Annotated in this window: 411 protein-coding genes, 12 tRNA genes, 1 other RNA gene, 3 pseudogenes and 2 riboswitches (2 of these 429 cut by a window edge); of the genes and pseudogenes, 282 read left to right on the plus strand and 145 right to left on the minus strand. The window is 56.0% G+C overall.

Annotation, left to right across the window (positions count from 1 at the left end; genetic code table 11):
* Positions 1 to 646: the 3' portion of a plasmid pRiA4b ORF-3 family protein gene (locus ACXM2N_RS00775; protein WP_458489093.1), read on the plus strand. Its footprint begins 1,160 nt before the window's first position; 646 of the gene's 1,806 nt are visible here — the last part of the coding sequence; its start codon lies beyond the left edge, outside the window; its stop codon occupies positions 644 to 646.
* A 250-nt stretch (positions 647 to 896) separates the two neighbouring features.
* The gene (locus ACXM2N_RS00780; RefSeq protein WP_458489095.1) at positions 897 to 2,819 is read left to right on the plus strand and encodes a solute carrier family 23 protein; all 1,923 of its coding nucleotides are present in this window, start codon (positions 897 to 899) and stop codon (positions 2,817 to 2,819) included.
* Between the two features lie 238 nt (positions 2,820 to 3,057).
* On the opposite strand, the gene ACXM2N_RS00785 is transcribed toward ACXM2N_RS00780, so the two are convergent.
* The gene (locus ACXM2N_RS00785; RefSeq protein WP_458489097.1) at positions 3,058 to 3,939 is read right to left on the minus strand and encodes an SGNH/GDSL hydrolase family protein; all 882 of its coding nucleotides are present in this window, start codon (positions 3,937 to 3,939) and stop codon (positions 3,058 to 3,060) included.
* Between the two features lie 3 nt (positions 3,940 to 3,942).
* The gene (hisC, locus tag ACXM2N_RS00790; protein WP_458489099.1) at positions 3,943 to 5,019 is read right to left on the minus strand and encodes a histidinol-phosphate transaminase; all 1,077 of its coding nucleotides are present in this window, start codon (positions 5,017 to 5,019) and stop codon (positions 3,943 to 3,945) included.
* Positions 5,020 to 5,173: 154 nt separating this feature from the next.
* On the opposite strand from hisC, the gene ACXM2N_RS00795 reads away from it, so the two are divergent.
* The 4 genes from ACXM2N_RS00795 (at position 5,174) to ACXM2N_RS00810 (ending at position 6,547) form a co-directional block, all read left to right on the plus strand.
* A tRNA-Ser gene (locus ACXM2N_RS00795) sits at positions 5,174 to 5,259 on the plus strand.
* Between the two features lie 48 nt (positions 5,260 to 5,307).
* Positions 5,308 to 5,383 (plus strand) — tRNA-Arg (locus ACXM2N_RS00800).
* 253 nt (positions 5,384 to 5,636) lie between these two features.
* Positions 5,637 to 6,131: an ImmA/IrrE family metallo-endopeptidase gene (locus tag ACXM2N_RS00805; protein WP_458489101.1), complete on the plus strand. Its 495-nt coding sequence runs from the start codon at positions 5,637 to 5,639 to the stop codon at positions 6,129 to 6,131.
* The gene (locus ACXM2N_RS00810) at positions 6,128 to 6,547 is read left to right on the plus strand and encodes a hypothetical protein (protein ID WP_458489103.1); all 420 of its coding nucleotides are present in this window, start codon (positions 6,128 to 6,130) and stop codon (positions 6,545 to 6,547) included. Before ACXM2N_RS00805 ends, ACXM2N_RS00810 begins: the two co-directional genes overlap by 4 nt.
* A 297-nt stretch (positions 6,548 to 6,844) precedes the next feature.
* Here the strand turns inward: ACXM2N_RS00810 and ACXM2N_RS00815 are convergent, their stop codons facing one another.
* Positions 6,845 to 6,997: a hypothetical protein gene (locus tag ACXM2N_RS00815; protein WP_458489105.1), complete on the minus strand. Its 153-nt coding sequence runs from the start codon at positions 6,995 to 6,997 to the stop codon at positions 6,845 to 6,847.
* Between the two features lie 160 nt (positions 6,998 to 7,157).
* Positions 7,158 to 7,316: a hypothetical protein gene (locus tag ACXM2N_RS00820; protein WP_458489107.1), complete on the minus strand. Its 159-nt coding sequence runs from the start codon at positions 7,314 to 7,316 to the stop codon at positions 7,158 to 7,160.
* Between the two features lie 380 nt (positions 7,317 to 7,696).
* Here ACXM2N_RS00820 and ACXM2N_RS00825 point away from each other — a divergent pair, with 380 nt between their 5' ends.
* The 3 genes from ACXM2N_RS00825 (at position 7,697) to ACXM2N_RS00835 (ending at position 10,305) form a co-directional block, all read left to right on the plus strand.
* Complete coding sequence (locus ACXM2N_RS00825) at positions 7,697 to 7,978, plus strand: hypothetical protein (protein ID WP_458489109.1); 282 nt, start codon at positions 7,697 to 7,699, stop codon at positions 7,976 to 7,978.
* A gap of 492 nt (positions 7,979 to 8,470) precedes the next feature.
* Positions 8,471 to 10,051 carry an SLC13 family permease gene (locus ACXM2N_RS00830; RefSeq protein WP_458489111.1) on the plus strand — a complete coding sequence of 527 codons (1,581 nt, stop codon included), beginning with the start codon at positions 8,471 to 8,473 and terminating at the stop codon, positions 10,049 to 10,051.
* A gap of 181 nt (positions 10,052 to 10,232) precedes the next feature.
* Positions 10,233 to 10,305: transfer RNA gene (locus tag ACXM2N_RS00835), tRNA-Arg, on the plus strand.
* 118 nt (positions 10,306 to 10,423) lie between these two features.
* Here ACXM2N_RS00835 and ACXM2N_RS00840 read toward each other — a convergent pair.
* The gene (locus ACXM2N_RS00840) at positions 10,424 to 11,434 is read right to left on the minus strand and encodes a prephenate dehydrogenase (RefSeq protein WP_458489113.1); all 1,011 of its coding nucleotides are present in this window, start codon (positions 11,432 to 11,434) and stop codon (positions 10,424 to 10,426) included.
* 37 nt (positions 11,435 to 11,471) lie between these two features.
* Between ACXM2N_RS00840 and ACXM2N_RS00845 the strand changes: the two genes are divergently transcribed.
* The 4 genes from ACXM2N_RS00845 (at position 11,472) to ACXM2N_RS00860 (ending at position 13,144) form a co-directional block, all read left to right on the plus strand.
* Entirely contained in the window at positions 11,472 to 11,951 is a 480-nt protein-coding gene (locus tag ACXM2N_RS00845; RefSeq protein ID WP_458489115.1) for a tRNA adenosine deaminase-associated protein, read from the plus strand.
* Positions 11,951 to 12,436, plus strand: a complete 486-nt coding sequence (locus tag ACXM2N_RS00850; RefSeq protein WP_458489117.1) for a nucleoside deaminase — start codon at positions 11,951 to 11,953, stop codon at positions 12,434 to 12,436. Before ACXM2N_RS00845 ends, ACXM2N_RS00850 begins: the two co-directional genes overlap by 1 nt.
* 318 nt (positions 12,437 to 12,754) lie before the next feature.
* A complete protein-coding gene (locus ACXM2N_RS00855; protein ID WP_458489119.1) occupies positions 12,755 to 12,955 on the plus strand; it encodes a CsbD family protein in 201 nt (66 codons plus the stop codon).
* 98 nt (positions 12,956 to 13,053) lie between these two features.
* Positions 13,054 to 13,144 (plus strand) — tRNA-Ser (locus tag ACXM2N_RS00860).
* A gap of 454 nt (positions 13,145 to 13,598) precedes the next feature.
* Here ACXM2N_RS00860 and ACXM2N_RS00865 read toward each other — a convergent pair.
* Both ACXM2N_RS00865 and ACXM2N_RS00870 read right to left on the minus strand, forming a co-directional pair.
* The gene (locus ACXM2N_RS00865; RefSeq protein ID WP_458489121.1) at positions 13,599 to 13,829 is read right to left on the minus strand and encodes a hypothetical protein; all 231 of its coding nucleotides are present in this window, start codon (positions 13,827 to 13,829) and stop codon (positions 13,599 to 13,601) included.
* On the minus strand, positions 13,801 to 14,196 hold the full coding sequence (locus ACXM2N_RS00870) for a hypothetical protein (protein WP_458489123.1): 396 nt from the start codon (positions 14,194 to 14,196) through the stop codon (positions 13,801 to 13,803). Before ACXM2N_RS00870 ends, ACXM2N_RS00865 begins: the two co-directional genes overlap by 29 nt.
* Before the next feature lie 225 nt (positions 14,197 to 14,421).
* Here ACXM2N_RS00870 and ACXM2N_RS00875 point away from each other — a divergent pair, with 225 nt between their 5' ends.
* The 7 genes from ACXM2N_RS00875 (at position 14,422) to ACXM2N_RS00905 (ending at position 22,513) form a co-directional block, all read left to right on the plus strand.
* Positions 14,422 to 16,851 (plus strand): MMPL family transporter, encoded by a 2,430-nt coding sequence (locus tag ACXM2N_RS00875; RefSeq protein WP_458489125.1) that lies wholly within the window; start codon positions 14,422 to 14,424, stop codon positions 16,849 to 16,851.
* Positions 16,852 to 17,172: 321 nt separating this feature from the next.
* Positions 17,173 to 18,435: a tRNA guanosine(34) transglycosylase Tgt gene (tgt, locus tag ACXM2N_RS00880; RefSeq protein ID WP_458489127.1), complete on the plus strand. Its 1,263-nt coding sequence runs from the start codon at positions 17,173 to 17,175 to the stop codon at positions 18,433 to 18,435.
* Between the two features lie 77 nt (positions 18,436 to 18,512).
* A complete protein-coding gene (locus tag ACXM2N_RS00885) occupies positions 18,513 to 19,007 on the plus strand; it encodes a hypothetical protein (protein ID WP_458489129.1) in 495 nt (164 codons plus the stop codon).
* 15 nt (positions 19,008 to 19,022) lie between these two features.
* Entirely contained in the window at positions 19,023 to 19,955 is a 933-nt protein-coding gene (gluQRS, locus tag ACXM2N_RS00890; RefSeq protein WP_458489131.1) for a tRNA glutamyl-Q(34) synthetase GluQRS, read from the plus strand.
* Positions 19,948 to 20,487: an NUDIX hydrolase gene (locus ACXM2N_RS00895; protein WP_458489133.1), complete on the plus strand. Its 540-nt coding sequence runs from the start codon at positions 19,948 to 19,950 to the stop codon at positions 20,485 to 20,487. The genes gluQRS and ACXM2N_RS00895 overlap by 8 nt, the downstream gene beginning before the upstream one ends.
* A gap of 474 nt (positions 20,488 to 20,961) precedes the next feature.
* A complete protein-coding gene (locus ACXM2N_RS00900; RefSeq protein WP_458489135.1) occupies positions 20,962 to 21,834 on the plus strand; it encodes a PRC-barrel domain-containing protein in 873 nt (290 codons plus the stop codon).
* 145 nt (positions 21,835 to 21,979) lie between these two features.
* Entirely contained in the window at positions 21,980 to 22,513 is a 534-nt protein-coding gene (locus ACXM2N_RS00905) for a hypothetical protein (RefSeq protein WP_458489137.1), read from the plus strand.
* Positions 22,514 to 22,555: 42 nt separating this feature from the next.
* On the opposite strand, the gene ACXM2N_RS00910 is transcribed toward ACXM2N_RS00905, so the two are convergent.
* The 4 genes from ACXM2N_RS00910 to ACXM2N_RS00925 all read right to left on the minus strand — a co-directional run bounded on the left by ACXM2N_RS00910 (position 22,556) and on the right by ACXM2N_RS00925 (position 25,656).
* Complete coding sequence (locus tag ACXM2N_RS00910; RefSeq protein WP_458489139.1) at positions 22,556 to 23,296, minus strand: amino acid ABC transporter ATP-binding protein; 741 nt, start codon at positions 23,294 to 23,296, stop codon at positions 22,556 to 22,558.
* A complete protein-coding gene (locus tag ACXM2N_RS00915; protein WP_458489141.1) occupies positions 23,293 to 24,162 on the minus strand; it encodes an amino acid ABC transporter permease in 870 nt (289 codons plus the stop codon). The genes ACXM2N_RS00910 and ACXM2N_RS00915 overlap by 4 nt, the downstream gene beginning before the upstream one ends.
* Before the next feature lie 44 nt (positions 24,163 to 24,206).
* Entirely contained in the window at positions 24,207 to 25,073 is an 867-nt protein-coding gene (locus tag ACXM2N_RS00920; RefSeq protein ID WP_458489143.1) for a transporter substrate-binding domain-containing protein, read from the minus strand.
* A gap of 118 nt (positions 25,074 to 25,191) precedes the next feature.
* A riboswitch (Lysine riboswitch) is annotated at positions 25,192 to 25,368 on the minus strand.
* Between the two features lie 202 nt (positions 25,369 to 25,570).
* Positions 25,571 to 25,656 (minus strand) — tRNA-Ser (locus ACXM2N_RS00925).
* Between the two features lie 140 nt (positions 25,657 to 25,796).
* On the opposite strand from ACXM2N_RS00925, the gene ffs reads away from it, so the two are divergent.
* The 7 genes from ffs to ACXM2N_RS00960 all read left to right on the plus strand — a co-directional run bounded on the left by ffs (position 25,797) and on the right by ACXM2N_RS00960 (position 32,773).
* An RNA gene (gene ffs, locus ACXM2N_RS00930) (signal recognition particle sRNA small type) lies at positions 25,797 to 25,893 on the plus strand.
* 203 nt (positions 25,894 to 26,096) lie between these two features.
* Entirely contained in the window at positions 26,097 to 26,513 is a 417-nt protein-coding gene (locus ACXM2N_RS00935) for a hypothetical protein (RefSeq protein ID WP_458489145.1), read from the plus strand.
* Between the two features lie 311 nt (positions 26,514 to 26,824).
* Complete coding sequence (locus ACXM2N_RS00940; protein ID WP_458489147.1) at positions 26,825 to 28,096, plus strand: aminotransferase; 1,272 nt, start codon at positions 26,825 to 26,827, stop codon at positions 28,094 to 28,096.
* 2 nt (positions 28,097 to 28,098) lie between these two features.
* Complete coding sequence (locus tag ACXM2N_RS00945; RefSeq protein ID WP_458489149.1) at positions 28,099 to 28,647, plus strand: suppressor of fused domain protein; 549 nt, start codon at positions 28,099 to 28,101, stop codon at positions 28,645 to 28,647.
* 174 nt (positions 28,648 to 28,821) lie between these two features.
* The gene (locus ACXM2N_RS00950; RefSeq protein WP_458489151.1) at positions 28,822 to 31,557 is read left to right on the plus strand and encodes a DNA polymerase III subunit gamma and tau; all 2,736 of its coding nucleotides are present in this window, start codon (positions 28,822 to 28,824) and stop codon (positions 31,555 to 31,557) included.
* Positions 31,558 to 31,689: 132 nt separating this feature from the next.
* Positions 31,690 to 32,001, plus strand: a complete 312-nt coding sequence (locus ACXM2N_RS00955; RefSeq protein WP_458489153.1) for a YbaB/EbfC family nucleoid-associated protein — start codon at positions 31,690 to 31,692, stop codon at positions 31,999 to 32,001.
* 115 nt (positions 32,002 to 32,116) lie between these two features.
* Complete coding sequence (locus ACXM2N_RS00960) at positions 32,117 to 32,773, plus strand: recombination mediator RecR (RefSeq protein ID WP_458489155.1); 657 nt, start codon at positions 32,117 to 32,119, stop codon at positions 32,771 to 32,773.
* A 110-nt stretch (positions 32,774 to 32,883) separates the two neighbouring features.
* Here the strand turns inward: ACXM2N_RS00960 and ACXM2N_RS00965 are convergent, their stop codons facing one another.
* Genes ACXM2N_RS00965 through arsB form a run of 5 tightly spaced genes read right to left on the minus strand, consistent with a single transcriptional unit; the run spans position 32,884 to position 37,773 of the window.
* Positions 32,884 to 33,642 (minus strand): type 1 glutamine amidotransferase, encoded by a 759-nt coding sequence (locus ACXM2N_RS00965; RefSeq protein ID WP_458489157.1) that lies wholly within the window; start codon positions 33,640 to 33,642, stop codon positions 32,884 to 32,886.
* A 2-nt stretch (positions 33,643 to 33,644) separates the two neighbouring features.
* Complete coding sequence (locus ACXM2N_RS00970; protein ID WP_458489159.1) at positions 33,645 to 34,937, minus strand: MurT ligase domain-containing protein; 1,293 nt, start codon at positions 34,935 to 34,937, stop codon at positions 33,645 to 33,647.
* A 27-nt stretch (positions 34,938 to 34,964) separates the two neighbouring features.
* Positions 34,965 to 36,275 carry a DNA polymerase III subunit epsilon gene (locus tag ACXM2N_RS00975; RefSeq protein WP_458489161.1) on the minus strand — a complete coding sequence of 437 codons (1,311 nt, stop codon included), beginning with the start codon at positions 36,273 to 36,275 and terminating at the stop codon, positions 34,965 to 34,967.
* A gap of 18 nt (positions 36,276 to 36,293) precedes the next feature.
* Complete coding sequence (locus ACXM2N_RS00980) at positions 36,294 to 36,710, minus strand: arsenate-mycothiol transferase ArsC (RefSeq protein WP_458489163.1); 417 nt, start codon at positions 36,708 to 36,710, stop codon at positions 36,294 to 36,296.
* A complete protein-coding gene (gene arsB, locus ACXM2N_RS00985; protein ID WP_458489165.1) occupies positions 36,703 to 37,773 on the minus strand; it encodes an ACR3 family arsenite efflux transporter in 1,071 nt (356 codons plus the stop codon). The genes ACXM2N_RS00980 and arsB overlap by 8 nt, the downstream gene beginning before the upstream one ends.
* Positions 37,774 to 37,849: 76 nt before the next feature.
* Here arsB and ACXM2N_RS00990 point away from each other — a divergent pair, with 76 nt between their 5' ends.
* Positions 37,850 to 38,182 carry an ArsR/SmtB family transcription factor gene (locus tag ACXM2N_RS00990; protein ID WP_458489167.1) on the plus strand — a complete coding sequence of 111 codons (333 nt, stop codon included), beginning with the start codon at positions 37,850 to 37,852 and terminating at the stop codon, positions 38,180 to 38,182.
* Positions 38,183 to 38,184: 2 nt separating this feature from the next.
* Entirely contained in the window at positions 38,185 to 39,156 is a 972-nt protein-coding gene (locus ACXM2N_RS00995; protein WP_458489169.1) for an FAD-dependent oxidoreductase, read from the plus strand.
* Here the strand turns inward: ACXM2N_RS00995 and ACXM2N_RS01000 are convergent.
* From ACXM2N_RS01000 to ACXM2N_RS01030, 7 genes are all read right to left on the minus strand, one after another.
* Positions 39,153 to 39,776, minus strand: coding sequence for a DedA family protein (locus ACXM2N_RS01000; RefSeq protein ID WP_458489171.1), 624 nt, complete (start codon positions 39,774 to 39,776; stop codon positions 39,153 to 39,155). The genes ACXM2N_RS00995 and ACXM2N_RS01000 overlap by 4 nt on opposite strands.
* Positions 39,777 to 40,063: 287 nt before the next feature.
* Positions 40,064 to 40,420 carry a Na+/H+ antiporter subunit G gene (locus ACXM2N_RS01005; RefSeq protein WP_458489173.1) on the minus strand — a complete coding sequence of 119 codons (357 nt, stop codon included), beginning with the start codon at positions 40,418 to 40,420 and terminating at the stop codon, positions 40,064 to 40,066.
* 2 nt (positions 40,421 to 40,422) lie between these two features.
* The gene (locus ACXM2N_RS01010) at positions 40,423 to 40,662 is read right to left on the minus strand and encodes a cation:proton antiporter (RefSeq protein ID WP_458490925.1); all 240 of its coding nucleotides are present in this window, start codon (positions 40,660 to 40,662) and stop codon (positions 40,423 to 40,425) included.
* A 28-nt stretch (positions 40,663 to 40,690) separates the two neighbouring features.
* Positions 40,691 to 41,140: a monovalent cation/H+ antiporter subunit E gene (locus tag ACXM2N_RS01015; protein WP_458489175.1), complete on the minus strand. Its 450-nt coding sequence runs from the start codon at positions 41,138 to 41,140 to the stop codon at positions 40,691 to 40,693.
* Positions 41,133 to 42,728, minus strand: a complete 1,596-nt coding sequence (locus tag ACXM2N_RS01020; protein ID WP_458489177.1) for a monovalent cation/H+ antiporter subunit D family protein — start codon at positions 42,726 to 42,728, stop codon at positions 41,133 to 41,135. Before ACXM2N_RS01020 ends, ACXM2N_RS01015 begins: the two co-directional genes overlap by 8 nt.
* Positions 42,728 to 43,174 (minus strand): cation:proton antiporter subunit C, encoded by a 447-nt coding sequence (locus tag ACXM2N_RS01025; protein WP_458489179.1) that lies wholly within the window; start codon positions 43,172 to 43,174, stop codon positions 42,728 to 42,730. Before ACXM2N_RS01025 ends, ACXM2N_RS01020 begins: the two co-directional genes overlap by 1 nt.
* The gene (locus tag ACXM2N_RS01030; RefSeq protein WP_458489181.1) at positions 43,174 to 46,242 is read right to left on the minus strand and encodes a DUF4040 family protein; all 3,069 of its coding nucleotides are present in this window, start codon (positions 46,240 to 46,242) and stop codon (positions 43,174 to 43,176) included. Before ACXM2N_RS01030 ends, ACXM2N_RS01025 begins: the two co-directional genes overlap by 1 nt.
* 517 nt (positions 46,243 to 46,759) lie before the next feature.
* Between ACXM2N_RS01030 and ACXM2N_RS01035 the strand changes: the two genes are divergently transcribed.
* Positions 46,760 to 48,154: a hypothetical protein gene (locus ACXM2N_RS01035; protein ID WP_458489183.1), complete on the plus strand. Its 1,395-nt coding sequence runs from the start codon at positions 46,760 to 46,762 to the stop codon at positions 48,152 to 48,154.
* A gap of 237 nt (positions 48,155 to 48,391) precedes the next feature.
* Here ACXM2N_RS01035 and ACXM2N_RS01040 read toward each other — a convergent pair whose 3' ends face one another.
* The 6 genes from ACXM2N_RS01040 to ACXM2N_RS01065 form a co-directional block, all read right to left on the minus strand.
* The gene (locus ACXM2N_RS01040; protein ID WP_458489185.1) at positions 48,392 to 49,426 is read right to left on the minus strand and encodes an Abi family protein; all 1,035 of its coding nucleotides are present in this window, start codon (positions 49,424 to 49,426) and stop codon (positions 48,392 to 48,394) included.
* 381 nt (positions 49,427 to 49,807) lie between these two features.
* Positions 49,808 to 52,930 carry a type I restriction endonuclease subunit R gene (locus ACXM2N_RS01045; protein ID WP_458489187.1) on the minus strand — a complete coding sequence of 1,041 codons (3,123 nt, stop codon included), beginning with the start codon at positions 52,928 to 52,930 and terminating at the stop codon, positions 49,808 to 49,810.
* 3 nt (positions 52,931 to 52,933) lie between these two features.
* Positions 52,934 to 54,157: a restriction endonuclease subunit S gene (locus ACXM2N_RS01050; protein ID WP_458489189.1), complete on the minus strand. Its 1,224-nt coding sequence runs from the start codon at positions 54,155 to 54,157 to the stop codon at positions 52,934 to 52,936.
* Positions 54,157 to 56,112, minus strand: a complete 1,956-nt coding sequence (locus ACXM2N_RS01055) for a type I restriction-modification system subunit M (RefSeq protein ID WP_458489191.1) — start codon at positions 56,110 to 56,112, stop codon at positions 54,157 to 54,159. The genes ACXM2N_RS01050 and ACXM2N_RS01055 overlap by 1 nt, the downstream gene beginning before the upstream one ends.
* 596 nt (positions 56,113 to 56,708) lie before the next feature.
* A tRNA-Pro gene (locus ACXM2N_RS01060) sits at positions 56,709 to 56,782 on the minus strand.
* 69 nt (positions 56,783 to 56,851) lie between these two features.
* Complete coding sequence (locus ACXM2N_RS01065) at positions 56,852 to 57,766, minus strand: metallophosphoesterase (protein WP_458489193.1); 915 nt, start codon at positions 57,764 to 57,766, stop codon at positions 56,852 to 56,854.
* Positions 57,767 to 57,830: 64 nt separating this feature from the next.
* Here ACXM2N_RS01065 and ACXM2N_RS01070 point away from each other — a divergent pair, with 64 nt between their 5' ends.
* Positions 57,831 to 58,292 carry a GatB/YqeY domain-containing protein gene (locus ACXM2N_RS01070; protein ID WP_458489195.1) on the plus strand — a complete coding sequence of 154 codons (462 nt, stop codon included), beginning with the start codon at positions 57,831 to 57,833 and terminating at the stop codon, positions 58,290 to 58,292.
* On the opposite strand, the gene ACXM2N_RS01075 is transcribed toward ACXM2N_RS01070, so the two are convergent.
* The 3 genes from ACXM2N_RS01075 to ACXM2N_RS01085 all read right to left on the minus strand — a co-directional run bounded on the left by ACXM2N_RS01075 (position 58,289) and on the right by ACXM2N_RS01085 (position 62,370).
* On the minus strand, positions 58,289 to 59,515 hold the full coding sequence (locus tag ACXM2N_RS01075) for an MFS transporter (protein ID WP_458489197.1): 1,227 nt from the start codon (positions 59,513 to 59,515) through the stop codon (positions 58,289 to 58,291). The genes ACXM2N_RS01070 and ACXM2N_RS01075 overlap by 4 nt on opposite strands.
* Positions 59,505 to 59,810, minus strand: a complete 306-nt coding sequence (locus tag ACXM2N_RS01080) for an MGMT family protein (protein ID WP_458489199.1) — start codon at positions 59,808 to 59,810, stop codon at positions 59,505 to 59,507. Before ACXM2N_RS01080 ends, ACXM2N_RS01075 begins: the two co-directional genes overlap by 11 nt.
* Positions 59,811 to 59,973: 163 nt before the next feature.
* Positions 59,974 to 62,370, minus strand: a complete 2,397-nt coding sequence (locus tag ACXM2N_RS01085; RefSeq protein ID WP_458489201.1) for a transglycosylase domain-containing protein — start codon at positions 62,368 to 62,370, stop codon at positions 59,974 to 59,976.
* A 261-nt stretch (positions 62,371 to 62,631) separates the two neighbouring features.
* On the opposite strand from ACXM2N_RS01085, the gene ACXM2N_RS01090 reads away from it, so the two are divergent.
* The 4 genes from ACXM2N_RS01090 (at position 62,632) to ACXM2N_RS01105 (ending at position 64,720) form a co-directional block, all read left to right on the plus strand.
* On the plus strand, positions 62,632 to 62,976 hold the full coding sequence (locus ACXM2N_RS01090; RefSeq protein WP_458490927.1) for a WhiB family transcriptional regulator: 345 nt from the start codon (positions 62,632 to 62,634) through the stop codon (positions 62,974 to 62,976).
* Between the two features lie 170 nt (positions 62,977 to 63,146).
* Entirely contained in the window at positions 63,147 to 63,308 is a 162-nt protein-coding gene (locus tag ACXM2N_RS01095; protein ID WP_458489203.1) for a hypothetical protein, read from the plus strand.
* A gap of 3 nt (positions 63,309 to 63,311) precedes the next feature.
* A complete protein-coding gene (locus tag ACXM2N_RS01100) occupies positions 63,312 to 63,776 on the plus strand; it encodes a RidA family protein (RefSeq protein ID WP_458489205.1) in 465 nt (154 codons plus the stop codon).
* Positions 63,777 to 63,895: 119 nt separating this feature from the next.
* Entirely contained in the window at positions 63,896 to 64,720 is an 825-nt protein-coding gene (locus tag ACXM2N_RS01105) for an MBL fold metallo-hydrolase (protein ID WP_458489207.1), read from the plus strand.
* Positions 64,721 to 64,818: 98 nt separating this feature from the next.
* Here the strand turns inward: ACXM2N_RS01105 and glxR are convergent, their stop codons facing one another.
* Entirely contained in the window at positions 64,819 to 65,502 is a 684-nt protein-coding gene (glxR, locus tag ACXM2N_RS01110; protein ID WP_458489209.1) for a CRP-like cAMP-activated global transcriptional regulator GlxR, read from the minus strand.
* Between the two features lie 309 nt (positions 65,503 to 65,811).
* Entirely contained in the window at positions 65,812 to 65,994 is a 183-nt protein-coding gene (locus tag ACXM2N_RS01115; RefSeq protein ID WP_458489211.1) for a hypothetical protein, read from the minus strand.
* 176 nt (positions 65,995 to 66,170) lie between these two features.
* Between ACXM2N_RS01115 and nth the strand changes: the two genes are divergently transcribed.
* The 4 genes from nth (at position 66,171) to ACXM2N_RS01135 (ending at position 69,628) form a co-directional block, all read left to right on the plus strand.
* The gene (nth, locus tag ACXM2N_RS01120) at positions 66,171 to 66,947 is read left to right on the plus strand and encodes an endonuclease III (RefSeq protein ID WP_458490929.1); all 777 of its coding nucleotides are present in this window, start codon (positions 66,171 to 66,173) and stop codon (positions 66,945 to 66,947) included.
* Positions 66,944 to 67,519 carry a TlpA family protein disulfide reductase gene (locus ACXM2N_RS01125; RefSeq protein WP_458489213.1) on the plus strand — a complete coding sequence of 192 codons (576 nt, stop codon included), beginning with the start codon at positions 66,944 to 66,946 and terminating at the stop codon, positions 67,517 to 67,519. Before nth ends, ACXM2N_RS01125 begins: the two co-directional genes overlap by 4 nt.
* Before the next feature lie 20 nt (positions 67,520 to 67,539).
* Entirely contained in the window at positions 67,540 to 68,313 is a 774-nt protein-coding gene (locus ACXM2N_RS01130; protein ID WP_458489215.1) for an NUDIX hydrolase, read from the plus strand.
* Positions 68,314 to 68,434: 121 nt separating this feature from the next.
* Positions 68,435 to 69,628 (plus strand): MarP family serine protease, encoded by a 1,194-nt coding sequence (locus ACXM2N_RS01135; RefSeq protein WP_458490931.1) that lies wholly within the window; start codon positions 68,435 to 68,437, stop codon positions 69,626 to 69,628.
* A 47-nt stretch (positions 69,629 to 69,675) separates the two neighbouring features.
* Here ACXM2N_RS01135 and ACXM2N_RS01140 read toward each other — a convergent pair whose 3' ends face one another.
* Together ACXM2N_RS01140 and ACXM2N_RS01145 are read right to left on the minus strand one after the other, a co-directional pair.
* On the minus strand, positions 69,676 to 70,593 hold the full coding sequence (locus ACXM2N_RS01140) for an alpha/beta fold hydrolase (protein WP_458490933.1): 918 nt from the start codon (positions 70,591 to 70,593) through the stop codon (positions 69,676 to 69,678).
* A 70-nt stretch (positions 70,594 to 70,663) separates the two neighbouring features.
* Entirely contained in the window at positions 70,664 to 71,170 is a 507-nt protein-coding gene (locus tag ACXM2N_RS01145; protein ID WP_458489217.1) for a phage holin family protein, read from the minus strand.
* Positions 71,171 to 71,489: 319 nt separating this feature from the next.
* Between ACXM2N_RS01145 and ACXM2N_RS01150 the strand changes: the two genes are divergently transcribed.
* The gene (locus ACXM2N_RS01150) at positions 71,490 to 72,158 is read left to right on the plus strand and encodes a hypothetical protein (RefSeq protein ID WP_458489219.1); all 669 of its coding nucleotides are present in this window, start codon (positions 71,490 to 71,492) and stop codon (positions 72,156 to 72,158) included.
* Here the strand turns inward: ACXM2N_RS01150 and ACXM2N_RS01155 are convergent.
* Positions 72,155 to 73,027, minus strand: coding sequence for an HAD family hydrolase (locus ACXM2N_RS01155; RefSeq protein WP_458490935.1), 873 nt, complete (start codon positions 73,025 to 73,027; stop codon positions 72,155 to 72,157). The genes ACXM2N_RS01150 and ACXM2N_RS01155 overlap by 4 nt on opposite strands.
* Before the next feature lie 315 nt (positions 73,028 to 73,342).
* On the opposite strand from ACXM2N_RS01155, the gene ssd reads away from it, so the two are divergent.
* The 7 genes from ssd to ACXM2N_RS01190 all read left to right on the plus strand — a co-directional run bounded on the left by ssd (position 73,343) and on the right by ACXM2N_RS01190 (position 77,971).
* Positions 73,343 to 74,557, plus strand: coding sequence for a septum site-determining protein Ssd (gene ssd, locus ACXM2N_RS01160; RefSeq protein ID WP_458489221.1), 1,215 nt, complete (start codon positions 73,343 to 73,345; stop codon positions 74,555 to 74,557).
* Complete coding sequence (locus ACXM2N_RS01165) at positions 74,554 to 75,666, plus strand: TadA family conjugal transfer-associated ATPase (RefSeq protein ID WP_458489223.1); 1,113 nt, start codon at positions 74,554 to 74,556, stop codon at positions 75,664 to 75,666. The genes ssd and ACXM2N_RS01165 overlap by 4 nt, the downstream gene beginning before the upstream one ends.
* Positions 75,663 to 76,454: a type II secretion system F family protein gene (locus ACXM2N_RS01170; RefSeq protein ID WP_458489225.1), complete on the plus strand. Its 792-nt coding sequence runs from the start codon at positions 75,663 to 75,665 to the stop codon at positions 76,452 to 76,454. The genes ACXM2N_RS01165 and ACXM2N_RS01170 overlap by 4 nt, the downstream gene beginning before the upstream one ends.
* Before the next feature lie 217 nt (positions 76,455 to 76,671).
* Entirely contained in the window at positions 76,672 to 77,070 is a 399-nt protein-coding gene (locus tag ACXM2N_RS01175) for a type II secretion system F family protein (RefSeq protein ID WP_458489227.1), read from the plus strand.
* Positions 77,071 to 77,101: 31 nt separating this feature from the next.
* Positions 77,102 to 77,353 (plus strand): DUF4244 domain-containing protein, encoded by a 252-nt coding sequence (locus ACXM2N_RS01180; RefSeq protein ID WP_458489229.1) that lies wholly within the window; start codon positions 77,102 to 77,104, stop codon positions 77,351 to 77,353.
* Entirely contained in the window at positions 77,350 to 77,652 is a 303-nt protein-coding gene (locus ACXM2N_RS01185; RefSeq protein WP_458489231.1) for a hypothetical protein, read from the plus strand. Before ACXM2N_RS01180 ends, ACXM2N_RS01185 begins: the two co-directional genes overlap by 4 nt.
* Positions 77,645 to 77,971, plus strand: a complete 327-nt coding sequence (locus ACXM2N_RS01190; protein WP_458489233.1) for an Rv3654c family TadE-like protein — start codon at positions 77,645 to 77,647, stop codon at positions 77,969 to 77,971. Before ACXM2N_RS01185 ends, ACXM2N_RS01190 begins: the two co-directional genes overlap by 8 nt.
* Here the strand turns inward: ACXM2N_RS01190 and ACXM2N_RS01195 are convergent.
* A complete protein-coding gene (locus ACXM2N_RS01195; protein ID WP_458489235.1) occupies positions 77,968 to 80,325 on the minus strand; it encodes a DEAD/DEAH box helicase in 2,358 nt (785 codons plus the stop codon). The two genes, ACXM2N_RS01190 and ACXM2N_RS01195, sit on opposite strands and share 4 nt — an antisense overlap.
* Positions 80,326 to 80,736: 411 nt before the next feature.
* Between ACXM2N_RS01195 and ACXM2N_RS01200 the strand changes: the two genes are divergently transcribed.
* From ACXM2N_RS01200 to ACXM2N_RS01210, 3 genes are all read left to right on the plus strand, one after another.
* A complete protein-coding gene (locus tag ACXM2N_RS01200) occupies positions 80,737 to 80,940 on the plus strand; it encodes a cold-shock protein (protein WP_458489237.1) in 204 nt (67 codons plus the stop codon).
* A gap of 496 nt (positions 80,941 to 81,436) precedes the next feature.
* Entirely contained in the window at positions 81,437 to 84,376 is a 2,940-nt protein-coding gene (gene topA, locus ACXM2N_RS01205) for a type I DNA topoisomerase (RefSeq protein WP_458489239.1), read from the plus strand.
* A 106-nt stretch (positions 84,377 to 84,482) separates the two neighbouring features.
* Positions 84,483 to 85,202 (plus strand): hypothetical protein, encoded by a 720-nt coding sequence (locus ACXM2N_RS01210; protein WP_458489240.1) that lies wholly within the window; start codon positions 84,483 to 84,485, stop codon positions 85,200 to 85,202.
* Between the two features lie 81 nt (positions 85,203 to 85,283).
* Here the strand turns inward: ACXM2N_RS01210 and ACXM2N_RS01215 are convergent, their stop codons facing one another.
* On the minus strand, positions 85,284 to 86,594 hold the full coding sequence (locus ACXM2N_RS01215) for a DUF418 domain-containing protein (protein ID WP_458489241.1): 1,311 nt from the start codon (positions 86,592 to 86,594) through the stop codon (positions 85,284 to 85,286).
* 388 nt (positions 86,595 to 86,982) lie between these two features.
* Between ACXM2N_RS01215 and ACXM2N_RS01220 the strand changes: the two genes are divergently transcribed.
* Complete coding sequence (locus ACXM2N_RS01220; RefSeq protein ID WP_458489243.1) at positions 86,983 to 88,509, plus strand: alkaline phosphatase; 1,527 nt, start codon at positions 86,983 to 86,985, stop codon at positions 88,507 to 88,509.
* A 103-nt stretch (positions 88,510 to 88,612) separates the two neighbouring features.
* On the opposite strand, the gene ACXM2N_RS01225 is transcribed toward ACXM2N_RS01220, so the two are convergent.
* Both ACXM2N_RS01225 and ACXM2N_RS01230 read right to left on the minus strand, forming a co-directional pair.
* The gene (locus ACXM2N_RS01225) at positions 88,613 to 90,604 is read right to left on the minus strand and encodes an OPT family oligopeptide transporter (RefSeq protein ID WP_458489245.1); all 1,992 of its coding nucleotides are present in this window, start codon (positions 90,602 to 90,604) and stop codon (positions 88,613 to 88,615) included.
* A 369-nt stretch (positions 90,605 to 90,973) separates the two neighbouring features.
* On the minus strand, positions 90,974 to 92,500 hold the full coding sequence (locus ACXM2N_RS01230) for an adenylate/guanylate cyclase domain-containing protein (protein ID WP_458489247.1): 1,527 nt from the start codon (positions 92,498 to 92,500) through the stop codon (positions 90,974 to 90,976).
* Positions 92,501 to 92,734: 234 nt separating this feature from the next.
* On the opposite strand from ACXM2N_RS01230, the gene ACXM2N_RS01235 reads away from it, so the two are divergent.
* The 3 genes from ACXM2N_RS01235 (at position 92,735) to ACXM2N_RS01245 (ending at position 96,351) form a co-directional block, all read left to right on the plus strand.
* Complete coding sequence (locus ACXM2N_RS01235; RefSeq protein ID WP_458490937.1) at positions 92,735 to 93,910, plus strand: DNA polymerase III subunit delta'; 1,176 nt, start codon at positions 92,735 to 92,737, stop codon at positions 93,908 to 93,910.
* 192 nt (positions 93,911 to 94,102) lie between these two features.
* Positions 94,103 to 96,208: an FAD-dependent oxidoreductase gene (locus tag ACXM2N_RS01240; protein WP_458489249.1), complete on the plus strand. Its 2,106-nt coding sequence runs from the start codon at positions 94,103 to 94,105 to the stop codon at positions 96,206 to 96,208.
* A gap of 67 nt (positions 96,209 to 96,275) precedes the next feature.
* Positions 96,276 to 96,351 (plus strand) — tRNA-Thr (locus tag ACXM2N_RS01245).
* A gap of 160 nt (positions 96,352 to 96,511) precedes the next feature.
* Here ACXM2N_RS01245 and ACXM2N_RS01250 read toward each other — a convergent pair.
* Positions 96,512 to 96,751 (minus strand): annotated as a pseudogene (locus tag ACXM2N_RS01250) (IS256 family transposase); the annotation flags it as partial.
* Positions 96,752 to 97,104: 353 nt separating this feature from the next.
* On the opposite strand from ACXM2N_RS01250, the gene ACXM2N_RS01255 reads away from it, so the two are divergent.
* The 4 genes from ACXM2N_RS01255 (at position 97,105) to ACXM2N_RS01270 (ending at position 98,184) form a co-directional block, all read left to right on the plus strand.
* A complete protein-coding gene (locus ACXM2N_RS01255) occupies positions 97,105 to 97,254 on the plus strand; it encodes a CdiA C-terminal domain-containing protein (protein WP_458490939.1) in 150 nt (49 codons plus the stop codon).
* A 97-nt stretch (positions 97,255 to 97,351) separates the two neighbouring features.
* Complete coding sequence (locus ACXM2N_RS01260; protein ID WP_458489251.1) at positions 97,352 to 97,696, plus strand: hypothetical protein; 345 nt, start codon at positions 97,352 to 97,354, stop codon at positions 97,694 to 97,696.
* 72 nt (positions 97,697 to 97,768) lie between these two features.
* Positions 97,769 to 98,020 carry a hypothetical protein gene (locus ACXM2N_RS01265; RefSeq protein WP_458489253.1) on the plus strand — a complete coding sequence of 84 codons (252 nt, stop codon included), beginning with the start codon at positions 97,769 to 97,771 and terminating at the stop codon, positions 98,018 to 98,020.
* Between the two features lie 23 nt (positions 98,021 to 98,043).
* Complete coding sequence (locus ACXM2N_RS01270; RefSeq protein WP_458489255.1) at positions 98,044 to 98,184, plus strand: hypothetical protein; 141 nt, start codon at positions 98,044 to 98,046, stop codon at positions 98,182 to 98,184.
* A gap of 70 nt (positions 98,185 to 98,254) precedes the next feature.
* Here the strand turns inward: ACXM2N_RS01270 and ACXM2N_RS01275 are convergent, their stop codons facing one another.
* From ACXM2N_RS01275 to ACXM2N_RS01285, 3 genes and pseudogenes are all read right to left on the minus strand, one after another.
* Positions 98,255 to 99,739 (minus strand): 3-oxoacid CoA-transferase, encoded by a 1,485-nt coding sequence (locus ACXM2N_RS01275; RefSeq protein WP_458489257.1) that lies wholly within the window; start codon positions 99,737 to 99,739, stop codon positions 98,255 to 98,257.
* A gap of 385 nt (positions 99,740 to 100,124) precedes the next feature.
* Positions 100,125 to 100,589 (minus strand): annotated as a pseudogene (locus ACXM2N_RS01280) (transposase); the annotation flags it as partial.
* A gap of 136 nt (positions 100,590 to 100,725) precedes the next feature.
* Positions 100,726 to 101,658: a hypothetical protein gene (locus tag ACXM2N_RS01285; protein WP_458489259.1), complete on the minus strand. Its 933-nt coding sequence runs from the start codon at positions 101,656 to 101,658 to the stop codon at positions 100,726 to 100,728.
* A 330-nt stretch (positions 101,659 to 101,988) separates the two neighbouring features.
* Between ACXM2N_RS01285 and ACXM2N_RS01290 the strand changes: the two genes are divergently transcribed.
* The 3 genes from ACXM2N_RS01290 (at position 101,989) to ACXM2N_RS01300 (ending at position 105,239) form a co-directional block, all read left to right on the plus strand.
* A complete protein-coding gene (locus ACXM2N_RS01290; RefSeq protein ID WP_458489261.1) occupies positions 101,989 to 103,254 on the plus strand; it encodes a Fic family protein in 1,266 nt (421 codons plus the stop codon).
* A gap of 185 nt (positions 103,255 to 103,439) precedes the next feature.
* Positions 103,440 to 103,760 carry a hypothetical protein gene (locus ACXM2N_RS01295; protein ID WP_458489263.1) on the plus strand — a complete coding sequence of 107 codons (321 nt, stop codon included), beginning with the start codon at positions 103,440 to 103,442 and terminating at the stop codon, positions 103,758 to 103,760.
* 261 nt (positions 103,761 to 104,021) lie between these two features.
* Positions 104,022 to 105,239 carry an MFS transporter gene (locus ACXM2N_RS01300; RefSeq protein ID WP_458489265.1) on the plus strand — a complete coding sequence of 406 codons (1,218 nt, stop codon included), beginning with the start codon at positions 104,022 to 104,024 and terminating at the stop codon, positions 105,237 to 105,239.
* A gap of 100 nt (positions 105,240 to 105,339) precedes the next feature.
* Here the strand turns inward: ACXM2N_RS01300 and ACXM2N_RS01305 are convergent, their stop codons facing one another.
* Positions 105,340 to 106,977 carry an AMP-binding protein gene (locus ACXM2N_RS01305; protein WP_458490941.1) on the minus strand — a complete coding sequence of 546 codons (1,638 nt, stop codon included), beginning with the start codon at positions 106,975 to 106,977 and terminating at the stop codon, positions 105,340 to 105,342.
* Between the two features lie 59 nt (positions 106,978 to 107,036).
* Between ACXM2N_RS01305 and ACXM2N_RS01310 the strand changes: the two genes are divergently transcribed.
* A complete protein-coding gene (locus ACXM2N_RS01310; RefSeq protein ID WP_458489267.1) occupies positions 107,037 to 107,168 on the plus strand; it encodes a hypothetical protein in 132 nt (43 codons plus the stop codon).
* A 276-nt stretch (positions 107,169 to 107,444) separates the two neighbouring features.
* Here the strand turns inward: ACXM2N_RS01310 and rfbA are convergent, their stop codons facing one another.
* The 7 genes from rfbA to ACXM2N_RS01345 form a co-directional block, all read right to left on the minus strand.
* Entirely contained in the window at positions 107,445 to 108,317 is an 873-nt protein-coding gene (rfbA, locus tag ACXM2N_RS01315) for a glucose-1-phosphate thymidylyltransferase RfbA (protein ID WP_458489269.1), read from the minus strand.
* Positions 108,318 to 109,727, minus strand: coding sequence for a dTDP-4-dehydrorhamnose reductase (rfbD, locus tag ACXM2N_RS01320; RefSeq protein WP_458490943.1), 1,410 nt, complete (start codon positions 109,725 to 109,727; stop codon positions 108,318 to 108,320).
* Between the two features lie 2 nt (positions 109,728 to 109,729).
* A complete protein-coding gene (gene rfbB / locus ACXM2N_RS01325) occupies positions 109,730 to 110,728 on the minus strand; it encodes a dTDP-glucose 4,6-dehydratase (RefSeq protein ID WP_458489271.1) in 999 nt (332 codons plus the stop codon).
* 138 nt (positions 110,729 to 110,866) lie between these two features.
* Positions 110,867 to 112,087, minus strand: coding sequence for a hypothetical protein (locus ACXM2N_RS01330; protein WP_458489273.1), 1,221 nt, complete (start codon positions 112,085 to 112,087; stop codon positions 110,867 to 110,869).
* A 3-nt stretch (positions 112,088 to 112,090) separates the two neighbouring features.
* Positions 112,091 to 113,482 (minus strand): M1 family metallopeptidase, encoded by a 1,392-nt coding sequence (locus ACXM2N_RS01335; protein WP_458490945.1) that lies wholly within the window; start codon positions 113,480 to 113,482, stop codon positions 112,091 to 112,093.
* A gap of 13 nt (positions 113,483 to 113,495) precedes the next feature.
* Positions 113,496 to 115,541 carry a prolyl oligopeptidase family serine peptidase gene (locus ACXM2N_RS01340; RefSeq protein WP_458489275.1) on the minus strand — a complete coding sequence of 682 codons (2,046 nt, stop codon included), beginning with the start codon at positions 115,539 to 115,541 and terminating at the stop codon, positions 113,496 to 113,498.
* A 90-nt stretch (positions 115,542 to 115,631) separates the two neighbouring features.
* Positions 115,632 to 116,702 carry an alpha/beta hydrolase gene (locus ACXM2N_RS01345; RefSeq protein ID WP_458489277.1) on the minus strand — a complete coding sequence of 357 codons (1,071 nt, stop codon included), beginning with the start codon at positions 116,700 to 116,702 and terminating at the stop codon, positions 115,632 to 115,634.
* 700 nt (positions 116,703 to 117,402) lie between these two features.
* On the opposite strand from ACXM2N_RS01345, the gene lpdA reads away from it, so the two are divergent.
* Both lpdA and ACXM2N_RS01355 read left to right on the plus strand, forming a co-directional pair.
* Complete coding sequence (gene lpdA, locus ACXM2N_RS01350; protein WP_458489279.1) at positions 117,403 to 118,812, plus strand: dihydrolipoyl dehydrogenase; 1,410 nt, start codon at positions 117,403 to 117,405, stop codon at positions 118,810 to 118,812.
* Between the two features lie 201 nt (positions 118,813 to 119,013).
* Positions 119,014 to 119,184 carry a DUF6767 domain-containing protein gene (locus ACXM2N_RS01355; RefSeq protein WP_458489281.1) on the plus strand — a complete coding sequence of 57 codons (171 nt, stop codon included), beginning with the start codon at positions 119,014 to 119,016 and terminating at the stop codon, positions 119,182 to 119,184.
* Positions 119,185 to 119,277: 93 nt separating this feature from the next.
* Here ACXM2N_RS01355 and ramB read toward each other — a convergent pair whose 3' ends face one another.
* Positions 119,278 to 120,705 (minus strand): acetate metabolism transcriptional regulator RamB, encoded by a 1,428-nt coding sequence (ramB, locus tag ACXM2N_RS01360; protein WP_458489283.1) that lies wholly within the window; start codon positions 120,703 to 120,705, stop codon positions 119,278 to 119,280.
* A gap of 576 nt (positions 120,706 to 121,281) precedes the next feature.
* On the opposite strand from ramB, the gene ACXM2N_RS01365 reads away from it, so the two are divergent.
* From ACXM2N_RS01365 to ACXM2N_RS01400, 8 genes are all read left to right on the plus strand, one after another.
* Positions 121,282 to 122,040, plus strand: coding sequence for a succinate dehydrogenase cytochrome b subunit (locus tag ACXM2N_RS01365; RefSeq protein WP_458489285.1), 759 nt, complete (start codon positions 121,282 to 121,284; stop codon positions 122,038 to 122,040).
* Positions 122,041 to 122,069: 29 nt separating this feature from the next.
* On the plus strand, positions 122,070 to 124,085 hold the full coding sequence (locus ACXM2N_RS01370) for a fumarate reductase/succinate dehydrogenase flavoprotein subunit (protein WP_458489287.1): 2,016 nt from the start codon (positions 122,070 to 122,072) through the stop codon (positions 124,083 to 124,085).
* Complete coding sequence (locus tag ACXM2N_RS01375; RefSeq protein WP_458489289.1) at positions 124,085 to 124,834, plus strand: succinate dehydrogenase/fumarate reductase iron-sulfur subunit; 750 nt, start codon at positions 124,085 to 124,087, stop codon at positions 124,832 to 124,834. Before ACXM2N_RS01370 ends, ACXM2N_RS01375 begins: the two co-directional genes overlap by 1 nt.
* A gap of 79 nt (positions 124,835 to 124,913) precedes the next feature.
* Complete coding sequence (locus tag ACXM2N_RS01380) at positions 124,914 to 125,267, plus strand: hypothetical protein (RefSeq protein ID WP_458489291.1); 354 nt, start codon at positions 124,914 to 124,916, stop codon at positions 125,265 to 125,267.
* Between the two features lie 150 nt (positions 125,268 to 125,417).
* Positions 125,418 to 125,573, plus strand: a complete 156-nt coding sequence (locus ACXM2N_RS01385) for a hypothetical protein (RefSeq protein ID WP_458489293.1) — start codon at positions 125,418 to 125,420, stop codon at positions 125,571 to 125,573.
* 161 nt (positions 125,574 to 125,734) lie between these two features.
* Positions 125,735 to 127,003 (plus strand): DUF445 domain-containing protein, encoded by a 1,269-nt coding sequence (locus ACXM2N_RS01390; RefSeq protein ID WP_458490947.1) that lies wholly within the window; start codon positions 125,735 to 125,737, stop codon positions 127,001 to 127,003.
* A gap of 98 nt (positions 127,004 to 127,101) precedes the next feature.
* Positions 127,102 to 127,377 (plus strand): DUF2516 family protein, encoded by a 276-nt coding sequence (locus ACXM2N_RS01395; RefSeq protein WP_458490949.1) that lies wholly within the window; start codon positions 127,102 to 127,104, stop codon positions 127,375 to 127,377.
* A gap of 6 nt (positions 127,378 to 127,383) precedes the next feature.
* A complete protein-coding gene (locus tag ACXM2N_RS01400; protein ID WP_458489295.1) occupies positions 127,384 to 127,968 on the plus strand; it encodes an aminotransferase in 585 nt (194 codons plus the stop codon).
* A 65-nt stretch (positions 127,969 to 128,033) separates the two neighbouring features.
* Here the strand turns inward: ACXM2N_RS01400 and ACXM2N_RS01405 are convergent, their stop codons facing one another.
* The 3 genes from ACXM2N_RS01405 to ACXM2N_RS01415 all read right to left on the minus strand — a co-directional run bounded on the left by ACXM2N_RS01405 (position 128,034) and on the right by ACXM2N_RS01415 (position 130,534).
* Positions 128,034 to 128,915, minus strand: a complete 882-nt coding sequence (locus tag ACXM2N_RS01405) for an LmeA family phospholipid-binding protein (protein WP_458489297.1) — start codon at positions 128,913 to 128,915, stop codon at positions 128,034 to 128,036.
* A gap of 125 nt (positions 128,916 to 129,040) precedes the next feature.
* Positions 129,041 to 129,889, minus strand: a complete 849-nt coding sequence (locus ACXM2N_RS01410) for a class I SAM-dependent methyltransferase (RefSeq protein WP_458489299.1) — start codon at positions 129,887 to 129,889, stop codon at positions 129,041 to 129,043.
* Between the two features lie 141 nt (positions 129,890 to 130,030).
* Positions 130,031 to 130,534: a DUF2505 domain-containing protein gene (locus ACXM2N_RS01415; protein ID WP_458489301.1), complete on the minus strand. Its 504-nt coding sequence runs from the start codon at positions 130,532 to 130,534 to the stop codon at positions 130,031 to 130,033.
* Between the two features lie 23 nt (positions 130,535 to 130,557).
* On the opposite strand from ACXM2N_RS01415, the gene ACXM2N_RS01420 reads away from it, so the two are divergent.
* On the plus strand, positions 130,558 to 131,700 hold the full coding sequence (locus tag ACXM2N_RS01420; RefSeq protein WP_458489303.1) for a UDP-N-acetylmuramate dehydrogenase: 1,143 nt from the start codon (positions 130,558 to 130,560) through the stop codon (positions 131,698 to 131,700).
* A 76-nt stretch (positions 131,701 to 131,776) separates the two neighbouring features.
* On the opposite strand, the gene ACXM2N_RS01425 is transcribed toward ACXM2N_RS01420, so the two are convergent.
* Positions 131,777 to 133,492: a long-chain-fatty-acid--CoA ligase gene (locus ACXM2N_RS01425; protein WP_458489305.1), complete on the minus strand. Its 1,716-nt coding sequence runs from the start codon at positions 133,490 to 133,492 to the stop codon at positions 131,777 to 131,779.
* A gap of 319 nt (positions 133,493 to 133,811) precedes the next feature.
* Between ACXM2N_RS01425 and mshA the strand changes: the two genes are divergently transcribed.
* The 4 genes from mshA (at position 133,812) to ACXM2N_RS01445 (ending at position 137,852) form a co-directional block, all read left to right on the plus strand.
* Positions 133,812 to 135,077: a D-inositol-3-phosphate glycosyltransferase gene (mshA, locus tag ACXM2N_RS01430; protein ID WP_458489307.1), complete on the plus strand. Its 1,266-nt coding sequence runs from the start codon at positions 133,812 to 133,814 to the stop codon at positions 135,075 to 135,077.
* Positions 135,078 to 135,167: 90 nt separating this feature from the next.
* A complete protein-coding gene (locus tag ACXM2N_RS01435; RefSeq protein ID WP_458489309.1) occupies positions 135,168 to 135,914 on the plus strand; it encodes a phosphoglyceromutase in 747 nt (248 codons plus the stop codon).
* A 21-nt stretch (positions 135,915 to 135,935) separates the two neighbouring features.
* Positions 135,936 to 137,156 (plus strand): sensor histidine kinase, encoded by a 1,221-nt coding sequence (locus ACXM2N_RS01440; protein WP_458489311.1) that lies wholly within the window; start codon positions 135,936 to 135,938, stop codon positions 137,154 to 137,156.
* Complete coding sequence (locus ACXM2N_RS01445; RefSeq protein ID WP_458489313.1) at positions 137,157 to 137,852, plus strand: response regulator transcription factor; 696 nt, start codon at positions 137,157 to 137,159, stop codon at positions 137,850 to 137,852.
* A 47-nt stretch (positions 137,853 to 137,899) separates the two neighbouring features.
* On the opposite strand, the gene ACXM2N_RS01450 is transcribed toward ACXM2N_RS01445, so the two are convergent.
* Complete coding sequence (locus ACXM2N_RS01450; RefSeq protein ID WP_458489315.1) at positions 137,900 to 138,832, minus strand: hypothetical protein; 933 nt, start codon at positions 138,830 to 138,832, stop codon at positions 137,900 to 137,902.
* A 31-nt stretch (positions 138,833 to 138,863) separates the two neighbouring features.
* Here ACXM2N_RS01450 and ACXM2N_RS01455 point away from each other — a divergent pair, with 31 nt between their 5' ends.
* From ACXM2N_RS01455 to hemB, 10 genes are all read left to right on the plus strand, one after another.
* The gene (locus tag ACXM2N_RS01455; RefSeq protein WP_458489317.1) at positions 138,864 to 139,832 is read left to right on the plus strand and encodes a Ppx/GppA phosphatase family protein; all 969 of its coding nucleotides are present in this window, start codon (positions 138,864 to 138,866) and stop codon (positions 139,830 to 139,832) included.
* Between the two features lie 7 nt (positions 139,833 to 139,839).
* Positions 139,840 to 140,904, plus strand: a complete 1,065-nt coding sequence (locus ACXM2N_RS01460) for a hypothetical protein (protein WP_458489319.1) — start codon at positions 139,840 to 139,842, stop codon at positions 140,902 to 140,904.
* A gap of 93 nt (positions 140,905 to 140,997) precedes the next feature.
* Positions 140,998 to 141,804 (plus strand): pyrroline-5-carboxylate reductase, encoded by an 807-nt coding sequence (gene proC, locus ACXM2N_RS01465; protein ID WP_458489321.1) that lies wholly within the window; start codon positions 140,998 to 141,000, stop codon positions 141,802 to 141,804.
* Positions 141,805 to 142,164: 360 nt separating this feature from the next.
* A complete protein-coding gene (locus ACXM2N_RS01470; RefSeq protein WP_458489323.1) occupies positions 142,165 to 142,356 on the plus strand; it encodes a helix-turn-helix domain-containing protein in 192 nt (63 codons plus the stop codon).
* 395 nt (positions 142,357 to 142,751) lie between these two features.
* On the plus strand, positions 142,752 to 142,853 hold the full coding sequence (locus ACXM2N_RS01475; RefSeq protein WP_003402602.1) for a 30S ribosomal protein bS22: 102 nt from the start codon (positions 142,752 to 142,754) through the stop codon (positions 142,851 to 142,853).
* 267 nt (positions 142,854 to 143,120) lie between these two features.
* A complete protein-coding gene (locus ACXM2N_RS01480) occupies positions 143,121 to 143,375 on the plus strand; it encodes a glutaredoxin family protein (RefSeq protein WP_458489329.1) in 255 nt (84 codons plus the stop codon).
* Between the two features lie 229 nt (positions 143,376 to 143,604).
* Entirely contained in the window at positions 143,605 to 145,059 is a 1,455-nt protein-coding gene (locus ACXM2N_RS01485; RefSeq protein WP_458489331.1) for a glutamyl-tRNA reductase, read from the plus strand.
* A gap of 33 nt (positions 145,060 to 145,092) precedes the next feature.
* A complete protein-coding gene (hemC, locus tag ACXM2N_RS01490; RefSeq protein ID WP_458489333.1) occupies positions 145,093 to 145,998 on the plus strand; it encodes a hydroxymethylbilane synthase in 906 nt (301 codons plus the stop codon).
* A 2-nt stretch (positions 145,999 to 146,000) separates the two neighbouring features.
* The gene (locus ACXM2N_RS01495; protein ID WP_458489335.1) at positions 146,001 to 146,810 is read left to right on the plus strand and encodes a uroporphyrinogen-III synthase; all 810 of its coding nucleotides are present in this window, start codon (positions 146,001 to 146,003) and stop codon (positions 146,808 to 146,810) included.
* Positions 146,811 to 146,864: 54 nt separating this feature from the next.
* Positions 146,865 to 147,881 carry a porphobilinogen synthase gene (gene hemB, locus ACXM2N_RS01500; RefSeq protein WP_458489337.1) on the plus strand — a complete coding sequence of 339 codons (1,017 nt, stop codon included), beginning with the start codon at positions 146,865 to 146,867 and terminating at the stop codon, positions 147,879 to 147,881.
* A 61-nt stretch (positions 147,882 to 147,942) separates the two neighbouring features.
* On the opposite strand, the gene ACXM2N_RS01505 is transcribed toward hemB, so the two are convergent.
* Positions 147,943 to 149,058, minus strand: a complete 1,116-nt coding sequence (locus tag ACXM2N_RS01505) for an HNH endonuclease signature motif containing protein (RefSeq protein ID WP_458489339.1) — start codon at positions 149,056 to 149,058, stop codon at positions 147,943 to 147,945.
* 229 nt (positions 149,059 to 149,287) lie between these two features.
* Between ACXM2N_RS01505 and ACXM2N_RS01510 the strand changes: the two genes are divergently transcribed.
* The 8 genes from ACXM2N_RS01510 to ACXM2N_RS01545 all read left to right on the plus strand — a co-directional run bounded on the left by ACXM2N_RS01510 (position 149,288) and on the right by ACXM2N_RS01545 (position 159,262).
* Positions 149,288 to 150,001 (plus strand): hypothetical protein, encoded by a 714-nt coding sequence (locus ACXM2N_RS01510; protein ID WP_458489341.1) that lies wholly within the window; start codon positions 149,288 to 149,290, stop codon positions 149,999 to 150,001.
* 141 nt (positions 150,002 to 150,142) lie between these two features.
* Positions 150,143 to 150,577: a hypothetical protein gene (locus tag ACXM2N_RS01515; RefSeq protein WP_458489343.1), complete on the plus strand. Its 435-nt coding sequence runs from the start codon at positions 150,143 to 150,145 to the stop codon at positions 150,575 to 150,577.
* A gap of 62 nt (positions 150,578 to 150,639) precedes the next feature.
* Positions 150,640 to 153,345, plus strand: a complete 2,706-nt coding sequence (locus ACXM2N_RS01520) for a heavy metal translocating P-type ATPase (RefSeq protein WP_458489345.1) — start codon at positions 150,640 to 150,642, stop codon at positions 153,343 to 153,345.
* Between the two features lie 134 nt (positions 153,346 to 153,479).
* Entirely contained in the window at positions 153,480 to 154,145 is a 666-nt protein-coding gene (locus ACXM2N_RS01525; RefSeq protein WP_458489347.1) for a hypothetical protein, read from the plus strand.
* Positions 154,146 to 156,167, plus strand: a complete 2,022-nt coding sequence (locus tag ACXM2N_RS01530; RefSeq protein ID WP_458489349.1) for a YhgE/Pip family protein — start codon at positions 154,146 to 154,148, stop codon at positions 156,165 to 156,167.
* A gap of 102 nt (positions 156,168 to 156,269) precedes the next feature.
* A complete protein-coding gene (gene hemE, locus ACXM2N_RS01535; RefSeq protein ID WP_458489350.1) occupies positions 156,270 to 157,334 on the plus strand; it encodes a uroporphyrinogen decarboxylase in 1,065 nt (354 codons plus the stop codon).
* A gap of 41 nt (positions 157,335 to 157,375) precedes the next feature.
* Positions 157,376 to 158,782, plus strand: coding sequence for a protoporphyrinogen oxidase (locus ACXM2N_RS01540; RefSeq protein ID WP_458489351.1), 1,407 nt, complete (start codon positions 157,376 to 157,378; stop codon positions 158,780 to 158,782).
* 165 nt (positions 158,783 to 158,947) lie between these two features.
* Positions 158,948 to 159,262: a DMT family transporter gene (locus ACXM2N_RS01545; RefSeq protein ID WP_458489352.1), complete on the plus strand. Its 315-nt coding sequence runs from the start codon at positions 158,948 to 158,950 to the stop codon at positions 159,260 to 159,262.
* A gap of 64 nt (positions 159,263 to 159,326) precedes the next feature.
* Here ACXM2N_RS01545 and ACXM2N_RS01550 read toward each other — a convergent pair whose 3' ends face one another.
* Both ACXM2N_RS01550 and thiM read right to left on the minus strand, forming a co-directional pair.
* On the minus strand, positions 159,327 to 161,543 hold the full coding sequence (locus tag ACXM2N_RS01550; protein WP_458489354.1) for a bifunctional hydroxymethylpyrimidine kinase/phosphomethylpyrimidine kinase: 2,217 nt from the start codon (positions 161,541 to 161,543) through the stop codon (positions 159,327 to 159,329).
* Between the two features lie 16 nt (positions 161,544 to 161,559).
* The gene (gene thiM / locus ACXM2N_RS01555) at positions 161,560 to 162,411 is read right to left on the minus strand and encodes a hydroxyethylthiazole kinase (RefSeq protein WP_458489356.1); all 852 of its coding nucleotides are present in this window, start codon (positions 162,409 to 162,411) and stop codon (positions 161,560 to 161,562) included.
* Positions 162,405 to 162,502, minus strand: a riboswitch (TPP riboswitch). It overlaps the preceding gene by 7 nt.
* A 305-nt stretch (positions 162,503 to 162,807) precedes the next feature.
* On the opposite strand from thiM, the gene hemL reads away from it, so the two are divergent.
* From hemL to ACXM2N_RS01580, 5 genes are all read left to right on the plus strand, one after another.
* On the plus strand, positions 162,808 to 164,130 hold the full coding sequence (gene hemL, locus ACXM2N_RS01560; RefSeq protein WP_458489358.1) for a glutamate-1-semialdehyde 2,1-aminomutase: 1,323 nt from the start codon (positions 162,808 to 162,810) through the stop codon (positions 164,128 to 164,130).
* A gap of 66 nt (positions 164,131 to 164,196) precedes the next feature.
* On the plus strand, positions 164,197 to 164,805 hold the full coding sequence (locus tag ACXM2N_RS01565; RefSeq protein WP_458489360.1) for a histidine phosphatase family protein: 609 nt from the start codon (positions 164,197 to 164,199) through the stop codon (positions 164,803 to 164,805).
* A 9-nt stretch (positions 164,806 to 164,814) separates the two neighbouring features.
* Positions 164,815 to 165,429, plus strand: coding sequence for a TlpA family protein disulfide reductase (locus ACXM2N_RS01570; RefSeq protein ID WP_458489362.1), 615 nt, complete (start codon positions 164,815 to 164,817; stop codon positions 165,427 to 165,429).
* Entirely contained in the window at positions 165,426 to 166,244 is an 819-nt protein-coding gene (locus tag ACXM2N_RS01575) for a cytochrome c biogenesis CcdA family protein (RefSeq protein ID WP_458489364.1), read from the plus strand. Before ACXM2N_RS01570 ends, ACXM2N_RS01575 begins: the two co-directional genes overlap by 4 nt.
* 91 nt (positions 166,245 to 166,335) lie before the next feature.
* Entirely contained in the window at positions 166,336 to 167,919 is a 1,584-nt protein-coding gene (locus ACXM2N_RS01580; RefSeq protein ID WP_458490951.1) for a cytochrome c biogenesis protein ResB, read from the plus strand.
* A 59-nt stretch (positions 167,920 to 167,978) separates the two neighbouring features.
* Here ACXM2N_RS01580 and ACXM2N_RS01585 read toward each other — a convergent pair whose 3' ends face one another.
* The gene (locus tag ACXM2N_RS01585; protein WP_458489366.1) at positions 167,979 to 168,254 is read right to left on the minus strand and encodes a hypothetical protein; all 276 of its coding nucleotides are present in this window, start codon (positions 168,252 to 168,254) and stop codon (positions 167,979 to 167,981) included.
* A gap of 404 nt (positions 168,255 to 168,658) precedes the next feature.
* Between ACXM2N_RS01585 and ccsB the strand changes: the two genes are divergently transcribed.
* Entirely contained in the window at positions 168,659 to 169,675 is a 1,017-nt protein-coding gene (ccsB, locus tag ACXM2N_RS01590) for a c-type cytochrome biogenesis protein CcsB (RefSeq protein ID WP_458489368.1), read from the plus strand.
* Positions 169,676 to 169,733: 58 nt separating this feature from the next.
* Here the strand turns inward: ccsB and ACXM2N_RS01595 are convergent, their stop codons facing one another.
* The gene (locus ACXM2N_RS01595; RefSeq protein ID WP_458489370.1) at positions 169,734 to 170,060 is read right to left on the minus strand and encodes a hypothetical protein; all 327 of its coding nucleotides are present in this window, start codon (positions 170,058 to 170,060) and stop codon (positions 169,734 to 169,736) included.
* Positions 170,061 to 170,221: 161 nt separating this feature from the next.
* Between ACXM2N_RS01595 and ACXM2N_RS01600 the strand changes: the two genes are divergently transcribed.
* On the plus strand, positions 170,222 to 170,542 hold the full coding sequence (locus ACXM2N_RS01600) for a DUF4229 domain-containing protein (protein ID WP_458489372.1): 321 nt from the start codon (positions 170,222 to 170,224) through the stop codon (positions 170,540 to 170,542).
* A 50-nt stretch (positions 170,543 to 170,592) separates the two neighbouring features.
* On the opposite strand, the gene ACXM2N_RS01605 is transcribed toward ACXM2N_RS01600, so the two are convergent.
* The 4 genes from ACXM2N_RS01605 to ACXM2N_RS01620 all read right to left on the minus strand — a co-directional run bounded on the left by ACXM2N_RS01605 (position 170,593) and on the right by ACXM2N_RS01620 (position 175,226).
* Positions 170,593 to 171,504 (minus strand): 1,4-dihydroxy-2-naphthoate polyprenyltransferase, encoded by a 912-nt coding sequence (locus tag ACXM2N_RS01605; RefSeq protein WP_458489374.1) that lies wholly within the window; start codon positions 171,502 to 171,504, stop codon positions 170,593 to 170,595.
* Between the two features lie 83 nt (positions 171,505 to 171,587).
* Positions 171,588 to 172,676, minus strand: coding sequence for an alpha/beta hydrolase family esterase (locus ACXM2N_RS01610; RefSeq protein ID WP_458489376.1), 1,089 nt, complete (start codon positions 172,674 to 172,676; stop codon positions 171,588 to 171,590).
* A gap of 112 nt (positions 172,677 to 172,788) precedes the next feature.
* Positions 172,789 to 173,940 carry an o-succinylbenzoate--CoA ligase gene (gene menE / locus ACXM2N_RS01615; protein WP_458489378.1) on the minus strand — a complete coding sequence of 384 codons (1,152 nt, stop codon included), beginning with the start codon at positions 173,938 to 173,940 and terminating at the stop codon, positions 172,789 to 172,791.
* Positions 173,941 to 174,251: 311 nt separating this feature from the next.
* Positions 174,252 to 175,226 (minus strand): 1,4-dihydroxy-2-naphthoyl-CoA synthase, encoded by a 975-nt coding sequence (locus tag ACXM2N_RS01620; protein ID WP_458489380.1) that lies wholly within the window; start codon positions 175,224 to 175,226, stop codon positions 174,252 to 174,254.
* A gap of 41 nt (positions 175,227 to 175,267) precedes the next feature.
* Between ACXM2N_RS01620 and ACXM2N_RS01625 the strand changes: the two genes are divergently transcribed.
* On the plus strand, positions 175,268 to 176,302 hold the full coding sequence (locus tag ACXM2N_RS01625) for an o-succinylbenzoate synthase (protein WP_458489382.1): 1,035 nt from the start codon (positions 175,268 to 175,270) through the stop codon (positions 176,300 to 176,302).
* 83 nt (positions 176,303 to 176,385) lie between these two features.
* On the opposite strand, the gene ACXM2N_RS01630 is transcribed toward ACXM2N_RS01625, so the two are convergent.
* Positions 176,386 to 176,991 carry a DNA-3-methyladenine glycosylase gene (locus ACXM2N_RS01630; protein ID WP_458489384.1) on the minus strand — a complete coding sequence of 202 codons (606 nt, stop codon included), beginning with the start codon at positions 176,989 to 176,991 and terminating at the stop codon, positions 176,386 to 176,388.
* Between the two features lie 62 nt (positions 176,992 to 177,053).
* Between ACXM2N_RS01630 and menD the strand changes: the two genes are divergently transcribed.
* The 4 genes from menD to ACXM2N_RS01650 all read left to right on the plus strand — a co-directional run bounded on the left by menD (position 177,054) and on the right by ACXM2N_RS01650 (position 181,368).
* Entirely contained in the window at positions 177,054 to 178,694 is a 1,641-nt protein-coding gene (menD, locus tag ACXM2N_RS01635) for a 2-succinyl-5-enolpyruvyl-6-hydroxy-3-cyclohexene-1-carboxylic-acid synthase (protein WP_458489386.1), read from the plus strand.
* On the plus strand, positions 178,691 to 179,242 hold the full coding sequence (locus tag ACXM2N_RS01640; RefSeq protein ID WP_458489388.1) for a DUF3592 domain-containing protein: 552 nt from the start codon (positions 178,691 to 178,693) through the stop codon (positions 179,240 to 179,242). Before menD ends, ACXM2N_RS01640 begins: the two co-directional genes overlap by 4 nt.
* A 198-nt stretch (positions 179,243 to 179,440) precedes the next feature.
* Positions 179,441 to 180,625, plus strand: coding sequence for a glycosyltransferase family 4 protein (locus tag ACXM2N_RS01645; protein ID WP_458489390.1), 1,185 nt, complete (start codon positions 179,441 to 179,443; stop codon positions 180,623 to 180,625).
* 50 nt (positions 180,626 to 180,675) lie between these two features.
* The gene (locus ACXM2N_RS01650) at positions 180,676 to 181,368 is read left to right on the plus strand and encodes a demethylmenaquinone methyltransferase (RefSeq protein WP_458489392.1); all 693 of its coding nucleotides are present in this window, start codon (positions 180,676 to 180,678) and stop codon (positions 181,366 to 181,368) included.
* Between the two features lie 63 nt (positions 181,369 to 181,431).
* Here ACXM2N_RS01650 and ACXM2N_RS01655 read toward each other — a convergent pair whose 3' ends face one another.
* Entirely contained in the window at positions 181,432 to 182,694 is a 1,263-nt protein-coding gene (locus tag ACXM2N_RS01655) for a geranylgeranyl reductase family protein (protein WP_458489394.1), read from the minus strand.
* A gap of 246 nt (positions 182,695 to 182,940) precedes the next feature.
* Here ACXM2N_RS01655 and ACXM2N_RS01660 point away from each other — a divergent pair, with 246 nt between their 5' ends.
* The 9 genes from ACXM2N_RS01660 to rplA all read left to right on the plus strand — a co-directional run bounded on the left by ACXM2N_RS01660 (position 182,941) and on the right by rplA (position 187,870).
* Positions 182,941 to 183,975: a polyprenyl synthetase family protein gene (locus ACXM2N_RS01660; RefSeq protein WP_458489396.1), complete on the plus strand. Its 1,035-nt coding sequence runs from the start codon at positions 182,941 to 182,943 to the stop codon at positions 183,973 to 183,975.
* A gap of 106 nt (positions 183,976 to 184,081) precedes the next feature.
* Positions 184,082 to 184,166: transfer RNA gene (locus ACXM2N_RS01665), tRNA-Tyr, on the plus strand.
* Between the two features lie 199 nt (positions 184,167 to 184,365).
* Positions 184,366 to 184,438 (plus strand) — tRNA-Thr (locus ACXM2N_RS01670).
* 38 nt (positions 184,439 to 184,476) lie between these two features.
* Positions 184,477 to 184,548 (plus strand) — tRNA-Met (locus tag ACXM2N_RS01675).
* A 141-nt stretch (positions 184,549 to 184,689) separates the two neighbouring features.
* Positions 184,690 to 184,762: transfer RNA gene (locus tag ACXM2N_RS01680), tRNA-Trp, on the plus strand.
* Between the two features lie 254 nt (positions 184,763 to 185,016).
* Positions 185,017 to 185,337 carry a preprotein translocase subunit SecE gene (gene secE, locus ACXM2N_RS01685; protein WP_458489398.1) on the plus strand — a complete coding sequence of 107 codons (321 nt, stop codon included), beginning with the start codon at positions 185,017 to 185,019 and terminating at the stop codon, positions 185,335 to 185,337.
* A 151-nt stretch (positions 185,338 to 185,488) separates the two neighbouring features.
* Positions 185,489 to 186,322 (plus strand): transcription termination/antitermination protein NusG, encoded by an 834-nt coding sequence (gene nusG, locus ACXM2N_RS01690; protein ID WP_458489400.1) that lies wholly within the window; start codon positions 185,489 to 185,491, stop codon positions 186,320 to 186,322.
* 281 nt (positions 186,323 to 186,603) lie between these two features.
* Positions 186,604 to 187,047: a 50S ribosomal protein L11 gene (gene rplK, locus ACXM2N_RS01695; protein ID WP_458489402.1), complete on the plus strand. Its 444-nt coding sequence runs from the start codon at positions 186,604 to 186,606 to the stop codon at positions 187,045 to 187,047.
* A gap of 109 nt (positions 187,048 to 187,156) precedes the next feature.
* Entirely contained in the window at positions 187,157 to 187,870 is a 714-nt protein-coding gene (rplA, locus tag ACXM2N_RS01700; protein ID WP_458489404.1) for a 50S ribosomal protein L1, read from the plus strand.
* Between the two features lie 66 nt (positions 187,871 to 187,936).
* Here the strand turns inward: rplA and ACXM2N_RS01705 are convergent, their stop codons facing one another.
* Positions 187,937 to 188,824, minus strand: coding sequence for a phosphotransferase family protein (locus ACXM2N_RS01705; RefSeq protein ID WP_458489406.1), 888 nt, complete (start codon positions 188,822 to 188,824; stop codon positions 187,937 to 187,939).
* Between the two features lie 367 nt (positions 188,825 to 189,191).
* On the opposite strand from ACXM2N_RS01705, the gene rplJ reads away from it, so the two are divergent.
* A complete protein-coding gene (rplJ, locus tag ACXM2N_RS01710; protein ID WP_458489408.1) occupies positions 189,192 to 189,707 on the plus strand; it encodes a 50S ribosomal protein L10 in 516 nt (171 codons plus the stop codon).
* 101 nt (positions 189,708 to 189,808) lie between these two features.
* The gene (gene rplL / locus ACXM2N_RS01715; protein ID WP_458489410.1) at positions 189,809 to 190,195 is read left to right on the plus strand and encodes a 50S ribosomal protein L7/L12; all 387 of its coding nucleotides are present in this window, start codon (positions 189,809 to 189,811) and stop codon (positions 190,193 to 190,195) included.
* 122 nt (positions 190,196 to 190,317) lie between these two features.
* Here the strand turns inward: rplL and ACXM2N_RS01720 are convergent, their stop codons facing one another.
* Complete coding sequence (locus tag ACXM2N_RS01720; protein ID WP_458489412.1) at positions 190,318 to 190,749, minus strand: ASCH domain-containing protein; 432 nt, start codon at positions 190,747 to 190,749, stop codon at positions 190,318 to 190,320.
* A gap of 186 nt (positions 190,750 to 190,935) precedes the next feature.
* On the opposite strand from ACXM2N_RS01720, the gene ACXM2N_RS01725 reads away from it, so the two are divergent.
* The 6 genes from ACXM2N_RS01725 to ACXM2N_RS01750 all read left to right on the plus strand — a co-directional run bounded on the left by ACXM2N_RS01725 (position 190,936) and on the right by ACXM2N_RS01750 (position 206,304).
* Positions 190,936 to 192,699 carry an ABC transporter ATP-binding protein gene (locus tag ACXM2N_RS01725; RefSeq protein ID WP_458489414.1) on the plus strand — a complete coding sequence of 588 codons (1,764 nt, stop codon included), beginning with the start codon at positions 190,936 to 190,938 and terminating at the stop codon, positions 192,697 to 192,699.
* 3 nt (positions 192,700 to 192,702) lie between these two features.
* On the plus strand, positions 192,703 to 194,700 hold the full coding sequence (locus ACXM2N_RS01730; RefSeq protein WP_458489416.1) for an ABC transporter ATP-binding protein: 1,998 nt from the start codon (positions 192,703 to 192,705) through the stop codon (positions 194,698 to 194,700).
* A 171-nt stretch (positions 194,701 to 194,871) separates the two neighbouring features.
* A complete protein-coding gene (locus ACXM2N_RS01735; RefSeq protein ID WP_458489418.1) occupies positions 194,872 to 197,055 on the plus strand; it encodes a hypothetical protein in 2,184 nt (727 codons plus the stop codon).
* Positions 197,056 to 197,233: 178 nt separating this feature from the next.
* Positions 197,234 to 198,310: a DUF3068 domain-containing protein gene (locus tag ACXM2N_RS01740; protein WP_458489420.1), complete on the plus strand. Its 1,077-nt coding sequence runs from the start codon at positions 197,234 to 197,236 to the stop codon at positions 198,308 to 198,310.
* A gap of 384 nt (positions 198,311 to 198,694) precedes the next feature.
* Positions 198,695 to 202,189 (plus strand): DNA-directed RNA polymerase subunit beta, encoded by a 3,495-nt coding sequence (rpoB, locus tag ACXM2N_RS01745; protein WP_458489422.1) that lies wholly within the window; start codon positions 198,695 to 198,697, stop codon positions 202,187 to 202,189.
* Between the two features lie 107 nt (positions 202,190 to 202,296).
* The gene (locus ACXM2N_RS01750; RefSeq protein ID WP_458489424.1) at positions 202,297 to 206,304 is read left to right on the plus strand and encodes a DNA-directed RNA polymerase subunit beta'; all 4,008 of its coding nucleotides are present in this window, start codon (positions 202,297 to 202,299) and stop codon (positions 206,302 to 206,304) included.
* A gap of 191 nt (positions 206,305 to 206,495) precedes the next feature.
* Here the strand turns inward: ACXM2N_RS01750 and ACXM2N_RS01755 are convergent, their stop codons facing one another.
* Positions 206,496 to 207,104, minus strand: coding sequence for a hypothetical protein (locus ACXM2N_RS01755; protein WP_458489426.1), 609 nt, complete (start codon positions 207,102 to 207,104; stop codon positions 206,496 to 206,498).
* Positions 207,105 to 207,144: 40 nt separating this feature from the next.
* Between ACXM2N_RS01755 and ACXM2N_RS01760 the strand changes: the two genes are divergently transcribed.
* Complete coding sequence (locus ACXM2N_RS01760) at positions 207,145 to 207,642, plus strand: DUF3253 domain-containing protein (protein WP_458489428.1); 498 nt, start codon at positions 207,145 to 207,147, stop codon at positions 207,640 to 207,642.
* Positions 207,643 to 207,700: 58 nt separating this feature from the next.
* On the opposite strand, the gene ACXM2N_RS01765 is transcribed toward ACXM2N_RS01760, so the two are convergent.
* Positions 207,701 to 208,060 carry a zinc ribbon domain-containing protein YjdM gene (locus tag ACXM2N_RS01765; RefSeq protein WP_458489430.1) on the minus strand — a complete coding sequence of 120 codons (360 nt, stop codon included), beginning with the start codon at positions 208,058 to 208,060 and terminating at the stop codon, positions 207,701 to 207,703.
* A 456-nt stretch (positions 208,061 to 208,516) separates the two neighbouring features.
* Between ACXM2N_RS01765 and ACXM2N_RS01770 the strand changes: the two genes are divergently transcribed.
* The 5 genes from ACXM2N_RS01770 to tuf all read left to right on the plus strand — a co-directional run bounded on the left by ACXM2N_RS01770 (position 208,517) and on the right by tuf (position 215,171).
* On the plus strand, positions 208,517 to 209,650 hold the full coding sequence (locus ACXM2N_RS01770; protein ID WP_458489432.1) for an ABC transporter ATP-binding protein: 1,134 nt from the start codon (positions 208,517 to 208,519) through the stop codon (positions 209,648 to 209,650).
* 644 nt (positions 209,651 to 210,294) lie between these two features.
* Positions 210,295 to 210,666 (plus strand): 30S ribosomal protein S12, encoded by a 372-nt coding sequence (rpsL, locus tag ACXM2N_RS01775; RefSeq protein ID WP_025251882.1) that lies wholly within the window; start codon positions 210,295 to 210,297, stop codon positions 210,664 to 210,666.
* A 3-nt stretch (positions 210,667 to 210,669) separates the two neighbouring features.
* Complete coding sequence (gene rpsG / locus ACXM2N_RS01780; RefSeq protein WP_458489434.1) at positions 210,670 to 211,137, plus strand: 30S ribosomal protein S7; 468 nt, start codon at positions 210,670 to 210,672, stop codon at positions 211,135 to 211,137.
* 343 nt (positions 211,138 to 211,480) lie between these two features.
* Positions 211,481 to 213,610: an elongation factor G gene (fusA, locus tag ACXM2N_RS01785; RefSeq protein WP_458489436.1), complete on the plus strand. Its 2,130-nt coding sequence runs from the start codon at positions 211,481 to 211,483 to the stop codon at positions 213,608 to 213,610.
* A gap of 370 nt (positions 213,611 to 213,980) precedes the next feature.
* The gene (tuf, locus tag ACXM2N_RS01790; protein ID WP_458489438.1) at positions 213,981 to 215,171 is read left to right on the plus strand and encodes an elongation factor Tu; all 1,191 of its coding nucleotides are present in this window, start codon (positions 213,981 to 213,983) and stop codon (positions 215,169 to 215,171) included.
* An 82-nt stretch (positions 215,172 to 215,253) separates the two neighbouring features.
* On the opposite strand, the gene ACXM2N_RS01795 is transcribed toward tuf, so the two are convergent.
* Positions 215,254 to 217,338: a RecQ family ATP-dependent DNA helicase gene (locus ACXM2N_RS01795; RefSeq protein WP_458489440.1), complete on the minus strand. Its 2,085-nt coding sequence runs from the start codon at positions 217,336 to 217,338 to the stop codon at positions 215,254 to 215,256.
* Between the two features lie 153 nt (positions 217,339 to 217,491).
* Positions 217,492 to 217,674 (minus strand): hypothetical protein, encoded by a 183-nt coding sequence (locus ACXM2N_RS01800; protein ID WP_458489442.1) that lies wholly within the window; start codon positions 217,672 to 217,674, stop codon positions 217,492 to 217,494.
* 295 nt (positions 217,675 to 217,969) lie between these two features.
* Here ACXM2N_RS01800 and ACXM2N_RS01805 point away from each other — a divergent pair, with 295 nt between their 5' ends.
* Positions 217,970 to 218,632, plus strand: a complete 663-nt coding sequence (locus ACXM2N_RS01805; protein WP_458489444.1) for a hypothetical protein — start codon at positions 217,970 to 217,972, stop codon at positions 218,630 to 218,632.
* 41 nt (positions 218,633 to 218,673) lie between these two features.
* Positions 218,674 to 219,223, plus strand: a pseudogene (locus ACXM2N_RS01810) (DUF421 domain-containing protein).
* Between the two features lie 71 nt (positions 219,224 to 219,294).
* On the opposite strand, the gene ACXM2N_RS01815 reads toward ACXM2N_RS01810, so the two are convergent.
* The 4 genes from ACXM2N_RS01815 to ACXM2N_RS01830 all read right to left on the minus strand — a co-directional run bounded on the left by ACXM2N_RS01815 (position 219,295) and on the right by ACXM2N_RS01830 (position 225,299).
* Complete coding sequence (locus tag ACXM2N_RS01815; protein WP_458489446.1) at positions 219,295 to 220,989, minus strand: ABC transporter family substrate-binding protein; 1,695 nt, start codon at positions 220,987 to 220,989, stop codon at positions 219,295 to 219,297.
* Positions 220,990 to 221,335: 346 nt separating this feature from the next.
* The gene (locus ACXM2N_RS01820; RefSeq protein WP_458489448.1) at positions 221,336 to 223,282 is read right to left on the minus strand and encodes an ABC transporter ATP-binding protein; all 1,947 of its coding nucleotides are present in this window, start codon (positions 223,280 to 223,282) and stop codon (positions 221,336 to 221,338) included.
* Positions 223,282 to 224,313 carry an ABC transporter permease gene (locus ACXM2N_RS01825; RefSeq protein ID WP_458489450.1) on the minus strand — a complete coding sequence of 344 codons (1,032 nt, stop codon included), beginning with the start codon at positions 224,311 to 224,313 and terminating at the stop codon, positions 223,282 to 223,284. The genes ACXM2N_RS01820 and ACXM2N_RS01825 overlap by 1 nt, the downstream gene beginning before the upstream one ends.
* A gap of 2 nt (positions 224,314 to 224,315) precedes the next feature.
* Positions 224,316 to 225,299: an ABC transporter permease gene (locus tag ACXM2N_RS01830; RefSeq protein WP_458489452.1), complete on the minus strand. Its 984-nt coding sequence runs from the start codon at positions 225,297 to 225,299 to the stop codon at positions 224,316 to 224,318.
* 1,053 nt (positions 225,300 to 226,352) lie between these two features.
* On the opposite strand from ACXM2N_RS01830, the gene rpsJ reads away from it, so the two are divergent.
* The 11 genes from rpsJ to rpsQ are packed head-to-tail and all read left to right on the plus strand — an operon-like array spanning position 226,353 to position 231,496.
* Positions 226,353 to 226,658, plus strand: coding sequence for a 30S ribosomal protein S10 (gene rpsJ / locus ACXM2N_RS01835; RefSeq protein ID WP_003848085.1), 306 nt, complete (start codon positions 226,353 to 226,355; stop codon positions 226,656 to 226,658).
* 33 nt (positions 226,659 to 226,691) lie between these two features.
* Positions 226,692 to 227,348 carry a 50S ribosomal protein L3 gene (gene rplC, locus ACXM2N_RS01840; RefSeq protein ID WP_458489454.1) on the plus strand — a complete coding sequence of 219 codons (657 nt, stop codon included), beginning with the start codon at positions 226,692 to 226,694 and terminating at the stop codon, positions 227,346 to 227,348.
* Positions 227,345 to 227,998 (plus strand): 50S ribosomal protein L4, encoded by a 654-nt coding sequence (rplD, locus tag ACXM2N_RS01845; protein ID WP_458489456.1) that lies wholly within the window; start codon positions 227,345 to 227,347, stop codon positions 227,996 to 227,998. Before rplC ends, rplD begins: the two co-directional genes overlap by 4 nt.
* A complete protein-coding gene (rplW, locus tag ACXM2N_RS01850) occupies positions 227,998 to 228,303 on the plus strand; it encodes a 50S ribosomal protein L23 (RefSeq protein WP_458489458.1) in 306 nt (101 codons plus the stop codon). Before rplD ends, rplW begins: the two co-directional genes overlap by 1 nt.
* 21 nt (positions 228,304 to 228,324) lie before the next feature.
* Positions 228,325 to 229,167, plus strand: a complete 843-nt coding sequence (gene rplB / locus ACXM2N_RS01855; RefSeq protein WP_458489460.1) for a 50S ribosomal protein L2 — start codon at positions 228,325 to 228,327, stop codon at positions 229,165 to 229,167.
* A gap of 16 nt (positions 229,168 to 229,183) precedes the next feature.
* Positions 229,184 to 229,459, plus strand: coding sequence for a 30S ribosomal protein S19 (gene rpsS / locus ACXM2N_RS01860; protein WP_025251893.1), 276 nt, complete (start codon positions 229,184 to 229,186; stop codon positions 229,457 to 229,459).
* A 3-nt stretch (positions 229,460 to 229,462) separates the two neighbouring features.
* Positions 229,463 to 229,822 (plus strand): 50S ribosomal protein L22, encoded by a 360-nt coding sequence (gene rplV / locus ACXM2N_RS01865; RefSeq protein ID WP_458489462.1) that lies wholly within the window; start codon positions 229,463 to 229,465, stop codon positions 229,820 to 229,822.
* Complete coding sequence (gene rpsC, locus ACXM2N_RS01870; protein WP_458489464.1) at positions 229,822 to 230,565, plus strand: 30S ribosomal protein S3; 744 nt, start codon at positions 229,822 to 229,824, stop codon at positions 230,563 to 230,565. The genes rplV and rpsC overlap by 1 nt, the downstream gene beginning before the upstream one ends.
* A gap of 3 nt (positions 230,566 to 230,568) precedes the next feature.
* Positions 230,569 to 230,985 (plus strand): 50S ribosomal protein L16, encoded by a 417-nt coding sequence (rplP, locus tag ACXM2N_RS01875; protein ID WP_458489466.1) that lies wholly within the window; start codon positions 230,569 to 230,571, stop codon positions 230,983 to 230,985.
* The gene (gene rpmC, locus ACXM2N_RS01880; protein ID WP_458489468.1) at positions 230,985 to 231,215 is read left to right on the plus strand and encodes a 50S ribosomal protein L29; all 231 of its coding nucleotides are present in this window, start codon (positions 230,985 to 230,987) and stop codon (positions 231,213 to 231,215) included. Before rplP ends, rpmC begins: the two co-directional genes overlap by 1 nt.
* A 2-nt stretch (positions 231,216 to 231,217) precedes the next feature.
* Entirely contained in the window at positions 231,218 to 231,496 is a 279-nt protein-coding gene (rpsQ, locus tag ACXM2N_RS01885; protein WP_458489470.1) for a 30S ribosomal protein S17, read from the plus strand.
* A 228-nt stretch (positions 231,497 to 231,724) separates the two neighbouring features.
* Here the strand turns inward: rpsQ and ACXM2N_RS01890 are convergent, their stop codons facing one another.
* Together ACXM2N_RS01890 and ACXM2N_RS01895 are read right to left on the minus strand one after the other, a co-directional pair.
* Positions 231,725 to 233,323, minus strand: a complete 1,599-nt coding sequence (locus ACXM2N_RS01890) for a GTPase (protein ID WP_458489472.1) — start codon at positions 233,321 to 233,323, stop codon at positions 231,725 to 231,727.
* A complete protein-coding gene (locus ACXM2N_RS01895; protein WP_458489474.1) occupies positions 233,323 to 235,083 on the minus strand; it encodes a dynamin family protein in 1,761 nt (586 codons plus the stop codon). Before ACXM2N_RS01895 ends, ACXM2N_RS01890 begins: the two co-directional genes overlap by 1 nt.
* Before the next feature lie 339 nt (positions 235,084 to 235,422).
* On the opposite strand from ACXM2N_RS01895, the gene ACXM2N_RS01900 reads away from it, so the two are divergent.
* Positions 235,423 to 236,184: an NUDIX hydrolase gene (locus tag ACXM2N_RS01900; protein WP_458489476.1), complete on the plus strand. Its 762-nt coding sequence runs from the start codon at positions 235,423 to 235,425 to the stop codon at positions 236,182 to 236,184.
* Positions 236,185 to 236,806: 622 nt separating this feature from the next.
* A complete protein-coding gene (gene pulA / locus ACXM2N_RS01905; RefSeq protein ID WP_458490953.1) occupies positions 236,807 to 238,813 on the plus strand; it encodes a type I pullulanase in 2,007 nt (668 codons plus the stop codon).
* A gap of 85 nt (positions 238,814 to 238,898) precedes the next feature.
* Here pulA and ACXM2N_RS01910 read toward each other — a convergent pair whose 3' ends face one another.
* Complete coding sequence (locus ACXM2N_RS01910) at positions 238,899 to 240,515, minus strand: alpha-amylase family glycosyl hydrolase (protein WP_458489478.1); 1,617 nt, start codon at positions 240,513 to 240,515, stop codon at positions 238,899 to 238,901.
* 845 nt (positions 240,516 to 241,360) lie between these two features.
* Between ACXM2N_RS01910 and ACXM2N_RS01915 the strand changes: the two genes are divergently transcribed.
* From ACXM2N_RS01915 to rplE, 7 genes are all read left to right on the plus strand, one after another.
* Entirely contained in the window at positions 241,361 to 242,599 is a 1,239-nt protein-coding gene (locus ACXM2N_RS01915) for an extracellular solute-binding protein (RefSeq protein WP_458489480.1), read from the plus strand.
* Between the two features lie 186 nt (positions 242,600 to 242,785).
* Positions 242,786 to 244,201 (plus strand): carbohydrate ABC transporter permease, encoded by a 1,416-nt coding sequence (locus tag ACXM2N_RS01920; protein WP_458489482.1) that lies wholly within the window; start codon positions 242,786 to 242,788, stop codon positions 244,199 to 244,201.
* An 8-nt stretch (positions 244,202 to 244,209) separates the two neighbouring features.
* Positions 244,210 to 245,064, plus strand: coding sequence for a sugar ABC transporter permease (locus tag ACXM2N_RS01925; RefSeq protein WP_458490955.1), 855 nt, complete (start codon positions 244,210 to 244,212; stop codon positions 245,062 to 245,064).
* Between the two features lie 99 nt (positions 245,065 to 245,163).
* Positions 245,164 to 245,913: a hypothetical protein gene (locus ACXM2N_RS01930; RefSeq protein ID WP_458489484.1), complete on the plus strand. Its 750-nt coding sequence runs from the start codon at positions 245,164 to 245,166 to the stop codon at positions 245,911 to 245,913.
* A gap of 367 nt (positions 245,914 to 246,280) precedes the next feature.
* A complete protein-coding gene (rplN, locus tag ACXM2N_RS01935) occupies positions 246,281 to 246,649 on the plus strand; it encodes a 50S ribosomal protein L14 (protein ID WP_458489486.1) in 369 nt (122 codons plus the stop codon).
* Between the two features lie 3 nt (positions 246,650 to 246,652).
* A complete protein-coding gene (rplX, locus tag ACXM2N_RS01940) occupies positions 246,653 to 246,967 on the plus strand; it encodes a 50S ribosomal protein L24 (protein WP_458489488.1) in 315 nt (104 codons plus the stop codon).
* A gap of 2 nt (positions 246,968 to 246,969) precedes the next feature.
* On the plus strand, positions 246,970 to 247,536 hold the full coding sequence (gene rplE / locus ACXM2N_RS01945; RefSeq protein ID WP_458489490.1) for a 50S ribosomal protein L5: 567 nt from the start codon (positions 246,970 to 246,972) through the stop codon (positions 247,534 to 247,536).
* 84 nt (positions 247,537 to 247,620) lie between these two features.
* On the opposite strand, the gene ACXM2N_RS01950 is transcribed toward rplE, so the two are convergent.
* Positions 247,621 to 248,052, minus strand: a complete 432-nt coding sequence (locus ACXM2N_RS01950; protein ID WP_458489492.1) for an OsmC family protein — start codon at positions 248,050 to 248,052, stop codon at positions 247,621 to 247,623.
* Between the two features lie 91 nt (positions 248,053 to 248,143).
* On the opposite strand from ACXM2N_RS01950, the gene ACXM2N_RS01955 reads away from it, so the two are divergent.
* The 8 genes from ACXM2N_RS01955 to rplO all read left to right on the plus strand — a co-directional run bounded on the left by ACXM2N_RS01955 (position 248,144) and on the right by rplO (position 252,594).
* Positions 248,144 to 248,515, plus strand: coding sequence for an ArsR/SmtB family transcription factor (locus tag ACXM2N_RS01955; protein ID WP_458489494.1), 372 nt, complete (start codon positions 248,144 to 248,146; stop codon positions 248,513 to 248,515).
* Between the two features lie 478 nt (positions 248,516 to 248,993).
* Positions 248,994 to 249,401, plus strand: a complete 408-nt coding sequence (locus ACXM2N_RS01960; protein ID WP_458489496.1) for a hypothetical protein — start codon at positions 248,994 to 248,996, stop codon at positions 249,399 to 249,401.
* Positions 249,402 to 249,930: 529 nt separating this feature from the next.
* Positions 249,931 to 250,329, plus strand: coding sequence for a 30S ribosomal protein S8 (gene rpsH, locus ACXM2N_RS01965; RefSeq protein WP_458489498.1), 399 nt, complete (start codon positions 249,931 to 249,933; stop codon positions 250,327 to 250,329).
* A gap of 15 nt (positions 250,330 to 250,344) precedes the next feature.
* On the plus strand, positions 250,345 to 250,881 hold the full coding sequence (gene rplF / locus ACXM2N_RS01970) for a 50S ribosomal protein L6 (RefSeq protein WP_458489500.1): 537 nt from the start codon (positions 250,345 to 250,347) through the stop codon (positions 250,879 to 250,881).
* Between the two features lie 2 nt (positions 250,882 to 250,883).
* Positions 250,884 to 251,288, plus strand: a complete 405-nt coding sequence (gene rplR, locus ACXM2N_RS01975; protein ID WP_458489502.1) for a 50S ribosomal protein L18 — start codon at positions 250,884 to 250,886, stop codon at positions 251,286 to 251,288.
* Positions 251,289 to 251,328: 40 nt separating this feature from the next.
* Entirely contained in the window at positions 251,329 to 251,955 is a 627-nt protein-coding gene (rpsE, locus tag ACXM2N_RS01980; protein ID WP_458489504.1) for a 30S ribosomal protein S5, read from the plus strand.
* Positions 251,956 to 251,958: 3 nt separating this feature from the next.
* Positions 251,959 to 252,144, plus strand: coding sequence for a 50S ribosomal protein L30 (rpmD, locus tag ACXM2N_RS01985; protein ID WP_458489506.1), 186 nt, complete (start codon positions 251,959 to 251,961; stop codon positions 252,142 to 252,144).
* 3 nt (positions 252,145 to 252,147) lie between these two features.
* A complete protein-coding gene (gene rplO / locus ACXM2N_RS01990; RefSeq protein ID WP_458489508.1) occupies positions 252,148 to 252,594 on the plus strand; it encodes a 50S ribosomal protein L15 in 447 nt (148 codons plus the stop codon).
* 459 nt (positions 252,595 to 253,053) lie between these two features.
* On the opposite strand, the gene ACXM2N_RS01995 is transcribed toward rplO, so the two are convergent.
* The 3 genes from ACXM2N_RS01995 to ACXM2N_RS02005 form a co-directional block, all read right to left on the minus strand.
* A complete protein-coding gene (locus tag ACXM2N_RS01995) occupies positions 253,054 to 254,133 on the minus strand; it encodes an alkene reductase (RefSeq protein WP_458489510.1) in 1,080 nt (359 codons plus the stop codon).
* A 221-nt stretch (positions 254,134 to 254,354) separates the two neighbouring features.
* The gene (gene pcp / locus ACXM2N_RS02000; RefSeq protein ID WP_458489512.1) at positions 254,355 to 254,999 is read right to left on the minus strand and encodes a pyroglutamyl-peptidase I; all 645 of its coding nucleotides are present in this window, start codon (positions 254,997 to 254,999) and stop codon (positions 254,355 to 254,357) included.
* A gap of 133 nt (positions 255,000 to 255,132) precedes the next feature.
* Positions 255,133 to 256,059, minus strand: coding sequence for a formate dehydrogenase accessory sulfurtransferase FdhD (locus tag ACXM2N_RS02005; RefSeq protein WP_458489514.1), 927 nt, complete (start codon positions 256,057 to 256,059; stop codon positions 255,133 to 255,135).
* A gap of 273 nt (positions 256,060 to 256,332) precedes the next feature.
* Here ACXM2N_RS02005 and secY point away from each other — a divergent pair, with 273 nt between their 5' ends.
* The 15 genes from secY (at position 256,333) to ACXM2N_RS02080 (ending at position 267,792) form a co-directional block, all read left to right on the plus strand.
* Positions 256,333 to 257,655: a preprotein translocase subunit SecY gene (gene secY / locus ACXM2N_RS02010; RefSeq protein WP_458489516.1), complete on the plus strand. Its 1,323-nt coding sequence runs from the start codon at positions 256,333 to 256,335 to the stop codon at positions 257,653 to 257,655.
* The gene (locus tag ACXM2N_RS02015; protein ID WP_458489518.1) at positions 257,655 to 258,200 is read left to right on the plus strand and encodes an adenylate kinase; all 546 of its coding nucleotides are present in this window, start codon (positions 257,655 to 257,657) and stop codon (positions 258,198 to 258,200) included. The genes secY and ACXM2N_RS02015 overlap by 1 nt, the downstream gene beginning before the upstream one ends.
* Positions 258,201 to 258,332: 132 nt before the next feature.
* Positions 258,333 to 259,127, plus strand: coding sequence for a type I methionyl aminopeptidase (map, locus tag ACXM2N_RS02020; protein WP_458489520.1), 795 nt, complete (start codon positions 258,333 to 258,335; stop codon positions 259,125 to 259,127).
* Positions 259,128 to 259,310: 183 nt separating this feature from the next.
* Positions 259,311 to 260,117: a L,D-transpeptidase gene (locus tag ACXM2N_RS02025; protein ID WP_458489522.1), complete on the plus strand. Its 807-nt coding sequence runs from the start codon at positions 259,311 to 259,313 to the stop codon at positions 260,115 to 260,117.
* Between the two features lie 301 nt (positions 260,118 to 260,418).
* Entirely contained in the window at positions 260,419 to 260,637 is a 219-nt protein-coding gene (gene infA, locus ACXM2N_RS02030) for a translation initiation factor IF-1 (RefSeq protein WP_025251938.1), read from the plus strand.
* 230 nt (positions 260,638 to 260,867) lie between these two features.
* Positions 260,868 to 261,236, plus strand: a complete 369-nt coding sequence (gene rpsM / locus ACXM2N_RS02035; protein ID WP_458489524.1) for a 30S ribosomal protein S13 — start codon at positions 260,868 to 260,870, stop codon at positions 261,234 to 261,236.
* Between the two features lie 3 nt (positions 261,237 to 261,239).
* Positions 261,240 to 261,644 carry a 30S ribosomal protein S11 gene (gene rpsK / locus ACXM2N_RS02040; RefSeq protein WP_458489526.1) on the plus strand — a complete coding sequence of 135 codons (405 nt, stop codon included), beginning with the start codon at positions 261,240 to 261,242 and terminating at the stop codon, positions 261,642 to 261,644.
* Between the two features lie 22 nt (positions 261,645 to 261,666).
* Positions 261,667 to 262,272, plus strand: a complete 606-nt coding sequence (gene rpsD / locus ACXM2N_RS02045; protein WP_458489528.1) for a 30S ribosomal protein S4 — start codon at positions 261,667 to 261,669, stop codon at positions 262,270 to 262,272.
* A gap of 111 nt (positions 262,273 to 262,383) precedes the next feature.
* Positions 262,384 to 263,400, plus strand: coding sequence for a DNA-directed RNA polymerase subunit alpha (locus ACXM2N_RS02050; protein ID WP_458489530.1), 1,017 nt, complete (start codon positions 262,384 to 262,386; stop codon positions 263,398 to 263,400).
* A 70-nt stretch (positions 263,401 to 263,470) separates the two neighbouring features.
* The gene (rplQ, locus tag ACXM2N_RS02055; protein WP_458489532.1) at positions 263,471 to 263,986 is read left to right on the plus strand and encodes a 50S ribosomal protein L17; all 516 of its coding nucleotides are present in this window, start codon (positions 263,471 to 263,473) and stop codon (positions 263,984 to 263,986) included.
* A 137-nt stretch (positions 263,987 to 264,123) separates the two neighbouring features.
* Positions 264,124 to 264,321 (plus strand): YgaP family membrane protein, encoded by a 198-nt coding sequence (locus tag ACXM2N_RS02060; protein WP_458489534.1) that lies wholly within the window; start codon positions 264,124 to 264,126, stop codon positions 264,319 to 264,321.
* Between the two features lie 37 nt (positions 264,322 to 264,358).
* Positions 264,359 to 264,562 (plus strand): YgaP family membrane protein, encoded by a 204-nt coding sequence (locus ACXM2N_RS02065; protein WP_458489536.1) that lies wholly within the window; start codon positions 264,359 to 264,361, stop codon positions 264,560 to 264,562.
* Positions 264,563 to 264,840: 278 nt separating this feature from the next.
* Positions 264,841 to 265,728, plus strand: coding sequence for a tRNA pseudouridine(38-40) synthase TruA (gene truA / locus ACXM2N_RS02070; protein WP_458489538.1), 888 nt, complete (start codon positions 264,841 to 264,843; stop codon positions 265,726 to 265,728).
* Positions 265,729 to 265,962: 234 nt separating this feature from the next.
* The gene (gene eccB, locus ACXM2N_RS02075; RefSeq protein WP_458489540.1) at positions 265,963 to 267,252 is read left to right on the plus strand and encodes a type VII secretion protein EccB; all 1,290 of its coding nucleotides are present in this window, start codon (positions 265,963 to 265,965) and stop codon (positions 267,250 to 267,252) included.
* Positions 267,253 to 267,363: 111 nt separating this feature from the next.
* On the plus strand, positions 267,364 to 267,792 hold the full coding sequence (locus ACXM2N_RS02080) for a TIGR02611 family protein (RefSeq protein ID WP_458489542.1): 429 nt from the start codon (positions 267,364 to 267,366) through the stop codon (positions 267,790 to 267,792).
* Here the strand turns inward: ACXM2N_RS02080 and mycP are convergent.
* On the minus strand, positions 267,789 to 268,985 hold the full coding sequence (gene mycP / locus ACXM2N_RS02085) for a type VII secretion-associated serine protease mycosin (protein ID WP_458489544.1): 1,197 nt from the start codon (positions 268,983 to 268,985) through the stop codon (positions 267,789 to 267,791). The genes ACXM2N_RS02080 and mycP overlap by 4 nt on opposite strands.
* 8 nt (positions 268,986 to 268,993) lie before the next feature.
* Complete coding sequence (gene eccD, locus ACXM2N_RS02090; RefSeq protein WP_458489546.1) at positions 268,994 to 270,376, minus strand: type VII secretion integral membrane protein EccD; 1,383 nt, start codon at positions 270,374 to 270,376, stop codon at positions 268,994 to 268,996.
* Positions 270,377 to 270,820: 444 nt separating this feature from the next.
* Here eccD and eccCa point away from each other — a divergent pair, with 444 nt between their 5' ends.
* From eccCa to ACXM2N_RS02140, 10 genes are all read left to right on the plus strand, one after another.
* On the plus strand, positions 270,821 to 274,594 hold the full coding sequence (gene eccCa, locus ACXM2N_RS02095) for a type VII secretion protein EccCa (RefSeq protein ID WP_458489548.1): 3,774 nt from the start codon (positions 270,821 to 270,823) through the stop codon (positions 274,592 to 274,594).
* 62 nt (positions 274,595 to 274,656) lie between these two features.
* Positions 274,657 to 275,748 (plus strand): type VII secretion-associated protein, encoded by a 1,092-nt coding sequence (locus tag ACXM2N_RS02100; RefSeq protein ID WP_458489550.1) that lies wholly within the window; start codon positions 274,657 to 274,659, stop codon positions 275,746 to 275,748.
* 393 nt (positions 275,749 to 276,141) lie between these two features.
* Complete coding sequence (locus ACXM2N_RS02105; protein ID WP_458489552.1) at positions 276,142 to 276,459, plus strand: WXG100 family type VII secretion target; 318 nt, start codon at positions 276,142 to 276,144, stop codon at positions 276,457 to 276,459.
* A 390-nt stretch (positions 276,460 to 276,849) separates the two neighbouring features.
* A complete protein-coding gene (locus ACXM2N_RS02110; RefSeq protein WP_458489554.1) occupies positions 276,850 to 277,137 on the plus strand; it encodes a WXG100 family type VII secretion target in 288 nt (95 codons plus the stop codon).
* Between the two features lie 381 nt (positions 277,138 to 277,518).
* Positions 277,519 to 277,962 (plus strand): 50S ribosomal protein L13, encoded by a 444-nt coding sequence (gene rplM, locus ACXM2N_RS02115; RefSeq protein WP_458489556.1) that lies wholly within the window; start codon positions 277,519 to 277,521, stop codon positions 277,960 to 277,962.
* The gene (gene rpsI, locus ACXM2N_RS02120; RefSeq protein WP_458489558.1) at positions 277,959 to 278,501 is read left to right on the plus strand and encodes a 30S ribosomal protein S9; all 543 of its coding nucleotides are present in this window, start codon (positions 277,959 to 277,961) and stop codon (positions 278,499 to 278,501) included. The genes rplM and rpsI overlap by 4 nt, the downstream gene beginning before the upstream one ends.
* A 148-nt stretch (positions 278,502 to 278,649) precedes the next feature.
* The gene (gene glmM / locus ACXM2N_RS02125) at positions 278,650 to 279,996 is read left to right on the plus strand and encodes a phosphoglucosamine mutase (RefSeq protein ID WP_458489560.1); all 1,347 of its coding nucleotides are present in this window, start codon (positions 278,650 to 278,652) and stop codon (positions 279,994 to 279,996) included.
* Between the two features lie 203 nt (positions 279,997 to 280,199).
* A complete protein-coding gene (locus ACXM2N_RS02130; RefSeq protein ID WP_458489562.1) occupies positions 280,200 to 280,526 on the plus strand; it encodes a hypothetical protein in 327 nt (108 codons plus the stop codon).
* On the plus strand, positions 280,523 to 282,085 hold the full coding sequence (locus ACXM2N_RS02135; protein ID WP_458489564.1) for a hypothetical protein: 1,563 nt from the start codon (positions 280,523 to 280,525) through the stop codon (positions 282,083 to 282,085). The genes ACXM2N_RS02130 and ACXM2N_RS02135 overlap by 4 nt, the downstream gene beginning before the upstream one ends.
* A complete protein-coding gene (locus ACXM2N_RS02140) occupies positions 282,085 to 282,330 on the plus strand; it encodes a hypothetical protein (protein ID WP_458489566.1) in 246 nt (81 codons plus the stop codon). The genes ACXM2N_RS02135 and ACXM2N_RS02140 overlap by 1 nt, the downstream gene beginning before the upstream one ends.
* 22 nt (positions 282,331 to 282,352) lie before the next feature.
* Here the strand turns inward: ACXM2N_RS02140 and ACXM2N_RS02145 are convergent, their stop codons facing one another.
* Positions 282,353 to 283,219 carry a dienelactone hydrolase family protein gene (locus tag ACXM2N_RS02145; RefSeq protein WP_458489568.1) on the minus strand — a complete coding sequence of 289 codons (867 nt, stop codon included), beginning with the start codon at positions 283,217 to 283,219 and terminating at the stop codon, positions 282,353 to 282,355.
* 197 nt (positions 283,220 to 283,416) lie between these two features.
* Here ACXM2N_RS02145 and alr point away from each other — a divergent pair, with 197 nt between their 5' ends.
* The 9 genes from alr (at position 283,417) to groL (ending at position 290,961) form a co-directional block, all read left to right on the plus strand.
* The gene (gene alr, locus ACXM2N_RS02150; RefSeq protein ID WP_458489570.1) at positions 283,417 to 284,532 is read left to right on the plus strand and encodes an alanine racemase; all 1,116 of its coding nucleotides are present in this window, start codon (positions 283,417 to 283,419) and stop codon (positions 284,530 to 284,532) included.
* 123 nt (positions 284,533 to 284,655) lie between these two features.
* The gene (tsaE, locus tag ACXM2N_RS02155) at positions 284,656 to 285,150 is read left to right on the plus strand and encodes a tRNA (adenosine(37)-N6)-threonylcarbamoyltransferase complex ATPase subunit type 1 TsaE (protein WP_458489572.1); all 495 of its coding nucleotides are present in this window, start codon (positions 284,656 to 284,658) and stop codon (positions 285,148 to 285,150) included.
* Between the two features lie 157 nt (positions 285,151 to 285,307).
* Entirely contained in the window at positions 285,308 to 285,799 is a 492-nt protein-coding gene (locus ACXM2N_RS02160) for a hypothetical protein (protein WP_458489574.1), read from the plus strand.
* Positions 285,800 to 285,895: 96 nt separating this feature from the next.
* The gene (gene tsaB, locus ACXM2N_RS02165; RefSeq protein ID WP_458489576.1) at positions 285,896 to 286,585 is read left to right on the plus strand and encodes a tRNA (adenosine(37)-N6)-threonylcarbamoyltransferase complex dimerization subunit type 1 TsaB; all 690 of its coding nucleotides are present in this window, start codon (positions 285,896 to 285,898) and stop codon (positions 286,583 to 286,585) included.
* Positions 286,586 to 286,592: 7 nt separating this feature from the next.
* Positions 286,593 to 287,204, plus strand: coding sequence for a GNAT family N-acetyltransferase (locus ACXM2N_RS02170; RefSeq protein WP_458489578.1), 612 nt, complete (start codon positions 286,593 to 286,595; stop codon positions 287,202 to 287,204).
* A gap of 11 nt (positions 287,205 to 287,215) precedes the next feature.
* Complete coding sequence (gene tsaD / locus ACXM2N_RS02175; protein ID WP_458489580.1) at positions 287,216 to 288,265, plus strand: tRNA (adenosine(37)-N6)-threonylcarbamoyltransferase complex transferase subunit TsaD; 1,050 nt, start codon at positions 287,216 to 287,218, stop codon at positions 288,263 to 288,265.
* A gap of 114 nt (positions 288,266 to 288,379) precedes the next feature.
* Positions 288,380 to 288,802: a hypothetical protein gene (locus tag ACXM2N_RS02180; protein ID WP_458489582.1), complete on the plus strand. Its 423-nt coding sequence runs from the start codon at positions 288,380 to 288,382 to the stop codon at positions 288,800 to 288,802.
* 224 nt (positions 288,803 to 289,026) lie between these two features.
* On the plus strand, positions 289,027 to 289,323 hold the full coding sequence (gene groES / locus ACXM2N_RS02185; RefSeq protein ID WP_458489584.1) for a co-chaperone GroES: 297 nt from the start codon (positions 289,027 to 289,029) through the stop codon (positions 289,321 to 289,323).
* 21 nt (positions 289,324 to 289,344) lie between these two features.
* Positions 289,345 to 290,961 carry a chaperonin GroEL gene (gene groL / locus ACXM2N_RS02190; RefSeq protein WP_458489586.1) on the plus strand — a complete coding sequence of 539 codons (1,617 nt, stop codon included), beginning with the start codon at positions 289,345 to 289,347 and terminating at the stop codon, positions 290,959 to 290,961.
* Between the two features lie 52 nt (positions 290,962 to 291,013).
* Here the strand turns inward: groL and ACXM2N_RS02195 are convergent, their stop codons facing one another.
* Entirely contained in the window at positions 291,014 to 291,325 is a 312-nt protein-coding gene (locus ACXM2N_RS02195) for a WhiB family transcriptional regulator (protein ID WP_458489587.1), read from the minus strand.
* 435 nt (positions 291,326 to 291,760) lie between these two features.
* Between ACXM2N_RS02195 and ACXM2N_RS02200 the strand changes: the two genes are divergently transcribed.
* Together ACXM2N_RS02200 and ACXM2N_RS02205 are read left to right on the plus strand one after the other, a co-directional pair.
* Entirely contained in the window at positions 291,761 to 292,330 is a 570-nt protein-coding gene (locus ACXM2N_RS02200) for a sigma-70 family RNA polymerase sigma factor (RefSeq protein ID WP_458489589.1), read from the plus strand.
* The gene (locus ACXM2N_RS02205) at positions 292,327 to 293,154 is read left to right on the plus strand and encodes a hypothetical protein (protein WP_458489591.1); all 828 of its coding nucleotides are present in this window, start codon (positions 292,327 to 292,329) and stop codon (positions 293,152 to 293,154) included. The genes ACXM2N_RS02200 and ACXM2N_RS02205 overlap by 4 nt, the downstream gene beginning before the upstream one ends.
* A 180-nt stretch (positions 293,155 to 293,334) precedes the next feature.
* On the opposite strand, the gene ACXM2N_RS02210 is transcribed toward ACXM2N_RS02205, so the two are convergent.
* Positions 293,335 to 293,712: a DUF5319 domain-containing protein gene (locus ACXM2N_RS02210; RefSeq protein WP_458489593.1), complete on the minus strand. Its 378-nt coding sequence runs from the start codon at positions 293,710 to 293,712 to the stop codon at positions 293,335 to 293,337.
* A 286-nt stretch (positions 293,713 to 293,998) separates the two neighbouring features.
* Here ACXM2N_RS02210 and guaB point away from each other — a divergent pair, with 286 nt between their 5' ends.
* The 4 genes from guaB (at position 293,999) to guaA (ending at position 299,939) form a co-directional block, all read left to right on the plus strand.
* The gene (gene guaB / locus ACXM2N_RS02215; RefSeq protein ID WP_458489595.1) at positions 293,999 to 295,522 is read left to right on the plus strand and encodes an IMP dehydrogenase; all 1,524 of its coding nucleotides are present in this window, start codon (positions 293,999 to 294,001) and stop codon (positions 295,520 to 295,522) included.
* 273 nt (positions 295,523 to 295,795) lie between these two features.
* Positions 295,796 to 296,938 carry a GuaB3 family IMP dehydrogenase-related protein gene (locus ACXM2N_RS02220; RefSeq protein WP_458489597.1) on the plus strand — a complete coding sequence of 381 codons (1,143 nt, stop codon included), beginning with the start codon at positions 295,796 to 295,798 and terminating at the stop codon, positions 296,936 to 296,938.
* A 402-nt stretch (positions 296,939 to 297,340) separates the two neighbouring features.
* Positions 297,341 to 298,243, plus strand: coding sequence for a LysR family transcriptional regulator (locus tag ACXM2N_RS02225; RefSeq protein WP_458489599.1), 903 nt, complete (start codon positions 297,341 to 297,343; stop codon positions 298,241 to 298,243).
* 112 nt (positions 298,244 to 298,355) lie between these two features.
* Entirely contained in the window at positions 298,356 to 299,939 is a 1,584-nt protein-coding gene (guaA, locus tag ACXM2N_RS02230) for a glutamine-hydrolyzing GMP synthase (protein ID WP_458489601.1), read from the plus strand.
* Between the two features lie 80 nt (positions 299,940 to 300,019).
* Here the strand turns inward: guaA and ACXM2N_RS02235 are convergent, their stop codons facing one another.
* A complete protein-coding gene (locus tag ACXM2N_RS02235; protein ID WP_458489603.1) occupies positions 300,020 to 301,171 on the minus strand; it encodes a PspC domain-containing protein in 1,152 nt (383 codons plus the stop codon).
* 181 nt (positions 301,172 to 301,352) lie between these two features.
* On the opposite strand from ACXM2N_RS02235, the gene ACXM2N_RS02240 reads away from it, so the two are divergent.
* Complete coding sequence (locus tag ACXM2N_RS02240) at positions 301,353 to 302,495, plus strand: ATP-binding protein (RefSeq protein WP_458489605.1); 1,143 nt, start codon at positions 301,353 to 301,355, stop codon at positions 302,493 to 302,495.
* An 8-nt stretch (positions 302,496 to 302,503) separates the two neighbouring features.
* Entirely contained in the window at positions 302,504 to 303,226 is a 723-nt protein-coding gene (locus ACXM2N_RS02245) for a response regulator (RefSeq protein ID WP_458490957.1), read from the plus strand.
* Between the two features lie 218 nt (positions 303,227 to 303,444).
* Here the strand turns inward: ACXM2N_RS02245 and ACXM2N_RS02250 are convergent, their stop codons facing one another.
* Positions 303,445 to 303,858: a hypothetical protein gene (locus ACXM2N_RS02250; RefSeq protein WP_458489607.1), complete on the minus strand. Its 414-nt coding sequence runs from the start codon at positions 303,856 to 303,858 to the stop codon at positions 303,445 to 303,447.
* A 138-nt stretch (positions 303,859 to 303,996) separates the two neighbouring features.
* Here ACXM2N_RS02250 and ACXM2N_RS02255 point away from each other — a divergent pair, with 138 nt between their 5' ends.
* Positions 303,997 to 304,686: a hypothetical protein gene (locus tag ACXM2N_RS02255; RefSeq protein ID WP_458489609.1), complete on the plus strand. Its 690-nt coding sequence runs from the start codon at positions 303,997 to 303,999 to the stop codon at positions 304,684 to 304,686.
* Position 304,687: 1 nt separating this feature from the next.
* On the plus strand, positions 304,688 to 306,214 hold the full coding sequence (locus ACXM2N_RS02260) for a Y-family DNA polymerase (RefSeq protein ID WP_458489611.1): 1,527 nt from the start codon (positions 304,688 to 304,690) through the stop codon (positions 306,212 to 306,214).
* Between the two features lie 6 nt (positions 306,215 to 306,220).
* Here ACXM2N_RS02260 and ACXM2N_RS02265 read toward each other — a convergent pair whose 3' ends face one another.
* A complete protein-coding gene (locus ACXM2N_RS02265) occupies positions 306,221 to 306,940 on the minus strand; it encodes an AMIN-like domain-containing (lipo)protein (protein WP_458489613.1) in 720 nt (239 codons plus the stop codon).
* Positions 306,941 to 307,287: 347 nt separating this feature from the next.
* Here ACXM2N_RS02265 and ACXM2N_RS02270 point away from each other — a divergent pair, with 347 nt between their 5' ends.
* Positions 307,288 to 308,199 (plus strand): sucrase ferredoxin, encoded by a 912-nt coding sequence (locus tag ACXM2N_RS02270; protein WP_458490959.1) that lies wholly within the window; start codon positions 307,288 to 307,290, stop codon positions 308,197 to 308,199.
* A gap of 123 nt (positions 308,200 to 308,322) precedes the next feature.
* Here the strand turns inward: ACXM2N_RS02270 and ACXM2N_RS02275 are convergent, their stop codons facing one another.
* The 3 genes from ACXM2N_RS02275 to ACXM2N_RS02285 all read right to left on the minus strand — a co-directional run bounded on the left by ACXM2N_RS02275 (position 308,323) and on the right by ACXM2N_RS02285 (position 311,050).
* Positions 308,323 to 308,955, minus strand: a complete 633-nt coding sequence (locus tag ACXM2N_RS02275) for a methionine ABC transporter permease (RefSeq protein ID WP_458490961.1) — start codon at positions 308,953 to 308,955, stop codon at positions 308,323 to 308,325.
* A gap of 41 nt (positions 308,956 to 308,996) precedes the next feature.
* Positions 308,997 to 310,019, minus strand: coding sequence for a methionine ABC transporter ATP-binding protein (locus ACXM2N_RS02280; RefSeq protein WP_458489615.1), 1,023 nt, complete (start codon positions 310,017 to 310,019; stop codon positions 308,997 to 308,999).
* A 134-nt stretch (positions 310,020 to 310,153) separates the two neighbouring features.
* Positions 310,154 to 311,050: a MetQ/NlpA family ABC transporter substrate-binding protein gene (locus ACXM2N_RS02285; RefSeq protein ID WP_458489617.1), complete on the minus strand. Its 897-nt coding sequence runs from the start codon at positions 311,048 to 311,050 to the stop codon at positions 310,154 to 310,156.
* 224 nt (positions 311,051 to 311,274) lie between these two features.
* Between ACXM2N_RS02285 and ACXM2N_RS02290 the strand changes: the two genes are divergently transcribed.
* From ACXM2N_RS02290 to ACXM2N_RS02300, 3 genes are all read left to right on the plus strand, one after another.
* Complete coding sequence (locus tag ACXM2N_RS02290; protein ID WP_458489619.1) at positions 311,275 to 314,703, plus strand: error-prone DNA polymerase; 3,429 nt, start codon at positions 311,275 to 311,277, stop codon at positions 314,701 to 314,703.
* 75 nt (positions 314,704 to 314,778) lie between these two features.
* Positions 314,779 to 315,258 carry a PH domain-containing protein gene (locus tag ACXM2N_RS02295; protein ID WP_458489621.1) on the plus strand — a complete coding sequence of 160 codons (480 nt, stop codon included), beginning with the start codon at positions 314,779 to 314,781 and terminating at the stop codon, positions 315,256 to 315,258.
* A 9-nt stretch (positions 315,259 to 315,267) separates the two neighbouring features.
* Positions 315,268 to 316,671: a PH domain-containing protein gene (locus ACXM2N_RS02300; protein WP_458489623.1), complete on the plus strand. Its 1,404-nt coding sequence runs from the start codon at positions 315,268 to 315,270 to the stop codon at positions 316,669 to 316,671.
* Here ACXM2N_RS02300 and ACXM2N_RS02305 read toward each other — a convergent pair.
* Positions 316,668 to 317,132: a tRNA (cytidine(34)-2'-O)-methyltransferase gene (locus tag ACXM2N_RS02305; protein WP_458489625.1), complete on the minus strand. Its 465-nt coding sequence runs from the start codon at positions 317,130 to 317,132 to the stop codon at positions 316,668 to 316,670. The two genes, ACXM2N_RS02300 and ACXM2N_RS02305, sit on opposite strands and share 4 nt — an antisense overlap.
* Positions 317,133 to 317,214: 82 nt before the next feature.
* On the opposite strand from ACXM2N_RS02305, the gene ACXM2N_RS02310 reads away from it, so the two are divergent.
* Positions 317,215 to 318,072, plus strand: coding sequence for a bifunctional methylenetetrahydrofolate dehydrogenase/methenyltetrahydrofolate cyclohydrolase (locus tag ACXM2N_RS02310; RefSeq protein WP_458489627.1), 858 nt, complete (start codon positions 317,215 to 317,217; stop codon positions 318,070 to 318,072).
* Positions 318,072 to 318,401, plus strand: a complete 330-nt coding sequence (locus ACXM2N_RS02315; protein ID WP_458489629.1) for a DUF3017 domain-containing protein — start codon at positions 318,072 to 318,074, stop codon at positions 318,399 to 318,401. Before ACXM2N_RS02310 ends, ACXM2N_RS02315 begins: the two co-directional genes overlap by 1 nt.
* An 88-nt stretch (positions 318,402 to 318,489) precedes the next feature.
* Here the strand turns inward: ACXM2N_RS02315 and ACXM2N_RS02320 are convergent, their stop codons facing one another.
* The 3 genes from ACXM2N_RS02320 to ACXM2N_RS02330 all read right to left on the minus strand — a co-directional run bounded on the left by ACXM2N_RS02320 (position 318,490) and on the right by ACXM2N_RS02330 (position 322,376).
* Complete coding sequence (locus ACXM2N_RS02320) at positions 318,490 to 319,689, minus strand: HNH endonuclease signature motif containing protein (protein WP_458489631.1); 1,200 nt, start codon at positions 319,687 to 319,689, stop codon at positions 318,490 to 318,492.
* Between the two features lie 99 nt (positions 319,690 to 319,788).
* Positions 319,789 to 320,898 (minus strand): homoserine O-acetyltransferase MetX, encoded by a 1,110-nt coding sequence (gene metX / locus ACXM2N_RS02325; protein WP_458489633.1) that lies wholly within the window; start codon positions 320,896 to 320,898, stop codon positions 319,789 to 319,791.
* A 161-nt stretch (positions 320,899 to 321,059) separates the two neighbouring features.
* Positions 321,060 to 322,376 carry an O-acetylhomoserine/O-acetylserine sulfhydrylase gene (locus ACXM2N_RS02330; RefSeq protein ID WP_458489635.1) on the minus strand — a complete coding sequence of 439 codons (1,317 nt, stop codon included), beginning with the start codon at positions 322,374 to 322,376 and terminating at the stop codon, positions 321,060 to 321,062.
* Between the two features lie 349 nt (positions 322,377 to 322,725).
* Between ACXM2N_RS02330 and ACXM2N_RS02335 the strand changes: the two genes are divergently transcribed.
* Positions 322,726 to 323,376, plus strand: a complete 651-nt coding sequence (locus tag ACXM2N_RS02335) for a DUF3558 family protein (RefSeq protein ID WP_458489637.1) — start codon at positions 322,726 to 322,728, stop codon at positions 323,374 to 323,376.
* 176 nt (positions 323,377 to 323,552) lie between these two features.
* Entirely contained in the window at positions 323,553 to 325,154 is a 1,602-nt protein-coding gene (locus ACXM2N_RS02340; RefSeq protein ID WP_458489639.1) for a hypothetical protein, read from the plus strand.
* Positions 325,155 to 325,218: 64 nt separating this feature from the next.
* On the opposite strand, the gene ACXM2N_RS02345 is transcribed toward ACXM2N_RS02340, so the two are convergent.
* On the minus strand, positions 325,219 to 325,836 hold the full coding sequence (locus ACXM2N_RS02345) for an MBL fold metallo-hydrolase (RefSeq protein WP_458489641.1): 618 nt from the start codon (positions 325,834 to 325,836) through the stop codon (positions 325,219 to 325,221).
* Between the two features lie 220 nt (positions 325,837 to 326,056).
* Here ACXM2N_RS02345 and ppc point away from each other — a divergent pair, with 220 nt between their 5' ends.
* Positions 326,057 to 328,702, plus strand: coding sequence for a phosphoenolpyruvate carboxylase (gene ppc, locus ACXM2N_RS02350; RefSeq protein ID WP_458489643.1), 2,646 nt, complete (start codon positions 326,057 to 326,059; stop codon positions 328,700 to 328,702).
* Positions 328,703 to 328,865: 163 nt separating this feature from the next.
* Here ppc and ACXM2N_RS02355 read toward each other — a convergent pair whose 3' ends face one another.
* Entirely contained in the window at positions 328,866 to 331,031 is a 2,166-nt protein-coding gene (locus tag ACXM2N_RS02355) for an NADP-dependent isocitrate dehydrogenase (RefSeq protein ID WP_458489645.1), read from the minus strand.
* A 350-nt stretch (positions 331,032 to 331,381) separates the two neighbouring features.
* Here ACXM2N_RS02355 and ACXM2N_RS02360 point away from each other — a divergent pair, with 350 nt between their 5' ends.
* The 5 genes from ACXM2N_RS02360 (at position 331,382) to ACXM2N_RS02380 (ending at position 337,385) form a co-directional block, all read left to right on the plus strand.
* Positions 331,382 to 332,608, plus strand: a complete 1,227-nt coding sequence (locus ACXM2N_RS02360; RefSeq protein WP_458489647.1) for an MFS transporter — start codon at positions 331,382 to 331,384, stop codon at positions 332,606 to 332,608.
* Positions 332,609 to 332,721: 113 nt separating this feature from the next.
* Complete coding sequence (locus ACXM2N_RS02365) at positions 332,722 to 333,627, plus strand: exodeoxyribonuclease III (RefSeq protein WP_458489649.1); 906 nt, start codon at positions 332,722 to 332,724, stop codon at positions 333,625 to 333,627.
* Positions 333,628 to 333,801: 174 nt separating this feature from the next.
* Positions 333,802 to 334,833 carry a tryptophan--tRNA ligase gene (trpS, locus tag ACXM2N_RS02370; RefSeq protein WP_458489651.1) on the plus strand — a complete coding sequence of 344 codons (1,032 nt, stop codon included), beginning with the start codon at positions 333,802 to 333,804 and terminating at the stop codon, positions 334,831 to 334,833.
* A 220-nt stretch (positions 334,834 to 335,053) separates the two neighbouring features.
* Positions 335,054 to 336,145: an inner membrane protein YhjD gene (gene yhjD, locus ACXM2N_RS02375; RefSeq protein WP_458489653.1), complete on the plus strand. Its 1,092-nt coding sequence runs from the start codon at positions 335,054 to 335,056 to the stop codon at positions 336,143 to 336,145.
* Between the two features lie 313 nt (positions 336,146 to 336,458).
* Positions 336,459 to 337,385, plus strand: a complete 927-nt coding sequence (locus ACXM2N_RS02380) for a hypothetical protein (RefSeq protein ID WP_458489655.1) — start codon at positions 336,459 to 336,461, stop codon at positions 337,383 to 337,385.
* A gap of 102 nt (positions 337,386 to 337,487) precedes the next feature.
* Here the strand turns inward: ACXM2N_RS02380 and ACXM2N_RS02385 are convergent, their stop codons facing one another.
* The 3 genes from ACXM2N_RS02385 to ACXM2N_RS02395 all read right to left on the minus strand — a co-directional run bounded on the left by ACXM2N_RS02385 (position 337,488) and on the right by ACXM2N_RS02395 (position 340,006).
* Positions 337,488 to 338,717, minus strand: coding sequence for a hypothetical protein (locus ACXM2N_RS02385; RefSeq protein ID WP_458489657.1), 1,230 nt, complete (start codon positions 338,715 to 338,717; stop codon positions 337,488 to 337,490).
* Between the two features lie 65 nt (positions 338,718 to 338,782).
* The gene (locus tag ACXM2N_RS02390) at positions 338,783 to 339,682 is read right to left on the minus strand and encodes a C40 family peptidase (protein ID WP_458489659.1); all 900 of its coding nucleotides are present in this window, start codon (positions 339,680 to 339,682) and stop codon (positions 338,783 to 338,785) included.
* A gap of 33 nt (positions 339,683 to 339,715) precedes the next feature.
* Positions 339,716 to 340,006: a hypothetical protein gene (locus ACXM2N_RS02395; RefSeq protein WP_458489661.1), complete on the minus strand. Its 291-nt coding sequence runs from the start codon at positions 340,004 to 340,006 to the stop codon at positions 339,716 to 339,718.
* A 118-nt stretch (positions 340,007 to 340,124) separates the two neighbouring features.
* Between ACXM2N_RS02395 and upp the strand changes: the two genes are divergently transcribed.
* Positions 340,125 to 340,760, plus strand: coding sequence for a uracil phosphoribosyltransferase (gene upp, locus ACXM2N_RS02400; RefSeq protein ID WP_458489663.1), 636 nt, complete (start codon positions 340,125 to 340,127; stop codon positions 340,758 to 340,760).
* A 110-nt stretch (positions 340,761 to 340,870) separates the two neighbouring features.
* Here the strand turns inward: upp and ACXM2N_RS02405 are convergent, their stop codons facing one another.
* Entirely contained in the window at positions 340,871 to 342,472 is a 1,602-nt protein-coding gene (locus ACXM2N_RS02405) for a phospho-sugar mutase (protein ID WP_458489665.1), read from the minus strand.
* Positions 342,473 to 342,856: 384 nt separating this feature from the next.
* On the opposite strand from ACXM2N_RS02405, the gene ACXM2N_RS02410 reads away from it, so the two are divergent.
* From ACXM2N_RS02410 to ACXM2N_RS02435, 6 genes are all read left to right on the plus strand, one after another.
* Positions 342,857 to 344,083 (plus strand): amidohydrolase, encoded by a 1,227-nt coding sequence (locus tag ACXM2N_RS02410; RefSeq protein ID WP_458489667.1) that lies wholly within the window; start codon positions 342,857 to 342,859, stop codon positions 344,081 to 344,083.
* 159 nt (positions 344,084 to 344,242) lie between these two features.
* Positions 344,243 to 345,661 carry an NAD(P)H-quinone dehydrogenase gene (locus ACXM2N_RS02415; protein ID WP_458489669.1) on the plus strand — a complete coding sequence of 473 codons (1,419 nt, stop codon included), beginning with the start codon at positions 344,243 to 344,245 and terminating at the stop codon, positions 345,659 to 345,661.
* 1,473 nt (positions 345,662 to 347,134) lie between these two features.
* Entirely contained in the window at positions 347,135 to 348,802 is a 1,668-nt protein-coding gene (locus ACXM2N_RS02420) for a SpaH/EbpB family LPXTG-anchored major pilin (RefSeq protein WP_458489671.1), read from the plus strand.
* Between the two features lie 19 nt (positions 348,803 to 348,821).
* Positions 348,822 to 349,871 carry a class C sortase gene (locus ACXM2N_RS02425; protein ID WP_458489673.1) on the plus strand — a complete coding sequence of 350 codons (1,050 nt, stop codon included), beginning with the start codon at positions 348,822 to 348,824 and terminating at the stop codon, positions 349,869 to 349,871.
* 14 nt (positions 349,872 to 349,885) lie between these two features.
* Positions 349,886 to 350,629 (plus strand): LPXTG cell wall anchor domain-containing protein, encoded by a 744-nt coding sequence (locus ACXM2N_RS02430; RefSeq protein ID WP_458489675.1) that lies wholly within the window; start codon positions 349,886 to 349,888, stop codon positions 350,627 to 350,629.
* On the plus strand, positions 350,626 to 354,474 hold the full coding sequence (locus ACXM2N_RS02435) for a DUF6923 family protein (RefSeq protein ID WP_458489677.1): 3,849 nt from the start codon (positions 350,626 to 350,628) through the stop codon (positions 354,472 to 354,474). The genes ACXM2N_RS02430 and ACXM2N_RS02435 overlap by 4 nt, the downstream gene beginning before the upstream one ends.
* A 290-nt stretch (positions 354,475 to 354,764) precedes the next feature.
* On the opposite strand, the gene ACXM2N_RS02440 is transcribed toward ACXM2N_RS02435, so the two are convergent.
* The 3 genes from ACXM2N_RS02440 to ACXM2N_RS02450 all read right to left on the minus strand — a co-directional run bounded on the left by ACXM2N_RS02440 (position 354,765) and on the right by ACXM2N_RS02450 (position 359,480).
* The gene (locus ACXM2N_RS02440) at positions 354,765 to 356,090 is read right to left on the minus strand and encodes an ISL3 family transposase (protein ID WP_458489679.1); all 1,326 of its coding nucleotides are present in this window, start codon (positions 356,088 to 356,090) and stop codon (positions 354,765 to 354,767) included.
* A 505-nt stretch (positions 356,091 to 356,595) separates the two neighbouring features.
* Positions 356,596 to 358,374: an acetyl/propionyl/methylcrotonyl-CoA carboxylase subunit alpha gene (locus ACXM2N_RS02445; RefSeq protein ID WP_458490963.1), complete on the minus strand. Its 1,779-nt coding sequence runs from the start codon at positions 358,372 to 358,374 to the stop codon at positions 356,596 to 356,598.
* A 239-nt stretch (positions 358,375 to 358,613) separates the two neighbouring features.
* A complete protein-coding gene (locus ACXM2N_RS02450) occupies positions 358,614 to 359,480 on the minus strand; it encodes a sulfurtransferase (protein ID WP_458489681.1) in 867 nt (288 codons plus the stop codon).
* A gap of 749 nt (positions 359,481 to 360,229) precedes the next feature.
* On the opposite strand from ACXM2N_RS02450, the gene ACXM2N_RS02455 reads away from it, so the two are divergent.
* Complete coding sequence (locus tag ACXM2N_RS02455; RefSeq protein ID WP_458489683.1) at positions 360,230 to 361,291, plus strand: Cj0069 family protein; 1,062 nt, start codon at positions 360,230 to 360,232, stop codon at positions 361,289 to 361,291.
* Positions 361,292 to 361,413: 122 nt separating this feature from the next.
* Here ACXM2N_RS02455 and ACXM2N_RS02460 read toward each other — a convergent pair whose 3' ends face one another.
* The 4 genes from ACXM2N_RS02460 to ACXM2N_RS02475 form a co-directional block, all read right to left on the minus strand.
* Positions 361,414 to 361,824: a DUF3151 domain-containing protein gene (locus ACXM2N_RS02460; protein ID WP_458489685.1), complete on the minus strand. Its 411-nt coding sequence runs from the start codon at positions 361,822 to 361,824 to the stop codon at positions 361,414 to 361,416.
* Between the two features lie 46 nt (positions 361,825 to 361,870).
* Complete coding sequence (locus tag ACXM2N_RS02465; protein ID WP_458489687.1) at positions 361,871 to 362,476, minus strand: Maf family protein; 606 nt, start codon at positions 362,474 to 362,476, stop codon at positions 361,871 to 361,873.
* 76 nt (positions 362,477 to 362,552) lie between these two features.
* Positions 362,553 to 362,801 (minus strand): acyl-CoA carboxylase subunit epsilon, encoded by a 249-nt coding sequence (locus ACXM2N_RS02470; protein ID WP_458489689.1) that lies wholly within the window; start codon positions 362,799 to 362,801, stop codon positions 362,553 to 362,555.
* Positions 362,802 to 362,868: 67 nt separating this feature from the next.
* Entirely contained in the window at positions 362,869 to 364,500 is a 1,632-nt protein-coding gene (locus ACXM2N_RS02475) for an acyl-CoA carboxylase subunit beta (protein ID WP_458489691.1), read from the minus strand.
* Between the two features lie 541 nt (positions 364,501 to 365,041).
* Between ACXM2N_RS02475 and ACXM2N_RS02480 the strand changes: the two genes are divergently transcribed.
* The 5 genes from ACXM2N_RS02480 to ACXM2N_RS02500 all read left to right on the plus strand — a co-directional run bounded on the left by ACXM2N_RS02480 (position 365,042) and on the right by ACXM2N_RS02500 (position 368,920).
* On the plus strand, positions 365,042 to 365,896 hold the full coding sequence (locus ACXM2N_RS02480) for a biotin--[acetyl-CoA-carboxylase] ligase (protein ID WP_458489693.1): 855 nt from the start codon (positions 365,042 to 365,044) through the stop codon (positions 365,894 to 365,896).
* Positions 365,897 to 365,973: 77 nt separating this feature from the next.
* On the plus strand, positions 365,974 to 366,444 hold the full coding sequence (locus ACXM2N_RS02485) for a hypothetical protein (RefSeq protein ID WP_458489695.1): 471 nt from the start codon (positions 365,974 to 365,976) through the stop codon (positions 366,442 to 366,444).
* 102 nt (positions 366,445 to 366,546) lie between these two features.
* Positions 366,547 to 367,752 (plus strand): 5-(carboxyamino)imidazole ribonucleotide synthase, encoded by a 1,206-nt coding sequence (locus tag ACXM2N_RS02490; protein ID WP_458490965.1) that lies wholly within the window; start codon positions 366,547 to 366,549, stop codon positions 367,750 to 367,752.
* Positions 367,753 to 367,770: 18 nt separating this feature from the next.
* Positions 367,771 to 368,274: a 5-(carboxyamino)imidazole ribonucleotide mutase gene (gene purE / locus ACXM2N_RS02495; RefSeq protein WP_458489697.1), complete on the plus strand. Its 504-nt coding sequence runs from the start codon at positions 367,771 to 367,773 to the stop codon at positions 368,272 to 368,274.
* 163 nt (positions 368,275 to 368,437) lie between these two features.
* Positions 368,438 to 368,920, plus strand: coding sequence for a YdcF family protein (locus tag ACXM2N_RS02500; RefSeq protein ID WP_458489699.1), 483 nt, complete (start codon positions 368,438 to 368,440; stop codon positions 368,918 to 368,920).
* Here the strand turns inward: ACXM2N_RS02500 and ACXM2N_RS02505 are convergent.
* The 3 genes from ACXM2N_RS02505 to ACXM2N_RS02515 all read right to left on the minus strand — a co-directional run bounded on the left by ACXM2N_RS02505 (position 368,917) and on the right by ACXM2N_RS02515 (position 371,813).
* Positions 368,917 to 370,272, minus strand: a complete 1,356-nt coding sequence (locus ACXM2N_RS02505) for a hypothetical protein (RefSeq protein ID WP_458489701.1) — start codon at positions 370,270 to 370,272, stop codon at positions 368,917 to 368,919. The two genes, ACXM2N_RS02500 and ACXM2N_RS02505, sit on opposite strands and share 4 nt — an antisense overlap.
* Positions 370,273 to 370,387: 115 nt before the next feature.
* Positions 370,388 to 371,527 carry a hydrogenase formation protein HypD gene (gene hypD / locus ACXM2N_RS02510; protein ID WP_458489703.1) on the minus strand — a complete coding sequence of 380 codons (1,140 nt, stop codon included), beginning with the start codon at positions 371,525 to 371,527 and terminating at the stop codon, positions 370,388 to 370,390.
* Positions 371,528 to 371,543: 16 nt separating this feature from the next.
* Positions 371,544 to 371,813 carry a HypC/HybG/HupF family hydrogenase formation chaperone gene (locus ACXM2N_RS02515; protein WP_458489705.1) on the minus strand — a complete coding sequence of 90 codons (270 nt, stop codon included), beginning with the start codon at positions 371,811 to 371,813 and terminating at the stop codon, positions 371,544 to 371,546.
* 240 nt (positions 371,814 to 372,053) lie between these two features.
* Between ACXM2N_RS02515 and hypE the strand changes: the two genes are divergently transcribed.
* Complete coding sequence (hypE, locus tag ACXM2N_RS02520; RefSeq protein ID WP_458489707.1) at positions 372,054 to 373,148, plus strand: hydrogenase expression/formation protein HypE; 1,095 nt, start codon at positions 372,054 to 372,056, stop codon at positions 373,146 to 373,148.
* An 87-nt stretch (positions 373,149 to 373,235) separates the two neighbouring features.
* Complete coding sequence (locus tag ACXM2N_RS02525; protein ID WP_458489709.1) at positions 373,236 to 375,194, plus strand: acyltransferase family protein; 1,959 nt, start codon at positions 373,236 to 373,238, stop codon at positions 375,192 to 375,194.
* A 74-nt stretch (positions 375,195 to 375,268) separates the two neighbouring features.
* On the opposite strand, the gene hypF is transcribed toward ACXM2N_RS02525, so the two are convergent.
* Positions 375,269 to 377,560, minus strand: coding sequence for a carbamoyltransferase HypF (hypF, locus tag ACXM2N_RS02530; protein ID WP_458489711.1), 2,292 nt, complete (start codon positions 377,558 to 377,560; stop codon positions 375,269 to 375,271).
* 42 nt (positions 377,561 to 377,602) lie between these two features.
* On the opposite strand from hypF, the gene ACXM2N_RS02535 reads away from it, so the two are divergent.
* The 6 genes from ACXM2N_RS02535 to ACXM2N_RS02560 all read left to right on the plus strand — a co-directional run bounded on the left by ACXM2N_RS02535 (position 377,603) and on the right by ACXM2N_RS02560 (position 383,939).
* Positions 377,603 to 377,926, plus strand: a complete 324-nt coding sequence (locus tag ACXM2N_RS02535) for a hydrogenase maturation nickel metallochaperone HypA (protein WP_458489713.1) — start codon at positions 377,603 to 377,605, stop codon at positions 377,924 to 377,926.
* A 4-nt stretch (positions 377,927 to 377,930) separates the two neighbouring features.
* Positions 377,931 to 378,812: a hydrogenase nickel incorporation protein HypB gene (hypB, locus tag ACXM2N_RS02540; protein WP_458489715.1), complete on the plus strand. Its 882-nt coding sequence runs from the start codon at positions 377,931 to 377,933 to the stop codon at positions 378,810 to 378,812.
* Between the two features lie 370 nt (positions 378,813 to 379,182).
* On the plus strand, positions 379,183 to 380,388 hold the full coding sequence (locus ACXM2N_RS02545) for a hydrogenase small subunit (protein ID WP_458489717.1): 1,206 nt from the start codon (positions 379,183 to 379,185) through the stop codon (positions 380,386 to 380,388).
* Between the two features lie 35 nt (positions 380,389 to 380,423).
* Entirely contained in the window at positions 380,424 to 382,175 is a 1,752-nt protein-coding gene (locus tag ACXM2N_RS02550; RefSeq protein ID WP_458489719.1) for a nickel-dependent hydrogenase large subunit, read from the plus strand.
* Positions 382,172 to 383,395, plus strand: a complete 1,224-nt coding sequence (gene cybH / locus ACXM2N_RS02555; RefSeq protein WP_458489721.1) for a Ni/Fe-hydrogenase, b-type cytochrome subunit — start codon at positions 382,172 to 382,174, stop codon at positions 383,393 to 383,395. The genes ACXM2N_RS02550 and cybH overlap by 4 nt, the downstream gene beginning before the upstream one ends.
* A 70-nt stretch (positions 383,396 to 383,465) precedes the next feature.
* Positions 383,466 to 383,939, plus strand: coding sequence for a HyaD/HybD family hydrogenase maturation endopeptidase (locus ACXM2N_RS02560; protein WP_458489723.1), 474 nt, complete (start codon positions 383,466 to 383,468; stop codon positions 383,937 to 383,939).
* A 4-nt stretch (positions 383,940 to 383,943) separates the two neighbouring features.
* Here ACXM2N_RS02560 and ACXM2N_RS02565 read toward each other — a convergent pair whose 3' ends face one another.
* On the minus strand, positions 383,944 to 384,282 hold the full coding sequence (locus ACXM2N_RS02565) for a hydrogenase maturation nickel metallochaperone HypA/HybF (RefSeq protein WP_458489724.1): 339 nt from the start codon (positions 384,280 to 384,282) through the stop codon (positions 383,944 to 383,946).
* Between the two features lie 159 nt (positions 384,283 to 384,441).
* On the opposite strand from ACXM2N_RS02565, the gene ACXM2N_RS02570 reads away from it, so the two are divergent.
* The 3 genes from ACXM2N_RS02570 to ACXM2N_RS02580 all read left to right on the plus strand — a co-directional run bounded on the left by ACXM2N_RS02570 (position 384,442) and on the right by ACXM2N_RS02580 (position 386,676).
* On the plus strand, positions 384,442 to 385,605 hold the full coding sequence (locus ACXM2N_RS02570) for a nickel-dependent hydrogenase large subunit (RefSeq protein WP_458489726.1): 1,164 nt from the start codon (positions 384,442 to 384,444) through the stop codon (positions 385,603 to 385,605).
* 10 nt (positions 385,606 to 385,615) lie between these two features.
* The gene (locus ACXM2N_RS02575; RefSeq protein WP_458489728.1) at positions 385,616 to 385,852 is read left to right on the plus strand and encodes a HypC/HybG/HupF family hydrogenase formation chaperone; all 237 of its coding nucleotides are present in this window, start codon (positions 385,616 to 385,618) and stop codon (positions 385,850 to 385,852) included.
* 215 nt (positions 385,853 to 386,067) lie between these two features.
* Positions 386,068 to 386,676, plus strand: coding sequence for a fasciclin domain-containing protein (locus ACXM2N_RS02580; protein WP_458489730.1), 609 nt, complete (start codon positions 386,068 to 386,070; stop codon positions 386,674 to 386,676).
* Between the two features lie 65 nt (positions 386,677 to 386,741).
* Here the strand turns inward: ACXM2N_RS02580 and ACXM2N_RS02585 are convergent, their stop codons facing one another.
* The 9 genes from ACXM2N_RS02585 to ACXM2N_RS02625 form a co-directional block, all read right to left on the minus strand.
* Positions 386,742 to 386,960, minus strand: a complete 219-nt coding sequence (locus ACXM2N_RS02585; RefSeq protein WP_458489732.1) for a hypothetical protein — start codon at positions 386,958 to 386,960, stop codon at positions 386,742 to 386,744.
* Between the two features lie 261 nt (positions 386,961 to 387,221).
* A complete protein-coding gene (locus ACXM2N_RS02590; protein WP_458489734.1) occupies positions 387,222 to 387,482 on the minus strand; it encodes a metal-sensitive transcriptional regulator in 261 nt (86 codons plus the stop codon).
* Positions 387,483 to 387,501: 19 nt separating this feature from the next.
* Positions 387,502 to 389,145 carry an FAD-dependent oxidoreductase gene (locus tag ACXM2N_RS02595; RefSeq protein WP_458489736.1) on the minus strand — a complete coding sequence of 548 codons (1,644 nt, stop codon included), beginning with the start codon at positions 389,143 to 389,145 and terminating at the stop codon, positions 387,502 to 387,504.
* Positions 389,146 to 389,789: 644 nt separating this feature from the next.
* The gene (locus ACXM2N_RS02600) at positions 389,790 to 390,626 is read right to left on the minus strand and encodes a carbohydrate ABC transporter permease (RefSeq protein ID WP_458489738.1); all 837 of its coding nucleotides are present in this window, start codon (positions 390,624 to 390,626) and stop codon (positions 389,790 to 389,792) included.
* Positions 390,623 to 391,702, minus strand: coding sequence for a carbohydrate ABC transporter permease (locus ACXM2N_RS02605; protein WP_458490967.1), 1,080 nt, complete (start codon positions 391,700 to 391,702; stop codon positions 390,623 to 390,625). The genes ACXM2N_RS02600 and ACXM2N_RS02605 overlap by 4 nt, the downstream gene beginning before the upstream one ends.
* Positions 391,703 to 391,868: 166 nt before the next feature.
* Positions 391,869 to 393,158, minus strand: coding sequence for an ABC transporter substrate-binding protein (locus tag ACXM2N_RS02610; RefSeq protein WP_458489740.1), 1,290 nt, complete (start codon positions 393,156 to 393,158; stop codon positions 391,869 to 391,871).
* 224 nt (positions 393,159 to 393,382) lie between these two features.
* A complete protein-coding gene (locus ACXM2N_RS02615) occupies positions 393,383 to 394,042 on the minus strand; it encodes a TIGR03089 family protein (protein ID WP_458489742.1) in 660 nt (219 codons plus the stop codon).
* 66 nt (positions 394,043 to 394,108) lie between these two features.
* The gene (locus tag ACXM2N_RS02620; protein ID WP_458489744.1) at positions 394,109 to 395,392 is read right to left on the minus strand and encodes an MFS transporter; all 1,284 of its coding nucleotides are present in this window, start codon (positions 395,390 to 395,392) and stop codon (positions 394,109 to 394,111) included.
* A 315-nt stretch (positions 395,393 to 395,707) separates the two neighbouring features.
* On the minus strand, positions 395,708 to 397,276 hold the full coding sequence (locus ACXM2N_RS02625) for an LCP family protein (protein WP_458489746.1): 1,569 nt from the start codon (positions 397,274 to 397,276) through the stop codon (positions 395,708 to 395,710).
* Between the two features lie 221 nt (positions 397,277 to 397,497).
* Here ACXM2N_RS02625 and ACXM2N_RS02630 point away from each other — a divergent pair, with 221 nt between their 5' ends.
* The 3 genes from ACXM2N_RS02630 (at position 397,498) to ACXM2N_RS02640 (ending at position 400,488) form a co-directional block, all read left to right on the plus strand.
* Complete coding sequence (locus ACXM2N_RS02630; RefSeq protein WP_458489748.1) at positions 397,498 to 398,391, plus strand: glycosyltransferase family 2 protein; 894 nt, start codon at positions 397,498 to 397,500, stop codon at positions 398,389 to 398,391.
* Positions 398,392 to 398,648: 257 nt separating this feature from the next.
* On the plus strand, positions 398,649 to 399,737 hold the full coding sequence (gene manB, locus ACXM2N_RS02635; protein WP_458490969.1) for a mannose-1-phosphate guanylyltransferase: 1,089 nt from the start codon (positions 398,649 to 398,651) through the stop codon (positions 399,735 to 399,737).
* Positions 399,738 to 400,188: 451 nt separating this feature from the next.
* Positions 400,189 to 400,488, plus strand: coding sequence for a WhiB family transcriptional regulator (locus tag ACXM2N_RS02640; protein ID WP_458489750.1), 300 nt, complete (start codon positions 400,189 to 400,191; stop codon positions 400,486 to 400,488).
* 67 nt (positions 400,489 to 400,555) lie between these two features.
* Here ACXM2N_RS02640 and ACXM2N_RS02645 read toward each other — a convergent pair whose 3' ends face one another.
* On the minus strand, positions 400,556 to 401,020 hold the full coding sequence (locus ACXM2N_RS02645) for a metallopeptidase family protein (RefSeq protein ID WP_458489752.1): 465 nt from the start codon (positions 401,018 to 401,020) through the stop codon (positions 400,556 to 400,558).
* 97 nt (positions 401,021 to 401,117) lie between these two features.
* On the opposite strand from ACXM2N_RS02645, the gene ACXM2N_RS02650 reads away from it, so the two are divergent.
* From ACXM2N_RS02650 to manA, 4 genes are all read left to right on the plus strand, one after another.
* Complete coding sequence (locus ACXM2N_RS02650) at positions 401,118 to 401,498, plus strand: DUF3499 domain-containing protein (RefSeq protein WP_458489754.1); 381 nt, start codon at positions 401,118 to 401,120, stop codon at positions 401,496 to 401,498.
* A gap of 375 nt (positions 401,499 to 401,873) precedes the next feature.
* A complete protein-coding gene (locus ACXM2N_RS02655; protein ID WP_458489756.1) occupies positions 401,874 to 403,256 on the plus strand; it encodes a phosphomannomutase/phosphoglucomutase in 1,383 nt (460 codons plus the stop codon).
* A 154-nt stretch (positions 403,257 to 403,410) separates the two neighbouring features.
* Positions 403,411 to 404,364 carry a hypothetical protein gene (locus tag ACXM2N_RS02660; RefSeq protein WP_458489758.1) on the plus strand — a complete coding sequence of 318 codons (954 nt, stop codon included), beginning with the start codon at positions 403,411 to 403,413 and terminating at the stop codon, positions 404,362 to 404,364.
* 97 nt (positions 404,365 to 404,461) lie between these two features.
* Positions 404,462 to 405,637, plus strand: a complete 1,176-nt coding sequence (gene manA / locus ACXM2N_RS02665) for a mannose-6-phosphate isomerase, class I (RefSeq protein ID WP_458489760.1) — start codon at positions 404,462 to 404,464, stop codon at positions 405,635 to 405,637.
* Positions 405,638 to 405,866: 229 nt separating this feature from the next.
* Here the strand turns inward: manA and ACXM2N_RS02670 are convergent, their stop codons facing one another.
* A complete protein-coding gene (locus tag ACXM2N_RS02670; protein ID WP_458489762.1) occupies positions 405,867 to 406,652 on the minus strand; it encodes a hypothetical protein in 786 nt (261 codons plus the stop codon).
* A gap of 588 nt (positions 406,653 to 407,240) precedes the next feature.
* On the opposite strand from ACXM2N_RS02670, the gene ACXM2N_RS02675 reads away from it, so the two are divergent.
* From ACXM2N_RS02675 to secA, 9 genes are all read left to right on the plus strand, one after another.
* Positions 407,241 to 407,606 (plus strand): DUF4259 domain-containing protein, encoded by a 366-nt coding sequence (locus ACXM2N_RS02675; protein ID WP_458489764.1) that lies wholly within the window; start codon positions 407,241 to 407,243, stop codon positions 407,604 to 407,606.
* 176 nt (positions 407,607 to 407,782) lie between these two features.
* Positions 407,783 to 409,225 carry an adenosylhomocysteinase gene (gene ahcY, locus ACXM2N_RS02680; RefSeq protein ID WP_458489766.1) on the plus strand — a complete coding sequence of 481 codons (1,443 nt, stop codon included), beginning with the start codon at positions 407,783 to 407,785 and terminating at the stop codon, positions 409,223 to 409,225.
* An 11-nt stretch (positions 409,226 to 409,236) separates the two neighbouring features.
* Complete coding sequence (locus tag ACXM2N_RS02685) at positions 409,237 to 409,851, plus strand: dTMP kinase (RefSeq protein ID WP_458489768.1); 615 nt, start codon at positions 409,237 to 409,239, stop codon at positions 409,849 to 409,851.
* 64 nt (positions 409,852 to 409,915) lie between these two features.
* The gene (gene mtrA / locus ACXM2N_RS02690) at positions 409,916 to 410,593 is read left to right on the plus strand and encodes an MtrAB system response regulator MtrA (protein WP_458489770.1); all 678 of its coding nucleotides are present in this window, start codon (positions 409,916 to 409,918) and stop codon (positions 410,591 to 410,593) included.
* Between the two features lie 64 nt (positions 410,594 to 410,657).
* Complete coding sequence (mtrB, locus tag ACXM2N_RS02695; RefSeq protein WP_458490971.1) at positions 410,658 to 412,421, plus strand: MtrAB system histidine kinase MtrB; 1,764 nt, start codon at positions 410,658 to 410,660, stop codon at positions 412,419 to 412,421.
* Complete coding sequence (gene lpqB, locus ACXM2N_RS02700; protein ID WP_458489772.1) at positions 412,418 to 414,169, plus strand: MtrAB system accessory lipoprotein LpqB; 1,752 nt, start codon at positions 412,418 to 412,420, stop codon at positions 414,167 to 414,169. The genes mtrB and lpqB overlap by 4 nt, the downstream gene beginning before the upstream one ends.
* Before the next feature lie 172 nt (positions 414,170 to 414,341).
* Positions 414,342 to 414,962, plus strand: a complete 621-nt coding sequence (locus ACXM2N_RS02705) for a ComF family protein (protein ID WP_458489774.1) — start codon at positions 414,342 to 414,344, stop codon at positions 414,960 to 414,962.
* A 138-nt stretch (positions 414,963 to 415,100) separates the two neighbouring features.
* Positions 415,101 to 415,757 carry a ribosome hibernation-promoting factor, HPF/YfiA family gene (gene hpf, locus ACXM2N_RS02710; RefSeq protein ID WP_458489776.1) on the plus strand — a complete coding sequence of 219 codons (657 nt, stop codon included), beginning with the start codon at positions 415,101 to 415,103 and terminating at the stop codon, positions 415,755 to 415,757.
* Positions 415,758 to 415,963: 206 nt separating this feature from the next.
* Positions 415,964 to 418,537, plus strand: coding sequence for a preprotein translocase subunit SecA (gene secA, locus ACXM2N_RS02715; RefSeq protein ID WP_458489778.1), 2,574 nt, complete (start codon positions 415,964 to 415,966; stop codon positions 418,535 to 418,537).
* Between the two features lie 58 nt (positions 418,538 to 418,595).
* Here secA and ACXM2N_RS02720 read toward each other — a convergent pair whose 3' ends face one another.
* Positions 418,596 to 418,931, minus strand: a complete 336-nt coding sequence (locus ACXM2N_RS02720; RefSeq protein ID WP_458489780.1) for a hypothetical protein — start codon at positions 418,929 to 418,931, stop codon at positions 418,596 to 418,598.
* 331 nt (positions 418,932 to 419,262) lie between these two features.
* Between ACXM2N_RS02720 and ACXM2N_RS02725 the strand changes: the two genes are divergently transcribed.
* From ACXM2N_RS02725 to ACXM2N_RS02740, 4 genes are all read left to right on the plus strand, one after another.
* Positions 419,263 to 419,673 carry an HAD-IA family hydrolase gene (locus ACXM2N_RS02725; RefSeq protein WP_458489782.1) on the plus strand — a complete coding sequence of 137 codons (411 nt, stop codon included), beginning with the start codon at positions 419,263 to 419,265 and terminating at the stop codon, positions 419,671 to 419,673.
* Positions 419,673 to 420,179 (plus strand): DUF6912 family protein, encoded by a 507-nt coding sequence (locus ACXM2N_RS02730; protein ID WP_458489784.1) that lies wholly within the window; start codon positions 419,673 to 419,675, stop codon positions 420,177 to 420,179. The genes ACXM2N_RS02725 and ACXM2N_RS02730 overlap by 1 nt, the downstream gene beginning before the upstream one ends.
* A 178-nt stretch (positions 420,180 to 420,357) precedes the next feature.
* Entirely contained in the window at positions 420,358 to 421,407 is a 1,050-nt protein-coding gene (locus tag ACXM2N_RS02735) for a ferredoxin reductase (protein WP_458489786.1), read from the plus strand.
* A 29-nt stretch (positions 421,408 to 421,436) separates the two neighbouring features.
* Positions 421,437 to 422,759 carry a fatty acid desaturase family protein gene (locus tag ACXM2N_RS02740; protein WP_458489788.1) on the plus strand — a complete coding sequence of 441 codons (1,323 nt, stop codon included), beginning with the start codon at positions 421,437 to 421,439 and terminating at the stop codon, positions 422,757 to 422,759.
* 268 nt (positions 422,760 to 423,027) lie between these two features.
* Here ACXM2N_RS02740 and rsgA read toward each other — a convergent pair whose 3' ends face one another.
* Complete coding sequence (rsgA, locus tag ACXM2N_RS02745) at positions 423,028 to 424,053, minus strand: ribosome small subunit-dependent GTPase A (protein ID WP_458489790.1); 1,026 nt, start codon at positions 424,051 to 424,053, stop codon at positions 423,028 to 423,030.
* Positions 424,046 to 425,353 carry a 3-phosphoshikimate 1-carboxyvinyltransferase gene (aroA, locus tag ACXM2N_RS02750; RefSeq protein ID WP_458489792.1) on the minus strand — a complete coding sequence of 436 codons (1,308 nt, stop codon included), beginning with the start codon at positions 425,351 to 425,353 and terminating at the stop codon, positions 424,046 to 424,048. The genes rsgA and aroA overlap by 8 nt, the downstream gene beginning before the upstream one ends.
* Before the next feature lie 19 nt (positions 425,354 to 425,372).
* Between aroA and ACXM2N_RS02755 the strand changes: the two genes are divergently transcribed.
* A complete protein-coding gene (locus tag ACXM2N_RS02755; RefSeq protein ID WP_458489794.1) occupies positions 425,373 to 426,071 on the plus strand; it encodes an SOS response-associated peptidase in 699 nt (232 codons plus the stop codon).
* On the opposite strand, the gene ACXM2N_RS02760 is transcribed toward ACXM2N_RS02755, so the two are convergent.
* Both ACXM2N_RS02760 and ybaK read right to left on the minus strand, forming a co-directional pair.
* The gene (locus ACXM2N_RS02760) at positions 426,057 to 426,629 is read right to left on the minus strand and encodes a nucleotidyltransferase domain-containing protein (protein ID WP_458489796.1); all 573 of its coding nucleotides are present in this window, start codon (positions 426,627 to 426,629) and stop codon (positions 426,057 to 426,059) included. The two genes, ACXM2N_RS02755 and ACXM2N_RS02760, sit on opposite strands and share 15 nt — an antisense overlap.
* Positions 426,626 to 427,114 (minus strand): Cys-tRNA(Pro) deacylase, encoded by a 489-nt coding sequence (gene ybaK, locus ACXM2N_RS02765; protein ID WP_458489798.1) that lies wholly within the window; start codon positions 427,112 to 427,114, stop codon positions 426,626 to 426,628. The genes ACXM2N_RS02760 and ybaK overlap by 4 nt, the downstream gene beginning before the upstream one ends.
* Before the next feature lie 127 nt (positions 427,115 to 427,241).
* On the opposite strand from ybaK, the gene ACXM2N_RS02770 reads away from it, so the two are divergent.
* The 3 genes from ACXM2N_RS02770 (at position 427,242) to ACXM2N_RS02780 (ending at position 429,566) form a co-directional block, all read left to right on the plus strand.
* Positions 427,242 to 427,880 (plus strand): sigma-70 family RNA polymerase sigma factor, encoded by a 639-nt coding sequence (locus tag ACXM2N_RS02770; protein ID WP_458489800.1) that lies wholly within the window; start codon positions 427,242 to 427,244, stop codon positions 427,878 to 427,880.
* On the plus strand, positions 427,877 to 428,152 hold the full coding sequence (rsrA, locus tag ACXM2N_RS02775) for a mycothiol system anti-sigma-R factor (RefSeq protein ID WP_458489802.1): 276 nt from the start codon (positions 427,877 to 427,879) through the stop codon (positions 428,150 to 428,152). The genes ACXM2N_RS02770 and rsrA overlap by 4 nt, the downstream gene beginning before the upstream one ends.
* 205 nt (positions 428,153 to 428,357) lie before the next feature.
* Positions 428,358 to 429,566: an NAD(P)-dependent malic enzyme gene (locus tag ACXM2N_RS02780; RefSeq protein ID WP_458489804.1), complete on the plus strand. Its 1,209-nt coding sequence runs from the start codon at positions 428,358 to 428,360 to the stop codon at positions 429,564 to 429,566.
* Positions 429,567 to 429,815: 249 nt separating this feature from the next.
* On the opposite strand, the gene ACXM2N_RS02785 is transcribed toward ACXM2N_RS02780, so the two are convergent.
* Together ACXM2N_RS02785 and ACXM2N_RS02790 are read right to left on the minus strand one after the other, a co-directional pair.
* Positions 429,816 to 429,890, minus strand: coding sequence for a 50S ribosomal protein bL37 (locus ACXM2N_RS02785; RefSeq protein WP_370443781.1), 75 nt, complete (start codon positions 429,888 to 429,890; stop codon positions 429,816 to 429,818).
* Positions 429,891 to 430,003: 113 nt separating this feature from the next.
* Positions 430,004 to 430,264, minus strand: a complete 261-nt coding sequence (locus ACXM2N_RS02790) for a WhiB family transcriptional regulator (protein ID WP_458489806.1) — start codon at positions 430,262 to 430,264, stop codon at positions 430,004 to 430,006.
* A gap of 634 nt (positions 430,265 to 430,898) precedes the next feature.
* On the opposite strand from ACXM2N_RS02790, the gene ACXM2N_RS02795 reads away from it, so the two are divergent.
* The gene (locus ACXM2N_RS02795) at positions 430,899 to 431,327 is read left to right on the plus strand and encodes a hypothetical protein (protein WP_458489808.1); all 429 of its coding nucleotides are present in this window, start codon (positions 430,899 to 430,901) and stop codon (positions 431,325 to 431,327) included.
* 75 nt (positions 431,328 to 431,402) lie between these two features.
* Here the strand turns inward: ACXM2N_RS02795 and ACXM2N_RS02800 are convergent, their stop codons facing one another.
* The 3 genes from ACXM2N_RS02800 to ACXM2N_RS02810 form a co-directional block, all read right to left on the minus strand.
* Positions 431,403 to 432,107 (minus strand): FadR/GntR family transcriptional regulator, encoded by a 705-nt coding sequence (locus ACXM2N_RS02800; RefSeq protein ID WP_458489810.1) that lies wholly within the window; start codon positions 432,105 to 432,107, stop codon positions 431,403 to 431,405.
* Between the two features lie 95 nt (positions 432,108 to 432,202).
* A complete protein-coding gene (locus tag ACXM2N_RS02805) occupies positions 432,203 to 433,492 on the minus strand; it encodes an Rv3212 family protein (RefSeq protein ID WP_458489812.1) in 1,290 nt (429 codons plus the stop codon).
* Between the two features lie 45 nt (positions 433,493 to 433,537).
* Entirely contained in the window at positions 433,538 to 434,842 is a 1,305-nt protein-coding gene (locus tag ACXM2N_RS02810; RefSeq protein WP_458490973.1) for a DEAD/DEAH box helicase, read from the minus strand.
* A gap of 726 nt (positions 434,843 to 435,568) precedes the next feature.
* Here ACXM2N_RS02810 and ACXM2N_RS02815 point away from each other — a divergent pair.
* From ACXM2N_RS02815 to ACXM2N_RS02850, 8 genes are all read left to right on the plus strand, one after another.
* Complete coding sequence (locus ACXM2N_RS02815; RefSeq protein ID WP_458489814.1) at positions 435,569 to 435,796, plus strand: DUF3107 domain-containing protein; 228 nt, start codon at positions 435,569 to 435,571, stop codon at positions 435,794 to 435,796.
* A 9-nt stretch (positions 435,797 to 435,805) separates the two neighbouring features.
* Positions 435,806 to 436,705, plus strand: a complete 900-nt coding sequence (locus tag ACXM2N_RS02820) for a DUF3152 domain-containing protein (protein ID WP_458489816.1) — start codon at positions 435,806 to 435,808, stop codon at positions 436,703 to 436,705.
* Between the two features lie 231 nt (positions 436,706 to 436,936).
* Positions 436,937 to 437,776: a TIGR02569 family protein gene (locus ACXM2N_RS02825; protein ID WP_458489818.1), complete on the plus strand. Its 840-nt coding sequence runs from the start codon at positions 436,937 to 436,939 to the stop codon at positions 437,774 to 437,776.
* Between the two features lie 3 nt (positions 437,777 to 437,779).
* Entirely contained in the window at positions 437,780 to 441,136 is a 3,357-nt protein-coding gene (locus tag ACXM2N_RS02830) for a PD-(D/E)XK nuclease family protein (RefSeq protein ID WP_458489820.1), read from the plus strand.
* Entirely contained in the window at positions 441,129 to 444,458 is a 3,330-nt protein-coding gene (locus tag ACXM2N_RS02835) for an ATP-dependent helicase (protein WP_458489822.1), read from the plus strand. The genes ACXM2N_RS02830 and ACXM2N_RS02835 overlap by 8 nt, the downstream gene beginning before the upstream one ends.
* Positions 444,459 to 444,513: 55 nt before the next feature.
* Positions 444,514 to 445,593 carry a potassium channel family protein gene (locus ACXM2N_RS02840; RefSeq protein WP_458489824.1) on the plus strand — a complete coding sequence of 360 codons (1,080 nt, stop codon included), beginning with the start codon at positions 444,514 to 444,516 and terminating at the stop codon, positions 445,591 to 445,593.
* 126 nt (positions 445,594 to 445,719) lie between these two features.
* Complete coding sequence (locus tag ACXM2N_RS02845; protein WP_458489826.1) at positions 445,720 to 446,481, plus strand: NAD(+) diphosphatase; 762 nt, start codon at positions 445,720 to 445,722, stop codon at positions 446,479 to 446,481.
* A 52-nt stretch (positions 446,482 to 446,533) separates the two neighbouring features.
* Entirely contained in the window at positions 446,534 to 448,591 is a 2,058-nt protein-coding gene (locus ACXM2N_RS02850; RefSeq protein WP_458489828.1) for an ATP-dependent DNA helicase UvrD2, read from the plus strand.
* 10 nt (positions 448,592 to 448,601) lie between these two features.
* On the opposite strand, the gene ACXM2N_RS02855 is transcribed toward ACXM2N_RS02850, so the two are convergent.
* Positions 448,602 to 449,543 (minus strand): hypothetical protein, encoded by a 942-nt coding sequence (locus ACXM2N_RS02855; RefSeq protein WP_458489830.1) that lies wholly within the window; start codon positions 449,541 to 449,543, stop codon positions 448,602 to 448,604.
* Positions 449,544 to 449,882: 339 nt separating this feature from the next.
* Here ACXM2N_RS02855 and ACXM2N_RS02860 point away from each other — a divergent pair, with 339 nt between their 5' ends.
* Positions 449,883 to 450,374 carry a M48 metallopeptidase family protein gene (locus ACXM2N_RS02860; protein WP_458490975.1) on the plus strand — a complete coding sequence of 164 codons (492 nt, stop codon included), beginning with the start codon at positions 449,883 to 449,885 and terminating at the stop codon, positions 450,372 to 450,374.
* An 85-nt stretch (positions 450,375 to 450,459) separates the two neighbouring features.
* Here ACXM2N_RS02860 and ACXM2N_RS02865 read toward each other — a convergent pair whose 3' ends face one another.
* On the minus strand, positions 450,460 to 451,881 hold the full coding sequence (locus ACXM2N_RS02865; RefSeq protein ID WP_458489832.1) for a zinc-dependent metalloprotease: 1,422 nt from the start codon (positions 451,879 to 451,881) through the stop codon (positions 450,460 to 450,462).
* A 187-nt stretch (positions 451,882 to 452,068) separates the two neighbouring features.
* Here ACXM2N_RS02865 and ACXM2N_RS02870 point away from each other — a divergent pair, with 187 nt between their 5' ends.
* Positions 452,069 to 453,121, plus strand: coding sequence for a YlbL family protein (locus ACXM2N_RS02870; RefSeq protein WP_458489834.1), 1,053 nt, complete (start codon positions 452,069 to 452,071; stop codon positions 453,119 to 453,121).
* 64 nt (positions 453,122 to 453,185) lie between these two features.
* Here the strand turns inward: ACXM2N_RS02870 and ACXM2N_RS02875 are convergent, their stop codons facing one another.
* Positions 453,186 to 453,968 (minus strand): hypothetical protein, encoded by a 783-nt coding sequence (locus ACXM2N_RS02875; protein WP_458489836.1) that lies wholly within the window; start codon positions 453,966 to 453,968, stop codon positions 453,186 to 453,188.
* 178 nt (positions 453,969 to 454,146) lie between these two features.
* Positions 454,147 to 454,620, minus strand: coding sequence for a PPA1309 family protein (locus ACXM2N_RS02880; RefSeq protein WP_458490977.1), 474 nt, complete (start codon positions 454,618 to 454,620; stop codon positions 454,147 to 454,149).
* Between the two features lie 416 nt (positions 454,621 to 455,036).
* On the opposite strand from ACXM2N_RS02880, the gene ACXM2N_RS02885 reads away from it, so the two are divergent.
* The 5 genes from ACXM2N_RS02885 to ACXM2N_RS02905 form a co-directional block, all read left to right on the plus strand.
* Positions 455,037 to 458,030, plus strand: a complete 2,994-nt coding sequence (locus ACXM2N_RS02885; RefSeq protein ID WP_458489838.1) for a UPF0182 family protein — start codon at positions 455,037 to 455,039, stop codon at positions 458,028 to 458,030.
* A 324-nt stretch (positions 458,031 to 458,354) separates the two neighbouring features.
* A tRNA-Met gene (locus tag ACXM2N_RS02890) sits at positions 458,355 to 458,428 on the plus strand.
* Between the two features lie 754 nt (positions 458,429 to 459,182).
* A complete protein-coding gene (locus tag ACXM2N_RS02895) occupies positions 459,183 to 459,644 on the plus strand; it encodes a phospholipase A2 family protein (protein ID WP_458489840.1) in 462 nt (153 codons plus the stop codon).
* A 15-nt stretch (positions 459,645 to 459,659) separates the two neighbouring features.
* A complete protein-coding gene (locus ACXM2N_RS02900; RefSeq protein ID WP_458489842.1) occupies positions 459,660 to 459,896 on the plus strand; it encodes a hypothetical protein in 237 nt (78 codons plus the stop codon).
* A gap of 871 nt (positions 459,897 to 460,767) precedes the next feature.
* Positions 460,768 to 461,373: the 5' portion of a formylglycine-generating enzyme family protein gene (locus tag ACXM2N_RS02905; protein WP_458489844.1), read on the plus strand. 792 nt of this gene lie beyond the right edge of the window; the window shows 606 of its 1,398 coding nt (coding positions 1-606); its start codon is at positions 460,768 to 460,770; its stop codon lies off the right edge, out of view.

Genomic DNA, 461,373 nt, shown 5'->3' on the forward strand with positions numbered 1-461,373 from the left:
GGTGGAGGAGAACTGGAAGGAATTTGGTGAGATTCTTGGCCAGGATCTCGATGATGAGGACCAGCGCATTCTAGCGCTGCGCCCTTACCTGATCTCATTCATGGGTTTGGGCCTGATGGAGCCGTTGGATTTTGAGGGCCGCATGGAGCTCACCCAACAGGCTCGGGGTTTCATTGCTGAGGCTGACTTTGCCATGAGTGAGGATGACAAGCGTGTGGCGGATAGGAAGCTATTCGATTACGTTGTCGCGCACTTCCCATATGACAAGGGGCCGGAAGTTACCTTGTTGGCCACGTTCTTCGCGTTCGATCTTGCTCAGGATGAGCTGAAGCAGCTGGCCTATGAGCTGAATGTGGACGCGGAGATGCTCTTTGAGACCACCATGCACGCAGTCTTTACCGGCGTGGGCTTGGCTGATCCGGCAATAGCCGGCGTGGTGGACGGTTACTTCGCCTCGCACTCCTTGCTCATCAACCTGCCGGGATTCATCTACCCTGACGAGGAAACTGGCATGAAGAAAGTCTCACCCGCGGGCGCGAGGTTCCTGTCCATGTGTCTCAGCGGCCTGACTGATGAGCGCGTGATCCCAGGGTTGTACGCCATTGTGCCGCCAGGGACATCCAAGTTCAGCCAGGAAGACGAATAGTCTCGGGCTGCTTTAAGTCCTTACCTAACAGGGGGTAACAAAGGTATGACATTTCCTTGCGTGCGAGGGTGCGACGTGGGTGGTTCTGCACGCTCAGCGCGTGCAACTGTGAGGTAATAACCAGTGCTTACAGCCCTCATTGTGGCCAAGGACACCTAGGTGGTGGCTAGGTGTTACGAGTGGTGGGACATTAGTGTTCATAATCGTTCGACAACACTTTTTGCTTCGCCCCTAATATGAGGAGGACTTCGTGGCAACCACCACCCAGGTTGTGCCCAAGCACCCAGTAGATGCTGTCCCGCCAGCGCCTAAACTCGCAGCCCTTGGTATTCAGCACGTGTTGGCGTTTTACGCCGGCGCGGTTATTGTTCCGCTTCTGATCGCGGGATCGCTGAACCTCGATGCAGAGACTACCATTCACCTAATCAACGCTGACTTGCTCACGTGTGGTATTGCCACCTTGATTCAATCCGTTGGCCTTGGGCGCCACATCGGTGTTCGCTTGCCCATTATCCAGGGTGTGACCACCACAGCTGTGTCCCCGATTATTGCGATTGGATTGGGCGCAACCAATGGTGAAGGTGGTGTGGCCTCGCTGCCAACCGTCTATGGCGCGATCATCATTTCCGGCCTATTCACCTTCTTCGCCGCACCTATCTTTGGCAAGGTTCTGCGTTTCTTCCCGCCGGTGGTCACAGGCACAGTTCTGTTGGTCATGGGTACCTCCTTGCTGTCGGTTTCCGCGAATGACTTTGTCAATTACGCTGAGGGCGTTCCGGCTACCCGCGATATTCTTTACGGCTGTGGCACGCTTTTGGTGATCATTCTGGTCACGCGCTTCTTCCGCGGTTTCTTGGGCACGTTGGCTGTCCTCATCGGCTTAGTGCTGGGCACCGTCGTTGCTCTGATTCTGGGTGATACGTCCTTCGATGAGGTGGCCTCCGCGGACGCGTTTGGCATCACCACGCCGTTCTACTTTGGTATGCCTACCTTTGATCTGGTTGCCATCTTCTCCATGATTATCGTCATGATCATCACCATGGTGGAGACCACCGGTGACGTCTTTGCAACGGGCGAGATTGTGAAGAAGCGCATCCGCCGCGGGGACGTTGTCCGAGCAATCCGTGCCGACGGCGTCTCCACCTTCATTGGCGGCGTCATGAACTCCTTCCCGTACACCTGCTTCGCGCAGAATGTGGGCCTTGTTCGCCTGACCGGTGTGAAGTCCCGCTGGGTGGCAGCGTCTGCGGCGGTATTCATGATCATCCTCGGCTTGCTGCCAAAGGCGGGCGCTATTGTGGCCTCCATTCCAGCCCCAGTTCTTGGCGGTGCCTCCTTGGCACTGTTTGCCAACGTAGCGTGGGTTGGTCTGCAAACTATTGCCAAGTCTGATCTTGCCGATGGCCGCAACGCAGCGATCGTCACCTCTGCTTTGGGGCTGGCCATGCTGGTCACCTTCAAGCCTGAGGTAGCCCAGGTGGTTCCTGACTGGGCGCAGGCATTCGTCTCTTCCGGCATGTCCCTGGGCGCTATCACGGCAATCGTATTGAATATCCTGTTCTTCCATGTGGGCAAGCAGTCCGGTGCGGATGTCTCCCGTGCCACCGGTACGGGTGTTTCCTTAGAAAAGCTCAACAACATGGATCAGGACGAGTTCGTTGCAACCCTGCGCCCGCTGTTTAACAATGAGACTTTCCCGCTGGAAAATGCGTGGCACTCGCGCCCATTTGAGGACATCAACGAGCTGCGGCAGGCCATCCAGGTGGCTGTGCTCACCGGCACCGACCAGCAGCGCGGTGCACTGATCAACGATTACCCAGCGATGGATCAGCTGCTGCTGGCCAGTGATGAGAATGCTTCTGAGATCTCCGCAGACCGCGGTTCCCTAGGCCTCGCTGAGCTGGATGATGTAGAAACCGAGCGCCTGATCGAGATTTCCAGCGCATACCGCGAGCGCTTCAACCAGCCATTCGTGTCCTACCTAGACACCAATGACACCGTTGAGCGTGTGATTCAGGCTGGTGTGCGCCGTCTGGCCAACTCTCCTGAGCAGGAGCACCGTGCAGTGCTGAGTGAGATCGTTGAAATCGCGAACGACCGTTTCGACATGCTGCTAGCTGACGCCAACCCAGTACGCTCCGCATGGGATCGTAAGTTCACCGAGGTGGAGTGACCCCCATACGGCAATGCCGTCCCCGTATCCAGACTTTCTGGATACGGGGTTTTGCTTTTTCATGGCGTGAGATTGGGCAGGGACAAGATTCTAAACTTTGCGCCCCTAATGGGCTCCCCAGGGGCGAAAAACCGCGCAAAGTTTAGTTTTTTGTACCGCTAAACCATGTAGAACCGAGAACAGGAAGCGTTTGGCATAGCATGAAGCGGCAGCAGGGCGATGGCTTGCACCAAAATTACTACTGCTTAATGATGGCCTCGCGAATGGCCGTGGCCATTGCTGCTTGTCCCTCTGGTGTGGGGTGCATTGCGTAGGCTTCGCTGTCCTGGGACGTGAATGCTGTCCAGCGTTCTGTACCGGAAGCACACCCTGTGTGGTTGTTCGCGCCGGAGGGAAGGACAAAGATGGCGCCGGCTGATTCAGCCGCTTCCTTCACTGCGTGATTGATGGCGCTAGTAGCGCGCACGAACCATTTGCGCACATCAGCGTTCAGGGGTTCTATGAATGGGCACTGATCACCTTCCGCGATGAGTGGGAGGTAGCCGGTAGCTACTATCTGCGCGTTCGGGGCTTTCTCCCTAATGGCGGCGTACATGGCCTTCAGTGTGGCGGGAAGCTCCTCTATTTTGGCACTTGTGCGCTCCAATAGTTCTGGGGAGCACAGATTCGGATTTGAGGCGCACATGGCCAGATCCCCAAAACCGATGTCATTGCCACCCATGGTGACGGTGACGAGTGTGGTGTCTTCTCCCAGCGCGTCCGCCTGTGGTGGTAGCTCGCCGTCCGGAGTTATACGCGGGCTGGTTACGTCTCCCGTCACACCACCTTGGCAGGAGACATCGGTAACGGATGTCTTGAGCAACGCGGCAAGCTGCGCTGCGTAATTATCCTCGCTGCGCAGGCAATACGGCGCGGTGCGATCGATAGCATCGCGCGTTGCCATGGACGCATAGGAATCGCCCAAAGCTACGTATTTCAGTGGGGGTCCTTCAGCGGGGCTCGTCACTGGGGGTGCGCTGTCTGCCTCGTTTGTGGGGGAGGCGCCCTCGCCGCACGCAGACAGTGTCAGAAGGGAAGAAGCCGCAATGGCAGTGACTCTGGTGATTGCATGCGCGCGCATAGGCTACCTCAGCTTCGCCGCGTCCCATGCGGCGAGTAGTCGGTCTGTTTCCTCATCGTTTGTGATGGTGATGCGCACTCCCTCTGGGAAGGAGCGAACCACTACGCCTTGTTCCAGAAGCGCTGCGGCGATCTCGGTAGATCGCTCCGGATTTCCTAGCGTGTCAATCCAGATGAAGTTTGCTTGGGATAACGGGGTGCCAATGTGTTGCGCCGCGCGATCGCGGTTTCGGGCGACGTCTTCCGTGCGCTCCAAAAGCTCATCGACGGCGTTTAGGGATGCTACCGCGCCTGCCTGCGCCGCGAGGTTAACGCCGAATGGCAGGGCTACCTTGTTGAGTGCGGTGATGATGCGGGGATCGCCAAAGCAGTAACCCACGCGCATGCCGGCAAGCCCAAAAGCCTTGGAGAACGTCCGCAGACCCACGAGGTTCGGGTACGTGGTGATGAGCTCATTGGCTAACGGGGTGTCCTCCGTACGCAGGTACTCGGTGTAAGCCTCATCCAAGGCGACGATAACGTCTGCTGGGACCTTGTCCATGAACTCAATGAATGCTTGCTCCGTGACTACTGTGCCAGTTGGGTTGTTGGGGTTGCACACGAAGATCAGGGTGGTCTTGTCTGTAATTGCATCCGCCATGGCGTCCAGATCGTTGTACCCATCTGCGGTGAGGGGGATAGCAACCGGCGTAGACCCCGTAACCTGGGTGAAAATCGGGTAAGCCTCAAAGCTGCGCCACGGGAAGATCACTTCATCACCTGGGCCAGAAGTGATCTGAACGAGCTGTTGGCACAGGGCGGAGGAGCCACAACCAACGGCAACCTGATCGAAGGAAAGATCCAAGTGCTCCGCCAGAGTCTCGCGCAGCTCAACCGCCACCAAGTCTGGGTAGCGGTTCGCATGTGCCACCGCATCCGCCATTGCCTTACGGGCCGCGGGCAGCGGCTCGAAAGACACCTCGTTGGAAGAAAGCTTTAGTGCGTTATCGAAGCGCTTGCCAGGGACGTACGACGGCATCGCGTCAAGATCGGTGCGAATACGAAGCGGATTGGACACAGCATCGGTCAGGTTCGAACTCATAGTCTCACAGTGTATGCCTTTCTCATGCTCCCAGCTGAAACAATGAAAGGATTTTGTGTTTTACCTGTTCACTAAGTTGTTTTGTGAAACAAGGGGCGAAACGAGTACCATTGATTGAAGTTCTTGCGCATTAGTATGTGCGTTAGCAACTGCTGGAGATGTGCCAGAGTGGCCGAATGGGGCTCCCTGCTAAGGAGTTGTCCGTTATGCGGACCGCAGGTTCAAATCCTGTCATCTCCGCTCACTCCACATTCGTGTGGAGCGTTTCACCGGGCCTGGTGGAACTTTGCGCCCGTAGCTCAACGGATAGAGCATCTGACTACGGATCAGAAGGTTGGGGGTTCGAATCCCTCCGGGCGCACCAAACAAAACCCCAGCTAGTAGCCGTAAAAACGGCTTACCGGCTGGGGCTTTTTCGCACTTTCGGAAAAAACCGAAATGCTGCCCGTTGTTGCAGGTCAGTATTCAATGTTGGAATTCATCGGCAACAGATCGGCAACAGCGTTAATAGCCTATTGTCGTGGGGAATGGCCGAAAGATAGCGAATGTTTATATCGGTAGAGACTAAATAATGTCGCATTCGTTCGCTAGCATTGGGCGTGAGGAGGTTGGTTTAGGTGCTACTGTGGCAGGCTGCTCGTAATGAAGCGCAAAAGATATCGGCTTATAATCCCATTCGGGATAAGGGTTTAGAGGACCTAAAGAGTATTGCTGCTCGCTTAGGTGCGCGCGTTGAAGTGCATTCCCTGCAGCCGGAGGTGTCTGGTGTGATTCACAAACCTACAGCCGACTCTGAACCGCTAATTACGATCAATGCAGATGAACCGATGGCACGCCAGCGATTCACTTTAGCCCATGAAATCGGCCACCTAGTGGAGCGAATGATCGCCCATGATGACGACTGGTCTTTCATCGACTTCCGTTCCGCTGATCGGTATGATTTGCACGAGTTCTTCGCTGACGAGTTCGCCGGCGAATTACTCATGCCGGCCGGAGAATTCACTCAGAGAGTTAATGAGCTCGGTGAGTATGGCGCCGCTGCTCATTTCAACGTTTCAGTGCCTGCCATATTGAAGCGTAAGACTCGCCTTGAGAAGAATCCTGCAGCATGAGCGAGCAGGAAATTGACCTGACAACAAAAGGTAAACGGAGCCTAGAAGAACTCTCTCTTGACGACGTCTCCAATGCGCCAGTTGACCCAAACCCTAAAGCTGTCATTGCTGCGCAGGCTCGCGTGCCACATCCCAGCCCAGACATTCCCGATGCAGCAATCGATAAAGGTGTTGGATCACCGAAGTTCCTAACTTCCTTGGTTAAATGGCACCCCGCTCTAGGATTCTTTCAGTACCTCGCAGACTGCATGAGTCCAGCCAGCATGCCACCAGACGAAAGATTTAACGCTTTGGCTGAAAAACATAAGGGACTTTGGTGGACCTGTCTTATCGTTGACTTCATTACCCTTATAGTCACTCTGCTGGGGCTAGCTGCTATCGCTGGTTTAGTGGTCTATAAAACTGTCTTGCTATGACAAAGACCTCGTTGAAAACAGTCAACGAGGTCTTTAGCGCTATGGTTCAGTCCGCGCCTTTACCTACCGACGCGCCGGGCACGGGGGAGCCTGGTCGCGCGGTGTGCCACGCTTGGACTTCTTCTGCGTCCCAGAGTGCAGTCCGCTTGTTTAAATGCGCCACTGGCTGGGGTGGGTTCATTTTGCCACCTGTTCGACTGTATGAGCGCCATGTGGAGGTGGTGACGCCACAGTGGTTGGCGCAGTCGTTGATCGTCCAGAGCGTCCGCCCCGTGTCAGTGTCGATAATTGCAACGTTCACCCTTTCGCCTCCTTAGTTGCGGTGGCAAGGTTGAATCCGGACAGTGCTGCTAGTGCGATGACCAATGGCCAGAATGGTGAAGATGCTATGAGTGCGTAGCAGGAGGCGGCGACTATGCCTGACAGCGCTGATAGTTGCTTGAGTGTCATGGGTAATCCTTTGTGAGTTATTGTGGAGGGGTGCCCCGAGGGGCTGGATAATTCGGCTATCCAGCGCCCTTGGGGTTATTTGCGATGCCTGCCTTTGTATGGCGGGTGATCCTTTCGGTAAGCGGGCACGGAAGAAAGCTTCAAGAAAACCCAACCGCACCTACAATACCGTGAACCGTGCGCGCCGGGCTTCTGCGGTGGCTTTGGCTCGTTCCTCGATCGCGTGCGCTGCGGCGTGTGCCGTCTTCGTGCCAACGTGCGTGCCGGCGCCTGCCGATGCCCCATCGGGCGGTGCGGATACGTTTTGGTGCGCCGTCACTTTTATCTGGGTTTTTCTTGGTCCATAGGTCATAGACTCGCGCCATGGGCTAGCTTCTTCCTTGTCATGGCGAACGTGATGGCATTTTTCAGATGAGGCGCTCGTAGAATTCTTAGGTGATGGACGGTTAGGTGCCGTAGCAGAATTGTTAGAATCCCCTGACGCCGTTCAAAGTAAGAGAATTCCAAATGCGAAGTTCGCATTCTTCGTCGATAAGACGGTCACGTATTCCGAAGGAAAATAATTCAATTACAAGCAGTTATACAATTAGGTGACGAAGGATTCGGAATAGAAACGGCCTATCCAATTCAAGGCCATGGTGTAAGCCGAGTAACCCAAACAGGGCAAATAGAAAAACTTGATTGGGAGGAGGAGCGATAATGACCTATCTCGAACTTATTGACGCGATTGAATCTAACGCAGTTCCGAGTGTTACGTTTGGAGAAGATTCGACGTGTTCAGATTTCGACTGGTACCTCCTGCTGCGTGATCTTACGGAGCGGAAGTCTTATCTTCCGCTCGAAATCAAGGAGAAGTACATCGAGCGCTTGTTACTAGACGAGGACTTAGGCGCCGAAAGTATTGAAAAATCAACGCTTAAAGAATCTTGGCAACAGGTTCGAATATTCGCAGCGCTCGATCCTGCTGTACCGATCACCTAATCTCCCAAGCTAAAAACCAACCGCATGCACTTAGTGCCTGCGGTTTTTCATGCCCATTTTTCGAGATGAAAACACATGCATAACAACAAGAAGTACGTGCCATGGGTGCGCATGATCATGTCGGATGATGCACCTGGTGGAGCCGGCACGGAGGACGCTTCGGTGCCTACTACTGCAGCTTAATCACCTGAAGCTGGTGCGATGGGCGGTTTGGCCTTGGTGGTAGTTAGCAACGTAGTTCTGCTGTTATTTGGGTGTAGTAAATCGCGCATCTCCTTGGGGGTTGTTTTTGCTTTGTGCCCTAAAATTTGTGCAGGTTTGGGGGTGGCGTAACCGGACTAAGTGTATCCGCTATGGGATAAAACCCCTGCTCAGAAAAATTGCGTCGTATGACGGAGGATAGACGTCTGATCTTTCACTTGAGAGGGGAAAACATTGGGTTATAAGTTTTATGTGTAAAAGAAAAAACCGAAACGCATAAAGGATGTCCCAGTGAGCACCCCGATCACTCATGAGTCCTCAGAGCATACCCGTGCCGAAGACACCGAAATCCGCGACCAATCTGAAGTGCGCCGCCAAATTTTCGGCGCCATCTTGGGTATTGCGCTAGCAGCCCTGGTCTTCTTCCTTTTCCCCTCTAACGCCGCGGAGACTGTGGCGCAGTCCTCCGGTGCGGATCCTGAAGTTACGTACGACACTGAGAAGATGCGCATCGTTGCGGCCGTGACGGTGTGGATGGCTGTGTGGTGGATGTTTGAGTCTATTCCGCTGGCGGCAACGGCGTTGATCCCACTTGTTGTGTTCCCGATTACGCAGACGGCTACGTTCAGTGAGACTGGTTCGCCATACGCATCGTCCACTATCTTCCTGTTCTTGGGTGGCTTCCTCATTGCACTGGGCTTGCAGCGTTGGAATGTGCACCGCCGTATGGCGCTAGCGGTTGTTCTGCTCGTGGGAACGTCACCAAAGCGTCTTATTTTGGGCTTCATGGTGGCTACTGGATTCCTGTCCATGTGGGTGTCTAATACTGCGACCGCCGTTGTCATGTTGCCAATTGGTATGTCGGTGCTTCAACTTACTGCCGGCATCGTGGGCGGTATGCGCAACCAGAAGAAGTTCGCTACTGCTCTCATGCTTGCAATCGCGTACGCCGCATCCATCGGTTCCTTGGGTACCCTGATTGGTACTCCGCCGAACGCTCTGCTTGCGGGCTACATGAAGGAAGCTCACGGTTACACCATTGGCTTTGGCCAGTGGATGCTGGTGGGTGTGCCTCTGGCTGTTGTGTTCACCATTATTGCGTGGCTTGTTCTTACCACCGTGTTTAAGCCTGAGATGGATGAGATTCCTGGTGGCCGTGAGCTGATTAAGGAAGAGCAGCGCAAGATGGGTAAGTGGTCTGGCGCGCAGATTATGGTTTCCGTCATCTTTGCCCTGGCTGCACTCGCATGGGTATTTGTGCCACTGATCGTGGACAAGTGGGCCCCGGACATGATTTATGATGACGCCATTGTTGGCCTCATCGCTGGTCTGCTCATGTTCATCATTCCTGCCAACAAGGATGGTGTGCGCCTGCTGGATTGGAAGACCGCTAATGAGCTTCCTTGGGACGTTTTGCTTCTCTTCGGTGGTGGTCTGTCTCTGTCTGGCCTGTTCACCAAGACTGGCCTGTCCCTGTGGATCGGTGAGATTGCCAAGGGTCTTGAGGTTCTCCCAACCGTCCTCCTGATCGCGGCGGTGGGTCTCTTGGTTCTGGTTCTCACAGAGTTCACTTCCAACACTGCAACCGCCGCAACATTCCTGCCAATCATGGGTGGTGTTGCTGTGGGTATTGGCCTCACGGCCGGTGGTGATCAAAACATTCTGCTTCTGACCATCCCTGTGGCACTGTCTGCTACCTGTGCGTTCATGCTTCCGGTGGCAACCCCGCCAAATGCCATCGCGTACTCTTCTGGCTACGTCAAGATTGGCGACATGATCAAGGGTGGCATCTGGCTCAACGCCATCGCCGTTGTGCTCATTACCATCGTCACTTATTTCGTGGCCATCCCAGTGTTCGGCATCGTGCTGTAGCTTACTTGCCGACGCTCCCACGGCGCCTCCAAGGCGTCTTGTGCTCTTGTCGCCCACCGCATTCTGCGGTGGGCGATAGTAGTAGGGGAGAGGCTGCAAAGTTATCGTTCACCTGCCAGTTTGCAAGAAATTCAAACTCCGGTGTAGAGTGATATCTCGTTGCACAGCAATGTGAAACTAAGCGCCCGTAGCTCAACGGATAGAGCATCTGACTACGGATCAGAAGGTTGGGGGTTCGAATCCCTCCGGGCGCACAAAATATATCGCAGTTACCTTCTAGGTACTGCGATTTTTTGTTGCCCGCCTACCGTGCCCATCCATGCGCAGCCCCGCACCGAGTGTGAGCGTGGAAGGTGCGGGGTTGCAGGAGGCTTAGAAGACGTCGATACGCGCGCCCAAGTTTTCAGCCTGGATGAGCTGTTTGACCCATCCCTCTGCGCCTGGGCGCAGGCGCAGAACTGGGCGCTGCGAGACTGGCGCGGCGGAGGTGAGGCCCGCACGGGCCTCGTAGCGGATGCGGGAGCGGTAGCCGGCGTCGGCAAGCTCTTGGAGGTTTGGGGTAGGAGACTCTAGGTGGGCGCGGGCATCCTTGAGCAGCTCAAGAGCCTCATCGAGCGCGTCGGCAAGGGCCTCGTTGTTGGTCTCGCACATTGCGCGGACCAAGCTTGGCGCGGTGCCGGCTACGCGGGTGCCATCGCGGAAGCTACTGGCGGCTAGGGACAGCGCGAGGGCGCCACCTTGGTCACCGACGATGGCGAGGGTCTCTGCCAGAATGTGCGGTAGGTGGGAGATGCGTGCAACTGCGGCATCGTGGGCGTCCACGCGGGACGGGACCACTTCAGCTCCCACCATAAGGGCCATGTGAACAATATCCATCCACAGCTTGCACCAGGTGTCCTCAAGACCAGCTTCCCCTTTTTCTTCGGCGTAATCGAAGGTGACCACCCACGATGCACCGTTGAAGAGGTCGCCGCGGGAAGCGGACCAGCCGGACTCAGAGGTGCCGGCCATGGGGTGGCCGCCCACGTAGCGGCTTTCCAATCCACGCTCCTTTACTAGGGCGTAGACCTCAGCCTTTACGGATACAACGTCGGTGATGCCACAGCTTGGGGCCTTCTCCTTAATTGCATCGAGGAGGTAGCCGATTGCTGGCATTGGCGTGGCCAAAACGATGATGGCCTTCTCAGATTCGGCGCGTTCCAGCGTCTCGTGGAGGTCGGCGCTGGCTGCGAAACCCTCCTCAACGGCGTCCTTCGCACCGGACGGGGAGCGGTTGAAGCCGAATGCGGTGACCCCCTGAGCGGCGAGTGCGCGTAGGAGGGAACCGCCGATGAGGCCGAGGCCGAGGATACAAACAGGTCGGGAAATGTTTACATTGCTCACTTTTCAAGTCTCGCACAAAACAACTACGCTTTACCCTATGAAGCACGATTTTGCAGTTACCGTCACATGGGAAGATGGCGCCTGGCGCGTCAGGTCCTTCAAAGATGACTTCTCTTCAGTGGCAACCTCACTGAAAGCGGTGAGGAATCTGCGCACTGAGGGCGCGGCTTTTGCCATGCTCTGTGTGGATGATGATTATTTCGTGCTGGTTCGCCCTACCCCTAAGCGGGCCAAGTTTTTGCTGTCTGACGCCACCGCAGCGGTGGAGGATGACTTTGCGGCTGAAGTTCTTGATGAGCTAGAGATTGACGTCCCTGATTTGGACGATGATGAGCTAGAGGATGCGGAGCCATGGGCTGAAGGTGACTTCGACATCTTTGAGGACCTAGGTATGAGCGAACAAGTGCTGTCCGTGATCTGTGACGAGACAGATTGGTGGGCATCCGAGCAACTGCAGCGCATTGCTGAAGAGCTGGGTTTTGAGGACGAGTTCGCTGACGCCGTTGACCTAGACTAATGGCGCTTCCTGAATCTGTAGGCCTTATCCGCGCACGTGAGCGCATGGATGAGGCCATCGCGCTTGCCCATGAGACTCCAGCGGGAGACATTCCAGTTGGCGCGATCATTTATGGCCCTGACGGTGAGGTGCTGGGGCGCGGGGTTAACAGACGCGAGACTGACCACGATCCGCTCGGCCACGCAGAGATCATGGCCATCAGGCAGGCGGTGGCCTCCGGAAAGTTGCGGGACGGGTGGCGGCTTACCGACTGCGAGCTGGTAGTCACCTTGGAACCGTGCTCAATGTGCGCCGGCGCCCTTGTGGGCGCGCGCATCGGCAGCATTATCTTTGGCGCGTATGAGCCCAAAACCGGCGCCTGCGGCTCCGTCTTTGATGTAGTGCGCGATCCCGCTGTGCTCCACCGTGCACAGGTTCGCGGGGGAGTGCGTGCAGCTGAGTGCCAGGAACTGATCACTGGTTTCTTCACACAACTGCGTGCTTAAAATCGACCAACTGATTACTTAAGGGCTATTAATTTCTCCGTTTATGGATTAATTTTTCAGCCCATATTTCGATTGCGCGTTACCCAAAAAATATGCTTTCACCAGTGCCTTGTCGGCTTTGGTCTGGAATGGGTGCTGTCCGTTAATAGTGAAAATTCCTTGCAATCGTGGCGTGTGACGTGCACCGCACGTACAGTGGATGATGTGCATGAGAACGGTTCATCACTACAGCACGCAACTGATGGGGTGCTCACAACCCCGCGTGGTGAGTGGTGAATTGGTACAAACCTTTTGAAGATTCTTTTTGAGGAGGCCCTAATGGGTGACATCGATAACAAGTTCGAGGATGTTGCAGGCAAGGCAAAGGAAGGTCTCGGTGACGCAACCGGTAACGATGACCTCAAGAACGAAGGCAAGGCTGACCAGGTAAAGGCCGACGCCAAGGATAAGCTTGCTAACGCAGGTGAGGCCATCAAGGACGCTGCTAACGCAGCTCTTGGTTCCTTCAAGAAGGACTAATACCTTTCTAGATCGAGTAGATTTAGTAGCCAAACCCACCGACCCAGCAAAGTCGGTGGGTTTTGTGTGTGTAGGTGAAATTAGATAGGCTGGTTCGCGGTGGCGTGTCCGAGCGGCCGAAGGTGTTCGCCTCGAAAGCGAATGTTGGGTAACCCCCAACCGCGGGTTCAAATCCCGCCGCCACCGCCAACGATCCCCCTAGCTGAAGCACCAGCTAGGGGGATAATTTTATGTGGCGCCCCATAGCTGCGCGCAGGGCTGCTGGGACTGCCCAAAGAAGGAGCAACTCTGCGCAAAGTGGAATGTCCAGCTTGACGTGATAGTCAGATTCTGCACCAATAGAGCAGTAGGTAATTATTGTTCTGCCGTGTTTGAGCTGCCTTTTTCTTCTTTTGCGTGCAGCTCTTTCCATGCGTTAACGAGTTGGTCAGACATTGGAACTCCAGTTTCGTACGCAATCTTTCGCAGCTCTTCGTACACGGAGTACGGAATGTTGATTGTCGTGCGATGTAACGGCTCTTTGGAGTATCTCACCATTGTGCCTACCAGTCTGTTGTGAGACTCTGTCTTGATTACGAAACTAACACCACCCATAGATGGTCGGCACGAAATTAGGCTATATGGCCATGCGTAAGGGATTAGGTTAATCGTGGCTCTTGTATTCGAGCTCCATTTTTGCCAGAACTTTTATTAGTGACAGTGCAAGGCGTTTAGTGGTTAGGGATTCGCCAATCTCCAAATAGGAGCTTGTTTCAAGGTGAAGGCCTGACACCCATTTCTTGGTTACAGGGGTCAGTTCCGAGGAGAGTTCTTCACTTGCTAGTTTCAGCAGTTCAAGAAATTCTTTATCTGTCGGGTACTTTGCGGTATCCATATGAAACACCTTTCAAATGAGGCTTGTACTGTCGCAACGCATCAATGCCACCTTTATCGACCTGCCATACCCAATGATTGATCAGGTTAGGTGACGACAATCCAAATTCCTTGGCAAGATCAGATTTTAATTCGCCAGCTTTATGACGGCGAAGGATCTCCATCTTCGTGTCGAAGGAGTACTGTTTCTTCGTTGTTTTGCTCACCAGACATAGTCTGCCATGTAGCCGGAACCGATTCTCGAGTCTGCGTACTTGATCACGCTTGACCCCCAGGCGGCTCGCTACTGCCTGTGAGCCGTAGCCTTGCTCAAAGAGATCGACTGCCCACTCGCGCTGAGCCTGACTGAGCTTACTGCGTGGATGCATAGAAAAACTCCCCACAATCTGGTTTCTGATTTCTCAGTCCGGATTACGGGGAGCAGTTCACACGGTGGTTGGGCTTTTTAATGCCTGCTGTGGAAAAAGGTGTGGCGGTTGCTAAAATTGAGGTTTTAGTGTGTCACGTGGATGTTGGCACTCGGAGTTCGCACAATGATCCTGCAGCAGTGCAGAGACCTATCAGCGCTGCGGCGATTGGAGAAATACGCCCCTATGGCACGACTTTTGTACCGGCTAGGCAAGTGGTCCTTTAGAACTAAATGGGTAGTCATCGTCGCGTGGCTAGTCATCTTGGCTGGTTTCGGCGGTGCCGCCGCTGCCTTCCAGCAGGGTTTCAATGATGTGTTCGCCATTAAGGACACCCCGTCGCAGGCGGCGACGGATATCTACATGGAGAACTTCCCAGAAGCCCGCAACCCGTTGCAGGGTACGGGCGTGAACTTGGTGTTCAAGGCTCCCGAGGGAGAAACTCTGGATGACCCCGAGAACGTGGCGGCAATGCAGAACGTTGTTGATCAGATTGATCAGGGACTGGGCGATGCCGTCATCAACACCATGCGCTGGGGAAATCCGTCAACTAAGGACGCTGAGCTGCAGAAGATGATCTTCGAGCAGACCGCGGGCCAGGGACTGCCGGAGGAGAACGCGCGTGCCGACGCGAAAAACCTTGCCTTGATGAGCGAGGACCGGAGGATTGGTTACACCACTTTTGACATTGACGTGCCACTCCCCGCTGACGTGACGCAGGAGATGCGCGATGTCATCAACAACGCCATGGACTCTGGCCGGGATGCCGGCCTGCAGGTAGAGGCCGGTGGCGCAGCCTTTGGTGATCCGATTGTTATTGAGTCCACTTCAGAGATCGTGGGTGTATCCGTTGCGCTGATCGTTTTGATCTTCACCTTCGGCTCCCTCATCGCTGCTGGTATGCCAATCATCACCGCTATCGTGGGCGTGGGCATCGGCGCCCTGGCAACCTCCCTGGCCACCGCGTGGGTATCACTGAACAACGTCACCCCAGTGCTGGCGCTGATGATTGGTCTGGCCGTGGGCATCGACTACGCGTTGTTCATTATCTTCCGCTACCGCCGCGAGGCAAAGCGGATGAGCATGGAGGAAGCTGCCGGCATGGCAGTGGGCACCGCTGGTTCCGCAGTGGTGTTTGCGGGGCTCACCGTGATTATCGCGCTGGTGGCACTCGCTGTTGCTGATATCACCTTCCTTACATACATGGGACTGTCCGCCGCATTTACGGTGGCGATTTCCGTCCTCACCGCGCTGACCCTTCTGCCAGCGCTCATGGGCGTATTCAAAGGCAAGCTGCTGGGTGCATCCATCAAGCCACTGGCCAAGCGCCAAGAAGCACTGGAAAACGGAAAGCCAACGGTGGGTGAGAAGTGGGTCAAATTTGTCCACAAGTTCCCAGGCCTCGTCATAGCTATCGTCATCTTTGGGTTGGGCGCGCTGGCGCTGCCCGTGCAGAACCTGCACTTGTCCCTGCCAAGTGACACACAAGCCAATGTGGATACCACGCAGCGCAAGCAGGCCGAACTGATGATGGAGGGCTTTGGCGCCGGCATTACTTCACCGTTGATGGTGGTGGTGGATGCCCATGACGTGAATCCGGATGCGCCGGTCCTGCGCCCGCTGATTGACGCGCAAGTCAGCTCCGCGGAGGATCCCGCAACCGTGGATCGTAAGGATGCCGCGGCGTTTGCGTCCTACCTGTACGTGATTCAGAAGTACTCCAACACTCACAACGTCAAGCACGTTCAGATCGCTGGCATTTCTCAGGACCAGAAGGCGGTACAGATGCTGCTGACCCCTGGCACCGCGCCGGAGGATGAGGAAACTAACCAGCTGATCTATTCCCTGCGCATGCAGGAGAAGGAGATCCAAGAGGCTACAGGCATCAAGTCCGGTATCACCGGTTTGGTTCCTATTCAGCAGGACATCACCAACCGCTTGTCCGGTGTGATGGGTCTCTACCTCACCATCGTCGTGGGTCTTGCCATTGTGCTGCTGATGATCATCTTCCGCTCCGTGATGGTGCCCATTGTTGCCGGCGTGGGCTTCTTGCTCTCCGTAGGCGCGGCCTTTGGCGTGACCGTCTTGTTCTGGCAGGAAGGCCTCTGGGATCTGGTCAACACCCCAGGCCCTATCATCGCGTTCATGCCTATCTTCCTGATTGGCGTCTGCTTCGGTCTTGCCATGGACTATCAGGTGTTTATTGCCTCCGCCATGCGTGAGCACTTCACCCATAATGCAGGCAAAGCTACGCCGGGCTCCAAGTACAACGCGGTGGAGGAATCCGTCATCGTGGGCTTCAAGAACTCCGCCCGAGTAGTCACCGCTGCAGCCTTGATCATGATCGCCGTCTTTGTGGCGTTCGTAGGCCAGCCGTTGCCGTTCATCAAGATCTTCGGCTTTGCGCTGGGTGCCGGCGTGCTGTTTGATGCCTTCTTCATCCGCATGGCCTTCGTGCCCGCGGCCATGTTCATCATGGGCCGTGCTACCTGGTGGATGCCTCGCTGGCTGGACAAGATCCTGCCACGCCTGGATATTGAAGGTACCGCTCTGGAGAAGGAGTGGGAAGCAAGACACCGCGCACAGGAAAGCTCTGGGCAAGCGGTAGAGGTGTAAGCGCCTAGCTGAGGGCCAAGTTTTAGCTCCACATGTCTGAAAAGTACAAGGACACGTGGAGCTTTCACGTTACTGGCGGTAGGTGGCTGCTAACGCTGAGGCGGGTTTGGGGTCTAGGCCACTGCTTTTACGCCGTTGTTGGGTGCGGAGTGTCTCACCTGTTTTCCTCAAAAGCTGTGCCCGTCGCTGGTGATGCTGGATGAACTTATCCTCAGCGCGTAAGCCACGAAGGGCGATAGGTCATCTTCATCGTAGGAATGACAGGGAGACAGGCGTTGAGGAAAAGGAGTTAACGGGGTGCAATCTGTAGACTTATCTTTCATGACTGACAGCGTTAAGCAGGACACCACGTTCACTCTCAAGACTGAGCTCGCCGACGAACCGGGCAAGCATGGCCGTACGGGAACCATCCATACCCCGCACGGCGATATTCAGACACCGGCGTTCATTCCGGTGGCCACTAAGGCGACGGTGAAGACGCTGACACCTGAGCAGATCCGTCAAACGAATGCGCAGGCTATCCTGTCTAACGCCTACCATTTGTACCTTCAGCCGGGGCCGGACATTGTGGATGAGGCTGGCGGTGTGGCCGCCTTTGAGAACTGGCATGGGCCTACCTACACTGACTCGGGCGGATTCCAGGTGATGAGTCTTGGAGTCGGATTCAAGAAAGTCTTGGCCATGGACACTGCGGGTCTTACGGATTCTGACATCCGAGCCAAGAAGAAGGACCGGATGGCCAAGGTGGATGAGGAAGGTGTGGACTTCCGCAGTGTCATTGACGGGTCCAAGCACCGCTTCACCCCTGAGGTGTCCATGCAGATTCAGCACCAGCTGGGTGCGGACATTATCTTCGCCTTTGATGAGCTGACCACGCTGGTTGATAGCCGCGAATACCAGGAGAAGTCTGTAGAGCGCACCCACCGATGGGCAAAGCGCTGCTTGGATGAGCACGACCGCTTGACCAATGAGCGTGATCAGAAGCCACTGCAGTCCTTGTGGGGCGTGGTGCAGGGTGCGCAGTATGAGGACCTGCGTAGGCAGGCAATCCGTGGCCTGATCTCGCTTTCTGATGAGGCTGAGGAAAACGGCCGCCGTGGATTTGGCGGTTTTGGCATTGGTGGAGCGCTGGAGAAGGAGAACTTGGGCACGATCGTTGGCTGGTGCTGCGATGAGATCCCTAAGAATAAGCCACGTCACCTGCTGGGTATTTCAGAGCCTGATGATATCTTCACCGCTGTGGAGGCGGGCGCGGATACGTTCGATTGCGTAGCGCCCACCCGCTTGGGGCGTCGCGGTGGTGTCTACACCCTGGATGGCCGTCTCAACTTGGTCAATGCACGTTTCAAGCGTGACTTCTCCGGCATTGACGAGGAGTTCGGCGGCTACGTGTCCCAGAACTACTCTCGTGCGTACATTCACCACCTGCTCAAGGCTAAGGAATTCTTGGCGGGCACATTGTGCACTATGCACAATGTGGCGTTCATGTGTGGGCTGGTGGATAACATCCGTAAGTCCATTGATGATGGCACGTACTACGAGTTCAAGGAAGAATTCATGGGTCGTTATTACGCGGGTAAATAATTGCGCTACGCAGGTGTACGTCTTATGGTGGGGCTAGAAGATTTCGTCTCATTCCCCTCATCGAAGGACTAAAACTCATGCGTCTTTCCCCACGTCTCGTATCTGCCACCCTCGTTGGCCTCACCGCCTCCTTGGGTGTGGTCTCCTGTACCGATTCCGCCGACAACGCCGCGCAGCCCACAATCACTACAACGGTTATGGTGTCTGAAGAAGCTCCGGTGTCCGAGGAAGCCGTCGTGACTGAAGAAAATATAGTGACGGAATCCGCGCAGGAGACTCCCGTCGAGCAACAGCAGGCGCCTGCGGTAAACAACGTGGCTGATTGTGCCCCAGAAAACTTCCTAGGGTTAGGGCCGAGTAATCCCCTAGTGAGTCATTGCGATGGCCACTACGCCCGATTCGGACAGCCTCAAACAGATTGGGTCCTCTACGCCGAGGCCGTTGACGGTCGATGGCAGGTTATTGAAGGTGACGGCAAGCTTGCAACGGGATCTCCATGCTACGACCAAGCAATCACCAGCCGGCCGGATCTGCCTGCTGAGATTGTCGATCTGATGGCTAAATGCAGTTAGTCTACGATCAAACTTATGACCTCTTTGCCACCTAACTACCGTGGCGCTGGCCGTTACGCGCCTAGCCCCACGGGTGACCTGCACTTTGGTAATTTGCGCACCGCCTTGCTGGCCTGGCTGTTTGCGCGTACCACGGGCAGGGACTTTTTCATCCGTGTGGAGGATGTGGATACGCAGCGCTCGTCGTCAGAATCTGCGGAGCGCCAGCTAGAGGATTTACAGGCACTTGGTATCACGTGGGATGAGGCACCGGAGTATCAGCAGGATAAGTTCGACAACTATCAGCGCATTCTTGACCGTTTGCCGCACTATGAGTGTTACTGCTCCCGAAAGGACATCCAAGAGGCGGCAAGCGCGCCGCATGCCATTCCCGGCCAGTATCCAGGTACATGCAGGACTCTTTCCGACGCCGAGCGCGCCGCAAAGCGCGAGGAGCTCAAAGCCCAGGGGCGTGTTCCTTCCCTCCGCCTCAAGGCGGAGGTTAGCCAGTGGACGGTGCATGACTTTTATGCGGGTGAGTACACCGGCGCTGTGGATGACATGATTCTTCGCCGCGGTGGCAACGCCAATCAGGGCCAGGATTGGGCATACAACTTGGCTGTTGTTGTTGATGATGCAAGCCGCGGTATTGACCAGGTGGTTCGGGGAGATGATCTCTTACCTTCGGCCCCGCGGCAGGCGTACCTTGCGCACCTTTTGGGATATGAGTCGCCGGAGTACGTGCACGTGCCGCTGGTGCTCAATGCTGAGGGAAAGCGCTTGGCAAAGCGCGATGGAGCTGTGACCTTGCGCGACATGCGCGCGCAGGGTGTGGGCGATGCGGATGTCGTCGAGAAGCTGGGCGAATCCATTGGTATTGCTGGCGCGCGGACTGTGGCCGACATGGTGGAACGCTTTGATCCGCGCTTACTCTCGCGTGAGCCCTACATCTGGCGTGGTAATGACTAAGCTGTGGGACATCCTTGACAGCCAAGGCCAGCCGACGGGCAGGACGATGTCCAAGGACAGGCGTGAGGTAGGGGCCCTGCGGCAGGTGGTGCATGTGTGCTTGTTTGATGATTCCGGACGCATGCTGATTCAGAAGCGCGCGGCAGGCAAGGACATCTGGCCGAATCTGTGGGACGTGTCCGTAGCTGGCAGCGTGATCGCAGGGGAGACCCCACGTGAGGCGGCGATCCGGGAGACGCGGGAGGAGCTTGGCCTCGATATTGATCTGGGGGACAGGCGGCCCAACTTCACGCTGGATTACCCGGAAGGTTTTGATCACTTCTTCCTCGTCACGGACGTCCAGGTGGACGCTTCCGCGCTCGTTCTAGCAACGCGGGAGGTGGCCGAGGCGCGGTGGGCTAGCCTTGCGGAGATTTTGGATCTACATGCCGCTGGTGAGTTTGCCCCTGTGAGGAGAGCGGCGCTGCGTTTTATTTTTGACCTAGCGGGACGGCATTCGATCCTGGATGGTGGGGATCGCGTCGAGGGGTAAGGGCCACGACCCTGCTGGGCGCATAAGATGCATAAAACAACTTATGTGAGTTAAATCATATAAATAGTTTTGTTGGCTCAATCGCGGATAATTCGAGCACGATCTGCGGCGCGTGGTCGTTTTTGCAACCTGTAACGGCCCCTGTGGCGCTTGCAATTCTGCACCGTGGAGGAAAAACCTCCATGGCATGTGGCATGCATGAATCCGAGCCAAGCTAGTGAAATTCATGTGGTTAGTTAGGCGTCCAAACTACGCTCGCTTTCAGCTGTAATGATTGAGTGCAATCATTTCAAGGAAAAAATCACAAAGAATTGATAACGGCCCGTATGTCCCATTTCCTATGGCCAACTTCTCCTTGCGCACCTACGGTCGTACACATAGCAGCAACCGCCCGCCATGGTGGTTGGTGCCTACAGAATTAGAACACAAATTATTAGCTCCACAGCCCAAGGCAGATGTGGAGGAAGGAAAACGATGACGAACCGCAATATTCATGACCTGTTGGATGCAACCGCTTACGACAACGCCGGCGAGAAGCTGGGCGGCATTAAGGAAGTCTTCATCAATGATGAGACCGGGCAGCCGGACTTCATTGAAGTAAGCCACGGCCTCTTTGGCATGAACTCTTCCTTGGTTCCGCTTCGCGGGCACCGCTGGGACGGCGAGGATCTTCACCTCGCTTTCTCCAAGGAAGCAATTAAGGACGCACCAAGCATCGATGCTGATGCCCACATTAGCGACTCTGAGCAGGCAGAAATCTACCGCCACTACGGTCTTGATTCCGTAGATAACACTCAGAACTACGAGCCTGATTACCGCCGTGAGGAGAACGCAGCGGGCACTGATGAGGCCGCAGCCGGTGCTGCGTACGTCAACGAGACTCACGGTAACCAGACCGACCGCGTTGAGCTTAACGACGACGGCGAGCCTGCATTTGATCAGCGCGCCGGCGTCCACCAGTCCGCACCTGGTGAGAACCACGTAGTCGATCACAGCGGCCGCCCATACGAGGCGGACCAAGCGCCAGCCGTTGGTGGTGCAGGCCAGCCAGCCGATATCACCCCTGAGCAGGAGGCTCAGGCACGTGCACAGCGCGGCGAGTCCAGCTACACCCAGCATGACCCAGCTGACGGCCCACTGGAGCACACCCTGCCATCTGAGGATCACAGCGCTGCCGCAGCAGCCCCATCGAACGGTGACAACGCCGGTCCTGCTACCGGCTCCTTGGCAGATGAGGACCTGCCAATTGCTGAGCGCAACAACCTTCCTGATGATGAGAACAGCATTCAGGAGGAGCGCGCCGCTGATGAGGGCATGGTTCGTCTCCACCGCTTCGAGCGTCGCTAGGCCGTTAATGCATCCCGGCGATAGCCGTTAAGCACGGTAATGAAGGCCAGGCACCAGCATGATGCTGGTGCCTGGCCTTCTTCATGCCTTGTAATGAGCGTGTGGAAGTACTTCTCAACCCGCCTCATCTCCTAAGCTGAGGTGTATGATCCTGCTCATTGGTGGTGAAACCCATTCCGGTAAAACCCTCGTGGCTCAGACGGCCGTGGCGGCCACCGGGTTTGCGTGCACGTCCATCGACCACATCAAGATGGGCCTCATTCGCGCTGGATACACGGACCTTACACCGATGGATTCAGACGATGAGCTGACGGAGTACCTCTGGCCGGTCGTCAGGGAGATGGTCAAGACCGCCATAGAAAATGACCAAGACCTGATCCTCGAGGGCTGCTACATTCCTGCAACGTGGCGCAGGGATTTCCCCGAAGCTTACTTAGCGCACATCGCCACCATATTCCTCGTTATGAGCGAAGACTACATCCAGGCCAACTTCCAGCAGATTGCAGGTCATGCGCATGTGGTGGAGAACCGGAAGGATGACTCGTGGCTCACCAAGGAAGCGCTGGTGAGGGACAACCGGCGGCTGCGGGACCGTTTAGAGGCTGCGGGCGAGCCATTTGTCCTGATCGATCAGGAATATCCTGATCCGAAAGCACTTCTTGGGCAGCTCCTGGCGTGAAAAAGTCCTCCAACTCACGTAGGTGAACTGGAGGACTTTTGGTTAGAGATACCGTGCCAAGAAATCCCGCGTGCGCTGGGAGGTGGGATTCTGGAAGATCTGCTCTGGTGGTCCCTGTTCTTCGATGACGCCGTCAGACATGAACACAACATTGTTGCTGACGGTTCGGGCGAAGCCCATCTCGTGGGTAACCACGATCATGGTCATGCCCTCTTGGGCCAAGCTGCTCATGACGGAGATGACCTCACCCACCGTCTCGGGGTCAAGTGCGGACGTGGGTTCGTCGAAAAGCAAAACCTCAGGATCCATGGCCAGTGCGCGGGAAATGGCCACGCGCTGCTTCTGGCCACCGGAAAGCTGGCGGGGCTTAGCGTTCACATACGCAAGCATGCCAACCTTCTCTAGGTAGTGGCGGGCTTTCTCCTCGGCTTCCTCCTTAGAACGCTCCAGAACCTTCTGCTGGCCTACCATGCAGTTCTTGAGAATGGTCATGTTGTTGAAAAGGTTGAAACTCTGGAACACCATGCCCACCTTGGAGCGGTACTGATTAGGGTTCACCGAGCGATCACGAATGTCCTCGCCGTGGAAGAGAATCTCACCGCCAGAAGCCGTTTCCAGCATATTGATGCATCGTAGAAGGGTGGACTTGCCGGAACCGGAGGCGCCTAGGATGCTGGTGACATCACCAGGGCGGACCTCAAAATCCACGCCCTTGAGCACTTCGTGCTTGCCGAAGCTCTTGGTTAGGTCTTTGACCTGAATAATTGGTGCCGGCGTGGTCATTTCTGTCCTCCCAGTCGCATTTCATCATCTGGATAGTGCTTTTTCTTGTTCTCTGGGTAGGTGTAGTTGCCCGCGGCCATCACGAGGGGATCATTGCTCATGAGCTCGTACTCGTTTTTCGCACCTGGGGCATGCTGGAGCTCGTAAGCATCCTTGCCGTCAATGCGACGCTCAATCCAGCGCAGGATAACGGACGAAACCAACGTCAGCGTCAAGTAACCGGCCATCTCGATCATGGCGGATGGGAAGTACTTAAACACCGCACCAGAGACCATGCGGTGAACAGAGAAGAACTCGGAGAATCCGATGATGAACATCACCGAGGAGTCCTTAATGTTGATGATGTAGTTGTTGCCAATCTGCGGCAGGATATTGCGCAGTGCCTGCGGAAGGACAACCTGTTGCATGGTTTGAAAGTGCGTCATGCCGATGGCGCGGGCGCCTTCGGTTTGGCCTGGGTCCACGGAGAAAATGCCACCGCGAACGGACTCAGAAATGTAGGCACCAGTGTTGATGGAGACTACAAAGATCGCAACAGCCCACAGGTTGGTGAACTGGTACGCATTGTTGGTGAAGTACGGCAGGCCGTAGAAGACGAACACTGCCTGCAGAATCATTGGCGTGCCACGGAAAACTTCCACGTAGATGCGGATAAAGGCGCGGATGACCCACAGCAGCACACGCTTGGGCAGCGGATCATTCTTCTCATACGGGATCGTCTGAAGGACGCCGCAAGCGAAACCGATCACGCAACCAAGCAGCGTGGCCACAATAGCTAGGATCAGCGTGTTGAGGATGCCACGTGCATACGTGGCGCCGTATTGATCGAGCAGGGAAAGGATGTCCTGCCACAAGGTAACTAGCATGGGTGAGCTCTCTTCATGTGTGGTGCTGGCTAAGCAGCGAGGACTTAATCCTGCTGAAGTGGCTGGATCTTCACAGCCTCTTCCATCTGCGCATTGAAGTCATCCTGGGTCTTATCAGCCAGGTATGCGTCGATTGCGTCCTTGAGCTCGGTGTTACCCTTCTTGACGGAGATACCGATGTTGATGTCCTCGTCAGAAGCCTCGAAGTTATCGTCGGTGTCGCTGAAGTCCAAGATCTTCATGTCTGGGTAGGCAATCACAGCGCCCTGCGCGGTAGGCATGTCCGTGACAACATAGTCAACAGCGCCGGTCTCCAGAGCCATGAGCATTGCTGGGGCAGATTCTGCTGGAGTCTGACGCTGCGCGCCCTCGATCTGCGGGATGAGGGAGTCGTACCAAATGGTGCCGGTCTGGGAAGTGACCTTGCCGCCGGCGAGATCTGAAAGCCCCTGAGCATCAGCGAACTTGCTGCCATTCTTGGTCAAGACAACAACATTGGCGTACAGGTAAGGTCCAGCGAAGTCCACCTGGGTTGCGCGCTCGGCGGTCATGGATTGACCAGCAATAACTGCGTCAACGGTGCCGGACTGCACTGCCGGAATGAGGGAATCCCAGTCAGACTGCACGATCTCCAGCTCCCAGCCATTAGCCTCTGCAATGCCCTTGGCCGTCATAACGTCATAGCCGTTAGCGAAGAGTTCGGAATCCTTCATCTTTACCGCACCGTTGGAATCATCTGGCTGTGCCCAGTTGTAAGGCGCGTACGCTGCTTCCATTGCAACGGTGAAAACACCGTCATCGTTGCTGGCTCCACCGGCGGCCTCGCCAGTGGATGAGGTATCAGTAGCGGAGCAGCTCACGAGTGCTGCTGCAAGGCCCAGTGCCGCGACGGAAGTAAGAAACTTCTTCATGGTCGATCAATCCTTTACACATAGATGCAAAAACGTGGTCGCCATAAGCCTGAAAAGCCCCAGCTCCAAACAAAAAAGGAGCCATGAGGATCATGACTCCAAAAGGTATGCACCCATGCGTCATGACAGCTCTCCACAAAACTACGTTTGTGGCAGTCCACTAGATATTCTCTAGTGACCCGAAAATATGAGAGCTAAGGGTGCCTCATATTCCCTCGGCGACCGCCCCTTTCATTCCTTGCAACCCTTATGCTTTTTAGGAATTACTGATGTTGGTCGCGCCTCTATCATGCTTATGATGTCACTAACAGTAAGTGAAACTATTTAGAATTTGCAACATGTTTTGGCTGCAGTACACCCTATGAGGTGCAAAAACGTGTGGTTTTAGTAAAGCGCGTGTGCTGAATGGGCGTTGTTGTGCGTGGCCCAAGATCCCAGGAGGCTTGCTGTGGAAAGCTAAGACCCCCTAGCTCAAAAAGAACTAGGGGGTCAGATTGCGGAGGATGTGGGATTTGAACCCACGAGGGTCGTGAAACCCGCACGCGTTCCAGGCGTGTGACATAGGCCGCTAGTCGAATCCTCCAGCGTCAGCAGGTTGCCCTGCGTACTCGGAAAACAATACACAGTATGTTCTTAAAAGTGCAAATCGCTAGCGTGAACTGCGCTTGTGCTCGTTGGTGATGTGTAGCTTTGGGTTTTTGGGGTTAATGGGCTACTGTTTACAGCAGGACTTCGCATGGCGTTTATCCCATGAACTCCCCCAGGGCAGGAATGCAGCAAGGGTCAGTGGGCTCTGGCGGGTGTGCGGAGTCCCTTTATTTTTGCCTTGGGGTTGGTGGGGTGTGACATGGCTGTCCCGATATGCGGCATATCCCTCGGTTTCATCGTGGCTCACAGTGAGCTAGCTTTCTTAGTTAGGTGACACGTCACCTATCGTTTATGATTGGGGACTAATTAATTGGCTACATTGGTAACCAATAGTTGTTCGCAAGCTTTTTAACCACATGAAAAGGTAGGCCCGTGATGTCTGTTCTTTCTTCTGCAGCGCTTCGTCTTATCCCAGCAGCGCTGATTTTCAATTCGGCTATCGGCAAACTGGGTATGAATGCTGAGGCTTCCGCTGGCCTGCAGCAGTTCGCTGCAACCGGTATCAAGGCTATGGAGAAGCTGCCTTCAGATAAATTCGCCAAGATTATTGGTTCTTCCGAGATCGCCGTGGGTAGTGCGCTGGTTGCTCCGTTCGTGCCTAACCGCTTGGCTGGTGCAGCGCTTACTGCTTTCGGTGGCGGCCTGCTGACTCTCTACTTCAACAATGAGGCCAATACTCTGGAGGACGGTATCCGACCTTCTGATGCTGGCCTGCCACTGGCTAAGGACTCTTGGCTGGTTGCTATTGGCCTGGGTCTGCTTCTGTCTGACACCGGCAAGGAGTCCGAGTAGGGCTTCTTCAGCTAAACAGTAAGCGTGAAAGGACAAACCTAGCCGCAGGGACTGCGGAACGGATCCCTGTGTTTAGGTGGTGCCAATCCACAACGCCGCGAGGGCCTTCGTCTGATTCTTTATCGGATGACGGCCCTTTATGCGTGCCCGCGTGCTGTACCGATTACGGCGAACGTGGCCGCCTCTAGGCACAAACTGTTTTCTGGCTCCTCCCAACATGGTGCAGTTCAGTGCTAAGCAGCCGGTAGTGCACTAGAGTCAAATTGAAACGAATTACATTTCCCGAACGCTGAACCGGAGGCAACGGATCTATGGCTTTGCTTGATTTTGATGCAGATAAGCTCGCACAATTCACTGAGGAAATTAAGGCTAAGTACGAGGAGCTGTGCTCTCGTAACCTCAAGCTAGATCTCACCCGCGGTAAGCCGTCCTCTGAGCAGCTGGATTTTGCAAATGAGATCCTTTCCCTGCCAGGTGATGATTTCAAGGCGAAGGACGGTACTGACTGCCGCAACTACGGTGGTCTGACCGGAATCGTAGATATCCGTGAAATCTGGGCTGAGGCGCTTGGACTCCCAGTTGACAACATTATCGCCGGCGATGCTTCCAGCCTGAACATCATGTTTGACATGATCTCTTGGTCTTACGCCTTCGGCAACAATGATTCTGCTCGCCCATGGAAGGACGAGGAGCAGGTCAAGTGGATCTGTCCAGTACCTGGTTACGATCGACACTTCACCATCACTGAGCACTTCGGTTTTGAGATGATCACGGTTCCAATGAACGAGGACGGCCCTGACATGGACGCCGTTCGAGAGTTGGTCAAGGATCCTCAGGTCAAGGGCATGTGGACCGTGCCTGTGTTTGGTAACCCAACCGGCATTACGTTCTCTGAAGACGTTTGTCGCGCCCTCGCGGCGATGGAGACCGCGGCACCGGACTTCCGCATTGTCTGGGACAACGCCTACGCTGTGCACACCCTGACTGATGAGTTCCCAGTAGTTCACAACGTGATCCAGTTCGCCGAGGAGGCGGGCAACCCGAACCGCTTCTGGTTTATGTCCTCCACCTCTAAGATCACGCACGCTGGATCTGGTGTTTCCTTCCTTGCAACCTCCAAGGAAAACCTGGATTGGTACGCACAGCACGCAAATGTTCGGGGCATTGGTCCGAACAAGATCAATCAGCTGGCTCACGCCAAGTACTTCGGTGACGCGGAAGGCGTCAAGGAGGTTATGCGCAAGCACGCAGGCTCCTTGGCTCCTAAGTTTGCCAAGGTGCTCGACATCCTGGAGACCCGCTTGGGTGAGTACGAGGTGGCGTCTTGGACCAAGCCGCAGGGTGGTTACTTCATTTCCCTCGATGTTGTGGACGGCACGGCGTCCCGCGTGGTTGAGTTGGCCAAGAACGCTGGTATTGCCCTGACCGGCGCTGGCTCATCCTTCCCTCTGAAGAAGGACCCTAACAACCGCAACATTCGCCTAGCCCCATCACTGCCACCAGTTGAAGAACTGGAAATCGCCATGGACGGCGTTGCTACCTGTGTTCTTCTTGCTGCTGCTGAGAAGGCTGCCGGAAAGTAACCGTGGATCTTCACACCACCAAAGCGTGGCTTGATGGGTTGTTCCCATCAAGCCTTACGGCGCACACGCCCAGTGTGGACGATGGTTTCATGATGGGCGCCACCAACCTTGGGGCCGAGGTCTTGGCCACCACCCTCAATTTTGCTGACGTTGATACGGGCTTGGAATCCGACGGCGTGGATGTACGCAGCGAGATCTTCACCGTGGCCCGTACCACCACAAACACTGCGATGCACGCGGTGCATGGTACCGCTGCGATCTTGAGGGCGTCGGAAGGCGCGCTTCCGGCGCAGCCGGGGACCTTGGTCCCCGCGATCGGGGAGGCCGCAGGTTTCCCCAGTGACGTCACCGTCAAGCACGGTCTGTTGGTGAGCCCTTACGTGTGGGGCGGGGATGTCCCTCGGTTCACGGAGGATGGTCGTTTGACCGTTCTGCTGCAGCTGGTGATGATCACCGATGACGAGTTCAACTACGCCGTCACGTACGGGGTGGACGAGCTTCAGCAGCAAGTCATTGAGCAAGGAATCAATATTCACGATTGGGGCCGGTAAACACGCGGGCTGCGAGATCACTTCGAGCTGCTCCCCATTAGTTGGACACAGAAAACAAACTCCAACGAGTGGGGAGCATTTCCATGTGCGCACTGAGCCGCTTAACTGGCTGGTCACGGCAGTTCTTCGGGTATTTTCTCGCTCATGGTGCAGCCGGTGGGTAGTCTAGATTCCGTGGCTTTGTATCGTAAATACCGCCCAGGTTCTTTCGGTGAACTGTTGGGCCAAGAACAGGTAACCGTTCCGCTCTCGAATGCGCTGGACAGCGGCAGAATTAACCACGCCTACCTATTCTCTGGTCCACGTGGCTGCGGTAAAACCTCGTCCGCGCGCATCATGGCTCGCAGTTTGAATTGTGAGCAGGGCCCAACATCCACACCGTGTGGACAGTGCGCGTCCTGCATCGCGCTCGCACCGAATGGGCCAGGCAACTTGGACGTCACGGAACTTGACGCCGCGAGCCACAACGGCGTTGAAGATATGCGTGAGCTTCGTGACCGCGCCGCCTACGCGCCAGCGGATTCCCGCTACCGCATCTTCATTATCGACGAGGCCCACATGATCACCCCGCAAGGCGCCAACGCCTTGCTGAAGGTGGTGGAGGAGCCACCCGCGCACCTCATCTTTATCTTCGCCACGACGGAGCCGGAGAAGGTCATTCCTACCATCCGCTCCCGCGTTCACCACTACCCATTCCGTCTCCTCACGCCACAGTCCATGCGCACTCTGGTGGAGCGCACCGTGGCAAGCGAGGGGGCAACGGTAGATGATGCCGTGTACCCATTGGTGATCCGCTCCGGCGGTGGCTCACCACGCGATACGCTGTCTGTCCTTGACCAGCTGCTAGCCGGCGCCGGCCCTGAGGGGCTTACGTATGAGACCGCTCGCATGCTGTTGGGCGCAACCGATGACGTGCTTCTGGACTCAGCGATAGATGCGCTGGGTACGGACAACGCGGCCAGCCTGTTCCAAACCGTAGATGACATCATTGAATCCGGTTTGGATCCTCGCCGTTTCGCCCAGGATCTCCTTGATCGTCTGCGCGATTTGATGGTTTTGCAGGCAGTGCCTGATGCTTTTGACTCTGGGCTGGTGGATGCGCCTACGGATCGTGCAGATATTCTGCGTGGTCAGGCAAACATGTTCCGGCCATCTGATCTGCCACGTTTGACAGCTTTGATTAACGACGGCCTCTCCGGCCTCAAGGGGGCCACGTCACCACGACTGTTGCTGGAGATCCTGTGCGCCAAGATGCTGCTGCCTTCCTCGGCCGCAGTTGGGGCAGCGCCAGCGCAGCCAGCACCAGCTGCCCGCCCAGCGGTATCTGGAACGGCGCAAGCGTCGGCGGCCGCCACCGCCGGGGCTCATGCTGATTCCACCATCCCGCCAAAATACGAGCGCAAGTCCGTTCGCCTTGCGCGCGAAAAGGCTGAGCGTGAAGCCCGCGAGGCACGTGAAGCACAAAAGGCAAAGCAAGAAGCGGAGAAGAAGCAGGAGAGCACACCACCGGCTGAGAACACCTCGGCACCGCAGGCTCCGCAAACGCACGCTGAACCAGCCCCCGCTCGAGCATCTCAGCACGATCAGCCTGCCCCAGCTGACCACGAGCCTGTTGAGGCACCATCCGCTGAGCCAGTAGGCGCTACCAAGGAGACGGACTCCGAGTTCACGGAGCGCGTTCGCAGTAACTGGTCCAAGATTCGATCCATGGTGTCCAAGAACAGCATGGTCGCGGGCATCATGCTGGCGGAAGCCAAGATCTTGGGATTCCGCGATGAGACCCTGGTGCTTGGCCATAACACCGGAGCGCTAGCTGAGCGGCTGAATTCCGGCGACAACAACGCTGCCATTGTGAAGGTAATCAAGGCGGAACTCAACCGTGACGTCACCGTCCAATGCATCATCGGTACGGACATAGCGGCCGCGGGGTTTGAACCGCCGAGGAAGACTCCGCAGTGGAACCCCAATAAGCCTAAGGAAGAGGCGGAGGGAAAAGACTCCTCCGCCGAGGAGCACGAGAGAAGTAAACCACAAGATACCTCACGTGTAGAGCCCGCTCCGCCACGCACCCAACCTGGGGAAGCGGAACAGGAGAAAAAGGAGTCACCATACAAGCCGCCAGCCGGGAATCAAGAATCCCAGCAGGAGGTCCAAGAAAACGCTACGCACGACTCATTCGCTCAACCGCGTACTCAGCAGCAACCAGCAGGTCAGTCTGATGACATCTGGGGTGAACCTGCGCCGGTGGGCCAAGATCTTCCAAAGGCCAAACCACTGCGTACTGAGCCACCACAGCAGCCCACTGCTGGCAACGATACAGACGACGTCTGGGGCGCTCCCGCTGCGATTGGCCAGGATAGGAAGGTAGAGACGTCACCTGCGCCCACCCCCGTGGCGCAAGCAGCTCCGCAGCCGGAACCTGAGGCACCGGAGCAGCCTGCGCGCCGTTCCAGTTGGCGGGAGAAGGCCGCGCGTGGCGAGGAAAAACTACGCGAACAGGAAAAGCATCAGTTCTCGGATGGCTCACCGCTTCCTCCTGAGCCGGACAACTGGGATGATGCACCCCCACCAGAGCCTGATTACGGTGATCTTCCTGAGGAAAGCTTTGCACCATCCGCGCCCGCGCAACCTGAGCAACCACCAGCGCACGAGGAGCCAGCGCAGCCCAATAGGTATGCCAAGCAACCTCATAAGCTGAGCCGGTTCGAGCGTGCGCGAGCGGCAGCGCAGGCGCAAGAGCACAGTGCGCCTAACGTGCCGGAGGAAGAAGCGCCTGTTTATGATCAGCGTGCTGAGGAAGACGAGATGATCGAGGCAGCTGCAATGGAACCGGGAAACAGGGACCGTCGTGATGCGATGACGGTGGCCATGGACATGCTGGCTGAGGAGCTAGGTGCCAAGAAGGTTTAGGCGAAGTTTCGCTGCTAGCAAACAATCGCGCTAGCAGCTTCCCGCTTTGACTGATACCGGTACACTTAGGGCATGAACTCACCAGCACGTGGTGCTGGTCAATAAAAAGTATTTAGAAAGGCATTAGTACACATGACTCAGCCAGATATGAACCAGATCCTTCAGCAGGCACAGGCTATGCAGGCAAAGCTGCAGGAAGCACAGCGTGAGATCATGGAGTCTTCCGTTACCGGTGAGGCTGGCAACGGCCTGGTAACCGTAGTGATGGAGGGCACCGGCAAGGTTACCGGCGTTACCATTGACCCTAAGGTTGTTGACGCTGACGATGTTGAGACCCTGCAGGACTTGATCGTCGGTGCTTTTGGCGAAGCTCACGAGAAGCTAGCTGATTTGGCTCAGGAGAAGATGGGTCCACTGTCTCAGGGCATGGGCGGCCTGTTCTAAAACAGCCAATTCTGACAGCGGTTCCCACGTGCGTTTCGGATGCATGGGGAACCGTTATTTCATGGCAAAGGTTTCTGTGCAATGTACAAACTAAGAAAGACGAGCGTACGGCGAAGTGTTTGAAGGCCCACTGCAAGATCTTATTGACGAGCTATCCCGCCTTCCGGGTGTGGGGCCTAAGTCAGCGCAACGCATTGCCTTCCATCTCCTGACGGTCGAACCAGCAGACATCAACCGTTTACAAGATGCGCTCGGTGCAGTGCGTGACGGCGTCACTTTCTGTCGCATTTGCTGCAACATTTCCCGTGAGACCGTCTGCCGCATCTGCGCCGACTCTGGGCGCGACCGCGGGCTCATCTGCGTGGTAGAGGAGCCTAAGGATATCCAAGTCATTGAGCGTACTGGTGAGTTCAATGGCCGATACCACGTGCTCGGTGGCTCCCTTGACCCGCTAGCGAATGTGGGCCCACGGGAGCTGAATATTTCACAGCTCTTGCAGCGTATTGGTGGTGTCCTTCAGGACCGTGAACTGGCGGACTCCACCCCGGAGAACCCCATCTACGACGATGCTCCTGAGATCCACGAGGTCATCCTTGCCACCGACCCGAACACTGAGGGCGAAGCAACCGCCAGCTACCTGGCTCGCCTGCTCAAGGATTTCCCTAACCTCACTGTTTCCCGCCTTGCTTCAGGCATGCCCCTTGGCGGCGATCTGGAGTTTGTTGATGAGCTCACTCTATCCCGCGCGCTGAGCGGACGACTCACTCTGTGATGAAGGCTAGGCAGTCTGTCATTTTGCTTGCTCTGCCCACGCTGACCGTCCTTGAGAAAAGAAAAACGTGCCTAGCTGATACGGATATCGGCTAGGCACATTTTTGCTTTTTACTTCTTGGCCAGTCGCTCTTGGCGGAGCTGGTCAACCACTGGCAGGTCCAGCGGCTCAAGCTCGGCCAGTGGCTTGCCCACTGCCTTGGCGATCAGGAGATCTGCTAGCTGCGGGTTACGTGCAAGTGCTGGGCCGTGCATGTACGTGCAGATGAGGGAGCCCTGAACGGCGCCTTCGTAGATGTGCTGCTCCTCCGGTGCGCCGGTCTCCAGTAGTGCGTTGGAATCCGTATTGCCCATGCCGTGGGTTACGGTACCCAGCGGCTGGGCGTCAGGGCCCAGAATGGTGGCGCCCATGTGGTTCTCAAAGCCGGTGAGAGGTTCGGTGAGCTCGGCGGTAATGCCGGACTTGGATGGAAGGGTCTGCACCTCGCCGATGGCGCGGACTTCTAGGGACACCGTGGTTGCATCCAGCAAGCCAACGCCGTCCACCACGCCGCCACCAGCGCGGAATGATTCACCCATGACCTGAAGTCCCGCGCAGATGGCAAGGATAGGGGTGTTCTTCGCTGCAGCGCGTTGCAGGCCGCCGTCCTTGATGAGGTGCTGTGCCGCGAGAATTTGGGCGGTGTCCTCGCCGCCGCCCAGGCAGTAGAGGTCCAGGCTGTCTGGGACTGGCTGGCCCAGATTTACTGTGACGATCTCCGCATCAATGCCGCGCATGCGGGCACGTTGGCGCAGGACGAGGGCGTTGCCGTCATCGCCGTAGGTGCCCAAAACATCAGGCAGGACAAGACCAATGGAAAGAGTGCTCATGATTATGCCTCGTCTTTCTGCTTGGCTACTTCACGGTTAAGGGCCTTCTTCAGATCACGGAACGCGGTGTAGTTGGCCAGCACCTCAACGCGGCCAGGAGGGCACGCCTTGATGGCTGCTACTGGGTCTTTGATCAGCTCGTGATCAACCTCGGCGTACGTCAGGCGGACAGCCAAGTCGGTGCCTCGTTCACCTGCCGCTTTAACGCTGAGCTCGTTGAGATCCTCAAACTTCACGTCCCAAAGCCACGACAGGTCCGTGCCGTCAGCTACTTGGCCGTTCACGGCGATCACTAGGCCGTCCGCGCTGCGATCCACCATGGACAGTGCCTCCTGCCAGCCGGCAGGATTCTTAGCAAGCAGGAGGTGAATCTCGTGCTCGCCAAGGGTGACGGTGGAGTAGCGGCCCGCCACATCATCCACGGTTTCCGTGGCGTGCAGTGCCTGCTCAAATGGAACATCGAAGCACTCTACGGCACCGGCGATTGCTTGCGCTGCGTTACCACGGTTGGCCTTGCCGGGCAGCTTCAGGTTGAGTGGGAGCGTCTCCCCAGTGGCGACGCGAATCACCCCGTCATCGGTGATGCGCCACTGTGGTTCCGGGCGCTCGAAAACGCGACCGTCTGCCATAGGCTGGGAGTCGCGCCAGTGGTTGCCCTCATGGATGATGGCGCCCTGGGTGCGTGGGGATGAGACGGCATCGTTCATCCAACCAGCGCCCGCTGAAACCCACACCACGTTCTGTGCGTCATAAGCAACAGAGGTCACCAGAACGTCATCGACGTTGGCGATGACGGTCATCTCTGGGTTGGAGTTCACGGCCTCACGCAGCGTGCGCTCAATCTTGTTGATCTCACCCACGCGGTCTAGCTGATCGCGGGAGAGGTTCAGAAGCACGAGGCAGTGAGCGCCAATGCGCTTGATCACATTGGGAACGTGCATCTCATCTACTTCAAGCACCACGTGGCTCGCGTCCCTGTTCGCCATCAGCGCGGAGATGATACCGGCGTCCATGTTATCGCCACCCTCATTGGTAGCAACGGTGTGCTGGGTGCGCACAGCCGAGGCGAACATGCGGGTAGTGGTGGACTTACCGTTGGTGCCGGTAATGATTGCAACTGGGCGGCCACCGCCCAAGTTGGCCATGATGTGTGGATCAATCTTCTCAGCGATCAAGCCGCCGATCATGCCACCGGAGCCGCGACCAGTTGCCTTGGAGGCTTGGGTCGCGAGCTTGGCTGCGGACACGGCCAAGGTACTGCGAATCTCACGCACGTTAAGGTGTGGGAACTTCATGGGAAACGATTCTAGTCGTGCCCGCGCTTAGTTTGTTCGTGCCACAGGCTGGCCTGCAGAAACCTTTTCCACCGCGCGCATGAACTGCTCATCCGTGAGCAGCGGGATATTTTTACGGGTGGCGTGCATGGCTTTGCCCACGTGATCCTTCTCCTTATTGCACACCACCAGAGAGGACTTGCGGGTGATCTTCTCCGAGTACGCCAAGTTCTTTTTGGTGATCGCCTCGATCAAGATGTCCGGGTCCATGGCAATCTCAGGGGAAATCACAATTTCCATGCCCTCAACAAGACCAAGCTCTTCGGTGTACACACCAGGGTTTTCCAGCGTGCGCGGCGCGTTGGTGGCGTCCACGCGCAGTTCGCTGCGCTGCAAACCAAAGCGGTCTGGGCGTAGATCCTGGGGATCGTACTGCGCGATGAATGCTTTCTTTACTTCCTGGTTGCTGAAGTTTTCCTTCTGCTTGAAGTACAGCTGCGCCACTAGCGTGGTTTCCTCACGCGTGACCACCTCTTCCGGAGCCTTAGTGCGCGCAACGGTGGCCTGCGCCGGTACGGCGTCAATGCCGTACAACCGGGCGACAGTGCGGATTCGGGTATCCGTAAACGTGCCACCCTGGCGGCGCGCGGTGGCGAGGGTGTCCACAATGCGCTCCGGTTTAGGAATGTGTCCCACGCGCTGGCGGCGTCGGCCGCGCTGGCGCGAGCGCGAGCGGTTGGCGCGAGCAGCCTGGCTCATGGCCTGGCGGGCCTCCGAAACGATGAACCCCCACGTGTACGGTGCCTGGTGGACCAGCAGGGTGCGGCCGTCGATAAGCTTGCCCAGAGTCTTGAGGATCTGGCCGTATCGTTTGCCCTGCTCCTTGACGTCCTCGTGGGTCAGACCGTGCAGGTGCACGGGGCCGGGATCCGTACCGGGATCCAGCACCCAGTGGAACTGATCAACCTGGTTCCCCTCCGGATCGAGCGTGATGGCATCCAGCACGATAATGCGAGCTGTGGACGGGTGAATGCCGGATGTCTTCACCGTTAGGGCCACGTACGGAGCCTGCTCAATCTCCTTCTGGCGCTGTTCCGCGCGCAGGGCACGCTCCTCATCAGTGGGGCGCGGCCTGCTCTTGGGATCTTGCTTCTTCTCGGCTTCGGTGGTGGCGTCAATGTTTTTGAGCTTTACCTCTGGCGCGCTCGTTTGCCTCTGGGCACGCCGGCGACGCCCGCGGCCCCTGCTAGAGCCGCCGCTGTTCTCACCGCTTTTGTGCTGCTTAGGGGACTGATCGGTGATGGTGGTAGTGCCGTCAGTCTTGCGCTGCGCGCGCCTGCGCTTACGGTGATGAGTCATAGCTACTCATCTTAACTGCTATTGAGCAGTGAGGTCCTCAAGCAATGCGCGGGTGCGCTGGTCAATATCATCGCGTACGAGGCGCATGCGCTCCATGCCCTCAATGCCATCGTGAGAAGGCTCCACCGTCAGCCAGCGCTCCAGCTGACCACGGGCGTGCGCGGGCATCTCCACCTGGGCATCGCCGCCGAGCACGATTACCTTATCTGCTCGTGCAAGGATCTCAGGGTCAATGGCCTTAGGGTGGTCCACATATGCATCGGCGCCGATTTCTCTCAGCGCCTCCACGGATTCAGCGTTGAGCTTACCGGCGGGCTTGGTTCCGGCGGAGTGTACGGTGACGGTAGCTGGGGCGAGCTTGCGGGCGATAGCGGCAGCCATCTGGGACTTGCCGCCGTTGCCCACGCAGAGAAAAAGAACTTCCGGCTTAGGCATTGATGCTCCTTGGGGTAGTGGGGTCATGAGGGAAAAGCTTAGGGGCAATCCACTTGGCTACGTATACCAAGCCAACCAGAACGGGGATTTCCACCATGGGGCCGACGGTGCCAGCGAGAGCCTGTGCGGAGGCCGCGCCAAAGGTGCCAATACTGACCGCAATGGCCAGCTCAAAATTATTTCCCGCTGCGGTGAAGGCAACCGCGGTGGACTGGGCGTAGTTCATTCTGACTGCCTTGGATGTGAGTAGGCCCAAAAAGAACATGGCTACAAAGTAGATCAGCAGCGGCAGTGCCACCGTGGCCACTGTGAGCGGCTGCGAGATTATGTGATCGCCTTGCAGCGCAAACAGGAAAACGATAGTCACCAGCAGGCCAGTGATGGCGAGCGGGGAGATGCGCGGAAGGAACACATTCTCGTACCACTCCTTGCCCCGTGTGCGTTCGCCGATGACGCGCGACAGGGCGCCAGCAAGCAGCGGTATGCCCAGGAACACGAGCACGGAGGTGGCGATGGCAAGGAAGGAGAAGTCTGCGCTTGCCTGATCAAGGCCCAGCCACGACGGCAGCACCTGCAGATAGAACCACCCGAGCACGCTGAACATGAGGACTTGGAAGATGGAATTCAGCGCAACCAGGACGGCGGTTGCCTCCCTATCCGCGCAGGAGAGATCCGTCCATACCAACACCATGGCGATGCAGCGCGCGAGGCCAACAATGATGAGGCCGGTGCGCAATTCCGGTTGATCCGCGAGGAAAACCCAGGCCAAAGTGAACATGAGCGCTGGTCCTACTATCCAATTTAGGGTGAGGGACACCCCCATCAGCCGTGCGTCTGCGGCGATCTTGGTGGCCTTGTCATAGCGCACTTTGGCAAGAGGCGGGTACATCATGACAAACAGGCCCAGCGCGATGGGTAGGGAAATGCTGCCAATCTCCAGCGCTACCAAGGCGTCTTTTACTGCTGGCACGAACCTGCCTAATGCGAGGCCCGCGGCCATAGCCAGAAAGATCCATACGGGAATGAAGCGGTCTAGGAATGACATCCGTGCTTCCGTGTGCATACTCAACTCCAAGTATTGATGATGATCAATACAAAACTACCACCGTATTGATGCTTGTCAATATATAGTGGGAGGCATGAACAACTCGCCCGCCACCTCACCCTGCTGCTCACTTGGCTCCGGCGCCTTGATGCCCGAGGAAGCGCACCACTACGCGGATCTGTTCAAGGTGCTGGCTGATCCAACGAGGCTGATGCTGCTGTCCCAGATCGCCGCGTGCGGCTGTGAGACATTCAGCGTCAACGAACTGACAGAGCTGACCGGGCTCAGCCAGCCCACCGTCTCTCATCACCTGAAGAAACTGACTGAAGCAGGCCTGGTGACCAAACGCCGCGAAGGACGCACCGTCACCCACGCCGTTGTTCCTGGGCCATTTGCCCAGTTGCGCACCGTTTTGCAAATGGACTGATCATGATCGACACAATCATCATTGGCGCCGGCCAAGCTGGACTGGCAACGGCCTACTACCTGAAGAAAAAGGGCATTGACCCCCTCATCGTGGATGACCAAGAAGGCCCAGGAGCGGCGTGGCGGCACGTGTGGGACTCCATGACGCTGTTCACCGTCAACGAGTTTTCTAACCTGCCCGGCATGCCCATGCCTCACTATGAGGGTTTCCCATCGGCAGATCACGTAATTGCGTACTTTAAAAAGTACGAACAGCGCTACGGGTTCACCATCAAGCGGCCAGTGCGAGTCCACGAGGTGACGCATACATCTGGCGGGTTCACCCTGGACACTGACGCTGGCGACTACCGCGCCCGCACCGTAGTAGCCGCCACCGGAACGTGGTCGAGCCCATTCATCCCTCATTATCCGGGTAGCTTTTCCGGAAAGCACTGGCACTCAGCCAACTATCCCGGCGTTAACCCCTTCCGCAACAGCACCGTCGCAGTGGTGGGAGGCGCTAACTCGGGTGCACAGATTGCTGCGGAGCTGACTGGCGTGGCTGACGTTACGTGGTACACGCGCGAACAGCCGCGGTGGATGCCGGATGACGTGGACGGTCGCGAGCTATTTAAGCGCAGCTCAGCCCGAGCCCTCGCCATACTTCGAGGCGAGGAGGACCCAGGGGCGGACTCTGACCTTGGAGACATTGTGATGCTCCCCGCGGTGAAGCAGGCCCGTGACTCAGGCGCACTGACGGCAACGCCCATGTTCACGTCCTTGGACGAGGTGGATGCAGACCACCTGATCTGGTGCACTGGGTTCCGCCCCGCGTTATCTCCGGTACGTGGCTTGCTGGATGACCGCGAACCCACCGTGCCTGGGCTGTTTTTAGTGGGCTACGGCGATTGGTTGGGGCCAGGGTCCGCCACCATCTCCGGCGTGAGCCCATTTGCCCGCACCGTGGCGAACGAGATTGCTGCGCTTCTAGCCTAAGAATTAGCGTTCCTTCGCCGAACACTGCGGCGGATCAGCATGGCCACGCCAAAGGCTAGCAACGCTGCGATAATGACGTAGATGACGGTGGAATACTGGTCAATCACGTCCGCCACCAGGTGGTACTGGGCGCCCAACCAGTAGCCTAACGCGATGAGCGTGACGTTCCATATCAGGGATCCGAGCGTGGTCCACATCAGGAACACGGACTTGGGCATTGCTGAGAGCCCAGCAGGAATGGAGATCAATGACCTCACGCCGGGCACAAAGCGACCGAAGAAGATGGACTTCTTTCCATGGCGAGAGAAGAAAGCAATGGCCTTGTCCACATCCTCCGGCTCCACCAACCACATCCAGTCAGCGATTTCCTTCAGGCGCTTCTCGCCAAAAGCATGGCCAACCCAGTACAACGCTAGCGCGCCCAGAACAGAGCCCGCCGTGGACCAGATGACCGCGGAGATGAAGCTGAAGCCACCACGGGCAACCGTAAAGCCAGCAAGCGGCAGGATGACCTCTGAGGGGATGGGCGGAAACAGGTTCTCCAAGAACACGGCGATACCCGCGCCGGGAGCGCCCAAAATGGTCATGAGGTTGACTACCCAGTCAATGAGTCCGCTCAACAGCCGACTCCTTTCTTTAATGATCACCTCAAAGCTACGTGACAACCTCTAGCAAGCGCTACTTCCAGTTTTTTCTGGTGATGAGGAAGCTTCCCGTCGCAGGTTCTGAAATTGCCAAAACTGGTTACCTCCGTGAAAGGACAAAAAACTAAACTCTGAGCCCTTTTTTGGCTAAAAAATGCCCAGAAAGCCTTCAGAGTTTAGTTTTTTGTCCCTTCCTCTTTAAACGCAAAAACCAACCCCCGACAACAGTGTCGAGGGTTGGTTCAAACGCAGGCTAGGCCGGACTACTTCTTACCGGATCCCTTCGCTGGGACGGCGGAGTCATCGTATGGCCGCATTGATGGCGTGATGCCAAACAATGCGCGTCCCATGACGAACGAACCGATTGCCAGTACGGCGTACAGCGCGGCGATGGCCGCTAGTGAGATGATGAGATTTCCCCACGTGAAGTGGCCGTGAGCGCCATCGTAGATGAGCTTCGCGGCAATGATCAGAGGCAGTGCCACACCGGTTGCAGGGCCCAAGAGGTTTGCTCGGGTGAGGGCGTCAGGGGCGCGCCATAGGGCAACGGCGGTGAGCAGGAACGTGATGCCTGCCAGGAGGATGGCAATGCCAGCGATGATTTCTAGAACGGCAGTCATTTCTATCGCCTTCCTCGGGAGATGATGCGGGCCATGGACAGGGTTGGCAGCACGCCGCCTGCTAGCGCCGCCAGCAGCACAACGTCATAGGCGATCTGTGTGGCGTTGATGGTGGACCAGATGAGGTAGAAACCGATCATGGAGTAGAAGCCAAGGTCAGATACCACTGCGCGGGTGAGTGGGTCGTTGTGGCGGGTCATCACAACAATGCCAATGAGGAGGGAAATGGCGAGCATGATCATGCCGGCGTATGCGAAGTACTCGAACATGTTAAGCCTCCTTCTTCATGTGCTCGTCAGCCAAGGTTGGGGCTGGGGCTGGGTACAACACGGGTGCTGTATCCAAGTCCTGGTCTACGTCCTTGACCTCTGGGGCCATGGTTTGCTCCATATGGGCCAGATCATCCAACACGCCTCTTGGATCTGAGCCGTGAACTGCTTGGACCGCTAAGAAGTGTGGGGTCTGGTTTTCGTCCTCATCGGTAATCTCCACGCCCTCTTTGTCCACCACGGCTAGGGAGAGGGTGCCTGGGGTCATGGTGACGGAGGCGGAGAATACGGTGATCTGCCACGGCCTAGTTACTCGAAGTGGGTAGAAGACCACGCACGGGTCTACCTTGCGGGAGCCGGTTGCTACGTCAATCAGGACTGTCCAGCTAGCGAGGATGATCTGGATCCATAGCCAGATCAGGTATTTGATCGCATGCAGAATCCTAGCCATTGCTTACGCCTCCTCGGGCGGTATCGGATGCGCCCTGTAGATCGTTGTTGGTGACCACTGCCACGGGTTCATCCTCTGTTTGGTGAAGGACTGCTTGCTGGTAGGACGGCACATCGAGCAAGTCCTCAGCAGCGCCGTTGGTGGCGGCAAACAGTGGGCCGGCGAAAATGAACATGCCGAAGGAGATGATCATGAGCGCACCGGATGGCGCCCAGCGCTTAGCTGGAACGCGAAGAGCTTCCGGCACGCGCTGTTTGTTCATCTTGGAACCCCAGAAGACCTTGCGCCACAAGCGCAGCATGGCCATAAAGGCACCGAAGCTGGCGATGATGACGATGGTGATCATGAACCACGCTACGCCGTCGCCTTGACGGGCCATAGCTACCACGATGCCCACCTTGCCCCATAGGCCGGAAAATGGTGGGAAGCCCACAACGGAGAAAGCGCCGGCTACGAAGATGGCTGCCACGATTGGATCGCGTCGTGCGATACCGGATAGCTTCTTGATCAAATCAGTGCCGTAGGTTTCCTCGATGGAACCGGTAGCAAGAACGAGCGATGCCACGGTGATCATGTGGTGCAGGGCGTACAAGATACCCGCCGCGAGCGCCAGCGTGGCAGCGGCATCGCCACCATTGCCGTTGGAGGCGGAGGCGGCAAACGCGAGCATGACAACGATGAACGGCATGCCGTTGACCATCTGGTAGGCCAGGATGCGACGCATGGAGTTCTCAGCTAGGCCAGCGAATGCGCCCACCAGCATGCCAACTACGGACAGGACAAGAATCAGCCATACCCAGCGCGCCTCCAAGTCAAAGATGGTGACGTACACGCGGAAGACTATGTACACGGCCACCTTGGTGTGTAGGCCGGAGAACAGTGCCATGACGGATGCGGAGGTGGACGGGTAGGTGCGCGGCAGCCAGGTGTGGACGGGGAACATGCCCGCCTTCACAATCAGGGCGATCATGACAATGCCCATGGCTACCGTTACCGGGCCGTTGCCAGCGGCGGCGCCAGCCAGCGCCGCGATGTTGACGGAGCCCACCACGCCGTAGACTACTGCCACGCCAATGAGCAGCAGGGTAGAGGTAGCGAGGTTGGTGAGCACGAAGGTGCGGCCAGCGGATAGGCGCGCCCAGGTACCGGTCATGGCCATGAGGCCGTAACTTGGCAGCAGCATGACCTCGATGAATACGAAGAAGTTGAAGAGGTCAGCGGTCAAAAGAGCGCCCATCACGCCGGTGAGCAGCATGAGGGTGAGCGAGATGTAGAACCGGGCTTCTGTTTCTTTGACCGCGATGGCGAACCAGTTGGCGCCCAGCGCCACGATGGAGGTGGTCACGATCATGATGGCGGCGAACTGGTCGGCGGCGAATGGGATAGCTACGCCGCCCACGTAGAGGCCCACGGAGTGGGCGATGGTTCCTACCTCGCCGGTGTGCGCAAACAGCCATGCACCGCCAGCTGCCGTGGCGGCTGGGGTGATCAGGCCGAGCGCGTCACGCGCAGGCTTCCACGGCAGCATGGCGGCGAGGGCCACCATGGCCAGCGGGATACCAACAAAGAGCGGAAGGATGTAGTCCATTAGTGGTGGTCCTTTCCGTACTTCTCGGCTAGTTTCTTGGCGCGTGCTTGTCGACGCTCATAGGCGGCCTCTTGGCCCGCCAGCTCAGAGTTGCTGGTGGAGCGGCCCAGGGTCTGCAGTGGGGACTCTTCGTCCGCTACTTCCTCGGCCTCCGTGTCATCACTGCGGCCCACGCCCGCGAGGGTGAGCATGTAGGTGGTGGTGGCCATGGCGATCACGATCGCCGTCAGAACGAATGCCTGCGGCAGCGGATCAGCTGCGTCAGCGAGATCGGTGAGGCTAGGGAATGGCTCACCACGCCAGCTAGGCACACCAGTGGCCAAGATGATGAGGTTGGCTGCGTGGCTGATCAGCGTCATGCCGATCACGATGCGCAGCATGCCACGCTGCATCACCAGGTACACGCCGCCAGCTGCAAGCAGTGCGATGGTCAGTGCGAGAATCACTAGCTTTCCTCCTTCTTGTTCTGTGCAGTGCGTGGTGGGTAGTTTCTCAGCTCATCAAGGTGGGCCTCATGGTCTGCCGCCAAGTTCTTTGAAGCGGCAACGGCCTTTTCTTGGGCCTTTGCCTCCTCAAGGCTGATGGTGGACGCAATCAACTCTCCGCGGTCATTCGTGCCTTGGAAGGTGATATGTTCCGTGCGCTCCAGCTCCTCACCAATGTTCACGGGGTTGGCCAGTGGCGAGTCCTCGCGGCTGAAGGTCAGCTGCTGGTAGTCCATGCCAGGGCGCAGGTATCCGCCGAGGGCGTTGATGGCCATGGACAGCATGCCCAGCACGGCCAAGTACACGCCAACGTCGAAGATCATTGCGGTGGTCCAGTGCTGGCCGGCCCAGTGACCGTGGAAGGCGTACAGGAAGGAGCCGTTGAGCAAACCGATCAGGCCCGCGCCAACGGCAAACAGGACACCAATGCCGGTCAGGTAGATCGGGGTGTTGACTGGGAAGATGCGCTTGTCCTGTGGGTAAGACAGGTAGGCGAGCATCATGGCGGAGCCGGCGATCAACGCGGCGATGAAGCCGCCACCTGGCTCGTTGTGGCCACGCCAGAATACGAGGGCCGAGATAACGATCAGGAACGGCACCAAGAACTTCAGCAGGTGGCGCAGTGGGTAGGAGTTCATCAGCGCGTTGCTGAATGGTGCTGGGTGCGTGCCCGGCGCGAATGGGTAGCGTGGCATGGAGGTGACAACCGCCATGATGACGATTGCTGCCATGCCCAGTACGGATAGCTCGCCCAAGGTATCGAATGCGCGGAACTCCACCAGGATGGTGTTGACCACATTGTCGCCGCCGGTGATGCCAGGCGCCTCGTTGAGGTACCACATGGCGATCTCGCTGCGCTCGTGGCGGCCGAGCAGGAAGTACACGAGCAGGAAGGCGGAGACGCCCACCAGCGCTGCCATGATGGCGGCGGTGCGCTTCTTGGCGGCTTTGGTCTTGTGGAAGTTGGCTGGTTGCTGGCGTACGACCATCATCATGATGACGACCACGAGTGCTTCTACCATGAACTGGGTCAGTGCTACGTCTGGTGCGCCCAGCATGAGGATTTGCAGGGTCACGCCCACGCCCACGGCGCCGATGAGGATGACGGCGTTGATGCGCTTGGTGGTGCGCACGAGGGCGAAGGTGGCGGCGGCAACGACCAGTAGTGGCAGGAGATCGAAGATGCGGTCCGTGCCCTCCTGGCGTGGTGCCAGCGGCTGGCCATCGATGCCGCCGTTGATAAGGCCTGCGATGGTGGTGCTGCCTGCGAGCAGAACGATCAGAGCCAGCATGTAGCCCATGTGGCGGGTAGGGGAGAGCGAATCTGCCATGGAGGCAAAGACGCGGCCTACAGCGCTCAGCGCGCGGTTGACATCGTGGAGCAGCTCGTTGCCTGAACGCACGAACATCTTCTTGCCGGTGACGGCAGACCAGATCTTCTTGCGCAGTACTACGCCAATGATGCCTGCCACCAGCACGATCACGGAGATCATGAGTGGGACGTTAACGCCGTGCCAGAGGGCGAGGTGCAGGTGTGGATCCTCAGATACTACGCCCACGGCGGTGGAGATGGGCTTGTCCAGGAGTGGGCCGGCTATAAATGCCAGTGGTACGGACAACAGGCCTGGGATGGCCGCTGGGAGCCATAGGGCAACAGGGGCTTCCTTGACCTCGCTCATGTCACGGTCACCGTCGATGAAGCCATCAAAGACGATGCGCGCGGAGTAGGTGAAGGTGAAGAATGCGCCGACAGCGGCGGCGATCAGCAAGATCACAACACCAGCATTGCCCACCGGTGCCTCGGTGAAGGCCTCGAGCATGCCCTCCTTGGAGATGAAGCCCATCAGTGGTGGGATGGACGCCATGGAGGCCGCGGCAATCACCACGGAGCCAAAGGTGAATGGCAGCTGGCGCCAGCTGGAGCCCAATCGTGCGGCGTCGCGGGTTCCGGTCTGGTGATCGACCACGCCGATCAGCATGAAGAGGGAGGACTTAAACAGCGCGTGTGCCAGGGTGTGTACCAGCGCCGCCGCGAGTGCGAACGGGGTGCCCACGCCGATGGTGGCCACGATCCAGCCCAGGTGGGACACGGTGGAGTACGCGGTGAGCTGCTTCAGGTCCGTCTTGCCAATCGCGAAGGCGGAGGCCATGACCGCGGTGGACATACCGGCCACGATCAGCAGCCAGTTCCACGCAGCAACGTCTGCGAATACGGCGCTAAAGCGCATGAGCACGTACACGCCGGCCTTGACCACGGCTGCGGCGTGGAGGAATGCGGACACAGGGGTTGCTGCGGCCATTGCCTCTGGCAGCCAGAAGTGGAACGGCAGCTGCGCAGACTTAGTAAACGCGGATACCGCAACCAAAATGGCAATGCCTGTGGTCAATCCTGGTTTTTCGGCCCAGAAGTCAGACGCAATGATCTCCGTCAGATTAGTGGTGCCTGCATGGGTGGCGGCGATGGCCATCGCCGCCAGCAGGGTCAGGCCGCCGATGAAGGTGAGAATCAGGGTTCGCTGCGAACCCTGTTCGCCTCCGGTGCCGCCGGAGCGGGCGATGAGCATGAAGGACGCGAGCGAGACGAGCTCCCATGCGATGAAGAGCACGAAGACGTCGTCGGCAAGCACCAAAAGAAGGATGGACGCCATGAAGGCGGTCATGATGGTGTAGAAGCTGGTGTTGGACTCACCGCGGCCAAGGTAGGCGGCGGAGTAAATGAACACCATGGAGCCAATGCCCAGCGCGAGCAGTGCGAAGAACAAGCTCAGGGCGTCACCGCGCAGGGCAAAGTTCACGGAGATTCCATCACCCAGAAGGTTAGGGATCCACTCCACCGAATACGTCAGCGGCGGGTCATTGCCGCTGGCCGTGGAGCCATCATGAGAAGGGAATTGTTGAATAAGCAAGGCAAACGCGACGATGAAGATGGCCGCAAGCGGGTAGCCTGCTTTGCGGTCTGCCACCTTCACCAGAAGCGGCGCTAAGGCGACCGCGAGGGCCGCCAGCGCAAGAACATAAATAAGGGTCACTAAAAAATCACACCCTGAAATAAGAACAAAAAAGGATTGCTAAGTCTTAACCTTTCTCACTGTATCAGGTGTTGACGTGCTCTTTTTCGGATGGGAAGTGGGTCTGACATGCCTCAGGATGATGCCCGCCTGGCGCGGAAGATATATAGGAATAACTCGAAAACGGCGCGCAATGAAGCTTCGCCCAAGCGTGCGTGGGGCCCGCGGGAGGAGATAGTGCTGTATACAGCGCGAACCAGCGCCCTGGGCACTCACAGTGCGCCTATACTCCGCGGTGCTTAGGCGGGCGGAATGGTGCGGGGGTATGGCGGGAAAACTTTCTACCGTTGTTATCTAATTGTGTCACTTTCGTAATCATTGTGTCACCCAATTTGAGAGCTGACCGACGCTCCATTTGCCCCAGCTCACCTGAAACGGGTGTATGGGGGAGTGAAAAATGTGAATAAAGTGATGAGTTAGAGCCGTGGGCGGTGTGGCAAAAATACAAGGCCAATTCCGCCCGTTATATTGCTAAGGCATGAGCCAGAATCGCCGTACCCTCAAAACCCTCACCGCGGGGCTACTCCTTGCGCTCCCGCTCGCAGCGGGCGCCGGCTACGCCGCCGTGACAGAAACGGACATTCAATCAGCCTGGAATTCTGGGGAAGACCCCAGTGCCGCGCCGTCGGCGGTGGACCAGTCCGCCCTTGTCGACGCGCGCCGGGCCGCCGGTGAGGCCGGGAGCCAGGCGGGCTTCATGGCGTCTGGCGCAGAAAAGCTCGCTGCCGGTACCAAGCAGCTTGACGACGGTGCCAAGGAGCTCTCCGATGGCGCGATCGCCGCGCGCGATGGCGCGCAGCAGCTCTCGGACGGCATGACCCAACTTCAGGCCGCCACCGGCCAGCTCGGAACCGGCGCCACCAAGGTAGCCGACGGTGTCTCCCTTGCCGTGGATAACGTACTGGGACTTGAGGTCGTGCGCGGCCAAATCCTCACCTCGATCGATATGGTTCTCTCCGATATCCGCACCAACAATGACCCACAGGTGGCGCAGTTCCGCGGCCAGCTGGAGGACTTCCGGCGCCAAGTTGAGGGTTTTTCCTTCGATCAGTCTCTGACAGCCCAACTCCGCGAACTCAAGGATGGCTCCCGTGAGATCGCCAACCAGCTGGGCACCCCGGGTTACGGCTTCCATGACGGCATCTACACCGCTACCTCTGGCGCGAATGAACTGGCCGCTGGCCTCAACGCCCTGACTGACGGCGTGGATGAGGCAATGAAGGGTGTAGATGATCTCAACAACGGCGCGCAGCAGTTGAACACTATGGCTGGGCAGACTCAGCAGAAGGTGGACGCCATCAGCCGCGCCCTGCCTGTGGGTGCCGCATCCACCGATGCGGGCGACGCCGGCCGCACCTTCGCGCCCATGTACGCCTTCCTCATTGCCGCCGGTGTCCTCCTCGGTGCGATCACGCGGGGCCGCAGCAAGGTGGCCACAGTCATCACGGTGCTCGCCTTAAGCGCCCTTACCGGCCTGCTGTTCGTCCTTCTGGGCACCGGCGTCCCCGCTGGCTTGGGCTTCTCGGCCGCTGGAATCGGTGCGCTGTTGGCCGTGGCCGCGATGTTTGGCACCAGTGCCGCCATCCGCGCCTTTGGTCCCACCGTTGGCACATCCCTGTCTGCCCTATTCGCAGTAATCCAAGCCGGCATCGTGGGCTGGGTGTGGAACTCTGCCGCCACCGCTGAGGTCTCCACCGGCATGCAGGCCCTGGCAAACCTCATGCCACTGAACTACCCCACCGTGGCACTAACCTCCTTGGGCAACAACGGCGATGCCCTCCTGACGTGGGGATCCACAGGTATCCTCGCCGCCCTAGCGGTCTGTGCCGTGGTCAGTACCAAGCTCGTGCCAGCCCGGGTATCAAACGACTAGGCATATTCTCAGCGAAGGGGAGAGAAGTTTGTTCCGTATCTGTGGGGCAAACTTCTTCGTGCATATCCGGTGTATGAAATTTAAAACAGAGCCTTCTCTTTTCTAGCGAATGGCTAATTTGATGCTGAGAGAGGCCTGATTTTGAGCAGCTCTCGGGCTCTGCGCGCCTCAAGGATCGCGTCGCATTTAGGGCTCTGGGAAAGCTAGTGCCATGGGTTGTTATCAACGTTGGTTATATTAATTTGCCGTGCAAACCCATGGGGGAAGCCCCGCTCCGTTTATAAAGGTCACATTGCTGCGCCAGATTGCTAGTTGCCGCCAGTTGCTAGGGAAGCCCATGTGCTCAAGGCTAACTCCTTCAATCTGGGGAAAGTTCTCAAGTAAAGCAATCAGGCGGTTTCGCCAGTCACTTTCTGGCTGCAGAAAAGACAGGGTGTAAACGAGTAGGGCTAAGGTAGGATAAATTTTGTCGAAATTAGCAGTATTGACTGCTAGGTGAAAGATTCCAGGATCTACGACATTTCGATTTGGTACCTGAATTTTGGTTACGGCACTACGATTCCACAGCCTAGAATGATGAGCCGCTAGATTCCTGACATAGTTGAAATTTTTCATCCAACCGGCAACGACTGTTCCCTGACGAGCTCCGAATGAAGGGGCGATTTGATTCTTTATTTCTTTGGGAAGGAACTCAAAAAGTTTCGAAATACTACCGAAGTCCATCACTTCGACTACGACCCATATCGGTAGTTCGGAACCATAACGTTCCTTGTAATGTGCAATGAAATCCTCTTGACGAGATCTAGTAACTTGGCGCCCATACTTTTGAAGCCAAATTTCGTAAGAATCCTTTTTGCTGTGCTTAGGTTTTACACCACACTCTTTTTCATCTAGCTTGCTGCGGCATAGGTGGATAAGAGGATCACGCTGTCCTGCATAGTAGGCAACTTTTGCCCGCAGCTGTATTTCGATAAGCCCCAATGCTTCAAGGAGCAACCTACGGAGAGCTTCGTCGAAATCGTATAATTCGACCACTTCGCTAAAAGTATGACCAGGGGCGAAGTCATCGAAACGATAGTTATATTTCGTTGTATGCGAAGATTCAGGCTTCTTTTTCCGGAAAGGGTACCAGTACGCCGAGAGGCGATAGTATCCAACCTCTTGAAGTTTTCTTAAGCACTGAACTGGATCATCAATCTTGAGATCTCGGCTTGCAAGTAGCGCGCTTTGTTCTTCGTATGTGAGGTGAGGCTTGTTGTAACTTATTGTCATTTCGGTAGTTAAAAAGAAGACCGCACCATCACAATTTTCATTGTGAGAGGGAGCGGTGTCAGTGGAATCTATCCTACAGGTAGTGCACTGGATCTTGAAGAGACGGACTTGTATTTTAAGAACCTAACCAGAAACTACTGGTAGGAGCAGTGACTAACTCACTATATATGGGGGTAGACGGAGGTGAATCTCGGAAGCGGGTCATCCCTGCTCCGCAAGAAAGTAGGGCTTTACCCTAGCTTCCAGATTTAGGTACCTGCCTAGTCAAGAAGCCAAATCACAACACTTTTCCGATAACCTTGGAATCCAAGTAACTGAATAGCCATGCAAAACACCTGTCGTAGGTATTAGCCATCTGGCAGGTGTTTTGTGATTGGGAGGCTATTTACCTAGCTCTTTCTTGACCTCCGCATCATTGGACGCGGCAACCAGTAAGCCAGCCAGTGCTTGCAGTACGGCTTCCACGTTCTCCATGTCCGAGGACAACGTGTCGTAGACCTCCTTGGATTCTTGAGCGGAACCGAACAGCGCCATGAGGCCCTTCTGCTTGAAGTCCGCAGCTGCGGCCAGTTGGTGTGCGTCATTTTCACCGGCCATGTCCTGGATCTGCTTGTCTTCGACCAGCTTGCCGTAGCAGGCGCGGATAGCACCGGCTTTAGCTTCATCGGACGCACTGACACCAGCTTGGGCCAGAATCTCGTTGACTTTTTCCACCGCAGCATCAAAGGCGGTCTTGACCGGTGAGTTCTCTGAGACGGGCTGACCATCAAAGCCTGGCAGGGCAATGGTGCCGTTGATGTCACTACCCGCCAATTGAAGGTCAGTATCGGTGTCCTGTGGTTCCACAGCTACACCGACAATCTCTAGTCCAGTGGTGAGGTCATCATCATCAATCTGGCGCTCCAGATTGAGGTTCTGTGCCAGCAAACCGCACACGATGGCACGTTTGTGCAGCGTCGGGTCTTGGTAATCAATAATTTGGCTCAGGAACTCCCACGCGTGGGTGTACTTAATGCAGTTCGTCCTAAATGCTTTGCCGTTGGCGTATGCGTCCTTGTCACTGGTTAATCTTGCGTCCCGCATGTGCTGGTTCCAGCGATTGCGAATTGGCGATACGAGAGCTTGCAGCCGTTCTGACGGCACATTCTCAACGAATGCGGTACCCAATTCATCTAGTTCGTCGGCAGTGTAAAACTCAGCTGAGTCCAGTTCTTCGGCTAGGTCATCGAGCGCGTTAGCCGGAATATCGGAGTTAATGTAAGCCTCGTTGAAGTACGGCCTAAAAGAGTCCACGATGGTTTGTGGATCGTTGATGAAGTCCACAACCATCGGTGCTGGTTTCTTCGGGAACGTGCGGTTCAGGCGCGAAAGAGTCTGCACAGCCATGACACCCGAGAGCTTTTTATCTACGTACATGGCGCATAGTCGTGGCTCGTCAAAACCGGTTTGGAACTTATTGGCGACAATGAGAACACGGCACTCCTCGTTCTCGCGGAAGTGCAGTGCTGTGTCTTTCACGCCATTGAGCGAGTACTCGGTGACGGTGTTGTCGCCCATCTCCAGCGAACCGGAAAACGCCACTAGCGTGGTCATGTCGCTGTATCCCTGCTTGGCGATGTACTTGTTCATCTCTAACGACCATGTAAGCGCCGCCTGGCGGTCTGCGGTGACCACCATCGCCTTCGCGGTGCCGTCTAGGTGAGACATGACGTTGCGGCGGAAGTGCTCGACCGTCACCACCACTTTCTGTGCAATGGACGTGGGGTGCATACGGACAAAGCGCACCATGTCCGATATCGCTGCAGACTCGTCCACAACATCGGTGCGGCCCAGCTCGTCTTTGATTCGAGCGAACATCGCATACGTGGAGTAGTTGGTTAAAACGTCGAGGATAAAGCCTTCCTCAATGGCCTGACTCATGGAGTAGACATCGAACGGCATGCGCTTGTCTGGGGTGTTAGGGTCAGGTACACCGTAGGCTGCCAGTGTCTTACCCTTCGGGGTTGCGGTCAGCGCGATAAACGAGATGTTGGTGGAATTAGCCACGGCCGAGTCCACGGCCATGAGCATGTCATCGCTGGTGAAGTCTTCGTCCTCGGTGGAAATGTTATCGACTGTGACAAGAGTCTCGCGTAGCTTCTTCGCTGCTTCACCGTGCTGGGAGGAGTGAGCCTCATCGATGATGACACAGTAATTGCGACCTGCAAGCGCCTTGTTGGTCTCCATGATTCTGGCCAGCGCTGGGAAGGTCTGAATGGTGCACGAGATGATGTGACCGCCTTCGGACAACGCCTTCTCCAGCTTCTTCGACTTGGAGCCTAGCTCGTTGTCCACGGCCACGACCATGCCCTCTGAGGCGCGCAGCAGGTCGAGGCCTTCTTTGACGTTGTCATCAAGTGCGGTGCGGTCGGTGACGACGATGACCGAGTTGAACAGCGGTGTGCCGTCAGCATTGCAGACGCGATTGGTTCTGTGTGCCAGCCACGCAATCGTCTTGGTCTTACCAGAACCGGCGGAGTGCTGAATCAGGTACCGGCCACCCACGCCATTCACTGTCATATCATTGAGCACGCGCTCTGACGCGCGCAGCTGGTGGTAGCGCGGGAACACTAGGCGACCATCGTTGCCTTTCTTGGCTGGTTCCCACAGCGCGTAGTCACGAAGGATACGCAGGAATAGCTCGGGTGCCAGCACCTCCCGCCACAAGTACGCGGTGTCTGAGCCATGCGGGTTCACGGGATTGCCCGCGTGGAAACCGTCACCCTTGTTGAACGGCAGGAAGAAAGTATCTCGGCCTGCGAGTACCGTGGCCATGTAGACCTCTTGGTTGGACACTGCGAAGTGGACCAGTGCACGTCCGGGGCGCAATAGAGCGCGGTTCTTGTTTGGTACGCGATCTTGCTTGTATTGCTTGATTGCGTCCCACACAGCCTGTGTGTTGTCGGTTTTCAGCTCCATCGTGACCACCGGAATACCGTTCACAGTGAGCACGAGGTCAAGGGTTTCGCTGGAGTTCACATCGAACCGGACTTGGCGCAGGACACGAAGGCGGTTCTGCTTCGCCTTCGCGGTCACGTCAGTGTACAGCGGGTTTTCGGGGTAGAAGGCCACCATGTTCTTGAAAGTGGCTTTCTGGCGCCCTCGCTGCGAGTGCGCAAAGCCATCGCGCAAAGTACCCAGCAGGCCACCGGCTACCTTCTTGGTACGCGCTGTGAGTTTTGGTGTGGAATCCAGCTTCTCCACCAATCGGTCAAGCAGCTTGTTCACCGCCACCTGTCGATCTGTTCCGGTGAGTCCTACCGGAACAGCCTTATCAAACTCATCTGGGTACTGTTCTTGCAACCACGCGAGCACGTCCCCAACGTGCAGTGCACGTGCAACGTCCCACTCAGCGTTGGACGGGTCATGCAACCAGCCACCCTGTTGTAGCTCGGTGACAATCGTGTCCTCAAAGTCACGCTCTAGGTAATTGGCCAGCGACTGTTCTACTGGTGAATCAGACATGGGTTAGACCTCCACTTTTCCGGTCACAACATCAGTAATCAGCACCTGCCGACGCTTGAGCAACAGTTCCTTCAACTCCCGGCACTGGGTGATAATGGTGTCGGTTTGGGTGAGTTCGGCAAGAACTACATCAAGAAACTCGTCTTGGACTTCTACTGACGGAACCGGTATGCGGAACCGCGCTAGCTTCTCCGCTGTGAAATGAGGGATTGTCGCAACATTGGACGCAATACCAATCTCGCCACGAGCTAAAGCTCTATTAATCATCAGTGAAAGATATTCGCCACGTGCCCGTTCGGGGAGTGGCCTGATTCGGTTGATGGAGTTTTGGAAACCCCAGCCGTCCATTTCCTCAGTCAAACAGCTGCTTCGGCCATAACCGGCACCACCTTCGACAACAACCACGTCACCAGCTTTTAGGTCAAGCCTTTCAACTTCGAAAGGGGTGAACCACATCAACTTCTCCGGCACCGAGAAGTCCATTACACCGTGGGGCTGGACGTGCGCTGCGCGTAGGTAGGGCCGGAGTTCATCAGCGTCGGTCGATGGACTCGAATTGACCATTTTTCCCAGTAGTACGTCCCCAACGAAGCCGACGGCACAAAGCGGTGCTTGAATTTCGGTGAGCTTCGCTTCAACGAGTTGGTCTTTTCGCTTCTTCAACAGCTCCACATAGCCGTCCAGCTCCGCCGTGAGCGTGTCAATCTGCGCGGTTTCGCTATCGAGGTAGTCCGCGATACGGCGTTGTGTGTCGAGGTCGGGGAGGGGTATGGCTTGGTCGAAATACCTCTGTAAATCTAGGTTCTGGATACCAATGGTCTGACGCACAAAAGGGCGAGTAGAGCCGGAGCTATAATTACTTCCCAGTGAGTAAACAAGATACCGGCTATCGGAATCACTCTTTGGCCTGATTACTTCAATGAAGTTCGCACAAACAACATCACCAGCACCTATATAGAGCATTGCGTCTCCAACGGGGGTCTTTTCGCCGCCGCCTGACTTTTCCAGCAAAATGTCAAAAGTACGCAGGCATTTGTCGGAAAGTACCTTCTCGGGCAGGCTCCGTACAGTTGGTATGGCCTCACCGGCGGTTTTCGTTTCGCGGTTGAAGTCAGCAATCCGCACGCACGGAACATCTACTTCGTCAGCACCTTCGTCGCTACCCCATACGCCAGTAAACCTTGTTTCAATCGCGTGCTTTAGTGGCACCATCGGAAACGCAGCCATTACTTCTTCACCTCTGCGAGCAGGGACTGAATCAGCGCTAGCTTCTCGTCGAGCTTCTGGTCGAGTTCGTCTAGTGTTTCAGTTTCCTCTGGCTTGTAGAACAGGCGGGTCATTGGGATCTCGTAGCCGATCTTGACGTCGGCTTCGTTCCACGTGAGGTCAGGTGCGAACGGGTAGACCTCGCGTTCCATGTGTTCGGCGATGTCCTCAGTCCGGGGGACGCGTTCGATAATCTTCGAGCTAGGGTCGATGACCGGGTTGCCCTTGTGGTCGATGGCCTCCGGTGCTTTTTCGTCGTCTACGGCGACTGCTGTCATGATGTGCGCCAGCAGAGGGTTGCCCATCTTGAGTCCAACTGACTTGGCCTCTTTCTTGAGATGGTCTGGCAGGTCGTTCCATGCCACACCTTCACACGAACGAATTACGGCCTCATGGCCGGTCAAAGCGGTCTTGTGCGTCATAGCCGCCGATACCGTCTCGTCCGTGATCGACGTGGCGTAGTGCTTCACACGGAACATCGAAACGTCATAGAAAGACAGGTCTTCTTCGGTGACTACCTTCGACACCTCTGAGTCAGCCTGGTCGAACTGGGCATACAGGTCGGAGATAACAGCGCGGTCTTGTTCGGAGAAGAAACGCCGCTTTTTGCCCATCGACTTGCGCATGGGAGTCCACTGCTTCGTCGCGTCAATCAGCTGAATCTTGCCTTTGCGGCGTGGCTCCTTATTCTTGTCCACAATCCAGATGTATGTGGCGATACCAGTGTTGTAGAACATGTCAGTTGGCAGTGCAATCACCGCGTCGAGGTAATCCTCCTCAATCAGCCACTGACGAATCTGATCCGGACCAGAACCCGCAGAGCCAGTAAAGAGTGGGGAGCCATTGGTGACCACACCGCCACGGCCACCCTTCGTGGTGCCCTCTTCCGCGTCCTTGAGCTTGTCCACTACGTGGCACAGGAACAACATCTGGCCATCAGGCACAGGCGGTAGACCATGGCTAAAGCGAGAACCCTCACGCTTGGCTTCGGCAGTCACTGCGTCCTTCGACTTATTCCAGTTAGAACCGTACGGAGGGTTGGAGAGCACGTAGTCGAATTGTTGTCCCTCGTAGCGGTCGTTGGCGAGTGTGTCACCGAACTGCAAGGCATTGGGGTCAACGCCGGAGACAACAAGGTCAGAGCGGCCAAGTGCGTAAGACTTCGGCATAATCTCTTGGCCGAACAGGCCGACCTGAATGTTGCTATTGAGTTCTTCCATCGCGTTCTTAGCAACCAGCAACATGCCGCACGTTCCCGCAGCTGGGTCATAAACGGTACGTACCGGAGCCTTGCCCTGTAGACCGTCGTCATCAGAGTTGAGCAGGACATCGACCATCAGGCGAATAATCTCACGCGAGGTGTAATACTCACCGGCAACTTGCCCATTCTCGGAGAAGGAACGGTACATAAGCTCCTCGAACAGGTCACCCATGACGTTCTCAGCGCTACCCTCATTTCCTTTGGACAGCGCTTCGTCAGACAGGTCGATGCCAGCGAAGTGGGAGACAACACCCCACAGGACGTTGCCGTCTTCCAAAGTCTGCAGTAGCTCTGGAAACTTAAACGCCTTCCAGACATCGCGCACGGTTTCGTTGAAGCTATCGAGGTAGGACAACATGCCCGCCATCACGTTGTCATCGGATGCAGCGATGATCTCCAATGACAGTGGGGAACCGGAGTAGAACGGTAGCTTGTGCTTGGCCAACACCATTGCGTCAACAAGGTGGTCGGGCATGTGCTCGGCTTCCTTCACCGTTTCCAGCACTGCGTTCTTTGTTTCTTTGAGCGCACACTCCATACGGCGCAAGACCGTGAACGGCAGAATGTAGTCGCCGTAGCTCTGGCGAGAAACTGTGCCACGAAGGTAGGTGTCGGCGGTGCCCCAGACAGCCTGGTAGATGGAGTTAGATGACATTGCTAAATTCTTTCGCTGCTATGTTGCTCATACGGGTCGGTGAGAAGTGTCTTTAGCTTAGTTGGATAGAGCGTCAAAAAGGGTTGATTTGGTGCGGGTTTCGTTCCTGTGTTCGGATATGAGTTTTCCTCTGCACAGTTGTCATACGGTGTGGTGACGGTAAACGTCATGCCTACTGCGCGTTTTTACTCTGAGTCTATGCAGCGTGTTGATCTTAAAACGCCTGCGCTGGATGAACCACGTGGTACAGAGCCTTCATTTCGTGAGCCGAGCGAACAGCATGCTCGATGCGTTGCGGTGAAGAAGTGAATGACGAGAGCCTGTTACTTCATGTGGGCATCATTCTGGTGGGTTAAAAGAAAAACGGAATTGAAGAAGCTTTGGAACCCTTTACGTTCCCAATCTACGTAACCTGACCAGTGATAACGCTTCACATTCGACACACTTTTTCTGCTTAACTCGATTTAAGCATCACTTAGAGTGCGCTGGTCAGTTCAGAAAACACGAAACCCACCGCTTCGGCGGTGGGTTTTGCTGAACGGTTCTGGTTTCTTCGGCCATTTCGTTGAGAAGGCCAGAACCGTTATTAGTGGTCGTCGGGATAACAAGATTTGAACTTGCGACCCCCTCGTCCCGAACGAGGTGCGCTACCAAGCTGCGCTATATCCCGCTGTTAGAGATGCTAGTCCGGCACGGAACGACTGACCAAACTGGGCGAGTGTCTACTTCATCACGGCGCCTAGGAAGGTTGCTCGGTCAGAGTGATGAGGGTAGCTGAAGGGCGGCAGAAGATGCGGAAAGGAACAAAACGAGACTGGCCAAGACCGTTGGAAACGTGCATTTTCATCCGGCCAAAATCATGTAAGCCCTGAACCCGGGCACGATCAATGCCACAGTTTGTGACGATAGCTCGTGATCCTGGCAGGCACAGTTGGCCACCGTGGGTGTGGCCGGAGAAGCTCAGGTCGTAGCCATCCTGCTCGAACTGCGCCAACACGCGAGGTTCAGGCGAATGCACCAGCGCGAGCGCGATGTCGGCTGCCTCATGAGGCGCGCCAGCAATAGTGGAGTAATCATCCAGATCATGGTGCGGATCATCCACACCAGCCGCCGCGATTTTCAAGCCACTTACTTGGAACTCATGGCGATTGTGCGTCATGTCCACCCAGCCGTGCTCAATGAAAGCTGCGCGCATGCCCTTCCATGGCAGCTCAACTTCGCTCGGCTTGCGCTTCTTGCCCAGTAAGTAACCGAAGGGATTGACGGGGCGTGGGCCAAAGTAATCATTAGTTCCAAACACGAATAGCCCTGGCCGGCGCAGAAGTGGTGCGAGTGCACGCATGACACCAGGAACGCCCTTGGTGTCTGAAAGATTATCGCCAGTATTGATTACTAAGTCAGGGTTCAGACGATCCAGAGCAGCTACCCAATCCTGCTTCTTAGTTTGGTGAGCAACCATGTGTAGGTCTGAGACATGCAAGATCTTGAAGCCATCCGAGCCTTTGAGTGTGCCGGGCTTCAGGATCGGGAGGGTAATCTCCTTGAGTTCAAACCGGCTAGTCTCCGTATAGCCCCATGCGGCAGTTGCTAGGCCTAAGAAACCGAGGCCGCCGATGGAGTACAGGATTGTGTTCAGGATTGGTCGCTTTTTCACACTCTTACCCTACCGCTTGTTTCCGCCACATGCGCACACCATAAGGCGACTAGAATAGGTGCCTATGAGCGAATTGAAAGCACAAATCCGTACCGATATGACCACCGCAATGAAGGCGCGTGAGAAGGAGCGCACCGGCGCGCTGCGTATGCTTCTCGCTGCTATTCAGACCGAGGAGACCAACGGTTCCAAGCACGAGCTGACCGATGAGGAAGTACTCAAAGTTATCGCCCGCGAGGTGAAGAAGCGCAAGGAATCTGCAGAGGTTTACGCAGAGGCGGGCCGTCAAGAGCTTGCAGACCACGAGCTGTTTGAAGCTGAGGTTCTTTCCACCTACCAGCCAGCCCAGCTGGATGACGCCGAGGTAGAGACCTTGGTGGCCGAATCCGTTGCAGAGGTAAAGGCCGAAACCGGTGAGGCTACCATGAAGCAGATGGGCCAGGTTATGAAGGTCGCTACAGCAAAGGCCGCAGGCCGCGTTGACGGCAAGCGCCTGTCCACCGCAGTACGTGCGGCGTTGGGCTAAACCTTTCTTGCGTGTGCCAGCTCGTCATCAATCAATGTGTGGCGAGCGGCCACAATACCTAAACCTGCCTGAATGATAGCGAGTACCGCGAGCCCTAAGACAATGGTGTCCCAATTGCCCAGGGCGGAGAAGATGAATCCCACGGCTAGTGGGATTGCTCCGGCGATCAGGTAGCCGCCTGGTTGGACAAAACCGGATAGTCGCGCTGTGATGAGTGGATCTTTCGTGCGTGCAGTCAATAAAGCAAGCGCAAGTGGGAAACACATGCCACCAATGCCCATGAGAACAGACCATGTGATTGGTGCAGCGGTTGCGTTGATAAAGATTCCTAACCACCCTGCGCATGTGAACAAGGCAAGTACTACGGGCAGTGGTGTGAGGCGACGTGTTCGGGCGATGACTGTGGGCATGATCAATCCGCCCACGATATTGATAACTCCCACCGTTGACAAGGCGATGGAGGCGGTAGCCGCTGAAACGCCTCGATCCGTAAGGATCTGTGGGAGCCAGCCCATTTGCACATACGCAGTGGCAGATTGAACACCAAAGAACAGCATCATGGCCACCGCGGTAGGTGATCGATACATGGGCACCTCAGCGGGCGGGAATGCCGAGGTGGACAGAGCAGGGGAGCGGGGAACGTCCTTTCCATATTGATTAGCCAGTAATACCCACACGCACAGCATGATTACTGCAGGCACAGCCCAGACGCCCAGCATTCCCCGCCATGCATCGGGGTCCTCCTGATCAAAGAGAAGCGCCGATAGTGGTCCCACCGCGCCGGACATTCCTAGGACGGTGGTGTAGGCAGTCATGAGTACCACCGCCGTTTTAGCGGGAAAATGTGCCTTTATCCAAGCTGGTAGTAGGACATTTCCCAAAGCAATGCCGCCCACTACCAGGACTGTCAGAATCAAGAACGCTGAAAACAGTGGCGCGACTGGGCGGAGTGCGGTGCCCAGCGTGATGGCTACAGCGCCCACAATCAGCGTGGGGGTAACGCCTACGCGGCGGGCCAGCGGCACGGCACACCATCCCATGATGGCGAACATGAATCCAGGCAGCGCAGTGAGTATTCCCGCAACGGACGTGGACACACCAAAATAGTGACGGATGTGCCCCAGGGCGGGAGCGATAGCTGACACGCCCAAGCGCAAGTTGATGGAGAAAACAATGACAGCCAATAATGCCGCGGCTGTGGGGAGTGCCGCTCTAGATTTCATGATCAACATCCCTTTCAAAGTTGAAGCGGCAGGCTGACATCTTTACCCGCGTGCCGTCGTGTGGTGCTCCTTCTTCATCCCAATGCTCAACAGCACGCTCAGCAACTGCGCTGGACCCATCGGCCCGAACGACCCGCCACCACGGTGCAAGGAAGCCGTGGATCTTCATAATTCGGCCGACCTGCCGTGGCCCACAGCCTGCTACCGCGGCAATGTCACCGTAGCTTGCAACCATCCCACGGGGGATGGATTCGCACAGCGAGAGGATGCGGTCTTCTAAGTCGGTGAGATCCATGACCCTCAATGGTAGAACGATATGGCTACGCATCCGGTTTTGTCTGCTGGTGTGATATCGCGCTCTCTTATGGTCGGGGAGATGAAAAATACCCCGCGATGAGCTGTTTTCCCTGATCAGTTTTCGATCTCTTAGGGGAGTAGCTCAGCGCGGGGCAGGGGGATTAGTTAGCGCCACCAAGCAGCTGATTGATCCGGTTGCGGAGATCGTTGAGCTGCTGTTGCGGATCTGGCCGCGTGGCAGGTGGCGCAGGATCAGGCCGTCGGCCACTCGGTGAGGCTGATGGCGAAGCCGGCGGGGTGGCGGAGGTGCCGTCGGAAACCCAGATGGTGATTGGGGAGTCCTTGCTCAGCGGCATCACGGTATCGATGCGCATGACCGCGCCACGGGCAAGACCGTCCCCCTTAGCGGTGACAAGATTGACTTGGTATCCCTGGCTGGCTAGTTCCTTCCGTACGGACTCACCATTGCGGCCGCGGTACTTGGCAGAGAACGCGGCGGTGGCGCCCTGCTTAAACTTCGGATCAGATTGAGGGACAGTGCCCGAACGACCCCCGGCGCCGTTGGCTACGGCAAACCACGTGCGCGCTGGCTCGTATCCACCGTAGAGGTCACCATTCGCGCACTGACGAAGAGGACTGGTGCACAGAGGCATGGTTTGCGTGCCGTCATTGTAGATGTACGTGGCGGCGGCGAACTGGTCGTTAAAGCCCATGAATGCGGCGGACTGGTGGGACTCAGTGGTGCCGGTCTTGGCCGCTAAGCGGCCGGACCAGTTTGCGGCCCGCGCCGCGGTGGCACCGGTGCCGGAGACGATATCGGCCGTCATGCCGTCGGCAAGCGCGCGGGCAACATCAGCATCCAGCGCCTGCTCACAATCTGGTCGGTCAATGAAAACCTCATTGCCATCTTGGTCAGTGACCTCACGCACCGGATTAGGCTCGCACCAGCGGCCATCCGAGGCCAGCGACGCCGCCACATTGGACAACTCCAGCGCGCTCACCGGAGTGGGGCCCAAGGTGTAAGAACCCAGGTTGTGCTCAGTTACGTAGTCCGCAATGGAATCCTCACCATTGAAACTTCCCTCATCTAGGTAGGAACGCAAGCCCAACTTCACCGAAATGTCCACCACATTCTTTACCCCCACCTTCTCAATGAGCTGGACGAACGTGGTGTTAGGGGACTGCGCGAGGGCATTCTTCAGCGTCATCGTTGGGGCATAGGAGCCGGCGTTCTCCACACAGTAAGTGTTTGCTGGGCAATTGCGAGCGCCGCCATCACCCATGCCGCGCGCCTCATAGCGCGCCGGGACCTGCAACGTGGTGTTTAGGCCATAGCCCTGCTGCAGCGCAGCGGCGGCGGTGAAGATCTTGAACACGGAGCCGGCGCCGTTGCCCACCAGTGCGGTGGTCTGGGGGAGAACGGTCTGGCCAGCATCCAAGTCCAAGCCGTAATCGCGCGATGATGCCATAGCCAGGATGTTTCGGCTATCGCGCCCAGGCTCCACTACGTTGACTACCTCCGCGGCGCCTGGTGCCTGCGCGGACACTTGGCTGGTCACGGCGCTGTGCGTGGACTCCTGCACTGCAGGATCCAAGGTGGTGCGGATGGTGTAGGTGCCGTCGGTGAGCTGCTCTTGGCTCAGCCCCTTCTCGGCTAGGTACTCAAGGACGTAGTCGCAGAAGAAGCCAGCGTTGCCGGCACTAATACAGCCATTAGGAAGCCCGCGTGGCTCATCAAGCACGCCCAGGGGCTCGGTGCGCAACTCAGCTGCTTCCTGCGCGGTAATAGAACCTGTGGAGGCCATGGCATCCAATACCGCGTTGCGGCGGTCCTTCACTGCCTGGGCGTTGGTGTACGGGTTCAGATATGAGGAAGACTGCACCATGCCCGCCAGCATGGCGGACTGGAGGACAGTGAGCTTGTCAGCATTGGTGCCAAAGTAGGTGCGCGCGGCAGCCTCCACGCCGTACGCGCCGTTGCCGAACGGGATCAGGTTCAAATAGCGCGCCAGAATCTCATCCTTAGAAAGGTGATCATTGATCTCACTGGCCATTCTCATCTCGCGCAGCTTGCGCGGGATAGAAGTCTCAATAGCAGCCGCCTGATCTTCAGCATCATCGCTCAACACGAGCAAAAGATAGTTCTTGACGTATTGCTGATTAATGGTGGACGCGCCCTGCTCCACACCGCCTGCAAGTAGGTTCGTAGCCATAGCGCGTAGGTTGCCTTGGATGTCCACACCGTTGTGCTCGTAGAAGCGACGATCCTCAATGGCCACGATCGCGTTCTTCATGGCAGAAGAAATCTCGTTCGCAGGCACACTAAACCGACGCTGGTCATACAGCCACGCGATCGGATCATCGTTTTTATCCAGAATCGTGGTGACGCCAGGCGCGGTGCCGCTCGTCAGATCCTGCAAGTTCGATTGCATGGTCGTGTTTGTACGGTCCACAGCCACGCCACCAATGGCGGCGATGGGGGTCAGGGCAAGAGCGCCCGTGATTCCGGCTGCAGCCGTGGCGGCGAGCAATTTTGTCAACGCTTTGAACTTAGCCACGCTACAACCCTAGCCGGAAACGAGAAGTAAAGGGAATGGAGAAACTCTAATTTTATGGGGTAATAAACATATTTTTCGGGTAAGTCTGTGTGCATTTCTATACCACGCTTTTACCACCCGTGGGTGGCAATTACCTTGGGTATTGCGGAGAAGTTCCCCCTCAATGTGTGACTCATTCGACTAAGGACGTCTGATGTGAATACACTTACAGGTGTTAAGAAAAAGGTTCAGAAGCACTCTTTTAGCAGGAGGATCGACACCATGGCGGCACCCCTCATGAGCGAAACCAGCCGTAATCCATTCGCTGGTTCCGTTGCCACTCTCACCGCAGGAGAGCGTGGTGAGTGGGTCATGCAGGCAAATTGCCGCAACGGAGATCCAGACGCACTGTTCGTCCGCGGTGCAGCGCAGCGTCGTGCCGCCGCAATCTGCCGCCAGTGCCCAGTACTGCAGCAATGCCGCGCAGACGCCCTTGATAACAAGGTTGAGTTTGGTGTCTGGGGTGGCCTGACAGAGCGTCAGCGTCGTGCCCTGCTCCGCAAGAACCCACACATTAATAACTGGGCCGAGTACCTGGCCTCAGGCGGAGAACTCGTAGGAATTTAATTCCGTTATAATTTCTGCCCTCGTCACCTCGTGGCGGGGGTTTAATTAATGCCTGAGAATTGGTGGGGTTACCCCCACCATTGGTTGCTGCGCCTGGAAATCAGTGGTCATGCGCGATATTGCCATTTCACAGCTGAAGCAGCGACGCTAATGAGGGTATTGTTGGCACCATGACTAAATGGGAATACGCAACAGTTCCACTTCTAACGCACGCCACCAAGCAGATCCTTGACACGTGGGGTGAGGACGGCTGGGAGCTGGTCTCAGTAACTCCAGGCCCTAACCCAGACAATGTTGTGGCGTACATGAAGCGCCCTGTCGAGGAGGGCTAGAACATGGCCGAAACCATTTCCGCCCGCCTTTCAGAACTTGGCATTGAACTCCCACAGGTGGCGACCCCAGTAGCTGCTTATGTGCCAAGTATTCGCGTGGGTAACCAGGTCTGGACATCCGGCCAGCTGCCTTTCGTTGATGGAGAATTGCCACAGGTGGGCAAAGTTGGTGCAGAGGTGTCCGCAGAGGACGCAGAGCGCTACGCACGCATCGCTACGCTGAATGCGCTAGCTGCCATTGATGCTCTCGTGGGTATTGATAACGTCACGCGAGTACTCAAGATTGTTGGCTTCGTTGCATCTGCTGAATCCTTCACTGGGCAGCCGGGTGTTATCAACGGCGCTTCCAACTTGGTGGGCGAAGTATTCGGTGAGGCTGGGGCGCATGCCCGTTCTGCGGTTGGTGTAGCTGAGCTTCCACTGGGATCTCCGGTGGAGATCGAAGTCATCGTGGAAGTGGCAGAATAAGCCCCATGACCGTCACTTTCGTGAAAAACTAGAAAGTGATCATCAATTTTTCTCCTCGATCCTCCTTTTAGGGGAGAAGCTAGTAGTCCCAACCACATCGAGTAGCTAAGCTAAAGACCATGCAGCATCCTGCCTATAGCCAGTTGCGGCCAGTAACCGAGTCCGCATCCGTCGTATTGTGCCCTAATCCTGGGTACTCATCGCTTGAGGGAACTAACTCCTGGGTAATTCGCGCAGAGGGCGATCCTAACAGCATTGTTATTGACTGTGGCCCAGAAGATGAAGGCCATCTGAATGTCTTGAACTCCAAAGCAGATAACGTTGCGTTGGTGCTTCTGACTCACCGTCACCCTGATCATGCTGATGGGGCTCACCGTTTCCGTCAGCTCACCGGTGCGCCTGTACGTGCTGTGGATCCAACCCAGTGCATGGCTGGTAACCCGCTGGTTGATGGAGAGATTATTAAGCTGGACGGCGTTACCCCACAGATTGAGGTGGTGTTCACCCCAGGTCACACTAGTGACTCTGTCAGCTTCTTTATTTGGAGCGGGGAACCACACAAGTCTGAGCTTGAAGGCGTGTGCACCGGAGACACCATCGCCGGCCGCCACACCACCATGATTTCAGAGACCGATGGTGATCTGGGTGATTACCTGAAGTCCCTAGAGCTCTTGGATGAGCGCTGCCAGGGAGTTAGCCTTCTTCCGGGACACGGTCCAGATGCGGATGACGTAGGGTTCTTCACTCACAAGTACCTAGAGCGCCGTTACCAGCGCCTCGAGCAAATCAAGGAAGCTAAGGTGAAGCTTGGTCCTGACTTTGCTCTGAAGGACATGATTGACGCCATTTACGATGACGTTGACCCAGTTCTTCGCGGTGCTGCGGAGCAGTCCACTCGCGTCGCGCTTCGCTACTTGGAAAAGATGGACGCTGGGGAAGCCTAGTAGGTGTGATGAAGGCGGAAGTTCACGGGGTGAACTTCCGCCTTCATTTTTGTTCGCATGAGAAAAGCCCCACCGTAGTGGGGCTTAAGTGGAGTGTTTTAGCGAGCGCGCTTTGCTAGGTGCTCAGGGTCCACAATGAGCACGGACTTGCCCTCGAGGCGGATCCATCCGCGGTGCGCGAATGTTGCCAGCGCCTTATTTACTGTTTCACGGGAAGCGCCAACGAGCTGGGCGATTTCTTCCTGGGTGAGGTCATGGTTAACGCGTAGGGCTGCACCCTCCTGGGTGCCAAAGCGGTTGGCCAGCTGCAGGAGAGTCTTGGCAACACGGCCTGGTACGTCGGTGAAGATGAGGTCAGCCAAGGAAGCGTTGGTGCGGCGCAGACGGCGAGCCAAAACGCGGAGCAGCTGCTCAGAGATGGCTGGGTGATCTGAGATCCACTTGTGCAGCATCTCAGAGTTCATGGTTGCAGCGTGTACTTCAGTCACACACACGGCGGAGGAGGTGCGTGGGCCTGGGTCGAAGATGGATAGCTCACCAAACATATCCGATGGGCCCATCACGGTGAGGAGGTTCTCACGGCCGTCAGTGGAGTGGCGAGCGAGCTTCACCTTGCCGGAGGTGATGATGTACAGGCGGTCACCTGGCTCGTGCTCTTCGAAGATGGTGGCACCGCGTGGGAAGCGTACGGTCTCTAACTCCTGGATCAGGTTATTTACAGCCACTGGATCGACGCCCTGGAAAATGCCAGCGCGGGAGAGGATGTCGTGTACACCGTCCACTTCGCGTACTCCTTAGTTGATGCGATGATTATTGGCCTATCAATAATATAGGCCACATTCAAAGTAATACCAGTTAGGCACTTTACTATGAAATAGGTTACAACCGCACCTCAAAAGTAGAGTTGTCACATAGATGTGGTAACAGAGGGTGGCAACGGGGGAGTTGACAAGCGAAAATGCCAGTTAATGTGGCCTTAACTAGTAGCAGGCGGTTAAAGGGAATAATGCTTGAGAGTGCGAAAACTACACCCGAATGAGGAGAATTGCGGAGCATTTTTAACCACAACGCGTGGTGATGTCCGTCAACTCCTATTCGGCGTCAGTTGTGGGAAGGTCCTCACGGCTAGGTGGAATCTCATCCTCCGAACGTGGTGCTGACGTGACGTCCTGGTCCTCTATACCTGTACGAAGTACTGCTTTCTCCAGCCTTTCCATCCAGAAAAGAAAGGTGGCAAGCAGTAGTGGTACAAGACAAGCAAGAATCGCGGCCATGCCCACCACAATAGCGTTAGTGCTACCAAATTCCACACCGAGCTGGTGACAGCGGAATTTCTGATTAGACTGGTTGGTTGATGCTCACATACGCACAAGGAAAGCAGGGGTAAAAAAGAGTGGACGGATTGATTGACGGAATCCCGTTGCCAGCTCCCACCCCGCCCGCTACCCGCGTGAAGCAGACCAAGGCGCAGGCCCGTACTGGCGAGACACCATTGGGAAAAACCCGGCGCGCACGCAAAATCAACCGCTGGCTGACGGTTGGCTACCCAGATGCCCACTGCGAATTGGACTTTAAAAATCCGCTTGAGCTCACGGTGGCCACCGTTTTGTCAGCGCAGTGCACGGATGTACGCGTTAACCAAGTAACGCCAGCACTTTTTGCCCGGTATCGCACCGCTATGGATTACGCCACCGCAGATGAGGCCGAATTACAGGAATACATTCGCCCCACTGGCTTCTACAAAGCTAAGGCTCGAAACCTGATCGGGATGGGGCAGCGCCTGGTCGCTGAGTTCGGCGGCGAGGTCCCACGGGCACTGGATGATCTGGTGTCCCTGCCGGGCGTCGGCAGGAAAACAGCCCATGTGGTGCGCGGCAACGCCTTTGGCGTGCCGGGGCTGACGGTAGATACCCATTTCGGGCGCCTAGTGCGCCGGCTTGGGCTCACTCAGCTGACCGATGAGGTGAAAGTAGAGTTTGCTCTGGCTGAGATGATTGAGAGGAAGGAATGGACCATGTTCTCTCACCGAATCATCTTCCACGGGCGCAGGGTCTGCCATTCCAGAAAGCCAGCCTGTGGCGCGTGTTTTCTTGCGCCGCTATGTCCAAGCTACGGCGAGGGGCCAACGGACACCTTGGAAGCAGCAAAGCTTATCAAGGGCCCCACTGATTCCCACGTGGATCGTCTACTGAACCTGGCCGGAATTGCAACGGAAGCTACATCATGAACAACAAAACTCTGATCATCTCCATCGTGGTATTCCTGGCCGGCCTGGCGGTTCTTGTTCCCCAACTGCCCATGTTCAAAAATGCGGACGAGCCCGCGGAATCTTCGGTCACATCTGAGGTCACGAATCAGGAGCTGAGCGAGGTCCCTCAGCGCCCCGATTGCCCAGAAGTTGCTCTTCCCACCGAGCTACCCTGCTTGGGAGGACAGATCCACGGTGAGCCCCAGGGTGACTACACCATCGTCAGCCTGTGGGCGTGGTGGTGTGAACCGTGCCGCAAGGAACTACCGCTGTTTGATGAACTGGCCCAAAAGCATCCTGAATACACCGTCGTAGGCGTTCACGCGGACAAACTGGGCGCCAACGGCGCGGGAATGCTTGGGGAATTGGGAGTTGATATGCCAAGCTTCCAGGATTCCTCCAACAGTTTTGCCGGCACGCTGGGCCTTCCCGGCGTTGTCCCCATTACCGTGGTGCTCGATGCCCAAGGTCAGATGGTGGGCTTTCTCCCTCGGCCGTTCGAGGAATACGGCGAACTAGAATCCGAAATCGAAAATCTCATTGCAAGCTAGAAAAGGGGGAATGAGGCGACATGAAAAACCCACCACAGTCACCCATCAGGCCAGATTTTCCCGATTCGCCGGGCGAGAACATTGAGCTACAGCCAGAAAAAGCCCCTGCGTGGCTTCGCCCACTGGTGGACAGCATGCGCTCAGGGCACATTGGCGAGCAGATACAAGCCGAACTCAAAGCAACCGGAAGCATTGACCGCCAACGCCAAGCGGCAGTGCTCATGCTGCTCTCCGGTAGCGCAGATGCACACGAGCTACCGGAGGATGCAGAAATCCTGCTTATTCACAGATCGCCAACCCTTCGGAGCCACTCCGGGCAGATGGCCTTTCCCGGCGGGCGAGTAGACCCAGAGGATGAAACAGTAGTGGACTGTGCCATGCGCGAGGCATGGGAAGAAACGGGATTGGACCGCCACAGCGTGACGCCGCTGGCTGAGCTGCCGGAGGTGCACATCCACGCCACCGGCTACCCAGTGCACCCCATCCTGGCCTACTGGCATGACAAGAAAGACGTGGCAGCAATTGATCCGGCGGAAACGGACGAGGTCTTGTCCGTTCCTATCCGGAAGCTGCTCGACCCGAAGGTCCGCTTCCGTGTCAGCATGGGCAACAGGTGGCACGGCCCCGCGTTCGATCTTGACGGCTACGTAGTCTGGGGCTTTACTGGGGCGTTGCTGAACGCTCTGTTCCAGCATGCAGGGTGGGAAATACCCTGGGATACAACCAAGGTGGTGCCACTGGAGGAAGCAATTGGCAACTCCAGAAACGGCCAGCACAATGGAGCGTGGGACTGAAGTTAATATCGGTTTGCGCACAATTGTCCGAAAAATACAATCTAGGACGTCATTGTCTTAGGCAAGCGTGTAACTTCTTGTAAGTAATGACCAACACAACGGAAGTGGGAATACCTTGGAGCTGACTCCTGGCGTGATCACTGATGGCCTCATCATCGTTGCCGTCATTGCTGCGCTCATCGCCGGATGGCGGCAAGGCGCATTCTCATCCATCCTGTCCACCGTTGGTGTGGTTGCTGGCCTCATCTGCGGCGCGGCGCTGGCGCCAACGGTGATGGGCATGACAGATGCCGTGGCACTGCGATTACTTCTAGGTCTTGGCGTAGTCATCCTGTTGGTCGGAATTGGCAACATCGTGGGAGGAATCCTCGGTGGTGCAATGCGCGACCAAATCAGGTGGAAAACCACCATGCGACTCGACAGCGCCGTGGGATCGGTATTCCAAGCACTCGCCACCCTGATCGTGGTCTGGTTGGTTGCCATCCCGCTGGCATCCGGATTGCCAGGGCCAATAGCGGACGGGGTAAGAAACTCTAAGGTTCTGGGGTTTGTGGATGACAACACCCCTCCGGTGCTGTCCACTCTTCCTTCCAAAATCTCCGCCATGCTCAATGAGTCTGGCTTGCCGCCACTAGTCTCGCCATTTACTCAAGCAGACTCCGCATCTGTTGCGGCTCCAGCCATCAAGGTGGAAAACACGGAACTCGTTGAACAGCTGCGGCCGTCTGTCATCCACGTGATGGGCGAATCACAACGCTGCGCACGCCGGCTCATGGGATCGGGATTCGTGATTGACAGCAACCACGTCATCACCAACGCCCACGTGGTGGCTGGCACCTCAACGGTAAGGCTAGACACCGTGGCTGGTGTCTACGATTCCGAGGTTGTCTACTACAACCCAGACCTCGATATTGCGGTCCTCAAATCAGACGGAATTGATCTCCCAGCGCTCACGTGGGCGCCACAAGCGGCGCAAAGCGGTGCAGACGCCATTGTGATGGGCTTCCCTGAATCAGGCCCATTCGAAGCCGCCCCTGCACGCATCGCTGATCGCATCGCCATCTCAGGCCCAGACATCTACGCCACTGGCCGAGTAGAACGCGAATCCTACACAGTCCGCGGCACCATCCGCCAAGGCAACTCCGGAGGCCCGATCGTAGACAACAACGGCAACGTCCTTGGCGTTGTATTCGGCTCCAGCGTGGACACCTCTGACATCGGCTACGCCCTCACCGCGCAGGAAGTACAAACTGCACTTGGAAATATTGCCGCGCTCAACACACCAGTAAGCACTCAGGAGTGCGTAATCAACTAGGGTGCGCACTTTACGGAGGCTCGTGGTTAATGTGCACCTGTGCTTAGCTAGCCACGAGCGAAGTGCGCAACAGCGGTAGCAAAGGCCTCTGGGTTCTCTAGGTGGGGGCGCAGGCGCGTGCCCTTGAGGGTGATCGAGTGAATCGGGTGAATACAGCGCTTGGACGCAGGCCCCAGAAGAGATGCCTGCTGGCGAGAACCATCCAGCAGCATCATCACACGACTAGCCACCGGGATGGACGCCCATTTGGACGGCGGTAAGGCCATCCCTAATCGGGTAGTACGCACAACAGCGGGGAAGGTGGATTCAATGCGCATTGCCTGCTCGCGCAACTCTAAGTCCGCCACAAAAGCCGCAGACTCCTGATAAGGCAAACTCGTGGCATTGCGGAGATCGCGCGCTAAGAAGGAGTGGCGGTTACGCCACATCGATTTCAACAAAAAGCTAGGGGTGCGCACCGCCGCATGGGTGGCAATGTAGTTGGAGAACATCCACGGCTTTAAGGTCACAGCCTTGCGCATATCCAAGGGGTGAATAGACCCCACGGTGATGATGGACTCCACGTGGTTGGGGTGGGAAGTGGCAAGGGTCCACGCTATCGTGGCGCCGATACCGGCGCCCACCACATGTGCTTTTTGGTGACCGAGGGTGCGGATAGCGCCCGCGACATCGCCCGTGGAATGACGCAGATCGTATCCCTGCGGTGGCTTATCCGACATGCCGTAGCCGCGTAGATCCAATGCCGCTACGTGGAAGCCTTGTTCAGCAAGTGGGGCAAGGACGCGGCGGTAATCTACCCAGCAGCCAAAAGAGTCATGCAGCAAAACTATGAGAGGATCCTGAGGATCACCGGCGGTAACAGCATGCAAGCGCACGCCGCGCGTGTGGAGCATCTGGTGGTGGAAACCATCTAAGTTGACCACCTTAGGTGAAACGCTTCGCACGTTAGCTCTCTCCTTCTCCAACAAGCAATAAGAAAACCACGTCCTAACCAGCATAGGTGGTTAAGACGTGGAACAGGTATCAGGCTACTTCTTAAGAGTAGAGACCGTGATTCTTGGAGTTTTCCAGCTGCTTCTCAGCCTTGCCAGGAACCAAGTTCTTGAGCTCGTTAACGGAGCGGATGGTCTCCTTTGGCTTTCCAATCTTCTTGACCTTGGAGAAACCGATCAGGCCCAAGACCGCCGCCAGAACCAGCATGATCAGGAATACGATCAGGAAGGCAGCCCAACGGTCAAGCCACAGGTCCGCCAGCAGTTCTGCGAGGAAGAAGAAAAAGAAGAAGGAGCTGTAGAGTGCAACAACACCAGCTACACCAAACAGGCCGCCGCCAATAGCGCCCTTCTTGGCCTCACCAGCGAGCTCGGTCTTAGCCAGTTCGATCTCAGAACGAACCAAGGAAGACATCTGGGAGGTTGCATCACTAACCAGTGCGCCGATGGAGTTGCGGGTGCCGCTGTCTACATCGCTCAGTGGAATTGAGTTGACCTCAGCGTCAAACTGGGAAGGGCCAGTAGTAAACATGCCATCGTTGTTGCTCACGGGTTTAATTCCTCCAAGAAGATTTTTTAGCTAATACAGCAGTGTCAATAACAACTATCGTGCCACGAAATTCGGCTCAACGTCCATTTCGCAGAGTTATTGTTGCGAAACTGTAGTCTTAAAAAATGCCTAATAAATTCTGGTCAAAGCTAAAAATACCAGTTCAGGGTAGATTTCCAGGTGAATAGAAGAAGAATTACTGCGGAAACAAAAAGGAGAACAAAAAAGCTCTCCCCAGCCTCATATCCTGCATGAGCGGTTACAATTGGTCGCGTTTTACTTGGCAAGTACGTCTGCTGAAGGAGGGGACACTCACACTGTGAAAACGGATCCGTTAGCGCACCTTTTAACCCGTACTGACGTGGCGGAAGCGCTGGGCAAGGCGCGCGAAGCAATCAACGCCGTGCATCGGCGTCCCGTGAACCTGCGCAAAGTGGAGATCACTAGCTCTGAGGCCACACTGAGGGGAGCGAAGGTGGCGGCAGACTTGGCGCCACAGCTCAGCGAACAACAGGTCATTAGTGCCTTCAGTGTGTTAGCGCCTGGCACAGTGGAGGAGTCTGCCCGAATCTTTCTCCGCTCCCCATTGCAAATCTTCGCCCGCCTGGACGTAGCGCTAGGTGGTACAGGGCAGCCGGTCAAGGCCCCGGAAGAGCTGGAACTTTTGGGGCGGGTGATTTCTGCTGCCAAAGATAACCCGTTACTAGCTGCGGTGGTGCAGGGCGAAGTGGCGAGTAAAGAATTCTTTGGTATCCGTAGCGCCACTATTGCTGCGGTGGCTGCTAGGCTCGCGGCGGTGGCCAGTGGTCTTGACCCGAGGGGGCTGTGTGTCCCTGAGACCTATGTCCGGCGCCATAGGAAGGAGTTTGATCAAGCGATAGAAGAATTCCGCAGCCCAGACGGGGTGGAAAACTACATTGTGCTCCACCTTGCCGCGTGGGAGGCCGGCGCCGCAGAAGCTGAATCTATTGCTCGGGCTGCAAGCTAGCCCGCTTTAGGGTCGCCCTTCTTCTTTGCTAGCCACATCCCGCCCGCGGTCACCGCTGCAACGGCAGCAACTACGCCGGTTGAGATGCCAATTTCCTTACCCGTGGGCATCTGGAAGAGCGGAACGGGGTTTTTAAATATGCGACATTCCCAGCCACGCTCGGTAGCAATCCTGCGAAGAGCTCGGTCTGGGTTAATTACCACTGGGTGGGCCACCGCCTCGAGCATGGGGATGTCCGTGGCGGAATCCGAATAAGCGTAGCTGCGGTCCAGGTTGTACCCACGCTGTTGGGCTAAATCCTCAATCGCCTGAGCCTTGGCCGCACCCTTGCAGTAGAAGGTGACCTCGCCTGTGTACTTTCCATCCTGGCTGGCTAGTTCGGTAGCAACCACCGTGGAGATTCCTAGTTCGCGGGCGATTGGCTCCACGAGCTCGCGGGCGGATGCGGAAATGATCACCACATCGTGGCCTTTGAGCTGGTGATCCTTAATTAAATCGCGTGCCTCGGCGTAGATGGTGGGAGCCACCACCACTTCCATGGTTTGCTGTGCGATCTCTTTGACTTGCTCCACTTCCCAGCCGGTGACCATGGCAGCTAGCTGGTCACGTGTGGAGTCCATTTGTTCGCTGCTGTGCCCAGAGAACATGTAGGTGGCCTTGGCCATAGACATCTGCAGTGCTTCCACTGGCGTAATGAGTCCCGAGTTGAGGAACTCTTTGCCGTATGCAAACGCGGAGGACGTGGCAATGATGGTCTTATCAAGATCAAAAAAGGCAACGGCACGATTGCGCGCCAGCACGATGTCAGTGCTGGGTGATTCCTGTCCGGCAGAGCCCTCGTCCGCCAAGGTGTGCTCGTTTCTTACCATCACCTCTCACAGCTTAGTCTTTTTTGCCACTTTCGCGACGCGAGTGCCGGGCGTGCGCTGGATCCTTGCAGGTAGGAAAACTTATGTGTCATAATTGCATTCGCATGGCCCCGATATACAGTGCGGCCTGCCTCGGCCCGCCCCCCCCTGTGGCCGAGTTTGGCGGTTCGCGTTTTACCCCCCCCTAGCGCGAACCGCCCTTTTTTGGCAGTTATCCACAGCCAAGTTGTTGAATTGTCAACAAAAAGTGGGTTATCCACAGGTTGATTGGCCTGTGCCAGCGAGGTAGCGGGCTCGTGGGTTTTAGTGGGGGACATGAGCACAGTACTGAACACCACACACAATTCACAGCCCTTTACCGCCAACGTGCCTGAGTTTCCTGATTACTGGAATGAGGCTCCCCAAGCACCCACCACGCCAGCGCCCCCAATGCGCCCGCCGCGCCAGGCTCCAGTGGTGACACCGCCTGCTGAGGTTGCGCGCACTGGGAAGGCCACGCCAGTATTGATGGCCATTTCTGATCCTGTATTGGCACCTGAAGTGGCCACGGTCATTGCCGCCACTGGGCGGGGAGTTATTGACACCGTGGATCCGCGTGACATTGAGCGCCTAGGGTCAAAGGTCTCGGTTGTGCTTGCCGACCCAACCACGGCGCCAGCCTTGGCTGGCGTTGCCGCGGGCGTCACCAAGGTCCTGATCTTCCCAGAGCCTGGCCCAGCAGATTTCGAGCTGGCCATGACGGTGCACGCAGACCACGCACTGGTGATCCCGGCACAAGCACCGCAGCTCCTGCAGATCATCGGCCGCACCGACAACCCTGCGCAGCGCAGTGGTGGACGTGGCCTAGTCACATGTGTGATCGGCGCGGTGGGCGGATCTGGTGCCTCCACGCTGGCAGCAGCGTTGACGATTGTGCAGAAGGACAGCACGTTGGTGGACGCGGTGCCGCTGTCCGGAGGGCTCGATCTCCTCATGGGCGTGGAAGACGCCGCGGGGGTGAGATTCAATGATGTGGCCTTGGGTAGCGGAAACATCGCGGCATCCGATCTCAAGAATGCTTTGCCGCACGTCAAGGCTGGCCAAGCTGTACTTACCAGTGCTCGGCTATCAGCAGACACCGTTGCCCCAGAAGAAATCGCCACCGCCGTAGACCTGCTGGCAAGCACAGGTGACGTAGTAATCGACTGCCCCTATTACGGTGAGGAATTCTCCGCGGCGGTAGCAGTGGCTGACCATGTAGTCATAGTGGTGCCCAGTGAAATCCAGGCCGTAGCACGCGCAAAGATTCTGGTAGACCGCTTGAAGCAATCACGGGTGGGGTGCACCATTGTGGTCCGCCACCGCGGATGGTCAGGGCTGAGCATCCAAGAAATTGAAAGCATCACCTCAGCCACCGTCATCGCGGAACTGCCCACCGTGAAGAAGCTAGCCAAGACAATTGAACTGCAAGGTATAGGTCGCGGCCTCCCCAGCGCAGTAGAAAAGTGTGCGAAAGCCATCATCGCCCACGTGAAAGCGGGTGCACTATGAGCAGGAAAGACCCCGATTTTCTCGTGCGAGTGGCGGAAAAAGTCCAACGCAGGCTAGCCGATAATCCGGCGGATTCAGACCACATAGCTTCAGTCGTTCGCGAGGAAGCGAACGTGGTCCTCTCAGATGTGGAGGTTCTACATATCTTGAGAAAACTGCGCCACGATAGTTACGGCATAGGTGAGCTGGAAGAATTGCTCAGCATTAACAACGTGACCGACATTGTGGTCAATGGCCCAGACAGCGTCTGGTTTGATCGTGGCAATGGTCTCGAGCGCGCCGGGATTCGATTCGACAGCGATGACAGCGTGCGCAGGTTGGCCACCCGGTTGCTGGCCGCTACCGGCCGCAGAATCGATGATGCCCAATGTTTTGCGGACGGGCGATTCACAAGACCCGATGGCACAGTCCTAAGAGTCCATGCCCTCTTGAGTCCGCCCTCCAATTCTGGAACGTGCCTATCGCTTCGTGTGCTGCGCCAATCCACTGAGAACCTTGAGCAGCTGCGTGACAACGGAACCTTTGATGATGACGTCTTAGAGATGCTGCGCAACATCGTGGCAGCAAACCGCTCCTTCCTCGTGGTGGGCGGGACTGGATCCGGAAAAACTACCCTGCTGGCTGCCATGCTCGCCAACGTTGAGGATCACCGTCGCCTCATCTGCATTGAGGACACGCAGGAGCTCAACCCGAACCATCCTCACTTGGTCAGCCTGACTACCCGAACCAGCAATGCGGAGGGAATAGGTGAGGTGACCATGAGCGATCTGCTGAAGCAATCCCTGCGCATGCGCCCAGACCGCATCGTGCTGGGCGAGATCCGTGGTGGTGAAGTGGTGGACCTCTTAGCAGCACTCAACACAGGTCATGACGGATGTGCGGGAACTATTCACGCTAATGACATTTATGAGGTGCCGGCGCGCCTTGAGGCGCTGGCTGCGCGTGGCGGAATGGAGCGCGATGCGCTGCAGGCGCAGCTGGCTGCGGCGCGCCCGCTGGTGTTGGCCATGCGTCGTGACGCTGACGGGCGCAAGTTGGTACGGATCGGTGAGCTGGCAGGCAACCCAGTGGAGGTTCATGTTTTCTGGGAACTAAAGGAGAAGCCATGACGGTGTTGAGCGCGCTCATGGTAGCTGTAGCACTGGAGCTGTGGGGAGCGAGTCCACGCGGCAGGTTGGGTAACGGAGATCGCCCGGTGGTGCATCCGGCCGTGCGTCGGGGCGCAACAATTGCGCTTGCCGTGTTGGGTGTCATTGCGGTGCTGGTATTGGCACGGGATTATCTGGCCACCGTCATTGCCGGTCTGCTCGTGGCGGTTGTGGCGTGGAGGGTTGTCTCACAGCAGTTGCGCACACGTGCGGAGGGAAGGACGCAGCTCCAGGTGGCCCGGTTTCTTGGGCTAGTCACGGCGGACTTGCGCTCAGGGGCGGAAATCGGCGCCGCTGTATCTCAGGCTGCGGAGGAAATATCCGATGTGGAGTTGGCAACGGCGCTCACCATTGCAGGTCGCACCACGCGTGCTGGGCGAAGCGGCGCCCAGGCACTAGAGCGGCACGCGCGAGGAATTCCACAGCTGAAGCCGCTGGTGGCTGTGTGGACGGTCGCGGAGAAGTACGGCATCTCCCTTACTGAGCTGTTGGGTAACGCGCAACAGCGCATTGACGCTACCGCCCGCCACGGTTCAGCAACTGCGGCATCGCTACAGGGCGCGCAGGCGACGGCGGGGATTCTCTCACTGCTGCCGTTGCTGGGCATAGCAATGGGCTACGCCCTAGGCGTGGACACCCTGGGATTCCTCTTTGGCGGTGGCATCGGCGGTGTGATCCTCGTGGTTGGCGTGGGGTTGCTGTGCGCAGGTGTTGCGTTGAGCCACAAGATCATCATGGCTGCGATGTAGGAGGTAAAAGGTCGTGGTAATAGCTGATTATCTTCCGCTCATGCTAGCCCTAGCCGCCGCGCTGTTTGTGTGGCCCCAATCAATGAGGTCGGCGTTAGTTGCCGGGGACCAGTCTCCAGTGGTGCGCCCGCGTGATGGACCACCGGAGCCTTCGTTGTGGGCGAAAGCGTTGCGTGGCAGCAGAGATTCTGCCGAATTACTAGACAGGGCTAGCGAATTGAGACTGCTGAGCGCGTGTCTGACTGCTGGCTTAAGCCCCGCTACCGCTGCGGAAGCGGTAGCGAGCACCACCGAGGTCATGGCGTGGTCACGATTGGCCACCATGCTTGCCGTGGGCGTCCCGTCACAGGCTGCCTGGGCAGAGTTGGCCTTAGTTCCTGGACTGGAAGAAATAGCGGTGGTGGCACGCAACGCATCACGTTCAGGTGCGGCAATGAGCGCCGGTTGTGCGCGCATTGCGCAGCAGCTGGAACAACAGGCACAGGATGCCGCAGTAGCACGAGCAGAAAAGGCTGGCGTCATGATCGCCGCGCCGCTATCGCTGTGCTTCCTCCCGGCATTCATAGTGCTAGGCCTTGTGCCGTTGATTTTCAACCTTGGACTCACTGTCCTTTAACCCTTAAAAGAAGGAGAACATCATGACCGTAATGACTAAGCAAGAACCAGAAATCATCGCGGAAGCCACCACGATGGAGGAGGCCGAGTACGGGTGTGGGTGCGCAGGCGCCTCTGTGGCCCGCTTGGCCGAGGACGAGCGCGGAATGACTACCTTGGAATATGCGTTGACAGCGCTGACCGCCGTTGCCATCGCCACGGCGCTGTACATGGTGGTGTCCAGCGGCGTGGTGCAAGACGCATTCGAGTCAATCATCACCGATGCACTCAATACCCGCCCATGATGATCATTGATGATGACCGTGGTGTGACATCACTGGAAACTGCCTGGGGCATAGGCATTCTTGCCCTCGTGGCCTCCATGGTGCTGGGAGGCATGAGCGTACTCGGTGCGTATGTGTCCGCCATTGATCAGGCAGGCGCAGCTGCGCGCTCCCGTGCCATTGGAGTGCCCTACGCAGCAGAGGGGGCCACTGTGAGCTATTCCGAAAGCGCAGGGTTGACCACTGCCACGGTGTCGGTGCCCAGTGTTGTTGGTGAGATCAGTGCCACGGCCATCTTTCCAACGGAGCATCATGGGTAAGCCTTTATGCGCGGATGACCGTGGATCCACCACTATTGTCACCGCCGTCATTACCTGCTTTCTTGCTACGGCGGTGATGGTGGCGGTGGCTATCATTGGCAACACCATTGCCAGCCATCAGGCGCGCAACGCTAGTGACCTAGCCGCCATTGCTGGAGCACACGCGGTATTCCGCGGGGACAACGCATGTGACAAGGCCGGCGATGTGGCCAGGGCTAACGGTGGGGTCATGACGCGGTGCCACGTCGAGGGGGCGGATGTCACCGTTACCGTTGACGTGGGACCGTCGTCCGCCGTGTCCAAAGCTGGGCCAGTTTAGGAACCCATCTCAGCCGTCATCGCCACCAGAGCCTTGAGCAGCGTGATGGCTCCGGCCTTATCCAAAGGGTTGTTTCCATTGCCGCACTTAGGCGACTGAACGCAAGACGGGCAGCCGGCTTCACACGCGCAGGACTCAACGGCATCCAACGTGGATTCAATCCACTGCGGGAACCGATCAAATCCTTCGTCCGCAAAGCCCGCACCACCTGGGTGGCCGTCATAAACAAACACCGTAGGCAGCAACGTATCCGGATGACGCTGGGTGGACACCCCACCAATGTCCCAACGATCGCACGTGGCCAAAAGTGGCAGCATGCCAATCGCTGCGTGCTCCGCGGCGTGCAGGGTGCCCGGAATGTCTTCAATCCCTAGCTCATCAAGAACCAATGGATCCACCGTGTACGCAACCGCGCGGGTACGCAGCTGGCTAGGAGGCATATCCAGAGGGACCTGCTCCACAATTGTGCCATCAGGCGCGCGGCGAATGTAGCCAATCACCTGGGTAATTACTTCTACCTCAACGTTAGAGACCCACAACCCTGGTGCCGGGTTCACTACCTTGTCAGGTTCTTTTACTATCCGAATCTGGGTATCCGAACGGGACTGCGTGCTGAAATCCGGCATCTCGGGTCGCGCAAGAGCAACGTGCTGTGCAAAGTCCAGTTCCGCGATGACAAAACTCTCTCCCTGATGCAGGTATACCGCGCCGGGGTGGACATCGCTGACGGCGCGGGCGGAGTCGATGGTGCCCAGCAAGCGCCCGTCCGTGATATCTACTATCGCGAACTGTTCGCCGGTGCCACGCAGGCTCACCAGCTCATGCGGTGAGGGCTGCCCCGGTGCGAGCGCCGCAAACCACCCTTTAGGGCGTTTGCGCACATGGCCCATTCGAGCCAACTCCTCCATCACCGCTTCTGCCTGGAATGCGGCGACCTCCTCATCGCTCAGGGGTGCCTCGAGTGCAGCGCAGTACATGTGGCCGAGCAAAATATGGGGGTTGGCTGGGTTAAAGACCGTGCGCTCGATGGGCTTGCCCAACAACGCCTCAGGGTGATGCACTAAAAAAGTGTCCATGGGGTCATCGCGAGCAACCAGGACCACAAGCGATCCTTGTCCGCGGCGGCCAGCTCGACCACCCTGCTGCCAGAAGCTGGCCACGGTGCCTGGGTAACCGGCCATGATCACGCAGTCAAGGCCGCCTACGTCAATGCCCAGCTCAAGGGCATTGGTAGAGGCAACGCCTACCAGGGTGCCGTCATCGAGTTGCCTTTCCAGCTTGCGCCGATCCTCCGCCAAGTACCCCGCGCGGTAGCTGGCCACGCGCTTGACTAGGTCAAACCGGCCGTCGGAGGCAAGTCTTTCCTGGCACCTCAGCGCGACGGTTTCTGCTTGCCGACGCGAGCGTACGAACGTGAGGGTGCGGGCGCCTTCCTTGATCAGGGTTGCCATCATCGCCGTGGCATCAGTGGTGGCCGCGCGCCTGACCGGCGCGCCGTTTTCGCCCTCAACGTCCTCGTAAAAACCTGGCTCCCACAGCATGATGGTTCGCGCGCCTGTGGGCGCGCCGTCTTGGTCGACCGCTACCACGGGGCGGCCAATGAGGTTGGACGCATGCTCGGCAGGGTTATTGCTGGTGGCGGAGGCGAAAATAACCACGGGGTGGGAGCCGTAGCGGGCACATACGCGCAGCAAGCGTCTGAGCGTCAGTGCCACATTTGCCCCAAACACTCCGCGGTAGGAGTGGCACTCATCCACCACGATGAATCGCAGGTGGCGAATAAGGCGTGCCCACCGCTGGTGGTTGGGCAGGATGCCGGTGTGTAGCATGTCTGGGTTGGTGAAGATGAACCGGGACTGGTCACGGATTCCGGCACGGGCGTCAGAAGGGGTATCCCCGTCATAGGGTGAGGGATATGCGCCTTCTAGGGCAGCCACGTTTCGGCAGATATCACTCACCTTGGCCAGCTGATCGCTGCCCAGTGCCTTGGTGGGCGTGATGTACACGGCGCAGGCAGTGTCATCATCAGCGAGGGTGGACAAAATGGGCATGAGGTAGCTCAAGGATTTTCCGGAGCTGGTTCCGGTGGCTACTACAACGTCACGCCCATGAAAAGCAAGATCTGCGCACTGAGCTTGGTGGCTAAATGGCTGAGAAATTCCGGAATCGATGAGAAAATCCCGCAGAAGCGGATGAATCCACTCCGGCCATTGGGCATAAACTGCCTGCTTCGGGGCGATGGTGCGGACATGCGTGGGTTCGGTGCCTTTGAGCGTGGTACGGATGGATGAGAGGAGCTCTTCGCCTAGTTGCTGCCCCGGATCATACCCCGTGATGGGGGTAGAATTGTCCATTCTTAAGCCTCACTTTGGTTTAAAAAACACGAGCACGCTGCAGGTTACGATTATGCCTGAAAAGAAACCCTATGCAGGAGCCGTAATCCGTGACAGACTGTTGTTGGTCGCTAGAGCTGCGCGCTTGTAACCAACTATTTACCAAAATAAGCTGCATATCTGCTTCGGGCAGAATTCTCGCTTCAAGTTTGCTTTGGCTCGTGCCTGAGTAAGTTTGTCTCCTGATGTGCAATTGTTCCGGTGATGACATTGAAGTGCACACGTACAGTAAGCATTTTTACGATCAAGATCTACAGGTTGTAAATGTTTTTTATTCCCTGTGGTGTTTTGAAATGCATTGTGAGGATGAGTTCGACCCCACCGCAATTCGGTAAAAACACCGAGAAGTACACTTAGTTAGGAATTTTTACAATGGCACAGGGAACTGTTAAGTGGTTCAACGCTGAAAAGGGCTTCGGTTTCATCGCTCCAGAGGATGGCAGCGCAGACGTATTCGTTCACTATTCCGAGATCCAGGGCAGCGGCTTCCGCACCCTCGAGGAGAACCAGCGCGTTGAGTTCGAGATTGGTGAAGGCGCTAAGGGCCCACAGGCTCAGAGCGTCACCGCAATCTAAGGCGCACCGCAGTCTTTATGCAATCCCTCCAAGGTTGATCTTGGGGGGATTTTTTCATGCCTTCTCTGCTGCTGGATTCTGCAACTTACCCTTATGGTGGGGTAGGTCAGCACGCCGAGTTGTGGGTGCAGCCCTTACAGTAGAGGAGCGAATTTCTGGCCCGCCTGGCACAGTGGTTGTTTATTATCCGTGACCAGCTTGTTTGGGCACAATTAAATTTCTTCATTGAGGTGAGCTATCCCACCCGCGCGGAGTCTGTCATTGGGCACCCCGTGAAGCTGTTCTGGTGGTCCTAACGTGCAGGGTTAGACAAATGCGCGTAGTGCGCCCTTATTATAAGGAAACAAACTTTTGGGGTATACCTTTGTTTAGCGGTAAGACTGCTGAAGGTCTACTTGATAGTCATTGTCTACGGGTAGAGTGGACCGCCCAAGGATCATGTTCCTGTACATGTCCTTGAATACTTATTTACAGCGAAGTGAGGAATTCTTCTTCCATGGCACAATCTAGTGGCACCAAGCGCCTAGTCATCGTCGAGTCCGCGACGAAGGCAAAGAAGATCGCTCCGTACCTTGGTAGCGATTACATCGTGGAGGCGTCTGTTGGTCACATCCGTGATCTTCCTCGCGGGGCCAGTGATGTTCCGGCCAAGTACAAGAAGGAGCCGTGGGCTCGTCTTGGTGTGAACACTGACAACGGCTTTGAGCCTCTGTACGTGGTTAGCCCTGATAAGAAGAAGAAGGTTGCTGACCTGAAGGCAAAGCTCAAGCAAGTAGATGAGCTCTACCTCGCAACAGACCCTGACCGTGAGGGCGAGGCCATTGCATGGCACTTGCTGGAAACCTTGAAGCCAAAGGTTCCCGTGCGTCGCATGGTGTTCAATGAGATCACCAAGCCGGCAATTCTGGCTGCGGCTGAGAACACCCGTGACCTCGATGAAAACTTGGTGGATGCTCAGGAAACCCGCCGCATCCTCGACCGCCTGTACGGCTATGAGGTTTCACCAGTTCTGTGGAAGAAGGTCATGCCGCGCCTGTCCGCAGGCCGCGTGCAGTCTGTTGCAACTCGTGTGATTGTGGAACGCGAGCGCGAGCGCATGGCGTTCATCTCCGCTGAGTACTGGGACCTGCAGGCAACGTTCGACACCGGCAAGCCAGAACAGAAGGGCAACCCGTCTCAGTTCACTGGTCGCTTGACCGCTCTCGACGGCAAGCGCGTGGCCACTGGCCGTGACTTCAACGATCGTGGCCAGCTCACTGGCGATGCCGTTGTGGTGGACAAGGCCCGCGCCGATCAGCTGGCGGTGGATCTTGAGGGCCAGCCAATGGCAGTGGCCCAGGTGGAAGAAAAACCATACACCCGTAAGCCTTACGCGCCGTTCATGACGTCTACCCTCCAACAGGAGGCTGGGCGCAAGCTGCACTACACCTCTGAGCGCACCATGCGTATCGCGCAGCGCCTGTACGAAAACGGCCACATCACCTACATGCGTACTGACTCCACCTCCCTGTCCAAGCAGGGTCTGGATGCGGCGCGTGAGCAGGCTATGAGCCTGTATGGCAAGGAATACGTAGCGTCTAGCCCGCGAACCTACGATCGCAAGGTCAAGAACTCCCAGGAGGCACACGAGGCGATCCGCCCTGCTGGTGAGAAGTTTGCTACGCCGCAGCAGCTGGCGAACCAGCTGGATGCTGAGGAATTCAAGCTCTACGAGCTGATCTGGCAGCGCACCGTGGCATCGCAGATGTCCGATGCCAAGGGCACCTCCATGAAGGTCACCATCGCCGGCTCCGCCACTGACGGCACGGCCGTAGAGTTTAGCGCTACCGGTCGCACCATCACCTTCCAAGGCTTCTTGCGAGCTTATGTTGAGACGTCGCGACTGTCAGACGGCCGTGACGTTGCGGACAACGCGGAGAAGCACCTCCCACAGCTGTCCCAGGGTGACGCGCTGGGCGTGGAAGAAATCACCGCTGATGGTCACTCCACCAACCCGCCAGCGCGCTACACAGAGGCCTCCTTGGTGAAGAAGATGGAAGACCTAGGCATTGGCCGTCCTTCCACCTACGCATCCATCATCAAGACCATCCAAGACCGTGGCTACGTATACTCCCGCGGCAACGCGTTGGTCCCTAGCTGGGTAGCGTTTGCCGTTGTTGGCCTGATGGAAAAGTCCTTCTCCGCTCTCGTGGACTATGATTTCACCTCCTCCATGGAGGATGAGCTGGATGACATCGCTGCTGGTAACGAGGAAGGCAAGCACTGGCTCACCGGTTTCTACTTTGGTGATGCGGAGGCCTCTGACGCTACTGCTGAATCCATTGCTCGCGCTGGTGGTTTGAAGGCTCTGGTTGGTGACAACCTCGAGCAAATTGATGCCCGTGAGGTCAACTCACTGCGTCTTTTCGATGACTCTGAGGGCCGCCCTATCTTCGTTCGCGTTGGTCGTTATGGCCCATACATCGAGCGTGCGGTAGGAACAGCGCAGGATGGGACAATCGAGTATCAGCGCGCTAACTTGAGTGATACCACCACTCCTGATGAGCTCAACCTTGAGCTGGCTGAGAAGCTGTTCGCCACCCCGCAGTCCGGTCGTGAGCTGGGCGTGAACCCAAAAACTGGCCGCATGATCGTGGCTAAGGAGGGGCGCTTTGGCCCTTACGTCACTGAGATTCTCGGTGATGATGAAAGGGACAAGGCTGCAGCAAAGGCTGAGGAGATTGTTGCAAAGGAACGCGCAGAGGAGGATGCGCAGCGCGCAGCCGAGGGCAAGCGTGCCAAGAACTGGGAAACCAAGACGGCGGCAAAGCAGAAAGAAAAGCGTATCACTGAGATCGTAGAAGAAACGCTTAAGCCAGCTACTGCGTCCTTGTTCTCCTCCATGGAGCCGTCCACCGTCACCCTTGAAGAGGCTCTAAAGCTGATGAGCCTGCCACGCGAGGTGGGCGTGGACCCAACGGATAATGAGGTCATCACTGCGCAGAATGGTCGCTACGGCCCATACCTGAAGAAGGGTAATGACTCCCGCTCGCTGGCGAGCGAGGATCAGATCTTTGAGATCACCCTAGATGAGGCACGCCGCATCTACGCTGAGCCAAAGCGCCGGGGCCGCGCTGCAGCCCAGCCACCGCTGAAGCAGCTAGGTGACAATGACGTATCGGGCAAGCCAATGAGTGTCAAGGACGGCCGCTTTGGCCCATACGTCACCGACGGTGAGACCAACGCCTCCCTACGTCGCGGTGACGACCCAGCAACGCTGACTGACGCACGCGCCAACGAGCTCCTCTCCGAGCGTCGTGCCAAGGAAGCTGCTGAGGGTGGCACTAAGAAAGCCACCAAGAAGAAAGCAACGAAGAAGAAGGCAACCAAAAAGGCGTCGAAGAAGGCCCCAACCCTGACCAAAAAGACGGTCAAGGCTGGAAGCCGCAAGAAGTAGGATTAGCACCGAGCCCCGCAGGTGGCTCGGTGTTTTCCTTTCCTATGGTGGCGTCCTAGGAACTAGGGTGTGTGATAGCCCAGTTGAGTGCCAAAAAAGGAGTTGTATGAACGAGCAGTTGACGGCGGATATTGTCCAACGCACCGCCGAAGGAGCTCAAGCGCTGCGGCGAAGCGTTGAAGTGGCTCGCAGGAATCCTGTTCGTGCCGCATTCCTATCAACAACAGCCATCAATGTCATCGCGGAATTGGCGGGCGCTCACAAGACTGCTCGGGTGGCTAATACGGCGCTGTTGCCACTGCTTGCGGCAAGTTCACCCATAACTGCCACGAGTGCAATGGCGGCGCTTGCGGGTGCGGTGGGGCAGTGGCACAAGGCAGTCCACGCTAAAGAACCCACTCTCGTTGGCGTTGGTGGCACCATCGCCCCGCACGTTAATTACCTGGCTGGCCTTGCTCGCCACGGGGTTACCTCAGTGGATAAGACCCTCATAGGTGTCTACAGCGGTGTGTGGGCGGTAGGAACTGTGCTTGCAGCGTGCACATCCCGTGCGCACACCCCGGCGGTGGCTGCCGGTGGCATTGTTGTTGTTTCGAATGCGGCGCTGGCCCAGAACCCCGTGCTGCGGGAGAACACCACCACCCAAGGTGTAAGCCATGGAGGTAACCTTCTCATGGCAAGTGAAGGCCTGACATTTGTTAAGAACCTGCTGCCTGCTAAAGCGGCGTTGATGAAGAAGGCCGCCAACGCTGCTGAAGCTGGCCTGTTTGCGGTGGGGCATCTGCTCATCAGTGAGGGGCTCTACGGGCAGGGGACAAAAAGTTAAACTTTGCGCCCGTTTTTTCAACTTTGAGGCTGAAAAAGCGCACAGAGTTTAGTTTTTTGTCCCACCACCCGCGCCGCATGATTACCATCCGCTCAGATTTGGGGGATTGGGCGTGCCCTGTGCATCATGAGGCTGCTTGGGGAGAGCGTGTATTACTGCTGGCGCGTTGCTGGTGGGTAGCTCAGGGCGCATAGTGGGGCCGTAAGCAAGGCGACGGTGGACGAACTCACACGGCCCTTGAATGTTTTTCTTCTCTAGGATCCACGCGAGCCCCAAGGTCACTAGCCACACTACGGTGGCAAGGCACGCAACTGTGAAGGCGCCGGTGTAGTGCCCAAGGCCGAGGAAGAAATTAAAGCTGATGATGGCGAACAAAAGTGATTGCATGAGGTAACCAGACATGCTGCGCTTGCCTAGCGCTGCGGGGACAGCGATCCACAGTGCGGGGGTGGAGCCAGCGTTGAGCTTCTTCTGAGCTGAGTTGAGCGCTAGCGCGATTCCTGCCAGGATTCCAGGTCCGGTGAATACGCCAAGAGCGCTGTTGAGCATAATCGCGACAAGGCTCATACGAGTTGAGTCATCGCCCAGCGCACCTGCCGCCATGAACCCACCGGTGGCCAGCGCCATGACAGTGGCAGCTACACACCAAGAAGTCAGCGTCTTCTTGTTTTGGTCCACCTGCGCCAGGATTCCATTCCGTGCCCACACAAAGCCAATCAGCATCAGCGGTAGGTAGCCGCAGATGTAAACCGGAAAATTCAGCAAGCCGATGAAGAAGTACCCGATGTTATCCCACAGGAATCCCCCAACTGAGGAGGACCGGATGGTGGTGACCATGGTCGCTGCGGCCTCGTTGATTGAGTATTCGTCAAGGGTAAGCAATAGCAAAGCCGAGCTGATACCGCCTACTACATTGAGGGCAAGCAGAACCCAAGCGATGATCATGATCGTTTTATCCTTCATGGCGATCATCGTGGCTAACAGCATGGCTGAGATGCCGTAGTAGAACAGGATGTCACCGGGGAAGATAAACAGCGCGTGAATCAGCCCGAAGATGGCGAGAAAACCATATCGGCGCACGATTGTGCGCCGAGCGCTACCAACAGGGAAACCTCTGCGCCACAGGCTGAGGGTGATGAGTCCTACGCCAAATCCCAATAATGTGGAGAACATGGGCAACCCTCGCACGTGGGCGGTGATAGACGTGATGAGGATCGTGAGATTATCCAGCGCCCCGCCGTCAGTTCCGCCATAGAAGAACGCGGGCCCGAAGTCATACGGGGCGAACCACATCACTGAGGCATTCGCCAGAGCAATTCCTAACAGGGCTATGCCGCGGGCGAAGTCAGGGACGATCATTCGCGGTGTGGGGTGGGTGTGGCTTGGGTTCATACTCCGCAATGCTATGTGAAATCTTCTACCAATGAAGGCGTGTAGTGGACTATGAGGTGCGGGCAGTGAGCTCTTCGAGCGGGATGAGTACCGGACATTTTCCACGCCCGCGATGCGTTACCTCCATCTCTCCGAGGTGCTCCCACGTTGTGGTTTGCGCAGGATATCCAGTGTGGGCAGTTGTTCAGAGCGGCTGGTGGCCTAGTGGGTGTGGGTGGATGTGACGGAAGGGATTGGTGGGCTGACACCAATGATGGATAACGCACTGTTCACAATGCTTTAACTCGCAATTGGTAAGCAGTTATTTGGTATTCAATCTTTGCTCGTTAGGTTGTCATCCAGTGCGCAGAAGAACCGCACATACCTACTCGATTTCTGAAGGACTCACATGTCTCGTCGCATTAGCGCATCTGTACTTGCAACCGCACTCATCACCACCACCGTCGCAGTAACTCCAGCCGCCGCAGACACCAATGACGCACCAAAGAACATCATTTACATGGTGGGTGATGGCATGGGCTATGGCCACGTTTCTTACAACAACCTCTTTGAAACCGGTCAGTCCAAGTACACCGTTGATGGCGAGTTCGGTGCCGTAAAGGAGCTAGCTGGTGAGTCTGTTCAGGTCTTTGAGGACTTCAACCGCCTGTCCATGACCACCTTCCCTAAAGGCGGCTCCTACGATCCTGAGGCAGCATGGGGTTCCCACACTTATGTAGACAAAGGTGCTACTGACTCTGCTGCAGCTGGTACCGCAATGGCAACGGGTATGAAGGTAGCTAACGGAACTCTAGGTGTGTCTGCTTACGGGCACGCAATGGAGAACACTTCCGAGCGTGCAATTAGTCGCGACAAGTCGGCCGGTGTGGTTTCTTCAGTGCAGTTCTTCCACGCCACCCCCGCAGCATGGAGCGCGCACAACAAGAACCGCAACAATTACACCGAGATCGCTAACGAGATCATTAACTCTGATCTATCCGTAGTGATGGGTGCTGGCCACCCTGAGTACGATGATTCCAACCGCAAGCTTCAGGCCCCTGATTACTCTGCTCTTGGGCAGAAGGATTTTGAGTCCCTGAAGGACGGCTCCGCGGGCTGGAATTACGTTGAGTCCAAGGAGTCCTTTGAGGCACTCGCAAATGGAGAGGTCAAGGAGGGCGAGAAGTACTTCGGTCTGGCGCCAGTGAGCACCACCTTGCAGCAGGCACGTGAGGGCGCAGCTGAAGCTCCTTACTCTGACCCGCGCAATGATGTCACTGACTTGGCTACCATGACTGAGGGTGCGCTGAACGTGCTGGGCCAGGACGAAGACGGATTCCACATCATGATCGAGGGCGGTGCCATTGACTGGACCGGCCATGCTAATGATTCCGCTCGCCAGATCGAGGAAGTGCAGGATTTCAACGCGGCAGTTGAGTCTGCCGTGGAGTGGGTTGAGGAGAACTCTTCCTGGGACGAGACCCTTTTGATCGTCACGGCCGACCACGAGACCGGGTACCTCTCCGGTGCTGCTGAGCGTGATGAGGACCGCTTCAATGCGATGACGGGTGAGAAGGGCGTGATGGCAGACCGTCACCAGTGGTACTCCGATGACCACACCAACCAGGTGGTCCCATTCTTCTTTAAGGGTGCTGGCTCTGAGGACATCAAGTCCAAGATTGTGGGCACTGACCCAGTTCGTGGTGACTACATTGACAACACCACCGTGGCAAAGCTGACTCTGGATGAGTGGTGGTTCGGCGCTTCCGACGAGCAGGACGACACCACCGTTGGAAATACCGGCTCCGCGAATGGATCGTCTGTTGCGGGATCTTCTGAGAACGGCTTGTGGAAAGACGTCATCGCGGCCGTCTCAACGATCATCGCCGCTGTTGGCGGTGCGGTGAACATTGACGCCCTACGCAACCTGTTCTAGTTAACACCGGCGCCCCCTCCAAGGGGATAGGTAGAGGAAACGGCTGGGGTCCTGCTCTTGATTCTTGAGCAGGACCCCAGCCGTATGTTTTAGCCGCGCGCTTTTAGCTGTTGGTGGATTCCAAAGCGGAGGAAACCTTACGCAGCCATTGGTAGAGGCCAATGATCATGCCAGCGAAAACAATGACGGCGAGGATCTGGGCGACGTTGCCGATGTTGAAGATGCCCAATGGGGACTCAGAGCCGGTGGCTGCAATGATGCCAGCGTTGAGGACGCCAAAGAGGGATTCACCCACAATGAGTCCGGTTGCCAGAAGAATACCCATGCGCTTAGCGGACTCTGGGTTGCTGCGCTTGGCGGCCCACTTGTCGTATGCCAAGCCAAGGAACGCGCCCACAGGAATGATGAGGGTCAGGGAGATTGGCAGGTACATGCCCATGCCCACTGCCAGTGGTGGCAGGGCGAACTTGGTGGTCTTGTGGAGGACTTCGTCCACGATGATGACGCCGATGCCGATCAGCGCGCCGAGGCCGATGAGGGACCAATCCAGGGAATTACCAAAAATGCCGTTAGCCACGGAGGACAGCAGGGCTGCCTGTGGTGCAGCAAGCGCCTCAGGGCCTGCACCTTCCATGCCTACGAAACCGAAGCCGGTGAGCATGAGCTGCAGAACAGGCGGGATGACGATGGATCCGAACAGGACACCAATAACCAGAGCTACCTGCTGCTTCCATGGGGTAGCGCCAACCAGCTGGCCGGTCTTGAGGTCCTGCAGGTTGTCATTGGAGATGGTTGCAATACCAAAGACCACTGCGGAGGTGAACAGGGTGTACGCAACGAGAGCCGGTGCGTTGGAATCGGATTCGTTACCGGTTACCACCTTGATCAAGAGAGCGGAGGCGAGCACAACGATGATGCCCACGCCGGAGATTGGGGAGTTGGATGCGCCAATCAGGCCGGCCATGTAACCACATACAGAGGCCACGATGAGGCCGATGAGCAATACAAAGGCGATGCTCAGTGCGATCAGGGTGCCGGTGTGGTGGGAGATATCGGAGACGTGAACAAACAGGTAGAGCAGTGCGCCAACAGGAAGCATGGATGCCACGATGACACCAGCGACAATGTTGAATGGGATATCGCGCTCAGTAATAGGTACTTCGGTGCCGCCCTGGCGTGCACGGGAGGACACGAGGGAATCCTTGATGCCCTTGATGATTGGGCCGATGATCTTGATGAGTGTCCATACTGCAGCAACCGCCATGGTTCCGGCGCCGATGAAGCGGACCTCGTCGCTGAAGGACACGGAGACAATGTCGGCAAGCTCAGCGCCGCCTGCGGCGACGTCATCAGCGGAGAAGATAGGAAGCAGGACGCCGAAGGAAATGAGCAGACCCACGATCATGGCGATACCCACGCCCACGCCCACCAAGTGGCCCACGCCGATGAGGGCGAGGGAGAGGGAAGCGCCCGCCATGGTGCCGCCGGCACCGAGCTTGAAAACGGTGGAAACTTCAGAGACCACTGCCTTGAGTGCGGTAAGGAGTGCGTATCCGGCGGATGCGAGGCCGCCGGCGAGGATGACGCGCAGACCCTTCTTGTTTTCTTCGTGGTTGGTGCTCTCAGCGTTGTCGTCGCCCACCTTCAAAACCTCTGCAGCGGCAACACCTTCTGGGTACGGGAGATCAGAACCAGTGACCAGTGCGCGGCGCAGCGGGATGGAGTACATGACGCCCAAGATTCCGCCGATGGCGCAGACGGCGGCGGTGGTCCAGTAAGGGAAGCCACTCCACCAACCAATCATCACAAGGCCTGGGAGCACGAAGATGATTGCGGAAAGCGTGCCGGCCGCGGATGCGATTGTCTGGACGATGTTGTTCTCTACAATGTTGTGGCCAGCGAACTTACGCAGGATGGCCATGGAGATAACTGCGGCTGGAATAGACGTAGCGAAGGTCAAGCCAACTTTGAGGCCCAGGTACACATTCGCTGCTGTAAAGACGAGGGTGATGAGTCCACCCAAGATGACGGCGCGCATGGTCAGTTCGCGCATGCCGTGGCCGGAGGTTCTTGGCCTTTCGGTATGAGTTGTCACGGTGGTGACACCGGTTCCTTCCTGTTCAGGTTTCGATACAAAACGGAATTGTATGCAAGACAACACACATGTGTCTATTTGCCTGACCCTGCACGAACAGCTCTGATGTGCGCCACTGAGGTTCAGGGGGTGAGTGCAATTTATGAGCTACGGGCAATAGTTGGGTGCGCTGGGCCATTCAAGTATTAAGTCTGGGAATGGTCGCCTGGCGTGGAGTGGGGAAGGATTTTCCACGTTCCGGCTGCTAGGAAGTTGTATCTGTGGTACCCGGGTAGAGGGTATGCCCTCAGGGATTCACGCTTGCTTCAGGGCACAAAAAGAAACAGCCTGCCATCACGGTGGCAGGCTGCATGATTTATCTCACGATGATTAGGAGCGATCCGCAAGGGTTGCACGGACCGGACGAGCAAGTTGGGTCATCATCTTGCGACCGCGAAGCTCAACGGACTTCATAAGAGTCCAGCGACGCTGTTCGGCCTCGTTGGCTTTTTCTAACGTGGCGGCGTTTGTGAGAACGCGGCCAGTTGTGTCCTTAGCCAGCTCGGTCAGGCGGGCCGCGGTATTGACTGCGTCACCGATCACGGTGTACTCGAATCGGTTGTGGCCACCAATGTGACCGGCGACCACGTGGCCTGACGCTACGCCAATGCCTGCTTGGAGGCGCAGGTCCTTGAGCCTGGTGCGCAGCTCGCGGGCCGCAGCGAGGGCATGGCCGGTGGAGTCGGACAGCGTAATCGGTGCACCGAATACGGCCAGTGCGGCGTCGCCCTGGAATTTATTGATGATGCCCTTGTGCTCGTGCACAACCTCCACCACGATCTCGAAGAAGCGGTTAAGCTCCTCCACGACCTCTTCAGGCGTGTGGGCTACGGCGAAGGTGGTGGAGCCGATGACATCTACGAAGATGACGGCTACTTCGCGGTCCTCGCCACCCAGTTCGGGGCGTTCCTCGAGGGCACGCTTTGCAACCTCGGTGCCAACGTAGCGGCCAAAGATGTCGCGTACGCGCTGGCGTTCCTTGAGGCCTCGCATCATCTCGTTGAAGCCGGCCTGGAGAACGCCAATCTCGGAGCCGTCGTAGATATCCACCTGGACATCGGACTCGCCTCGGCGAACGCGGTTGATAGCGCCCTGCAGTTCCAGAATCGGATCCACCACGCTCATCACAGTGAAGGTGGTGCCTAGGAAGCCGGTGATCAGGACGGCGACCGCTAGCGCCGCGATGGCGGGGATGATGTCTTCTGCGTTATCGGTAAAGAGTCCGTTGTACTGGCCGATGAGCAGCAGGATGATACCAATAACGGGTACGGCTGAGGTGAGTACCCATGTCATGCGAAGGCGCTGAGTGATGGGTGGTTCAAGGGTGGCGTCCTCGAAGCGGCGCGCCAGTGCCTCTGCGACAACGGGACGGAGCAAGCGCTCTGCCTCCAAGTATGTCAGCATGATCACGACGATGGCGGCCAGGCTGGTGGCCACAGCGATGACGAGTGCCCCTCGCGCGGAGGTCTGCAGCGCTACCACGGTGATGATGGCAATGCCGATAGCCCAAATTCCTGCGCTGAGTCCTGCCTGGTAGATAGGAATGCGCATGACCAAGTTGCGCACCATGTTGGGATCGTGGCCTTCGGGGTTGCGCTGCCAGTCAATCACAGGCCGGAAAAGGAGGAACGTGGCGATGACACCAAACAGAATGGCAACGCTGACGTACGCGACGCCGATGGTGCTCAGGTTCTTGTTGAACACTGAGAACCGCTGAAATTCCGGCAATGGTACTAAGACCCAGATGAACGCGAGGATGCCTACCGCCGCGGCAAGGTTGGAGCCTATAACGGTTGCGACGTACCAAGGCCAACGGGTGCCAAAAACCCACTTGATGCCACGCCACAATTTAGTCATGATCACTACTCTAACGATGTTTGGACTCTTTTGACGCTTAAAGTATGGAACCCACAGCAAAGTGTGAGCAAATGTGAGCGGAAATCATACTATGACGAGCTCTGCTAGATCCTTCATGTGAATGTGCTGAAGATGCTTATAGTGGCGGTTTCTTAGGCCTTCAGGTCGTGCCGGTGAAAAGTGTCCGCGCCATTTACTACTGTTAGTGGGGTGGTAGATGACATCTTTGTCCAGATGGGCGTGAATGAACTCGTAGCAGACGAACTCCGCGGTGCTGCACGTGCCGCCCGCGCGGGTGAGGAGGGCTCTGCCATGACGCATGCGTGGCTGTTTACCGGCCCGCCCGGGTCGGGGCGTTCCGTGGCTGCACGGGCGTTCGCCGCGGCGCTGGAGTGTGACAACCCAGAGATTGTCGGATGCGGTGAGTGCGAGCAGTGCGTGAAGGCTCGTCGTGGCGTGCACGGTGATGTGCTCACGATTGTGCCGCGTGAGTTGGTTATTTCCGTGAAAACTGTGCGCGATGAAGTGGTGGTCCCCGCGGCCAAGAAGCCAACGGTGGCTAAATGGCGCATCGTTATTTTGGACAACGCTGATCGTCTCAATGATGCCTCCGGCAACTGCCTTCTCAAGACTCTCGAGGAACCGCCTGCACACACGGTGATCATGTTGTGTGCGCCGTCTACGGATCCCGATGATGTCATCCCAACGCTGGTTTCTCGTTCGCGCCACGTGTACGTGCCGCAACCCAGTGTGGACGATGTGGTCCGCATTCTGACCCGCCGTGATAGCAACCTTGATGAGAATGTCGCTCGCATGGCCGCTGCGGCTACTGGCAACCATGTTGGGCGCGCGCGTCGTCTTGTCTACGACGAGGAAGCGCGCAAGCGCCGTGCCAGCATTTTGCACCTTGCGGAGCTGATCGGCCACGGCGATCAAGCGTTCCTTGCGGTCACAGACATCGTGAAGAAAGTGACCAAGGGTGCTGAGCAGGATTTGGCGGAGGAAAATGAGAAAGAGCTAGAGAAGCTTAAGAACGCCCTTGGTATGGGCACCAAGGGCAAGGGCGTGCACAAGGCACTGCGTGGTGCGGCGTCCTCCATCAAGGAGTTGGAGGATCTGCAGAAGAAGCGCAAGACACGCGCTATTCGAGACGCCCTTGATCTGTGCCTGACGGATCTTGCGGGTCTGTACCGTGATGCCCTTATTCTCTCAAGCGGTGCTGATGTATCGTCCGTACACACTGACTTTGCTGGGTTGGCTAAGGATCTCTCCAAGATCGGTGAGCCGGGGCTCGTCGCGTGCATTGACGCCATCATGACTTGCCGCGATCACATTGCCGTCAATGTGCGGCCGGAAACGGCCATGGATGCGATGGTGGGCAAGATTAGGAAGGCGTCGGGAGTTTCCTAGAAACTACAAAGTTTCCCGTCCACGGGATCTGCGGAACACCGGATTACAGGATCGGCCTAGAGGTGCTTAACTCGAATAGCCGAGGCAGAGTTAAATGCTTCCGTTCTTAACTGAGAGCCTCAGTGGTAATGGGGTGAACTTTTTCCCGAAAAGTGTGTCCTGTGACACATATTTCTGGGTAATGTGGTCACCATGTCTGATTACCCTCATCTGCTGGCGCCGCTGGATCTAGGATTCACCACGTTAAAGAACCGTGTGATCATGGGCTCAATGCACACGGGCCTTGAAGATTCCCTCCACTATGTTCAGGACCAGGCGGCGTTCTTTGCCGCGCGTGCGTCGGCGGGCCTCATCATTACTGGTGGTTACGCGCCGTCGCAGTCGGGAGTGGTGAAGCCGTTCGGTGCCACTATGACCTCCAAGAAGCAGGCCAAGGCGCACCGCGTGATCACTGATGCGGTGCATGCCGAGGGCGGAAAAATTGCCCTCCAGTTGCTGCACACGGGCAGGTACGCATACGTCCCGTTTAACGTCTCGGCGTCTGCGGTCAAAGCACCCATTAACCCGTTTACCCCACGCGAGCTGAGTGAGAAAGCCATTGAGAAGGAAATCACCGGTTACGCCAACGCGGCAAAGCTGGCGCAGGACGCGGGCTATGACGGCGTGGAGATCATGGGTTCTGAGGGGTACCTGATCAACCAGTTCCTCGCGCCGCGCACTAATAAGCGCGAGGATTCCTGGGGTGGCAGCCCTGAAAACCGTAGGCGGTTTGCCATTGAGGTGCTAAAAGCAGTGCGCGCGGCAGTGGGGAAGAACTTCATCATTGTCTTCCGCATGTCCATGATTGATCTGGTGGAAGGCGGTCAAACGCCGGAGGAGATCATTGCACTAGCGAAAGAATTACAAGAAGCCGGCGTCAACATTCTCAACTCCGGCATAGGTTGGCATGAGGCCCGCGTGCCCACCATTGTTACCTCCGTTCCACGCGCTGCGTTTGTGGATGTCACCGCCGAAGTACGCAAGCACGTATCCATCCCCGTGGCAGCATCCAACCGCATCAACACCCCAGAGGTGGCGGAACAGATTCTGGCGGAGGACAAAGCTGATGCGGTTGCCATGGCTAGGCCCTTCCTTGCGGACCCAGACTTTGTCACTAAAGCAGCTAGTGGACGAGCTGACGCGATTAATACGTGCATAGCCTGCAACCAAGCATGCCTTGATCACACCTTTGGGAACAAGCGTGCCACCTGCCTCGTTAACCCGCGCGCCTGTCACGAGCGTGAGCTGGTTCTGCTTCCGCTGCCCTCGTCGCACAGCGCCGATGATGAAAAGCCCAGCGTTGCCGTGGTGGGCGCTGGCCCGGCTGGCCTCGCCGCCGCCACCTCCGCAGCCGAGCGCGGTTTTTCTGTCACGCTCTATGAAGCCAATGACCATATTGGCGGCCAGTTCGCACTGGCGGCCAAGATACCAGGCAAGGAGGAATTCACGGAAACCATCCGCTACTTCACCACGCGCATCAAGGAGCTTGGTATCAATCTGAAGCTGGGAACCCGCGCAACGGCGAAAGAATTACAGGAATCTGACCACATCATCATCGCCACCGGCGTGACACCGCGCATCCCTGACATCGACGGCATTGACCATGAATCCGTGATCACCTACGCTGACCTCCTCAGCGGCGCAAAGACCGCCGGCGACCGCGTGGCCATCATCGGTGCCGGCGGCATTGGGGTGGACGTGGCCGAATACCTGGCCTACGAATCCTCACCAGCACTCGATGTGGAGCAGTGGCGAAAAGAATGGGGCGTGGACGCCACCCAGCCTGGCGGTCTTAACAAGCCAGAGGCGAGCCCCTCGCGCCGGGGCATCCACCTCTTCCAGCGCAAAGAAAGCCACATTGGCAAAGGGCTGAACAAGACCACCGGCTGGGTGCACCGCGCCTCAATCAAGGCCAAGGGCGTGCACCAATACACCGGCGTGGCCTACACCAGCATCAATGACGCCGGCCTGCACTACATCCATAATCACAAAAACAGTGTCCTACCGGTGGACACCATCGTGCTGTGCAGTGGGCAGGAATCAGTCAATGAGCTTTACGACGATCTCAAGGTCACACACAGCAGCGTCCACATAGTAGGCGGCGCCGAACACGCCGCGGAGCTGGACGCCAAGCGCGCCATCCGCCAAGCCACCGAAGTGGTGGCGGCCCTGCCGCCACAGGACGGCGCGCCAGAGAAAAGCAATCTCCCAGCGCACCTCAAACTGCAGAAGAAAGCTTTCGGCCTCATCATGAAGTAGCGTCCAAAACCCAATTTTGTTGCTAGGGCTGTGATTAATGTAAAGTAGCCCACGGTAGATTTACCGTGCCGCCTTAGCTCAGTCGGTAGAGCATTTCACTCGTAATGAAAAGGTCACGAGTTCGATTCTCGTAGGCGGCTCCACCAAAACCCCAGCTAGATATGCATTTCTAGCTGGGGCTTTTCTTCATTTCAAAAACAATGCATATTATCCGTTGTTGCAGGTCGTTACATCTCGTCCCGAACAAAACCCGAACATTTCCGGGCTAAGTAGTAAAAAGTGTGTCTGGTTCGGCGTGTTGGATTATGTGCCGATGTGGCCTTTTCTGATTCCTAGATTGTGTTGGTATTCGTCTCCGATACCATTGTCGTAGAGAGCTGGTCGGTCGTTTTCTTCGCTAGCTTGGTCTTGCTGTGAGGTAATTTCTTTGACTTTGGCGAGTTGGTCTTTACCCCAGTTACACGGCCTGGCGACTTCTAGTGGGTCGTCAGGAAGTTGCGTTCGTAGATGCAATAACCAGTCGATCATGAGGCGCTGACTCTGCTCCACGCCAATGGTTACCTCACGGACGCGTCCTTGAATTATCAGGCAAGTTCTCTTTCTTCACCCGCGACGGTGACGTGCTCGGCGCCAAGAAATGGGTCGCAACTGTACGAAGAAAAACGTCATCCGCGGTTAAGAATCCAACGCAGCGCGCGAGTGGAAAAGGCGGCGGTAAACCACCGGTGATTCCACCTGAAGTATTCAAGCTGGTTGATGAAGGGGATGGAAACTGGAGATCGAGACTTACATCAGGTGATGGAGCCAAGAACGCACTCCATGAATGGGTCAGTTTCATTCAGCTTGCTAGGAACGGATACTACGTTCACGTGATTAACAGAAGTAATGAGCCACATGTGAACCGACCGGACATCCTACTAGATGGGGTAGACACTGAAGTCAAAGCACCGTTGGGTGGAATAGCAAACACTGTCAACGCGAGTCTTCGGGGAGCTAGGAAACAGAGCTCTCAAATAATCATTGACTGCCACCGTACAGAACTCTGACAAAGGCATTGCTATCTATTCCAAGCGGGCTTAGCTCGCTATAGTGAAATCCAGCGAGTGATAGTTCTTGATGGAGAAACGGAGGTGTGGATAACCAATGAGTGACAGTAGTTACATCATGACCGATGCGCCTCTGGATGTAGCGATGCAGGCTTTGAAAGATGCCCGAATTATTGAGAATACTGACGTCAACGTCCCATCTTTTGTCCCAACCGTCTCTCAGACTGAATACATTGAAATCGGATATGACCTTAAACTCGATGTAGATGAGTATGAGACGTGGGTCGGGGTTGATGAGAGAAGTGAAGAGCTGACGGAAACAATTTTTGCGTCGTTCAAAAAGCTACCGTACAACTGTCTGCGAACACCTATACCTTCAGATCCGGAAGAACGGGTCTACATCGCACCAAATGCGCGTAAGGCAGTACAGGCGAAGTCATAACGTAGAGAAACACGCCACCACACGAAACCGTGTTGGTGGTTTTTTCATGCCCATTTTTCAAGAGGAAAACACATGCATGACAACAATTACGCACCGTGGGTGCGCATGATCATGTCGGATGACACGCCGGGTGGAACTAGCGCGGAGGACGTTTCGGAACCTACTACTGCAGCTCAATCCCTTGAGGCTGGTGCCCAGTCCGCAGCCCATGACTCAGAGTCAGGATCTGATGATTCAGTTGATGACTCTGACACTGATGACCGTGGTAGTAAGCGCGCTGTGTTGGCGGATCTGGCGCGTGAGCGTGATGAGTTGCAGAAGTAACTTGATGAGATAACCGTTCCAAGATGACTGAGCAGGAGAGGCTGCAGGCGGATGTGGATGCGGAGCGTAGGCGGTCAGTGGAGCTGGAAAGCGAGCTAACCACATCGAGGCAGCAGGTGTGGGCGCGGGAAGCCTTGGCGTCTGTGGCCTTCCCGCTGAGATGACGGATCGTCCTTGGAAGAAGCACGCCACTAGACCCACAGTTTTTACACTGTGGGTCTAACTTATGGGTTACTAGTCATGCTGAATAAGGTCCTCGGCAACCGAGTACTTTGCTTCAGTGGTCGCTTCGATGTCATCAACGGATACCCCTGGTGCAAGCTCAATGAGTTTCAGTCCGTCATCTTCAACGTCAAAGACGCCGTAGCTGGTGATGATTCGGCTAATGACTCCGGCTGCAGTGAGTGGATACGTGCACTCCTTGAGCAGGCGGGGAGTGCCGTTCTTATCCACGTGTTCAAGAACAGCAACGACCCTTTGGGCACCCTTAACCAGGTCCATAGCACCGCCCATGCCGTTCATCTTCTTGCCTGGGATACCCCAGTTGGCGATGTCGCCCTTCTCGGAAATTTGGAATGCGCCCAATATAGCCGTGTTGACATGCCCGCCTCTGATCATGGCAAAGCTGGTGGATGACGAGAACGCGGATCCGCCTGGTTTTAGGGTGGTTGTTACTTTGCCGGGGTTGATCAAATCAGGGTCGACCTGATCCTGCGTGGGGTAAGGGCCAACATTGAGAATTCCGTTCTCACCGTGGAGGACAACGCTCACGCCCTCGGGGACGTGGCTAGCTGCCTCAGTTGGGATTCCAATACCAAGATTGACGTACTCACCGTCTTTGAGCTCTTGCCCAGCACGAACGCCGATGCCAATTCGGTTCCAGCCTTTACCATCTTCCTGGAGAAGTGCTGGGCCCTTTTCCTTGGAGTGATCGACGTTGTCCCTTAACCTGACAACTTCGATCGGCTTATCCTTCGCCTGCTCAGGGGTCAGTTCCAGCACGCGATCGACGAAAATGCCTGGAACATGGATTTCGTTCGGATCTAGTTCACCGACCTCCACCAGCTCCTCTACCTCGGCGATCGTAATATTGCCACACATGGCGGCTTCCAGATTAAAGTTTTGGGCGCTCAGGTTAAAGCACAGGTTTCCCGCTTTGTCGCCCTTCTTGGCGCGGATGAGTGAGAAATCGGTGGTGATCGCCTCCTCAAAAACATAATTGCGATCATGGCCCTTGAAGTTGAAGCTCCTGACTTCCTTAGGCTGTGAGGCCTGCGCGATAGACCCATCAGGATTGAACTTCTCAGGAAGGCCGCCATCCGCAACAGGTGTGTCTGCGCCCGTTGCGGTGTAGAAGCCTGGGATTCCCGCGCCACCCGCGCGCATGCGTTCTGCCAAGGTGCCCTGTGGAATGAGCTCAATTTCAATCTCGCCGTTAAGGTATTGGCGCTCAAACTCAACGTTGAAGCCAACGTAAGAGCCACCGAACTTGCGCATCAAATGCTTCTCACTGAACTGTGCTAGGCCTAAGGACTCTCCGGTGACTTGGGTGCCAGGATTATTGGAGTAGACAGTCAGGTTGTCAATGTTGCGCTCGGCAATAGCGGAAATGAGTGTTAGCGGATTGCCACAAACACCAAAACCGCCAATGGCAAGGCTCGCTCCAGGAGTAATTCCTTCAATGGCTTCCTCGATAGTCGAAACCTGTTTATTAATCATGTTCGTTTTCCTTCTAGCTCTCGTGCTTGCGTTGCCTTGTTAAAGCGGTCTGTGGGATATGGAAACGGACCTCAACCTGAGATGTGATGCAGATTACAGGCTGTGTGATGTAGGTTACAGGATAGCTGACTGGAGTGGAGCAGTAATGCTTAATAATTTCTCCAAAAGTTTTGATTCTGTAAATGGCGCTGGGGCTTGAAGGTTTCAGTGCAATTTGTTGAATTCTGGTGGTTGGTTTTCTGGGGGGCCTTTATTGGTTGTCAACTCCGTGGGTGAGATTGTTGGGGGTGTGAAGGGCTTTTGCTTTGGTGTTGTTGTTTTCGGGCTTGCTGAGGTGCCGACTGGGCTTTTAGCGCAATCGGTTTGAGGTGAGGTTGTGTGGATTCTAGGCTGCTGCGGTTTCCTGGCCTGTGGAGATTTCTCGGTAGAGTTCGCCGTTGCGCATCATGGCGAAGAGAACGTTAAGGCGTCGGCGTGCGAGTGCAACGATTGCGGCGTTGTGTCTTTTGCCTTCTGTGCGTTTTCGTTCATAGAACCGCTGGGAACGCTCGTGGAATCTGATCGATGCAAAAGACGACTGGCACAGGTGCGTTCTTTATTTTTTGTTGCCTGCCTAGTTGGGCGAGTTGGACATGATGGACGTTCCTGCCTGATTCGTCTGTGGCGACAGACCAGCATAGGGCGCTAGGCGCGCTGCATCCGGGAAGTCGGACATATCGCCAGCAGTTGTGTGGATTTGTGCGGCGCTATGCGGGCCGACACCGGGCATGGGCAAAAGAATCTCGGTTTGAGGAATGTCCTGAATGAGCTTGAGTACTTGGGCCTCGATTTCTTTACGGTGCTCTAGTTTCGGGTAGTGCCCGGTCGATGGCATCCTCGATTGCGGTGAGGCGGGCATTGTCGACCGGTTCAGCGGGTTCAGAAAAGAACTCGGAAAGATTCATTGTTGCTTCCCTGTGGGGCAGGCTGTGTGGAGAGCCTCTTGCCTAATCTTCCGGTTCGACGGTTTCTGCGAGAAATTCTTCCTGAGACCAGTAGGTCTGGTCCCAGTAGCAGATGAAATCACCGGGCTCGATCGTGATGTAATGGTCTGGAAGGACGAGTCCATACTCCTGGGTGATGACTTTTAAGCCTTTTGCTTCGAGTGCCTGCGCTGTTTCTTCGACCGGTAGGCTGTTGTCCGGGCCGATGGGAACACCGAGGAAGGTGACGTTTTCGTTGTTGAAGTCCACTCGGGCGGTGACGCATTTGTCGTCTTCGATGATCGAGACGATCTTCCACACCTCTTCCTCCACACCGTCATCGTCGATGACCAGAAAGCCCTCGAGGTCGGTACCGGATCCCTTCTTGTTGAAGAAGTAGTCGTCGAGAAGGGCGATGTTTTCCTCGACCGTGCCGCCGAGTTTGAAGGGCAGGGGTAGGTCAACGGTGAAGTTCGTTGATTCACTTGCCGGCGTTGTTTTGGGCTGTGGGCTTGCAGACTGATCATTTTCAAGACAATTCTGGGTGGAGTCTGGGTTTTCGGTCTGCGAATCGGTTGCGGTCCAACCGATGGTGGCGATTTCTCCTTCGAAAACGTAGAACGACACTCCGGTGTCAGTAATCGTGATGACACCTGACTCTTTCTTCGTGGGGATATCGCGTTTTTTCAACTCATTTTGGAATTTGGTGGCACGCATGGGTACCGGAATACCCAGGAACGTGTCGCCTGGTTCCAGTACCAAAATCTCGCATTCGGTTGAGAGACCCTCTTTAAAGATTATTTTCACCTGTCGTGCGTCGCCATTGAAATAAGCTGTTCCTCTCAAGGTTTCCATGGAAATAAGATCGCGTCGGAAGGGGTTGGAAATTCGGGACGCGAGGTCGTCGATGCTTTTTCCGAACTCGAGTGGTTTAGGTGGGTGGGTGGAAAATTCCATGCTGGGGTCTCCTAGGTGAGTTGGTGTGGGTTAACACGTGGGGAAGGTGATTTGGTGATGAAACCCTCTTTCAGCGCGTACTTGATCGCTTCGTCCAAGGCTTCATCATATCGACCTTCGAATTGCGGTTGAGTTAGAAAATCGTATTGCATTTGGAAAATCTGGAAGGAAATTAGGGCAAATGACTAGGGACAAAACCCAGGGTCCTTTACTTCGATAAATAGGGTGTAAAATACACGACCGCAAACTGTTTTCTATTTCATAAAATTGGCCATTCTTATAAAATAGCTTTTCAAGTTGGTGGGTCTATTTGATGAGGGGGTAGAAGCTTTGTCAGATTACAAAACACTAAAGGTAGTTTTTCACCAAGCAAAAACTGATGCTAAGTCAGTTGCTGAAACAGAGCATGAACAGCGCTTATTAAATCCGGCAACGATTCATTTTCCTTATCAAGTCGACAATTACTCGCTTTTTGTTGTCACTCATATAGGCGTTCAAGTTCTGCTGGAACGCATTTGGCGGCGTGAATTAGCGATCGAACAGCTCTGGGGGCAGATGCCAGGAGAAGTGCAGAGCCACTATCTCTTCACGCTGCTGGTTGATGAGATTCAATGTAGTAACGAGATCGAAAACATTTATTCAACGAGACAGGAAATTGCGGAGGCGCTTGAGTCCGCCCAGCAGGTGCCAAAGAAGAAGGCTGCGAAAGGGAGACGGCGTTTTCAGGAAATGGCTCGTACTTACTCGATCCTTTTTGGAAATAAGGAGGAAGTAGGCGAGGAGTTTCCACGGACTCTGAGGGGCGTTCGCAATCTCTATGATCGCTTGCTGGGAGAAGAAATTAGTAGCAAGGATCAGCTCGATGGCGATCTATTTAGAGCAGGGCCAGTTCACATTTGGGATGGAAATAAAGAGCCAATCCACTCAGGTGTAGTGGAAGAGTCTGAGATTAAGGCGCGACTGAGTGCAATGCTGGAGGCGCATGGTGACTCTGCTGATCTTGGGCTCATTGGCGCATTCGTGGGTCACTTCATGCTGGAACATACTCACCCGTTCTATGACGGCAACGGTAGATTTGGGCGGTTCCTGCTAGCCCTTCGCCTCAGAACCTTGCTTTCGGCACCAACGGCAATCTCATTGTCGGCAGAGGTGATGCGGCAGAAGGACAAGTACTACAAGGCATTCAAGCAACTCGAAGACCCAATGAACAAAGGAGAAGCAACCTTTTTTGTTACTGACTTGCTAGCCATCTTGGCCAGTGCCCAAGAACGACTTGAAGAATCACTTCTTGAAAAGTGGAAAAGCCTTCAGCAGCTTATGGGGCGAATCGAAGCACTTTCAAGTAAAGAGGATGCTCAGTTCAACGAGTATCAACTGGGGATATTTCTGCTCCTTGGGCAGGTGGCCCTGTTTGGTCCACGGTCTGGAGTAAAGCTCGAGAACGTAGCGGAATTTTTAGATAAATCCAAGCAGACCGCTCGGAGGGAATTAGCTTCGCTAGTGGATGCAGGTTACCTCAAAGAGCTCAGTAGAAAGCCTTTGGTGTTCGCATTGTCTTCCAAGGGGCGCGAGTTGCTCGAACTCGATGGTAACTAGGAGATTTGTATGGCCCATGTAAAGGACCTAGCTGGATAAGACAGAAGGGACCTCCGGCGCTGATCCCTCTTGCTTTGGAGCGTTATTTCATTGCTACCCCTCACCAGCGGGCCGGCTGCGACTTAGCCTTTGCGGGGAGTGAACTGCAGCGGCTTTTAGAACTAGACGGTGGAGAACAATTCCATGTGGAAGTTCCGCCGGCTGATCATCAAGTTGTGGCGTGGTCCAATATGGATGGTGATCCTGTCAATGGTGCCGTGCCGGTAGCACCTCCTTCGGACGAGGTGTGTGTAACGGGTGCTGAGGATGTGCGTACCGCGCACGAGTTGATGGCTGAACATGGTGGCTACATGTCACATGAGAGTGGCAATCCAGCCGACGAGTATGCAGTTTTCGTGCTCAATGAACCGCTGACGGTGTTTGAGGTGATGGAGGGCGATGCACATTCCCTTATTGTTGCCGGGCTTTTCAATGGCTGCTACCACTGTCGAGGGGCGAGACTATGACGCTGGATATGTGGACTACGAGCGCTTTGATGGTCTCGAAGTTTCCTCCCCGTCAGACATGTTATGGATGCGGGAGTGTCCAACATGAGCAGCGCGAAGAGCTTGATTGGATAGGCGCCTATTTCGTCTGTGGCAGCTTGCTAAGTCAGCTGTGTTAAGGAAAATTGTATACACACCCATGAGGGGGTATTTAGGTATTAACTTTCCTGTATAGCCTGACCAGTGGTTTCTTTGTAATGTGATCTGCGATACAGTGGCGGAATGAAATCGGCGCAGAACACATCAAACTCAACGAGTAAAGCCAAGGCGTGGTTGGGAATTTCCCTCGCTGTCTTTTCTATTGCGTGGGGTGGTAACCAATACACCCCACTACTCGTTTTCTATCGAAGCGAAGGCTTCTTTAGCGAGTTATTTATTGACCTCATGTTGGTCTCTTACGCAATCGGCATTGCGATGGGCCTGCTGGTGGCGGGTCCGCTCTCGGACCGGTACGGGCGTAAGAAAGTTATGCTGCCCACACCAGCCTTTGCGGCGGTTTCCTCACTACTCATTGCTATCGGAGAGCACAACCACTTCTTTATGACCATGGGCCGTCTTGGCGCGGGTATGGCAGTGGGCATTGCCATGACCGCCGGTGGTGCGTGGATTAAGGAACTGTCAACACAACAGTTTGATCCGTCGGCCAAGACAACCTCCGGTGCCAAGCGCGCGGCAATGAGTCTGACCGGTGGCTTTGGCCTAGGCGCGGCGGTGGCTGGCATGATGGCGCAGTGGCTGCCGCTTCCAGGCTCGCTGCCGTTCTTCTTGCACATAGCTCTGTCCGTGGTCGTAACATTCCTGCTTCTTCCACTACCAGAGACAAGGTTCTCTGAGCACATGAATGAGAAGGGCGGCTTCTGGAAGGACATGGCCGTCCCATCGGTAAAACACCCGCGCTTCCTAGCTGTGGTGGTGCCTATGGCGCCGTGGGCGTTTGGTACTGCCTTCGTTTCCTACGCAATTCTGCCTTCGCAGGTTAGCCATCTTTCAGAGGTCCCCATTGCGCTCACGGCACTGATTGCCCTCCTGACTTTGGGCGCTGGTTTTATCATTCAGCAATTCGCGCCAACGATCGTGGGTACGTCAATGAGCCGTGGTCCACTGCTGGCGCTGCTTGCTGCAGTGGTAGGCATGGCCTTGGCCACCATCAACGTGATGAACCCATCCATTCCTTTCACACTAGTGTGCGCGGTGTTCTTGGGTCTTGCCTACGGCATGGTCGCATACGTAGGTTTGGCTGAATCGCAAGCCATTGCAACGGATGAAGACATGGCTGGTTTGTCCGGTATTTTCTACTGCTTGACCTACGTGGGCATGATATTCCCGGCAGTATTAACCACCCTAAGTGACGTATTTACGTACCCACAGATGCTGGGATTCGGAGTTGTGGTTGCTCTGCTCACGCTGGTGGTCACGGCCTTTACCACTAAGCGGTTGTAACGCCGTCAGAGGCAGACACTCCCGTTACTGAATTGCTCCCCACTGGTTGGTATCCGATTCTTGGATGCAACTAGTGGGGAGCAGTGTTTAATCGTGAGGTTTATTTTTGGGTGAGAAGGTTGCGAACAACCTTGCCCGTGGTGTTGCGCGGAAGCTTATCCACGAAGTGGACGTCGCGTGGCACGGAGTGGTGGGCAAGCTTGACGCGGACCCATTCTTGGATTGAATCCGCGGTGAGGGCATGGCCGGCCTCGGAGTCTTCGCGGACAATCCATACGGCAATGCGAGCGAACATCTCATCGTCATCAACACCGCCAGCGTAGAGATCCGCAATCCCTGGCATTTCCTCCAACACGTCTTCAACGGAGCGTGGGTAGACGTTTTCGCCGCCAACGATGATCATGTCATCGGCGCGGCCTAGGACGTACAGCTTGCCCTCGTTATCAAAGTAGCCGCGGTCACCAATCTGGACCATGTGTTTGTACATATTTACAGGGATGTCTGGATCCGTGTAGTTCTTCAACGTGGTGGAATTTGCGCAGAAAATACGGCCGGTTTCATACGGCTTTGCTGGCTCATCGTTGTCACCAAGCACCACGACGTCGGTACCTGCAAGGATGTTGCCGGCGATGGTTGGGTTCTTGGCAATGTCGTCCATCGAGGCCACAGCCACGCCGGAAATTTCCGTGGAGCCGTACATGTTGCACAGGATCTTGCCAAAGCGCTTGTGCGTTTCCTTCACGAGCCAAGGGCTGAGCGCATGGCCGGAGGAGAAGATGAACTTCAAGCTGGAGGTGTCGCCCGGCAGGTGGACTTTCTCTTTCAGGAAGATAGGGGAGGAGATGAGTCCTTCCACTTTGTGCTTTGAAATGTCCTCCAACTGCTGCTGCGCATTGAAAACTCGACGTGTGATCACGGTGCAACGCGCGCCGTAGGCAATGTTCAGGCAACCCCAACCCCACGTGTGGAAGATGGACGCAGTTAGGAAGATGCGCATGCCGGAACGCAATGGAACGTGTTCGAGCATGGAGGCAATCACCGTGGGAACGGTAGGCTCAGAGCGGACAACGCCCTTGGGGGTGCCGGTGGTGCCCGAACTCATCAAGACCACGTAACCGTGCTTTGGGAAGATAGGGAGCTTGATGTCCTTACCCTTGGTGGTCTTGGGGCCAAACTCAGTAACAATCCCCTCGAGGGTGTTCAGCCCCGCTGCTCGGGGATCAGGTGTTTCCTCGCGGTGGGCGATCACTACTGGGATGTCTCCCAATTCCTCGGCTGATGGGAGGCGGTGGACAAATTCCTCATCAATGACAAGGACGTTGATCCCGTCGCGCTCAATAATGCTCTTGAGCTGCTCTGGAGCAGAGCCAATGTTGAGTAAGTAGGTGTGAGCACCGGCGAAGCCCTTGGCGGCAAGTGGGGTGATGATGCCGCGGCCGTTGCGGGCCATGATGCCCAAGTGAATCTCATCGAGCTCGAGGGACAAGAGCCACTTGGCCACCGCCTGAGCGTGATCGCGCAGCTGCGCGAAGGTGAGCTCGCCATCGTCGTCAATAAGCGCGGTGCGGTCAGGCACAGCATTTGCGGCCTGCTCAATTTCTCGAGCGGTGGTGAAGCGGTACCGCACTACCACAGGAACAGTGCTGAGGAGGGCCTTTGTGCTGCCCTCGGCGCTGAGGAGGCCCGCTCTTGCCATGGAAGGAACCAGCTGCCCTAAGGCGCGGGCGGTGGTGGCCATCCGGGCAAGCTTGTTGGTGATCTGCACTGTAGTGGAACTCCTTATAAGTAAAAATCAACATGCGCACAGCAAAAACTCTGCCGTTGAGGTGGGGGCTGGTTGGCGTTCTCAGGCCCGTGGAGGCGACCAACGGTGATGAGTATCTCCACGGCAATGCGCGGATGTTGGCGGTGCGCACAACCGTATTGTGAATACACTAGTCACCTTTGCCACGGGTTTTCACTGTATCAGTAATTTTGTGGGCAAAATATGAAAATTTTTGACGCACGTGTGCCTTGCGCGTCCCTAGGGGGTACTCAGGAAGCACAATTATCCGGGAAACCAGTGCCTTACCGTGGGGCTGGGACGCTCGGATGCGGACTCAACGGCATGGCACTGTTGCCCTGGCGCGGAAGGAAAAGCCGCACTGATCCTAGTGTGGGGCCAGGGCAGTCCGCAGCGTCACGGGGATGGATATATGAAAAGGCCTACCTATTCACTGAGTTGAGGGCGGCTATAAGGTGGCGCCCGTAACCGGACTTGGCGAACATCTCGCCTAGATCAGCCAGCTGGTCGTCTGTGATGAAGCCTTCTTGCCACGCGGCTACTTCTGGGGATCCGATGACGATACCGGTACGTTTTTGCAGTACCTCAACATAGGCTGCTGCTTCACTCATGGAATCAACGGTGCCGGTATCAAGCCACACGTCACCGCGGGCGAGTCGGTGTACTCGAAGTTTCCCGCGCTTGAGGTACGCATCGTTGATGCTGGTGATCTCCAGCTCACCGCGTTCGGAAGGTTGGATGCTCTTGGCTATCTCCACCACATCATTGTCGTAGAAGTAGAGTCCCACCACAGCAAAGTTGGATTTTGGATTCTTAGGCTTCTCCTCAATGGAAACAGCCCTGTTGTCCTCATCAAATTCCACTACGCCGTAGCGCTGCGGGTCAGCTACCGCATACGCGAACACGGTGCCACCCTGCGGGGTCCGGCAGTCCTTGAGTGACTGGCCAAGTGCGAAGCCGTCAAAGATGTTGTCGCCCAACACCAAGGCCACATCATCATCACCAATGAACTCCTCACCGATGATGAAGGCCTGGGCTAGTCCATCAGGGCTCGGCTGCACCTCATAGGACAACTCGAGCCCCCACTGGGAGCCATCGCCCAATAGGCGCTTAAAGCCCGCCTGATCCTCGGGCGTGGTGATGATCAGGATTTCACGGATGCCAGCCTGGATCAGAGTGGTCAGCGGGTAGTACACCATCGGCTTGTCATAGATGGGCATTAGCTGCTTGGAAATACCCAATGTAATGGGATGCAGCCGTGTGCCAGAACCACCCGCAAGAATAATGCCCTTCATTTAGCTTTCCCCTCGTGCATCAAGCGAGCGCAGGTAATCATTCAGGCGACTACGCCAATCCTGCGGGTAAAAACCCGCGTCCTGAATCTTGGACAAATCAAATGCCGAGTGCTCAGGGCGCGTGGCCACGTCATCCTTGCCGGCAAAATACTCAGCGGTACTAGTAGCGCGCACCTGATCAGCCTTACCCGCAAACTTAAATATTTCCGTAGCCACGTCGTACCAGCTCACCACCTGACCATCATTGCTCACGTTGTAGGTTCCAAACGGTGCGTGTTCGGTGACAAGGTGATGAATCGCTTGGGCTAGATCGTCGGCAAATGTGAGCCTGCCAAACTGGTCATCCACTACGCTTGGGCTCACGCCCTTGGCGGCCAAGTCATACATGGTGCGCACGAAATTCTTTCCGGCGCCCACTACCCATGACGTGCGCACCACATAATGCTTTGGGGTGGTAGCGGCCGCGACCTCACCGGCGGCCTTGGACTGGCCATACACGCTGTGAGGGCTCACGGGCTCATCCTCGGGGTGAACGGCGTTTGTCCCATCAAAGACGTAGTCTGTGGAGACGTGCACCAACGTTAACCGATGCTCAGTAGCAATACGGGCCAGGTCCCCCACGGCGGTAGCGTTTGTCGCCCACGCCGCAGCCGCATCAGTCTCTGCTTGATCAACGGCGGTATACGCAGCAGCGTTAATAATCATCGAGTACTCGCCCCATGGGCGGGCCTGCTTTAACCGCTGGTAACCAGCGGTGATATCCAGATCCTCGCGAGTGGCACACTCAGCATCAGGAAACACCGCACGCAGTGCGGTGCCCAACTGGCCGCTCGCGCCGGTGATGAGCACCTTCCTGCGTGGCACCGGGGTGGCGTCGGTAAGCATAGGATGCTGGAGATCTTTCTCACTCACAATTGCCTTATCCAGCGCGATGGGCCAGGCAATCTGCAAGGAGGGATCGGCAAGGTTGACAAAGGAATACTGCGCATCCGGGGACCAATGGTCATTAACCAAATAGGAATAGGCGCACGGTTCCAGCGCCTGGAAACCATTGGCCACGCCACGTGGCACAAATACCGCTACGGACGGATCTATCGTGGTGGAAAAAGTCTTTCTAAACGTAGGAGACCCCTCACGCAGATCGCACCACGCGCCAAACACACTGCCGCTCGCAACGGAGATGAACTTATCCCACGGTTCCGCGTGCAAACCACGCGTCACCCCTGCCTGGGCATTGAAGGAAATATTGTTTTGAACAGGGCCAAAATCCTCCAGCCCGGCAGCTAGCATTTTTTCCTTCTGCCAGTTCTCCTTAAACCACCCACGGTGATCACCGTGCACGGTGAGATCAATGACCACCAAGCCCTCGATAGGAGTAGGGCTTAACGCAAGCTGCTTAGAAAACTCCATCACTACTGCCCATTCTCCGCGTACTTAGCCTCAACCTGATCCTTCAGTGGACGCCACCATGGCTCATTGTCTCGGTACCACGCAATAGTTTCCTCCAGCCCATCACGCATACCCGTATCGGTGTCCGTAAACTTTGGCGCCCACCCTAACTGGCGGCGCAACTTGGAGGAATCCATCGCGTAGCGCATGTCATGGCCTGGGCGATCACTAACATGCTCATAGGAATCAACCCCCATGAGCTCACAGATTAACTCGATGACCTGCTTGTTATTCACGTGATCATTGTCCGCGCCAATAATGTAGGTCTCTCCCAACTGGCCCTTTTCTAGGATCAGGATGATCGCGTCATTATGGTCATCCACATGGATCCAATCACGCACCTGCTCACCGGTGCCATACAACTTGGGGCTTAGGCCAGACAAAATGTTTGTGATTTGGCGCGGAATAAACTTCTCAATGTGCTGAAAGGGGCCGTAATTATTGGAGCAGTTGCTGATCGTGGCCTGGATACCAAAGCTCCTGATCCACGCCCGAACCAAGTGATCGCTGCTGGCCTTCGTGGCCGAATATGGTGACGAGGGATTATACGGAGTCTGCTCAGTAAACCGATTCGGATCATCTAATTCCAAATCACCAAACACTTCATCAGTGGATACGTGATGCAGCCGCTTGCCGTGGGCGCGCACCGCCTGCAGCAGGGTGTAGGTACCAATGATGTTGGTATGAACAAACGGAAACGGGTCCGCCAGCGAATTATCGTTATGGCTTTCTGCTGCGAAATGGACCACGGTATCCACGCCTGCTACCAGCGTGTCCATCAGCTCGGCATCAGCGATATCGCCCACCACCAGATCGCAATCCACGCCCTTGAGGTTGGCCTCATTGCCCGCATACGTCAGCTTGTCCACTACCGTCACGTGCCAATCAGGACGAGTAGCCTTCACACGGCGAACAAAATTGGCGCCAATAAAACCGGCACCACCAGTAACAAGCAGCTTCATAAAAACCAACTATACGGCACGAAAGCGTTCACGCTTTTAATGCCAAAAGGGGAGTGCACATCCCCGCGTGAACCAAGCGCCGGATCCCGCACCTGTGACTCAAGGTCGTCCTGCCACAGGTCGAGCTTCCGGCGACTCCTACTGATTCAACGCGGCCTTTAAGCCGTACCCGTGGACGCTCAAACCCAGCAGTGGGCCAGAGATAAGCGCTAGCCACGCCCCTTGGGCCAAGGTGGGGGAGAGTGCCAAAACCATGATTGCCACTACGGTGGCTACAACCCACCCTGCCAAGTACACGCCATGACGATCGACAGCCACAGTCGCGGCACTGGTGACCATGAGGGATGCAGTGCACGCAGCACCAATGCTCAGCAGCGCCAGCAGGTAACCGGGTACGTCATATGAGGGGCCTAAGATGGTGACCATCGCCCAAGGCCCGATGGCCCACGCCGCAACGGCTCCCGTTATGCCTACAGCCCACACCAGGCCTAGTGGCGTGGCAAGAGCGGAGATGTGGCGGGTTTCCACAAAGCGCACGATCAGCGCGGAGTGCAGTTGCTGTAGTGGCACCAGTAGTGGTGCGCGGGTAAGAACAACTGCGTAAATGATGGCTGCAGCTGTGGCCGTGGTGCCCTCGGATTCTGGATGCGTGAACCTGACAATCGTGGGGAAGCCCGTGATGAGCACCGCGGTAGCACCTGAGGCCGCCATGGCGGTTCCTGCCCGCCGCAGGAACTGAGGCGTGCCCACATCCGCGCGCGAGAACAACGCGGCCCTAAGCTCAGCGGAGCAGGAAACGAGTACCAGCCAACTGATTGCGCCCATCACCGTAATGACAAGAAAGGCGAGCAGCTGCCAGCCAGCGAACCACGCAATGATGGCTACCACCATGCGAGATGCGGTGTCGAGCGTGATCATGCCAGCGTACTGGCGCCAGAGCCCAGTGCCAGACATGATGCCAGCAATGCAGGCTTGGATGGCAAAGGAGCCTACACCGAGGGCGAGAAGCCACAGGCCACTATCGCGGTGGCTGCTGAGGATCGTGGTCAGCCACAAGGGTGACGTTGCAAGAACCGCGAGACTAGAGATCACGGCCATGCCCCCGGCGAGTTTCAGTGGCGTGGCGCGGTGTGACCCTGGGGTCTTAGCGGTGCGCTGGAGTGATTCGCCGGTTGCCACAGCGCGGGTTGTTTCCTGCGTCAGACCGGTGAGAATACCGGTGCAGGCAAAGAAGAATCCCCAGAAAGCGGTGAATTCTTCTGCCAGTGCGGTGTTGCTGCCAAATGCGCGGGCGGCCACGATGATGACCACAAAACCGGAGATCCCCGCGACCACCGTGGCCAAGGTCATGAATCTCATGGGTTAAGCCATGTGCGTGTGCGGTTCGGGGAAGGGCGGCAGTGGGAGCTCATTGAGCCACGCATTCCACAGCGCATGGAGCTGATCTTGTTCGATGCCCGCTTCTTCGCAGGCCTTAATCGCCTGCTGTTTCAGGTCCAGCGGTTCCACCACTGAGTGCTGGCCCCCTGAAACGTAGCGCTGCACCATGCGGAAGAATGCGTCGTCACCCAAGAGCACGCGCAGGGCGTGAACTGTCAAAGCGCCCCGTTTGTACACGCGGTCATCGAACATGTCACGAGGGCCTGGGTTGGACAGAAGAATGTCCTGTGGCTTGGCCGCCAATCCGTCATAGTGTTCCTTGGCGGACTCCGCGGCAGGCTTGCCGGTGGAGTGTTCACACCAGAGCCACTCGGCGTAGCAGGCAAAGCCCTCATTGAGCCAAATGTCATCCCACTGGGCCAGGCCAAGGGAATTACCGAACCACTGGTGAGACAGCTCGTGCGCAATCAAACGCTCCCAGCCGTGATCACCTTTGGCGTGGTTGGCGCCGAAGATGGATACCCCTTGCGCCTCTAAAGGTATTTCCAACTCATCTTCGGTGACTACCACCGTGTATTGCTCAAACGGGTAGGGACCAAACTTCTCAACGTAGAGATCGAGCATCTCTGCCTGACCCGAGAAGTCTTCCTTGAAACCCGCCATGATTGCCGGCGGAACGTAGGCCACGATGGGGACACTGCAGGCGGAATCAGTGATGTCAACCCTGGTGTAGTCACCAATCTGCACCGTGGAGAGGTAGGAGGCCATTGGCTGATCAATGTGGTAAACCCACGTCTTTCGAGCCCCTTTTCGCTCGACGGAGTCGAGAGTGCCGTTGGCTACCACGGTGTAGTTGCTGTCCGTGGTCACGCTCATGCGGTAGGTGGCCTTTTCATCTGGGGTGTCATCGCACGGATACCAGCTTCGCGCACCGTTGGGCTGGCTTGCTACCAGGGAACCGTTGGTGAGCTCTTCCCAACCCAGCATGCCCCACGTGGTGCGTACTGGGCGCGGGTTGCCTCCGTAGTTAATCACCAGCGTGAACTCAGAGTCCACGGGGATTTCGTCGGTGAAGGTAATGCGCAGCTTTGCGCGAGCATGCTTGAAGCGCTTGACGTCTACGTCCATCGCGCCCACAGTCTCCAGCGTGACGCTACCTACTGACAAAGAATCAGACAGGTCTAGTACCAGCGCTGATAGTGGCTGGTAATTGTCTACCTTGAGTGTCGCAGTGGCCTTCAGGTGGTTGGGGCCAAGCTTGTAGTCCAGCACCAGATCGTAGTGCCGGACGTGGTATCCAAGGTTGAAGTCAATCCCCGTGTAGTCGTCGCGGAGACCAGGAATTGGTGTTTTGCGTAGGCGTGAACTTCTCATCAATGAACAAATGTTAGTTGTTTTTGCTCTCGCCGAGTACTTTGGCCTCAATCCACCCCTCCACGAGCGCCTCCATGAAGGCCACCTGCTTATTGTCAGCTGCGCCTGCGTGGCCGCCCTCGGGGTTTTCGTAGTAGTCCACCGGTTGCCCGGCCTGTTGCAGAGCCAGCGTGAGAAGGCGGGCGTGGGCTGGGTGCACGCGGTCATCCCGGGTGGAGGTAGTCACCAGCGCCGGTGGGTACGTAGCTGGCTGCTTATCGACGTTCACAAGATCCCCGTCAGCGTCGTGACCTGGTCGAGCGGCGACGTTGTGCAACGGGGAGTATCCAAGCAGCGCTTCGCGCTCCTTGGGCACCTCGGGGTCGCCGTATTCGGCCATCCACGAGGCACCTGCTGACCACAGGTGGTAACGCATCATGTCCACCAGCGGCACCTGCACCACGGCTGCACCAATCAGCTCCGGGTAGGAGGTCAGCGCGACGGAGGTGAGCAAACCGCCATTGGAGCCACCGCGAACGATGATCTCGGGCGGCGTAGCGTAACCGCGCTCCACCAGATCCCGTAGCACGGCTTGGTGGTCCTCATAGATCTTGTAGCGGTTGGTCTTGAGGATCTGCTCGTGCCATTGCGGCCCAAATTCACTACCACCGCGCAGGTTGGCCTGTACAAAGTATCTGCCCTTTTCCAGCCAGCTACCTCGCGCGACGGGGTAGTACGGCACCAACGCGTGCTCAAAGCCACCATAAGCGGTCACCAGAGTTGGGCGCGCACCGTCAAAGGCTCCGGTGATGAAATATGGAACCTTGGTGCCGTCGGCGGACGTGGCCCAATGCTGGCGCGTTTCCAGGCCCTCGGCATTAAATTGTGCGGCGGTGTGTGCGAACTTTTCCAGCTTGCCGTCAGCGTAACGGTACAGGGTGGACGGCTGAGTGAACGAGCTCGCGGAAATCCACGCCTCATCGCTGTCATCGTCAGCAGCAACCACGCTGGCCGTGACGAGCTCAGGAAGCTCAACCAACTCGTGAGGGCCAAAGAGATCATCAAGGCGGACCCGCTCAATTCGACTTGCCACGTTGTCCAGCAAGGTGAGCAACACGTGATCCTTGGTAAAACTCAAGTCCTGCAAGCTGGTGCCCGGTGATGGTTCAAACACCACGCGGAAGTCGCGCTCGCCAGCCAAGAAGCGATCGAATTCAATTGCGCCCAATCCACCCAACGCAATGCCCGACCACTCCGAACGCGGCATCACGAACATCCACTCGCGGTGAATCAACACCGTGGCGTCTTCTGGAACCTCAAGAACCTGCAGTCCCTGGTCGGTCTCAACAAATGTACGGGCGGTGTAGAAGTCCAAAGCGCGACGCGCGAATTTGCGCTCGAAACCTTGGGTGGTATCTGCCCAGGCGGACACCACTAAATCTGTGGTCTTGCCCGCGAGGAATTCCTGCGCCTGTTCCAAGGGCTCTCCGCGCCGCCATAGCCGAGAGCTTCCTGGGTAGCCAGAAACCGTGAGCGTGCCGTCTCCAAAGTCGGTGCAGACCAAAATGGAATCCCTATCCACCCAGCTCACCTGGGTTTTGGCCTCGGGAATGACAAAAGGATCGCAACTGACAAAGCACTTGGATTCCAGATCGAACTCGCGGATCACCACCGAGTCAGCGCCGCCTCGAGACAGTTTCACCAACGCACGATCACCTGCGTGCTGGCGAACGCTCGCGCCCTTCCACACCCAATTCATGGCATCGTTGTGGGCGAGCTCGTCAACATCGATCAGGACTTCCCACGCAGAAGAGTCAGCCGCGCCAGTAGTGACCTTGCGGTAGCCATCCAAGCTGATCCTGCGCCACACACCACGCGGGTGATCAGCATCCTTCCAGAAGTTATAGAGGAACTCACCACGCCTGGTCACGTACGGGATTTTCTCATCGGTATCGAAGGCCGCAAGCAACCGTTGGCGGATGTCCTCATCAACAAACTCGGTGGTTGCTTCAGAGAGATCGGCAGCCCAATCAAGCGCTCGAGGGTCTTCAATCTCCAACAGAAAATCATGGTTGCTCATTCACCCAACTGTACCGGCGATGCGCCACCAGCGGAACAAAAAACTGGGCCCCAGCTTTGGATGCTGGCGCCCAGTGAAGGTTTCTAGCTATTAGGAATTAAATGCACGGTTGAAGGTCTTCCAGGATTCACGCAAATCATCCTGCCACCAGCCCCACGAGTGAGTACCGGTGTGGCGCATGTTGAAATCAGCTGGAATATTCAGCTTCTTCAGCTTGGCCTTCAGGTTGTGAGTACACACGTTGGTGGCTGCCTCAATTGCGCCACCCTCAACGGTGACAACTGCAACACCAGCGGCAACAGCTGCCGGAGGTGCGCCCTTGAAGCGAGGGCTGGAAGGAAGGTCCCAGTATCCAGCCAAGCCAGAGCCATTAGAGACGTACACTTCAGTGCCGCGCAGCTTCTCAGCGTTGAGCAGTGCATCGTTCCAGCGGTTGGTTGCGCTGCCCTGAGGGCCCCACATCTGAGCGGCGGTAGCGCCACCACGCTGCAGGGTAAGGTTCAAGTATCCGTACTCAACTGGGGTGGAGGTAGCCGCACAGCCGGAGAAAGAACCAGTTGCGTCGTAGAAGCCAGGATTGTGCTCAGCCAGCAGCAGTGCGGAGGTGGCGGACATGGACAGACCCGCGATCGCGCGCTTGTTGGATGCCTTGAGCTTCTTCTCCAGGTTGGTTGGAAGCTCCTTGGTTAGGAAGGTTTCCCACTTCTGTACGCCGCCCAGGTTCTTGGCAGGGGATAGCCAGTCGGTGTAGTAAGAGAACGCACCAGCCATAGGGATGACAACGTTGACGTTCTTGTCCTTGTAGAAGTCAATAACATCCGTCTGCATGACCCAGTTAGCGTTGCCCTCGCCGCCATCGCCACCATTGAGCAGGTAGATGGTAGGGCGGTTAGCGTCCGCAGCCTTGATCACGAAGAGTGGGACAATGCGGCCATTCATTGCAGGAGAATCAGCGTACATCTCCACAACGCGGTCACCGTCTAGCTTGTCGCGCCACTTGACATCATCTAGGCCTGGGGTTGTCCCCTCGGTAACCGTGGAGAGGGTGGCGTTGCCTGCAACCTGTGCTGGGGTGAGGGTGGCTGCGGTGGCAGGACCGGCAACCGACAGAGCCAAGGTCAGGGCCGTGATCGGGGCAGCTATGCGGCGAAGGAGCTTCATAGGTATCTTTCTTTGACTATCGTGCGTACGCGAGAGAAAAGGCTTTTCTCATAACTTTAACTAACGCCGGTGACAAAATAAACAGCTGGCAGGCAGTTTACCCCTCCTCGTGTGAGAGACAGCCGTGGGAACGGGGTACATCTAGTTGCCCGCCACCATTCTTAGCGCCGGCCGAATGATTTAGGCGCTCAGAAGTGATTGCGCCTGTGTGAGCTCAGGTTCTTGCCAGTAGGTGAGGAAGCTGCAGGAATAAAAGCCAGTCCCTCTGGCCCAAGATCGCATGCTGCCGCAGGGGTGTAACACCCTTTTTTAGGACGCTGATTATTGTTACAGTAAGGCTCAAAGCGCTCATAGCTCAGTGAATGGGCGACGCTGCATGTCTCAGAGGCCAACCTCAAACAACCTCTGGGATTGCTTACCAATCGTGAAAAGGACTCGTTCATGGATCAGATCATTCTCTTAATCACCAATTTCCTCGGTGCCAATGTGCAGGTAGGTTCCTCTCAATTGGCCAACCTTGGCTTGCTTTTGGGACTGTTCTAAGGACTATCCCCACTAGGTGAACGCTCTGCATGTTTGCAGAGCGTTTTCTTTTATTACCTGTGGGTACACGGTGGTTAAAGGTGCGCCTTCGCATCATTTTGCCCGCAACATGGGGAAGGGGGAGACAATTAGCCCGCGGTTCCGTATTGTGGATTGCGTGACTGAACATTATGACGTAGTAGTACTCGGAGCTGGCCCTGGTGGCTACGTCTCCGCCATCCGTGCAGCGCAGCTTGGTAAGAAGGTTGCAGTTGTTGAGAAGCAGTACTGGGGCGGCGTGTGCCTCAATGTTGGCTGTATTCCTTCAAAGGCTCTTCTGAAGAATGCTGAAGTTGCCCACATCTTCAACCACGAAGCAAAGACCTTCGGTATTTCCGGCGAGGCTACCTTCGACTTCGGTGTGGCACACGCTCGTTCCCGCAAGGTTTCTGAGGGCATCGTTCGTGGCGTTCATTACCTGATGAAGAAGAACAAGATCACGGAAATTGATGGCAAGGGCTCTTTCAAGGATGCCAACACCCTTGAGATTTCCGAGGGCAAGGACGAGGGTAAGACCATCACCTTCGACAACTGCATCATTGCTACGGGCTCTGTTGTACGTTCCCTTCCAGGTGTTGAGATCGGCGGAAACATCGTTTCTTACGAGGAGCAGATCCTCAACAACGAGGCTCCAAAGTCCATGGTCATCGTGGGCGCTGGCGCTATTGGTATGGAGTTCGCTTACGTACTCTCCAACTACGGTGTAGACATCACCATTGTTGAGTTCATGGACCGCGTCCTGCCAAACGAGGACAAGGACGTTTCTAAGGAGATTGCCAAGGCTTACAAGAAGCTCGGCGTGAAGCTCCTGACCGGCCACAAGACCACCGCTATCCGCGACAATGGTGACGGCGTCGAGGTTGATGTGGAGTCCAAGGATGGCTCCAAGTCTGAGACCCTCAAGGCGGACCGCGTCATGGTTTCCATCGGTTTTGCACCACGCGTTGAAGGCTACGGCCTGGAGAACACCGGCGTTAAGCTGACCGACCGCGGCGCAATCGAGATTGACGATTACATGCGCACCTCCGTTGATCACATCTACGCAATTGGTGACGTTACCGCTAAGCTGCAGCTCGCTCACGTGGCTGAGGCGCAGGGCGTTGTTGCTGCTGAGGTTATCGCTGGCGAAGAAACCCAGCTTCTGGGTGACTACATGAACATGCCACGTGCAACCTTCTGTAACCCACAGGTTGCGTCCTTCGGCTACACCGAGGAGCAGGCTAAGGAGAAGTTCGCTGACCGCGAGATCAAGGTCGCTTCCTTCCCATTCTCTGCAAACGGTAAGGCACAGGGCCTCGCTGAGGCTACCGGCTTTGTCAAGATCGTCGCTGACGCCGAGTACGGCGAGCTTCTTGGCGCTCACATGGTTGGTCCTCACGTTTCCGAGCTGCTGCCTGAGCTGACCTTGGCTCAGCGCTTCGACCTCACCTGTGAGGAAATCGGACGCAACGTTCACACCCACCCAACCCTGTCTGAGGCAATGAAGGAAGCTGCCGAAGGCATCATGGGTCACATGATCAACCTGTAAAACACAGTTTTACTTCAAGGCCTGCCCCACATCTTGGGACAGGCCTTTTTCCTTTAACAATGGGGACATAAATCGAAGTGGTCTCCAACGCCGGTGGTCTAATGGCCATCCTGTGCTTGCATCACAACGAGAGTCCATGCTCAGGCCTGCTGTTAGGGGAGGTCATTTTGACGATAGGGATACGGGAGTAGGATCGGGGCTATGAAGCCAGAACCGAAGTGTCCCATTAGGTACGGAGAACCTTGTAGTCTTTGCGTGCCGGGTGCCTCGGGGCCACACGACTGCCAGTTGGTAGCACTGGTCCGCGAGGATCCGGAGCTCATGGAGCTGAAGTCTGAGATGATTACGTCGAAGAAAAAACGGTCGGCTTAAGCCCCAGCCTTCAGGCTGGGGCCCGGGCCTGTGGCCCAAAAAGATCCGTGGTAGCGGTGACTGCTGCGGGGTAGGGGTGGCGTCGACAAGCAACTAGTACGGTGCGACCGTGGAGCGGTGAGCGTCAATCTGGATCTCCTGATTGATCGCGGGGAACGCGCGCTGCGCACAGTTTTCGCGGGTGCACACACGGCAGCCTGGGCCAATGGGGACGGCGGTAGAGAAGTCCTCCAAATTGAGGCCGTCAGCGTAGACGGTGCGTTCCGCGTGGCGGGCGTCGCAGCCGAGTCCGATGGCGAACATCTTGCCGGTCTCACCAAAACGTCCTTGGTGGTGCCTCACAGTCCGGGCAATCCACAGGTAGTTACGGCCATCGGGCATTTGCGAAAGCTGACGCTGAATGGTGCCGGGATTGGTGAAAGTATCGTACACATTCCACAACGGACAGGTTCCACCAGAGGTGGCGAAGTGAAAGCCAGTTGCGGACTGGCGCTTTGACATGTTGCCAGCGCGATCCACGCGCACGAACGTGAACGGGATGCCGCGCAGCTTTGGGCGCTGCAGGGTGGAAAGGCGGTGGCACAGCGTCTCGTAACCAACGCCAAACATCAAGCACAGGTACTCGATGTCATAGCCGGACCTTTCGGCCTCAGCATGGAAGAGCCTGTACGGGAGCATCACTGCAGCAGCGAAGTAACTGGCCACGCCACGGAGGGCGAGGGTACGGGCCTCATCGGTGTGGAAGTGGCCGGTGTCAACGATCTCGTTCATCAGGGCGCCTACTTCCAGGTAGCCAAGCTCAGCAGCCATGCGGAAGGCGCGCTGACCTGCGATGAGCCTGGAAGACAGCGTGAGTGTGCGGCTATGGGTATCGAACTGGTGTAGGCGGTTGCCGATCTCAGCGCCGGTGGCGATGGTGACATCATGGAAGTCGCTCAGGCGGCGCGTGAGTGCGGCTTCGGTTGCTCGCACATTGAATGTTGAGACGCCAAGCTCTTCCGCGATGGTTTCAGCCTTACGGTCAAGCTCATCAATGTAGTTCTGACGGGAATAGAAGAAATCGCGCACTTCATCATGCGGCATGCTTAGCGCGCTGGAAATGCCATTGTGATTATCGGGATCGGTAGCTAGGCGGACGTCCGTTGCGGCGGACAACTTATCGCGCAAATTCCGGTACTTGCGGTGGAGTTCGACGATGGTCCGGGCAACATCAGGGTGGTTCTGAACAACATCGCTGAGTTCATGTAGTTCGAAGGGATCAGAGACGATCTCCCGGTCTGTGACCACGTCCTGAATTTCCGCTAGCAGGCGAGAATCATCATCACGAGAGAAGAAGGTGGCGTCTACGCCGAAAGTCTCAGTGATTTTATTGAGAACGGACAGTGTCAAAGGACGAACGTCGTGCTCAATCTGGTTTACGTAGCTTGCTGATAGGCCAAGCGTCTGAGCTAGTGAGGCTTGGCTGAGATCGCGTTCCCTTCGGAGTTGCCGAAGGCGAGAACCTACATATGTCTTACCCATGACACACAACTATATAGAGACCTGGATCACAATGAGATCGTTTTGCGAAAATGAGTAAACATTGCTTCCCAGAATTAACAGACTATTTAAGTAGTTCACCCCTTGATAAGGAAGGGCGCTGCATCGATGTTTCAAAAGATGATTTTCGGTTTGGGTTGGGAAATGGTGGGGCGGAGTCTAGGTGCTTAAGGGCGCTCTTGGGGGGAAGGTGTGATGAGTGATTTGGGTAACTCAATTTTGAGCCTGTGTGACAGGTGTGAGTCAGTGTTCCTTTTGGGCTAGTTTTTTGAGGCTTTGTAGCGAATCAACCCTTTGATTGATTCCAAACGGTTACCCCCATTTTTAAGAAACATCAATGTTGAGAAAAGAAAAGCTTTTGAAATGTCGTCTAACGCTCTTTGTAAAAGTGCCGGTAGAACGGGTGAAAAAAGTCTCTCATTTCTGGGTGAAAAAGTGCGCGGCCGAGCATGGGCGAGTGGGGGAGGCGATAGCGGGTGTGGAGTAGATCACCCGCTTGCTCCTAACTAGTTGTGAAGCCAACTTACCTAATAAAGTAAAGGTGACACTGGAGGTGCCATGACTGTAAATAACATCGACCGTGACGCAATTGCTCACGGCAAAATCACTGAAAAGCCGCTTCGTGAGCAGCCAAAGTTCCCAACCTGGGCACTGAAGCTCACAATGGCCGTAACCGGCCTCATCTTTGCTGCTTATGTGTTTGTACACATGGTCGGCAACATGAAGATCTACATGCCGTTCTACGATGACGGTACGCATCCAATCAACGTCTACGGTGAGTGGCTGCGCAACATGTTCTACCCACTGTTCCCGTCTCACGGCATGCTGTGGATCTTCCGTATCGTTCTTCTGGTAGCTATCGTGCTCCACGTCTACGGCGCTTTTGCCCTGACCGCACGTTCTCACCAGTCCCGTGGTAAGTTCCGCCGCACCAACCTCATTGGTGGCATGAACTCCTTCACCACCAAGACCATGCTGGTAACCGGCATTGTTCTTCTTGCGTTCATCATCTTCCACTTGCTGGACCTGACTATGGGCGTTGCGCCTGCTGCTTCGAGCTCCTTCGCTCACGGTGAGGTTTACGCAAACTTGGTCGCAAGCTTCAGCCGTTGGCCAGTAGCAATCTTCTACATCATTGCAATGGTTGTGCTGTTCCTGCACCTTACCCACGGTATTTTCTTGGCAGTTTCTGACTTGGGTATCACGGGTAAGCGCTGGCGTGCAATCCTGCTGGTCGTTGCGTACCTGCTCCCAGCAATTGTCATGATCGGCAATATCTCGATTCCGGTCGCCATCGCAACTGGCTTGATCTCTTAAGAATCGACGAGGAGAAAAGGTAAACATTTATGAGCACTCATACTGAAACCGCTGCTCGCCCAGAGTTCAAGCACCCAGAGTCCGTGGTTCCTGGCGTTCGCCCAGGCACTGTTCTGGAGGCCAACGAACCAAAGGGCGTTCCTACCAAGGACATGTGGCAGTACCAGAAGGACCACATGGAGCTCGTGTCTCCATTGAACCGTCGTAAGTTCAAGGTCCTCGTTGTTGGTACCGGCCTGTCCGGTGGCGCTGCTGCAGCCGCACTCGGCGAGCTCGGCTACGACGTAAAGGCATTCACCTACCACGACGCACCACGCCGTGCACACTCCATTGCTGCACAGGGTGGCGTTAACTCCGCTCGTGGTAAGAAGGTTGACAACGATGGCGCATACCGCCACGTAAAGGACACCGTTAAGGGCGGCGACTACCGCTGCCGTGAGTCTGACTGCTGGCGCTTGGCTTACGAGTCCGTCCGCGTTATCGACCACATGAACGCAATTGGTGCACCTTTCGCACGCGAGTACGGCGGCGCACTGGCAACCCGTTCCTTCGGTGGTGTGCAGGTCTCCCGTACCTACTACACCCGTGGTCAGACAGGTCAGCAGCTTCAGCTGTCCACCGCGTCTTCCCTGCAGCGCCAGATTCACCTCGGCTCTGTAGAGATCTTCACCCACAACGAGATGGCTGACCTGATCATCACCGAGAAGGATGGCCAGAAGCGTTGTGAGGGTCTGGTAACCCGTAACCTGATCACCGGTGAGCTCACCGCTCACACCGGTCACGCAGTTATCCTGGCAACCGGTGGCTACGGCAACGTGTACCACATGTCCACCCTGGCAAAGAACTCCAACGCGGGCGCTATGATGCGTGCGTACGAAGCTGGCGCATACCTCGCGTCACCTTCCTTCATTCAGTTCCACCCAACCGGTCTGCCTGTTAACTCCACGTGGCAGTCCAAGACCATCCTGATGTCCGAGTCCCTGCGTAACGATGGTCGCGTATGGTCTCCAATCAACCCTAAGGATGACCGCGATCCAAACACCATTCCGGAAGAGGAGCGCGACTACTTCCTGGAGCGTCGTTACCCGGCATTCGGTAACTTGGTTCCACGTGACGTTGCATCCCGTGCTATCTCCCAGCAGATCAACGCTGGTCTGGGTGTTGGACCACTGCACAACGCTGCATACTTGGACTTCCGCGACGCAATCGAGCGTCTGGGCAAGGACACCATCCGCGAGCGTTACTCCAACCTCTTCCAGATGTACGAAGAGGCAATTGGTGAGGATCCATACACCACGCCAATGCGTATTGCTCCTACCTGCCACTTCACCATGGGTGGCCTGTGGACCGACTTCAACGAGATGACCTCCATCCCAGGTCTGTTCGCAGCCGGCGAGTGCTCTTGGACCTACCACGGTGCAAACCGCCTGGGTGCAAACTCCCTGCTGTCCGCATCCGTAGACGGCTGGTTCACCCTGCCATTCACCATTCCTAACTACCTCGCTCACCACCTTGGTGAGGAAGCACTGTCTCCAGATGCTCCAGAGGCTAAGGAAGCTGTTGCACGTGCACAGGCTCGCATTGATCGCCTGATGAACATCAAGGGTGACAACCCACACGGACCTGAGTACTACCACCGTCAGCTGGGTGAAATCCTGTACTGGGGTTGTGGCGTTGCCCGTAATATCGAGGACCTCAAGACCTCGATCGAGCGCATCCGCGAACTGCGCCGTGACTTCTGGGCTAACATGCGTATCACCGGCAAGCCGGACGAGATGAACCAGGTTCTCGAGTACGCAGCACGTGTTGCTGACTACATCGACTTGGGCGAGCTCATGTGTGTCGACGCACTTGACCGCGACGAGTCCTGTGGTGCTCACTTCCGTGACGATCACCTCTCCGAAGAGGGCGAGGCAGAGCGTGACGACGAAAACTGGTGCTTCGTTTCCGCATGGGAGCCAGGTGAGGCTGAGGGCGAGTTCATTCGCCACGCTGAACCACTCGTATTCGAAGCTATCCCTCTGATGACAAGGAATTACAAGTAATGAAACTGCATCTAGAAATCTGGCGTCAGGCCGGACCAAACCACGAGGGTCACTTCGAGTCCATCACCGTCGAAGACGCCGTGGCACAGATGTCCGTCCTCGAGCTCTTGGACCACGTCAACAACGGTCTGATCGAAGAAGGCAAAGAGCCATTCGCATTCGCATCTGACTGCCGCGAGGGCATCTGTGGTACCTGTGGCCTTCTGGTCAACGGTCGCCCACACGGCCAGGAGAAGAACCAGCCAGCATGTCAGCAGCGCCTGCTGAACGTTGCTGACGGCTCCACCCTGAAGATTGAGCCACTGCGTTCCGCAGCGTTCCCAGTGATCAAGGACATGGTTGTTGACCGTTCCGCACTGGACCGCGTTATGCAGCAGGGTGGCTACGTCACCATCAACGCTGGTACCGCTCCAGATGCTGACACCCTGCACATGAACCACTTCAACGCTGAGAAGGCACTGGATCACGCTGCCTGCATCGGCTGTGGTGCTTGTGTTGCTGCTTGCCCTAACGGCGCAGCACACCTGTTCACCGGTGCAAAGCTGGTTCACCTCTCCCTCATGCCTTTGGGCAAGGAAGAGCGTGGCCGCCGTGCACGCAAGATGGTTGACGAGCTCGAGACCAACTTCGGTCACTGCTCCCTGTACGGTGAGTGTGCAGATGTTTGCCCAGCAGGCATCCCACTGACCGCTGTCGCTGCAATTAACAAGGAACGTGCTCGCGCAGCCTTCCGTGGCAAGGATGACTAAGCTACAGTATTAGCTAATAAATCCCAATCACGAAAAGCTTCGCTTTCACTCCTTACACAAAGAAAGGCACGGTAACTCAATGTCTGGTTCCCACGCCGTGAGCAAAACTGCAGAGGGCTACCCAGTTTTCACTAACCTCACCGATGGCTACATCGACGGTTACGATCCTGTATCCCTCTACGCTCCACACTCTTCCCTGCAGCGCACTAGCACCTGGATTGGCATGGGCCTGATTCTGGTCGCCCTTGCCGGCCTTGGTACTATCACCTTCGCTTTCGCTGCTAACACTGTTGGCACGCAGGAAGACTGGAAGCTGTATGCAATCATCGGTGCAGTATTGACAGTTGCCCCACTGGTTGGTGGCTTTGGGTTGATCCACCGCGGTCGACGCAATTACCGTAAGTACCGTTCTGAGACCGGTCGCATTAACTAATTAATGTTTGACGGCTAGTTTTGCCACCTCCAGACAGGAGATCCCGTTTTACACGGGATCTCCTGTTTTTTAGTTCGCTGGTGGCAAATATCTATCACCATTTGATAACCAAAGGCCGGAAAACGGGTTATCTAGGGTTTACTGGATAGCATGCGTAAAGCCATTATCATCATCACGGCCCTCATCACCCTCCTCGTGGCCCTTAACTTTGGAAGCCTCGCAGCCCAGTATTGGGACAAGGAGCCAGTGGGTAACTCACAGCAACTCACTCCAGGCATCTCGTCGGCGGAACTACTTCCTAGTTAATGAACGTTAGACGTTAGTGCATGATTATCTGCCCGAAGGGGAGAGGTTAGTTGGGAAAACATAGCAATCCGCCGGCTAAAGACTCAGAGTTTAGGCCTATGCTCACTCCTACCCAGGAGAGGACAGTGGGCAATTCGGTCGTATCCATTGACACGAGCATTATGGGTACGAGCCCAGAAAAAGATGCTGAACTGCGCTCAGCCTTGAAGAAGAACAAGGCGTATGCGCTGTCGTTGCTCATTTTTGCAGCAATCGTATTCCTTGCGTGCACGTGGGCGGAGAGCCAGGGCCTAGGTAATTTCTGGGTGGGACTCATTCGGGCTGGTGCCGAGGCCGGAATGATTGGCGGCTTAGCAGACTGGTTCGCCGTGACAGCACTGTTTAGGCATCCTATGGGATTGAAGATTCCTCACACAGCACTGATTCCCAACAAGAAGGATCAGTTTGGTGAAGCCTTAAGTGGCTTTGTGGAGGAGAAATTCCTCACTGTAGAGGGGCTTACCGGCAAAGTTGAAGAGTTCGACGTTCCGCGGACAATTGCGCAGAAACTAGTACAGCCAGAAAACGCAAAGGTGGTATCGCGTTTTGCTGGCGCGATGATTGCGGACGGTGTCCGCGCGCTAGATCCTCATGATGCAGAAGCCGTAATTCGTCGTGCGCTGGTGGATAAGCTGGCGGAGCCGAAATGGGCGCCCCCGCTTGGGCGGGTCCTAGATCAACTGATCGCCGAAGGGCAAACTGAACCGCTCATTGAGCAGTTCATTGAGTGGATGGTCAAAAAGGCCAACGGCAGTGAAGAACTGATTATCAGAGTGCTCAATGAGCGCGCGCCGAAGTGGGCGCCAAAGTTTGCTAACGATCTGGTAGGGGAGAAAATCTATCGCGAGCTCGTAGCGTGGTCAGAGCAGGTAGCAGCGGACCGCAACCACGAGGCGCGCCAAGCCATGCGCCGGTTCATCTACCAGTTCTCCCAGGATCTCCAGTATGAACCCGTCATGATCGAGCGGGTGGAAAACATCAAGCGAGACGTCATGGGGTCTAATCCAGTGCAGAATGCGGCATCCACTGTGTGGAGTTTTGCGTCGCAGGCAATCATTGAGGCTGCTGAGGATGAGAACTCTGTGTTGCGCATTAAGATTGCCGATCTTGCCATGGATCAGGGGCACAGGATCCTTGGGGATGAGGCCTATCATGCGCGTCTGCAGGGCTTTGTTCTCAAGGCCGCTACGTACGTGGCAGAAAACCACGCCTCGTCTATTACCGCACTGATTTCGGAGAAGATTGCCTCGTGGGAAGCGGAAGAGGCTGCGGAGGAAATTGAACTTCGCGTGGGCAAGGACCTGCAGTACATTCGTATGAACGGCACTGTTGTTGGTTCCTTAGCAGGTGCAGCGATCTACGTGATTTCGCACGTTCTGTTCGGTTTCTAAGTTTGCCAATCTGGGGCTTGTAGCCCAAACTAAAAAGACACTTCAAACACTTGCCAAAGGTTAGGAAAAACATCGTGGACATTGTGCAAAGCATTGGCATGATTTATGGATTTGCCGCCACCGCAGTGGTATGGGCAATCGCTGCGTCCGCCCTTGTTGGAGCGGCTATATGTGCCAGTACGCGTGATGATGCCTTTGACGCCGCTGACCGCAAGGCCAAATGGGTATGGGTAGGCCTGCTGGTTGGTTCCGCCCTCGTAGTGGTCACGGGTTTGCCGTTTCTCTCGTGGATCGGTCTGGTGATTATTGGCCTCTACTGGTTTGATGTCCGCCCACAGATCAAGGACATCCTCAACGGCAATTACGGTTGGTAGTGGTTCATGGTTCAGACTGTTCTCACTGTCACTAACCCTGCCATTTCCTCTGATGAAGTTCGCGCTATCGCAGCTGACGCCGTGGAAGCCGGGTACGGATTGTGCGTAGAGCCATCCATGTTGCAGGCAGCTGCTGAGGTTTCCACCGCCAACTTGCCCGTGGTGACGTGGGCTGGGTACCCGTCGGGCAAACACCATACTCTGGTCAAGGCCGCAGAAGCACGACTAGCCATCCAGTTCGGTGCCACTGAGGTGGCGATTGTTCCAGATCTGGCGCAGGTTTCGGATCAATCAGCGCTGATGAGCGAGCTCATCGCAGTGCGCGATGCCGTTCCGCATCCCGCTCGCCTAGGCTTGGTGTTGGAAACCACAAAACTGGCGCCCGATGTTCTGATTTCTGCCGCTAGGTGTGCAGCTAAGTGTGGTTTTGACGCCATCGTTACAGGCACAGGGGCGTCATCCGTTGAGGGCGTTGAGGCGCTACGCAGCTGCCTCGAAGTCCGTTCAGCGGGGATGGATGTCAGCGTGGTAACGTCGGCTGACCAGGCTGAGGCATTCCGTGCGGATTCGTACTGGATTCTGAGCGAGTAACAAAGAACCCAGTCCGCAACTTCGTAGAGGTGCGGGCTGGGTTTTTCGCTGTCTCCTACGCGGTCCTAGGCAGGCTCGGTAGCAGTCTCCTCGGCAGGGAGCACAGGGTCTTGTGGGCTAGAGCTTTGAGAGATTTCAGTGAGGTTGACGTTGTCCCCGTCAACGGTCAGGTCCACGCCACCGTCAACTACTTCCACATTGGTTACGGTCATTCCGGTTCCCGCTGTCTCGCCTACTCCCTCGCTGAGCGCCTTGGAAAGCGCGTCTGAGACGCTTTCAGGAAGCTCAAATCCAAACAGGCTAGCATTCTCCGCTACGAAACCCAGTTGCCCGTCTGTGACCTCAGGGCGCAGCGTCAGGGCAGCCGCACCGTTGGTGATCTGAACGTCGACTGTGCCGCTGGCAGCGTTGGACGTGATACCCGTGATCTTCACCAGATTCTGGATAAAGCCGCCTGCCAGGTCTTCCAGGCTGAGTTCTCCGCCTTCAAAAGGATTACCCTGTTGCTGGCTGCTTTGCTGATCGTTAGCCTGCTCGCGCTGGATGGTAGCAAGGAGGAATTCGTCCGTTGCTAGGGTGCGCATGGTGAGGTGACCGGCAACCGGCGAGTCAGGATTGGACATATCCACATCGCTTAGGGTGATCGTGGTTTCTGGGGTGCCACTGATTTCCGGGATCTCGGACGACTCAGGATACGTAATGGCGAGGCTGTTGGGGGTCGTGATCTCTACGTTGTTGAGATTCTTGGTAGCAAGGCCCCACAGGAGAGGCTGGGCACCAAAGGAAATGCTTGCCTTGTCATCGCCTTCTTGGGACTCCATGCTGTTGGCCAGTTGATTGCCAACAAACCAGCGCAGACCAAATTCAGCGACCAGAAGCACGACGATGATGACAGCGACTATGCCAGCCAGGATTTTGATGGGTTTATTTGAGGTATGAGAACGCACGCCACCATAGTAGTGAGTAAAACGCTCCTTAGGGCATCTTCGCCGGGTTTTATTTGATGCTCACTACTGCTGTGGCGCGGCGATAAGGCCGGAAAATGGGAGGTGAAGCGTGGTAAACGGCTTCGCTACGGCGCTACGAGATCCCACGGGACGGTGATTTGGTTATCGCGCACTGGACGTCGGATAGCATCAAAGACGAGGCCTTCCTCCTTAAGGATGCTGCGGGCACCGCGCCAGCGCACGCGGGGGCCGTACGTAGCTAGGAAGGCACTGCGATTCCACGCATCGTCCATACGCTGGAGAAGATCGTGAATCCTCTCTCCCTCAACGTTGCGGTGGATCAGGATCTTTGGAAGGCGCTCAGCAATGTCAGAAGGCTGCTCCACATCAAACGGATCCCACGATAGGGTGAGTGACTTAGGTCCGTCCTGATTCAGCAGGACCCACGTAGAGCGGCGTCCCAGCTCATCGCACGTGCCCTCAATGAAGAAACCGCCTTCCTCTAGTCGCGAACACACGGTACTCCACGCGTCCCATACTTGATCAACGCTGTATTGGCGCAGCACATTGAAGGCGCGCACCACGGTGGGATGATACCCGCCTAGCTCAAAACCCCCGAGTTCGAATGTCACACCATCGCGGGGATCCAGCACTCGATCGGGGTCAATCTCAAGGCCGGTTACTTTGATGTCTGGTCTTATGGTCCGTAACCAGCGGGCCCACTCGCACGTGGTGGTGAAGCTAGCGCCGTATCCCACGTCCACGGCGTGAGGGGAATTTGAGTGGTTAATGGCGCGCTGGATGTCCGGGTTATTGGCCATCCACCTGTCGCACCGGCGTAAGCGATTGAACCCCGTGGTGCCGCGGGTGATCACGCCGATAGGTTTGTTCGGCTTAGGCTGCTTACTCCACTTGTGCGCGTGCGCTGCTTTGCCAAAGTTTGCACGCAGATCGTGTGCATGATTCTTTGACATGGCGGTAGCTTTCTTCAGTCGTGTACGTGAGGTGGGTAGTTATCGATACTAGGCGCTGGCGGGCAGGGCATAAAAAACTCCGCGCTGCACGATGAGTGCGGTGCGGAGCTTCTTACAGGGTAAGGCGAAAAGCCTAGGGTATTAGAGGTTAGCTGCGATCCACTCGTTGGTCAGGTTTGCCTCGTTCTGGAACAGCTCGCCTAGAGCTTCTCCTACCTTTGGCTCAATAGCAGGGCCCATGAATGGAATCTTGACGTCAACCTCGTTGGAGTAGGTCAGGGTAGTGGTATCGCCCTCACCGGCAATGGCGATGGTGCCCTTGAAATCCACTGGGGTGCCCTTCACGTCAGCGGTGTAGGAGGCGCTGGAGGAGGTTCCCTCTAGGCCTGCAACGGTAACTACGCGCTTGACCTTGAGCGCCTGGGAGATCATTGCGCGGACTGCCTCTGGGAGGATGTCCGTTGGCAGGACCTCAAACAGGGTAGCTACAGCGCCACCGTCGGCTTCGGTGAATTCGTGTACCTCGCCCGCCTCAGGGGAAAGGTTCTGGGCAATGTGTGCCCAGTAATCAGCGTTAGTGAAGGCAGCGTGTACCTTTTCAATCGGCTGGTTGATAATTGCAGTGTTCTCACTTCGCGAAGTCATGGTTACAGACTACCTTTAAATGTGTGACTGATACATTGAAGCCCGTTTTTGACGCCCTTGATGCCATCGATGGTGCGGTTATTGGCAGTGAAAACTTTGCCGAGCTCACCACCTTGCACATTGGTGGATCGCCCCTAGCTACCGTGCATTGTCGCACTACGGATGCGGTTGTGGAGGTAGTAAACCTCCTGGATGAGCATGAGGTTCCACTGCTTATTGTGGGCGGCGGCTCCAATTTGGTGATCGCTGATGGCGAAGTTCCAGTAGTGGCCGTAGTGCTCGAATGCGATGCTGTGCACGTGGATATGGGCAGTGGCAAGCTAGTTGCAGAGGCTGGCGCGGTGTGGGATGAGGTAGTCAGCATCTGCGTTGAGGCAGGGTTAGGTGGCATTGAGTGCTTGTCCGGAATCCCGGGGTCTGCTGGTGCTACCCCAGTGCAAAACGTTGGTGCCTATGGTGCGGAAATCGCCGATGTCCTGACCCGAGTGGAGCTCTATGACCGCGTTTCTGGGGAGCGGAGCTGGGTCAGCGCTGAGTCCTTGGATCTGGCCTACCGTTACTCCAACTTGAAGTTCACTGCGCGTGCGGTGGTGCTGGCCATTGAATTGCAGCTGAGCACGGATGGTATGTCCGCGCCACTGCGGTTTGGTGAGCTTGCGCGCACGTTGGGCCTTGGTGATAGTGCTGACGTCTCGGACATGCGTATGCCGGTGGCCCAGGTTCGTGAGGCGGTTCTTGGGCTGAGAAACGCTAAGGGCATGGTCTACAACGCTCAGGACCATGACACGTGGTCCGCGGGATCGTTTTTTACGAACCCGATTGTGCCTATCGACGTCGCGGAGGCCGTTCGCCTCAAGGCCGCGAGCATCCGCGGCGAGGAGGATGCCGTGAGGATGCCGTGTTTCCCAGCGGGGGAGGGCCTTAATAAGCTCTCGGCCGCTTGGCTCATTGATCGCGCCGGGTTTGACAAGGGGCATCTGGCCACTGGGCGAGACGGCCGCGCCGGGCTATCTACCAAGCACACGCTCGCGTTGACCAACCGCGGCAATGCCACCAGCGATGACATTGTGGCTCTCGCGCGTGAGGTTCGCGCAGGGGTTCAAGACGTCTTTGGCGTGGTGCTGGAGCCGGAACCTGTGTGGGTGGGCGTAAGCATTGATGGCTAGCGCTCAAAGCTAATCTAGGCCAAGAAAAACACCGGGTGCGCATTGATCTGCGGACCCGGTGTTTGTGCGTCGAGAGTTACTTGGCGCCCTTTTCTAGCTTCTTAAACAGCTCAGCCTGGACATCGCGGCGGCGGATCTTGCCCATCTGATCGCGTGGTAGTTCCTCGAAGTGGTAGAAGGTGCGTGGAACCTTGTAGCGGGTGAGTAGCTCACGGCAGTGGTTCTTCAGACCCTCTGGGTCAATCGCGGCGCCTTCTGCCAGCGTGATGCAAGCAACCACAGACTCGGAGCCATCCTCGCGTGGCAGGCCTACTACGGCGACGTCGGTGACATCAGGGTGCTGAGAGATAGCCTCTTCAACCTCACCTGGGTAGACGTTGAATCCACCGGTGATGATGACCTCCTTGATGCGGGCGACCAGGCGGATGAAGCCGTCCTCTTCCATAACGCCAACATCGCCGGTGCGGTACCAGCCGTTGTGGAAGCTTTTCTCAGTTGCCTCAGGTTCGTTCAGGTAGCCCTTGAAAATCTGTGGGCCGCGGGCCAAGACTTCACCCTCAACACCATCGGGCTGGGTCTCGTCTAGGTTGTCTGGGTTGGCAATGCGGATCTCGGTGTCTGGGAATGGGATACCAACGTAGCCTGGGCGGCGGTTGGAGTTCATGGGGTTACCCACGATGATTGGGGAACACTCAGTAAGGCCATAGCCCTCAACCAGCAGACCACCAGTGAGTTCTTCCCAATCCTTGACGGTCTTCACTGGCAGGGTAGAGGCACCGGAGAAGGAATTGCGCACGCCTTCAATGGAGATGTTCTTTTCCTTCGCTGCCTCCACAATCTTCTGGTACAGGGTAGGAACGCCAGGTACCCACGTTGGGCGGCGCTTCTTCATTACCTGCATGATCAGTGGGATTTGTGGGGCTGGGAGCAGAATAATTTCGCCACCAACAAAGACTCCCAAGTTCAAAATGATGGTGAGGCCGTAGGCGTGGAAGAATGGCAGCGCAGCGAGTAGTCGCTCATCGTGATCGCCGAGTCCTGGAACCCATGCCTTACCCTGGACCAGGTTGGCAAACAGGCCACCATGGGTGAGCTGGGCGCCTTTAGGGGCGCCGGTGGTGCCGGAGGTGTAGAGGATGACCGCTACGGAGTCCTTGGTTACGTTCGGGCAGGAGACGATGTCATCGCCGTTGCCGCCTAGCGGTGCGTCCAGCAGCACGTCCCAGGCGATGGAGTTTGGTGCGGAAGCGTGTAGGGATTCGCGCTTCTTCTTCAGCGCTGGGACAGGAATGCGCAGTGCCAGCTGCTGGACCTTGGGCATTGCGTCGATCATGTTGACGGAAACAATGGTCTCTAGCGGGGTGGTGTTGCGCAGCTTATCTAGCGTGGATGCGGCTTTATCCCACACGATTGCTACGCGTGCGCGGTGGTCATTGAATGGGTGTTCCAGCTCGTGCGCGGTGTAGAGAGGGTTGTGCTCCACGACGGTTGCGCCCAGCTTCAAGATGGCGAAGTAGGCAATGATGTGTTGCGGGCAGTTAGGGAGGCAGATTGCTACGTGGTCGCCCTCTTTAACGCCTAGTGCGCGCAGGCCTGCGGCGGCAGAGCGTACTTGTTTGTCTAGCTCACCGTAGGTCAGGGTGCGCCCGAAGAAGTAGGTTGCAGGCTTTTCTGCGTTGACGGCAAGGTTGTTGTCGTACATATCTAGCAGCGTGGTGGTGCCGTAATCAAGGTGCTTAGGGGTCCACTCTGGAAAGCTATTTAGCCATGCCTTCGACTCAAATGCCGACATCTTAAAAAATCCCTTCGGTGGCGGCGTAGTCCAGTCACTGGTGTTCCACGTGGGTGAAGTGCGGTGGAAGCTCGTAGGCTACGCTTGAGTAAGTTACGCTCGCAACAATAGCACCAAAACGAGGCAGGGCAATCTTTCCCGGCGCGCGTCGCACTGCACTGCGCCCTGTGGGCGGGGCTGTTGTGGCTGTTCAAAGGGCTAATTTGGGTAGCTTTTGGGGGTAAAAGAATCTGGTATGTTTTCGGACACACAGTACGGGTAGATGCTGTTGCCTGTGGCGGCCAGCTGTAAACGGCAGTGCTGGACTAGGATTGCACGCATGCGTGTTGCAATGATTTCGATGCACACATCACCTCTGGCGCAACCTGGCATAGGTGATGCTGGCGGGATGAACATTTACGTCTATAACATCGCCACCAATCTGGCGCGGCAGGGTATTGAGGTAGACATCTTTACTCGCGCTACCCGCCCTAGTCAGGGTGAGGTCGTGGAGGTGGGGGAGAACCTCCGTGTGATCAACATTGTGGCGGGCCCATACGAAGGCATTACCAAGGAGGAACTGCCTACTCAGTTGGCGGCCTTCTCCGGCGGTATTGTCCAGTTTGTTAAGTGCGAAGGCGTGGAATATGACCTCATCCACTCTCATTACTGGCTGTCCGGTCAGGTGGGGTGGCTGCTGCGCGAGATCTGGGAAATCCCGTTGGTCCACACCGCGCACACCCTCGCCGCAGTAAAGAACCACCACCGCAGCGAGACCGATACACCGGAATCTGAAGCCCGCCGCATTTGTGAGCAGCAGTTGGTGGACAACGCAGATTGTCTTGTGGTGAATACCTCTGAGGAGACTCAGGACTTGGTGGGGCATTACGATGCAGACGCAGATAAGATCTCCGTGATCGCGCCGGGCACAGACACGACCCTGTTTACTCCTGGCACCGCTCGCGCCACCGAGCGCTCCCGCAGGTACTTGGGCATCCCGCTGCACGCCAAGGTGATTGCCTTCGTGGGCAGGTTGCAGGAGTTCAAAGGTCCGCAGGTGTTGCTGCGCGCGCTTGCTGAGTTGCTGGAGCGCGATCCAGAACGCAACGTCCGTGTGCTCATGGTTGGCGGCGCCTCAGGGGCCGCAGCATCGCTGGACAATTACCAGAACCTCGCCCGGGAACTTGGGGTCGCGCACCGAGTGCGTTTCATGGATCCGCGTCCACCAGCGGAGCTGGTGCCGGTGTATCAGGCAGCCGATATTGTTGCAGTTCCAAGTTATAACGAGTCCTTTGGACTCGTCGCGATGGAGGCTCAGGCCTCCGGAACTCCCGTGGTTGCTGCGCGCGTCGGAGGCCTGCCCATTGCGGTGGCAGAGGGTGAGACGGGCTTGCTTGTCGACGGCCACAATGCCGAAGACTGGGCCGATGCCTTGGCCCAGTTGCTCGATGATGACGACTCCAGGATCCGCATGGGTGAGGATGCGGTGGCCCACGCGGCCAACTTCTCCTGGGAAGCTACCGCTGCGAAACTAGCGAGTGTGTATTCCGAGGTGCTGAGCATCGAGATCCCCAATTGCCATGAGCGCCGCGCTAGTGGCCGCTAGGCACGGTAAAGGTGTAAGTAACAACACAATTTAGGGGCAGTTGAGCTCTAATTCCTGACGGGCTTTAAGCTTCGTGGCAGACTGGTGGGTATGACTACCGGAAAGCTGATCTTGCTCCGCCACGGCCAGAGCAAGTGGAATGAATCAAACCAGTTCACCGGCTGGGTGGACGTAGATCTGACCGCAAAGGGTGAGGCTGAGGCCAAGCGCGGCGGCGAGCTGCTGAAGGAGCAGGGAATCCTTCCTGACGTCCTTTACACCTCCCTCCTGCGCCGTGCTATCCGCACCGCAAACATCGCGCTCAACCATGCTGACCGCCACTGGATCCCAGTTGTCCGTGACTGGCGCCTCAATGAGCGCCACTACGGTGCTCTCCAGGGCCTGAACAAGGCTGAGACTAAGGACAAGTACGGAGAAGAGCAGTTCATGGCATGGCGTCGTTCCTACGACACCCCACCTCCAGCTCTCGATGACTCCTCCGAGTACTCCCAGGCTGATGATGTCCGCTACGCACACTTGGACACGGTCCCACAGACCGAGTGCCTGCTGGACGTAGTCAAGCGCTTCATTCCTTACTTCAAGGAAGAGATCCTGCCACAGGCTCTTGCTGGCAAGAACGTTCTGATCGCTGCACACGGTAACTCCCTCCGTGCACTGGTCAAGCACCTGGACAACATCTCTGATGAGGACATCGCGGCCCTCAATATCCCAACCGGTATTCCACTGGTTTATGAGATCGATGAGGACGGCAAGGTTCTCAACCCAGGCGGCACCTACCTGGATCCAGAGGCAGCAGCAGCCGGCGCTGCAGCAGTTGCCGCGCAGGGTGGCAAGTAAGCCATTACAATGACGTAGCTAATGGCACTATTAGCAGCGTTCCTTTTGGGCGTGGTCCTCACGGGCCTCGCCCTACTTCTGTATCAGTGGCTGACCAAAAAAGTGAAGCGATACCGCTCAGCTGCCACGCTGATGGATAACCGAGTCACAACGGTGAGCCAGGTCCTGCACCTCACGGTTCAGGGGTCGCCCACTGGTGTGACGGTTGTGGATCGTGCAGGTTCGGTAATTTTGTCTAACCGGCGCGCCCACGATTTGGGCGTTGTGCATGAACGCGAGCTCCTAGGCGAAATCGCTCATGTGGTGGATCGTGCATACGAGGATAAAGAAAGCCACACGCTAGATTTCCGGGTGCCCCGCGGTCGTACGGGCAGCCGTGTCACCTCAGTGCGGGCCGTAATTCAGCCACTCACCTTGGTTGATGATCGTTTCGTGATCATTTACGCCACCGACGAATCCGAAAACGTACGCATGGAGTCTGCGCGCCGAGACTTCGTGGCGAATGTTTCTCACGAGCTCAAGACTCCAGTGGGCAGTATGGCGCTGCTGGCTGAGGCCCTGCAGGAATCAGCGGATGATCCGGATTCGGTGGAGTACTTTGGCGGAAAGCTCCACAAGGAAGCGCTCCGATTGGGTGACATGATCACAGAACTCATCTCGCTGTCCAAGCTGCAGGGTGCAGAAGCACTTCCAGACATGGAACCAGTCAACGTGGACGAGATCATTGATGAGGCACTGAACCGCAATAAACTCGCAGCTGACAATGCTGGAATCGAACTCGAGCGGGGCCGCAAAGCAGGCGTGGACGTGTTGGGCGACCGCAACCTGCTGGTGACTGCGGTATCGAACTTGGTGTCCAACGCGATCAACTACACATTAAATTCCATGCCGGTGACTGTAAGCACCAAAGTTGATGCGCAGGGATCGGTATTCATTCGAGTGACAGACCGCGGCATTGGCATTGCACCAGATGATCAGAAGCGCGTTTTCGAGCGCTTCTTCCGCGTAGACAAAGCCCGTTCCCGTTCAACAGGCGGAACAGGCCTGGGACTCGCTATTGTTAAACATGTGGCCGCCAACCATGGTGGGCGGATCACGCTGTGGTCTCGCGTGGGAACAGGCTCCACCTTCACGCTGGAGCTTCCGGTGCATAAGGACGAACCACGCCCAAATGAACAACGAGAAATTGAACCCAACTTCCGCATCGGTCGTGCTACCGCCCGGAGAAAGGATCGTGCGTAAATGACCACCATCTTGCTGGTAGAGGACGAAGAGGCCCTCGCTGACCCGTTGATGTTCCTGCTGCGTAAAGAGGGCTTCAATGTTATTCATGCACAAGACGGCCCAAGCGCACTCACCGAGTTTGATAAGAACGCGGTAGACATCGTTCTCCTTGACCTCATGCTACCGGGCATGTCCGGCACCGATGTGTGCAAGCGCCTGCGCGCAGACTCGCAGGTTCCGGTCATCATGGTCACCGCGCGTGATTCTGAGATTGACAAGGTTGTGGGGCTTGAACTGGGTGCGGATGACTACGTCACCAAGCCCTACTCTTCCCGTGAGCTCATTGCCCGCATCCGCGCCGTTCTGCGCCGTGGTGGGGAGTCAGGGCAAGCGTTGGAGGATGAAGACTATTCCCAGATCGTCACCGGTGGCAACGTACGCATGGATGTGGAAAGCCACATAGTGACCGTTGACGGCGTGCAAGTACAGATGCCACTGAAGGAGTTTGACCTCCTGGAGTACCTGATGCGTAACTCCGGCCGCGTGCTTACCCGTGGCCAGCTCATTGACCGCATCTGGGGCGCCGATTACGTTGGTGATACCAAAACCTTGGACGTCCACATCAAACGCTTGCGCTCCAAGATCGAGGCCGAGCCGTCCAAGCCTGTGCATCTAGTCACCGTGCGTGGCTTGGGCTACAAGTTTGAGGGCTAGAGCCTTTCGTGAGAAATATTAGCCACGCCGGTGGGAGGTGTGGCTGTCTACGATCCTTCTGGATCGCTGTGAGCCTTCACGGTGGCTGGGTGAGGGTTAAAGATAGCTGGGTCAACACCAGCTGCGCGGGCTTGTTCGCGCTTGAGGCAGTGCTGCGCTAAGACGTCGTAGCTGGCGTCGCCGATGAGGGCACGGAGCTCAGCCTCGCAGGACTTCCACAACGGCAGCGAGTTGGTGTGGCAGGCTGGCGCGGTGGTGCAGTACCAGTCAAAGTCCTCTCCGCCACCGCCCCAGCCGCGGCGCTCATACTCGGTGATGGTGGTGCGCAGGATTTCTTGGCCATCGGCTCGTTCCTCCCACGCCTCCAGTCGGCGCAGCGGCAGCTGCCAGCACACTTCGGGCTTAACGACGGTCAGGTCCTCTCCCTCCGCTAGGGCCCACTGATGGATCGCGCAGCCTGGGCCGGTGGCCCAGCCTTCACGGTTGGCAAAGATGCATGCGCCATCCACGACCTTCGTTTTCAGGGCGGGTTCGGTCTCGCCCTCCTCATTGTCTAACTCGTCCCATACCAGCCACGGTTCGATGTCCACCGGGTCCGGGTTCTTTAAGTATTTCTTCACAGATTTTGGCCGCAACTGCCAATACTTCTCAGGCATGCGCTCAACGGCGTCGTAGAGCTGGTCGCGATCTTCCTCATCGGTGAGAAAAGCGCCGTGAACGCAACAACCAACCGAAGGTAGGGCGGATTCGATGCCCTTACATACGGGGGTGCCAAACTGGCAGCTGTAGTGGGATTCGATCCACGTAAGGTCGATCGAAATGATGTGCTCAGCGTTATCGGGATTAATGAATTCTAGCCACTGCCTTGGGAAATCCGGTGGTAGCTCGTCTCCGTTACGGATAGATTTGGCTGCCGGAGAAACTGCGGGAAACCCAAGATGTACTGTTTGGGTGGGAGCTTCATTCTTACTGTAGTTCACACTTGGCTACCGTACCGTCTAACCTAATAATGTGCGATTAGGTGTATTAGACGTGGGAAGCAACACGGTTCATATGGTTGCGGTCGACGCCAAGCAAGGTGGCCGGCCTACTCCAATGTCCGATTGGAAGACGACCCTCAAACTAGTGGAATACCTAGATGCTGATGGAGCAATCGACAGCAAAGGTATTAAGAAACTCACTAATTCCGTAGCCGAGGCCCGCGAACTGGCCGAGCAGCTTGGATGTGACGAGATCAAGCCTTTTGCTACGTCTGCTGTGCGCTCAGCAACGAACAGTGAAGAAGTACTCGATCACATTGAGGAGGAAACCGGCGTCCGGTTGGAGATCCTCTCCGGTGAGGACGAGGCACGTTTGACCTTCCTCGCTGTGCGCCGTTGGTATGGCTGGTCTGCGGGGCGTATCACCAACTTAGACATCGGCGGTGGCTCCCTCGAGCTGTCAACGGGAATGGACGAGGAACCTGACGTCGCGTTTTCCCTAGATTTGGGTGCTGGGCGTCTTACCCACAATTGGTTTGATACCGATCCTCCGGAGCGCAAGAAGATCAACTTGCTCCGTGACTTCATTGACGCTGAGCTGGTTGAGGCCTCTAGGTCCATCAAGGCCTTCGGCGATGCCCGCTTGGCGGTGGGTACCTCTAAGACGTTCCGGACTCTTGCTCGCCTCACAGGTGCAGCACCGTCGTCTGCTGGGCCATTTGTTACCCGCGAGCTAACTGCACCTGGCTTGCGTCAGCTGATAGCATTTATTTCTCGAATGACTGCAGCTGACCGTGCGGAACTTGAGGGCGTAAGCAAGGACCGCTCACACCAGATCGTCGCTGGTGCGTTAGTGGCAGAAGCTGCCATGCGCTCACTGGGAATTGAACGTCTTGAAATTTGCCCTTGGGCATTGCGAGAAGGACTCATTCTGCGTCGTCTCGAGCAGGGCGTTGATGCCGAAGCTGGTACAGTTTCGAAGGAAAAGAAGGAGAAGTAGGAGTCTGATGAGCGAGAAACAACTCACGGTCGCTGAGCTTCTTGCCCGTTCTGGCAAGAAGCCGGCTGATTCCTCGCGCCGCCGACGTCGCAGCGTTGAAGAGGGCGGCATTTCGGTTGCCGAGCTAACGGGCAACATTCCAAAGGTCCAAGCCAAGCCTGCCTCCGGCAAGCACAACTCCGATTCCATTGATAACCCAGCTGCGCCTAAGCCTGCCGCTGCTGAAAAGGAGACCAAGAAGGACACCACTTCTTCCTCCTATGCAACCCCAGTGGATGCACAGCCACAGGTAAAGGCGCCTGAGGCTACTGCGGAGGAGCCAGCAAAGCCGGCGGTTGACGCAGAGGCTAAGAAGGATGAGCACAAGGCTCCGGCGAAGCCCGTCGTTAAGCGGGCCCAGCCTGGCGCACCAGTTGCCTCCCCTGCGGCGGATGAGACCGTTGTTCTGTCTGTGGTAGATGAGAAGGATCCCGTGCGTTTGACCACCGGAACCTTCCCAGCTGTATCTCAGGAGCGAGCCGAGAAGGCCGCCAAGGCAGAAGAGGAGGCAGTTTCTGCTGCCGATTCAGCTGCTGACGCTACAGCCGACAAGGACGTCGACCAGACCAACGTTATCCCTGTCATCAAGGACGAGGACCTACGCCACGACTCCGCGGCAGATAAAGACGCCGATCCGGAGATTGAAGAGGAACTCGCGGAAGCCGAGGATGACGAGGACGTCATTTACGTTGACGAGGACGACGAAGATGTCGAATACGTTGAGGTAGACGAGGATGGCGAGTGGGATGATGAGGATGAGGAGGAATGGGACGAAGACGAGTCCGTTTCCGTTCCAGCCATCATTGGTATGGCTCTCGCCGGAATCCTGCTAGGCGTTCTCGTATTCAAGGGCTTTGAAATGCTGTGGGGCTCCCTGAACAAGGGAATCGTCACCGTACTGGCCTTGGGCGTTACCGCCATCATGGTTGGGGTCGTCCACGCGTTGCGCACCAACCGTGATCGTCTCAGCATGGCTCTTGCCGTAGTAGTTGGCCTCATTATGACTTTCGGTCCACTGCTGACCATTAGCTAAAAGCTTGCTGGCGGGGCGCACCTTCGTTGTGAGGGTGCGCCCCGCTTCGTGTGTTTGTTGATCATGTTCCTTGTTCGTGACAAGGTGGTGTGTATGACTTCAATTGCAGTAATCGGTGGCGGAAAAATTGGTGAAGCGCTTATTTCTGGTCTCATCGCCAGTGGCGCTAGCCCAAAGGACATCCACGTCACCAATCGCACGCCTGAACGCGGTCAGGAGCTCAAAGATAAGTACGGTGTAGTCCCGTTCACGGAGAATGTTCCAGCGGTAGATGACGTGGACGTCGTGTTCCTGTGTGTGAAGCCAAAGGACATCGTCAAGGTGGCCGATGAAATCTCCTCCGCGGTGGATAACAATGATTCCACTACGGTTGTTTCCATGGCTGCGGGTATCTCCAATTCGGCTATTGAGGAAGTCCTGTCCGCGGGCTCGCCGGTTATTCGAGTCATGCCGAACACCCCGATGTTGGTGGGTAAGGGCATGAGCGCTGTGGCTGCTGGTCGATTCGCCTCCGAGGAGCAGGTTCAGAACGTTGTTGAGCTTCTTGAGACCATCGGTGCGGTCCGTGTAGTTGCGGAATCAGATATGGATGCGGTGACTGCCATGTCCGGTTCCTCTCCCGCCTACCTGTTCCTCATCGTGGAATCACTGATTGATGCTGGCGTAAACCAGGGGCTTACCCGTGACGCGGCTAAGGACTTGGTGGTAAACGCTTTCTACGGCGCGGCGGCCATGTTGAAGGAAACTGGAATGGAACCGAGTGAGTTGCGGGCTAACGTCAGCTCTCCAGCGGGTACCACCATTGCGGCGCTGCGTGAACTGGAAGAGTCCGGAATTCGTGGTGCGTTTTACCGAGCAGCGGAAAAGTGCGCTGAGCGATCCAAGGAGTTGGGCGCTTAAGGCGTTCTGGGATCTGCGCATATTGCCCTAGCTATCTTCTGAGGAAGGCAGCTAGGGTTCTCGTCTGCGTGGGATTTGTGGTGCAGAAGCGGAGCTTAGATAGTTAGTGGGGTTAGTTTTACCCCATGGGGTAGGGGTCGTGTAATGAAAAAACTATTGCCCTGTGAGTTGACTCTAAAAACGCTACTGCCTGTAGGTTCGCTACATTAACAGGGGGTGAAAAGAATTACATCTATGTATTTTCTTGCTCTTAAGTCGCAACAGTCACACATTTCACGCTAAGCTTAATCAAGCACGTGCGTGTTACGTTCTGCGGGAGGGGAAGCCTGCAGCGCGCAACGGCTGAAGGGTTAGATAACTATGGCAAGAGAAGATAACGGAACTTTCTTGACAGTCGCTGAGGTCGCAGAGATCATGCGCGTCTCCAAGATGACTGTCTACCGGTTGGTTCACTCTGGTGATCTTCCGGCGGTTCGCGTAGGACGCTCCTTCCGTGTACACGAGAAGGCAGTTAATGAGTACCTGGAGTCCTCTTTCTACGACGTAGGATAAATTTCTCCCAAGGCGTCCTGTCTTGTGATGAGGCGGCACCTGGTTGGTGGGCACCTTGGCTGGCAAAATAGCTGGCCAAGATTCCCAAGTTTCCAACCAGATGCCGCCTTTTTCGTGCGTGGTGGTACTGGTGTTTTAGTTGTGAAACCTTGGGGCTAGTTTTGTCTATGCCCCTAAGGTGGGTATGATAATCACCATTCGTGTGTCGGCAATGTGCCCTATTAACGGCGATCGTCTTTAGCCGTGCCTAGCACTAGTGCAATGGCATGGGTTGAAAGGATGCTCTCCGCGGGCGAAAGTGCACTTCGTAGCGTGATTTCTTTATAAGACCGTTGTGGGCTGTCGGCATCGGACGTACGTACACAAATATTGATTAAAAAGCGAGGGAAACCGTTATGGGTTCTGTCATTAAGAAGCGCCGTAAGCGCATGTCCAAGAAGAAGCACCGTAAGCTGCTGCGTCGTACCCGCGTTCAGCGTAGGAAGCTCGGCAAGTAATCCGCTCGGTGGATTGCTTGTAGTGAAGGCGTCATCTGGAATCATCCAGATGGCGCCTTTCTTAGCTCAGGCTTGACGACGGTGCCCAAGGCACCGAAAGGCCGTGATCCGTGGCCAGGAACTGGCCACGCTGGTGGTTGCGGTCTGGGTGAGCGTCGGGAAGCAATCCAGTGCTGGCTTGCGCGTGGCGTGCGCGGGTAAACGAGAACCTGGTGCCACAATGACATTTCATATGGGTGAACCAGAATCGTATTCCTAGGAGGTCTAATGGGCGCTAAGACAGATCCACACAAAGTCGAATTAATGGTTCGCCAAACGTGTGGATCCTGTAAACGGGTCGCCGCTCAAATCGAGCCCGTGGTGGCGGCTGCAGGTTGCACACTGGTGCTCGTGGATGTGGATTCGGATCCAGAACTGGCCGCAGAATACGGCGATCGGGTGCCCGTAGTAGTCATTGATGATGAAGAATTCAGCTGTTGGGAGTGCGACAATGATGAGCTCGCACAGGAGCTGGCCTCCTAGCCATTGGGCGAGCATTGAACATTAATATTGGTGAAATGTCAACCTTTAGGTTGATATTTGGTAGTATTTCTTGGAGTTCGAGAACGTCTAAGGCGAGCTAACCTCAAAGAGTCAGCGTAGCTGCTGGTGTGGCTGGCTTTGTTGCGCTAAGGTAGCGCACTTAGGTCAAGTAAAAAGCGAGATCAAACCTCAACGTCAAAAAGAGGTTTGGAAAGCGGTGGTGAAACAAGTGAGTGTGCTAGTAGTGGGAATGTCTCACCGCAGTGCGCCAGTGTCTCTCCTTGAAAAGCTCAGTATGGACGACGATGTCCGTGACACCACCGTCCAACAGTTGGTTGATCGCCCGTCACTGACGGAAGCAATGATCATCTCAACCTGCAACCGCCTTGAAGTCTACGTCATGACCTCCAGCTTCCACACTGGAGTCAATGACGTAGTAGAAGTCCTGCACGACGTCTCAGGCGTGGATATGGAGACACTCCGCGGATACCTATACGTCCGATACGCCGACGCGGCCGCAGAGCACATGATGGTAGTTGCCGCCGGAATGGACTCCATGGTCATCGGCGAACAGCAAATCATCGGCCAGGTCCGCACCGCTTATCAGCACGCCACAGAGGCTGGCACCGTTGGCCCCGCACTGCACTCACTGGTACAGGCTTCCCTGCACACCGGTAAACGCGTACACACCGAAACCGACATCGACGACGCCGGCGCATCCATGGTCTCCTTCGCGTTGGACGAGGCACAATCCCAGATGCGCGCGCAAGCCATGGTGGGAGCTGCTGAGCAACTCGAGGATATTGAGAACCCATTAAAGGGCAAGCGCGCCATGGTGCTCGGCGCAGGCGCGATGGCATCCCTAGCCGCAACTCACCTAGGCAAGTCAGGCATCGACACCCTCGTTATTGCTAACCGCACCCGCGAACGCGCAGAGCGTCTGGCAAGCCACGCCCACGAGGCCGGCGTCAACGCCGAGGTAGTAGATTATGAACAACGCGCGCAAGCGTACGCCACCGTGGATGTAGTTGTCTCCGCCACCGGCGCAAACACATTCACTATCAACGCCTCAGATCTGAGCGAACTGCCAGAGGGCAAAAACCTCATGCTGGTGGACTTGTCCCTGCCTCGCGATATCAACGATGACACCGCGGACGTAGACGGCGTCAGCCTAGTCAACATCGAACGCTTGCATGAGCTGCGCCGCGAGGACCAAGGTGGAGACGGCAAAGCACTCCGCATCGTCCGCGAGGAGCTGGAATCCTATACCTCTGCTCAGCGCGTCAAAGATGTTGCCCCAGCAGTCTCCGCACTGCGTAAGCGTGCCTACTCCATGGTGGAAGATGAACTCAAACGACTCCGCCAACGCACCGTAGCGATGGGCCAAGAAGACTACGCGGAGGTTGAAAAGACCGTCCACCGCGTGGTGGACAAACTCCTGCACCAGCCAACCGTTCGAGTCAAAGAGTTGGCCGCTAACTCCGGCGTGGTTTCCTATGAATCAGCCCTGCAAGAGCTCTTCGGACTCAGCGAGGCAGAAGTGCCACGCCAGGTATCAGTAGTGGCCAGCGAACTTCCAGACATGGATGTGGCTGCGCTGACTATCACCGACGCACAACGAGCAACACTAGGTGCGGACAAAGCGGAATCAAAGGCGTACGCGCCACGTCATTCCGCAAACTAAGAACACGATCCTCGAAAGAAGCGACTTTTCACAATGAGTGAATCTACAAAGCTACAAATCGGTACCCGTGGTTCCTTACTCGCCACCACTCAGTCTGGTCACGTTCGCGACTGGCTAGGGGAGAACGGGTATGAAGCGGAGCTGACCATTGTCACTACCAAAGGCGATGTGAACATGGCCCCAGTTGAGCGCATTGGCGTGGGCGTGTTTACCCAAGCTCTGCGCGATGCCCTGGAGCGTGGCGAGTGCGACATCGCGGTGCACTCTTTCAAGGATCTCCCAACTGAGCCAGACCCACGCTTTGAACTGGTTGTTCCCAAGCGCGCAGACGTCCGAGACTGCCTCATTGCGCGTGACGGTCTCACTCTGGAAGAACTGCCGGCGGGCGCGGTGATCGGTACCGGTGCCCCACGACGTATCTCCCAGCTGAAGAAGCTGCGCAGCGACATCGAGACCCAGCACCTGCGTGGAAACATCGACACCCGCATGGGCAAGGTCTTCTCCGGCGAGCTAGACGCAGTAGTGCTTGCCTACGCAGGTTTGGACCGTGTTGATCGTGGCAACGAGGCAACCGAGGTGTTTGACCCAACCCGCTTTATCCCTGCCCCTGCCCAGGGCGCGCTGGCGATTGAGTGCCGCAAGGATGATGAGGTCGCGCTCGCCGCGATCCGTTCCATCGCAGACGAGGTGGCTACAGCGGAGGCTCACGCAGAGCGTATTGTCCTCAACCGCTTGGAAGCTGGTTGTACTGCCCCCGTGGCGTCCAATTCCACGGTCGATGCTGATGGAATCCTCACTGTTGTGGGTGCAGTGGTTTCTTTGGATGGCCAGACCAACCTGGAGGCAACAGCGTCTGGGCCGTTGGCTGACTATGTTGCCGTAGCCGAGGACGTGGCCCAGCAGCTGCTGGCAGCGGGCGCCGCAGACATCTTGAGCTAACCATGGGTAAGCAGCCGGCGGAAGCGCAGTTTTTGCCACTCAGTGGCGTGGCGGTGCTAGTGCCACGTGCATCTGCCCAAGCCGGTGGCATGAAACGTCACTTGGAGTCCCTCGGTGCCAGTGTCTTGTGCGTACCTACCATCGCGTTCAAATCGCCTTCTGATCCGCGCCCGATGCGTGACGCGCTTTCTCGTTTGAGTGACGGTGGGTTCGCGTGGACGGTGTTTACTAGTACCAATGCGGTGGATGCGTTCTTTGCCGTGGCAGGCACACCTGAAGTTGGACTCAGCGCCCTTGCCCGAAGCAGGGTGGCCGCGGTTGGTGCTAAGACTGCTAAGGAACTCGCATCCCGTGGAGTTGACGTTGATCTTACTCCGGCTGCCACGGAACAAAACGCTGCAGGATTGGTGAAAGCTTTTCCGCTTTACGACGCCGGGTCCGGCCACCCGCCTGCAGTGTTCCTGCCCCGCGCGGATATCGCGACGAACGTCTTGCCCGCCGGCCTTGCGGCCGCGGGCTGGGAGCCGGACGATGTGGTGGCCTACCGTACGGTGTGCGCGCCGACGCCGTCGGAGGAAATCCGCCGCCGCATTACGGATGGCGGAGTGGATGCCATCTGCTTTACCTCAGGCTCGACCGTTCGCAACCTGCTAGAGATGGTGGGCCCGCCAGCGCCTAACACCGTGATCGCATGTATTGGTCCCATGGCTGCAGCGCAGGCCCAGGAAAAAGGTTTAGAAGTTCACGTCATGCCCGAGCATGCAAGCGCACGCGATCTGGTGGAAGCCCTCGCTGAGTACTACTCGCGGTAGGGGACTACACTGAAGTGGCTGAACTTTAGAAATAACAATAAAAGGATGATTGCAATGGCTTTGTTCGAATCAACTCCGGTCCCAACTCGCCGCCCACGTAGATTGCGCACCAACCCGGCGATGCGTGCACTGGTGGCAGAAACGCAATTGAGCGCAGCTGACTTCATCCTCCCGATGTTCATTGCTGACGGAATTGAAACACCACGGGAAATCAATTCCATGCCTGGCGTGCACCAGCACACCATGGACTCGCTGGTAGAAGCAGTGGCGGAGGCCCGTGATCTTGGCATCAAGTGCGTGGACCTGTTTGGTGTTCCACAAGCAGAGGACAAAGACGCAGAAGGATCCCAAGCGTGGAACCCAGAGGGAATCCTCAACCGCGCCATTAAGCGCCTCCGTGATGAGTTCGGTGACACCATGCTGATCATGGCGGATACGTGCCTCGATGAGTTTACCGATCACGGTCACTGCGGTGTGCTCTCGCAGGATCATCACGGCACCACAGTGGTTGATAATGACGCCACGCTGAAGCTGTACCAGAATATGGCCGTTGCTCAGGCTGAGGCAGGCGCACACATCGTCAGCCCCTCTGGCATGATGGACGGTCAGATTGTGGCCATCCGCGAAGCACTCGATGATGCAGGCTACGAAGATGTAGCGATCATGGCTTACTCCGCCAAGTACGCTTCTGCGTTCTATGGTCCTTTCCGTGACGCTGTGGGCTCATCCCTCGACGGCGATCGCCGCACCTACCAGCAGGACCCAGCTAACCTCAGGGAATCTCTACTTGAGGTGGAGTTGGATATTGATGAGGGCGCTGACTTTGTGATGGTCAAGCCAGCAATGCCTTACCTGGATGTCCTCAGCGAGGTCGCACACATGTCTGAAGTACCGGTAGCTGCATACCAAGTGTCCGGCGAATACGCGATGCTGCATGCCGCTGCCCAAAACGGCTGGTTGGACCTCGATGCCGTAATGATGGAATCCCTGACATCTATCAAGCGCGCCGGAGCAGATCAGATTCTTACCTACTTTGCAGTAGACGCAGCGAAGAAGCTGCGGGAGAAGTAAAGCCTGTGCCTATAGCCGTAGCACCTTGTGGTGTTACGGCTGTTGTGTTTTTTGGGTGGGGTTATCCGAAGATTTTTCTGCAGCCACCGAGCATGGCGAGCGCGTGCTGGTTTCGTCGATCCGGTAACCCATAAGCGGATACCCAGTAGGCAAACGGTCCGCGTTTTTCTATGTGGCCGTGGATGTTGTTCCACCAGTCATCATCGTTGATCCCGTTGTGGTAGGCGCACAGTGGCACCAAATTCTTGATGTTGGTGTCGCCACCGTTTTTCCATGCCACGACGTGGTGGAGTTGGCAGTCATCGAACGCTACCGTGCAGCCTGGGGCTACGCAGGTGGGGTTTTCCGCGAACGCCGCTAACCGTTGTTTCTGGTTGGCGAAGCGTTGTGTGCGGAACATGTTGAGGGTGCCTTCTTCTTCATCCACCAAGGCAACCAGCCCATAGTCTGCTAGTAGGCGTTCTAGGTATTCTTTATCCGTTAGGACGGTGCCATCAGAGCACACCACCTTGATACCGTCACCTTTACCGCGGATGATCTTGGCGTGTTCTTCTACTGGGACGACTACTAGTGGTGTGTAACCACCTTGGGCCACTTGAGCGTCGCCGCTAAGGAGTTCGGCGAAGGCTTCACCCCGGGCCTGATTCTTGGTTTTATCCTTATCCGCTTCCATCAGACTTTTTACGGTTTCTGTAAGGCTGCGGTTGATGTCGGCCAGTTGTGCGTGGGGTGCGGTGAAATAGAGGGTGCCCATGCCGTCTGCACCCCGCACAATGCGCATCGCGGTGTTGCGTGTGGCGGGTGTTTGTTTCAAGTCTTTCACGCGCTTGAGGGCGAGTGTGTTGATCACGGCGGCAGGGCGTTTCTTGTTGGTGAGTTCGCGCCAGAGTACCCATTGTTCGCGTTCTGTAGAAAGTTTTTCTACGTGCCGGCGGATCATGGTGAGTACGGACAGGGAGAACCCGTGGGCAATGGCGGCTTCCCGTGTCTTGCGTTGCTGCATCGTGTACCTGGTTGTGCCATACAGCCATGCGGCGGTGCCGATGAGTTCTTGTGCGTCGCGTGGGGCGATGGTGTCGAATTCCCAGTGTTTGTGGCCGTGGAATGCGCGCAGCAGGATGGCACCGCTGTTTAGGGCGGTGAGGTAATCCTTGAGTGCTGCGTGATCATCGGTCATGGCACCAACGCTAAACACAAAAATGTGTGAAGAAAACTAGGGCCTCAAAACCCTGTGGATAACCCAAACCGGAAGTAAAACTTATCCACAGATTTCAGCTGTGGGGCCCGAAATGGCCAAGCGGGGAACGCGATGTAATAGTGGAAGCGGCCCGCATTTGTCTGTAGCGGGCTTTCGGATACTCTGAGTAGGCACGTAGATTTTTCTTGCCAGGTCTAATGAGGAGCAGATGAGCGCCAACATAACGAAGCAGCCGCGTGAGGCGAAGAAGGACACGGACCCAAACGCTAAGCCTGAAGCAATGGTGCTCGGCGTTGGCGCGTGGTTTGTTGCGCTGGCGTTGGAAGGTATCCAACAGCTCCTCAACCTAGGTGCCAGTTTCTTCAATATGGGCAGGCTGCGCGCCCAGGTTGTGAAGATTGGGGAGCAACAGGGTCAAGAGTGGTCTGACTCCATGATCACGGCAGTCTCTGTTTCAGCGTTGGTTTTTTCGCTGGTGTTGAGTTTGGCGGTTCTGGGTGCTATTGCCTACTTCGTTCACAAGGTAAATACCCGTGGACGAAACGCTGATAGCCTGCAACAGCTGTTGTCGTTCTTCGCCGGTTACCTATTGTTCAAGGCGATTATGGTGACCTTCACTCCTCCGGTTGGTGATCTCCCTGTGGCCTACTATGCGCTTAGCGGTGTGCTGCAGATCGTGGTGGGCGTGTCTGCAGTTGTGGGCGCGGTGCTGATTAACCGTAAGGAATCCGTTGATTGGGTTGCTGGTGAGAAGAAAGGTGGCCAGGGCAGTAGCCTTAACGCTAATAACGATCAAGCTAAAAGTTCATCGACGTCCTTGTTTAGTTCCTTACTAGGAAACGGCAAGGCAAAGGATGAGCCGAAGAAGCCTGGCACCGCTGAAGATGAGAAGCACTCAGAGGACGAGGCAACGAAGAAATAGTCTTCGTCAGAGTAGTTAGTTGCCTGCTTGGGGAGTTGAGCCTTAGGCAGGCTTTTGTTGTTATTTAATGAAATCTCGTGCGGGTTGATTTGATATATTCACTCTTTAGTTTCCTATTTCGGGTTTTAGAAAGGCTGCGTAGTGGCATCATCAACACCATCGTCTTCGGACGCGTCAAAGCCTAAGGCGCTGACGTGGGCGTACTACGTGGCCATTGTCTCCGCCGCCCTACTTATTGTTTCCGCGTTGGTGATGATCACCACCACGCCACCTGACAGCACTGACCAAGAAGTCATCGATGCTGTCCGTCAGAACTATCGTTTCTTGGGGATCGTCAACATCATTGGTGGATTGATCATTGCGGCGCTGGCGGCGCAGTTCTCCAATGCCGGTTTTGTGGCCCGCCGCGTGTATGTGGGCGCGGCCTCAGTTCTCATCGCCCTGAACTTGATGTCCATCATGTTGGGTATCGGGGGGATCGGAATGATGTTGATCGTTGTGCTGCTCGCAGTCAGCGTGGTTGTGTACTTAACTCCCGCAGTGAGCACTTATATCTCTACTGGAAGAGGCGCCTGATGCCTTCCCAACCTACTCATGAACCTAGCTTTCACCCAGATGAGCCTACGACCACCGGCTCAATGCCAATTATTCGGGATAAGGACATTTCTCAACGCGAGCGAGAGCTGGAAAAAGACCAGGCTCTGAAGAATCTCATCGCGCAGAGGGAAGATAAGGAGTTATCTTCCGCCATCAAGGAGGCGAAGTCCGCCGCGGAGAAGGCAGGTGTGCATGCGTCGGGGCGCGTCCTTGGTTCTCGTCTTTCGGAATTGGCAGAGGAGGCTGATTCGGAGGATCTGCTTTCAGCAGGAAAAAGCTCTTTCGCTTTGGATTTAGTAGGCATGAAGAACGCCTACGAAGCAGGTGAGTTGGAATCTCATTTCGATGATTTGCCTGGTGTGGACATCCGCATCGTTTTCCCCACTCACCGTGCATGGGTGACGGTGAGTAGCAATATTGACCCCAATGCGATCATCGCGGTGTTTGCGGAGCACGGGATCGCCGCGACGCTGACAGAATCGTCGTTAAGCAGGCGCATTGCGTGGGCGGACGTGGAAAACGGGCGCCTTCGGCGCGCCCGGCGTAGGCAACAACGCAAGAATCGTACGCTGACCCTATCCCATAAGCTGAGGGAGAAGTCCCTTCGCGAGGACGCGGCCCGGGAATCTGCACGTAAGACTGGGTTCTTGGATCAGCAGAATAACGCGCGCCCGGGCCGCAAGGGTAACGCAAATGATGTGTTGTTCACGGCACGTGAGCTCATCACGCTGCGACGTTTTTTGGTGAGTTTTCTGTTTGCTATGCCAGTGCTGCTGATTAGTTACTATGAGCAGTTCCAATTTGATCACTGGCAGTGGGTGCTTGCAGGGTTGTCTGCCCCCGTGGTCTTCTATGGTGCGTGGCCTTTCCACCGGGCCACTATTGGTGGTGCGCGGAGGCATTTGCCGGCGTTAGATGCCGCTAGCTCTATCGCCATCATCCTCGCGTGGGTGTGGTCCATCATCATGATCTTGTTCACTGAGGCTGGTGACCCATCGTTTAGGTCAAACCCAGACTGGATCTCCTTGGCGTTCATCAGGCAGCATGACAAGCTACTGTTCTTTGATGTGGCGTGTGGCGTGACCGTGATTTTGCTGTTCGGCAGATTGGTGTCCCGAAAGGCGCGTGTCAATTACTTGACGGTGCTGGAAAACTTTAAGCCGAATCCCACGCACTTAGTTACTGTGTCGATGAAGAATCGCAAGACCGGTGAAGTGGTCACAGAAGACGTTCAGATCCAGAAGCTCAACGTTGGTGACGATGTCATTGTAGAGCCGGGCGATATTATCCCAGTTGACGGCATGGTGGTGGGTGGATCGTCAGAGATTTCGGCTGACGCGCTAGGTATCAGCCCCTATACCGCCAAAGTGTCCAGCAAGGTCTACGCGGGCTGCATTAATGAGTCCAAGCCAATCAAAGTCCGCGTGCAGCATGTGGGCCACCGTACGTGGTTGAGTGCTGTGTACCGGTGGATTGAGCAAGCCTCCGTGCACCAGAACAAGGCAGATGCGATTGCTACCCGCACGGCTAGTTTTCTTGTCCCCATTGCGTTGGTGGTGGCTGCGGCTGACTTCGCATTGTGGGCCCTGGTGACCAACAACTATGGGCAGGCTTTTGCATCGGCGCTGGCCGTGCTTGCGTGTACCGCCCCTGTGGCTCTCGCGCTGTCTGCGTCGGTTGCGTTGCGCGCGGGAATCGAAAATGCCGCGCGTCGCGGTGTCCTTATCGATGACGCTGAATCTTTGCGCAACATCGAGGAGATTGACGCGGTCATATTCAACCGCGTGGGAAGCCTCTCTGAAGGCGAAATGGTGGTGGAGTCCGTCACCGCTGCGCCGGGTGAAAATGCTGAGCTGGTCACCAGGATCGCGGGCGCGTTGGCGTTGGATAGTGATCATCCGCTGTCGCGTGCACTAGTCCGTGCAGCGCGTGAAGCGCGTGACAAGGCCACGGATGATTCCATTCCTTCGTGGCTCGAGACAAGCAACTTTGGTTTCGACGAGTACGGAAATTACCGTGCCACCGTGGAGATTCCGATGAAGGATTCTGACGGGGAAACTGTCGTGCGCAGCATGGAGGCGATGCTGTGGAGGCCACGCAATCTCTCGCAGCTGACTGGTCGATTGGCTGCTGCTGCAGTTAGCGGTGGCACACCCATCGTGGTCAGCTGGAAGGGCAAGGACCGTGGTGTTATCACGCTGCATGACCACCTTAAGGATGACGCCACCTCGACGGTAGATGAGCTGGAAAATCTTGGGCTAGAGACCATGATGCTCTCCCGTGACACGTACCCAGTGGCTCGTAGGTACGGTGACACGGTGGGCGTTTCCAATGTGATTGCTGGAATTGAGCCGGGCACCAAGGCCCAGACAGTGCGCTCTCTTCGTTCCCACGGAATGAATGTGGCCATGGTCGGTGATAAATCTGTGTCTGAATGCTTCAAGGTAGCCAATTTGGGCATCCTGCTGGACGCTATGCACGATTTTGACGGCCAGGTAATTTTGGATCGGCCGGTGTCAGACATTGTATTGCTGGAGAGTAAGACTGCGCCTATTCCTTGGCTGTTTAAGCTGGGGCGGAAGATGAGTAACCTCATCCGCAATAATTTGATCCTGGCCTGGGCTTACAATGCCGTGACTATTATCTTGGCTATCCTTGGCCTGCTTCACCCGATGATGGCCACTGTGCTGATGTTGGTGGCATCTGTTGTCATTGACGTTCGGTCTCGAATGGTCGCCACGTTCTAGAGCCTGTGGGGCCAGTTGTACTACTGTTGCGCTCAAGGTAGATAGAAGAGTCTTGAAACCCGACTGTAGTTGCCTGTGCGCTGATATTTTCTTAGTGAAAACAGTTTGTGCGGTCACACATATGAATTGAGGTGATGGCATTGTCTCACGTAGAGCTTTTAGCTACGGAAGGACTAGTGCTCGCTAATGCGCGTCCTAAGGTCGATATTCGCGTCGGTGAAGGCTTGACGTTGCTTCATTCAGGTAGGGAATCATCTTCTACGATGTGGGCAATGACGCTGGCCGGCAGAATGAAACAGAAGTCCGGCCAGATCTTCGTTGAGGGCGAAACTGTCACGGCTTCTCAGTTGCACAAGGCGGTGGCTCTTGCGGGCGTGCCACAATTGGATTCTTTGGAGCGTGAAGTCAGCGTGGCGTCCATCGTGCGTGAGCAGGTGGCTTGGGCTTCGCCGTGGTATCAGCGCGTCCCCAGAAACATTGCGCACATTGGGCAGTTTATGTCTATCGCAGAGCTGCTTCGTTTGGATCTCGACTTTGAGAATGCGTCTCAGTTCAGCGCGGGGTCATTGAGCCCTTTCGAGCGTTTTCAGCTGCGCGTCGCTCTGGCGATGGTTGCTCGACCAGAAGCGAAGCTTCTGGTCATTGATGATGTTGACCAGCTGCGCAGCATGGAGCTGCGGGCTGCGGTGCTGCGTCGATTAGCAGAGGTATCGCAGGAAATCCCGGTGCTCGTTGTGTCGGCAAATACGGATGACGCAGGTGTCTGTGATGCCCTGATCGATGAGGAAGATGTGGCGTAAATGAATCTGTTTCACATCGGTAGCGAATTCAAACGTTTCTTTCGCGGTAAGTTGGGGCCACTGGCGCTACTCGTGATCATCCTGCTCCCGCTGCTTTTTGGTGGCCTGTTGGTGTGGTCTTATTGGGATCCTGTGGGGCGCATCAATCGGTTGCCGGTGGCCTTGGTGAACTCAGACGTTGGAGCGGAGCTGGACGGCGAACGCGTGAACGTTGGCGATCAGATCGTGGAGAATTTGCTGGCGAATGATCAGATAACCCTGACAGAGGTCTCACCCGAGGAGGCTGCTCAGGGTATCGAGGACGGTACTTACTACTTTGGTATCGAGTTCCCCGAGGATTTTTCTGAAGCAGCTACCAGCGTTAGTTCAGATAATCCACATCAGGCCACGCTCAACGCGGTCTATAACAACAACAATGGATTCCTTGCCCAGGTGCTGGGAAATAACGTAGTGATGGTGGTGCTCAACACCATCAACACTGAATTGGGCTCGCAGGTGGCGGACAGGCTGTTGGTGGGCTTCAATACCCTTGGTGAGGGCATGCGACAGGCCGGCGATGGTGCACAGCAGCTTAACGACGGCGCGCAGCGCGCCAAGGACGGCGGCACCGAGCTGGCCTCAGGTGCCAGCCAGCTTAACGACGGCCTCAAGGCCGCAGACGACGGCGCGCAGCAGCTCGCCAGCGGCGCGGAGCAGCTCGACCAAGGGGTGTCCACCGCGAGCAATGGTGCGGATCAGCTAGCGCGAGGGCTCGGCCAGCTCAACGATGCCACGGATACCCTGGGCAACGGCGCGGGCCAGGTCTCCGAGGGCGTTAATCGCATAGTGGATCTGGCCAATAGCGCCTCGCAAGCGCAGGAAAACCTCCTCATACCGTTGGTCAACCTATCCGCCCAGCTACGCTCAACCGGCGTGCCCCAGGCTCTTTCCTTGGCTGAGGAGACGGACAAACTCATCACTCAGCTGCGTACGCAGGGTGTGGGATCGGAGTCTGAGATCATTGGCCAGCTAAACCAGCTGAAGGACGGTGCCGCAGAGATCCACCGCCAGCTGGTTGACCCCGCCGCTGACTATCGCGCCGGCGTGAACCGTGCCACGGATGCATCTGCACAGCTCGCTACCGGCCTGCACACCCTCAAGGACGGTTCGCAGAAGCTCGTGGTGGGTGCGCGCACATTAGCCAGTGGCACCAGCAAACTCTCCGCAGGCTCTACCCAGCTGACCGTGGGCGCCAACCAGCTAGCAGATGGCCTAGTGCAGCTGGACGCTGGATCTGGCGAGTTGGCGCTCAAGATCAACGAAGGGGCCATGCAGGTTCCACAGTTTGGCGACGATATCCGTCCCGACGCCGCGCGTAGCGTCTCCACTCCGGTCATGCAGGTCAACCCCAAGCACACGATGAGCCTGTTCGGTGAAGGCCTGTCACCAATGTTCATCTCAATCGGATTATTTATTGGGGCCACCGTGACCTTCATGGTGATGAGGCCCCTGCACAAGCGTGCCATTGACTCCGGCATGAGCTCGTTCCGCGTAGCCGTGGTGTCCTACCTCCCGCCAATGCTCGTTGGCCTCGCACAGGCAACCATCATGTTCTTGGTACAGAAGCAATTCATCGGCCTAGAAGCTGCGCATGAATGGGGACTCTGGGCGGGCATGTGCATTATCTCCATGTCCTTCATGGCTCTGGTTCAAGGAATCAACTCCGCCCTCGGCGCCACTGTGGGTCGCGTCATCTGCTTGGGCTTGATGAGCCTGCAGATGGTGTCTTCCGGCGGTCTATATCCACCGGAAACCCAACCTGCACCGCTGCGCTTCTTCCACAACTATGACCCGATGACGTACTCGGTCAACCTCATTCGCCATGCCATTGTTGGGGTTGATCATGCGGCGGATCCCCGCGCTACGCAAGCGATTGCTGTGCTCGCCTGTGTGGCTGTAGTGTTCTTCGCCATCACTGTGCTCGCCGCGCGCAAGGAGCGGCAGATGAGCGTCAAGGATCTGCACCCAGAAATCTCCGTCTAACTCTTGGCTACGCGCCTGACTACGAATGGGCCAACGGGTTTACGCGGTTAGTCGGGGAGTGTTTACTTTTAAAACCTTGGTGAACAGGGCATGATTGAGGCTATGTCTGAAAAGCGCCGAAACCTGAGCAATGCTCCAATTCTCGACGCTGCTTCTGGGAAGCAGCCAACACGCAGGCCAGTATGGTTCATGCGCCAGGCAGGTCGTTCCCTGCCTGAGTACCGTAAGGTCCGCGAAGGAATCGATATGCTCGATTCCTGCTTCATGCCAGAGCTGCTCGCAGAAATCACCCTGCAGCCAGTGCGTCGCCATGACGTAGATGCAGCAATTCTGTTCTCTGACATCGTGGTTCCTCTTAAGGCTGCCGGTATGGGCGTGGAGATCGTGCCTGGCCGCGGCCCAGTGATGGATAGGGCAATCCGCACCAAGGAAGACGTGCAGAACCTCGCCATTCTTGATCACGATGTTCCTGAGGTTGCTGAGGGCATCGGCATCATCTTGGATGAGCTCACTGATACCCAGACGCTGATCGGTTTTGCTGGTGCGCCGTTTACTCTTGCCTCCTACCTCATTGAGGGTGGTCCGTCCAAGAACCATGAGAAGACCAAGGCCATGATGCACGGTGAACCTGAGCTGTGGCATGCGCTCATGAAACGACTTACCCCTACCGTCATTCATTTCCTCAAGGTGCAAATCGAAGCCGGCATTGACGCCATGCAGCTGTTTGATTCATGGGCGGGCTTCCTTACTGAGCGCGATTACCGCGAATTCGTGCTTCCGTACTCCACAGAGATCTTCGAAGCAATAGCTTCTGCAGGTATTCCTCGAATCCACTTTGGTGTGGGTACCGGCGAACTGCTAGGTGCCATGTCCCAGGCCGGCTCAGAGGTTATGGGTGTGGATTGGCGCGTGCCGATGGACGTGGCAGCCCAGCGCATTAAGGCTGTTTCTGGCCCCAAGGTCCTGCAGGGCAACTTGGACCCCGCAATCCTGTTTGCGGGAGAAGCTGTGATGGACAGGGAAGTAACCCGCATCTGTGCAGAGGCGGATGCTGCCATTGCTGCGGGCGATGCCAACGGTCACATTTTCAACTTGGGCCACGGCGTGCTTCCTACTACTGAGCCTGAAGCAATCACTCGAGCTGTGGAAATCATCCACCAGCACTAGAATCACAAAAAGTAATAACGTCCCCGCGAAAGGAATACGCAATGCGTATCGCAATTATTGGCGCAGGCCTCGCTGGCCTATCCGCTGCATACGAGCTGTCAAAGATCGCTCCTGAAGCAGAAGTGGAGGTGTTCGAGGCCGCCGACCGCATTGGCGGCAAGCTGTACACCGTGCCTTTCGCGTCCGGCCCGACGGACGTTGGGGCGGAGGCCTACCTCGCCTTCCGTCGCGACGCTACCGAGTTTTTCGCCGAGCTCGGGCTCAAGGATAAGCTTCACGCGCCATCGGGTCTTCCCAGCCTGCTCTACTCCGGCGGCAAGCTGCACGAGATGCCAAAACGTACCGCCATGGGCATTCCGGCTAACTCTGACGAGTTGGGTGATTTGGTCGATGACGCCACCAAAGCAAAGATTGATGCCGAAGGCGAGCAGGACGAGATTGCGTGGGGCGAGGGCGATATGTCCTTGGGACAGCTCGTGCGTGAACGCTACGGCGACCAGGTAGTAGACCATATGGTGTCCGCCTTGCAAGGCGGTGTGTACTCAAGTTCCTCCGATGATCTGGGTATCCGTGCCACCATCCCACAGCTGGCGAACACTTTTGACGCCATGAAGGAGCAGGGCGTCAAGGTAACCCTGTCCGGTGCGGTGGAGCGCATTTGCTCCATGCGGGAATCCAACAACAAGCAGATGGAAGCGAAGGTGCCGGGTTACAAGCCACAGGTATTCGCATCCTTTGACGGCGGCTACGCAGAAGCATATGAGGCTCTAGCTGAGAAGTCCGGCGCCACCATCCACATTGATGCCTTCATTTCTGGCGTCACTAAGAATAAGGATGGCTTCCAGCTCAAAGGCGCCGGTGAGGGAACCTTTGACAAGGTATTGTTTGCCACCCCTGCGCCAACAACAGCCATGCTGATGAAGCAGATCCTTCCCGAAGCCGTTGAACCGCTGAAGAAGATTCAGCTGGCTAGCTCCGCTGTGGTGGCCATGAAGTTCGAGTCAGCCGAAGGACTCCCAGATAACTCTGGTGTACTAGTTGCCAGCGATGAGCAAGGTGTGAAAGCTAAGGCGTTTACTTTCTCATCCAAGAAGTGGCCTCACCTAGGTGAGCGCGGTGGCGCGCTGGTGCGTGCCTCCTTCGGCCGTTTCGGCGACGATGCTTTGGTTCGCGCTGAAGAAGATGATCTGGTGGATTGGGCTCTGGATGACCTCAAGACCATCACAGGTTTTGACGGCCGCGAGGCGGAGCTTAAGGAAATCTACGTTCAGCGCTGGTTCGGCGGCCTGCCGGTGTACGAACCTGATCATCTCAATACGGTGGACGAGATCCGCGAGATCCTGCGTACCGCCGACGGTATCGAGGCAACCGGTGCCTGGCGCGATGGCGTAGGTGTGCCGAACGTCATCGCTGAAGCACGCGCAGCGGCTAAACGCCTGATTGGCTAAGAACTGTATAGAGGCTCTCCCCGCGGGGAGAGCCTCTTGCTTTAACAAGAAACCCCGGTTAATGTCAGCCGGAAAATTGATGGCTGTTACGGTTGCATGCAGCGTGGGGTGCACACCGTGTAACGATGCAAAGTCACCAGACAATAGCCAAGCAGGGAGATGGGTATGGCGTGGATAGTCCTGATCATTTCGGGCTTGTTTGAAGCAGTGTGGGCAATCGCGTTGGACAAGTCGGCCGGATTTACCAAACTCTGGCCGTCGCTAGCCTTCTTTGTGGCACTGGCAATATCTATGGGCGGGCTAGCATGGGCGATGAGGTCTCTTCCGCTGGGCACGTCTTATGCAGTGTGGGTTGGGGTAGGTGCATCAGCAACGCTGATCTACTCGTTTGCGGCTGGATTGGAACCCGTCTCGGTGGTGAAGATTCTGTTCTTGCTGATGATTGTGGGCGGAATCATCGGGCTGAAGGTGATCTCCTAACTAGGGAGACTCGGGGCCTCCCCATGGAAGTCTGTTGAAGCCTCGAGTTTAACCAGCGGAGCGCCTACATATCGTAGGTTCGGGTAGCTTGATCAAAGAACCACAGTTCGTGATAGCAGGCTTGCAAGTAGGCTCGGGCGGCGCGGCGGCGGGTAGTGCCGCTGGCCGATTCAAGTGCGCGCTCCAAGCGAGAGACTGCCTCGCGGGTAGAGGCTACGAATTCATCGTCAGAATAGGTATCCAACCATGCACGGTATGGGTGATCTTCATGGTTAGCGTTGCTCAGGCGGATACCTATCTCCGAGTACAGCCAGAAACACGGCAACACAGCTGCTACGCCCACGGCGTACTCATCGAGCGAGGTTCGCGCAGCAAGATAATCCGTGTAGGACTGCGTGACACCGGAAGGGCCAGTACTCGGGTAGTCCACACCGAGCCACTGTTCATGCAGCTGTGATTCCACCGCAATGCATTCTTGAGCATTCTTAGCCCAGGCCACCTGATCTGCGCTTAGCGGCGCCTTGGCAGACAGGGTGGCTAGGGCGCGAGAGTACTCCTTCAAATACAGGGCATCCTGAGCTTGGTAAAACGTGAATTCTCCGGTGCTTAGGGTTCCCGTGGCAAGGCGCTTGATAAACGGCAAGTTGAGGATGGCGGAAAAGACATCCGCGCTAGATGCCCACAGTTGGGCAGTCCACGGCCCGGCAGGAGCAATCGCCGGAGTGATGTGGGTAGCGCAGGCAGGAAGCAAGCTTCCCGTTGACGCTGAATGAAACGGCAGGGGAGTGGTGTTGCCCGCGGTGGCCAGGCGCCGTAGTCGGTGGAAATGATCCACCGGGCCGTGCCCGTGGCCTACTTCCTGTACGTGACCGAACTCAATAGCCTCATACAGCCATTGTGTTGTCCACTCTAAGGCCGCGGGGAGTGCATCACGCTTGGCTAGCCTGGTGGCAAGCGCTGAGGACAGGGAGCAGCCAGTTCCGTGGGTGTTAGCGGTGTTGATTCGTGGGGTGGTATACATCGCGATGAGCCCGTCGGCTGTAACCACCGCGTTGCCGACGTCCTCGCTGGGGAGATGGCCAGCCTTTACGATCACCGCCACGCCGTGTTTTGCTGCTACCCGCGTAGCCATCTCAACGGAATCTTCCCACGTGGTCGGTTCGTCTTCACCTGCGATTACAGCGAGTTCAGGACTGTTGGGAGTGATCACGGTGGCATAGTTCAGGAGCTGGATAAGCTTCTCCTCTGACTCCGAGGTGAGAAGGCGATCACCACTGGTAGCTACCATGACGGGGTCTACAACCACTGGGCAGTCAGGGTTACGGCGTAAAAAGGCGCTGAGCCATTGTTCGACCGTGGCGATGACCTCCGTAGACCCCAGCATGCCTATTTTAATGGCGTCGATGCAGATGTCATCACTGACGCTGTCTAATTGTTGACGCAGGAACTGAGTGTCAGGAATGCAAATATCGCGCACGCCTTGGGTATTTTGAGCTACCAGTGCGGTGATAACGCTCATTGCGTAGCCACCTGCGGCGGAGATTGCTTTGATATCTGCTTGGGCGCCTGCTCCTCCAGACGGGTCAGTGCCAGCGATGGACAGGACTCGAGGAATAGCGGGAGATCGAAATGCGCGAGCTAGCTCGCTAGCGGCAGCAGCTGGGTTTTCTGCCCCCATAATTGCAGAGACCACGCATAATCCGTCAATGTCCGTTTCAGACAGTGCGCGGGCATTGGCAAGGCTCACGCCACCTATGGCAACGGAGGCTATGCCGTGCTGACGTGCTTTTTGGGCGAGCACAGCAACCCCGTCCACGCCTACTGGATCAGCGGCATCTGGTTTGGTGGCAGTTTCGAGTACTGGTCCCAATCCGATGACATCCGGTAGTTTGACCCCTGCTTCGGAGCACTCGCGCAGTAGGGTATCTAACTGGTGTTCGTTTTCGATGGAGAGGCCAATCATCTGCTGTGCTGGGAGCAGTCTACGGGCGTCAACATAAGGCATGTCAGATTGGCCGATGTGCAGGTGAAGTCCCAACTCTTGGGCGATCTCCACGCGGTCATTAACAAACAAAGGCACATCGTCTGGCATAGCTGCCCGAAGCGCAGTGGCCTGAGCGCGGAAGGCTTCCTCAGTGGCGTGCTTATCGCGGAGCTGGACCACGGTGACGCCACCTTCGATGGCAGTGCGTACGGCGGCGGGAAGATCGCTTGGTTCGACGTAAGAAGGGTCGGTAACGAGGTACACCGACCAGTCAGTGGATGTTCCTGGATTCAGCATATTTACGTTCATCCTCTTATGCGCTGGTGGAGGTGGCAGTGAACTGGCAGCGAGCTAGGATGTCTGAAGCGTCAAGTTCGGCTAGGGCGTCGAGCCAGGCAACGGCAAAAGATCCTGGTTTGGTTGCGTAGTTCTCGCCGGCTTTCTGCCCAGCTGCCTTGGTGTGGGCATGGGCAGCCACGATGGCTAGGTGCTCATCCAGCCCGGCAGTTTTTGCGGCACCGGCGTAACCTGCGCAGAGCGCACCCAGGAAGCAGCCAGTTCCAATGACTTGGGTCATCGTCTTATGGCCTCCCGCCACGAAGGTAACGCCAGCGTTGCTGACGATGGCATCACTTTCGCCCGAGATAGCCACCACGTGGCCGGTATGAGAGGCCAGTGTTTGCGCGGCTCCAATCACGTCATCAACGTGGTCCGTGGAGTCCACGCCACGCCCGCCAGCACCCTGGCCGGCAAGGGCGGCGATTTCGGATGCATTGCCGCGGATAACCCATGGGTTGTGAGTAAGGGCTTCATGGTAAAACTCAGTGCGCTCGCTTAGGCCGCCGGCAGCTACGGGGTCTAGCGCCCATGGGGTTCCCGCCTCATTCGCCCCCGCAATGGCTTCACGCATGCCTTCGTATTGGTGCGGGGTGGGGGTGCCACCGTTGATGATGACGCCACTTGCCGTCTTGGCGAAGGCACGGGATTCTGTGGGGGTATCGCACATAGCAGGCGAGGCGCCAGCAGCAAGCAGGGCATTGGCAGTTATCTGGGAAACTACTTCGTTGGTCAGGCACTGCACGAGCGGAGTCTGACGACGAAATTCAATGATGAGTTGGCCCACCTGGTCCAGATCGGACGTGGACAGGGCATGACGGTATGCCATGGAAAGAGGTATCCCTTCGCTAGTACTAACTAGAGCAGGTTCAATGGGTGTAATCTCAGCCCCTACTCTAGGGGCACCCCAACCTAGTTCTATATTCATTTTGGTTTACACAAGACATGGTAGACCCACCCAGCAGCCAACGCACCAGTTTTCCCACAAGATCTTGAGGCGGAAAAATTGTACTGGGGTCCTAGCTGGGCGTATGTCATTGTGATGATGAGGATTTTAATGTGAAAGAAAAGGCTGGGGTTATTGAATTGCGTTCATGACCTGCAGCAATCGCAAAGCCTGCCGTTTTGAGTGTCAAGACATCTCAGCTAACAGAGGTTGCAAAGGTGCTGGGTTTGTGTGACTGTCAAACTTTCGTTTTAGGTACGGTGTCTTACAATGGTGGGCATGACTGAACTAGCTAAGACCCCAACCTCATCCAATGTTGTGCGTTCCGCTGAACTTTTGGAGCGTGCACAGAAACTGATTCCAGGTGGCGTGAACTCCCCAGTTCGTGCGTTTGGTTCTGTTGGTGGTCAGGCTCGTTTCATTGAGTCTGCGTCGGGCTCTAAGTTGTATGACGTGGACGGCAATGAGTATGTAGATCTCTGCTGTTCATGGGGCCCAATGCTCAGTGGTAACGCGCGCCCAGAGATCAAAGAAGCGGTTATCAAGGCAGCTGAAAAGGGTCTGTCTTTTGGTGCGCCTTGTGAGGCGGAGCTCGAGCTGGCGGAGATGATCATTGACCGCACTTCCGTGGAGGAGGTTCGCATGGTGAACTCCGGCACGGAGGCCACCATGTCTGCCGTGCGCTTGGCGCGCGGTTTCACCGGTCGCGCGAAGATCATCAAGTTCGCGGGCTGCTACCACGGCCACGTGGACGCCTTGTTGGCGTCGGCAGGCAGTGGCGTTGCCACATTCGCTCTGCCAGACTCCCCTGGTGTGACTGGTGCGTCTGCGGCGGACACCATCGTTGTTCCTTACAATGACATCGCCGCTGTTGAGAAAGCTTTTGCTGAGAACCCCGGTGAGATCGCTGCCATCATCACTGAGGCTGCCGCCGGCAACATGGGCACAGTAGCGCCCCAAGATGATTTCAACGGCAAGCTGAAGAAGCTCGCGCACGATAACGGTGCGCTGTTGATCTTGGACGAGGTCATGACCGGTTTCCGCACCTCCTACTCCGGCTGGTACGGCGTGGATAACGTTGCAGGTGACCTCACCACCTTTGGCAAGGTCATCTCCGGTGGTCTGCCAGCCGCGGCTTTTGGTGGTCGTCGCGACATCATGGAGTACCTCGCGCCAAAGGGCCCCGTGTATCAGGCAGGCACCCTTTCCGGTAACCCGGTGGCCATGGCGGCGGGCAAGGCAAGCCTCGAACTGGCAGATGAAGCTGCTTATGACATCGTCCGTGCCAACGCGGATCGCTTGTCCGATCTGATTTCTTCCGCTCTCACCGCGGAGGGCGTTGCGCACCATATGCAGCGCGCGGCAACGTTCCTTTCCATCCGCTTCGGGGAGGAAGAGGGACGTAACTTTGAAGACATGCAGGCAGCGGATACCTTCCGTTACGCACCGTTCTTCCACACCCTGTTGGACAACGGCATTTACGGCCCGCCAAGCGTGTTTGAGACCTGGTTCGTCTCCACTGCGCTTACCGACGATGACTTCGCGCGCATCGAGGCGGCGCTCAAACCAGCGGCCAAGGCCGCAGCGGCGGCGGTGGCCTAGCCCACCGCATACAGCGCACCAATTCGAATCTTCCATGACCATCATCTGAGAAAGATCACGTAGGCAATGACCATCACCATCGTCCACCTTGTTCGCCACGGAGAAGTCCACAACCCGGATCGCATTCTTTATGGGCGTATCCCCGGATACCACCTGTCTACTCGTGGTGAGCAGATGGCGGAAGCGACCGCTAAATCCTTTGAAGGCCATGACGTAGCAGTCTTGCGAAGCTCTCCGCTGGAGCGTGCTCAAGAGACCTCCCGCCCAATTGCTAGGGTCACAGGATTGGATGTTGAGGTCGATGCCAACTTGCTCGAGGCAGGCAACCAGTATGAGGGGCTTCATGTGAAGGGCATCCGTTCTGACCTATGGAACCCAAAGCACTGGCCACTGATGAAGAATCCATCATTGCCAAGCTGGGGTGAGCACTACACGGACATTCTGGACCGCATGATGATTGCCATCCGTGATGCCAGGGCTGATGCTCGAGGTAGGGAAGCCATCCTCGTCAGCCACCAACTGCCCATCGTCATGGTGCAGCGATTCGCACAGGGCAAGCCCTTGGCCCACAACCCAGCTGCTCGCCGATGCGATCTGGCATCCGTAAGTTCCCTCGTCTTTGATGGTGAAGATCTGGTCGATTTCATCTACACCGAGCCAGCGCAGGCTATCTAGGAGATAAGTATGCGAAAGTATTCTGCCCGAAAAGCCGTCACCGCAGCAGTATCCGTGGTCGCGCTCAGCGCTGGCCTTGTTGCTTGCGGAGAAGACCAAACCGCAGGAACGGACGCCGTTGCCATTGGCGGAACCTTCCAGTTCTACTCACCAGAGGGCAAACAGGAGATCTTCTACGACGAGGCAGATCGTCAGCCACTCCAAAACGTTGAAGGCGAGTCCCTCATGGAGGAGGGCGCAACGGAGTCGATTGACAAATATGAGGGCCAGGTAGTGGTGCTCAACGCGTGGGGCCAGTGGTGCCCACCATGCCGTTCTGAATCCGATGACCTTCAGGAAATTCACGAGTACCTGCAAGAAAAGGATGCGGGCACCGTGTTGGGAATCAACGTACGTGACTACAACCCACAGATTTCCCGTGACTTCCTGGCCGACAACGGTCTGACCTACCCGAGCATCTACGACCCTCCATTTAAGTCCGCGGCAAGACTGGGTGGCCTGCCAGCATCGGTGATCCCAACCACCATTGTGCTGGATAAGCAACACCGTCCAGCGGCGGTATTCCTCCGTGAAATCACGGCGAAGGACATCATTGACGTGGTGGAGCCACTGATTAACGCATGATAGATCCCTCAGTTCTCGTGCTCGCCCAAGGGTTGGGTGAGCAGTTTGGTGAGATAACCCGCAACGGTCCTCTGTTTCTCGGTTTCCTCGCTGCCGCGCTCGCTGGTCTAGTGAGCTTTGCTAGCCCGTGCGTCATTCCGTTGGTGCCAGGCTACATCTCCTATCTTGCAGGTGTAGTAGGCGCTGAAATGGAGTATGGGAATGACGGTCCAGCTGTTGCCAAGAAGAGCAGGTGGCGTGTGGCAGGCGCAGCGCTACTTTTCATCCTCGGGTTCACCGTCGTGTTCATGTTGGCCACCGTTACCGTTTTCGGTGCCATCAGTGCGCTGACCCTGAATGCTGAGACGCTGATGCGTGTTGGTGGCGTTGTCACCATCTTGATGGGCCTGGTGTTCATGGGGGCCGTTCCTTTCCTGCAGAAAGAACATCGCTTCGCTCCGCAGCGGTGGTCAACCTGGGTGGGGGCGCCTCTGCTTGGTGGTGTCTTCGCCCTTGGCTGGACCCCATGTCTTGGCCCAACCCTCGCTGCCATCATTTCGATATCAGCGGGTACGGAAGGTATGACCGCAGCCCGGGGCGTGTTCATGATCTTGGGATACTGCCTAGGATTGGGGTTGCCGTTCCTGCTCCTCGCATTTGGTTCAGCCAAGGCGGCGTACGGCGTAGGATTCTTGCGCAGGCATTCGCGCACCATTCAGATCATTGGTGGTGTGATGATGATACTGGTAGGACTAGCCTTGCTCTCAGGTTTGTGGTCTTACTTCATCTCGTGGATGCAGCAGTTCACCACCACTTATGAGGGCTTCCTGCTCTAGGCTCGTTAGAAGTTCAACAACAATCTAAAAGGACAATCTTGTGAACACCGTGATCACCTCGCTGAAGAAAGCGTGGCATTGGCTCACCTCGATGCGTACTGCGTTGGTGTTGCTCTTCTTACTTGCCTTGGGAGCCATCCCGGGCGCACTGCTTCCGCAGCGTTCCCTGAATGAATCCAAGGTTATCGAATACATCGAGGTCAATGGCAAGCTTGCTGAGTTCTATGACAAGCTGCAGCTGTTCGACGTGTTCAGCTCCACCTGGTTTACTGCGATCTTTGTGCTCCTGTTCATCTCCCTGATCGGTTGCATCATTCCGCGTTCATGGGACCACTACAAGGCGATGAAGACGCCGCCCGTTAGAGCACCAAAAAACCTGCAGCGCCTGCCATTGCACGGTGAAGGCAGCGTGGAGAAACCGCTTGCGGAGGTTGAAGCAGACGTTCGCGCGGCGCTCAAGAAGTGGCATGTGGCGGAGTACACTCCGGAGGAAGACCGCGGCGGAGCACGATCCTTCTCCGCGGAGAAGGGCTACCTGCGCGAGTTCTTCAACCTAGTATTCCACCTGTCTCTCGTAGGCATGCTCGCCGCTATCGCTGTGGGCAGGTTGTTCTCATATGAAGGCCAAGTGATCGTGGTGGCCAGTGAAAAAGAGAACATGAACACTGAGTTCTGCAACACTGCGCTGGCTAACTATGACTCCTTCCGCGCGGGCCTAACCTTTGACGGCACCGGCCTCCACCCGTTCTGTTTTGAAGTACACAACTTCAAAGCTGACTATTTGCCAAACGGCCAAGCGGAGATGTTTACCTCCGAGATTTCCTACGCTGAGGGTGAGGATATTTATACCGACTCATCCACGTGGGAGGACTACACCTTGAAGGTGAACCACCCGCTGCGCGTAGCAGGTGACCGCGTCTATCTCCAGGGCCACGGCTTCGCACCTACATTCACGGTGAAGTGGCCAAATGGCGAAGAGCGCACGCAGACGATCCAGTGGCGCCCAGACGATCCAACATTCTTCCTTTCCTCTGGCGTGATGCGCTTTGATCCGCCAGCAGGCATGTACGAGGATCTCTACGAGCGCCGGCAGAACCAGCTGTCCATCCAGGGGCTGTTTGCCCCAACCGCTCAGTGGGACGGCGAGAACCAGGAGCTGCTGACCTCTCGATTCCCAGCGATGACTGACCCCGCAGTGGCAATCGATATCTACCGCGGTGACAACGGCCTTGATACTGGTGTTGGCCAGTCAATTTTCAGCCTTGATACCTCCTTGGTCCACTCCGGTCAGATGCAGAAAATCGAGCGCGTGAACCTCACCAAGGGTGAATCCGTCACACTCGATGACGGCACCGTGCTCACCTTTGAGGGTGCAGAAGAGTTTGCAAACTACCAAGTTTCCCATGATCCATCGCAGCTGTGGGTGCTCATGTTCACCATTCTTGGCCTAGGCTCCTTGGTTGGCTCCCTTTCCATTAAGCGCCGCCGAGTGTGGGTCCGCCTGCGTCCAGTAACGGATGGCGTTACCTACGTAGAGACCGGAGGCTTGGCTCGCACCGACCGCGCCGGTTGGGGCGAAGAATATGACCGTGTCCATCGCAGGATTCTGGGCCTTCCTGATCCGGATGACGAAGACGACATTGATGCGGACGAGGAAGAACTCGTCACCAAATAAGTAAAAGAAAGTGGCACCATGATCAACAAAGTGCATGGTGCCACTTTTGTCATTTCCGCTTAAGAAACCTCTGCCACGACGTCAGCGTTTGTAACGTAGCGCCGCACGAGGCGGTACCTAGCATTGGAAAGGCGACCAGCCATAGCGGGATCGCTTTCCATAGTGTGCTTGAACACCTCGAGCAGTTTGCGACCAATCTCCTCATTTGGGGCCCACGTGCTGCCCTCATTCCAATCGTCTGATTGATCATCGATGAATTGGACGAAGTAGCGAGCCTGCATAGGAATATCGCGAGGCGTTGCCGGTTCGGTAGGGTTATGGTCTGGTGTGGTCATATAACACGAATTTCCCAACTGAATACGTGAGTGCTTTCCCCATCCACCGTACGTAATGTAACCGGATTAGGGGGAAAAATAACGTGCGTGACAGTTTTAACACTTGTTCTCAATCTTTAGTTGTACCTTGAGTAGTAGTAACGGCCCAAACACGGTTATCCCAGCACACGGGCGTAAAAGTGGATGTGCGGAAATAAAGCATGGATGAAGGTATTGAAAAACAACGCATGAGCTGCGGATAATCGCAGCTGCGGTGCTGGTCAAAAGTGGGTGGATCTACTAGGGTTATCAAACGACTACGTGGCGCACCTATGTTTTGCGCCTTGTGGAAATAAAAACTGACCACACTGGGTTACGTTTTTAACGTACATCGCTTAAAGAGATATTGGGTAGAGAGCGCCTTTATGAATGTTGATAGTTCACTAGCAACACTGTCTGATACCGCCTACGGTTCAGCGTTCGTCATTTACTTCCTCGGATTGATCCTGTCTGTCGTGTACTACATGAAGGCACGTGACATTGTGGACATCAAACGCGAGCTGAACTTGGTGCGTAATCCTGAGCTGGTTGCCGCGGGAGGCGGAACCGTTGACTCTGAAGCACGAGGCGCTGCACTTGGTTCTGAATCCGAGCTTACTGAGAAGCTCGCCACCAAGGACGCTTCGGCTGAGAAGTTCGCAGGCATGGCGCAGATGGTGATTTGGGTGGGCATTATTGTCCACGCTGTATCCGCCGTTACTCGTGGTCTGTCCGCTGGCCGATTCCCGTTTGGCAATCTTTACGAGTACGTTCTCGTGATTTCACTGTGTGCCATGGTCACCGCGGCCTTCTTCCTGCAGCGTAAAGAGCTGCGCATTATGTGGCCCTGGGTCCTTACCCCGATCCTGGCATTGTTGTTCTTTGGCGGTACCAAGCTCTACGCTGACTCCGCACCGGTTGTTCCCGCGCTACAGTCCATGTGGTTCCCCATCCACGTTTCTACCGTCTCAATTGGCGCATCGATCGGCATGATCTCAGGCGTTGCCTCTATTCTTTACCTGATCCGTATGAGCCAGCCGCGTGGCGAGGAAAAGGGATTCCTTGGTGCGCTGGCTAAGCCAATGCCGTCCGCGAAGCTGTTGGATACTATCGCTTACCGCACAGCCATTGTCACCGTACCGGTATTCGGCTTGGGCATCGTATTGGGCGCAATTTGGGCTGAGTCTGCCTGGGGTCGATTCTGGGGCTGGGATCCTAAGGAGACCGTCTCCTTCATCACGTGGATCCTTTACGCCGCATACCTCCACGCTCGAGCTACGGCTGGTTGGCGTGACTCCAAGTCCGCGTGGATCAACATTGTTGCGCTAGCAACTATGGTCTTCAACCTGTTCTTCATCAACATGGTGGTATCGGGCCTGCACTCTTACGCTGGCTTGAACTAAGCACCACCAAAACAGAAGTGGGCGATCACCTTCCTAGGTGATCGCCCACTTCCATTTTTTAGTGAGTCTGGTCTGTTGGGGGCTCAGGGTCCTTAGGTTCGGACTCTTTACCTTCCTCATGCGGCTGTGGCGATTCGTACTTGCGCCGCGCGCGGCGGATCCGTTCTTGCTCTTGCCTTTCGGCTTCTTCTTGAGCGCGCCGCTTCTTAAAGCGGTTCTTCTCTAGTTCCCACAAGAAGTTTTCATCATCGTCTGGCCCCTTGATCTGCTGCTGACGTTGGGCCTCGAGCTGCTGGCGATTCTTGCTCCATGTTCCAGGCCCAAAAGCCTTCCACACCAAGACAATGGCTGCGATGAGGAGAATGAGCAAAATGAGACGACCCATGCGGCTGGACACCTTCCCAAAAGTTGAAGAATATGAAAACACCAATCTAAAGTCCCAGAGTACCCAAAATGCAATCGCCGTGGCCTGCGGAATGTGGGAACGGATTTTTGGTGACTTATGTGCTGTTTTATTTACACTAAAATCGCAGTATTGTTGGCAAGGTGAGTGGAAATATTAACGCCCAAGAGCCAGTGGTAGATACCAACGTCCGAGACCGTGCCTACAAAGCCGTCATCGCCTACGGCCTCGCCCGCCTAGGGTTATTTCTAGGTCTCACGATTGTTATTCAGCTCATTGCTATGGCCATCAATGCACCGGTTCCGGTTCTTATTACGGCCACGTTGGCCTTGATTGTGGCGCTGCCTCTGTCCATGTTCCTGTTCAAGGGGTTGAGGGTTAAAGCTACCCAGTCATTGGCGCAATGGGATGCTCAACGTAAGGCCCACAAACAGTGGGTTAAGTCCGAGTTGGCCAACCGCTAAGCGCGCAAAAAGCACCCTGCACAATGTAAGTGCAGGGTGCTTTCTTAATCTTAGGAACCAAGGACGAGCCCGATGGTAGTGAGAACAGCCCACAACGCCATGGCCTTGCCGGTAGCCCCTAAGACCGGTATCAGTTCCTTGCCTTGGGCACCTTTGCGCACAGGTTGTGCGGCGATCCACGCCAGAGGAGCGCTCAAGAATCCAAGGAGCGCCCACGGGGTGGCGCCAACTGCCAGGGCGATAGAGGCGAGCACCGGAAGAAGGACCAAAACTAGGTAAAGCGTGCGGGTATTGGTATCTCCCAAACGCACTGCAAGGGTGATTTTTCCTGCCTCTTTGTCCGTGGGTATGTCACGCAGGTTATTAACCAGATTAACGCCGGCTGACATGGAACCTACAGCAATGGCGCACAGTAGACCCACCCACGTAATGCGGCCTAGTTGGGTGAACTGAGTGCCCATAACTGCTATTAGACCGAAGAATATAAAGACGGCCACTTCACCAAGACCGCGGTAACCGTATGGGTTTTTGCCACCTGTGTAGAACCAAGCGCCAAGGATGCAGATGGCTCCCACCAAGATTAACCACCAAGAGCTCAGCAGGGATAGCGCAATGCCGAAGATAGCTGCTGCACCAAAAGCGATGAAAGCAGCGCGTTTAACAGAAGCCGGAGTAGCCAGTCCTGATCCGGTCAGGCGGAGGGGGCCTGAGCGATCTTCATCTGTGCCGCGGATGCCATCAGAGTAGTCGTTCGCGTAGTTCACGCCCACGATCAGTGACCAGGAGACAAGCGCCGCGAGAATGGCGTGAAGAGGCTTGAAACCATCATGAAATGCTGCCGCACCCGTTCCCACGATGACGGGTGCAAAAGCATTGGCCCACGTATGAGGGCGAGCGCCTTCGAGCCAATCGGCGAAAGTGGCGTTACCGGATGCGTGTGAAGAGGTATCGACAAAAGACATAGAACCCATTATCTACCCAGCGGTACAGAATGAGAAAACGCCGCCTCACCTAAAGCGAGACGGCGTGAACGTGAAGCAGATTATTACTTACGCTGGTGGTACAGGAAGTTCCATACTTCTTGGGAAGCGTCAGGGGTACGGTTCCAAGTGTGGTCCTGTGGGTTGGTGATCAGCTGCAGGTCTTCTCGGGAGCAGCCATATACGTGGCGCTTGCCGCCTGCAATGTTGGTGATCCGCGGAGCTGGGTTACAACCGTTGCGGCGGATGTAGCTAGCAAGAAGAGTACGGATTGGCAGGTATGGCTTGCCACCGTGGCGAGCACCACCGTTGAACTTCATCATGGTGTCACCCGTTCCGTGCATGATGAGGAATGGGATAGGTTCGTTGCGGCAGTTCATGTTCACTGGGTTGTAGAACGCGCCACCGACTGCGGCAACGCCAGCGAAGATATGAGGAAGGTGGCAGGCGACAACAGCGGTCATGCCTCCGCCGTTAGAGTGACCAGTTGCGTAGATGCGACGACGGTCGATGTTGTAAGTACGGTCGAGCTCGTCGATGATCTGAGTGACAAACTTGATGTCTTCGCCTGGGCGAACGACTGCGTATGGGGCGCCTTCCCAGCCGTGGTTGATGGATTCTGGGTAGACGCGGATTGCCTCGCGGTTCGCGCCGGTCTCATGCATACGGGAGTAGCGTCGGAAGTTTTCTGGGCTATCGCGCCAACCGTCAAAGCCGAACAAAACTGGCGCTGGGCGCTCAGGATTGTAGTGGGTAGGCATGTTGATGATGTAGCGGCGATTACGTCCAGATGAGGTTGTGTAGACGCTCATGCTTCCGCCGTTATTGATGCGCGGTGCAGGCTTTGCGTTCGGGTTTCCAGCTGGGATCTTCGTTGTAGCTGGCTTCGGTGCAGCAGGCTTTGGTGCGCTAGATCCTGGGATATTGACGTTCGGGATATTGATTTGAGGCAGCTGAACCTGCGGGAGCTTCACCTCAGGCAGTTTGATATCGGAAGAACTTGGGATAGGTGGCAGCTGCACGTTAGGGATTTGTGCAGTAGCGGCTGGTGCTGCGGTAGCCACGCCTGCGACGGTGGCAACAGCTACGGACATGGTTAATGCAGTGCGTGAGGCTGCTTTAAGGGAGGCAATGAGGGTACGTTTAATTTTCACAGAAGTAACATTAGATTCGGATATTTTCTCTCGTCAAACGCTCACATGCGCATTCCCCCCACCTAGGCTTTACTTTTGGAGCAGAAAATTTAGCCTGCTTGATGGGCTTTAATTAGTTCGCTAGGTCGTGGAAAAGGCCAATAACCTTCTGTCGATCCACCTTGCCTGGCCCTGCTAATGGCAAAGCATCCACGCGTCTAACTTCCTTTGGCAGTTGCCAACGCGGAAGATCATCGAGTTCCTCAATGATTGCAGTGGGATCGGCGGTGCCTTCATACGCGGCCACGATGGCCTGGCCAAGGCGATGGTCTGGTATGCCTACTACGCACGCGGCGGTGACCGTCGGTAAGTCTGTCATGCGACGTTCCAACATTTCGGGGTGAATCTTCAACCCGCCGGAATCTATTACGGTGTCCATTCGGCCGGTAACAGTCAAGATGCCGTCGTTCAGTGTGCCGGTGTCCGTGGTGGCGAACCAGCCTTCTTCACTAAAAGCATCGTTAGTCCGTAACGTATCGGCGTTGCGGTAACCCTGCGCGACCATAGGGCCACCAAGGTAAATTCGCTCACCTCTCACGCGTACTTTCGCGCCGGGGATTGGCTTGCCGTTATACACGCAGCCTCCGGAGGTTTCGGAGGAACCGTAGGTGGAGACTACCTTGATGCCAAGTTCCCTAGCCGCGCGCTGATCATCGGCGCGCAGGGGCGCGCCGCCCACCAGGATGGCGTCGAAAAGCCTCAGTGCCTCAATCCCCATGAGGGTGTCCATTGCCTTCAACAGCTGCATCGGGGTGAGTGAGGTGTAGCATCGCTTCGACTCGCTGCTGAGCTGGGCGGCGGCGTTGGCGAAGTCTGGGATGGAGAAGCCTTTGCTGACATCCACCACCATCGGATCTATTCCCGCAATGAGGCTTCTCAATAACACTTGAACGCCGGCGATGTGGTGAGCGGGCATAGCCAGCAGCCACGCGCCTTCACCGCCCAAGAATTGGTGGGTTGCATCAGCCGATGAGACGAGATTCAGCGGCGATAACATCGCGCCTTTGGGGGTTCCAGTAGAGCCAGACGTGGCCATGACCAGCGCAATATCGGAGTCGATGGGGAGACCAGCGCGCTGGGAGTTAAGAAGCTTCTTTGCGCGCGCTTCGTCGTTGTGGGGGAGCGGGAGGAGAGTGCGCTTGCCTGCGATTGCTTCCTCGAGGGCGTCAAGGAATGAGTCAATCTTTTCTGGATGGACAGTAAACGGTTCAAGCATGTGGCGCATAATCAGCAATCTTAAACCGAAGCGGGGCGTTTTAAGGGACTGGCGCACATGCGAGAAACGTGTTGGGTGGGGTGGTTCCGGTGCTGGGGTGCTGATTTGAAAAGGTTCGCCTCGCCCAAATAGTGAAGTTACTACACTGAATAGTGAGTTAGTGACAGTCCGCTCACCGCCTGCGCGTGCACTCCGGAACTTAGGGTGCGTGCAATGTATGTACGGCCCGGTATGACGTTGCTGGGAGAGCGGATGAAGAGGTCTGCTTAGGAACAAGGTGGGCGCTGCCACTACTAGTGACAGCGCCCAAGGAAAGTGCCTTAGTAGTAGTACGGGAACTCGTCCCAGTTAGGGTCGCGCTTTTCTAGGAATGCTTCCTTGCCCTCTACTGCCTCGTCGGTCATGTACGCCAAGCGGGTTGCCTCGCCGGCGAAGACCTGCTGCCCCATGAGCCCGTCATCAGTGAGGTTGAAAGCAAACTTCAACATGCGCTGTGCGGTAGGTGACTTGGTGTTGATCTCTCGTGCCATCTGGATGGCGTCATTCTCCAAGTCGCCGTGGTCAGAGACAATGTTCACGGCACCCATCTGCTGCATACGCTCCGCATCGTAGGTGCGACCCAGGAAGAAGATTTCGCGAGCGTACTTCTGGCCCACCATCTTGGCCAAGTAGGCGGAACCATAACCCGCGTCAAAGGAACCGACATCAGCGTCGGTCTGCTTGAAGCGGGCCTCCTGGCGAGAGGCGATGGTCATATCGCACACCACGTGCAGAGAGTGGCCGCCGCCGGCGGCCCAGCCATTGACCACAGCAATGACAACCTTGGGCATCGTGCGGATCAGACGCTGGACCTCCAAGATGTGTAGGCGGCCTCCTTCTACTTTTTCACGTGCGGTATCCACAGTAGATTCATCCGCTACGGCATCATCGTGGTTGTGCTCCGTGGCGTAACGGTAGCCGGAGCGGCCACGGATGCGTTGATCGCCACCGGAGCAGAACGCCCAGCCACCGTCTTTCTGGGACGGGCCGTTGCCGGTGAGGAGAATAGTGCCAACGTCTGGAGTGCGGCGCGCGTGATCGAGTGCGCGGTACAGCTCATCCACGGTGTGAGGCCTAAAAGCATTGCGTACCTCAGGCCGATCAAACGCAATGCGGACGATGCCAAACTCGCGGCCTTTTCCCACATGGCGGTGATAGGTGATGTCCGTGAGGTCCTCAAAACCCTCAACAGGTTTCCATAAATCGGGGTTAAATGGGTTGTCAGTACTGTAGCTGCGTGCAGGTTCTTTGCTCATGTGATCAATAGTAACGATCTTGGGGCCCTAGACTGGTTTCCATGACTTCTTTCCCTGCCCCAAGTTTGGACGACTTCCTTTCCCGCTCCCACGTGGTGAGCTTGCCCATGCGGGTAAAATTCCGCGGAGTAACTACGCGTGAGGCCCTAGTAGTGGAGGGGCCCAAGGGTTGGGGAGAGTTCTCACCGTTTTTGGAGTACGAGGCACCGGAGGCGGCGAACTGGCTGGCCTGTGCGGTGGAGATGGGCTGGCAGGGGGCTCCTGAACCGGTACGTGATCGCATTGAGATCAACGCGACGGTTCCGGCAGTCACTGCCAGTGAGGTAGCCGCGGTGCTGGAACGCTTCCCAGGCTGCCGAACCGTGAAGGTGAAGGTGGCGGAGAAAGGCCAGACGCTCGCTGAGGACATTGCCCGAGTCGCTGCGGTCCGTGAGCTTGTGCCAAATGCGATCGTCCGTGTGGATGCTAACCGTGGCTGGAGTGTTAAGGAGGCTCTTGAGGCTGCAAAGCAGCTGGGGCCGTTGGATTACATGGAGCAGCCATGCTGGAGCGTGGCGGAACTGAAAGAGCTACGACAGCTTCTTGTCCGCAACGGATTGTTTGTGCGGGTTGCTGCTGATGAGGCGATTCGTAAGGCGGAGGATCCTTACCTCGTGGCGCGTGAGAACGCGGTGGATGTTGCTGTGGTTAAGGCTGCTCCGCTGCGTGGGCCGCGAAAAGTGCTGCAGTTGGCTGAGTTCATGCGTGCGCGCGGGCTGGACATTACTGTGGCATCGGCTTTGGACACGGGTGTGGGCATGAATGCCGGAATTGCCGCGGTGGCGGCGCTGCCAAAGATGACTGACGACGAGGACTATGACGTGCCACCGGCAGCCGCAGGTTTGGGTACGCAGCGGTTGTTCGTGGAGGACATCACTGAGGACCGCCCGATAGTGGATGGACACATGGGCGTGGGCATGCTGGAACCGAGCCTTGATCGTCTTGATACCTTGGCTGCCTCGGCGGATCGTAAGGATTGGTGGTTCCAGCGAGTTGCGGAGTGCTGGCCATACCTTGAGCAGGGAGCAAAAAACTAATCTTTGAGTGGTTTTTTGACCACCGTAGTGCGTAAAAAGCGCACAAAGTTTAGATTTTTGTCCCAATCCCTAAACGGACTTGCCTACGGTTGCTCAGACGACCCATCCAGAGGAAAAGGCATCCCCACCCGAATGCTGTTTGGCCTAGAAACAGTGGGATTGCCAGCGAGCCAAAATCGCAAAGGGGCTTGGGCGTTCTTAGTTAAACCAATGCGTTTTCCCACAAGAATCTGTTCATCCTGTCGCGTCGGATGCTCGGCAAAGATGAATTCTGGGCCAGTGATAGGTGCGCCGTTATGCCGGCGGTGGAGGTCTAACACTTTTCCAAGATTGCCTGGACCTTGCGCCAGACGATGGTGGGGAACATCGCCACGGCGGGTATGAGCGATATCCAAGCCCTCTATGACTTCGGCAGCCCGCAACAGCACTCCCTGCCCGTTGCCGAGTGGGGCGCACACAATATTTCCGGCGCGGTGGATCCCGTAGGAGGCATAGACGTACATGTGGGCAGGTGGGCCAAACATGGCCCTGTTGGAAACCGTCTGACCTCGGAAGGTGTGAGAGCCTTCATCATCAGCCCCTGTGTAGGCTTCAACCTCCGTCAATCGGATTGTCACGCCAGCATGCGTGAGATAGCAGCCAAGCAACTGCGGCGCCACCACAGCAGCGGAAGCGGAAAAATCGATCATGCAAGCCAGCATAGATGCCACCGCCTAAACCCGAACTTGCTAGGGGCACTAAACTATGTGCCATGACTGATTCACCTGAGCTTGCACGCCTTGTAGCGAAAGAACTAGCCCGCCACCTCACTGACGTTGTGATCTGCCCCGGCTCTAGGAATTCGCCACTGAGTTTGGCGCTTCTTGCTCGTGATGACATCCGCGTTCACACTCGTATTGATGAGCGCAGCGCTTCCTTCCTTGCACTAGGTATGGCGCGTTTTTCCAAGCGCCACGTAGGTGTGGTCACTACCTCTGGTACTGCTGTGGCTAATTGCGTGCCCGCGATGGTTGAAGCATCACATTCGCACGTGCCGTTCGTGATGATCTCAGCGGACCGTCCGGAACACCTGATCGGCACCGGTGCCAACCAGACCATTAATCAGCAAGGCATCTTTGGCACTGCGGTGGCCACCACGCAGATCAGCGCTCAGACGCCTAACGCGGAAAGCATCATCGCTGAGGCGTTCACTAAGCAGCAGGTCCATCTCAACGTGGCGCTGGATGTGCCGTTGGTTGAAGAAACCCTCATGACTATCGCGGATACCGATGCGGTGGAAAAACAAGCACCATTCGGCCTAGCCAATCCCGTGTTGGTTAATCACGGTGAGGTAGAGCTGGACCTTACTAGACGCACGCTCGTCATCGCCGGCGATGAGGCATGGGAGGTTCCTGGGCTTGAGGATGTCCCTGCTATCGCGGAGCCAACCGCGCCAGCTCCGTTCCACCCAGTGCATCCGCTGGCTGCCAGTGTCTTCGCCCGCCAGCAGGTTTCCGCCGAAGGTTACGTAGTTAACACTAAGCCAGAGCAGATCGTTGTGGTGGGGCACCCAACGCTGCACCGCGGGGTCAGTGCGCTGATGGAGGACGAGGAGATCGAGCTCTACATCCTCTCCCGGACCGAGACCGTCACCAACCCAGCGCGCCGGGAGGCGGTAGTTGGAACCACGGTCAAGGTGTCAGGAAAGCCTACGAAGGAGTGGCTGAAGATCTGCGATGCGGCGAGCGACCTTTCGGCTGAATCCGTCCGCGATGTGCTTTCCCAAGAGGAATTCGGTTTTACGGGTCTGCATGCTGCCGCGGCTGTGGGTGATACTGTGGCCACCAATGATTGTGTGTTCATCGGCTCCTCCAATCCGGTTCGTGATCTGAGCTTTGTGGGCATGCCTTTCGACGGCGTGGATACCTTCGCAGCCCGTGGTGCCGCCGGCATCGACGGCTCCATTTCCCAGGCCATCGGCATGGCCATTGCCAACCAATCTGAGCATGCCGACGAGCTTCGCCCGCCACGCTGCCTCGCCTTGCTCGGTGATGTCACGTTCCTTCATGACGTTGGTGGATTGCTCATCGGGCCGGACTCAGTACGGCCGGAGAACCTCACCATCGTGGTGGCCAATGATGATGGTGGCGGAATCTTTGAAACGCTCGAGGTAGGAGCAGAGGAGTACAAGCCATCCTTTGAGCGTGCTTTCGGTACCCCGCACGAGGTTGAGATCTCGGATCTTTGCGGTGCCTACGGTATCGATTACGTAGAAGCAACGGACGTAAAGAGCCTCATCGAGGCTCTGCAGGATACGCAAGATGCTGGTGGGTTTACCGTGATCGAGGCTCGTACTACCCGCGAGACTCGTCGTGCAATGCACCAAGCTCTGAGCAAGAAAGTCACCGTGTGAGTACTTCCGCCACCACTCAGGTCCCCATCTACCGCCCTGAGCGAATCAAAAGACGCATTCATCAGCTTCTGATCCTGATTTTTGCTTGCGCGATATTGGGGTGCTTGGGTATGGTGGGCGGTCCTGCAATCAACGATTACAAGATTGAGTCCAATCCAGGCCGTGCTTTGGCCCGAGTGGTGGATGTGAGCGATACCCGAGCAATCGTGGAGTTTCAGGATGATCAAGGGCGCTATCAACTGCCTCCGGAAGGAATTCTGTACCCGACCGACTTGGGTGAAGGACAGCGCGTATGGGTCAATTACGCTAGGGACAATGCCAACTTGGTCAAAGTTGAGGGCCGTCAATGGACGTTGGCCATTATCCCTGCGCTTTCTGTAGCAGCAGTGGCAACGTTCCTGTTTGCTTTGCTGTGGTGGTTAGTTGACTTGGTCACTGCGCGTTACATCCGCAGGCGAGTTGCGATGAATGATTTCACCGTCAGCCGAGGTGGCACGGTCAAAGTAACCACCATTGCACCGCGAACTAGAAAAGACGCATCTGATTAACGGGTGGTGAATCGCAGGCTGTGCGCCCTTGGACAGTGGGTTTCTGCCGCGCACGGCATTTTGAATCTGTAACACCTCAGATCAGCTGCCGGCGGGCGGTTAAACGCCGGCCGAGGTAACCGAATATTCGTTGAACTGTCATGAGCTCGCAAACTAAACTAAAGCTCGAATTTGTGTGAGGAGGATTGACTTTAAGCTATGCGCGTAGCAATCGTGGCGGAGTCTTTCCTACCCAACATCAACGGCGTCACCAACTCGGTCCTGAGGGTGCTGGAGCACCTCAAAGAACACGGCCATGAAGCACTGGTCATTGCCCCAGAATCACGAGACGCTCACCCCTATCACGATTACTTGGGATTCCCCGTAGTAGGCACGGCCTCCATAATGTTTCCACTGGTCAACTCGCTTCCTGTGGGAATCCCTCATGAGTCATTGGTTAATGAACTGCGGGCGTTCGAACCTGATGTTGTGCATCTGGCATCACCTTTTGTTTTGGGCGCTAGTGCGGCATTTTCGGCTCACCGCTTGGGTATCCCCACGGTGGGTGTCTACCAGACTGACGTCGCCGGTTTCTCTACGCGGTACAAACTCAAGGCATTCGAGAAGGCCTCGTGGGACTGGACCCGAACGATTCACAATAAGTGTGATCGAACCTTGGCGCCTAGTTCAGTAGCGGTGGAGGCTTTGCAATCTCATGGCGTGAACAACGTTCATCGCTGGGGTAGGGGAGTAGACTCTGCTCGATTCCATCCCGCAAAGAGAAGCGAGGCTCTCCGGCGTCGTTGGGATCCCTCCGGGACTAAGAAGATTGTTGGATTTGTGGGTCGCCTTGCCGCGGAAAAAGGAATAGCGCGGCTTGCACCGCTGGCTCAGCGTGAGGATCTGAAGCTTGTGATTGTGGGCAATGGTCCGCAGATGGCGGAACTGGAATCGTTGATGCCACAAGCATATTTCGCGGGTGCGCTCGGCGGCGACAATCTAGCAGCCGCGTATGCCAGCTTTGATGTGTTCGTCCATGCCGGCGAGTTTGAAACCTTCTGCCAAACCATCCAGGAAGCGCAAGCGGCCGGTGTGCCAACGATTGGGCCTAGGGCTGGGGGGCCCATTGATCTCATCATCCCCGGCCACAACGGTGAACTTCTCGAGGTTGCAACATTTGAGCGCGATGTAAGCGGTGCGGTTGATCGGGTGCTGGATCCTAGCGTTCATGAGCAGCTTCGAAGAAACGCTCGCCACGGGGTGGAGCATAAGACGTGGCATGCCCAATGCTCAATGCTCATGAAGCACTACCGCGAAGTAATTGATCAGGCGCCGGTTGCTCAGCCACGTAGCACTGACGTGTCTTCAGTATTCCGAGGGATCAGACACCTGCAACACCGCTAGGTGATCAGCGGGCTCGGTGCTTGACATGCAGTGTGAGTAGACTGAGATGCGTGTCTAAAGCAACCTTGGAGAAAATGCCCAAAGACGTGGCAAAGATGTTCGATGCCGTGGGTGAGAAATATGACATCACCAACACGGTTCTGAGCTTCGGCCAGGACCGCGTGTGGCGTCGCCGAACCCGCGAGCGCCTTGACCTCAAGCCTGGTGAGCTGGTGCTCGACCTGGCCGCCGGTACGGCCGTGTCTACTGAGGAACTAGCCAAGTCTGGGGCTTGGTGCGTGGCGTGTGACTTCTCCCAGGGCATGCTGGCTGCCGGTAAACATCGTGATGTGCCAAAGGTATGTGGTGACGGCATGAAGCTGCCTTTCGCTGACAATACCTTTGACGCGGTCACTATTTCTTACGGCCTGCGCAACATTCATGACTTCCGCGCAGGTTTGGCGGAAATGGCGCGGGTAACAAAACCAGGTGGTCGCCTCACCGTTGCGGAGTTTTCCACGCCTACCGTGCCGGTGTTCAAGACCGTATACAAGGAGTACCTCATGCGTTTGCTGCCACCAGTTGCGCGACTGGTATCGTCCAACCCTGATTCCTACGAGTACCTGGCAGACTCAATCCGTGCGTGGCCGAATCAAGAAGATCTGGCAAAGGCCATCAACGAAAACGGTTGGGAAAATGCTGGTTGGCAAAACCTTACGTTTGGCATCGTTGCACTGCATTCGGCCACCAAGCCAACAGTGTAATCTCCGCAGCTACATTTAATGGGCAGTGCCCGTAGAGAGAATTCTCTACGCGCACTGGCATTTCTAGCTCCAGAGCGGGGAGTCTTTCTTTATGGACTGCAACCCTCTGCCGGATAGCCTCCATGCGCGGGCGACCAAGTCTTTGTCCTCATCAGTGACAAGATTGCCCATGAGGCGTGCAGCAGCGGGCATCAAATACTTACCAAACGGCTTTCGCATTCCAAGCGGGCCAGCGAGTGGTAAGAACTGCGGGTAGGTGAGCAAGCGGGCGGCGGTGCGTGCCAGCATGAATGCCTCCCCGTAGTGCTCACGCAGTGTAAATGGCCACAACAGGGTGAGGTCTTTTCCGGTGTTGAGAAGCCCTACTGCTAGGGCTGCCGTTTCTAGGGCGTAGTCGATGCCCTCGCCATTGAGAGGATTCACGCACGCCGCAGCATCACCAATCAGAGCCCAGTTTCGGCCTGCCACGTTGGTCACTGCACCGCCCATGGGGAGTAGGGCAGAGGTGACCTTCTGTGGTTCGCCAAAGCCCCACTCTGTGCTTTGTTGGGAGGCGTAGAAATGCAGAAGTTTCTTCGTATTGATCTTGGCGGGGCGCTTGTCGGTGGAAAGTGCCCCGCAACCCACATTAGCTAGGCCATTTCCGAGCGGGAATATCCACCCGTAACCGGGCTGAATGCTGCCGTCCTGCGCCCTCAACTCGAGGTGGGAATGGATCCAAGGTTCGTTGGACTTGGGGGTTTCGCAGTAGGAACGGGCTGCGATGCCGTAGACCTCGTTCTTGTGCCATGTGCGACCTAGCAGTTTGCCAAAGGTGGACCGCACGCCGTCAGCTACGATCACAAACTTTGGTTGTACGGTACGGCCATCGGACAGTAACACCGATGTGATGCCATCGACCGCCGAGAGTTCTACGTCCTCGGCCCCCACGCCGCCCAGGAATGTTACTGCGTCCATTTCGCGCGCATGGTTGAGGAGGTAGGCGTCAAATTCGCTTCGGGCCATCGCTGAACCCACGGTGCCGAATGTGGAGTCAGGCCACGCGGCTGTGACGGATCCGCCAAATCCATGCAGTTTGAGGCCCAGGGATGTGTAGTTGTCTGTGATGTCCTTGGCTAGACCAAGCTTGTCCAGCTGATGAATAGCGCGCGGAGTAAGCCCATCACCACACGTCTTGTCGCGGGGAAAATCTGCAATGTCAACGATGAGGGTTTCCATGCCGCGCTGAGCGGCGTGAATGGCGGCGGAGGAGCCTGCTGGGCCGGCGCCCACGATGAGGAGCTCCGGGGTCAGGACGGACGAGCTGGTGTTTAGGTTTGAACTCACGTCACCTATTGTGGCAACAATGGGAGCAATTAAGCCACCTGAGGCTTGTAGTTGGTGGCTAAGTCAGCCGGGCAGGTAGGTTAGAGTGATCCAAAGTGGGTAGAAGTTACGGTTTTAGAACACTTAACGGCTAGAGTTGTACGGGGTATTGACTTCATTCCCTAGTGACATGAAGTTTTGTGAAGATTTCCTACTCGCTTGAAAATCCATTATTTAGGTCCAAGGTCAAAAAGAGGCTAGAAACGCATGAGCAACGTTGATAACGCGTCCCGTACTCAAGATACTGAGCGCACGGTAGGCGCCCAGGTTGATCTTGGTGACGCCGAACTCAACGCAGTGATTACTGAGGGCATGCAGCGCGTTGAGGAGAAGTTGCGCCACGAGCTGAGCCAGGGCGCTGACTTTGTTTCTGAGAAGGTCCTGCACCTCACCAAGGCTGGTGGCAAGCGTTTCCGCCCGATGTTTGCTCTTCTTGCATCGAACTACGGCACGTCTCCTCTATCTGATGATGTAATCAAGGCAGCGGTAGTTGTGGAAGCCACGCACTTGGCTACCTTGTACCACGATGATGTGATGGATGAGGCCGAGAAACGGCGCGGCGTTGAGAGTGCAAACTCCCGATGGAATAACTCCGTGGCTATTCTTGCGGGCGATATTCTTCTCGCTCACGCCTCCCGCATCATGGGAGAGCTGGGTGCTGAAACCGTCCTCCACTTTGCTGACACCTTTGAGGTGCTCGTTACCGGCCAGATGCGTGAGACCATTGGTGCAGGTAGCTCCAATCCCGTTGAGCATTACATGAAGGTGATTGAGGAGAAGACAGGCGTTCTCATTGCCACCGCAGGTTACTTAGGTGCTATGCATGCGGGGGCATCGCCGGACCACATTAAGGCGCTACAGGGATACGGCGCTGCGATCGGTATGGTCTTCCAGATCGTCGATGATTTCATTGATATCTTCTCTGACAGCCTTGACTCTGGAAAGACCCCAGGCACTGACTTGCGCGAGGGCGTATTCACCCTGCCAGTTTTGTATGCCTTGGAGGAAGATTCCCCTGTAGGTGACGAGCTCCGCAGTATCCTTACGGGTCCGCTTACCGACGACGCACAGGTCGCGCGCGTCCTCGAGCTGCTCTCTCAGTCTACGGGGCGCGAGCGTGCGCTCGCGGATGTCCGCCACTACCTGGCGGAGGCGGAGTCACACCTCGCTGCGCTGCCAGACAACCCCACCACCGAGGCCCTGCGTAACTTGGCCAAATTCACCGCCAGCCGCGTGGGTTAAAAACGCAAAAATACTTCCGTCAGCACGCCGCAAAAAGCCCTGTGGCGTGCTGATTTGTAGGTTACCTAGGTGTGTGTTGTACAGTTATTAGCGCACCAAGGTGCACGCCAGGTTGCCCGAGCGGCCAAAGGGAGCGGATTGTAAATCCGTCGGCATTGCCTACAGAAGTTCGAATCTTCTACCTGGCACCAGCTAGACCCTCTCCATTGTGGAGAGGGTCTTTTTCGTTCCTGTGCGATTAACCTGAGTGTGAAATAGAAGACACGATAAAGGGCTGAAATTTCTGTGTTGTGCAGGGGATTTGTGAAAAACTAGGCTTTGGGTTAATCTTTACAAGGCTTCAACGGAGCGGCGCGGATAAATCCACGCTAAGTATTCTCTTGATGCTGTGCCCCCTTAGCTCAGTCGGCAGAGCGTTTCCATGGTAAGGAAAAGGTCGACAGTTCGATTCTGTCAGGGGGCTCTGTTCTTTTTCACTGCTTAGTCGGTGGAATTGATCGGGGCGGTGTAGCTCAGTGGTAGAGCAAGCGACTCATAATCGCTGTGTCGCGAGTTCAATTCTCGCCATCGCTACTTTTAAGAAATGCGGGCGCCAAATGAACATTCATTAGGCGCCTTTTCTTAAAACAGTTACCGGTTCGGACAATTACTCCAAGAGGGAGTGTGTCTGGTAGAGTAGCGCCAGTACCTTTTGTAAGGTGCTGACAATTCAATAGGGGCGTAGTTCAATTGGTAGAGCAACAGTCTCCAAAACTGTAAGTTGCAGGTTCGAGTCCTGTCGCCCCTGCAAAACGAAAACGCTGGTCTCACTCTTGAGGCCAGCGTTTTTCCTTTTTTGGATGCACGTTGGTGCTGGTAGTTTCTGAGCGGGGTTATATTTATCCTGCGAGCTTTGCTATAGTCGTAGCGTTGTTATCAGGCATGAATCCATGCCTTCATCTAGATCTCCTTGCCGCCGGATCGCGGTGAGCAGCAAACTTAGCGCAATGCGCCACAACTGTGGCCCATTGAGATCTTTTTACTGAAACTTTTAGGAGTACCGTGACTGAGGATAAGCCAGAGAAGGTGAGCGCCGCGCGCCCAACCGGCAAGCGTCAGTTGGCGGGTGTAAGTACCACGTCCACTTCCTCCTACGAGGCGAAGAACGCTGTCGCAGTTGACGGCGATGAGAAGAAGGGGAACAAGGTTACCTCCTTCCTGCCTGAAGTTGTTGAGGAAATGAAGAAGGTTATCTGGCCCACCGCCAAGCAGATGGTTAATTACACCATTATCGTCTTCGCTTTCTTGATCCTCATGACCGCACTTGTGGCGGGTGTAGACTTCTTGGCTGGCCTTGGAGTTGAGAAGGTACTGACTCCCTAGCTAGGATGTAAAACAACAAACACTATCCCGCCGAAACCTCAACAAGGTTCGGCGGGATAAAAATTTTGTGTTACTGGATTAGGTAGCATGATGAAGAAGGCAGTCCCGATGGGGTTGTGTAAGGGAACAAACTTAAAGAACGGATTTTTCCATGAGTGATGTGAACGAGGGTGGCACCTTCTCAGATGCTTTCAATGAGGCAGTTGAGGAGAAGCTGAACGATGAGGCTGCGCAGGAAGCGCAGTCCTTCGAGGAATCTAACCTTGAGACCGTCGAGCAGCCAGTCCAGGAAGCTGACCTAGAGTCCGCTAATGAGGCTGAGGCCGCAGATGCTGAAGCTGCACCCGATGCGGAGTACAAGGCGCGTCTGCGCGCATACACCCGCGAGCTGAAGAAGAAGCCAGGCTCTTGGTACATCATTCAGTGCTACTCCGGTTACGAGAACAAGGTGAAGACCAACCTTGACATGCGTGCCCAGACTCTTGAGGTTGAGGACTCCATCTACGAGGTCGTTGTTCCAATCGAGCAAGCTATTGAGATCCGTGACGGTAAGCGCAAGCTGGTTAAGCGCAAGCTGCTGCCTGGCTACGTTCTGGTCCGCATGGATATCAATGACCGTGCCTGGTCCGTCGTGCGTGACACCCCAGGTGTTACCTCCTTCGTGGGTAACGAGGGTAACGCTACCCCTGTGAAGCACCGTGACGTTGCTAAGTTCCTGATGCCACAGGAGACTGTGGACGATTCCGCAACTAACGAGGACGGCGAGAAGGTCGTTGCAATGCCGACCGATTCCGCGAAGCCAAAGGTTGCTACCGACCTCGAGGTAGGAGACGCAGTCACCATCCTCACCGGTTCCCTTGCGAGTGTCTCTGCAACCATTTCTGCCATCAACACCGAGTCCAACAAGCTGGAGGCTCTCGTATCCATCTTCGGTCGTGAGACCCCTGTGGAACTTGACTTCGACCAGGTTGAAAAGATCAGCTAACTGTCTGGTAGACCTTCAGTCCTAGCACTCACTAAACCCGCTGTAGCCTCAGAAAACTTTTGGAGGTCAGCGGGTTTTGGTGTATCATTACCCCTCGCGTGTCTTTTATCGCGCACAGATAATCGTTTATTCCCGGTGGCCCAGTGACAAAGGCACAAAACCGCAGGTTATGCGCTGAGGTACCTGAGCATCCGGACGGCTCCATAGCCGTTAGCCCATCGGTTACTGCCTAAGTAGTGACCTCGGTTATGGGATGCCGTTAACAAGGAAGAGGTAAAAAGATGGCTCCAAAGAAGAAGGTTTCTGGCCTGATCAAGCTTCAGATCGAGGCAGGCGCTGCAAACCCAGCTCCACCAGTTGGCCCAGCACTTGGTGCACACGGCGTTAACATCATGGAGTTCTGCAAGGCTTACAACGCAGCAACCGAGTCCCAGCGCGGTAACGTTGTTCCAGTTGAGATCACCGTTTACGAGGATCGCTCCTTCACCTTCAAGCTGAAGACCCCACCTGCTGCAAAGCTCCTGCTGAAGGCTGCTGGCCTGAAGAAGGGCTCTGGCGTTCCTCACACTGACAAGGTTGGCTCTGTCACCTGGGATCAGTGCAAGGAGATCGCACAGACCAAGTTCGAGGACCTCAACGCTAATGACCTCGAGATGGGTGCACGTATCATCGCTGGTACCGCACGCTCCATGGGCATCACCATCAAGGATCAGCCAAACGCCTAAGGCTGTACGCTGATCTAACGGCGGTGCTTGCACCGCCTGTGGAAGAGCCCGCTTCGGCTCGAACCACACATCCTTTTGTACAAACACAATCATTTTGAAGGATTCACAAATGAGCAACAAGCGTTCTAAGGCATACCTTGCCGCTGCTGAGAAGGTAGACAAGGGTCGCCTGTACCACCCACTGAAGGCTGCTGAGCTGGTCAAGGAGACCTCCTCCGCAAAGACCGATGCAACCGTTGACGTTGCAATCCGCCTGGGCGTTGACCCACGTAAGGCTGACCAGCTGGTTCGTGGCACCGTTTCCCTGCCAAACGGCACCGGTAAGACCGTTCGCGTTGCGGTTTTCGCTGCTGGCGAGAAGGCTACCGAGGCTGAGGCAGCTGGCGCTGACGTCGTTGGCTCCGACGAGCTGATCGAGCAGATCAACTCCGGCACCATCAACTTCGATGTTGCAATCGCAACCCCAGACCAGATGGCTAAGGTTGGCCGCGTTGCACGCGTTCTGGGCCCACGTGGTCTGATGCCAAACCCTAAGACCGGTACCGTTACCACCGACGTTGCTAAGGCAATCGCTGACGTTAAGGGCGGCAAGATCTCCTTCCGCGTTGACAAGGCTTCTAACCTGCACGCAATCATCGGTAAGGCATCCTTCGATGCAAAGGCACTGGCTGAGAACTACGGCGCGCTGCTGGATGAGATCAACCGTCTGAAGCCATCCTCCGCTAAGGGTGTCTACATCAAGAAGGCAACCATGGCTTCCACCTTCGGCCCAGGTGTTCCTGTTGACACCTCCGTTCAGAAGAACTACACCGAAGAGGCTTAATGCCACATTGTGCGCTTGATGCGTATAGCTTGTGAGGGTTCCTGCGTAAGCAGGAACCCTTTTTGTTTATCCTCCTAACGTGGCGCTGAGCAGCTCACGTGCTGAGGCGTGGTCGTTGCGTCGTAAAGCATCAACAACGAGGAAAATATTGTCCCACTGCTTGTACACGCGAGCTCTCTGCAGCATTTCCGCATCGACGCACACGCCTGCGGCGAGCTCCGGTGAGATCTCAGCTAGGTGTTGGAGATCGATCGCAGGATCGCCGACGTTCATGTCGGAAAAGTCTATGATCCCGAGGCCGTCGTTGTAGCGCAGGTGCGTGGCGTAGAGGTCCGAATGGACGAGCGTCAGCTGTGTGGGGGAAAGATCAGCCACCATTGCCCTCACTGACTGAAAGATGTCTTCTACCCGGTCTCTTGCCTTGGGACACAGTAACGGGAGAAGGGCTTTGTGAGCGCGCTCGTAGGATAGTTCCACCTTGAAAGGAAGAGCACGGGGATTGAGAGTATTGGGCTCATTCTCCACGATCCATCGGGTCTCCTCCTCGTTGTTGGTATTCCGCACTGCGTCCAAGAAGCTCCCGAGCTGATCAATAACTCGCGATCGTTCAGAGGTGCTGAGCCGATTCCACAGGGAGGCATCGATTGGCCGGCCTGGTACGTATGTCTGGATGTGGAACGTGGGTGCAAGCGCGAGCACCGAGGGCAACGTGGCAGGTGAGGAACTCTGCGCTGAGAGGGTGCTCGTAAGGGTAGAGAGGATACGTGCTTCAACTCCTGCATGCTCCTTGTATGGCTGGGTGAGTGGCCAGCGAACAACAAGAGCCTCGCCAGTGGAAAGATGGGCGATGTGGACGCGGTGATCCATGCCTTGATCAGGGTGTTCCCAATGGGTGACAAAGCTGCGCGGGTACAACTGGGCCACTGCATCGGCCACGCTCGCTGATGACAACATGCGGCTAATACTAGACCGCACGTGGGGCAACCGCAGTAGCGGCCTACGAGGCGATAGGGGCAATGGAAAAATTTTTGGCGGAGGGATTTGCCAAAGTGGGAATGATGCCCTAGTATTACCCAACGAAGTTTGAACGAGGCGATTTTCGATGCCTCGACCAAGTTTCACCGTAGACCGTCGGTCAGCTCATTCATATGAATGAACTCGAAGGTTTCCAAATCTCATTGGAACGGCCCACGCAGGAGTCACTTGAAGTTCATTACCTTTTGGTTAATGTACGCCCTGTGCTCTTGCACGGGGCTTTTGTTTTGAACATAAGCCTCGGCGGATCCATATAAGAACCGTAAACGAGGAAGGAGGCGAAGTAATGGCAAACCCTAAGAACGAATCCTCTCTGGCAGAGCTCAAGGCTCGTTTCGCAGAGACCGATGCTTTCGTACTTACCGAGTACCGCGGCCTGTCCGTTGCTCAGACCACTGAGCTGCGTAAGTCCCTCGGTGCTGATGTCCAGTACTCCGTCGCCAAGAACACCCTTCTGAAGCTGGCAGCTAAGGATGCTGGCATCGAAGGCCTTGATGATCTTCTTACCGGTCCAACCGCTGTTGCTTTCATTAAGGGCGAGGCTGTTGACGCCGCTAAGGCAATGAAGAAGTTCGCTTCTGATAACAAGGCATTCGTAGTCAAGGGTGGCTACATGGACGGCAACGCACTGTCCGCTGAGCAGGTTAACGCTCTTGCTGAGCTGGACAACCGCGAGACCACTCTCGCAAAGCTTGCTGGTGCTATGAAGGGCAACTTGGCAAAGGCTGCAGGCCTTTTCAACGCTCCTGCTTCCCAGGTCGCACGCCTTGCTGCTGCGCTCCAGGAAAAGAAGGAAGCGTAAGACACGCCCCACGGCTTGTCTTAACAAAACAACACAAACTTTTTAGAACTACATATGCGGCACAACGGTGCTGGTAGTTCACAACCGAAAGGAACACCATTATGGCTAAGCTCACCAAGGACGAGCTCATTGAGGCTTTCAAGGAAATGACCCTGATCGAGCTCTCCGAGTTCGTTAAGGAATTCGAAGAGGTCTTCGAGGTTACCGCTGCTGCTCCAGTTGCTGTAGCTGCTGCAGGCGCTGCTGGCGGCGAGGCTGCTGCTGCTGAGGAGAAGGACGAGTTCGACGTTGTTCTCGAGGACGCAGGCGCTAAGAAGATCGGCGTTATTAAGGCTGTTCGCGAGCTCGTTTCCGGCCTGGGCCTGAAGGAAGCTAAGGAGCTCGTTGAGGGCGCACCAAAGGCTATCATCGAGGGTGCTTCCAAGGACGACGCTGAGGCTGCAAAGGCTAAGCTCGAAGAGGCTGGCGCAAAGGTTACCCTTAAGTAATCTTGTAGCTTAAAAGCTATCTAACCCACGCATCTGATGATGCGTGGGTTTTTTCATGTAATTCCTAAGACCTCAAGTTCGGTTCTTGAGAGGCATTGGGAATATGATGGGCGAGCCGAAGGTTACACGAACCGCTCCACAGTAAATGTCTGGCAGACGACAGCGGTTGTATCGTCCAGGACTACCTCTTCAGCTCCGAGGCTATCGCGGAACTCTTGTGACCTCCAGAAGCGTTCATGGCTTGCTCGCCATTGTGCTACCGTTTCAAACCCCTCACCTTCGCCGAGTGCATGTTCTAGGGTGATGTCCGCCAAGGGAACAATCGCCACGGCGGTGATTCGGGTTATTACTTCAACTACTCCGTCAGAATTGATTACTGCCTCACGTTCGCCGGCTACGGGGAGAGGCTCGCCTAGGCCCTCATACTCCTGAAGCAGGGAAGAGGTAGTAGTTTTCTTGCCCTCCTTAATGGCTGCGATAAGTTCATCTCGAAGTGGTCCAGGAAACGCGTACTCTGCGATTGGAATACCTTCGAACATGCTTGGTGTTGTCATGGACACCAATCTTAAGGGTTGGGTAAGGAGTTCCGTCATCTACCTTGTTACTCTGTGGTGGCTATTTTTTAGGTGAATAGACGAGTAATATCCCGCGAAGATTATTTTCATGTGACTGTATGTTGCTGAAACTTCGGGCATTGGGGGCTTGGGAACTCCGGTGTAATTCTTCTAAGGAGTGTCTTCGTGGATTTCATTCGTCTTCTGCGCGAGTATTCGCGACCGTACCGCAGCATGATTGCCATGATCGTGGTGCTTCAAGCTGCTTCCACCTTGGCCACCCTGTACTTGCCTAGCCTAAATGCAAGGATTATTGACGAGGGTGTAGCCCAAGGAGACGTACCGTTCATTTGGCGTACTGGCGGGATCATGTTGGCAGTAGCATTCCTGCAGGTAATTACCGCGATTACAGCCGTGTTTTTCGGTTCGAAGACATCAATGGGTACGGGCCGTGACATTCGTGCAGCTGTGTTCAGGAAGGTAGGAACCTTCTCCGCGCAGGACGTTGCTCACTTTGATTCGGCGTCACTGATTACTCGAGGCACTAATGATCCACAACAGGTGCAGACCTCATTCATGATGGCACTGAATTTCATGGTGATGGTTCCCATCATGATGATTGGTGGCGTTGTCATGGCTGTGCGCGAGGATGCGGGCCTAAGCTGGCTGGTCGCGGTGTCTGTGGCGGCCCTAGCCGTCGCCGTATCTGGCATCAGTCTGAGATTGATGCCCCTTTTTCAGCAGATGCAGAAGAAGATCGATCGCATCAACTCTGTTTTGCGCGAGCAAATCGCTGGAATTAGGGTGGTGCGTGCCTTCACTCGCGAAGACTATGAGGCCGCGCGCTTCGATGCGGCGAACACGGAGGTCACCGAACTGTCTGTTCGGATTGGCAACCTGTTCGTCATGCTTTTCCCACTCATTTCCCTAGTTCTCAACGTGGCTACGGGCGCGTTGTTGTGGTTCGGCGGCCAACGTGTCAATGAAGGACTTGTAGAAGTAGGTTCGTTAACTGCCTTCATGCAGTACCTGATGCAGATCCTCATGTCTGTCATGATGGCTACGTTCATGGTCATGATGTTGCCGCGAGCCTTCGTGTGTGCTGGCCGCATCCAAGAAGTACTCGAGCATGAGCCGAGCCTGCCTTTTGTCCCGACGAGTACGACCTCAGAGGACATGGGTGCATCTGAGCGCGCAGGGGTAGTGGAATTCAAGAATGTCAGTTTCGCCTACCCAAATGCGGATGTGCCGGTGCTTAAGAACGTTAGCTTCACGGCGGAGCCGGGTAAAACTACGGCGATTATCGGCTCCACCGGTTCGGGCAAGACGACGCTGCTCAATCTCATCCCGCGTTTGTATGCTCCTACCTCAGGCAGGGTAACCATTGACTCGACACCTGTAATGGACATGGCCCGTGCGGACTTAGTGGAGTATGTGTCTATGGTGCCGCAAAAGCCGTACCTGTTCAGTGGGACTGTGGCTACCAACCTACGCCTTGCCAATGATGACGCTACTGACGATCAGCTTTGGGAGGTACTGAACACCGCACAGGCAACATTCGTCCGCGAAGATGAAGATGGCCTAGACATGAATATCTCTCAAGGCGGAACGAATGTTTCCGGTGGCCAGCGCCAGCGCTTGTGTATTGCGCGCGCTCTTCTCGCTAACCCGCGTATTTACTTGTTTGATGATTCCTTCTCTGCGCTGGACGTGGTGACTGATCGCCGTGTGCGTGAGGCACTGAAGGAAAAGACTGACAGGGAGAACGCCACAGTTATCGTTGTGGCTCAGCGAGTGAGTTCCATCATGGACGCAGACACCATTCTTGTTATGGAAGCCGGCGAAATAGTGGGTCGGGGTACACACGAAGAGCTGATCCACAACAACCCTACTTACAAAGAAATTGTTGATTCGCAGTTGGTTGCCGCCAATGGCGAGGAAGTGAGCTAACCCATGGCGCTGAAAAAGAACGCGAAGAAGGCCACTGCCCAAGGTTCTCAGACTGCGCCTAATGGTGACATTTCTGACGAGGAAATTCTCGAGCTGGAAGAAAAAGTAGGTTCCGTGGGCGGCGGACCGCAGCGACAAGCGAAGAATTTTGCTTCGTCGGCGAAGCGCATGCTCGGGCTTGTTGCACCTCACAAGTTCATTATGGCGCTGGTGTTAACGCTCGTTGCCATCTCTGTCGCTCTTAATGTCTATGCTCCGCGTGTATTGGGATACGCGATGGACGTCATCTTCGACGGTGCGATTTCCTCCCAACTGCCAGAAGGAGTGAGCAAGGAGGATATCGTTGCTGGGCTGCGCGCCAGTGGTGATGACACCTTTGCCGACATGCTTAGCGGCATGGATGTGGTGCCAGGTGCTGGAGTGGACTTTACGCGGTTGGGTCAGCTGATCCTATTGATCATCGGTCTGTATATGGTCGCATCATTTTTCATGTGGTTGCAGGGTTTCTTGCTCAACCGCGTTGTGATGCGTGTGGTGTACAACCTTAGACAGGAGGTGGAGGCAAAGCTCAACTCCTTGCCGCTGAACTACTTCGACCGCGGCCAGCGCGGCGATATTCTTTCTCGGACCACCAACGATGTGGATAACGTTCAGCAGGCGCTTCAGCAGTCGATGTCTCAAGCTATTAACGCCGTCCTCACCGTCATAGGCATCGGCATCATGATGTTCAGCGTCTCGTGGCAGCTGGCTCTGGTGGCTCTGTTAGCTATCCCTTTGACTGGTGCGGTTATTGGGATTATTGGCTCGCGCTCGCAGCGCGAGTTCACCACGCAGTGGAAGTCTACCGGCATGCTCAACGGTCACATCGAGGAGACTTTTGCCGGCCACGAGGTCCTGCAGATCTTCGGACGTTTGGATGAGGCTCAAAGAGTGTTCGATGAGCGTAACGAGGAGCTTTACTGCTCAGCACAGAAAGCGCAGTTCCTCTCCGGCATGATGATGCCGATCATGAACTTCATTTCTTACCTCTCCTACGTAGTCATCGCGGTCTTGGGCGGGTTGAAGGTAGCAGGTGGACAGCTTTCTCTGGGCGACGCTACCGCCTTCATTCAGTACTCACGCCAGTTCACTCAACCACTGGGCCAGCTTGGTTCCATGATGCAGATGATCCAATCAGGTGTGGCCTCAGCGGAACGTGTTTTTGAGCTTCTCGATGCTAAGGAGGAAACCGGCACCAAGTCTCTAGTCACCCGCGAGGTGGCTACTGCCGGACTGGTGGAGTTTAAGGATGTGAGCTTCTCTTACACGGAGGATGAGCCCCTCATCCACGGCCTCAACCTGAAGGTCGAGCCTGGCCAGACGGCCGCGATCGTCGGTCCTACGGGTGCCGGCAAGACCACGCTGGTTAACCTAATCATGCGCTTCTACGACATCACTGACGGCTCTATCGCCGTGGACGGGCAAGATATTAGGAACATGCCGCGCAGTGACCTGCGCGAGCGAATTGGCATGGTGCTACAAGATGCAATCCTTTTTGAAGGCACAATCATGGAAAACATCCGTTACGGCCGTCTAGATGCCACGGATGAAGAGGTCATCCAGGCGGCGAAGGCTTCCTACGTTGATCGTTTCGTGCATATGCTGCCTGACGGCTACGACACCGTGATTACTCAGGAAACGGGCTCACTGTCACAGGGGGAGCGCCAGTTAGTTACCATCGCACGCGCATTCCTGCGTGAGCCTCGGATCTTGATTCTTGATGAGGCAACCTCCAGCGTGGATACACGCACGGAGGTGTTGATCCAGTCCGCGATGAACCAGCTGCGCGAAAACCGAACCTCCTTCGTGATTGCCCACCGCTTGTCCACAATCCGCAACGCGGACGTGATACTCGTGATGGTGGACGGCAACATTGTCGAGCAAGGCAGTCACGACCAGCTGATGGGGAAGAAGGGACATTACTACACGCTCCATCAGTCACAATTCGAGGTTCAACCGTAGGAGCTTGCGCAAATACTCCCACCGCTGCCAAAGCTAAAACTTTGATAGCGGTGGGAATTTTCGTACCACGTAGTCTTTTCGGAATTATTTTCCTTAACTCCTTCTCGGCGGTCCTGCTCTGGCTAGGGTGGAGTAATAGTAGAAAATTTGTACTTTCCCCAAGGATGCTCTGTGACCCGCAAGAATCACCGGACCAATTCCCACGACGTACTCGTGTTGTTTTCGTCCCATCCGTCAGCGGTGCTTCCGTATCTCGCTACGCTTACCGACGGCCGCAAGGTGGCCATTGCACACACCACCAGCTCCGCGGGCGAGGCCCGCGCCATGGTGGATTACCTGCGTCTAAGCCGCCGCTTCGGCGGCTTAGACTTCACCCTGTTTGATATTGGCGACGCCTATGATTTTGAGGATTGCCTAGAGCAGCTCGGCACGCTGCCCATGGCCGTGCCCTATGAGCTGCACTACACTGCGGGCACCCGAGTAGCGTCGGCAAGCGCGGTGTGGAAACACCTCGAAGATCATGGGAACGCGCAACACCAGCTGCGCAGCTACCTCGATAATTGGACAGGCAAGATTCTTCTTGATGCTGAAGACAGCGCTGGCGTGGACTTTAGGGACGTTCCGGCTGACTACAGCCTAAGGGACATGATTGGTGCCCTGGGATATGACGCAACGTGGGACTTTGGCCCAGTCCGACTGGTCAATAAAGACTTAGTAAAAGTAGCGGCTGACTTGGAGCGCCTGCGTAGGGCCGTGGTGGCCTGGCACGCCAACAACAACCAATCGAAGCAGGACCTGCGGGAGGCTATGGTTGCCGCAGCGAAAAACTTCACCGGATACGATCCACACTACGTGGACTCCGATGACGTCGGTCGTGCCGGCGAAGTGCTGGCTGGTGGCATTATCGCGGTGGCAGTGGATGCGGCAGTAGGTGCTGAGGACTACGAGATTCTGGGTGGCGTCACCATCAATGAGGTAGCGGGAATTTCCAGGCACTCGAAGCTTTCTACAGTCGCTGAATTTGACGTTGTGCTGCGCCTCAATCAGCGCATCATCCACTGTGAAGCCAAGCGCGCCGACTACAACGCCCGCGGTCTATTTGTGGAGCGTGACGCCCTGGGCCGGTTCGTGTTTGGTTCAGAATCACACATGTGGACCGTGGTGTTCCGTGAGACCAATGAACGGCTCACAGAAGAAATGGAGGAGCTGGAAGAATTAGGCAGGGTAGAAGGAACCCGCAGGGATCGCTATCGCTTCAACCTCGTTACTAACCGAGAGGAAATGGAGACGTTGCTCGCTGAGATCACTGGAGTGGTGAGCGCTATCGATCCACACAGGGATAACATCTCTCCGGTTGCCGCGGTGGACAGCCCCAGCTACGAAGATACAGACGTAGACGCGCTGGTATGCAGCCTAGGTGTGCCGTCCTCAGTGAAGGCAACCGCCGGTGAGCTCGGCGCGATGAGGTTGGGGTGCTTCTCATCCGTGGCATTCGCTCCTAAGCTGCCGCGTGGCGCCACCATGGTGCCTTTTGTGACACCAAAAATGCATGCGCTCACTGCCTATGCGGCGGCGAAGAAGATTGCGCCGCCAGTACTGGCCGTCACCACCGGCCCCAAGAGCGTATCCTCAGGCTTCGTACGCTACGCCTATGACCAAGTACAGGCAGGGAATGCAGAGGTGGAGCTGCTTCACATCGACCGCCACGCCAAGAACATGCCGGACGGCACATTCACCCGATGTGTGCGCAGAGGCAACCCAGTAAAAGGCTGGAGTGTCACACCCCGTGAGTACGAGGAACAGTTCGAAGCATTGAGCGGTTCAGGTGAGTATGTCCAAGCCACCGGCGAGCAGATTGAGCGCTACCCGCGCCTGCTGAGTCTTGTTGCCAGCGAAGCAATCTCCCGCGGCATTGAGGTATGGGCCCCGATAGAATCCACCGACGGCAGGATGAGTGGCTTAGGTGGCAAGTTTGAGCCAGACGTCACCATTGATCTGGTGGTGTTGACTGGCCGCCACACCACAGGAATCGTTGCGGTGGTGGACCAGGACTTCGCAGCCTCTCGTGGCAAACGCCCAACCACCTCAGATATCACGTGGGCTCGTAAGCGCATCATCGAGGAAGAAGCCAAGGTTGAGCAGCTCTTTAGCGGTCGCAACCGTGTTCTTGTGTGCGTGCCTCCACAGTTTGACGCCGTGCCGCTGGAAGGCGAAGCCTACGTTGATAGCCGCAGTAGCTGGGATGCGGTGGAGGTGGGAAATGATTGGGAAGATCTTGTCCACTTCACGTACCAGCGCGGGTCAGACACCGCTGAGCTTACTGTGCCTGAGAGTTTTTGGAATCAGCTGATCTAGGTGGCTCGAGCGAGGCCTGGGGTGCTGGGCCGGTGGGCCCCAGGACCTCAGCGTTTCGGGCGGATGCTTGATCGCAGGTGACAGGCGACGGAAGAGGGACTAGTCATGATCAGGCGATAGTTGCAGGCTCTGCCAGTTATTACCTGCTATTGGTGTGATTGGCGGTAATATGTGCCCCATGCTTCCAAAGTCACGCATTGCTGCCATCTTGTCCATTGGTCTTGGTCTTGCCTTGATCGTGTGGGCGGTGTTGGCGCCTCGTTTCGTGCACGATGAGGCGAAGATGCCGTTGGACCTAGAGCAGTCCACCTTCACGCTTCGCGACGACGGTGCGCGTTCCCGTCTGCTTGCCGACGGTCGCATGCTCGACGTTCCGGTGGAGCGCCAGACCCACATGGAGATCCTGCCTCCAGCAGACGGTGATATCGCCACGCTGCGCGTGGGAGTCACCGAATCTCGGGTAAACCGCCAGGCAGACTTGGATCGGCTCATCAACGCAACGGTGTGGTCAGTGACCATCGATCGCACAACCGGCGAGGCAACCGGCCCTGCTAGCGTGACTGATCAGCTGGCAAGTCCAACTCGAGAAGTCCCGGTTAACGGGTACTGGCTCAAGTTCCCCGCAGATGCTCAGCAGACCACCTATGATGCCTTCGACGTGACGTTGCGCGATGTAGTTCCAGCTGTGTTCGAAGAGTCTTATGAGCGCGGGGGACGAGAGATTTATGTCTACCGCCAAAACATTGAGCCAACCAATGTGGCTCAAAAGTATGCGAGCTTCCTTAATACCACTCAGTTAGAGAGGCCTGCAGCTTCTGATGACAACGCTGAGGGTGAGGCAGAAGCGGCAGCTAATGAACCAGCGAAGGAGCAGGCTTACCTGTTCCACTCTGGCACCCGCGACATCCATGTCGATCAAGTGTCCGGATTGATTGTCAACGTGGAAGAAAGCATTGAGGATTACTACGGAGATGCTGAAGGCAACAAGTTGGAGGACGTGCTTACCTTCAACGGTGCCATGAGTGATGAGGACGTAGACGCGATGATTTCCCAGGCATCCGGCGTGTCGGATGGATCACTGGCACGAATTATTAACTACATTGTGCTGGCGGCTGGAATTCTCATCACTCTCATCGGAGCGCTATGTGCGTTTGGTGTTGTGGGCCGCAAGAAAAATTCCTCCGCAGAGGTAGTTGTGGACTACGATGCTGAACAGGTTGATCACGACCGCGCAAAGCACGCGGTTCGCGACTAACATTCCTAGCCGCCCAGTAGATGCGCCTAGCAAAAGGGGACGGGCGCTTTACTTCCCAGAACTCAATAGGGGCCACTAAAAGCCGAGCTAGATTCCATAGATATGAGGGCCTTGATTGGCTAGTACGTGCAGTAGGTAAAGTCAAATCTGGTACTTTACAAAGTATGCACGATGGTATATGCTGGTTTGTTGCGCTGGAATACGTTTCATTCCTGCCTATCTTTAGCAAAGACCTTTGAGGGTGTGGTTTTTTAAAAACCGTACTTGACAAGGTCGTTTAGTGCTATGTGGGTACGGAACTGAGATTGAGTTTCCTAATGCAGACCGAAATGATCATATACCAGCGGTTTGGTGGCCAATATTGCGGGGTCACCGCCGCGCGAGGTGCTGGAAGGACCCATCTTGGCAGTCTCCCGCCAGACCAAGGCCAACATCCCTGGGGCTCCCGAACGTAAGTCGTTCGCGAAGATTACTGAACCTATTGAGGTCCCAGGACTTCTCGATATTCAGCTTGACTCTTTTGCTTGGCTGATTGGTGCGCCTGAGTGGCGTGCCCGTCGTCAGGAAGAGTTTGGACCGGACGCAAACATCACGTCCGGCCTTGAGGACATCCTCAATGAGCTGTCCCCAATCGAGGACTACTCCGGAAACATGTCCCTTTCTCTCTCCGAGCCACGCTTGGAGGATATGAAGTACACCATTGAAGAGTGTAAAGAGAAGGATATTAACTACTCTGCGCCGCTGTACGTCACCGCAGAGTTCGTAAACCAGGAAACTGGTGAAATCAAGCAGCAGACCGTCTTTATTGGTGACTTCCCAATGATGACGGACAAGGGCACGTTCATCGTTAACGGCACCGAGCGTGTCGTTGTGTCCCAGCTGGTTCGTTCCCCAGGTGTTTACTTCGATCAGTCGATCGATAAGTCCACCGAGCGTCCGCTGCACTCTGTGAAGGTCATCCCTTCCCGTGGTGCTTGGCTAGAGTTCGACGTGGACAAGCGCGACACCGTGGGCGTACGCATTGACCGCAAGCGTCGTCAGCCGGTCACCGTCCTACTGAAGGCACTCGGCTGGACCACTGAGCAGATCACGGAGCGCTTCGGCTTCTCCGAGATCATGATGACCACCCTCGAGTCCGACGGTGTTGCAAACACCGATGAGGCTCTGCTGGAGATCTACCGTAAGCAGCGCCCAGGCGAGCAGCCAACCCGCGACCTCGCCCAGTCTCTGCTGGAGAACTCCTTCTTCCGCGCTAAGCGCTACGACCTTGCAAAGGTGGGCCGTTACAAGGTCAACCGCAAGCTCGGCCTTGGCGGCGACAACGAGGGTCTGAACACCCTCACCGAGGAAGACATCGCAACCACCATCGAATACTTGGTGCGCCTGCACGCAGGTGAGACCTCCATGACCTCTCCAACCGGAACTGTTGTTCCGGTAGAGACCGATGACATCGACCACTTTGGTAACCGTCGTCTGCGTACTGTCGGTGAGCTCATCCAGAACCAGGTTCGCGTTGGTTTGTCTCGTATGGAGCGCGTCGTACGCGAGCGCATGACCACCCAGGATGCGGAGTCCATCACTCCTACCTCCCTGATCAACGTGCGCCCAGTGTCCGCAGCGATTCGCGAGTTCTTCGGTACCTCCCAGCTGTCCCAGTTCATGGACCAGAACAACTCCCTGTCCGGCTTGACACACAAGCGTCGTCTGTCCGCACTGGGCCCAGGTGGTCTGACCCGTGATCGCGCTGGCATCGAGGTCCGTGACGTTCACGCTTCTCACTACGGCCGTATGTGCCCTATTGAGACCCCAGAAGGCCCGAACATCGGTCTGATCGGTTCCTTGGCTTCCTACGCCCGCGTGAACGACTTTGGCTTCATCGAAACCCCTTACCGCAAGGTTGAGAACGGCCACATCACCGACACGATTGAGTACCTCACTGCTGATGAGGAAGATCGTTACGTTGTTGCTCAGGCAAACACCAACGTTGACGAGAATGGCAAAATCACTGACGACCGCGTTACCGTGCGCGTTAAGAATGGTGACATCCAGATCGTTGCCCCAGAAGCAATCGAATACATGGACGTTTCCCCACGTCAGATGGTTTCCGTCGCTACCGCAATGATTCCGTTCCTCGAGCACGACGACGCAAACCGTGCACTGATGGGCGCTAACATGCAGCGCCAGGCAGTGCCACTGGTTCGTTCCGAGGCTCCATTCGTGGGTACCGGCATGGAGCAGCGTGCTGCTTACGATGCCGGCGATCTGATCATCAACGCACACGCTGGCGTTGTTGAGAATGTTTGCGCTGAGTTCATCACCGTGATGAGCGATGAGGGCAAGCGCGATACCTACACCCTTGAGAAGTTCAAGCGCACCAACCAGGGCACCTCTTACAACCAGAAGCCACTGGTAAACATTGGTGACCGTGTTGAAGCTGGCCAGGTTCTGGCTGACGGCCCAGGCACCAACAATGGTGAAATGGCGCTGGGTCGCAACCTCTTGGTTGCGTTCATGCCATGGGAAGGCCACAACTACGAGGACGCTATCATCCTGAATCAGCGCCTGGTAGAAGAGGACACTCTGACTTCCATCCACATCGAGCGCCACGAGATCGATGCTCGTGACACCAAGCTCGGTGCTGAGGAAATTACTCGAGAGATCCCTAACGTAGGTGAGGACGTACTCAAGGACCTTGACGATCGCGGTATTGTCCGCATCGGTGCAGATGTCCGCGCAGGCGACATCCTCGTTGGTAAGGTCACCCCTAAGGGCGAGACCGAGCTCACCCCAGAAGAGCGCCTGCTGCGCGCTATCTTCGGTGAGAAGGCCCGCGAGGTTCGTGACACCTCCATGAAGGTTCCACACGGTGAGACTGGTAAGGTCATCGACGTACGTCGCTACTCCCGTGAGGATGACGACGATCTGTCCCCAGGCGTCAACGAAATGATCCGCGTCTACGTGGCTCAGAAGCGTAAGATCCAGGACGGCGACAAGCTCGCAGGCCGCCACGGCAACAAGGGTGTTGTTGGTAAGATTCTGCCTGCTGAAGACATGCCATTCCTGCCTGACGGCACCCCAGTGGACATCATCCTGAACACCCACGGTGTTCCACGTCGTATGAACATCGGCCAGGTTCTGGAAGTACACCTCGGTTGGTTGGCTGCAGCTGGTTGGAAGATCGACACCGAAGACCCAGCTAATGCTGAGCTGATGAAGATGCTGCCAGAGGATCTGCATGACGTTCCTGCAGGTTCCCTGACCGCAACCCCAGTATTCGACGGCGCTTCCAACGAAGAGCTGGCAGGCCTGCTCGCTAATTCCCGTCCAAACCGTGATGGCGACGTCATGGTTAACGCGGACGGCAAGGCACAGCTGTTTGACGGCCGCTCCGGTGAGCCTTTCCCATACCCAGTGTCTGTTGGCTACATGTACATCCTGAAGCTGCACCACTTGGTAGACGAGAAGATCCACGCACGTTCCACTGGTCCTTACTCCATGATTACCCAGCAGCCTCTGGGTGGTAAGGCACAGTTCGGTGGCCAGCGCTTCGGCGAAATGGAGGTGTGGGCAATGCAGGCATACGGCGCTGCCTACACTCTGCAGGAGCTTCTGACCATCAAGTCCGACGACGTCTCTGGCCGTGTGAAGGTATACGAGGCAATTGTTAAGGGCGAGAACATCCCAGACCCAGGTATCCCTGAGTCCTTCAAGGTTCTCCTCAAGGAGCTTCAGTCCCTGTGCTTGAACGTAGAGGTTCTCTCTGCAGACGGCACCCCAATGGAACTGTCCGGTTACGACGACGATGAGTTCGATCAGGCCGGTGCCTCCCTGGGCATCAACCTCTCCCGCGATGAGCGCGGAGACGCTGACAGCGCCTAGCAATCCAGGTCTGATGGCCAGTACTCACTGGCCATCAGGCGGAAACGTAAATCAAAAGAACTTTTCTCACTACGATTCCTCGATTTATCGAGAGGAAAGGGAGTTACGTGCTCGACGTCAACTTCTTCGATGAGCTCCGCATCGGCCTGGCAACTGCCGACGACATCCGTCGTTGGTCCAAGGGCGAGGTTAAGAAGCCGGAGACAATCAACTACCGTACCCTCAAGCCCGAGAAGGACGGCTTGTTCTGCGAGCGTATTTTCGGTCCAACCCGTGACTGGGAGTGCCAGTGTGGTAAGTACAAGCGTGTCCGCTACAAGGGCATCATCTGTGAGCGCTGTGGCGTTGAGGTCACCAAGTCCAAGGTTCGCCGTGAGCGCATGGGCCACATTGAGCTCGCCGCACCGGTAACTCACATTTGGTACTTCAAGGGTGTCCCATCCCGCCTGGGTTACCTTTTGGATCTTGCTCCAAAGGACTTGGAGCGCATCATCTACTTCGCAGCTAACATCATCACCTCTGTTGATGAGGAGGCTCGCCACGCGGACCTGACCACCCTGGAAGCTGAAATGCTTCTGGAGAAGAAGGATGCAGAGGCTGACGCACAGTCTGAAATCGCTGAGCGAGCTCAGAAGCTGGAGGAGGACCTCGCTGAGCTGGAGGCTGCTGGCGCAAAGGCAGATGCACGCCGCAAGGTCCAGAACGCTGCAGATAAGGAAATGCAGCACATCCGCGAGCGCATGGAGCGCGAAGTTGCACGCCTAGACGAGATCTGGCAGACCTTCGTCAAGCTTGCGCCAAAGCAGATGATCATTGATGACACCATTTACGAAGAGCTCGTAGACCGCTACGAGGATTACTTCACCGGTGGCATGGGTGCAGAGGCTATTCAGACCTTGATCCGCAACTTCGACCTCGATGCAGAGGCTGAAGTTCTGCGCGAGATCATCAACAACGGCAAGGGCCAGAAGAAGATGCGTGCGCTGAAGCGCCTGAAGGTTGTTGCAGCCTTCCAGCGTTCCGGCAACGATCCAGCTGGCATGGTGCTTGACTGCATCCCAGTCATTCCGCCAGACCTGCGCCCAATGGTGCAGCTCGACGGTGGCCGTTTCGCAACTGCTGACCTGAATGACCTGTACCGCCGCGTTATCAACCGCAACAACCGTCTGAAGCGCATGATCGATCTCGGCGCACCTGAGATCATCGTCAACAATGAGAAGCGCATGCTTCAGGAGTCTGTTGACGCGCTGTTCGACAACGGCCGCCGTGGCCGTCCAGTTACCGGTCCTGGCAACCGCCCACTGAAGTCCCTGAGCGATCTGCTGAAGGGTAAGCAGGGTCGTTTCCGCCAGAACCTGCTGGGTAAGCGTGTTGACTACTCTGGCCGTTCCGTAATTATTGTTGGTCCACAGCTCAAGCTCCACGAATGTGGTCTGCCTAAGCTGATGGCTCTCGAGCTGTTCAAGCCATTCGTTATGAAGCGTCTGGTTGAGAACGACTACGCACAGAACATCAAGTCCGCTAAGCGCATGGTCGAGCGCCAGCGTCCTGAGGTTTGGGACGTTCTGGAAGAGGCTATTGCAGAGCACCCAGTGATGCTGAACCGTGCACCAACCCTGCACCGCTTGGGCATCCAGGCTTTCGAGCCAAAGCTCATCGAGGGTAAGGCAATCCAGCTACACCCACTGGCATGTGAAGCTTTCAACGCTGACTTCGACGGTGACCAGATGGCAGTTCACCTGCCACTGTCCGCTGAGGCGCAGGCCGAAGCTCGCGTGCTGATGCTTGCTTCCAACAACATTCTGTCCCCAGCATCCGGCAAGCCACTGGCTATGCCACGTCTGGACATGGTGACCGGTCTCTACTACCTCACCATGGATAAGGCAGAGAACGAGTTCGGCGGCCAGGGTGCTTATGCAGAAGCAACCGAAGAGGGAATTGCTAAGGGCGTTTACTCTTCCTACGCTGAGGCGATCATGGCTTACGACCGCGGTGTTCTTGGCCTGCAGGCAAAGATCAAGGTCCGTATCAGCCACCTCCGCCCACCAGCGGACGTGGAGAACGAGCTGTTCCCAGATGGCTGGAAGCAGGGCCAGACCTGGCTTGCAGACACCACTCTTGGTCGCGTGATGTTCAACGAGCTCCTTCCTTGGAACTACCCATACCTTGAGGGCGTCATGGTCCGTAAGGGTGGCGGTTCCGACAAGATCATGCTTGGCGACGTCATCAACGACCTAGCAGCTAAGTACCCAATGATCACCGTGGCACAGACCATGGACAAGATGAAGGACGCTGGTTTCTACTGGGCAACCCGCTCTGGTGTCACCATCGCTATGTCTGACGTTTTGGTTCTGCCAAACAAGACGGAGATCTTGGAAGGCTACGAGTCCCGTGCACGCCAGATCGAGCGTAAGTACTGGGAGCAGGGTGCTCTTACCGAGCGCGAGCGTTACGACCGCCTTGTTGAGCTGTGGAAGGAAGCTACCGACGAAGTCGGTGAAGCTGTTGAGAACCTGTACCCAGATGACAACCCGATCCCAATGATCGTTAAGTCTGGTGCGGCAGGTAACATGCGTCAGATCTGGACTCTAGCCGGCATGAAGGGCATGGTTGTTAACTCCAAGGGTGAGTACATCACCCGTCCGATTAAGACCTCCTTCCGTGAAGGCCTTTCCGTTCTCGAGTACTTCAACAACTCTCACGGTTCCCGTAAGGGCCTGGCAGATACCGCGCTGCGTACTGCAGACTCCGGTTACCTGACCCGTCGTCTTGTTGACGTTGCTCAGGACGTTATCGTCCGCGAAGAGGACTGTGGCACCCGTCAGGGCATCCGCGTTCCTGTCTCAGAGCCATTGAAGGACGCAGAAGGCAACATCACCGGTTACGCTCCTCACGGCTTGATCGAGACCTCCGTCTCCGGTCGAGTCGTAGCAACCGACGTCAAGGTTGGCGACGAGGTAGTAGTAGCCGCTGGTGAGAACCTGACTGACGAGCTCATTGACAAGCTGGTTGCAGCTGGCGTTGAGCAGGTAAAGGTACGTTCCGTCCTGACCTGCCAGACTTCCACCGGCGTTTGCGCTAAGTGCTACGGCAAGTCCATGGCATCTGGCCAGTTGGTTGATATCGGTGAGGCAGTCGGCATCGTTGCTGCACAGTCCATTGGTGAGCCAGGTACCCAGCTGACAATGCGTACCTTCCACCAGGGTGGTGTCGGTGGCGACATCACCGGTGGTCTGCCACGTGTTCAGGAGCTATTCGAAGCACGTGTTCCTAAGAACCGCGCTCCTATTGCTTCTGTCGCAGGTAAGGTCCACCTGGAGGACGAAGGCAACTTCTGGACGCTCACCATCACCCCTGATGATGGCTCCGACAACGTTGTCTACGAGAAGCTGTCCAAGCGTCAGGGCCTGGCAACCGTCAAGGTTCCTATGGAGTCCAACCCAGGTGCACTGATTGAACGCACCCTGCGCGAAGGCGACCACGTTAACGTTGGCGATCGTCTACTCCGTGGTCCTGCGGATCCTCACGACGTGCTCGAGGTTCTGGGCCGCCGTGGCGTTGAGCAGCACTTGGTTGACGAAGTTCAGGCTGTTTACCGTGCCCAGGGTGTTGCTATCCACGATAAGCACATCGAGATCATCATCCGTCAGATGCTGCGTCGCGGCACCGTTATTGAGTCCGGTGACACCGAGTTCCTCCCAGGCACCTTGGTGGACATCTCCGAGGCTCAGGCGGCTAACGCTGAAGCACGTGCCGCAGGTGGTCAGACCGCTGAACTGCGCGCCGAGATCATGGGTATCACCAAGGCCTCCTTGGCTACCGAGTCTTGGCTGTCCGCAGCATCCTTCCAGGAGACCACTCGTGTTCTCACGGACGCTGCTATCAACAAGCGCTCTGACAAGCTGATCGGCCTGAAGGAGAACGTCATCATCGGTAAGCTGATCCCAGCTGGTACCGGTATTGCGCGTTACCGCAACATTGCTGTGAAGCCAACCGAGGCAGCACGCAACGCTGCGTACTCCATCCCAACTTACGGCGACTCCATCTACGGTGACGACGGCTACGGTGAATTCACTGGCGCTTCCGTCCCACTGGATGAAGCTTACGACCTGTAAGACCTAGTCAGCAGCAGTGGCCCCTTCCCAACCTCAGCAATGAGGTAGGGAAGGGGCCACTTCGTTGTTATTGATCAAAAAGGGGCGAAGAGAAATACCTGCTGAAGCGTAAAACCACGCCCGCTACCCTCAGTTCTCGAAGGAGGCGTATGACGATGGCAAAGCAGGTTACGAACTACCCTTGCTGAGATTTAGGAAGTTTTTTGTTCCGAACCTGCCGCGCCCACGTGGGGTTTAAGGATGGACAGTTTCGATAACACAAATCCAGCAACAACCGATCCGAGCGTGTCAGCGATGAGATCCGTAATGGTGTCGTCATAGTTGACGACCACGTCCGCCGGCAGGAATCGGAACCCGATCCATTCCACCACCTCCCACACTGCTCCTAAGGAAACACCGAGGACGGTGACAAACACCAATCCATGCGCAACCTTGTAGTCCACTGAACTCGGAAACGGGAGCAGCTTGGCATGGGCTAACAGCAAATATGCGGCGGCGGAAATAATGGCGGTGCATACGCAGTGAACAATAAGGTCCCAACCCGTGATGGCAGTGTAGAGGCCGAAAATATTACTCAACGCGGCAATGAGCATGATGGAAATGCAGACCAGATCTGCAGAGCCTCTCATGCCAATGAACTTGGGAAGCATGAGGCCCGGCAAGGTGAAGGCCATGATGCCAGCCTCGTAAATACCCAAAGATACTAAGAGGACTAATGTGAGCAGTACGGCTGCCACACGGACGGAATCCGCCAGCCATTCAGCGAAGGTTCGAGGCGAACGCAAAAAGTTGTCAATCATCATCAGACAGCTTAAGTCAGCGAGTGCATGAGGGGAGAATATGGTGGAGGAAAGCGGTAAGGATAATCGGACCGAAGACGGCCATTACATCGTTATCGGTGGTCGCAAGTGGAGGGCCACTGATCCCGGTATTCCCAGCCAATTGGAGGCCCAGTTGGTCAAAGAGCTCATGAAAGCACGTCGTCTAGTGAAAACCGAAGGCAACTCCGTTCGCTACCGAGTCCACGATGCAAAGGTAGCGCTGGGTGAGCGGGGCGAGCCCTGGTGGGAACCAACACTTGAAGGCCAAAAATCGAGACTCGCAGCGACAATTCGAACACTGCTGCGCTCCCGCGACGGCGCGACGATATGCCCATCTGAGGCTGCTCGAGTGGTGGGAGGTAAAGAATGGCGCGATCTCATGGACCCAGCCCGCGAAGTGGCGTCTGAACTCGCAGAGGCCGGAGTAATCGTGATTACTCAGAAAGGCGAGGAAGTTGATCTAGGTTCCGTCAGAGGTCCAGTGCGCCTTGCTCCCGGCTCCAAGCTCTATGAGTAAGCCGAAAGTCTCAAACTTGCTCGAGACCGACGACGATCAAAAGAGCAGTGGGACCTAGTTAGGCCTTGCGTACCACTGAGCTTTTGAGCTTCATTGCACCGAATCCATCAATCCTGCAGTCAATGTCATGCCCATCGGTTGCTGCCTGAATCAACCGGATGTTGCGAACCTTGGTGCCCGACTTAATCGGCTGCTGGGCGCCCTTAACCTTGAGGGTCTTGATGACGGTGACATCGTCACCATTGCTCAGGACGTTGCCGACCGAGTCCTTGATGAGCGTGGCCTCTGCGTCTAAGGCAGCTTCCTCTGGAGACCACTCATGTGCGCACTCCGGGCAGATGATCAATGGTGGCATCTCGTAGGTGTACTCACAAGAGCACTGCGGGCATGGTGGCGTTTCTGTAATTTCACTCGACATTCTTCCAACAGTAATTCCTTCGTTCACCGTTAGCCGTGTTTTGGAGGCAGTACTTATGCTGCACGTTGTGCTGAAAGGATTGTGGCCTAGCGATCTGCGGCTCCAGTTCCTAAGCAAGGCAAGCTGCTAGCAATGAAAACTCGAAGCGGAACCCGTTTTGAATCATCACAACTAAGAGCTCCTCATGATGCGAATGTTCCTTGCGCATGAGGCTCGATTCAGGGATGGATTTGTCCGTTATGGACAGCAAGGTAAGGCAATTCCACCCGACCGCTTTATTAACTCTCGCGCAGACAGCACAAATGTATATGTGGAAAATAACAAAAGTGGGGCGACAGTGATCTAGTTCGTAATACCGCGTACTATAGAACTCGGTGCCGAGGGACAAACCGACGGCGCTGGAAGAATATCCCCACTCGGATCGTTTGGCACGTACCTGCCAATGGAGGAAACATAATGGCAAAGGTTGTTTTTGACAACGTATCGTTGACCTATCCTGGTGCAAAAGCACCTACCGTCGATGGAATTGATCTTGAAATCGCAGATGGCGAGTTCCTGGTTCTGGTTGGTCCCTCGGGCTGCGGTAAGTCAACCACCTTGCGCATGCTTGCTGGGCTAGAAGATGTGACCGCAGGTGACATCTACATTGGTGAAAAGAACGTCACCCGAGCTGCGCCCAAGGAGCGTGACATCGCGATGGTGTTCCAGAACTATGCTCTGTACCCGCACATGACCGTGCGCGAGAACATGGGATTTGCGTTGAAGATTGCAGGCGAATCCAAGGAGACGATTAACGCTCGCGTTGAAGAAGCAGCTCGTACTCTCGACCTGACAGAGTTCTTGGAGCGCAAGCCAAAGGCTCTGTCTGGTGGTCAGCGCCAGCGTGTGGCTATGGGGCGCGCGATCGTACGGGAGCCGCAGGTGTTCCTGATGGATGAGCCACTATCGAACTTGGACGCGAAGCTGCGTGTCCAAACTCGTACCCAGATTGCTGCGCTGCAGCGCAAACTCGGTGTTACTACGCTGTACGTCACCCACGACCAGACCGAGGCTCTCACCATGGGTGATCGTATCGCAGTTCTCAATGAAGGAATCTTGCAGCAGGTTGGCACTCCGCGTGAGCTCTACGAACAGCCCGCAAACGTGTTCGTCGCGGGTTTTATTGGTTCCCCTGCGATGAACCTAGGCACCTTTGACGTGGACTCCAACGGCGTTGGTCGTCTTGGTGATGCTGAAATCCAGATCCCGCAGGCAGCCCGTGACAAGATGACTGCGGAGGACAATGGCAAGATGATCGTGGGCTTCCGTCCTGAAGCACTCGAAATGGTTCCGGAGGGAGAGCACCATGCCGGTACGATTCCAGTGGAATTGGACTTTGTTGAAGAGCTCGGATCTGACTCCTACCTCTACGGCCACCTCGTTGGCGGCGGGTCACTGGGATCTGGAATGGACGGCAGCCCATTGTCAGATCAAGTAGTCATTCGCGCACTGCCAAACGTGGCACCTCAGCGAGGCACCGTTATTCACGTACGAATCAAAGACGGCGGCCAGCATAACTTCTCAGCAGCAACTGGAAAACGCTTGCTCTAAAAGCTGGATACGCAATAAGGTTAACGTCCCACTAAGAGCCTTCGCTTTAGGAGGCCGGTGGGACGTTTTTTACTATTAAAAGTGCGCTGGCGCAGAATCTGGCCACGTGTCACGTGGGTCCTTCATTAACGACACTAGAACGGAGGGGCCGTCACACCACAAGGTGCCAAAATTATGGCAAACACACCTGCAGCTTATCTAGGGCGGGCATATTTGTACGTTGCAATAACGGGCCAGGGAAAGTTAGTTCTTGGGGGTAAATGCCCGGTGTATCGAATTACAGTGACAGGCCGAGATCCGGATGACGTGGATCGTACTTGTGCCTCGCCCCTCGGGCAGTGAGTGGGAGGGTAATTTGTTGATGGGAGTAAAGATTTTACATTCGGTGTGTTGACGTGTATCCTTGGCAGAAGTCCTGTAACCCATGTGTGTTACGGGAGCCTGAAGTAATAAAACAGACACTGTGATATTACTTCCTAGGTTAAACGGAAGCGGCCCCGGAAAGAGCCCCTATTTTCGTTTGTCTGGGTACTTTCTTGTGAATGGAGCTAGACGTTAACCTAGAGCCGGCTTAAGCAAAACTTACTTTTAGCAGGAGAAATACCTGTTAGAAGGAATTACCGATCAACTAAGAAAGACGGTTCATGCCAACTATTCAGCAGCTGGTCCGCAAGGGCCGCCACGATAAGACTGCAAAGGTTAAGACTGCAGCTCTGAAGGGTTCCCCTCAGCGTCGTGGCGTTTGTACTCGTGTGTACACCACCACTCCTAAGAAGCCTAACTCCGCACTGCGTAAGGTAGCTCGTGTGCGCCTTACCTCTGGTATCGAGGTTTCCGCTTACATCCCAGGTGAGGGCCACAACCTCCAGGAGCACTCCATGGTGCTCGTTCGTGGTGGTCGTGTTAAGGACCTCCCAGGTGTTCGTTACAAGATCATCCGTGGCGCACTGGACACCCAGGGCGTTAAGGACCGTAAGCAGGCTCGTTCCCGTTACGGCGCAAAGAAGGAGAAGTAATCAATGCGTAAGAATGCAGCTCCAAAGCGTCCTGTAGTTAAGGATCCAGTATACGGCTCCGAGGTTGTTACCCAGCTCGTAAACAAGGTTCTGCTGGACGGCAAGAAGTCCACCGCTGAGCGCATCGTTTACGGTGCCCTCGATATTTGCAAGGAAAAGACCGGTACTGATCCAGTTCTGACCCTTGAGAAGGCTCTGGGCAACATCAAGCCAGACCTCGAGGTTCGTTCCCGCCGCGTTGGTGGCGCTACCTACCAGGTTCCTGTTGAGGTTCGCCCAGGTCGTGCTAACACCCTCGCGCTCCGTTGGTTGGTTACCTTCACCCGTCAGCGCCGTGAGAACACCATGATCGAGCGTCTTGCTAATGAGATCCTGGATGCAGCAAACGGCCTTGGCGCTTCTGTGAAGCGTCGCGAGGACACCCACAAGATGGCGGAAGCAAACCGCGCATTTGCTCACTACCGCTGGTAATTGGCATAGGAAAGATGGCCCAACCGTTGAAGGTAACTCGAATGCACTCCTGCAGGCACCTACCTGTGGCGTAGCCATTCCTTTTACAAGGTTGGGTTATTTTTCTGCCTAGGCCAGCCGCGAAGGTCACGTACTTTAAAGGGCACTCCGTGCAAGAAAACGTGGCTACCGCAACGCAATCATTTAGGCCTTGACCTTGGGATTTAGGGTTTCACCAAACGGAATCCTCAAAGTTTTGGCACTATTGATAAAGAAAACTATTCAGTAACGGCGTTCATTCGGGCGAGTTCACTAAAAAAGAACAGCTCACATTGATCGCCCGCTACAAAAGTTAGGGTATAACGTGGCACCACAAGAAGTGCTTAAGGATCTGAACAAGGTCCGCAACATCGGCATCATGGCCCACATCGATGCTGGTAAGACTACCTGTACCGAACGTATTCTGTTCTACACAGGTATCAACCGTAAGGTGGGCGAGACTCACGACGGCGCATCCACCACCGACTGGATGGAGCAGGAGAAGGAGCGCGGTATTACCATTACCTCCGCTGCTGTGACCTGTTTCTGGAACGGTAACCAGATCAACATCATTGACACCCCTGGTCACGTTGACTTCACTGTTGAGGTTGAGCGTTCCCTCCGTGTTCTCGACGGCGCAGTTGCTGTCTTCGACGGCAAGGAAGGCGTTGAGCCACAGTCTGAGCAGGTTTGGCGTCAGGCTGCGAAGTACGATGTTCCTCGCATCTGCTTCGTGAACAAGATGGACAAGATGGGTGCAGACTTCTACTACACCGTTGGCACCATCGTTGACCGTTTGGGTGCAAAGCCATTGGTTCTGCAGCTGCCAATCGGTGCAGAAGATGACTTCGACGGCGTAGTTGACCTTCTTGAAATGAAGGCAATCACCTGGCGCGGCAAGGTTGAGACCGGTGCTGAGCCAACCATCGAGGAGATCCCAGCCGACCTTCAGGAGAAGGCTGAAGAATGGCGTGAGAAGCTCATCGAGCAGGTTGCTGAATCCGATGAAGAACTCATGGAGAAGTACTTCGGTGGCGAAGAGCTGACTCTTGAGGAAATCAAGGGCGCTATCCGCAAGATGACCGTTAACTCCGAGGCAAACCCAGTTCTGTGTGGTTCTGCATACCGCAACAAGGGTATCCAGCCTCTGCTGGACGCAGTTGTTGACTACCTGCCAACTCCATTGGACATCGGCGAGGTTCACGGCCACGCTGTGAACGACGATTCCAAGGACCTGGTACGTAAGCCTTCCGTTGATGAGCCTTTCTCCGCTCTTGCATTCAAGATCGCTGCTCACCCATTCTTCGGCAAGCTGACCTTCGTACGTGTCTACTCCGGTATCGTTGAGCCAGGCGCACAGGTAGCTAACTCCACCAAGTCCAAGAACGAGCGCATTGGTAAGCTGTTCCAGATGCACGCCAACAAGGAAAACCCTGTTGAGGAAGCACGCGCTGGTAACATCTACGCGTTCATCGGTCTGAAGGACACCACCACCGGTGACACCCTCTGCGACAAGAATGACCAGATCATTCTCGAGTCCATGGACTTCCCGGATCCAGTTATCAAGGTTTCCATCGAGCCAAAGACCAAGGCTGACCAGGAGAAGCTCGGTGTAGCTATCCAGAAGCTGGCTGAAGAGGACCCAACCTTCACCGTTGAGCTTGATGAGGAAACCGGCCAGACCGTTATCGGCGGCATGGGCGAGCTCCACCTCGACGTTCTTGTTGACCGCATGAAGCGCGAATTCAAGGTTGAGGCAAACATCGGTAACCCACAGGTTGCTTACCGCGAGACCATCCGCAAGGCTGTGGATCGCGTCGAGTACACCCACAAGAAGCAGACCGGTGGTTCCGGCCAGTTCGCAAAGGTCATCGTTGCATTCGAGCCTTACAACCCAGATCCAGAGACCTTGGAAGAGGGCGAGTCCGCAACCTACGCATTCGAGAATGCAGTTACCGGTGGTCGTATTCCTAAGGAGTACATCCCATCCGTTGACGCTGGTATCCAGGATGCAATGCAGTACGGCTACCTCGCAGGCTTCCCACTGGTAAACATCAAGGCTACTCTGCTCGATGGTGCTTACCACGACGTTGACTCCTCCGAAATGGCCTTCAAGCTCGCTGGTTCTCAGGCACTGAAGGAAGGCGTTGCAAAGGCAAAGCCAGTTCTGCTCGAGCCAGTTATGGCCGTTGAGGTTGTTACCCCTGAGGAGTACATGGGTACCGTTAACGGTGACATTTCCTCCCGCCGTGGCCAGGTTTACGCAATGGAAGACCGCTCCGGTGCGAAGGTAGTTCGCGCTAAGGTTCCACTGTCCGAGATGTTCGGCTACATTGGTGACCTGCGTTCCTCCACTGCAGGCCGTGCAAACTTCTCCATGGTTTTCGATTCCTACGCAGAGGTTCCAACCTCCGTTGCAACCGAAATCATTGCAGAGCGTAACGGCACCGCATAAATAATTGCTTTCTCGGTTCCTTCATTTCCTGCGCAAGTGCGCACAACGTGCTAGTTAGAAATGAAGGAACTGGGGTAGCGGCCCACTGAATATTCAGCAATCTAAATAAAACTTCCGACTCAAGCGAGTAACGCTCTTCTGATGAGGAATTGCTGTTTTTGAATATTGAGTAGGCCGTTACCCTGTTTGATCCCAAAAGATCTCATAACGGTTTGAAAAACAACGCGTGGGGACACTAGGATCATGTAACTGGCACATTTGTAATCGTTGTTCTTGCCAGATCACCGAATTAGTGGTCGAAAGAGCAGCACACTAACCACACTGTGAAAAACTATTTCGCAGTTACTACTTACGTCCAGGAGGACATACAGTGGCAAAGGCAAAGTTCGAGCGTAAGAAGCCGCACGTTAACATCGGTACCATTGGTCACGTTGACCACGGTAAGACCACCACCACCGCGGCTATCACCAAGGTTCTGGCTGACGTCTACCCAGAGGAGAACGAGGCTTTCGCTTTCGACGCTATTGACAAGGCGCCGGAAGAGAAGGAACGTGGTATTACCATCAACATCTCCCACGTTGAGTACAACACCCCTAAGCGCCACTACGCACACGTTGACGCTCCAGGCCACGCTGACTACATCAAGAACATGATCACCGGTGCAGCTCAGATGGACGGCGCTATCCTCGTTGTTGCTGCAACTGACGGCCCAATGCCTCAGACCCGTGAGCACGTTCTGCTCGCTCGCCAGGTTGGCGTTCCTTACATCCTCGTTGCACTGAACAAGTGCGACATGGTTGACGATGAGGAAATCATCGAGCTCGTTGAGATGGAGATCCGTGAGCTGCTCGCTGAGCAGGACTACGATGAGGAAGCTCCAATCGTTCACATCTCCGGCCTGAAGGCTCTGGAGGGCGACGAGAAGTGGGTTGAGTCCATCAAGGAGCTCATGCAGGCTTGTGACGACTCCATCCCAGATCCAGTTCGTGAGACCGAGAAGCCATTCCTCATGCCTATCGAGGACATCTTCACCATCACCGGTCGTGGCACCGTTGTTACCGGTCGTGTTGAGCGCGGTTCCCTGAGCGTTAACGAAGACGTCGAGATCATCGGCATCAAGGACAAGTCCACCTCCACCACCGTTACCGGTATCGAGATGTTCCGTAAGCTGCTCGACTACACCGAGGCTGGCGACAACTGTGGTCTGCTGCTTCGTGGTATCAAGCGCGAGGACGTTGAGCGTGGCCAGGTTGTTATCAAGCCAGGCGCTTACACCCCTCACACCGAGTTCGAGGGCTCTGTATACGTTCTGTCCAAGGACGAGGGTGGCCGCCACACCCCATTCTTCGACAACTACCGCCCACAGTTCTACTTCCGCACCACCGACGTTACCGGTGTTGTGAAGCTTCCTGAGGGCACCGAGATGGTTATGCCTGGCGACAACGTCGACATGTCCGTCACCCTGATCCAGCCAGTTGCTATGGACGAGGGCCTGCGCTTCGCTATCCGCGAGGGCTCCCGCACCGTTGGCGCTGGTCGCGTTACCAAGATCATCAAGTAATGATCATTTGCTAGCGCACTGCTAGCATCTAACGCATAAAGGCCACTTCCTAATGGAAGTGGCCTTTAGTCATGCTTCGGTCCTAACTGGATGTAGCTAGGGCTAAAGTAAGGACCTCTGCGCCGTAAGACTCTGCTACGTCGGCAGCTACGATCGTGGAACTCCATCCGGTGTCGACTACGTCCGTCAGCAACAAAACAGTTGATCCTCTCTCAATGGTAAGGGAGCCAGTTTCAAAGAATGAATTCAATGCGTTTACCCGCAGGACAGAGTTGTGTGCAGTGGGGTGCTCTCCGCGGGGTTTGACCGTACCGGCGAAAGACATTTTGCCGATTTCGGCGATCGCAGCACCGATGGCCTCCATCATTGCGCTGCGCTCTGGGTTATTGCTTCCCATAACGGCAATGCTGTTCGGTCTAGTCTCCCACTCCCATGAGGATAAAACCTTAATAATTACCGGAAGCCACGGGTCTTGCCGCCAAGGCGGGGTGGGTACGTAGGAATTTTCTCTGAGAAGCGTGGTAAGAGCCGGCCCGCGGGTGACGTCGTTGAGGCGTCCAAGAGCTTTGCCTTGATGTGTTCCACGGATCTTCCCTCTGCGTATAGAACCTGCGGGCCACATTTTGCGGTGGGGGATAGGTACCCCAGGCTTACTCAGCTGCTGGGCCATAGATTGTGCTGTAGCCGGCGTGATAGATGTTGAGAAGCTTTCGCCGCGACAGTTGTCGCAGCGCCCACAAGCAGAATTATTGTCTGCCGTGGGATCATTAAGAAGATTTCTAAGAAAGAGCATTCGGCAGCCCTCTGTTCGCTGGTAAGCAATCATTGAGTCTTGCTCTCGTTTTCGGGCTTCGGCGACACCGGCGTAGCGGTCCTGGTCATACTCCCAAGAATTGCCGGTTGCTATCCATCCCCCTTTAACGCGCTGTACTGCACCATCAACATCCAAAACTTTGAGAGCTTGCTCGATCCGGCTACGCGATAGATCCACGTATGCTTCCAGTTTGGCGGTGGACAATGGCTCGCTCGACAAAGCCTTAATGAGGGTGTGAACGGTCTCCTCGTTTGGCATGGAGACGGATGCGAAATAGTCCCAGATCTGTTTATCCTCTGGTCCAGGAAGTAGGATGACTTCCGCATGTTCTGTAGCGCGTCCAGCGCGGCCTACCTGCTGGTAGTAGCTAACGGGTGAACTCGGTGCACCGAGGTGGATGACAAAGGAGAGATCTGGTTTGTCAAAGCCCATTCCTAAAGCACTCGTAGCCACCAATGCTTTGAGTTCGTTATTGATTAAAGCTTGCTCCAACGCCTCGCGTTCTCCGGCTTCTGTCTTGCCAGTGTACGAAGCAACGTTGTGACCTATGCTGCGTAGGGCTTGGGCGAGCTCCTCTGCTGCAGAAACAGTCAAGCAATAGATGATGCCCGTTCCAGAGATTTGTGAAAGGGCTTGCGCGATCCAAGCCGGACGCTGAGAGGGGTCGTTCAAGTGGACAACATTGAGGCTCAGTGAGTCACGTTCCAGCCCACCCCTTAAGACACCCGTTTCTTTGCCTAGCTGAGTAGCGATGTCATGAACGACACGATCGTTTGCGGTGGCTGTGGTAGCGAGGACAGGTGTGGTGGGTGGGAGACTGTCGAGAAGGGTCTTAATACGGCGGTAGTCTGGGCGGAAGTCGTGGCCCCAGTCAGAAATGCAATGAGCCTCATCTACTACGACCATGCCCACAGCTAGCGACAGGTTTTGAAGGATGTTGTTGCGAAAGTCAGGGTTGTTGAGACGCTCCGGGCTGATCAGAAGAACATCTACTAAGCCTGCATTGATATCGTCTTGGATTCCGTTCCACTCAGTAATGTTTGCGGAGTTAATGGTGGCAGCCCTAATCCCCGCTTTTGCAGCAGCTTCCACTTGGTTGCGCATCAGGGCTAGGAGTGGGGAGATGATTACGGATGGTCCGAGACCGCGGGTACGGAGCAGCTTGGCAGCGATAAAGTACACGGCCGACTTGCCCCATCCGGTACGCTGAACCATCAGCATGCGACGGTGGTTGTTAACTAGTTCATTAATGGCTGACCACTGATCGTCACGCAATGAGGCTTCAGGTGAGGCGATCAGTTGAAGGAGCGAATTGGCTTCTTCACGAGTTGCTAGTGGGGTAGTGGTATGCACGCGGAGCTTCCTTAAGTTGGTGGCTTTTTGTACACCCCACCCTACTGGCACGTGTTCGTTCTGATTGAGGAGTCCACTAAAGAGGTTATTTTTGTGGAGAAGTAGCCAGTGAAACAGCCTTGCCAGCTTGTCATCTGTGGATAGCTAAGCAGCCTAGTGAAAATCCTTGAAGTTGGAGTGGTAGAACCTCTCCTTGGGATCGTTGTTGCGGACGTAGGTGCCATCTTCTAACTGCTGGTGCGATGACTTAGTGTGGCCGCCAGTGTGCCACAGCGTGGCCAAAATCGCGCTGCCGAGAGCTAAGACTACGATGAGGACGATACCTGTGATGGTCATATGAACTCCTTCTGTGAATGGTTTTCCGTCCAAGAGATCTTTGTTATGGCTCGCCCGAGCTAGAGAGTTAAATTGCCAGGCCGCGGATTCCCATTGTCGGTGTGCCGGACAGGGCGGATACTTCCTCTTTCGGTCGACTGATATAAATTCTATTCACTGAGCATTAAAGAGATGGGACCGCTGCAGCTAAAAAGCAGGCTCAAAATTGAGCATTATCTCTGTTAGCTGCACTGATATCCGTTGAGCAGAGGTAGTGTGAATCAGTTGAATTAAATACGTCGCTAGAATGGTCAGGGTGAATGATCCCACCCGAATCCCCAAAGTCTTAGAAGCAGTACGCAACGCATGGGAAGGGCAGCCGGACCTTACCTTTGGGGCCATCGTGGGGATTTTCGAAAACCATGGATTATCGTGGGCTAGCACTGATGGAGAAGCAGAAAACATTGCGCTTAACATCGCTGCCCAGCATCCACCGCGCCTGACAAGACACATGCTCGAGGATGCTTCGTTTACCGTGAGGGTTGCACCTAACAGCACGGTTAAAGGAATGCAGTACACAATCAGCCGAGACCATGTGGTGGTTGATCGGGGCCCAAGCGCAGTGCTAGCAGCTTGGCGCCACACAGGAATTGTACAAAGCACGGTGGGCGGTCCGTTGAAAATCCGAGATGTAAACGGAAACGTGCAGCGGTGTGGCATCATCGAACTCATCAGCAAGAATTCGCCTGTAACTGATCGAGCTCTCGTGATGTGTGCTGACGGCTCCGAGGTGGATCTCCAATTCCCTCATGCCACAGTGGTGGTCAGGGGCAGGCGAGCTACAGATATCGACACTTACCGCCTAAGCCGCAGGCCAAACGTTAGGGAAGGCGAGCCGCTTCGACTTGAGCTAGCTTCTGACAAGTCTGACAGTCAGGTGAAACTCGGCGTAGTTGAGTGTGTCATGCATGTTGGTTAAAAATTCCTATACGCGAAAGTGTGAAACCAGGAGCCTCATCAATGGACGAGTTTAAAATGCACATGACTGAATCGCTCATGATTGAGCTGTGGCGCATTCCGGTAGTCATGTTGTCCGCAGTTGGAATTTACGTAGCATTCCTAGCTGCTGATTAAGATATTTGGATCGCGTGTGATGAGCCGGATGACAGCTTTTGACGCTGTCGTCGTTGTGATGTTTGGAGCAGTGGCGGGGCGCGTAATCCTGGGCCATCCGCCAACTCTTGCCGCCGGTGTCATTGGTCTCGCAACACTCATGATTCTTGAGGCGATATTCGGCGCAGTCAGAAGTTTTGGTGCTGTACGGCGGGCCTTTGATGCGAGGCCGCAGGTCGTTTTTGCCCAAGGTCAGATGATAGAGAGCCAGCTGAAGAAGACGCACCTCTCGCGCTCAGACATTAGGTTGGCCATCCGGCGCGCGGGCATCCAGCGAATGGCTGATGTGCAGGGCATCATCTTGGAACCTACCGGAGATCTTTCCGTTTACCGCATGGGGCAGCCCATTGATCCAGAGCTCCTCAAAGGTGTCGTGGGAAAACAATTTTTGATGTAGATAAACGAGAGCGGGCGGTTCACAGAAGTGAACCGCCCGCTTAGCATGTACCAAGCGTTAGCTCGGGATGTTTACTCTGCTTCCCAGCCGATGTTCTCAACTGGAACGGAAGCGAAGGAGTATGCGCCGAAGTTAGCGAGGCCAGGCTTCACAGCAACGATGTCTGGGCCATTAGCGTAAGGCATGATGCCGAAGGTTGCGAATGCTTCCTTCTCCAGCTCGTTAGCTCGAGCGATTTGCTCATCAGCTTCAGGGATTGCCTGGAGCTCGCGGATTTTCTCATCGAGCTCTGGGGTACCGGTGCCGGACTTGTTCAGCTCGGAATCAGAGTTGTAGATCTGACCAAAGTAAGCGACACCGAATGGGTCGGAGGAAGAGAAGCCCATGAGGAAGATATCGAAGTCTTTCTCTGTGACGACCTTAGAGAAGTCAGAGGATGGGCGCTCAACGATCTCAACCTTGACTCCGACGTCACTCAGCATCTTCTGAATTGCTGCGGCGGTGGTCTTCGTGGTGTCAGAGTCACCAGTGATGACGTAGCGCAGGGTAAGCTGCTCGCCGTCCTTCTCGCGAACGCCTTCTGCACCCTCTGTCCAGCCAGCCTCATCGAGGAGGGACTTAGCCTTCTCTTGGTCGTAGGAAACTACGGAGCCAAAGTTGTCTTCGTATCCTTCCTGGGTCTGGAACAAGGTGAAGGATCCTGGCAGTTCTTCGGTGTAGTCCAGGCCGTTGAACGCGATAGCTGCAAGCTGGGAGCGGTCGATGGCAGTGAAGATAGCCTCGCGAACAGCGATGTCCTCCAGTGCTGGAGCGTCCGAGTTCAGGGTGACCAAGTAGTTGGATGGGGTCAGGGAGGTGCGGATCTCAGCTGCGTCGCCCATGTCCTTGGCAACGGTGTAGCGCTCGTTGGAAGACGCTCCGGTGGCGTCAATTTCGCCTGCTTTGAACGCGTTCAGGGAAGCCTGGGATTCCATCTGACGGTAAGTGAACTTGTCAAGCTTACCTTCTTCGCCCCACCAGTTTTCGTTCTTTACGAAGGTGACAGTGCCGCCCTGGAAGTCGATGTTATCGATCTTGTAAGGTCCTGCACCCCACTCAGGGTGAACCTCGTTTACGTATGCCTCATTGAACTTTTCAGCGGAGTCAACCTGTGGTGGCAAGAGGTAGTTGAACAGACCCTCCCACCATGGGTATGCCTGTTTGAAAGTGATAACAACCTGCTTGTCGGACTCGCCGCGCTCAACGGACTCGATCTGCTCGTAGCCGTCGGTGGAGGAAGGAACTACGCCTTCCATTTCGCCGTTGTTGTACTTCCAGGTGTGCTCGAAAACGGTCCAGTCGATTGGGGTGCCGTCGTTGTACTGAGCTTCCTCGACGATGTCGTAGGTAACAACAGTCTTGCCATCCACAATCTTGTCGGAAACGTTGGAGATGTAGGCAGGGTTAGCGTAGAAAGTGCCGTCACCTTCGAAGAGGCCGATCTGTGGGTTGTACCAATCCCAAACGTTGTTGGTGTACAGGGTTGCGTCAGCATGGAATGGGTTTTGCTGCAGAGAGATCTCAGTAATTGCGAGCGTAAGCTCGCCACCGTCCTTGATCTGATCGCGCTCGAGCTGATTGTAGTCACCATCAGCCTTGATCTCAGCGCCACCTGCGGTGCCCTCTGGGGCGGAAGAGCTGGAATCGTCGGATGAGCAAGCGGACAGTGCGAGAGCAAATACAGCAACCGATGCTACAGATGCATTGCGCAACTTCTTCATCTTCATGAGAGTCACCTTTCTCGGTAAGGGGAAAGTTATATTTTTCGGGTAATCTGCAAGTCTTTTCAACATTTCACTAAGCGCAAGCCGGACGCTCTCTCTGAGAGAAACGGCTGGACTAAGCAGTTAGCAGATCAATATGTGGAGGAGTTTGCACCCTAGGAAAGCAACCGCTCAGCGTAAAGCAACTGCAGCAACCTTCCACGGGGACAAGCTCCTTGCACCTTGGATCCTGAGAGCTGAGGTAGAAGGTTTTATCTCGTTGTCACAGGGACATCAGACCTTCTACCGATTTTAGAATATTTACCTATAGCTCTACAGGGGATTTGGTTCGTAATTCGAAACTAAAGTCCTATTTCCTAGATATTTGCTCCGAGGCACTGAAATCAGTGCCAGGTTCTAGGACGATTCGGGTACGGTTTCGTTCAACCTCGGGATCTGGAATCGGGATAGCCGAAAGCAGAGCACGGGTGTATGGATGCTGAGGATTATCGAATATCTCATCCACAGCTCCCTGCTCTACGAAGTCACCCTTGTACATCACGGCCACGCGGTCCGACAGGTGACGTACCACTGAGAGATCGTGAGCAACGAAGAGATAAGAAATCCCTAGCCGGCGCTTCAGATCCTCAAGCAGGTTGATGACACCGGCCTGAATTGAGACGTCCAGCGCTGACACAGGCTCATCCAGAACGATGATGGAAGGATTGGTAGCTAAGGCGCGTGCCAAACCAATGCGCTGGCGCTGGCCGCCAGAGAAGTGACCTGGGAAGCGATCAATTTGGCTGGAATCCAACCCCACGAGCTTCATCAGTTCTCGGACACGTGCTTCCTTGTCACCTTCGAAACCGAGGGCGTCGAGAGGCTCGGATAGGATCTCCTTAATAGTAAGACGTGGGTTCAGGGAACTCATAGGATCCTGGAACACCATTTGGATATCCTTGCGCGCGTTTCGGCGCTCACTGCGGTTGAACTTGGACGTGTCTTTGCCATTCAGTCGCACCACTGTGCCTTCGGGAGCGTTGAGCTCCATGATTTCGAGCAGCGTGGTGGTCTTGCCGGAACCGGATTCGCCAACGATTGCCATGCACTCGCCCTCGCGAATGTCGAAGCTAACGCCCTTGACTGCATGGACAGTGCCTACACGACGCTTCACAATAGCGCCCTTGATGAGTGGGAATTCCTTCTTGAGGTTCTCTACCTCCAGGGTTATTTTTCGATCTTCACGTGGAACGCCTTCGAAGACATCTTCAGACAGCTGTGGAAGAGGGAACAGGCGCTGGCCGTCAATCTTCTTATCTACGATTTCGTGAGCACGTACGCATGCCGCGCGGTGAGATCCGATTTCAGAGTCAGATGCGGAGGCAACCTCCGTAAGCTCCGGTTCCTTAGCCAAACAGGCGTCAACAGCAATGGGGCAACGTGGAGCAAACTGACACTTGTTTTCAACGTTGATCAGGACTGGTGGGGAGCCAACGATCGGTGTAAGTGGCTCATCAGAAGAGATGTCCACGCGCGGAGTGGAACCCAACAGACCGATGGTGTACGGCATCTTCGGGTTGTTGAAGGTGGAAATTACGTCAGCATGCTCAACTGGGCGTCCACCGTACATAACCATTACGTCGTCGGCGATGCCGGCGACAACACCCATGTCGTGGGTAATCATGATGGTGGCGGCGCCAGTTTCTTTTTGGGCAACCTTGAGAACGTCCAGGATCTGTGCCTGGATTGTAACGTCCAATGCAGTGGTTGGCTCATCAGCAATGAGAACGCGTGGCTTGTTTGCAATTGCGATTGCGATAACTACGCGCTGACGCATTCCGCCCGAAAATTCATGGGGGAATGACTTCAGGCGAAGCTGTGGCTCTGGAATGCCCACCAAATCGAGCAGTTCTGCAGCTTCCTTCAAAGCAGCGCTCTTTGAAATATTCTGGTGTGCTTGCAGGGCCTCAGTGAGCTGGGATCCAATATCGAACACCGGAGTCAGCGCAGATAGAGGATCCTGGAAGATCATGCCAATGCCCTTGCCACGGATCTTCGACATTTCCTTGTCGTTCTTGGTGAGAAGCTCTTCACCATCGAACTTAACGGATCCCGAGATCTTGGCATATTCCGGAAGCAAGCCCATGACGGCCATGGACGTGACAGATTTACCGGATCCGGACTCGCCCACAATGCCCAAGGTGCGGCCAGGGTAGAGATCGAAGTTGACTCCACGTACTGCAGAGACGGAGCCTGCTTCGGACGGGAAGTTTACGGAGAGATCTTTAACGCTCAGGATTGGTGATTGTACGTTCATTATGCCTTGCCTCCGGAGTTGGAGTTAGGGTCGAGTGCGTCACGCAAGCCATCTGCGATAAATGCAACGGAAATGGTGACGAGGGTAAGGGTGATTGCTGGGAAGTAGAACAGCCACGGAGCAGACTGCAATGTAGCCGCACCGCCGGACAAAAGGGTGCCGAGGGAAACGTCCGGCATCTTTACGCCTAAGCCCAAGAACGAGAGGGCCGTCTCGGACATAACTGCGGAAACAACGCCCAACGTGAACTGAATAATCAGCAGGGAGCCGATATTAGGAACTAGGTGGCGGACAATGGTGCGAGGACGGGAGACGCCCATGTAGTCAGCTGCACGAACGTAGTCGTTTTCGCGGATGGACAGTGCGAGTGACCAGATCACACGTGCCGGATACATCCAGCCAAAAAGGATCAAGACAACAATGAGCATCTTCCAATCGCCACCAGCATCAGACACAAGCAGTGCGATCAGCAAGAATGTTGGAATGGCGAGCAGGAAGTGAATCAGAACCAGGACTACTTTCTCAACCCATCCGCCGTAGAGTGCAGCACCTGCACCAATAATTGCGGACAGGAAAGTTACGAGTAGCGATACCGTTACGCCAATAATTAAGGAACGGCCGAGGCCATGTGCGACCTGAGCGAACAAGTCATTACCCACACCGTTGGTACCAAAGTAGTGCTCCGGGGATGGTGGTTGGGAAAGACTTAAGAAGTCAGGTTCTGAGTATGTCCACGGAGTCATGAACTGGCCAACAACAGCAAAGACAGACAGCAATACGAAGATGATCAGGCCGACTACTGCCAGTTTGTTGCGCATGAAGCGGCGAAGATACAACTTGCTCTTCGAAATAGATTGAACAGCACCGGCATCGGTCGTGTCGGTTAGTGTGCCAGCTGCTGCGGTGTTACCTATGCCCATCGATTGGGGCTCAGCTGCGGCGTTGATATCAGGCTGCATGCTGGTTCGGCGAGTAGCGGCTGGCGCTACTTCTCCCTCATGGTTGGAAGGTTTCATGTTGTTATCAGCCATGTTTAGTTCACCCTGACTCGTGGATCGAGAGCAACCACAATAATGTCAGCCAGAATTGCAGAAATTGCGGTAGTGAGAGCACCGAATGCTGCAACGGCTGCTGCACCGTGGACGTCGTTGGTGTTGATGGTATCGATGAAGTACTGGCCCATGCCGTTCCAAGCGAAGATCTGCTCAGTCATGACCGCACCGGTGAAGATACCTGGGACAGAGAAGGCAACAGAGGTTGCGACTGGGATGATGGAGGTACGCAGTGCGTGCTTGCGGATAGCGGCCTTGCGGGTGAGACCTTTAGCGCGTGCCGTTCGGACATAGTCCGCGTTCAAGTTATCCAGCAACAGGGTTCGCTGCATCATGTGGTAGCTCGCGTAGGAAATGATGACCAGAGATATGGTTGGCAACGTTAGATGCTGGAGAAGATCTACGATCTTTGGGAAGAATCCTTGAACATCTGGGTTGGAAGCGCCAGTTACCCAGAAGACGCGCTTGCCTACAAGCTCATTAATAGCCAATCCGCCGGCCACGACGAAAATAGAAGCAACTACGACGTGAGTATTCATTGCGATGATGGAGGCGCCCTGCCAGAAACGGTCACCTCGCTTGTACTGGTTCGAAGCGGTGTACACGCCAATAGCAACGCCGATGATCACGGAAAGGATGGTTGCCAGAAGAAGGAGCTGAGCAGATACCCAGATACGGTAAGCAACCTGCTCATTGACGGAGTCGCCAACAGGGGAGACGCCCCAGTCCCAGTGGAGCAGAATGCTCGTCAGCCATTCCCACCAACGCTCGAGAAGAGGGGTATTGGGATCTAGATTCTTTGGTTCCAAATTCTGAGAGATCTGCTCTGGCGTAAGTGGTGGTCGCCTTGCAACATAGTTGGAGCGTGGATCCAAGAAGACGGATGCAAGTAAGTAAGCAATGTTTGTTGCCAAGAAGACTACGAGCGTCCAGCTCGCGACTTTCTTCAGGATGTATTTGATCATGTTGTATTCCTCATGGCCTTGGTTCCTTCCATATCGGATACAGTTCCGGCACCATGTGAGCTTCGAACACGAGCTCCCCTCGGCATGACGTCTCCGTATGATGTGGATACAAAATCAATCGCAGTGTTGGGTAGGTCACTACTTATTGGTATGCACCTTATAGGAACCTGTTAGTAAATATGGAATCGGTAGTGAGTTATCTACTAGCGCCGGTGAGGTGCTTAAAAAGAGGCAATTATTAGCAAAATGTGCATAAAGCCTAGTTAACACATGTAAAAGTATGCTTTATCAATTGTGACCTGAGCGATAATGCAGGGGTAAATATGGTGTGCGCTATGAAAATAATTTCGATAGCCTGATCAAAAATTGCCGCTTTTGCTCAAGAGTTGTTGGTTCTATCCCCGGAATATGTCACTCGGCGTATATATGCGTCTCTTCGTGGGTGGCTCTAGTTGTGGAGCGATACGGGAAAGAAAATCTTTTTTTAAAAAGTCCTTGCAACCGTTTGTTATTCGTGATTAAATACAAGGGTTGCTTTAACAAGACAGGAATGAACTGCTTGAAAGTTCAACGGGAAAGCTCAAGAAATTGAGAGTTCCCTTTAATTTTTGTCCGCAGTTCGGGACCTGATGTTGGTAAGGCAACCATGACACCTTCGAGGTGGTAGCGAAACTTCGGTTTCACTACGCGTCAAGGATCTTCAAGGGCAAGGCTGTTATGCCGGTTCGCCTTGAAGGCCGGACACATCGAATGGGCATGGCAAATAAACAGCGGCAGTATACGTGAATGGATCACGCTTATCACGAGTATTAGATCCCTTCCGGCTTGACTGCGGGGTTCTCACTTGTACTCCCCGGTTGAGGCATCAATGGCAGTTGTTTATCAGTCTGCCCGCTTGAGTGCCGGCAAGTCGTAAATATGACAAGTCAAGTTAAGAACTGGCGTTGCGCCCAGGCCCTATGAACATGGTCCGGACAACGTTATAGAGAAATTGAAATAAGCGATTCCCACCAATCATTTAATGATGTGGGACTAGCGAGGAAGAGGATAAGCGTGGCGGGACAAAAGATCCGCATTCGGCTGAAGGCCTACGATCACGAGGCAATTGACGCTTCTGCAAAGAAGATTGTTGAGACCGTTACTCGTACCGGTGCTCGTGTTGTTGGTCCAGTGCCATTGCCTACCGAAAAGAACGTATACGCCGTTATTCGTTCTCCACACAAGTACAAGGATTCTCGCGAGCACTTCGAGATGCGCACTCACAAGCGCCTCATCGACATCCTCGACCCAACGCCGAAGACCGTTGACGCTCTCATGCGTATCGATCTTCCGGCAAGTGTCGATGTAAATATTCAGTGATCGACGGAATTTTTAACATCGGAGAACTAACTAATGAGTGAAAACGAGATCAAGGGCATTCTGGGCACCAAGCTCGGCATGACTCAGATCTTCGACGAGGAGAACCGCGTTGTTCCGGTTACCGTCGTTGAAGCTGGTCCATGTGTAGTAACCCAGATTCGCACCGCAGAAACCGATGGCTACTCCGCCATCCAGATCGCCTACGGCGAGATCGACCCACGCAAGGTAAACAAGCCTGCTGCAGGTCACTTCAAGAAAGCTGGCGTTACCCCACGTCGCCACGTAGCAGAGATCCGCATGGATGATGTTTCTGCTTACGAGGTTGGTCAGGAAGTAACCGCGTCCATCTTCGACGGCATTGAGTTCGTTGATGTAACCGGTACCTCCAAGGGTAAGGGCTACGCCGGTGGTATGAAGCGCCACGGCTTTGCTGGTCAGGGTGCATCCCACGGTAACCAGGCTGCTCACCGTCGTGTTGGTGGCATTGGTGCATGTGCAACCCCAGGCCGCATTTTTAAGGGCAAGCGTATGGCTGGCCGCATGGGTCAAGACCGCGTCACCACCCAGAACCTCAAGGTTCAGAAGATTGACGCTGATGCAAACCTCATCCTGATCAAGGGCGCTATCCCAGGCGTACGTGGTGGCATCGTAACCGTTAAGACCGCAGTGAAGGGCGGTGCACACGCATGACCAATCTGAAGTTGGACGTACACACCGCAGAGGGCAAGACCGACGGTGCTGTTGAGCTGCCAGCGGAGATCTTCGACCGCGAAGTCTCCATCGCGCTCATGCACCAGGTTGTTAACGCACAGCTCGCTGCAAAGCGTCAGGGTACCCACTCTGCAAAGACTCGCGCTGAAGTAAGTGGCGGTGGCCGCAAGCCATTCCGTCAGAAGGGCACCGGCCGAGCTCGTCAGGGCTCCATCCGTGCACCTCACTTCACCGGTGGTGGTATTTCACACGGCCCTAAGCCACGTGACTACTCCCAGCGCACCCCTAAGAAGATGATCAAGGCTGCTCTCTACGGCGCACTGTCTGATCGTGCACGCCACGATCGCATTCACGTCGTTTCTGAGCTGGTTCCTGGTCAGACCCCTTCTACTAAGTCCGCACGTGCGTTCTTCGAGCGCCTGACCGACCGTCGCAACGTACTGTTCGTTGTTGGTCGCGAGGACATCAATGCACAGAAGAGTGCTCGTAACCTGCCTGGCGTACACATCCTGCACGCTGATCAGCTGAACACCTACGACGTTCTCAAGTCTGATGACGTTGTGTTCTCCGTCGAGGCTCTTAACACCTTCATCGATCGCGCTACCGGCGCATCCAAGGAGGAGAAGTAATGGCTAAGATCGCTGATCCACGTGACATCATTCTCGCCCCAGTTGTATCTGAGAAGTCTTACGGCTTGATGGAGGAAGGCACCTATGTGTTCTTCGTAGCTCCATCCGCTAACAAGACTGAAATCAAGATTGCAATCGAGCAGATCTTCGGCGTGAAGGTCGCCTCCGTTAATACTCTTAACCGTGCAGGTAAGCGCAAGCGTTCCCGCACCGGTTTCGGTACTCGTAAGGCAACCAAGCGCGCTTACGTGACGCTCGCTGAGGGCAGCGACGCTATCGATCTCTTCGGCGGCTCTGCTGCTTAAGGATTGAGGTAAGGACAAATTATGGCTATTCGTAAGTACAAGCCGACAACCCCGGGTCGCCGCCAGAGCTCTGTTTCTATGTTTGAGGAGCTAACCCGCTCCACTCCAGAGAAGTCTCTGCTTCGCCCACTCCCTAAGAAGGGCGGCCGTAACGTTCACGGCCACATCACCGTTCGCCACAAGGGCGGTGGCCACAAGCGCCAGTACCGTGTCATCGACTTCCGTCGTACTGACAAGGACGGCATTCCAGCTAAGGTCGCTCACATCGAGTACGACCCAAACCGTACCGCTAACATTGCTCTTCTGCACTACGTAGATGGCGAGAAGCGTTACATCATCGCTCCTAAGGGCATCAAGCAGGGCCAGATCGTTGAAGCTGGTCCAAACGCAGACATCAAGGTTGGCAACAACCTGCCACTGCGCAACATCCCTGCAGGTACCGTTATCCACAACGTTGAGCTCAAGCCAGGCGCTGGCGCTAAGCTCGCTCGTTCCGCTGGTGCTTCTGTACAGCTGCTGGGTAAGGCTGGCAAGTACGCAGTTCTGCGTATGCCATCCTCTGAAATCCGTCGCGTCGACATCCGCTGCCGCGCAACTGTTGGTGAGGTCGGCAACGCTGACCAGATCAACATCCGTTGGGGCAAGGCTGGCCGTATGCGTTGGAAGGGCGTTCGCCCAACCGTCCGTGGTGTCGTAATGAACCCGGTCGATCACCCACACGGTGGTGGTGAAGGTAAGACTTCCGGTGGTCGTCACCCAGTGTCCCCATGGGGCAAGAAGGAAGGCCGTACCCGTAACCCTAACCGTTACAGCAACAACATGATCGTTTCTCGTCGTAAGACGAAGAACTCCAAGAAGCGCTAAGAGGAGGTAACGCACAATGCCACGTAGCCTTAAGAAGGGCCCATTCGTAGATGAGCACCTCCTCAACAAGGTTGATGCTCAGAACGAGAAGGGCACCAAGCAGGTAATCAAGACCTGGTCCCGCCGTTCCACCATTTTGCCGGACTTCATCGGTCACACCTTCGCCGTTCACGACGGTCGTAAGCATGTGCCGGTATTTGTGGACGACTCCATGGTTGGCCACAAGCTCGGTGAATTTGCTCCAACCAAGACCTTCAAGGGTCACATCCAGGACAAGAAGGGACGTCGATAAGCGATGAGTGACGCAATCACTTCCGCGAAGGCAACTGCCCGCTTCGTCCGTGTATCCCCAATGAAGGCACGCCGCGTAATCGACCTGGTTCGCGGTAAGTCCGTTGAGGAAGCACTGGCAATCTTGAAGTACGCTCCACAGGCTGCTTCCGAGCCAGTTGCAAAGGTTGTTGCTTCCGCAGCAGCAAACGCAGAAAACAACTTCGGTCTGGATCCACGTACCCTGGTAATCTCTGAGGCATTTGCCGACGAGGGACCAACCATGCGTCGTTTCCAGCCACGCGCTCAGGGTCGTGCTTTCCAGATCCGTAAGCGCACCAGCCACATCACCGTGGTAGTCGAGAGCCAGGAAGGTGCCAAGTAATGGGACAGAAGATCCATCCTCACGGCCTCCGTTTGGGCATCACCTCTGAGTGGAAGTCCCACTGGTTCGCCGACAAGAATTACGCTGAGTACCTCGCAGAGGACATCAAGGTCCGCGAGTTCCTCACCAAGACCCTCGACCGCGCGGGCCTCGCTGACATCGTCATCGAGCGCACCCGTGACCGCGTCCGCGTAGATATTCACACCGCTCGTCCGGGCATCGTGATTGGTCGCCGTGGATCCGAGGCTGATCGCATCCGCCGCGAGCTCGAGAAGCTCACCGGCAAGCAGGTTGCGCTGAACATCCTCGAGGTCAAGAACATCGATGCGAACGCACAGCTCGTTGCTCAGTCTGTTGCTGAGCAGCTGGTAAACCGCGTTGCTTTCCGTCGTGCTATGCGCAAGGCTATTCAGTCTGCAATGCGTCAGCCACACGTCAAGGGCATCAAGGTTCAGTGTTCTGGTCGTCTCGGCGGTGCCGAGATGTCCCGCACCGAGCGCTACCACGAGGGTCGCGTTCCACTGCACACCCTCCGCGCCGAGATCGACTACGGCACCTACGAGGCTCACACCACCTTCGGCCGCATTGGCGTTAAGGTGTGGATCTACAAGGGTGACGTCGTTGGTGGCCGTCGCGAGAGCGAGATCAACGCACCAGAGCAGCGCCGTGGCCGCGGTGACCGTAACTCCCGACCTCGTCGTGGTGGTCAGCGCCGCAACCGTGCTGAGAAGCAGGAGGGCTAATCCATGCTGATTCCTAAGCGCGTTAAGTACCGTCGCCAGCACCGTCCAACCCGTTCTGGTGTTTCCAAGGGCGGTAACCGCATCAACTTCGGTGATTACGCTATCCAGGCTCTCGAGCCTGCATACATCACCAACCGTCAGATCGAGTCTGCACGTATTGCCATCAACCGCCACGTCAAGCGTGGTGGCAAGGTCTGGATCAACATCTTCCCAGACCGTCCACTCACCCAGAAGCCTCTCGGCGTTCGTATGGGTTCCGGTAAGGGCCCAGTGGAGAAGTGGGTTGCTAACGTTAAGCCAGGACGTATTCTCTTCGAAATGTCCTACCCTAACGAGGAAGTGGCACTTGAAGCTCTGCGCCGTGCAGGCCAGAAGCTCCCATGCAAGGTTCGTATCGTAAAGAAGGAGGACCAGTTCTAATGGCTACCGGTACCCCTGCACACGAGCTCCGCGAACTCAACGCTGAGGAGCTGAACACCCGTCTGACCGAGGCTAAGGAAGAGCTGTTCAACCTGCGCTTCCAGAAGGCAACCGGCCAGTTGACCAACAACCGCCGCATCGGCACCGTTAAGCGCGACATCGCTCGTATCTACACGGTTATCCGTGAGCGCGAGGTTGGCCTGTCCGAGGTTCCGGGAGCTGAGGCTTAATTATGAGTGAGGCAAACGTGAACAAGAAGGAAAAGGGCGCACGCAAGGTTCGTTCCGGCTACGTAATTTCCGACAAGATGGACAAGACCATCGTTGTCGAGCTGGAGAACCGTAAGCAGCACGCTCTCTACGGCAAGACCATCCGCACCAACTCCAAGGTGAAGGCACACGACGAAGAGGGCATCGCCGGTGTCGGCGACCTCGTTCGTATCGAGGAGTGCCGTCCACTTTCTAAGGACAAGCACTTCCGCCTGGTCGAGATCATCGAGAAGGCTAAGTAATCATCTGATTGCACCATCGATGACCTAAAGGTTATAGCCCGCAAGATTCGAAAGAATCTTGCGGGCTTTTCCCTTACCTCAAGGAAGTGGGCCTGTACCGCTGCTGGAGGCTAGGAATAAGGGGTAGTTAATCCGTGGTCCGGTAACGTCTCACCTGATTGAAAGCGGTGAGGTGGAATAAAGAAATCGGGCTAAGAAAGACAAATTTAGCTCTCTTAGCCCGATTTTTTAGCTTCCCGCCTTGGCTACCAGCTCATAGAAGCGTTGGTAATCGTTGCGGATCTTCACCAGTGGTGCTTGTACCTGTTCGGCTGAGACCTCAGCTACCTCATTATTGAGTGCCTTGCGGGTGCGTCTTTTGATTCCCGCGCCAATGAGCCCGCCAAACACTGCGGTGAGAAGTCCGAGAATGACACCCAGGAGAAGCCCACCCATGATCAACAGGGTAGGGATTGGCCAACCCTCAACCTGCGGAACCAGGTCATCACCTAACAGTGGGTGGAGTAATCCGGGCACGAATGCCACCGCTAAGTACCAGAGCACTCCTACCAAGGCCACAACTAGTGCGAGCCACTGGAAAAAGGTAAACAAGTTCCAACCCTTGGAGGGCTGCGCGGGCAGCTCGGTGCGGGCAACTGCGCGATCAAGATGTTCGGGGAGCTCGTCAACAATGGCCTCGGAGCGGTCGATGACAGCGGAGGCCCACTGATCCGGCAAGCCCTGGCTCACCGCGGCGGCGTAGATGCGTACGCCCTTGTTGGCTACCGCCTTGCTCGACGCATCGAGCGTTGGCATGGATGATCGGTGAACACCAATCTCATCAGCTTCCTCGCGTAGGCCGAGTCGCTTGAGCGGGTCTGCCTTGAGCCGCAGAAGCCAACTGGTGAGAAGCCAGCCGGTTTTCTGGCCGAGTCGCTTGCGATAGGCCGAGGCTGTGATGTCCGCTAGTCTGTCAACGCCAGCAGCATCGGAGAGATATGCATCCATCTCTTTTTTGGCGCTTTTGTCAAGGCCTTTGATTCCAGCGTTGTCTACGTATGGTGCGACGGCGCTGTTGATGTCAGCGGAAATTCGGGCCTGCTGCGCAGTGTGAGCACTAGCCACGCGGGCGATTGCTTTGCGCAGATCTTTAACACCCATTCCGGTGGCGGCGGATGTTGGGATTACCCGAACCTTCTTCAGACCATCTTCTACGAGTAACTGCTCCAAGGAGTTGGCCACGGTGGTGACGTCGCCTTCTGCGAGCTTATCCGCCTTATTTAGAACGGCCAGTGTTACTTGGCTGTGCGCAGCGTGGGGCTTGATGAAGTGGTCATGGATGATTGTGTCTGCGTATTTTTCCGGATCTGTCACCCAGACCAACACATCCACCTTGCCAGCGAGTTTAGTGGCGATCTTTCGGTTTTCGGGCTCAACTGAGTCAAAATCCGGTAGGTCCAGCAGAATGAGGGGGCCCGTGCCGTTGCCAAAATCGTCAGTGCGGTTTCGTCGGTCCTCAACGTCTAGCCAATCCAATAGTTCTTCGGATCCCTGAGGGTGCCACACAGCAGCTAGTGGGGAAGATGTAGTGGGGCGACGGGCGGCTGCTTTTCCTAAGTTCTCACCCACCACGGCATTAAATAGGGATGTCTTTCCTGATCCCGTGGCACCGAAGAATCCCACCACTGTATGGTCACCGGATAGCTCTCGGCGCTCAGCACCCGCGTCAGCGATCTTAAGTAACCGGTCATACTGCTCGGGAAGCAAATACGCCTGGCCTACTTCTGCTGCCTGTTCTAGAGATTCGAGTTTCTCGGACAGGGGCGCAGACTTCTTAAACAGGGCCATTAGTTCTCATCCTCCACATCAAGACTGGATCCGTTGTCCTCGGTGGCAGAAGGCTGGCCCTCTAGGGCCAGCGGCTGTGCCGCCTGCTTTTCTACGCTCCCCGCGGCCTCATCGGCTGCGGCGCGCAGCTGATCGGAGGTGGAGCCGTCGATAAGCGGGGCTATGACGGACTCGTAACGGTCACGTTCGGTAGCGAGCAGCTCACCCACGCGCGTGTTGAGATCCTCACGAGCCATCTTTGCCATGCGGCGAACGGTCTCCTCACCAAAGATTGTCTCCAGGAGCTTCTGGCCCACTACTGCGGATCCCGACGCTATGGCGATCTCGCCACCGGAAAGACCCGCAGTGGACGCGAATACAACCACCATCAACGAGACCGTGACAACGTTGAGACCGATTGACGCAATACGGGCAGTCTTGCGCTTCTGTCCGGCATTTTCTTGGATGTACTGGACGAGGTTGGCCTGCCACTCACGAACAAGTTGGGAGGCTTTTTCCTCGATATCGTTAGAGGCATAAGCCAAGGACTGATCAGCCACAGAACGAAGCTGTGGCGCAACGGAACCCAAGTGGCTCCACGAGCGGGTAGCGGCGGTGTCCGCAGCATCCACGATCACAGCGTGTAGGCCATGTTCGATCTCAGTCTCGACCTCTCGCACAGGGGCTGGCCTACCTGTAAACCAAGAACCGATCTTGTCTATCGCGGTGGAATACCACCGTTCAATCGTGCGGAACGCATCGGAGGTACCCACAAAGTCCTGCCAGCGTTGCAGGACTTCGTGGCGTAGCAGGTTGCCGTCACTAGTGGCATCAATAACGTGCTCAGCGGCGTTGTCATAGGTGGCATCCAACGCCTCGGACAGGTTGGCTGCGAACTCCTCGCTGCGTTGCTGAGTATCCGCTAGTTCGTAGACGCGGGAGTTCAACTTGCCCATCGCTCCCATGACGGTCTTGCCCGCCATGATGCGACGCGCTGCGGAATCGTCTGCCAACTTCTGCAAATGAACCCGGATAGGCGCCACAAGCTCATCCGGTAGGAAAGTACCGAAGTCTTTAGCCAAAGGAACGGTGAACAGGGTGGAGTCACCCAACCCAGCCTCCGCCATCATGCGGCGCAGATCATCAGGAACGGTAGCTGCGGAATCCTCGTCCACGCGGTTCAAAATCACAATGACTTCGATGTTGCGGGAGGCCGCATCGTGGAGGAAGTTCCACACCAACTGATCCGCGTAACGTGCTGGGGTGGTAACAAATACCCAAAGATCCGCGGCTGCGAGCAGCTGACCGGCAAGCTGGCGGTTCACATCATCAATGGAGTCAAAGTCTGGGGCATCCAGCAGAGCCATTCCTTGGGAAACGGCGTTGCTGGGAACAATGCGCAGGGACGTTGCCTGTGGATTCGCGGTAGCATCCCCACGCTCACGCGCCAAGCCGGGCAAGACGTGGGTGGAATTAAACCATGCCTCATCTTTTGGGTTGGTTACCAACACCGGCTGACGCGTGGTTGGTCGAATCACACCAGATTGCGTTACCTTCTCACCCACAATGGCGTTGACCAAGGTTGATTTACCACTGCCGGTGGAACCGCCGACCACGGCGAGGAGAGGCGCGTCAATGTTAGCCAGGCGAGGCAGAACGTAATCGTCCAGCTGATCCACTACAGCGCGGGCTTTACTGTGTGCTTCAGGATCTGTGCGGAACTCCGCACCAGCTACTACATCTCGCAGGTTGGTTACGGCGTCCAAGGTTGTAATACTCACCCCACCATTGTTCCAGATAAACACACCCGAGAGAACATGGCGATAGAAATCCTAGAATCTAGGGGTGCATGTGATGTGTCGAGAGGGAAGGGACAAAAAACTAAACTTTGAGTGTGTTTTGAGGAACTTTGGGCGTAAAAAGTGCACAAAGTTTAGAATTTTGTCCCTGCCTCACCAAGTCCCACCTCCACCGTGTGATCCCCATGACATACCGATACGTGCTAGCAGGATTCTGGCGCGTGTACCGCAGAGCACACACCGCTCAGCGTTTATCCAGGCAAAATTTCAGTGGCTCCCGCCCTTGGTGAGGAAACCTAGAATCGCGGTAGCATTCTAAACATGTCCCCAGAAGAGTTTTTGCCAACTGGTCCTCTCCGTGACCACGCAGGTGTGGCGAAGTTTCGTCATGAAGCAATCGCCGTTGTGCTGCGTAGCCACCCCAAGGAAGGCTTTAGCTTCCTTGCAACCAAACGCCAGCGAGCACCCTTTGAAGGGAAGTTGGCGCTGCCCTCAGGGCCAATGGAAGTCAATGAAACTCTCGAAGACGCGATTCTGCGCCACCTCAGCACCAAAGTATTCTTGCAGGCACCCACTCACATTGAGCAGTTGGGAACCCAATCAAGTCCCACCCGTGACCCATTTGACCGCACCGTTGCCACCGCCTATATGGTTTTGGTGGCATGGGATCAGAAGTGGGAACTGCCAACGGGCGTTGAGTGGATAAACGTCAGTGATGCTGCTCAAGAGGATTCCACACCAATGGCTTTCGACCACGGCAGTCTAGTCCGGCTGGCAGCAGGGCGCCTGCGCGCCAAACTGTCCTACACAAACGTGGGGTATGCCTTGGCTCCTAATGAGTTTCGCATCTCAGATCTGGCCAATTCCTACGCATCCATCCTCGGCCATGAGGTCTCCGCTACCAACCTGCAGCGCATTCTGTCCCGCCGTGGGCAGTTGACGGCAACTGACAAGAAATCCGCGCCGGGAACTGAAGGTGGACGGCCTGCAAAATTGTTTCAGTTTGCCCAACGCAGCCTAGTAATTACAGACCAATTTGCCACTCTGCGCCCGCATGGCGTGCCACAATCTCACCTCACTTAAGGCGTGATGTGTGGTGTTGGCTACTGCCTGCTGACTGGGGTGCGCATTATCTCAGCGAATCAAGTAGAGTTTCCGCCGTATAAGTGACACAAGCTCGAGATTGAAAAGGCACACAGTGACTCCTCAGAAGCCATTTAGTTTCAGGAACGCCCTCAAAGGTTTGGGATTCGGTGGAAGAAAAACCGAGGAGCACGCAACTGAGGACACGGCAACTCAGGAGCCAGTAGCTGCCGCTTTCTCAGCAGATGCCCCAGAGACTGACCAGCCGCTGGCTCCTGAATCCGAGGAATCTTCAGGCCAAGAAGTGCAGGCTGAGTGCGTAGAAGAGGTCTCAGGGCGCGTTCCCAGTGCGCAGGAGCCGGTTGACGTTTACGAGCCCGCAGTAGTTGAAGATGCAGAGCCGCTGGATGCCGCTGCACTCATTCGCGAAATTGATGCCAAAGCTGTGGCGTCCGGAATCAGCGAGGAACCTACGCCACTGTTTCATGAGGCTGTCGCACAAGCCCAGGTAGGGGAGTTTCAGATTGAATCTGAAGCGGAGCACGCAGCGGTAGAAGATCACGTAGAGCCAGTGGGCGAGACTAAAGAGCCAGCGGCTGTGAAGCAGTACTCCAATGAGGAGCTGCATTCCCCCGAGTTCAATGACGCGTTCTACTACGACGGCAGTTTGGGCGTTCGTTTCCGCGAGACCCATACGATCTTCCGTTTGTGGGCACCTACCGCCCAGTTCGTTACCCTGCACCTGCATACCGGTGAAATGAGCGGTGATTATCAGCTCGAACTGGGATCACAGGGCGTGTGGGAGACATCTATCCCTGCCAAGATTGAGGGCAGCCATTACACCTACGAGCTCTCCTTCCCTGATGGCACCGTCAACCACACTGTGGATCCCTACGCGCGTGCAGCGACGGCAAACGGTGAGCGAGGCGTTGTTGTGGATACCCAAGAATTGCTTGGTAGCCCGCACCGCATGCCAGCGTTTAGCAATCCGTGTGACGCTGTCATTTACGAAGCTCATGTGCGTGATCTCACTATCGGCCGGAAGAACGGCATCAAGAACAAAGGCAAGTTTGTTGGGCTCCTGGAAGAAGGAACCAGGACTACTGAGCGAAATAACCCATCTGGTCTGGATTACATCTCATCTCTGGGCATTACGCACCTGCAGCTGCTTCCCATTTATGACTTCGGCTCAGTGGATGAGACCGGAAACCTTGAATTTGGGGCGCAATATAACTGGGGCTATGACCCAGTGAATTACAACGTTCCCGAAGGTTCCTACTCTGTGGATCCATCTGATCCGATGCTGCGCTTGAAGGAGCTTCGTCAGCTGGTGGATAAACTTCACCAGCGGGGTATTCGCGTGATCATGGATGTGGTCTACAACCATGTTTATGACGTGGACACTAATCCGTTGCAGCTGACGGTGCCTAATTACTTCTTCCGAATGACGGAGGATGGGCAGTTCCATAATTCCACTGGTTGTGGCAATGAAACAGCGTCTGAACAGTTGATGATGCGCAAGTTCATTATTGACTCGGTGGTGTACTGGGCCAAGACTTTCGGCCTTGACGGATTCCGATTCGACCTCATGGGCATTCACGACGTAGATACCATGAATGCCGTCCGTGCAGCCTTGGACGAGATTGATCCATCCATCATGATTATCGGCGAGGGCTGGGAGATGGGTGCTCACCCGCAGGGCGTTGAGGGCGCCAACATGAACAACGCTAAAAATATGCAGCGCATTGCGGTGTTCAATGACAGCTTCCGCGACGTGGTGAAAGGCTCGAACTTTTCCATCGGCGATCCAGGTTTTGTGTCCGGCAACGCTTGGTTCAAGGTAAATGACGATGACCCATGGGCGTGGCCTACGGGCGCGGCGCGCGCACTGTACCGCAACATGGTGGGCGGCCAGATCGTTCGTGATTTCACCGCCGCGGATCAGTCTGTGGTCTACAACGAAGCGCACGATAACTGGACCATGTTTGACAAGCTCTCTGGCACGAGGACCATCGAATGGAGCCACGAGCAAGAGATCATCTACCGCCATGTCTTGGCAACCTCGATCCAAATCTTGTCCAACGGCATTGTGTTCATCCACGCTGGCCAAGAGTTTATGCGCACCAAGTATGGCGAGGAGAATTCTTACGCTTCTCCTGACCACATCAATTTCTTCGATTACGATCGCGCTGAACGCTATGCGGGCCCAGTAGAACTATTTAAAAACCTGCTGGCATTCCGCAAGAAGTGGGCGTTCCTCAGGGAGAATGATTACCGCACTATTAACCAGCGTACGAGCATGATCTTTGCTTCTGGCCTGCGTCTTAGTTATCGCGTAGCTAACGCGTTTGGTCCAGGGCGTGATGCGATGATCATCATCAATGGCGCAGATTCGCATTGGCATCATCCGGTGTCACCTGGCTATTACCGAGTCCACATCAATGATGGCTACGTAGTTGGGGAACCGCTGCCGTTCCGCCTCGACAGTGAGTTTGTGGTCTCCCCAATCAATCTCACTGTTTTGGAGGAAATCGTGGGTGAGGAAGAGATCGCCACCATTGAGGCCGAAAAAGCTGAGTGGGAGAAGGCTCAGGAGGCGTTGAACGACAGCGACGAGGTCGCGTCCTAGCGTTCCACCGCACCATGGGGCTCCTTGCTGAATGTGAGAGCAAAGAGCCCACAGGTGTTGTGGCCTAGAGTCCTGCTTCCGACGTTTACCGGCCCAACTGAATGACGGCGCCGCTCAGCGGCGGCAACGCCAGCGCGGTGCCGTCTAGGGTTGCGTCGCCAAGCGCGAAGATGACCTCGCCTTCGGACGGGATGTCCATGCCATCTTCTTGCTCTCCGGCGTTGAGTGCGATGACGTAGCGATCATTTTCATCCGAGCGGCTGTAGCGCTCGAACGCGAGGATGCGCGAGTTATCGTGTGCCCACAAGAACCGGAAGTAGGCGTCAGCCTGCAGAGTTGGGTGGCCATGGCGCAGGGCGATGAGTGCGCGCACATAGTTGAGGAGGGAATGAGGGTCCTTCTCCTGATCGGCTACATTTGGGGCGTCTTTTTCTTCTTCCACAGGCAGGTACAGCTTCTCGGCCTTACGGACGGTGGAGAAACCCTTATTTCTCTTCGAATTCCACTGCATAGGAGTGCGGGAACCAGTGCGGTGATAGCCGCCCTCTTTGGTGGGGAGGTCGCGATACTTGAGACCGATCTCGTCGCCGTAATACAAAAATGGTACGCCCGGCATGGTGAACAGGAAGATAAAGAAGAGCCTGCGCTCCGCCTCCGTGAGGCGAGGTGCGAGCCTAGGGGTGTCATGATTGCACGACATGAAGCTGAAGTAGCCTAGATCCTTGGTGGAATCGTATCGTGGCCAATACTCATCGATGAAGCCCTGTGGTGACGTGCCGGACGTCTGCTTGAAAAACGACAGATCGTCAGGGCCAGTGAGCTGATCCTCGGTGTCTCGAGTAAGTTGGTTGTAACCGTTGTGGCGCCAATCCAGGTAAAAGTCCATGTTGAACCCCGCATCGAGGGCTTGCAATGGGGTTCCCCACTCGGAGACGAAGGCTGCCTCAGGGTAGTCCTCGCGGAAACGAGAGAAGATATCACGCCAGACTTCCTGGGTGTGGGATTTTTCGTCATCATCAAACTTGACGAGCGAATCCGCCATGTCCACTCGGAATCCATCGGCGCCTTTGTCTAGCCAGTAGCGAATGATCTTGACCATTTCCTCGCGGTTGGCCATTGGTCCTTCGTCATGGGGATCCTGCATCCACGGCTTCTTCCTATCACCAAAACCGTAGTTCAACGCAGGTTGCGCCTTGAAGAAGTTCAGGATGTAGGTAGCCGCCCGTTCGGACTCACCGCCAATAAAAGGCAGGCCCTCGCCACCTTCAAACGCATGAGAGGTCCACACGTAGCGGTCAGAAAACTCGTTGGGCTCTGCCTTCTTCGATTGCTCAAACCATTCACATTGCTCACTGGTGTGACCGGGCACGAGATCGAGCAAGACTTTGATGCCCCGCTTGTGGGCTTCCTTGAAGAGCTTTACTAGGTCTTTTTCTGACCCGTAGCGCTTGGCTACCTTGTAGTAGTTGCGGACGTCATAGCCTGCGTCCACAAAAGGGGAGTCGAAACAGGGATTGATCCACAGTGCGTTAGCTCCGAGGGACTGGATGTAGTCCAGTTTGGACGTGATGCCCTGAAAATCGCCGATACCATCGGCATCAGTGTCACAGAATGTCTGGGGGTAGATCTCGTAAAATACTGCGTCGTTTAACCACGAAGGAGCAGTGTTTCGGCCATTGAATGGATTGGAACTGGTAGACATGGCCCCGATTCTAGACACCGTTCAAGGGTTTAGCGCGAAGGGATCCAATGCGCAGCCGCCACGACATGGGCGAGCAGGCGGTAGTTAACTGATCTGCCCCTAGGAAAAGTCACGGTCGGCTATTCTATTGTGCCTTCTGTGGGGTGCGGCCAAGGCGGCGGGGCTTAGGGCCGCGCACACTTACGTGTTTGCGCCGACTCGACGTAGGTTCGCGGTGACGGAGCGGCGAGACGCTACGCCAACGCCGACATGTGCCGACATCGGCCGGAATCATGCGTGGGGATGTGGGGGTAATTTGCTGCCGTAATGGGGGTAGTGCGGTGAAGCTTACGGAGCAACCCTTTCACCTGATTAACGCTTCCGCTCGGTGGGGCCTATGCCCGAATGTTTTTGATTATGTGGATTTAAAAATGCAGGCATTAGGAACATTTGTAACGTTGCCGTCTGCCATTTGTGCACTTAAGGGCGGTAGGCATCGTTTGGCTGTGATAAGTCCGTTATTAAGTCTTCATTCTATCGACCTATTGAAAATTGGGATTGCTGGGTGCTGCGCATCTGCTGGGGGTAGAGCGGGGGCGTTCCGTGCGTGAGGACTTAGTAACTTGGGTCACAATACAGGATGTGATGGGTTGGGGTCACTGTGCTTTAATCGGGGAGTGTCAGGTGATCGCCGGATGAATGGCAGAGGACGGATCTGAAATTCACTGAAATCGGTAACGATTTCATGGTGATCGTGAGCTCCAATCACATTGGGGCATTTGAAAAAAGGGCGAAGGCAACAACCCAATCGCTAGACCCGAGGCCTTCGATCAACCCTCACAAAAAGAAAGTGGTGAATGTTCGCTATGTTTAACTCGCGAAAGGTCACGGCAGTTGCAATGGCTGCTTTCCTCGGCGGTGCAGGCCTCGTAGCTTGTGGTTCCGAGGACTCTGCAACCGTTGACAACGCTGAGGCTGTAGCAGATGGACCAGTAACCCTGAGCGTGTGGACCTCTCAGGAGGATCAGGCAAACGATGATGCCTGGCTGCAGACCATGCAGGCCAAGTTCAAAGAAGCAAACCCAGATCTCGATATCACCTTCGAAAACTCCGTGGTGTCTTCCGCGGACGCTGGCACCACCGTAAACCAGGACCCAGCTGCAGCTGCTGACGTCTACTACTTTGCTAATGACCAGCTTGGCTCTCTTCTGGAAGCTGGCGCGATCGGTCAGTTGTCTGACTCCGGCGCCGCCCAGCTTTCTGAGCAGGCATCCGAGAACATGGCAAACTCCATCAAGGGTACTGACGGTGAGGCTTACGGCCTTCCAGTCGAGCCAAACACGTGGTTCATGTACTACGACACTTCCAAGCTGAGCGAGGAGGACGTCAAGTCATTTGACACCATGTTGGAGAAGGCAAAGGTCTCCTTCCCGATGTCTAACTCTTGGTACCTGCCAGCGTTCTACGCAGCAGCAGGCGCAACCTTCTTCGGTGAGGATGGTCTGGACGAGGAAGCCGGCATTCAGCTTGGTGACCGCGCAGCTGAGGTAACCGCTTACCTCGCAGAGGTTGCCCAGAACCCTAACTTTGTTAACGATGCCGATTCCTCTGGCCTGGGTCAGCTGGGTAAGGGCGTTGACGTTGTATTCTCCGGCGCATGGGATTCCGGCACCGCTAAGGAAGCCCTGGGCGACAACTACGGCGTAGCAAGCCTTCCAACGTTCAATCTTGGTGGCGAGGACCTGCAGATGAAGGCTTTCTCCGGCTCCAAGGCGATCGCTTACAACCCAAATACTTCTCATCCACAGGTAGCAGCTACCTTCGCTGAATTCCTGGCATCCGCTGAGTCTCAGAAGGTGCACTTTGAGAAGAATGGTGTAATACCTGCGGACCAAACCCTATCTGAGGATGCAGAGGTTTCCGCTGATCCAGTTGCGGCAGCTCTCTTCGACACTGTTGAAAACGCAACCATCCTGCAGCCAACCTTCCGCGCAATGTCTGACTTCTGGGATCCAGCAGACAACTTTGGTAAGGCACTGGTTAACGGCGAGGTAACCAAAGAGAACGCAGCTGAGAAGACTGAAGCTTGGCAATCTGCTTACTAAGAAGAAACTAGTTCCCCAACAGGGAGAGTGACTGATCACCATGGGCCCGTACGCTTCCTTTGCAGCAAGAGGCGTACGGGCCCATTTCCTGTGAGACATTCACTTACTCAGTACTTCGCAGCTTCCCGTTTAGTTTGATCAACTCGAGCCCTTGGGCTTCGAGGATCTGAGAAAGGACGTGGGCCCATGACGGTAGGGCTCCAGCCGGCGGACATATCGGACGCCAAGGCGACAAAACCAAAAACGCTCAAGAAAGTAGGCGAAAACCCCAATGAATATGGAGTAGGGGAGTCCTGGCTTAAGGGCGATATCTTTACCAAGCTATCTTTATTCATATTCGGACTGGGCAATTTCGCTCGAAAGCAGTACGTCAAAGGTGCTGCGTTCCTGATCATTGAGATCATCGCGATCGCGGCGTTCATTCTGAAAGGCATTGATGCCCTAGCGGAACTGCCTAGCCTAGGCAGTGGCGAGAATACTCGCGAGAAAGTGAATGGTTTCTGGGTTTACACTCAGTCGGATCCATCCGTAGTTATCCTCCTCAGTGGCGTGGCTACGGTATTCCTCCTTGTAGTATTCCTGTGGTTTGCCACTGTGTCCCTACGCAGTGCCTACAAGGCTCAGGACCAGGCGGAACTTGATGGGCGGGCACGCACTCTGAAAGAGGATGTGCGCGCACTCACTGACAGCGATGCCCCCATCTTGATGATGACGCTGCCAACCATGGGCATCTTGCTGTTCACGGTTTTGCCGCTGATTTTCATGATCACGATGGCGTTCACGAGTTACGACTCGGCTAATCCGAACAAGTTTGATTGGGTAGGTTTTGACAATTTCAAGACTGTCCTCTCAAACGAGGGTGGGGACGTCAACCTGAATCTGTTCGTGGGGGTCCTGACCTGGACTCTCGTGTGGGCTTTCTTTGCTACATTCCTGAACTACTTCTTGGGAATGTTCCTGGCAATGCTGATCAACCGCAAAACCACTCGCGGCAAGGCATTCTGGCGCGCAATTTTCTCACTGTCCATTGCAGTCCCACAGTTCGTCTCCTTGCTTGTGCTGCGCTCCATGTTGCAGCCACAGGGTGCTATTAACCGACTCCTGATGGACCTGGGGTTGATTGATTCCGCGCTTCCGTTCTTTACAGATGCAACGTGGGCCCGAGTCACGGTCATCGTGATTAACCTGTGGATCGGCATCCCTTACACCGTCATGCAGGTCACGGGTATTTTGCAGAACATCCCTGGAGAATTGTACGAGGCCGCAAAGCTTGACGGAGCAAGCTGGTGGCAGACCTTCCGCAGCGTGACCATGCCGTACATGCTGTTCGTCATGACCCCGTATTTGATCACCACCTTCACGGCCAACGTGAATAACTTCAACGTGATCTATCTTCTTTCTGGCGGCGACCCAACACCAGTTGGCGCTTCCGCGGGCAAGACAGACCTATTGATTACGTGGCTGTACAAGCTGACGGTGGACAAGGGTGACTACAACGTTGGTGCCGTAATCGGTATCTTTACCTTCCTTGTCCTTTCTGTGGTGGCTTTGATTACCTACCGCCGTTCCGGCTCCTACAAGAATGAGGAGGGATTCCAGTGAGTAAAAAGATGCACGACCAAACTAAGTCACGCAAACTCACGGACATCTTAGTCCACCTGTTCCTCGCGATTTTGGCCATCATTTGGGTGCTGCCAATCGTCTGGGTTGTATTGGCTAGCTTTAACAAGCACACCGGTCCGTATGCACCAACGTTCTTCCCAACGGAGTACACCTTCGATAACTACATCCATCTGTTTACGGAACGTCAGGTGCTGGACTTCCCGCGGATGTTTTTCAACACCTTCATCATTGCGGTCTTCTGCTGCCTGATCTCAGTGCTCTTTGTTCTGATGGTGGCTTTCTCCCTGAGCCGCATGCGCTTCAGGTTCCGTAAAACCTACATGAACGTTGCCCTGATCTTGGGAATGTTCCCAGGCATCATGTCGGTTGTGGCAATCTACTTCATCCTGAAAGCGATGGGATTGACCGAGGGCAACATGACGATTGTTGCGCTGATTATCGTCTACTCGGCCGGATCTGGTGCAGGCTTCTACATCATGAAGGGATACATGGACACTATTCCTGCATCCCTAGATGAGGCTGCATATTTGGATGGCGCAACCAAGTGGCAGGTTTTTACCAAGATCACGCTTCCCATCGCTAAGCCAATGATCGTATACCAGGCCATTGTCGCGTTCTTGACCCCATGGCTGGACTTCGTTTTGGCCAAGGCGATTGCGCGTACTCAAGACAACTACACGGTTGCCCTAGGCTTGTGGAAGATGCTTGAAAAGGAATACATTCAAGACTGGTTCGCGCGCTTTGCTGCCGGCGCAGTGTGCGTCTCCATCCCAATCGTCATTCTGTTCATTGTGATGCAACGCTTCTATCAGGAGTCCATGGCTGGCTCTGTCAAGGGCTGATCCAGCATCGCTATACCGCAGCGGGTACGAAGATCGAGAACTTCGTGCCCGCTGTATTACTGTTACAACCTCGAGTAGCACCGAGGGAGAGGATTCACCATGGCATCAACTATGGCTGCACCGGGAAAGGGATTGAGCCTAGAAAAGCTCATTTTTATTGCACACGTCTTCCTTTTGCTATCCTGCGCGGCGGCGGCACTCCTTCAAGCGCGCGTGGATAACGTTGCGGATGCAAGCCTGTCTGAATTGTCGGCAGCTGTTGTGCTTGAGGCGATTTCGTGGGGCGCTTACCCAATCATTTCCTTCGTCCTGTTGGTGGTTTATAAGATAACCGCCTACAAAGGGTTGCTGTTTTGGCTGACACTAGGGGCCGCACTCATCTCGGAGTTTCCGCATGACCTCGCGTTTGGGGGAGTGTGGGTGGACATGACTCAGCAAAGCCCGATGTGGGCGTTGCCGCTCTGCGTCCTCATTGCGCTTGTGTGGGACCAGAGCAAAAGGTCAGAAAATCCGGGTGCGCGTTTCCTGATTCGCGCCCTGATTCTCATTATCTCTGTGGCATGGGTGTTGATATTTAACATCGGGCTGAAACTAACCTTCGTTTACTTAGGCTTGGTGGTTATCGCCTTCTTCCTACTCTTCATGACACTGTGGGGTAGAGAGAACACCATGATGCTGACTGCCGGAATGCTGGGAGCCGCCTTCATTGTTACTCCAGCTATTGGTGTCATTTTTCTTCACTACCGTTCACCTGTGATTGCGGAACGGCACCGAGTTCCAAATCCGGTGTGCCTCAGCTTCTATCCAGCAATGCTGTTCATTGCAGCACTCGTTGGCCTGATTCTTTAGGTGGGGTTGATGCTGGACAGTACCGCGAAAAATGTGATGACCATCGTTGCTGAGGATCGTTAAGAGCAAGATGTCATCGCTGCGCTAAGGAAAGGCGTGGTGGGGCGGTCTTTTGAGGCGGAGGAAGCGTTTGCATTCTGCGTCGCTACATGATTAAATAGTCGGGTTGCCAACGCAACGTCGTTTAGTGATGCATGTTTCCGAGCGGAGCTAGACGAAACCCCTCGGATCAATGAGCGCAGGTTATCTGCGCTTTACCGTTGCCAGCATTAACTGCTGGGTGTGTTGGGAACTGCAAGAATTTTTAGACCGCGTGTGCGCAGGACGGAAATCTGGCACACATCAAATCCAGGTCAGGAGACCCATAGTGATTCAGCAAGAATCGCGTCTGAAGGTCGCTGACAACACCGGTGCACGTGAGATTCTGTGCATCCGTGTTCTCGGTGGATCTACCCGACGTTTCGCTGGCATTGGTGACGTCATCGTCGCTACTGTCAAGGAAGCAACCCCTAACGGCAACGTAAAGGCCGGCGAGGTTGTTCGCGCTGTAGTTGTTCGCGCCAAGAAGGAAACCCGTCGTCCAGACGGCTCCTACATCAAGTTCGATGAGAACGCAGCAGTTATCATCAAGAACGACAACGAGCCACGTGGTACCCGTATCTTCGGCCCAGTTGCTCGTGAGCTTCGTGACAAGAAGTTCATGAAGATCGTTTCTCTCGCACCGGAGGTGATCTAACTTATGAAGATCCATAAGGGCGACATGGTTGTCGTTATTTCCGGTCCAGACAAGGGTGCTCAGGGTAAGGTCATCCAGGCTTTCCCTAAGACCAACAAGGTTCTGGTTGAGGGCGTAAACCGCATCAAGAAGCACGTTGTTAACTCTGCTCCAGAGCGTGGCGCTGAGTCCGGCGGCATCGTTACCCAGGAAGCTCCAATCCACGTTTCTAACGTTATGATTCTGGACGCTGAGGGTCAGCCTACCCGCATCGGCTACCGCTTCGATGAGAACGGCAAGAAGGTTCGTATCTCACGTCGTAACGGGAAGGACATCTAAAAATGAGCGAGAACTACACTCCACGTCTGAAGACCCGCTACCGCGAGGAAATCCGCACCAAGCTGAATGAAGAGTTCTCCTACGAGAACGTCATGCAGATCCCTGGTGTTACCAAGGTTGTTGTCAACATGGGTGTTGGTGACGCCGCACGTGACTCCAAGCTGATCAACGGTGCACTTGAGGACCTAGCTCTTATCACCGGTCAGAAGCCAGAGCTTCGCCGTGCTAAGAAGTCCATCGCAAACTTCAAGCTCCGTGAGGGCATGCCAATTGGTGCACGCGTTACCCTTCGTGGTGACCGCATGTGGGAATTCCTCGACCGTCTGCTGACCGTCGCGCTCCCACGTATCCGTGACTTCCGCGGTCTCTCTGACCAGCAGTTCGACGGCCACGGCAACTACACCTTCGGCCTGACCGAGCAGACCATGTTCTACGAAATCGACGTAGACAAGGTTGATCGCCCACGTGGTATGGATATCACCATCGTTACCACCGCGACCAACAATGACGAAGGCCGCGCACTGCTCCGCGAGCTGGGCTTCCCTTTCAAGAAGCAGGGCGACAAGTAATCTTGTTTCTCTAGCTTGAAAAAGCTCTGAATAACACCCTTGAGGTTATCTCCTCAAGGGTGTTATTTTTTCGGTCAGGGACAGTTACTTCTTCACTTCGAAGGTTACTTCCGTAGGGTTTGCCACGGTTCGGGAAACCGTACACTCCTTGTCGTGGGAGATGGCGACCAAGCGCTCGACCATAGATTCAGCCTGCTTGCCCTTCTCGTCGTCCGGGAACCGAACATCAAAAAGTGCGCGTACCGACGCCAATCGCGACGCCCCTGACTCCAATACTCTGTCACCTTCAACGTCTACAGTGAACCTCTCGGGTTCACTGCGTCGCGACGTCACCACGTCCACATCCACCGCGGCGCAGCCCGCCACGGCGGCCAGCAGCAATTCAACAGGGGAGAGTAAGCCCTCACCCGCACCGAACTCTATGGTGTCACCGTTGGCGTTTGTAGCCCTGTAGTGCTTTTCACCTACCCGCTCCATGGATACCGAATAACGTTGTGTGATCTCTGGGTTGCTCATGGTCACAACTGTACTTCCACAAAGGCAGAAGCCTCCTGCACTTAACTAGACTGATAAGAGCACGGGCGACGGAACAAGTAAGGACACAGCTATGGTTGATTTGTCGAGGGAACCGGACCATCACTACGACACTGGCGTCAGCATCGACGACATAGCCGAAGCATGGCTAGATACTTTCAAGCTGGTTTCCGATCCCACGCGTCTTAGACTCCTGTTGTCCATGCATTACCGCGGCCCGGGTGAGGCCACCACCAGCGACCTAGCCAAGATGGCAGAGGTGAAGCTGGCGACAGCCTCGGCGGCTCTTAAAACAATGGAAGCCCAAGGTGTGGTGAAGGCCAGCAAGGAGGGTAGGGAAGTGCGTTATTCCCTGATCAGCCATGAAGTGCACCATTTACTCCACTACATTGGCGGCACCCATGCCCATGAGGATCGTAAAAAGAGTCAGCAAAAAACGGGCTAGTTGGTTTGCACAATTCGGCAGTCTCACGTAGGCGCAGTGACACGCCTAAGATCAACCACCGACGCCTGCAGATCAGCGGCTCGCTTGGTGCCGGAATTTCTAGGTCCGCAGTATTTGCAGAGCCAAAGCATGGTCCAAACAAGGCACATGGGCTTAGCAAATTACATAGAACGCGTATTTGCGGACCTGAAGCTAACTGGCGCCGCCTCCGTGTTAGCAATAGTAGTTCGATCGCCAACTACCGTGATGCGTCCGTGGCGCCGCGAAGCATGCCGGAGTGCACCTAACACTGGTGTGGTGGTAAGCCAAAGAAGAACGGCGGTGAAAAAGGCGCGCCCCTAATCCCACGCTAGCGGATGGTCGGTGATGGAGCGAAGCATGCCAGTAACGCATCTAACACTGAAACGTGGTGCCACGGCAACGACCGCAGTGACTGTGGAAAAAGGCGCGCCCCTAATCCCACGCTAGGGAGGTGGTGATGGAGGAAGAGCCAGTAACGTCTACTGAAACTTCCACGGCAACGACCACAGTTACTGTGGAATCGGTAACCGAAACGGTCACGTCGACAGTGCGTGAGACCGTTACAGCAGAACCTGAAACCGTCACTGCGGCGCCGGAAACTACCTCCGTTACCGTGACGGCAGCTCCTGAAACTATCACTATCACTGAGCAACCTGAGACGGTTACTACTACCGTTACCGAGGTTGCTGGAGAAGTTGCTCATACTGACACGAATGCAACTGATGCAGATGATGATCAATCTTCCCTGCAAAAATGGTTGTCCATCATCTCAGCAGTAATTGGGGTGCTGGGATTGATTGGTGGCTTGTGGTACCTAATCGAGGAAAAGATCTCACCGTTTTTGAATAACCTACTCAAGCGCTAGTTAACGGATAGAGCGCCTCGATCGCCTAACAGAACCTCATAACGTACTGCGCCTGATTCTCACTCATGGTAAGTGGGGTCAGGCGCAGTTTTCTTTGTCTGCAGTGTTCTTATTTTGAAAGGCTACTTATGCACGCAAAGCTTGTCTCAGGTAGTGGAAAGCCGCGGAAACTCCAGGCCCTCAAGCTGTTTAGTGGCTTCTGAGACTCATTATCGAGGGATGATATTCAGTGAAGTGTCGAACGGCTGACGAATTTTAAAGAAAGTCTTGTGGAGCAGGGGTGATGTGTACTAAGCTCAACACTCGGACTTTTTGCGCGCTTTTGCGCGCCCAAATTCCGCTTGTACGTTTTGAAAACCTACTTTGTTGTAGGCCCCCCGCCCCCTTATAGCGACCGTGCGAAAACACATGGGTAGCGAGCAACCAGACTATTGAGTACTGGAAGCGTGAAAGTTGCCCCTTTGAACACGCGGTAACGCCTCGTGGGGTAGGAGGAACCGCAACGAGAAAGGCATGAAGGTCACTTTCCATGACCATGACTGATCCTATCGCAGACATGCTGTCTCGCGTGCGCAATGCAAACCATGCGCACCATGACTCCGTGTCTATGCCTTCCTCCAAGATCAAGGCAAACATTGCTGAGATCCTGAAGGCTGAAGGCTACATTGCTGATTACAACGTTGAGGACGCAAAGGTTGGCAAGACCTTGACTCTCGACCTCAAGTACGGCCCAAACCGTGAGCGCTCCATTGCTGGTGTTCGCCGCGTGTCCAAGCCGGGTCTGCGCGTGTACGCAAAGTCCAACAACCTGCCGAAGGTTCTCGGCGGCCTGGGTGTGGCTATCATCTCCACCTCCTACGGCCTGCTGACCGATCGTCAGGCTACCGAGAAGGGCGTAGGCGGAGAAGTTCTCGCCTACGTCTGGTAAGGGAGGAGCGTAAATATGTCACGTGTAGGTAAGGCACCTATCGCTATCCCATCCGGCGTCGAGGTAAAGATCGACGGCCAGAACGTTGAGGTTAAGGGCTCCAAGGGCACCCTCAATGTTGTTATTCCAGAGCCAATCGTGGCTTCCCAGGAAGACGGCCAGATCGTAGTATCCCGTCCGGATGATCACCGCCGTTCTCGCTCTATGCACGGTCTGTCCCGTTCCCTCATCAACAACATGGTTGTTGGTGTGACCGAGGGCTACACCATCAAGATGGAAATCTTCGGTGTTGGTTACCGTGTTGCGCAGAAGGGTAAGGACCTCGAGTTCTCCCTGGGTTACTCTCACCCAGTGCTGATTGAGGCTCCAGAAGGCATCACCTTCGCCGTAGACGGCACCACTAAGCTGTCCGTTTCCGGTATCGACAAGCAAAAGGTTGGACAGATCGCTGCTATCATCCGCCGCCTGCGTAAGGACGATCCTTACAAGGGCAAGGGCATCCGCTACGAGGGTGAGCAGGTCCGTCGCAAGGTCGGAAAGACGGGTAAGTAAGCATGAGCAACAACGAAAACAATGGCAAGCGTCTGCCAGTAGGCAAGGACATTTCCACTCGTCGTCGCGTAGCTCGCGCACGTCGCCACTACCGTATCCGCAAGAACATGCGTGGTACCGCAGAGGCTCCACGTCTTGTAGTGCACCGTTCTTCTCGCCACATGCACGTTCAGGTCATCGACGACCTGGCAGGCCACACCTTGGCTGCGGCATCCTCCATCGAGGCTGATGTACGTGCATTCGAGGGTGACAAGAAGGCTAAAGCAGCTAAGGTTGGTCAGCTGATCGCTGAGCGCGCTAAGGCTGCTGGCATCGAAGCTGTCGTCTTCGACCGTGCGGGCTACAAGTACCACGGCCGCGTTGCAGCGCTGGCTGAGGCTGCTCGTGAAGGTGGTCTGAAGTTCTAATGATCACCATTTCCATGAACATCAACGGAAGGATTGCGTAATGCCGGGACGTGAACGGCGTGACGGCGGACGCTCCGCCGACGACAACCAGAACAAGAACGAGCGCCGCGGCGGCCGCCGCGACGATCGTCGTAACCAGCAGCAGGACGAGCGCTCCCAGTACATCGAGCGTGTTGTGACCATCAACCGCGTTTCCAAGGTTGTGAAGGGTGGTCGTCGCTTCAGCTTCACCGCTCTCGTAATCGTTGGCGATGGCAAGGGCATGGTCGGCGTTGGCTACGGTAAGGCTAAGGAAGTTCCAGCTGCTATCCAGAAGGGTGCAGAAGAGGCTCGCAAGAACTTCTTCCGCGTTCCAATGGTTGGCGGCACCATCACTCACCCAGTTCAGGGTGAGGCAGCAGCAGGCATTGTGATGATGAAGCCAGCAGCTCCTGGTACCGGTGTTATCGCCGGTGGCGCTGCTCGCCCAGTTCTCGAGTGCGCAGGTATTCAGGACATTCTGTCCAAGTCCCTGGGCTCCGACAATGCTATCAACGTAGTTCACGCTACGGTTGCTGGTCTGAAGCAGCTCGCTCGTCCAGAAGAGGTCGCTGCCCGTCGTGGCAAGACCCTGGAAGAGGTTGCTCCAGCCCGCATGCTGCGCCAGCGCGCAGGACAGGAGGCTTAAACCATGGCTCTCAAGATTACCCAGAACAAGGGACTCGTGGGCGCTAACCCAAAGCAGCGTAAGAACATGGCTGCACTGGGTCTCAAGCGCATCAACCACTCCGTAGTCAAGCAGGACAACGCAGCAACCCGTGGCATGATCAACATCGTTCGCCACATGGTTACTGTCGAAGAAGTGGCAGGGGAGTAAACAATGAGCGATCCAATTAAGCTTCATGACCTGCGCCCAGCTAAGGGTGCAAACAAGGCTAAGACCCGCGTAGGCCGCGGTGAGGCTTCCAAGGGTAAGACCGCTGGTCGTGGTACCAAGGGCACCAAGGCTCGTAAGCAGGTTTCCGCTGCTTTCGAGGGTGGCCAGATGCCAATCCACATGCGTCTGCCTAAGCTCAAGGGCTTCAAGAACAACAACAAGGTTTACTACCAGGTTGTTAACGTTTCTGACCTGGAGAAGGCATTCCCTAACGGTGGCGACGTCACCGTGGCTGACATCGTTGCAGCAGGCCTCGTGCGTGCAAAGCAGCCTGTCAAGGTTCTCGGCAACGGTGAGCTCAGCGTCAAGCTGAACGTTACCGCTGAGAAGTTCTCCAAGTCTGCTGTTGAGAAGATCGAAGCAGCTGGTGGCTCTGTTACCAACGCTTAATCTTTAACGCAAAGATTTGACAGATAACTCCCTGTCCAACCGAACACGGTAGGACAGGGAGTTTTTGCGTCCCAAAATCTCTGGTGCGGCTGCCCGCCAACAGTCCGAACCCCTAGCAGGCCAGAATTGCAAGTAGAGTCTTCCCTGATTCTTAAGATTTCCTAGGTCTTATAGCGCTATTTGCTAGAGGTAATGAGCCAATTTTGATTCCCATAATTAATTTGTATCTTTGGCGCTGAAAGACTCATTGTCCTCTTGAGGTAATCATTGGCCTCAAAGCATAGCTGGTGGTGAGGACGTCACTGGGACCGGAGATAAGTGAGACTTCAAGCATTACGCAAAGAGCCCTCGGCTTAATCGTTGCCGAGGGCTTTTGTGGCGTCCAGACTCACAATGGAATGAACACGCTAAGTCACTACTAGGGAGTACTGAAGCGTGTTGCCGATGTAGTGGCTGTATCTAGCCTTGGTAGAAGGGGTAATCCGTGTAGCCACGGGCTCCGTCTGTGTAGAAAGTGTCCTGGTCAGCTTCGTTTTCCGGTAGATCCTCACGCCAGCGGCGTACCAGGTCTGGGTTCGCGATGACTGGGCGACCGACGCTGACTGCATCGGCAAGACCGTTGGAGACCAATGCCTGAGCATCGTCGCGGGTGGTGATGGTGCCAAAGCCAGTATTTGCAACGAAAGGCGCATCGATGGCCTCGCGGATAGCTTGCACCAGATCACTGGCTGGGTCTGCGTTGAGGATATCCACGTGGTGCAATTTTAAGTCGGAAATGCTCTCTGCTAGCGCCAAGTAGACGTCTCGGGTGAGGGCGTCGTCGAATTCCTCCGCGCCCTGAATGTTGTGTTGCGGGGACAAGCGGAAGCCGGTGCGCTCGGGGCCGATTTCGGTGGCGACGGCACGGATAACCTCGGCCAACAAGCGTGCGTGGTTGGCTGGGGTTCCACCGTAACCATCCGTGCGCTTGTTGGAGGCTGGGGACAGGAACTGATGCAGCAGGTAGCCGTTGGCGCCGTGGATCTGCACCGCATCCATGCCCGCGTCAATGGCACGGCGAGCTGCCTTAACGAAATCTTGGATGACTTGCTGGATTTCTTCCTCGGTCAGCTCATGAGGTGCTGGCGAGTTCGCCTTGCCTGTGGAAATGCGGATTGGGTTCGGAGGCGCCAACGGGCTTGCGCCGACCGTGCGTCCAGTGCCGGTGAGCTCTGGGTGGGAAATGCGTCCACCGTGCATGATCTGCATGGCAATAGTGCCACCTTCAGCGTGGACTGCGGCAGCGATCTTCGCCCAAGCCTCCTGCTGCTCATCTGTTTCAATGCCCGGCTGGCCGTACCAGGTACGGCCCTCAATTACCGGCCACGTGCCCTCCGTCACGATCAAACCGACACTTGCCCGCTGGGCATAGTGGGTGGCCATCAAATCATTAGGTACGCCACCTTCACTGGCACGTAGACGCGTCAGCGGTGCCATGACTACGCGGTTACTCATCGTAGTGTTGCCAAGGGTGAGTGAATCGAAAAGGTTTTTACTCATTCACCCGAGGGTACCGTTAAACCCTCTTCCCGCCATCTGCTGTGAGCGAACAACGGATTCGGCCTGCTACAGCGCACTTTCCTCGTCTAAGCGTGGCAACGCACGGTGCCATTCTGGATGAGACGTGTCAATTGGCTGGGCGTTTCAGTTGTGATTAGCGCGCTCTGGTGCCGGTAATTGTGGTGCTGCGGCAAGCGGAAGCTGCCACGACTAGCTAGTTCCTAGTGAAGGCTGCCACCTTCGATAGCCACGTCCGTAGAGGTGGTAAGAACCGTTTCGATAGCAATCTCGATGGCCTTGGTTATTACGTCCAGCTCCACAGTTGGAACTTCACTTCCGAACCCTTGTTGGGGAATTGCCGGAATATGAATGAAGCCCGCGCGGGTGTGACGGTAGTCAGACTGTGCGAGGTGGTGCATCACGGCATAAAAAACGTGATTGCACACGAAAGTGCCTGCTGTATTAGATACGGAGGCGGGGATTCCTGCGTCACTAATGGCCTTAGTTATTGCCTTGATGGGGAGAGTGCTGAAGTAAGCGGCGGGTCCGCCAGCCACGATGGGCTTATCAATAGGTAGGGCGCCGGCATTATCGGGAATGCGGGCGTCATCAACATTGATTGCTACGCGCTCAGGGGTGATAGCCGATCGACCAGCAGCCTGGCCGAGCATGATGATGACGTCCGGCGCGATACTGTCCACAAGGTCGAATACGCTGGTTGCCGAACTATTAAAGACGGTTGGAATAACAGCGCTATGAACGTGCGCGCCAGAGATGGTGGTAGCTAGCTGGCCTACAACCAGTTCTGAGGGGTTGGTATCTGCATCGCCGAAGGCATCAAATGCCGTCACGAGTACTTTTTTCATAAGCGCTTTTCCTTGCTTAAGCTTTGCCCAATGAGGAGATTGGGGTTTAGGAGTGGGGAGGTGACCGTCTGAATGAGTAGTGGAAACCTCCATCCGCCTAGAGGGGATCATCCACATTCTCACTAGGAGACGTTTATGCCAAGTTTCCAGAAAAGACGAAGAAACGATCTGGTTGCGGAGCATGCACCAGAAGCATGCCGGTTTCTTGAGCAAGCTCTACCGCCAAGGCGCTGGGTTCCTTAGCAGACACTAAAGCTGGTACGCCTGCCTTAGCTAAAGCGGTGACTGTCTCGAATGTTGGTGCAATGGTTGTTACAGCAACGAGCCCTGACCGAGACTCCGTGTCTTCTGGGTAGTTCAGCAAAAGCCAGCCCGTGCACTTATACGTGGCGTTCAGCGGATGGATGTCTTCACGGGAAACTAGCTGCTGTGTGCTCTGCGTATCTTCCGTTTTCTGGTTGTATTCTCCGCTTGGCTGGCTGTTCGTGGACGCCTTCACAACAGTCATCCGTTCGACGGCTTGGGCAGCGGAAGAAACAATCGCTGTGGAGACTGAGGCCTCTATCTGCGCGACGCTGAATTCTGGGTCCAGCTGTGGCAGGGTAGGGGCTACATCCGTTACCTTGTCCGTTCCGCAAACACCACAGGAATTGAGATAGCGGGGATGGATGATATCGAGGCTTGGCATGCCGGTGGCATGAGGAAGCTCGGGAACCACCGTGAGGCTTGCTGCGGAGGAAACACCCTCGCCTTGATGTTGCTCTGCAAGAGCAACATCAAGGACGTTGTAGGTGTTTTCGCCAGCAGAATTAGTGCCCGCGCAGTAGCTGGCGCGGATGAGATCCTCAAGGTGTGCGATCTTGCCGTCGTCGAAAAGCAGGCCATGAAGAAGCTCAATGTCATGACCTGGCGTGCGCATAACTGAGTACACAACGTTGCCGTGCTGGCGGATCTCTAGGGGCTGTTCTGCAGGGAGTTTTACGCTGCGATTGGAGGAGTGCACGGTGTCTTTAGTGACATATACATGTGTGGCTCGGATTCGTGGTGTTTTTCTACTCATATTTGCTCCTCAGATTCGCTACCGCTTCACTGTATATCGCGTGGCTTAGAAGGTTGCTTGTGGCTCAAGCCTAATGAATATCTAAATGTGCATGTAGGCGGTCTGAGTGGTAAAGTGGGCGAGTCATTTATGTCCGTACTTTTTCGAATGAAAAAGTTAACTTGCACGAACAAATTCCCGCACAGAACAACACACATCTTTGGCTGCGAGGGTTCTCAGCTTTATCTCCGGCTCTAATCAACGTTGAGTTCAGTGTGGGAGCCAGGAGGCCAAGTGTCCGCCATTCTTCAGGCTTTTAAGGACGCTGATCTACGCAAGAAGATCCTTATCTCTATCGCGTTGATCGTTCTGTATCGTATTGGTGCGCAGATTCCTTCCCCAGGCGTGGATTACGCATCCATTTCTGGCCGAATCCGCGAGCTTACCCAGGAGTCAGGCAGCGTTTACTCGCTGATTAACCTGTTTTCCGGTGGCGCACTGCTGCAGCTGTCCGTCTTTGCAATCGGCGTGATGCCGTACATTACTGCGTCGATTATCGTCCAGCTTCTTACCGTTGTTATTCCTCGCTTTGAAGAGCTCAAGAAGGAAGGCCAGTCTGGTCAGGCAAAGATGGACCAGTACACCCGTTACCTCACACTCTTCCTTGCTCTTCTGCAGTCTGCGGGCATCGTTGCTCTGGCAGATCGTGAGCAGCTGCTGGGACAGGGAGTATCCGTGTTGGTAGCTGACCGTACGCTGTTTGACTTGATCTTGCTGGTTCTGGTCATGACATCGGGCGCAATGCTCGTCATGTGGCTGGGTGAGTTGATCACCGAGCGAGGCGTGGGTAACGGCATGTCCCTTCTGATCTTCGCCGGTATCGCTACCCGTCTTCCACAGGACGGCTTGAATATTCTGCAGTCTTCCGGCGGTGTTGTATTTGGTGTAGTGATTGCTGCGATCATCATCCTCGTCGTTGGCATTACCTTTATCGAGCAGGGACAGCGCCGTATTCCGGTCCAGTATGCCAAGCGCATGGTTGGTCGCCGTCAGTATGGCGGTTCCTCCACCTACCTTCCGCTCAAGGTTAACCAGGGTGGCGTTATCCCAGTCATCTTCGCGTCCTCTCTGATTTACATGCCAGTGTTGATCACGCAGATCGTGAACTCCGGTTCCCCTGAGGTTTCTGACAACTGGTGGCAGCGCAACGTAATCCAGTACCTTCAGACCCCTTCCTCGTGGCAGTACATCGTTCTGTACTTCGTACTGATCATCTTCTTCTCCTACTTCTACGTTTCGGTCCAGTACGACCCCAACGAGCAGGCAGAGAACATGAAGAAGTACGGCGGCTTCATCCCGGGAATCCGTCCGGGTCGCCCAACCGCGGAATACCTTGGTTACGTAATGAACCGCCTTCTGTTCGTTGGAGCGCTATACTTGGGCATTATTGCTGTTTTGCCGAACATCGCGTTGGACATGGGCGTAGGTTCTTCCTCCGCTAGTGCCACTCCGTTTGGCGGTACTGCAATTCTGATTATGGTTTCGGTTGCTCTGACCACGGTCAAACAGATCGAATCTCAGCTTCTGCAAAGTAACTACGAAGGACTTCTCAAATAATGCGACTAGTACTCCTCGGCCCTCCGGGCGCTGGCAAGGGAACCCAGGCAGCTATCCTCACCGAAAAGCTCGGTGTTCCGCACATCTCTACCGGTGACCTCTTCCGCGCCAATATTGGCGAAGGTACCCCACTTGGCGTTGAGGCAAAGGAATACATTGACGCCGGCAAGCTCGTTCCTACCGACGTCACCGCGCGCATGGTCAAGGCACGCTTGCAAGAATCCGACGCAGCAAACGGCTTCCTGCTGGACGGATTCCCACGTACCGTGGAGCAGGCCGACATCCTTGATGAGTTCTTGGAAGAGTTCGGCACCAAGCTGGACGGCGTTGTTAACTTCCAGGTAGATGAGGACACCGTTGTCAAGCGCATGCTTGCACGCGGCCGTGCAGACGATAACGAGGAAACCATCCGGACCCGTCTTGAGGTTTACCGCAACGAGACTGCACCTCTGATCGATCACTACGGTGAGCAGATCATCCCAATCAAGGCAGAGGGCACAGTTGAGGAAATCAACGAGCGCACCCTCAAGGCGCTGGGTAAGTAAATACAGCCTAGAGTCTTATGGGCCTGAGTCACATGTGGTGATCAGGCCCATTTTTCATGCCAAAGTTTGGGGTCTAAAGTAGCCAACAGTGTACGTGGCCTTAAGGCGGCAAAGAGAGAAAGTGATCAGCTAGTGGGATTTCGGAAAAAGAAGAAGCAGATTGCAGCAAAGACACCAGCAGAGCTTGATGCAATGCAGGCGGCCGGTGAGATTGTTGGTAGGGCCTTGCAAGCCGTGAAGGCCGCGGCAGTCCCAGGTATCAGCACCTTGGAGCTAGATGCTGTGGCTGAGGACGTCATCCGTTCTGCCGGTGCTATTCCTACGTTCAAAGGCTATGGGGGATTCCCCGGCTCAATCTGTTCCTCGGTCAATGACGTCATCGTGCATGGTATTCCTAATGCGGAGACAGTTCTCAAGGAAGGGGATCTCGTCTCCATTGACTGCGGCGCAACTTTTAACGGGTGGGTCGGTGACTCCGCTTGGAGCTTCGGTATCGGTGAGATCGCAGAGGATGTAAAGGCGCTCAACGAGGCCACCGAGTGGGTTCTCCACGAGGGCATGAAAGCTATGGTGCCGGGAAATCACCTGACGGATCTTTCACACGCCCTCGAGTTGGCTACCCGTGCTGCTGAGAAGAAGTTCGGCGTGAAGCTGGGAATCGTCGACGGCTACGGTGGCCACGGCATTGGTCGCACCATGCACGAAGAGCCGTACCTGGCCAATGAGGGCAAGCCGGGAAGGGGACCTATCATCCAGGAGGGTTCTGTCTTGGCTATTGAGCCCATGCTGACCTTGGGCTCTGTGGATTCCTTAGTTCTGGATGACGAGTGGACCGTGATTACTGACGACGGTTCCTGGGCGTCCCACTGGGAGCACACAGTCGCGGCAACCGCAGATGGTCCGAGGATTTTGACTCCGCGAAAGTAGGGCGCGCAAGAGGGGATAAGCACAAGGGAGGCCGTTGGCAGCATCTCCGTTCACGGAGACCTGACGAGTAAAACCGGTTACCGCTGTGAAAGCCGGTGGCAAAAAGTTCAAATTTTGAATCAATTGGGGGCAATTTTTACGCAAATTCCCTGATTACCGGCAAAACGGTCTATAGTCTTTAGCATGTCTTTCAAGCCACGTGACTCTAAGTCTTCAAAGAAGCGCCGCGTTACTGCGGCTGTAGCTTCCGTTATTTCCGCGGCATCCCTCTTCGCCGCGACCCCAGCGGTTGCCACCGCTCAGGCTAATCCCCTCGCCGGCGTAACATCAAGCGTTCCTTCCTTCAATCTGAATAAGGCTCTTGCTGATATCAACAAGCAAACCCGTGATAACGCTTGGAACACCCGCAACCGTTGGATTGCTCAGGCCAAGGCTGCATTGCCAGCGCCTCAGGCTAAGCAGGCGGAGCGGGCTATTGATGGCGCCATCAATGCTTTGTTCCCAGGTCTGATCGCTGAGCGCAAGGCGGAGATTGCTGCGCGTGAACGCGCCGCCAAGGAAGCAGCTGCGCGCAAAGAGCGCGAACGCAAGGCGAAGGCTGAGCGCGAGCGTCAGTTGAAAGCTGAACGCGCACGCCTCAACACTGGACCTTGCCCAGTAACGGCACGCGCCTGTGTAGACATCGCCGGTGGTCGTTCTTGGATTCAGGAGAACGGTCGTGTAGTACACATGGCTCCATCCTCTGCTGCTCGTCCAGGCTATGACACCCCAAAGGGGCAGCACTACGTGACCCGTAAAGTAAAGGACGAGGTTTCCTACCTGTTCAACATGGCGCCAATGCCAAACGCTGTGTACTTCACTAACAGTGGGCACGCATTCCACTCTGGTGTAGTGGGAGACCTTTCCCACGGCTGCATCCACCTGAATTACAACGACTCCGTCGTTTTCTTCAATAGCCTCAACGTTGGAGATTCTGTCTACATTTACTAACCTCAGCGCTTGATCGCTGGGGAATGGGCGAGGCTTTCCCATTGTCCTAACGATCTAGCACAGCACGAACGTGGATCTACCAAAGTGTAGGTCCGCGTTTTTTCGTAGTCTGGCCCAGGGTACAACGGTGTGGCAAAAACAAATCTCGATATTAGGTTGTATTTGCGTAGATAAAGCTGTAATGTTGTCAAATGGTGTGCAGGTTTCTGCCTGTGCACTGGGTAAATGACCAAAATCTTAAGGTACGCGCTTAGGCAACGAAAGTTACTAGTTGGCTCTCGGTACCGTGAAAGTAGAGGATATGGCTAAGGAAGGCGCAATCGAAGTAGAGGGCAAGATTATCGAGCCACTACCAAACGCAATGTTCCGCGTCGAACTCGACAACGGGCACAAGGTTCTTGCACACATTTCGGGCAAGATGCGTCAGCACTACATCCGTATTCTTCCTGAGGATCGCGTGGTCGTGGAGCTGTCTCCATATGACTTGACCCGTGGTCGCATCGTTTACCGTTACAAGTAATAAATAGAAGCCTCCTTGCTTCAATGAACTAACGTCGCCGCCAGCTCAGAGAGCTTGCTTGTGTTCTCTATGAGTGGCGGATATACGGCGTTTATTCACACTCACCTTTGGCAGCGATGGCCGAAGCCTCGTGTATCTCATCCCATCGTCCGGCTCCGACCGGGCAAAGTGATGGCTGGCGAGGACGAGCAAGGAGAAAACCATCGTAACAACCGGAAAGGTTATGCCACATGGCACGTCTAGCTGGTGTGGACCTCCCACGCAACAAGCGTATGGAGGTTGCACTCACTTACATTTACGGCATCGGCCCAGCCCGCGCCGCAAAGCTGCTCGAGGAGACCGGCATCTCCCCAGATCTGCGCACCGACAACCTGTCTGATGACCAGGTTGCTGCACTGCGTGACGTTATCGAAGCTACCTGGAAGGTAGAGGGTGACCTCCGCCGTCAGGTTCAGGCTGACATTCGCCGCAAGATTGAAATTGGCTCTTACCAGGGTCTGCGCCACCGTCGTGGTCTGCCAGTTCGTGGTCAGCGCACCAAGACCAACGCTCGTACGCGTAAGGGTCCTAAGAAGACGATCGCCGGAAAGAAGAAGTAATTCATGCCTCCTAAAGCACGCTCTGGCGCGCGCCGCACTGGCCGCCGCGTCGTAAAGAAGAACGTGGCTGCTGGCCACGCTTACATCAAGTCCACCTTCAACAACACCATCGTTTCCATCACGGATCCTAACGGTGCTGTTATCTCTTGGGCATCCTCCGGCCACGTTGGCTTCAAGGGTTCCCGTAAGTCCACTCCATTCGCTGCACAGCTTGCTGCTGAGAACGCTGCACGCAAGGCAATGGATCATGGCATGAAGAAGGTTGACGTATTCGTCAAGGGCCCAGGTTCGGGCCGCGAGACCGCTATCCGTTCCCTCCAGGCTGCAGGCCTTGAGGTTACCTCTATCTCGGATGTGACCCCACAGCCATTCAACGGCTGCCGTCCACCGAAGCGTCGTCGCGTTTAAGGAAAGGAAAAGGTAACTTACTATGGCTCGTTACACTGGCCCAGCAACCCGTAAGTCCCGCCGCCTCCGCGTCGACCTCGTCGGCGGAGACATGGCATTCGAGCGCCGCCCATACCCACCAGGACAGGCCGGCCGCAACCGCATCAAGGAATCTGAGTACCTGCTGCAGCTCCAGGAGAAGCAGAAGGCAAAGTACACCTACGGTGTTCTTGAGAAGCAGTTCCGTCGTTACTACGCAGAAGCTAACCGCCTCCCAGGCAAGACTGGTGAGAACTTGGTTATCCTTCTGGAGTCCCGTCTGGACAACGTTGTTTACCGTGCAGGTCTGGCACGTACCCGCCGCCAGGCTCGTCAGCTGGTCTCCCACGGCCACTTCACCGTAAACGGCAAGAAGGTTAACGTTCCTTCTTACAAGGTCTCCCAGTACGACATCATCGACGTTCGTGAGAAGTCTCAGAAGATGATGTGGTTCGAAGAGGCTCAGGACAACCTTCTCGATGCAGTAGTACCTGCATGGCTCCAGGTTGTTCCAGCAACCCTGCGCATCCTCGTGCACCAGCTGCCCGAGCGCGCTCAGATCGACGTTCCGCTGCAGGAGCAGCTCATCGTCGAGCTTTACTCGAAGTAATTTCAGTTTGCTTGCAATGCCCCAGGCGTTGCTCAAACAGGAATCTTCCTCATATCCATCCTTTTGCATTCTTAAGACGTCAGATAGCGGTCGTCACACAAGGAGACATAAATGCTCATTTCTCAGCGCCCAACCCTTACCGAAGAGGTTGTCGATAACGCACGCTCCAAGTTCACCATTGAGCCACTGGAGCCAGGCTTTGGCTACACCCTTGGTAACTCGCTGCGTCGCACCCTGCTGTCCTCCATTCCTGGTGCAGCAGTAACCAGCGTCAAGATCGACGGTGTTCTCCATGAGTTCACTACGATTTCTGGTGTAAAGGAAGACGTCTCTGACATCATCCTGAACATCAAGGGCTTGGTACTTTCTTCTGACTCAGATGAGCCAGTTGTCATGTACCTACGCGCTGAGGGTCCAGGTCAGGTCACTGCTGCGGCTATTGAGCCACCAGCTGGTGTTGAGGTGCACAACCCAGACCTGCACATTGCAACCCTTAATGAGCAGGGTCGCTTGGAAATCGAAATGGTTGTTGAGCGTGGCCGTGGCTACGTTCCTGCAACCCTGTACTCCGGAGCTAACGAGATCGGCCGTATCCCAGTTGATCAGATTTACTCCCCAGTACTGAAGGTTAGCTACAAGGTTGAGGCTACTCGTGTCGAGCAGCGTACCGACTTCGATAAGCTGATCATCGATGTTGAAACCAAGAACTCCATTGCTCCACGTGACGCACTTGCTTCTGCTGGCAAGACCTTGGTTGAGCTGTTCGGTCTCGCTCGTGAGCTGAACACCTCTGCTGAAGGCATCGAGATCGGTCCTTCCCCACAGGAGACCGAGTACATCGCTGCTTACGGTATGCCAATTGAGGACCTGAACTTCTCTGTTCGTTCCTACAACTGCCTGAAGCGCCAGGAAATCCACACTGTTGGTGAGCTCGCAGAGTGCACTGAATCTGATCTGCTGGATATCCGCAACTTCGGCCAGAAGTCCATCAATGAGGTAAAGATCAAGCTTGCTGGCTTGGGTCTTACCTTGAAGGATGCGCCAGAGGATTTCGACCCAACGCAGTTGGAAGGTTACGACGCTGAAACCGGCGACTACGTCGATGTGGATGCGGAAGATTCCGAGTAAAACAATCTAAGGTTACCGGTGACTACCAGGTAGCCAGCGCTCACAAAAATCCGTACACGAGGAGTACACCATGCCTACCCCTAAGAAGGGCGCCCGTCTCGGCGGTTCCGCGAGCCACCAGAAGCACATTCTGTCTAACCTCGCGGCACAGCTGTTCGAGCACGGTGCCATCAAGACCACCGATGCCAAGGCTAAGATGCTGCGTCCATACGCAGAGAAGCTGATCACCAAGGCAAAGGGCGGCTCTGTCGCTGACCGTCGCAACGTTCTCAAGCTCGTTCCTAACAAGGACGTAGTTGAGTACCTGTTCAACGAACTTGCTCCAAAGTTCGAGAACCGCAACGGTGGCTACACCCGCATCATCAAGCTCGAGAACCGCAAGGGCGACAACGCTCCTATGAGCCAGATCTCCCTCGTTCTTGAAGAGACCGTTTCTGCCGAGGCAACCCGCGCTACCCGCGCTGCTGCTTCCAAGAAGGCAGAGGAAGAGTCTGCTCCAGCTGAGGCTGAGGCTGAGGTAGAGGAGACCAAGGCTGAAGAGGCTGAGGTTGAGGCTGCTGAGGAGACCAAGGAAGAAGAGAAGTAATTCATCTTCCCTTGAAGTTCTAGCTTCCTAGGATCCGCACGTTCTATTACGAACGTGCGGATCTTTGTTTTTTCAGTGTGAGTTTTTACTCCCTACATACCCAAATGCATCGTGCCTTAGGTGGTTACAATGCACGTATGGGAAAGAATGAGTCTCTGCTAGACCGTGGTATTCGCGTTGTCATTGCGGCCGTCGCTGTTGTCTTAGGGGTTTATGTTCTCAGCGGTGTCTGGTCCGTAGTTGCCTACATCGTTGCCGCGGTCATGGCTGTGACCGCAATCGCGGGAATTTGTCCGCTTTATAAGGTTTTTGGGGTTAATACCTGTAAGTCTTGATGTCACGGACGTGAACAAGAATAGTTAGGAGTAGAACATGCAGAAGAATGAATCATCTACAGACCGCATAGCACGTGCAGTGGGATCGGGTTTGCTTGCGATTACTGCCCTTGCGGGGCCAGGTCCAAAAACCGCCGTAGGTAAGGGACTACTAGGAGTATCTGCAGTTTTGGGCGTTACCTCTGCTGTAGGTTTTTGCCCGCTGTACAAGGCCGTTGGGCTCAGTACCTGCGAGCAGTAGGGTACTGACTGTTTCGGTGCCCTTCTTGCTGGGTACTTGGTCGGCCGTGGCCGTAGTGCCAGTTGTGATGCCCATACAGTAATGCACTAAACGGTAAGAGACAGAGTGCGATGAGGGTTATGGAGCCGTAACGCTCATGGCGTGCTATGTCCTGGCGAGGCCTGAAGTACACGCAATGGCACCGGGTTGCTTCTTAGGAGTGACTCGGTGTTTTCTCATTGCTAGCTGGTAAACTTCCACAGGTTGATGTCGCGGATTGTTGATGGGAAAGGGCCAGCGTGGAAGAACAAACGTCTCCAGTGGGTAGCGAGGACGATGTCCGTATTCGCCTGGATTTGGCCTACAACGGGGCCAATTTCCACGGCTGGGCGCGTCAGGGTAGCTCTGATCTGCGCACTGTTCAGAAGGTCTTGGAGGATGCTCTTTCACTGATCCTGCGCCACCCGATTGAACTGACCGTTGCTGGCAGGACTGATGCGGGGGTGCACGCTGCTGGCCAGGTTGCGCACTTCGATATCCCTCGAGCGGCGCTTGATACGCGTTCGATTGATGGTGATCCATCGCGATTGGTGCGTAGGCTCGCGCGCCTTCTTCCCCAGGACGTGCGTGTGCATCGATGCGAATTCGCCCCAGAGGGTTTCGATGCCCGCTTCTCTGCTCTGAGACGGCATTACGTCTACCGCATTACTACGGCTGATAGGGGAGCGCTTCCTACTCGCACGGTCGATACGGCGGTATGGCCACACGATGTTGATCTGGGTGTTATGCAGGCTACCGCAGATGTGCTGGTGGGGCTGCATGATTTTGCGGCTTTCTGCAAGTACCGCGAGGGGGCAACTACTATTCGTGAACTCCAGAAGTTTGAATGGAAGGATGGCTCAACAGCTTTAGAGCCTCAGGTTTATGAGGCGCATGTAGTAGCTGATGCTTTCTGCTGGTCCATGGTGCGTTCTCTCGTCGGGGCATGTTTGGTGGCTGGGGAAGGAAAGCGGGAGGAGGGCTTTGCCCTTGGGCTTCTCGACGAAACCACGAGGTCTTCTCGGGTCCCCGTTGCCCCGGGCAACGGGTTGTCTCTGGTGCAGGTTGATTATCCGGAGGATAATCAACTAGCCGCGCGGGCTCAGGAAACACGGGCCATGCGTGACGGTGGGGATGTCGGCAAGTAATAGGGATCCTCACAAGGTCAGTGCCACGACCGTACCGGGGCAGCACCCGAGCCGTTAAGTATGCTGGAAAACATCATTACCAAGTAGTAATGTTTACAGTGATTTCGTGCGCTATATATTTTGGGGATCTAGCGTTACTGAAAATCATGAAACGGGGTCACGCCCTTCATCCTGCATGCCTAACCGGGGTGAGGGGATTGGAAGCTTATGCGTAGCTAAAAGGACCTCAACGCTATGGGAGAACTCAACCCCACCACTAAAGCCCAAGTATCCGGACACAAATTTCTTAAGCGGCGCGTGGAACACGGGCTGGTCATGGGCGATATCCGCATGATCCATGATCCGCTGGCGCGGCGCAAACGAGCACTAACATTCGGTATCGCCGGTGCTGCGCTCATTGGCGTCGGTGCTGGCGCAATGGCGATATTTGCCCCGCAAGCAAACCCCGGTGACGCCGCCATTATTGCCGCTGAATCTGGGCAGTTGTTCGTCCGTGTGGAGGATGCCTATCACCCAGTAAGCAATCTGGCGTCCGCGCGGCTGGTCAGCGGCCAGGCTGAAGATCCCGCCAAGGCCGATGATGACATTCTCTCCCTCATGCCTAAATCAGTCCCAGTAGGGATTGTGGACGCCCCATCGATCATCGGGGATCAATCGGTATTGCCGGATCTGGAATGGTTTGCCTGCGTTGAGCCTCACAAACGGGAGAATCGCCTTGATGAGGCTCCAGACAGGATCGTTTTTGTGATCGATGATCAAGCAAGCTCCCGTAGTTTTGATGCGGGCGCGTTCATTGCGCGCGTGGACAACAACGGTGTAGACACTGACTACTTGGTTACATCGGAAGGTCGAATGAAGCTTCCCGCCGCGGATTCTCCAGAGGGGCGTGTAGTTCGCCGTGAACTAGGTATGGACGCGAACACCACCTTGTGGACTCCACCTGCGGATGTACTAGCAGCTATCAAAGAACTACCGGAGTTTGCACTACCACCACGTGACGCCCAAGTCTGGTCCACCGGTGAACACTCTTCCACGGGCAGTTGGTTGTACTACCAAAACTCCGTCGCTCGCTTGAGCGAACTACAGTTCCGGATCCTTGAGAGTTTAGAGTACGAGCAGGTCAGGGTGAAGATGGCGGACGTCAATCAGAAAGATGACCTAACTCTAGTGATGTCTATGCCTAGCAAAAAGGTAGAGCTGAAGGATCCTCGTACCACCACCGTCTGCGTGAACGAGCAAGGTCAGCTGGTGGGAATGGGTACCCAGGTAATGGAGAAAGCTGCGGCACTAGGCGGTGATTCGGTTGCCACGCACTTCGTTGGTCCCGGGCGCTCCATCGCAGTCAACACAGGTGCTGGCAACCACCTCATCGCTGAAACGGGTCTGCGGCACCAAATAAAAAGCGATGCGGAATACACCGCTTTGGGTGTGAACCAAACCCAAGATATCCCATGGGTGCTGTTGAGGCTGCTTCCGGAGGGCACTGTTTTGTCACGAGAGAACGCAGTAAGGCCGCTTTACTAACGCAACCGGCGTGTACTGATAGTTGGTAGGATGGGGAAGAATCTCTGGAACCAGCATTCCACTGCTTCTGGTCACTTCTAACAGAAAGATCTCGACCTCCGTATGTCCTCCATGCGCGATGCAGTTGCGAAAAAAGTAGCTGCTATCGAACAACGCCATCAAGCCTTGAAGCAGATGCGCTTCGGTTTTTTGATACGCCCAGCGGTGCTTGTCATTGGTTGGATCGTCACTGTATTCGGTCTCGTTACCATCCCCTTTCCCGGTCCGGGGTGGTTCACCGTTTTCGTAGGCGTGGGCATCCTGTCGCTGGAAGTCCACTGGGCGCATCATCTCATGGAGTGGGGCATTAAAAAGTACGAACAGTTTTTTGACTGGTACAAGAGTAAGAGCACAGCAACGCGCTACCTTGTCATTTTCCTGATCTGTGGATGCGTATGGGTGGTGGTGGGTTCCACCATGTACGGCATGTGGTACTTTGACAAACTCCCAGCGCTGGATCCGGTAATTGAGGCATTCACCAACTTTGAAAAAGCTTCCTAGTTACGCTTCCTTTTTCTACCTAGAGCTATAGTCAGCAGCAAGAAGAAAACCGCGATGGCCGATAACAGTGCAACCGTATTCCTCAACGTAGGCGGTTGGTGTCTATCCTGAGCAGAGATGACAACTGCGTGTGTAGGGGGTGTTTCATCCGCCATCATGGATACCGCTACTTCAGGCGACACTGCGCCGGTTAGCGGATCAACGGATTCATACAGAACCCTCCTGATATCGGCCGCGGAGGCTCTGGGCGCACGCTGCTTCATCAACGCTACTGTTCCGGCAACATAGGGTGCAGCGAAGCTAGTGCCAGAGAAATTGCTTACGCTCCCGTTGTGTGTGGTTCCTGAGGCAAGCCCGCGGGAATCAGGGGAGAGCGCGGTGTGCACCAATCCAGGTGCACTGAGTCGAGTCCATGGGGAGCTAATGGAATAGTCCGCAATCGTTGCTGGGTCTTCATAGGCGGCCACACCCACCACCTGGTCATGGTGCGCCGGGTAGACCGTCGATCCTTGTGGGCACTGGGAAGATTCATTGCCTGCGGCTGATACAACCACTGTCCCTTGTCGCTCGGCACGTGCGAGTGCGGCGTCAAGGCCGCTTGTGTCTACTGCGGCTGCTGTGGGTGGGATACATGAGACGACAGAGACGTTGATGACGTCAGCTTTCTTATCTAGCGCAACGTGGATGGCATCGATGAGCGTTTGGAGCGATCCACTGGATTGGTCACCGGCGCGTCGGTGGAGAGAAGATGACTGCCTAATGGAGATGACGGTGGAATCTGGGGCTACTCCAACGATGCCATCACCGGTGTCTCGGGCTGCGATGACACTGGCAACGATTGTCCCGTGCGCGTCGCAATCGAAGTAGCCGTCGAAGGAATCCTCTACTAAGTTGCCACCGTCTTCCACCGGTCCCAATCGCGGATGACGAGCTACGCCTGTGTCAATCACCGCAACCCGCACTCCTGATCCAGTGGCCAACTTATGGGCGTTGCGGTACTCATCGCCAACTGCTGCCTGGGCCAGTATCGTGCGATCCGTAGCTCCCTCCAACGTGATGCATTCAATCTCGGCATCCTCCGGGCTGCCTTGAGGCGCCTCCTGAGAGAGGGCCAGTGGGGTGGGAAAAGACAACGTGATAAGAAACGTCATCGCGGTCGCGATGACTCGGCGGGCGCATGTTCTAGCTACCATGGTGATTCCTAACCTAGTCCACGGATCAAGATGAAGGTGCCGGCAATGTGGAGGGCCAGTGGAACTGACGCCGCGATGCATAGTGACTCTAGGCGTTCAATCCACACAATCGTGGTGGGCTCGAGCGCGGATATCTTGGTTGACCACAGGGGTGAGGAAGCCAGTACGGCGCAGGCTAGGCAGGCGATGATGAGCATGGGAGGTGACTGATTGTCGGCGGCTATTGCACAGCAGATCAGCGCGGTAAGCCCGATGAGCCAAGTAGCCCACACAGCCACGGTGCGGTAGTGGCGATGGGCATGAATTAACACGCTTGCGCCGGCGGTGATACACAGTGCCTGGTTGAAACCGCCACCAGAAATGCCAACAGCGCACAATGCCGGAATCATAAAACCAGCTAGGCCAGCGAGCATGCCATCCAAAATGTGAGCTGCCCGCTGTGCCTGCTCGTCCGGGTTCGATGGGGTCTTGTCACTGATGGATAAGTCCTGTCCGGCGCTCGGCAGGCGGGGAACCTTCAGCCCAGCGAAACCACACGAAATGGTGGGGGAGAAGGCCAAGAGTAAGAGGGCAACTGTGATTCCACAACCGGCCACGGAGAAAACCCATCCATAGCGAGCGATATTGAACCCCGGGGTAAAGATCCATGCCCCTGGCGCCGAAGCCACTGTAAGAGCACCGGTAGTGCAGCACGCACTGAAAACACTGAGGTGGTGCTTCCGCAGGACCTGCAAAACCACGCTGATTGTAATCATCGCGGCTCCGGCGCTGAGCATTGCTAGGCCACCATCGGTGGGCGAGACCGTGTTACGCACCGCGGTTATTAGGCTATCTCCTGGGGAGAGCACTGCCCACCATGCTGATGCGCCGGCGAATGCGACGGTGGATACAAATAAAGCTGAGTTCCGGCGCCAGCTCAAAACGGCTGTGGCTGTGATGATGAGAAGGAGGCAGCGCCACGTGTTGCCCACGGCAGGAATGGGGGCTAGAAGGAATGCAACGGCTAAGCCGATGAAGCCGGCCACAGCTGCAACGTCTTGGGTGCCACTAGGTTGTGGTGCAACTTGGGATAAGTCAGAAAGGGCTTCTGCTGAATCCTTAGCGATCATCGCAGGAGCTGGCCGCTGTGGAGCAATAATCAGCACACTGCCTTGGGTAAGCCCTTGGGTATGAAGTGGCTTGCCTGGGTCAATCTTGGTGCCAGAGCCGGTGAATCCCTCCCAAGGGACCGTGATGTTGGGCGCATTAACTAAGGAGAGAATATCTGGCAGGGTTTCCGCCAAGCTAGATGTGGCAGGCAAACACATATCCGTACCTGAACGGATTGTTTCAACGTCACCGCCAAAATCAACGCGTACATGGACACGAAGAACATGATCAATCAGGGTCATTGATGAACACACCTCACTACTTACTATCCACGCGTCATGCGCGCGAAAATGAGAGTGAGTTTCCTCTACGAAGTGTCCCCTGAAATAGCTGTTGGAAAATTCAGATTTATGCAGCACCCCAATGCTGCCGAATTCAGTACCGCGAGCTCAGTGAACATGATACATGCAGAATAATTACGTGGAAAGTCTTTTGCATTTATATAAATTGCTTTACACTTGCTCCTAGTTCCGTGTTGGACGGAATCATCTGAAGTACTTACTCAGAAGTTCCTGCATTACCTAGCGCTCACTAGGAATCAGCGCACATTTCTGAAAAATATCTTCGGGGTGGCACCTTGCCGTTATTGCCCACAAGGTAGTTACGCCAAGGTCCTTATTTCATGCGGTAATGGCTTTTCCGAAAGTCATGTGCCTCTGAAGCGAAATGAAAGACCTCCCCGAAACATGAGCACAGAACACCGATCGTCCATTGCTGAGTTGCCAGCGGACCTAGCTATTTCGAACGGCTTAGAAGCGTCTGCGCACCCAGCCCCTACATCACACGGCCGTGGAGAGCCATTAAACCATCACGTCGCAGAGACCTCCTGCCTAGTCTCAGGTCTCGTTCCTGTTGTGTCCAGCCGCGAGCGGGAGCCCGCACCACCACTTCCCAGCGGTCAGTTGGTTGCTGAGGCGGTTCCTGAGGCAGTGAAGCCACAACCTGTTCCACTTCTTCGTGCGCTCATGCCAGTCATCATGATTGTCGCGGTTGTGGCCATGGTGGGATTAATGGTCCTATCAGGTGGCTCCCTCAATCCCATGATGATGGTTTTCCCACTCATGATGGGAATGAGCATGCTGATGATGTTTTCCCCGCAACCTGGTGAAGACACCGACGAGCTTCGCAGAACATATCTGCGTCACCTCGGTTCCCTGCGTCAAAAGGCCGTGGCCAACGCGAAAGCACAACGAACCCATCAGCTCTTCTTTCACCCAGATCCACGCTACTTGTGGTCTCAAGTAGGCACTCACCGGATGTGGGAGAGAAGCAGTGAATGCCCTGATGCGTTCGCGGTTCGGGTAGGTGTGGGTACGACAGAGCTGTGCACTCCCATCGTGGTGGGGGATCCAGGTGCTGCGGAGGACTTAGACCCAGTGTGCGCCGTGAGTTTGCGCCAAGTGGTTCGCAACGTGGGGCACGTTGGAGACATTCCCGTTGTGCTCGAACTCAGTGCTTTTCCGGTGTTGTCCATCACGGGTGAGCATGCTGCGGAGGTGGCACGCGCAATCACCTTGCAGTTGGTATTTCACCACGGCCCGGAAACCGTAGGTGTTACAGCATTGGGGAGAGATCAGTTGTGGGCGAAATGGCTCCCCCATACAAAGGACCCCGAATCGGCGGCTTTTAGGGTTTTGATCGTTGATGAGACGGTGGACGTTGACCAAGCCTTGATGACGGGCAAATACTCTTGCATCATCGATGTCGGGTCCCGGCCAGCCAGCTCGCTTCGTAGTTGGGCGGAATATGAGGGGTTGGTTCTCCATGCCGATGAGCAGTTGGGTGTAGAGACTGAGGCGGGAGTAGAAGACATTGCTACACCCGATTTGATCACTTTGGATGAAGCGGGAACGTTAGCGCGGGCCATGACAAAGTACCGCCGTGCGGATAACGAGTCCAGTGCATCATCAATGGACCTGCGCAAACTCTTGGGCGTCAATGAGATGAATGCAGATGCGGTGCGTGGCTTGTGGCAGCCTCGTGGCCAGAGAAGGCTCAGCGTGCCCATTGGCCTCACACAGCATTCCACGCCCATCGTGATTGATATTAAGGAATCCGCACAGGGTGGCATCGGGCCGCATGGACTGTGCGTGGGTGCCACTGGTTCTGGTAAATCGGAGCTTCTCAGGACATTGGTGGTAGCCCTAGCGAGCACGCACAGCCCAGATGATTTGAATCTGGTTTTGGTGGACTTTAAGGGTGGCGCGACATTCCTAGGCTTGGACGGTCTACCGCACACCTCCGCGGTGATCACCAACTTGGAAGAGGAATCTATCCTGGTTGAGCGCATGCACGATGCGATTGCGGGCGAGATGACCAGGCGTCAAGAGCTGTTGCGTAAGGCGGGTAACTTTGCCAATGCGACGGATTACAATGCGGCCCGCAAGAATGACCCGACACTGCCACCTCTGCCTGCCTTGTTCATTGTGGTTGATGAGTTCTCCGAGTTGCTGGGGCAGCATCCGGACTTTGCGGATCTTTTCGTTGCAGTGGGCCGGTTGGGGCGCAGCCTGCAGATTCACCTGTTGTTGGCGTCTCAACGGTTGGAGGAAGGAAGACTGCGTGGTTTGGATTCGCACTTGAGCTACCGCATTGGTCTCAAGACGTTCTCCGCCTCGGAATCACGACAGGTATTAGGAGTCCCCGATGCCTACAACCTTCCGAGCAAGCCGGGCGCAGGTTTCTTGAAATCGGGATCCGAGGAGCTGACTAGGTTCAGAACCTCATATGTCTCTGGGCCGATGATGGTGAGCAAGCAAGAGCACGTTACTACTGCGTCTGGTGGCGGTGTGCGCCTGTTCAACAGTTGGGATGACCTAGTGATCGAAACGAACGTGGACGAGGTCATGGATCCGCGCGGATTCACACTTGTTGATGCGGTAGTGGAAGCCACAACCGAGGTCGCCGCAGAGCGGAACATGAAGGCCCACCAAGTGTGGTTGCCACCGCTACCTAAGGAGATACCGTTAGCCAACGTAGTGGCGCCGGTGGGAATGCTGTGCGCCGCAATTGGCATTATTGACCGTCCTCACCAGCAACGCCAAGATCCGCTTGTGGTGGATCTTTCTGGTCAAAATGGGCATGTGGCTGTGTGTGGCGCTCCTCAAACTGGCAAGACCACTGCACTGCACTCCTTGGCATTGTCATTGTCCCTGACGCACACAACGCAGCAGATCCGTTTCTATATCTTGGACATGTCCTCATCCATCCTCTCTGGGTTGGATAACCTTCCTCATACCGCGGGAGTGGCTCGGAAGAATGAGAATGAGAAAGTGCGACGCCTCGTGGATGAAGTCTGTGGACTTATTGATGAGCCCGAAGACCGTCACACATTTGTCATTATCGATGGCTGGCACGTGCTCATCAAAGAGTACGAAGACCTCGCAGATAAGCTGAACTTTATCGCCAGTGAGGGCCTAGCAGCGCGCGTTCACTTGCTGGTTTCCACCGTGCGGTGGACTGCTATCCGTCCAGCGGTCAGGGATCTGATCACTACCCGAATTGAGCTCAAGCTTGGTGAATCACTGGACTCCGTGGTGGATAGGAAGGCTCAACAGAAGCTACCCGCACGAGCTGGCCTAGGACTGACAGAGGCCAAAGAGTACATGCTCATCGCGTTGTCCTCTGTGCAGGATCAGCAGCACGTTCGAAACGTCACCGGATCGCAAGATCCGGTCCCAGCGCTCCGGCTGTTGCCGCACGCGATTGAGCGTGCGGAGGTCATTGCAGCCCTGGGGGCGTCGCTAAGCAAGAACCAGATTCCGCTGGGGGTGGGCGGGCCACGCTTGGCTCCCGTTACGTGGGACCTTTCCCATAGCCAGCACATGGTTGTGGTGGGCGGACAAGGCAGCGGCAAAACCACCGCAATCAGAACAATTATCGAGGGCATAACGGACCTAGGAAGAGACAACGCCCGAATCATCATGGTGGATTATCGGCGCAGTCATCTCGGCGCCATCGCGGCTGAAATGCTCGCTGGGTACTGCGCAAACTCCGAGCAAACGGAGGAGACCATCGCTGCGCTAGTGCACACTCTGAAGGAGCGCCTGCCGGGCCCAGATATTACTCCCCAAGAACTTGCCGAGCGCAGCTGGTGGTCAGGCCCCGAACTCTTCCTCATCATTGAGGATTATGACTTGCTTCCCGACGGCATCCTCCACGCCCTCCACGCCCTGTTACCGCACTCGCGCGACATTGGTCTCCACGTGGTGATCGCCCGCAAGGCGGGCGGCATTGGGCGCGCCCTGTTCCAGCCCTTCCTCTCCGCGATCCGTGATCACACACCTCATGTTGTGCTGCTGGATGCGGACAAAGAAGAAGGCCAGATCTTTGGCATCAAACCTGTCCACCTCCAGCCAGGACGCGCTAATTATATTGAGCGCGGAACCCACGGCGGCATGATGCATATTGCAACGCCGACAAGCCTGGCTGACACCATTCAAGGAGGCAGTAAGCAGTGACGCACCAACCGCCAACGCCAGCTCAAAGGCTACACAGATCCTTAACCACTAACCCATACGCCGTGGATAATGACACTCCAACGACCGAATTTGCACCAGTCTTGCCATCTGTACCTCCTGATACCCCAGATGTAGCGCCTGGACGTGATGGTGCCGTGCAACCGCCCGGAACCATCACGGTTACAGCAATGTATGCAGCCACCATTTTTGAGGGGGAAGACAACGTCTACCGCTATGACCTCCCTTTGAGCGCAATTCAGCAAGGTGGGGCAGTAGCTGACGTAGTGGACCAAGTGCGAGTTATGGCAGCAGAGACCTGGCCGAACGTGAACGTGCTCATTGACGCGCCGGGACAAGCAGGGCCTGCACTCATTACGGCTTTCCAGCAAAGCGGAGCACGCGCAAACTATGTCGATTCCCTCTCGAGCTCGGAAGGATTAGATGAAGGACATCAACGCTCCGGCGGCCTCGTCAATCCTAGACCTGATGCGAACGAGGGCACCGGGCGTACTCAACATATTTTTCACCCATTCCATGCGGCCATAGCGATTGTCGTTCTAGCAGTATGCGGCATTTCCTGGTGGGCGCTTGACAATGCCGCGGTGCCGGAATCCGCACCGCCGAGTCAGGACTTCGCAGCACCCAGTGAAAGCTTTGGCGAGGTTGCACCACCATCGGTAGAGCCAGCTCCTAGCTCGGAGGCGCAAAAGGGACTGGACGAGCCGGTGAAAGACGCTGTTGAGATGGTCTCCATTACCCAAGGTCGGACAACGATCGAACTTCCCATTGGCTACGAAGTGACCAAGGTAGGGGAATCGGAGCTGGTTACTCTCACGGGTAACGACCCCGATTTTAGGATCCTCATGGCTGCCAACCCCATGGAGGAAGGAATGCTATCCCTAGCCAACATTGCTCAGCGGGTAGCCAACAGCTCAACGTTTGCGTCGCGTCCTGACGAAAGCTTTGTGGGTGGTCGCAATGTCGTCTCCTATATGGAAAACCCATCGGATGGCTCTACCGCGCATTGGTATGTGTGGGGTGAGGCAGGCCATCAGATGTCAGTGGGGTGTCATTGGAGAAAACAAGTAAGTGTTGAACGCCAGTCAGACTGTGAAACCGCAGTTAGAACGCTGAAACTGAGTGCCGGTCAGTAAGAAAATAGAAATTCTTTGACTAGATAGGGAACCGTTTGGCTGCTCGTCCCGTCCAATACAGGTGAAGGCGAAAAACACGTTACTTGGTATCCGCCCCATATGAGTATCAAGAAACAAAATTCGGCGTTCGCCTTCACCTCTTTCCTAGGGGACGGTGTCCACAGACATCACGCAGGAGTGAGGGGAGAACCGTTAGGAGTGGGGAGTATCGAGCCGCCCCGGCTTTCTTCAACTAACGGACGCCCCAGATCACCTGCCAGTGATGGAGCCCTTGAGCAAGGCTCACATTGCGGATGCCGCCTCATAGGGAAAGCGTCCCTTGAGAGGGGCGCAGCGATTTTCCAACACTAGTTACTTACTTTTCTCAATCCCTACTTCCCAAGGAGGAACACTATGTCCGGGCTATTCAGGACAGAAGCAGATGTCATGCTGGCAACCGCCGGTCGGGTCGACAACACCAATAATGAGGTTCAGTCAGAGCTGACGCGCCTCCGCGGTGTGGTTGATTCCGTACGAGGCTCTTGGGTGGGTCAGGCGCAGGTTAGCTTTGACCAACTCATGGAACGCTGGAATGGGTCTGCTCGAAATCTTCAGGAGGCGCTTGCTTCCATTAGCAACAACATCCGTTCTAACGCCACCCACTTTGAGGATGTAGAAGCATCCAATGCCCAAACGTTTAACAACGTTGGTGGCCAAGGCCTCGCGTTGTAACAACCAATCCAACTGGCCAATCACACACATTCATAGAGCCCAGATCAAAGCCACTGCGTAACAGAGATCAGCGTGACCCCCTCTGTGGCGAGTTGCTGTGATCAGGGATCCATAACTGGACATGCGGGAAAGTGCGGTACGTCAGCCGCTCCGTAATACTCATCGGCAAAACGGATGATGGGGTTTTCCCTTCATATCGTTATCTAAAAGTGTAAAACTCGTGAGTTTCCCGGCTCTTCCCCAAAAGAGCTTGTGCCCCCTGCAAATCTTCACTCACGGATTTCCCCAGAATCTGGTTTTGCCGCCCCATCTGGGTACTGCTGAACATCCTTTACCGCCCAGCCACTTCTTTATCCAACTACACCAGGCAATTTCTGAAAGGTAAAACTCATGAGCCAAATCAAGTACGGTTTCGGAGAAATCGAGACCGCAGCAGCAGACATCAACTCCACCAGCGGTCGAATCAACTCCCTACTCAGCGATCTCAAGTCTCACATTCAGCCAATGGCGGCATCGTGGGAAGGTGAATCCAGCACGGCATACCAAGAAGCCCAGCTAAAGTGGGACCGTGCCGCAGATGAGCTGAACACCATCCTTGCAACCATCGCACAGACGGTGCGCTCCAGCAACGATCGCATGGCGGACGTTAACCGCCAAGCAGCAGCCTCCTGGAGCTGATCACCCTTTAAACCAACAGTGCTTGAAGCGAATAAAGGTGGCTCTTTTAGCAACACGTGACTGTTGATATACCTCATCCTCCTACAACCTCTGACGCCGTAGCAGTTGGCACCTCGAGTTTTCTTGGGCTGACTACTGCTACGGCGCTTACCCATGTCTGCCGAGGATTCTCTGGAATCTTTTTTGTTGTTTGAATTGAGTTTTGGGTGTGTTGTGCTCTAGGATTGTAGTTCTGTGTGTATCGGGCGATTTACTCTGCTCATTTATCAAGTATGGGTGATCGCAGAACAAAGCCTCGGGTCTCCACCGGCCGCCGAGAACTCGCTTTACTGATGTGCACCGGCTGGCAGTTCTACTAGACAGACTTATTAAGGAGTCAATGTGTCTACTTACCACCCAAAGGGCGGTGACATTACCCGCAAGTGGTACGTCATCGACGCCACTGACGTGGTTCTGGGTCGTCTTGCTGTAACCGCAGCTGACCTGCTCCGCGGCAAGGGCAAGCCACAGTTCGCACCTAACGTTGACTGCGGTGACCACGTCATCATCATCAACGCTGACAAGGTACATGTTTCTTCTAACAAGCGCGATCGCGAGATGCGCTACCGCCACTCTGGTTACCCAGGTGGTCTGAAGTCCATGACCCTTGGTCGCTCCCTCGAGATCAACTCTGCACGAGTTATCGAGGAGTCCGTTCGTGGCATGATGCCACACAACAAGCTGAGCCGCGCTTCCGTTCGCAAGCTGCACGTTTACGCAGGTTCCGAGCACCCATACGCTGCACAGAAGCCAGAGACCTTCGAGATTAAGCAGGTGGCACAGTGACCGAACAGAACGTAAAGAACGACATCGAGCCAAACGCAGGCGATATCGACCACGCAACTGCTGCTACCGAGGAGTTCAACTACACCATCGGTGATGCTGTAGCTGAGCCTGCAGCTGAGTCCGCTGACGAGACCGCTGCTCCTGTTTACCACGAGGGCCCAATCCAGACTGTTGGTCGTCGTAAGCGCGCTATCGTGCGCGTTCGCATGGTTGAGGGCTCCGGCCAGTTCACCTGCAACGGTCGCACCCTGGAGGAGTACTTCCCTAACAAGCTGCACCAGCAGCTGATCAAGGCTCCACTGGTTCTCATTGACCGCGATGGTCAGTTCGACATCACCGCAACCCTGACTGGTGGTGGTCCTACCGGTCAGGCAGGTGCTTTCCGTCTCGCTATCGCGCGTGCACTGAACGCTTACAACTCTGCTGATCGTGCTGCCCTGAAGAAGGCAGGCTTCCTGACCCGTGACGCTCGTGCTGTTGAGCGTAAGAAGGCTGGTCTGCACAAGGCACGTCGTGCACCTCAGTACTCCAAGCGTTAATATTTCTTTTCGCTTGTGCAAAAGTCGCTTCCCATTGGGAGGCGACTTTCGTCATTTCTAGGGGCTTAACGTTGCCCTGATCTCATTCTGTGGACTATAAGGGCAATGCAGAATCAGTCAGGCCCGATAGTCTTGCATAATGGAAGCTATGACTCGACTTTTTGGAACTGACGGCGTTCGTGGCCTTGCGAACAAAACTTTGACGGCACCGCTGGCGCTGAAGCTTGGCGCTGCAGCAGCGCACGTTCTCACCTCGGGCCAGGCTGCCAGTGGGAAGCGTCGCCCTACGGCTGTTATCGGCCGGGACCCTCGCGTATCTGGCGAGATGTTGGCTGCGGCCTTGGCTGCGGGTATGGCTTCACGTGGTGTTGACGTGCTTCGTGTTGGCGTCTTGCCCACCCCAGCTATTGCGTACCTGACTGATTTTTACGGCGCAGACATGGGCGTGGTTATCTCTGCTTCCCATAACCCAATGCCAGATAACGGCATCAAGTTCTTCTCCAAAGGCGGCCACAAGCTGCCAGACGCGGTAGAGGATGAGATTGAGAAAGCACTAGCCGAATTACCAGAGACGGGCCCAACTGGACACGGCATCGGTCGCGTTATTGAGGAAGCTCTGGATGCACAGCACCACTACCTGGACCATCTATCTCGTTCGATGCCACGCAAGCTCGATGGCATCAAGGTAGTTGTTGACTGCGCCAATGGCGCTGCTAGCGAAGTAGCTCCGAAGGCCTATGCCGCGGCTGGTGCTGAGGTGATTGCCATCCACAACACCCCTAATGCATACAACATTAACGATAATTGTGGTTCTACCCATATTGAGCAGATCCAAGCTGCGGTGCGTGAGCATGGTGCTGATCTGGGGTTGTCGCACGATGGTGATGCGGACCGCTGCTTGGCGGTCGATGCTAACGGTGATGTGGTGGACGGTGACCAGATTATGGCTATCCTCGCGATCGCTATGAAGGAGAATGGCGAGCTGCGTAAGTCCACCCTCGTTGCGACCGTCATGAGTAATTTGGGTCTGCGCCTGGCTATGGATGAGGCAGGGATTGAGCTGCGAACCACTAAGGTGGGTGACCGCTACGTGCTGGAGGACCTCAACGCCGGTGGTTTCTCACTCGGCGGTGAGCAGTCTGGTCATATCGTGATGCCTGACCACGGTACTACCGGTGACGGCACCCTGACGGGACTCGCGCTGATGAGTCGTATGGCTGAGACCGGTCTGTCCCTGAAGTCCCTGTCTGAGGCTATGACTGTATTGCCGCAGGTCCTGATCAACGTTCCTGTGAAGGACAAGACCCGCATTGAGTCCGCGGTGGAGGTTGTTGAGGGCATCGAGCGCGCGGAGACGGAGCTGGGCCACACTGGCCGTGTTTTGTTGCGTGCCTCAGGCACTGAGGAACTGTTCCGCGTGATGGTGGAAGCTGCCGAGGAGGAAACTGCGCGACGCATCGCTGGCGAACTCGCTGCGATCGTGGCGAAGGTGTAGTAGCAGCGCACTAAGCGTTTGAGTTAAACGGCCGTGCTCCCGTATCGAAGGGGAGTGTGGCCGTTGCTTTTTGTGATTCGTGGGAACCGATTGCTGTGTCGTGCCGTCCAACTATTAGTGAAGGCCGAGTGATCACGCCTTACTTTCGGCTTGATAGCCACGCAGCTGTAGTTCATCTTGTAATCGACTGACTAGAGGGTCTTATGAATCAACTTTCACTCAACGTTGATGAAACGTTGGCACACTTTATGTCCTTACGTTCGGAGGCTGCAGCCCTGCGCGATAATTTTTCGTCCAGCGCTGTCAGCTTTAGCGATGACGCATTCGGTCTCGTTCACGTGGACGCTACGCGCCGCCTCAAAGCAGCTTTGGAGAAGCTTCACTCCCGCAACATCTCGCTTGCACAGGGGCTTTCCGACGTCTGCCACGCGGGCATGGAGCAGGTGTTCATCATTGACAACACCGATTCCGGCAATTCCGGAGGAATTTCCGGAATCAATGATCGCCTTGAGGGAGGTAAGAAGCAATGACCGTTCCATTTCCACTTTTAGCCCCTCTGATGGGCTCCTCAGGTGCCGCGGGTGCTGGCGTTGCTGGTAGCGCGGGTTTGGGCAATATAGCTGCTGCGACGGGTCTGTTGGCTGCAGCGGGTGGTGGTCTGAGGATCTTGGCTGATGCGGTGAAGTCTCCGGAGAAGCTCGTCCAGAAGCTCATGACTACAGCCATGGTTGATGTGATTCCGGTGGCCCAACAGTCAACCAAGATCTTGACCGGTGCACGCCAACTGCGTGAGAACAACCCTGCGATCGAGTTCCTGAAGGACCTGGTCATGGACATCGCAGGTGGGGCAGTGGGTAATACGCTGTTTTTCTGGATCACTGACCTCATCAACAATGAGGAGTCAGACAAGAAAGTAGAAAAAGACACGTGCAACTGCGGGGAAAGTGTCCATAAAGTAAATGACAATTGTGGTTCTCAGGTGGACGCTATTGGTCAGACCACCATCACCGCGGTGACTGCCATGCTGCAGGCGCTCAGTGCCATCAACCCCGCGGTTAACCCGGCGGCATACAAGCAGGGGCTCGACGTAATCTCCAATTACATCAACAAGGCATCGGAGTTGGCTGACGAGTGCATCACTGACCGCGACAACACCATGGGCGAACTTATTGAAGCCCTGATCTCTGTTGTGGAAGCGCAGGCAAATAAGCCCCTGAATGAGCAGCAGCCCGATCCCCACACCAGTGATACGTGCGCCCCTGGGGCAAACGAGGGATCCGTGCCTGCAGGAAACCAAGCATCCAGCGCTGGTGGAGCCAACACACCCGTTGAACAAGGGGAAGGCTGTGAGAATACAAGCAAGCCTGCGCCACCTGAGGCGCCTTCAGCGCCGAGACCTCAGGACGGTGCTGCAGGCGGCGGCCTGAGCTCTTCGGGTGCTGTGGGCAGCGTCGGTAAGCAGTGGGGCGCCCAATTGGGCGCCGCCGTGACAGGCTTCTTTGAGCAACTGATAGGACCATCATCCACAAGCACGACCGCCCACGCATCAAGCTGTTTGACTATGGCGAGCAGCGCCCCTGGCATTGTAGGTGGCGCCACGTTAGCCGGTGCTGCAGCCATTGTGGGGGTGGTGGGTGATGAGATCTCGAAATTTGTCCATCACGCCGCGTCAAATATCCACGCAACTATTGAAAGCTTCCGCGAGCAGGCGCTTCCTTCCTGTGAACCCGCCCCTGCGCCGGTGGATGCCGAATGCGAGCCTAAGCCGGTGGAGGCTGAGTGTGAGCCTAAGCCGGTAGCAGACACTGTTGAGCACCCGGAGGACTGTGAGCGCCCAGATGAGAAGCAACCCGAAGACACACCCAAGCCCGCCCCTAGTATCACGGAGAATGGCTTTGACAAATCATCCTTGAAGCCAGCGGCAGATACCCAGCCGGCATCTGCCGCAGGGTTTGATAAGTCTGGTCTTACAGGCAGCCCTGCTGCACCAGCCGCGCCGACAGTTCAGGTCTCGCCACCACAACCTGGAAGTTCGGCTGCTAGTTCTGCCAGTGCAGGAAGCACAATTCATTCAGTGGGTGAGTGGTAATGGAATACGAAGAGTTTGTGCGCAGGTTCAATGAGCGTGCCAAGAAGCGTGCCGCGGAATTCGAGAAGGCAACGGCGAAGGCCCAGTCAGACGTAGACCGGATAGTCGCAGAAGCTAGGAAGCACGGAAACAGCGACACGGAACACTCTCGGGTGTCGCCACACCATCTTCGGACAGCGCCCAAGCAAGAGGAAACCCCTGCACGCCGGCATCGCAGGGTGCAGGGGATCCTCAAACAGATGTAGCCGAAGCCTGGGAAACGGTTTGTTACAGCTTTTCTAGCTTGTCGCCCACAACAGGAATGTTCTTCAGTCCGGTGATGTTCGCGCTGTCTGCCAGATTCTCACCAAAGAGTGAGTACACGTTCTTAGCCTTGGCATCGCGCTCTGAGAAACCGGAGTACTTCTTCTCACCAGCCAGCTCATGAAGCAGGAAACCGGTGAGCAAACCACGAATGATTTCTCGACGGGTGGCAGAGCGATCACCGCCGGTGAGGAACTTCAGCAAGGTTTCCTCAGTCAGCGTTTCATGGCTGCCGTCCTCTACTACGCGATAAACAGCTTTTCCGGCCCATCGGACGGCGATCTTGGCTGCATTTCCGTAATCCAGCAGGGGAGACTCAGAAGAGCCGATGATCAGACCCGGCGCGGTAACTGCAGCAGCGGATGCCTCTGCTGGCGGGGTGGATTGGGATGGGTAAAGTGCTGCTACAGCGCCTAGATTAGGGCGAGATGCAGCGGCGATGACAGCTGCGGACGCGCCCATTCCATGGCCTACAAAACCGATACGCGTAGGTGACGTGGTGACGTTACCGTTGCCCAGTTTCACACCAGTGAGAATTTGTAGCGCAGACTCTAGGTCAGCCGCGAATCCACGGTGATCAGGGTTGAAGCCCTTTTCAGTGTTGGGTGCTGCTACAGCAATGCCCCAGCTTGCTAGATGGCGCAGCGTGCCGTGGTACTTGGAGATGTCCTTCATCCAGTCATGGCCAAATGCCACGGCTGGAATACCACTGCCTTCAGCTGGGGTGTAAAGCTTGCCAGGGAGCCCAGCGTAATCGAGGTCGCCCACCAACACTCGGTGCGGACCGCGCTTGGATAGTTTTGCTAGATGTTTTTTAAGATTTTCAGCCACGTTTTCCAACAATAATAGAATTCGCTGTCCAAGTGCAGTTTTCAGCTGGCCTAGCCCCATATTGCAACACAACTGTGTCCTTTGCGAACGTTTGGGTGTTGGCACACGGCTTAGCCGGAACTGGTTGGGGGTTGAGATAAATAGGCCGGTGCCTGCGAACTCAACAAAAAGTCTGTGTAGTGGCACAATGGGGTGCTATGAACATGCTTGAAACGCGCATTGACCTTAACGCTATCGCTACCAATACCCGAAAGATTAAATCTCTTATTGGTGACAAGCAGCTGATGTGCGTGGTTAAAGCCGACGCCTACAATCATGGCGTGGAGCGAGTGGCGCCGGTGATGGCCTCAAACGGCGCTGATCAGTTTGGTGTTGCCACCATTGCTGAGGCTCTTCAGCTTCGCGCCGTACTCACCCGCGCCGGGTTTGAGCACCGAATCCTGTGTTGGATCTGGGATGCTGACTCAGATCTTGCCGAAGCACTGGATAATGACATCGAACTGGCGGTCACGTCCGTCGCGCACGCCAAGGCGGTGATAAAGGCAGCGGAGATGTGTGAACGCCCATCGCAGGTCAAGGTCACGGTCAAAATTGATACCGGTCTGCACCGCTCTGGAGTTGATGAAGCAGAGTGGGCAGAAGTATTTGATCTCCTCAAGGCGTGCGAAAAGCTGACGGTGAGTGGGATGTTTAGCCACCTTGCATGCGCGGATGATCCTGAGTCGCCTGTTACGGATGAACAGGCTGAAGTTTTCGCTAGGGGGTTAGCGTTCGGTAGACAGTACTACCCAGACATCGTTGGCCACCTCGCTAATTCGCCCGCTACGTTGATGCGCCCTGACTTGCACTTTGACATGGTGCGGCCTGGGGTGTGTCTTTACGGCCTAGAGCCGGTGCCGGGGATGGATCACGGCCTAGTGCCTGCAATGAGTTTTGTGGGCAAGGTGATTGTGGTCAAGCCTATTAAGGCAGGAGAGGGCACGAGTTACTCCATGACCTGGCGGGCGGAGAAAGACGGTTACTTGGCTGTGGTTCCAGCCGGATACGCAGATGGTGTTCCTCGTGCGGCCCAGAATCATATTGAGGTGACCATTGGGGGCACGCGCTACCGCCAAGTGGGCCGTGTGTGTATGGATCAGATTGTCATCGATCTGGGGGCTAACGAGCAAGGTGTTGCACAGGGTGATGAGGCAATCATCTTTGGTGATGGTGGCATGAGCGCAACCGAACTCGCCCAAGCTATGGGAACCATTAATTATGAGATCGTGTGTCGCCCATGCGGCCGGACCAAGCGAGTATTTGTAGAAGAGTAACTCCCTCAATCTCTACCGGAATAGCTCTCAATCCTTATGAAACTAGGGAAGTGGGGCAGGTGCTGAATGATTCTGGTTGTGCAGTGAACACGCGGTGCGTGGAGGAGCAAGTAAGGAGACGCTATGAAAGATTCTTTTTCTTCCAAAGGTAAACGGCGCCTTGAGCTAGCGGAGGATACCCAAGCGTTGGGCGAGGAGCTGGGAGCAGCGCTGGAGGCTGGTGACGTTGTGATCCTTGACGGCCCGCTTGGGGCCGGCAAGACAACCTTTACCCAAGGACTGGCGCGTGGCCTAGGGGTGAAAGGCCGTGTCACATCGCCTACTTTTGTCATTGCGCGCGAGCACCGCAGTCTCGGTGATGGGCCTGCGCTCATCCATGTGGATGCTTATCGCCTGCTGGGTGAGGACCACGATGATTCTGATCCGATAGGTGCTTTGGATTCACTTGATCTGGACACGGATCTCGAGGATGCCGTGGTTGTTGCGGAGTGGGGCGGTGGCCTAGTAGAGCAAATCTCAGATACGTATCTACTCATTACCTTTGATCGCACTACGGCGGTGGAGCAAGACCCTGAATCTGAAGCCCGCATCATCGAGTGGCAACTTGTGGCCCAGTAATTCCCCTAGCAGTTTTTTCAATAATCCTCGAGCTCTTATTTAAAAAGATGGCGAGTGAAGGGCTAAGGTAGGTATCCAACACTTACGCGTCTACTTCAGCACTGTTGTTGTGGGCGATGGATACGATGTACAAACTTTTACCCAAGGAGTCACCTTCATGCAGCTCGGCGAAAAAGCCAAAGCGATTGTTGCATTCGGCATTGCCGTTGCCGTCATCATCTTTGCAGGACTGGTTGCCAATGCGGCGCTGAACCAAGATACGGTAGCGGAGCATGAGACCAAGCTGGACAAGGTGCTCAAGTCAGCCGACGCCCAGGACCTCAACGTCACGGCAGTCGCACTCGCTGACATCTACGGCATGGACTACGTTGAGGCCATCACCGTGTGTGCTGGCATGCCATTGAATGAACTCGAGCAGATTGGCGTTCCTACTGAGAAGATGCGCCTGTCTGGTGAGACCGTGCCTCGTGGCGTTAACTACATCGCAATGGCAAAGCAGGATGGCACCGTTGACCTCGACCGCTTCGAAGTTGAAAAGGTAAACCTTTGCCCACAGGGCCAGGTGGCCCAGATCCTGCCACAGGGTCTCATGCCCTTTGTCAAGGACACCCAGTCTGACGCATGGCTGTTCGCCGGTGGCGTCCAGTAGGAATCCATTAGTGGCGCAGCTACTAGTGCTTTGAGGTCGCCCACAGCACGCTTTCCCTTTTTACCGCGGTCTGTAAACGGACTACGCTGGGAAAGCGTGCTTTGTCTTGCTATTGATACATCTACTCCAGACCTGATTGTTGGGCTGGTTACGTGCTCCGAAGACTCAACCCCCACTCTGATCGCAGAGGCGGTGATTGAGGATACCCGCGCCCACAATGAGCAACTGACCCCAACGACGGTTGACCTCCTGGGAAAAGCAGGCGTGAGTTTTTCGGACCTTGACCGGATCATCGTTGGCTGTGGGCCTGGCCCCTTCACCGGTTTGCGCGTAGGAATGGCCACCGGCGCTGCCTTTGGCGATGCCCTAGGAATTCCGGTGGTTGGTGTGTGCTCCCACGACGCCATTGCCGCGCAAATGAGCGAAGACAGTTTTCTCGTTGCCACTGATGCCCGCCGTCGCGAGATTTACTACACCTCCTACCAGCGTTCGGCACGCAGCTTCGGCCCCGAGGTAATCAAGCCGGACATGGTGGAGCTTCCGCATGATGTTGAGGCAATCGCCATTCCTGAGCAGCTTTTTGTCAAGCTGCCTACGTCACTGCAGACATCGCGCCGGGTGGATCTGAAGCCACTTCCGCTTTATCTGGTGCAAGCCGCCGTCTTCAGCGGTGAGATCAGTAATAACAACCCCGCGCCGCTTGAGCCGTTGTACTTGCGCCGACCTGACGCCAAGGAGCCGAAGGCGAAGCCTCGTTCTGCAGCTATCCCTGAGGTGGAAATCTAACGTGGCTATGGCAGACAAGCCCGAGTATGTAGTCATAGGGGACCTTGCGTTTAGACTGCGAGCTCTTAGTGCGGCAGATGCGGATCGCCTTGCACAATTGGAGACGCTACTTTTCCCAGGCGATAACCCGTGGAGCGCGGGTGATTTCCGCTCCGAGTTTGCTGCCCCGCACTCGTTCTACATTGGGGTAGAAGCGTGCCCAGCCGGCGCCATTGATGCCGCGGACGCGGAACACCGTGACGCGCCGAAAGGCGACGCTGGGGACGGTGTGATCCCTGCGGGCGTCGATAAGTACGTGGTGGGTTACGCGGGCCTGGCAAAGCTGGGGCCTGCGGATTCCCCAGAGTTTGAGATTCATACGATTGGTGTGGACCCCAACTTCCAGCGTCGGGGGCTTGCACGCTTGCTCATGGACAACATGATGTTCGTAGCCGATAGCTACGGCGGGCCTGTGTTTTTGGAGGTCCGAACCGACAATGATCCGGCAATCGCCATGTATCAGGCCTATGGTTTTCAACGCATGGGCGTGCGCAAGCGCTACTATCAGCCATCCGGTGCGGACGCATATACCATGATCAGGCCAGCTCGCGGCACCAATGAGTACCCACAAGGAAAGTAGACTATAAAACCATGATCATTCTGGGAATTGAGTCCTCCTGCGACGAAACCGGCGTGGGCATTGTCAAGCTTCATGGCGACGGGCAGATGGAGATCCTCGCCGACTCCGTTGCAAGCTCGATGGAACAGCACGCCCGCTTTGGTGGCGTGGTGCCGGAGATTGCCTCACGTGCGCACCTGGAGGCCATGCAACCTGTGATGCGTGCTGCTCTCAAGGAAGCTGGGATTGAGAAGCCAGACGCCGTAGCCGCTACCGTGGGTCCTGGCCTCGCGGGGGCTCTGCTGGTGGGTGCGTCCGCAGCGAAGGCCTATGCCGCGGCGTGGGGTGTTCCGTTCTACGGTGTCAACCACCTGGGCGGGCACGTTGCTGTGGCAAACCTGGAAGGGGAGACGCTCCCGCACTCCATCGCACTGCTCGTCTCCGGCGGCCACACTCAGATCCTTGAGGTGGAAGCCGTGGGCAAGCCGATGAAGGAGTTGGGTTCTACCCTTGACGACGCCGCCGGCGAGGCCTATGACAAGGTCTCCCGTCTGCTCGGTCTCGGCTACCCAGGTGGACCCGTGATTGACAAGCTTGCCGCCCGAGGCGATAAGAAGGCCATCGCCTTCCCCCGCGGGCTGAGCCGCAAAGATGAGCTGCGCGGACCGAATCGGTTCAATTTCTCCTTCTCCGGTTTGAAGACCGCGGTGGCTCGCTACGTTGAGTCTGCCGAACGAGAGGGCACCCAGATCAGCGTGGAAGACGTATGTGCCTCTTTCCAAGAGGCGGTGTGCGACGTTTTGACCAACAAAGCTGTTCTCGCGTGCGAAGAATCCGGCGCGAAGGTGCTGTTGCTGGGTGGCGGCGTGGCCGCTAATTCCCGCCTGCGTGAGCTTGCCCAACGACGCTGCGACTCCAAGGGCATTGAACTGCGCGTTCCGCGTTTCAAGCTGTGCACGGATAACGGCGTGATGATTGCATCCCTTGCTGCCCAACTCATCCATGAGAAGAATGAGCCTTCCCCATTGACCGTGGGAACTGATTCCTCCCTGGAGGTGGAGATCCCGCTCGTAACTTCCTAGCAACCTTGCGCCGAAGTTACGTAAAAATGAACTCTGTGTTGCATCGCTCGCGTAACGCGTCAGCGTGAGTCAGTCTGGAGGGTAAATACTGTCTCACCTACGAAAGAGCTGACTGTGACAACAGGTTTTCTTGTTAATCCTGACCAAACGCACCGCGTTATTGAGTTCGAGCTGGAGCACGCAAAGCAGTTCCTTGGCGGTATAGATTCGGGCCGGGTATCTGTTGCGTTCCAAGAGGACGGAACCACGTACGCGGCGTTGTATTCTTCAGAGGCGCGGGTGGAAGGTGCTGACCCTAATCCGGTTGCTTCTCTTGGGCGCGCCGAGGCAGAGACTGGGGATTCAGCATTTTTCACTGATCCGATCAAGGCTATCTGTGGCCCAGTGATTTTTGTTGGCGCTGAGGGTGAGGATATTGGGCCGGGCGAAATCCAGCGCATCAAAAAGGGAATCGAAGCTGTGCAGAACTACATCACTGACGCCCCAGAGGAGTATGCGTTGTGGCGCGCAGCCGCGCGCAAGGTCTCCAAGGCATAGGTTGCTTTCCGACGCCCCCACGCCGGCAGCGGGTTGATGGTGCCATGGGGGCAACATGGTGCATGCCAGAAGCGAACAGGTGGGGGATTAGTTGAAGCGTTAGCACTCTCGCGGGTAGAGTGCCAGTAGGTTGTCAATCACACAGTTGTTCACCCGCGACGACGGCTGTGCTGGACTATCACAACCGGCACAATCTTCAGTACTTTTTCAATGAAAGGGAAATCGTGGCTAACGTCAACATCAAGCCTCTTGAGGACCGCATCCTAATCCAGATCGCTCAGGCAGAAACCACCACCGCTTCCGGCCTGGTTATTCCAGATTCCGCTAAGGAAAAGCCACAGGAAGGCGTCGTTGTAGCTGCTGGCCCAGGTCGTCTGGACGGCGCAGACCGCGTTCCAATGGACATCAAGGTTGGTGACACTGTTGTGTTCTCCAAGTACGGCGGAACCGAGCTGAAGTACGACGGTGAAGAGTACCTTCTGCTGAACTCCCGCGACGTTCTCGCAATTATCGAGAAGTAATAAAAGGACTGGTTTTTACCTATGCCAAAGCTGATTGCATTCGACCAGGAAGCCCGCAAGGGGATCCTGAAGGGTGTGGACACGCTCGCTGACGCGGTAAAGGTTACCTTGGGCCCACGTGGCCGCAACGTTGTTCTGGACAAGGCCTTCGGTGGCCCGACCGTGACCAACGATGGTGTAACCATTGCTCGCGAAATTGACGTTGAGGATCCTTTTGAGAACCTCGGCGCGCAGCTTGTGAAGTCCGTTGCCGTCAAGACCAACGATCTCGCTGGTGACGGCACCACCACCGCAAGCTTGCTTGCACAGGCAGTGATCACCGAGGGGCTGCGCAACGTCGCTGCTGGCGCCAACCCAGTTGAGCTCAACAAGGGCATCTTCGCTGGCGCTGAGCATGTGATCGAAGAGCTCAAGAAGCGCGCTACCGAGGTATCCTCCTCCGAGGAGATCGCTAACGTTGCTACCGTTTCTTCCCGTGACTCCGTTGTAGGCGAGATGGTTGCTGCAGCGATGGAGAAGGTGGGCAAGGACGGCGTTGTCACCGTTGAAGAGTCCCAGTCCATCGAGTCTTACCTGGACGTTACCGAGGGCGTGTCCTTTGACAAGGGCTACCTTTCCCCATACTTCATCACTGACACGGACACCCAGCAGGCTGTGCTCGAGCAGCCTCTGATCTTGCTCGTCCGCAACAAGATCTCCTCTCTTCCAGAATTCCTCCCAATTCTGGAGAAGGCTGTGGAGGCTTCCAAGCCAATCCTGATCATCGCTGAAGATGTTGATGGTGAGCCACTACAGACTCTGGTTGTTAACTCCATCCGCGGCACCATTAAGGCTGTTGCCGTCAAGGCGCCATACTTTGGTGAGCGCCGCAAGGCATTCATGGATGACCTCGCTACTGTTACCGCCGCTACCGTGATTGACCCAGAGGTCGGCGTAAACATGAACGAGGCGGACATGACCGTTTTCGGTACCGCCCGTCGCGTCACCGTCACCAAGGATGAGACCATCATCGTCGATGGCGCAGGCACCCCAGAGGCTGTCGAGGCTCGTCGGGAGCACATCCGCCGCGAAATCGAGAACACCGATTCTGCATGGGACCGTGAGAAGGCAGAGGAGCGCCTGGCTAAGCTGTCCGGTGGTGTTGCAGTGATCAAGGTTGGCGCTGCTACTGAAACCGAGGTTTCCGAGCGCAAGCTGCGCGTTGAGGACGCCATCAACGCTGCACGCGCAGCGGCACAGGAAGGCGTTATCGCCGGCGGCGGTTCCGTACTTGTGCAGATTGCTGCAGGTATGGACGATCTTGCTGAGACCTTCGAAGGCGACGCAAAGATTGGCGTTAAGGCACTGGCACGCGCACTGTCCAAGCCTTGCTACTGGATCGCTGACAACGCAGGCCTCGACGGCGCTGTTGTTGTAGCAAAGACCGCAGAGTTGCCAAATGGTGAAGGCTTCAATGCTGCCACCCTTGAGTACGGTAACCTGCTTGATCAGGGCATTATTGACCCTGTGAAGGTCACCCACTCCGCAGTGGTCAACGCAACCTCTGTTGCCCGTATGGTGCTGACTACCGAGGCTTCCGTAGTTGAGAAGCCAGCCCAGGCTCAGCCTGCGGCGCACGGTGGACACCATCACCACTAAGCCCTAAAAGGCACCATGCCGCGGCACCTCATTCGAGGTGCCGCGGCTTTATTTACGCATTGACTTTTTCTTTTTCCCTCAGTTGAGGGCGTGTGGCTTGGATGATTCTGTGGCGCTCGGACTCGCTCATTCCACCCCAGATGCCGTATGGTTCTTGAACCTCTATGGCATGCCGGCGGCATTGCTCCAGTACGGGGCAGCCAGCGCAGACTGCTTTTGCGCGACGCTCACGCATTCGGCGCGCGCGACCTCTCTCGCCGTCTGGGTGATAGAAGACTTCGGAGTTTTCTCCTCGGCATGCTCCTTGTAGTTGCCAGTCCCACAGGTCAGCATTGGGGCCGGGCAACAGGTGCAGAAGTGTCATCGTTTAAGTTCTTTCCCAAGTACGTTGTCAGAAGATTTCTGGAAGTAGCTCTTCGTTGCGAAGTGCCACGAGCTAAGAGTGGAGAAAGAAAGTAAACGAAAAGTAGCCCGCGCGTTTCCGGTTGGTTGCTAAAACAAGCAGCGTGGGGGATTCGAGAAGATTACATGTCTTCTGACCTGTATTAATGAGCAAAGGTAAAACTTGCGTGAACTTTTGGGAATCGGTCCTCGTTCAATCCGCCGGCTAAGGGAGTTGGGGTGGCGTTGCTGACGACTAGTGCCGGTAAGCAATCTTCGGGGTAAGCGCCCTGAGCTGGGGGCTCTGGCGCAATGCTGGATCGGGGTGCGGTTCGCTGTATATTAATGCAAGAGGAAGCTGGAACCATAGCGTAGGAACATTGGCATGGTTGCACAAAGCAGACAAGTTGGTGGATGAGTGACTGATCATGAGCAGGAGCTTGCGGAGCTCGTTCCGCAAGCGAGCGCTGGGGATTCCCGTGCACTGCAGCGCGTGATCACGATCATTCACCCGCTGGTGCTGCGCTATGTGCGCGCTCGGATGGCTGGGGGCAGGCATCCTACCCCTGAGGATGTGGTGCAGGAAATTTGTTTGGCGGTGGCTACCTCCATTAGCACTTTTGTGGATCAGGGTCGTCCATTCATGGCCTTCGTTTATGGCATCGCATCCAATAAGGTGGCAGATGCTCACAGGAAGTACTCACGCGATCTTTCAACGCCTACAGATGTAGTGCCTGACACTGAACTAGACGAGCACTCCCCAGAGGAGTTCGCGCTGGTCAGTGCCGGTAGTAACAAAGTTCGTGAACTTCTCGATCTACTAAGTGAGAAGCCTAAGGAAATTCTAATTCTCAGGATCTTTGTAGGGCTCAGCGCCGAAGAAACAGCTGAGATCGTAGGAAGCACACCAGGTGCAGTGCGCGTCGCCCAACATAGGGCACTAGCGCAACTGAGGAAGGTCGTAGAGCAGGAGAACACCCACTCATGACGAAGCATCGTCACACCAACGCTCCGGATGGGCAACCCATCCCGGAGGAGTTGGGCATGATTAAGCGCGATGAGGATTTCATCAATGCGCTTAGCCGTGGCATGGATCCATCTGGTGGTGAAGATCAGTTAGCAGCCCTGTTGCTGGAGCTGAAGCGCGATGTGGATCGCGATATGCCGGCGGCGCCAACGCTGGCAGAGCTTGGCATTGAGCCTTCTGAGGAAGAGCTGCCAGAAGGTGTCGTTTCTTTGCATGAACGTCGTCGCAAGCCTGTCGGCGCTTTTGCTCATGGCCTTGTGGGCGCAGCAGCTGCAACCCTGGTTATCGGCGGTTTTGGTACGGCGATTCACGCTTCTGAACCCGGTGATGCCCTCTACGGATTGAATCAGCAGTTGTTTGGTGGATACGCCGAGGACCGCCAGATTGTGGAGCTTGCTTCTACCCTGGATGAGGCTAACCAGAAGTCCGAGGCCGGCGATATCGAAGGGGCTCGTTTACTTCTAGAGCAGGCGCGTTTGATCGTTTCCCAGATGAATCAGCGCGATCGCTCAGACGCTGAGGAAGAAAAAGCTGATGCTGTGCCAAGCACGGTTTCAACGGAAGTATCAACCACCACCGTTGCTCCTTCAGAAGCGCCGGAGCCTGCTCCACCAGTGACGGTCACGGTCACGGTTACTGAGCAGATCCCAGCCCCAGTTGAGAGCACGCCAGTAGAGTCTGAGGTTATTCCGACTGAGAGTGAGCCACTTGGCGCACCGGTAGAGTCCATGCAGCCGGTGCCAACGCCATTGCCAACGCTCCCCGTTGAGATTCCGAACTTCTAGTCGCTTTTGCAGTTTCTACTTCTAAAGACCACCCTTCGGGGTGGTCTTCCTTTTTGCCCCATGCTGAGCCCGCTGGGGCACTCTGCCCTGTGGGGCAGGGGTGTGTCGATAAGCAAAGACCAGCACCCCTGGGCGCCGGGTTAACGGTGGCCTAGCGTTCGGAGCGCTAGACCAGCGCTGCTAAAAACGCGGTGCCTCCAAGCCGTCAAGATAGCCCAGGCAATAGTCCCATGGGACGTAGGCTTCGGTGGTGGGTTGAGCGCTTGGTTCGTGGACTGGGGCGAGCTCACCACCCAGTGTGGCACGCATGTTGGCGGCCATGATGTCCCAGTCGTAGTAGTGCGGTTCGTTGCAGTCGTCGCAGATGAAGAAGATTCCAAGAATTCCTCGCGGTGCGAGCGCTTTTTTGAACTGGTGGATGAGCTCGAGATCCTGTGTGACCTGCACACGCTCTTCGTCAGTCAGTTCCAGTGCTTCGTCATCATCCTCGATGAAGGAGGCCGGGTCATTCGGGTCGTCTGCAAACGGATCTTTGGGCATCTGCCAGTCAAAACTCACGTCAGTAACCCTATGGCGAATGTGGTGGTTGTTCCAAATTTAGGGGCAGTCGTTGCGAGGAGGTGGGACCAGGGGAGCTGACGATGTGATGTGGTTCCATGAGGTTGTAGGGGCGATGTGGACAACGATCACAGCCTACTTGGCAGGTAAGGGGTATCTTTGGGGTGCTGAACGGGCTTTTCAACTCGGACAAGCGGTGTAAGCTAGTGGGAAATCTTGGGGCGCATGGCGCGCTAGAGAATTTGGTGAGTTTTAGACTTTGGTGTCTTTTTCAGGAGGATATTTCATGACGCAGCAGCACGTTTCCACTGGTGGCGACGATCCAAATAAGGTTGCGCTGGTTGGTCTAACATTCGATGACGTTCTGCTTCTACCCGATGCTTCCGATGTTATCCCAGCTGACGTGACTACCAAGACTCAGCTGACTCGCAACATCTCCCTGAACATTCCGATTGCCTCTGCGGCGATGGATACCGTGACGGAGTCCCGCATGGCTATTGCGATGGCGCGTGAGGGCGGCATTGGTATTCTTCACCGTAATCTTTCCATTGAGGAGCAGGCTGCACACGTCGAAATGGTGAAGCGCTCTGAGTCCGGCATGGTTACTGATCCAGTCACGTGTTCTCCTGAGATGACCATCGCTGAGGTTGACGCCCTGTGCGCACGTTTCCGCATTTCTGGCCTGCCGGTAGTGGATGAAGACGGCAAGTTGCTGGGCATCTGCACCAACCGTGACATGCGTTTTGAGCCAGATTTCTCCCGCAAGGTTGCGGAGATCATGACCAAGATGCCACTGGTTGTTGCTAAGGAGGGTGTGACCAAGGAAGAGGCCCTCAACCTGCTCTCCGCTAACAAGGTTGAGAAGCTGCCTATCGTGAACGATGAGGGCAAACTCGTCGGGCTGATCACGGTGAAGGACTTTGTAAAGACGGAGCAGCATCCTAACGCTTCCAAGGATTCTTCTGGCCGCCTCCTGGTTGGTGCCGGCATTGGTGTTGGCGATGAGTCATGGCAGCGCGCTGGTGCTCTGGTAGACGCGGGCGTTGACGTCCTGGTGGTGGACTCCGCGCACGCTCATTCTCGCGGAGTTCTGGATATGGTGTCCAAGGTGAAGAAGGAGTTTGGTCCGCGCGGCGTGGACGTCATCGGCGGTAACCTCGCAACTCGCGCGGCTGCGAAGGCCATGATTGATGCAGGCGCCGACGCCATCAAGGTGGGCATCGGCCCAGGTTCCATCTGCACCACCCGCGTGGTCGCGGGTGTGGGCGCTCCACAGATCACTGCGATCATGGAAGCTTCCGTTCCTGCGCACGCCGCTGGCGTGCCTATTATTGCCGACGGCGGCATGCAGTTCTCTGGCGACATCGCTAAGGCACTTGCTGCTGGCGCATCTACGGTTATGCTCGGCTCCATGCTGGCCGGCACCGCCGAGGCACCTGGTGACACCATCGTTATTCAGGGCAAGCAGTACAAGCGCTACCGCGGCATGGGCTCTATGGGGGCGATGCAGGGCCGTGGCCTCTCCGGAGAGAAGAAGTCTTACTCTAAGGACCGCTACTTCCAGGCGGATGTCAAGAGCGAAGATAAGCTGGTTCCAGAAGGAATTGAGGGACGCGTCCCATTCCGCGGCAACATCGACGCCATCACCCACCAGCTGGTGGGTGGCCTCCGCGCGGCAATGGGGTACACCGGTTCCGCCACCATCGCTGATTTGCAGAAGGCGCGCTTTGTTCAGATCACCTCTGCCGGTCTGAAGGAATCGCATCCTCACCACATCCAGCAGACTGTAGAAGCACCTAACTACCACTAATCCTGTACCAGGATTCGAAGATTAAGGCCCTGCGGGTCATCAGTTCATTGATGACGCTCAGGGTCTCAAGCGTCTTCATAGTGAGCGACGTAGATGGGGAACTGAGGCGGGGGATCGTCGCGCTGCTGGCTACAGTAGGCGGTTGACCTTTGGCTACGGGTGAGCTTTCACGGGTGTGGCGTTGATAAACTCGCGTGCTCTTTCATTTTGGTGCTGACGGGGTAGGATTATTGCCTGTTGATTGTTAGCGATCTCTAGGGAGAAGAATCCTCAATGCGTGACTACGTTGAAATCGGAATGGGCCGTGAGGCGCGCCGTACTTACGATCTCGATGCGATTTCCGTGCTACCTGCGCGTCGGACTCGCTCTTCCAAGGGTGTGAATACCACCTGGAACATTGACGCCTACACTTTTGCCACCCCGATCATGTCTCAGGGAACCGATGCGTTGGCAACCCCAGAATTTGTCATTGAGATGGACAAGCAGGGTGGCCTTGGTGTGATTAACGCCGAGGGATTGTGGGGCCGCCACGCGGACCTAGAGGGTGCAATCGAGCAGGTTGTGCAGGCATACGGCGATGACGACCTGAACCTGTCTAGCTTCTCTTCTGCCACCAAGAAGCTCCAAGAACTGCACTCCGCGCCCATCGATTACGATCTGCTGTCCGAGCGCATCGCGCAGGTCCGCGATTCCGGTGCCACCGTTGCCGTGCGCGTATCCCCGCAGAACTGCCGCGAGTTGGCTCCAGTAGTGATCAAGGCAGGTGCTGAACTGCTGGTCATCCAGGGAACCATTATTTCCGCTGAGCATGTGGGGGAGGGCGGTGAACCGCTGAACTTGAAGGAGTTCATCGGCACCCTCGATGTTCCTGTTATTGCAGGTGGAGTGACCAACTACACCACCGCGTTGCACTTGATGCGCTCCGGCGCTGTGGGCATCATCGTTGGCGGTGGCTCCACCACCAATGGTGACGCACTGGGCATCGAGACCCCACTGGCTACTGCAATTGCGGATGTTGCAGCAGCGCGTCGTGAGTACTTGGACGAAACCGGTGGCCGCTACGTCCACCTGATCGCTGACGGCGCTATTAATTCTTCCGGCGACGTAGTCAAGGCAATTGCCTGCGGTGCCGATGCCGTTATTTTGGGTGAAGTTCTAGCACGCGCCGAAGAAGCTGCTGCTAACGGCATCTACTGGGAGCCGGCGGTAGCCCACCCACGGTTCCCACGCGGGCTCGTGAGCACTGCAGGTGTTCTGCCGGGTGAGCACTCCAGCCTGGAGACCATCATGCACGGCCCATCCACCAATGTATTCGGAGAAGAAAACATCGTGGGTGGCCTAAAGCGCGCGATGGCTAAGTGTGGATACACCGACCTGAAGTCCTTCCAGAAGGTAGAGATTGCGGTTCGCTACTAAGCTACGCTGACACCTCATCCGTGTTTTAAGGCCACCACACGAAAGTGCGGTGGCCTTAAAAGCGCGCAGGTTCCAATTTCACCCCAAAGGGGGCAGCGCTCGGGTGCTGCGGTGGGGCGTTGGCAAGCCTCTTGGCTCCTCACTCCTGAGCACGGAGGGTGGGCAGTCATCCTGAGGGGGAGCCAGCGGTGGTGCTGTGTTTAGCGTGTGCTGTGCGATGTACTTTTCATCCACGCGCAGGACAAAGGGTTAGATAAGCGAAATTGTAGTAGATGTACTTTTAAGTAATTCTAACCTCCCATGGGGTGGTTTTGGTTACGCACAAGGAAAGAGTGTTAGGCTGAGCATATTCTGTTCCGCCCAAGTTACCTGCTTATGCACAGCTATTTATAGGAGTGTGAGATGCTCAATCTTCAGCGCCTTCGGATGCTTCATGAGCTCCACGTATTGGGAACTGTAGGCGCTGTTGCTGACGTTCTGCATTACACACACTCTGCCGTATCCCAGCAGCTGGCCCAGCTGGAGAAGGAGACCGGTTACAAGCTCATTGAAAAGGCGGGTCGCGGTGTTCGTTTGACGGACGCAGGATTGAAGCTCGCGTCTTACGCCGCGCGTATGGTTGAGCTTTCCGACGAAGCACGCGCTGCGCTCGCCACCACCGCACCGGTGGGCGGCACGTTGCGCGTCACCAGCTTCCAGACCGCTCTCGTAGCACTCGTTCCGCGCACCGTGGAGATCCTGAACGAACGCTATCCAGATCTGCGCATCGAATTTGAGCAGCGTGAGGTCTTAAGCGGTATGGACTCGTTGACCCATCATGAGTCCGATCTGTGTATCGGGGAGCAGTTCCCAGGCACCGTTCCTATTAAGGGGATGGGTGTTACGCGTGAGGACTTCCACCATGAGCCACTTCTTTTAGTTCAGCCTGCGGAGGGTCCGTACTCCGAGGACATTGGATTAGAGGAGATGAAGGACTACCCGTGGGTGCTCGACCCTAAGGAGTCTGCTGCTGGGCAGTGGGCATGGAGCGTTTTGCAGGCCCACGGCTTCAGCCCGTACGTGTTCATTGAGTCACCCGACTCCCTGCTGGCTCTGCACGTCGTGCGGAGCGGCCAAGCCGTAGCGCTGTTACCTAGCCTGATTGCAAGCCAGTTCAATGATCACGTCAAGGCGCGTGAACTTCCTGGCAACCCCGGCCGCGTGCTGTTTACCGCTGTGCGCACTGGACGCGAGAAGCACCCAGCGATTGTTGCATTCCGCGAGGCACTCAAGGAAGTAGTGGAGCAAATTCAAAACGAGAAATAGTCCTGCCGTAACCTCGCGCGAGCGAGGTGACCCCTGCGCGCGTGGAGGCGTCGGAAAGTAGTGGCTATTTTAGCTATTAACTGGGGCGGGGTTAAGGGTAGACTGTGGAATCGTGACTGAAACTTTGCAAACCCCCCAGAAGCACAATCCGGTGCTGGTGGTGGACTTTGGCGCCCAGTACGCGCAGCTGATTGCTCGGCGCGTTCGCGAGGCGAAGATTTATTCCGAGGTCGTTCCACACACCGTGACTGTGGAAGAAATCAAGGAAAAGAACCCTGCTGCTCTCGTCCTCTCCGGCGGCCCTAGCTCCGTATACGCTGATGGCGCGCCGCAGCTGGATCCTGCAATCCTCGAACTGGGCATCCCAGTGTTTGGCATTTGCTACGGCTTCCAGTTCATGACTAAGTCTCTTGGTGGCACGGTCGCGTCCACCGGCGATCGCGAATACGGTCGTACGGACATGAACGTCAAGGGCGGTATCCTCCACGCAGGTCTTGATAAGACTCACAAGGTATGGATGTCTCACGGCGATGCCGTATCCAAGGCGCCGGAGGGGTTTGAGGTCACTGCGTCTTCTGCTGGTGCACCAGTGGCAGCATTTGAGTGCCCAGCAAAGCGCATGGCTGGTGTGCAGTACCATCCTGAGGTTTTGCACTCCCCACACGGCCAGGAAGTGCTTGTTCGCTTCCTCACTGAGATCGCTGGCCTAGAGCAGAACTGGACCGCTGCGAATATCGCTGAGGAACTCATCGAAGCCGTTCGCGCGCAGATCGGCCCTGAAGGCCGTGCAATCTGTGGCCTGTCCGGTGGCGTTGACTCCGCTGTTGCTGCTGCCCTAGTACAGCGCGCCATCGGTGACCGCTTGACCTGTGTGTTCGTTGACCACGGCCTGCTGCGCGCTGGCGAGCGCGAGCAGGTTGAGAATGACTTCGTGGCATCCACTGGCGCAAAGCTGGTTACTGCCGACGAACGCCAGGCATTCCTAGACAAACTCGCTGGCGTTACCGAGCCAGAAGCTAAGCGCAAGGCAATCGGCGCGGAGTTCATCCGCTCCTTCGAGCGCGCCGTAGCCGGCGTTTTGGATGACGCTCCTGAGGGCTCCTCCGTGGACTTCCTGGTTCAGGGCACCCTGTACCCGGATGTTGTTGAGTCCGGCGGCGGCGCTGGCACCGCAAACATCAAGAGCCACCACAACGTGGGTGGTCTCCCTGACGATGTTGAATTCGAGCTGGTTGAGCCACTGCGCCTGCTGTTCAAGGACGAGGTCCGTGCCGTTGGCCGCGAGCTCGGCCTGCCGGAGGAGATCGTTGGTCGCCAGCCATTCCCAGGTCCTGGCCTTGGCATCCGCATCATCGGTGAGGTCACCGAGGAGCGCCTCGAGACCCTGCGTGCCGCTGACCTCATTGCCCGCACCGAGCTCACCGCAGCTGGTCTGGACAACGAGATCTGGCAGTGCCCAGTGGTGCTGCTTGCCGACGTCCGCTCCGTGGGCGTTCAAGGCGACGGCCGCACTTACGGCCACCCGATCGTTCTGCGCCCGGTATCCTCTGAGGACGCCATGACCGCGGACTGGACCCGCCTGCCGTATGACGTGCTGGAGAAGATCTCCACCCGCATTACCAACGAGGTCCCTGACGTCAACCGAGTGGTTCTGGATGTTACCTCCAAGCCACCAGGAACCATCGAGTGGGAGTAAAGCGTTCCGAACGCTAGATCCCTAGAAACCTACATGGGCCACGAACGCTGTGAGTGTTCGTGGCCCTTTGGCCTTTGCGGCTAGAGGCTCGCTTTTGCCTCGCCTACCGCAACCATGACCGTAAGTTTTAGCGTCTCGCCTTCCGCACCAGCATTGACGAGCCCTGCTGGGCAGTTCGCCGTGCCTACGCGAGTCAAACACTGGATCTCAACCGGCACATCGCTAGGAAGATTAACATCAACTTGGCCCACCTTGAGATCAACGATCATGCTCCTTGGCTCGTCAAGAGGCATCAGCCCACGCAAATCCAATTCGACCGCGCCCGCCTTGTGGCTAATGCGTTCAGGCATTGAATCTGCCGTAGTGGCAGTAACCTTGAAATCGCCGGCATCAGGGGCATTTACCCACCCGAACCAGTTAATGACAAAAATTCCACCAGCAACAAGAATGCAACTTGCCAGCACTGTTGCAATCTTTTGAGCGGTACTCTTCTTTGCTGGCTGCGGGGTAGGGGCCGGCCCCGGCTCTGGCAGGTGCCACAGGCTTGGCGCGGTGCCCAGTGGGTCCCACGCCGGCGGGGTAGGCATCGTAAACGGCGCTTTAGTGCCCTCCGCTGGCGCGTAGCTCGAAAGGTCTACAGGGCGAGTGGGCGAGCTCGGGGCGCTTGCGTGTAGCCCTTGAGGGGGATGCGGCGTTCGGCGTGCAAGAGCCCACCATGCCAGACCTGCAATGAGGAGGGTGCCGGCCATGCCACCGCCGAAGAAGCCGACGAAGAAGCCTTCGGTGCTGAAGGAGATCCCGCCGGTGAAGAACACGATGCCTAGGATGAGCCACCACCCGGATTCTTGTTCCTTTTTCAGCGCTTTGCCGCCGGGGGCATTTTTATCAATATTCTCAATCGCTAGTTGGTACGGGGCCTTTTCTATGCCGTACTTGGGCATCAGCAACCAGCACAGCAGGTACAGGACAATGCCCCCGCCCATTAGCATGCCCACCACGAATGCGACGCGAATGAGCGTTGGGTCGATGTCATAGCGCACGCCGATGCCCTCACACACTCCGCCCACTTCAGGTTTGCCCTTATCCTGTCGCGGTAGACGCACAGGCCGGGTTTCCCATATTTGGGCGAAGCTCATTGATGACACGCTGGTAGCGCTCGAAGCGCTTGAGGCATCTTCCTTGTGTTCACCGTAGGGATTGCGTTGGAATTGCGTAGTCTCTTCGTGGTCCATGATCATCTCCCAAAAGGTGGGGCTGTTCTTTCTTGATTCTCATTGTCACACGGGGTCTTTTACGCACGCATCGGGGATCACCCTGAAATCACAGTGCTAGGCCCCTGATGCTTGTGGTGCTCCAGGAATTCAGGGCGATCCCTGATGTACACGCATGGCAGTTGGTGGAATTATGGTCGTTATGACCTCTCCAACGCTTGCTCCACCTTTTAGGCAGTTCCAGCGCAATCGCGACCACAGCGTGATCGCAGGTGTTGCTTCTGGTCTGGCCAGTCATCTGGGCGTGCACGTGGACGCTATTCGCATTGTGTTCGTGGTATTGAGCCTGTTTGGCGGGCTTGGCCCGCTGCTGTACTCGGGCGTGTGGATGAGCACGAAGGCTGGGACGGCCTTGCCGGCGTCGGAGAAGGCAACGTCGCGCTTTTCCAAGTCGACCAACATTGTGTTGGCGATCGTGGCCTTGGCGGTGGCCGGCTCGGCGGGCTCGCTGTTTACGGGCATCTCTGTTGGTATTACTATTGCGCTGCTGGTGATCGCATGTGGCGCGATCTTGGCGTGGTTTGCGTATGACCGTTTTGATTCCAAGCGATCGGTGGCGGCCATCATCACGGGCGCGGTGTTGGTGATCATGGGTGTTCTCTTTGCCGCATTGCAGTGGGAGAACGAGCGCGTATTCGGCTCTGCAGTGGCGGCGGTTTTGCTCACCCTGATCGGTGTGGGTGCGCTGGTGGTGCCGTTTGGCCTGCGCATGTGGGAGAAGTTCAATGCCCAGCGTGAGGAGAAGCTGCTGGCTGATGAGCGCGCCGAGATTGCCAACCGCCTGCACGATTCCGTTTTGCAGACCTTGGCTCTGATCCAGAAGCGCGCGGACAATCCGGAGGAAGTCCAGCGCTTGGCGCGCGGGCAGGAACGGGAACTACGCAACTGGCTTTTTACCCCCACGGAGAAAGACACCACACGCTCGGCGATTAACCGTGCTTGTGGTGAGGTGGAAGACATGTTTGGCGTGCGCATTGCGCCCGTGATTGTGGGCGAGGACGCCCCTCTTACCGACGCCACCCATGCCGCAGTGCTCGCCGCGCGCGAGGCCATGGTTAACGCCGCTAAGCACGCGGGCGTAGACACCGTAGACGTGTATGTGGAGAATTTCGGCGAACTCAACATCTACGTTCGCGATCGTGGTCCTGGTTTCAATCTGGAGCAGGTGCCAAAAGATCGCCATGGCGTGCGCGATTCCATCATCGGGCGCGTGGCCAAGGTGGGAGGGGCTGTGACATACAGCTACCAAGGCGGGACCGAAGTACACATAACCGTGCCACAATAGGAAACATGGTGAAAGTTTTCTTGGTTGATGATCACCCTGTGTTCCGCGCTGGCGTGCGCGCCGAAATCGGTGACGCTGTGGAGATTGTTGGTGAGGCTGGCACGGTTGCTGATGCGATTAGTGGCATTAATAGTTCAAACCCTGATGTGGTTCTCTTGGACGTGCACATGCCCGATGGCGGTGGTGTTGCTGTTATCAAGGGGGTTAGCGCTGCGAACGCTGCTTACCGTTTCCTAGCTCTGAGCGTATCTGATGTCGCGGAGGACGTGATCTCCGTAATCCGCGCCGGTGCCCGCGGGTACGTAACCAAGTCCATTAGCGGTAGGGAATTAGTCGATGCGATTGCCCGCGTTAATGACGGTGACGCCGTATTCTCCCCGCGACTTGCGGGTTTTGTACTTGATGCTTTTGCGCGACCTGACGCTGTTGTAGGCGCAGGTATTGTCGATGCGCCTGAGCAAGATAAGGCTGTTGAGCATGCCGCGGAGGAAGCCGCCGCGGGACGTGAGGTTACGCAGCCAATTGCGGATCCGGTAGTGGACGCGTTAACTCGTCGCGAGCTGGAAGTGCTCAAGCTCTTAGCCCGTGGCTACACCTACAAGGAAATTGGCGCGGAGCTGTTTATTTCAGTGAAGACTGTGGAAACTCATGCGTCGAACATTTTGCGCAAGACGCAGCAGTCTAACCGTCATGCGTTGACTAGGTGGGCGCAAAAGCGGGACCTAGATTAGCAGGCCACGAGCGATCCCAAACCGCGAACGGAGTAGGGCAAGAAATGCAATGCCAACCATTAGCTAGGCCAGATTGCACGCAGTCCAGGTGCTACATGGTTGGCACTTCATAAGTGGCGATGTGTGAGTAGCGGTGTTGCGCGGTGGGCTTGAGCGCATAAAAAATGCCCCGCTGTGCAAGCGGGGCTTAATGCAGTGTCCTGCGTAAGGGGAGAAGCTTAATCTACGAAGGCCAATGCGCGGGTGCCGTCTACATGTGGGAACACGAGAAGCATCCATCCAAAAATGCCTAGGAATACTAAGACTGTCACCCAGATGGCAGCAGGCGCAAGGACCGGCGCAAGCATCAGTGCGAGCCATACGAGAAACATGGGGACGATTTGTCCGAACTTGGGCCTGTAGTACAAGTTGCGCTCATCCAAGAACGCCTTGATCTCCCTGCGGTAGGGGTGGGAGAAAATGAGAAGGATGCCGGCGGCAACGCATATCACCATTGCTATTACCTGAATGCCACGGGGCAAGCCCGTGGTGAGCACCGCAGCGCCAGCGGCGATGAGAAAAGAGCTGCCAAAACGCACAACATCTGGGGTGGGGATGGGCGTTTTCCTGGAGCGTGCATCTGTAAAACTCATAGTGGAAAGGGTAGCAGTGTTCGTTAAGTGTTCCGAACGCTAGGCCTTAAAAGGCGCTGATGTGGGCGCTTGACGGCTGCTGAAGATGCGGGCTACATTTAACCCATGTCTCAAACGAGTGTTCGAAAAACGGGGGAGGTGGATAACCTCTCACAGCTGCCTAGGACGCAGCGCATTGATGTCCTGCGCGCCAAGATGGATGCGTTATCTGTTTCCACTGGATCGGATGCTCATCGGGTAACAAAGCAGGTCATAGATGATACTGTGGCTGCCCCGCAGGCGTTAGCGGAGTTGCTTCCTGGTGGTGGATTTGCCCGTGGGGAATCCTATAGCTGTACGCCCTGTTCGCAGTTATGCGTGGAGATAATCGCACATATTAGTGCTCTTGGTGGGATGGCTGCTGTGGTGGGTTGGCCGGAACTATCTTTCGCTGGGGTGAAAGACGCTGGCGGGGATTTATCCCGTATTATTGCGGTCCCAGATGCCGGCCTTGAGCCCTTAAATACGGTGGCTGTTTTGTTGGAGGGGCTGGATGCCGTGGTGTACAAGGGTGCTCCGATAACGCTATCGCCCGTGCGTGCTAGGCCGTTGCGTGCCAAGCTGCGTGCGGGGCGGGGATTCTTGTTAACTGCAGATACGGTGGTCCCGCAGTCCGTGGCACACATTGATGCGACGGTGGACGCATTTCATGGAATTGGTCAGGGGACGGGCAGGATACGCGGCGTGGAGTTGGGGTTAGCCGTAAAGGCTAAGGCGCAGATAAAGCGTGGACGGATGATTGTTGGCAGGCCTGCTACCACCGCAAGGGGCCATTTGCGGGTGGTGTGAGATGCGCACTTTGGCCTTGTGGTTTCCTGACTGGCCAGTGCAAGCTGCTGCGATTGAGGAATTGGTTGACCCTACTCGGCCTGCCGTGATCACCGCTGCCTATCGGGTGCATGTGTGCAACGCGGCGGCACGTGAGCATGGTATTCGGAGGCACATGAAGCTGCGCCATGCTCAGGCGTTGTTCCCTCATGCGCAGGTGCTTGATCATGACGAGTCCCGTGACGGGCGTGTATTTACCATGATCGTTGATGCCCTCGATGCGGTTATTGCCAGTGTTGAGATGTTACGCCCCGGTTTGCTGGTGGTTAATGCTGATGCGGCGGCGCGCTATCACGGCGGGGAAGCGCAGGCGGCGGAGAAAATTATTGATGCTGCGGCGTTGATGGGTGTGGACTGTTTTGCGGGCCTTGCCGATGACGTCAATACCGCCATCATTGCTGCGCACACCCAACATACTGTGCCGAAAGGCGGGTCGGCGGAATTCTTAGCTCGCCAGCCTCTTTCTTTTTTGAAGGCGGAGCCAGCGCTCGGATGTCTACCAGAGACAGTCGAAAGCTTTGAGAATTTGGGTCTGACTACGCTCGGGCAGATTGCTCAGCTTGATCCGGGAGCGGTGGCCACGCGTTTTGGTCGCGCGGGGTCGCGATGCCTCACGGTGGCTACGGCACGTGACGATCGGGTAGTGGCGCGTGCCGACGCTCTCCCAGACCTCAGCGTGTCACTGGTCCCCGAAGCCCCCATAGAGCGGGTGGATGCGGCCGCTTTCGCGGCCCGCATGCTGGCCGCGAAGCTGCATCAGCGGTTGTCGGAGGCGGGGGTGAGCTGCGTGCGTCTTAAAGTTCAGGCCCGTTGCGGGGCCCAGCTTCTGGAACGCGTGTGGCATACCCGTACTCAGCTCACGGAAGACGCCACGGCGGATCGAGTGCGGTGGCAGTTGGACGGTTGGATTACCTCCGGTGGGCAGGGCGCACTGGATGAGTTGATGTTGATTCCCGTGGAATGTGAAGTTCCTCGGGCGTGGAATCTTTTTGGTCGCAAACCTCAGGATGAACAGGCGCAGAAGGTGATTGCGCGTGTGCAGTCCACGCTGGGTATGGATGCGGTGCTCACACCCACGTATGCCGGCGGGCGTGGGGTAGAAGAACGCATCAAGCTGGTTCCTTATGGTGAGAGGGCAGAGGAGCTTGATCGATTAGCGCAAGGCAGTTGGCCAGGTGCTATACCAGGGCCGTTGCCTGCGATGATCGGGCACCCCTCAGCCAAAGTGGTCATAGTGGATTCGGCTGGTGGGCCGGTGTATGTCACTGCGGAAGCAGTGTTGAACGCAGATCCTGCGGGGATGCAGTGGGGCGCCTCGCGCTACCTGATCAAAGCATGGGCAGGGCCGTGGCCCGTTCAGGGCCGCTGGTGGAAGGAAGAGAGACCAGTAGCGCGACTGCAGCTGGTGGGCGTCGACAAGCATGGCCATGAGAAAGCATGGCTTCTGCTGTGGTGCGGACAGTGGCGCGTGGAAGCTAGCTACGAGTAAGGAAAACTACGCGCGGTGGATGTCAACCACAAGACGGGTTGGTTCCTCAAGAACCTGAACAGAAAATGGGTGCTCTGGGCCACGAATGCCAATGACGAATTGAGAACGGCCTTCAAACGTGCCCTGGGAAATGATTTCAGTGACTACTTGATCCGTGCCCTTGATGGTGCCCAGCTGGGGATCATCAAGCCCGAGCTCGAATGGCATGAGGGTGCCATCAATATTGAGGTTGATGGCGGTGTCGCCCTTAAATTCAATCGCGTTGCCGCTTCCTTGCTGCGCAGGCGCGTCCGTGTACTCCACAAACCACCCCGGCGCACCGGAGCCTTGAAGGTCAAAGACTACACGGTCAAAGGTTTCATGCTTGCCCACGCGTACACCGGTGACCACCAACTCAGCACCGTTGGACTGGCGCTGAGTTTTGGTCGCGGTGTCAGCAACGCCCAGCGGGGTCATGCCGGCGGCCGAAGGGGACTCAGCAGCTGCCATGGCCTGGCTGCCCGCAGGTGTAGAGGAGCTTGCTGCGGTCTTAGGGGACGATGCCTGTGCCCCAGCGTTGGTTGATGCCGACTGCGTGACAGCATCCTGCGCGTCACCGTTTTCAGCTGAATTTGCGCACGAGACTGCCAGCAGTGCGGTTGCGCCCACCACGCCCAATAGGCCTAAACGGGAAGGCTTGCGGGTAGAACGGGAGGACTGGGAAGCGCCATGAGCAAAAACAAACATGCCCCAACCGTAGCGAGCAACTCGGCGTGAAAAAAGCGGAAAGAGGCCCCAAGCGGTAATCGTTGTGAAACCTTAACCGAAGGGCTGTAAAACCCCAGCAAGGGGCGATAGAAGCATTGTTTGCAACCAATTTTTGCGCCTCTTATCACGGGGACGTAGGCGCGAAACGTCACCACTGTGCCTAGATGGGTGCAAGGAAGGAGGCGTTAGCGATAGTGTGGGGTACGATAAGAATTTTGTGGGCTAACGAAAACTGGCGCACCAAACGGTGTAAAGAGGGGGAATAGATGAGCGCAGATCCCACTGCGAATGGGGCGAACTCTGAGTCACACCTCGGAGGGGACAGCATGGCCTCGTGCCATCCGTTCAATGAGATCGAGCGCTGCTCTGATAACACCCAGGAACCGATGCCAGGTAGTTCCAAGCCCGGTGATGCCTACGTGCTACTTGAGCACGGCGATCACTGGGGAAATGACATCCTTGATGGTGAGGCCTTTGGCCCTGAGCTCACCGCCAAGCTGAAAGAGCTTCCAGGCCTGTATCTCATCCGCCGCGTGGGGCGGGCAGGTCATGGTTATAAGGAACGCCGCATTGCTTATTTAGTATTCTGTCGGGAACAGGTCATCGAAATGGCTACCGTGACAGGCCCCGAAGACGTGTTGAACTTTGATATGTCTGGCCCCGGCCGTAACGCCGACCGCGGGGCAGTAGCGATTGATCAACCAGTACTGCTGATCTGTACGCACGCCAAGCGCGACATGTGCTGTGCGCTCAAAGGCCGTCCCATGGCCAAAGCTCTGACGGAAGCTTTCCCCGATAACCCGCACATTTGGGAATCATCCCACACCAAGGGGCACCGCTTTGCCCCGTCCATGGTCCTGTTCCCATGGTCCTACAGCTTCGGGCGCCTCAATATTGAAGCAGCGAAAGCTATGGTGAACCACTCCGTAGCGGGCGAGATGTTCCTACCCGGTAACCGCGGGCGTGGAATCTATTCCGCACGTGGACAGGTAGCCGAGCTGGCAGTTGCGGGCAGGTTAAGTGCTGAAGGCCATACCCCGCGGAATGGTTCTCTATCCGTTTATGACACCGGTGACAACGTGCGGGTGGTTGTTCCAGAGTTCGGCGCGCTACCAGAACGCCTCTTTGAGGTGGAGCTGGAGCAACAAGAAGTAGAGGGCATCATTTCCTCCTGTGGCGATGCGCCAAAGACGGGCACAGTGTGGGTTGCAACGCGCGTAACCCAGTTATCGCGCTAAAAACAGGCATATGTGCTTACTTCACCGCGGTGTGCCCCTAAGCCGCTCTTGTAGACGAAAGACCGGCCGTTCTCACCATGATGAGAACGGCCGGTGTGCGCGAAGGGGATCTGCCAACCCGAATTATCGGCGCATGATCTTCTTAGACAGCCAATTGCCGAACAGCTGTGCCACCTGAACAATGACCACGATGGCAATGACGGCGACCCACATGAGCTCCCACTGGAAGGCACGGTAACCGTAGGCCACGGCGAAGTTGCCCAGGCCACCGCCGCCGATGTAGCCGGCCATCGCAGACATATCGACGATTGCGATGAAGATGAAGGTGTAACCCAAAATCAGTGGGCCAAGCGCTTCAGGGATGATCACGGTGCGGATGATGCGCCACGGGCTAGCACCCATGGAACGTGCTGCTTCAATCACACCAGGGTCAATGGTGACCAAGTTCTGTTCGACAATGCGTGCCACGCCGAACGTGGCGGCGATGGACATGGCGAAGGTAGCCGCCTCACGTCCGATCTGAGTACCGATGACTTGGTTGGTCAGAGGGCCCAGCGCGGAGAGCAGGATGATGAACGGAATGGGGCGAACCAAGTTCACAAGGAAGTTCAGGACATTAAACACCACCGTGTTTTGCAGGATGCCGCCCTTGCGGGTGGTGTAGAGCAGCATGCCGAGCGCTAGACCAAGAATGCCACCCACAAGCAGGGTGATGCTGACCATGACCAGGGTGTCGATCACAGACTGGATGAACATCTCTTCGTGGCGTGGCCACACGCTTTGCAACTTTTCAAGACTCATCGTGCGATCTCCTGAATGTCAGTGGTGGTGGACAGGTGGTTGTAGAATTCCTGGATGGCTTCCTCCGGCCCGTTCAGGCGCACGGTGACCTTGCCGAAGCTGTGGCGCTGCAGTGTGGTGACACCGCCATGGACGATGCCGATGCTTGCGCCCTGCGCCTTCGCGTTGGCTGCTGCAGTGAAGAAGTCTGAGTTCTCGGTCAACGTGACAGTGAACAGGCGGCCTTCATGCGCAAGAAGGTCTTCGGACTCAACGTTGTCTGGGGTGTTGCGCAGTGCTGTGGCCACGAAGCGGCCAGCAACTGCGGTCTGTGGGTTGGAGAACACTTCATAGACGGACCCATACTCCACAATCTTGCCGTTTTCCATCACCGCAACCTTGTCAGCGATGGAGCGGACCACTTCCATCTCGTGTGTGATCACGACGATAGTGATGCCAAATTCCTGATTGACCTTGCGCAGCAGCTGCAGCACGTCATGCGTGGTCTCTGGATCCAGTGCGGACGTGGCCTCGTCGGCAAGCAGCAGGTCAGGGTTGGTTGCCAGCGCGCGGGCGATGCCCACGCGCTGCTTCTGGCCACCAGAAAGCTCCTCTGGGTAGTTCTGACCACGATCTGCAAGACCGACGAACTCCAAAAGCTCCGCAACGCGCTGCTTGCGCTTCGCCTTAGGCATTCCCGCAATCTCGAGTGGGTACTCCACGTTGCCTGCGGCGGTACGGGAGGTGAGCAGGTTGAACTGCTGGAAGATCATGCCAATGTTGCCGCGTAGTGAGCGCAGCTGGCTTTCCTTCATGCCTACTATCTCTGTGCCGTCGAGGCGCAGGCTGCCACTGGTTGGCTTGTCCAGGCCGTTGATCATGCGCACAAGAGTGGACTTGCCTGCACCGGAGTAGCCGATGATGCCAATGATTTCACCAGGCTCGACGGTGAGGGTGACCCCGTCGAGCGCAGTGACTTTCTTTTTTCCGGAGCTAAAAACCTTGGTGACGTTTTCAAACTCAATTCTGGTTCCGGTCACAACACAATTCTTTTCTTTTGGAAGTGGAATAGGGAGATGGGCCGATGTGCGGCGGTTAGTGCTCGAACGCTACTAATGGGCAAAACGCCCCGCGTCAGAAAGTTGACGAATCGGGGCGCTTGAGCCAGCGGTGATTACTGGTTCTGCTGCTGCTCTTCAAGGCGATCGAGGATTGCCTGCAGCTCATCAGCTGGGCGCTGAACTGCAATGGAGGTTCCCTTAGAATCCTCATCTACTGCTGCCTGAACCTCGTCAGAGTGCCAGAGCTCAACGAGCTTCTGAACATCCTCGTTGCCCTTGTCCTCTTCGCGGACAACAAAGACGTTAATGTAAGGCTCTGCTTCTTCAGACTCTGGATCGTCCTGGAATACAGCGGTGTTAGGGTCGATGCCCGCACGATCCAGGAAGGAGTTGTTAATGATAGCTGGGCGGCCAGCACCGTACTCGGAGGTGGTCATCGCAGCATCAACCGGAGCAACCTTGACCTTGGAGGCATCTTCGTCGATATCAACTGGGGAAGGGGTAACAAGGCCCTTTGCTTCTTCCTTCAGGGTAACGAGTCCGGCCTGAACCAGAACGTTGATAGCGCGACCCTGGTTGGAGGAGTCATTAGGGATAGCGATTTCCTGGCCCTCGATGCCGTCGAGGGAATCATGATCCTTCCAGAACAGTGCGAGTGGAACGATTTCGGTTGCGCCAACTGGGGTCAGAGTGTCGTTGTTACCAACGTTGTACTCTGCCAGGAACTTCAGGTGCTGGAAGAGGTTAACGTCAAGGTCACCCTGAGACAGGGCAAGGTTAGGGGTGGAGTAATCCTCGAACTGGACGATGTCGAGCTCGATGCCTTCCTCGGTTGCCTTCTTCTCAAACTCGGCCCAAGCCTTCTTGGTGGAATCGGTGGTGCCAATGCGGATCGCTGCGGACTCATCGCCGGATGCTGCGGAGTCCGAGCTATCAGAGGAGCATGCAATCAATGTGGTTGCAGACAGGGTGAGTGCTGCGCCAGCAGCTGCAAAGCGGGTGAGCTTCATGAAGTTTCCTTTCGTGCGCGGGGTCATCGCTTTCCTGTGGCGATGAAAGGGTCAAGGTTTGGCAAGTCCGTGCTCATGGCGTTAAGGAGTGAGATAACCCCGTTATTTGATAACAGGGACAGTAGCGAAGTGTGCGAAAAATGTACAGCTTGGTCTATTTTCGGTGTATATAATTAGCGAACTAGTGTTCTAATTTGGCGTGGAACAGTGCTAGCCTGTGGGGTATGAGTTTCAACGGTGGACGTAATCCTGGTGGGGCCATAACGGGCGAGGGGGCAGGTAATCCACTGACCTGGGGGCAGATAAACAAGCTGCTCTCAGGAGAAAAAATACCTGAGCTCGTGCCGGTAAGTCATGATGGAATCCGCGATGGTCTCACTGTTAATTACGTGGATCCCGTCCGCGCTGATGGGTGGAATCCGCCCCGAAGGAAACCCGCTGATGCTAATTCTGTTCTAAAAAATTCATCTCCATCGCAATCCGGTACTGAATCCCACGGCAGGGAAGAAACGTGCAGCCCAGTCAAGCTTGGGCAGGCACTAGCTCCGTTTGCCGAGCTTCATGCAGCCAGCACCTACAACTTTCTGCGCGGCGCGAGTGAACCAGAAGCAATGATCACCGCAGCGATGTCGCAGGGGATCACCCATCTAGCGCTTCTTGACCGCGACGGGCTCTACGGCGCCTCTGCCTACGCGCAAGCTGCCACTAGTCTCGCGCAGCAGCTCGATCACGTCCCCAACACCGTTTTCGGCGCTGAGCTGACCCTATCCCTCGGTATCCTGCCAGTGATTTGTAAGGGGCCAGAAGGCTACCGCAGACTTTCCCACGCCATCACCCAGGCTCAGATGGCGGGAAGTAAAGACAAAGTTGTCTACCCATCGCTCGCGGAGCTCGCACAGCACGCTGACGGCCACTGGTACGTGCTAGCTAACCACACGTGGTGTGACCATATGGACGAACTGTTGGAAGCCTTTGGTGAGGACGTTGTGCTGGAATACGTCAGTGCGCTCACGCCACAGGATACCGATAACTTTGAAGCACTCGACGCGGTGGCGCAAGAGGTTGCGCGCACCGAACACCGGACCCCCCTTTCCATCCTCACGGCTATGCCTACAGCGGCACGTAGGGAGGATACCGTCTTGGCAGAAACCAAGGGGGCGCTCAACCGACGGGAAAGCGTGGAGCTAGCCCAGTGCGAGCAGCATCCGATGGGTGGGATGTGGCTGCGCGGAGCGCAGTCGTTGCTGCGTGGCACCGCCCGCGGAAGACAGGACCTGGTGGATTCCTCTTTGGCCATAGCTAAGGAGTGTGCCTTCGAGCTTAAGCTCGTCTCGCCCAACCTTCCTCGGTGGGAGGTCCCTGAAGGCCACGATGAGCAATCGTGGTTGGAGGAGATCGTCGACAAGCGTTTCGACGCCCGCTACCGCAGCCGCGATAAAAAGGTGCGCGACAAAGCGCGCGCGCAGGCGCGCCACGAGTTCGACGTGATCAGAACACTCGGTTTCCCTGGCTACTTTTTGATCATTGATGACATCGTTAGTTTCTGCCGTAACGCCAACATCCTGTGCCAAGGGCGCGGCTCGGCCGCGAATTCCGTGATCTGTTTTGTGCTTGGGATTACCAACGTGGAGCCGATTAGCGCGCAACTGCTATTTGAGCGCTTCCTGTCTCCCGAACGCGAGGGCGCACCAGACATTGACCTGGACATCGAATCCACCCGCCGCGAGGAAGTGATTCAATACGTTTACTCCCGCTATGGTCGCGACAACGCCGCGCAAGTAGCCAATCTGATCACCTACCGCACGCGTGGCGCAGTACGCGATGCTGCTCGCGCGCTCGGCTATCCGCAAGGCGCTGCCGATGCATGGACTAAGGAAATTGCCCAGCCGCCGGATAGGGTGGCAGCGCTCGGAGAGCTACTACACTCCCAACCCCGGCACCTGGGTATTCACTCTGGTGGCATGGTTATCTGCGACCGCCCGATCGCGGACGTGGTGCCCATTGAATGGGCGCGCATGCAGGACCGCTCTGTGGTGCAGTGGGACAAGGAAGGCTGCGCATGGGCGGGGCTAGTGAAGTTCGACCTGCTGGGGCTCGGTATGCTTGAGGCGCTCCACCACATGATTGACCTGGTCAAGGAAACTACGGGAAGGGAAATCAACCTGTGGGAAATCGACACAGATGAAAAAGCAGTCTATGACATGCTTTCGCGCGCCGACGCCGTGGGTGTGTTTCAAGTAGAGTCCCGCGCGCAGCTCAATACCTTGCCCCGCATGAAACCCTCCTGTTTCTTCGACCTCGTGGTGGAAGTTGCCCTCATTAGACCCGGGCCCATCCAAGGCGGCTCTGTGCACCCTTACTTGCGTCGCCGCGCGGGGAAAGAAAAAGTCACTTTCGAGCATCCCGTGCTCAAAAAATCCTTAGGCAAGACCCTCGGCGTGCCCTTGTTCCAAGAACAACTCATGCAGATCGCCGTCGACGCGGCTGGCTTTACCGGCGGCCAAGCCGACGAACTGCGCCGAGCCATGGGGTCCAAACGTTCACCCGCCCGCATGGCCGCAATTAAAGATGCCTTCTATAGCGGCTTAAAAGAAACCAACAACATCACCGGCGATGTTGCGGACTCCCTATGGAACAAAATCGTTGCCTTCGCCGCCTATGGCTTTCCGGAATCCCACTCCCAATCCTTCGCATCATTGGTGTACTTCTCCGCGTGGTTCAAATACCACTACCCAGCACAATTCTGCGTAGGGCTCCTGCGCGCGCAACCCATGGGCTTCTACTCGCCCCAATCACTCATCTCTGACGCACGCCGCCACGGCGTGAAGATTGCCCCCATTGATGTCCAAGTCTCCGATGTCGAAGCAACCTTCGAGCGTTCATCTAGCGCGCCGAACGCTGGACCCACCCTAGGCCCACCTATGGGTGAGGCACCGAATCAGCGTGATCACCCGCCGGTGATCAGGCTCGGGCTTGGTTTGGTGAAGGGGCTTAAGAACCACGAGCGCATCGTTGATGGCGCACCCTACGCTGACATTGCGGACCTTGCCCGCCGAGCGAAACTCAGTGTGCACGATGTTGAGTGTCTGGCTCGCGCGGGAGCCTTGGACAGCTTTGGTGTGGATCGTAGGCAGGCGCTCTGGCAGGCAGGCGTTGCGGCTACCGAAAAAGAGTCCATGCTGCCCGGGCTCTCCGCCATCACCGCGCCCGCGCTGCCTGGACTCAACGCGCTGGAGCTCATGGTCACAGACATCTCCACCACGGGAGTCACCCATGATGAACACCCCATGGCTAGGCTGCGTGAGATTTTGCGCGAGCGTGGCGTGGTTGCAGCATGTGACATGTTGGGTCTTGAAGACGGCTCCCGTATCCGCGTGGCCGGCGTGGTTACGCATCGCCAGCGCCCCCGCACCGCCCAAGGCGTCACTTTCATGGGGCTTGAGGATGAAACAGGATTGATCAATGTTGTGATCTCGGTTGGGCTGTGGAACAAACAAAAAACCCTAGCTCGCACCGCTAACACTCTCATCATCCGCGGAATCCTCCGAAACCAAAACGGTGTTGCCCAAATCGATGCTGACAGGCTCGAAGAACTCCCCGTCGCGGATTGGCTGCGCACCGGCGCGAGCCGGGGCTCGCGTGACTTCAGGTAGCCTCTCGCTGTGTGTGCGTGGGTGCGTCGGAAAGCTAAGGTGTAGTAGAACCCCCAACCGTGCGAAGGGAACTCGATGCCACCACTTCCCACCCAGCTCAACCCTGTGTCAGGAAAGCTCACGCCCGCGCGCTACCTAGCGCGACTGCCGTGGTACCTCGTGCCGGCTTTGGCATCTGTGGCGTGGGCGCTTCTAGATGAGGATTGGTCCACGTGGGCATGGAGTATCGCTGCGTTCTTGCTTGCGCTGACTGTCTGGCAGCTGTGGCTGATCCCGCATCAAGTTCGATTACTGGGGTGGAAAGTTACAGACGAGGAACTACTAATCACCAAGGGCAAACTGTGGCACCGTTTCACCATGGTTCCCTTCGGGCGCGTGCAGTACGTTGATGTTGTATCTGGGCCCATTGACCGCAGATACGGCCTAAAAACTCTGCGCCTGAATACGGCAAGTCCGTCCTCCAATGCGAGAGTCCCCGGCCTTCCCGCAGACGTAGCCGACAAACTGGCCAAGGATATCGCGGAGCTAGCCAAAGAAAAGATGATGGAGCTCTGAGGCGCCATCATGACCTTACCCAATGCTCATTCAACAACTGATGAAAAAGCCGCCCCAGTTGTAGCAGAAACCGGCACCGGCGCAGAAACCACTGATGCCTTCTGCAGCGGAGGCGAATTCCATCACGTTCACAAGCTCACACCACTGCTTCGTGCATGGAGTGTCCTGTTTGCCCTCATTATTTTCGCGGCTACCACGGCGAGCAACCAATTCATCAAATTTGTACGGATGCTCTTTTCCACCTCGCTTGTTGAGACGCTGCAGGCGCTGGGTGGTCTAGCGCTCGGAGCGCTACTAGCATTCCTCGTCAGCCTGCTGTGGTGGCGAGTATCTGGATACCGCATCACACGTAACAACATTGCTTTTCGACGAGGCCTCCTGCGCACAAAAATTCGCACCGCACGCCTCGACCGGATCCAGGGCGTAGACGTAATCCAGCCATGGCATGCTCGTTTGTTCGGCCTCGCGGCCGTTCGCATCGAAACCGCCGGTGGAGGTGACTCCCGCATTGAAGTTGGCTTTATCCGCAGGGATGAGGCAAATCAGCTCCGCGCCCGGCTATTAGGCGAAACCGAAGAAGGCAAGCAGCTGGTTGCTCCCATTCCGATTACGAGATCCCTAGCGGCAGCATTCTTTAGTTTTCCCACTGTATTCACCATCGCTTCAACAACTCTGACCCTCAGCCTCGACCTAACGTGGGCCAGCGTCCTCCCCGTCCTGTTTGCCACCATCCCTAATATTTGGAGAATTCTCGATGGCTCCTACCAATTCACTGCCCGCAGAATAGACAACAAAATCACCGTCACTTACGGCCTAGCAAACCTCCAACGCAAAGCCGTACCAGTAGAACGCGTCCATGCCACCGAGATGTACCAACCCCCGCTGTGGCGACCTTTCGGCTGGTGGCGTGTCCGAGTCTCCGTAGCAGGCTATGGGGAAGGCAGCAAAGGTGCGGTTCTGCTCCCAGTGGGAACCTACGACACCGCAGTACGGTTGGTCGAGGAGGTAGGTTTAGCGTTCGAAACACTAGAACCCCGTGCCGTGAATCCGGACTACTCCAGTCCGCGCCGGGCCCGTATTGTCTCGCCCTTCGACGCGCATAACCAAGGTTTTACACTCACGGATACGCTTGCCGTAGAGCACCGTGGTTGGCTCACAAGACGCGTCAGCATTGTGTTTCGCAAAAACATCCAGGAGCTCAGCGTCCGCTGGGGGCCGCTCCAACAACTGGTCAAGCTCTCATCGGTGCAGTTACACCTCGTTACTGGGCCAGTACGTATGGCAGGGCGTGACCTTTCCGCACAAGACACCAAGGAGCTGGTGGGGCGTCTAGCGCCGCGAATGCTACAAGGGCGCTGGGACGAGCCCGTGGATTCCTCTAACGAGGACGAAGCTAGCGCAGCTCAGGATTAAATTCCCTCGAAACCTAGTTGGCGCCATGCCTCGTACGTAGCAATGGCTGCGGCATTGGAGAGATTCATTGAACGCCGCCCCTTGAGCATTGGAATGCGCAGGCGATCGGTGACGCGTGGGTGGGAGAGTGCTTCGTGGGAAAGCCCAGTGGGCTCAGTGCCAAACAGTAATGCGTCGCCGGCTTCGAACTGGACGTCCGTGTAGGTGGTGGTGGCCTTGGTAGTGAAAGCAAAAACACGGCCTGGGATGTGCTTTAGGCACTCCTCTAGATTCTCATGAACAGTTACTTCTGCGAGATCATGGTAGTCAAGCCCTGCTCGGCGCAAGTGCTTCTCCTGTAGATCAAACCCCAGTGGGCCAGCAAGATGCAGGTGTGCGCCAGAACCGGCACACATGCGGATTGCGTTGCCCGTATTGGGTGGGATTACAGGCTGATCGAAGATAACGTGAAGCAAGGACATGAGGGAAATGGTACCCCTCCCTGCGTTCGAGACTCTACTATTACCTACCCAACCAAGGGCTGGAAGTGCAATAATGGCCGATGTGACTGCGACGAAACTTGATGGAAACCTGTACCGTGACGAGATCTTCGAAGATTTGAAGGTCCGCGTAGAAAAGCTGGCTGAGAAGGGAATTGTCCCCGGACTGGCAACTGTGCTGGTGGGTGATGACCCCGCTAGTCATTCCTATGTGAAGATGAAGCACCGCGATTGCGAGAAGATTGGCGTGCGCTCCATCCGTAAGGATCTGCCTGCCGACGTTACCCAGGAAGAGCTCAACGCCGTGATCGATGAGCTGAACAATGATCCTGAATGCACCGGTTACATTGTCCAGCTGCCGCTGCCAAAGCATTTGGATGAGAATGCCGTGCTTGAGCGCATTGACCCCGCTAAGGATGCAGATGGCCTGCACCCAGTGAACTTGGGCAAGCTGGTTCTTAATGAGCCTGCGCCGCTGCCTTGCACGCCAAATGGTGCCATTTCTTTGCTGCGTCGCTTTGGCGTTGAGATTGAGGGCAAGAAGGTTGTTGTGATTGGCCGTGGTGTGACCGTTGGTCGCCCTATTGGTTTGATGCTGACGCGTCGTTCTGAGAACGCCACTGTTACTCTGTGCCACACCGGCACTAAGGATCTTAAGGCTGAAACAATTGAGGCAGACATCATTGTTGCGGCCGCGGGCGTGGGCCACATGCTTACCGCAGACATGGTTAAGCCTGGTGCCGCGATTCTGGACGTGGGAGTGTCTCGCGTGGATGGCAAGCTTTTGGGCGATGTCGCACCTGATGTGTGGGATGTTGCAGGTTTTGTTTCCCCTAACCCGGGCGGCGTTGGCCCATTGACCCGTGCTTTCCTCGTCCGCAACGTGGTAGAGCGTGCAGAGCTGCAGGCGAAGCAGGCTTAATGGCTAAGCCAATTCTGCCCCTGGATAATCCTCATGACGTGGGGCTTAAGCCTTCACCACTTTCTACGCGTCTTCAGTATGGCCTCGTCGTGCTGTTTGTGTTGGGGGTTGTTGCCTCAGGGCTGTTTGCGCTGACGGAGCACTGGCGTCGCGCGAGTTTTACTCTGGGCGCCGCATTGTTGTGGCTGTCTGTGGTGCGTATGACCTGCGATTCCAAGGTTCTTGGCGTCTTGGCGGTGCGATCGCGTCATTTCGATGCAATTTACACCGGGATCATGGGAGCAGCGATGGTGTTCTTGGCTACTTCTGTTGACTCCCTCGGCAGCTAATCCGGTGACAAAGAACAACCGGTGACAACGAACAACCTGGTTTAGGCGAACTTATTACCTGTAGGCCACGCCGTTGCGATGCGCTGTATCAGGCTGCTCGGCGGTGGTTAGCGCGTGCCTTTTCTGCGTCCTCCCACGTGGTTGCCCAGTGACGCCGTGAGATGGCTGGGCCCTGTGGGTATGTAGTTTTGGTTGTGCCGTTGCGGAAGTACCACGTGAGCTCGCGGTTTTCGCCTACTTTGTAGAAGTATTGGCGCTCAGTCTTGCCCTGATGGTGAAAGCTACACAGGTTGAAAACGTTGTCCACGCAGGTTTCGCCGCCTTCGCCATATTCCTCGCAGTGGTCCTTTTCGCAATGAATGGCAGGAACGTCGCAGCCGGGGAAGCGGCAGTGGCCGTCTAGTAGTTCGGTGAGGGTGCGGATTTCTTCAGTTGGGACGTATGCATTAGCGCTTGCCGACATCTTCAGGGTCCGCTGTACCGCGCGTTCCTTCCATGTTTCGGCAATCACGGGGCTCAACGGGCCTTGCCCGTTGAGATGGGTTATCCCTTCGGGTGTTTCGATGATGTTGAAGTAGACCTTGGCTTTGGTGTTGTTACGGACTACGTCCATGATGGCGTCACACAAGGTGAACTGCTGCGGTTGGCGCCCTTGCGATTTGGCTACCCGGTATTCCTTTTGCTGAATCTTGTTGAGAACTTTTTCATAGAACCTGCGGAACTCGGTGGCTTCCGTGTCTTCCAAATTGAGGCTCACTCTGGTGAAGCCTTCCTCGCCGCGTTTGATGTGGCCTGTACGTTTGCTGAGGTCCGGTTTTGTGCTCGCAGCCTGAGGATCAAATTCCTGGACGATGGACCGAACATGAAGGGTGATTGCGGCCGGTTGGATAAGAGTCTCGTCGGGCGCTTGCGGAGATAGGCGTGCGGTGATGGCCTCGTCAACAAGCTTCATGATTTCAGGGTCGGTGATGCCACAGACCTGCTTCTCAATGGCGCTCAATCGCTTGTCGCAAAGATGCAACTGAGTTGTGGCTGATTTGCACAGCTGGGGGTACTTTTTCAGCATCGCCGCTACGCGGAGGTGCCCTTTAACTTCAGGTCTTGACATGCCTGTCTCCGTGGCAATGAGTTCCACAAGTTCACGGCTGAGCGCATCTGGGTCTGGGACGTGGTTAGTCCAAAAATCCAGATAGGCTTTGTTTTTCTCCATCTGATATGTGGAGTATTCGCTGCCGGATAGATGCTTGAAGCTGTTTTGGGCGATGCTCGTTGACGTGCTGGTGGACATGGGAAATCCTCTCGAGTGCGCGGTCTGTTTCTGAGTTGGTCTTGTCTGTATAAGACGCGCACAAGGGAGGATCGGTTCCGTGTGATCCCGAGAAAAAACTTATAGGTAGTATTCGATGTCGTCGAAATCATCGTCGGCAAGCTTTAAAAAGTGCCGCATGATTCGATCCAGCTGTTTCGTTTCGGTGAGGAAGGCATCGTGGCCTACGGGCGATGAGATCTTGGACATTCCCAGTAGTTTGCCCAAGTTTCGCGAAATGTGTTCCTGCTGGTGGTAAGGGTAAAGGATGTCCGTATCCACGCCGGCTACGAGGACCGGCACTCGGCACGCTGCTAGTGCCTTGTTGAGACCACCGCGGCCACGGCCGATGTCATGACGATTCAGGGCCTCGGTGAGTGCGACGTAACTGCCGGCGTCGAAACGCTCGGAGAGCTTTAAACCTTGGTAATCAAGGTAGCTTTGCACCGCAAAGCGTTGGTCACTGCTGCGGAACTTACCCAGTGGGTTCTCATTTTCTTGCGGGAACGTACCAAAACGCTCGTCAATCTCAAGCTCGCCACGATAAGTAAGGTGCGCAATGCGTCGGGCGGCGGCTAAGCCTTCCACGGGGCCCGGGGTGCCGTAGTAATCTCCGCCCTTCCACGCTGGGTCCCGTTCGATAGCAGAGATCTGTGCGGTTTGGATGCCGATTTGCCACGCGCTTGCACGCGCTGACACGGCCATGACCAGCGCCGCATTGACTATCTCTGGGTACTTCCACGCCCACTCGAGCGTGCGGGCACCGCCCATGGAGCCGCCGATAACAGCGTGCGCGTGATCGATGCCAAGCACATCGAGGAATTGCTTTTCGACGTCCACCTGGTCGCGCACTGAGATGGCAGGGAACCGGGAGCCCCACGGCTTGCCGTCGGGGTGAAGGCTGCTCGGGCCCGTCGTGCCCTTGCATCCACCGAGCACATTGGTGCACAACACCGCGTATTTATCTGTGTCGAGCGCTAGGCCTGGGCCGATCAGCCCGTCCCACCATTCAACAGCGTTGGAATCGCCGGTGAGCGCATGCTCCACCAGCACGAGGTTCTCGCCGGTGAAAGCACCCCACGCTTGGTAAGCGATGGTGACATCCGCGATTGTTGCGCCGGCTTCAGTTACGAAATCTCCGATGGGAACTGTGGTGAGTTCACCGGAAGTGTTGAGCTTATGGCTGGTCATAGCATTTGATGCTACATACTAGGTGTGGTGCAGACTACATTTTCGCCCCTTGGCTGGCAATAATATTCACAAGGCTGAGTGGGGGATGGCCGCAGAACATAGTAAACCCCTCCAACCATGGGACACATCCCTTGGTTGGAGGGGATTAGCGTTTGGCAGTCTTAAATAGCTTCCAAACCAAGCTTGAGATCATCAATGATGTCTTCAATATCCTCAATACCTACGGACAGGCGGATAGTGGCCTGCGAAATGCCCGCACGCTTGAGGCCTTCCTCGTCAGACTGGGAGTGTGTCGTGGTGGCTGGGTGAACGACGAGGGAGCGCACGTCACCGATGTTGGCGAGGTTGGAGTGCAGCTTGAGAGCGTCGATGAAGGCCCACGCCTCGTCCTTACCGCCCTTAATATCGAAGGACAGCACGGATCCGGTGTACTCAATTCCCAGCTTCTCCTTGGTTGCGAACCAAGGGGAGGACTCGAGGCCTGCGTAGTTAACCTTCTCTACCTTGTCAGATGCTGCGAGGAACTCGGCAACGGCCTTAGCATTTTCATTGTGCTTCTTCAGGCGCAGAGCCAGGGTGTCGAGGCCCTGGATGGAAACCCACGCGTTGAAAGCGGACAGGGTAGCGCCGGTGTCGCGGAGGAGACCAACGCGAGCCTTCAGACCAAACGCTGCCGGACCGAGGTCAGCGTACTTCAGGCCGTGGTACGCAGGGTCTGGAGTAACGAACCGCGGGAACACAGGCTCGCCGTCACGCTCGACGGTCCAGTCGAACTTACCGCCGTCCACGAGAACACCGCCGACGCCGGAGCCGTTGCCGGTGTAGAACTTGGTGAGTGACGCTACAACGATGTCTGCGCCAAGCTCAAGAGGGCGAACGAGCGCCGCGGTAGCAATGGTGTTATCAACAATCAGTGGGACGTTGTTTGCGTGAGCTACTTCAGCTACTGCTGGGATGTCCAGAACGTCTGCCTGCGGGTTGCCGAAGGTCTCGCCGTAAAACAGCTTGGTGTTTGGCTTCACAGCTGCCTGCCAAGATTCGGGATCGTCTGGGTTCTCCACAAAGGAAACCTCAATGCCAAGGCGCTTGAGGGTAACGATGAACAGGGTCTCAGTACCGCCGTATAGACGAGGGGAAGTGACGATGTGGTCACCGGACTCCGCAATGTTGAGGATTGCTGCGGTCTCTGCTGCCTGGCCGGATGCGAAGGCAACCGCGTGGGCGCCACCTTCGAGGGAAGCAATGCGGTTTTCCAACGCCTCGTTAGTTGGGTTGGTAAGGCGGGAGTACACAGGGCCTTCGTCTTCCAGTGCGAAGCGTTGCTGGGCGTGCTCAGCGGAGTCGAAGACGTAGGAGGAGGTCAAATAAATCGGCTGATTACGAGAGGAAGTCTGGGAATCAACAACTGCGCCCGCGTGAATGGAACGAGTTGCCAGACCCCAGTCAGCAGCGCCGGAGTTGTCGTACTTGGTAGCCATGTAGTGCCCCTTTTGGAATTAGTTTTCTGAATTTATTTCGATAAAGGCGAGAATAGGCCGAGCGGTTCACAAAAGTAAACAGCTCGGTCTAGTTTTGTGGTGAATGTACAGCTCAAGGCATTGATTAATTTTATTCATGAGGCTTTGATTGGGGATTGTTCAGCGTTCGATTTGGGGATAGAGAAAGCTTTTCGGAATAAAAGACGGATAACTCGGAACCGTTACGTGATTGCTGCCGTCTAACCAAATGCCGGGAAAAACTAAAAATTGCGCATAGGCTAATCCGCAACAAAGTCTCGGACCTTGTGAAGCCTCGCGTTCCGACGAGCTAAGAAAGGATATCTTCCTCGTGTTTACTCTTGCCCGCCAGCGCCCGCGCGCCCTCATAGGGCTGGTTGGAACAGCCCTCTTTCTGACCGGTTGTGCCGGCTCTGGCACAACGACGACTGAAACTGTCACCGTTACTGAAGCCAGGCCTTCAGGCGATTTGAGCCAAGCCGAAACTGCTCAAGACTCTGCGTCCTTGGCGGCCCCAGCAACCTTCGACCGCAATGATCCGAACTTCGAGTTCTTCAATATCTGCGAGGAACTCACGAATGAAGATTTGGCGGAAGTGGGGCTTGAATTCACAGATGCTAAGCCAACTGTCCAGCTAGATGCGCCTAGTTCGGTCTGTAATGTTGACAAGCTCGGAGGTTGGGAACCTGAGCATGGAATTCAATCAGGTGTTCTCTCCATGAATGCTGTATCGGAATCTGAACTGTTATCTAAGGTTGTGAGAATCGATGACTTACCGGTTCAGCGCAAAGACCTGATCTTCTATCAATTGGCAGGGGGTAAGGAGGGGCAAAGCTGCAATGTTAGTGGCGCGACAAGTGGAGGGCGTCTCACCTTTGGGTATCTACTTATCCGTGAAAATGCGTTAGCCCATGAAGCAATTTGTGAGACGGCACTTAATTATTTCGATCAAATTAGAAATCTAATTGAGGAGAAAAAGTGACACTTCGCTTAAATGAGGAATCAATACTTGCATCGGTAGAAGGTCTGAAAAGCCTGGCAAAATCCGCTGTCGACACGGCTTTTCGGGCTCACAGTAGCGCTATTGGCAACACTTATTCGGCTCAGTCTGATTATTCTCATATGGGCCAAGAGCGGGGGAACTTCATAAGTGGAGGATTGGGATCGGCAAATGACGTTCTCACATCATTCACCGAACAAGTGGATTGGCTCCACAACAATCTCTCGCGCAATGCAGATGTGCTCTTCGGGAAAGAGGAATTCAACAAGCGTTGGTTGAGCATCAGTGATGAAGGTGGCAGTGCTAACTATGCAACTCACAATATCCCGCCTCGTCCCAAGGCTATGTACAACGACATCATGATGCTTCTTCCTCTGCCTCTCCCAGAGGAGCCGCACACGATGAGCGCTAAGTTGGCGATGAGCCAGGATGCTCAAGCAGCTATGGCGGGTGCTCAGTGGGGTGAACTGGCTGCCAAGGTTGGCCAGATTTCCATGGGCCTGACGAACATTGCGAATCAGATCGAAGCGGCAAATGAGGGCCAAGTTATTGAGTCTATGATTCCGGTGTTCCGCGAAATTGCGGAACAAGGATCGAATTTTGCGATCAATGCAATCAGCATGGTGTCTGATCTAGGGGACCTGGTGGCCTCGCGCAACAGAGTGGACGTATCTACTAAAGCTGCTGTAGCCGAGATTGACCTCGCTGCAACGCCAGAGGCCAAGGCCGCAGTGACAGCCATGAAGACCGCTCAGTTGTACGCGCAACGTCAAACCGAGATGCACGGGCTTTTCCCAGCGGTGAACAATTTGATGGGTGCTCCTACGTCAGGTGTGTCACTGGCGCAGGCGATTGAGATCGGTCAAGGCCTAGTTGACGGTAATGGGAAACTCAATACCGATGGCCTAGGCGCGATAGGTCCTAGCATTTCCCGAGTAGCACAGGCGATTGCAGGTGGTGGTGACTTCAGCAAAGTTGCTGAAGGTTTGGAGAACTATGCAGGTAAGCGCAGCGCAAGTGATGTGGCAACTCAAACCGCCAGCGCAGGTCCATCAGCGCTGGCCAATGCGGTCAATACCCCAGCGATGGCTGGAAACAATGCAAGTGCCGGAGTTCCAGCAACGGGTGCCGCTAGTGCGGGCAATGTTGCGCAGGGAGTTCAACCGGCGAACGGCCTTACAGGTATGGCAACTCAAGCTGCCGGTACGAAAGCAAATGGCGCTGTTGCCAAAAGAATGGGAGTAACGCCCAACATGGGCATGGTGGGCGCGCCGGGTACCGCAAGCTCGCCTGGTTCACCAAGAGCGGGCACTGTGTCCAAGACAAGTGGGACCGTGGATGCGCCGCATCGGGGTGCTTCAGTAGCTAACGCCCGCACCGGCGGACGGGCAGTCGCACTTGGTGGTGCCCCTGGGTTTGGGTCATCTGGAATGAGCCCAGTTGGATACGGCGCGGGTGCCATGCGTGGTCCAGCTAGTTCAGTCGGTGGTTTAGGCGCCGGTGGATTGGGGTCGGGCGTGACGGCCGCGGCTGCGGGCGGTGCACCGAGTGCCGTCGGTGCGGGGCCTGCTGCGGGTGCTCGCATGGGCACACCGATGATGGGCGGTATGCCTATGGGTGCTCCCGGCGGTAGCCGGAATGGCCGAGGTAAGGTCAAGAGGATTACCAGTGCGGTCGAAGTTGATGACAACGTTGCGGCGTTGATCGGAAAACGTCCTGGCGTGGTGCCTGGCGTCATCGGTGCGTGGGTGCGTGACTGACGGTCTAGTTGGCGTCGGAAAGAAAAAGGTGGAGATCGCAGGATCTCCACCTTTTTGCCTTGTTTTAGGCAGCCGCTTTGCGGCGCAGGTAACCAGGCACCTTGGTGTTGATGCAAACATTGTCCACAAGAGCCTTGCCTTGCTCGTTGAGAATCGCGTCATGGATCGGGTGGGTGTTTGTGGCGCCGATGCGGTGGGCGAAGTCGATGGCGTCGGAAAGCTTTACCCACGGTGCTGACACCGGAAGGAGAAGAGTGTCTACCTTCGAAATGTTGTTAGGTAGCTCAACAGGGAAATCATCACCAGGGTGAACAACGTCGCCCACGAGCAGCGAGAGGTTTTCTACCACGGGGATCGTGTCATAAATAGGCCAATGCTTGCCGCCAAAGATCGTGACTTCTTGGCCAGCAATCGTCACCGTCTCACCTGGTTTAAGCGCAGTGAAAGGGATGTCGCGATCGCCGAGAACACTTTTCAGTTGGCTAGGTCCGTAAATTTCTATCCCTGATTGCAGAAGCTCATTAGTAAGTAAGTCCGGGTTGATATGGTCCGCATGGATGTGCGTCACAATGACAGCTTGTGCACCATCTAAGACTTTTCCTGAAGTAAAAGAGCCAGGATCAATTGCAATATCGCCAATGCGAACACCGGAGTGACCATAAAACTCAATATCTTTATTCATGCATGCCAGTGTAGGTCGCTCTAGTAGGGCTCCGAACGCAGCTACCCCCATACCTTGGAACTGGCGCTATTTTGGTCAAATCTCCGCGTACCCGAGCGCAAAGCATGCCGGCGAACTTAAGATGAATCAGGTAACCATGATTTTTTCTCGCCACGCATGATCCTACTTTTTGGATTGGCGTGGCAGAGATGTTTTTACGATATGAGTTAGGTGAGCAAAAGTGAGTCAACAGAACGCTGACCAAGTAAGAGAAGATATTCGGCTACTCGGGCGAATCCTTGGCCAGGTCATTGCCCAGCAAGAAGGCGAAGAAATCTTCCAACTTGTTGAATCTACACGGCGTATGGCGTTCTCTGTGGCACATTCCCAAGCTAAACCAGATGACCTGCTAGCTATCTTCCGCAATCTAGACATCCACAAAGCTAATCTGGTGGCTCGCGCTTTTTCCCACTTCGCGTTGATGGCCAACCTTGCTGAGGATCTTGATGATGAGTCAGTATCCAGCTTGGTCTCCCTAGATAAGACCTTTGACAAGCTCACCAAGTCAAACGTCTCGCCAACGGAGGCCGTCAAGGTCGTTCGCGATGGCCTTGTTGCCCCGGTACTGACCGCTCACCCAACCGAAACGCGACGTCGAAGTGTTTTTGATCTACAGAATCAGATCAAGTCCCTGCTGCGCGAGCGCCGATACGCAGGAGGAAGAGGCCGCCAGGAAAAGATTGATCAAGAGATCATGCTGCGCATGACACTACTGTGGCAGACTGCGCTGATCCGCATCGCGCGCCCGACCATTGAGGATGAGGTAGACGTAGGACTGCGCTACTACAAGCTGTCACTATTGGAAGAAGTGCCAGCACTCAACCGTGCGATTCAGGACGGGCTGCATAAGAGCTTTGGCATGCAGCTTCCCGACGTAGCATTGGTTCGCCCAGGTTCCTGGATCGGCGGTGACCACGACGGCAACCCATACGTCACCGCGGATACCCTCACATACGCCACCCGCAAAGCAGCCAAAACCGTGCTGCGGTATTACGCTAACCAGCTAGACCGCCTAGAGCGTGAGCTCAGCCTGTCTGATCGCTACTCATCGTGTTCCCAAGAACTGCTTGAACTCGCGGATCTCGGACGCAACGACGTGCCTTCTCGTGTTGATGAGCCATACCGCCGAGCAATTCACGGCGTACGTGGTCGAGTGCTCGCCACGCTGGGGGAGGGCGAGTTCGAACGCTACGAATCCCCGGATGAGCTAAAACGCGATTTGGATACAATCGATCAGTCCTTGCGCCAATTCAATGGTGCAATCATTGCTGATGATCGCCTTGCCCGCATTCGCTCTGCAGTCACTGTGTTCGGCTTCAATCTGTACACGCTTGACGTTCGCCAGAACTCTGAGTCCTTTGAGAATGTGCTCACTGAGCTCTTTGCGTTGGCGGGCCGAACGCAGGACTACCGCGGCCTGAATGAAGAGCAAAAGATTGAATTGCTCGTTGACGAGCTACGACTCAACCGTCCATTGCTATTCCCCAATGTGAACGGCCTGAGCGCGGACACGGAGAAGGAGCTGGGAATCTTCCGCGCGGCAGCGCAGGCTGTGGCGGACTTTGGTCCGCAGGCTGTTTCTCACTGCATCATTTCTATGACAGGCGCAGTGTCCGACATCCTTGAGCCAATGGTGCTGCTGAAGGAAGTGGGCCTGACTGACATTGACATCGCTCCGCTGTTCGAGACCATTGAGGACCTCAAGAATGGTGCGAAAATCCTCGAGGATCTGTGGCAGGTACCGTTCTACCGTGAGCACTTGGCTCGCCGAGGCGACGTGCAAGAAGTCATGTTGGGGTACTCGGACTCGAACAAGGACGGTGGATACTTAGCCGCCAACTGGGCACTGTATGCCGCAGAGTTGGAGCTAGTAAAACTGTGCGAGGCACACAACATCACGTTGCGCTTGGCCCATGGTCGCGGTGGTGCGGTAGGTCGCGGTGGCGGACCAACCTATGACGCCATCCTTGCGCAGCCAAAGGGTGCCGTAAACGGTTCTGTCCGCATCACCGAGCAGGGTGAGGTTATCTCCGCAAAGTACGGTTCTCCAGATACCGCGCGCCGCCACTTGGAAGCATTTGCAGCAGGCGCGCTCGAAGCATCCCTGCTTGAGACCGAGAAGTTCGATGATCAAGAGCGTGCTTACGAGATCATGGCGGAGATTGCTGAGCTGTCTGGTGAGAAGTACAAGGAGCTGGTGAACGATCCAGGCTTCATTGAGTACTTCACCCAATCCACGCCGCTGCATGAAATTGGTGAACTCAACATAGGGTCTAGGCCCTCGGCGCGCAAACAGACCACCGCCATCTCTGACCTGCGCGCTATTCCGTGGGTGCTCAGCTGGTCCCAGTCCCGAACTAATGTTCCTGGCTGGTTTGGTGTTGGCACCGCGTGCCTGAAGTGGGCAGGGGACAATGAGTCGCGGTGGGATGAACTGCGTGAGATGTACAACTCTTGGCCGTTCTTCCGCTCCGTTTTGCAGAACATGGCCCAAGTCATGGCCAAGGCGGAAATCTCCTTGGCGCGCCTGTATGCGGACCTCGTGGATGATTTGGTCATCGCTGAGCGCATTTACAAACTGATCTCGGATGAGTTCCACCTCACCAAGAAGGTCTACACCCACATCACCGGTAACTTGGAGCTGACGAGCGAGAACCAGCGTCAGGCACGCTCCCTGAAGCGTCGCTACCCGTACTTGCTGCCGCTGAACGCAGTGCAGCTGGAACTCCTGCGCCGCTACCGCGCCGGTGATGATTCCTTCCTGGTTTCCAAGACCATCCAAGTCACCATGACTGGCCTTGCTACCGCATTGAGGAGCTCTGGTTAGGAGCGTTCCGAACGCTAGACCCCTTCTTTCCACTACTCGTTGCGAGTGATTGGAGAGAAGGGGTATTTTTCGTTGGCGCAAAACAGAAGTGGTGCCTACCCAAGGCAGGCACCACACTGTTGTACAACCGGTGATCAGGTGATCACTACGGCTGAAGTGACGGTTACTTCTTCAGCGCGTTGATGATCTCGTTGAAGGCTGCAACTGGGCGCATAACTGCGGTGGTCTTCTCCTCGTTTGGAGCGTAGTAGCCACCGAGGTCAGCTGGGGAGCCCTGGTTGTCAATAAGGCCCTGAACGATCTCGTCGGACTTAGCCTCGAGTGCCTCAGCAACTGGTGCGAAGATCTCTGCCAGCTCTGCATCCTCGGTCTGGGAAGCAAGTTCCTTAGCCCAGAACTTGGTGAGGAAGAAGTGGGAGCCACGGTTGTCGATCTCGCCAGCCTTGCGGGATGGGGACTTGCCTTCGTCCAGAAGGGTTTCAGTTGCCTTGTCCAGTGCGTCAGCCAGAACAGCAGCCTTCTCGGAGCCGCCGTTGTTGGAGATGTGGCGCAGGGATTCTGCCAGTGCGAGGAACTCGCCGAGGGAGTCCCAACGCAGGTGGTTTTCTTCCTGAACCTGCTGGACGTGCTTTGGTGCAGATCCGCCAGCGCCGGTCTCGAACAGGCCGCCGCCTGCCATCAGTGGAACGATGGACAGCATCTTTGCGGAGGTGCCGAGCTCGAGGATTGGGAAGAGGTCGGTGTTGTAGTCACGCAGAACGTTGCCGGTTACGGAGATGGTGTCCTCGCCCTTGCGGATGCGCTCGATGGAGACCTTGGTTGCCTCAATTGGGCTCATGATGGAGATGTCCAGGCCTTCGGTGTCGTGGTCAGCCAGGTACTTCTCAACCAGCTTGGTGAGGTTAGCGTCGTGCTCGCGCTCTGGGTCCAGCCAGAAGATAGTCTTCATGCCGGATAGGCGTGCGCGGTTAACAGCGAGCTTTACCCAGTCCTGGATTGGGGCGTCCTTGACCTGGCATGCGCGCCAGATGTCGCCGGCCTCGACGTCGTGGGAGATTAGAACATCGCCGTTGGACTTGCGGATCTCTACGGTGCCAGCTTCCTCGATCTTGAAGGTCTTGTCGTGGGAGCCGTACTCCTCGGCCTTCTGAGCCATGAGGCCAACGTTTGGAACGGTGCCCATGGTGGTTGGGTCGTAGGCGCCGTTTGCGCGGCAGTCATCAATGACTGCCTGGTAGACACCAGCGTAGGAGGAGTCAGGGATAACGGCGAGGGTCTCCTGTTCCTTGCCCTCAGCGTTCCACATGATTCCGCCGGAGCGGATCATTGCTGGCATGGAAGCGTCAACGATGACGTCGGATGGGACGTGCAGGTTGGTGATGCCCTTGTCAGAGTTGACCATGGCAACACCTGGGCCTTCAGCGAGTGCCTTCTCAAATGCAGCCTTGATTTCTTCGCCGCCCTCAACCTCGTCGAGGCCGGACAGAATTGCGCCGAGGCCGTTCTCACCGTTGAGGCCTGCAGCCTCGAGCTTGTCGCCGTACTGTGCGAAGACGTCAGCGAAGAATGCGCGGACGATGTGGCCGAAGATGATTGGGTCAGAGACCTTCATCATGGTGGCCTTCATGTGTGCGGAGAACAGAACGCCTTCTTCAGCAGCGCGCTTGACCTGTGCTGCGAGGAACTCATCCAGAGCCTTTGCGGACATGAAGGTGCCGTCGATGACTTCGCCGGCCTGCAGCTTCAGTTCTGGCTTCAGTACGGTCTCGCCCTCGGCGGTCTTCAAAACGATGGAGACGGTGTCTGCCTCGTCCATAACGACGGACTTCTCGTTGTGGCGGAAGTCGCCTGCAGCCATGGTGGCAACGTTGGTCTTGGAGTCTGCGCTCCAGGTGCCCATGGAGTGTGGGTTCTTCTTGGCGAAGTTCTTCACAGCCTGTGGTGCGCGGCGGTCAGAGTTGCCCTCACGAAGAACAGGGTTAACAGCGGAGCCCTTGGCTACGTCGTACTTGTCCTTCGCATCTTCGTATTCTGGCAGATCGTAGCCAGCTGCCTGCAGCTCCTTGATGGCAGCCTTCAGCTGAACCTCAGATGCGGAGATGTTTGGAAGCTTGATGATGTTGGCCTCAGGGGTCTTTGCGAGCTCGCCGAGCTCGGTCAGAGCATCATCTGCGAGGCCGAACTGAGCCAAGATGCGGGCTGCCAGGGAGATGTCGCGGGTCTCAACCTCGATACCTGCGGTGGATGCGAATGCCTCGACGACCGGCTTCAGCGAGTAAGTCGCGAGAAGTGGTGCTTCGTCGGTGCGGGTCCAAATAATCTTTGCCATGAGTCTCCCTCAGTAAAGAATTAGCGATTTAGTCAATATCAACAATCCAGAATACCGTGCTCCTAGATTTCTGTCGCTTTACAGGAGTCTCAAAAGAGCTTATTTCACCCTTGAGCCGGTGTGACGTTGATTGCACCTCAGGCCTCGCGTGCGTGGAGCTCACTTTCCGACGCGCCCAAGGCCCCGGATCGGGGCAGGGAACCGGGCCCCGCGGGGCCGGATGGGGTGGCGTCGGCACGCTACGCCTTCGCGTGTGGCCTACATCATTGAGGGTGGGGAAGTGTTGCGTGGCGAACGCTGGGCCCTTTCAGCTGGCATGGAACAGTTGTTAACCACTAAGGTTGGCCGACGTGCCTAAGCAGATGAGAAAACCAATCCCACGTCAGACTGAAATTTCCGAGACCCAGCGTTACATCACCATGATTGCGCTCGCACTAGGTGGTTTCGGCATCGGTGTGACCGAGTTCGTGTCCATGGGCCTGCTGCGCCAGATCGCGGCGGACTTTTCCATTACTGAGGACACAGCTGGACACATTATTACTGCTTACGCCATGGGCGTTGTCATCGGCGCGCCCGCAATCGCGGCGCTGACCGGGCGCGTTCCCCGCAGGCGTCTGCTCATCGTTTTGATGATCGCCTTCACCATCGGTAACGCGTTGAGCGTGGTAGCGGACAACTATGCCACCCTGCTGGCCGCGCGTTTCATTGCCGGCATTCCGCACGGTGCGTACTTCTCCGTGTCCGGTCTGGCGGTGGCCTCCATGGCTCCGGCCGGGCAGCGTGGCAAAGCGCTGGCGTTTGTGTCTATGGGCCTGCCACTGGCTACCGTGGTGGGTGTGCCTGTGGCACAGGCCTTGGGCAATGCGCTCGGTTGGCATGCCGCGTACGTCCTCGTAGCAGTGGTGGGCGCGATTACCTTGGTCGCACTCTGGTTCTTGATGCCTCACATGTCCAAGATGGCCCCAACGGACCCGTTGACTGAGCTAGGTGCACTCAAGCGCGGTCAGGTGTGGTTGTCGCTGGCCATCGGTGCCGTGGGCTTTGGTGGCATGTTCGCGGTCTATACCTATATCTCTTGGACCATGACCACCAACGCCGGTGTGGATGAGAGCTTTATGTGGTTCGTCCTTATGGTTTACGGCATTGGCATGGTTATTGGTACCTGGGTAGGTGGACGCCTGTCTGACTGGAACCTTGAGTACGGCATTGCTACCGCCTTGGCGATGATCGTGATCACGCTGGTAGCCTTCTTCTTCACTTCGTCCAACGCCATTGCGGGCATCATCAACTTCGGTCTGATTGGTTTGAGCGGCTCCACCTTGGTGCCAGCACTGCAGATCCGACTCATGGACGTGGCCGGTCGCGCGCAGACCCTGGCTGCCTCCCTGAATCACTCCGCGCTCAACATTGCGAACGCTGGTGGTGCAGCTATGGGCGGCGCAGTCATCGCGGCGGGTTATGGCTACCAAGCCCCGGCGCTGGCTGGTGCCGCGATGGGTGCTGCGGCAATTGTCATCTGGGGCCTCGCGTTCGCCGCGCGCGTCAAGGAAGACCCATCCATTCGCGCAACCCGCTAGCGCTCAGCGTCACCTGCAGAAACTGGCGGGTATGAGCTGCCAGTGAGTGAAAGTGTGAGAAACGGTTATCCCCGCCGATTACCTCGGCGGGTTTTTTACTAGGGTAGTTAGTCATGCAGATTACAACGGTCAACGTCAACGGTATCCGCGCGGCATGTAAGCAGCGCAGCGAAGAAAATGTCGGATTCAATCCATGGATTGCCGAGTCCGGTTCAGACATCATCTTGCTTCAAGAAGTCCGCGCGTCTGACAAGGACACGCGCGCAGCGCTTCAGCCAGTGCTTGACGACGGTTGGCACTATGTGGGCGCCGAGGCCGCGGCCAAGGGCCGCGCCGGCGTAGGTATCCTCTCCCGCAAGGAGCTGTCCGACGTCAAGATTGGCCTGGAAGGTTTCGAGGATTCCGGTCGCTACATCGAGGGCGTCTATGACGATGAGGGAACTGAAGTCACCGTTGCATCCCTGTACCTGCCGTCCGGCAACGCCGGATCCGAAAAGCAGGACGAGAAGTACCGCTTCCTTGATGTGTTCGGCCCCTACTTGGAAGAGGCGGCGCGCCGAACGCCGGACCTCCAGATGGTTGTGGGCGGGGACTGGAACATCTGCCACCGCGAACAGGACCTGAAGAACTTCAAGACTAACCGCAACAAGTCCGGCTTCCTTCCAGACGAGCGCGCGTTCATGGATTCTGTGTTTGGTTGCTGGCCAGATGAGGAAACTCAGATCACCGGTGCTGGCAACTGGGCTGGCGCCGTGGAGTATGTGTCAGAAAACTATCGATCCGCTGCAGCTGACCCGCAGTGGTTTGATGTTGCGCGCCGTCTGCACCCAGAGGATGCTCCGTACACGTGGTGGACGTACCGCGGCCAGGCATTTGCCAATGACGCGGGGTGGCGCATTGATTACCAAGCAGCCACCAAGGCACTTCTTGATCGCGCCACCACCGCGTGGGTGGATAAGGTCTCAGGCCACGACATGCGCTGGAGTGACCACGCGCCGCTGACCGTGACCTACAACTAAAAAGACCGTTGTGAGCCAGACGCCTTCTCAAACGCTTAGGGGCGTGTGGCTCATTTTCCTTTTCCAACCTGGCCCCGCAATCACAACCTCCGCTTGCCCTCATACGGACAGGGGAGCAGCGAGCGGGGAGTTTGGTGTGCTCCAGTGAGCACATCTGGTCTACTATTTGTATTTATGACTGAACACGCACCTAAAGAAGAAAAGAAGCAAAGAGTTCTGTCGGGTATCCAGCCCACCGCAGACTCCTACCACCTTGGCAATTATTTGGGTGCTGTGAAGCAGTGGATTGATCTTCAGGATAAGTACGAGGCCTTTTACTTCATCCCCGATCTCCACGCCATTACGGTAGATCAGGATCCAAAGGAGCTGCGTGCCCGCACCATCGGTGGCGCTGCACAGTTGCTCGCTCTGGGTATTGATCCTGAGCGCTCCACCTTGTTCGTGCAGTCGCACGTTCCGGAGCATGCTGAACTGAGCTGGGTATTGACCTGTTTGACTGGCTTTGGTGAGGCAAGCCGCATGACCCAGTTCAAGGACAAGTCCGCCAAGCGTGGCGCAGACCGTACCTCCGCTGGCCTGTTTACCTACCCGATGCTCATGGCGGCGGATATTCTCCTCTACCGCCCGCACGTTGTACCCGTGGGCGAGGACCAGCGCCAGCACCTAGAACTCACCCGCACTTTGGCGGAGCGTTTTAACAACAGGTACAAGAAGACTTTTGTTGTGCCAGAAGGCTTCATCCCTGAAGGCGCTGCCAAGATTTATGACTTGCAGGAACCAACTTCCAAGATGAGCAAGTCAGGTGACAACCCGAAGGGCCTCATCAACCTCCTTGATGAGCCAAAGGTTTCCGCGAAGCGCATCAAGTCCGCAGTTACGGACAACTTGGGTGAGATCCGTTATGACAAGGAAAACCAGCCAGGCGTGTCCAATCTCCTGGTTATCCAGTCTGCGCTTACCGGAAAGGGCATCGACGATATCGTGGCGGGCTACGAAGGCCAAGGCTACGGTGCCCTCAAGACAGACACCGCGGAAGCACTCGAGGCATTCGTGACTCCACTGAAGGAAAAGTACGACATGTACATGTCAGACCGAGCTGAGCTGGAGAACGTGTTGGCTAAGGGCGCGGAGCGCGCCCGCGAGATAGCGTCGCGCACTCTTGCCGACGTCTACAAGAACGTAGGATTCCTGCCCGCGAAACGCTAGGCCAGCGCCCCAGGCGCGGCGTCGAAAAGCAAACAATTTAGCAACAACCTCATAACGCCTAGGCCCTCAGCTTCATGCTGGGGGCCTAGACCAATAACCTTGAGTAGATGCAGGAAAGCTACGCTGTGGGCAACAGCGTGCGCAATCGTTACTCTGGTTAAAACCACATGACTGCGTTCCTTAAAGGCGCGCAGCCGCTCATATAGAAGAAAGTTAGGACATGGCTACAGCTACTCGCGCCAACGAAGAGCGCACTGATGAATTTGGCATCGAACGTGCCAATGCTGATGAACCGGGCGCTATTGACAAGTATCGCGATAAGTGGCCGTGGTTTGACCACATCATGCGTATGCAGGATCGATACGCCAAGTTTGGCGGTAACCAGTACGCCGCTGGCATTACTTACTTCTCCGTGTTGTCGCTGTTCCCGCTGCTGATGCTCGTTCTTGGTATCGCCGCAATCGTGCTGGCGAACCGCCCTGAGGTGCTGTCGGATCTGCAGACAACCATTACTGACAGCGTTGACGGCTCCCTGAGCGAGACCATCAATGAAATCATGAACACCGCCATTGAGCAGCGCGCTGCTATTTTGTCCATCGGTGGTCTGACCGCACTCTGGTCCGGCCTCGGCTGGATGTTCAACCTGCGCTACGGCATGTCCAAGATGTGGCAGTACCCAGTGGTGGGGGAAAACTTTATCGTGGCCAAGCTCAAGGACCTTGTTGGTTTGATCGGCTTGCTTCTTGCGCTGATCGTGGCGTTTGGCGTTACCGCCGTCGGTTCTTCCGGTCTGACCATGTCCATCCTTGAGGCGCTGAACCTTGATGGCATCCCCGGCATCACCGTCATCGCCCGCTTGGTAGCAATCGCCGTAGGCTTGGTCGCCAACTTCCTCGTATTCTTCTGGATCCAGAAGTACCTCCCACGTGGCGAAGTTCCAGTAAAGGCAGCCCTGAAGGCATCACTGATCGGCGCTGTGGCATTTGAGATCTTCAAGCAGCTGGGTTCTGTGTTCTTCTCCAACGCACTCAACAACCCAGCAGGTGCAACCTTCGGTCCGATCATCGGTATCATGGTGCTCTTCTACTTCGTATGGCGCATCGTCCTGTACTGCGCGGCATGGGCAGCAACCACTCAGGAAGCTCTGATGGTGGCCAAGACGCCTACGCCACCACCGGCGATCATCCGCGTTCGTGCACCAGAGAAGCCAGTCCGCGATGATCGCACCTCCTCAGGCCTAGGCAAGGGCGCAGCAGTAGGTGTTGCATCCGCTGCAGTGCTGTCTATCTTGGGAATGTTCCGCGGTAAGTAACTAACCGCCCTCACCACGACCCCGTGTGTGAAGCCACTAATGAGCTTTCACGCACAGGGTCTTTTTCAGCAGTCCATAGTGCCGCATTATGGATTGGGGTCTAGCAGCGTGGCGAAGGCAGGACCCCTTCGCATCAACGTCAAAACCATAGTCCCGTGGATGTTTTCGAGTGAGAAGGCGCATGGGCGTATCAATGGCGGAGACTCTAAACCCCACCGCAACTCCCAGGCCTCCAGAGCTTGTACAGATTCAAGAGGGAAGTGGGGATGACTAGGGCGTCGGATTAGGAGGCAGGCAGTGGTTTAGGACTACTGTGACTGATATGTTCTACACCCCAGATTTTGACCCCCAGTACAAGAACCTCAGCCCCGAGATCATTCATGCGATCCCTAAGGTGATCCTCAATTACGACGGCAACGTTGAGGACCTTGAGACTGAACAGGTCGCTTACGCTGAGTGGATTGTTGATACTGCTGACCTTGAAGGGGCCCTGAAGAAAGCTGAACAGGCACCCTTTACCCTTACGCTGCTCGTGCGGTGCACTACTGCGGAGGACGTAGACAGCATAGTTAAGCTCAAGCACCCGAGCGTGGTGGGAATCGTTGCAACGGACAAGAACGTGGCGGAGCGGGCGCACCAGGCGTGGCTGCCGTATGTGGCTGAGGGAGATGCAGCGTTCGAAGCACTAACTCCACGCGTCACCCACGCGGTGCAGCTTTTCGATGACTTCCAGATCGCCCAATCCGGAGAAATCCTGCCAGGCCCCATCAGTGCGTGGATCCGTGATCGGGGTGTGCCCGTTGTCTGTGATCCGCGCGCGGAGCTTGCTGCCGGCGCCATTGAATCCATGATTGATCACCCGCTGCCGCTTCTGCGGTCCTTGGGGTTCAAGGCGACCCTCGCCGGTATGACCACGGATGTGCTGCTTGAAGTGGTGGAGACGCTGGAGCTTAGCATCGAGGACCTCTACCAGCTGACCATGGATGCCATGGGTGCGGCCTTCATTCCTGAGCCACTGCGCCAGAAACTCATTGATGAGCAAATCTACCCAGTGTTTGAGAGCTGGTCTGGCGTTCCGGATGCAACACCTGAGCATTCTTCGGACACCAGTCACACCGAGGACAATGATTTGCTCTCTCACGCAGAGCTCGAGGGCATTGATCCCGCGTTTCTAGCGGATCTGGGCATTGACCCTGCGGAACTGTTCGCCGCCCGAGACCGTCGCGATGAAGAAAGCTAACGGTTTCTGGGCATGAAAAGAACCCCGGCGCCGCCACAGTGAGAAACACACTGCGGCGGCGCCGGGGTTTTCACGGCTGATGCGGTAATTCTTGAAAAGCGCCTAGAACTTGCTGAAACGATTGGTGAGCATCTTCTCCATTTCGGACCATGCGGCTGCGTGCTCATCAAAAGGTGGGCTTGGTACGTAGCCTGCGGTCTTGGTGGAACCGAGCATGTAGGAGATGTAGTCCTGGATGCGTGGGTTGGTGAGGAAGAAGGAGTTGAGGGAATCGTCTGCTGCCCAGTCGGAGGCGTCAGCAAGGAGTTCGTAGGCGCGAGCCATCTGATCAGTGTCTACGTGTTCAGTGCCCTTCCTGATGCCTTCGGTGAGGCCGTTGAAGGAGTAGACGTTGTCTTTGTGGACGTCAATCTCCAAGGTGCCGGCGTTGGCGGCGGTGACGATCTCCTCCCATGTGGATACGCGGGCGAGGTCGTGGTCATCGTGTTCCACGATCCAGCGGGCTAGGGCCTTAGATGAATTGAAGGTGAAGATCTCTCCGTACTTGCCCAGGAATACTGGCTGTCCCTTGAGGTAGGTGCGCAGGGTGTAGACGGTGCGGCCGTCGATGGATACCTTGATGGGGTCAATACCAGCTGCGGCCCAGATGGAGTTGTCATAAGGATCAGCGGCAGCTGCTTCTTCTTCCTTGCGAGCTTTTTCGGCCTCTGCCGCTGCGATCGCTGCTGCGGTGGCGGAGGAAATGCGCTGTGCCTGATCAGAGACGTCAGCATCAACGTTCTTGACGGTGACAGCCTTGTCCAGTGAGTCAATGACCTTGTCCCAGTTGCCCAAGATAACGTGGCCGATTGCCGTCCAGTCAGCCATGCCTTGGGAGCCGGAGAAGTGCTGGACGCCACGGTCAGCGTTGTTGAGCAGGGAATGGGAGGAGAAGAACACGAGGACGTCAGTGTCACCAACAACTTCACCCAAGGAACGGGCCATGTGGAAGTTGCGGGATACTGCAGAAACGGCGGCATGTGATGGCTGCTCAGCAAGCAGAGCAGGAGTGCCAATGAGGTCAAACTCTTGGCGCTCATCAGGTACAACGCGGGTTTCGTCAGAGCTGGAGAACTGGGCCCACTTTGGGTGGGTGATCAGGTCGTGCTTTTCAGTAGTGGTTTCGATGTAGTGAAGCAGAGCCTCAGGGGATTCGAAAACATAAAGGTCATCACCGTAGCCCAGAAAGGCCTGCCACTCCGCGCCATGCTCGCGCCACTTTGGCGCCCAGAGTGTGTAGTAGTCACCGTGGGTGAGGGATAGTTTTACGGGGAGGATTCCTTTATCAGCCATGGTTCAAAATAATAGCGGTTGTGGCCGGTAAAACTCTATTTCACGCACCTGCGGTGTAGGGCTTTTTAGGCTGGGCGGTAGTAGCCCAAGAAGGCCATGCCCATGTTGTTATCGCGCAGCGGGCTCATGCTCACCGGATTGCCAGCCTCAATCATCATTCCGTCACCGGCATACATGGCCACGTGGCCGTTCCACACCACCAAGTCACCCTCAATGAGCTGGTCGCGACTAACCTGTGTCCCTACCGTCTGCTGCTCAGCTAATCGCGGGAGCTCTACGCCAGCTTCCCGCCACGCGTATTGAGTAAGCCCGCTGCAATCAAACCCTGCGGGCGTGGTTCCTCCCCACATGTACGGCACACCAAGCATCTGCTTTGCGACGCTCACCGCGTGCTGGCCCCGACTCAGCTCAGCACCGTCAGGGGTGCTGGAAAGTGAGGCTGCAACGAATGCTGGCTCCGAGGCGCTGGGATCCTCCCCGCCACCCTCAGCAGCGAGCGCGGGAGCCACGGCGCCCGCGCGCTCGGGCGCGCGCGTTGCGATCTCAAACAGCGTGCTGGTGGCGGGTTCAAGGTTTTTCTCCGCCTCCTCGAGGCGGATCATCGCTTGCTCCATCGATGCCTCCGAAATGGCAATGAGCTGGGCGCGAGCAGCGCCCGAAACAGCGGGATCGAAGTGGAGCAACCCCGGTGCTACCTTCAGCGCCGCGGTGCACATGGCCTGGGCGATGCCCATGAGGGCATCGCGGGTAGCGTTGATCTCCGCAATGGCTGCGGGGAGCACGGCGTTGGCGGCGTCGACGTCGGAAAGCAGCCGCTGTTCAATACCTTTAATGGGGAAGTCGGCGGAGAACTCCTGGGCTAAGCCATCGAGAGCTGAAAGCTGGGGAAAACCAGGAAGCTGAGCATCGAGCTGCGGAGGAAGCAGCATCGTAAGCGTCTTGATACTGGAGATGATGTCGATCATGTGATGGCCTTTGCTGTGAGCGGGAGGAAGAAATTACAGGTTGGAGAAGTTCGCTGCGGAGTCAGCATCAGTGGACTCGATGGCGTGGAGAGAGAATGTGAGTGAATCCGCCAGTTCCAGACCATCCTGAGTAAGCGACTGCGCGCGCTCCCCGAGCGCAGTTGACGCAGTATTGAACGCCTCCAAGAAAGCACCAAAGCCAGGCAGATCTTCCCCATCAATGGTTTTAAGCTCCGGGCCTAGCTCCAACTCCGAATACAACTGGCCCAAAAGAGCGCGTGTGCGATCAACGTTGATACTGAGGTTCGATGAAATAGGGTTCATACCTTAGTTAGACGGCGCTTCACACCATTCGGTTCCCATCACATAAATTTGCCTAGAAATCGCTGGTGGAGGAGGGTTTAATGACAAGTGGTTGCGCGGGTAGGTAGGATTAGGGCTCATGGATATCAGAATCGTTGACCACCCACTAGCAGCTGCACGCCTGACCATCATGCGTGATAAGCGCACTGATAACGCAGGGTTCCGCGCCGCCCTCGCAGACTTGGGCACCATGCTTATTTATGAAGCATCCCGTGATCTGGAATGCGAGAAGTTTCCTCTGAGCACCCCAGTATGTGACACGGAAGGAATCCGCCTGCTGGATCCACCGATCATCGTGCCGGTTATTCGCGCCGGGCTGGGAATGGTTGATCCAGCGCTGTCAATGATCCCTGATGCCCAGGTCGGTTTCATTGGTCTGGCTCGCAACGAGGAAACTCATGAGCCCGTTCCATACCTAGAGGCGCTTCCGCAGGATCTGACCGGACGCACCGTCTTCGTTGTAGACCCAATGCTGGCTACGGGTGGTTCTTTGCTGCACGCTATCCGCCTGTTGGCTGACCGCGGTGCTACCGATATCACTGCCGTGTGCATGGTGTCAGCGCAGACTGGTGTGGACGCTCTGGCTAACTCCGGCTTGCCTGTCAAGCTGGTGACGGCAACTATTGACCCTGAGCTCAACGATGATGCCTACATTGTTCCTGGCCTAGGCGACGCAGGTGACCGCCTGTACGGCCCACGCAACATTGACTTTTAAGAGTTGATACATACAACCGCCCTTAGCCTCCATGGCAAAGGGCGGTTGTTGCTTAAGGTGCTCATGCTTGCTACAGCGGTTTCGTACCCATATGGGGCCACGTCGTGCCGTTAGAGCTGTTTGATCAATGCCTCAACTTGGGTGCACACGCGCATGAGTAGCTGGCGTGCGCGCTCCTTGGAATCGTGGTTGTTTACTTCCACATAGAACTTGGCCTTCTTCTCAGTGCCAGAAGGGCGAGCAATAACGCGCACCTCACCATCGGCGTGTGAAGCCCTGATCACGATGCCTTTCAGCGCCGAGTATCCCGCGGCGTCCGCAAGGGTACTGATGTCAAGCTTCGCGTTATCCATTTCCTCCGGCAGGGCATGAGCCCAGGCGGTGATGAGCTCGTTGGGATCTACCGTACGGACAGAAATCTGCTTACCCACAAAGTACCCGTAAGCGCGGTGCAGGGCGTCTAGCTCATCCGCCAAGGTCAAACCGCGGCCTTTAAGCTCGGCAGCCCAAGCGCAGGCTACAAGAGCTGTGGCTATACCGTCTTTGTCATCCACCAAGTGTGGGGCTGGGGCAATGCCAACAGCTTCCTCAGTGGCAAAAGCTACGGTGCGATCACCAGCGGCGGACATGAGGTTTTTAAATCCAGTGAATGTATGGCGCAGATCCCAGCCGCGATCCTTGGCGATAGTGGGCAGGAGTTGGGTGGACACGTATGTGGTAGACACAATGGGGCGTTCACCCTCGCCCGTGAATTTCGGAACCAGGCGGGTTGCCAGTAGTGCACCCGTCTCGTCTCCGCGGAGCATGAACAGCTCTCCGCTGCTAGAACGTACGCCGACCGCGCAGCGGTCAGCATCGGGATCCAGAGCAATGACAATATCGGCATCCACTTCGTTACCCAAAGAAAGCACTCTTGCCACCGCGGCTGGTTCCTCAGGGTTGGGGTAATCGACCGTGGGGAACGTTGGATCAGGATAGTGCTGTTCGGTGACGGGGAAGATGTGGGCGAAGCCTGCAGCCTGCAGAGTCTGCATGATGGCCCGGCCACCCACCCCGTGCATGGCGGTGAGTGCGATGCGGATGTTCGCGCGCTCATTATTCACTCGTAACAAGTCCGCCTGATGAGGCGCCACCAGAGAGATCACATCATCAACGTAGCGCCGCAACTGGTCAGGTGCTGGACGGACGAACACGCGTGGAATGTCTGTGGTTGGGCAACAATCGTCTATGAGGCGTTCAATTTCCAGCGCGCCTTCATCGCCTAGCAGTCGCCCGTCCGAGGCGTACACCTTGTACCCATTGTCTGCTGCCGGATTATGCGACGCAGTAATCTGCACCCCGCCGTCTAGATCCCATTGCCGAACCAGCCACGGAACCATTGGCGTAGGGGTGGGCGAAGGCATCAAGAACACTTCAAAGCCAGCTCCGGCGAACACCTCCGCCGCGGTGGTTGCGAAAGCGTAGGACCCATAGCGGTTATCAAAGCCCACTACCACTCGTAGGGCCGGGTCATCAGCGTGGAAACCTGAGCCGATACCAGGGCCAGCATCCTGAGGTAAACCAGGGGAGTGCACGGTAGGGGACTGGGCCGCCTGGTCGGCTAACCACCGTGCTACACCAGCAGTAATCCGTGTCACGGTGGTCACATTCATCTGGTGATCGGCAGGCCCCACAGGAGCACGCATACCAGCAGTGCCAAAACGCAAATTCACAGTAGCCTACCTTTCTTGCGCGCGATCACAGGCTCGAGGTTATGGGAAACGAACCAACAGAGGGAATAAGCATATATCGCGGGCAATTCTCCTGTGTCTGTTTTCACTTAAGCGTAGTAGACCACACCGAGATGGGGAACCGACTTGGCGCATTGTGAACGCTAGAGACCCATTTATTCCCCAAAGGCGAATGAGAATGCCGGTTAATGGTGGTTTTTCGTCCAGCGTTACTAGGATGAGATGTGGACTACGCGCAGAATAAATTGTCTTGACACGCTCACGCCAACATGAAAAGTTCGCTGTGAACGCTGCGTAGTGTCAAGAGGAACACCATCGTGCATAGCACGCCAGTGGTGACTAAGTAGAGAAGGTTGTGAAAAGGCAGTGCCTCATTCGGTTCTGGATCATGTACGGAAATGGGTTGCGGACCACAACGATGAAATCATCGGGTGGCGTCGGCACATTCACGAGAACCCAGAGCTTTCCCACATGGAGTTTGAGACCACCAAGTTCGTGGCCCAAACCCTGCGCTCCTACGGTCTCGAGCCCACACTATTCCCCAGCACAGGCTTGATGGTGGACATTGGCCCGGATACTCCAGAGCGCATTGCCTTCCGTGCGGATATGGATGCTCTGCCCATTACCGAGCACTCCGGTGAGCCGTTTTCCTCGAAGAACGCGGGGGTCATGCACGCCTGTGGCCATGATGTGCACACCACCATCGCGTTGGGGCTTGCCTGTGCGCTCGCTTCCGCAGACCTTAGCCATGGTGTCCGAGTCATCTTCCAACCCGCTGAGGAAATCATGGACGGAGGAGCGCCGGAGGTTATTGCGGCCGGCGCCTTGGAGGGCGTGAGCTCCATTTTTGCGGTACATGCTGAACCGAAAATGAAGGTGGGCCAAATCGGTGTGCGCACGGGTGCCATCACCTCTGCTGGCGACGTGATAGAGGTTCGCGTCACGGGCAAAGGCGGGCACAGTGCCCGCCCACATCTCACCCAGGATGTGGTCTACGCGCTGTCCAAGATCGTGACTGACATGCCAGCGCTGCTGTCCCGCCGTGTTGCTCCTATGAGTGCCACCGTCATGGTCTTTGGTTCTATCAACGCAGGTTACGCCGCCAATGCTATCCCGGAGGAGGGCAGCGTCCACGGCACCATCCGCACCGGTGACATCACCGTATGGCGCAACATTCAGCCGTTGATGGAGGAACTGATCGCCCAAATCCTGGCGCCTACCGGTTGCCAGCACCACATCACCTACACCCGCGGTGTCCCACCGGTGATCAATGATGATGTGGCCACGGCCATGCTTGCCGACGCAGCCAGGACCCTAGGCCCCAACGCGGTCATCCAAGCCCCACAATCCTCAGGCGGCGAGGATTTCTCATGGTATTTGGAACACGTTCCGGGCTCCATGGCACGCTTGGGCTGCTGGGACGGCAAGGGTGAGGCAGGCGACCTGCACAAGGCTGACATGCGTGCGGACGAGCGTTGCTTGGCTGTAGGGATCAACCTCTTTGGTGCTATTGCTGCCCGCTATCAAGAGGAATTCACTCCTGCGGATCAGCGACAGACGCCTCAGGATCCGGTTTTTCTCAAGGGGCATTAACCTCCTCGATCAACCTGAGGATTCCAACGTAACCTAGTAAACACAGCGTGACCGTGTGTTACTTTGCTACCAGAAGTGGGCGAAATGCCTGCGTTTAGCCTAGACTTGTTGCTGGATTTTTGAAAAGACTGAAGAAGTAATAGCTTCCATTGGAGGAATATGCCAACCCGCAGCACACGAATTGTCATTATCGGTGGCGGCCCAGCAGGTTACGAAGCCGCACTTGCCGCAGATAAGCACGATGCAGAGATCATCCTGATCGAGGACAAAGGCCTAGGCGGTTCTGCGGTTGTTGATGACTGTGTTCCTTCCAAATCTTTCATCGCGGGTGCGAACATCAAGACTGACCTTCGCCGCGCTGATGACATGGGCCTGAACAAGGGTATTGGTGAAGCCTTCCTCGAGATCACCGCGCTTAACGCTCGTGTTCGTGAGCTAGCCGCCGGCCAGAGCAGTGATATTCGTAAGCAGCTAGAGCGTAAGCACATCAAGATCATTGATGGCCACGCTCGATTCGATGACTACACTCCTAAGCAGAACACCCACTACATCAAGGTCACCCACAACGACGGCAGCGAAGAGACCATCGAGTGTGATCTTGTTTTGGTTGCTACCGGCGCAACGCCTCGTGTTCTTCCAGATGCGCAGCCCGACGGCGAGCGCATCCTGACGTGGCGCCAGATCTACAACATCACCGAGCTTCCTGAGCACCTCATTGTTGTGGGTTCTGGTGTTACCGGTGCTGAGTTTGTGTCTGCTTTCGCTGAGCTGGGTGTGAAGGTAACCATGGTTGCTTCCCGCGACCGCATCCTCCCTCACGATGACGCCGATGCCGCGGACGTATTGGAGACCGTTCTTGCTGAGCGTGGCGTCTCCCTTGAGAAGCACGCCCGTGTGGACTCAGTCAAGCGCACCGACGACGGCGGCGTAGTGGTACGGACCTCAGATGGCCGCGAGATCTTCGGCTCCCACGCGCTGATGTCCATCGGTTCCATCCCTAACACCGCGGACCTGAACCTTGAAACCGTTGGCGTTGAGACTGAGGAGTCCGGTCACATCAAGGTGGACCGCGTTTCCCGCACCTCCGTGCCGGGCGTCTATTCTGCAGGTGACTGCTCTAACCTCTTCCCACTGGCTTCCGTGGCCGCTATGCAGGGCCGTATCGCGATGTACCACGCTCTGGGTGAAGGTGTGTCCCCAATCCGCCTGAAGACAGTAGCGACTGCAGTGTTCACCCGACCAGAAATTGCTTCCGTGGGTGTTACCCAGGCGCAGGTTGAGTCCGGTGAGTACTCCGCACGCTCCATCATGTTGCCTCTGATCACGAACCCACGCGCGAAGATGCGTTCCTTGCGCCACGGTTTTGTGAAGCTCTACTGCCGTAAGAACTCCGGCATCGTCATTGGTGGCGTGGTTGTGGCTCCAACTGCTTCGGAGCTGATTTACCCTATCTCCGTTGCCGTCAACAATCGCCTGACCGTGCGCGATCTGGCGGAGTCCTTCTCCGTGTACCCATCCCTGTCAGGGTCTATCACCGAGGCTGCCCGCCAGCTGGTGCAGCACGACGATCTGGGCTAAGAAACGCACGAATCCAACTCGTACATCTTCGCTAGCTCACCGTCACCCAAGCCTGAGTTCTCCGCATCTACGGATGGAATTCTGCGTTAGGGCGATGGTGGGTATGCGAAGGACTAGACGGTCAGCGTCGCTGCCACCATGTGGCGGCGTTGGTGATCGCGCAACGGCACGGGATCACCGTCTCTCTTTTGCAAATACAGATGCATAGCTAGCAACCTTGATGGCGCAAGCCCAAGGGATGCTAGCTTTATTTTTTCCCGCCATACACATTCACTCTTCCCTACGAGGAGTGCGAGCTCGTCCAATATACGATTGGCCTGCGCAGTGGTGGCTGGTGTGGCCTGCTTTTGTTCTTTAAGCCTCCACGCTGTTGGGATGCCCAAGCTAAAGGAACCCCAGAGACGCATCACACATGGCAGTTCATCTTTCAAAGATGTATTTCGGCTACGGCGCTTGCCGTTGATGCATCATCTTCGCTCATTGAAATACTACTTTTGAGAGGCTTGTTCACAAGACACAGCCAGCGATGATGTGTGCAGAAGTACTAACGATCTTCAAGCTCACGCACAGCATTACGCTTACCTTCAATACGCTGTACTGCCGATCTCGAACTGTAACCATGCTCGAACGACTCAACAACTTTCTCACGCTGGGGTTGGCTTAGTCTACTGCGTGGATGCATAAAAACCTCCGATTAGCTGGTTACCGGTTTTTCCAGCCCAAGTTACGGAGAGGTGTTCAGATACCGGTGATTAATAAGACAATCACGATCCCCATCGCCCACAAGGCTAGTCGAAGAAATTCAAAAATCGGAATAGCTAGTGATCAGGCTTGTTGGCACAACGCGTGAAAGGTCTCAAATAGTTATCAGTCCGAGGTGGAGACCCCTGCCAATCTCGGCGAAAATTCTTGTGCTCTTGTGGGACTAGAGACGGATTCAGTCGGTTCAATGTAGTCGTATTCCCGTGGGAGAAGACCTGTGTTAGGGAAAGGTTACGCAAGTACATTCAGCAAGGAAGATGGCACCCAATAGCCTAAAATATTGCGCTCAATCAAGTTTTATGGTGGAGATCTCAAACGGGGGCGGTTGAAGATATGTTTTGGGGGGAAAGGCTTGTGCGCGGGGGGGGGGGGAAGGTTATCATCAGATCAACTTCGGAGACTTTCTTTCCGATTGGAATCGAAGTTGAAGCACGATTGGTTTAGTTTCTCGATACCTCACGTGTTCATTCTCAAAAGCTCAGACAGAGAAAGATGGAGAAAACTGCGTAACCTCGCGAAAAGGTGCTACCTCTTTTGGAAATGAGGGCCAATTCGATCCTAACCGCGTTCTGTCCTAACGGCGTGATTCAGGATTTTGGATACCTCAAATGCACAGAGTGAGCACTCGGAAAGTGCGTTTGGAATCGCTCTTGCTGCGTCGACTGATCTGATGCCTCCCTATTCCTTTTGCAAAATAGGAGACTTCCTAAAATGAAAAAGTTTCAAAAGCTTGCAGCGGTAGTCGCCGCCAGTGGCGCCCTCGCTGGAACAGGCGTTGTAACGGCTACCATTGTTCCTGCCGTTGCGCAGGAGGCCCTGCCGGCTCCTCTTGTTGATCAGAACAAACTCGGTGTCATTCACCTGACCAAGTACGATGACGCTGTACCTGCCCAGGCAGCCGACGGTACTAACACCCCACCACAGGGTGCTAACCCTCTCGCGGGTATCGGTTTTACCCTCCAGAAAATCAACGGTGTTGATTTCTCAACTAACGAGGGCCTTGAAGCTGCTGCAGCTTTGAACCCATCTGAAATTTCCGCGGATCGACTTGGTGAGGCAATCTCAGGTGAAACGAATGCAGAAGGCAAGATTGACTTCGACAACCTTGAAGTCGGTGCTTACCTTCTGACAGAAACTGACTCCGTAGCAGCAGATGGCAAGGAGTACAAGGCTGCGAAGCCTTCCATCGTTTTCGTACCAACCACCAACCCTGTGGATCAGAGTTCCTGGATTGAAGAAGGGGATAAGTACGCAGTCTACGTATTCCCTAAGAACTCGGTCGATGAAAACGAAAAGACCGTAACTGATGCTGACGTCCAAGCTGGTGACTTGGTAAACTTCGAGGTCAGCGCATCGATCCCAGCAGCAAGTGGCGACAATCAGCTGGTTGATTTTGGCTTCTTCGACACACTCGACCCTGCGTTGGAACTCACCGCTGACACCGCTGGTGTTCAGGTAACTGCAGGCGATGCGGTACTGACAGAGGCTGCCGGTGACCTGGTTGTATGGATCACTGAGACTGAAACTGGCCAAGACAAGCTCACTGTAGTTGCAACTCCACAGGGTCTGGAGAAGATCGCTGCTGCCAAGGCTGCCAATTCCCAGGCAACCGCTGTGCTTTCCTTCAACGCTAAGGTAAACGGAGCAGCTGTTGTACCTAACCAAGCAACCGTATTCAAGAACACCGGCACTGGTGAAGGTACTCTGCTGCCTGACCCAGATAACCCACCAACAACCCCTCCAGAAGAGCCTGAAGGAAGCCAGGAGACCAACACCACTGTCTCCGCATGGGGCCGTGTAAACATCGCTAAGACCAACGAAAACGGCGACCGTCTGGACGGCGCCGAGTTCCAGGTTTACCGATGCACCATTACCGACGAGGAAGCTGAAGTAACCGGCGATCCTATCACCGTTGTTTCCACCACCGAAGGTGCGGATAACGTCGATGGAAATACCTATCGTGACACCAACAACGACGGCACCATCGTCATTGATGGCCTCCACGTAAACGACGTTGAGAATAATGCGGATGTTGATCCTACCAACTACTGCCTCGTGGAGACTAAGGCCCCTGAGGGATACGAACTCCGCCAGGAGCCAATCCCATTCCAGGTAACTCTGGGTGGTGTCCAGACTGCTACCGAGCGATTCGAGTACGACGAAAATGGCGTTCTAACCAGCTACTCTAGCGAGAACACCCTTGAAACCTTCGATGTAGAAGGTGTGAATCTGGTCGTAGAAGAAGAGGTAGTCAACATTGAGGCTAAGCCGAAGCTGCCTCTCACCGGTGGTGCAGGTATTGCAATCTTCGGCCTGCTCGGCTCTCTGATCATTGCCGGCGGTCTGTTCGCAGCTAAGCGTAATTCCGGTCGCGCTTAACAAAAACACGGAGTAACTAATGACTAAGCGGCACACCAATTCAGGTAAGCATGCCATCAATCGCCACCGAGGTCGCAGCGCTAGGCAAAACAGCGCTGCGACGGGTACGGACGAATCCGAGATCGTCGATATGGGCGGTTCGGGATCTTCCATAGCGGTTGCAGAAAAGGCAGCAGCTAAAAACCAGGGAGAATCTTGGTTCAAGCGATTTGGTGTGCCGCTTATATTAGTTCTTCTCGGTGTTGCAATTTTGTTGTACCCAATTGGTTCAACTCTTTGGAACAACCATGTACAGCAACAAGCAGCTCATGAGTACGCTGATCTAGTCAAGGAGCTAGATCCCACTGAAATCAAGGCGGAGTTAGCAGAAGCGCGCGAGTACAACGCCAACCGCACAGTGGGGCCAATTCTTGATCCTTGGACCAGTAGATTGGCGGACGACAATGAGCCATACAAAGCTTATCTAGAACAACTTAATCTCGTAGATGTAATGGCGCGTGTGGTAATTCCGTCAATCGAGGTTGACCTGCCGGTCTACCACGGAACTAGGCCAGACACCTTGGAACGCGGTGTGGGGCACCTCTTCGGAACCGATTTGCCTGTAGGCGGAGACAGTACTCACTCGGTTCTAACTGCGCATACTGGATTACAAAATGCGACTTTGTTTGACAACCTGACAGAGGTCAAGATAGGCGACTCGATTTACGTTGAAGTCTATGGCGAAAGGATGCGCTACCAGGTATACGACACTGAGGTAGTGCTGCCAGATGAAGCAACCGGCCTGGGTAAGCATGAGGGCAAGGACCTAATCACTTTGATTACTTGCACCCCTTACGGTGTTAACTCACACCGCCTCTTGGTGCACGCTGAACGAGTCCCAATGGATGACACAACAGTCTTGGACGAGGGGGTAGGTTTCAGTGTTCCTTGGTGGATGGTTTTGTTTGGCGCCCTTGCGTTGCTCGGTGTCATATTGATCGCTTGGTTCGTCTTGCGATCGAAAAAGAGTCAGGACGAGACAGTTGATGCGTCTGATTCATCTGAATTTGATGATTCAGTAGAAGATTAAAGTAAAGAGAAGTAATGAATACATTGCGGAAGGCATGTGGCACGCTCACATGTTTAACCGTGTTAGGTATGACAACCTGGTGCGGTTCCTCCACAGCTTTAGCTGAGCCGTTAACAAATGAGAATGCCGTAGCGTGTGAGTCATTCTCGGTGACTGTATCGATCCCGCAACCTAACCCGTATGACGAGACTCCAGCCGGGAAGCTTCCGGAACCAAGTGGGGAGGGCTTCACAGTCAAGCTGGAGCGCATACGAGATAAAGGCTCAATTGGCGCAGATACCAAGGTAGAAGAGCTGAGGAAACTAGAGAAAGATCTCGAGTTTACCCAGATTACTGACACCAATGCCTCCGCAACGTTCACGAACTTGCCGAGCGGTATCTATCTAATTCGCACCGAAGTACCAGAGTCGACAAAATATCGACCGGTCTATGTGCAGGACTCTCTGGTTCAAGTGCCCTTGGACGGTGACTGTGATGGTGTAGTTAACGCGAAGATTCGTTTCTCTAATCCTAATTCGCCTTTGACACCTTCAACGTCGCCTAAACCTCGTCCGACTCAGCCTGAAAGAGAAACCAAAGAGTCTTCAACCGTGAGCATAACTCCTGGAGAATCTCCGGGTAGCGGCTCACGATCGATAACTAAGCGTCTGGCTGAGACGGGTGCGAGTGTCATCGCAATAGTGATTTTGGGCTTAGCCTTAACGGCCATTGGCGCATTTATGTTACGTAAGAGGAATAACCCAGGTGAAAACGAATGACTATAGCTAATGCAATAAAAGTGCTTCCTAGGCTGATCCTGAGTCTATTTCTACTCGGTGCAATCATTGTTTACAGCGCTCCAACTCAGGCTGCTGAAAGAGATCTAGCATTAGCTGGATCCAACACCGTCTCCTTAGTTGATGAAGGAGATAACAATGGTAGCTACACGGTGACCGTAGCGGAGCAAGCGTCTCTGAAAAAGGTCGAGGTTGCAGGCGTTATTGGTGTTGAGCTAGCGACATCAGAGGACTCGATCAGCTTCATCAAGATCAATGGTGTTAGCAGGGGTCGTACCGGTGACGTGGATCCGGCGACCGGTGAAATTCCAATCGCGGTTACGCTTTCAGGCGGCACCTTGGCTTATGACCTGTCTTCACCACTCGATGTAAATCCTGGCGACCAGATCACCGTTCAAGCAGCTTTCTCTTCTGTACCTCAACTACAAGAGGGCACCGTATATATGGTCGGCGAGGTTGCCGATCCTGCTGAGGAAGTAGGTGAGGAAGAGGTTGCTGTAGAAACTGACAAGCCTCAAACCGAAACAGAATCTGAGGCGGAATCAGAAGCCGAATCTGAAACCGAACCTATCTCAGAAGCGGAGGAAACATTAGAAGAAGGCCGAGCCAGCCGAGCTTTCGCAGCGCGTGCTGCCGAAGATTTCGCTCGTCCATCACTTAATCTCGCTGAGCATGAGAACACGTACAACATTTGGTGTGCCAACGGTGATCCTAATATTGGCCGTGAATGGGTATCTTCCAACAATTCCAAATTCCCTGACGGCACCTACTACATGACCGCATGTGGTGAAAGAGACGGGATCTCCAAGGTCAGAGTGAGCTACGATTTTTCCTATGACGGAATCCTAACGCCCTACAATCAGCAGTTTGCTCTAGCTTGGCAGTCTCAAGCTCAAAATGGCTACGATGTCGATGGCGGCAAGGAAGTCACCATGACGATTGTTGATCCAGATGGAAATACTTTGGCCCGGACTTCAAGCACACCTGATAGACGGAACGTATACCCCATTAACGCTGTTGACCTAAACAACACCAACAATTGGGGCGGCGTGGGTATTGTCAATGGTGCTATTTCGCGTGGATTGACGATTCCCGCTGGGTCAAAGATAGTCATCGAACTTAGTATGAGGAATAATTTCAGTGATACACGACACTGGACCACAGGATACTTTCCTGAAGGACCAGGCGCCTTGCTGTACAACTTCAAGCGTACCGTTCCAAAAGTGTGTACCGATGTAAGTCCGTTGAACATCTATGGTCTCAATGGCGAAGTTCAAGCTTACGATGATCTGTCCATTCCACGCGTCGGCCGAGATTGGCCAACTGGAAAGCAGGCACCTCGTGAACTTACTGATGAGGAAAAAGCCCGAGGAACTTCGGTATACGTCACGGCCTCCACTCCTCAGGGGCAGGAACGCAACCAATCTCAGCTCTACATTCAGCCTTACCTTGCTGAAGATTTCGTACCGGTGGGAGAAAGTACAGGTTGGATCGTAAACGCTTTGGCCTACAATCCGAACGATAACTGGCTCTACGCAATTAGTCAGGGACGCGACGGTGTAGATGATCAAAGAGCTGAAGTATCTACAGCAATAAATACCGGGCAGGCGTTGTTCTACGAGGATCCGTGCTACCCAGCTGGTCATCTACTTCAGATTCATCCTGTTACCGGTGAAGTTTACGATCTCGGCAAAGTAACCAAAGCCTCGGGGTCAACCGCTAACAACACTGAGGGGTATGGCTTCCAAGGTGAATATGGAGCCCAGTGGAGTAATGACCTCTGGGGTGGAATCAATGTAGGTTTCTTCGATTCCGAGGGTAACTACTGGGTTACTAACTCATCCCTTTCTGGTACGGGCGCTTTGTACAAGGTTGACATTAACAACGTCTCAGCTTGGACTGGGCATTCTTTCAATGCACAACAGGACTCCAGTCTTAACCGTCTTTCGTCGGCTCAGAACAATGGATATGTTGCTCTCTCGGAAGACTATGCTTTGCTATCGCGATGCGATTACCCATTGGGAGGAGCGAACGGTAGTGACGATTCCTGTCCTGGTGGTGTTGTCGGAGACGAGTCTGTGGAGAAGTATGCCTGGGGCATCGTTAACACTTGGCTTTCAGACCCACCAGCCGGGGAATATGCAAGTAATAAAGTTTTCCTTGAGCGCATCAATCTCGAGACAGGTCAAGTAACAAGGTTCGACATCACCAGCCTGGAGAACTCACTAGGCCAAAGGATCCCAACAGGCCATCAGTGGTCTAAGGCTTGGACGTATGGTGACGGCACTCTTGGTTTCGGCACCGGCTCATCTGGGCAGTCTTCTGACGTAATTAACATCCGCATTACTAATCCGCATGCTAATAACGCTCGTGAGCTAGGCGCTGAATTGCAAACAGTATCGCAAACTGCTCCTCCGGCATACAATACGAACGGTACGTCCAATGGTTACTTGAAACCATTCGAGGCTGATCTAGCAGTTGAGAAGGCGTGGCTCAAAAACGAGAACGGACGAATCTACTGGCAGATTGATGCATGGAACAACGGCCCGGACGGAACCGCAGGTCTCGTTCTACGCGATGAACTTGATGCAACTAAATTTAACGACTTCAAGGTTGAATCTGTGGTCAAGCCAGATGGACTCCTTGCTGAAGTGTCTCCAGCAGTAGGTAGATTGACTTCCATTAGGGATCAAAACGTCATGGAGGCTAGGTTCGGAGAATTAGCTGCTCGGGCAAGCGGATCGAATGAACCACAAGTTACGGTTGTGATCAGTGCTGGTATTAAACCGGAAATTGAGGATCAGTGTATTTCGAACAAGATTGTCATCTCGGGCAGTGAATACGATCCAGAAATTGATAACAACACCTCTGTCGCTTCCTGTGACATCGCGATCGAGAAGACTGTTGTAGACACTAACGAAGATGGAGAGATCGATAGTATCGATGTGGAGGGTCCGCGAGAAGACGGAACCTACCTCGTTTCTTACGACGTTAAGGTTATGAATGACGGAGAGGAGCGTGCCGCTTACCGCAAGGTCATCGACACTCCTGAATTCAACGAGGCTTTCTCCGTGAAATCTCTATCGGTTACTAAGCCTGGAGCTGAAGAACCTACGGTTGTTGAACGTAGCGGTAACAACGAGTACGTCATCAACGATGAGACACGAACACTGGAGGCTGGCGCTAGTGAGACCTACCGGGTTGACGTAGTGTTCACTCCGGATACTGAGGCCCTGGCAGGGAACCCAGATGCCCTAACCTGTGAGGGCGAGGGTAATGGCCTGCTGAACCGAGCTTCCGTTAACGGAAGGAGCGATACGGATTGTGTGGATTTCCCAGGCCCTAAGAACATTACTCTCAACATATCCAAGGTTGACTTTGAAGATCGCAACCTAGAGCTTCCAGGCGCTAGTTTTGAGATCTACAAGGCCGATGACAACGATGTTGTGAAATATGACGAAGCTAGCAGGATTATTCCACAGGCGAGTGAAGATGGTTTGAGCTTCTCCGCTGAACTCGAGGCACCAGGAATCTACCACCTTATTGAGACCAAGGCGCCAGAGGGATACTCCCTGCTGCTCCACCCGATCCGTTTCAGGCTTTATTACGATGATGCCGGCCGACCTGCCATTGAGTTGGATGATACCGGTGGAACGTTGATTAGCGGCGAGCAAGTAGAAAACGATGAAACGCAGCTGTACCTGAAGGTTGCCGATATTAAGACTGGCAATCTTCCGTACACCGGTGGATCTGGTTTAGCGCCATGGGCAGTAGCTGCAATGGCTCTGATAGGCGCAGGCTTCCTATCCATGAGACGCCGAATCTAACCCAAGGTTCCGCATCTTTGCTGAAACAGTCAGGATTTGACAATTCAGCAAAGATGCAGGTGTAACAGCTTCTTTACATCTCTTCTTACATGTAAGAACTACGAGACTGAAGGTTAATGCGGCCTCCTGAACAAAACAGGAGGCCGCATTTTCCGTATAAAGAATAGGGTTTTATCCGTTGCTCGGCGTGGCTAGTTGCAGTGTGCGACTTATCTCAAGAACATTCCCATTCGTGTCGGGTTTCTTATGTCCGCTCGCACTAGACACACTCTTTAGAGGCTCTTCCGGTTTTAGAGTGCATTGATCTTGTCCGCGAGTTGGCCGGAGTGGATCAGGCAGCGCAGGATGTAGTGGGTGAGGTTACGGAATCCTAGGGCGATTCCACGCAGGTGTTCTAAGCGTCCGTTGATAGCTTCTACCGGCCCGTTGGATACGCCTTTGTCGAAATACGCCAGGATGTCCTTGCTACGTTTGGCTAGGGTTCGCCCGAGTTGAGCCAGCTCTGGCAGCCCGGTGTTGGTATAACTGGCCAGGGTGGTGATGAGCTCACGCATGTTTTTCTTTCCCCGCCTTTTATCACCGTCTTGATAACAATCAATGACCTGCTGGTATATCTTCCACGTTTCCTGCAGCGGCGCATAATCATCATCAAACGTGAACAGTGCCTCTAGCCTGTCTTTTTGCTTGTCGGTGAGAAACGCTGTGCGGGTCAACAAGGATTTACGATTCCGATACAGCGGATCTGTCGATATTCCACGCCGGCCAGTAGTTTCACGCTGCAGCCGCTGGCGACACTTGGTGACCTTGTCACCAGCAAGACGCACCACATGGAACGGGTCCATGACTTTGGTGGCTTTGGGGATGACTTCATCAGCAGCACTGGCATAGCCTTGGAACCCGTCCATGCTGATGATTTTCACCTTGTCACGAAAGTCTTGGCCACGAGCATAAAGCCATTGCTTTAAAGCGGTAGCGCTACGGCCTGGGACAACATCAAGCAATCGGGCCGGTGCTTTGTCTGCGGTGGACTCTTGCAGGTTGTGCCCGGTCATATCAACGATGATGGTGACATACCCGTCGCCGTGTGTGCGCCGGGTATGAGACCACTTGTGTTCATCGACACCAATAACACTGACCCCTGCCAGGTGTTGGGGATCGTTGTAGATCAATTCGTGGCACATCTCTAGGGCTAGCTGGCAGGTCAAGTCCCAACCGATACCTAAAGATTTGGCGGTCGCTGAGATGCTCATGCGATCAATAGCCAGGCGTTGGAGTATCCAGCGGGTGACTCGGTCAGTAACTTTAGTGTGGTCGCAGGCACAGGCTAGTCCTGCCCGGAAGTACTTCTGGTCACAGCAGTTGTTGGTGCACCGGTAGCGCGGCAGGCGGACTTTTAATGTGGTGGGAAAACCCACAATTGGCAGGTCGGTAAGGGTGCGTATGGTGTGGTCGCGGAATACGCCGGCGTGGCGGCATTGTGGGCAGGCGTTGATCGGGTCGATGGCTTGGCACTCAATGATGGTTCTAGACCCTGCGTCGGCTGCGCCGGTGATGGTTAATCCGAGTTCTGCGGTGCGGCAGATGGTGTCAGCGATGAGGTTGCCAGTAGACTGCATCAGTAGAGCCCCTTGCGGTAGAGGTTGGATTCGACACCCTTAATCTTTACTCGCAAGAGGCTCGTTTACTAATGTATGCCGCGCTACTGAATGCACTCTAAAACCGGAAGAGCCGCTTTAGAGTAGTGCTTCCTACTGCGCTGGGGGTAGGGAACAGGAGGCCACAAATGGTGTAGCTAGTCGTGCGATCGCCCCTCCGGTTTCCTAGGCGTACTCTTCGGCCTTCCCAAAAATTGCCAAGCGTTTCCTTGCGTTTGGCATGGCAAGATCTGAGTAAGGGCTGAAATCACGCCGCAGAGGGCTGCGTGCGAGCCCCAGCTGGGGTCTAAGGGGGTGTTTGGCTGGGATTAGAAATCTCTATCCTCCTGGCCGCGCGGGGTTAAAGTGAGTCCAATGAAATAGTGTTTGGCTCGGGGAATGGGGTCAAACTAGCTTTGAAATGCGAAAAGGTGGCCACTCAAAATGAGTGGCCACCTTTAGGTGTTTAAGGCAATTGCCCTAAGGGTTACTTGATCTCAAGCAGAACCTGGCCCTTGGTAACGCCCTCGCCAGCAGCAACTGCAAGGCCTTCGACCTTACCTGCCTTGTGAGCCTTAACTGGGTTCTCCATCTTCATTGCCTCGAGAACTACTACGACGTCGCCTTCAGCAACCTCTGCGCCCTCTTCAACGTTGACCTTGATGACGGTACCCTGCATTGGGGCAGCAACTGCGTCACCGGAAACGCCAGCCTTTGCGCCACCAGCGCGACGCTTCTTAGCCTTCTTCTTAGCTGGGCCAGCGCCACCACCGAGAGCAAGATCGCCTGGCAGAGCAACCTCTACGCGGCGGCCGTCGATCTCAACAACAACCTTCTGGGATGGGGTAGCAGCCTCGTCCTCTTCAGCGTCAGTAGGATCAACGTAAGCAGGAATTGGGTTCTCCCACTCTTCCTCAATCCACTTGGTGTAGACGTCGAACTTCTCGCCGTCACCAACGAATGCTGGGTTCTCAACGATGTGTGCGTGGAAAGGCAGAACGGTTGGCATGCCCTCAACAACGTACTCAGCCAGAGCACGGCGGGAACGCTGCAGAGCCTCTTCACGGGTCTCGCCGAAGACGATCAGCTTCGCAAGCATGGAGTCGAACTGGCCACCAATGACGGAGCCCTCAACAATGCCGGAGTCCATACGAACACCAGGGCCGGATGGCTCAACGTACTTGGTGATCTTGCCAGGAGCTGGCATGAAGTTGGAGCCTGCGTCCTCGCCGTTGATACGGAACTCGAAAGCGTGGCCGCGTGGGGTTGGATCCTCCTTGATGTGGAGCTCGTGCCCCTCAGCGATACGGAACTGCTCGCGAACCAGGTCAAGGCCGGTGGTCATTTCGGTGACTGGGTGTTCCACCTGCAGACGGGTGTTGACCTCAAGGAAGGAAATCAGGCCGTCAGAGGAAACGAGGTACTCAACGGTGCCTGCACCGTAGTAGCCAGCTTCCTTACAGATGCGCTTTGCGGACTCGTGCAGGGAGGTGCGCTGCTCATCGGTCAGGAATGGTGCTGGAGCTTCCTCAACCAGCTTCTGGAAACGACGCTGCAGGGAGCAGTCACGGGTACCAGCAACAACGACGTTGCCGTGCTGGTCAGCGATGACCTGGCACTCAACGTGGCGTGCCTTGTCCAAGTAGCGCTCAACGAAGCACTCGCCACGACCGAAAGCAGCAACTGCCTCACGGGTAGCGGATTCGTAGAGCTCGGCTACTTCCTCCATCTTGTAAGCAACCTTCATGCCGCGGCCACCGCCACCGAATGCTGCCTTGATGGCGATTGGCAGGCCGTGCTCCTCAGCGAATGCGACTACTTCGTCAGCATCCTTAACTGGGTCCTTGGTGCCAGGCGCCATAGGAGCGTCTGCGCGCTCTGCGATGTGGCGAGCGGTAACCTTGTCGCCCAGGTCACGGATGGACTGTGGGGATGGGCCGATCCAGATCAGGCCTGCATCGATAACAGCCTGAGCGAAGTCAGCGTTCTCGGACAGGAAGCCGTAACCTGGGTGAATTGCATCAGCGCCGGACTTCTTAGCTGCATCGAGGATCTTCTCGACAACAAGGTAGGATTCGGCAGAGTTCTGACCGCCGAGGGCGAATGCCTCGTCAGCCATGGAGACGAAAGGTGCATCTGCATCCGGCTCCGCGTAGACAGCCACGCTTGCGATGCCGGCGTCACGGGCGGCACGGATAACGCGGATGGCGATCTCACCGCGGTTAGCGATGAGAACCTTTGTGATCTTCCTGTTTTCCACAGACACTTGAAGCTCTCCTGGTTCTGGGTTCATTTTGTTCACTCGTGGGGATAAAAATTATTTAATTATCTCCACTCAGTGTGAGCCATGACATTATGTTGCTGTGTGTACGCTTGCGAACGAACTCAGCAATTAGGCATGTCACATTGTTACACATTTAGGGCGCTAAAAAAGCGGAATTTCGGGTGCATTTTTAGCTTTGGTTTTTTATTTTTGGGGATAACGGGCAAAGCCGTGGGGGTAAATCAGACGTCTGCCTTGGTAATTGGCATACGGACCATGTTGCCCCACTCGATCCATGAGCCGTCGTAAGCACGCACGTTTTCATGCCCTAGCAGGTACTTTAGTACGAACCAAGCGTGTGCTGCGCGCTCGCCACTGTGGCAGTAAGTGATGATTTCGTCCTTGCTGAGTTCGTCTTTGAACAGCTCTTTTAGCTCTTCTTTGGAGCGGAACCGGCTATTAGGGTGTACGGAATTGTCCCATGGGATATTGATCGCATGTGGGATATGTCCGCGCCTCAGTACCCCCGTTGTAGGGGTGGATTCCGTCTCGCGTCCTTCATACTCTTCCACGCTTCGAACATCGAGGATTGCGCGGGTTGGGCGTTCGTCGCGCACATCCTCAACGAAGGCTCGAATCTTTACATCTTCGCGCTCAACTACTGGGTAGTTAGCGGACGGGTAGTCCGGCACCATGAACGAGGTTTCGCGTTCCTCGGCCATCCATGCATCACGGCCGCCATTGAGCAGGCGGACGTCCTCGTGGCCGAAGAGTTTAAATACCCAGAAAGTGAAAGCGGCCCACCAATTGTGCTTATCGCCGTAGATCACGACCGTGTCATCCCTAGCGATGCCCTTCTCATTCATGAGTTCGGCGAAGTCTTCGCTGGAGATGTAGTCCCTCATTACTGAATCGTTGAGGTCTTTCTTCCAGTCAATGCGTACGGCGCCTGCAATGTGGCCGATATCGTACAAGAGTGAGTCTTCGTCAGATTCAACGACCTTGAGCCCTGGCGTACCCAACCTGGCAGAAAGCCACTGGGCGGAGACCAAGCTAGATGGGTCAGCGTAATCCTGCAAAAGCGGATGTGGATCTAAAGGGGCTCCCATGTGTGCGTTTACCTTTCTGCGCGAAACGGGGTTAGCTCTTATGGCCAGACTAGGAGGCTGGCCCAGTGTCACTGGCTTACCATTTTATGCTGGATCCGTAGCAAGTGGGGATTCCGGTTTCGGGGTTTGGAACGTGATGTGGCGCCGGCTCACGGCCTGATCTTGAGCACCGGGATGTGGGGCGGCGCGCCGTTACCCCCGTATAGCCCCGTGATGGCGTACTTGTTGTGCCGTTAAGATGCTGCACGGGCGAAAGTAGTTGTGGAAGTGATCGGGCTCTTATTCGCTTGCTTTGTGCGGTTAACGTGGGTATTTAGGGAAAACGCCATATGGGTTGGGGTAGTAGTGTCGCAGGTAACCGTGGCTTCACGGATCAGGATTGACTCATTTTAGTGGTAATAACATGTGGCATTGGTTACGTATCAGCACTTTAGATATGCGGGCGGGGTTTCGCTGAAATATCATTATGGAAGACCTATTTCGTAGGGTTAAAACCTTTAACTGATTGTCTTTCTATTGGCTTTACCTGCTTATTTTGGTTGGTCCCTGAAATACGGTTACTTGCTGTCTAGACACTGATGTTTGCTTTTGTCTTGTGCTTCACTTGCAAGGCGTGTCTCATACGGGCTGAGGCAAATATCTCTGACTGCAGGGAAGTGTGTTTTCCCCAAAGGACGCACTGATTTTTCAAAAGGCAATTTGAAATAAAAGACCTTTGTTTCAAGAATTCTTACTGAAAGGGATTCATAGTGCACAAGAGCATCGTCGTATTCGAGGTTGAGGGCGGTTCTGACAAGGGACCAGACGGACACCGCAAGGACACCATGCCGATCGTTAATGCGATCAAGGAGCAGGGTTGGCACTCTGAGGTCATCTACTACCACCCAGATAACGCAGAAGAGATCTTCAAGAACGTTTCCGAGAACTTCGACGGCTACATCTCCCGTGTTAACCCAGGCAACATCCCTGGCGGCGAGAAGGGCTACTTCGAGCTTCTGACCAAGCTGGCTGACGCTGGTCTGGTTGGTATGTCTACCCCAGCTGACATGATGGCTTACGGTGCTAAGGACGCATTGGTTAAGCTCAATGACACCGATCTCGTTCCAGAAGATACCGCTGCTTACTACGAGGTAGAGGATTTCCACAACACCTTCCCAACCTCCCTTTCATACGGCGAGCGCGTTCTGAAGCAGAACCGCGGTTCCACCGGTGAGGGCATCTGGCGCGTACGTCTGGCAGACCCAGAGCTCGCTGCTTCTGTTGAGCCGGGCACCGCTCTGCCACTGGACACCGAGCTCAAGTGCACCGAGGCTGTGGACAACAAGACCCATGATTACAAGTTGGGCGAGTTCATGGACTTCTGTGATCAGTACATCATTGGTGACAACGGCATGCTCGTTGACATGCGCTTCATGCCTCGCATCGTCGAGGGTGAGATCCGCATTCTCATGGTGGGCAACAACCCAGTCTTCATCGTTCACAAGAAGCCAGCAGAGGGCGGCGACAACTTCTCCGCAACCCTGTTCTCTGGTGCAAAGTACACCTACGACAAGCCAGAGGCATGGCCAGAGCTGCTCGAGATGTTCGAAAAGGCTCGCCCAGTGATCGCTTCCAAGCTCGGTGACACTGATAACGTTCCACTGATCTGGACTGCTGACTTCATGTTGGCTGACGGCGAGAACGGCGAGGACACCTACGTTCTCGGCGAGATCAACTGCTCCTGCGTTGGCTTCACCTCCGAACTTGACATGGGCATCCAGGAGAAGGTTGCCGAGGTCGCAATCGCACGCATTGAGGCTGCTAACGCCTAAAAAGTTTTCTTTCCGACGCGCACAGCCAGCCTGTTAATTCCACGGTGCCTGTGCCGCGGCAAGATCAAAAGGGGTGTGGGGCTCAAGGTTTTCCTTGAGCCCCACACCCCTGTGCGCGCCTTTTAGGCGTCGAGCAGCGTTGCTACGCAGGCTGGGTCGGCGTCGGAAAGCATCTGGCGGATGCGGTCGTACTCTTCCTGATCACCGATCATCTGCGATGCGTGACCTAGTGCGGCGATGGCGCGCAGCACTCCTTGGTTGGGCTCGTGCTCGAATGGAACAGGGCCCCAGCCCTTCCAGCCGTTGCCACGGAGCCGGTCGAGGCTGCGGTGGTAACCGGTGCGCGCGAAACCATATGCTGCGGCCTTTTCTTCATCAGACGAGGCGGTGGCTATTGCACGTTCCGCGAGGGTTGCCCACACAAGTGGGCTCGCAGGATGCGAGAGTGCGGTGGAAAAAGTAATCTCTGACGGAACTTCTTCCTGGGGGAGCTTCACGGGTGGGGGTGCGAGCATATCGTTAAACTTTGTCATACCCCCATCATGCCAAAAGCTCTCAAGGGCCCGCTGAAACGGCTGCTTAGGACAGTTGCTTACCGTTCCAGAAGTCACTGGCGTTGTAGCCCAAGGCGTACAGCGCACGACGCACTACAGGCAGTGATAGTCCGATGACGGACGAAGGATCGCCTTCGATGCGATCAATAAACCACCCACCTATGGCTTCCAGCGTGAAGGCCCCTGCGCAGGGGAGGGGCTCACCGGTACGAGCGTAGGCCTCAATGTCCGCATCAGTGATCTCGGCGAAGTATACGGCGGTGCTGGAGGCCTCTGTGTGGCGCCCTGAGGGGCCAATGATGCAGTGGCCTGTGATGAGGTCTGCTCGCTTGCCGCGTTGCTCTCGCCAGCGTTCTATGGCCTTTTCTACGGTATGAGGCTTGCCTTGTAGGAGCCCATCCAGCAGCAGCATGGAGTCCCCACCAATGACGATGTCATCTGGATACTGGTCTGCGACCGCTTCGGCTTTGGCAACAGCTAAGCGAGTCACAATCTCTTCGGATCCTAAGTGGCGTGACTTAGCGATAATAGCGTCCTCATCAACATCGGCCGGATGAATGATCGGTTCAACGCCGGCGGAGCGGAGGATAGACAGCCTGGACGCGGATGCAGAAGCTAAAACAATGCGCATGACATCTAGTGTAGAACACACGAAATCGCCACTCCTGAGTTTAGGAGTGGCGATTTCTAGCAGAAGTTAGTGAGCTTTAGTAGAAGCTTACGTTCCTGAATGCAGTTGGGTTGAACGTGGTTGGGCGGCTGAGACGCTCTTCCACGCTGCCCCACAGGTTGCGCTCGCGCTCTGGCTCCGCAGCATTGGCTGCGTTGTTGGCCATGGTTGCGAACAGTGCGGTCAGGGTTGCGATCTGAACATCATCTGGGTTTCCCTTGACAATGCTCAGGAAAGGCTTCTTTGGCTTTTCGGCTTCGACGTTGTCTACAGGCTTGTCAGACATAGGTACCTACTTTGCTTTAGCGGAGTGCGGGGCATCTGCCCCGCACTAAAGGGCGATGGAAGAAAGCTTACAGCGGAATGTTGCCGTGCTTCTTCGCTGGTACGTTGACAACCTTGCGGTCGAGCAGGCGCAGACCCTCGATGATCTGGCCACGGGTCTCGGAAGGTGGGATAACGGCGTCAACCAGGCCGCGCTCTGCTGCCATGTATGGGTTAACGAGCGCTTCCTCGTAGTCCTTCTCGTATTCCTTGGCAACAACTGCGAAGTCCTCGCCAGCCTCGACGCGCTGCTTGATCTCCTTGCGGTAGATGAAGCCAACAGCACCTGCTGCACCCATAACTGCAATCTGTGCGGTAGGCCATGCCAGAACGATGTCTGCGCCCATGTCCTTACATCCCATAACACAGTAAGCGCCACCGTAGGACTTACGGGTAATAACGGTGATCTTGCCTACGGTTGCCTCAGAGTAAGCGTAGAGCAGCTTAGCGCCACGGCGGATGATGCCGTCGTACTCCTGGTTGGTGCCTGGCAGGAAGCCTGGGACGTCAACGAACTCGATGATTGGGATGTTGAAAGCGTCACAGGTGCGAACGAAGCGTGCAGCCTTCTCAGATGCCTTAATGTCGAGGCAGCCTGCGAACTCGGTTGGCTGGTTAGCAACGATACCGACGGAGCGGCCCTCAACGCGAGCGAAACCACAGAGGATGTTGCCTGCGTAGTCTTCCTGGATTTCGAAGAAGTCACCATCATCAACAACGCGGGTGATGACATCCTTCATGTCGTATGGCTGGTTTGGAGAGTCTGGGATCAGAGTATCGAGCTCGAGGTCGGACTCGGTGATGTTGTCCTGGATGGAGCCCTGCATGATCTCAGCAGGTTCGCGTGGAGCTTCTGCGCGGTTGTTGGATGGCAGGAAGCCACAGAGATCGCGTACCCAGTCAAGAGCGTCGGCGTCATCGTTAGCGGTGTAGTGAGAGGTACCGGAGGTAGCCATGTGGGTGTGTGCGCCACCGAGCTCTTCCTGGGTAACTTCCTCGCCGGTAACGGTCTTGATGACGTCTGGGCCGGTGATGAACATCTTGGAGGTCTTGTCCACCATGATGATGAAGTCAGTCAGAGCTGGGGAGTAAACGTGGCCGCCAGCACATGCGCCCATGATCAGGGAAATCTGTGGGATAACACCGGAAGCGAGGGTGTTGCGGTAGAAGATCTTGGCGTACAGGCCGAGGGAAACAACGCCCTCCTGGATACGAGCGCCAGCGCCCTCGTTAATGCCGATCAGTGGAACACCGGTCTTGATAGCCAGGTCCATTGCCTTGACGATCTTCTCGCCGTAGACCTCACCAAGTGCGCCACCGAAAACAGCAGCGTCCTGGGAGAAGACAACAACCTTGCGGCCGTCAATGGTGCCGTAGCCAGTGACAACACCATCGGTTACTGGGCGTTTAGCGTCCAGGCCGAAGTTCTTGGAACGGTGACGCGCAAGGGCGTCGATTTCGACGAAGGAGCCATCGTCGAGGAGGTATTCGATGCGCTCACGAGCGGTCTTCTTGCCCTTGTCGTGGATCTTGTCCACAGCAGCCTGGCCCATTGGGGCCTGGGTCTCAGCGAGACGAGCGCGGAGGTCGGCGAGCTTTCCAGCGGTAGTGGTCAGATCAGGTGTCTGAGCACCTGCTTCATTGATCGTTGCGGCAGTCATGACTCATAAGTGTAGGGGGTAAAACGGATTTTCGTGACCTCTTGGCCGATTTATTGATCAACCACACTAAAATCCGTGGTCTTAAGGGGTGAACAGTAAAGAAAACGCCTGTTGGGTTAAGGCCTTCCCCCAAGTTTGGGGGTGGCGCCCCAGCGTAAGCGGTAGTGATCCCACATTTTGCGCTTGCCTCCTTTCGCAAGTGCGGGGTGACAACTGATGACTGCTGTTGCCATCTCGGATGAGGGCGCACAACCTGTAAAAAGCTCCTCTACGCTGCACTATGGTCTTAGGGTGAGGGTGCTCCGCATGTGCGTGTGGGGTCGTGAGCGCGTCTGTTAGCCGCGGTGTTCAGGTGCGTGAATGTTCAGCTAACCACCTTGTTCTCATCCATGCTTAGAAAGCCGGCCATCATCTACGCCCATGATGTGGGGTGTCGCCGTTGGATTGACGTGCAATGGCGATGGATAGTGCGGGCTTATTCTCTGTGGAGAAAGCGTGGCAAAGATCCCTTCCATGCGATCCCGAAACTACGATATCCACCATGGACCCCATCTCTAACTCCGCTCCTGACGCAAGGCCTACGAGGCGGGAATCGCTGGATGTTGACCGTCTGCGTGAGCAACTCGTGAGTAATGGGCCGTGTGCCTTTGTGGACGTTGTGGATGAGACCGGATCCACCAACTCGGACCTAGCGGAGAAGGTGTCTGGGAGGCCGAAGGCAAGGCTAGAGTTCGGGGCGCTGTTCGCCGAATACCAGACCGCTGGTAAGGGGCGAATGGGGCGCGCCTTCACGGCGCCCCCACGGTCACAGCTGATTGTGTCGGTCGTGTTAGCACCTGGTGTTGAGAACCTCTCGTGCGTGGGGACGTTATCTTTGGCTGCTGGCCTCGCGCTCGTCGATACGCTGGGAGCTCACTCCGGTGCCACGTTGAAATGGCCCAATGACCTACTTATTAACGACAAGAAAATGTCGGGCATCTTGGCTGAGGGTGTGGACTTTGGCGGCGATGATCCCGCCGTGATTATGGGAATCGGCCTGAATGTCTCCCTGACGCAGGATGAGCTCCCTGTCCCGCACGCATCGTCACTCGCACTCCAAGGGCTAGAGTGTGACCGGACAACCCTAGCGGTAAACCTCATCAATAACTTGGTCAATCGCACCTATCAGTGGCGCACGCATCACTCAGAGATGATTGCTGACTACAGGCGTTCCTGCGCAACAGTGGGTCAAGAGGTGCGCGTGCACTTGCCGGGAGAGAAGCTGGTTCACGGCGTGGTTGCTGATGTCAACGAGCAAGGCCATGTGCTGGTACGAGAACACGTGAGCGGTGAATTACAAGAATTCGCTGTGGGGGACATTGTCCATCTGCGGATGGAACACCAGTGGCAATACTAGCGAGCACATAACTGAGATGGTGAAGTACTATCTCCCTGCTTGGTCGCACTGCGGGTGGGGCTGGTAACGTAAATGCAATGTCACTGAAGGTAGCTAAGGATGAGCGTGTGATCGTGGACGTCACCACGTCACTCACCGCTCTGACGTACCCTGCCATGAGACTCATCCTTATTACCGCGCTGTGTTGGATGGGCATTGGATTCATTGACCAACCACAGCCGGGCGTAGTGGTAGACACCGGCATGCGCAACACCTTCGTGGGGTTGTGGGCGCTACTAGCGATCTGGTTCTTTGTTAGGCCGGTACTCAAGCTGCGGCGCAAGCGTGTGATCCTCACTGATCGTCGCCTCATCCTTCGGGCTTCAGGGTTTTCTGGGTATAGCGAATCCATCCCTCTCGGGGCCATCCGCATGGTTGGCCGAAAGGGAAGCACGATTACATTAGGCGTGCACGGATACGGCAATATGCTTGCCATTCCTGACGTTCCCAAGGCACGTAAGGTAGCGGATCTTATTGAGAATCAGCGCCGCATGCCGCTGATGCGCTAAGACACTGGTTATATCTTTATTGGGGTTTTAACGTGGGGGAGGCCTGTCTGAAACGCTGGGCAAAGAACTATAGTTGGCTCCGTGACTGATGAAGCTATAAAGATCCCGCAGCACCCACTCAATGACGCAGCACACGCGCCGGGCATGCCCATCGTTACCGTGATCGGCGACGGTCAGCTCGCGCGCATGATGCAGACCGAAGCCATCGAATTAGGCCAATCCGTTCGCGTTCTGGCCGGCTCCTACGATTCTTCCGCCGCCCAAGTGTGCGCTGACATCGTGATTGGTGATTACACGAATCTAGATGACCTGCGCCGTGCAGTTGAGGGCGCGGATGCTGTCACCTTTGATCATGAGCACGTTCCAACGGAGCACCTTCACACCCTTATTTCCGAGGGAGTGAACGTCCAGCCAGTCCCAGATGCGCTGGTCAACGCACAAGACAAGCTGGTCATGCGCAAGAAGCTGCGCGAACTCGGCGCGCCAGTACCACCGTTCGCCGCTATCGAGAATGTGGATGACGGCGTGGAGTTCTTCCGCGCAGTCCAAGGAGAAATGTGCCTGAAGGCACGTCGCGGCGGTTACGACGGCAACGGCGTGTGGTTCCCCAAGTCCGAGGATGAGGCTGCGGAGCTCGTCGGAAAGCTTCTCGACGCCGGCACCCTGCTGATGGCAGAAAAGAAGGTCGCGCTGGTGCGCGAACTGTCCGCCATGGTTGCCCGCACGCCGTCCGGCGTGACCCAGCCGTGGCCAGTTGTGGAGTCTGTGCAAACTGACGGTATCTGCACCGAAGCAATTGCCCCAGCGCCTGGCCTATCCACCGAACTGCAGCAGCAAGCCCAAGACTTGGCCGTCACCATTGCTTCGGAGCTAGGCGTGACTGGCGTGCTGGCAGTGGAGCTCTTTGAAACCACTGATGTGGCCGGCCAGCCGGAGATCTTGGTCAACGAACTGGCCATGCGCCCGCATAACACCGGCCACTGGAGCCAAGACGGTTGCGTGACCAGCCAGTTCGAGCAGCACCTGCGAGCAGTGCTGGACTTGCCTCTGGGTGCGGTCACAACGTTGGCCCCCTATACCGTGATGGCCAATACTCTTGGAGCGGACCACGACCCTGAGATGCCCATGGCGCAGCGTGTGGCGGAGGTTATGCGCAAGTACCCTGAGGCCAAGATCCACCTTTATGGCAAGGGCTACCGCGCAGGCCGTAAGCTCGGCCACGTCAACGTTTGTGGAGATGACGTGGAGGCAGCACGACGCGCCGCAAAGGACGCAGCACACTTCATTGTCAACGCCACGTGGCTTTAAAAAACTAGGAGGATGAACATGCAACCACTGGTAGGTCTCATCATGGGATCAGACTCAGACTGGCCAACTGTAGAACCAGCGGCCCAAGTACTTGCTGATTTTGGCGTTCCTTTTGAAGTAGGCGTTGTCTCAGCTCACCGTACGCCTGAGAAGATGTTGGCTTACGCCAAGGAAGCGCACACTCGTGGACTGCGTGCGATCATTGCGTGTGCTGGGGGTGCGGCTCACCTGCCTGGCATGGTTGCCGCAGCAACTCCGCTACCAGTCATCGGCGTGCCCCGTGCGCTGGATACCCTCGATGGCATGGACTCGTTGCTGTCCATTGTGCAGATGCCGGGCGGAGTTCCAGTAGCTACCGTGTCCATCAACGGCGCTAAGAACGCGGGCCTGTTGGCTGTCCGCATCTTGGGTGCGGGAAATGACGAGCTCATTCAGAAGATGGCTGACTACCAAGAGAACATGCGCCAGGAAGTCGAGCACAAGGACGAGAACCTCCGCACCAAGCTCATGGGTGGGCAGTAACCCTTTCCGGCCACGCATTTCGATTGAGCGAGGCAGGAGCAGTCTGCCAACGCGAAGCAGAGCTTGATGTGAGGTCCACAGGAGGCCGAGTCAACGCTCGCACGGGTGTGGTGGATTTCTGTCCTGATGATGGCCGGAAGCTGTGGGGAGTAGCGTGGAACCCGTGGATCCGATTCTTGTTCTTGGCGCAAAGGTGCGTAAGTATTCGACTCACCGCACCACGCCGTGGCCAGCCCCCGTGCTAGAAGCACGACTGGAGAAGGCACGCCAACTGCTCAGTGACGATGACACACTCATCGTTGTCAGCGGCAAGGGTGAGGCGAAAGCTATGGCCTGGTGGCTTCTAGAGCACGGCGTGAACCCGTCTCAGATCATGCTGGAATATGAGGCCACCAGCACTAATGAGAATCTTGAGAATGCTCAGAAGCTATTTCCCACCACCCAGCGCTGGAATGTGGTCACCAGCGATTTTCACTCCCTGCGCACCAAGGTATGGGCGTGGCACTTAGGAATTCCCATCACGGTGCATACGTCACCCACTCGTCCGCCGTACCGCGGACAAGACGTATGCCGCGAAATCTTTGCGCTTGCCCACTCGCTATTGCGTGTGGGGTGGCGCAAAATAGTGGCGCTTCGGTCCACTTAGCTGAGCTTTCCCATGCGCTCGGCAACGGCTTTGGCGAATGGGGTGTCTGCCTTCCCTGCGGCGTCCAACTGCCGGAAGATCTCTGCGTACTCAAGGCGCGCGCGATCAATAAGGCCCACGGATTCACACCACGTTGCCAGCTCCATGCGCTGGTCCGGATCGTCGCGCAATTGAAGCAGCTGCTCGCGCACGTTCAGCGCTGTGGCGTGCTGGCCACTATCGGCCAGCAGGGAAGCAAGCGTGGTGGCCACCGCGGAGATGAATACGAAGTCCTCCCCGTGGGCGTCGGAAAAAAGCTGGGTGAGATCATCAATCGCGCCGGGAATGTCACCCTGGGTGGTGCGCAAGACAGCCATATCGTAGCGGGTTCCTAGTACTGCCTGCCGAACACCGCTAGAGCGTGCAATGCTGAGGGCTGCCTCGTAGTTCTCCCGCGCGCCAGTAATATCGCCGAAGTCAGTACGTAGCTTCGCGCTGCGACGGTGAAGGCTAGCAATCATCATTGGGTCTGCGCCCGCAGTAGCGTCGAGCAGCGCAATCATGTCATCGATCACGGTCACTGCCTCGGCAAGTTGGCCGTGGCGTTCTAGTGCCGCCGCGAAGGGCACCATGGATTCCAGCACCCGTGGATCTTTATCACCAAAGAATGCCTTGGTGGCTGCGATGCCATCGTGTGCAAGCTCCACGGTCTCATCTAGGCTGAGTGAGGACGCCTCGCCCAGAAGGACCCCGCGCACGCGCTCCTGGCGGGCGAAATCTTCCTCCGTGAGGCGGTCCACGGCCTCTGGCGTAGCGCCGTAACGGGCCAAGTAATCCGCGGCCAAGCCGGTGACCTCATCAGAGGATAAGACCTGCTGTGCCGCCCCAATCAGGTGGAAATGGAGATTGCGCACTACCTGCACCAACCCCTCAACGCCCGCCTGATCTGCCACATTTTGGATAAACAGAAAGTGCGGGTAGGCGGTAGCAGGTTGGCCCGACATCAAGGCCATCTCCACCAGCAGTGTGCGGGTGCGTAGAGATTCTGGTGAATACTCGCCCTTGGTGGTGGTGTAGGCGTCCAGTAGTACTTCCGCCTCCCGTGCTGCCTCCGCGTAGCCGTCGAAGCTCACGTACGCGTCCAGCAGTTTTTCTCGGAAAGCGATGTTGTCTGGGTGCTCTTGTCCCAACAGCGCATCCAAGTCTGCGAGGTGGGCTTCCCACTCGTCGTACGAGTCCTCAAAACTTGTGGCGTCAGCATCGAACTGTGCTGCAAGCAGCGCGCTGCGTTTGCCCAATGCAAAAGGGTTGCGCTCGCCAAACTGATCAACTGCTTGGGCGTATTCTTGCTTCAACGTTTCGAGGTTGTCCATGCGCTCCATAGTAGAGCCCATTAAAGCTAGACCCCATTCGGCTTTGCCAGCAGCGGTAAAGCCTCCCAGTGGGAGGCTTTGGTGGTGGCACTGTGGTAGCGCCCCTAGGGGAGAGCTAGGTGAGGTTAGCGGTCGTGATCTTATCGATTCGGCCGAAGTTGTAGTACGCCGCGCATGCGCCCTCGGGGGAGACCATGCAGGTGCCGATTGGCGTGTCCGGTGTGCATGCGGTGCCGAACACCTTGCACTGCCACGGTTTGATGTGGCCAGTGAGTACAGATCCGCACTCGCACGCCACTGGGTCGGGAACCTGCTTGGACGGGACTTGGAAGATGCGCTCGGCATCCCATTCGGCAAATTCCTCCGAGATACCCATGCCGGAGTTAGGCAGGGTACCAAGTCCGCGCCATTCGAACTCCTCACGAATGGTGAAGACCCGGTCTAGGAGAGCGCGGGCGGATTCGTTGCCCTGTTCGCGCACAACGCGTGCGTACTGGTTTTGTACATGGGCTTTGCCAGCGGCAACGTCACCGGAAACGAACTGGTCTACCAGTTGGGCAACACCCTGCAGGATGTCGAGGGGCTCGAAGCCGCACACGGAGACAGGGCGGCCGAACTCCGTGCAGAGGAACTCGAATGCTTGCGTGCCCACCACCGTGGCCACATGCCCTGGGCCGATGAAGCCGTCCACCTCAGTGGAACCACCGTTAGCGATGGCGCGCAGTGGGGGTTCGATGGTGACGTGGTTGGAGAAGACGGAGAAGTTGGTCACGTTCTTCTGCTTCGCGGCTACCAAGGTCACCGCGGTAGATGGGGTGGTGGTTTCAAAACCCACGGCGAAGAAAACTACCTTCTTGTCCGGGTTGTCCTCAGCGATCTTGAGAGCATCCAGGGGCGAGTAGACAAAGCGCACGTCGCATCCCTGGGCGCGGGCCTGCAAGAGGGACCCATCAGATCCCGGCACCCGCATCATGTCACCAAAAGTAGTCAGGATGACGTCATCTTGGTGGGCAAGCCACAGTGCGTCATCCACGCGTCCCATGGGGATGACACACACGGGGCAACCAGGGCCGTGGACGAGGTCAATGCTCTCCGGCAGGAGGTTCTCGATGCCGTAGCGGTAGATGGTGTGGGTGTGTCCGCCACAAATCTCCATGAGCTTGATGGGGCGGTCGAGCTTTTCTGCCTGATGTTTGATGCGCTCGATGAGCTGGCGGGCCGCGGCGGGGTCACGGAATTCATCAACAAACTTCATAACCTTGTTTCTCCAGCTACTCAATCCGCGAGGTCACGAATGATTCGACCTCATCTTCGTAGGTATTGGCCCCCAACTGTTTGATTTGTTGGAGGGTAGTGTGGGCTTCTTCCTCATCAATCTTTGAAAGGGCAAAGCCAACGTGGACCAGCACCCACTCACCAACTTCTAATCCATCGGCCACCAGAAGGTCCGTGGAGATCATGCGAGTTACCCCGTCAATAGCAACGGTGGCACGGGTGGGATCTTTAATCTCAACGACTTGAGCCGGAACACCTAGACACATTTCTAGCGCTCACGCCTTTCAACCAAATCAAAGTGCGAAAAGTTCACGATACTTCCTCCTACTTTACTGCGTGATTTACGGCCCCAACCAATCTTTAGCTGCGCCGTGGTGAGGCCTCACACCCGTTGGCGCGATGAAAAGGGGGTATGGCGTTCGGAGGGGCAGTGGAACGCTACTAGAGTTTGGAGGGTAGGGATTTATCCTGCGACGAGTGAAGTACTAAGGATCCGGAGAAGCGTCATGGAACCAAAAAACAGGCTGAATGAGGACATTGATAAGGTCAACGACAATATCGTCCGCGTGCGTCGCCGCGGTGGGCGGTTGTTAGATGACCACGTCACACTGTCGCATGGTGCCGGTGGTAAGGCGAGCGCAAGTCTTCTTTCTCACGTTTTCTTTGATGAGTACGGCAACGATCTCCTCGGCCAGGGTGGTGATTCCACCGTGCTGGATTTTGACCTGAACGGCGGGAAGCTAGCTTTTTCCACGGATGGCTATGTGGTTAATCCCATTGAGTTCCCGGGTGGTTCCATCGGAGAGCTCGCCATTAACGGCACCGTCAATGACCTAGCCGTGGCGGGGGCAACGCCACAGTACATTTCCGTGGCTTTCATTCTGGAAGAGGGCTTGGAAATAGAGACCCTGCGCCGGGTGGTCAAGAAACTCAAAGAAGCGGCGGATGCTGCCGGCGTGCAGATCGCCACGGGCGATACCAAGGTGGTGCCTAAGGGTGCCGGCGACAAGGTCTATATCACTACCTCTGGCGTGGGCGTGATCCCGCCAGGTGTCAATGTGGGCTTTGACCAAGTTAAAGCTGGCGACAAAATTTTGGTATCCGGCCCTATTGCGGACCATGGCATGAGCGTGATGTTGGCTCGCGGTGACCTAGCCATTGATGCCCCCATCGAATCAGATTCCCGCGAGGTTGCCTCGCTTGTCCGCGCTTTGCTGACCGCAGTGCCAGACGTTCACTGGATGCGCGACGCCACTCGCGGTGGCCTTGCCACCGTCATGAACGAGCTCGCTGAGACCACCGGCCTCGGCGTCGTCTTGGAGGATGAGGCTATCCCTGTTCGCCCGATGACGCGTGCCGCGTGCGACATGTTGGGCATCGACCCGCTGTACGTGGCAAACGAAGGAACCTTTACAGCAGTGGTCCCCGCCGAGCATGCTGACGACGCGCTCGCGGCAGTGCGTGCTGCGGGCGCTGAAGAAGCTCAGCTGATCGGCCGGATTGTGCACGAACCCGCCGCGGCCGTGGTGCTGGTGACCGGCTTCGGCGGCACTCGCATGGTGGACAAGCTGGTGGGCGATCCGCTGCCGCGAATCTGCTAATAATTTCAGGTATCTTGTTGGCCCGAGCGTAGTAAGCTCTTTGGGGTTTACTAATCCTGCCTATAAAGCGGAAGGGACTTCTGCACAATGAATGTTCCAGTACAACGGGCTCGCCTCAGGCAAGTAACCGGCCTAGATGGGCTGCGCGGCCTCGCAGTCCTCGCGGTTATTGTGTACCACTTCTTTGGTGACCTCCTACCTGGCGGTTACCTGGGAGTGGACATGTTCTTTGTGCTCTCCGGATTCCTGATTACCTCACTACTATTGCGCGAATTTGCGGTGACTAACACGATCAGCCTGAAAGACTTCTGGATCAGGCGATTTAGACGAATCCTGCCCGCCGCGATGGTAGTGCTGTTCACCTGTACGGCGGTGGTAGGTCTTGTTGGCGCCCATGCTCACGGCGGCTCCAGTGACCTCGCGGTGGGAATCCGAGAGCAATTTTTAGGCACCGCGTTCTTTGTGAACAACTGGGTGCAGATCGCCACCAACCAGTCCTACTTCGCCGATAACGAAATCCAGGTATTCGCCCACTACTGGTCGCTTGCAGTAGAAGAACAGTTCTACCTCATCTGGCCACTGGTAGTCATTGCTCTCCTCATGCTTGCCAAGGGCAGGGATCAGGCACGGGGCCGCCGGAAACTGGGCATCCTTACTGTCGTGCTCGCAGTAGCCTCCTTGGTTGGAATGGCTGTTCTCTATGACCCATCAGCCGACCCTACCCGTGTGTACTACGGCACGGACACGCACGCTTTTGGCCTACTCATCGGCGCCCTTCTGGCTACCTTGCTCACTAGCTCATCGCCTGACCCATACGCTGATTCGTGGCCGAGCCACCGCCGTTTCGGGTGGATTGTCAAAGCCTCCGCCAGTACGTACGGTAGCGTCGCACTCGTCCTCTACCTCGCTCAGTTGTTCCTCATGGGCGATGACCTCCCGGTTACCTACCGTGGCGGACTTTTTGCCACCAGCGTCCTTGGCGCAATCATGATTTGGGCAGTTGTGCGCGAGGCTCAACCCCTGCACCTGATTTTCTCCACCGCACCTATGCGCTACCTGGGGCAGAGGTCCTTCTCCCTGTACTTGTGGCACTGGCCAGTGGTGATCATTCTCGATGAACTCTTTGGCACCCGTGCCAACGGCGAAGGCCTTAACTCGTGGTGGATCGGGATAATGGCAGCGGTTGTTTCCTTCGCCTTGGCGGAGGGATCGTACCGGTTGATTGAAAACCCCTTCCGCCGCAAGGGGTACAAGCAGACCATGATCGCCGCGTGGAGGAACCGGCCCTTCGCTCAGCCTGCGGCTAAACGGAAGCAGTTCTCCCTTGCCGCAAGCTACGTGGTTGCTTTCGTAGCGGTCAGCGCAACGCTGTTGGGCACCGCCAACGCGGTGGTTAATTCCTCCGATAAAACCCAGCTGGAAAGCGATCTAGAGCAGCTCGCGAACGGCGCATTGCCCGACGGCGCAAATCAGGCGCTGCCGCCAACGCCCACCCCAGAGCCAGAACCGGAAATCACTCGCCTTAACCCAACCCCTAAAGGTCCAGAAATCACCGCTATTGGTGATTCCGTGATGCTGGCTTCCTCCGCGGCGCTGCAGCAACGGTTCCCCGGAATTAGCATTGACGCCGCCGTCTCACGGCACTACAACGCTGGCGTTCCTATCATCCAATCGCTGAAAGACCAAGGCCTACTACGTAAGTACATCTTCCTCGGTTTTGGAACCAACGGCGCCACCACCGATGCCGGGGAGCTGGAGCAGATCCTTGCCATCGCGGGTGAGGATCGTGTGCTGTTTATTGCTACGCCCTACGGCGATCGCGTGTGGATGCCCCCGGCGCGACAGGAGATTGTGGAGCTGGCGAAAGAACACGACAACGTTTTTATCGCTGACTGGTGCACGCATGCCCAGAACAACCCAGCCATCCTGCGTGAGGATTACATCCACCCAACTTTGGAAGGCGCGACGGAATACGCCACTGCCTTCTACTACGCCAGCTTGCAGTACGCATTTGGTGGTAAAAAGACCACCACCGGTTGCGCTTAGCTGACGTTTAGCCTTCGCGGCGGCGCGTGGGTGAGCAGTAAACCTCGCTGATACCGGCGGCGCGTGGATCCGTCCTAGGGTTGGGTGGCGAGTCGGCCAGCTACGGCGTGTCCGAGGCTGAGCCCGCCGTCATTGGCTGGGACCACGCGGTGCTCAAGCAGCGTTGGGATATGGTGGCGTAGGTGCTGCAGGAAAAGCCGGTTCAACGCGCAGCCGCCGCTGACGCCAATAACATCGGTGTCTGCGTGGGACGCTACCTCACGCAGTTGGTCCGCGATGATGGTGGCGAGCCCGTGGTGGAAGCGCGCCGCGCGCGCTGCCTGCGGTCTCCTGCTTTCTAGGGCCTCGGTGAGAAGTTCGGTGACCGTGGTGGCGTCGGAAAGAATTTCCCCATGATGGGATCGTGCGAGCGCTTCCAGCTGCATGGCAGCCTGCCCTTCATAGGTGATGGTGGCCTCGGAAGCGCCAAGCAGGTAGGCTACCGCGTCGAATAGTCGGCCGGTGGACGATGTCAGCGTCACACCAATGCCGGAGTGAAGCTGAGCTTCAACCACGTCATGCTCACTCGGTGAAGGCGCCACCGGTAGGGGGAATCCCAGCTCATGGCATAGGCCAAATGCGCTTCGCCATGGCGACATCGCAGCCTTGTCTCCACCTATGAGTGGAAACGTAGGCAGGTGCCAAGCACGGGAAAAGGCCGTTCCATCCACGGTGAGGATTTCGCCGCCCCAGATCGTGCCATCGGTGCCAAAGCCGGTGCCATCGAGTGTTGCGACAACACCTTGGGTGTGGCCGTGCTCGGCGAGCAGGCTCAGGGCATGCGCGTGGTGGTGCTGCACTTGGATGAGGTCCACATCGAGTGCGTCGGCGTAGCGCGTTGCCCAGTTGGTGGTCGAATAATCGGGGTGAAGATCGCAGACCACCACCTCAATATCAGCTTTGCGCATGCCCACCAGCTGGTTCACCGCGCGTTCGAAGGCTTGCTGGGTAGCCCAAGAACCCATGTCGCCCACATGTGCTGACACATGCGCATAATCGTCCACCGCCAGCGTGAAGGTGTTCTTCAGTTCGCCGCCAACCCCCAGCACCACAGGGCCTAGGCGCGCTGAGTCCGGCAACCGGACGGGCAGAGGAGCGTAGCCACGGGAACGCCGTGAAGGCAAAGCAACTGCTGCCTCCTGAGAAGGAGTCTCCGCGCGCCACGATGGTGCGATGTACACGGAATCTTCCACTGGGACGTGAATTCCGCGATCATGCATCAAGAACAGATCCGCCATGTGCCCAAGCTCGGCGAGCGCGGTCTCGTTATCAAAGCACAGCGGCTGGCCACCCAGATTTCCGGACGTTGCCACCACTGGGCGGTCAACTAATAAGTAATGCAGCGGTGAATAAGGCAGCATCGCACCGACATCGGAAAGCCCCGGTGCGACAACGTCTGGCAGCAGCCCGGTGCTTGGCGCGATGATGATGGGACGGGCCGGGGAGGCTACTAGAGTGGCATCCACCTCGGCTACGTCCGAGGGATGAGGCGCCATGACCGCAAATGGCTTGTGCGGGCGGTTTTTGAGTTCCCGCAGTCGCATGATGGCTTGTTCGTTCGTGGCGTCGCACATCAAGTGGAAACCGCCAATGCCTTTCACTGCCACGATGAGGCCGTTGTCCCACGCGCGGTGGACCAGCGCGATGAGCTCATCGGTGGTGCCATCTACTGTGTGGACCTCACCCGAGCTGGTCTTGCGTTGGGCATACAAATGAGGACCGCAGTCTGGGCACGCGATGGGCTGCGCGTGGAAGCGCCGGTTGTGGGGATCGGTGTACTCGGCCTCGCACGCCGGGCACATGGGGAAGTCCTTCATGGTAGTCAACGGGCGATCGTAGGGGAGGTCCTCAATGATCGACAGCCGGGGGCCGCAGTCCGTACAGGTGGTGAATGGGTAGTGGTAGCGGCGGTTGGTGGGATCATTGATGTCTGCCAAACAGGCGTCACAGATGCTGACGTCCGGTGCGATGAGTGTGCGCGCGCCGGGGACGTGCACGCTTTCCGTGATGGCGAAGCGGACATCGGAAAGCACAGGCGCAATAGCGCGCTCAGTGCGGTCGATGATATGCGCCAGAGGCGGGAGGTGGGCCTCTAGTTGGGCGCTAAAGGCTGCGAGGGCATCGCTGGGGCCCTGAGCCTCAATGAACACCTCCCGATCGTTATTGCCCACGAACCCGGTGAGGTGGAGTGAGTCGGCTAAGTTTTTGATGGCTGGGCGCATGCCTACACCTTGGACGATGCCGGTGAGCGTGATGGCAACCCGCTGGAGTCCGGGATCTTCGAGGGACGTGTGCAGTGGCGCATTTGGGGTGTTTTCTTCAGCCATGGTTTCAACCTTAGCTAGGGTGAAGGGGTGCATGAAGTAGCGTTGAGTACCCAGTTGGCTCAGGTTGTGTCGCGCGCCGCAGAGGGGCGTGAGGTGACAGCGGTCAACATCAGGGTTGGCGCGCTTCGTCAAGTGGTGCCGGAGACCCTTAGGTATGCGTGGGGGTTTGTCACCAAGGACGGTCCACTTGCCGGTTCGGCGCTGAATGTTGAGTGGGTTGCCGCAATTGTGCGGTGCACGCGGGGTCATGAACGTACGCTTGATGCTAACGAGTATTTGGATGTGCGCTGCCGGGAGTGCGATGCCGCCACGGACGTGGTGGCGGGCGAGGAGTTCGCGGTGGTCGATATTGAAGTGAGAAGGTAAAGCAATGGGACGTTTCCATCGTCACGATGACGGCACGGTTCACTCTCATGAGGGCGGGGATCACCACCACACTCATGACCACGATCATCTCCACGGCACGGGCCCTGGCCAGCACACGCACGATCAGCAGCATGACTTCCGCCCAGGTGCGGAGCATGACCGCCTGAGCATCCCAGATTCCGCGCAGTCTCATCACGGTGACCACACGGCCTATGACACCGGCCGTGAGCGCATTGCTGTGCTGGAGGACATCTTCACTGAAAACGATGTCAAGGCCGCGAACAACCGCAAGCTTTTCGACGCCGCCGGGGTGCGTTGCATCAATGTCATGAGCTCACCCGGCGCCGGCAAGACCACGCTGCTGGAGCGCACCTTGGCCCAAGGCCAAGGCAAGGTGCGCTTCGGAGTAGTGGAAGGTGATATTGAGACGGCGCTTGATTCGCAGCGTCTGGAAGCATTCGGCGCGCAGGTCTCCCTGCTCAACACTGGCAATGGTTTTGGTGGCGAGTGTCACCTAGATGCCCCCATGGTGGCCAGGGCGCTCGAGGGCCTGAACCTAGATGAGCTCGACGTCGTGCTGATCGAGAACGTGGGAAATCTTGTGTGCCCAGCTGAGTTCGAGGTGGGTGAACACGCCAAGGCCATGGTTGCTTCTGTCACCGAGGGCGAGGATAAGCCGCTGAAGTACCCAGTGATGTTCCGCAGCGTTGAGGTATGCGTGGTCAACAAGATAGATCTGCTGCCGTATCTGGACTTTGACATGGACCTTTTCTTAAAGAACCTGCGTCAAGTGAATCCGGACGTGAAGGTCATCCCGATGTCCACCAAGACGGGTGAGGGAGTAGAAGAATGGATGCAGTGGTTATCTTCACAATCGGGGGTATAACCAGTAAATGATTACCACCCATTGATGCAAGTGAGACCTGCTGGGTTGCTAGAGTTTTACTATGTGCCAAAAGAGCGTCATGCGACAGTCTTTCGCATAGGAAGCCTGCCGCGTCACTGCCGTGGCACGCTCATCCAACACCGAAGGGCCACAAGCCCATCGACGTGGGAAAACGTGCCACAGCTAGGGGTGCTCCTCGCGTGATTGTGCAGGGGAGTATCCGCGTTCTTAAAAGCTGATACACAAACTAGCGAACACGTAGGTCAACGTATTTCTAAGGGTCAGGCCCCATATATGGTGCTGGTGATAACCAGGGTGGAGTGAGTGCCCAAAAAAGTGCGTTGCATTGGATAACGTACGAGGGAATTCCATGCATCTTTTAGATACCTGGCAAAAAGGAACGCTGGCGGAGAACCTAGAAAAGAAGGGTGTGAGCCGCCGCGACTTCATGAAGATGTGTAGCTCCATGGCTGCTATCTTTGCCGTTGGTGCCCCGCTTGCGGGCAGAGCTAATGCCCAAGAAGCTGAACTCATCGCCCAAGCTCTGGGTGAGGTTAAAAAACCTAATGTTGCGTGGTTGCAGCTGCAGGAATGCACTGGCTGCATGGAGTCTGTCCTGCGTTCAGGCTCGTCCACTATTGAGGACTTGGTCCTCAATCAGCTCTCCGTTAACTACAACGAGCTCGTCATGGCTGCCTCCGGCGAAGCCGCTGAGAAGGCGTTGCACGATCTTAATCAGGAGCCGCACATCCTCGTGGTGAACGGCTCCGTTTCTTTGGCCGATGACGGCATCTACTGCATGATCGGCGGCAAGACTTCCAAACAGGTGCTGGAGGAGGCCGCAGAGAACGCCACAGCGATCCTTTCTGTGGGCGCCTGCGCGGTGTACGGTTCCGTCCAAGCAGCTCGACCGAACCCAACCCATGCCGTGGGCGTGGATGAAATTATCAAGGACAAGCCGGTGATCAACGTCTCCGGCTGCCCACCAATTGGTGAGGTCATTACAGCCACCATCACCTACCTGCTTACCCACGGTGAGCCACCAAAGGTAGACGCAGAGGGACGTCCACTGTTCGCCTACGATCAGCGCATCCATGATTCCTGTCCGCGTCGTGCTCATTACGATGCCGGTCAAATGGTCCGCGCCTTCGACGATGAAGGCGCCCGCAACGGCTGGTGCCTGTACGAAGTTGGCTGTAAGGGTCCTTCTACCTACAGCCCGTGCCCAATCATCCAGTGGAACATGAAGTCTGGATGGCCCATTGGTCAGGGCCACCCGTGCATTGGCTGCACGGAGAAGGATTTCTTTGACAAGTTCACTCCGTTCTACGAGCAGCTGCCGGACATCACCGGTTTTGGCATTGAGGCGAATGCGGAGAAGGTTGGTTGGGGCTTGGTAGGCGCCGCCGCTGTTGGCGCCGCTGCCCACGGCGGTATCACGCTGTTCAAGGAGATCGGCGTGCGCAACAAGGACAATGAGATCGAACCTATCGCCTCCTTTGGCGACGCCCCACCACAAGGGCAGCATGAGCCCACCACCCCAATGTTTACCGGCAACCCAGAGACCAAGGCCTAACGGCCCTCAACGAGACTTCTGAGATAGGAATAGTCATGGCAGAGAGAATCGTCGTCGATCCGATCACCCGCATTGAGGGCCACCTTCGCATCGAGATGGAAGTTGACGGTGGGGAGATCAAGGATGCCTGGTCAGAGACCACCCAGTATCGCGGCATTGAGAAGATCGTGGAGGGGCGTGACCCCCGCGACGTCTGGGCCTTCGTTGGCCGCATCTGTGGCGTATGCACAGGAACCCACTCCGTGGCGTCCATCACCGCTGTCGAGGATGCCATCGGATGCCGTATCCCAGCGCAGGGCCAGCGCATTCGTGATCTGGTCATGGCCTCCCAAGAGTGCCATGACCACGTAGTGCACTTCTACCACCTGCACGCTCTGGACTGGGTGAATGTGGTTTCCGCTGCAGAAGCTGACCCGATGAAGACCGCCGAGTTCGCCCGCTTCATCGGCTCCACGTGGAAGGGCAACACCCCAGAGCAGTTCCAGAAGGTGAAGGACACCCTGAACTCCGTGCTGGAGTCCGGTCAACTATCGGTCTTTACCGGCGGATACTGGAATCACCCTGATTACCGCCTCCCGCCTGAGGCGAACCTGATGGCGGTATCGCATTACCTGGATGCGCTGCAGTTCCAGCGCTCGATTATCCGCATTAACACCGTGTTCGGTGGCAAGAACCCACACCCTAACTTCCTTGTTGGTGGCATGGCTTGTTCGATTGATCCAAACAAGTCTGAGACTGTCAATCAGGTCCACTTGGATCAGGTTCGCGGCTGGGTGCAGGAAATTGATGACTTCATTCACGGCTGCTACCTCCCTGACGCACTGGCGATCATGGGCGTGTACAAGGACTACTTCGACATCGGTGCAACTGATCCGAACTTCCTTGCCGTGGGCATGGCTGGAGCGACCGTCCGTGGTGATCAGCTCACCCGTTCGCTCTCCAATGCGCACCCTGAGGTCACCCCTGGCGTTATCTTGGACGGAGATTACACCACCGTTCACCCGCTGGATCCAGGCAAGATTAAGGAATACATCTCGTCCGCGTGGTTTAGCTACGAGGAAGGCAATGACGCCGGCGTGCACCCATCGGTAGGTGAGACCACGGTGAACTACACCGGACCTAAGCCTCCGTACACGGACAAGTTCTTGGGCGATAATGACGAGTACACGTGGTCCAAGGCACCGCGTTACGACGGCAAGGTGGTGCAGGTTGGTCCTGTGGCCCGCGTTCTGCTCGCGTACGCGCAGAACGAGCCCCGCACCCGCCAGATTGTTGATGACGCAGCGAAGAAGCTGGGCATCACCATTGACCAGATGAATTCCACCGGCGGCCGAACCCTGGCCCGCTGCGTGGAAGCAGTCACCACGGCAGAAAACCTTAAGGAGAAGCTGCTCCCAGACTTCACCGAGGCGCTCAAGCGCGGCGACTACGATGTCTTCAACCAGTCCACCTGGGAGCCAAGCTCCTGGCCGCAGGACTGTGAAGGCTTTGCCATGATGGAAGTTGCCCGCGGCTGCCTGTCCCACTGGATCCACATCCGCGACGGTAAGACCTTCAACTACCAGGCAGTGGTTCCAACCACCTGGCTCGCCGGCGGCCGTGACCCAATGGGCCAGAAGGGACCGTACGAGCAGGCACTGTCCATGGACGGTAGCCATCCGTTGGAAGATCCATCCCAGCCTTTGGAAGTACTGCGCACCATCCACTCCTTCGACCCCTGCATGTCGTGTGCAGTGCATCTTCTGGACACGGAGGGCAATGAAGTGTTCAAGGTGATGACACAATGACATCTGCAACATCATCCAGGCCAGGTGCATCAGACGCTTCTCGCCGCGAAGCACCGCGCAACGTCATGAGCGTGCTGGAGTCTGTGGCTGTAGCCGACATTGGCCAAGAGACGGTGCTGCGGCTTGCCGCAGCACAGCCTGCAGGCTCCCAAGACCCAGCGGAGCAGGCGATGGCCCGTGCGGTCGGCGCAGAGGGTGTCGATAAGCTCGGAACCGTGGAAAGCTTCAGCCCCGCCTCCGTGCAGCGCAGGTATTCACTAGCAGCGGTGCGCGACGCTAAGCTGCTGGGCAAGCAGTGCGATGTTGCTGTCATGCGCGGTGACGTGGACTCCGTTCTGCGCCAGGCTGCCTCCAGCGGTGAGGCCCGTAAGCTGCTTCTCAAGGGCGTTAAGGCGGAGGAAAAACTAGGTAACCGCTGCATGGCGGTGGCCGTAGCTCCACTGGACGGAAATCAGACCGGTGAATTCGAGCTGAAGGGTTACGTGGCATTCAAACTAGGCATGTATGACCGGGTGAAACCTGAGCGCCGCGGTAACTACACCCGCGTGGAGATGTGGCCCCTAGCGCTGCGTATTCAGCACTGGTTGAACCTCTTGCTGATCGTGGCGTTGTCAGCCACGGGTTACTACATCATGGATCCATTCTTCGGACCGTCCGCGGGCGAGGATACCGGATACCTGTTCGGTCTGATCAGGTTCATCCACTTCGCGGCCGGATTCGGCTGGATCGTCCTGGCGTTCTGGCGCTTGAGCCTGGTGATATTTGCCAAGCAGCGGCAGATGCGCTGGCGCAGCTTGTGGCCAATCTACAACAAGCAAGACGCCATGAACATGTGGCAGCAAATCAAGTACTACCTGTTCATGAGTAAGCATGGCCCAACGTACGTTGGCCATAATGCGCTCCAGCAGTTGACCTACACCGCTATTTACGGCCTGTGTATCGTTCAGATCCTCACCGGCCTGGCGCTGTACGGACTGTACGATCAGTACAACGTGTTCTGGGAAATCTTGAGCTACCCAGTGCACTGGTTTGGCGTTCCCATCATCCGCCTCGTCCACGCACTGATCATGTTCATCATTTGGGCGTTCGTTATCCTGCACGTCTACCTGTGCTTCCGCGCGGATGCGCTTGAGCGTCACGGTGGTGTTTCCGCCATGATTAACGGCGGCGTCTGGATGCCAGCGGGCACCAAGCCTGTCGACGCACCAGAGATCGACTAACTACCCAACAGCGTCTACTGCGGCCCCAGCACCTTACGGGGCCGCAGTCTTCATGAAAGGCCCACTTCTCATGACAGCACCCGTGATCAACGTAATCGGCATTGGCAACACAATTCTGACCGACGACGGCATTGGCCTCGCCATCTTAGAACAGCTCCAAGAAAACCCGCTGCCCGGCGTGAACTACATTGACGGGGGCACCTCCGGCATGGAGCTGCTTCCGGACATCCTGGATGCTGATTACCTTCTCGTCCTCGATGGCCTCAAGCAAGGCACCCCAGGCGAGGTCCACACCTTCGTAGGCGATCAAGTCCCACGCCTGATGACCCAAAACCTCTCACCACACCAAGTGGGGCTGCTGGACCTGCTCAACTCAGCCAAGCTGCTGGGCCAAGAACCAGAAAAAGTGGCTGTGGTGGGGATCGTAGCCGAGTCTGTCGCACTCAACGTAGGCATGACTGATACGGCTTCATCCAGTGTTCCGAACGCTACCAGAGCGGCTCAGGAGATCCTCCAGGAGTGGATGTCAGATGTGACCACTTAGTTTCCTAGTCGCTCACGTCTACCCAGGAAACCTCAAATTCGCCCCCGCCCCGAAGATCACCGGTGGGGGTGTCACACCGCGGGCACAAGAGGGCAAAGTACTCGTCGATGGGCACCTCCGAATTGCAGGTGGTGCACCAGACGGTGGCTGGCACTGCGGTGATATCGAGCCGAGCGTGCTCGCAGCAGGAGCCCACAATGGCCAAAGGCCAGGCGTTCTCGAGGCAGTCTACGTCCACGCCACTGCGCGCGCCCACCTTCAGGCCCACGGCCTCAACGGTTCGGCCATCCGCGGCAGTGCCTACCGCATCCACAACTCCACGAAGCAAACTCAGCTCATGCATGGTTTCCATTATTGCACCGCACATACCGTGCACGGGCGTGTGCTGGGAGGCGAGCACGAAACGCTGGACCCTATCACTCAACAGGTAACGGCGACTACACTGGGACAACGTAGAACGAAACACCAAAAGCGTGGCAACAAGAGCAAGGAGTGAGAGAAGATGACGAACCAGAAGAAAACAGAAAAGTTGGAGCTGAATGCGATCATCGATCCACTCGCTGCAACAGTGGTGGTGACTGAGACCGAAGCAGGCAAGCGTGCCCGCTTCGACGTTGCCGGCGTCCCGCGTGTGGATCCCATGCTCGTGGGCAAGAAGGCAATCGATGTGCCCACCGTGGTAACTCGTCTATGCGGACTGTGTCCAGTGACGCACCACCTTGCAGGTATGGCTGCGTTGGATCAGCTCACCGTTAAGCATGACCGGTTGAGTGATCGCTCTCGTGCCATCCGCCTCTTGTTGCACTACGGTTCGGTGGTGGACGTGATGGGTCCGCGTTTGATTCCGGAGCATGCGTTGGAGCTGAAGAAGTTTGCTCAGCTGACCATGAAGGCGGCGGGAAGCCCTGGGCACTTCCCAGATGTGGCCATCCCAGGTGGAGTGAAGGCTCAGGTTGGCCAGGATGCACTGGAGGAGATTAAACACCAGCTGCACCGGATGATCACTATCACCGCCGAGGCCTTTGAAAACTCTGTTGGTGTGAGCGTTCCTAGGGTTCAGCTGGCCAACGTCAGTGTCTGCAACTTTGATGGCACGCCCAACCCGCTGGGCCAGTATGTGCGCGTGGAGTTTGCTGGCACAGTGGAGCTGATACACGCCAAGGACGTGCCCGCGCGCATTCGCGAGTCCTCGCCGGGCAGCATCACCCCGCGCCCTGAGGTGCTCATTGGCAAGACGTGGCACCCGTACCGAGTGGGCCCTGCTGCGAGGTACTCGGGGCTCACCCCGAACCAGGCGCAGCTGAAGTCCCTGTTGGAGGCGGTGCGCGACATCGCAGACTTAACTGAGTCCAGGGACCTCATTCTGCCGCGTCGCTCGCACGACTTTGAGCTCCACGACGGCCGTGGCGTTGGCCTAGTGGATGGTCCGCGTGGCCTGCTCATCCACAGCTATGAGGTGACCGGTGGGGTGCTCACCGATTGCCAAATCTTAAGCCCCACTGCGCAGAACGAGGGGTGGCTATCCGACATGCTCACGGTGGCTGTTGGGAAGCAGGGCCCTGATCTGGTTGAGGCCTCCATCCGCGCGGCGGATCCGTGCTTGCCGTGTACGTCTGCGCCGATGGGTGCGATGAATGTGCGCGTCACATACGAACCAGGGGAGTAGGCTTAACACTATGTGTCTTGGAATCCCCGCTCAAGTGGTTGAACTCGGCGACATGAACAGTCCCATGCCCATGGGCACCATCAATATGAAGGGCGAGCTCCGCCCGTGTTGCTTCGCCTACGTCCCTGAAGTGGAAGTGGGGGACTGGGTGTTGATCCAGAATAGTTTTGCCATGACGGTGATTGACGATGAGTCTGCTCAGCAGTCGCTCAGCGCCATCGATGACCTTGGCGTGCTTCCGGAATAGTCTCGGTGCGGTTGTGGCGACTTCTCGCTTGCGTACAACCGATTGCTCATTGTTCAATGAATATAAATTTACGCAGATGAAAAGGGCTTGCGGAAAGAAATAAAATTTTTTCCTTGATAGTTGACTTGTCATTAATTAGAGTTGCGCTTAACCAATTGCGCACAATTAAGTGATCTGGTTGACGCCCACTGAACTATCTCCCAAAGGAAATAATTATGAAGAAGACTCTTTCCGCTGCAGTTGCACTCAGCACCGCACTTGTTCTTGCTGCTTGCTCTGATGACTCCAGCACCACCGAGGCTGGCACCACTGAGGTAACCACTGTTGAGACCACCACTACCGAGACTGCGCCAGCTTCTGCTGAGGCAACCACCTCCACTGTTGCTGCATCCGGTGACATCGTTGACACCGCTGTTGAGGCTGGCAACTTCTCCACTCTGGTCTCTGCTGTTCAGGCTGCGGGCCTCGAGGAGACCCTGCGCGGCGACGGACCGTTCACCGTTTTCGCTCCTACCGATGAAGCTTTCGCCGCTCTTCCTGAAGGAACCCTTGATGAGCTCTTGGCTGAGCCGGAAGGTGCCCTCACTGACATCCTGACCTACCACGTTATCCCATCCGAGGTTCTTGCAGCTGACGTTCTAACCATGGATGGCCAGACGGTCCAGACCGTCCAGGGTGCTGAGCTGACCATCAATGTTGATGGTGACAAGGTTTCCCTGACCGACGCTGCTGGCAACACCGTCAACGTCACCAAGACTGACATCGCTACCACCAACGGTGTTATCCACGTCATCGATGGCGTTCTCATGCCAACCGCTGAGTAAAGTCACACTAACTCTCTCGGAACGGATTAAGCTCCCGCGTACTTACGCGGGAGCTTTTTTGGTTCTTAGTCATGGTTCTTGTGCCAACGGGCCACTAGAAGCAGGAGAGTGACCATGGCCAGCAAGAAAAGTGACGGCCACACTGCCGGTTCTTCTTGAAATAAATTCCGAACTCCGGCAATGAGTGCGATGAAGGTGAAGAAACCGACGAATCCCAGAATAGATTCTCGTACCAGCTCTTGGCGCTTCCGCTCTGACGATGACAGTCCATGTTCTTCACTCATGGATGACACTCTAATTGCTGTTGGTCAGTGAGAGGAATTGGGATTGGAGAATGGTACGGCTCACGCTGCTGAGTGTGAATGAGTGATCGGCTCAGAATGAACCGATTTTTCTGGAGTGCATTCATACAACTTAAGTTCCTCGCAATGCCCATTGAGATAGAGAAGACGGGGAAGAAACATTGTCCGGCACCAGAAATTGGCACATGGTTGTGGGTGTCTTTCCGGTGGATGTCCCTTCCCCGACAGTTGATGGTCCTCTTCCTAGCTCAAGGAGAGGAACATCTTCTCCATCTTCTCCAGATCCATGCCGTCGGCGCCTTCAGCTCTGAAGCACTGCTGCATGCCGGTGGCGATGATGGAGTATCCGGCGCGATCAATCGCCTTGGATACAGCGGCGAGCTGAGTGACAGTTTTCTCGCACTCTTCACCTTCCTCGAGCATGCGGATGACCGCTGCGAGTTGGCCATGAGCACGTTTCAAGCGAGTGATGGACTTCTTCATATCCTGTGGGTCGAGTTGCATGGTATCCCAGCCTTTCTCACTAGTCCTCGCTGGCGTATGCTCGCGCCAGCTGACCGTGTGACCATGTGAGGTAGCCGCCATCGAGGTTGGCTACGTCGAAGCCGTGCTGGGCTAGCGTTCTCAGCGCTACATGGCCACGTAGGCCTACTTGGCAGCTCACAATAACTGGTTTATCCTTGTTGATCTCGCCTATTCGTGCGCGGAGTTCATCTACTGGGATGTTGATCGCGCCCGGAATGGATCCCTGTGCGCATTCTCCTGGCGTGCGCACGTCAACGAGCTGCGCACCGTTGTTTAGGAGTTCAGTAACCTCATTCCACTGAACGGTCTTTTCGCCGCGCGCCATGTTGTCCGCCACCATTCCGGCGATGTTGACTGGATCCTTGGCGGAACCAAACTGTGGGGCGTATGCGAGCTCGAGGTCAACGAGGTCGCTTGCTGTGAGTCCGCCGCGCATAGCGGTGGCGATGACATCGATGCGCTTGTCTGCGCCTTCCATGCCCACGGCCTGCGCGCCGAGGATCAGGTCAGTGTCCGCGTCGATGACGAGCTTCAGGTTGAGCTGGCTCGCACCGGGGTAGTAGCCGGCGTGGTTAGCTGGGTGCACGTGCACAACTCGGATGTTCTTAGCGGTGTTGCGGGCTACGCGCTCGTTCCAACCCACGGCAGCAGCCTGCATGCCGAACAGTCCGACGATCGCCGTGCCGAGAACCGGCAGCGCTTTCAGGTCGCGGCCGCTGATCACGTCTGCAACGAGTCGGCCGTGGCGGTTCGCCGTTTGTGCGAGCGGCACGAGCGAGGAAGCGCCCGAATTGTGATCGACCTTCTCCGCAGCATCGCCGAGGGCAAAGATGTGAGGGTTGCTGGTGCGTTGATATTCATCAACAGCAATGCCACCGCCCTCGCTGAGGGTGAGGCCGGCTGCCTGTGCAAGGGTAGTGTCTGGGCGCACGCCGATCGCGGCTACCACCACATCTGCCGGAATCTCCTCACCAGACTCGAGCGTCACGGTGTTCGCGCCGATGGAGGTGGTGTTGGCGTTCAAGCGCAGGTCGACCCCATTTTTCTCGAGGTGTTGAGCGACGATCGCAGCCATCTCCTCGTCGAACGGTGCCAAGATCTGCGGGGCCCGTTCAATCACCGTGACCTGAAGGTCGCGGTGGCGGAGGTTTTCCGCCATCTCAAGTCCGATGAACCCGCCGCCAATCAGGACAACGGATCTCGCGCCCTCAAGGGCGGCGATGATGGTGTCCACATCCTCCACGGTGCGCAACGTGAGTGCACGCTCGATGCCGTCGATAGGCGGGATGAAAGGCTTGGCGCCGGGGGAGAGAACGAGCTCGTCGTAGGCTTGGGTGAAGGTGGTGTTGTCTGCGAGGTTATGTACGGTGACGGTCTTTGCGTCTGGATCAATGTCTGTAACGCGGTGACGGGTGCGGACGTCAATGCCGAAGCGCGCGCCAAGGGATTCAGGGGTCTGCAGGAGAAGGGTAGAGCGCTTCTCAATGACCCCGCCCACGTGATACGGAAGTCCGCAGTTGGCAAAAGATACGTAGCCGCTTGCCTCAAACACGATAATCTCGCGGTGTTCATCGTTGCGGCGCAGGCGGGCTGCGGTGGACATGCCGCCAGCGACACCTCCGACAATAACAGTGGTAGCCATAGCTTTTCTCCTAGAGATATTGTTTGTTATCTGAAGAGGCCCAAAAGGCCGGACTTCCTCTCTTTGCGTGGACAGGTGCACCACTGGCCCTCAGGTACGTTTGCCTTAACGGACTCGATGTGCTGACCGCAGCCAGCCCACGTGGTCTTGCCGCACTTCTTACATGGAACTGGACGACACATGTGTTTTACTCCCTTGGCTATTTTAAAGTGAGACTTTCAAGAAAACATGGGCTTCGCTGGGCCATTTCCTAGCGGCACCCATTCGTTAGGGTATACCCCCTAGGGTATCGAGGTCAATATACCTCTAGGGGTATTCGGTAGTTGTTGAGGTCAAGTCCCCACGCTGTTATGGGGAAAACTGGTTGTGAGGGATGTGGCTAAGTAACTAAATCGTCCATCATTGCGGGTAAAGCGGTGGCGTAATGCGAGCGTTTGCCGCGGTGGTGCTGCGTGGCACGGGTGACGCGGTGAGATAGCTAAGCACGGGCTTTGGGCGGACGTAGATAGGCGCAACCTCGTAGCGAACCGCGGAGGCGTTGACGTAAAAATACTCCTGCCCCAGCATCCAGTGCTGGGGCAGGAGCGTGGCAGGGGCAGAGGTTTAACAACTGGAAACAAGCCGGCAAGAGCCAGACCCGTGGTTTAAGCTTTCACACCACCAGCGGTAAGTCCGGACACGATACGGCGCTGGAATACCAGCACCATGATGATGAGTGGGATCGTGACCAATGAACCGGCGGCCATGGTGGCGGTGTAAGGGAACTCGAAAGAGGAAGGCCCGCTAAAACGAGCGATTGCCACTGTGACCGGCTCCGTAGAGGTGTTGGACAGCTGGCGAGCCAACATGAACTCGTTCCACGTGGTGATGAAGCACAGGATTGCCGTGGTAAACAGCGCTGGCGCGGCAAGCGGCAACAGGATGAGGCGGAAGGCCTGGCCGCGGGTAGCGCCGTCCACACGCGCGGCCTCCTCAAGCTCCCACGGAAGCTGGCGGAAGAATGAGACCAAGGTGTACACGGTCAGTGGTAGCGCGAAGGAAATGTTCGGGATAATGAGTGCCTTGTAGGTACCGATCCAGTTCAAATCGCCGAACAGTTGGAACAGTGGGGTCACCAGCGCGATGCCCGGGAACATGGACGCAGCTAGGATGATGCCGGTGACGATGCCCTTGCCTTTAAAATCCAAGCGTGCTAATGCGTAAGCGGTAAATACGCCCACGGTCACTGCGATGGCGGTGGTGACAAAACCGATCAGCAAGGAGTTGATGATGGCACCGAGGAAATCATTGCCCTTGTCCGTGGCCAGCGCGTCGCGGAAGTTATCCAGGGTGACGTGCGTAGGCCACGGGGTGGTGTCAAAGGTGAAGTCGCTATCGCGTAGGGCGGTCACGAGCATCCAATAAAACGGCGCGAGACCCCACACCATGATCAAGATGATGCCAATGTAATTACCAATGTTGGAGCGGGTTTTCTTGCTCATTGCTGTGCCCCTTCCGTCTTTGAACCAGCGGAGACAAGCTCGGAAGCACCTTGCTTGTCTGCACCGGCACGGCGCTTGGCCGCGCGTTTCTCAGCCTTGCGCTGCGCGCGCTGTTCAGCGCTGCCTGAAATATCCGCTCCGAGGAAGCGGATGATGAACAAAGCCACGGCGAAGATCATCAAGAAGATGAGCGTGGACAGTGCGGATGCGGAGTTGAAGTTGTTCTGGCGCATGTCCTCAACCACCAGCTGGGAAACAGTAGCGGTGGGAGCGTTGGAGGATGCGGAGATCATGATGACTGGCAGGTCATACATGCGCAGGGTGTCGAGCACACGGAATAGTACAGCCACCATGAGGGCTGGTTTGACCAGTGGGAGAGTGATCTGGGTGAACTGTTGCCACTTGGTGGCGCCGTCAACGCGTGCGGCCTCGTACACGTCCTTCGGGATCATTTGGAGTCCAGCCAGAATTAGTAGCGCCATGAACGGGGTGGTCTTCCAGACGTCGGCAATGACCACAGCGAAGCGGGCAGCCCATGGATCCGTAGTCCACTGGATAGGCTCGTTCAGCAGGGAATTGACAATGCCGCGGTCCGCGAAGATGAACTGCCAGAGCTTCGCGGTTACTGCGGTAGGAATCGCCCATGGGATCAAGACTGCGGCACGCACGAGCGCGCGGCCACGGAACTCGCGGTTCATGACCAGAGCCATGGCGAGGCCTAGGACAATCTCAATGGAGACGGCTACGGCGACGAAGAAAAAGGTATTGCCTACCGCTGGCCAGAAGTCCGTGGAGATCACGCCATCGGGACACGTACCCACTGTGCCGCTCGGGGTCATGCAGCGCTGGGAGATCCAGTAGAGGTAGTGTTCGAACCCCGCGAAACCGCCTTCAACGAAGAGACCAGTTTGCGGGTCCAGGTGCTTATCGGATTGGAAAGACAAATAAATCGCGCGGACGATCGGGTAGCCGATCACCACGGCCAGTACCGCGAGAGTTGGCCCAATCAGAAGTGCTGCTTGGCCAGTGTGCTTGGTGCGGTCCTTGGGTGCTTTGTCCTTCCTGAGATTACTCAGGGCGGCAGTCACGGAAGTAGGACTCCTATTCTTCTTGCCGGTGTGGTTTTACTGTAGCTAATCACATTGTTGCGCAATGCGGGAAACAAAGTGGCCCTGCCACCTCACAAGGAGGTAGCAAGGCCACAAGATCTTCGATCTGTTTGTGCGACGGGCAGACGCTAGATTAGCCAGCGTTTTCGATAGCAGCCTTCATGTCGTTAGCTGCGGTGTCAACGTCCTTGTCGCCTTGGAGTGCGGCGTAAGCGTTGTCCTGGATTGCCTTAGAGATGGCGGTGTAGAACGGAGAAACTGGGCGTGGAGCAGCGTTCTCCAAGGACTCCTTCAGCGCTGGCAGGTATGGGAACTGCTCAATCAGTGCCTCATCATCGTAGATGGACGCCAGAACTGGTGGGAAGGAAGCTTCTGCGAAGGAGGTCTGATTCTCCTCGTTCACAATGAACTGCATGAACTCGAGGGCGGTAGCCTTGTGCTCGGAGTTGATGTTGATGCCGTTGTTGTAACCACCCAAGGTGGATACGCCCACACCGTCCTTGCCTACAAGTGGCTGAACCTCAACCTTGCCGGCAACCTGGGAGTTGTCGCCTTCCTCAGCGTTGGTGTACATGTATGGCCAGTTGACTGCGTATGCGGTCTCGCCAGCAACGAAAGCGTTGTTGGTCTCTTCCTCAGTAGCGGAGATGGAAGACTCAGAGATGGTGCCGTCCTTGTAGGCGTCAACCATGGCCTGGATTCCTTCCTTGGCTTCCGCGGAATCGACGGCAGGGGTGCCGTCCTCGTTCAACACGGAGCCGCCCCAGCCCTCGATGAAGCCCGCGGTGTTCACGGTCAGACCTTCGTACTGCTTGAGCTGAAGGGTCAGGCAATCCTTGCCCTCGAGCGAGCCACAGGACTCAGCGAGCTCTGCAAAGGTACCTGGTTCCTCAGGAACCAGCTCGGTGTTACGGAACAGCAGCTGGCCGTTGGTGTTCTGCGGCAGAGCGTAGAGGGTGCCGTTGTAGGTAGCGGACTCAACAGTTGCCGGCAGCAGAGCCGAGGTGTCTACCTCAAGATCACCGGTTAGCGGTGCCAGCCACTGGTTCGCTGCGAAGTCTGCGGTCCAGACGACGTCCAAGGCCATGACATCGTAGTCAGAGTTACCAGCCTGCAGGGACTGGACCAGGGTCTCACGCTGTGCGTCAGCCTCACCAGCGAGCTCTGCGAGGGTTACTTCCTCATCTGGGTGCTCTGCGTTCCACTTCGCAATGATAGGAATGATCTTGTCAGTGTCATTCTTGCCCATTGCGAAGGTGATTGGGCCACGGCCCTCTTGTCCACCAGTGGATTCCGCAGAGTCAGCTGCGGTGGAGTCTTCAGCGGTGGTAGCAGAATCGTCAGAGCAGGCGACAAGGGTTGCACCAGACAGCGCAAGCGCGCATAGGGTGGCGCCGGTCTTGCGGGTGAAACGAATCTTCATGCGTTCATAACCTTTCATAGGGGGTACTCGTACCGAATTTAGTGACTGTAGCCAGCTCTGTGTCAGTTTTTGCGCAATCTTTTACCCCAATAGGGGGTAGATTGTGCAAGGAGAGCTAGTGATTGACAGGTAGTAGCATGTCCGATCAGGGGAGGTTCTGGGGAGTGGCCCCAGTGCGTAAAACAAAAACGGGGTATCAAAACCCCGTTAGTTGCTGCTAGTTCTTAGACGGTCGCTTTTTCCACCTTGCGGATGTGCTCTAGGCGTTCCGCCGATACTGGGCCACTCACAATCACCGCGGACCCGCCCGCGCTGAGCGGATTAATAACCTGCTCAGTGAATTCCTCCCATGTGTTCCAGCCGGTGCTGAGAATCCGTGCGCCTTCAGGCGCGGTTGATGTCGAAAAGCTAGACAACGGTTGGCCAGGCTCTGGGAACTGATCACCAAAGAAGCGCACCGTAGGTGCGAAGTCGACCGTGCCAACAGGAAGCGCCATGCCGGTTTCCTCAACACCTCGCCCCATGGGGTCATCGGTGACCAAAACAATGTCCCCCATTGCGCCCACGGAATCAGCGTATTCGCGCACATTCTCATCCGCGCTGGTGAAGAATACATCTCCCTCGGCTGGGTTGAATGAGACCTTAATGCCCGCAGCTAAAGCTCCCAGCATGATGGCAACGGACTGCCAAGAACTGGGCAGCTCAACGGCAATGATGGTGCCCTCTTCGAGCTCCAGCTCATCACGGAGCATATTAGCTACTTTCGCCGCCCAGTTATCCAACGTGACTGCGGAGAAATCCAAGCGAGAACCATTGGACTCGTTGTACACGGTCAGGCGTGGCGTAGCGGGATCAGAGGACAAAAGGGAAGAAAGTAGTTCCATGACAACCATGGTAATGAAAAACCCGAGCCCTATGCGGCCAGCAATGGCATAGAGCTCAACCTGGATTTACTGAGGCTGCTGCATAGGGGTGAGCTTGCGGCGCATTGGATGGGACTCCCTAATCCACAGCCCAATGATCACGCCCAGTGCGGATAGCACGAAGAATACTGCCATCGGCTTCTGGTAGTCTGCCAGCGTCTCAGCCGTCCCAGCGAGCATGGTACCCGGCAAGGAAATGAGCAGGCCGGAAGTGACGAACATGAGGCCGTTAATCAGCGAACTTGCCGTGCCGATCAATCGCGCCGGAACAATATCACCGGCAATGGTGAAAGCCAGCATCTGCGCGGCGGAGAAAACACCGAAGATGAAGGCCAGCCCAATCGCCGTGGCACCGTTCAGTGGCAGCCAGATCATGCCAGCGAGCGCCGCAGTTTTCATCACGCCGGAAATAAAGTACGGCCGCGTGCGATAGCGAACAACATCAGACCACTTGTTCACAAACGACGCTCCAAGCGCCATACCGAACCAGATTGCCGCGGCCGCCAAATTGGCTTGGGTATCCGAGATCCCGTGGGCGCGCGCCAGGTGCGGCATCCATACCACGCCGAGGGCGATCTGGATACCGAAGAATAATGCGCCAGTCACACCCAGCAGCAGCACCTGAGGGCGCTTTAAGCATTCCATGATATTGCTGACTATTCCGCCGGCGAACGCGGTTACGGAGAAGTCATCTACCCGCACTGGTTGTGGATCGCGGAAAAGAACGAGAGCTGCGCCCAGCAGGATTACACCAAAGGCGGCTAGTCCGCCGATGAGTTGGCGCCACGTAAGCGCGGAAAGGGCGAAGTTGAACGCAGTTTGCCCCACGCCGGAGCTCAACGATGCAGCCACCTGCACTAGTCCAAACATGAATCCAAATTTGGCCATGCCAAACCAAGCGCCACCCACGAAACCTGCGCCGACGAACCCCACTGAGGCGCCCACAGCAATGACAGCCTGTGACACGAGCAGCATGGCAAAGTTCTGAGCAGTTGCGTAGATAACTGTGCCGGCGGTGACGAACAGCATTGCGGGCAGGAATACTCGCCGTGCACCAAGCCGATCCAGCAACGCGCCGGAGAACAGCTGTGAGATGGCGAAAGTCCACGTGTACACCGCTGCGATAAGGCTCAGCTGGGTGAGAGAAATCTCTGGCAAAGATGCATCAATGTAACCCTGCAGGATTGCCCAGCTGGTTTGGATATTGAAGACCCACACCACCATTGCTACGGCGATAAACCAGTTGGCCCAGGCTTTGCCTCCGCCTAGCTGTGGTGAACGTGTTTCTTCAGCGAGGGGGTTTGTCATCATTCTCCTTGTTCCGGCATTACACAAAGCATAGTGGCTGGTGAAGGATTCGCCTAAGCCTTCATATGGTCCCAAAAGTCCGTCCCATGGGACGTCACCGGCCTTGTGCTACAAAGCCGGTGACTGCGCTGGTTCTCGAGGTGCTCCCAACACGTTCAGCTACTGGACAGAGATTTCCACCGCTGGCGTAACCAGCGGCGGTTCTGCGCTTCGAGTCACCTCAGCACGCCAAGGATTCACGATGGTTCCCATGAACGTAGCCCAAAGGAAAAGGCGATCACCTCGTGCCGAGAAGTGATCGCCTTTTTAGAGTTCGTCTTAGTTCACGCAGCGTGGACCATTACCGCCAGCGTTGATTTCAGGGGAGACAATGGCCTCGCCGTTGTCCGCGCCAGGTTGGCCAACTACCTCTGGGGTGGAAGTAGGGGAGGACAAGGCCTCCTCATTCTTGGGTCCGTTGTAATCGTCGGCAGCAACGACAACAACGTTGCCCGGATCAAGCGTGGCATCGTAATTGACCGGCAGGCCCCCCAGCTTCTTTGCGAGCTCAATGGCCTCCGGGTCTTCCACGTCGCTGGTGAGTACCTGGGAGGTGAAGTAGAGTCCCTCAACGGCGTTGCCGGTTTCCACGATGTTGTAGCCTTCATCGGACAGCGCATCACCAATCGCAGCAGCCAAGCCGGACGTGTACGTGGCGTTGAGGACGTAGAGGTTGAGGCTGGGTGCCGCAGGGGCTGCGGATTCAGTCTGCTCAGCGCCCTCTACAACGGGGGTCTCCTCCTGCTTGTTCAGCAGAGTATCGAAGAATTCGTGCACCTGGTTCACGTCAACTGTCACTACGGACTCGCCGTAATCGCCCACGCCGTCAATGCTGGTGACCGGAATGGTGTTGAAGGAAACATTGCCGCCAGCCAAGTTTTGAAGCTGAGTAGCAAAGCTCATCACATCCCAGTCCTCGTCAATAATTACGGAGCGGGTAACAGCGTTCGCAAGATCGTTGAGTTTGGTTGGGCTGGTGAGCGTGCCGGAGGAAAGAACCTTAGATACCAGTGATGCCATGAAAGCTTGCTGGCGAACAATGCGGTCTAGGTCACCACGTGGCAAGCCATGGCGTTGTCGAACGAATGCCAGACCTTGAGCGCCGTTGATGGTCTGGGTGCCAGCGTGGAAATCAGCGCCGGAGTATTCGTCGTACACATCTTCATTGAGGCACACGTCCACGCCACCCACTGCATCGGTGAGGAGTACGAATCCCAACAGGCCAACCTCCGCATAGTGGTCAACGGTCACGCCGGTCAGGTTCGAGACTGCTTCAATCAGGGCCTTGCGGCCAGCGTCCTTGGATCGATCTTCCAGAGTCTGCTCGTCAGTCATCCCTTGATCAAAAAGGCTGGCCTTTTCCTGATCCTTGTATGCGGAGTAGACGCCATTAATCTTCATGTTGCCCATCTCATCGTCCGCAATATAGGTATCACGAGGGATAGAAATTGCAGTTGCGGATGAGCCATCATTTGGCACGCGGATCACCATGATGGTGTCCGTATTATCGGCTTCCTCATCACCGGCGTGGAGGAGATCAATCTCCTCCTGGGTGAGCCGGTTGCCTTGTGCGTCTGAGCGGGAATCTGACCCCACGAGCAAGATGTCCGTTGCGCCGTCGGCGGCGTCACCTTGAGAGCCACCGAGACCGCCCAAAGACAAATTGCCGGAGGCCACCGTGTTGCCAATGCGCCCCACAGTGAAATAGCCCATTGCGGAGATCAGCAGCACTAGCACCGCCAGCACAGACAGAATAATCTTCACTGGCTTCGGTCCCACTTGTACAAGTGATGGCGCACTAGACGGCGGTGCTTGAATATCACGCGTGTGGCGGGGATTGGCAGACATACTCTTCTTTCTTGCCCATTCCAACATCAAGCTGGGAGGCGTGGCGGTACGTGAACCTACTAAGGCTCAAGGAAAAGTTCACTCAATTTTACGGCAAAAGATTCCCAAATTAGGGAACAACGTCCAACAACTGGGCGGGCACCGTCCTTTTTGGGAGAACTCCGAGACAACTGTGTGGTGTCTATAGGTAGTTATGGATTCCAACAGTAGAATCACCGTTTGTGAACAAGCCAATTGCAGTGATTACGGTGACCTACTCACCTGGTGAGTATTTGGAGAAATTCCTAGATTCGGTGCCTGCAGCCACGAGTCTGCCTACGTTGACGATTCTGGCTGACAACGGTTCCACGGACGGGGTGCCCGAGGCTGCCGCCGCAGCGAACCCAGCGGTCAAGTTCTGGCCTACTGGTGGCAATGTTGGTTACGGATCTGCAATCAACTTTGCGGCGAATAAGCTCCGTCCACTGCGGGCGGCTGGTGAAATCAATGGCGAATACTTTGTGGTGTCTAACCCAGACGTAGTCTTTGATGAAGGCTCCATTGATGAAATGATTGAGTGCGCTTCGCGCTGGGGATCCAACGGCGCCAACGTGGCAGATGTTGGCCCCTACATTCGCCAAGATGATGGATCTGCGTACCCGTCCGCACGCGCCGTTCCCGGCCTAGTCAATGGCATTGGTCATGCTCTGTTAGGCGGTGTGTGGAAGAACAATCCATTCTCCAAGGCCTACCGCGATAACTCTGACATGACGAAAGAACGCACCGCTGGCTGGCTCTCCGGCTCATGTCTGCTTGTGCGCTGGGACGCCTTTGACGCAGTGGGTGGCTTTGACGAGCGCTACTTCATGTACATGGAGGACGTGGACTTGGGCGACCGCTTCACCCGCGCCGGATACGTGAATGTATTCTGCCCATCCGCACACATCACTCATGCGGTGGGACATGCTGCAGGCAAGAATCCAGAGAAAATGCTTCCTGCGCACCACGCCTCTGCATATCGGTTCCAGGCCGATCGCCACCCTCATTGGTATCAGTTGCCCATCCGAATGGCGTTGAAGCTGGGGCTAGCCGTGCGCGCTTTCATTGTTGTGGCAGCCGCCAAAGTAAAAAAGTGATCACCTCTTAGAAGTCTCTTCCAATTCCGCACGAGATGCGCCTTAAGGGCGTGTTGGTTGCATGTCCGTGCGGGGAAGGAGAAAAAGCGGTGAAACCGGTGATGCTTGCGGGGAGAGCAGTTATTGGTGGTCTACCCTGAATATAAATTGTGTTTTTATGCACTTCAGTTACGGGATCATGGCCTCCCTTGTGAGGTTGGAGGACATACTTGATCCGGTAACGCGTGATGTAAAGGGAATTGTTTTTTATGACGGACATGAGTTCGCAGGAAACGGCGCGTAACACTGACGCCGTGATTTTGGTTGGTGGCAAGGGTACTCGCCTGCGCCCGCTGACCGTGGCAACTCCAAAGCCAATGCTGCCTACTGCGGGAGTGCCGTTCCTGTCGCACCTGTTGGCGCGTATTAAGGCTGCGGGTATTGAGCATGTTGTGCTCGGTACCTCATTCAAAGCTGAGGTCTTTGAGGAATACTTTGGCAACGGCGAGGACTTCGGCCTTGAGATTGAGTACGTTGTCGAGGACGAGCCACTTGGAACTGGTGGTGGCATTCGCAACGTGTATGACAAGCTGCGCGCAGACACTGTCATGGTGTTCAACGGTGACGTGTTGGGTGGAACTGACCTGGCCGGCATCCTACAGGAGCATCATGACAAGGATGCAGACGTAACGTTGCACTTGGTGCGTGTTCCTGATCCGCGGGCATTTGGCTGTGTGCCTACAGATGCGGATGGTCGCGTTACGGCCTTTTTGGAGAAGACCGAGGATCCACCAACTGATCAGATCAACGCGGGCTGTTACGTATTTAAGCGCGAGATCATCGGTGAGATCGCGCCGGGGCGCGTGGTCTCTGTTGAGCGTGATACCTTCCCGCGCTTGCTGGAAGAGGGGCGCAAGGTGTACGGCTACGTGGATTCGGCTTACTGGCGCGACATGGGTACCCCGCGCGACTTTGTGCGTGGTTCCTCTGACTTGGTGCGTGGTATCGCGCCGTCGCCACTGCTCGAGGGCAAGACGGGCGAGGCGCTTGTCGACGAATCCGCAGGCGTCAAGGACGGCGCACTCTTGCTCGGCGGCACCGTAGTGGGCCGCGGCTCCGAAATCGGAGCCGGCTGCCGCTTGGATGACACCGTCGTGTTCGACGGTGTGACCATCGAGCCGGGTGCGCGTATTCAGGCGTCCATTATTGGTTCGGGCGTCAAGATTGGCGCAAACGCGCGTATTCACGGCTGCATCATTGGCGATGGTGCAGAGATCGGTGCGCGATGTGAGCTCCTTGACGGCATGCGCGTCTGGCCGGGGGTATCCATCCCAGATAACGGCATCCGATTTAGCGCCGACGCCTGATGGGCAACAAGGGCACTTCAAGTTTCCAGGGGAGGCTTGAGTGCCCTGTGGGATAGCACCAAAACTCATCGTACTTTCGGCACGACACGCCTCTCCGTAATTTCTAGCGACCGGATGGTTTGCTCAACACAAGATGTAGTACCCCTAATCGCCACCCCCGATATAGTCGGCTTGTTACTTCTGTGACTGGTGAATTTAACGAGCTGGGAAAATGTATTTTTTGCTTGTTTTCAATCGCTTACGGCTTGACTGTATCTAGTGTTGGCGTGTTGAATTTCAAGTATGTAATTTGCAGGTTGCTGGCGCTGTCAGTCCTTAGTTAGGGATCTGGCATGTTCTGGCCCCGTTGTTAAGAAGGTCTGTTTGGGCCGATGTGACGGCATCCTGTGTAGTGTGGAAATGTTTTAAAACGTCGATGTTGCTGGCGTTTTTACGAGGAGAGGAGAGTGGCGTGGAAGATATGGCGAGCAACGCTGCGCCTCGCACTCGGTCGTCTCTTGAACTGACCTTGGATGACCTCTTCGGTGCAGTCGAGCAAGAGTGGCAGGAACAGGCACTATGTGCCCAGACTGACCCTGAAGCCTTTTTCCCAGAAAAGGGTGGATCGACTCGAGAGGCGAAGCGTATTTGCCAAGCGTGTGCGGTTCGAGATGAATGTCTTGAGTACGCACTCGAGCACGATGAGCGTTTTGGAATTTGGGGCGGGCTTTCTGAGCGTGAGCGTCGCCGCCTCAAGCGTGACATCGTGTAACCCACGAGCTCAGTAGCCACTGTGTGAATGTGAAAGACCAAGGTAGAAACCTTGGTCTTTTGTGTTACTAGGAGAAGTCTGGGTCAATATGCTCCGGCGTTATGTTGAGGTAGGTGGCCACAAGGGAAACGAGGATATTGTGGAGTAGCTCCTGGCGCTCCTGGGCATTGGAGACCCGTTGCTCAATGGGCATGCGAAACAATACGATGCGGGCGCGCGTAGGGCGCCCCTGTGAATCGATTCCCGCGGGAATCACGCGGCCAAGCGGTACGGGGCCGTCAGCGGTGACCTCATCAGGTAGGGAAGCGCTATCGCCGGACAGCCGCATGCGGGGCACCGTGTCCACGGCGATGTCTAACTGCGTAAGCTGTGCAGCAAAGCGTTCTTGTAGGGGCGCGTAGGCTTCAAGGACTGCCGCGTCAAAGAGCTCGCTGCGGGTGCGAAAACGCGGTACGTCATGGGGGAACATCGGGCCTTTAATCTGTCCGGTTCCTCGGCGCCCGTGGCGGTCGCGAATTCTGTGTTGCTGCATGCTTAAGCAGCCTAATCGCGGCGATCGGACGACTGGATATGGCACGCCGAGGGGGTGTAGCTACTAAAACCTCAAGGAAAGGTCTAGACTTTCCCGTGTGAATCCTATTCGACGTTGCTCCCGTCCTGGCTGCGGCAAGCCTGCCGTAGCGACTCTGACGTACGCGTATGCTCAATCCACCGCGGTAGTAGGGCCTCTGGTGCGTAATAGTGATCCTCATTCCTGGGACCTATGTGAGCACCACGCGTCGCGCATTACTGCTCCACGCGGCTGGGAGCTCGTCCATGTGGATGATGTAGAAGATGATGAAGATCTCACTGCGCTGGCAGAAGCAGTCCGCGAGGCAGGGCGGACCACCTCTGGCTTGATGGATCAATCCCAAGTAATGAGCCCAAATCATCCAATCCACCGGGCGCAGCGAACCCAGCTTCGGCGTGGGCACCTGAGCGTGGTGCCAGATTCACCGGAGGATGCTTAAGGCAAGACCGCGCCAGCAGGCGCGGTCTTTTTCATGTCTTAAGTGTTGGGGCAAGGTCTGCACGGCAGCATGCATGTGGCGCCGTCGGTTCGCCGTTTTTCGGATGGCGGACTCAGCAGGGTGCGCCATATTAAGTGCCGAAGTTTTGGAGAAATCAACGGACGGACTCACGCTAGCTGTGCATCCAACTGTGCTTCTATAAATGAGCTGCCTCACAGTTTAAACATCCTTTAGGCAGGTTATCGCGGATAGCTGGGCGCAGGTAGCGACGTCAGTGACGCTAGTTGCGCCTGAAACGAGTAGACTAGGTGCAACAAATTTTTAGCGCGGGTTGTGGTATCGGCCCGCGCCTTTTAATGAACATTGAAGGGTGTTATGACTACTCGAGTTCGTGAAGATGTCACCAAGGTAATCAAGGCGTACGACGTGCGAGGCGTTGTTGGCGAAAGCATTGATGAGGATTTCATCCGCGACGTTGGTGCGGCATTTGGATTCCTGATGCGTGGAGAAAACGCCAGCAAAGTAGTGGTGGGACACGACATGCGTCCGTCCTCCCCAGCACTGTCCGATGCCTTCGCTGAAGGTGTTGTCTCCCAAGGTGTTGACGTGGTCAAGGCTGGCCTGAACTCCACGGATCAGCTTTACTACGCCTCCGGGGTCATGGACTGCCCAGGTGCTATGTTCACCGCTTCCCACAATCCTGCGGAATACAACGGCATCAAGATGTGTCGTTCTGGTGCACGTCCGGTGGGGCAGGAGACTGGCCTTGCTCAGATCATTGACATGCTCGTGGATGGCATTCCCGCCTACGACGGCACTCCAGGCACCATGAGTGAAACAAACACCCTTGCAGGCTACGGCCAGTACCTGCGCGATTTGGTGGATCTATCCTCCATTCGCCCTCTAGTGGTGGCAGTGGACGCAGCCAACGGTATGGGTGGGCACACGGTGCCAAGCGTTTTTGCTGGCCTGCCCATTGAGATCAGGGACCTCTACTTCGAGCTCGATGGCACTTTCCCTAACCACGAGGCCAACCCGTTGGAGCCATCCAACTTGGTGGACCTGCAGAAGTTCACCGTGGAGCAGGGCGCGGATATTGGTCTTGCGTTCGATGGTGACGCCGATCGATGCTTCGTGGTGGATGAAAAGGGCAATCCGGTATCACCGTCAGCAATTTGTGCGATCGTGGCTGAGCGTTACCTGGGTGAGCACGCTGGGGGAACTATCATTCACAATCTGATTACCTCCAAGACTGTCCCAGAGATTATCGAAGAAAACGGCGGCACCCCAGTACGTACCCGTGTGGGGCACTCTTTCATTAAGGCACAGATGGCGGAGACTGGTGCTGTGTTTGGCGGTGAGCACTCCGCTCATTACTACTTCTCAGAGTTTTTCAATGCCGATTCCGGCATTCTGGCCGCAATGCATGTTCTGGCAGCGCTCGGAACGCAGGATAAGCCACTGAGCGAGATGATGGCGAAGTACGACCGCTATGTCGCTTCCGGGGAGATTAACTCACAGCTGGATTCGGCCCAAGCCCAGGCGGAGCGCACCCAAGCGGTATTGGACGCGTTTGCGGATCGCACCGAGTCCGTGGATCGTTTGGACGGTGTGACGGTGGAGTTGAAGGACACCAAGGCATGGTTCAATGTGCGCGCATCAAACACTGAGCCGTTGCTGCGCCTCAACGTTGAAGCGCCAACCAAACAAGAGGTTGATGATCTTGTGGAGGAAATCTTGGCCGTTATTCGCGCCTAGAATCCTTATTTGCTAGCCAACGCCCACTCTGGTGATTTTGCCGGAGTGGGCGTTGGCGTTAGGCGCCGGATTGTTAGGAGTTTAGTGGGAGTTTTCCGCTTCCTCGGTGCGACTAGGGTGGCAGAGAGAAAACGCTTTTACAATGGGAATCATTATGAGCGAGCATAATTACGATCCCCACGCCGTTGCGTTTTACGACGTTGCCCATGAGGGCGCACAGATCCGCGCCGTTGCGGGGCTGGTGGCCGAAGGCGGCTTCGCCCGCCTTGCGGGAAAGCAACCGCGCTCTGTAGTGATCCTGGCCGCGGATGCTGTCTCGCGAACGTCGGCCCGCCTAGCGGTGACGATGCGCAGCCCGTTATCGTTGCCGGTGGTGGTGGAAACTAGGCTGCCAAGCTACGTCGGGCCGCTGGATGTGGTTGTGGCGGTATCTGAGAAAAGCGATGACTACACCTTGGGGAAGGCTCTGAGCGTAGCGAACGCTCGGGGCTGCGACATCGTCTTTGCCGGCCTTGGGGAAGGCCCACTGGCGGAGCAGATCGCTGATACGGATGCGGTGGTAGTTCCGCACCTGCCGAACACTGAGGGGGTCTCGCCTCTGCGCACGGTTGCTACGGTGCTTGCCCTCCTTGACTGCCTAGGTGGGGAGTGCGACATTATCGGCCAAGAAATGTTTGATCTCGCAGACGAAGTGGACGCTGAGCTCACTGCGTGCTCACCAGAGCGAGATGATCTAGTTAATCCTGCGCGCGATTTGGCGCGACTCGGGCCCCGAGTGGTCCACACTGGTCACGATCCCGTGGGCATGGCCATCGCGCCCATTGCTGCAGCGCTGTGGACTATGAAGGGCAAGGTGGCAGCGATCCTTGATTTTGAAGAGCTTGGTATGGCGCGTGCGTTGTTTGCGTCTGCACCGGTGGAGGATATCTTCTATGACCCGGAGATAGACGGTCCACGTGCGGACAATCTTGACATCGTTGTATGGAACGCGGAGGAACCGCGCATAGCGCATGGACATGCGCAGACCGTAGCGAACTCGGCCACCAGTGCGATCCCGCTGCGGCTTGTCGCACGAAGCTATGCCGCAACTGCATTTACTTCTTCGTAAGTTAATTGGCTAAACTAAAACATTCCGCCATTATCCTTATCCAGTTTCACCGCTGGCATTATGTAAGTAGATTGAGACAGAAAGACCGTTAGCAACCATGCAGCTACTCACGCCAAGGGCACAGAACTACCTGTGGGGCTCGCGCACACTGATCCCGCATCTTCGTGGCGATCAGCCAAGCGAGCAACCCTTGGCTGAGCTCTGGTACGGTGCGCATCCTAACAGTCCATCCCTCGTTGGCGACGTGACCCAAGGCCACACCTTGGATGATGTCATTGCCCACAATCCGGAAGCTGAACTGGGAGATGAGGTTGTAGAAGCATTTGGAGCACGGCTTCCGTTCCTACTGAAGATTTTGGCAGCCGGTGAGCCGCTGAGCTTGCAAGCTCACCCTTCCCTGCAACAAGCGCAGGCTGGCTTTGCAGCGGAGAACGAACGTGGCATCGCTCTATCTGCACCGAACCGCAACTACAAGGATGACAATCACAAGCCGGAGTTGCTTGTTGCGCTCAGCGAGTTCCACGCCATGGCCGGTTTCCGTCCATTGGAAAAGACCCAACAGCTATTTGATGCCTTGGGCTGCACAGATTTGACCCACTACACGTCCATTATTGACCCTGACGGTAAAGAATCGGACAATCTTCGGGTATTATTTACTACCTGGATTACCATCCCCTACGAGCCGCGACAGCAGCTGATTCAGTCCGTCGTTGATTGCGCCCGCAGGGTTGTTGACGAGGCGACGCAGCCGAAGTGGATCCTCGATACTCTCGCTAACGTGGTGGCGCTTAATGAGCGTTACCCAGGTGACGTTGGTGTACTGGGTGCCATGATGCTGCATTACGTTGTTCTACAGCCGGGCGAGGCTATCTTCTTGGACGCCGGAAACTTACATGCGTACGTGTCCGGTCTCGGTGTGGAGATCATGGCTAACTCAGACAACGTGCTGCGCGGTGGCCTCACCTCAAAGTATGTAGACGTACCTGAACTAGTGAAGGTCCTTAAATTCGAGTCCATTGAATCACCGGAGAGCCCACAGGTAGGTGGCACCTACCAAGTTCCTGTAAACGAGTTCCGCCTCACCCACCTCAAGATCGATGAGACGGCTGCCCAGGAAATCGGCGAAGGTCGCCCCATGATCGCTCTGTGCGTTCACGGCTCCGTGAGCGTGGGCGGGTTGGACCTTTCTCCTACTGAGGCGGTGTGGATCTCCGCGCATGACAAGGATGTCCAGGTTACCGGTAACGGTGATCTTTATTTAGCCACCGTCTAAACACGTTCCCCACAAACCTCGCGGGCCTTCCTTCAGTGATAGGCATATAGAGGAAGGGGTGCCGTGTACCCATCGCGTGGTGCGCCGTGACGGTGGACTGGGACAGCACCCAATCAACAACACCGTAACCACGTACGGGCAGCTATGAGACGCGGTGGAGGGGTAGGTACTTAATTTCGCGCAGATGGCGGAGAGGCCACCTCCTGAGGGAAGTGGCCTCTCTAGCTACTTAAGCAGATGGTTGAGATGATCGCGTGGTTGAGGGCTCAGCTGATGTTGACTCGGTGGATTCCAGATCGGGTAGCAGTGGCCCGTTAGTTTCAGAGATGACGCCCGTTGGGGAATCAATGGAGGTTGTCTCCTCCGGCTGATCCTCGCTGGTTTGGTTATCTTCTTGCGGCTCGGTGGTGGCCGTAGTTTCTGGTTCTTCAGTTGGCTCAGTGTTGTTAGGTGAGCTGAGCGCTGGCTCGGATGTTAACTGCGGGGTAGTTTCGTTTTGGGTGCGCGTTGGGCGGGTGCTGTTGGGGCGAGTCGTAGCAGGTGATGCTGGTCGCGCAGGCTCATAATCGGATTCGGGATCTGTGCCGTCTTCAGCGGTGGTTTCTTGGATTCCAGTAGCTGGGGCGGGTGTTGCTTCGCCGTCACCACCGTTGGTGCTTCCGCTGGTGTCAGCAGGCACGTTGGGATCGTCTATGAACGCGTTAGGAGGTAGCAACGGATCGTTGGTTTCTTGCCACTCCACATCCTGGCGGTTAGTGGGACGCTTTGTAGTCACTGAGTTGGTGGTGGACGATGAATCATCTGCGCTTTGAGTGGTGCTGCTTACTTCCTCCGAGGCGTTCACCACGTGGGGAGTCTTGGAAACGATCATCGGGCCGGCATCGGCGGAAGAGGTTCCGGCTGGAGTGGAGGCCTTCCACACCAGTACGCCAGTACCTACAGCTACCAAAAGTCCGATGCTGATGAAAGCAAAGAATCGATGGCGTAATGAGAACGATGAGTTCGCATCATCCATTCTTCTTAACCTTCTTTCCGGTGTGATTTTCAAAACACCCTTTGTTGCACGTTAGACCTTGACAGTAGGGGAGGGCTTCTCCCCGCATCGTATTGTTACGAGCACGTGATGAGAAACAGAAAAGCTACCATCACAATCAAACGACTCCGCAGGGTTGAACGGCCTGGTCCTTTGTTGAGATTCAGTCTTTTCTGAGGTCACCTATGCTTTTCGCGAAACCAAACACGACCCAGAGGAAGACCCCACTTGGTTACGTTTTTATAACACTAGGAACCTTAACACAGCTGGTGAAGCTTCAAAACCCCTACAAACAAAATTTATTGTCCCCTTCGACCAGATTCAGCCTTCCTGTGGCGTGCAAAAAGGTGCGTTGACAAGGGCGATTTGCAGGGCGCTGGGGTGGCACAACCTACTAAATTGACCACAACCAAATTGGTGGATGGGTGGAAAAATATTAGGTGCTTAGAAAATCTTCTACGAACAGCTTCACTAGTGGACGGTTATCAGGTAAAAACGGCAGTAAGTAGTTTTGTTTATTCGGGCAACCGCAAAACCCTAACCAATTTTTCTTCATTAGGAGGCCTTGCCATGAGCGGCTGGGAAAATGTCATTTTCACCGAGGATGCAAATGTGGACTTCCTCGATGATCTCGCCAATCTTGACGATGACGGCGGAGTTGAGGAAGTTGTAGAGGCGATCAGCGACGCCATCAAGGTTGCCCAGTCTGATGGCCACGTTACTGAAGTAGATACCCAGAACGGTTTGGCTGCGGCCACCATCGCGGCAATCTGGGCAGGCGCACCGTACTCCGCTGGGGAGATTGTCTCCAACTATCCATTCATCCGTAGCTACGTCGGTCATGGCTCTGAGGAGCTCTACGAGGCTGCTGCCGAGTTACTGGAAGATGCTGACACCCAGGAGGACCTCGAGGTCTACATCGAGGCGTTGTCCTAAACTAACGCATCAACGCACCCACGTTCGGCTGAGCGGACGTGGGTGCGTTCTTATTTCTCAAGGTGTCTCAGGGGGTGTGTAAAGTGAAGGGCAATGGAAACGGGTGCTGACACAGCAGCTTCCTGATGAACCCTAGTGAACACTGTCCCTTGGATATAGGAGTTTTGAACACCACAATGGCGAACGCATCCTTTGACTACAAAGTAGCTGACCTTTCATTGCATGAAGTTGGTCGACACCAGATCCGTTTGGCTGAATACGAAATGCCGGGACTCATGCAGCTGCGTGAAGAGTACAAGGATGAGCAGCCACTGAAGGGTGCGCGAATTGCGGGCTCCATCCACATGACCGTGCAGACCGCAGTCCTTATTGAGACACTTATCGCGCTGGGTGCTGAGGTCCGTTGGGCATCGTGCAACATTTTCTCCACCCAGGATGAGGCTGCGGCCGCGATCGTCGTGGGTAAGGACGGCACCCCTGAGGATCCGCAGGGTGTTCCAGTATTTGCTTGGAAGGGTGAAACCCTGGATGAGTACTGGTGGTGCGTGAACAAGATCTTCTCATGGGGTGACGAGCTACCAAACATGATCTTGGATGATGGCGGTGACGCCACCATGGCCGTTATTCGTGGCAAAGAATTTGAGGCCGCCGGTGTTGTTCCACCAGTTGAGCCAGGTGATTCAGACGAGTATCAGGCATTCTTGGGCATGCTGCGCGAGACTCTAGAGCAGGAGCCGGGCAAGTGGACCAAGATCGCGGAGTCCGTAAAGGGTGTAACCGAGGAAACCACTACTGGTGTTCATCGCCTGTACCACTTTGCTGAGGAGGGAACTCTGCCTTTCCCTGCGATGAACGTCAACGATGCCGTTACTAAGTCCAAGTTCGATAACAAGTACGGCACCCGCCACTCCCTGATTGACGGTATCAACCGTGCTACTGACATGCTCATGGGCGGCAAGAACGTGTTGATCTGTGGCTACGGTGACGTGGGCAAGGGTTGCGCTGAGGCTATGGCTGGCCAGGGTGCCCGAGTAAAGGTCACTGAAGCGGACCCAATTAACGCTCTGCAGGCTCTGATGGATGGCTTCCCAGTGGTGACCGTGGATGACGCCATCGGTGACGCTGACATCGTCATTACCGCTACCGGCAACATGGGCATCATCTCCTACGAGCAGATGCTGAAGATGAAGGACCATGCTGTGCTGGGCAACATTGGCCACTTTGACAACGAGATCGATATGGCGTCCCTGCTGCACCGCGATGACGTTACTCGCGTGACCATCAAGCCTCAGGTAGATGAGTTCACCTTGTCCAACGGTACCTCCATTGTTGTGTTGTCTGAAGGACGTTTGCTCAACCTGGGCAATGCCACCGGCCACCCAAGCTTTGTCATGTCGAACTCTTTCGCGGACCAGACTATCGCGCAGATTGAGCTCTTCCAGAATGATGGCAAGTACGTCAACGAGGTGTACCGCCTACCAAAGATTCTTGATGAGAAGGTCGCGCGCATCCACGTTGAGGCGTTGGGCGGTAAACTCACCGAGCTGACCAAGGAACAAGCCGAATACATTGGTGTGGACGTTGCCGGCCCATTCAAGCCGGAGCACTACCGCTACTAAGAGCGTCTGTCATGATCATCTCTATCGAAGGTATCGATGGCGCAGGCAAGAATACTCTGGTGACAGCGTTAAAGGACCGCTTTAACGCCACCGTTATTGCTTTCCCTAGGTACGAGGAATCTATCCACGCACAGCTCGTGCAAGACGCACTGTATGGGCGAATGGGGGATCTGACGGATTCCGCCTACGCCATGGCCACGTTGTTCGCCCTGGATCGCCACGGTGCGCGCGAGGACATCCGCGCGGCGTCGGAACGCGGCGTGGTTCTGCTGGACCGCTTCGTTGCATCCAACGCAGCCTATACTGCCGCGCGGTTGGAAGACCCAGGGGCAGTGGACTTCATTGCTGAGCTGGAGTTTGAACGTCTAGCAGTTCCGCGTCCTGATCTGCAGATTCTGTTGCACACCCCGCCGTCTCTGGCACGCGAACGCGCTGCTAGCCGGGAGGCGCAGGACGCTAGTCGCACACGCGATCGCTACGAATCCGACACCTCGCTTCAGGATCGCACCTCGGAGATGTATGAAAAGTTAGCGGGGGAGAACTGGGTCTCCCCATGGTTGATAGTTACGCCGGAGATGTCGCCGGAGACCGTAGCAGACACCATCGCGAATCAAATGGCTCACTGAACAATGGTAATCGACTACGATTGCCCCTAATACCCCTTTTCACCTTAAAGACCAAAGGAAAACCATGGCGTTGAAGATTCTCGTCGTAGACGATGATCCAGCAATCTCCGAGATGCTCTCCATCGTGCTGGAGTCGGAGGGCTTCAGTACGGTTGCTGTGACCGACGGTGCCGTTGCTGTAGAGACGTTTCAGCGTGAGAAACCAGACCTGATCCTGTTGGACCTCATGCTCCCTGGTATGAATGGCATTGATATTTGCCGCGCCATTCGCCAGGAATCCTCTGTTCCAATCGTGATGTTGACCGCCAAGACGGATACCGTAGATGTAGTGCTGGGCCTCGAGTCAGGTGCTGATGATTACGTAAATAAGCCGTTCAAGCCAAAAGAACTGGTAGCCCGCATCCGTGCGCGCCTGCGTCGCACCGAGGATGAGCCGACTGAGCTACTAGAGATTGGTGGCCTCAGCATTGACGTGCCAGGTCATGAGGTCAAGCGCGGTGATGAGGAAATCCAGCTCACGCCATTGGAGTTTGACCTCCTCCTCGAGCTGGCTTCTAAGCCTGGTCAGGTGTTTACTCGTGAGGAGCTACTGCAGAAGGTGTGGGGCTACCGCAACGCAAGTGATACCCGCTTGGTTAACGTTCATGTGCAGCGCCTGCGCGCCAAGATCGAGGAAGACCCAGAGAACCCGCAGATCGTTCTTACCGTCCGTGGTGTTGGATACAAGACTGGTCAGGAATAAGCACTAACCTTCACAGGCCCTAAGCTACTTTGGGGCCTGTTGGTTATTGTGGCGAAAGTTGAGCATGCAAACTCTCCAAAGATTCCAAAAGCGTTTGGTGCACCAGTGGCGTACCTCGCTCCAAACCCGTGTGTTGGGCTCCATTCTGGCGGCGTCTACCGTCGTGATGGTGCTACTGGCGCTGGTGTTGGTGAGTTTCGTGACCCAGAATCTGATTGATTCCAAGCTTGACGTTGCCAATTCTGAAATTGACCGAGCGCGGGTGACGGTAGAGCAGCAGGTGGACGCCACCGGTGTGTCCTCTACACTGCAAACGCGCCTGAATGCTGCGCGTGCGGCCCTAGCATCACGGTCGGGTGCAGGTGCCGATGGGCAAGCAGTGTATGAAGCCGTCATCGTGGTGAACAATCCTGACGGTTCAGTGGTGGCATCGCCTGAGGGCTACCGTATCCCAGAGCGACTGCGCTCTTTCGTCTCCCAAAATCAGATCTCATTTCAGTTCGCCACCATCGATCGCCCGGACGGGAACCCGTACAAAGCGCTGATCATTGGCTCACCAACGGAGACGGACATTCCAAATCTGCAGGTTTATCTGGTGATGAGCATGGAGAACGAGGAAGCTACGCTGGCCCTGCTGCGCGGATTGTTCTCCGCGGCGGCAGTAGTGCTGGTGGTCCTCCTGGTGGGCATCACGTGGCTGTTGATCCAGCAGGTGATTGCACCTGTACGTTCCGCCTCCCGTATTGCAGAGCGTTTCTCTTCCGGGCACCTGCGTGAACGCATGGTGGTTGACGGTGAGGACGAGATGGCGCGTCTAGCACTGAGCTTCAACTCTATGGCCGAAAGTCTGTCCAAGCAGATTCAGCAGTTGGAGGATTACGGCAACCTGCAACGACAGTTCACCTCGGATGTCTCTCATGAGCTCCGCACACCAATCACGACGGTGCGCATGGCGGCAGACATGATCAATGACAGCAAGGATGATTTGCCGCCACATGCGCAGCGCGCGTCTGCGTTGATGGTGCACGAACTGGACCGCTTTGAGGCCTTGTTGGCGGATCTTTTGGAGATCTCTCGCCATGATGCCGGTGTTGCGGACTTGGCGGATTCTGAGGTGGATATCCGCACCTGTGTGGACTCTGCCAAGAGCCAAGTGGACCACCTTGCGGAGGAACTTGGCGTCACGCTGGTGATAAACATGCCTGAGGAACCGGTGAGTGTGCGTGCAGACTCTCGGCGTATTGAGCGCGTTCTACGCAACCTCTTGGCTAACGCAATCGATCACTCCGAAGGCCGCCCCGTTACTCTCACATTGGCCGAAAACGACGAGGCCGTCGCGGTCACGGTGGAAGACAATGGTGTGGGACTGAAGTCCGGCCAAGAAGATCTTGTATTCAACCGATTCTGGCGTGCGGATCCGTCACGTGTACGTCACTCCGGTGGCACTGGTTTGGGACTCGCTATCTCCCGCGAGGACGCTGTTTTGCATGGTGGCACACTCGATGCCATAGGCCAAGAGGGAGTAGGCACCATGTTCCGACTGGTTCTGCCTAAGACTCCAGGCGATGCCATCCACCGTGCGCCGTTGGAGCTTAAGGTGCCACCACTGCACATTGAGCAGACGGTTACCCCGGAGGAGCTTTCCGACGCCCCCCAGCGCCCGGCACTCCCGGAGACGCCAGTAGCGGATCCAGTTAAGGACGAGCCAGCACCAAAGGTGCTGGCCGACGAAGACATCGTGGATGAGGCTGAGCTAGCGGACTTCTACGACCCAGACTTTGATGATGTTGAAGGTCCTCAGAACGCTGAACCGGAAGGGGAGAAGTGAAGAAGCAACTCATCGCGTTGATTGCAGGAACATCCTTGTTGTTGACCAGCTGCACAACGCTTCCATCATCTTCCGAACCACAGGCACTGCGTAGCTTTGACGCCCAGGCGCCAGCAGAAGGCCAGGGCCCAGAAGACGGCCAAGCTCCGGACCTCCTCGTCCGTGACTTTTTTAGCGCGAACGCCCGCCCAAGCCAGCAATATCAGGTCTCCCGTAGCTATCTGACTCCTGAGATGGCGGAGCAGTGGCGGCCAACTACAACCATTACCGTGGTTGATCGACTAGATGTGAATTCTGCGATACCTGACCCGTCCAGCAGCGAGGCTCGGCCGATTCAAGATGGCTCGAGGACCTTAAGCTATGACGTGCGAGGCAGGGTAGTGGGCACCGTAAGTCCGGGAGGTGGATACGTCCCAGCCAATGAGGAGTTCAGCGAGCAACTACAACTTGAGCAGGTGGATGGCCAGTGGCGCATCAGCGACGCTCCGGATCAAGTCGTGATCGAGCGAAACTTGTTGCGCAATCACTACCAGCCGCATAATGCGTATTTCTTTGATCCTGGCGGAACCACCCTAGTACCGGATCGCCGCTGGATTTTTAGTGGCACATCCTCGCTTGATTCGGCGATGATCTCGGTGATTGTCAACGGTCCTTCGGCCTCGTTGGCACCAGGCGTGATGAATGAGCTGGCCCCAGAGGCCACCTATGCAGGCGTGATCGACGGCGAGTACAACATAACGGGCCTTACTGACCTAGATGATGATGCGCGGCGCCGCCTGACCGCGCAGTTGGTGTGGACACTGGCGTTGGCGGACATTCCGGGACCCTACAACTTCAATTTTGACGGCACTTCCGTAGCCTTGGGCAAGAATGGATCCACAGACTTGACTGTGGAGGACTTCGCTGAATTTAATCCACGAGCTTATTCCGCTAGTGTCACGGGCTTGTACGCAGTTCGCGAAGGTGCACTCAACCTCATAGGCGAGGGCAGTCCTACCCCAGTTGACGGCGAGCTAGGCAGCGTTAACAACATCGAAAGCGCTGATATCTCCTCGGCGTCCAACATTGTGGCGGCGGTGACTACTCGCGGACGTGGAAATAACAAACGTTCTACGTTGGAACTGGCTACGGTCGATGGGCAAACAAGCGAGGTGCTGGAGGCACAAACGCTCACGCGGCCTACGTTCGAGCTGAATTCGAACAGTGTATGGACCGTCCTAGACGGGACGAAGGTAGCCCGGATTTCGCGATCCGCAACCACCAATGAGCTCGCCCAAACCGAGGTGGATACCACGGCGCTGGGAGACAACTTTGGCGCAATATCGGTACTCCGGCTCTCCTACACCGGTGTCCGTGCTGCCTTTATCATTGACGGTCGCGTGTACGAGGCAATAGTGTCGCGTCCAAACGCGGGTGAGCGAAAGCTCACCAACGTGCAAGAACTGTTGCCGGCGCAGGATTTGGCGGCGGTGTCACTCGACTGGGATGCTGACGGCGCGTTGATCGTTGGTACTGCAAACCCTGACACCCCAGTGTGGCGCATCGAACAAGATGGATCCTCCGGCCAGCCATTGTCGTCATCTAACGTCACGGCACCTGTGGTATCGGTGGCCGCGGCATCAGACGCCACCTACGTGACCGACTCCCGAGCCACCCTAGAACTGGGCATTTCTGGTGCGGCCTCGAACTTCTGGCGAGAGATTCCAGGTATTGAAGGCGAGCGCTCGATCGTCATCGTCCCGCGGTAAACACCCGCTTCCAGCGGGGTTTGCCTAGGAGCTACCCCAGGCTTTTAGGTTGCGCCTCAGTCTGCAGCGGATTGTTAATAACCTTTATGCTGCGGGTGCGGTTATCCACAGATTCTGGATCTGAAGTCAAGATCACCTCCTGCCTTGCTGCGGATATGCCACGGTATGAGACATGTTTGAGCTTTTACTACCCGTAAGCTGCGCCGGGTGCGGAGTGGCCGGTGTGCGCGTGTGTGATGAGTGTAAGGCGCAATGGACTGGCCTGCCTCAGCGTATTACCACTCGAGCGGATCCCCACGCGCCAATCTGGTCCCTTGGCCCGTACGGTGGTTCTCGCAGGCGTGCACTCATCGCCCTCAAAGAACGTGGCCGTCGCGACGTTGCGCGCCCTATGGGTGCGGCGATCGGCGCGGCCGTGCGCTTCCTTATCGCTTGCGGAGAGTTAGATGAGGATATCCTGCTGGTACCTGCGCCCACCAGCAGGGCTTCTGCGCGCAAGCGTGGTGGGGATCCAGTGATGAGAATGATTCTGAACACTGGCTTTGACGTGTGGAAAGCGGTGGAACACACCCGTGGTGTTAAGGACTCAGTGGGTTTGGACGTTCAAGGCAGGCGTAAGAATTTGGCTGGCCATGTTCGCTTTACCGGTGCCACAACCATGCCGTCACCCGAGCGAGGGGTGTTGGTGGTTGATGATGTGATCACAACGGGGGCAACGATGGCGGTAACTCTTGCGGTGCTGACCAGCGCGGGAGTGAAGGTGAGGGGAGGGTTGGGGTGGAGTAACGCGTAATAGATAAAACAATGTGGCGCAAAGGTTATGACCAGATGTATTCTTAAGTAGGAAGTTGATCCCGACCACGTAGGGTAGGCCAGAGTAATCCCACTCACAGGCTTGCCGTGGCGGCTTACCAGGAAGGTACGTGAATTTATGACCACGCCTGCTGACAACAACGAGACCTTGGGTCCAGACGTCAAGGTAACCATCACTGGCCGTAACGTAGAGGTGCCGGAGCACTTCGCGGAGCGTGTCAATGGCAAGCTTGCAAAGATTGCTCGACTGGACCCCACTCTCACTTTCTTCCACGTAGAGCTTCAGGCGGAGCGTAACCCACGTCGCGCTGATGAGTCTGATCGTATTCAGATCACCGCAACCGGTAAGGGTCATATTGCGCGTGCTGAGGCTAAGGAAGACTCCTTCTACGCAGCACTGGAAACGGCACTGCACCGCATGGAGCGCTCTCTGCGTAAGGTAAAGGCACGTCGTTCCATTTCCATGTCCGGTCACCGCGCGCCTGTTGGTACCGGCGAGGCTGCAGCTCAGCTGGTTAAGGAAGCTGAGGAAGCTCAGGTTGGTAAGTACGATGTGGATCCATACGCGGACAAGGTTGAGGATGTAGTTCCTGGTCAGATCGTTCGTGAGAAGGAACACCCAGCTATTCCGATGTCCGTAGACGATGCTCTCAGCGAAATGGAGCTCGTGGGCCATGACTTCTACCTCTTCGTGAATGAAGAGACTGGCCGCCCAAGCGTGGTCTACCGTCGTCATGCATACGATTACGGCTTAATCACGTTGGCAGAATCTTAAATACCGTGCGGCGCCTAGAATGCGCCCACTGTAAGTAGATTGTGGAGGCACTCGGTGAGTACACCGGGTGCCTCTCGCATGTGGTTCAGTAAGACTCGCAGGCAATCCCTAGTTTGCTTACGGGCTCGGTTCAGCTTTTCCACAGTGTTGTGCGTACAATAGCTGGTTAAAAGTGATTTCTATTTAAAGATAAGGGATTAGTGCACGTGTTTGGACTTTCCAAGATGCTCCGCATGGGTGAGGGGCGCGCAGTAAAGAGGCTCGACAAGATTGCTGACCAAGTGTTGGCTCTTGAGTCAGAGTACGAGGCGCTCACTGATGACGAGCTCAAGGCAAAGACCGTCGAGTTTAAGGAGCGTCTCGCAGCCGGTGAGACCGTTGATGACCTCGTGCTGGAAGCATTCGCTACTGCCCGTGAGGCATCGTGGCGAGTTCTGGGACAAAAGCACTACAAGGTGCAGGTCATGGGTGGCGCAGCGCTTCACTTTGGCAACGTAGCCGAGATGCGCACCGGTGAAGGCAAGACCTTGACATGTGTGCTTCCTGCTTACCTAAACGCACTTGAGGGCAAAGGCGTTCACGTCGTCACCGTGAATGATTACTTGGCCAAGCGTGACGCCGAGTGGATGGGTCGTGTCCACCGCTGGCTCGGCCTTGAATGCGGTGTGATCTTGTCTAATATGCGCCCAGAGGAGCGTCGTAAAGCTTACAACGCGGATATTACCTACGGCACTAACAACGAGCTCGGCTTCGATTACCTGCGTGACAATATGGTTCGTAATCTGAACGATCTGGTTCAGCGTGGCCACCACTACGCGATCGTGGACGAGGTTGACTCCATCCTCATTGATGAGGCTCGAACGCCACTCATTATTTCCGGCCCCGTAGACGGATCTTCCCAGTGGTATTCCGTTTTTGCTCAGCTGGCACCACGCATGAAGCGCGACATCCATTACGAAGTGGACGAGCGCAAGCGCACCGTGGGTATCAAGGAAGACGGTGTTCAGTACGTTGAAGATCAACTGGGTATTGATAACCTGTATGCTCCAGAGCACTCTCAGCTTGTTTCCTACATCAACAATGCGCTGAAGGCTAAGGAGTTGTTCGTTCGCGATAAGGACTACATCGTGCGCAACGGTGAAGTCTTGATCGTTGATGCTTTCACTGGTCGCGTTCTAGCGGGTCGCCGTTACAACGAGGGCATGCACCAGGCTATCGAGGCCAAGGAAAATGTAGAGATCAAGAACGAAAACCAGACTCTGGCTACCATTACTCTGCAGAACTACTTCCGCCTTTATGACAAGCTCGCCGGCATGACCGGTACCGCTGAGACTGAGGCTGCCGAGCTGCACCAGATTTACAAGCTCAACGTTATCCCAATTCCGCCAAACCGCACTCCGCAGCGAGAGGACCTGACGGACCTGGTGTACAAGACCCAGGAAGCAAAGTTTGCCGCTGTAGTTGATGACATTGCTGAGCGCGTGGAAGCTGGCCAGCCCGTTCTTGTTGGTACTACCTCCGTGGAGCGTTCAGAGTACCTTTCCAAGCTGCTCCAGCGCCGACACATCAAGCACAACGTACTGAACGCTAAGTTCCACGAGCAGGAAGCTCAGATCATCGCCAAGGCCGGCCTGCCGGGCGCGGTCACCGTTGCTACCAACATGGCTGGTCGAGGCACTGACATCGTGCTTGGCGGTAACCCGGACATCATTGCTGACATTAACCTGCGAGAGCGCGGACTTGACCCTGTCGAGACTCCAGAAGAGTACGAGGCAGCGTGGGACGATGAGCTCGCAAAAGTGAAGGCTCGAGGCAAGGAAGACGCTGAAAAGGTTCGCGCCGCGGGCGGACTGTACGTCCTAGGCACCGAGCGCCACGAGTCCCGCCGTATTGACAACCAGCTTCGTGGACGCTCCGGCCGTCAGGGTGACCCGGGCACTACCCGCTTCTACCTGTCTATGCGTGACGAGCTAATGGTTCGCTTCGTTGGCCAGTCCATGGAAAACATGATGAACCGTCTGAACGTCCCAGATGATGTGCCAATTGAGGCAAAGATGGTTACTAACTCAATCAAGGGCGCGCAGGCTTCTGTTGAGAACCAGAACTTCGAAATGCGTAAGAACGTGCTGAAGTATGACGAAGTCATGAACTCTCAGCGCAAGGTGATCTATGCGGAGCGCCGCGAGATCCTCGAGTCCGCGGACATCTCTAAAAACATCCAGTCCATGATCGATGAGACCATCAACGCTTACGTTGACGGCGAAACCGCTGAGGGTTACTTGGAGGACTGGGACCTCGATGCTCTATGGAATGCGCTTGAGTCCTTGTACGGCCCTACCTTCAGCCACGAAGAACTGGTAAACGGCTCCGAATACGGTGCGCCGGGCGAGCTGTCTCAAGCGGACCTGCGTGAGGCACTGCTCAAGGATGCACACGCGCAGTACGCGGACCTAGAGGCACGCGTGGCGGCTATCGGTGGCGAGCAGCAGATGCGCAATGCTGAGCGCATGGTCATCTTGCCGATCATTGATCAGAAGTGGCGCGAGCACCTTTATGAGATGGATTACCTGAAGGAGGGCATCGGCCTGCGCGCGATGGCACAGCGCGATCCTTTGGTGGAATACCAGAAGGAAGGTGGCGACATGTTCAACGCTATGAAGGACGCCATCAAGGAAGATACCGTGCGCAATTTGTTCATGCTGCGTAAGCAGTTCGAGCAGGCCGAACAGATGCAGGCAGCGCAGGTGCAGTCGGCTGATAACGAGGAGCCTCAGGACTAAGGTTCTCTTAGACTGTGGAAGGGGCGTGAGCATTTAGCTCACGTCCCTTCTAGCTTGTTTAGGCGGTGACTTCCAAGGAGTTGAGTACCAGCCTGCGTGGTGAGTCTTCGAAGGTGGCGAAGTAGCCATAATAGTGCCCTGCACAGATGACGGTACCCACCAGTTGGAGACCTCCGTTGTCTGAATGAGCGTGGGAGGATAGTAGTCGGGTAGGGCCGCGGGCGGGACGCGGCTGCATGTTGGAATCCTTACCCGCCCTGAGGCATGCGATCAGCGTTGGGGAGAAGGTGCGCTTGTGGAGTCGGCTTGGTGGCCGCACTCCAAAGTAGGTGGCTAGAGCGATGGCAACGAGAGCTGTGGCCTGGTTGACGCTGTCATGTAAAACCGGAGACATCTTCCTGCGCTGGGGTGGCTGAAGCCGGTGTAGATGTGTGAAACCGGGGATAGGGGCGAAAGTGTTCATGTAAATGCCTTTGCATTTCATGTGCCCGATTCGGATAAAGGTGGCTTGCGGGTAATACTAACTCGAATATTTAAGTTTTAGCTACCGTTTTGGGAAAACCGCAGTTAGAAGGCTTGAGGGGACTGATATATAAAAAATATTCAATAATGGCGGAAGAAATTCAGCGCGATTCACTGTATTGTGATGTTTCTTGAGATCAAAAGTGCCAAAACTTAAAGGTGTGGCGCATTCAGTACAAGTGTGAAAGGTGAATCAGCTTCCTGTGCGTGGACTAATTGTGGATTACGTAGGTGTTCTTGACGGCAGTGACGAGGATCAGCGCCGCTGGCGCAACCTGTTCCAAGCGGCACGCCAAAATGGTGTGGCCTTGGCAGTTCTGTCTAATGACCCTGGTGGAGCTGGTGCTGACCATATTCGTGTTTTGCAGACCCAGGGCATTGTTGACGCTGTAGTGCTTTCCGGTGAAATTGGTGCGGAGAAGCCGCATGAGGCTGCTTTTCAGGCTGCTGCGGACGCGATTGAGCTGCCGATGAACGATTGCGTGATGGTGGATGACTCCATCCTTAACGTGCGAGGTGCTGTGGAATCTGGCCTTGTAGGTGTGTACTACCAGCAATTTGATCGTGCTGTCGTGGAAATTCAGGGGCTATTCGGTATCGAAGGTGACTTCTAATGCGCGTTTACATTCCGGCTACTTTTGCCATGCTTGCGCAGTTGCGTGATAGTGGCACGTTTACTGCGCGCTCTGGTTATGGCTTTGCTGTAACTCCTGCGCTGCGTGAGTACTTCACTGCTGGTGATGAGGAGGACTTTGCGGAGTACGCCTTTGATGAGGCGTCCCGTGCCTCCCTGCGTCTGCTTGCCATCGGGGACGAGGAACAGTTCCCTCATCGTCGCGTTGTCATTAGCGTGGATGTGGATGATCACAAGGCTACAAGCGATCCAGAGCTTGGTGAGGCAGTGGTAAAACTCAACCCGGCGCAGATCACTTTCGATGATGTAGCTGCCATTCACATCGATGTAGAGTCCAGCGAGGAAGCTACCGCCAAGGCAATCAAGGTAGTTGATGAGGCGGATCTTGGAGAGGAAGAAGCTGAGCTGGCAGTGGGTGACGCACTGGATAATTTCCTAGCGTGGTATGACCCATCTGAGCTCAACATGCTGGTTGAGCTTCTCTAGGGTGAAACCGAGTAGAGGGTGTTTGTGGATTTTTCCACGAACACCCTTTTTGTGTGCCTAGGTGGGGAAACGTTTCGAGGGCAAACTTTTAGGGGCAAAAGCTAGACAACGCACTCGAATCAACGTAAGCTACTAAAACGTAAGTTACTACAACGTAGCTGAGGAATGTGAGAGGTTTATGGCGAAAGACCGTCTAGCTCCTGTGCGTGGAATTCTGAAAAAATTGACCACGCCACTGCTGCCAGATGATTACTCCGCACTGCTCAACCCACTGTGGTCCACAAGAGAGCTGCGGGGAAGGATTGTGAGCGCTACCCGTGAGGGGGAGGTTGTCCACCTTGAGATTGAGACCGGTTGGGGAGTTCCCACCACGTTTGAAGCTGGCCAATACATCGGGCTAGGCGTCCTGCTGGATGGTCGCTACACGTGGCGCAGTTACTCGCTGACCAATACACCCGATACCAACGGCAAAACCATGTCCATCACCGTACGCGCGGTGGAGAAAGGCAAGTTGAGTAATCACTTGGTTGGTACCGTCACGTCAGGCACGGTAATTCGCCTGTTGGCACCGGCCGGTGACTTCCACTTGTCTAACCCAGTTCCAAAAAAGCTGGCCTTCATTGCGGCCGGTACGGGCATCACCCCTGTGATTGCGATGCTGCGCACCATGGAGAGTCGTGGTGAGTTGGAACAATCTGACGTCACGCTGTATCACTCCGCTCGCACCCAGGACGGTTTGCTGTTTGGTCCCGAGCTCGAAATGATGGCTGCGAACCACCAACGATTCACCTACATCCCGCGGATCACCAGCGCTCAAGGCCGCCTGGGCACCCAGGAATTGCCCATCTCCTCAGACGTGGTGATCTATGCCTGCGGGCCAGCGAAGATGCTGGATGAGCTTGAGAATTGGGCCCAGGAGAACGGCATCGATATCAAGACCGAGCGCTTTCTGCTGGATCGCTCCGGCACCTCCGCGCAGGGTGGAACCATCACCTTTGGAACCAAGGGGCAGGTGGCTGCCGATGGTGCCACCACCATCCTGGAGGCCGCGGAGTCCCAGGGCATTCAGGTGCCCTTTGGCTGCCGCATGGGCATCTGCCACACATGCACCCGTCCGCTTGTTGACGGTGAAGCCATGAATCTTCGCACCGGCGAGGCGTATGAAAAAGGCGCGCGCATCCGTACTTGTGTTTCTGTCGCATGTGGCGACGTGGAAATTGACGTGTAGACACGCTACGCGCAGAAAGGAATTATCCCATGGCTATTGACAACATTCAGTCTTATGCCCACCTTAGCGATAAAGATATCGAGGATATCGGCGCTCGACTAGACAAGATTAAAAATGACATTGTGGCGGATCTTGGCCCTAAGGACGTTGCGTACATCAAGAACCTCATTCGCGTGCAGCGCGGTCTTGAGGCGGCATCGCGTATTGCCCTCCTGTTTAGCGGTAACAAGAAGATGTGGTGGGCTGGTTACACCATGCTCTCTACCGCCAAGATTCTGGAGAACCTCGAGATCGGCCACAACGTTTTGCACGGCCAGTGGGACTGGATGAATGACCCGGTGATCCACTCCACCACGTGGGAATGGGATATCGTGTGTCCATCCAGTCAGTGGATGCACTCCCACAATTACGTCCACCACACCTACACCAACGTGTTGGGCATGGACAACGATGTCGGATACGGCATTCTGCGCGTTACCCGTGACAAAAAGTGGTCCACCCTCCATACTTTCCAGCCAGTGGTTAACACCGTACTGGCCACCCTGTTTGAATGGGCAGTAGGTTACTACGACGTGGAGCTAGGCAAGTTCTTCGCTGGCCGCTCCACGTGGGCTGAGACCAAGGAGAAGTTCTGGGAGACCACCCGCAAGGCTGGCCGACAGGTAGCGCGCGACTTCGTGTTCTACCCAGCGTTGTCTGGCCCGAACTTCTTGGCCACGGCTGGAGCCAATTTAGCTGCGAACATTACTCGTTCCGTATGGGCGTACGCTGTCATCTTCTGCGGACACTTCCCAGATGAAGCGGAGACCTTCACCAAAGAGCAATTCCGCACCGAGGATCACAACCAGTGGTACTTGCGTCAGATGCTGGGCTCTGCAAACTTCCACGGTGGCAAGCTGCTGACCATTATGTCTGGCAACCTGAATTACCAGATCGAGCACCACCTATTTCCGGATATGCCATCCAACCGTCTTGCCGCCGCTGGCAAGCAGGTTCAGCAGCTCTGCAAAGAATACGATTTGCCCTACAATGTGGATTCTTTCCCGGCGCAGCTTTTGAAAGTCCAGAAAACTCTGCTGAAGCTGACTCTGCCGAACAAATACCTCGTGGCTGACCCCGATAATGCCCCTGAGGTGCGCTCCAACCGTGCATTCACTAAGAATCCAGTTGTCGAGGCCTCCTTAGGTGTCCAGGAAGGTGGCCGTCAAGGTTTGGCATCCGGCCTCAAGATGCTGAAGAAGTTGCGCCCTTCCATCAAAGATATGGCTCTCATCTACTCCGGCCGACGTCCAAAGAAGGACCTCAACATTAACCCGCGCTTTGAGCGTCAAAACGTGGCTCAGGCAGCCTAAATTACACAAATGATCCGCACCAGCCAGGTGCGGATCATTTTTATGCCCTAACGGCTGCGTTCAAGAATCACATGTGGCCACGTGATGGGAGGCGGGGCGTTTTGAGGGAGTGGTACAAGAATCTAAACTTTGTGCACTTTTTCTTGCGCAATGTGTCTAGAAACGGCGCAAAGTTTAGTTTTTTGTCCCGTCCCTATGTAAAAGCCTGAACTGTCACACGTCCAATGACTCCAAGGGGCTGAGGCATGAGGCTGTAGCTGTGGCTCTTCTAAGCCCAGTCATCGTTACTGCGAAGTGCTACCAGGAGCTTGCGTACCGCAACGATCCTCCGGCCGGTAGGGGAGTCGGGATCTACGGTATCCAGTGCACACTCGGGGTCTGCTGGCGGGCCTACATGGGTGCAGCCACGGGGACAGTCTTCGATGAGGTCGCGCATATCATCAAATACACGCACTACCGTGTCAGCATCCACGTGTGCGAGGCCGAAGGAACGAATGCCTGGGGTGTCCACAATCCATCCGCCGCCTGCAAAGCCATGTTCAGGGGTGAGCCTGAGCGCGACGGCCTGGGTGGAGGTATGGCGTCCCTTGCCAACGCCGGAGACCTCACCGGTCTCGCGGTAGGCGTCTGGAACCAGGCGGTTCACCAGTGTGGACTTACCCACTCCCGAGTGTCCGATCAGGGCGGAGATGGAGCCTTCCACGATGTCCTTGACCTCTGACAGGGGATCGTTGATTCCACAAATGACTACCGGCACGTTCAGGGATTCGAACTCAGCGGCAAACTCGGTGGGGTCAGCTAAGTCCGATTTAGTGAGGCAGATGATGGGCTGAAGGTTGCCTACAAATGCCGCCACGAGTGCGCGTTCCACGAAACCGGAGCGCGGTTGGGGATCAGCAACTGCGGACACGATCAGCAGTTGTGTGGCGTTGGCCACCACGATGCGCTCGTACGGGTCCGTATCGTCTGCAGTACGGCGCAGGACGGAAGTTCGTTCCTCCAGCTTCACGATGCGTGCCAAGGTACCTGGTTTTCCAGAGGTATCGCCAACGATACCCACGCGATCTCCCACCTCAACTGCGGTGCGGCCCATCTCTCGGGCGCGCATGCATACTACTGGTTCCGTACGGCCATCGAGGATGACACCCCAGCGGCCGCGGTCCTTGGTAATGACCATTCCAAACTCTGCATCATCGTGTTTGGGGCGGTCTTTGGTGCGTGGTTTTGATCCCTTGCCCGGGCGGATGCGTACGTCAGACTCATCCCATGAACGACGATTGGAGCTTCTAGCCACGCAGCATCGACTCCCACATGTTTTCAAAACCGGGCAGAGTCTTGGCGGTGGTAGCGATGTTCTCTACCTCGATGTCAGCCACAAGTCCCAAGATGGCACCGGCAGTGGCCATCCGGTGATCCTCGTAGCTCATCCATGCGCCACCGGTGAGCTCAGATGGCTCGATGAGCAGGCCGTCGGAAAGCTCGGTGCACGCGCCACCCACTCGGTTGATCTCAGCGGCGAGGGCTGCCAGGCGGTCGGTTTCGTGCCCGCGTAAATGGGCGATGCCGGTGAGCCGAGATTCGGTGCTTGCCACCGCGGCCAACGCTGCCACAGTGGGGGTGAGTTCACCGATATCACTCATGTCGATCTCAATTCCGCGCAGCTTGCCGCCCTTCGGCCCCGTGACGGTGAGGTTGTAGTGATCGCCCACAGCCTCAAGCTCAACGGTGGCGCCCATGCGTTCGAGGATGTCGCGGATGACGTCGCCAGGTTGGGTTGTGCGAACAGGCCAGTGCTCAATGGTGACGCTGCCACCCGTCACGGCCGCGGCCGCCAAGAAAGGGGTCGCGTTGGACAGATCAGGCTCCACTCGCCAGTTTTTCGCCGCAATTGGTCCAGGGGAGACAGTCCACTGGTGTTCCACTGTTGTGTCAACAGTGATCCCCGCTTGGCGGAGCATGTCAACGGTCATCTCAATGTGAGGCATGGACGGTAGTTTGCCGCCGACGTGCTTCAACACCATGCCGGAGGAATACCGTGGAGCGGCCAGAAGCATGCCGGAAACGAATTGAGAGGATGAAGACGCGTCAATCTCAATGACTCCACCATCTGGGTTGCCGGTGCCGGAGACCTCGAACGGCAGGCTGTCTCCGCGTACCTCGGCACCCGCAGCGCGCAAGGCGCTCAGAATCTGTCCCATTGGCCGTTTGCGGGCCTGGGGGTCGCCGTCGAAGAACACGGTGCCCTTTGCTAGTGCTGCTACTGGGGGCACGAAACGCATTACGGTGCCAGCCAAACCACAGTCGATTGCTCCGCCTTTGAGCACGCCCGGTGTGACATGAATGGTGGTGTCAGGGGTTCCGATGGACTCGCTGACCATGTCCACAGTGCACCCCATGGTATTTAGCGCCTTGGCCATCAGTGTGGTGTCACGGCTGACCAACGCGCCGGTGATAGTGGATGGGCCGTCTGCAAGGGCCGCAAGAATCAACGCACGGTTAGTGATCGACTTGGAGCCTGGAACTGCAACGGTTGCATTCACTGGTGCAGATGCGCGCGGTGCTGGCCAGAATTCATGAGCGCTGTTATTCGACATGTGTTCCATAATAGAGGCTATGTGCGGAAGATTCGTTTTGTTCAGTACCTCCGAGGACACCCAGTCGGCGCTGTTTGACGTCCCATTCGCGGACGTCCATGCGCCCGAGGGACTGCCACCTGCTCGGTACAACATCGCGCCCACTCAAGTTATCCCCATTCTGCGGGCGACAAGCGCGAACGAGGCCATGGTGGAGCCTGCTCGCTGGGGCTTGTTTCCGCGCTGGAAGAAGGATGATTCCGGCCCACCACTGTTTAACGCGCGGGCTGAAACCCTACGAGACAAGCCCAGTTTCCGAGACGCCTTCAAGCATGGCCGTTGTGCGATCCCCATGGACGGTTACTACGAGTGGAGTGATTCCCCAGAGTTAGCGGCAGGCGCAGAGACTGGTAGGAAGATTCCGTATTGGATCACCACAGGCGAGGTCATATGGGTGGCGGGGCTGTGGGCTACGGGGTTAGATCAGCTCTCGGCCACCATCGTCACTACTGATTCCGCGCCGCCACTGGACGTGGTTCATCATCGCATGCCTCGTTTCCTTGCACGCGATGAGATCAAGCAGTGGCTCTTGGGTAGTCCCAGTGAAGCGGCTGAGCTCCTGACCCCAGCGCGCAGCGAGGTTATCGAGGCCTTCAGGCTTACCCCCGCTGATCCTGCGGTGGGTAACGTTCGCAATGACTACAAGGAGCTTATCGACGGCCCACTAGAGCTCTTCTAGCAGCGTGCTCAGCCACGCCAGCATTTGCTCTGCGGTCATGTGTGGGCGCGGCTGCGCCCAATTGAATGTCCCGCGTACGGCTGCGCCGTGCAACACGGAGGTGAAGCAGGCCTGCTTGTTCAGGAACTCCATGTCCGGTGTTTCTCCGGCCACGATGGAGTGGACCAGCATGTGGTAGACGGTGGCAGCTGATGCGCGGGCACCGGTGACAATGTCCTCGTGGTCAAGGCTGGGGAGCACATCTTCCAAGGTGCCGTAGTAGGCGTGAGTATCCGCAAAGAAGCCCGGTAGTTCATGGCGCGGCCAGTGGAAGAGGTCCTCCACGGTGGCAGTGAAGCCGTGTGCGTGCTGGCCGTGGGGGAGTGAGTCCAGCGTGGTTCGGTAAGCGTGCAACGTGGACATGTCCATTTCGCGGAAGATGACCGCGATATCGATGTCCGACTCCGGCGTTGCCGTGCCTCGGCGATAGCTACCCTGCAGTCCAACGAACACAAGGTTGTTACCAAACTGGGCCTTCAGCGCGTGCACTGCTTGGTTCATCCACTCGGAGATATTCATGCTTTGACGTCCGCAAAAGTTGCGCTAGTAACGGCAGCAAGGTCCGCTGGAGCTAGCTCGATATCCAGCCCACGCCGGCCACCAGAAACGAAGATGGTGTCGAAGGCCTGGGCGGAGGCGTCAATGACTGTGTCTAGTGGGCGCTTCTGCCCGATAGGGGAAATCCCACCGGGGATGTATCCGGTGGAACGCTCCGCATCGTGTTGATCCGCCATGTGCGCCTTGGACGCACCAAATGCTACGGCTGCCTTCTTGAGGCTGAGCTGATGCGTTACGGGCACGCAGACTACAGCCAGCCTGCGTGGCTTGAGTTCCACAATCAACGTCTTGAAAATCCGGCTAGGTTCCACGCCCAGAGCCGCGGCTGCGTGATCACCAAAATGATCTGTGCCACCCTCGAACGTGCTCACCGCATGTTTGATGCCCTCCCGTTCTAATAGTTGCAACGCTGGTGTGCCACCCTTTGCTCTTGCCTTTTTTGCCATGGATACATTCTCTCACTGAGAGCGCGCCGTGCGGAAAAAGTTGAAAACTAGTGGCGAAAGGCATGGTGAGGCAAAAGTCGCTACGCTTTATAGAGAACGAAAAAGCCTAAGGAGGCGTACTACACACGTGGCAGCACAAAAAAACCGCAAGCCGCCCGCGCCGGGATCGGAACTGGAGAAGATCTTTGAGCAAGAGGCTCTGCCTCTCCTAGACCAGCTCTACGGAGGTGCATTGCGCATGACCCGCAACCCCTCAGATGCGGAAGATCTTGTGCAGGAAACCTACATCAAGGCATTCCAGGCCTTCGAGTCCTTTACACCAGGTACCAACCTTAAGGCTTGGTTGTACCGCATCATGACCAACAACTACATCAATTCTTATCGCAAGAAGCAGCGTCAGCCCCACCAGTCTTCTGCAGATGAAGTCACCGACTACCAGTTGTTGGACTCCGCCTCGCATGCTTCCACGGGCTTGGAATCAGCGGAAGTTGAGGCACTGAAGAACCTGCCAAACAAGCGCATTGCGCAGGCTATGAATGATCTTTCTGATGACTACCGCATGGTGGTTTACTACGCCGATGTCGAAGGTCTGCCGTACAAGGAAATCGCGGAAATTATGGATACCCCGCTAGGTACCGTCATGTCTAGGTTGCACCGTGGAAGAAAACAGCTCCGCGGCGCGTTGAAGGACGTAGCACGCGAACATGGCATTGGCGTAGACCATGCAGACAAGGCACAAAGCACTGAGAAGGTGGACGTGAAATGAGCCAACAAGATAACTGCGGCTGCAACGACTGCACCTGTGACGACTTCAACCTAGGGATGTTCGCCCTTTTGGATCGCGAACTCACTGATCAAGAATGCGCGCGCCTCAATGCGCACATTGAAAACTGCGCTACCTGTTCAGAAGCGGTTGCCAACGAGGAAGCCATTCGTGCGTTACTTAAGCAGTGCTGTTGCGGCAAGGCGCCCGATACCCTGCGTGAGAAAATCACCTATTCCATCCGCGTGGAACGAACCACCTACTACAGCTCCTAATGGGCAGTTTTTATCCACTCCACTGAATTTTATTACCTCCCGTGTCTGGCAAGGTGCGGGAGGTTTCGTGCGTTTTTACCCCCGATTACGCTAGGAGGGTGCTCCAGATGAGGGGATATATGTCACACAAGCGCATAGAAACCGTTGGTTCGTCGTAGGCTACTGTGCAAACTTTCTCGAGTTACCGTTGGGAACCTTTTACATCATGTCCTATTTCAAGCTCTTCGATGTTAAGACTGAAGATCTCACCATGGAGGAGATCCTTGCAGCCCACGAGGGCGGCAAGCTCTCTGTCACTTCCGCACGTCCGTTGCGCAACAAGCACGACTTGTCTCTTGCCTACACTCCAGGTGTAGCGCGCGTGTGTACGGCTATTGCGGAGGACCCATCGCTTGCTCGGGATTACACCGGCGTGGGGCGCACAGTGGCAGTGATTTCCGACGGCACCGCGGTGCTGGGTTTGGGTGATATCGGTCCAGCGGCGGCACTGCCGGTGATGGAGGGCAAGTGTCAGCTGTTTACCAACTTCGTGGGCGTCAACGCAGTGCCCATTGTCTTGAATGAGAAGGACCCAGACAAGCTCATTGATGCCATAGCCGCGATTGCACCGTCTTTTGGCGCCATTAACCTGGAAGACATTTCTGCTCCTCGTTGCTTCGAAATCGAGCGCCGATTGGACGAGCGTCTAGACATCCCTGTGTTCCATGATGATCAGCACGGCACCGCCATTGTGTTGACCGCAGGCATCCGTAACGCTTGTAAGCTCACCGGCCGTAAGCTGGCCAACCTGCGCGTGGTTGTTTCCGGTGCCGGTGCCGCTGGCGTGGCATGTACCAAGATGCTCGTGGATGCTGGCGTTAAGGACATCGTTGTCCTTGACTCTCACGGCATTATTGAGTCTTCCCGTGAGGACCTGACTCCTATTAAAAAGGAACTGGCAGAGATCACGAACCCCCGAAACATCAAAGGCGGTAAAAAAGAGGCCTTCAAGGGGGCCAGTGCGTTCATCGGACTCTCCCGTGGCACTATTGGAGAGGACCTCCTGCGCACCATGGATGAGGATCCGCTCCTGTTCTCCCTAGCTAACCCTGACCCAGAGATTCCGATGGAGCTGGCTAGGAAGTATGGCTCCGTCGTAGCAACCGGACGTTCTGACTTGCCAAACCAGATCAACAACGTGCTGGCCTTCCCTGGAATTTTCCAAGGTGCCTTCGCTGCCAAAGCAACCAGTATTACACCAGCGATGAAGCTGGCTGCGTCTGAGGCGATCGCAAGCATCATCACTGACAAGCAGCTAGATGTGGATTACATCATTCCATCTGCGCTTGACCCACGCGTGGCTCCAGCTGTGTCTACAGCGGTGGAAATTGCTGCCCGTGAGGAAATGGGCACCCTTGCAGAAAAGGAACGCTGAATGCGATGAGCGCACTGCCGAGCCGCCTAGTCTTATGGCTAGGCGGCTTCCTTTTGTAGGCCACAACCGCCGGGGAGCGCAATCTCATGGCGAGCAGACGAGTGTGGTCTGTCTTAGCGTGGGCGCGTGAGTAGTGGAATCATGCGGAGGCGCGCTTACGATGTTTCGTCGTAGGCGATGCATACGGGGCTAAATGGAAAGCAGCCTGCAGAGTTTATCTGCAGGCTGCTTTCTGTATCAGGCTTTGACTTATGCGTTTGGACGCTTGCCGTGATTAGCCTTCTTCTTGCGGCGATCCTTACGCTTACGGCCACGCTGGCTCATTGCGGTCTCCTCACTACTAGGTAAATTTCTATCAGTGTAGTTTAGTCGCAGTGATGGGTGGTGACGAAATCAGCGCCCTCAAGGGGTGAGGCGAAGGGCGCTTGTAGTGCGCTTTAAACGGTTGCGCGTGCGCGGCCGCGGCCACGGTTCTTGCGACGCTTGAGAGCGCGGCGCTCGTCTTCGCTCATGCCGCCCCAGACGCCTGCGTCCTGGCCGGTCTCGAGGGCCCATGCGAGGCACTCAGAGGTTACTGGGCAACGGTTGCAAACAATCTTTGCGGATGCGATCTGAGCAAGTGCTGGACCAGAGTTGCCGACTGGGAAGAACAGTTCTGGGTCTTCGTCGCGGCAAACTGCTTCGTGGCGCCAATCCATGTCATTTCTCCTTGTGGGTCAAAGTTATGTGTTTTTGGGTGCAGCAAACCAAAGTCCATGCGCTTGCGGGAAGCGCTGGTGCTTTCAATGTAGGGGAGTGAAGGTGGGGCGCGGTGCTTTCAACCAAGGTGGCTGTGTGGATTGCGCGTCGCTTTATCGTGCGGCTACCCAGTGGGGTAGAGACGGCGGTTGAGAAGGTGATTCCCTAGGTGAACCTGAGGGAAACGAATCCTTACCAGAAAGCGTCTCTGAAGTACGAATCAAATAATGTCATGCAATCGGTTTCTAGGCTAGAGGTTTACGGCAAATTGTGACAAGTATTACAAAAAATATTCATCAGGACGTAGATCCCAGGCCGTTTTCCCCTTTGTTTTTGCTACAAAACTAGATTGATTGGGTGTACTGTTCTGCAGTTTTATCCTTTAGGGCTTGAGTTAAGCAAGTTTATGGTAGTCAAATCGGCAGTATGGTGGTCCTGGTGTGATTACCTCAGGTGAGCTTATTAAAGTTTGTTGATTGTGTGATGCAGGCAATGAAGGGCAATCGTTTGCACTGGTAGTGTGCCTGAAACTCATTGCGCGCTACGAACTCGAGCCTTTTTCAAGGACTCACAAAAACCGATACAATCCCTTCTGTGAGTAACCAAGGATTAACCCCACCGCAGCAAGTCCGCATAGGCGGAATCATAGGCATCGTTCAGTCCGTCATCGGTCTGGCATACGCACTCTTCTTGGCGGTGCGTGATCTGACTGGCGAGCGCGACTCATCCTTGGTGTACGAAACCGCGGATGCCAACACACACGTGGGCTTAGGTACGGCCATCTTCTTCATCATCATCTTCGGTGCAACCTTGGCCGGCGGAATTTTGATGATTCGCGGCGCTAAATGGGGCCGTGGGCCAACAATTATGCTGCAGATGATCCTGCTACTGAACTGCTGGTTCATGATCCAAGCGGGTCAGTGGTTCTTGGCCGCAGCTGTAGGCCTATCCTGCATCATTGGTCTAGCAATGCTCTTCAGTGGCCCTGCCGTAGCGTGGGCGGCCAACCGATACGGCTCTTAAACCAGGGTGGGGGCTTCGCCCCAAGAGCGAAAACCAAAGACTAAAGCGACAACCTCGCAGAGGTTGTCGCTTTCCTTATTCCTTCGCTGCCTTGAGCGCGATGGCGCGCCGCAGCGGTTCGTAGTGGGTGTCTACAAGCTCGTGGAAGCGCTCGATTTCACCGGAATGCAACGCGCGGACCATGGCCGCGTGGGCCTCGATGGTGATCTCGACATCTTCTGGCAGCCCCATGTCCATTTGCGGTAGCGCGGTCATGTGGACTTCCCAGAAGGCGTCGGAAAGTTCGCGCATGAGCGGGTTGGATACAGGTTCCAGAAGAGACGTGTGGAATTTGCGATCCTGTTCCGTCCAAGACCGACCCGCCTTGTGCTCGGCGCGCATCTCGTCCACGATCGCTAGCAGCGGTTCGATATCGCGACCCTCCCACACACCGATGAGCTCGGTAGCCACAGAGTGGTCAAAGCCTGCGCGGAGGTCGACGATGTGCGTGAGGTTAGCAAAGGATTCCTCGGCGGAAAGCAGCACGCGTAGGATCATGCCCTGAATCAACGGGCTCAGGGACATCGAGGAAACGTAGGTGCCATGGCCGTGACGAACCTCAACAATGTCCAGCGAGGAGAGAGTGCGCATAGCCTCGCGCACAGATGAACGTGAGCACCCGAGTGCCTCGCACAGCACGGTCTCGCTGGGCAGCGGGTCACCGTGAGTTAGGTGGTTATCGCGGATGTACTGCACGATACCCTCAGCTGCCATCTTTGATGCACTGGGCTGTCTCATCATAGTGTGCTGTCTCCTCGTTTAATACCACACAAAACTATCTACTAACTTAACCATCTTAGCTTGTCAGTGTAAGGAAATTTACCAACAATGTCGTACTAAGACGCAGCCTTCATAGCTACCACAGCACCGTCACGCTTCTCAATGATGGATGCGCCCGCGGTGTTCAGAGCAATTGGCCCCTCATAGTCGCCGCGATCTACCTTGATGGCACGTTCTATTTTTCCAGTGGACCAGTTAGCTACCGCGTAGCCTGATCTCGTAGGCACCACCAGGCGATCACCTAGTGCCACTCCCGTACCCGTTACTCCGGTGAAGATGCGGTCCACCTTCTGATCGGTGGGGCTGAACAGGTATAAGTTTGCGCCGTCAAACCAGGTCATGTGGTGTGGCAGATCCGCCACCGGCGGCTGGTACACTCCGTCCACTGCTTCCACGGCCGGAGCCTTCTCAACCTCTTGGCGTGCAAGCAGGATGCCGTCTTGGCTGTAGCTGTGGATCTGCGGGGTGGGGTCCTCTACGTAGATAGCTGCAGCCTCCTGGCCAACTGAAACCACCTGTGCGCCGTCAGGGACCTTAATTTCCTTGATGATCTCTGGCTTACGGGAGTCTTCCGGCGTGACTTTTTGCAGGCGTAGGTACGTGCCGTCCTTGCACACGTCCACCACTGCGAGCAACTCGGTGCGGGTGAGTGCAGAAGATATCGTGCAGTCATCATGAGGCTGCATGTCAGCTTCCTGCGGCGCCTCAACCTTGCCATATTCCACCGTGCGGACCATATCAGAACGCCACAGTTCAACCCGTTGCTGGGAGACCACGCCGACGCGGTCATTGGAGGAAACCGGCACGGTATGTTCCGAAGCAATTGCGGATCGGGTGTCGGAGTACTGACCCGTCTTGGAATCGATAGTGACCACGTCACCGCATCCCACACCCGTGGCATATGTGGCAACTACCTTGCCCCACGCTTGTCCCAATGAGCACAGCTGTTTATCACGCTCGTAGGACCAGAACACGTTGCCGGTGTGGTACTCGCGTGCGGTAAGCAGGGAACCGTCTTCCGTATTATCCGCGGAGATCACCAAGCCCTCCGAGACTATGGGGCGCGGCGAGGGATCGGCGCTGGGTGCAGCCCATGCCTCCTCAAGCTCGGTGGGAACGGAATCCGATGTTGGAGGCGCGGTGTATGCCTCGGCTGCTGGGATAAGTTCCGAGTGGCGGGCAGGTGCCGTTGCCCACACGCCAGCTACTGCTACGGCGCTGATACCGGCGATCAGGCCGGTGGCAATCCAGTTCTTCCTGCTTGCGCCCAGCACAGGCACGCTGCCGTGCGAGTCATGGTGCGCGGAAACAGGGGAGGAACCAGTGGGCGTTGGGGTGTTGTCCATAGTGCTCCCATTATGGCCATCAACCGGCGCAGATTCCAACTGACGCTAAGCCCTACCTCTGCGCTTGCCACCACGGCCTCCAGTGCGGTCGCTACTGCGCAACGACGGCTTCCCGCCGCCCTTGGTACCGCGGCCACCATTGCGGTTGCGTGGCAGCTGCCCACCAGCAACCTTGCGCGGTTTACCCACCACGTCGCCTGCCGTTTCAGGTATGTCCAAAGCGCTAAAGAGCTCAGGAGATGTGCTAAACCATTGCGGTGGCTCTGGCATATCTAAATCCAGCTCGTCATTGATATTTTTCCACTTCAGCACCTCGTCATAACCGACCAAAGTGATAGCCGTACCAGAGTGTCCCGCGCGGCCAGTGCGTCCAATGCGGTGAACATAGGTCATCGGATCATCAGGGGTCTGATAGTTAATAACGTGAGTGACGTCATCAATGTCGATACCGCGCGCTGCAACGTCTGTTGCCACCAAAATCTCCACCGCGCCGTTGCGGAAGGCGTTCAGAGAGTGCTCTCGCGCGGCTTGGCCTAAATCACCATGTACTGCGCCCACAGAGAAGCCTCGGCCGGCGAGGTCTTCCGCAAGAGCCCCTGCGGAGCGCTTCGTGCGAGCGAAAATGATGGTCTTGCCACGGCCGTGCGCTTGCAAGGCACGAGCAATGACGGCGGGCTTATCCATCTGGTGTGCTTGGAAGACCACTTGTTTGGTGGTGGCGTGCGTTTGATTGGCACTGACATCTTCTGCGCGGATATGAACTGGGTTGGACATGAAACCGCGGGCCAAGGTGATCACAGGTCCAGGCATGGTCGCGGAGAACAACATCGTCTGATGCTTGTGAGTCAGCGCCGTAAGGATCTTCTCAATATCAGGGAAGAATCCCAGGTCCAGCATTTCGTCGGCCTCATCAAGGACCAGGATAGCCACCTGGTCAAGACGGAGGTTGCCACGCTTATACAAATCCAATAGTCGGCCCGGTGTGCCCACCACAATGTCGACACCACGCTTGAGGGTTGCCACCTGATCATCAAAAGGGTGACCGCCAAAAATGGTGGTGACGCGCACTGGAGTCTTGGCGGCGGCGCGCTCGATGTCCTCGCCTACCTGGCTTGCCAGCTCACGAGTTGGCACCACAATCAAGGCGCGTGGTGTCCCGTCCAGTTCAGCCACATCGGCGGCATCAAACACACGGTCTACTACTGGTACGCCGAAGCCCAAGGTCTTACCCATGCCCGTACGTGCCTGACCAATGAGGTCACGGCCGTCCAACGCAATAGGCAGCGTCAGTTCTTGAATGGCGAAGGTACGGTGAATACCGGCCTTAGCCAGGGCCTCCGTAATCTCCACGGCGACGCCGAGCTCAGAAAACGTAGGGGGGAGGTCCTTATCCTCTTCTCCTCGTGCGGGAGCAGGAGCTTCTCCGTGTGCAGCGTGAGAAACAGACTGGGCGTTAGCCTGCTTGGTGTTGTTGTGCCTGTCATTGCTGTGCTGTGACACCCGGCGCCGTTTGCGGGGCTTATCTTTGGGCTTTGCTGATACAGGATCAGGCGTAGTGGCTTCGTTTACTGGTTCCGTGTTGGTGGCGGATTCAGTAGACGCGGCAGGTCTATCGTTGCTTGTGCGACGTCGAACAGCGCGACGCTTCGTGCGCCTGCCTCGGGGATTAGGGGCATCCTGACTGCCTGGTTGGGTGCTTCCCTCAGCCTTAGAAACCTCTTCCGCTGCAGTGGGCTGGTGCTCCTGCACCGCGGTATGGATACGCCTTACTGCGCGGCGTGGGGATCGTTTCGTTCTCGTCTTGGATGCATTATTCGATGAGGACACACTTCGATATTATCCGTAAGGGTCATCCATGGTTAAAAGTAGGGGCAGTAAACCGGTACAAAGATCACAGTCTTTATCTTTAAACCCACGTGATGCCGGCACGCTGATTCGGTGGTGTCATCCGGTATGAGATCCCCAAAACCTCGCTGAGCGTGCGTTAATCGCCAACTTTTTACGGTGGATTAATTAGGCGATAGTCTTAGTTGAAACGTTGTAAAGAACACCCCAATGAGTAAAGAGGATTGAGTAATGGACATCAAGATTGGTTTTGTTGACAGCCCACGCGAGCTGGTTATCCCTACTGACGTTTCACAAGAGGAGATCGCAGGAAAGATCTCTGAAGCTCTGCGCGATGAGTCGGGGATCCTAGAGCTGGAGGACAACCAGGGCAAGCGCTACCTAGTACGCAACGCTCGTATCTCCTACGTTGAGCTGGGCAAGCAGCACGCTCGCACTGTTGGTTTCGCGGGAGCCTAAACTACAACGATGACTTCCAATAGCGCTCACCAGGACAAAGAGAGTTTCTTTGTTACTTTCGCCCGCGATTATGGCTGGCGTGCCTATGCCATCCCAGTACTCGCAGTGATCACTGTGTGGGTGCTTTTCGATGTCTTCCTACGCCCTACTGATTCCGAGCCCACAGCGGCCCAAGAGTCGATCGTTCAGGAGGAATCCGCAGGCACGAATGCTTCAGGGCAGGCGCTGAATGCTCCTCAACCAGCAGACTCCAACGCCCCAGACATCCCGCTGTCTGAGCTGCCCCCTGGCGGAAAGTTCACCCAAAAAGGTAAAGGAACGTACAAGCCTGTGGGTACTGCCGGTGCTGAATCAGGTGAGGGTAAGAAGAAGACCTACACCTACGTAGTGGAGATTGAAGAAGGCGTGGACGCTACCGCGTATGGCGGTGGTGACGCCTTCGCCGCCATGGTGGACGCAACATTGGCCAACCCAAAGGGCTGGACCAATGACGGCAAATACAAGTTCGTCCACGTCAACGCTGACCAGGATCCAGATTTCCGATTTCAGCTGACATCGCTCGATACCACTCACGCAGCTTGTGGACACGACCTCGGAATGGAAACCAGTTGCTTCAACTCCAATGGCGGGCGAGTAGTGATCAATGAGTCCCGATGGGTTCGCGGTGCAGCGCCCTTTGAAGGCGATCTTGGCGCCTACCGCCAGTACCTGCTCAACCACGAGCTGGGCCACGGTTTAGGCTTTGCTGCTCACACACCATGTGGGGAAAACGGAGCGCTGGCGCCGATTATGATGCAGCAGACGCTGTCCATGAGCAATGACGAGCTCTACCGCATCGACCCAAGCGAGGTGTACGAAAAGGACGGCAAGATCTGCCGGCCTAATCCTTGGCCATTCCCACACGCTTAACAACACGTGTGCACAGTAGGGAATCTCAACAGTGGCTAGGATTTGTTGGGCTTTATTCGCTAAGAACGGTAGGCACCATTCGACGTGTCGCGTGTGTCCCCTTCTGCCAACCTCGCTAGAGGTATGAAGCAGGTACGGGGGAGGGAACCCCACAAAAACGGGCAGCCAACTTTCGCACGGTGGCCCTTCCTTCTGGGATAACCATTTGCATGACAGCTACACTACAAAGCTATGGAACTTTCCCCGCTCCCTGATCATGTCCGCGACGCCTTTCACGCAGGCGAGTTTGAAGCTCAGCAGCTAGGTCTTGCGTGGGACTACGGTTGGCGTGTGGGCGAACAGGTTTTTGCCCAAGTAGCACATCCAGACCGCTCTGCGTGGTCATCACGTGTACGTGAGAACCTCCACGCGGACGGCGTGCGCATTGTGCGTCCAATCCGTTCTACTGATGGCCGTTTTATCAATGCCGGCTGGCGAGCATCCCACTATGTTGCTGGTAATTTGGCGCGCCGGGTGGATGAGACGGTGGCAGCGGCGCTGCGCTTGGATGAGGCGTTGCAACATGTGGAGATTCCGGATTCTTTCTATGAGATAGATTCGGCAGATATCTATTCCATTGCGGATCACTGCGCGTGGGCAAAGAAGCCGATAGAGCAGCTGGAGTTCAACATGGACATCCCTGCGCAAGAAACGGCGCATGATTTGATTGAGCGCATTTCACGGTTGCTGCGCGATATTGATGCCCCACGCCAAGTAGTTCACGCGGACATGTTTGCCACTACTATCTACGCGGGTAACCAAGCCCCAACCGTGACTGACTTGGTGGGCGTTGCGCATCCGAAGGGATACACTGCTGCGCTTGCCATCATTGATACTCTCATCGCCGGGGTTAGTGATGAGAGCATCATCGATCGCTTCCGCCACGTAGATAACATTGATCAGTTGTTGTTGCGCGCGCTGGCCTACCGTGTGTTTGTTCACGCCCTGCACCCTCAAGCTACCGCGAACACCGGTACGGACTTGGGGTGGGTAACGGGTGTAGTGATGTCGAAAGTATCTGTCACACTTTAAGGCATGGACATTTCCACACCAGATAGCAAGGACCGTGCAGACCGTCAGACTATGCCACAGCGTGTTCCTCCGGTGTCTGTGACGCCCGCGGTGCGGTTGGTGCCGCCAGCGCAGGGCGAGACGCCGTTGGAGTGGGACAACCCGCTGTTTGAAGATTCTCGGGGCACATGGAGGCTCACGGGCGTAGCTGGGTCCGGGGTATCCACCTTGCTGATGGACTTGGTGGCTAAGAAGATCGCGGACGGCGTGGATCCTGCCAGCATTGCTGTTATTGCTGGAAGCAAGGATTCGGCGGCGAGGTTGCGGGCTGGTATCGCTTCTCGAGTGGAAAATCTGGACTACACATCGTCGGCAACGATGGTGCGCTCACTGCACTCGTTAGCGTTCGCTATCTACCGCCAAAGCGCGGATGATGAGCTTCGCCTGATCACGGGTGCGGAGCAGGATGCGGTGATGCGGGAGCTGCTGGAGGTTCAGGCCGAACAGGGGGCTACGATGTGGCCAGCAGAAACCCGTGATGCCGTCCCCATGGTGGGCTTTGCGCGCGGTGTTCGTGACTTCCTGCTGCGTGCCGCGGAGCGTGGAGTTACACCCTCTCAGCTAGAGCAGTGGGGTGAAGAGTTCTCGCGCCCCATGTGGATTGCGGCGGGAAAGTTCATGCGGGAGTATGAGCAGATCATGTCCCTCGGAGGTTCGCACTCTTTGTCTGCGTCGGAGCTGGTGAGCGCGGTATTGGAGGATGAGGTTCCGGATGTGGGGATCCGCCACATTGTGGTTGATGATGCACAGAACTTAGACCCTAAATCTTTTGAGCTAATCCAGCGGCTCTCTGCCCACGCTGAGTCCACGGTGGTGGCGGGTGATCCGGAGCAGAGTGTTTTCCGTTTCCGTGGTGCTAACCCTCGGTTGCTGAAGGAGCTAAGAACTGATCATCGGCTGCATTTGGAACAGTCTCATCGGGCTCCAGCTACCAGTGGCAAAATTTTAGGAACCCCGAACCAGCAGGTGGAGTACGTAGCGGATATGATTAGGCGTGCCCATTTGTTGGATGAGGTTCAGTGGAAAGACATAGCGGTAGTGGTTCGTTCCCGTGGCATGATTGCCCCGATCCAGCGCGGCCTGCTAGCTGCGGGTGTACCGGTGCATGTTGATCCCACGGATCTGATCCTGAGCGAACAGCGCATTGTGTCGTCCATTATCTTGGCGGTGCGTGCGCTCACGGAGAAGTTGACTTATAACGAGGTGGAGGAGCTTGCGCTAGGGCCGATTGGTGGCGCTGATCCGGTGACTCTGCGCAGGTTGTACCGCGGCCTGAGGCTGGTTGAATTAAGAAGTGGTAGCAACCGACGGGCCGTGGAGTTGCTGCGGATCCTAGTGATTCCAGGCGATGATGAGCGTGAAGAGCTTTTGGCTAAGGCCCAAGAGGTGCTCACTGATCGTGAGCTGGATATTTTGCACCGCGTCACCCGCGTGTTGGAAGCTGGTGCCAAGATTAAGGATTCCGGCAGCGTGGAGGAAGTGCTGTGGGCAATCTGGGAGGAAACCGGCCTCGCCGCACGTCTCAGCTCCATCAGTTTGCGCGGCGGAGCGGCGGGCTCACAGGCGGACCGTGATCTAGATGCGATGATGAGCCTGTTTGATGCGGCGGGTGACTGGGTTGAGCGCCGTCCTGATTCCTCAGTGATGTCTTTCATCAATCACATCCGTGAGCAGGAACTCCCAACGGGTGTTCGTGATCGTCGCCTGGCCACCCCACAGGCGGTGCAACTGCTCACAGCGCACGGCACGGTGGGAAAGCAGTGGAACACTGTTTTGGTCGTGGGCGTGCAGGAGGAAACGTGGCCATCCTTGGGGGAGACGGGGTCTCTGTTTGGGCAGGAAGAGCTCACCGATTTCGTCGATGAGGGCATCGTCCCGGGAACACCGGTATCGCGCACGCAGACCCGCTTGGAGGAGGAGCAGCGTCTGTTCCACGTCGCCCTAACGCGGGCTACCGGCACCCTCATTGTCACGGCGGTGGATTCGCCGGATTCCGATGAGGTACTTGAACCTTCCCGATTTATGAAGCAGGTGCCCCATCTTTCCGACACCACCCAGGCCCCACCTGGACAGGATCCCATTTCTGAGCGCACCGAAGGTGCGAAGGAAAGTACGGCAGAAGAGGCCCTCCTGAACGTCGGATTGTTTGAGGACTACGCCAACGTGACCGCTGAAGATGACCTAGCAGCGGAGGACCTGGATTACGTTCGTTTGCTATCTGTACCGGCCATTGTGGCGGAGCTACGGCGCGTGGTGGCTAACCCGCATGCGTCGAAAGCATTTGTTCGGCAAGCATCACGACAGCTAACCCGCTTGGCACAGGCAGGAGTGCCGGGTGCTGCACCCGATGAGTGGTGGGGCGCACGAGGCGTCAGTGAGCACGAACCGGTATCGATGCGGGCGCTGTCCCCATCCACGCTGGAAAGCGGTTTAGAGTGCCCTATGCGAGCCACGTTGAATAAGGCGGCGCGAGGGCAGGAATCATCAGAGTCGCTGGTTCGAGGCAACCTGGTGCACGGTTACTTTGAGGCAACAGCGCTTGGTGCGGACAAGGAGCAGGCTGCGCAGCTGGTTAAGGATGCCTTCAATCAGCTCGTTAATGTCCCTGCTTGGCTAGCAGAGGTCACGAGTAACAAGTGGGATGAGATGATCCGCAAACTCGATTTGTGGACCCAAGTGCACAACGCCACCACGGAGCTCGTGGGCATGGAAGTGGCGGTGGACGTGACGCTACCGAATGGTGTGCGCATCAAGGGCCGTATAGACCGACTGGATAAGACCGATTCTGGTTACCGCATTGTGGATCTGAAAACGGGCAACGCCACGATATCTCAACGCGCGGTGGATGAGCACCGCCAGCTGGAGGCTTATCAGTTGGCCCTGCGCTACGGAAAAGTAGTGACCAAGCCGGATGGGACAGTGGAAATTGTTACGGCTAATGCCGCCGGTGACAAGGAAAACACTGGCCTAGACATAGATACTGCAGTGATCGTGCAGCCCACGGCCAACAAAAAGGAGATCAACGTCCGCGAACAGGCCCGCAGGACGGATGAGGAGCTTGCTGCTTTGGCGGACCAGCTGCCGGAACTGGTCAAGAATCTCACCGGCCCGCGCCTTCTGGCCACGGTAGGAAGCCACTGCACGTTCTGCAATTTTGCAAATATCTGCCCAGCGCGCACAGAAGGCGAGATCATCCCGCGTAGAGAAGAGGACTCAACCAACGCCTCGCACTACGCCCAGCACACAAGCGCCGAAGATCAGGTGGCCACCCCAAAGCACATAACCCAATCAAACGGAGAGGACGGACGCATCAATGGCTGAAGGTAAGACGAACATGCGTATTGATCCCATATCTCTGTCACGGTTATTAGGGCAAAAATTCCCGCCCACCCCGCAGCAGGCGGAAGTGATCTCTGCGCCCCTTGAGAGCGTGCTGGTGGTAGCCGGAGCTGGGGCAGGTAAGACGGAGACCATGGCGGCGCGCGTGGTGTGGCTGGTGGCCAACGGCATGATCAAGCCTGAGGAAGTGTTGGGTCTTACGTTCACGCGAAAGGCATCGCAGCAGTTGGGCCAGCGCATCCGTGATCGCCTCGGTGAGTTGGCCAAGGTTCCTAGTCTGAACCAGCTAGACCCCACCGGTGAGTTGCAGAAAACCTTGGAGGTGGTGGCTCCGCAGTCCAGTACCTACGACGCCTTTGTGGGTAACGTCTTGAGGGAGTTCGGCCTGTTGCTGCCCATGGATCCCGGTGGCCGCGTGGTATCTAACACGGAGATGTACCAGAGGGCTTCACGCATTGTGAGCCACTTTGGCGGCAGCCTGACCACGAGCAACAAGCTGGATACTGTCACCGGTTATGTGCTTGCCCTGGCGGCAGAGCTGGATAACCACATGGTGAGCGCGCAGGAACTTATTGATGAAACCCACGCGTTGCTCGCAGAGTTTCAGAATTACAACGAGGAAAAGAAACTCACCAAAGTCCACATTGGATACTGGGATATACAGAAATTGCGTCTTGAGCTTTTGCCACTGGTCAAGGCACTCAAGGATGAGTTGAAGGAAAACAACCTCGTTACCTTTGGTGAGCAGACGTCGCAGGCCGCGCTTCTGGCGGAGAAGAACCCACTGGTGGGCAAAGTGTTGCGCTCGCGTTTTAAGGTGGTTTTGCTTGATGAGTATCAGGACACCTCGCACGCGCAGCGCGTTCTCCTGCGCAGCCTTTTTCACTCTGCGGCCGTGACCGCGGTGGGAGATCCAATGCAAGCGATTTATGGGTGGCGCGGTGCCACGTCCACCAATTTGGATCGCTTTGTGGAGGACTACCAGCGCGCCGGGGTGCCGGCGCGGAAAAAGGAGCTCACCGTCAGTTTCCGCAATCCTCCAGAGGTGCTGGAGCTGGCCAACAAGGTCTCGTCTAGCGTGTTGGGCGCACCGGGGGACCCCAAGCGTCCTGTGTCGCCGCTGGCGCCGCGCGAAGGCGCGCCTGCTGGTCAGGTCCAGCTGGGCTTCTTCCGCACGGCCGCGGAGGAACTCGACTTCGTGGCGGATGAGCTTGCCGACGCCTACTCCACGCGCGATCTTCACGAGGAACCTTTCACCGCCGCGGTGCTCGTGCGCACCAACGCCGCGTCCGCGGCAATCGCTACCGCTCTGCGTGACCGCGGGGTGCCGGTGGAGATCGTGGGCCTCACGGGACTGCTGACAACCCCTGAGGTCCAAGACCTCATTGCCGTAGCCACCATGTTGATTCGTCCGCAGGAGGATCAGCAAACCATGCGCATTATCGCTGGTCCTAGGGTGGGCTTGGGTCTTAATGACATTAAGGCGCTGTCTAAGCGCGCGGAAACACTGGCCAAACGAGCATCCGCGGCTAAGAAGGAGACCGAAAACACCGAGGACGTAGTCCACGAAGATCCTGTGATGGCCAAGCTGCACCTGGTGGTAGAAGATCAGCTGAACACGGATCCTGACAGTGTGGTCGGTCTCGCTGACGCCATCGCGGACCTGGGGGAGAAAGAACAGTACTCAGAGGAAGGCTATGTGCGCTTACAAGAGCTCAGCGCCACCTTGCGTCGCCTGCGTACGCGCAGCTTGGCAAACACATTGCCGGATCTGTTCGCCGACATCGAGCGCGAGTTCAACATTCGTACGGAGGTTCTGACACGTGAGGACCCTAAAGCTGACGGCGCTGTGGGCACCATCCAGCTGGAGCGTTTTGCCGAGGAGGTTGCAGGCTACGCTCAGATCCCTGGTGCTAACTTAGCCGGCTTGTTGGATTACTTTAAGGTAGCCCAAGAACAAGATAAGGGGCTTAAGCCAGGTGAAGTTCAGGTGCGTGCAGACCGCGTACAGATCCTCACAGCACACAAAGCTAAGGGACTAGAGTGGCGAATTGTTGCGGTGGTCCACGCTGATGATGGCGTATACAAGGGAAAATCTGATTCCTGGCTCAATAAGGTGGAAATGGTTCCCTCCACCCTCCGTGGAGATGCCGCTGATGATTCTGATATGGCAGGCACCCCAACGCTCGACCTCACTGACGTGGAGGACCGGAAGGGGTTTGCAGAGGCCCTTGACGCCCACAAGGCGGATCACCTGCGCGGTTCGCAGGAGGAGTCAGCGCGTCTGTTTTATGTGGCCATTACTCGATCTGAACACCGCCTGCTGGTGACTGCAGCGGCGTTTAAGCCCAACCGCAAAACTCCAGCTGCGCCGTACTCAAATTTCCAGGTACTTAAGGAAACTATGCCCCAGGCAGTAGTTACGTGGTGGGATCCCTTGGACGATGACGCCATGGAGGAAGGAAATTCAGAGCCATCGGCTTCCACGTTGGATAGGCCAGAGGCAGAAGAAATCTCCGCGTGGTACCCGCCCACGGTGGATCTGCGTGGCATTGATGAGGTACGCGCAGCAATGCATGAGCTGCCGGAGTTTTCTGAGACCCACGAGATCTTTACCACGTGGGAGAGGGAAGTCACCGCTCTCATTGAGGAACACGAAGCGGCGAAGGCGCCGGTAGTGGAGGTGGAGATTACCCGGGAGCTCACAGCTAGTGACATGGTGGCGTTGAAGCGCAGTCCAGAGGAGTTTGCCAAGCGTCTGCGTCGCCCCGTGCCATTTAAGCCCAACAGTTTTGCTAAGCGCGGCACCGCCTTCCACCTATGGTTGGAGGACCGGTTTGGTGCTACTAGCTTGTTGGATGAGGATGAGCTACCGGGGTTCGGAGAGGAAGAAACCGCAACAGCTGAGCAACTGGAGACGCTCAAGCAGTCTTTTTTGGAATCCGAATGGGCTGATAGGACGCCGGCTTATGTCGAGCAGGCCTTTGAATTCTCCATTGGCCCGGCCATCATTCGTGGACGCATGGATGCAGTCTTTGATAACGGTGACGGCACCTGGCAAGTGATCGACTGGAAAACCGGACATCTACCCACTAAGTCGGACATGGACTCTACAAGACTGCAGCTGGCTGTCTACCGCTTAGCATGGGCGAAGCTGAAGAAGATTGATCCAGCCAAGGTGCAGGCGGCGTTCTACTACATCGCTGAGCACAAGCTCATCGCGCCAAAGAACCTTCCGGATGTAGCGGAACTAGAGCAGATGATCGTTGAGGTTCACAATATCGAGTCAGTGGAACTAAGCTAATCCAGCAGTAACAAAACTAAGAAGCCCGTGATGGAGCGAAAGGAGGCAGCGCCGCATGCCGCAGCACAAAGCGTTTAAACGCGCGCGCAGCATGGGAGACCTCACGAAGCTGCCGGAGCACTCATTACTATCCGTGGTGGGATTGCCCAAGAGCAACGCAGTCAGTCCTGTACGCCTGATCGCCCGCCGGTTCGGCTACGCCCTAGCGCTGATTATCGCGGTGGCTTTGATTGTGTACCTGGATAAGGGCGGATACTCAGAGTCGCTCACCTTCATTGATTCGCTGTACTACTCAGCAGTATCGCTTTCTACCACTGGTTATGGCGATATCACGCCGGTGACGCAGCAGGCACGTCTGCTCAACATCATTATCATTACGCCGCTTCGCTTGCTGTTCGTCGTTTTGTTGGTCGGTACCACGCTGAGCGTGCTGACAGAAGAATCCCGTAAAACTTGGCAGATCCAACGCTGGAGGAAGAACATGCGCAACCATACAGTTGTGATTGGTTACGGTACCAAGGGCCGCTCCGCGGTGGCTGCACTTCTGGCAGACGGTGTTCTGCCTAAGGAGATCGTGGTAGTAGATACTGACCGCGGTGCTCTGGAAATGGCCAATAACGCGGGGCTTGTTACGGTCAACGGCTCGGCCACCAAGTCTGATGTGCTCAAGCTAGCAGGCGTGAGCAAGGCCAAGGCCGTGGTCGTGGCACCTAACCTTGATGACACCGCCGTCCTAGTAACGCTGTCCGTACGTGAGTTGGCGCCCGCTGCATGGATTGTGGCGAGCGTGCGTGAGAGCGAGAACCAGCACCTCTTGGAGCAGTCCGGTGCTGACTCGGTAGTCATTTCCTCTGAGACTGCTGGTCGAATGCTCGGCCTCGCTACCGTCACGCCATCCGTGGTTGAGATGATGGAGGACCTCCTGTCCCCAGACGAGGGCTTCTCGGTTGCTGAACGCCTTGTTACCGAAGAAGAGGTGGGCGCTAATCCACGTCACTTGGCCGACATCGTCCTAGGCGTTGTTCGCTCCGGTGAGCTCTACCGCATCGATTCCCCAGAGGCGGAGACCGTGGAACCAGGTGACCGTCTCCTGTATGTCCGCCGCGTATTCGCTGATCAAGCAGACGAAGAATAAGCGCGGCCGGCACAGTATCTACAAAGAGATCACAAGGGAAAGGACTGACTGATCAGCCTTCGCAATAATGAGCGCACCTACTGTTTTGACTATCAGCACAAGACAATCCACTTAGGCGACACCCCCATGGCCTTAAGCGATAGAGAATGTGCAGATCTTCTGGATAACACGTTGGGCGGGCAGAACATACGTATTTACTACGTTGCGGATGGGGTGGCCGTTTTGAGGATCCCTAAGGCCCTCACTCACGAAGCGAAAAACTGGGTAAAACAGCTCAATCCAGATCTATATTGGACGCGCAGTTTTGAGGATGAATCGTTGCGGGCGCTAGGTGTGCTGCAGCACCGCGAGTCCATGAGGTTTCATCCCACTTCCGGACAAAAGCTCCACCACGGCGAGCACGATCTTGCAGCCCGAACTGAGGACGGCAAGCAGGTATTTCCGCGCATTGATCCCTCAGTCATTGGCACGATCGAATTACACAAACCTGATCAGCCACCTCGGCTGCTACTTGGGCGCAATGCTACGCGGCCGGAGTACTTCTCATTGGTGGCGGGATACGTTGAGGTGGGGGAGAGCTTGGAGCAGGCCTTCGCTCGCGAAGCTATGGAAGAGGCCGGTGTCCGCATCAGCAATATTGAGTACGTTGAAAGCCAATCGTGGCCCTTCAGCGGCTCCATCATGATTGGCATGCGTGCGACCACCAGCGACGAGCATCCGGTCGAGGGAACGGATGGCGAGCTCGTTGAGACTGTGTGGGCCACGGCAAGCGATGTCTTGGGCGGGTTGTACAATCTGCCACGTCCTGGTTCGATCGCACTGAAGTTGATCATGCAGTGGGCACGCAACCAAGAGGATGAAACACGGAAATCACAAAAATCCACCTAAAGCAATCACCACACGAGCGCACATTAAAAAGTAGGGAACGGGGTAATCAGCAATGGCAGTGAATTTGGATGATCTGGATGATGATCAGCGCAAGGCTGCTGGGGCACCCCGTGGACCGGTAGCTATTTTGGCGGGTGCTGGCACAGGTAAGACCAGAACTATTACGTACCGCATCGGCCACTTAATTGATCAGGGGCAGACCAACGCCCGCAGCGTACTGGCAGTGACGTTTACCAACCGAGCAGCCAGCGAGATGCGCCATCGCCTAAACCTCATGGGGATTGGTGGTGTGCAGGCACTTACTTTCCACAGCGCTGCACGCAGGCAGTTGAGCTATTTCTGGCCACAGGTTTATGGTGATCTTCCATGGCGCATTGAGGAAAAGCGCTTCCCCCTCATCGCCCGCGCAGCACGTCCCATGGGTGTGGACACCAGCGTGGAGAACCTCAGGGATCTCCTTGCGGAGGTGGAGTGGGCCAAGTCCTCACTGATCACGCCGGAGATGTATGCGGACAAGGTAGGCGACCGCAAGACGCCGGAACCGCCGGAGAAGGTAGCGGAGATTTATCGTCGCTATGAGGCCATCAAATCCAGTCCTGAGGGGATGCTTTTTGATTTCAATGACCTCCTGCTCCATACCGCGGGGGCATTGGAAAACTCCACTGCTATCGCGGAGGAGTTCCGTGAGCGTTACCGCACCTTTGTCGTGGACGAGTATCAGGATGTGACCCCACTTCAGCAGCGTCTGTTGGAGGCATGGGTGGGGCCGCGCGATGACCTGACAGTGGTGGGCGACGCCAACCAGACCATCTATTCTTTCACCGGTGCTACGCCCAATTACCTTCTGAACTTCTCCCGCAAGTACCCGCACGCCACCGTGGTGAAGTTGCAGCGCGACTACCGCTCCACACCGGAGGTCACGGAGTTGGCCAATACCGTCATTGGCAAGGCTACCGGGAGGGTGGCTGGCACACGCCTAAAGCTAGAGGGCATGCGACCGTCTGGCCCCAAACCGGAGTTCCACCAGTACGATGACGAACCTGCAGAGGCTCGCGCCACGGCCAAAAAGATCAAGCAGCTTATTGATAAAGGCGTAGAACCCAAAGAAATCGCCGTCCTTTATCGCGTGAACGCGCAGTCCACTTCCTTTGAAGAGGCACTACGCGATGCCGGCATTGTGTACCAAGTTCGTGGCGGTGAGGAATTCTTTGCTCGCGGTGAGATCAAGCAGGCTGTTAATGCCCTGATCCAGACTTATAACACTAAGCAAATGCCTCCTGAGGCTATAGGTCCGCAGCTGGGCAGAGTAGTGCGTGCCATTTTGGCGCCACTTGGGCTCACCCCACAAGAACCCGATGGTGCGCAGGCACGCGAACGCTGGCAGTCCCTTACTGCACTCGCCGAACTCGCAGAGGAACTAGGCCGCGCCACACCTGATCTGGATCTTGGTGGGCTGATTAGCAAGCTCTATGAGCGCTCTAAGGAAAAGCACCCACCAGGAATGCAGGGTGTGACCTTGGCGTCCCTGCACGCCGCCAAAGGTCTAGAGTGGGACGCCGTCTTCCTAGTTGGTCTCACTGAGGGCATGCTCCCCATCAGCCACGCCATCAAAGCTGGTGACTACCAGATTGAGGAAGAACGCCGTTTGTTTTACGTGGGCATCACCCGCGCGCGTGAATACCTGTTCCACTCGTGGTCCAAGGCGCGTCAGGAAGGTGGCAAGGCCTCTAAGAAACGCTCCCGCTTCTTGGACGGGATCGTTGCTGACCCTGCTTCCACCAAGGTGCCATCGCGGGCTCACCGCCCAATCCGCTGCAAGGTGTGTGGGCAGCGTCTCGAGACGCCAAGCTCAAAGATCCTCGGCCGTTGCGATGACTGTCCGAGCAACGCTGACGCACAGGTTTTTGACACGCTGCGTACGTGGCGTGCTAACGCTGCACGTGAACGTGGCGTGCCGGCATACGTGATCTTTACCGATGCCACACTCATGGCCATCGCTGAAAAGATGCCACAGGACAATTACGAGCTGATGGGTATTTCCGGCATCGGGCAGATCAAGGTGGAGCAGTTCGGGCAAGATCTGCTTGACACTCTCGCCCAGTTTCGCTGAGGATTAATCCCTAGGTAGCACTAGAAGGTCTTTCTGCAGCTAGCTTTTTCCACGTTTCGCCTTCCTCCTGGAATTGGTAGCAGTACCGGCACAGCGGATGTGTGGCTAAGGAGTCACACGTTGTGGTGAGTGCGAACGGGTCAGTGCGGGTTACTGCGCCAGCGTTGAGGGAATGCGGTGCCGTGCCCGCGCCGGGTTGGATACCAACCATTGCTGTGGCCACGGCGGCAACGCTGGCGGCTAGGGCGGCTTCCGCGACGGGGTCGTAGTTCTTGGGTTTGTAGTCACTCACGACCTCGGTCCAGTGCTTGTCCTTGCTGCGTTCGTGCTCACCAAAGCAGTTGATGCACGGTCCCTTGCCGCCGATACGGATGGGGCCTACCACGGCGGTGACATCGCATAGGGCGGCAGGGATGACGTTAGGGCGCCGGCTCAAAAGTGGGGAGAGCGCTTCTATACGGTGAAGGTAATCAACCACAACGACGGGGACGTGCTGCTCGACGTGGTAGATGAAGTTGAGCTCGTTTTCCTTGCTCAGGGGTGAGCGTACAGTGATGTTGGATCGTCGCAAGATGTCGCGGATCAAATCAGCAGCGCGGGTGGTACCCAACACAGCGATGACTGGCTGAGGACCAACTTCACGCAGGATTCCGTAGGTGGTCAGATCCGAGATAAGAGATTGCGCGGCAATGACATCGAGGCCTGCGTTGCAGAGCTTTGTTGCGAGTCGCGTTTGCCCACAGGTGGCGGACTGAAGAACGCTGAGAACGGCAGAGTAGTGATCGGGTTGTGTTTGTATTATGCCGGCGGAGAAGGCATCGTAACCGAACTGGATGTGGTTGCCTGGGCGCTTGAGAATGCTGGCGCTGGGGGCTAGAACGAAGGTGCGCTTGTCTAGTGATTCTTGGCGGGCAAGGACAATTTCATACGGGGTGGGCTGGCTTTGTTTCAACAGCAAACCTTTCAGTCAGTGAAGAAAGTGTTCGCCCCGTAGGAATTGAGAGTGTGAGCATCATCTTCCATCCCCTCTTATTGCGGTTGAGCGGCCGCTTGGGGAATGGATCCATGTGTTCCGTGAGGTTGGGCATTCAATGCGTTTGCTCCAATCCCTCCGCTACATTTGACCACATCTGAATGCGTTGATCAATGTTTTCACTATAAAATTCGAGGAATAACCGCAAGAAAGTACCGTTACATGCCTTCACAGCCCCCGCCTCCTAACCAGCAAGAACCTAGCCCTTTCGGGGCTCCCACGCCACAGCAATCACTCACGAACCCCCTACGAGCAACCGTGCCAGAAGTGGAGATCATCCGCTCAGCCAAGCGTAAGCGCACCATCTCCGCGCGCTTGGTGGATGGCAAGATCCAGGTGAGAGTGCCAGCCACGTTGTCCATGCAAGAGGAGGAAAAGGCAGTGGCGGACATTGTGGCCAGGGTGATGAAGAAGAACGCCACGTCTGCGCAGACGGATGAAGAACTAACACGCCGCGCTGAGTACCTCAACACCAAGTATCTAGCGGGCAAGGCCACCGTAGGATCCATTAGGTGGGTGACCAATCAACGCAAGCGGTGGGGAAGCTGCACTATTGCTACGGGCGACATCCGCATTTCTCACCGTCTACAGGATGTACCTGACTATGTGTTGGACTCCGTGATCATTCATGAATTGGTGCACACCTTCATCCACACGGGACATTCACAAGAGTTCTGGGAGTGGGCAGACCGCGCTCCTAAGGCGGAGCGTGCCAAGGGCTTTCTCGAAGCCTTCCAGCGCATTACATGATCGAACCGCGCAGCAGATAGCAAGAAACAAAAAACCGCGGCTGTGCTAGCCAACACTAAGCCGCGGTTTCAAAAAGGGGGAGAGATTACTTCTTGTCTTCATCGGATTCTTCATCACCTGAAGAATCAGTAGAATCCTCCGAATCCGTAGAAGTAGGGTTTTCCTTGCGGTCCTCGCTACCTTCTTGGGCAAGCATCTCTTCCAGCTTGGTGATTTCAGCGATTGGATCGAAATCCTCTATTCCGCCGTCGTCCAGGAGTCCGTCAATGAACTCGGCGGAGGAATCCAGATCCTCATGTGTAGGAAGGAAGTCTGGGTGCTCCCAGACGCCGTCGCGGCGCTTAGCGCCTACCGCGACCGTGACGCGACGCCAGAGCTCGACTGCCTCAGCTACGCGAGGGGCCTCGATTTCGATGCCTACTACGGTGGTGAAAGCCTTTTCAGCGGAGCCGCCTGAAGATCGTCGACGTGCCCACGCCTCGGCCAAAGCCTTCGTGGATGGGATGCGCTCACCCAATGCTTCGGATACGACATACTCAACCCAGCCCTCAACCAGCGCAAGTAGAGTCTCTAGACGGTAGGTTGCTGCCTCGTTGCGGGAGGAGATGCGCGGGGACATATCTAGGTTCTGCATCTTTTCCATGGCGTCTTGGATGGCCATTGGGTCACCAGACTCCAGGTTCATCCCGCGCATGGCTTCCTCAATGTGGGAAATATCAATAACCAGGCCCTGAGCGTACTCCTCAACAGAGGCGACAATGCGCTCGGTAAGCCAAGGAACATGGCGGAAAAGGCGCTGGCGCGCGGCCTCGCGGGCGCAAAGGTAAATCAGGGCGTCTTGACGGGATGTCCCTAGCTGCTCAGAAACCTTCTTAAAGTTCTCCGGCAGGATTGCTGTTACGCCAGCTGGTGCCAACGGAATGGAGAAATCAGATCCGGTGAGGGCCTGCTTTGCTAAATCGCCGAGGGAGTTACCCAGCTGCATGCCGTGGTTCATAGAATTCATGGAATTCATCATGTTCAGCATCGGCCCTGCCATTTGGCGAGCTTCTTCCGGCATGGAATCCAGCTGAGCTTCATTCATGTTCTCAGCTACGGGAGTAACCATGCGCTTCCACATAGGCAGAGTCTGGCTAAGCCACTGCTCCTCGTTCCAAGAAACCACGCTGTTTCCGGACGCCGGCAGAATGGTGGCATCATCAATCCACATTTCAACAAGGCGAACAGAATCCTCCACAGCGGACTGTTCCGAGCTACTAATGGTAGATGGTGTGCCGATTTGTTGGCGCGCGATCTTGGTGGCTAACTCATAATTCACCGCGCCTTGTCCCTCTGGCGAATTCATGGAATTACCCATGCCGGACAGCATCTGCCCGAACTGGTTAAGCATGTCTCCTAAACCACCACCGCCGCCGAATGCGCCGAAAGGGTCATTGTTGTTATTGCGGTCATCGTCGTCACCGTTGCCGCCGAACCCAAATCCGAATCCAAAACCGTTGTTATTCATGCCTCAAACCTACCGATCTACGGCCTCAACTGCCACGACCCACACAACGCTGTCAGCGAACAGACGGTGAGAGAATCAAATCACGTAGTGGAGTGCCCGCTAGTTTTCTCCGGCAAGACCAACCAACAAGCGGGCGCACAGACGCCAAAATTTTCCCGAAACCGTTTTCCTAGTAGCCTATAAAACCGTGAAACGTCGTACTCGTACCATCGCACTCGGTGCTATCCCGCTGCTGATGCTCACCTCCTTGGTGAGCATGGACCGCATCCCCGGCACTGATATTGACCTGACCGTGCCGTATGCGGCAGAGGGACCAGGCCCACTGTTTGACACGTTGAGTGAGTATGACGGAAAGGACGTCATCGAGATCACCGGCGCTGACCTCGATGAGACTGAGGGAAGCCTCAACATGACTACGGTGAGCGTTCGCTCGGGGATGACCCTCACGCAGGCTCTTGGGCGATGGCTGTTTACTGACGATACCTTGGTTCCTCTGGAACAGGTCTTTCCTCAAGATAAGACGGAGGAAGAAGTCCGGGAGATGAACCAGCAGGCCTTTACCTCCTCCGAGGCTAGTGCCACCACAGCTGCCATGAATTACCTGAAACTTCCTGTGGGCACTGAGGTCGCTGGAATTATTGAAGAATCCGCAGCTGACGGCATCTTAGAGATCGGTGATCGCGTGCTGCAGGTAGATGGCAGTGACAGGATTACTCCTAGCCAAGTGCAAGCGAGCGTTCAGGATAAGAATCCAGGGGACGAGATCACCTTGAAGATCCGCGCCAAGGATGGGAAGGTGCGCGATCAGACGTTCACCCTAGGGGAAAACCCGCATCAGAAGGGGCTCCCGCAGCTGGGAATCCTTATGGCGGCGGTGCCAGCAAACGGCATGGACGTTAAATACAACTTGGAGGATGTGGGTGGCCCATCCGCGGGCATGATGTTTGCGCTTGCTGTAATTGACAAGCTGGATGAGGACAACATCAGCCAAGGCAAGAATGTAGCTGGTACAGGCACTATTGATGAGGCCGGTAACGTGGGGCCTATCGGCGGAATCACGCACAAAGTCCGCGCCAGCAAGGACGCTGGGGCTGAAGTATTCTTGGCGCCGAGCGCCAATTGTTCGGAGCTTACCGACGTCGACGACATCCCAATCATCGCCGTCACTAACCTCGAAGGCGCAATCACGTCACTGGACGACTTCGCTAACGGCCGCGAGTATCCGCGCTGCAACGGCTAGAGCACAAAACATGCCGTGGGGCCACCAGTTTACTGGTGGCCCCACGGCATGTGTGGTCATTCAGTTATTCCGCGGAGGCATTGGAGAAGTTTGCATCGCTGCGGGACGTGGCCTCATCAGTTGCTCCCATGGATTCCTCTCGGTCAGAAGGCTCGGAATCCGAAGATTCAGAAGATGCCGCTGGCTCGGCATTTCCGTCAGAAAGGCCCAGCTCGCGAATACGGTCGCGCGGTTCGTACTCATCAGTGGAAATCATCTGCTGCATAACTAGCCCAAGCTCATTATCAACCACGGTGATGATTGCAGTGTTGCCCAAGGTGGACCAGCCCACAACCTTGCGGCCGGTGTCTTCAACCACACGGGAACTACGTAGCTCAGTGAGCAGCTGGGTAGTCGATGCCGCCTTGGCGTCAGACTCCCAGAACTGGAACTGGCCAACCTCGTCGCCAGAGCAGGCCATGGAATTTTGCATTCCGTTTGGGTCGCAGGAATTGAAAGCGGCAAAGAGGGAATCCGGAGCGAGGGAACCGAATTTCTCTTGTGCCTTGGTCACGTTCTCGTACTCATCATCGTCGCTGGCATTCGTACGTGTCCCAGTCTCACGAGTAGCGGACGACGATGTCTCGGTGGAAGATGACTCTGGAGCTGTTTCAGTCTCAGTTGCGCTGGCTTCTGCCGTTGTAGCTTCAGCTGGGGTAGAAGAAGCTGGAGTATCTACGGCTTCCGGATTCTCGTTTCCGCCGCTACACGCAGTGACAAAAAAGATAGAGGAAGCCGCAACAACGCCAAGCAGGCCCTTGCGAACCGCGCGCGGGCTCATGCGAGAAAGTGAGCGTTGGTGTACCACGTGAGACTCCATCCAAATAGAACTAAAAACTAAAACTGCAGTTAAAGCCACATCCTACCGTTAAACGGTCAGGGGGAAGCAAAACCGGTATAACAATTCCACCGTTAACCTGCCCGGTGGTGGCACTATGCGCCTGTATTTAAGCAGATAGTTAACGCAGCACTAGCCCTTATCTGAACTACTCAAACGTGGAGTGCAAGACAGCAAGCACGCCCGGCGCAACGTTGGGGCCGCCGCGCAGTTCGATGTCGTCCTCGGCGAACGGTCCCTTAGCTTCCAGTTCTTCTTCGGTTGGGCGTAGCTGCAGCAAGGTAAGCTCGGCGTGCTCATCGCGTAGAACGCCGGAGAACAAACGCGCCGGACGTGGTGAGTCATCATCGGCGGAGGAATCACGGAACATGATCTCCTGGGCGAGGATCGCACCCACTACTTGTTCCGGCCACGTTACTCGGGAAACGTAATCACCTAGCTCCTCGGACCCAGGGAGGATATTCTCAGGCAAATTATCCTGAACGATTAGCGCGAGAGGAGAGTCGTCCTGATCAAAAGTGTCTGGGGCTGCGGCGGCCAGGATGGAGGCTGGAACAAGTGCGAACAGGGTGGGTCCCGCATCCCAGCCTTCGGCATGGATGAACTCAACAGCTTCCATCATTGCTTTGTTCAATGCTTGTGGGGATAGCTCAACGTTCACGGAAGGGTTCCTTTGATATGCGGATATAGGATCGTAGAAGGCAAACGGTGGCAGGTAAAGGCACGTCTTGTGATTAAAAACCTACGCAATGCGCCGTACGGCTTCCTTATATTACATTGCAAAGTCGCCTCCAAATCTTCGAGCTGTTTTGATAGGGAACACACAGACAGGTTTAAGCGTTGTAAGAGACGTTGATAGAACGTCTGCACAAAGATAGTTTTATAAGGGTTGAACCTTATATTTTCGGTTTATCACGCGCGCACAGGACTTCGAATCTGACTACCTAATCTGGTGCCGTCCAAGGACGGAATTTACAGATGGGGCAGTTATGAGGATTGAAGTCGCCAGAAGTAACGAAAAGTGAAGGAGAGCAGGAGTTGGCTTCGTCCATGACACCTCCGCCCCCGCAATTGAAGCGACCGCCAAGGATTCTCACGATCGGCCTTGTGCTGTTCTTTGTTCTCGGTGGTCTCATTCCAACCATCATCGGTATCTACACTGACTGGCTATGGTTCGGTGAAGTGGACTTTAGGGGGGTGTTTAACAAAGTCATCCTCACTCGCATCGCACTCTTTGTCGTATTTGGTCTGATCGCTGGTGGTATCACCTGGCTCGCAGGCTGGCTAACGTTCAAGTCCCGCCCGGATTCCATGAGCACCTTCGAGCTGGATAATCCGGTTCTTGCTTACCGGCGTGCCATAGAGCAGTCTGTACGGCGCTTCCTGATTGGCCTTCCAATCGTGGTCGGCATCATCGCTGGCTTCTTGGGCCAGCAGTCTTGGCAGACCGTTCAGCTGTTCTTCAACCGCCAGAGCTTTGGCAAAGTAGATCCGCAGTTCGGGATGGACTACGGCTTTTACGCTTTCGACCTGCCAATGCTTCAGCTCGCGTTAGGCACCTTGTCTACCTTGGTGGCTGTGGGCTTCTTCATCACTCTGGTGGGGCACTACCTCCTTGGCAGCATTCAGTTGGGTAACCAGGCTGCAGGCATCAAGGGCAACGTATCGTCCGCAGCCCGCACTCAACTCGCAATCTGGGCTGGCGTATGGATGCTGCTGCGAGTGGGCAGCTACTTCCTCGAGCGTTACACCCTTCTGAACAATCAGAATGACATCTTCACCGGCGGTAGCTACACGGATATCAATGCTGTTCTGCCAGCTAAGATCATCCTCATGGTGATCACTGCGGTCGTCGCGGTGTCCTTCTTCGCTACCGTCGTGCTCAAGGATCTGCGCATCCCAGCTGTTGCTACCGTCTTGATGCTGGTCTCCAGCGTCGTTATCGGAAGTGCTTGGCCACTCCTGATGGAACGCTTCTCTGTTCAGCCGAACCGAGCAGAAAAGGAATCTGAGTACATCTCCCGCAACATTGATGCCACCCGCTACGCATTCGGCATCACCGATGATCAGGTCACCTATAAGGAGAACTGGGGAGCGGAAGGTGCAAGCAACGAAGACGTAGCTAATGATGCTGCGACTCTGTCTAACCTCCGCCTTCTCGATCCGGAGATTATTTCCCCAACCTTTACCCAGCAACAACAGCTCCAAAACTTCTACGGATTCCCAGAAGCCCTAAGCGTGGACCGATACGAGATTGACGGCGAGCTGCGTGACTTTGTGGTTGCAGCTCGAGAGATCAACCCGAACTCTCTGCGTGAAAACCAGTCTGACTGGATTAACCGCCACACCTTCTACACCCACGGCAATGGCTTCGTTGCCGCCCAAGCAAACCAGGTGGATGAGGTAGCGCGTGACGTCGGATCCGCTCGTGGCGGTTACCCTGTCTACAACGTTTCCGATCTCCAGAGCACTGATGCCGAAGCCGAAGAACTGGGCATCAAGGTTGACCAGCCACGTGTTTACTATGGCCCAGTGATTGCGTCTGCACGTGACGGTCGTGACTACGCCGTTGTCGGTTCTGAGAATGGTAATGACGTGGAGTACGACACCGGTAACTCCCGCTTCACGTACGACGGCAAGGGTGGTGTCTCCATCGGTAACATCTTCAACCGATTGGCTTTCGCAGCACGCTACCAAGAGATGAATCTGATCTTGTCTGATCGTGTGAATTCCAACTCGAAGATTCTGTTCGATCGCGACCCGCGTGAGCGCGTGCACAAGGTAGCTCCATGGTTGTCTACTGATTCAGAGACCTACCCAGCAGTTGTGGATGGAAAGATTAAGTGGATCGTGGATGGTTACACCACCCTCGACGCCCTGCCATATGCACAGCGCACCTCTCTTTCTCAGACAACCAATGACACCTCCGGTCTGGTCGGTGCTGAGGGCCAGCGTCTTGTCAATGACAACGTCGGCTACATGCGTAACTCGGTGAAGGCCGTTGTTGACGCCTACGACGGAACCGTTGAGCTTTACGAGTTTGATGAGAACGATCCTGTGCTGAAGGCTTGGTCTGGAGTTTTCCCTGGTACCGTGAAGCCAAAGAGCGAGATCTCTGAAGAACTAATGAACCACATCCGCTACCCAGAGGATATGTTCAAGGTTCAGCGCGCGATGCTAGCCCGTTACCACGTCGATGAGGCGCGTGAGTTCTTCACCAATGATCGATTCTGGTCTGTTCCTGAGGATCCATCCGCGCCGGAAAACCTTGCTGGTGTGAATCAGCCGCCATACTACGTAGTGGCTGCTGATCCTGAGACAGGCGAGCCTTCCTTCCAGTTGATCACTCCGTTCCGCGGTCTGGAGCGACAGTTCCTGTCCGCCCACATGTCTGTTTCTTCTGACCCAGACAATTACGGCAAGATCACCGTTCGAGTATTGCCAACCAATACGCAAACTCAGGGACCTAAGCAGGCACAGGACACGATGATGTCGTCTGACCAGGTGGCGCGTGACCGCTCCCTATGGGAAGGTTCCAACGACCTATTCAACGGTAATCTTTTGACATTGCCGGTCGGTGGTGGAGAGATCCTCTATGTTGAGCCTTTGTACTCACAGCGTAAAGACCAAGAATCCGCATTCCCTAAGCTTCTGCGAGTTCTCGTATCTTACAAGGGACAGATCGGCTATGCGCCAACCATTTCTGAGGCACTTCAGCAAGTAGGCATTGACCCGCGCGAAGCCCAAGATGTTGACGAGGCTAACCCTGGCGCCGCACCGGACAGTGCAAAGGATCAGAACAACCAGGAAAACAAGGATGAGGAATCCTCCGCGCCGTCTGCTCCTGCATCAGCTGCTGGATCTGAGGGAGAGGCCATTGGTCGAATTAACGATGCCCTTGATGGTCTCCGCGACGCCCGCGATGGTACCAACGAGGAGTATGGCCGTGCACTGGACAATCTCGACCGTGCCGTTGAGGAGTATCAGCGCATTGCTGGCGAAAATGCTGACAACGCAAATCAGGAAAGCTAACAACATTAGTTTGTAGCCGTCTGCTATGAGTCCGGGTTTCGTCCGTTGAAGGGCGAGACCCGGATTTGCGTTATTCGTCTAGACAAACCTGACTTCCAGTAGTCTTGCGAAACGCGGGGAGACGGACGCTCCGCACGCAACGCGGGTTAGTCGGCATGGTCCTAGAGTGCGTAGACAACTGACACAGTGATATCCCAAGTCCGTTCTCTAGATATGGGATTCTATCTACGGTAAAAAACGACTCTCAAAAGCGGATTTGTGGTTTGCAGTACTTCTATGTAGAGTAACTACTCGTTGCAAGGAAGAAATTCCTAAGCACCGCGTCGCGGGGTGGAGCAGCTCGGTAGCTCGCTGGGCTCATAACCCAGAGGTCGTAGGTTCGAATCCTGCCCCCGCTACTAAAATAAGTCCCCTACCAGCGGAAACGTTGGTAGGGGGCTTTCACATTTCCACCCGAAAATGGTGAATGTCGCTTTAGAAGCTGATTTCAGTCATCGCCCGCGCCTTGTGTCCAGTGAAGCTTTAACCTTCACACCCAGATTTACCGCAATGCGGTAGAGCCTTTTCACAATACGCCTGAGCCCAGATGTGTCCATACTCAGTGACAAGATGAACTTACCCAGAGCATACGTGACACCAAGAACAGTTGCGACAAAGATCACCAACAACAATGCCCATCCGGTGCGCCCCCAAAAGCCTTGCGCGTTTGAGAGCCCATCCCACAACACACTAGAGCCATAGGGCAGCCCGAAAGACCCGAGCACTGAGTACAACCCAACGCCACCGCGTCAGCCTTGAACTGCTCGCTATACAACTTCGGCATGATCAACATCCTTCCCTGCCCCACACCCGTGAAGCAACCCTGATGTCAACCAAACCTTCAGCAGTCCCCTCATTCCTGGTGCAAATATGTGTCCCCCCGCACAGTTGGAGGACCGCCATCCTGGTAGGCTCAGCCAAGTAGTCTAAGACAATATTTCGTGTCCACTTCCAAGGGTAACGGCCCAAGAGGAACAAAACACAGTACACTTCACTGTTATCTTGTATTAGAAAGGAAAACTATGGGAAAGTTTTTCATGAGCGTAGTGCTTATCTCTAACAGTGCTTTCGATTGCTCCAAATGTCCAGGCGCAAACTAACCCTGCGTCTGCCATGACTACAGAAGCTAGGCCGGATGTTGTACCAACAGCGATTGAGGTTGAACTCCAACCTTACGCTGCTATCGATTATCTAGGGAATGTGGTCATAGATGTTGATCAGGCATCACGTGATGGTGTCTCGACAGACGCTCTCGAAGTTGCGACTTTGTATAACGAGATAATCGATTCCAACAAAGCAATCTACCGTAGTTGGTATGATCCAACGACCTGGCCAAGATATGGGAACTGGTGCGGGAAAGGCCATGGCGGATCAGGTGACCCGGTGGACGCGATTGACGCCGCATGCAAACGACACGATGAATGCTATGCCCAGTACGGTTTTGACGACTGCGGTTGCGATTTGAACCTACGAAACGAAGTTGACCGCGCCCACTATGCCCCCAGAGTAGGAAAGCCAGGTCAAATGTTTGCTGAAGCCATGTTTTTTTGGCTGGATCACAAAAGCTGCACCTAGCACCTAGGATAGACAATGATCTCAAGAATACTGCTCGTATTGGGCTGGATTGCGGTTGTCGTATCTATTGCGATTCAGACCTACGGTTCGTTCAACATGCTTGGTTCTGCGTGGCCGTGGGTGTTTATCTCTATTGCTGTGGGATGCGCCGCATGGTTGCGCAATGAAAAATTAGCGTGGGGCGTAGCGGCGGCTGTCCTATGGCCTATAGCCGTAGTACTTATGGCTGCCTTCTTTATGGGAGCACCTTAAACAGGGGCGTTATCCTTGATAAGGGGACACGGGCTTAAGGGACATTTGGGGATGCGGTCAAATTCCGCACATTGGAACGTGCTCTGTGAACGCCATCGTTGTCGATTAGGTGAGATGGCTGGGGTCCTTGCCAGTTTTCCCAAGTTCACCGGCTTAGCTGTCTAAATATGCCGGCACTGCGAGGTTCGCGATGCGGATGATCCAGGTGATAACCACGGATCAGGCGTGGGTGTTGTGACTGGTAGGGAGTTATGTGACGCGTCACCCGCTGATTGAGATCTCGCTCAAGAGGGGGCGCTTCGAAAGATGTTGGCAATGGCCATGTGTTTTCTTGAGAGGGCAGACGATGGTGCCGTGACTGTCACCGAATGCGTTGCTGTGCACGCCGTTACCGGCTCGTGCGTCAATGTGTTTTTAGGGTGTGCCATTTTGTTAGTGGTCTGAAAGCTGAGACCTTTTCTCGTAGGGGGGGGCTGCTGAATCACGTTTTGAGCTGTGTGGAATGGCTTAGCATGTGGAAAGACATTCTTCTCACCCCAACTGAGTTGGGCTAAGCTGCCGGTCAAACATGAGGGCACGTCCGCCTTTGATTGGCTTTTGGCGGGTTTGGAGCAACGAGTTTTAGGTGTGTTGGTTTTTCCAGAAGCGGCGTGGGGTGATTCATAGTGTTCCTGAGAAAAGGATCGGAGGAAGTTTCTAGGCGCCTGTCAAGATTCAAATTTTAATTGACAGGGGGTGGGAGGGTTCCTACCGTGGGGAAGTGGTCGTTGTATGCGCTGTTTTTCTGACCGGCCACGTTCACCAGAATCTAGCAAGGAAGGTCGATACCTTGTCTCAGCGAAATCGAATTCGAACACTTTCAACTACCCTCGTGTCAGCTACTTTGGCGTTGACGCTCGTGGCGTGTGCGAACACGGATGAGTCAGCGCAGCCGGCAGGTGCTGCTGCTGAATCCAGCGTGGCCGCTGGTAACGCCCAGGGGGATGCTGCGGCGATCATTGATGAGCTAAATGCCGTTTTCGAGGAAGCCGAGGCTAATGTCGAATGGGAACCTGGCTACTACCGCGATGTGTACACGCGGGTGTTGGATGGTGCTGAAAAGTTGGTTGCCGCAACTGAAGGTGGCGACAATGCCCAGCTTGCGCTAGACGCCACTATTCTGCGGGACCAGGCTCAAGCAATGTTGGATGAGGAGGCCAACTTTGAGCAAGAGGACAGGCCTGCCCAGCTTGAGAATCGATACACCCGCGCGGATATGCAACTGTGGCGCGACCGCCTCGCCTTTGCTGTGGAAAACCCAGACAATCTGAACAAGCCAACAAATGGGGTAGAGCGGGTTGATCAGGAAGGTGCGTCGGCAAACGGCGGGGAGTTTACTGATTTTGACACCTACTCGGACAAGGCTGGGGAGTTCGATGTGGACTTCACTGTCCTGCCAACAGGATCCTTCAATATGGGTGGAGATGAAGCGGAGTGG

It is taken from the genome of Corynebacterium sp. ZY180755, assembly GCF_054331495.1.

Bases quoted from the DNA above. Each gene is read 5' to 3' on its own strand.
- ACXM2N_RS01830 (WP_458489452.1), bottom strand. From the start codon at position 225,299: ATGATCAAATACATCCTGAAGAAAGTCGCGAGCTGGACGCTCGTAGTC.
- ACXM2N_RS02545 (WP_458489717.1), top strand. From the start codon at position 379,183: ATGCATCTTTTAGATACCTGGCAAAAAGGAACGCTGGCGGAGAACCTA.
- ACXM2N_RS02845 (WP_458489826.1), top strand. From the start codon at position 445,720: ATGGCCTTAAGCGATAGAGAATGTGCAGATCTTCTGGATAACACGTTG.
- yhjD (WP_458489653.1), top strand. From the start codon at position 335,054: ATGGCTACAGCTACTCGCGCCAACGAAGAGCGCACTGATGAATTTGGC.
- ACXM2N_RS01345 (WP_458489277.1), bottom strand. From the start codon at position 116,702: ATGAAGCTCCTTCGCCGCATAGCTGCCCCGATCACGGCCCTGACCTTG.
- rpsC (WP_458489464.1), top strand. From the start codon at position 229,822: ATGGGACAGAAGATCCATCCTCACGGCCTCCGTTTGGGCATCACCTCT.
- ACXM2N_RS01995 (WP_458489510.1), bottom strand. From the start codon at position 254,133: ATGAGTAAAAACCTTTTCGATTCACTCACCCTTGGCAACACTACGATG.
- ACXM2N_RS01815 (WP_458489446.1), bottom strand. From the start codon at position 220,989: ATGAAGATGAAGAAGTTGCGCAATGCATCTGTAGCATCGGTTGCTGTA.
- ahcY (WP_458489766.1), top strand. From the start codon at position 407,783: ATGGCGAACGCATCCTTTGACTACAAAGTAGCTGACCTTTCATTGCAT.
- rplO (WP_458489508.1), top strand. From the start codon at position 252,148: ATGAGCGATCCAATTAAGCTTCATGACCTGCGCCCAGCTAAGGGTGCA.
- ACXM2N_RS02005 (WP_458489514.1), bottom strand. From the start codon at position 256,059: ATGAGTAGAAAAACACCACGAATCCGAGCCACACATGTATATGTCACT.
- infA (WP_025251938.1), top strand. From the start codon at position 260,419: ATGGCTAAGGAAGGCGCAATCGAAGTAGAGGGCAAGATTATCGAGCCA.
- ACXM2N_RS00845 (WP_458489115.1), top strand. From the start codon at position 11,472: ATGAAGCACGATTTTGCAGTTACCGTCACATGGGAAGATGGCGCCTGG.
- ACXM2N_RS02105 (WP_458489552.1), top strand. From the start codon at position 276,142: ATGTCCGGGCTATTCAGGACAGAAGCAGATGTCATGCTGGCAACCGCC.
- ACXM2N_RS02435 (WP_458489677.1), top strand. From the start codon at position 350,626: ATGACTATAGCTAATGCAATAAAAGTGCTTCCTAGGCTGATCCTGAGT.
- ACXM2N_RS01705 (WP_458489406.1), bottom strand. From the start codon at position 188,824: ATGTTGTCATCAGCGAGCGTGGCCGATGCAGTGGCCCAGTTGTACCCG.
- ACXM2N_RS01510 (WP_458489341.1), top strand. From the start codon at position 149,288: ATGAGCGCCAACATAACGAAGCAGCCGCGTGAGGCGAAGAAGGACACG.
- aroA (WP_458489792.1), bottom strand. From the start codon at position 425,353: ATGTCGAATAACAGCGCTCATGAATTCTGGCCAGCACCGCGCGCATCT.
- ACXM2N_RS00875 (WP_458489125.1), top strand. From the start codon at position 14,422: ATGGCACGACTTTTGTACCGGCTAGGCAAGTGGTCCTTTAGAACTAAA.
- ACXM2N_RS02740 (WP_458489788.1), top strand. From the start codon at position 421,437: ATGGCTATTGACAACATTCAGTCTTATGCCCACCTTAGCGATAAAGAT.
- ACXM2N_RS02755 (WP_458489794.1), top strand. From the start codon at position 425,373: ATGTGCGGAAGATTCGTTTTGTTCAGTACCTCCGAGGACACCCAGTCG.
- ACXM2N_RS01400 (WP_458489295.1), top strand. From the start codon at position 127,384: ATGGTTCAGACTGTTCTCACTGTCACTAACCCTGCCATTTCCTCTGAT.
- rfbD (WP_458490943.1), bottom strand. From the start codon at position 109,727: ATGGAGTTTTCTAAGCAGCTTGCGTTAAGCCCTACTCCTATCGAGGGC.
- ACXM2N_RS01010 (WP_458490925.1), bottom strand. From the start codon at position 40,662: ATGATCATGCTCGCCATTTCCCTCCTCATTGGCATTGTTGTGATGACC.
- ACXM2N_RS02600 (WP_458489738.1), bottom strand. From the start codon at position 390,626: ATGAGCAAGAAAACCCGCTCCAACATTGGTAATTACATTGGCATCATC.
- ACXM2N_RS02355 (WP_458489645.1), bottom strand. From the start codon at position 331,031: ATGGCAAAGATTATTTGGACCCGCACCGACGAAGCACCACTTCTCGCG.
- ACXM2N_RS01090 (WP_458490927.1), top strand. From the start codon at position 62,632: ATGGCGGCACCCCTCATGAGCGAAACCAGCCGTAATCCATTCGCTGGT.
- ACXM2N_RS02395 (WP_458489661.1), bottom strand. From the start codon at position 340,006: ATGAACCCTATTTCATCGAACCTCAGTATCAACGTTGATCGCACACGC.
- ACXM2N_RS01565 (WP_458489360.1), top strand. From the start codon at position 164,197: ATGACCATCACCATCGTCCACCTTGTTCGCCACGGAGAAGTCCACAAC.
- ACXM2N_RS01040 (WP_458489185.1), bottom strand. From the start codon at position 49,426: ATGACAATAAGTTACAACAAGCCTCACCTCACATACGAAGAACAAAGC.
- guaB (WP_458489595.1), top strand. From the start codon at position 293,999: ATGACGCAGCAGCACGTTTCCACTGGTGGCGACGATCCAAATAAGGTT.
- ACXM2N_RS02250 (WP_458489607.1), bottom strand. From the start codon at position 303,858: ATGAGTTTTACAGATGCACGCTCCAGGAAAACGCCCATCCCCACCCCA.
- ACXM2N_RS01115 (WP_458489211.1), bottom strand. From the start codon at position 65,994: ATGGCCGCGATTCTTGCTTGTCTTGTACCACTACTGCTTGCCACCTTT.
- ACXM2N_RS00970 (WP_458489159.1), bottom strand. From the start codon at position 34,937: ATGAAGTTCCCACACCTTAACGTGCGTGAGATTCGCAGTACCTTGGCC.
- ACXM2N_RS01540 (WP_458489351.1), top strand. From the start codon at position 157,376: ATGCGTATCGCAATTATTGGCGCAGGCCTCGCTGGCCTATCCGCTGCA.
- ACXM2N_RS02235 (WP_458489603.1), bottom strand. From the start codon at position 301,171: ATGGACCACGAAGAGACTACGCAATTCCAACGCAATCCCTACGGTGAA.
- ACXM2N_RS00935 (WP_458489145.1), top strand. From the start codon at position 26,097: ATGTCTGTTCTTTCTTCTGCAGCGCTTCGTCTTATCCCAGCAGCGCTG.
- rplC (WP_458489454.1), top strand. From the start codon at position 226,692: ATGAGTGAAAACGAGATCAAGGGCATTCTGGGCACCAAGCTCGGCATG.
- ACXM2N_RS02880 (WP_458490977.1), bottom strand. From the start codon at position 454,620: ATGATGGAAGCTGTTGAGTTCATCCATGCCGAAGGCTGGGATGCGGGA.
- ACXM2N_RS01190 (WP_458489233.1), top strand. From the start codon at position 77,645: ATGGGTAAGCCTTTATGCGCGGATGACCGTGGATCCACCACTATTGTC.
- ACXM2N_RS01580 (WP_458490951.1), top strand. From the start codon at position 166,336: ATGCGTACTGCGTTGGTGTTGCTCTTCTTACTTGCCTTGGGAGCCATC.
- ACXM2N_RS02625 (WP_458489746.1), bottom strand. From the start codon at position 397,276: ATGTCTGCCAATCCCCGCCACACGCGTGATATTCAAGCACCGCCGTCT.
- ACXM2N_RS01020 (WP_458489177.1), bottom strand. From the start codon at position 42,728: ATGGACTACATCCTTCCGCTCTTTGTTGGTATCCCGCTGGCCATGGTG.
- topA (WP_458489239.1), top strand. From the start codon at position 81,437: ATGGCACAATCTAGTGGCACCAAGCGCCTAGTCATCGTCGAGTCCGCG.
- ACXM2N_RS02685 (WP_458489768.1), top strand. From the start codon at position 409,237: ATGATCATCTCTATCGAAGGTATCGATGGCGCAGGCAAGAATACTCTG.
- ACXM2N_RS02585 (WP_458489732.1), bottom strand. From the start codon at position 386,960: ATGAGTGAAGAACATGGACTGTCATCGTCAGAGCGGAAGCGCCAAGAG.
- mycP (WP_458489544.1), bottom strand. From the start codon at position 268,985: ATGGTAGCTAGAACATGCGCCCGCCGAGTCATCGCGACCGCGATGACG.
- ACXM2N_RS02475 (WP_458489691.1), bottom strand. From the start codon at position 364,500: ATGACTGCCGCAACGATCAATGAAGCAGGTGCTCAGACACCTGATCTG.
- cybH (WP_458489721.1), top strand. From the start codon at position 382,172: ATGACATCTGCAACATCATCCAGGCCAGGTGCATCAGACGCTTCTCGC.
- ACXM2N_RS02390 (WP_458489659.1), bottom strand. From the start codon at position 339,682: ATGATCGACATCATCTCCAGTATCAAGACGCTTACGATGCTGCTTCCT.
- ACXM2N_RS02660 (WP_458489758.1), top strand. From the start codon at position 403,411: ATGAGCGAGCATAATTACGATCCCCACGCCGTTGCGTTTTACGACGTT.
- ACXM2N_RS02170 (WP_458489578.1), top strand. From the start codon at position 286,593: ATGGCAGACAAGCCCGAGTATGTAGTCATAGGGGACCTTGCGTTTAGA.
- ACXM2N_RS00975 (WP_458489161.1), bottom strand. From the start codon at position 36,275: ATGACTCATCACCGTAAGCGCAGGCGCGCGCAGCGCAAGACTGACGGC.
- ACXM2N_RS01605 (WP_458489374.1), bottom strand. From the start codon at position 171,504: ATGTCTTTTGTCGATACCTCTTCACACGCATCCGGTAACGCCACTTTC.
- ACXM2N_RS01340 (WP_458489275.1), bottom strand. From the start codon at position 115,541: ATGAGCAACCATGATTTTCTGTTGGAGATTGAAGACCCTCGAGCGCTT.
- rpsG (WP_458489434.1), top strand. From the start codon at position 210,670: ATGCGTAAGAATGCAGCTCCAAAGCGTCCTGTAGTTAAGGATCCAGTA.
- ACXM2N_RS01900 (WP_458489476.1), top strand. From the start codon at position 235,423: ATGTCCCCAGAAGAGTTTTTGCCAACTGGTCCTCTCCGTGACCACGCA.
- ACXM2N_RS01080 (WP_458489199.1), bottom strand. From the start codon at position 59,810: ATGGATCTCACCGACTTAGAAGACCGCATCCTCTCGCTGTGCGAATCC.
- ACXM2N_RS01460 (WP_458489319.1), top strand. From the start codon at position 139,840: ATGAGCGAGAAACAACTCACGGTCGCTGAGCTTCTTGCCCGTTCTGGC.
- rplX (WP_458489488.1), top strand. From the start codon at position 246,653: ATGAAGATCCATAAGGGCGACATGGTTGTCGTTATTTCCGGTCCAGAC.
- ACXM2N_RS01660 (WP_458489396.1), top strand. From the start codon at position 182,941: ATGAGCAACGTTGATAACGCGTCCCGTACTCAAGATACTGAGCGCACG.
- ACXM2N_RS00980 (WP_458489163.1), bottom strand. From the start codon at position 36,710: ATGCCTAAGCCGGAAGTTCTTTTTCTCTGCGTGGGCAACGGCGGCAAG.
- ACXM2N_RS01480 (WP_458489329.1), top strand. From the start codon at position 143,121: ATGGGCGCTAAGACAGATCCACACAAAGTCGAATTAATGGTTCGCCAA.
- proC (WP_458489321.1), top strand. From the start codon at position 140,998: ATGACTTCAATTGCAGTAATCGGTGGCGGAAAAATTGGTGAAGCGCTT.
- ACXM2N_RS00850 (WP_458489117.1), top strand. From the start codon at position 11,951: ATGGCGCTTCCTGAATCTGTAGGCCTTATCCGCGCACGTGAGCGCATG.
- nusG (WP_458489400.1), top strand. From the start codon at position 185,489: ATGAGTGATGTGAACGAGGGTGGCACCTTCTCAGATGCTTTCAATGAG.
- ACXM2N_RS01330 (WP_458489273.1), bottom strand. From the start codon at position 112,087: ATGAGATTCATGACCTTGGCCACGGTGGTCGCGGGGATCTCCGGTTTT.
- alr (WP_458489570.1), top strand. From the start codon at position 283,417: ATGAACATGCTTGAAACGCGCATTGACCTTAACGCTATCGCTACCAAT.
- ACXM2N_RS02505 (WP_458489701.1), bottom strand. From the start codon at position 370,272: ATGGACAACCTCGAAACGTTGAAGCAAGAATACGCCCAAGCAGTTGAT.
- ACXM2N_RS02805 (WP_458489812.1), bottom strand. From the start codon at position 433,492: ATGGACAACACCCCAACGCCCACTGGTTCCTCCCCTGTTTCCGCGCAC.
- ACXM2N_RS01720 (WP_458489412.1), bottom strand. From the start codon at position 190,749: ATGACAACACCAAGCATGTTCGAAGGTATTCCAATCGCAGAGTACGCG.
- eccB (WP_458489540.1), top strand. From the start codon at position 265,963: ATGGGAGAACTCAACCCCACCACTAAAGCCCAAGTATCCGGACACAAA.
- ACXM2N_RS02655 (WP_458489756.1), top strand. From the start codon at position 401,874: ATGACTACTCGAGTTCGTGAAGATGTCACCAAGGTAATCAAGGCGTAC.
- ACXM2N_RS02465 (WP_458489687.1), bottom strand. From the start codon at position 362,476: ATGCGCATTGTTTTAGCTTCTGCATCCGCGTCCAGGCTGTCTATCCTC.
- ACXM2N_RS01630 (WP_458489384.1), bottom strand. From the start codon at position 176,991: ATGATCGATTTTTCCGCTTCCGCTGCTGTGGTGGCGCCGCAGTTGCTT.
- ACXM2N_RS01380 (WP_458489291.1), top strand. From the start codon at position 124,914: ATGTCTGGTTCCCACGCCGTGAGCAAAACTGCAGAGGGCTACCCAGTT.
- ACXM2N_RS00870 (WP_458489123.1), bottom strand. From the start codon at position 14,196: ATGCATCCACGCAGTAAGCTCAGTCAGGCTCAGCGCGAGTGGGCAGTC.
- ACXM2N_RS02135 (WP_458489564.1), top strand. From the start codon at position 280,523: ATGACCGTTCCATTTCCACTTTTAGCCCCTCTGATGGGCTCCTCAGGT.
- ACXM2N_RS01800 (WP_458489442.1), bottom strand. From the start codon at position 217,674: ATGACCATCACAGGTATCGTCCTCATCGTAGTCTTAGCTCTCGGCAGC.
- trpS (WP_458489651.1), top strand. From the start codon at position 333,802: ATGACTGAACACGCACCTAAAGAAGAAAAGAAGCAAAGAGTTCTGTCG.
- ACXM2N_RS02525 (WP_458489709.1), top strand. From the start codon at position 373,236: ATGAATGTTCCAGTACAACGGGCTCGCCTCAGGCAAGTAACCGGCCTA.
- hypD (WP_458489703.1), bottom strand. From the start codon at position 371,527: ATGAAGTTTGTTGATGAATTCCGTGACCCCGCCGCGGCCCGCCAGCTC.
- ACXM2N_RS00785 (WP_458489097.1), bottom strand. From the start codon at position 3,939: ATGCGCGCGCATGCAATCACCAGAGTCACTGCCATTGCGGCTTCTTCC.
- ACXM2N_RS02270 (WP_458490959.1), top strand. From the start codon at position 307,288: ATGGCCTCGTGCCATCCGTTCAATGAGATCGAGCGCTGCTCTGATAAC.
- rpsS (WP_025251893.1), top strand. From the start codon at position 229,184: ATGCCACGTAGCCTTAAGAAGGGCCCATTCGTAGATGAGCACCTCCTC.
- ACXM2N_RS01005 (WP_458489173.1), bottom strand. From the start codon at position 40,420: ATGACTGCCGTTCTAGAAATCATCGCTGGCATTGCCATCCTCCTGGCA.
- ACXM2N_RS01355 (WP_458489281.1), top strand. From the start codon at position 119,014: ATGAAGCCAGAACCGAAGTGTCCCATTAGGTACGGAGAACCTTGTAGT.
- ACXM2N_RS02260 (WP_458489611.1), top strand. From the start codon at position 304,688: ATGCGCACTTTGGCCTTGTGGTTTCCTGACTGGCCAGTGCAAGCTGCT.
- ACXM2N_RS01095 (WP_458489203.1), top strand. From the start codon at position 63,147: ATGACTAAATGGGAATACGCAACAGTTCCACTTCTAACGCACGCCACC.
- rplB (WP_458489460.1), top strand. From the start codon at position 228,325: ATGGCTATTCGTAAGTACAAGCCGACAACCCCGGGTCGCCGCCAGAGC.
- ACXM2N_RS01215 (WP_458489241.1), bottom strand. From the start codon at position 86,594: ATGAACCCAAGCCACACCCACCCCACACCGCGAATGATCGTCCCTGAC.
- ACXM2N_RS01390 (WP_458490947.1), top strand. From the start codon at position 125,735: ATGGGTACGAGCCCAGAAAAAGATGCTGAACTGCGCTCAGCCTTGAAG.
- ccsB (WP_458489368.1), top strand. From the start codon at position 168,659: ATGAATGTTGATAGTTCACTAGCAACACTGTCTGATACCGCCTACGGT.
- ACXM2N_RS02485 (WP_458489695.1), top strand. From the start codon at position 365,974: ATGTCACTGAAGGTAGCTAAGGATGAGCGTGTGATCGTGGACGTCACC.
- ACXM2N_RS01645 (WP_458489390.1), top strand. From the start codon at position 179,441: ATGCGCGTAGCAATCGTGGCGGAGTCTTTCCTACCCAACATCAACGGC.
- ACXM2N_RS01770 (WP_458489432.1), top strand. From the start codon at position 208,517: ATGGCAAAGGTTGTTTTTGACAACGTATCGTTGACCTATCCTGGTGCA.
- ACXM2N_RS02675 (WP_458489764.1), top strand. From the start codon at position 407,241: ATGAGCGGCTGGGAAAATGTCATTTTCACCGAGGATGCAAATGTGGAC.
- ACXM2N_RS00825 (WP_458489109.1), top strand. From the start codon at position 7,697: ATGACCTATCTCGAACTTATTGACGCGATTGAATCTAACGCAGTTCCG.
- ACXM2N_RS01575 (WP_458489364.1), top strand. From the start codon at position 165,426: ATGATAGATCCCTCAGTTCTCGTGCTCGCCCAAGGGTTGGGTGAGCAG.
- ACXM2N_RS00990 (WP_458489167.1), top strand. From the start codon at position 37,850: ATGAACAACTCGCCCGCCACCTCACCCTGCTGCTCACTTGGCTCCGGC.
- rplD (WP_458489456.1), top strand. From the start codon at position 227,345: ATGACCAATCTGAAGTTGGACGTACACACCGCAGAGGGCAAGACCGAC.
- ACXM2N_RS02815 (WP_458489814.1), top strand. From the start codon at position 435,569: ATGGACATCAAGATTGGTTTTGTTGACAGCCCACGCGAGCTGGTTATC.
- thiM (WP_458489356.1), bottom strand. From the start codon at position 162,411: ATGGCATACCGTCATGCCCTGTCCACGTCCGATCTGGACCAGGTGGGC.
- ACXM2N_RS01435 (WP_458489309.1), top strand. From the start codon at position 135,168: ATGACTACCGGAAAGCTGATCTTGCTCCGCCACGGCCAGAGCAAGTGG.
- ACXM2N_RS01530 (WP_458489349.1), top strand. From the start codon at position 154,146: ATGAATCTGTTTCACATCGGTAGCGAATTCAAACGTTTCTTTCGCGGT.
- rplA (WP_458489404.1), top strand. From the start codon at position 187,157: ATGAGCAACAAGCGTTCTAAGGCATACCTTGCCGCTGCTGAGAAGGTA.
- ACXM2N_RS01890 (WP_458489472.1), bottom strand. From the start codon at position 233,323: ATGGCCCTGTTTAAGAAGTCTGCGCCCCTGTCCGAGAAACTCGAATCT.
- ACXM2N_RS02195 (WP_458489587.1), bottom strand. From the start codon at position 291,325: ATGACACTTCTGCACCTGTTGCCCGGCCCCAATGCTGACCTGTGGGAC.
- rpsL (WP_025251882.1), top strand. From the start codon at position 210,295: ATGCCAACTATTCAGCAGCTGGTCCGCAAGGGCCGCCACGATAAGACT.
- ACXM2N_RS02900 (WP_458489842.1), top strand. From the start codon at position 459,660: ATGATCTCAAGAATACTGCTCGTATTGGGCTGGATTGCGGTTGTCGTA.
- rplW (WP_458489458.1), top strand. From the start codon at position 227,998: ATGGCTAAGATCGCTGATCCACGTGACATCATTCTCGCCCCAGTTGTA.
- ACXM2N_RS02415 (WP_458489669.1), top strand. From the start codon at position 344,243: ATGCCAACCCGCAGCACACGAATTGTCATTATCGGTGGCGGCCCAGCA.
- metX (WP_458489633.1), bottom strand. From the start codon at position 320,898: ATGACCAGCCATAAGCTCAACACTTCCGGTGAACTCACCACAGTTCCC.
- ACXM2N_RS01525 (WP_458489347.1), top strand. From the start codon at position 153,480: ATGGCATTGTCTCACGTAGAGCTTTTAGCTACGGAAGGACTAGTGCTC.
- mtrA (WP_458489770.1), top strand. From the start codon at position 409,916: ATGGCGTTGAAGATTCTCGTCGTAGACGATGATCCAGCAATCTCCGAG.
- hemL (WP_458489358.1), top strand. From the start codon at position 162,808: ATGACTGAACTAGCTAAGACCCCAACCTCATCCAATGTTGTGCGTTCC.
- rfbB (WP_458489271.1), bottom strand. From the start codon at position 110,728: ATGAAGCTGCTTGTTACTGGTGGTGCCGGTTTTATTGGCGCCAATTTT.
- ACXM2N_RS02130 (WP_458489562.1), top strand. From the start codon at position 280,200: ATGAATCAACTTTCACTCAACGTTGATGAAACGTTGGCACACTTTATG.
- menD (WP_458489386.1), top strand. From the start codon at position 177,054: ATGACTGATTCACCTGAGCTTGCACGCCTTGTAGCGAAAGAACTAGCC.
- ACXM2N_RS00915 (WP_458489141.1), bottom strand. From the start codon at position 24,162: ATGCTAGTTACCTTGTGGCAGGACATCCTTTCCCTGCTCGATCAATAC.
- hemB (WP_458489337.1), top strand. From the start codon at position 146,865: ATGGCTTTGTTCGAATCAACTCCGGTCCCAACTCGCCGCCCACGTAGA.
- ACXM2N_RS01105 (WP_458489207.1), top strand. From the start codon at position 63,896: ATGCAGCATCCTGCCTATAGCCAGTTGCGGCCAGTAACCGAGTCCGCA.
- gluQRS (WP_458489131.1), top strand. From the start codon at position 19,023: ATGACCTCTTTGCCACCTAACTACCGTGGCGCTGGCCGTTACGCGCCT.
- ACXM2N_RS02840 (WP_458489824.1), top strand. From the start codon at position 444,514: ATGCCGCAGCACAAAGCGTTTAAACGCGCGCGCAGCATGGGAGACCTC.
- ACXM2N_RS02450 (WP_458489681.1), bottom strand. From the start codon at position 359,480: ATGGGAGCCCCTTTAGATCCACATCCGCTTTTGCAGGATTACGCTGAC.
- arsB (WP_458489165.1), bottom strand. From the start codon at position 37,773: ATGCACACGGAAGCACGGATGTCATTCCTAGACCGCTTCATTCCCGTA.
- ACXM2N_RS00965 (WP_458489157.1), bottom strand. From the start codon at position 33,642: ATGAGCACTCTTTCCATTGGTCTTGTCCTGCCTGATGTTTTGGGCACC.
- ACXM2N_RS01915 (WP_458489480.1), top strand. From the start codon at position 241,361: ATGTTTAACTCGCGAAAGGTCACGGCAGTTGCAATGGCTGCTTTCCTC.
- ACXM2N_RS01265 (WP_458489253.1), top strand. From the start codon at position 97,769: ATGCATGACAACAATTACGCACCGTGGGTGCGCATGATCATGTCGGAT.
- ACXM2N_RS01200 (WP_458489237.1), top strand. From the start codon at position 80,737: ATGGCACAGGGAACTGTTAAGTGGTTCAACGCTGAAAAGGGCTTCGGT.
- ACXM2N_RS02560 (WP_458489723.1), top strand. From the start codon at position 383,466: ATGACAGCACCCGTGATCAACGTAATCGGCATTGGCAACACAATTCTG.
- ACXM2N_RS02440 (WP_458489679.1), bottom strand. From the start codon at position 356,090: ATGCAGTCTACTGGCAACCTCATCGCTGACACCATCTGCCGCACCGCA.
- ACXM2N_RS00910 (WP_458489139.1), bottom strand. From the start codon at position 23,296: ATGACCACGCCGGCACCAATTATTCAGGTCAAAGACCTAACCAAGAGC.
- manB (WP_458490969.1), top strand. From the start codon at position 398,649: ATGAGTTCGCAGGAAACGGCGCGTAACACTGACGCCGTGATTTTGGTT.
- ACXM2N_RS01425 (WP_458489305.1), bottom strand. From the start codon at position 133,492: ATGTCGGCATTTGAGTCGAAGGCATGGCTAAATAGCTTTCCAGAGTGG.
- ACXM2N_RS00815 (WP_458489105.1), bottom strand. From the start codon at position 6,997: ATGACACTCAAGCAACTATCAGCGCTGTCAGGCATAGTCGCCGCCTCC.
- ACXM2N_RS02550 (WP_458489719.1), top strand. From the start codon at position 380,424: ATGGCAGAGAGAATCGTCGTCGATCCGATCACCCGCATTGAGGGCCAC.
- ACXM2N_RS01570 (WP_458489362.1), top strand. From the start codon at position 164,815: ATGCGAAAGTATTCTGCCCGAAAAGCCGTCACCGCAGCAGTATCCGTG.
- ACXM2N_RS01170 (WP_458489225.1), top strand. From the start codon at position 75,663: ATGACGGTGTTGAGCGCGCTCATGGTAGCTGTAGCACTGGAGCTGTGG.
- ACXM2N_RS00855 (WP_458489119.1), top strand. From the start codon at position 12,755: ATGGGTGACATCGATAACAAGTTCGAGGATGTTGCAGGCAAGGCAAAG.
- ACXM2N_RS01300 (WP_458489265.1), top strand. From the start codon at position 104,022: ATGAAATCGGCGCAGAACACATCAAACTCAACGAGTAAAGCCAAGGCG.
- ACXM2N_RS02835 (WP_458489822.1), top strand. From the start codon at position 441,129: ATGGCTGAAGGTAAGACGAACATGCGTATTGATCCCATATCTCTGTCA.
- ACXM2N_RS01050 (WP_458489189.1), bottom strand. From the start codon at position 54,157: ATGGCTGCGTTTCCGATGGTGCCACTAAAGCACGCGATTGAAACAAGG.
- upp (WP_458489663.1), top strand. From the start codon at position 340,125: ATGGATATCAGAATCGTTGACCACCCACTAGCAGCTGCACGCCTGACC.
- ACXM2N_RS01130 (WP_458489215.1), top strand. From the start codon at position 67,540: ATGAAAAACCCACCACAGTCACCCATCAGGCCAGATTTTCCCGATTCG.
- ACXM2N_RS02305 (WP_458489625.1), bottom strand. From the start codon at position 317,132: ATGTCCTTGCTTCACGTTATCTTCGATCAGCCTGTAATCCCACCCAAT.
- ACXM2N_RS01270 (WP_458489255.1), top strand. From the start codon at position 98,044: ATGACTGAGCAGGAGAGGCTGCAGGCGGATGTGGATGCGGAGCGTAGG.
- manA (WP_458489760.1), top strand. From the start codon at position 404,462: ATGCAGCTACTCACGCCAAGGGCACAGAACTACCTGTGGGGCTCGCGC.
- ACXM2N_RS01395 (WP_458490949.1), top strand. From the start codon at position 127,102: ATGATTTATGGATTTGCCGCCACCGCAGTGGTATGGGCAATCGCTGCG.
- ACXM2N_RS02895 (WP_458489840.1), top strand. From the start codon at position 459,183: ATGACTACAGAAGCTAGGCCGGATGTTGTACCAACAGCGATTGAGGTT.
- ACXM2N_RS01740 (WP_458489420.1), top strand. From the start codon at position 197,234: ATGCTTCCAAAGTCACGCATTGCTGCCATCTTGTCCATTGGTCTTGGT.
- ACXM2N_RS02080 (WP_458489542.1), top strand. From the start codon at position 267,364: ATGCGCGATGCAGTTGCGAAAAAAGTAGCTGCTATCGAACAACGCCAT.
- ACXM2N_RS02300 (WP_458489623.1), top strand. From the start codon at position 315,268: ATGACCTTACCCAATGCTCATTCAACAACTGATGAAAAAGCCGCCCCA.
- hypE (WP_458489707.1), top strand. From the start codon at position 372,054: ATGGAACCAAAAAACAGGCTGAATGAGGACATTGATAAGGTCAACGAC.
- ACXM2N_RS01285 (WP_458489259.1), bottom strand. From the start codon at position 101,658: ATGGAATTTTCCACCCACCCACCTAAACCACTCGAGTTCGGAAAAAGC.
- ACXM2N_RS02515 (WP_458489705.1), bottom strand. From the start codon at position 371,813: ATGTGTCTAGGTGTTCCGGCTCAAGTCGTTGAGATTAAAGATCCCACC.
- ACXM2N_RS01410 (WP_458489299.1), bottom strand. From the start codon at position 129,889: ATGTCAAAGAATCATGCACACGATCTGCGTGCAAACTTTGGCAAAGCA.
- ACXM2N_RS02420 (WP_458489671.1), top strand. From the start codon at position 347,135: ATGAAAAAGTTTCAAAAGCTTGCAGCGGTAGTCGCCGCCAGTGGCGCC.
- rplL (WP_458489410.1), top strand. From the start codon at position 189,809: ATGGCTAAGCTCACCAAGGACGAGCTCATTGAGGCTTTCAAGGAAATG.
- ACXM2N_RS02025 (WP_458489522.1), top strand. From the start codon at position 259,311: ATGTCTTTCAAGCCACGTGACTCTAAGTCTTCAAAGAAGCGCCGCGTT.
- rplE (WP_458489490.1), top strand. From the start codon at position 246,970: ATGAGCGAGAACTACACTCCACGTCTGAAGACCCGCTACCGCGAGGAA.
- ACXM2N_RS02295 (WP_458489621.1), top strand. From the start codon at position 314,779: ATGCCACCACTTCCCACCCAGCTCAACCCTGTGTCAGGAAAGCTCACG.
- ACXM2N_RS01595 (WP_458489370.1), bottom strand. From the start codon at position 170,060: ATGGGTCGTCTCATTTTGCTCATTCTCCTCATCGCAGCCATTGTCTTG.
- ACXM2N_RS01950 (WP_458489492.1), bottom strand. From the start codon at position 248,052: ATGAGCAACCCAGAGATCACACAACGTTATTCGGTATCCATGGAGCGG.
- ACXM2N_RS02265 (WP_458489613.1), bottom strand. From the start codon at position 306,940: ATGTTTGTTTTTGCTCATGGCGCTTCCCAGTCCTCCCGTTCTACCCGC.
- ACXM2N_RS01960 (WP_458489496.1), top strand. From the start codon at position 248,994: ATGGAGGAAGAGCCAGTAACGTCTACTGAAACTTCCACGGCAACGACC.
- ACXM2N_RS01055 (WP_458489191.1), bottom strand. From the start codon at position 56,112: ATGTCATCTAACTCCATCTACCAGGCTGTCTGGGGCACCGCCGACACC.
- ACXM2N_RS01920 (WP_458489482.1), top strand. From the start codon at position 242,786: ATGACGGTAGGGCTCCAGCCGGCGGACATATCGGACGCCAAGGCGACA.
- ACXM2N_RS01385 (WP_458489293.1), top strand. From the start codon at position 125,418: ATGCGTAAAGCCATTATCATCATCACGGCCCTCATCACCCTCCTCGTG.
- tgt (WP_458489127.1), top strand. From the start codon at position 17,173: ATGACTGACAGCGTTAAGCAGGACACCACGTTCACTCTCAAGACTGAG.
- groL (WP_458489586.1), top strand. From the start codon at position 289,345: ATGCCAAAGCTGATTGCATTCGACCAGGAAGCCCGCAAGGGGATCCTG.
- ACXM2N_RS01155 (WP_458490935.1), bottom strand. From the start codon at position 73,027: ATGGTAAGAAACGAGCACACCTTGGCGGACGAGGGCTCTGCCGGACAG.
- ACXM2N_RS01235 (WP_458490937.1), top strand. From the start codon at position 92,735: ATGGGCGTGAATGAACTCGTAGCAGACGAACTCCGCGGTGCTGCACGT.
- ACXM2N_RS01765 (WP_458489430.1), bottom strand. From the start codon at position 208,060: ATGTCGAGTGAAATTACAGAAACGCCACCATGCCCGCAGTGCTCTTGT.
- ACXM2N_RS02225 (WP_458489599.1), top strand. From the start codon at position 297,341: ATGCTCAATCTTCAGCGCCTTCGGATGCTTCATGAGCTCCACGTATTG.
- ACXM2N_RS01820 (WP_458489448.1), bottom strand. From the start codon at position 223,282: ATGAACGTACAATCACCAATCCTGAGCGTTAAAGATCTCTCCGTAAAC.
- ACXM2N_RS02780 (WP_458489804.1), top strand. From the start codon at position 428,358: ATGTCCTATTTCAAGCTCTTCGATGTTAAGACTGAAGATCTCACCATG.
- menE (WP_458489378.1), bottom strand. From the start codon at position 173,940: ATGCGCCACATGCTTGAACCGTTTACTGTCCATCCAGAAAAGATTGAC.
- hpf (WP_458489776.1), top strand. From the start codon at position 415,101: ATGACCACGCCTGCTGACAACAACGAGACCTTGGGTCCAGACGTCAAG.
- ACXM2N_RS01370 (WP_458489287.1), top strand. From the start codon at position 122,070: ATGAGCACTCATACTGAAACCGCTGCTCGCCCAGAGTTCAAGCACCCA.
- ACXM2N_RS01045 (WP_458489187.1), bottom strand. From the start codon at position 52,930: ATGTCTGATTCACCAGTAGAACAGTCGCTGGCCAATTACCTAGAGCGT.
- ACXM2N_RS01180 (WP_458489229.1), top strand. From the start codon at position 77,102: ATGACTAAGCAAGAACCAGAAATCATCGCGGAAGCCACCACGATGGAG.
- ACXM2N_RS02330 (WP_458489635.1), bottom strand. From the start codon at position 322,376: ATGGCTACCAAGTACGACAACTCCGGCGCTGCTGACTGGGGTCTGGCA.
- ybaK (WP_458489798.1), bottom strand. From the start codon at position 427,114: ATGGCAAAAAAGGCAAGAGCAAAGGGTGGCACACCAGCGTTGCAACTA.
- ACXM2N_RS01310 (WP_458489267.1), top strand. From the start codon at position 107,037: ATGCGCACAGCAAAAACTCTGCCGTTGAGGTGGGGGCTGGTTGGCGTT.
- ACXM2N_RS00955 (WP_458489153.1), top strand. From the start codon at position 31,690: ATGACTCAGCCAGATATGAACCAGATCCTTCAGCAGGCACAGGCTATG.
- hypB (WP_458489715.1), top strand. From the start codon at position 377,931: ATGGGACGTTTCCATCGTCACGATGACGGCACGGTTCACTCTCATGAG.
- ACXM2N_RS01925 (WP_458490955.1), top strand. From the start codon at position 244,210: ATGCACGACCAAACTAAGTCACGCAAACTCACGGACATCTTAGTCCAC.
- ACXM2N_RS01505 (WP_458489339.1), bottom strand. From the start codon at position 149,058: ATGACCGATGATCACGCAGCACTCAAGGATTACCTCACCGCCCTAAAC.
- ACXM2N_RS02385 (WP_458489657.1), bottom strand. From the start codon at position 338,717: ATGGCTGATAAAGGAATCCTCCCCGTAAAACTATCCCTCACCCACGGT.
- ACXM2N_RS01335 (WP_458490945.1), bottom strand. From the start codon at position 113,482: ATGAGAAGTTCACGCCTACGCAAAACACCAATTCCTGGTCTCCGCGAC.
- ACXM2N_RS01620 (WP_458489380.1), bottom strand. From the start codon at position 175,226: ATGAGCAAAGAACCTGCACGCAGCTACAGTACTGACAACCCATTTAAC.
- ACXM2N_RS02240 (WP_458489605.1), top strand. From the start codon at position 301,353: ATGACCTCTCCAACGCTTGCTCCACCTTTTAGGCAGTTCCAGCGCAAT.
- ACXM2N_RS02220 (WP_458489597.1), top strand. From the start codon at position 295,796: ATGCGTGACTACGTTGAAATCGGAATGGGCCGTGAGGCGCGCCGTACT.
- rplJ (WP_458489408.1), top strand. From the start codon at position 189,192: ATGGCAAACCCTAAGAACGAATCCTCTCTGGCAGAGCTCAAGGCTCGT.
- mtrB (WP_458490971.1), top strand. From the start codon at position 410,658: ATGCAAACTCTCCAAAGATTCCAAAAGCGTTTGGTGCACCAGTGGCGT.
- ACXM2N_RS02570 (WP_458489726.1), top strand. From the start codon at position 384,442: ATGACGAACCAGAAGAAAACAGAAAAGTTGGAGCTGAATGCGATCATC.
- glmM (WP_458489560.1), top strand. From the start codon at position 278,650: ATGACTCGACTTTTTGGAACTGACGGCGTTCGTGGCCTTGCGAACAAA.
- rplP (WP_458489466.1), top strand. From the start codon at position 230,569: ATGCTGATTCCTAAGCGCGTTAAGTACCGTCGCCAGCACCGTCCAACC.
- rplV (WP_458489462.1), top strand. From the start codon at position 229,463: ATGAGTGACGCAATCACTTCCGCGAAGGCAACTGCCCGCTTCGTCCGT.
- ACXM2N_RS02205 (WP_458489591.1), top strand. From the start codon at position 292,327: ATGACGAAGCATCGTCACACCAACGCTCCGGATGGGCAACCCATCCCG.
- ACXM2N_RS02320 (WP_458489631.1), bottom strand. From the start codon at position 319,689: ATGTCCACCAGCACGTCAACGAGCATCGCCCAAAACAGCTTCAAGCAT.
- ACXM2N_RS01210 (WP_458489240.1), top strand. From the start codon at position 84,483: ATGAACGAGCAGTTGACGGCGGATATTGTCCAACGCACCGCCGAAGGA.
- rpsM (WP_458489524.1), top strand. From the start codon at position 260,868: ATGGCACGTCTAGCTGGTGTGGACCTCCCACGCAACAAGCGTATGGAG.
- rsrA (WP_458489802.1), top strand. From the start codon at position 427,877: ATGAGCCAACAAGATAACTGCGGCTGCAACGACTGCACCTGTGACGAC.
- rpsD (WP_458489528.1), top strand. From the start codon at position 261,667: ATGGCTCGTTACACTGGCCCAGCAACCCGTAAGTCCCGCCGCCTCCGC.
- ACXM2N_RS01185 (WP_458489231.1), top strand. From the start codon at position 77,350: ATGATGATCATTGATGATGACCGTGGTGTGACATCACTGGAAACTGCC.
- ACXM2N_RS00920 (WP_458489143.1), bottom strand. From the start codon at position 25,073: ATGAAGAAGTTTCTTACTTCCGTCGCGGCACTGGGCCTTGCAGCAGCA.
- ACXM2N_RS00940 (WP_458489147.1), top strand. From the start codon at position 26,825: ATGGCTTTGCTTGATTTTGATGCAGATAAGCTCGCACAATTCACTGAG.
- tsaE (WP_458489572.1), top strand. From the start codon at position 284,656: ATGAAAGATTCTTTTTCTTCCAAAGGTAAACGGCGCCTTGAGCTAGCG.
- ACXM2N_RS01275 (WP_458489257.1), bottom strand. From the start codon at position 99,739: ATGATTAATAAACAGGTTTCGACTATCGAGGAAGCCATTGAAGGAATT.
- pcp (WP_458489512.1), bottom strand. From the start codon at position 254,999: ATGAAAAAAGTACTCGTGACGGCATTTGATGCCTTCGGCGATGCAGAT.
- ACXM2N_RS01910 (WP_458489478.1), bottom strand. From the start codon at position 240,515: ATGTCTACCAGTTCCAATCCATTCAATGGCCGAAACACTGCTCCTTCG.
- ACXM2N_RS01415 (WP_458489301.1), bottom strand. From the start codon at position 130,534: ATGACTTCGCGAAGTGAGAACACTGCAATTATCAACCAGCCGATTGAA.
- ACXM2N_RS00900 (WP_458489135.1), top strand. From the start codon at position 20,962: ATGACGAACCGCAATATTCATGACCTGTTGGATGCAACCGCTTACGAC.
- ACXM2N_RS02645 (WP_458489752.1), bottom strand. From the start codon at position 401,020: ATGCAGCAACACAGAATTCGCGACCGCCACGGGCGCCGAGGAACCGGA.
- hemC (WP_458489333.1), top strand. From the start codon at position 145,093: ATGAGTGAATCTACAAAGCTACAAATCGGTACCCGTGGTTCCTTACTC.
- ACXM2N_RS02735 (WP_458489786.1), top strand. From the start codon at position 420,358: ATGGCGAAAGACCGTCTAGCTCCTGTGCGTGGAATTCTGAAAAAATTG.
- hemE (WP_458489350.1), top strand. From the start codon at position 156,270: ATGTCTGAAAAGCGCCGAAACCTGAGCAATGCTCCAATTCTCGACGCT.
- ACXM2N_RS02825 (WP_458489818.1), top strand. From the start codon at position 436,937: ATGGAACTTTCCCCGCTCCCTGATCATGTCCGCGACGCCTTTCACGCA.
- ACXM2N_RS01100 (WP_458489205.1), top strand. From the start codon at position 63,312: ATGGCCGAAACCATTTCCGCCCGCCTTTCAGAACTTGGCATTGAACTC.
- ACXM2N_RS00810 (WP_458489103.1), top strand. From the start codon at position 6,128: ATGAGCGAGCAGGAAATTGACCTGACAACAAAAGGTAAACGGAGCCTA.
- ACXM2N_RS01125 (WP_458489213.1), top strand. From the start codon at position 66,944: ATGAACAACAAAACTCTGATCATCTCCATCGTGGTATTCCTGGCCGGC.
- ACXM2N_RS02140 (WP_458489566.1), top strand. From the start codon at position 282,085: ATGGAATACGAAGAGTTTGTGCGCAGGTTCAATGAGCGTGCCAAGAAG.
- ACXM2N_RS02315 (WP_458489629.1), top strand. From the start codon at position 318,072: ATGGCTAAGCCAATTCTGCCCCTGGATAATCCTCATGACGTGGGGCTT.
- ramB (WP_458489283.1), bottom strand. From the start codon at position 120,705: ATGGGTAAGACATATGTAGGTTCTCGCCTTCGGCAACTCCGAAGGGAA.
- rfbA (WP_458489269.1), bottom strand. From the start codon at position 108,317: ATGAAGGGCATTATTCTTGCGGGTGGTTCTGGCACACGGCTGCATCCC.
- ACXM2N_RS02015 (WP_458489518.1), top strand. From the start codon at position 257,655: ATGCGACTAGTACTCCTCGGCCCTCCGGGCGCTGGCAAGGGAACCCAG.
- ACXM2N_RS01365 (WP_458489285.1), top strand. From the start codon at position 121,282: ATGACTGTAAATAACATCGACCGTGACGCAATTGCTCACGGCAAAATC.
- rplR (WP_458489502.1), top strand. From the start codon at position 250,884: ATGAGCAACAACGAAAACAATGGCAAGCGTCTGCCAGTAGGCAAGGAC.
- ACXM2N_RS02790 (WP_458489806.1), bottom strand. From the start codon at position 430,264: ATGGATTGGCGCCACGAAGCAGTTTGCCGCGACGAAGACCCAGAACTG.
- rpsK (WP_458489526.1), top strand. From the start codon at position 261,240: ATGCCTCCTAAAGCACGCTCTGGCGCGCGCCGCACTGGCCGCCGCGTC.
- ACXM2N_RS01035 (WP_458489183.1), top strand. From the start codon at position 46,760: ATGAGCCAGAATCGCCGTACCCTCAAAACCCTCACCGCGGGGCTACTC.
- ACXM2N_RS02565 (WP_458489724.1), bottom strand. From the start codon at position 384,282: ATGCATGAGCTGAGTTTGCTTCGTGGAGTTGTGGATGCGGTAGGCACT.
- ACXM2N_RS02430 (WP_458489675.1), top strand. From the start codon at position 349,886: ATGAATACATTGCGGAAGGCATGTGGCACGCTCACATGTTTAACCGTG.
- ACXM2N_RS01520 (WP_458489345.1), top strand. From the start codon at position 150,640: ATGCCAATTATTCGGGATAAGGACATTTCTCAACGCGAGCGAGAGCTG.
- ACXM2N_RS02160 (WP_458489574.1), top strand. From the start codon at position 285,308: ATGCAGCTCGGCGAAAAAGCCAAAGCGATTGTTGCATTCGGCATTGCC.
- ACXM2N_RS01625 (WP_458489382.1), top strand. From the start codon at position 175,268: ATGACTTCTTTCCCTGCCCCAAGTTTGGACGACTTCCTTTCCCGCTCC.
- rpsQ (WP_458489470.1), top strand. From the start codon at position 231,218: ATGAGTGAGGCAAACGTGAACAAGAAGGAAAAGGGCGCACGCAAGGTT.
- rpmC (WP_458489468.1), top strand. From the start codon at position 230,985: ATGGCTACCGGTACCCCTGCACACGAGCTCCGCGAACTCAACGCTGAG.
- ACXM2N_RS01930 (WP_458489484.1), top strand. From the start codon at position 245,164: ATGGCATCAACTATGGCTGCACCGGGAAAGGGATTGAGCCTAGAAAAG.
- ACXM2N_RS02705 (WP_458489774.1), top strand. From the start codon at position 414,342: ATGTTTGAGCTTTTACTACCCGTAAGCTGCGCCGGGTGCGGAGTGGCC.
- ACXM2N_RS01545 (WP_458489352.1), top strand. From the start codon at position 158,948: ATGGCGTGGATAGTCCTGATCATTTCGGGCTTGTTTGAAGCAGTGTGG.
- ACXM2N_RS01495 (WP_458489335.1), top strand. From the start codon at position 146,001: ATGGGTAAGCAGCCGGCGGAAGCGCAGTTTTTGCCACTCAGTGGCGTG.
- ACXM2N_RS01075 (WP_458489197.1), bottom strand. From the start codon at position 59,515: ATGAAATCTAGAGCGGCACTCCCCACAGCCGCGGCATTATTGGCTGTC.
- ACXM2N_RS02275 (WP_458490961.1), bottom strand. From the start codon at position 308,955: ATGTTCATCCAGTCTGTGATCGACACCCTGGTCATGGTCAGCATCACC.
- mshA (WP_458489307.1), top strand. From the start codon at position 133,812: ATGCGTGTTGCAATGATTTCGATGCACACATCACCTCTGGCGCAACCT.
- ACXM2N_RS02720 (WP_458489780.1), bottom strand. From the start codon at position 418,931: ATGTCTCCGGTTTTACATGACAGCGTCAACCAGGCCACAGCTCTCGTT.
- rpmD (WP_458489506.1), top strand. From the start codon at position 251,959: ATGGCTCTCAAGATTACCCAGAACAAGGGACTCGTGGGCGCTAACCCA.
- ACXM2N_RS02615 (WP_458489742.1), bottom strand. From the start codon at position 394,042: ATGGAACTACTTTCTTCCCTTTTGTCCTCTGATCCCGCTACGCCACGC.
- ACXM2N_RS02820 (WP_458489816.1), top strand. From the start codon at position 435,806: ATGACTTCCAATAGCGCTCACCAGGACAAAGAGAGTTTCTTTGTTACT.
- ACXM2N_RS02610 (WP_458489740.1), bottom strand. From the start codon at position 393,158: ATGAAGATTCGTTTCACCCGCAAGACCGGCGCCACCCTATGCGCGCTT.
- ACXM2N_RS01825 (WP_458489450.1), bottom strand. From the start codon at position 224,313: ATGGCTGATAACAACATGAAACCTTCCAACCATGAGGGAGAAGTAGCG.
- eccD (WP_458489546.1), bottom strand. From the start codon at position 270,376: ATGACCCTGATTGATCATGTTCTTCGTGTCCATGTACGCGTTGATTTT.
- ACXM2N_RS02595 (WP_458489736.1), bottom strand. From the start codon at position 389,145: ATGGCTACCACTGTTATTGTCGGAGGTGTCGCTGGCGGCATGTCCACC.
- ACXM2N_RS02670 (WP_458489762.1), bottom strand. From the start codon at position 406,652: ATGGATGATGCGAACTCATCGTTCTCATTACGCCATCGATTCTTTGCT.
- ACXM2N_RS00865 (WP_458489121.1), bottom strand. From the start codon at position 13,829: ATGGATACCGCAAAGTACCCGACAGATAAAGAATTTCTTGAACTGCTG.
- ACXM2N_RS01375 (WP_458489289.1), top strand. From the start codon at position 124,085: ATGAAACTGCATCTAGAAATCTGGCGTCAGGCCGGACCAAACCACGAG.
- ACXM2N_RS01760 (WP_458489428.1), top strand. From the start codon at position 207,145: ATGGTGGAGGAAAGCGGTAAGGATAATCGGACCGAAGACGGCCATTAC.
- ACXM2N_RS01955 (WP_458489494.1), top strand. From the start codon at position 248,144: ATGGTTGATTTGTCGAGGGAACCGGACCATCACTACGACACTGGCGTC.
- rplK (WP_458489402.1), top strand. From the start codon at position 186,604: ATGGCTCCAAAGAAGAAGGTTTCTGGCCTGATCAAGCTTCAGATCGAG.
- hisC (WP_458489099.1), bottom strand. From the start codon at position 5,019: ATGAGTTCGAACCTGACCGATGCTGTGTCCAATCCGCTTCGTATTCGC.
- ACXM2N_RS01445 (WP_458489313.1), top strand. From the start codon at position 137,157: ATGACCACCATCTTGCTGGTAGAGGACGAAGAGGCCCTCGCTGACCCG.
- ACXM2N_RS01475 (WP_003402602.1), top strand. From the start codon at position 142,752: ATGGGTTCTGTCATTAAGAAGCGCCGTAAGCGCATGTCCAAGAAGAAG.
- ACXM2N_RS01585 (WP_458489366.1), bottom strand. From the start codon at position 168,254: ATGACCACACCAGACCATAACCCTACCGAACCGGCAACGCCTCGCGAT.
- ACXM2N_RS02065 (WP_458489536.1), top strand. From the start codon at position 264,359: ATGCAGAAGAATGAATCATCTACAGACCGCATAGCACGTGCAGTGGGA.
- rpsE (WP_458489504.1), top strand. From the start codon at position 251,329: ATGCCGGGACGTGAACGGCGTGACGGCGGACGCTCCGCCGACGACAAC.
- ACXM2N_RS01260 (WP_458489251.1), top strand. From the start codon at position 97,352: ATGAGTGACAGTAGTTACATCATGACCGATGCGCCTCTGGATGTAGCG.
- ACXM2N_RS02425 (WP_458489673.1), top strand. From the start codon at position 348,822: ATGACTAAGCGGCACACCAATTCAGGTAAGCATGCCATCAATCGCCAC.
- ACXM2N_RS01220 (WP_458489243.1), top strand. From the start codon at position 86,983: ATGTCTCGTCGCATTAGCGCATCTGTACTTGCAACCGCACTCATCACC.
- ACXM2N_RS01730 (WP_458489416.1), top strand. From the start codon at position 192,703: ATGGCGCTGAAAAAGAACGCGAAGAAGGCCACTGCCCAAGGTTCTCAG.
- ACXM2N_RS02760 (WP_458489796.1), bottom strand. From the start codon at position 426,629: ATGAATATCTCCGAGTGGATGAACCAAGCAGTGCACGCGCTGAAGGCC.
- ACXM2N_RS01070 (WP_458489195.1), top strand. From the start codon at position 57,831: ATGAGCGAATTGAAAGCACAAATCCGTACCGATATGACCACCGCAATG.
- ACXM2N_RS01165 (WP_458489223.1), top strand. From the start codon at position 74,554: ATGAGCAGGAAAGACCCCGATTTTCTCGTGCGAGTGGCGGAAAAAGTC.
- tsaD (WP_458489580.1), top strand. From the start codon at position 287,216: ATGATCATTCTGGGAATTGAGTCCTCCTGCGACGAAACCGGCGTGGGC.
- ACXM2N_RS02580 (WP_458489730.1), top strand. From the start codon at position 386,068: ATGAAGAAGACTCTTTCCGCTGCAGTTGCACTCAGCACCGCACTTGTT.
- purE (WP_458489697.1), top strand. From the start codon at position 367,771: ATGCAACCACTGGTAGGTCTCATCATGGGATCAGACTCAGACTGGCCA.
- ACXM2N_RS02620 (WP_458489744.1), bottom strand. From the start codon at position 395,392: ATGATGACAAACCCCCTCGCTGAAGAAACACGTTCACCACAGCTAGGC.
- ACXM2N_RS01195 (WP_458489235.1), bottom strand. From the start codon at position 80,325: ATGGACAATTCTACCCCCATCACGGGGTATGATCCGGGGCAGCAACTA.
- ACXM2N_RS02830 (WP_458489820.1), top strand. From the start codon at position 437,780: ATGGACATTTCCACACCAGATAGCAAGGACCGTGCAGACCGTCAGACT.
- ACXM2N_RS01550 (WP_458489354.1), bottom strand. From the start codon at position 161,543: ATGCTGAATCCAGGAACATCCACTGACTGGTCGGTGTACCTCGTTACC.
- ACXM2N_RS02865 (WP_458489832.1), bottom strand. From the start codon at position 451,881: ATGAATAACAACGGTTTTGGATTCGGATTTGGGTTCGGCGGCAACGGT.
- ACXM2N_RS00895 (WP_458489133.1), top strand. From the start codon at position 19,948: ATGACTAAGCTGTGGGACATCCTTGACAGCCAAGGCCAGCCGACGGGC.
- ACXM2N_RS01755 (WP_458489426.1), bottom strand. From the start codon at position 207,104: ATGATTGACAACTTTTTGCGTTCGCCTCGAACCTTCGCTGAATGGCTG.
- ACXM2N_RS02460 (WP_458489685.1), bottom strand. From the start codon at position 361,824: ATGACAAAGTTTAACGATATGCTCGCACCCCCACCCGTGAAGCTCCCC.
- ACXM2N_RS01305 (WP_458490941.1), bottom strand. From the start codon at position 106,977: ATGGCCACCACCGCCCGCGCCTTAGGGCAGCTGGTTCCTTCCATGGCA.
- ACXM2N_RS02110 (WP_458489554.1), top strand. From the start codon at position 276,850: ATGAGCCAAATCAAGTACGGTTTCGGAGAAATCGAGACCGCAGCAGCA.
- ACXM2N_RS02470 (WP_458489689.1), bottom strand. From the start codon at position 362,801: ATGTCTGACAAGCCTGTAGACAACGTCGAAGCCGAAAAGCCAAAGAAG.
- ACXM2N_RS01015 (WP_458489175.1), bottom strand. From the start codon at position 41,140: ATGGCTAGGATTCTGCATGCGATCAAATACCTGATCTGGCTATGGATC.
- ACXM2N_RS01440 (WP_458489311.1), top strand. From the start codon at position 135,936: ATGGCACTATTAGCAGCGTTCCTTTTGGGCGTGGTCCTCACGGGCCTC.
- ACXM2N_RS02290 (WP_458489619.1), top strand. From the start codon at position 311,275: ATGAGTTTCAACGGTGGACGTAATCCTGGTGGGGCCATAACGGGCGAG.
- hypF (WP_458489711.1), bottom strand. From the start codon at position 377,560: ATGGCTGAAGAAAACACCCCAAATGCGCCACTGCACACGTCCCTCGAA.
- ACXM2N_RS02590 (WP_458489734.1), bottom strand. From the start codon at position 387,482: ATGCAACTCGACCCACAGGATATGAAGAAGTCCATCACTCGCTTGAAA.
- ACXM2N_RS01240 (WP_458489249.1), top strand. From the start codon at position 94,103: ATGTCTGATTACCCTCATCTGCTGGCGCCGCTGGATCTAGGATTCACC.
- ACXM2N_RS02800 (WP_458489810.1), bottom strand. From the start codon at position 432,107: ATGATGAGACAGCCCAGTGCATCAAAGATGGCAGCTGAGGGTATCGTG.
- eccCa (WP_458489548.1), top strand. From the start codon at position 270,821: ATGAGCACAGAACACCGATCGTCCATTGCTGAGTTGCCAGCGGACCTA.
- ACXM2N_RS02365 (WP_458489649.1), top strand. From the start codon at position 332,722: ATGCAGATTACAACGGTCAACGTCAACGGTATCCGCGCGGCATGTAAG.
- ssd (WP_458489221.1), top strand. From the start codon at position 73,343: ATGAGCACAGTACTGAACACCACACACAATTCACAGCCCTTTACCGCC.
- ACXM2N_RS02060 (WP_458489534.1), top strand. From the start codon at position 264,124: ATGGGAAAGAATGAGTCTCTGCTAGACCGTGGTATTCGCGTTGTCATT.
- rplQ (WP_458489532.1), top strand. From the start codon at position 263,471: ATGCCTACCCCTAAGAAGGGCGCCCGTCTCGGCGGTTCCGCGAGCCAC.
- ACXM2N_RS02285 (WP_458489617.1), bottom strand. From the start codon at position 311,050: ATGAAGCTCACCCGCTTTGCAGCTGCTGGCGCAGCACTCACCCTGTCT.
- ACXM2N_RS02050 (WP_458489530.1), top strand. From the start codon at position 262,384: ATGCTCATTTCTCAGCGCCCAACCCTTACCGAAGAGGTTGTCGATAAC.
- rpsH (WP_458489498.1), top strand. From the start codon at position 249,931: ATGACCATGACTGATCCTATCGCAGACATGCTGTCTCGCGTGCGCAAT.
- rplF (WP_458489500.1), top strand. From the start codon at position 250,345: ATGTCACGTGTAGGTAAGGCACCTATCGCTATCCCATCCGGCGTCGAG.
- ACXM2N_RS02730 (WP_458489784.1), top strand. From the start codon at position 419,673: ATGCGCGTTTACATTCCGGCTACTTTTGCCATGCTTGCGCAGTTGCGT.
- ACXM2N_RS02850 (WP_458489828.1), top strand. From the start codon at position 446,534: ATGGCAGTGAATTTGGATGATCTGGATGATGATCAGCGCAAGGCTGCT.
- ACXM2N_RS02345 (WP_458489641.1), bottom strand. From the start codon at position 325,836: ATGAATAAAGATATTGAGTTTTATGGTCACTCCGGTGTTCGCATTGGC.
- ACXM2N_RS01470 (WP_458489323.1), top strand. From the start codon at position 142,165: ATGGCAAGAGAAGATAACGGAACTTTCTTGACAGTCGCTGAGGTCGCA.
- ACXM2N_RS02480 (WP_458489693.1), top strand. From the start codon at position 365,042: ATGGACCCCATCTCTAACTCCGCTCCTGACGCAAGGCCTACGAGGCGG.
- ACXM2N_RS00905 (WP_458489137.1), top strand. From the start codon at position 21,980: ATGATCCTGCTCATTGGTGGTGAAACCCATTCCGGTAAAACCCTCGTG.
- ACXM2N_RS02575 (WP_458489728.1), top strand. From the start codon at position 385,616: ATGTGTCTTGGAATCCCCGCTCAAGTGGTTGAACTCGGCGACATGAAC.
- ACXM2N_RS00885 (WP_458489129.1), top strand. From the start codon at position 18,513: ATGCGTCTTTCCCCACGTCTCGTATCTGCCACCCTCGTTGGCCTCACC.
- ACXM2N_RS01230 (WP_458489247.1), bottom strand. From the start codon at position 92,500: ATGACTAAATTGTGGCGTGGCATCAAGTGGGTTTTTGGCACCCGTTGG.
- ACXM2N_RS00995 (WP_458489169.1), top strand. From the start codon at position 38,185: ATGATCGACACAATCATCATTGGCGCCGGCCAAGCTGGACTGGCAACG.